Origin of the sequence: Telluria mixta, from assembly GCF_029223865.1 — a bacterium.
Taxonomy (GTDB): domain Bacteria; phylum Pseudomonadota; class Gammaproteobacteria; order Burkholderiales; family Burkholderiaceae_D; genus Telluria; species Telluria mixta.
In genome coordinates this window covers 4,622,459-5,083,831 of record NZ_CP119520.1, presented here as the reverse complement: position 1 = coordinate 5,083,831, position 461,373 = coordinate 4,622,459, and the positions used below count along the sequence as shown (strand labels likewise).

At 64.0% G+C, this 461,373-nt stretch carries 376 protein-coding genes, 1 tRNA gene, 8 pseudogenes and 3 riboswitches (2 of these 388 only partly in view); of the genes and pseudogenes, 133 read left to right on the top strand and 252 right to left on the bottom strand.

Features of this window, described 5'->3' with window-relative positions; all coding sequences use genetic code 11:
* Window positions 1–1,329 carry the 5' portion of a methyl-accepting chemotaxis protein gene (locus P0M04_RS22575; RefSeq protein ID WP_281042074.1) on the bottom strand. It extends 231 nt beyond the left edge of the window, so only the first 1,329 of its 1,560 coding nucleotides appear in the window; the start codon lies at window positions 1,327–1,329; the stop codon falls past the left edge of the window.
* A 170-nt stretch (window positions 1,330–1,499) separates the two neighbouring features.
* On the opposite strand from P0M04_RS22575, the gene moaA (P0M04_RS22570) reads away from it, so the two are divergent.
* Genes moaA (P0M04_RS22570) through P0M04_RS22555 form a run of 4 tightly spaced genes read left to right on the top strand, consistent with a single transcriptional unit; the run spans window position 1,500 to window position 5,776 of the window.
* A complete protein-coding gene (gene moaA, locus P0M04_RS22570) occupies window positions 1,500–2,474 on the top strand; it encodes a GTP 3',8-cyclase MoaA (RefSeq protein WP_259449539.1) in 975 nt (324 codons plus the stop codon).
* A 1-nt stretch (window position 2,475) separates the two neighbouring features.
* Window positions 2,476–3,123 (top strand): carbonic anhydrase, encoded by a 648-nt coding sequence (locus P0M04_RS22565; protein ID WP_258852455.1) that lies wholly within the window; start codon window positions 2,476–2,478, stop codon window positions 3,121–3,123.
* Entirely contained in the window at window positions 3,120–5,072 is a 1,953-nt protein-coding gene (locus tag P0M04_RS22560) for a type IV pili methyl-accepting chemotaxis transducer N-terminal domain-containing protein (protein WP_259449540.1), read from the top strand. The genes P0M04_RS22565 and P0M04_RS22560 overlap by 4 nt, the downstream gene beginning before the upstream one ends.
* 17 nt (window positions 5,073–5,089) lie before the next feature.
* The gene (locus P0M04_RS22555; protein ID WP_259449541.1) at window positions 5,090–5,776 is read left to right on the top strand and encodes a response regulator; all 687 of its coding nucleotides are present in this window, start codon (window positions 5,090–5,092) and stop codon (window positions 5,774–5,776) included.
* Here the strand turns inward: P0M04_RS22555 and P0M04_RS22550 are convergent, their stop codons facing one another.
* Window positions 5,777–8,092 carry a response regulator gene (locus P0M04_RS22550; protein ID WP_259449542.1) on the bottom strand — a complete coding sequence of 772 codons (2,316 nt, stop codon included), beginning with the start codon at window positions 8,090–8,092 and terminating at the stop codon, window positions 5,777–5,779.
* A gap of 182 nt (window positions 8,093–8,274) precedes the next feature.
* Between P0M04_RS22550 and P0M04_RS22545 the strand changes: the two genes are divergently transcribed.
* The 7 genes from P0M04_RS22545 to P0M04_RS22515 all read left to right on the top strand — a co-directional run bounded on the left by P0M04_RS22545 (window position 8,275) and on the right by P0M04_RS22515 (window position 18,562).
* Complete coding sequence (locus P0M04_RS22545) at window positions 8,275–9,534, top strand: MFS transporter (RefSeq protein WP_259449543.1); 1,260 nt, start codon at window positions 8,275–8,277, stop codon at window positions 9,532–9,534.
* 27 nt (window positions 9,535–9,561) lie between these two features.
* Window positions 9,562–10,926 (top strand): NarK family nitrate/nitrite MFS transporter, encoded by a 1,365-nt coding sequence (locus P0M04_RS22540; protein ID WP_259449544.1) that lies wholly within the window; start codon window positions 9,562–9,564, stop codon window positions 10,924–10,926.
* Between the two features lie 147 nt (window positions 10,927–11,073).
* The gene (locus P0M04_RS22535; protein ID WP_281042073.1) at window positions 11,074–14,883 is read left to right on the top strand and encodes a nitrate reductase subunit alpha; all 3,810 of its coding nucleotides are present in this window, start codon (window positions 11,074–11,076) and stop codon (window positions 14,881–14,883) included.
* Window positions 14,884–14,903: 20 nt separating this feature from the next.
* A complete protein-coding gene (gene narH / locus P0M04_RS22530; protein WP_259449545.1) occupies window positions 14,904–16,460 on the top strand; it encodes a nitrate reductase subunit beta in 1,557 nt (518 codons plus the stop codon).
* Between the two features lies 1 nt (window position 16,461).
* Window positions 16,462–17,115, top strand: coding sequence for a nitrate reductase molybdenum cofactor assembly chaperone (gene narJ, locus P0M04_RS22525; protein WP_259449546.1), 654 nt, complete (start codon window positions 16,462–16,464; stop codon window positions 17,113–17,115).
* A 10-nt stretch (window positions 17,116–17,125) separates the two neighbouring features.
* Window positions 17,126–17,809: a respiratory nitrate reductase subunit gamma gene (gene narI / locus P0M04_RS22520; RefSeq protein WP_259449547.1), complete on the top strand. Its 684-nt coding sequence runs from the start codon at window positions 17,126–17,128 to the stop codon at window positions 17,807–17,809.
* Window positions 17,810–17,818: 9 nt separating this feature from the next.
* Window positions 17,819–18,562, top strand: a complete 744-nt coding sequence (locus P0M04_RS22515; RefSeq protein WP_259449548.1) for a peptidylprolyl isomerase — start codon at window positions 17,819–17,821, stop codon at window positions 18,560–18,562.
* Window positions 18,563–18,565: 3 nt separating this feature from the next.
* Here P0M04_RS22515 and P0M04_RS22510 read toward each other — a convergent pair whose 3' ends face one another.
* Window positions 18,566–19,144 carry a nitroreductase family protein gene (locus tag P0M04_RS22510; protein ID WP_259449549.1) on the bottom strand — a complete coding sequence of 193 codons (579 nt, stop codon included), beginning with the start codon at window positions 19,142–19,144 and terminating at the stop codon, window positions 18,566–18,568.
* Entirely contained in the window at window positions 19,141–19,647 is a 507-nt protein-coding gene (locus P0M04_RS22505) for an SRPBCC family protein (protein WP_259449550.1), read from the bottom strand. Before P0M04_RS22505 ends, P0M04_RS22510 begins: the two co-directional genes overlap by 4 nt.
* Window positions 19,648–19,861: 214 nt before the next feature.
* Here P0M04_RS22505 and P0M04_RS22500 point away from each other — a divergent pair, with 214 nt between their 5' ends.
* On the top strand, window positions 19,862–22,240 hold the full coding sequence (locus P0M04_RS22500) for a TonB-dependent receptor (protein ID WP_259449551.1): 2,379 nt from the start codon (window positions 19,862–19,864) through the stop codon (window positions 22,238–22,240).
* 9 nt (window positions 22,241–22,249) lie between these two features.
* Here the strand turns inward: P0M04_RS22500 and P0M04_RS22495 are convergent, their stop codons facing one another.
* The 5 genes from P0M04_RS22495 to P0M04_RS22475 form a co-directional block, all read right to left on the bottom strand.
* Window positions 22,250–24,481 (bottom strand): glycoside hydrolase family 3 N-terminal domain-containing protein, encoded by a 2,232-nt coding sequence (locus tag P0M04_RS22495; protein WP_259449552.1) that lies wholly within the window; start codon window positions 24,479–24,481, stop codon window positions 22,250–22,252.
* A gap of 73 nt (window positions 24,482–24,554) precedes the next feature.
* Window positions 24,555–25,649 carry a hypothetical protein gene (locus tag P0M04_RS22490; RefSeq protein ID WP_259449553.1) on the bottom strand — a complete coding sequence of 365 codons (1,095 nt, stop codon included), beginning with the start codon at window positions 25,647–25,649 and terminating at the stop codon, window positions 24,555–24,557.
* Between the two features lie 12 nt (window positions 25,650–25,661).
* Window positions 25,662–26,072, bottom strand: coding sequence for a hypothetical protein (locus tag P0M04_RS22485; protein WP_258852469.1), 411 nt, complete (start codon window positions 26,070–26,072; stop codon window positions 25,662–25,664).
* 31 nt (window positions 26,073–26,103) lie between these two features.
* Window positions 26,104–27,708, bottom strand: a complete 1,605-nt coding sequence (locus P0M04_RS22480) for a methyl-accepting chemotaxis protein (protein ID WP_259449554.1) — start codon at window positions 27,706–27,708, stop codon at window positions 26,104–26,106.
* A gap of 150 nt (window positions 27,709–27,858) precedes the next feature.
* Window positions 27,859–28,893: an acyl-CoA dehydrogenase family protein gene (locus P0M04_RS22475; protein ID WP_281042072.1), complete on the bottom strand. Its 1,035-nt coding sequence runs from the start codon at window positions 28,891–28,893 to the stop codon at window positions 27,859–27,861.
* Window positions 28,894–29,020: 127 nt separating this feature from the next.
* On the opposite strand from P0M04_RS22475, the gene P0M04_RS22470 reads away from it, so the two are divergent.
* The gene (locus P0M04_RS22470; protein ID WP_259449556.1) at window positions 29,021–30,229 is read left to right on the top strand and encodes an XAC2610-related protein; all 1,209 of its coding nucleotides are present in this window, start codon (window positions 29,021–29,023) and stop codon (window positions 30,227–30,229) included.
* A gap of 71 nt (window positions 30,230–30,300) precedes the next feature.
* Here the strand turns inward: P0M04_RS22470 and P0M04_RS22465 are convergent, their stop codons facing one another.
* The 5 genes from P0M04_RS22465 to P0M04_RS22445 all read right to left on the bottom strand — a co-directional run bounded on the left by P0M04_RS22465 (window position 30,301) and on the right by P0M04_RS22445 (window position 40,137).
* Window positions 30,301–31,632 (bottom strand): T6SS immunity protein Tli4 family protein, encoded by a 1,332-nt coding sequence (locus P0M04_RS22465; RefSeq protein ID WP_259449557.1) that lies wholly within the window; start codon window positions 31,630–31,632, stop codon window positions 30,301–30,303.
* Window positions 31,633–31,724: 92 nt separating this feature from the next.
* Complete coding sequence (locus tag P0M04_RS22460) at window positions 31,725–32,060, bottom strand: hypothetical protein (protein WP_259449558.1); 336 nt, start codon at window positions 32,058–32,060, stop codon at window positions 31,725–31,727.
* A gap of 393 nt (window positions 32,061–32,453) precedes the next feature.
* The gene (locus tag P0M04_RS22455; protein ID WP_259449559.1) at window positions 32,454–33,821 is read right to left on the bottom strand and encodes a T6SS immunity protein Tli4 family protein; all 1,368 of its coding nucleotides are present in this window, start codon (window positions 33,819–33,821) and stop codon (window positions 32,454–32,456) included.
* A 40-nt stretch (window positions 33,822–33,861) separates the two neighbouring features.
* Entirely contained in the window at window positions 33,862–36,882 is a 3,021-nt protein-coding gene (locus P0M04_RS22450; RefSeq protein ID WP_259449560.1) for a phospholipase, read from the bottom strand.
* Window positions 36,883–36,918: 36 nt separating this feature from the next.
* Window positions 36,919–40,137: a type VI secretion system Vgr family protein gene (locus tag P0M04_RS22445; protein WP_259449659.1), complete on the bottom strand. Its 3,219-nt coding sequence runs from the start codon at window positions 40,135–40,137 to the stop codon at window positions 36,919–36,921.
* Window positions 40,138–40,349: 212 nt separating this feature from the next.
* Between P0M04_RS22445 and P0M04_RS22440 the strand changes: the two genes are divergently transcribed.
* The 18 genes from P0M04_RS22440 (at window position 40,350) to P0M04_RS22355 (ending at window position 60,725) form a co-directional block, all read left to right on the top strand.
* Window positions 40,350–40,613 carry a PAAR domain-containing protein gene (locus tag P0M04_RS22440; protein WP_259449561.1) on the top strand — a complete coding sequence of 88 codons (264 nt, stop codon included), beginning with the start codon at window positions 40,350–40,352 and terminating at the stop codon, window positions 40,611–40,613.
* A 36-nt stretch (window positions 40,614–40,649) separates the two neighbouring features.
* The gene (locus P0M04_RS22435) at window positions 40,650–41,999 is read left to right on the top strand and encodes a hypothetical protein (protein WP_259449562.1); all 1,350 of its coding nucleotides are present in this window, start codon (window positions 40,650–40,652) and stop codon (window positions 41,997–41,999) included.
* Window positions 41,999–42,985: a type VI secretion system-associated protein TagF gene (gene tagF / locus P0M04_RS22430; RefSeq protein WP_259449563.1), complete on the top strand. Its 987-nt coding sequence runs from the start codon at window positions 41,999–42,001 to the stop codon at window positions 42,983–42,985. The genes P0M04_RS22435 and tagF overlap by 1 nt, the downstream gene beginning before the upstream one ends.
* A gap of 26 nt (window positions 42,986–43,011) precedes the next feature.
* A complete protein-coding gene (locus P0M04_RS22425) occupies window positions 43,012–45,972 on the top strand; it encodes a type VI secretion system Vgr family protein (protein ID WP_259449564.1) in 2,961 nt (986 codons plus the stop codon).
* The gene (locus tag P0M04_RS22420) at window positions 45,944–46,483 is read left to right on the top strand and encodes a hypothetical protein (RefSeq protein WP_259449565.1); all 540 of its coding nucleotides are present in this window, start codon (window positions 45,944–45,946) and stop codon (window positions 46,481–46,483) included. The genes P0M04_RS22425 and P0M04_RS22420 overlap by 29 nt, the downstream gene beginning before the upstream one ends.
* Window positions 46,480–48,606 (top strand): hypothetical protein, encoded by a 2,127-nt coding sequence (locus P0M04_RS22415; RefSeq protein ID WP_259449566.1) that lies wholly within the window; start codon window positions 46,480–46,482, stop codon window positions 48,604–48,606. The genes P0M04_RS22420 and P0M04_RS22415 overlap by 4 nt, the downstream gene beginning before the upstream one ends.
* Window positions 48,596–49,531 (top strand): hypothetical protein, encoded by a 936-nt coding sequence (locus P0M04_RS22410; RefSeq protein ID WP_259449567.1) that lies wholly within the window; start codon window positions 48,596–48,598, stop codon window positions 49,529–49,531. The genes P0M04_RS22415 and P0M04_RS22410 overlap by 11 nt, the downstream gene beginning before the upstream one ends.
* Window positions 49,532–49,927: 396 nt before the next feature.
* On the top strand, window positions 49,928–50,863 hold the full coding sequence (locus P0M04_RS22405) for a hypothetical protein (RefSeq protein WP_259449568.1): 936 nt from the start codon (window positions 49,928–49,930) through the stop codon (window positions 50,861–50,863).
* Between the two features lie 41 nt (window positions 50,864–50,904).
* Window positions 50,905–51,915, top strand: coding sequence for a PoNe immunity protein domain-containing protein (locus tag P0M04_RS22400; RefSeq protein WP_259449569.1), 1,011 nt, complete (start codon window positions 50,905–50,907; stop codon window positions 51,913–51,915).
* A 184-nt stretch (window positions 51,916–52,099) separates the two neighbouring features.
* The gene (locus P0M04_RS22395) at window positions 52,100–53,032 is read left to right on the top strand and encodes a hypothetical protein (protein WP_259449570.1); all 933 of its coding nucleotides are present in this window, start codon (window positions 52,100–52,102) and stop codon (window positions 53,030–53,032) included.
* A gap of 12 nt (window positions 53,033–53,044) precedes the next feature.
* On the top strand, window positions 53,045–54,541 hold the full coding sequence (locus P0M04_RS22390) for a type VI secretion system Vgr family protein (RefSeq protein WP_281042070.1): 1,497 nt from the start codon (window positions 53,045–53,047) through the stop codon (window positions 54,539–54,541).
* Window positions 54,427–55,860: a DUF2345 domain-containing protein gene (locus tag P0M04_RS22385; protein WP_281042069.1), complete on the top strand. Its 1,434-nt coding sequence runs from the start codon at window positions 54,427–54,429 to the stop codon at window positions 55,858–55,860. Before P0M04_RS22390 ends, P0M04_RS22385 begins: the two co-directional genes overlap by 115 nt.
* Before the next feature lie 104 nt (window positions 55,861–55,964).
* Complete coding sequence (locus P0M04_RS22380; protein WP_259449572.1) at window positions 55,965–57,581, top strand: hypothetical protein; 1,617 nt, start codon at window positions 55,965–55,967, stop codon at window positions 57,579–57,581.
* Window positions 57,582–57,587: 6 nt separating this feature from the next.
* The gene (locus P0M04_RS22375; RefSeq protein WP_259449573.1) at window positions 57,588–58,691 is read left to right on the top strand and encodes a hypothetical protein; all 1,104 of its coding nucleotides are present in this window, start codon (window positions 57,588–57,590) and stop codon (window positions 58,689–58,691) included.
* A 99-nt stretch (window positions 58,692–58,790) separates the two neighbouring features.
* Window positions 58,791–59,093, top strand: coding sequence for a M23 family metallopeptidase (locus tag P0M04_RS22370; RefSeq protein ID WP_259449574.1), 303 nt, complete (start codon window positions 58,791–58,793; stop codon window positions 59,091–59,093).
* A 61-nt stretch (window positions 59,094–59,154) separates the two neighbouring features.
* Window positions 59,155–59,931, top strand: a complete 777-nt coding sequence (locus tag P0M04_RS22365; RefSeq protein ID WP_259449575.1) for a hypothetical protein — start codon at window positions 59,155–59,157, stop codon at window positions 59,929–59,931.
* Between the two features lie 154 nt (window positions 59,932–60,085).
* A complete protein-coding gene (locus P0M04_RS22360; RefSeq protein WP_259449576.1) occupies window positions 60,086–60,490 on the top strand; it encodes a hypothetical protein in 405 nt (134 codons plus the stop codon).
* A gap of 46 nt (window positions 60,491–60,536) precedes the next feature.
* Complete coding sequence (locus P0M04_RS22355; RefSeq protein WP_259449577.1) at window positions 60,537–60,725, top strand: hypothetical protein; 189 nt, start codon at window positions 60,537–60,539, stop codon at window positions 60,723–60,725.
* 58 nt (window positions 60,726–60,783) lie between these two features.
* Here the strand turns inward: P0M04_RS22355 and P0M04_RS22350 are convergent, their stop codons facing one another.
* Window positions 60,784–61,797, bottom strand: a complete 1,014-nt coding sequence (locus tag P0M04_RS22350; protein ID WP_259449578.1) for a sensor domain-containing diguanylate cyclase — start codon at window positions 61,795–61,797, stop codon at window positions 60,784–60,786.
* Window positions 61,798–61,866: 69 nt separating this feature from the next.
* The gene (locus P0M04_RS22345; RefSeq protein ID WP_259449579.1) at window positions 61,867–63,522 is read right to left on the bottom strand and encodes a glycoside hydrolase family 43 protein; all 1,656 of its coding nucleotides are present in this window, start codon (window positions 63,520–63,522) and stop codon (window positions 61,867–61,869) included.
* A gap of 317 nt (window positions 63,523–63,839) precedes the next feature.
* On the opposite strand from P0M04_RS22345, the gene P0M04_RS22340 reads away from it, so the two are divergent.
* From P0M04_RS22340 to P0M04_RS22330, 3 genes are all read left to right on the top strand, one after another.
* Window positions 63,840–68,558: a discoidin domain-containing protein gene (locus tag P0M04_RS22340; protein WP_259449580.1), complete on the top strand. Its 4,719-nt coding sequence runs from the start codon at window positions 63,840–63,842 to the stop codon at window positions 68,556–68,558.
* An 11-nt stretch (window positions 68,559–68,569) separates the two neighbouring features.
* Window positions 68,570–69,172 carry an NF038129 family PEP-CTERM protein gene (locus P0M04_RS22335; RefSeq protein ID WP_259449581.1) on the top strand — a complete coding sequence of 201 codons (603 nt, stop codon included), beginning with the start codon at window positions 68,570–68,572 and terminating at the stop codon, window positions 69,170–69,172.
* Window positions 69,173–69,439: 267 nt separating this feature from the next.
* Window positions 69,440–70,231, top strand: coding sequence for a phospholipase D-like domain-containing protein (locus P0M04_RS22330; protein WP_259449582.1), 792 nt, complete (start codon window positions 69,440–69,442; stop codon window positions 70,229–70,231).
* Window positions 70,232–70,243: 12 nt separating this feature from the next.
* Here the strand turns inward: P0M04_RS22330 and P0M04_RS22325 are convergent, their stop codons facing one another.
* The 6 genes from P0M04_RS22325 to P0M04_RS22300 all read right to left on the bottom strand — a co-directional run bounded on the left by P0M04_RS22325 (window position 70,244) and on the right by P0M04_RS22300 (window position 79,655).
* Window positions 70,244–71,833 carry a histidine kinase N-terminal 7TM domain-containing diguanylate cyclase gene (locus P0M04_RS22325; protein ID WP_259449583.1) on the bottom strand — a complete coding sequence of 530 codons (1,590 nt, stop codon included), beginning with the start codon at window positions 71,831–71,833 and terminating at the stop codon, window positions 70,244–70,246.
* A gap of 94 nt (window positions 71,834–71,927) precedes the next feature.
* The gene (locus P0M04_RS22320) at window positions 71,928–74,015 is read right to left on the bottom strand and encodes a carbohydrate-binding protein (protein WP_259449584.1); all 2,088 of its coding nucleotides are present in this window, start codon (window positions 74,013–74,015) and stop codon (window positions 71,928–71,930) included.
* A 62-nt stretch (window positions 74,016–74,077) separates the two neighbouring features.
* The gene (locus P0M04_RS22315) at window positions 74,078–75,523 is read right to left on the bottom strand and encodes a glycoside hydrolase family 30 protein (protein ID WP_259449585.1); all 1,446 of its coding nucleotides are present in this window, start codon (window positions 75,521–75,523) and stop codon (window positions 74,078–74,080) included.
* Between the two features lie 19 nt (window positions 75,524–75,542).
* Window positions 75,543–76,655, bottom strand: a complete 1,113-nt coding sequence (locus P0M04_RS22310; RefSeq protein ID WP_259449586.1) for a glycoside hydrolase family 5 protein — start codon at window positions 76,653–76,655, stop codon at window positions 75,543–75,545.
* Entirely contained in the window at window positions 76,655–76,930 is a 276-nt protein-coding gene (locus P0M04_RS22305) for a hypothetical protein (protein WP_259449587.1), read from the bottom strand. Before P0M04_RS22305 ends, P0M04_RS22310 begins: the two co-directional genes overlap by 1 nt.
* Window positions 76,931–76,940: 10 nt before the next feature.
* Complete coding sequence (locus P0M04_RS22300) at window positions 76,941–79,655, bottom strand: TonB-dependent receptor (protein WP_259449588.1); 2,715 nt, start codon at window positions 79,653–79,655, stop codon at window positions 76,941–76,943.
* Window positions 79,656–80,233: 578 nt separating this feature from the next.
* Here P0M04_RS22300 and P0M04_RS22295 point away from each other — a divergent pair.
* From P0M04_RS22295 to P0M04_RS22280, 4 genes are all read left to right on the top strand, one after another.
* Window positions 80,234–81,352 (top strand): Re/Si-specific NAD(P)(+) transhydrogenase subunit alpha, encoded by a 1,119-nt coding sequence (locus P0M04_RS22295; RefSeq protein WP_259449589.1) that lies wholly within the window; start codon window positions 80,234–80,236, stop codon window positions 81,350–81,352.
* 22 nt (window positions 81,353–81,374) lie between these two features.
* Window positions 81,375–81,689 carry an NAD(P) transhydrogenase subunit alpha part 2 gene (locus tag P0M04_RS22290; protein WP_259449590.1) on the top strand — a complete coding sequence of 105 codons (315 nt, stop codon included), beginning with the start codon at window positions 81,375–81,377 and terminating at the stop codon, window positions 81,687–81,689.
* Entirely contained in the window at window positions 81,686–83,140 is a 1,455-nt protein-coding gene (locus tag P0M04_RS22285; RefSeq protein WP_259449591.1) for an NAD(P)(+) transhydrogenase (Re/Si-specific) subunit beta, read from the top strand. The genes P0M04_RS22290 and P0M04_RS22285 overlap by 4 nt, the downstream gene beginning before the upstream one ends.
* 184 nt (window positions 83,141–83,324) lie before the next feature.
* The gene (locus P0M04_RS22280; protein ID WP_259449592.1) at window positions 83,325–85,202 is read left to right on the top strand and encodes a glycoside hydrolase family 43 protein; all 1,878 of its coding nucleotides are present in this window, start codon (window positions 83,325–83,327) and stop codon (window positions 85,200–85,202) included.
* 24 nt (window positions 85,203–85,226) lie between these two features.
* Here the strand turns inward: P0M04_RS22280 and P0M04_RS22275 are convergent, their stop codons facing one another.
* The 4 genes from P0M04_RS22275 to P0M04_RS22260 all read right to left on the bottom strand — a co-directional run bounded on the left by P0M04_RS22275 (window position 85,227) and on the right by P0M04_RS22260 (window position 90,097).
* The gene (locus P0M04_RS22275) at window positions 85,227–87,419 is read right to left on the bottom strand and encodes an OsmC domain/YcaO domain-containing protein (protein ID WP_259449593.1); all 2,193 of its coding nucleotides are present in this window, start codon (window positions 87,417–87,419) and stop codon (window positions 85,227–85,229) included.
* 134 nt (window positions 87,420–87,553) lie between these two features.
* Window positions 87,554–88,174: a TadE/TadG family type IV pilus assembly protein gene (locus P0M04_RS22270; RefSeq protein ID WP_259449594.1), complete on the bottom strand. Its 621-nt coding sequence runs from the start codon at window positions 88,172–88,174 to the stop codon at window positions 87,554–87,556.
* Window positions 88,161–88,640 carry a TadE family protein gene (locus P0M04_RS22265; protein WP_259449595.1) on the bottom strand — a complete coding sequence of 160 codons (480 nt, stop codon included), beginning with the start codon at window positions 88,638–88,640 and terminating at the stop codon, window positions 88,161–88,163. Before P0M04_RS22265 ends, P0M04_RS22270 begins: the two co-directional genes overlap by 14 nt.
* Window positions 88,637–90,097 (bottom strand): pilus assembly protein TadG-related protein, encoded by a 1,461-nt coding sequence (locus P0M04_RS22260; protein ID WP_259449596.1) that lies wholly within the window; start codon window positions 90,095–90,097, stop codon window positions 88,637–88,639. Before P0M04_RS22260 ends, P0M04_RS22265 begins: the two co-directional genes overlap by 4 nt.
* Before the next feature lie 502 nt (window positions 90,098–90,599).
* Between P0M04_RS22260 and P0M04_RS22255 the strand changes: the two genes are divergently transcribed.
* The gene (locus tag P0M04_RS22255) at window positions 90,600–92,033 is read left to right on the top strand and encodes a sugar porter family MFS transporter (protein ID WP_281042068.1); all 1,434 of its coding nucleotides are present in this window, start codon (window positions 90,600–90,602) and stop codon (window positions 92,031–92,033) included.
* A gap of 84 nt (window positions 92,034–92,117) precedes the next feature.
* Here the strand turns inward: P0M04_RS22255 and P0M04_RS22250 are convergent, their stop codons facing one another.
* From P0M04_RS22250 to P0M04_RS22175, 16 genes are all read right to left on the bottom strand, one after another.
* Entirely contained in the window at window positions 92,118–92,804 is a 687-nt protein-coding gene (locus P0M04_RS22250; protein WP_259449598.1) for a CE1 family esterase, read from the bottom strand.
* A 329-nt stretch (window positions 92,805–93,133) separates the two neighbouring features.
* Complete coding sequence (locus P0M04_RS22245; RefSeq protein ID WP_259449599.1) at window positions 93,134–94,543, bottom strand: efflux transporter outer membrane subunit; 1,410 nt, start codon at window positions 94,541–94,543, stop codon at window positions 93,134–93,136.
* A complete protein-coding gene (locus P0M04_RS22240; protein ID WP_259449600.1) occupies window positions 94,540–97,677 on the bottom strand; it encodes an efflux RND transporter permease subunit in 3,138 nt (1,045 codons plus the stop codon). The genes P0M04_RS22245 and P0M04_RS22240 overlap by 4 nt, the downstream gene beginning before the upstream one ends.
* Window positions 97,678–97,687: 10 nt before the next feature.
* Window positions 97,688–98,800, bottom strand: coding sequence for an efflux RND transporter periplasmic adaptor subunit (locus tag P0M04_RS22235; RefSeq protein ID WP_259449601.1), 1,113 nt, complete (start codon window positions 98,798–98,800; stop codon window positions 97,688–97,690).
* 58 nt (window positions 98,801–98,858) lie between these two features.
* Window positions 98,859–99,425 carry a TetR/AcrR family transcriptional regulator gene (locus tag P0M04_RS22230; RefSeq protein WP_259449602.1) on the bottom strand — a complete coding sequence of 189 codons (567 nt, stop codon included), beginning with the start codon at window positions 99,423–99,425 and terminating at the stop codon, window positions 98,859–98,861.
* A 68-nt stretch (window positions 99,426–99,493) separates the two neighbouring features.
* A complete protein-coding gene (locus P0M04_RS22225; protein ID WP_259449603.1) occupies window positions 99,494–101,380 on the bottom strand; it encodes a putative bifunctional diguanylate cyclase/phosphodiesterase in 1,887 nt (628 codons plus the stop codon).
* 70 nt (window positions 101,381–101,450) lie between these two features.
* Window positions 101,451–102,239, bottom strand: coding sequence for an SDR family oxidoreductase (locus P0M04_RS22220; protein ID WP_259449604.1), 789 nt, complete (start codon window positions 102,237–102,239; stop codon window positions 101,451–101,453).
* Window positions 102,214–103,800, bottom strand: a complete 1,587-nt coding sequence (locus tag P0M04_RS22215) for a methyl-accepting chemotaxis protein (RefSeq protein ID WP_281042067.1) — start codon at window positions 103,798–103,800, stop codon at window positions 102,214–102,216. Before P0M04_RS22215 ends, P0M04_RS22220 begins: the two co-directional genes overlap by 26 nt.
* Before the next feature lie 24 nt (window positions 103,801–103,824).
* Window positions 103,825–104,232: a type 2 periplasmic-binding domain-containing protein gene (locus P0M04_RS22210; RefSeq protein ID WP_371877315.1), complete on the bottom strand. Its 408-nt coding sequence runs from the start codon at window positions 104,230–104,232 to the stop codon at window positions 103,825–103,827.
* Window positions 104,233–104,242: 10 nt separating this feature from the next.
* Window positions 104,243–105,283: a hypothetical protein gene (locus P0M04_RS22205; protein ID WP_259449606.1), complete on the bottom strand. Its 1,041-nt coding sequence runs from the start codon at window positions 105,281–105,283 to the stop codon at window positions 104,243–104,245.
* 11 nt (window positions 105,284–105,294) lie between these two features.
* Window positions 105,295–105,594: a recombinase family protein gene (locus tag P0M04_RS22200; RefSeq protein WP_259449607.1), complete on the bottom strand. Its 300-nt coding sequence runs from the start codon at window positions 105,592–105,594 to the stop codon at window positions 105,295–105,297.
* Window positions 105,591–106,241: a TetR/AcrR family transcriptional regulator gene (locus tag P0M04_RS22195; RefSeq protein WP_259449608.1), complete on the bottom strand. Its 651-nt coding sequence runs from the start codon at window positions 106,239–106,241 to the stop codon at window positions 105,591–105,593. Before P0M04_RS22195 ends, P0M04_RS22200 begins: the two co-directional genes overlap by 4 nt.
* Window positions 106,242–106,269: 28 nt before the next feature.
* The gene (gene bktB, locus P0M04_RS22190; protein ID WP_259449609.1) at window positions 106,270–107,454 is read right to left on the bottom strand and encodes a beta-ketothiolase BktB; all 1,185 of its coding nucleotides are present in this window, start codon (window positions 107,452–107,454) and stop codon (window positions 106,270–106,272) included.
* 145 nt (window positions 107,455–107,599) lie between these two features.
* A complete protein-coding gene (locus P0M04_RS22185; RefSeq protein ID WP_259449610.1) occupies window positions 107,600–108,292 on the bottom strand; it encodes a histidine phosphatase family protein in 693 nt (230 codons plus the stop codon).
* Entirely contained in the window at window positions 108,289–109,374 is a 1,086-nt protein-coding gene (locus P0M04_RS22180) for a phosphotransferase family protein (protein WP_259449611.1), read from the bottom strand. Before P0M04_RS22180 ends, P0M04_RS22185 begins: the two co-directional genes overlap by 4 nt.
* Complete coding sequence (locus P0M04_RS22175; RefSeq protein ID WP_259449612.1) at window positions 109,371–110,606, bottom strand: acyl-CoA dehydrogenase family protein; 1,236 nt, start codon at window positions 110,604–110,606, stop codon at window positions 109,371–109,373. The genes P0M04_RS22180 and P0M04_RS22175 overlap by 4 nt, the downstream gene beginning before the upstream one ends.
* Window positions 110,607–110,720: 114 nt before the next feature.
* Between P0M04_RS22175 and P0M04_RS22170 the strand changes: the two genes are divergently transcribed.
* Entirely contained in the window at window positions 110,721–111,653 is a 933-nt protein-coding gene (locus P0M04_RS22170) for a LysR family transcriptional regulator (RefSeq protein WP_259449613.1), read from the top strand.
* Window positions 111,654–111,676: 23 nt separating this feature from the next.
* Here the strand turns inward: P0M04_RS22170 and P0M04_RS22165 are convergent, their stop codons facing one another.
* The 3 genes from P0M04_RS22165 to P0M04_RS22155 all read right to left on the bottom strand — a co-directional run bounded on the left by P0M04_RS22165 (window position 111,677) and on the right by P0M04_RS22155 (window position 114,835).
* The gene (locus P0M04_RS22165; protein ID WP_259449614.1) at window positions 111,677–113,203 is read right to left on the bottom strand and encodes a GGDEF domain-containing protein; all 1,527 of its coding nucleotides are present in this window, start codon (window positions 113,201–113,203) and stop codon (window positions 111,677–111,679) included.
* Window positions 113,204–113,322: 119 nt separating this feature from the next.
* Entirely contained in the window at window positions 113,323–114,003 is a 681-nt protein-coding gene (locus P0M04_RS22160; RefSeq protein WP_259449615.1) for a hypothetical protein, read from the bottom strand.
* 157 nt (window positions 114,004–114,160) lie between these two features.
* Complete coding sequence (locus P0M04_RS22155; RefSeq protein WP_259449616.1) at window positions 114,161–114,835, bottom strand: TetR/AcrR family transcriptional regulator; 675 nt, start codon at window positions 114,833–114,835, stop codon at window positions 114,161–114,163.
* A 320-nt stretch (window positions 114,836–115,155) separates the two neighbouring features.
* On the opposite strand from P0M04_RS22155, the gene P0M04_RS22150 reads away from it, so the two are divergent.
* The 4 genes from P0M04_RS22150 (at window position 115,156) to P0M04_RS22135 (ending at window position 119,209) form a co-directional block, all read left to right on the top strand.
* Window positions 115,156–116,274 (top strand): Re/Si-specific NAD(P)(+) transhydrogenase subunit alpha, encoded by a 1,119-nt coding sequence (locus P0M04_RS22150; RefSeq protein WP_259449617.1) that lies wholly within the window; start codon window positions 115,156–115,158, stop codon window positions 116,272–116,274.
* Between the two features lie 22 nt (window positions 116,275–116,296).
* Window positions 116,297–116,611, top strand: a complete 315-nt coding sequence (locus P0M04_RS22145) for an NAD(P) transhydrogenase subunit alpha part 2 (RefSeq protein ID WP_259449618.1) — start codon at window positions 116,297–116,299, stop codon at window positions 116,609–116,611.
* Window positions 116,608–118,062, top strand: a complete 1,455-nt coding sequence (locus tag P0M04_RS22140) for an NAD(P)(+) transhydrogenase (Re/Si-specific) subunit beta (protein ID WP_259449619.1) — start codon at window positions 116,608–116,610, stop codon at window positions 118,060–118,062. Before P0M04_RS22145 ends, P0M04_RS22140 begins: the two co-directional genes overlap by 4 nt.
* 193 nt (window positions 118,063–118,255) lie before the next feature.
* The gene (locus P0M04_RS22135) at window positions 118,256–119,209 is read left to right on the top strand and encodes an IS1595 family transposase (RefSeq protein ID WP_259449620.1); all 954 of its coding nucleotides are present in this window, start codon (window positions 118,256–118,258) and stop codon (window positions 119,207–119,209) included.
* A 110-nt stretch (window positions 119,210–119,319) separates the two neighbouring features.
* On the opposite strand, the gene P0M04_RS22130 is transcribed toward P0M04_RS22135, so the two are convergent.
* The 20 genes from P0M04_RS22130 to P0M04_RS22035 all read right to left on the bottom strand — a co-directional run bounded on the left by P0M04_RS22130 (window position 119,320) and on the right by P0M04_RS22035 (window position 142,447).
* Window positions 119,320–119,604, bottom strand: a complete 285-nt coding sequence (locus P0M04_RS22130) for a hypothetical protein (protein WP_259449621.1) — start codon at window positions 119,602–119,604, stop codon at window positions 119,320–119,322.
* 14 nt (window positions 119,605–119,618) lie between these two features.
* Window positions 119,619–119,834 (bottom strand): hypothetical protein, encoded by a 216-nt coding sequence (locus tag P0M04_RS22125; protein WP_259449622.1) that lies wholly within the window; start codon window positions 119,832–119,834, stop codon window positions 119,619–119,621.
* 321 nt (window positions 119,835–120,155) lie between these two features.
* The gene (locus P0M04_RS22120; RefSeq protein ID WP_259449623.1) at window positions 120,156–120,425 is read right to left on the bottom strand and encodes a hypothetical protein; all 270 of its coding nucleotides are present in this window, start codon (window positions 120,423–120,425) and stop codon (window positions 120,156–120,158) included.
* Window positions 120,422–121,057, bottom strand: coding sequence for a hypothetical protein (locus tag P0M04_RS22115; RefSeq protein ID WP_259449624.1), 636 nt, complete (start codon window positions 121,055–121,057; stop codon window positions 120,422–120,424). Before P0M04_RS22115 ends, P0M04_RS22120 begins: the two co-directional genes overlap by 4 nt.
* Window positions 121,058–121,081: 24 nt before the next feature.
* Window positions 121,082–122,401: an NAD(P)/FAD-dependent oxidoreductase gene (locus P0M04_RS22110; RefSeq protein WP_259449660.1), complete on the bottom strand. Its 1,320-nt coding sequence runs from the start codon at window positions 122,399–122,401 to the stop codon at window positions 121,082–121,084.
* A gap of 75 nt (window positions 122,402–122,476) precedes the next feature.
* Window positions 122,477–123,718: a thiolase family protein gene (locus tag P0M04_RS22105; protein WP_259449625.1), complete on the bottom strand. Its 1,242-nt coding sequence runs from the start codon at window positions 123,716–123,718 to the stop codon at window positions 122,477–122,479.
* Between the two features lie 50 nt (window positions 123,719–123,768).
* On the bottom strand, window positions 123,769–125,322 hold the full coding sequence (locus P0M04_RS22100) for a class I adenylate-forming enzyme family protein (RefSeq protein WP_259449626.1): 1,554 nt from the start codon (window positions 125,320–125,322) through the stop codon (window positions 123,769–123,771).
* A gap of 12 nt (window positions 125,323–125,334) precedes the next feature.
* The gene (locus P0M04_RS22095) at window positions 125,335–126,468 is read right to left on the bottom strand and encodes a saccharopine dehydrogenase family protein (RefSeq protein WP_259449627.1); all 1,134 of its coding nucleotides are present in this window, start codon (window positions 126,466–126,468) and stop codon (window positions 125,335–125,337) included.
* A gap of 83 nt (window positions 126,469–126,551) precedes the next feature.
* Window positions 126,552–127,268 (bottom strand): c-type cytochrome, encoded by a 717-nt coding sequence (locus tag P0M04_RS22090; protein WP_259449628.1) that lies wholly within the window; start codon window positions 127,266–127,268, stop codon window positions 126,552–126,554.
* Window positions 127,265–128,749 (bottom strand): flavin monoamine oxidase family protein, encoded by a 1,485-nt coding sequence (locus tag P0M04_RS22085; RefSeq protein WP_259449661.1) that lies wholly within the window; start codon window positions 128,747–128,749, stop codon window positions 127,265–127,267. The genes P0M04_RS22090 and P0M04_RS22085 overlap by 4 nt, the downstream gene beginning before the upstream one ends.
* A 46-nt stretch (window positions 128,750–128,795) precedes the next feature.
* The gene (locus tag P0M04_RS22080) at window positions 128,796–130,274 is read right to left on the bottom strand and encodes a flavin monoamine oxidase family protein (protein ID WP_259449629.1); all 1,479 of its coding nucleotides are present in this window, start codon (window positions 130,272–130,274) and stop codon (window positions 128,796–128,798) included.
* On the bottom strand, window positions 130,274–131,764 hold the full coding sequence (locus P0M04_RS22075; RefSeq protein ID WP_259449630.1) for a flavin monoamine oxidase family protein: 1,491 nt from the start codon (window positions 131,762–131,764) through the stop codon (window positions 130,274–130,276). Before P0M04_RS22075 ends, P0M04_RS22080 begins: the two co-directional genes overlap by 1 nt.
* A gap of 38 nt (window positions 131,765–131,802) precedes the next feature.
* Entirely contained in the window at window positions 131,803–132,777 is a 975-nt protein-coding gene (locus P0M04_RS22070; RefSeq protein WP_259449631.1) for a WD40/YVTN/BNR-like repeat-containing protein, read from the bottom strand.
* Window positions 132,778–132,787: 10 nt separating this feature from the next.
* Window positions 132,788–135,166, bottom strand: coding sequence for an efflux RND transporter permease subunit (locus tag P0M04_RS22065; protein ID WP_259449632.1), 2,379 nt, complete (start codon window positions 135,164–135,166; stop codon window positions 132,788–132,790).
* Complete coding sequence (locus P0M04_RS22060; protein WP_259449633.1) at window positions 135,166–137,079, bottom strand: DUF1302 domain-containing protein; 1,914 nt, start codon at window positions 137,077–137,079, stop codon at window positions 135,166–135,168. The genes P0M04_RS22065 and P0M04_RS22060 overlap by 1 nt, the downstream gene beginning before the upstream one ends.
* Window positions 137,080–137,108: 29 nt before the next feature.
* Window positions 137,109–138,473, bottom strand: coding sequence for a DUF1329 domain-containing protein (locus P0M04_RS22055; RefSeq protein ID WP_259449634.1), 1,365 nt, complete (start codon window positions 138,471–138,473; stop codon window positions 137,109–137,111).
* Window positions 138,474–138,604: 131 nt separating this feature from the next.
* Window positions 138,605–139,348 carry a hypothetical protein gene (locus P0M04_RS22050; RefSeq protein WP_259449635.1) on the bottom strand — a complete coding sequence of 248 codons (744 nt, stop codon included), beginning with the start codon at window positions 139,346–139,348 and terminating at the stop codon, window positions 138,605–138,607.
* The gene (locus tag P0M04_RS22045) at window positions 139,345–140,634 is read right to left on the bottom strand and encodes an acyl-CoA dehydrogenase family protein (protein ID WP_259449636.1); all 1,290 of its coding nucleotides are present in this window, start codon (window positions 140,632–140,634) and stop codon (window positions 139,345–139,347) included. The genes P0M04_RS22050 and P0M04_RS22045 overlap by 4 nt, the downstream gene beginning before the upstream one ends.
* Window positions 140,635–140,805: 171 nt before the next feature.
* Entirely contained in the window at window positions 140,806–141,489 is a 684-nt protein-coding gene (locus P0M04_RS22040; RefSeq protein ID WP_259449637.1) for a TetR/AcrR family transcriptional regulator, read from the bottom strand.
* A gap of 88 nt (window positions 141,490–141,577) precedes the next feature.
* Window positions 141,578–142,447 carry a LysR family transcriptional regulator gene (locus P0M04_RS22035; RefSeq protein ID WP_259449638.1) on the bottom strand — a complete coding sequence of 290 codons (870 nt, stop codon included), beginning with the start codon at window positions 142,445–142,447 and terminating at the stop codon, window positions 141,578–141,580.
* A 125-nt stretch (window positions 142,448–142,572) separates the two neighbouring features.
* On the opposite strand from P0M04_RS22035, the gene P0M04_RS22030 reads away from it, so the two are divergent.
* A complete protein-coding gene (locus tag P0M04_RS22030; RefSeq protein ID WP_259449639.1) occupies window positions 142,573–144,060 on the top strand; it encodes an MFS transporter in 1,488 nt (495 codons plus the stop codon).
* Window positions 144,061–144,122: 62 nt separating this feature from the next.
* Here P0M04_RS22030 and P0M04_RS22025 read toward each other — a convergent pair whose 3' ends face one another.
* Window positions 144,123–145,091, bottom strand: a complete 969-nt coding sequence (locus P0M04_RS22025; RefSeq protein ID WP_259449640.1) for an extracellular catalytic domain type 1 short-chain-length polyhydroxyalkanoate depolymerase — start codon at window positions 145,089–145,091, stop codon at window positions 144,123–144,125.
* A 355-nt stretch (window positions 145,092–145,446) separates the two neighbouring features.
* On the opposite strand from P0M04_RS22025, the gene P0M04_RS22020 reads away from it, so the two are divergent.
* The 4 genes from P0M04_RS22020 to P0M04_RS22005 all read left to right on the top strand — a co-directional run bounded on the left by P0M04_RS22020 (window position 145,447) and on the right by P0M04_RS22005 (window position 147,271).
* The gene (locus P0M04_RS22020; RefSeq protein WP_259449641.1) at window positions 145,447–145,743 is read left to right on the top strand and encodes a hypothetical protein; all 297 of its coding nucleotides are present in this window, start codon (window positions 145,447–145,449) and stop codon (window positions 145,741–145,743) included.
* On the top strand, window positions 145,740–145,946 hold the full coding sequence (locus P0M04_RS22015) for a hypothetical protein (protein WP_259449642.1): 207 nt from the start codon (window positions 145,740–145,742) through the stop codon (window positions 145,944–145,946). Before P0M04_RS22020 ends, P0M04_RS22015 begins: the two co-directional genes overlap by 4 nt.
* An 83-nt stretch (window positions 145,947–146,029) precedes the next feature.
* Entirely contained in the window at window positions 146,030–146,464 is a 435-nt protein-coding gene (locus tag P0M04_RS22010) for a TonB-dependent receptor domain-containing protein (protein ID WP_259449643.1), read from the top strand.
* A gap of 87 nt (window positions 146,465–146,551) precedes the next feature.
* Window positions 146,552–147,271, top strand: a complete 720-nt coding sequence (locus P0M04_RS22005) for an RBBP9/YdeN family alpha/beta hydrolase (RefSeq protein ID WP_259449644.1) — start codon at window positions 146,552–146,554, stop codon at window positions 147,269–147,271.
* 908 nt (window positions 147,272–148,179) lie between these two features.
* Here the strand turns inward: P0M04_RS22005 and P0M04_RS22000 are convergent.
* The 14 genes and pseudogenes from P0M04_RS22000 to P0M04_RS21930 all read right to left on the bottom strand — a co-directional run bounded on the left by P0M04_RS22000 (window position 148,180) and on the right by P0M04_RS21930 (window position 164,020).
* On the bottom strand, window positions 148,180–148,557 hold the full coding sequence (locus P0M04_RS22000; protein WP_281042066.1) for a glycosyltransferase family 4 protein: 378 nt from the start codon (window positions 148,555–148,557) through the stop codon (window positions 148,180–148,182).
* Window positions 148,554–149,375, bottom strand: coding sequence for a glycosyltransferase family protein (locus P0M04_RS21995; protein ID WP_281042065.1), 822 nt, complete (start codon window positions 149,373–149,375; stop codon window positions 148,554–148,556). The genes P0M04_RS22000 and P0M04_RS21995 overlap by 4 nt, the downstream gene beginning before the upstream one ends.
* A 71-nt stretch (window positions 149,376–149,446) precedes the next feature.
* Window positions 149,447–150,247 (bottom strand): polysaccharide export protein EpsE, encoded by an 801-nt coding sequence (epsE, locus tag P0M04_RS21990; RefSeq protein ID WP_259449646.1) that lies wholly within the window; start codon window positions 150,245–150,247, stop codon window positions 149,447–149,449.
* A gap of 48 nt (window positions 150,248–150,295) precedes the next feature.
* Window positions 150,296–151,522, bottom strand: coding sequence for an XrtB/PEP-CTERM-associated polysaccharide biosynthesis outer membrane protein EpsL (gene epsL / locus P0M04_RS21985; protein ID WP_259449647.1), 1,227 nt, complete (start codon window positions 151,520–151,522; stop codon window positions 150,296–150,298).
* Between the two features lie 267 nt (window positions 151,523–151,789).
* Window positions 151,790–153,208 carry a mannose-1-phosphate guanylyltransferase/mannose-6-phosphate isomerase gene (locus P0M04_RS21980; RefSeq protein WP_281042064.1) on the bottom strand — a complete coding sequence of 473 codons (1,419 nt, stop codon included), beginning with the start codon at window positions 153,206–153,208 and terminating at the stop codon, window positions 151,790–151,792.
* Window positions 153,209–153,236: 28 nt separating this feature from the next.
* Window positions 153,237–154,160 carry a glycosyltransferase family 2 protein gene (locus P0M04_RS21975; RefSeq protein ID WP_259447006.1) on the bottom strand — a complete coding sequence of 308 codons (924 nt, stop codon included), beginning with the start codon at window positions 154,158–154,160 and terminating at the stop codon, window positions 153,237–153,239.
* 36 nt (window positions 154,161–154,196) lie between these two features.
* Complete coding sequence (locus P0M04_RS21970; protein WP_259447007.1) at window positions 154,197–155,234, bottom strand: cellulase family glycosylhydrolase; 1,038 nt, start codon at window positions 155,232–155,234, stop codon at window positions 154,197–154,199.
* A gap of 43 nt (window positions 155,235–155,277) precedes the next feature.
* Window positions 155,278–156,186 (bottom strand): polysaccharide biosynthesis tyrosine autokinase, encoded by a 909-nt coding sequence (locus P0M04_RS21965; RefSeq protein ID WP_259447008.1) that lies wholly within the window; start codon window positions 156,184–156,186, stop codon window positions 155,278–155,280.
* Complete coding sequence (locus P0M04_RS21960; protein ID WP_259447009.1) at window positions 156,183–157,622, bottom strand: hypothetical protein; 1,440 nt, start codon at window positions 157,620–157,622, stop codon at window positions 156,183–156,185. The genes P0M04_RS21965 and P0M04_RS21960 overlap by 4 nt, the downstream gene beginning before the upstream one ends.
* On the bottom strand, window positions 157,619–158,905 hold the full coding sequence (locus tag P0M04_RS21955; RefSeq protein WP_259447861.1) for a glycosyltransferase family 4 protein: 1,287 nt from the start codon (window positions 158,903–158,905) through the stop codon (window positions 157,619–157,621). Before P0M04_RS21955 ends, P0M04_RS21960 begins: the two co-directional genes overlap by 4 nt.
* Window positions 158,906–158,937: 32 nt before the next feature.
* On the bottom strand, window positions 158,938–160,251 hold the full coding sequence (locus tag P0M04_RS21950) for an O-antigen ligase family protein (protein WP_259447010.1): 1,314 nt from the start codon (window positions 160,249–160,251) through the stop codon (window positions 158,938–158,940).
* Between the two features lie 2 nt (window positions 160,252–160,253).
* Window positions 160,254–161,570, bottom strand: coding sequence for a lipopolysaccharide biosynthesis protein (locus P0M04_RS21945; RefSeq protein ID WP_259447011.1), 1,317 nt, complete (start codon window positions 161,568–161,570; stop codon window positions 160,254–160,256).
* A 23-nt stretch (window positions 161,571–161,593) separates the two neighbouring features.
* Window positions 161,594–162,730, bottom strand: coding sequence for a glycosyltransferase (locus P0M04_RS21940; RefSeq protein WP_259447012.1), 1,137 nt, complete (start codon window positions 162,728–162,730; stop codon window positions 161,594–161,596).
* Window positions 162,731–162,785: 55 nt separating this feature from the next.
* Window positions 162,786–164,020, bottom strand: a pseudogene (locus tag P0M04_RS21930) (undecaprenyl-phosphate glucose phosphotransferase).
* A gap of 517 nt (window positions 164,021–164,537) precedes the next feature.
* Window positions 164,538–164,617, top strand: a riboswitch (cyclic di-GMP riboswitch).
* A 62-nt stretch (window positions 164,618–164,679) separates the two neighbouring features.
* On the opposite strand from P0M04_RS21930, the gene P0M04_RS21925 reads away from it, so the two are divergent.
* Complete coding sequence (locus P0M04_RS21925) at window positions 164,680–165,774, top strand: cellulase family glycosylhydrolase (RefSeq protein ID WP_259447014.1); 1,095 nt, start codon at window positions 164,680–164,682, stop codon at window positions 165,772–165,774.
* Window positions 165,775–165,966: 192 nt separating this feature from the next.
* On the opposite strand, the gene guaA is transcribed toward P0M04_RS21925, so the two are convergent.
* Both guaA and guaB read right to left on the bottom strand, forming a co-directional pair.
* On the bottom strand, window positions 165,967–167,577 hold the full coding sequence (gene guaA / locus P0M04_RS21920; RefSeq protein ID WP_259447015.1) for a glutamine-hydrolyzing GMP synthase: 1,611 nt from the start codon (window positions 167,575–167,577) through the stop codon (window positions 165,967–165,969).
* Between the two features lie 56 nt (window positions 167,578–167,633).
* Window positions 167,634–169,094 (bottom strand): IMP dehydrogenase, encoded by a 1,461-nt coding sequence (guaB, locus tag P0M04_RS21915; protein ID WP_259447016.1) that lies wholly within the window; start codon window positions 169,092–169,094, stop codon window positions 167,634–167,636.
* A 133-nt stretch (window positions 169,095–169,227) separates the two neighbouring features.
* On the opposite strand from guaB, the pseudogene P0M04_RS32920 reads away from it, so the two are divergent.
* Window positions 169,228–169,353: pseudogene (locus P0M04_RS32920) on the top strand (DUF4124 domain-containing protein); the annotation flags it as partial.
* A gap of 378 nt (window positions 169,354–169,731) precedes the next feature.
* On the opposite strand, the gene P0M04_RS21910 reads toward P0M04_RS32920, so the two are convergent.
* Together P0M04_RS21910 and P0M04_RS21905 are read right to left on the bottom strand one after the other, a co-directional pair.
* The gene (locus P0M04_RS21910) at window positions 169,732–170,031 is read right to left on the bottom strand and encodes an RnfH family protein (RefSeq protein ID WP_259447018.1); all 300 of its coding nucleotides are present in this window, start codon (window positions 170,029–170,031) and stop codon (window positions 169,732–169,734) included.
* Window positions 170,024–170,455 (bottom strand): type II toxin-antitoxin system RatA family toxin, encoded by a 432-nt coding sequence (locus tag P0M04_RS21905; protein ID WP_259447019.1) that lies wholly within the window; start codon window positions 170,453–170,455, stop codon window positions 170,024–170,026. Before P0M04_RS21905 ends, P0M04_RS21910 begins: the two co-directional genes overlap by 8 nt.
* 67 nt (window positions 170,456–170,522) lie before the next feature.
* On the opposite strand from P0M04_RS21905, the gene smpB reads away from it, so the two are divergent.
* Window positions 170,523–170,972: an SsrA-binding protein SmpB gene (smpB, locus tag P0M04_RS21900; RefSeq protein ID WP_056435493.1), complete on the top strand. Its 450-nt coding sequence runs from the start codon at window positions 170,523–170,525 to the stop codon at window positions 170,970–170,972.
* A gap of 47 nt (window positions 170,973–171,019) precedes the next feature.
* On the opposite strand, the gene P0M04_RS21895 is transcribed toward smpB, so the two are convergent.
* Window positions 171,020–172,420, bottom strand: a complete 1,401-nt coding sequence (locus P0M04_RS21895) for an aminotransferase-like domain-containing protein (protein WP_259447020.1) — start codon at window positions 172,418–172,420, stop codon at window positions 171,020–171,022.
* An 87-nt stretch (window positions 172,421–172,507) separates the two neighbouring features.
* On the opposite strand from P0M04_RS21895, the gene P0M04_RS21890 reads away from it, so the two are divergent.
* Window positions 172,508–172,747, top strand: coding sequence for a hypothetical protein (locus tag P0M04_RS21890; protein ID WP_259447021.1), 240 nt, complete (start codon window positions 172,508–172,510; stop codon window positions 172,745–172,747).
* 144 nt (window positions 172,748–172,891) lie between these two features.
* On the opposite strand, the gene P0M04_RS21885 is transcribed toward P0M04_RS21890, so the two are convergent.
* The 4 genes from P0M04_RS21885 to P0M04_RS21870 form a co-directional block, all read right to left on the bottom strand.
* On the bottom strand, window positions 172,892–174,091 hold the full coding sequence (locus P0M04_RS21885; RefSeq protein WP_259447022.1) for a multidrug effflux MFS transporter: 1,200 nt from the start codon (window positions 174,089–174,091) through the stop codon (window positions 172,892–172,894).
* Between the two features lie 173 nt (window positions 174,092–174,264).
* The gene (gene lepB, locus P0M04_RS21880; protein WP_259447023.1) at window positions 174,265–174,951 is read right to left on the bottom strand and encodes a signal peptidase I; all 687 of its coding nucleotides are present in this window, start codon (window positions 174,949–174,951) and stop codon (window positions 174,265–174,267) included.
* Window positions 174,952–175,126: 175 nt separating this feature from the next.
* Complete coding sequence (locus P0M04_RS21875; protein ID WP_259447024.1) at window positions 175,127–175,318, bottom strand: hypothetical protein; 192 nt, start codon at window positions 175,316–175,318, stop codon at window positions 175,127–175,129.
* A complete protein-coding gene (locus P0M04_RS21870) occupies window positions 175,315–176,472 on the bottom strand; it encodes a PepSY-associated TM helix domain-containing protein (RefSeq protein WP_259447025.1) in 1,158 nt (385 codons plus the stop codon). Before P0M04_RS21870 ends, P0M04_RS21875 begins: the two co-directional genes overlap by 4 nt.
* 105 nt (window positions 176,473–176,577) lie before the next feature.
* Here P0M04_RS21870 and P0M04_RS21865 point away from each other — a divergent pair, with 105 nt between their 5' ends.
* On the top strand, window positions 176,578–178,752 hold the full coding sequence (locus tag P0M04_RS21865; RefSeq protein ID WP_259447026.1) for a TonB-dependent receptor: 2,175 nt from the start codon (window positions 176,578–176,580) through the stop codon (window positions 178,750–178,752).
* Here the strand turns inward: P0M04_RS21865 and P0M04_RS21860 are convergent.
* The 5 genes from P0M04_RS21860 to P0M04_RS21840 form a co-directional block, all read right to left on the bottom strand.
* Complete coding sequence (locus P0M04_RS21860; protein ID WP_259447027.1) at window positions 178,749–179,099, bottom strand: hypothetical protein; 351 nt, start codon at window positions 179,097–179,099, stop codon at window positions 178,749–178,751. The genes P0M04_RS21865 and P0M04_RS21860 overlap by 4 nt on opposite strands.
* Before the next feature lie 96 nt (window positions 179,100–179,195).
* The gene (locus tag P0M04_RS21855; RefSeq protein ID WP_259447028.1) at window positions 179,196–180,125 is read right to left on the bottom strand and encodes an SPFH domain-containing protein; all 930 of its coding nucleotides are present in this window, start codon (window positions 180,123–180,125) and stop codon (window positions 179,196–179,198) included.
* A 27-nt stretch (window positions 180,126–180,152) separates the two neighbouring features.
* Window positions 180,153–180,512 (bottom strand): hypothetical protein, encoded by a 360-nt coding sequence (locus tag P0M04_RS21850; protein ID WP_259447029.1) that lies wholly within the window; start codon window positions 180,510–180,512, stop codon window positions 180,153–180,155.
* Window positions 180,509–180,931 carry an NfeD family protein gene (locus tag P0M04_RS21845; RefSeq protein WP_259447030.1) on the bottom strand — a complete coding sequence of 141 codons (423 nt, stop codon included), beginning with the start codon at window positions 180,929–180,931 and terminating at the stop codon, window positions 180,509–180,511. The genes P0M04_RS21850 and P0M04_RS21845 overlap by 4 nt, the downstream gene beginning before the upstream one ends.
* Window positions 180,932–181,060: 129 nt before the next feature.
* Complete coding sequence (locus P0M04_RS21840) at window positions 181,061–181,423, bottom strand: hypothetical protein (protein ID WP_259447031.1); 363 nt, start codon at window positions 181,421–181,423, stop codon at window positions 181,061–181,063.
* A 190-nt stretch (window positions 181,424–181,613) separates the two neighbouring features.
* Here P0M04_RS21840 and P0M04_RS21835 point away from each other — a divergent pair, with 190 nt between their 5' ends.
* Entirely contained in the window at window positions 181,614–182,564 is a 951-nt protein-coding gene (locus tag P0M04_RS21835) for a tetratricopeptide repeat protein (RefSeq protein WP_259447032.1), read from the top strand.
* Between the two features lie 49 nt (window positions 182,565–182,613).
* Here the strand turns inward: P0M04_RS21835 and ppsA are convergent, their stop codons facing one another.
* Window positions 182,614–184,971 (bottom strand): phosphoenolpyruvate synthase, encoded by a 2,358-nt coding sequence (ppsA, locus tag P0M04_RS21830; protein ID WP_259447862.1) that lies wholly within the window; start codon window positions 184,969–184,971, stop codon window positions 182,614–182,616.
* Between the two features lie 363 nt (window positions 184,972–185,334).
* Here ppsA and ppsR point away from each other — a divergent pair, with 363 nt between their 5' ends.
* Window positions 185,335–186,183: a posphoenolpyruvate synthetase regulatory kinase/phosphorylase PpsR gene (ppsR, locus tag P0M04_RS21825; protein WP_259447033.1), complete on the top strand. Its 849-nt coding sequence runs from the start codon at window positions 185,335–185,337 to the stop codon at window positions 186,181–186,183.
* A 53-nt stretch (window positions 186,184–186,236) separates the two neighbouring features.
* Here the strand turns inward: ppsR and P0M04_RS21820 are convergent, their stop codons facing one another.
* From P0M04_RS21820 to rpsB, 18 genes are all read right to left on the bottom strand, one after another.
* Window positions 186,237–187,076 (bottom strand): DUF2071 domain-containing protein, encoded by an 840-nt coding sequence (locus P0M04_RS21820; RefSeq protein WP_259447034.1) that lies wholly within the window; start codon window positions 187,074–187,076, stop codon window positions 186,237–186,239.
* A gap of 51 nt (window positions 187,077–187,127) precedes the next feature.
* Window positions 187,128–188,339: an EAL domain-containing response regulator gene (locus P0M04_RS21815; RefSeq protein ID WP_259447035.1), complete on the bottom strand. Its 1,212-nt coding sequence runs from the start codon at window positions 188,337–188,339 to the stop codon at window positions 187,128–187,130.
* Window positions 188,340–188,390: 51 nt separating this feature from the next.
* Entirely contained in the window at window positions 188,391–189,170 is a 780-nt protein-coding gene (locus tag P0M04_RS21810; RefSeq protein WP_259447036.1) for a TrmH family RNA methyltransferase, read from the bottom strand.
* On the bottom strand, window positions 189,167–189,823 hold the full coding sequence (rnhB, locus tag P0M04_RS21805; RefSeq protein WP_259447037.1) for a ribonuclease HII: 657 nt from the start codon (window positions 189,821–189,823) through the stop codon (window positions 189,167–189,169). Before rnhB ends, P0M04_RS21810 begins: the two co-directional genes overlap by 4 nt.
* Entirely contained in the window at window positions 189,820–190,977 is a 1,158-nt protein-coding gene (gene lpxB, locus P0M04_RS21800; RefSeq protein WP_259447038.1) for a lipid-A-disaccharide synthase, read from the bottom strand. The genes rnhB and lpxB overlap by 4 nt, the downstream gene beginning before the upstream one ends.
* Window positions 190,961–191,749 carry an acyl-ACP--UDP-N-acetylglucosamine O-acyltransferase gene (lpxA, locus tag P0M04_RS21795; RefSeq protein WP_259447039.1) on the bottom strand — a complete coding sequence of 263 codons (789 nt, stop codon included), beginning with the start codon at window positions 191,747–191,749 and terminating at the stop codon, window positions 190,961–190,963. The genes lpxB and lpxA overlap by 17 nt, the downstream gene beginning before the upstream one ends.
* Window positions 191,749–192,231 (bottom strand): 3-hydroxyacyl-ACP dehydratase FabZ, encoded by a 483-nt coding sequence (gene fabZ / locus P0M04_RS21790; protein ID WP_259447040.1) that lies wholly within the window; start codon window positions 192,229–192,231, stop codon window positions 191,749–191,751. The genes lpxA and fabZ overlap by 1 nt, the downstream gene beginning before the upstream one ends.
* Entirely contained in the window at window positions 192,228–193,286 is a 1,059-nt protein-coding gene (gene lpxD, locus P0M04_RS21785; protein ID WP_259447041.1) for a UDP-3-O-(3-hydroxymyristoyl)glucosamine N-acyltransferase, read from the bottom strand. Before lpxD ends, fabZ begins: the two co-directional genes overlap by 4 nt.
* Before the next feature lie 76 nt (window positions 193,287–193,362).
* On the bottom strand, window positions 193,363–193,887 hold the full coding sequence (locus P0M04_RS21780; RefSeq protein WP_259447042.1) for an OmpH/Skp family outer membrane protein: 525 nt from the start codon (window positions 193,885–193,887) through the stop codon (window positions 193,363–193,365).
* 33 nt (window positions 193,888–193,920) lie between these two features.
* A complete protein-coding gene (gene bamA, locus P0M04_RS21775; RefSeq protein ID WP_259447043.1) occupies window positions 193,921–196,281 on the bottom strand; it encodes an outer membrane protein assembly factor BamA in 2,361 nt (786 codons plus the stop codon).
* Window positions 196,282–196,404: 123 nt separating this feature from the next.
* Window positions 196,405–197,763 carry an RIP metalloprotease RseP gene (gene rseP / locus P0M04_RS21770; RefSeq protein ID WP_259447044.1) on the bottom strand — a complete coding sequence of 453 codons (1,359 nt, stop codon included), beginning with the start codon at window positions 197,761–197,763 and terminating at the stop codon, window positions 196,405–196,407.
* Window positions 197,764–197,801: 38 nt separating this feature from the next.
* On the bottom strand, window positions 197,802–198,977 hold the full coding sequence (gene ispC, locus P0M04_RS21765; RefSeq protein ID WP_259447045.1) for a 1-deoxy-D-xylulose-5-phosphate reductoisomerase: 1,176 nt from the start codon (window positions 198,975–198,977) through the stop codon (window positions 197,802–197,804).
* 131 nt (window positions 198,978–199,108) lie between these two features.
* Complete coding sequence (locus P0M04_RS21760; protein ID WP_259447046.1) at window positions 199,109–199,936, bottom strand: phosphatidate cytidylyltransferase; 828 nt, start codon at window positions 199,934–199,936, stop codon at window positions 199,109–199,111.
* A gap of 7 nt (window positions 199,937–199,943) precedes the next feature.
* Entirely contained in the window at window positions 199,944–200,702 is a 759-nt protein-coding gene (gene uppS / locus P0M04_RS21755) for a polyprenyl diphosphate synthase (protein WP_259447047.1), read from the bottom strand.
* 123 nt (window positions 200,703–200,825) lie between these two features.
* Window positions 200,826–201,386, bottom strand: a complete 561-nt coding sequence (gene frr / locus P0M04_RS21750; protein WP_105375944.1) for a ribosome recycling factor — start codon at window positions 201,384–201,386, stop codon at window positions 200,826–200,828.
* A gap of 28 nt (window positions 201,387–201,414) precedes the next feature.
* A complete protein-coding gene (pyrH, locus tag P0M04_RS21745; RefSeq protein ID WP_105375943.1) occupies window positions 201,415–202,131 on the bottom strand; it encodes a UMP kinase in 717 nt (238 codons plus the stop codon).
* A 100-nt stretch (window positions 202,132–202,231) separates the two neighbouring features.
* Window positions 202,232–203,140, bottom strand: coding sequence for a translation elongation factor Ts (gene tsf, locus P0M04_RS21740; protein ID WP_259447048.1), 909 nt, complete (start codon window positions 203,138–203,140; stop codon window positions 202,232–202,234).
* A gap of 145 nt (window positions 203,141–203,285) precedes the next feature.
* Window positions 203,286–204,032, bottom strand: a complete 747-nt coding sequence (rpsB, locus tag P0M04_RS21735; protein ID WP_259447049.1) for a 30S ribosomal protein S2 — start codon at window positions 204,030–204,032, stop codon at window positions 203,286–203,288.
* Between the two features lie 255 nt (window positions 204,033–204,287).
* Here rpsB and map point away from each other — a divergent pair, with 255 nt between their 5' ends.
* From map to P0M04_RS21720, 3 genes are all read left to right on the top strand, one after another.
* Complete coding sequence (gene map, locus P0M04_RS21730) at window positions 204,288–205,112, top strand: type I methionyl aminopeptidase (protein WP_259447050.1); 825 nt, start codon at window positions 204,288–204,290, stop codon at window positions 205,110–205,112.
* Between the two features lie 9 nt (window positions 205,113–205,121).
* Entirely contained in the window at window positions 205,122–207,722 is a 2,601-nt protein-coding gene (locus P0M04_RS21725) for a [protein-PII] uridylyltransferase (protein WP_259447051.1), read from the top strand.
* A 162-nt stretch (window positions 207,723–207,884) separates the two neighbouring features.
* Window positions 207,885–208,631, top strand: a complete 747-nt coding sequence (locus P0M04_RS21720) for a pseudouridine synthase (protein WP_259447052.1) — start codon at window positions 207,885–207,887, stop codon at window positions 208,629–208,631.
* Window positions 208,632–208,634: 3 nt separating this feature from the next.
* Here P0M04_RS21720 and P0M04_RS21715 read toward each other — a convergent pair whose 3' ends face one another.
* The 3 genes from P0M04_RS21715 to P0M04_RS21705 all read right to left on the bottom strand — a co-directional run bounded on the left by P0M04_RS21715 (window position 208,635) and on the right by P0M04_RS21705 (window position 214,884).
* Window positions 208,635–208,823 carry a hypothetical protein gene (locus P0M04_RS21715; protein ID WP_259447053.1) on the bottom strand — a complete coding sequence of 63 codons (189 nt, stop codon included), beginning with the start codon at window positions 208,821–208,823 and terminating at the stop codon, window positions 208,635–208,637.
* A 282-nt stretch (window positions 208,824–209,105) separates the two neighbouring features.
* On the bottom strand, window positions 209,106–212,441 hold the full coding sequence (locus tag P0M04_RS21710) for a PAS domain S-box protein (RefSeq protein ID WP_259447054.1): 3,336 nt from the start codon (window positions 212,439–212,441) through the stop codon (window positions 209,106–209,108).
* A gap of 256 nt (window positions 212,442–212,697) precedes the next feature.
* Complete coding sequence (locus P0M04_RS21705; RefSeq protein WP_259447055.1) at window positions 212,698–214,884, bottom strand: ATP-binding response regulator; 2,187 nt, start codon at window positions 214,882–214,884, stop codon at window positions 212,698–212,700.
* 225 nt (window positions 214,885–215,109) lie between these two features.
* On the opposite strand from P0M04_RS21705, the gene P0M04_RS21700 reads away from it, so the two are divergent.
* From P0M04_RS21700 to P0M04_RS21690, 3 genes are read left to right on the top strand one after another with little or no spacing between them, the layout of a single operon-like run.
* Complete coding sequence (locus P0M04_RS21700) at window positions 215,110–215,964, top strand: phosphate/phosphite/phosphonate ABC transporter substrate-binding protein (RefSeq protein ID WP_259447056.1); 855 nt, start codon at window positions 215,110–215,112, stop codon at window positions 215,962–215,964.
* 4 nt (window positions 215,965–215,968) lie between these two features.
* Window positions 215,969–218,839 carry a putative bifunctional diguanylate cyclase/phosphodiesterase gene (locus P0M04_RS21695; protein WP_259447057.1) on the top strand — a complete coding sequence of 957 codons (2,871 nt, stop codon included), beginning with the start codon at window positions 215,969–215,971 and terminating at the stop codon, window positions 218,837–218,839.
* Between the two features lie 44 nt (window positions 218,840–218,883).
* A complete protein-coding gene (locus P0M04_RS21690) occupies window positions 218,884–220,080 on the top strand; it encodes a pyridoxal phosphate-dependent aminotransferase (RefSeq protein WP_259447058.1) in 1,197 nt (398 codons plus the stop codon).
* On the opposite strand, the gene P0M04_RS21685 is transcribed toward P0M04_RS21690, so the two are convergent.
* The 3 genes from P0M04_RS21685 to P0M04_RS21675 are packed head-to-tail and all read right to left on the bottom strand — an operon-like array spanning window position 220,070 to window position 223,311.
* A complete protein-coding gene (locus tag P0M04_RS21685; protein WP_259447059.1) occupies window positions 220,070–221,449 on the bottom strand; it encodes a hybrid sensor histidine kinase/response regulator in 1,380 nt (459 codons plus the stop codon). The two genes, P0M04_RS21690 and P0M04_RS21685, sit on opposite strands and share 11 nt — an antisense overlap.
* 9 nt (window positions 221,450–221,458) lie before the next feature.
* Window positions 221,459–222,919 carry an ATPase domain-containing protein gene (locus tag P0M04_RS21680; RefSeq protein WP_259447060.1) on the bottom strand — a complete coding sequence of 487 codons (1,461 nt, stop codon included), beginning with the start codon at window positions 222,917–222,919 and terminating at the stop codon, window positions 221,459–221,461.
* Window positions 222,916–223,311: a hypothetical protein gene (locus tag P0M04_RS21675; RefSeq protein WP_259447061.1), complete on the bottom strand. Its 396-nt coding sequence runs from the start codon at window positions 223,309–223,311 to the stop codon at window positions 222,916–222,918. Before P0M04_RS21675 ends, P0M04_RS21680 begins: the two co-directional genes overlap by 4 nt.
* Before the next feature lie 174 nt (window positions 223,312–223,485).
* Here P0M04_RS21675 and P0M04_RS21670 point away from each other — a divergent pair, with 174 nt between their 5' ends.
* Together P0M04_RS21670 and P0M04_RS21665 are read left to right on the top strand one after the other, a co-directional pair.
* The gene (locus tag P0M04_RS21670) at window positions 223,486–225,102 is read left to right on the top strand and encodes a M28 family peptidase (RefSeq protein WP_259447062.1); all 1,617 of its coding nucleotides are present in this window, start codon (window positions 223,486–223,488) and stop codon (window positions 225,100–225,102) included.
* Window positions 225,103–225,194: 92 nt separating this feature from the next.
* Window positions 225,195–226,979, top strand: coding sequence for a DUF885 domain-containing protein (locus P0M04_RS21665; protein ID WP_259447063.1), 1,785 nt, complete (start codon window positions 225,195–225,197; stop codon window positions 226,977–226,979).
* Here the strand turns inward: P0M04_RS21665 and P0M04_RS21660 are convergent.
* From P0M04_RS21660 to P0M04_RS21625, 8 genes are all read right to left on the bottom strand, one after another.
* Window positions 226,971–227,426, bottom strand: coding sequence for a hypothetical protein (locus P0M04_RS21660; protein WP_259447064.1), 456 nt, complete (start codon window positions 227,424–227,426; stop codon window positions 226,971–226,973). The two genes, P0M04_RS21665 and P0M04_RS21660, sit on opposite strands and share 9 nt — an antisense overlap.
* A gap of 23 nt (window positions 227,427–227,449) precedes the next feature.
* Window positions 227,450–227,986 (bottom strand): peptide deformylase, encoded by a 537-nt coding sequence (gene def, locus P0M04_RS21655; RefSeq protein ID WP_259447065.1) that lies wholly within the window; start codon window positions 227,984–227,986, stop codon window positions 227,450–227,452.
* Window positions 227,983–228,873, bottom strand: coding sequence for a UTP--glucose-1-phosphate uridylyltransferase GalU (galU, locus tag P0M04_RS21650; RefSeq protein ID WP_259447066.1), 891 nt, complete (start codon window positions 228,871–228,873; stop codon window positions 227,983–227,985). The genes def and galU overlap by 4 nt, the downstream gene beginning before the upstream one ends.
* A 17-nt stretch (window positions 228,874–228,890) precedes the next feature.
* Window positions 228,891–231,233 (bottom strand): NAD-dependent DNA ligase LigA, encoded by a 2,343-nt coding sequence (gene ligA, locus P0M04_RS21645; RefSeq protein WP_259447067.1) that lies wholly within the window; start codon window positions 231,231–231,233, stop codon window positions 228,891–228,893.
* A 7-nt stretch (window positions 231,234–231,240) separates the two neighbouring features.
* On the bottom strand, window positions 231,241–232,419 hold the full coding sequence (locus tag P0M04_RS21640) for a cell division protein ZipA C-terminal FtsZ-binding domain-containing protein (protein ID WP_259447068.1): 1,179 nt from the start codon (window positions 232,417–232,419) through the stop codon (window positions 231,241–231,243).
* The gene (gene smc / locus P0M04_RS21635) at window positions 232,416–235,940 is read right to left on the bottom strand and encodes a chromosome segregation protein SMC (RefSeq protein ID WP_259447069.1); all 3,525 of its coding nucleotides are present in this window, start codon (window positions 235,938–235,940) and stop codon (window positions 232,416–232,418) included. The genes P0M04_RS21640 and smc overlap by 4 nt, the downstream gene beginning before the upstream one ends.
* Before the next feature lie 94 nt (window positions 235,941–236,034).
* Window positions 236,035–236,703 carry a phosphatase PAP2 family protein gene (locus P0M04_RS21630; protein WP_259447070.1) on the bottom strand — a complete coding sequence of 223 codons (669 nt, stop codon included), beginning with the start codon at window positions 236,701–236,703 and terminating at the stop codon, window positions 236,035–236,037.
* Between the two features lie 31 nt (window positions 236,704–236,734).
* On the bottom strand, window positions 236,735–239,050 hold the full coding sequence (locus P0M04_RS21625; RefSeq protein ID WP_259447071.1) for a DUF1631 family protein: 2,316 nt from the start codon (window positions 239,048–239,050) through the stop codon (window positions 236,735–236,737).
* A gap of 318 nt (window positions 239,051–239,368) precedes the next feature.
* On the opposite strand from P0M04_RS21625, the gene P0M04_RS21620 reads away from it, so the two are divergent.
* Window positions 239,369–239,587 carry a hypothetical protein gene (locus P0M04_RS21620; RefSeq protein ID WP_259447072.1) on the top strand — a complete coding sequence of 73 codons (219 nt, stop codon included), beginning with the start codon at window positions 239,369–239,371 and terminating at the stop codon, window positions 239,585–239,587.
* Window positions 239,588–239,652: 65 nt separating this feature from the next.
* Here the strand turns inward: P0M04_RS21620 and P0M04_RS21615 are convergent, their stop codons facing one another.
* The gene (locus P0M04_RS21615) at window positions 239,653–240,210 is read right to left on the bottom strand and encodes an ATP-dependent Clp protease proteolytic subunit (protein WP_259447073.1); all 558 of its coding nucleotides are present in this window, start codon (window positions 240,208–240,210) and stop codon (window positions 239,653–239,655) included.
* Between the two features lie 134 nt (window positions 240,211–240,344).
* Window positions 240,345–240,430: riboswitch (glycine riboswitch) on the top strand.
* Window positions 240,431–240,446: 16 nt separating this feature from the next.
* A riboswitch (glycine riboswitch) is annotated at window positions 240,447–240,550 on the top strand.
* Window positions 240,551–240,602: 52 nt separating this feature from the next.
* Between P0M04_RS21615 and gcvT the strand changes: the two genes are divergently transcribed.
* The 3 genes from gcvT to gcvP all read left to right on the top strand — a co-directional run bounded on the left by gcvT (window position 240,603) and on the right by gcvP (window position 245,158).
* Window positions 240,603–241,727, top strand: coding sequence for a glycine cleavage system aminomethyltransferase GcvT (gene gcvT, locus P0M04_RS21610; protein ID WP_259447074.1), 1,125 nt, complete (start codon window positions 240,603–240,605; stop codon window positions 241,725–241,727).
* Between the two features lie 50 nt (window positions 241,728–241,777).
* A complete protein-coding gene (gene gcvH, locus P0M04_RS21605) occupies window positions 241,778–242,158 on the top strand; it encodes a glycine cleavage system protein GcvH (protein WP_259447075.1) in 381 nt (126 codons plus the stop codon).
* A gap of 120 nt (window positions 242,159–242,278) precedes the next feature.
* Window positions 242,279–245,158 carry an aminomethyl-transferring glycine dehydrogenase gene (gene gcvP, locus P0M04_RS21600; protein ID WP_259447076.1) on the top strand — a complete coding sequence of 960 codons (2,880 nt, stop codon included), beginning with the start codon at window positions 242,279–242,281 and terminating at the stop codon, window positions 245,156–245,158.
* Window positions 245,159–245,183: 25 nt separating this feature from the next.
* On the opposite strand, the gene P0M04_RS21595 is transcribed toward gcvP, so the two are convergent.
* Window positions 245,184–246,791: an MCP four helix bundle domain-containing protein gene (locus P0M04_RS21595; RefSeq protein WP_259447077.1), complete on the bottom strand. Its 1,608-nt coding sequence runs from the start codon at window positions 246,789–246,791 to the stop codon at window positions 245,184–245,186.
* Between the two features lie 157 nt (window positions 246,792–246,948).
* On the opposite strand from P0M04_RS21595, the gene P0M04_RS21590 reads away from it, so the two are divergent.
* Window positions 246,949–247,275 carry a hypothetical protein gene (locus P0M04_RS21590; RefSeq protein ID WP_259447078.1) on the top strand — a complete coding sequence of 109 codons (327 nt, stop codon included), beginning with the start codon at window positions 246,949–246,951 and terminating at the stop codon, window positions 247,273–247,275.
* A gap of 21 nt (window positions 247,276–247,296) precedes the next feature.
* On the opposite strand, the gene P0M04_RS21585 is transcribed toward P0M04_RS21590, so the two are convergent.
* A complete protein-coding gene (locus tag P0M04_RS21585; RefSeq protein ID WP_259447079.1) occupies window positions 247,297–248,955 on the bottom strand; it encodes a peptide chain release factor 3 in 1,659 nt (552 codons plus the stop codon).
* A 432-nt stretch (window positions 248,956–249,387) separates the two neighbouring features.
* On the opposite strand from P0M04_RS21585, the gene P0M04_RS21580 reads away from it, so the two are divergent.
* On the top strand, window positions 249,388–250,203 hold the full coding sequence (locus P0M04_RS21580; protein ID WP_091667101.1) for a Crp/Fnr family transcriptional regulator: 816 nt from the start codon (window positions 249,388–249,390) through the stop codon (window positions 250,201–250,203).
* Here P0M04_RS21580 and P0M04_RS21575 read toward each other — a convergent pair.
* The 11 genes from P0M04_RS21575 to P0M04_RS21525 form a co-directional block, all read right to left on the bottom strand.
* A complete protein-coding gene (locus P0M04_RS21575; protein WP_259447080.1) occupies window positions 250,157–251,794 on the bottom strand; it encodes a CHASE3 domain-containing protein in 1,638 nt (545 codons plus the stop codon). The two genes, P0M04_RS21580 and P0M04_RS21575, sit on opposite strands and share 47 nt — an antisense overlap.
* 202 nt (window positions 251,795–251,996) lie before the next feature.
* Window positions 251,997–252,629, bottom strand: coding sequence for a response regulator (locus tag P0M04_RS21570; RefSeq protein ID WP_036228513.1), 633 nt, complete (start codon window positions 252,627–252,629; stop codon window positions 251,997–251,999).
* A gap of 178 nt (window positions 252,630–252,807) precedes the next feature.
* On the bottom strand, window positions 252,808–253,215 hold the full coding sequence (locus P0M04_RS21565) for a MerR family transcriptional regulator (RefSeq protein WP_259447081.1): 408 nt from the start codon (window positions 253,213–253,215) through the stop codon (window positions 252,808–252,810).
* 24 nt (window positions 253,216–253,239) lie between these two features.
* Window positions 253,240–253,635 (bottom strand): integration host factor subunit alpha, encoded by a 396-nt coding sequence (locus tag P0M04_RS21560; protein ID WP_259447863.1) that lies wholly within the window; start codon window positions 253,633–253,635, stop codon window positions 253,240–253,242.
* 140 nt (window positions 253,636–253,775) lie between these two features.
* Window positions 253,776–256,202, bottom strand: a complete 2,427-nt coding sequence (gene pheT, locus P0M04_RS21555; protein ID WP_259447082.1) for a phenylalanine--tRNA ligase subunit beta — start codon at window positions 256,200–256,202, stop codon at window positions 253,776–253,778.
* A 33-nt stretch (window positions 256,203–256,235) separates the two neighbouring features.
* Entirely contained in the window at window positions 256,236–257,252 is a 1,017-nt protein-coding gene (gene pheS / locus P0M04_RS21550) for a phenylalanine--tRNA ligase subunit alpha (protein WP_160407640.1), read from the bottom strand.
* 135 nt (window positions 257,253–257,387) lie between these two features.
* The gene (gene rplT, locus P0M04_RS21545) at window positions 257,388–257,747 is read right to left on the bottom strand and encodes a 50S ribosomal protein L20 (protein ID WP_036228505.1); all 360 of its coding nucleotides are present in this window, start codon (window positions 257,745–257,747) and stop codon (window positions 257,388–257,390) included.
* 25 nt (window positions 257,748–257,772) lie between these two features.
* A complete protein-coding gene (gene rpmI / locus P0M04_RS21540) occupies window positions 257,773–257,973 on the bottom strand; it encodes a 50S ribosomal protein L35 (protein ID WP_036228503.1) in 201 nt (66 codons plus the stop codon).
* Window positions 257,974–258,291: 318 nt separating this feature from the next.
* A complete protein-coding gene (gene infC, locus P0M04_RS21535) occupies window positions 258,292–258,762 on the bottom strand; it encodes a translation initiation factor IF-3 (protein ID WP_198119816.1) in 471 nt (156 codons plus the stop codon).
* A 107-nt stretch (window positions 258,763–258,869) separates the two neighbouring features.
* Window positions 258,870–260,780 (bottom strand): threonine--tRNA ligase, encoded by a 1,911-nt coding sequence (gene thrS, locus P0M04_RS21530; RefSeq protein WP_259447083.1) that lies wholly within the window; start codon window positions 260,778–260,780, stop codon window positions 258,870–258,872.
* A gap of 262 nt (window positions 260,781–261,042) precedes the next feature.
* Window positions 261,043–261,119: transfer RNA gene (locus P0M04_RS21525), tRNA-Val, on the bottom strand.
* A gap of 83 nt (window positions 261,120–261,202) precedes the next feature.
* Between P0M04_RS21525 and P0M04_RS21520 the strand changes: the two genes are divergently transcribed.
* From P0M04_RS21520 to P0M04_RS21510, 3 genes are all read left to right on the top strand, one after another.
* Window positions 261,203–262,129: a cation diffusion facilitator family transporter gene (locus P0M04_RS21520; RefSeq protein ID WP_259447084.1), complete on the top strand. Its 927-nt coding sequence runs from the start codon at window positions 261,203–261,205 to the stop codon at window positions 262,127–262,129.
* Window positions 262,130–262,199: 70 nt separating this feature from the next.
* Window positions 262,200–263,189 carry an NAD(P)/FAD-dependent oxidoreductase gene (locus P0M04_RS21515; protein ID WP_259447085.1) on the top strand — a complete coding sequence of 330 codons (990 nt, stop codon included), beginning with the start codon at window positions 262,200–262,202 and terminating at the stop codon, window positions 263,187–263,189.
* Window positions 263,190–263,202: 13 nt separating this feature from the next.
* A complete protein-coding gene (locus P0M04_RS21510) occupies window positions 263,203–263,646 on the top strand; it encodes a hypothetical protein (protein ID WP_259447086.1) in 444 nt (147 codons plus the stop codon).
* On the opposite strand, the gene P0M04_RS21505 is transcribed toward P0M04_RS21510, so the two are convergent.
* The 6 genes from P0M04_RS21505 to P0M04_RS21480 form a co-directional block, all read right to left on the bottom strand.
* Complete coding sequence (locus tag P0M04_RS21505; protein WP_259447087.1) at window positions 263,647–264,282, bottom strand: hypothetical protein; 636 nt, start codon at window positions 264,280–264,282, stop codon at window positions 263,647–263,649. It lies immediately after the preceding gene.
* Window positions 264,279–265,214, bottom strand: coding sequence for an MlaD family protein (locus tag P0M04_RS21500; protein WP_259447088.1), 936 nt, complete (start codon window positions 265,212–265,214; stop codon window positions 264,279–264,281). Before P0M04_RS21500 ends, P0M04_RS21505 begins: the two co-directional genes overlap by 4 nt.
* 3 nt (window positions 265,215–265,217) lie before the next feature.
* Window positions 265,218–266,024, bottom strand: a complete 807-nt coding sequence (locus P0M04_RS21495; RefSeq protein ID WP_259447089.1) for an ABC transporter permease — start codon at window positions 266,022–266,024, stop codon at window positions 265,218–265,220.
* A gap of 2 nt (window positions 266,025–266,026) precedes the next feature.
* Window positions 266,027–268,267, bottom strand: a complete 2,241-nt coding sequence (locus tag P0M04_RS21490) for a RelA/SpoT family protein (RefSeq protein ID WP_259447090.1) — start codon at window positions 268,265–268,267, stop codon at window positions 266,027–266,029.
* Between the two features lie 9 nt (window positions 268,268–268,276).
* The gene (locus P0M04_RS21485) at window positions 268,277–268,627 is read right to left on the bottom strand and encodes a RidA family protein (RefSeq protein ID WP_036228482.1); all 351 of its coding nucleotides are present in this window, start codon (window positions 268,625–268,627) and stop codon (window positions 268,277–268,279) included.
* A 75-nt stretch (window positions 268,628–268,702) separates the two neighbouring features.
* Window positions 268,703–269,575 carry an alpha/beta fold hydrolase gene (locus tag P0M04_RS21480; RefSeq protein WP_259447091.1) on the bottom strand — a complete coding sequence of 291 codons (873 nt, stop codon included), beginning with the start codon at window positions 269,573–269,575 and terminating at the stop codon, window positions 268,703–268,705.
* Between the two features lie 154 nt (window positions 269,576–269,729).
* On the opposite strand from P0M04_RS21480, the gene P0M04_RS21475 reads away from it, so the two are divergent.
* From P0M04_RS21475 to P0M04_RS21460, 4 genes are all read left to right on the top strand, one after another.
* Window positions 269,730–270,524 (top strand): 3-hydroxybutyrate dehydrogenase, encoded by a 795-nt coding sequence (locus P0M04_RS21475; RefSeq protein ID WP_259447092.1) that lies wholly within the window; start codon window positions 269,730–269,732, stop codon window positions 270,522–270,524.
* Complete coding sequence (locus P0M04_RS21470) at window positions 270,525–270,908, top strand: hypothetical protein (protein ID WP_259447093.1); 384 nt, start codon at window positions 270,525–270,527, stop codon at window positions 270,906–270,908. It abuts the gene before it with no gap.
* A 10-nt stretch (window positions 270,909–270,918) separates the two neighbouring features.
* The gene (locus P0M04_RS21465) at window positions 270,919–272,196 is read left to right on the top strand and encodes a metal-dependent hydrolase family protein (protein ID WP_259447094.1); all 1,278 of its coding nucleotides are present in this window, start codon (window positions 270,919–270,921) and stop codon (window positions 272,194–272,196) included.
* A 120-nt stretch (window positions 272,197–272,316) separates the two neighbouring features.
* Window positions 272,317–273,618, top strand: a complete 1,302-nt coding sequence (locus tag P0M04_RS21460; protein ID WP_259447095.1) for a dicarboxylate/amino acid:cation symporter — start codon at window positions 272,317–272,319, stop codon at window positions 273,616–273,618.
* A 25-nt stretch (window positions 273,619–273,643) separates the two neighbouring features.
* Here the strand turns inward: P0M04_RS21460 and P0M04_RS21455 are convergent, their stop codons facing one another.
* Together P0M04_RS21455 and P0M04_RS21450 are read right to left on the bottom strand one after the other, a co-directional pair.
* Window positions 273,644–275,428 carry an ABCB family ABC transporter ATP-binding protein/permease gene (locus P0M04_RS21455; protein WP_259447096.1) on the bottom strand — a complete coding sequence of 595 codons (1,785 nt, stop codon included), beginning with the start codon at window positions 275,426–275,428 and terminating at the stop codon, window positions 273,644–273,646.
* 70 nt (window positions 275,429–275,498) lie between these two features.
* On the bottom strand, window positions 275,499–276,251 hold the full coding sequence (locus P0M04_RS21450) for an SIMPL domain-containing protein (RefSeq protein ID WP_259447097.1): 753 nt from the start codon (window positions 276,249–276,251) through the stop codon (window positions 275,499–275,501).
* A 148-nt stretch (window positions 276,252–276,399) separates the two neighbouring features.
* Here P0M04_RS21450 and P0M04_RS21445 point away from each other — a divergent pair, with 148 nt between their 5' ends.
* From P0M04_RS21445 to P0M04_RS21435, 3 genes are all read left to right on the top strand, one after another.
* Window positions 276,400–276,786: a BlaI/MecI/CopY family transcriptional regulator gene (locus P0M04_RS21445; protein WP_259447098.1), complete on the top strand. Its 387-nt coding sequence runs from the start codon at window positions 276,400–276,402 to the stop codon at window positions 276,784–276,786.
* Complete coding sequence (locus tag P0M04_RS21440; RefSeq protein WP_259447099.1) at window positions 276,783–278,201, top strand: M56 family metallopeptidase; 1,419 nt, start codon at window positions 276,783–276,785, stop codon at window positions 278,199–278,201. The genes P0M04_RS21445 and P0M04_RS21440 overlap by 4 nt, the downstream gene beginning before the upstream one ends.
* A gap of 155 nt (window positions 278,202–278,356) precedes the next feature.
* Entirely contained in the window at window positions 278,357–278,716 is a 360-nt protein-coding gene (locus P0M04_RS21435) for an energy transducer TonB (RefSeq protein ID WP_259447100.1), read from the top strand.
* Between the two features lie 45 nt (window positions 278,717–278,761).
* Here the strand turns inward: P0M04_RS21435 and P0M04_RS21430 are convergent, their stop codons facing one another.
* Together P0M04_RS21430 and P0M04_RS21425 are read right to left on the bottom strand one after the other, a co-directional pair.
* Complete coding sequence (locus P0M04_RS21430; RefSeq protein WP_259447101.1) at window positions 278,762–279,412, bottom strand: 3-oxoacid CoA-transferase subunit B; 651 nt, start codon at window positions 279,410–279,412, stop codon at window positions 278,762–278,764.
* A gap of 17 nt (window positions 279,413–279,429) precedes the next feature.
* Window positions 279,430–280,128: a CoA transferase subunit A gene (locus P0M04_RS21425; protein ID WP_259447102.1), complete on the bottom strand. Its 699-nt coding sequence runs from the start codon at window positions 280,126–280,128 to the stop codon at window positions 279,430–279,432.
* Between the two features lie 128 nt (window positions 280,129–280,256).
* Here P0M04_RS21425 and P0M04_RS21420 point away from each other — a divergent pair, with 128 nt between their 5' ends.
* A complete protein-coding gene (locus P0M04_RS21420; protein ID WP_036228456.1) occupies window positions 280,257–280,817 on the top strand; it encodes a PAS and helix-turn-helix domain-containing protein in 561 nt (186 codons plus the stop codon).
* Window positions 280,818–280,829: 12 nt separating this feature from the next.
* Here the strand turns inward: P0M04_RS21420 and P0M04_RS21415 are convergent, their stop codons facing one another.
* The 24 genes from P0M04_RS21415 to P0M04_RS21300 form a co-directional block, all read right to left on the bottom strand.
* A complete protein-coding gene (locus tag P0M04_RS21415) occupies window positions 280,830–281,435 on the bottom strand; it encodes a 4'-phosphopantetheinyl transferase family protein (RefSeq protein WP_259447103.1) in 606 nt (201 codons plus the stop codon).
* A complete protein-coding gene (locus tag P0M04_RS21410; protein WP_307734308.1) occupies window positions 281,432–281,884 on the bottom strand; it encodes an excinuclease ATPase subunit in 453 nt (150 codons plus the stop codon). The genes P0M04_RS21415 and P0M04_RS21410 overlap by 4 nt, the downstream gene beginning before the upstream one ends.
* A 13-nt stretch (window positions 281,885–281,897) precedes the next feature.
* A complete protein-coding gene (locus tag P0M04_RS21405) occupies window positions 281,898–282,485 on the bottom strand; it encodes a hypothetical protein (RefSeq protein ID WP_259447104.1) in 588 nt (195 codons plus the stop codon).
* Between the two features lie 30 nt (window positions 282,486–282,515).
* On the bottom strand, window positions 282,516–283,736 hold the full coding sequence (locus P0M04_RS21400) for a beta-ketoacyl-ACP synthase (RefSeq protein WP_371877200.1): 1,221 nt from the start codon (window positions 283,734–283,736) through the stop codon (window positions 282,516–282,518).
* Window positions 283,737–283,744: 8 nt separating this feature from the next.
* Window positions 283,745–284,479 carry a 3-oxoacyl-ACP reductase FabG gene (gene fabG / locus P0M04_RS21395; protein WP_259447106.1) on the bottom strand — a complete coding sequence of 245 codons (735 nt, stop codon included), beginning with the start codon at window positions 284,477–284,479 and terminating at the stop codon, window positions 283,745–283,747.
* Entirely contained in the window at window positions 284,476–284,934 is a 459-nt protein-coding gene (locus tag P0M04_RS21390; protein WP_259447107.1) for a hotdog family protein, read from the bottom strand. Before P0M04_RS21390 ends, fabG begins: the two co-directional genes overlap by 4 nt.
* Window positions 284,931–286,112 (bottom strand): beta-ketoacyl-ACP synthase, encoded by a 1,182-nt coding sequence (locus P0M04_RS21385; protein WP_259447108.1) that lies wholly within the window; start codon window positions 286,110–286,112, stop codon window positions 284,931–284,933. Before P0M04_RS21385 ends, P0M04_RS21390 begins: the two co-directional genes overlap by 4 nt.
* Before the next feature lie 8 nt (window positions 286,113–286,120).
* Entirely contained in the window at window positions 286,121–286,675 is a 555-nt protein-coding gene (locus P0M04_RS21380; protein ID WP_259447109.1) for a DUF3261 domain-containing protein, read from the bottom strand.
* The gene (locus P0M04_RS21375) at window positions 286,653–289,016 is read right to left on the bottom strand and encodes an MMPL family transporter (RefSeq protein WP_259447110.1); all 2,364 of its coding nucleotides are present in this window, start codon (window positions 289,014–289,016) and stop codon (window positions 286,653–286,655) included. The genes P0M04_RS21380 and P0M04_RS21375 overlap by 23 nt, the downstream gene beginning before the upstream one ends.
* Window positions 289,013–289,621: an outer membrane lipoprotein carrier protein LolA gene (locus P0M04_RS21370; protein WP_259447111.1), complete on the bottom strand. Its 609-nt coding sequence runs from the start codon at window positions 289,619–289,621 to the stop codon at window positions 289,013–289,015. The genes P0M04_RS21375 and P0M04_RS21370 overlap by 4 nt, the downstream gene beginning before the upstream one ends.
* Window positions 289,618–290,052: an acyl-CoA thioesterase gene (locus tag P0M04_RS21365; RefSeq protein WP_259447112.1), complete on the bottom strand. Its 435-nt coding sequence runs from the start codon at window positions 290,050–290,052 to the stop codon at window positions 289,618–289,620. The genes P0M04_RS21370 and P0M04_RS21365 overlap by 4 nt, the downstream gene beginning before the upstream one ends.
* Window positions 290,045–291,604 (bottom strand): HAL/PAL/TAL family ammonia-lyase, encoded by a 1,560-nt coding sequence (locus tag P0M04_RS21360; protein ID WP_259447113.1) that lies wholly within the window; start codon window positions 291,602–291,604, stop codon window positions 290,045–290,047. Before P0M04_RS21360 ends, P0M04_RS21365 begins: the two co-directional genes overlap by 8 nt.
* The gene (locus P0M04_RS21355; protein ID WP_259447114.1) at window positions 291,591–292,544 is read right to left on the bottom strand and encodes a lysophospholipid acyltransferase family protein; all 954 of its coding nucleotides are present in this window, start codon (window positions 292,542–292,544) and stop codon (window positions 291,591–291,593) included. The genes P0M04_RS21360 and P0M04_RS21355 overlap by 14 nt, the downstream gene beginning before the upstream one ends.
* Window positions 292,532–293,272 carry a glycosyltransferase family 2 protein gene (locus tag P0M04_RS21350; protein ID WP_259447115.1) on the bottom strand — a complete coding sequence of 247 codons (741 nt, stop codon included), beginning with the start codon at window positions 293,270–293,272 and terminating at the stop codon, window positions 292,532–292,534. The genes P0M04_RS21355 and P0M04_RS21350 overlap by 13 nt, the downstream gene beginning before the upstream one ends.
* A complete protein-coding gene (locus tag P0M04_RS21345) occupies window positions 293,272–294,354 on the bottom strand; it encodes an SAM-dependent methyltransferase (RefSeq protein ID WP_259447116.1) in 1,083 nt (360 codons plus the stop codon). The genes P0M04_RS21350 and P0M04_RS21345 overlap by 1 nt, the downstream gene beginning before the upstream one ends.
* The gene (locus P0M04_RS21340; RefSeq protein WP_259447117.1) at window positions 294,348–296,066 is read right to left on the bottom strand and encodes an ApeI family dehydratase; all 1,719 of its coding nucleotides are present in this window, start codon (window positions 296,064–296,066) and stop codon (window positions 294,348–294,350) included. Before P0M04_RS21340 ends, P0M04_RS21345 begins: the two co-directional genes overlap by 7 nt.
* Entirely contained in the window at window positions 296,059–296,604 is a 546-nt protein-coding gene (locus P0M04_RS21335; protein WP_259447118.1) for a COG4648 family protein, read from the bottom strand. Before P0M04_RS21335 ends, P0M04_RS21340 begins: the two co-directional genes overlap by 8 nt.
* 4 nt (window positions 296,605–296,608) lie before the next feature.
* On the bottom strand, window positions 296,609–296,905 hold the full coding sequence (locus P0M04_RS21330) for an acyl carrier protein (protein WP_443098675.1): 297 nt from the start codon (window positions 296,903–296,905) through the stop codon (window positions 296,609–296,611).
* Window positions 296,906–296,914: 9 nt separating this feature from the next.
* Complete coding sequence (locus P0M04_RS21325; RefSeq protein WP_259447119.1) at window positions 296,915–297,169, bottom strand: phosphopantetheine-binding protein; 255 nt, start codon at window positions 297,167–297,169, stop codon at window positions 296,915–296,917.
* The gene (locus tag P0M04_RS21320; protein WP_259447120.1) at window positions 297,162–297,935 is read right to left on the bottom strand and encodes a lysophospholipid acyltransferase family protein; all 774 of its coding nucleotides are present in this window, start codon (window positions 297,933–297,935) and stop codon (window positions 297,162–297,164) included. The genes P0M04_RS21325 and P0M04_RS21320 overlap by 8 nt, the downstream gene beginning before the upstream one ends.
* Complete coding sequence (locus P0M04_RS21315; protein WP_259447121.1) at window positions 297,928–298,662, bottom strand: beta-ketoacyl synthase chain length factor; 735 nt, start codon at window positions 298,660–298,662, stop codon at window positions 297,928–297,930. The genes P0M04_RS21320 and P0M04_RS21315 overlap by 8 nt, the downstream gene beginning before the upstream one ends.
* A 239-nt stretch (window positions 298,663–298,901) precedes the next feature.
* A complete protein-coding gene (locus P0M04_RS21310) occupies window positions 298,902–299,321 on the bottom strand; it encodes an acyl-CoA thioesterase (RefSeq protein ID WP_259447122.1) in 420 nt (139 codons plus the stop codon).
* Between the two features lie 42 nt (window positions 299,322–299,363).
* Window positions 299,364–300,131 (bottom strand): alpha/beta fold hydrolase, encoded by a 768-nt coding sequence (locus P0M04_RS21305; protein ID WP_259447123.1) that lies wholly within the window; start codon window positions 300,129–300,131, stop codon window positions 299,364–299,366.
* Window positions 300,128–300,904, bottom strand: a complete 777-nt coding sequence (locus P0M04_RS21300; RefSeq protein ID WP_259447124.1) for an SDR family oxidoreductase — start codon at window positions 300,902–300,904, stop codon at window positions 300,128–300,130. Before P0M04_RS21300 ends, P0M04_RS21305 begins: the two co-directional genes overlap by 4 nt.
* A gap of 179 nt (window positions 300,905–301,083) precedes the next feature.
* Between P0M04_RS21300 and P0M04_RS21295 the strand changes: the two genes are divergently transcribed.
* Window positions 301,084–302,760, top strand: coding sequence for an electron transfer flavoprotein-ubiquinone oxidoreductase (locus P0M04_RS21295; RefSeq protein WP_259447125.1), 1,677 nt, complete (start codon window positions 301,084–301,086; stop codon window positions 302,758–302,760).
* A 27-nt stretch (window positions 302,761–302,787) separates the two neighbouring features.
* On the opposite strand, the pseudogene P0M04_RS21290 reads toward P0M04_RS21295, so the two are convergent.
* From P0M04_RS21290 to P0M04_RS21270, 6 genes and pseudogenes are all read right to left on the bottom strand, one after another.
* Window positions 302,788–302,982, bottom strand: a pseudogene (locus P0M04_RS21290) (ABC transporter permease); the annotation flags it as partial.
* A gap of 891 nt (window positions 302,983–303,873) precedes the next feature.
* Window positions 303,874–304,476: a hypothetical protein gene (locus P0M04_RS21285; RefSeq protein WP_259447126.1), complete on the bottom strand. Its 603-nt coding sequence runs from the start codon at window positions 304,474–304,476 to the stop codon at window positions 303,874–303,876.
* A 389-nt stretch (window positions 304,477–304,865) separates the two neighbouring features.
* Window positions 304,866–305,261 (bottom strand): hypothetical protein, encoded by a 396-nt coding sequence (locus P0M04_RS21280; RefSeq protein WP_259447127.1) that lies wholly within the window; start codon window positions 305,259–305,261, stop codon window positions 304,866–304,868.
* Between the two features lie 513 nt (window positions 305,262–305,774).
* On the bottom strand, window positions 305,775–306,062 hold the full coding sequence (locus tag P0M04_RS32915) for an antitoxin Xre/MbcA/ParS toxin-binding domain-containing protein (RefSeq protein WP_371877202.1): 288 nt from the start codon (window positions 306,060–306,062) through the stop codon (window positions 305,775–305,777).
* A gap of 73 nt (window positions 306,063–306,135) precedes the next feature.
* Window positions 306,136–306,513 carry a hypothetical protein gene (locus P0M04_RS21275; protein ID WP_259447128.1) on the bottom strand — a complete coding sequence of 126 codons (378 nt, stop codon included), beginning with the start codon at window positions 306,511–306,513 and terminating at the stop codon, window positions 306,136–306,138.
* A 245-nt stretch (window positions 306,514–306,758) separates the two neighbouring features.
* The gene (locus P0M04_RS21270; RefSeq protein ID WP_259447129.1) at window positions 306,759–307,169 is read right to left on the bottom strand and encodes a hypothetical protein; all 411 of its coding nucleotides are present in this window, start codon (window positions 307,167–307,169) and stop codon (window positions 306,759–306,761) included.
* Between the two features lie 550 nt (window positions 307,170–307,719).
* Here P0M04_RS21270 and P0M04_RS21265 point away from each other — a divergent pair.
* The 3 genes from P0M04_RS21265 (at window position 307,720) to P0M04_RS21260 (ending at window position 309,611) form a co-directional block, all read left to right on the top strand.
* Window positions 307,720–308,016, top strand: coding sequence for a helix-turn-helix domain-containing protein (locus tag P0M04_RS21265; RefSeq protein ID WP_259447130.1), 297 nt, complete (start codon window positions 307,720–307,722; stop codon window positions 308,014–308,016).
* A 106-nt stretch (window positions 308,017–308,122) separates the two neighbouring features.
* On the top strand, window positions 308,123–308,326 hold the full coding sequence (locus P0M04_RS32910; protein WP_371877237.1) for a diguanylate cyclase domain-containing protein: 204 nt from the start codon (window positions 308,123–308,125) through the stop codon (window positions 308,324–308,326).
* A 154-nt stretch (window positions 308,327–308,480) separates the two neighbouring features.
* Window positions 308,481–309,611 carry a hypothetical protein gene (locus tag P0M04_RS21260; RefSeq protein ID WP_259447131.1) on the top strand — a complete coding sequence of 377 codons (1,131 nt, stop codon included), beginning with the start codon at window positions 308,481–308,483 and terminating at the stop codon, window positions 309,609–309,611.
* 7 nt (window positions 309,612–309,618) lie between these two features.
* On the opposite strand, the gene P0M04_RS21255 is transcribed toward P0M04_RS21260, so the two are convergent.
* The 26 genes from P0M04_RS21255 to P0M04_RS21130 form a co-directional block, all read right to left on the bottom strand.
* Window positions 309,619–310,545 (bottom strand): hypothetical protein, encoded by a 927-nt coding sequence (locus P0M04_RS21255; RefSeq protein WP_259447132.1) that lies wholly within the window; start codon window positions 310,543–310,545, stop codon window positions 309,619–309,621.
* 12 nt (window positions 310,546–310,557) lie between these two features.
* Window positions 310,558–312,285 carry an ORC-CDC6 family AAA ATPase gene (locus P0M04_RS21250; protein WP_443098682.1) on the bottom strand — a complete coding sequence of 576 codons (1,728 nt, stop codon included), beginning with the start codon at window positions 312,283–312,285 and terminating at the stop codon, window positions 310,558–310,560.
* Between the two features lie 285 nt (window positions 312,286–312,570).
* Window positions 312,571–313,530, bottom strand: a complete 960-nt coding sequence (locus tag P0M04_RS21245; protein ID WP_259447134.1) for a phosphoribosyltransferase-like protein — start codon at window positions 313,528–313,530, stop codon at window positions 312,571–312,573.
* Window positions 313,531–314,149: 619 nt separating this feature from the next.
* Window positions 314,150–315,571 (bottom strand): ATP-binding protein, encoded by a 1,422-nt coding sequence (locus P0M04_RS21240; protein WP_259447135.1) that lies wholly within the window; start codon window positions 315,569–315,571, stop codon window positions 314,150–314,152.
* A 111-nt stretch (window positions 315,572–315,682) separates the two neighbouring features.
* Window positions 315,683–315,964, bottom strand: a complete 282-nt coding sequence (locus P0M04_RS21235; protein WP_259447136.1) for a hypothetical protein — start codon at window positions 315,962–315,964, stop codon at window positions 315,683–315,685.
* Window positions 315,965–316,091: 127 nt separating this feature from the next.
* Window positions 316,092–316,517 (bottom strand): hypothetical protein, encoded by a 426-nt coding sequence (locus P0M04_RS21230; protein WP_259447137.1) that lies wholly within the window; start codon window positions 316,515–316,517, stop codon window positions 316,092–316,094.
* 599 nt (window positions 316,518–317,116) lie between these two features.
* Window positions 317,117–318,286, bottom strand: coding sequence for an MFS transporter (locus tag P0M04_RS21225; RefSeq protein WP_259447138.1), 1,170 nt, complete (start codon window positions 318,284–318,286; stop codon window positions 317,117–317,119).
* 197 nt (window positions 318,287–318,483) lie between these two features.
* Window positions 318,484–320,061 carry a methyl-accepting chemotaxis protein gene (locus P0M04_RS21220; RefSeq protein ID WP_281042060.1) on the bottom strand — a complete coding sequence of 526 codons (1,578 nt, stop codon included), beginning with the start codon at window positions 320,059–320,061 and terminating at the stop codon, window positions 318,484–318,486.
* A gap of 80 nt (window positions 320,062–320,141) precedes the next feature.
* A complete protein-coding gene (locus P0M04_RS21215) occupies window positions 320,142–320,561 on the bottom strand; it encodes a type 2 periplasmic-binding domain-containing protein (RefSeq protein WP_259447139.1) in 420 nt (139 codons plus the stop codon).
* Between the two features lie 10 nt (window positions 320,562–320,571).
* Entirely contained in the window at window positions 320,572–321,618 is a 1,047-nt protein-coding gene (locus tag P0M04_RS21210; protein WP_259447140.1) for a hypothetical protein, read from the bottom strand.
* A gap of 547 nt (window positions 321,619–322,165) precedes the next feature.
* A complete protein-coding gene (locus P0M04_RS21205) occupies window positions 322,166–323,158 on the bottom strand; it encodes a fumarylacetoacetate hydrolase family protein (protein WP_259447141.1) in 993 nt (330 codons plus the stop codon).
* Entirely contained in the window at window positions 323,155–323,979 is an 825-nt protein-coding gene (locus P0M04_RS21200) for a cyclase family protein (protein ID WP_259447142.1), read from the bottom strand. Before P0M04_RS21200 ends, P0M04_RS21205 begins: the two co-directional genes overlap by 4 nt.
* 10 nt (window positions 323,980–323,989) lie before the next feature.
* Entirely contained in the window at window positions 323,990–325,120 is a 1,131-nt protein-coding gene (locus P0M04_RS21195; protein ID WP_259447143.1) for an FAD-dependent oxidoreductase, read from the bottom strand.
* A gap of 1 nt (window position 325,121) precedes the next feature.
* Window positions 325,122–325,481 carry a Rieske (2Fe-2S) protein gene (locus P0M04_RS21190; RefSeq protein ID WP_259447144.1) on the bottom strand — a complete coding sequence of 120 codons (360 nt, stop codon included), beginning with the start codon at window positions 325,479–325,481 and terminating at the stop codon, window positions 325,122–325,124.
* A 10-nt stretch (window positions 325,482–325,491) separates the two neighbouring features.
* Window positions 325,492–326,439, bottom strand: coding sequence for a VOC family protein (locus P0M04_RS21185; RefSeq protein WP_259447145.1), 948 nt, complete (start codon window positions 326,437–326,439; stop codon window positions 325,492–325,494).
* 28 nt (window positions 326,440–326,467) lie between these two features.
* A complete protein-coding gene (locus P0M04_RS21180) occupies window positions 326,468–327,628 on the bottom strand; it encodes an alpha/beta hydrolase family protein (protein ID WP_259447146.1) in 1,161 nt (386 codons plus the stop codon).
* 176 nt (window positions 327,629–327,804) lie between these two features.
* Window positions 327,805–329,184 (bottom strand): DUF1329 domain-containing protein, encoded by a 1,380-nt coding sequence (locus P0M04_RS21175; protein ID WP_259447147.1) that lies wholly within the window; start codon window positions 329,182–329,184, stop codon window positions 327,805–327,807.
* Between the two features lie 13 nt (window positions 329,185–329,197).
* A complete protein-coding gene (locus tag P0M04_RS21170; RefSeq protein ID WP_259447148.1) occupies window positions 329,198–330,877 on the bottom strand; it encodes a DUF1302 domain-containing protein in 1,680 nt (559 codons plus the stop codon).
* A gap of 35 nt (window positions 330,878–330,912) precedes the next feature.
* Entirely contained in the window at window positions 330,913–333,366 is a 2,454-nt protein-coding gene (locus P0M04_RS21165; protein WP_259447149.1) for an efflux RND transporter permease subunit, read from the bottom strand.
* Entirely contained in the window at window positions 333,363–334,448 is a 1,086-nt protein-coding gene (locus P0M04_RS21160; protein ID WP_259447150.1) for a YCF48-related protein, read from the bottom strand. Before P0M04_RS21160 ends, P0M04_RS21165 begins: the two co-directional genes overlap by 4 nt.
* A 335-nt stretch (window positions 334,449–334,783) precedes the next feature.
* On the bottom strand, window positions 334,784–335,929 hold the full coding sequence (locus tag P0M04_RS21155) for an MFS transporter (protein ID WP_259447151.1): 1,146 nt from the start codon (window positions 335,927–335,929) through the stop codon (window positions 334,784–334,786).
* 269 nt (window positions 335,930–336,198) lie between these two features.
* Window positions 336,199–337,287 carry a porin gene (locus tag P0M04_RS21150; protein WP_259447152.1) on the bottom strand — a complete coding sequence of 363 codons (1,089 nt, stop codon included), beginning with the start codon at window positions 337,285–337,287 and terminating at the stop codon, window positions 336,199–336,201.
* Between the two features lie 244 nt (window positions 337,288–337,531).
* On the bottom strand, window positions 337,532–339,253 hold the full coding sequence (locus P0M04_RS21145) for a tannase/feruloyl esterase family alpha/beta hydrolase (RefSeq protein ID WP_259447153.1): 1,722 nt from the start codon (window positions 339,251–339,253) through the stop codon (window positions 337,532–337,534).
* 202 nt (window positions 339,254–339,455) lie between these two features.
* Complete coding sequence (locus tag P0M04_RS21140) at window positions 339,456–341,798, bottom strand: TonB-dependent receptor (RefSeq protein WP_259447154.1); 2,343 nt, start codon at window positions 341,796–341,798, stop codon at window positions 339,456–339,458.
* A 1,003-nt stretch (window positions 341,799–342,801) separates the two neighbouring features.
* Complete coding sequence (locus P0M04_RS21135; protein WP_259447155.1) at window positions 342,802–343,767, bottom strand: PDR/VanB family oxidoreductase; 966 nt, start codon at window positions 343,765–343,767, stop codon at window positions 342,802–342,804.
* A complete protein-coding gene (locus tag P0M04_RS21130; RefSeq protein WP_259447156.1) occupies window positions 343,764–344,825 on the bottom strand; it encodes an aromatic ring-hydroxylating oxygenase subunit alpha in 1,062 nt (353 codons plus the stop codon). The genes P0M04_RS21135 and P0M04_RS21130 overlap by 4 nt, the downstream gene beginning before the upstream one ends.
* A gap of 163 nt (window positions 344,826–344,988) precedes the next feature.
* Between P0M04_RS21130 and P0M04_RS21125 the strand changes: the two are divergent.
* The 3 genes and pseudogenes from P0M04_RS21125 to P0M04_RS21115 all read left to right on the top strand — a co-directional run bounded on the left by P0M04_RS21125 (window position 344,989) and on the right by P0M04_RS21115 (window position 347,996).
* A pseudogene (locus tag P0M04_RS21125) lies at window positions 344,989–345,896 on the top strand (LysR family transcriptional regulator).
* 141 nt (window positions 345,897–346,037) lie between these two features.
* Window positions 346,038–346,610 carry a cytochrome b gene (locus P0M04_RS21120; RefSeq protein WP_259447157.1) on the top strand — a complete coding sequence of 191 codons (573 nt, stop codon included), beginning with the start codon at window positions 346,038–346,040 and terminating at the stop codon, window positions 346,608–346,610.
* A 405-nt stretch (window positions 346,611–347,015) separates the two neighbouring features.
* A complete protein-coding gene (locus tag P0M04_RS21115; RefSeq protein ID WP_259447158.1) occupies window positions 347,016–347,996 on the top strand; it encodes a LysR family transcriptional regulator in 981 nt (326 codons plus the stop codon).
* Between the two features lie 41 nt (window positions 347,997–348,037).
* Here P0M04_RS21115 and P0M04_RS21110 read toward each other — a convergent pair whose 3' ends face one another.
* The 15 genes from P0M04_RS21110 to P0M04_RS21040 form a co-directional block, all read right to left on the bottom strand.
* Window positions 348,038–349,339, bottom strand: coding sequence for a sugar MFS transporter (locus P0M04_RS21110; protein ID WP_259447159.1), 1,302 nt, complete (start codon window positions 349,337–349,339; stop codon window positions 348,038–348,040).
* 120 nt (window positions 349,340–349,459) lie between these two features.
* The gene (locus P0M04_RS21105) at window positions 349,460–350,389 is read right to left on the bottom strand and encodes an alpha/beta hydrolase (RefSeq protein WP_259447160.1); all 930 of its coding nucleotides are present in this window, start codon (window positions 350,387–350,389) and stop codon (window positions 349,460–349,462) included.
* A gap of 161 nt (window positions 350,390–350,550) precedes the next feature.
* Entirely contained in the window at window positions 350,551–352,773 is a 2,223-nt protein-coding gene (locus P0M04_RS21100) for a TonB-dependent receptor (RefSeq protein WP_259447161.1), read from the bottom strand.
* A gap of 241 nt (window positions 352,774–353,014) precedes the next feature.
* Window positions 353,015–355,708, bottom strand: a complete 2,694-nt coding sequence (locus P0M04_RS21095) for a GH116 family glycosyl-hydrolase (protein ID WP_259447162.1) — start codon at window positions 355,706–355,708, stop codon at window positions 353,015–353,017.
* A gap of 343 nt (window positions 355,709–356,051) precedes the next feature.
* On the bottom strand, window positions 356,052–357,155 hold the full coding sequence (locus P0M04_RS21090; RefSeq protein ID WP_259447163.1) for an SGNH/GDSL hydrolase family protein: 1,104 nt from the start codon (window positions 357,153–357,155) through the stop codon (window positions 356,052–356,054).
* Window positions 357,156–357,163: 8 nt separating this feature from the next.
* Window positions 357,164–359,365, bottom strand: a complete 2,202-nt coding sequence (locus P0M04_RS21085) for an outer membrane protein assembly factor BamB family protein (protein WP_259447164.1) — start codon at window positions 359,363–359,365, stop codon at window positions 357,164–357,166.
* A gap of 155 nt (window positions 359,366–359,520) precedes the next feature.
* Window positions 359,521–360,681: a Gfo/Idh/MocA family protein gene (locus tag P0M04_RS21080; protein ID WP_281042059.1), complete on the bottom strand. Its 1,161-nt coding sequence runs from the start codon at window positions 360,679–360,681 to the stop codon at window positions 359,521–359,523.
* The gene (locus P0M04_RS21075; RefSeq protein WP_259447166.1) at window positions 360,678–361,733 is read right to left on the bottom strand and encodes a sugar phosphate isomerase/epimerase family protein; all 1,056 of its coding nucleotides are present in this window, start codon (window positions 361,731–361,733) and stop codon (window positions 360,678–360,680) included. Before P0M04_RS21075 ends, P0M04_RS21080 begins: the two co-directional genes overlap by 4 nt.
* A 27-nt stretch (window positions 361,734–361,760) precedes the next feature.
* A complete protein-coding gene (locus P0M04_RS21070) occupies window positions 361,761–362,723 on the bottom strand; it encodes a substrate-binding domain-containing protein (protein WP_259447167.1) in 963 nt (320 codons plus the stop codon).
* 42 nt (window positions 362,724–362,765) lie between these two features.
* A complete protein-coding gene (locus tag P0M04_RS21065; protein WP_259447168.1) occupies window positions 362,766–363,704 on the bottom strand; it encodes an ABC transporter permease in 939 nt (312 codons plus the stop codon).
* A 76-nt stretch (window positions 363,705–363,780) separates the two neighbouring features.
* Complete coding sequence (locus tag P0M04_RS21060) at window positions 363,781–365,274, bottom strand: sugar ABC transporter ATP-binding protein (RefSeq protein WP_259447169.1); 1,494 nt, start codon at window positions 365,272–365,274, stop codon at window positions 363,781–363,783.
* 79 nt (window positions 365,275–365,353) lie between these two features.
* Window positions 365,354–366,214 carry a sugar phosphate isomerase/epimerase family protein gene (locus P0M04_RS21055; protein ID WP_259447170.1) on the bottom strand — a complete coding sequence of 287 codons (861 nt, stop codon included), beginning with the start codon at window positions 366,212–366,214 and terminating at the stop codon, window positions 365,354–365,356.
* Window positions 366,215–366,363: 149 nt separating this feature from the next.
* Window positions 366,364–367,251 carry an AraC family transcriptional regulator gene (locus P0M04_RS21050; RefSeq protein WP_259447171.1) on the bottom strand — a complete coding sequence of 296 codons (888 nt, stop codon included), beginning with the start codon at window positions 367,249–367,251 and terminating at the stop codon, window positions 366,364–366,366.
* Window positions 367,252–367,459: 208 nt separating this feature from the next.
* On the bottom strand, window positions 367,460–369,559 hold the full coding sequence (locus P0M04_RS21045; RefSeq protein ID WP_371877204.1) for a TonB-dependent receptor family protein: 2,100 nt from the start codon (window positions 369,557–369,559) through the stop codon (window positions 367,460–367,462).
* A 94-nt stretch (window positions 369,560–369,653) separates the two neighbouring features.
* Complete coding sequence (locus tag P0M04_RS21040) at window positions 369,654–370,079, bottom strand: FAD-dependent monooxygenase (protein WP_259447173.1); 426 nt, start codon at window positions 370,077–370,079, stop codon at window positions 369,654–369,656.
* Between the two features lie 704 nt (window positions 370,080–370,783).
* Here P0M04_RS21040 and P0M04_RS21030 point away from each other — a divergent pair.
* The 4 genes from P0M04_RS21030 (at window position 370,784) to P0M04_RS21015 (ending at window position 376,040) form a co-directional block, all read left to right on the top strand.
* Entirely contained in the window at window positions 370,784–371,842 is a 1,059-nt protein-coding gene (locus P0M04_RS21030; protein WP_259447174.1) for a LacI family DNA-binding transcriptional regulator, read from the top strand.
* Window positions 371,843–371,853: 11 nt separating this feature from the next.
* Window positions 371,854–372,777: a LysR family transcriptional regulator gene (locus P0M04_RS21025; RefSeq protein WP_259447175.1), complete on the top strand. Its 924-nt coding sequence runs from the start codon at window positions 371,854–371,856 to the stop codon at window positions 372,775–372,777.
* A 96-nt stretch (window positions 372,778–372,873) separates the two neighbouring features.
* Window positions 372,874–373,950, top strand: a complete 1,077-nt coding sequence (glk, locus tag P0M04_RS21020; protein ID WP_259447176.1) for a glucokinase — start codon at window positions 372,874–372,876, stop codon at window positions 373,948–373,950.
* Window positions 373,951–374,066: 116 nt separating this feature from the next.
* Window positions 374,067–376,040 (top strand): glycoside hydrolase family 3 protein, encoded by a 1,974-nt coding sequence (locus P0M04_RS21015; protein WP_259447177.1) that lies wholly within the window; start codon window positions 374,067–374,069, stop codon window positions 376,038–376,040.
* A 424-nt stretch (window positions 376,041–376,464) separates the two neighbouring features.
* Here the strand turns inward: P0M04_RS21015 and P0M04_RS21010 are convergent, their stop codons facing one another.
* The 3 genes from P0M04_RS21010 to P0M04_RS21000 all read right to left on the bottom strand — a co-directional run bounded on the left by P0M04_RS21010 (window position 376,465) and on the right by P0M04_RS21000 (window position 379,133).
* On the bottom strand, window positions 376,465–377,499 hold the full coding sequence (locus tag P0M04_RS21010; protein WP_259447178.1) for a LysR family transcriptional regulator: 1,035 nt from the start codon (window positions 377,497–377,499) through the stop codon (window positions 376,465–376,467).
* Window positions 377,500–377,776: 277 nt separating this feature from the next.
* Window positions 377,777–378,070 (bottom strand): DUF1330 domain-containing protein, encoded by a 294-nt coding sequence (locus tag P0M04_RS21005; RefSeq protein ID WP_259447179.1) that lies wholly within the window; start codon window positions 378,068–378,070, stop codon window positions 377,777–377,779.
* 46 nt (window positions 378,071–378,116) lie between these two features.
* Window positions 378,117–379,133 carry a zinc-dependent alcohol dehydrogenase family protein gene (locus P0M04_RS21000; protein WP_259447180.1) on the bottom strand — a complete coding sequence of 339 codons (1,017 nt, stop codon included), beginning with the start codon at window positions 379,131–379,133 and terminating at the stop codon, window positions 378,117–378,119.
* Window positions 379,134–379,216: 83 nt separating this feature from the next.
* Here P0M04_RS21000 and P0M04_RS20995 point away from each other — a divergent pair, with 83 nt between their 5' ends.
* The 7 genes from P0M04_RS20995 to P0M04_RS20965 all read left to right on the top strand — a co-directional run bounded on the left by P0M04_RS20995 (window position 379,217) and on the right by P0M04_RS20965 (window position 389,883).
* Complete coding sequence (locus P0M04_RS20995) at window positions 379,217–380,122, top strand: LysR family transcriptional regulator (protein ID WP_259447181.1); 906 nt, start codon at window positions 379,217–379,219, stop codon at window positions 380,120–380,122.
* 261 nt (window positions 380,123–380,383) lie between these two features.
* On the top strand, window positions 380,384–381,676 hold the full coding sequence (locus tag P0M04_RS20990; protein ID WP_259447182.1) for an ABC transporter substrate-binding protein: 1,293 nt from the start codon (window positions 380,384–380,386) through the stop codon (window positions 381,674–381,676).
* Window positions 381,673–382,386, top strand: a complete 714-nt coding sequence (locus P0M04_RS20985) for a response regulator (protein WP_259447183.1) — start codon at window positions 381,673–381,675, stop codon at window positions 382,384–382,386. Before P0M04_RS20990 ends, P0M04_RS20985 begins: the two co-directional genes overlap by 4 nt.
* Entirely contained in the window at window positions 382,379–383,851 is a 1,473-nt protein-coding gene (locus P0M04_RS20980) for an ATP-binding protein (RefSeq protein WP_259447184.1), read from the top strand. The genes P0M04_RS20985 and P0M04_RS20980 overlap by 8 nt, the downstream gene beginning before the upstream one ends.
* 291 nt (window positions 383,852–384,142) lie before the next feature.
* The gene (locus P0M04_RS20975) at window positions 384,143–385,378 is read left to right on the top strand and encodes a sugar MFS transporter (RefSeq protein WP_259447185.1); all 1,236 of its coding nucleotides are present in this window, start codon (window positions 384,143–384,145) and stop codon (window positions 385,376–385,378) included.
* A 153-nt stretch (window positions 385,379–385,531) separates the two neighbouring features.
* Window positions 385,532–387,634, top strand: a complete 2,103-nt coding sequence (locus tag P0M04_RS20970) for a TonB-dependent receptor (RefSeq protein WP_259447186.1) — start codon at window positions 385,532–385,534, stop codon at window positions 387,632–387,634.
* A 35-nt stretch (window positions 387,635–387,669) separates the two neighbouring features.
* Complete coding sequence (locus tag P0M04_RS20965; RefSeq protein ID WP_259447187.1) at window positions 387,670–389,883, top strand: beta-glucosidase; 2,214 nt, start codon at window positions 387,670–387,672, stop codon at window positions 389,881–389,883.
* 123 nt (window positions 389,884–390,006) lie between these two features.
* Here the strand turns inward: P0M04_RS20965 and P0M04_RS20960 are convergent, their stop codons facing one another.
* A complete protein-coding gene (locus P0M04_RS20960; RefSeq protein WP_259447188.1) occupies window positions 390,007–390,399 on the bottom strand; it encodes a (R)-mandelonitrile lyase in 393 nt (130 codons plus the stop codon).
* A gap of 321 nt (window positions 390,400–390,720) precedes the next feature.
* Here P0M04_RS20960 and P0M04_RS20955 point away from each other — a divergent pair.
* Window positions 390,721–390,981 (top strand): annotated as a pseudogene (locus P0M04_RS20955) (AMP-binding protein); the annotation flags it as partial.
* Window positions 390,982–391,015: 34 nt separating this feature from the next.
* Here the strand turns inward: P0M04_RS20955 and P0M04_RS20950 are convergent.
* Window positions 391,016–391,238 (bottom strand): annotated as a pseudogene (locus P0M04_RS20950) (transposase); the annotation flags it as partial.
* 252 nt (window positions 391,239–391,490) lie between these two features.
* Between P0M04_RS20950 and P0M04_RS20945 the strand changes: the two are divergent.
* Window positions 391,491–392,732, top strand: coding sequence for an IS110 family RNA-guided transposase (locus P0M04_RS20945; RefSeq protein ID WP_371877238.1), 1,242 nt, complete (start codon window positions 391,491–391,493; stop codon window positions 392,730–392,732).
* Between the two features lie 16 nt (window positions 392,733–392,748).
* Here P0M04_RS20945 and P0M04_RS20940 read toward each other — a convergent pair.
* Both P0M04_RS20940 and P0M04_RS20935 read right to left on the bottom strand, forming a co-directional pair.
* A pseudogene (locus P0M04_RS20940) lies at window positions 392,749–393,672 on the bottom strand (IS256 family transposase); the annotation flags it as partial.
* A 310-nt stretch (window positions 393,673–393,982) separates the two neighbouring features.
* Window positions 393,983–394,615, bottom strand: coding sequence for a TetR/AcrR family transcriptional regulator (locus P0M04_RS20935; RefSeq protein ID WP_259447190.1), 633 nt, complete (start codon window positions 394,613–394,615; stop codon window positions 393,983–393,985).
* Window positions 394,616–394,755: 140 nt separating this feature from the next.
* Here P0M04_RS20935 and P0M04_RS20930 point away from each other — a divergent pair, with 140 nt between their 5' ends.
* The 11 genes from P0M04_RS20930 (at window position 394,756) to P0M04_RS20885 (ending at window position 406,231) form a co-directional block, all read left to right on the top strand.
* Window positions 394,756–395,199, top strand: coding sequence for a hotdog fold domain-containing protein (locus P0M04_RS20930; RefSeq protein WP_259447191.1), 444 nt, complete (start codon window positions 394,756–394,758; stop codon window positions 395,197–395,199).
* 131 nt (window positions 395,200–395,330) lie between these two features.
* Window positions 395,331–397,622, top strand: a complete 2,292-nt coding sequence (locus P0M04_RS20925; RefSeq protein WP_259447192.1) for a molybdopterin-dependent oxidoreductase — start codon at window positions 395,331–395,333, stop codon at window positions 397,620–397,622.
* A 3-nt stretch (window positions 397,623–397,625) separates the two neighbouring features.
* Window positions 397,626–398,537 (top strand): acyl-CoA dehydrogenase family protein, encoded by a 912-nt coding sequence (locus P0M04_RS20920; protein ID WP_259447193.1) that lies wholly within the window; start codon window positions 397,626–397,628, stop codon window positions 398,535–398,537.
* A gap of 136 nt (window positions 398,538–398,673) precedes the next feature.
* On the top strand, window positions 398,674–399,528 hold the full coding sequence (locus tag P0M04_RS20915) for an AAA family ATPase (RefSeq protein ID WP_259447194.1): 855 nt from the start codon (window positions 398,674–398,676) through the stop codon (window positions 399,526–399,528).
* 16 nt (window positions 399,529–399,544) lie between these two features.
* Entirely contained in the window at window positions 399,545–400,714 is a 1,170-nt protein-coding gene (locus tag P0M04_RS20910; RefSeq protein ID WP_259447195.1) for a vWA domain-containing protein, read from the top strand.
* 165 nt (window positions 400,715–400,879) lie between these two features.
* A complete protein-coding gene (locus P0M04_RS20905; protein ID WP_259447196.1) occupies window positions 400,880–401,656 on the top strand; it encodes a ferredoxin--NADP reductase in 777 nt (258 codons plus the stop codon).
* Between the two features lie 12 nt (window positions 401,657–401,668).
* The gene (fdxA, locus tag P0M04_RS20900) at window positions 401,669–402,007 is read left to right on the top strand and encodes a ferredoxin FdxA (protein ID WP_259447197.1); all 339 of its coding nucleotides are present in this window, start codon (window positions 401,669–401,671) and stop codon (window positions 402,005–402,007) included.
* A gap of 39 nt (window positions 402,008–402,046) precedes the next feature.
* Window positions 402,047–403,027: a GTP 3',8-cyclase MoaA gene (gene moaA, locus P0M04_RS20895; RefSeq protein WP_259447198.1), complete on the top strand. Its 981-nt coding sequence runs from the start codon at window positions 402,047–402,049 to the stop codon at window positions 403,025–403,027.
* 105 nt (window positions 403,028–403,132) lie between these two features.
* Window positions 403,133–404,821 (top strand): AMP-binding protein, encoded by a 1,689-nt coding sequence (locus tag P0M04_RS20890; RefSeq protein ID WP_259447199.1) that lies wholly within the window; start codon window positions 403,133–403,135, stop codon window positions 404,819–404,821.
* Window positions 404,736–405,179 (top strand): TetR/AcrR family transcriptional regulator, encoded by a 444-nt coding sequence (locus P0M04_RS32905; RefSeq protein ID WP_371877885.1) that lies wholly within the window; start codon window positions 404,736–404,738, stop codon window positions 405,177–405,179. Before P0M04_RS20890 ends, P0M04_RS32905 begins: the two co-directional genes overlap by 86 nt.
* Before the next feature lie 38 nt (window positions 405,180–405,217).
* Window positions 405,218–406,231, top strand: a complete 1,014-nt coding sequence (locus P0M04_RS20885) for a glycoside hydrolase family 3 C-terminal domain-containing protein (protein WP_281042058.1) — start codon at window positions 405,218–405,220, stop codon at window positions 406,229–406,231.
* A gap of 586 nt (window positions 406,232–406,817) precedes the next feature.
* Here P0M04_RS20885 and P0M04_RS20880 read toward each other — a convergent pair.
* The 11 genes and pseudogenes from P0M04_RS20880 to P0M04_RS20830 form a co-directional block, all read right to left on the bottom strand.
* The gene (locus P0M04_RS20880; RefSeq protein ID WP_259447200.1) at window positions 406,818–407,345 is read right to left on the bottom strand and encodes a hypothetical protein; all 528 of its coding nucleotides are present in this window, start codon (window positions 407,343–407,345) and stop codon (window positions 406,818–406,820) included.
* Window positions 407,338–409,581, bottom strand: a complete 2,244-nt coding sequence (locus P0M04_RS20875) for a hypothetical protein (protein WP_259447201.1) — start codon at window positions 409,579–409,581, stop codon at window positions 407,338–407,340. The genes P0M04_RS20880 and P0M04_RS20875 overlap by 8 nt, the downstream gene beginning before the upstream one ends.
* Window positions 409,582–409,590: 9 nt before the next feature.
* On the bottom strand, window positions 409,591–411,498 hold the full coding sequence (locus tag P0M04_RS20870; RefSeq protein WP_259447202.1) for a hypothetical protein: 1,908 nt from the start codon (window positions 411,496–411,498) through the stop codon (window positions 409,591–409,593).
* Window positions 411,467–412,792: a tyrosine-type recombinase/integrase gene (locus P0M04_RS20865; protein ID WP_259447203.1), complete on the bottom strand. Its 1,326-nt coding sequence runs from the start codon at window positions 412,790–412,792 to the stop codon at window positions 411,467–411,469. Before P0M04_RS20865 ends, P0M04_RS20870 begins: the two co-directional genes overlap by 32 nt.
* 227 nt (window positions 412,793–413,019) lie before the next feature.
* Window positions 413,020–413,520: pseudogene (locus P0M04_RS20860) on the bottom strand (amino acid ABC transporter permease); the annotation flags it as partial.
* Window positions 413,487–414,299 carry a cystine ABC transporter substrate-binding protein gene (locus tag P0M04_RS20855; RefSeq protein ID WP_259447204.1) on the bottom strand — a complete coding sequence of 271 codons (813 nt, stop codon included), beginning with the start codon at window positions 414,297–414,299 and terminating at the stop codon, window positions 413,487–413,489. The gene P0M04_RS20855 and the pseudogene P0M04_RS20860, both read right to left, overlap by 34 nt.
* A gap of 83 nt (window positions 414,300–414,382) precedes the next feature.
* Window positions 414,383–414,811 carry a hypothetical protein gene (locus tag P0M04_RS20850; protein ID WP_259447205.1) on the bottom strand — a complete coding sequence of 143 codons (429 nt, stop codon included), beginning with the start codon at window positions 414,809–414,811 and terminating at the stop codon, window positions 414,383–414,385.
* A gap of 36 nt (window positions 414,812–414,847) precedes the next feature.
* Window positions 414,848–415,312, bottom strand: a complete 465-nt coding sequence (locus P0M04_RS20845) for a metallophosphoesterase family protein (protein ID WP_259447206.1) — start codon at window positions 415,310–415,312, stop codon at window positions 414,848–414,850.
* Window positions 415,313–415,316: 4 nt separating this feature from the next.
* On the bottom strand, window positions 415,317–415,604 hold the full coding sequence (locus P0M04_RS20840) for a DUF378 domain-containing protein (RefSeq protein WP_259447207.1): 288 nt from the start codon (window positions 415,602–415,604) through the stop codon (window positions 415,317–415,319).
* Window positions 415,605–415,694: 90 nt separating this feature from the next.
* Entirely contained in the window at window positions 415,695–416,342 is a 648-nt protein-coding gene (locus tag P0M04_RS20835; protein WP_259447208.1) for a YcbK family protein, read from the bottom strand.
* A gap of 105 nt (window positions 416,343–416,447) precedes the next feature.
* The gene (locus P0M04_RS20830) at window positions 416,448–416,963 is read right to left on the bottom strand and encodes a GNAT family N-acetyltransferase (protein WP_259447209.1); all 516 of its coding nucleotides are present in this window, start codon (window positions 416,961–416,963) and stop codon (window positions 416,448–416,450) included.
* A gap of 203 nt (window positions 416,964–417,166) precedes the next feature.
* Between P0M04_RS20830 and P0M04_RS20825 the strand changes: the two genes are divergently transcribed.
* From P0M04_RS20825 to P0M04_RS20815, 3 genes are all read left to right on the top strand, one after another.
* On the top strand, window positions 417,167–418,183 hold the full coding sequence (locus P0M04_RS20825) for a sulfate ABC transporter substrate-binding protein (protein ID WP_259447210.1): 1,017 nt from the start codon (window positions 417,167–417,169) through the stop codon (window positions 418,181–418,183).
* 239 nt (window positions 418,184–418,422) lie between these two features.
* Complete coding sequence (locus P0M04_RS20820; RefSeq protein ID WP_259447211.1) at window positions 418,423–419,394, top strand: serine hydrolase; 972 nt, start codon at window positions 418,423–418,425, stop codon at window positions 419,392–419,394.
* A 69-nt stretch (window positions 419,395–419,463) separates the two neighbouring features.
* Window positions 419,464–419,991 (top strand): DUF2939 domain-containing protein, encoded by a 528-nt coding sequence (locus P0M04_RS20815; RefSeq protein WP_259447212.1) that lies wholly within the window; start codon window positions 419,464–419,466, stop codon window positions 419,989–419,991.
* A gap of 20 nt (window positions 419,992–420,011) precedes the next feature.
* Here the strand turns inward: P0M04_RS20815 and motA are convergent, their stop codons facing one another.
* Window positions 420,012–420,872, bottom strand: coding sequence for a flagellar motor stator protein MotA (gene motA, locus P0M04_RS20810; protein ID WP_259447213.1), 861 nt, complete (start codon window positions 420,870–420,872; stop codon window positions 420,012–420,014).
* 146 nt (window positions 420,873–421,018) lie between these two features.
* Between motA and P0M04_RS20805 the strand changes: the two genes are divergently transcribed.
* Entirely contained in the window at window positions 421,019–421,954 is a 936-nt protein-coding gene (locus P0M04_RS20805; RefSeq protein ID WP_259447214.1) for a bifunctional helix-turn-helix transcriptional regulator/GNAT family N-acetyltransferase, read from the top strand.
* Window positions 421,951–422,517 (top strand): DUF1697 domain-containing protein, encoded by a 567-nt coding sequence (locus tag P0M04_RS20800; protein WP_259447215.1) that lies wholly within the window; start codon window positions 421,951–421,953, stop codon window positions 422,515–422,517. Before P0M04_RS20805 ends, P0M04_RS20800 begins: the two co-directional genes overlap by 4 nt.
* Here the strand turns inward: P0M04_RS20800 and P0M04_RS20795 are convergent.
* The 5 genes from P0M04_RS20795 to P0M04_RS20775 form a co-directional block, all read right to left on the bottom strand.
* The gene (locus P0M04_RS20795) at window positions 422,501–422,767 is read right to left on the bottom strand and encodes a UBP-type zinc finger domain-containing protein (protein WP_259447216.1); all 267 of its coding nucleotides are present in this window, start codon (window positions 422,765–422,767) and stop codon (window positions 422,501–422,503) included. The genes P0M04_RS20800 and P0M04_RS20795 overlap by 17 nt on opposite strands.
* A 9-nt stretch (window positions 422,768–422,776) precedes the next feature.
* Window positions 422,777–424,729, bottom strand: a complete 1,953-nt coding sequence (recD, locus tag P0M04_RS20790; RefSeq protein WP_259447217.1) for an exodeoxyribonuclease V subunit alpha — start codon at window positions 424,727–424,729, stop codon at window positions 422,777–422,779.
* Window positions 424,719–428,357, bottom strand: a complete 3,639-nt coding sequence (gene recB, locus P0M04_RS20785; RefSeq protein ID WP_259447218.1) for an exodeoxyribonuclease V subunit beta — start codon at window positions 428,355–428,357, stop codon at window positions 424,719–424,721. Before recB ends, recD begins: the two co-directional genes overlap by 11 nt.
* Window positions 428,354–431,773, bottom strand: a complete 3,420-nt coding sequence (gene recC, locus P0M04_RS20780; RefSeq protein ID WP_259447219.1) for an exodeoxyribonuclease V subunit gamma — start codon at window positions 431,771–431,773, stop codon at window positions 428,354–428,356. The genes recB and recC overlap by 4 nt, the downstream gene beginning before the upstream one ends.
* A gap of 70 nt (window positions 431,774–431,843) precedes the next feature.
* Window positions 431,844–434,825, bottom strand: coding sequence for a CHASE domain-containing hybrid sensor histidine kinase/response regulator family protein (locus tag P0M04_RS20775; RefSeq protein WP_259447220.1), 2,982 nt, complete (start codon window positions 434,823–434,825; stop codon window positions 431,844–431,846).
* An 81-nt stretch (window positions 434,826–434,906) separates the two neighbouring features.
* Between P0M04_RS20775 and P0M04_RS20770 the strand changes: the two genes are divergently transcribed.
* Together P0M04_RS20770 and P0M04_RS20765 are read left to right on the top strand one after the other, a co-directional pair.
* Window positions 434,907–436,946, top strand: a complete 2,040-nt coding sequence (locus P0M04_RS20770; RefSeq protein WP_259447221.1) for a prolyl oligopeptidase family serine peptidase — start codon at window positions 434,907–434,909, stop codon at window positions 436,944–436,946.
* Window positions 436,947–437,111: 165 nt separating this feature from the next.
* Complete coding sequence (locus P0M04_RS20765; RefSeq protein ID WP_281042057.1) at window positions 437,112–437,387, top strand: helix-turn-helix domain-containing protein; 276 nt, start codon at window positions 437,112–437,114, stop codon at window positions 437,385–437,387.
* Here P0M04_RS20765 and P0M04_RS20760 read toward each other — a convergent pair.
* The gene (locus P0M04_RS20760) at window positions 437,362–438,093 is read right to left on the bottom strand and encodes a helix-turn-helix transcriptional regulator (protein WP_259447222.1); all 732 of its coding nucleotides are present in this window, start codon (window positions 438,091–438,093) and stop codon (window positions 437,362–437,364) included. The two genes, P0M04_RS20765 and P0M04_RS20760, sit on opposite strands and share 26 nt — an antisense overlap.
* A gap of 393 nt (window positions 438,094–438,486) precedes the next feature.
* On the opposite strand from P0M04_RS20760, the gene P0M04_RS20755 reads away from it, so the two are divergent.
* Together P0M04_RS20755 and P0M04_RS20750 are read left to right on the top strand one after the other, a co-directional pair.
* The gene (locus tag P0M04_RS20755) at window positions 438,487–443,400 is read left to right on the top strand and encodes a response regulator (protein ID WP_259447223.1); all 4,914 of its coding nucleotides are present in this window, start codon (window positions 438,487–438,489) and stop codon (window positions 443,398–443,400) included.
* Window positions 443,400–444,254, top strand: a complete 855-nt coding sequence (locus P0M04_RS20750; RefSeq protein WP_259447224.1) for a CheR family methyltransferase — start codon at window positions 443,400–443,402, stop codon at window positions 444,252–444,254. Before P0M04_RS20755 ends, P0M04_RS20750 begins: the two co-directional genes overlap by 1 nt.
* Before the next feature lie 109 nt (window positions 444,255–444,363).
* Here P0M04_RS20750 and P0M04_RS20745 read toward each other — a convergent pair whose 3' ends face one another.
* Window positions 444,364–444,987 (bottom strand): glutathione S-transferase family protein, encoded by a 624-nt coding sequence (locus P0M04_RS20745; RefSeq protein ID WP_259447225.1) that lies wholly within the window; start codon window positions 444,985–444,987, stop codon window positions 444,364–444,366.
* A 170-nt stretch (window positions 444,988–445,157) separates the two neighbouring features.
* On the opposite strand from P0M04_RS20745, the gene P0M04_RS20740 reads away from it, so the two are divergent.
* Together P0M04_RS20740 and P0M04_RS20735 are read left to right on the top strand one after the other, a co-directional pair.
* Complete coding sequence (locus P0M04_RS20740) at window positions 445,158–447,848, top strand: M1 family metallopeptidase (protein WP_259447226.1); 2,691 nt, start codon at window positions 445,158–445,160, stop codon at window positions 447,846–447,848.
* A 39-nt stretch (window positions 447,849–447,887) separates the two neighbouring features.
* A complete protein-coding gene (locus P0M04_RS20735; protein ID WP_259447227.1) occupies window positions 447,888–448,370 on the top strand; it encodes a hypothetical protein in 483 nt (160 codons plus the stop codon).
* 51 nt (window positions 448,371–448,421) lie between these two features.
* On the opposite strand, the gene P0M04_RS20730 is transcribed toward P0M04_RS20735, so the two are convergent.
* Together P0M04_RS20730 and glpD are read right to left on the bottom strand one after the other, a co-directional pair.
* Window positions 448,422–449,492: a M35 family metalloendopeptidase gene (locus P0M04_RS20730; protein ID WP_259447228.1), complete on the bottom strand. Its 1,071-nt coding sequence runs from the start codon at window positions 449,490–449,492 to the stop codon at window positions 448,422–448,424.
* 203 nt (window positions 449,493–449,695) lie between these two features.
* Window positions 449,696–451,255: a glycerol-3-phosphate dehydrogenase gene (gene glpD / locus P0M04_RS20725; protein WP_259447229.1), complete on the bottom strand. Its 1,560-nt coding sequence runs from the start codon at window positions 451,253–451,255 to the stop codon at window positions 449,696–449,698.
* Between the two features lie 166 nt (window positions 451,256–451,421).
* On the opposite strand from glpD, the gene P0M04_RS20720 reads away from it, so the two are divergent.
* Together P0M04_RS20720 and P0M04_RS20715 are read left to right on the top strand one after the other, a co-directional pair.
* Window positions 451,422–452,048, top strand: a complete 627-nt coding sequence (locus P0M04_RS20720; RefSeq protein ID WP_259447230.1) for a phosphohydrolase — start codon at window positions 451,422–451,424, stop codon at window positions 452,046–452,048.
* The gene (locus P0M04_RS20715; RefSeq protein ID WP_259447231.1) at window positions 452,045–452,860 is read left to right on the top strand and encodes an SIR2 family NAD-dependent protein deacylase; all 816 of its coding nucleotides are present in this window, start codon (window positions 452,045–452,047) and stop codon (window positions 452,858–452,860) included. The genes P0M04_RS20720 and P0M04_RS20715 overlap by 4 nt, the downstream gene beginning before the upstream one ends.
* Before the next feature lie 323 nt (window positions 452,861–453,183).
* On the opposite strand, the gene P0M04_RS20710 is transcribed toward P0M04_RS20715, so the two are convergent.
* Together P0M04_RS20710 and P0M04_RS20705 are read right to left on the bottom strand one after the other, a co-directional pair.
* The gene (locus tag P0M04_RS20710; protein ID WP_259447232.1) at window positions 453,184–455,283 is read right to left on the bottom strand and encodes an ATP-dependent helicase; all 2,100 of its coding nucleotides are present in this window, start codon (window positions 455,281–455,283) and stop codon (window positions 453,184–453,186) included.
* Window positions 455,284–455,667: 384 nt separating this feature from the next.
* The gene (locus P0M04_RS20705) at window positions 455,668–455,886 is read right to left on the bottom strand and encodes a hypothetical protein (protein ID WP_259447233.1); all 219 of its coding nucleotides are present in this window, start codon (window positions 455,884–455,886) and stop codon (window positions 455,668–455,670) included.
* 199 nt (window positions 455,887–456,085) lie between these two features.
* Between P0M04_RS20705 and P0M04_RS20700 the strand changes: the two genes are divergently transcribed.
* From P0M04_RS20700 to P0M04_RS20665, 8 genes are all read left to right on the top strand, one after another.
* Window positions 456,086–456,262 (top strand): hypothetical protein, encoded by a 177-nt coding sequence (locus tag P0M04_RS20700; protein WP_259447234.1) that lies wholly within the window; start codon window positions 456,086–456,088, stop codon window positions 456,260–456,262.
* Window positions 456,263–456,314: 52 nt separating this feature from the next.
* Window positions 456,315–456,917, top strand: coding sequence for a chromate transporter (locus P0M04_RS20695; RefSeq protein WP_259447235.1), 603 nt, complete (start codon window positions 456,315–456,317; stop codon window positions 456,915–456,917).
* A complete protein-coding gene (locus P0M04_RS20690) occupies window positions 456,914–457,537 on the top strand; it encodes a chromate transporter (protein WP_259447236.1) in 624 nt (207 codons plus the stop codon). The genes P0M04_RS20695 and P0M04_RS20690 overlap by 4 nt, the downstream gene beginning before the upstream one ends.
* Window positions 457,538–457,611: 74 nt before the next feature.
* Window positions 457,612–458,454, top strand: a complete 843-nt coding sequence (gene fghA / locus P0M04_RS20685; protein ID WP_259447237.1) for an S-formylglutathione hydrolase — start codon at window positions 457,612–457,614, stop codon at window positions 458,452–458,454.
* 214 nt (window positions 458,455–458,668) lie between these two features.
* Complete coding sequence (locus P0M04_RS20680) at window positions 458,669–459,136, top strand: Hsp20/alpha crystallin family protein (protein ID WP_259447238.1); 468 nt, start codon at window positions 458,669–458,671, stop codon at window positions 459,134–459,136.
* A gap of 114 nt (window positions 459,137–459,250) precedes the next feature.
* Entirely contained in the window at window positions 459,251–459,970 is a 720-nt protein-coding gene (locus P0M04_RS20675; RefSeq protein WP_259447239.1) for a phosphoribosyltransferase, read from the top strand.
* A complete protein-coding gene (locus tag P0M04_RS20670) occupies window positions 459,942–461,102 on the top strand; it encodes an SRPBCC family protein (RefSeq protein ID WP_259447240.1) in 1,161 nt (386 codons plus the stop codon). Before P0M04_RS20675 ends, P0M04_RS20670 begins: the two co-directional genes overlap by 29 nt.
* A 7-nt stretch (window positions 461,103–461,109) precedes the next feature.
* A protein-coding gene (locus P0M04_RS20665) for an erythromycin esterase family protein (RefSeq protein WP_259447241.1) crosses the window boundary here: on the top strand, window positions 461,110–461,373 show its start. The gene runs 1,080 nt beyond the window's last position; only the first 264 of its 1,344 coding nucleotides appear in the window; the start codon lies at window positions 461,110–461,112; its stop codon lies beyond the right edge, outside the window.

The window sequence follows — 461,373 nt, the reverse complement described above, 5'->3', positions numbered from 1 at the left end:
GGCCAGCACGCGCTGCATCGTGTCCGCCGCGCGGCCGGTGAGCTCCGTGCCGCCCGCGATCTTCGCGGTCGAATCGTCGATCAGGTGGCGGATCTCGCGGGCGGCGGCGGCCGAACGCTGCGCCAGGTTGCGCACCTCGGTGGCGACGACGGCGAAGCCCTTGCCCTGTTCGCCCGCGCGCGCCGCTTCCACCGCGGCGTTGAGCGCGAGGATATTGGTCTGGAATGCGATGCCGTCGATGATGCCGGTGATGTCCGCGATGCGGCGCGCGCCATCGCTGATCTCGTCCATCGTGGCCGCCACGCGCGCGACGGCGTCGCTGCCCTCGGCCGTGATCGTCGCCGTCGCCGCCGCCAATGCGTTCGCTTCGCGCGCATTGTCCGCGTTCTGCTGCACGGTGCCCGTCAGCTCTTCCATCGACGAGGCGCTCTGCTGCAGCGCGCTGGCCTGCATCTCCGTGCGTGCCGACAGGTCCATGTTGCCGCTCGCGATCTGCGAGGACGCGGTGGCGATCGTCTCGGTGCCGCGCCGTACTTCGCCGACCATCGTGCCGAGGCTCGCGTTCATCGCCGCCAGCGCGCCGAGCAGTTCGCCGACTTCGTCCTTCGAACCCGCTTCGATCCGGCTGGTGAGGTCCCCGCCCGCCACGCGCTGCGCCACCGCGACCGCGCTGCGCAGCGGCAGCACGATGGAACGGGCGAGGCGGACGGCGAACACGAGGCCGACGGCCAGCGCGGTCGCGCCCAGCGCCAGCATCAGCACGCGGCCGGACGCGATCCGGTCTCGTACGGCCTTGCCGGCGGCTACGGCGCGGCCCTTCTGCAGGACGTTCAGCTCCTGCACGGCCTGCTGCAGCACGTCCAGGCGCGGCAGGGTCTCCGTCAATACCAGTTGCTGCGCCTCGTCGCGCCGCCCCCCTTCGACGAGGGCGTTCACCTGCGTGAACGAGGCCACGTACGCCTCGCGCCGCTCGGTCACCCGGGCCAGCACGGCCTTGCCTTCGGCACTGGCGACAAGGCGGCCCAAGGTGGCGAGCGCGCCATCGATCTCGTGCCGGTTCGACGCGATTTTCTCGCGCACCCGGGCACGGTGGCCGTCGTCGGGCGCGATGAACAGTTCCAGCGTGCGGAGTGCATTCGCCCGCGTCATCGTGTCGATGGTGGCAGCGGCTTCCGCCTTGGCCCAGTCTTCGTCGATCAGGATCGCGGTCGCCTGGCCCACGTCGTGGAAGCGCTGGAGGCCGATCGCGACCACGAGGGCGAGCAGCATCAGCACGAGGCCGAAGCCGCCGGCTAAACGGGTGCCGATCCTGAAGTTTGACATTTTCATATGAAATCCTTTCGTTGCGACACATTCTTGCCGCCGGGAAACCGAGTCTAGCGGCACGAGGCGTGGACTGACATACGCCGAAAGAACTAGCCCCCGTCATCCGTCATGCCGACTCCCAGAGTGGCCTGCGATCTCTACAATCTTCACCATCACCCCTTTGGAGAACCGCAATGTTGCGCGACCGCTACGGCCGAACGATCGAATACCTCCGCCTGTCCGTGACGGACCGTTGCGACCTCCGTTGCACGTATTGCATGCCGACGGGTTTCAAGGGCTTCGAGGAACCGGAGGACTGGCTCACGTTTGACGAGATCGAGCGCCTGCTGCGCGCGTTCGCCCGCCTGGGCACGCGCCGCATCCGTTTGACGGGCGGCGAGCCGCTGCTCCGCCGCCACGTGACCGACCTGGCCGGGCGTATCGCCGCCATTCCCGGCGTCGACGACCTCTCGCTGTCGACCAATGCCACGACCCTGCGCCGCCACGCCGAGGCATTGCGCAAAGCCGGCGTCGCGCGCATCAACGTGAGCCTCGACACGCTGGACCGGCAATGCATGGAATCGATCACGGGCCGCGACAGCCATGCGCGCATCCTGGACGGCATCATGGCCGGCAAGGAAGCCGGTTTCGATCCCATCAAGATCAACATGGTCGCCATGCGCGGCGTGAACGACGGCGAGATCGAGCGCATGGCGGAATTCTGCATCGGCCACGGTTTCGTGCTGCGCCTGATCGAAGTGATGCCGATGGGCGCGACGGGCCGCAACGCGGCGTACATGGACCTGCGGCCCGTGCGGACGCGGCTCCAGGAACAATTCGACCTCGTGCCGCAGGCGCTGGAACTGGGCGGCGGGCCGGCGCGCTACCTCGCCACGCGCGACGGCAGGAGCAGCATCGGCTTCATCACGCCGCTGTCGCAGCACTTCTGCGCCACGTGCAACCGCGTGCGCCTGTCGGTCGACGGCACGTTGTACCTGTGCCTGGGCCAGGAAGAGAAATTCGAGTTCCGCCCGCTGCTGCGCGGCGGCGCCAGCGACGCCGAGCTGGAAGCGGCGATCCGCCACGCCATCGAACTGAAACCCCACCAGCACGACTTCACGGCGCGGCCCGAGAAAATCGTGCGCTTCATGTCGCAGACGGGAGGCTGACATGCAGGACATCGAACGCTTCATCCGCGGCTTTTCCCGCTTCCAGCAGCGCTTCATGAGCGAGCCGGTCGTGCGCGCCTCGCTGCGCGACGGCCAGCATCCGTCCACGCTCGTCATCGGCTGTTGCGATTCGCGCGTCGATCCGGCACTCCTCACGGGCTGCGATCCGGGCGACATCTTCGTCGTTCGCAATATCGCGAACCTCGTCCCGCCCTGCACCGCGGACGCGTCGGCCGGCGTCAGCTCCGCCATCGAATTCGCCGTGTGCGGCCTGGAAGTGGCGCGCGTCGTCGTGCTCGGGCATGCGCGCTGCGGCGGCATCCGGGCGCTCATGTCCGGCAAGCGCGTGACCGACGAGACGGATTTCGTCGCGCGCTGGATGCGCATCGCGGAACCGGTGCGCGAGGAAGTGCTGCGCGCGCTGCCGCACAAGCACGACGACGCCCGCTGCCGCGCCGCCGAACAGGCCAGCATCCTCCACTCGCTCGACAACCTGATGACCTACCCATGGCTGCGCCGGCGCGTGGAAGCGGGCAAGGTCGCGCTGCACGGCTGGTATTTCGACATCGAGACCGGCTCGCTGCTCGCGTACTCGCCGCGCAAGCAGGAATTCCTGAACCTCGTGCAGCCGCTGGACGCCGCGGCATGACCAACACGCCGGACTACCCGCCGATCCCGGGCCACCTGCGCCTGTCGACCCGCATCGCCGGCGCCCTGATCGGCTTCCTGCTGCTGGCGCTGACCGCCATCGGCACCACCTTGTGGCTGTCGTGGCAACTCGAAGGCTCGGCGGCCGCCATCAACGAAACGGGCGGCGTGCGCAAGCAGGAATACCGGCTCGCAATGCTGCTCAGCCGCGAGGTGCACGCGCCCGGCGGCGGCTACGCGCGCGAGGCACGCGCGCAGATCGCGTCCATCGATGCGACCCTGGCGCTGATCGACCGCGGCGACCCGCAGCGTCCCCTCGGCCTGCCGCCGACGGCCACCATCCGCGACAGCTTTTCCATGGCCACGTTGCGCTGGCAGCGCGAATTGCGGCCCCTGGCGCTGCAGGTGCTGCAGGCACGCGGCGACGAGCGCCTGCCGCCGCTGCGCGACTTCCTCGGCCGGGTCGACACGTACGTCGCCCAGATCGACGCCATCGTGGGCCTCATCGAACGGGACAACGAGGTGCGCACGTTCTGGCTGCGCTGCTCGCAACTGGCGCTGATGGCGCTGGCGATGGGCGGCACCGTCGTACTCGTGTACCTGATGTTCAGCCTCATCGTCGACCCGGTCGAGCGCCTGCACGCGGGGATGCGCAGCATGGCCGAGACGGATTTCGGCGTCCGCCTGGACGTCGCCAGCCAGGACGAATTCGGCCAGCTCGCGACGGGTTTCAACCGGATGGCCGACCGCCTGGAACAGGTCTATGCGAGCCTGGAAGACAAGGTGCGCGAGAAGACGGCCGCGCTGGAGGGCCAGAACCGCGAACTGGCGCTGCTGTACGACAGCGCCGCCTTCCTGCAGATGCGCCAGACGCTGGAGCCGATGTGCGACGGCTTCGTCGAGCGCATCATGCGCTACTTCGGCGCGGATGGAGGCTCGGTGCGGCTCGTCGACGCGAACACGGACAAGGTGCATCTCGTCGTGCAGGTCGGCCTGTCCGACGAGATGGTGAAGGCCGAACGCTGCATGCCGGTCGGCGACTGCCTGTGCGGCGAAGCGGCGCAGGGCAAGCACCCCGTCGTGCGGCTGTTGCGTACCCTGCCCGGCCCCGACGTCTCGCGCTGCGCGCGCGACGGGTTCGCGACGGTGTCCGTGTTCCAGATTTTCGCCCAGGACCAGCACCTCGGCGTGTTCAGCCTGCACTTCCGCACCGAGGCATCATTCAACGAGCGCGAGACCGCGCTGCTGGAGACGCTGGGCCGGCTGCTGGGCACCGCCATCGAGAACATGCGGCTGGCGGCGCGCGAGCGCGAGATGGCCATCTCGGAAGAGCGCAACATGGTGGCGCGCGGCCTGCACGACAGCATCGCCCAGGGCCTGAACTTCCTGAACCTGCAGGTGCAGATGCTGGAACAGTCGCTGCACGACGGGCAGCAGCAGGATGCCGCCGCGATCGTGCCACTGCTGCGCGCGGGCGTCAAGGAAAGCTACGAGGACGTGCGCGAACTGTTGCAGAATTTCCGCAGCCGGCTGGAAGAGGATGACCTCAACAGCGCGCTGCGCAAGGCCGTGCGCAAATTCCGCGACCAGACGGGCGTGGAGGCCAGCTTCAAGGCCGAAGGCGGCGGCGGCCTGCCGTTCCCGCGCGAGGAACAGCTGCAGCTGCTGTTCATCGTGCAGGAAGCGTTGTCGAACATCCGTAAACACGCGCATGCCGACAAGGTGCTCGTCCAGGTCCGTGACGGCCAAGACTTTTCGCTATCGATCAGCGATAATGGCGTCGGGTTCGATTCCGCCGCCGTGCCCGCGTCCGGCGACAGCCACGTGGGGTTGCACATCATGCGCGAACGGGCCCGGCATATCAACGCCGACCTGGCCATCGAATCCGGGCGCGGCGCCGGCACCACCGTCCGCCTGCACGTCCCGAGCATGCACCGGCGGGCCGCTTGAATCGAATGGAGTTGAGTATGGAAGACCCCCGCGAGCCGATCAGCGTGCTGCTGGTCGACGATCACACGTTGTTCCGCAGCGGCGTACGTTCGCTGTTGCAGCGCAATCCGCGCTTCACCGTCGTCGGCGAAGCGTCGGACGGCATCGACGGCGTGAAGCGGGCGATGCAGCTGAAGCCGGACGTGATCCTGCTCGACCTGCACATGCCCGGCATGACCGGCGTCGAGACCCTCGAACTGATCCTGCAGGGCTGGCCCGAGGCGGCCGTCATCATGCTGACCGTGTCCGAGGAAGGCGAAGACCTTGCCACCGCGCTGCAAGCCGGTGCGCGCGGCTACCTGATCAAGAACATCGACGCCGACTACCTGCAGCGCGCCATCGAGCGCGCGGCCGCAGGCGAATCCGTGCTGGCCGAATCGATGGCCGCCAAGCTCGTGGCCCAGTTGCAGAAACAGCGCGAGCCCAAGCCGGCCGCGCCTCCGTCGGAGCTGGACAAGCTGACGCCGCGTGAACGCGAGATCCTTGCCTGTCTCGCGCGTGGCGAAAGCAACAAGCTGATCGCGCGCGTGCTGGACCTGGCCGAGAGCACGGTCAAGATCCACGTGCAGAACATCCTCAAGAAGCTCGGCCTGTCGAGCCGCGTGCAGGCGGCGGTGTTCGCCGTCGAGCAGGGTCTGGGAAGCGGGCCGGATCGGCAGGGTTGATCAGCGCAGCGCGAGCAGCGCCTCTTTCGCGTCTTCATACGCAGCGGTGAGCAGCGCCATCTGCTCCTCCGCATCCTCGAAATTCTCCGCCTTCCCCATCAGCTCGAGATTCGTGCACGGCACCCGCATCCGGTTCGCCCCGACGAAATCGATGCTTGACAAGAGGTAATGGGCCGTCGCCGCCAGCAGTTGCCCGTCGTGCTCGCGCACAGCGTGTTCCAGCTTGTTCAGCAGCTGCGGCACCTCGCCCACGAACGCATTCACCACCTCTTCCAGCAATGACGCATCGTCGTCGATGGTACGCAGCTGCGCGATGCGGGCCGGGTCCAGCACCGCGTCGCCCGCGCGCCGCGCCGCCACGTGGTCGCGCGCCACGATGAGCGCCCTGTCCAGCACGTCCATCTCGATCGGCTTCGGCACGTAGTCGTTCATGCCCGCGTCCAGGCACCGTTCGCGGTCACCCGGCATGGCGTTGGCCGTCATCGCGATGATGTACGGCGCGTTGGCGCCGCGGAAGCGCTCGCGCAGACGGCGCGTCGCTTCCAGGCCGTCCATTTCCGGCATCTGCATGTCCATCAGGATCACGGGATAGTCCTGGCGCTCCAGCGCCGCGACGGCTTCGAGCCCGTTGCCGACGACGTCCGCGCGATAGCCCAGGTGGCGCAGCAGTTGCCGGATCACCTTCTGGTTGATCGTGTTGTCCTCGGCGACGAGGATGGCGAGATCCGCCTCCTCCCTGGCAGGCGCCGGCGCCGGCCGCGCCGCCGCCTGGCGCTCGCCCAGCACCTGCTGCAGCGCTTCCAGCAGCGCGGACGGCTTGATCGGCTTGCTCAGCCACGCCGAGAATTCGCGCACGGCTTCCCCTTCCGCGCCGTTGTGTCGCTGGCCGACGGACGTCAGCAGCACGAGCGGCAGCGCGGCGCGGTCGCGGTGCTTGCGCAGTTCGCCCGCGAGGCGCGCGCCGTCCATGTCGGGCATCTGCATGTCCAGCACGGCGACGTCGAACGGGTGGCCGTCGCGCACGAGGTCCAGCGCTTCCACGGCCGATGCCGCGGCCAGCGGCGACATGCCCCACAACAGCGCCTGCTTCATCAGGATGCGGCGGTTGGTCGCGTTGTCGTCGACGATCAGGATGCGGCGCCCGCGCACCGTGGCGGCGCGGTCGCGCAGCACGTGTTCGGCCAGCTGGTCGTCGAACGCGTCGGCGACGATCGCCGCGCTGAACGTCGAGCCGCGTCCCGGCTCGCTCTCCACCGTCAGGCCCCCGCCCATCATCTCGGCCAGGCGCCGACTGATCGTCAGGCCCAGGCCCGTGCCGCCGTACTTGCGCGTGGTCGAGGCGTCGACCTGCGTGAACGAGTGGAAGATGTCGTCCAGCCGGTGCGGCGGGATGCCGATGCCCGTGTCGCGCACGGCGAACACGAGGCGGTAGCCGCCTTCCGCGCGCGGCTCGCCCGACACGGTGACGACGACCTCGCCGTGGTGCGTGAACTTGATCGCATTCGACAGCAGATTCACGAGGATCTGGCGCAGGCGCGTCGCATCCGCGAGGATCGTCGCCGGCACGCCGGGTTCGATCATGTAGGCGAGGTCCAGGTTCTTGTCGCTGGCGCTGGGTGCGAGCAGGTCGAGCGCTTCCTCGACGCAGCGGCGTACCTCGAACGCGTGGCGCTCGAGGTCCAGGCGCCCCACTTCCAGCTTCGAATAATCGAGCAGGTCGTTGATGATCGCGAGCAGCGCCTCGCTGCTGGAGCGGATCGTCTCGGTGTAATCGCGCTGTTCGTCGTCGATGTCCGTGTGCAGCAGGAGGCTCGTCATGCCGATGACGGCGTTCAGCGGCGTGCGGATCTCATGGCTCATATTGGCCAGGAACATGCTCTTGGCCTGCATCGCCGCTTCCGCGCGGTCGCGCGCCAGTTCCAGTTCGCGCTCGTAGGCCTTGCGCTCCGAGATGTCCTGCAGGATCGCCGTCAGGATCACGCGGCCGCCTGCCGCCGACTTCGAGATCGTCGCCTCGGCCGGGAATTCGCTGCCGTCCTTGCGCACGGCGTAGATGGTGCCCCGCTCGCCCATGCGGCGCGCCGTGCGGCCGCCGTGCTGAAAGCCGGCCACCCGTTCCGCGTGACCGGGACGGAAGCGTTCCGGCATCAGCATCGCCAGGTCCTGGCCCGTCACTTCCGCCGCGGTCCAGCCGAACACCCGTTCCGCACCCTGGTTGAACAGGACGATCTTCTGCTGCTCGTCCGTGCAGATCACGGCGTTTTCCGCGATGTCGATGATGTTGCTGAGCTGTTCGGGACTGAGTGTGTGCGGCATGGGCGGTTCCGTGCGACTGGGGCGATAGGGGCAATAAGCGCCATCGTACACGGACCTACGCCTTTGTGACTAGGCCGCCTAGCTCTATTGCGCTGCCGCGCACACCCCTCCGGCCAATGGTTGGGCTGCCCCCCGCCACGTACGCTTCCATCATCACCACGTGCTTTCATCAGGAGAAAAACATGAGCACCGACAGACGACCCGTCGCGGTCCTGGCCAGCAGTACCTTCGCATTCACGATCTGCTTCGCGATCTGGATGATGTTCGCGGTGCTGGGCATCCCCATCAAGACCAAACTCGGCCTGAACGAAACGGAGTTCGGCCTGCTCGTCGCCACGCCCGTGCTGAGCGGCGCCCTCGTGCGCGTCCCGCTCGGCATCTGGACCGACCGCTACGGCGGCCGCATCGTGTTCTTCACGCTGATGCTGGCCTGCGCCCTGCCGATCTACATGATCAGCCACGCGACCGCTTACTGGCACTTCCTCGTGCTGGGCCTCTTCGTCGGTCTCGCCGGCGGCTCGTTCTCGGTCGGCACGCCGTATGTGGCGCGCTGGTTCGGCAAGGAGCGCCGCGGCCTCGCGATGGGCATCTTCGGCGCGGGCAACTCCGGTTCCGCGCTGACCAAGTTCGTGGCCCCCGCCATCATCGCGGCCCTCGGCTGGCAGGCGCTGCCCAAGGTGTACGCCGCCGTGATGGTCGCCACCGCCCTGCTGTTCTGGTTCGGCACGTATTCCGACCCGTCGCACAAATCCGCATCCGGCGAAAGCTTCGCGGCGCAGATGCGCGTGCTGAAGGACCCGCGCGTGTGGCGCTACTGCCAGTACTACTCCGTCGTGTTCGGCGGCTACGTGGCGCTGGCGCTGTGGATGACGAAATACTACGTGGGCGAATACGGTTTCGGCCTCAAGGAAGCCGCGCTGCTGGCCGCCTGCTTCTCGCTGCCGGGCGGCGTGCTGCGCGCGCTGGGCGGCTGGATCTCCGACAAATTCGGTGCCTACAAGGTCACGTGGTGGGTGATGTGGGTGTGCTGGGTGTGCTTCTTCATCCTGTCGTATCCGCAGACCACGATGAGCGTCAAGACGGTCTCCAGCACCATGGACCTGCACATCGGCCTCGGCCCCGTGACCTTCACCCTGCTGCTGTTCGTCGTCGGCGTCGCGATGGCCATCGGCAAAGCGTCCGTGTTCCGCTTCATCGCCGACGATTTCAGCGACAACATCGGCGCCGTCTCGGGCGTCGTCGGCCTGGCCGGCGGCCTCGGTGGCTTCATCCTGCCGATCATGTTCGGCGCCATCGTCGACCTCACGGGCATCCGTTCCAGCTCCTTCATGCTGCTGTACGGGACCGTGTGCGTGTCGCTCGTCTGGATGCATTTCTCGTTCAAACCGCAAACCAAAGCGCCTGTCGCCGCACCGGTCACGCCGTTGCGCAAGGCTGCCTGAATCCAACTTCAACAATAGGAGAACATCGTGAGTCGCTACCTCATCTCGACCTGGGAACCCGAGGTTCCCGCCTTCTGGCACAGCCGGGGCAAGCCCACCGCCAACCGCAACCTCTGGATCTCGATCCCCGCGCTGATGCTGGCGTTTGCGATCTGGATGGTGTGGAGCGTCGTCGTCGTCAACCTGCCTGCCATCGGCTTCAAGTACAGCACCAACCAGCTGTTCTGGCTCGCCGCCGTACCGGGCCTCTCGGGCGCCACCCTGCGCATCTTCTATTCGTTCATGGTGCCGATCTTCGGCGGCCGCAAATGGACGGCCATTTCCACCGCGTCGCTGCTGATCCCCGCGCTGGGCATCGGCTTCGCCGTGCAGGACCCGGACACGAGCTACCCGACCATGCTCGTGCTGTCGCTGCTGTGCGGCTTCGGCGGCGGCAACTTCGCATCGTCGATGGCCAACATCAGCTTCTTCTACCCGAAGGCGCAGAAGGGCTACGCCCTCGGCATGAATGCGGGCCTCGGCAACCTGGGCGTCTCCGCCGTGCAGTTCGTCGTGCCGCTCGTGATCACCTTCGCTTTGTTCGGCGGCGAACCGCAGACGTGGACCAAGGCAGCCGCCACCAAGCAGATGTGGCTGCAGAACGCGGGCTTCGTGTGGGTCCCGTTCATCATCGTGAGCACGCTGGCCGCCTGGTTCGGCATGAACGACCTCGCATCGGCCAAGGCCTCGTTCGCCGAACAGGCCGTGATCTTCAAGCGCAAGCACAACTGGCTCATGTGCTGGCTGTATGTCGGCACCTTCGGCTCGTTCATCGGTTACTCGGCCGCCTTCCCGCTGCTGACCAGCACCCTGTTCCCGCAAGTGAATCCGCTGCAGTTCGCGTTTGTCGGCCCCCTCGTCAGCGCCCTCGCCCGCGTGGCCGGCGGTTATGTCTCCGACAAGCTGGGCGGCGCCCGCGTCACCGTCTGGACCTTCGTCGCCATGATCCTCGCCGTGCTGGGCGTCTTGCACTTCCTCCACGCCGGCAGCTTCGCCGGATTCTTCGGCATGTTCCTCGTGCTGTTCGCCTGCACCGGTGTCGGTAACGCCTCGACCTTCCGCATGATCCCCGTGATCTTCCTGACCCTGCACCAGCGCGCAGCGAAAGGCCAGTCGGAAGGCGCACAGGCACAGGCGATCGCCAGCGCCAACAAGGAAGCGGCCGCGGTCCTCGGCTTCACGTCGGCCATCGCCGCCTACGGCGCCTTCTTCATCCCGAAGAGCTACGGCACCTCGATCGCCCTGACGGGCAGCGCCGACGCCGCCCTGTGGTGCTTCATCGGCTTCTACGTCACCTGCATCGCCGTCACCTGGTGGTTCTATGCCCGCAAGGGTGCCGAGATCACCTGCTAGTTCGAAAGGAGTAGATCGACTACTCCCTAATCCACGGCCGGACCGACTTCTTGCGAATACCGCACAGCCGGTCCGCTCCGTAGACTGAACACAGCTGCACATACACCGAATATCGAGAGCGCACCACGGTGCGCCGATGGAGAAACCATGAGTCACTTTTTGGACCGCCTGAAGTTTTTCGGCAAAACGGGCGAGACGTTTTCGAATGGCCACGGAGCCGTCGTCAACGAAGACCGCACCTGGGAAAAGGCCTACCGCCAGCGTTGGCAGCACGACAAGATCGTGCGCTCGACGCACGGCGTGAACTGCACGGGATCGTGCAGCTGGAAGGTCTACGTCAAGAACGGCCTGATCACCTGGGAAACCCAGCAGACCGACTACCCGCGCACCCGCCCGGACCTGCCGAACCATGAACCCCGCGGTTGCCCGCGCGGCGCCAGCTACTCGTGGTACGTCTACTCGGCGCAGCGCGTCAAGCACCCGATGGTGCGCGGCCGCCTGATGCAGCTGTGGCGCGAAGCGCGCGCCACCCGCGACCCGGTCGCCGCCTGGGAATACATCACCAACGATCCGCAGAAGGCCGCCAGCTACAAGACCGTGCGCGGCCAGGGCGGCTTCGTGCGCGCCAAATGGGACGAGGTCAACGAGATCATCGCCGCCGCCAACGCCTACACCATCGGCAAATACGGCCCGGACCGCATCATCGGCTTCTCGCCGATCCCCGCCATGTCGATGGTCAGCTATGCCGCCGGTACGCGCTACCTGAGCCTCATCGGCGGCGTCGCCATGAGCTTCTACGACTGGTACTGCGACCTGCCGCCATCCAGCCCGCAGGTGTGGGGCGAGCAGACGGATGTGCCGGAATCGGCCGACTGGTACAACTCCACGTACCTGATGGTGTGGGGCTCGAACGTCCCGATGACCCGCACCCCGGACGCCCACTTCTACACGGAAGTGCGCTACAAGGGCACGAAGACCGTCGCCGTGTCGTCCGACTTCGGCGAGATGGCCAAGTTCGGCGACATCTGGCTCGCACCCAAGCAGGGCACGGACGCCGCGCTGGCGATGGCCATGGGCCACGTGATCCTGAAGGAATTCCACGCCACCGGCAAATCGGCCTACTTCCGCGACTACGCCAAGCAGTACACCGACTTCCCGATGCTGGTCATGCTGAAGGAACGCGACGGCACGCTGGTCCCCGACTACTTCCTGCGCGCGTCGCACCTCGCGAACAACCTGGACGAGACCAACAACCCGGAATGGAAGACGCTCGTCATCGACGAGGCCACCGGCAAGATCGTCGCGCCGAGCGGCTCGATCGGCTTCCGCTGGGGCGAATCCGGCAAGTGGAACCTCGAACAGAAGGAAGGCGCCACCCGCAATCCGATCGATCCCCAGCTGTCGCTGCTGGACGGCCACGACCGCATCGTTCCGGTCGGCTTCCCCTACTTCGGCGGCAAGGATGCGGACGACCTCCTGCTGCGTAACGTCCCGGTGAAATCCATCACGCTGGCCGACGGCACGACCGCCCTCGTCACCACCGTGTACGACCTGTCGATGGCCAACTACGGCGTCGACCGCGGCATCTGCCCGAACGCCGCGAAGAACTATGACGACGACGTCCCGTACACCCCGGCATGGCAGGTGAAGCACACCGGCGTGAAGGCCGCCGACGTGGTGACCGTGGCGCGCGAATTCGCCGACAACGCCGACCGCACCCGCGGCAAGTCGATGGTGATCGTCGGCGCGGCGCTGAACCACTGGTACCACATGGACATGACGTACCGCGGCATCATCAACATCCTTATGATGTGCGGCTGCGTGGGCCAGAGCGGCGGCGGCTGGGCGCACTACGTGGGCCAGGAAAAGCTGCGCCCGCAGACCGGCTGGACCCCGCTCGCCTTCGCGCTGGACTGGAACCGCCCGATGCGCCAGATGAACGGCACGTCGTTCTTCTATGCCCACACAAGCCAGTGGCGCCACGAAAAGCTGCACACGTCGGAGATCCTGTGCCCGACGGCGGACGGCAAGCTGGAAGAGATGGCGCTGATCGACTTCAACGCCAAGGCCGAGCGCATGGGCTGGCTGCCGTCCGCGCCGCAGCTGGAAACGAACCCGCTGGACGTCGTGCGTGCCGCGGAAAGCGCAGGCCAGGACCCGGCGAAGTACGCGGTCGAGCAGATCAAGGCCGGCAAGCTGAATTTCTCGTGCGACGACCCGGACAACCCCGCGAACTTCCCGCGCAATATGTTCGTGTGGCGTTCCAACATCCTGGGCAGCTCGGGCAAGGGCCACGAGTACTTCCTGAAATACCTGCTGGGTACCCAGAACGCGCTGATGAGCGACGAAGACGCCTGCGTCAAGCCGCGCGACGTCAAGGTGCGCCCCGCCGCCGAGGGCAAGCTGGACCTGCTCGTCGTGCTGGACTTCCGGATGTCGACGACGTGCCTGTACGGCGACATCGTGCTGCCGACGGCGACCTGGTACGAGAAGGACGACCTGAACACGTCCGACATGCACCCGTTCATCCACCCGCTGTCCGAGGCCGTGCAGCCGCTGTGGGAAGCGAAGTCGGACTGGGAAATCTACAAAAGCATCGCGGCCAAGCTGTCCGAGATCGGCGGCGCCCACCTGGGCACCCGCAAGGACCTGATCCTCACGCCGCTGCTGCACGACACCCCGGGCGAACTCGGTCAGCCGTTCGATCCGAAGGACTGGCGCCTCGGCGAATGCGAGCCGGTCCCGGGCAAGACGATGCCGTCGATGACGGTCGTGGAACGCAACTACCGCGACATCCACAAGAAGTTCACGTCGATCGGCCCGCTGCTGGAAAAAGTGGGCAACGGCGGCAAGGGCATCGACTGGAAGACGGCGCATGAAGTGGATGTGCTGCGCGGCCTGAACCGCACCGTGCTGGAAGCAGGCGTCTCGCAGGGCCAGCCGCGCCTGGACACGGCGATCGACGCCGCCGAGATGATCCTCACGCTGGCACCGGAGACGAACGGCCACGTGGCGGTGAAGGCCTGGGAAGCGCTGTCGAAGATCACGGGCCGCGACCACACGCATCTCGCCATCCCGCGCGAGCACGACAGCATCCGCTTCCGCGACGTGCAGGCGCAGCCGCGCAAGATCATCTCGTCGCCGACGTGGTCGGGCCTGGAAAGCGAGGAAGTCAGCTACAACGCGGGCTACACGAACGTGCACGAACTGATCCCCTGGCGCACGCTGACGGGCCGCCAGCAGTTCTACCAGGACCACGTCTGGATGCGCGACTTCGGCGAGGGACTGTGCGTGTACAAGGCCGCGATCAACACCAAGACGACGGAAGCGATCATGAACCGACGTCCGAACGGGAACAATGAACTGGCGCTGAACTGGATCACGCCGCACCAGAAATGGGGCATCCACTCGACCTACTCCGAAAACCTGCGCATGCTGACCCTGTCGCGCGGCGGCCCGCACGTGTGGCTGTCCGAGATCGACGCGAAGGCGGCCGGTATCGAGGACAACGACTGGATCGAGGTGTTCAACGTGAACGGCACGCTGACGGCGCGCGCGGTGGTCAGCCAGCGCGTCCCGGAAGGCATGACGATCATGTACCACGCCCAGGAAAAGATCGTGAACGTGCCGGGTGCGGAAATGTCGAAGAAGCGCGGCGGCATCCACAACTCGGTGACGCGCACGGTGACCAAGCCGACCCACATGATCGGCGGCTACGCCCAGCTGTCGTACGGCTTCAATTACTACGGCACGGTGGGTTCGAACCGCGACGAATTCGTGGTGGTCCGCAAGATGCGCGACGTGAACTGGATGGAAGGCGCCCGCGACGAATCGCGTCCGAACGGCGACCAGCAGCCCGCGCGTCCGGTCCCGGCCAAACCCGTGGGAGCGCCGAATCGCGAGACGGAAGAACGCGAACCCGCGCTGGCGCGCGTCGCCACCCCGAAGGGTGCTTGAAAAGATAACGAGGTAAAGATATGAAGATCAGAGCACAAATCGGCATGGTGCTGAACCTGGACAAATGCATCGGCTGCCACACCTGCTCGGTGACCTGCAAGAACGTCTGGACGAGCCGCGACGGCGTGGAATACGCCTGGTTCAACAACGTCGAGACGAAGCCCGGCATCGGCTACCCGAAGGAATGGGAAAACCAGGACAAATGGAACGGCGGCTGGAAACGCACGGCGTCCGGCAAGATCGAACCGCGCCAGGGCGGCCGCCTGAAAATCCTGGCGAACATCTTCGCCAACCCGAACCTGCCGCAGATCGACGAGTACTACGAGCCGTTCACGTACGACTACGAGCGCCTGCAGAACGCACCGCTGTCCGAGACGCCGCCGACCGCCCGTCCGATCTCCGTCCTGACCGGCAAGAAGATGGACAAGATCGAATGGGGCCCCAATTGGGAAGATGACCTGGGCGGCGAATTCGCCAAGCGCAGCAAGGACAAGCTGTTCGACAACGTGCAGAAGGAGATGTACTCGACGTTCGAGAACACCTTCATGATGTACCTGCCGCGCCTGTGCGAGCACTGCCTGAATCCGGCCTGCGTGGCATCGTGCCCGTCCGGCTCCGTGTACAAGCGCGAGGACGACGGCATCGTGCTGATCGACCAGGACAAGTGCCGCGGCTGGCGCATGTGCATCTCCGGCTGCCCGTACAAGAAGATCTACTACAACTGGTCGTCGGGCAAGGCCGAGAAGTGCACGTTCTGCTACCCGCGCATCGAAGCGGGCCAGCCGACCGTGTGCTCGGAAACCTGCGTGGGCCGCATCCGCTACCTGGGCGTGCTGCTGTACGACGCCGACAAGATCGAAGCCGCGGCCTCCGTCGCCGACGAGCAGGACCTGTACGAAGCGCAGCTCGGCCTGTTCCTCGATCCGCACGATCCCGAAGTGATCGCGGAAGCCCGTCGCCAGGGCATCCCGGACTCGTGGCTGGAATCCGCGAAGCGCTCGCCCGTCTACAAGATGGCCGTCGAATGGAAGATCGCGTTCCCGCTGCACCCGGAATATCGCACCTTGCCGATGGTGTGGTACATCCCGCCGCTGTCGCCGATCCAGGCGGCAGCCGAAAGCGGCAAGATGGGCATGAACGGCATCCTGCCCGACACGAAGAGCCTGCGCATTCCCGTGCGCTACCTCGCCAACCTGCTCACCGCGGGCAAGGAAGCGCCGGTCGTGCATGCGCTGGACCGCATGCTGGCGATGCGTGCCTACATGCGTTCGAAGTCGGTCGACAAGGTCGAGAACCTCGATGTCCTGCGTCAGGTGGGCCTGTCGCAGGCGGTCGTGGAAGACATGTACCACATCATGGCCATCGCGAACTACGAAGACCGCTTCGTGATCCCGAGCAGCCACAAGGAGATGGCCGAGGACAGCTTCAACGAAAAAGGCTCGTGCGGCTTCTCGTTCGGTAACGGCTGCTCGGACGGCACCAGCGACGCCTCGCTGTTCGGCAAGAAGAAGCACGGCTCGACGATCTTCGTGTCGATGCCGAAATCGCGCAAGAAGAAAGAAACGGAAGGAGCCTGACATGAACCACTACCGCATCCTGTCCGCACTGCTGCTGTACCCGGAGGGCGACCTCGTCGCCGCCCTGCCGGAGCTGGAAGTCGGTCTGCCGCTGCCGATGCGCGCCCGCGTGGCGCCGTTGCTGGCGCACCTGGCCGAGAACGACATGATCACCTTGCAGCAGGAATACGTGCAGACGTTCGACCGCACGCCGTCGCACTCGCTGCATTTGTTCGAGCATATCCACGGCGAGTCGCGCGACCGCGGCCAGGCCATGGTCGACCTGATGGAAGAGTACAAGAAGCACGGCTTGCAGATGCAGGGCGACGAACTGCCCGACTTCGTGCCGCTGTTCCTCGAATTCCTGTCGCAGCTGGACGACGAGGAAGCCGGCCGCCTGCTGGGCGACGCGGTCCACGTGCTGGCGTTCATCGGCCGCAAGCTGGCGGCGAACGGCAGTCCGTATGCCGGCGTGTTCGATGTGCTGGAGTCCTTGTCCCCGGTGGTAGCGGAAGAATTGTCCGAGCCGCCGATCAAGGACATGGACGAGGCGCTGGAAACCTTCGGCCCCGGCGCGGACGGCGTCGAGCCCCTGCTCAAGCCGCAGACGTCCGGCCCGCAACCGATCAATTTCTACCCGCGCGGCACCCGTCCGGCCGCAGCGGAAGTGCACTGAGGGAGGCAGCATGAACTACGTAAACCAATTCCTGTTCGGGATCTACCCGTACGTCGCGCTGGCGATCTTCCTGCTCGGGAGCCTGATCCGCTTCGACCGCGAGCAATACACGTGGCGCTCCGAATCCACGCAGGTGCTGCACACCGGCCAGCTGCGCCTGGGGAGCATCCTGTTCCACATCGGGATCATCGGCCTGCTGGGCGGTCACGCCGTCGGCCTGCTGACCCCCGTATGGGTCTGGGACACGCTCGGCGTCACGCACGGCGCCAAGCAGCTGTTCGCAATGGCCGCCGGCGGCGTGATGGGCACGCTGTGCCTGATCGGCATCCTGCTGCTGCTCGCCCGCCGCCTCGGCAACGAGCGCCTGCGCGCCGCCACCACATTCAAGGACAAGATCGTGCTGCTGTGGATCCTGGGTACCCTGCTCCTCGGTCTCTCGTCCATCTTCGTGTCGGCCGGCCACCTGGACGGGCACATGATGGTCCTGCTGATGACGTGGGCCCAGCACATCGTGACGTTCCGCGGCGATGCCGCCGGCTTCATCATCGATGCGCCGCTCGTGTTCAAGCTACACCTGTTCATGGGGATGTCGCTGTTCGTCATCTTCCCGTTCACCCGCCTCGTCCACATCTGGAGCGGCTTCGGCGCGGTGACTTACCTGGGCCGTGCCTTCCAGCTGGTCCGTCCGCGCTAAGGAGTCGTCATGGGTATCTCCGTCAACGGCGTCGAGATCGACGACCGCCAGATCGAACTGGAACTGCCGCACCACAAGGGCGCCGCGAATCCCCTGAAACGGTCGGTGCACGAAGTCGTGCTGCGCACCGTGCTGCTGCAGGAAGCGGACCGCCTCGGCATCTACGGCGACGAAGACACGCGCATCGAGGCATTGCTGACACAGGAAGTCAGTGTGCCGCAGGCCGACGACGCGGCGTGCCTCACCTACTACCGGAACCATCCGGACAAGTTCACCCGCGGCGAGATGGTCGAAGCGCGCCACATTCTGTTCCAGGTGACGCCGACCGTGCCGCTGGACCTCGTCCGCGAAACGGCGGAGGACATCCTGGCGGCGCTGCGGGCCGCGCCCGAGCGCTTCGGCGAACTGGCGGCGCAGTATTCGAACTGCCCGTCCGGCGCCGTCGGCGGGAGCCTCGGTCAGCTGAGCCGCGGCGACTGCGTGCCGGAATTCGACGACGTGCTGTTCCGCCTCGGCGAAAACGAGTTCGCCGCGCGCCCCATCGAGACGCGCTTCGGCCTGCACATCGTGCAGGTGCTGCGCCGCATCGACGGGTCGTTGCTGCCGTTCGAGACGGTGAAGTCGCAGATCGCAGCCTGGCTCGCAACGGCGGCGCTGCAGCGGGGCATCCACCAGTATTTGCAGATCCTCGTGGGCCGCGCGCGCATCGAAGGTATCACCCTGGAAGGGAGCGCGACGCCGCTCGTGCAATAGCTCCTACAAGCTTTTGAAGAACTGCCCCGGCTGCGGACGCACCCGGGGCGTTTTTCTTGATTCTCCCGTGCCGATGCCGACGAAGCAGACGGCGCGCTCGTGGGCTTCGAGCGCCAGCAGGCGGCGCATGGCGGGCAACTCGAGCGCCCCGCCGCTCGCGAGGCCGCTGGCAAAGCCCAGCGCCTGCGCCGCGAGCAGCACGTTCTGCAGTGCGCAGCCCAGGGATATCAGTTTTTCCTCGACCGGGATGGCGGTGCCGGGTGCGTCGACGAGGATCGCCACGAGCAGGCACGGCGCGTAACCGGCTTTCTCGCGCGCGGACGCCCGCGCTTCATCGTCGGCCGTCGGATCGCGCTGCACGAGCGCCTCCTCGAACACGACGCCGAGATCGTCGCGCCGCTCCGATGGGATCAGCACGAAGCGCCAGGGCAGCAGGCAGCCGTGATCGGGCGCCTGCCCGGCGGCTTCCATGATCCGCGCCAGCGCGGCGTCGTCGGGACCCGGCGCCTGCAGGCGGCGCAGGGCCACGTGCCGGCGCGCCGCCAGCGTGTTCCACACATCGTCGCTCATTGGTTCATTCATGGGCTCATTATAGGCCGCCGCTCGACGAACGCCTTGAACACGTCCAGCGTCCCGCGCCAGTACAGGTTCAGGTGCCGGTAGATCGCTTCCGTCGCGAATCGCTCGACGGTCAGGCGCACGGCCGTCCCGCCGTCCACGGCATCGAGTGCGAATGCGATCACGCTGTAGTGCTCCGGTAGGTCCGCCAGCGCGGACACGGAGCTCAGGTGCGTATAGCGGAGCAGCGCGCCGGGCACGGCGTCCAGCACGATGCCGTGATTGCGGAACGCCCCGTGGTGCTCGCCGCTGATGACGATGGGCGAGCCGGGCCGCCAGTCGGTGGCGACCTCGATCGCCATGTCCGGTTCGCCCATCCACATGCGCATGGCGGCGGGGTCCGTCAGCGCGTCCCAGACCGTTGCCGGAGGCGCGGCGACGACGACAGTTTTCTCGATGAGGTGCATCCGTAAAATATAGCCCATCAACGCCATATTGACGACCCATCGCTGCAGCGCCGCATCCATTCTGCTTGTCTTTATCGCATGGTTAGGTTATTTTCGCGGTTGACGGAAAACGTTTAACTTCCAAATCCAAGCATATCGGCCACGAACTTTTGCGCCTTAGTCGCTCAATCGTTTACCCGAGCGGACCGAACGTACCGTCTTTTTATTTCGCCGGAATTGGAAACGTTGCCAACCGCGCCGCGCCACCGGCCAGACCGATAACAAGGAGACCAACATGCGTTACCCCGGCACACCCAGGCCCGCCGCAGCCGCCATCGCCACCGCCCTGCTTGCCATGAGCGCCCATGCCCAGGACGCGCGGCAGCCCGAACCCGTGAAACTGGAAACCGTCGTCGTCACCGCGAACAAGCGCGCCCAGAACCTGCAGGACGTGCCCGCGTCGATCACGGTCCTCGGCGACGCCGTCCTGCAGCGCTCCAACGTGCGCGAGCTGGACGACCTGCCCGCGCTGTCGCCCGCACTGACGCTGTCCTACGGCACCCAGCCGGGCAACTTCAGCATCAACATGCGCGGCGTCGGCACGTACTCGCTGGGCATCGGCGTCGAGGCCGACGTGGCCGCGATCGTCGACGACATCCCGCTTGGCATGCAGGCCAACGCGTTCAAGGACCTGGCGGACGTCAACCGCATCGAGGTGCTGAAGGGCCCGCAAAGTACGCTGTTCGGCAAGAGCTCGATCGCGGGTGCGCTGAACATCACGACGAAGCCCATCGGCGGCCCGGTCAGGACGACGGCGACCTTCCTGGCCACGAACGACGACGAATGGCGCGCGGGTGTCAGCGTGTCGGGTGCCGTGTCCGACACGTTTCGCATGCGCGTCGCCGCCAGCAAGACGAATTACGACGGCACCCTGAACAACCTGACGACCGGCGGCAAGCTCAATGGCAGCAAGGGCGACAACCTGAATGCGAAGTTCGAATGGCGCCCGACCGACGACCTGACGTTCACGCTGACGCCCCACTACAACCGCACGGAGAAATTCTGCTGCACGACCGCGTTCACGTCGATGACGCCGGGCGGCCTGTATCGCAATGCGCCGCAGCTGCCGCAGTCCGTCGTCCTCGCGGGGATCAACATCAATCCGTCCAACCGCGACGTGCGCAACGACTACCCGACGGGCGGCAAATTCCACGACTGGGGCACGGGCCTCAAGATCGATTACGGTCTCGCGAACGGCCTCACGCTCAGCGCCATCTCGTCCTACAGCAAGTACCACATGGATGACTATCAGGACAACGACGCCACCGACATCGACATCCTGCAGTTCCTCGCCCTGCCGAATGGCGCGCCCACGCAGATGCACGGGGGCCTGTACCAGTACGGCGTGTTCAACGTGAAGTCGACGACGCAGGAATTCCGCCTCACGTCGCCGGACCGTGGTCCGATCCGCTACGTGGCCGGTCTCTGGTACGGCAAGAACGACCTGAATCGCGAGCTGGCCAAGGTCCCGCTGATCCAGAACTACGGCACGAACTACGGCGCCGATGCGTGGAACGTCAACAAGGCGATCTACGGCCAGGGCAGCTGGGACTTCCGCCCCGACACGAGCCTCATCGTCGGCGCACGCCTGAACGACGAGGACACGGGCTACCGCTTCCGCCGCTACACGGTGCCGCCGCAGGCGTTCGCGCAGACCGAGTTCTACACGCGCTCTGACAGCAACACGAGCCGCACGTGGAAGCTGGGCCTCGAGCACAGGCTGAGCAAGGACGCGATGGTGTACGGCACGCTCTCGACGGGCCACAAGGGCATCGCCTACGACCTCACGTCCAGCTTCACGGCCGTGCTGGCCGCGCGCCCGCCGGTGGCGCCCGAGACGGCGCGCAGCTATGAAGTCGGCTGGAAGCAGAGCCTGTGGGACAACCGCGCGATGTTCTCGCTGGCCGCGTTCCGCACCGACTTCCACAACTTCCAGCAGTCGGCCGGTTTCTTCGACTACGACGGCATCTTCCGCACGGCGCTGAACAGCATCGGCGGCCTGCGCACGCAGGGCCTGGAACTGGAAGGCAGCGCGCGCGTGACGCGCCTGCTGCAGCTGAACGGCAGCCTCGCGTACACCGAGGCGACGATCCGCGAGTTCCGCAACGGTCCCTGCTACAACGTGTTGAACGCCGCAGGCACGGGGGCCGTCCCGGGACCGGGCTGCTACCAGAGCCCCGAATTCAACAACACGAACGTGCAGGACCTGGCCGGCAAGACGCTGCCCAACGCGCCGAAAGTGAAACTGAATCTCGGCGGCCAGCTGGACGTGCCGCTGCCGGCGCTGCCGTTCGACGGCTTCATCGCCGCCACCACGCGCTACCAGAGCCGCACGCAGTTCTCGCTGAACCAGGATCCGAACACGATCCAGGGCGCCTACAGCATCACGAACCTGACGTTCGGCGCCGCGGACCGGGCCGGCCGCTGGAAGGCGACGCTGTTCATCAACAACCTGTTCGACCGCCAGTACGCGGCGGGCCTGAACAACAGCATCGCCAACAGCACGTGGAGCCCGAAGGCGCCGAACACGCCGCACGCCGTGAACACCACCGAATGGCTGCCGCCGCGCGACTGGCACCGCTACTTCGGCGTGCGCGCGGACGTGACGTTCTGACGGGCGTCGTCAACGGGGCGTCAGCTCGATGGTCTGGCGCAGGCGGATGTCGTCCGACGCGCTTCCGACCATCAGCTCGAACGTCCCCGGTTCCGCGCCCCACGCCAGCTTGCGGTCGAAGAACGACAAGGTGTCGCGGTCGACCGTGAAGCTGACGGTCCGGCGCTCGCCCGGTTTCAACATCACGCGCTGGAAGCCCTTCAATTCCTTCACCGGCCGCACGACGGATGCGACGGGGTCGCGCAGGTAGAACTGCACGACCTCGGCGCCGGCCACGCGTCCGCTGTTCGTCAGCGTGAACTGAAGGGTGGTCTTCCCGTCGGGCGCCATCCGCGTGTTCGACACACGCAGGTCGCCGTACGCGAACGTCGTATAGCTGAGGCCATGGCCGAATGCGTAGCGCGGCGTGTTCGGCGAATCGATGTATGCCGACCGATAGACGCTGTTCCCGTTGTCCAGCACGGGACGGCCCGTCTGGTATTGCTGGTAGCCGATCGGGATCTGCCCCATGTTGCGCGGAAAGGTCATGGGCAGTTTCGCGGACGGGTTCACGTCCCCGAACAGCACGTCCGCGATCGCATTGCCCCCTTCGCTGCCGGGGTGCCACGCGTACAGGATGGCGTTCGCCCCTTCCGCGACGTTCTCGAAGATCAGCGGGCGCCCGGCCATGATCACGACGACGGGCGTCTTGCCGATCGCCTTCAACGCGTCGAAGAGTTCCGCCTGGCGGCCCGGCAGGCCGATATTGGCGCGTGATTTCGCCTCGCCCGACATGTCCCAGCTTTCGCCGACGGCCAGCACGACGACGTCGGACGCGCGCGCGACGTCGAGCGCTGCTGCGAAGCCGTCGTTACCGCGGCAGGCCACGTCGCAACCGGCGGCGTGCCTGACGCGCGTGCCCGGTCCCGCATGCGTGCGCACGGCGTCCACGAGACTCGCCATCGTGGCCGCATTGGAGTCCACGATCCAGCCGCCTTCGAGGTCGCGCCGGGCATCGGCCAGCGGTCCGATCACGGCAATCGAGCGCGCGCCTTTACGCAGCGGCAGCGCACCGGCGTCGTTCTTCAGCAAGACCATCGACTCGGCCGCGATCCGGCGCGCGGCCGCGCGGTGGCGCGGGTCCGCCAGCGCCGCTTTTTCGCGCGCGGGATCGGAGAAACGGTACGGGTCGTCGAACAGGCCCAGCTCGAACTTCTTCGTCAGCACGCGCCGCACGGCGTCGTCGACGAGCGCCACGTCGACCCGGCCGCTGCGCACGAGCTCCGCCAGCGACGAGGCGTAGGCGCTGCTCTCCATATCCATGTCGCTGCCGGCGAAGATCGCCTTCGCGGCCGCATCCGGCAGGTCGTCGGCATAGCCGTGGACGACCATTTCGCGCACCGAACCCCAGTCGCTGACGACGAAGCCCTTGAAATTCCAGCGGCCCTTGAGGATGTCCCGCTGCAGCATTGCATTGCCGGTGGCCGGCACGCCGTTCAGCGTATTGAACGAGTTCATGAACGTCGCCACGCCCGCATCCGCCGCGGCCTTGAACGGCGGCAGGTAGGTTTCGTAAAGCTGGTGCTCGCTCATATCGACCGCGTTGTAATCGCGGCCGGCGATCGCGGCGCCATAGCCGGCGAAGTGCTTTGCGGTGGCCATCACGGATTCGAGTCCGCCCAGCTTCGTGCCCTGGAAGCCGCGCACGCGGGCCGCGGCGATGCGCGATCCGAGGTAGGTGTCTTCGCCCGCGCCTTCCATCACCCTGCCCCAGCGCGGATCGCGGCCGATGTCGACCATCGGCGCGAACGTCCAGTGGACGCCGGCAGCGGAGGCCTCGCGCGCGGCGATGCGGGCCGACTCCTCGATCGCGTCAAGGTCCCACGACGCCGCTTCGCCCAGCGGCACGGGGAATACGGTGCGGTAGCCGTGGATGACGTCGAGCCCGAACAGCAGCGGAATGTGCAGGCGCGACTGCAGCGCCAGCGCCTGCACCCGGCGCGTCTCGTCCGCGCCGCGGATGTTCAGCATGGATCCGATCCTGCCTTCGCGGATGTCGCGCTCGATGTCGCGCACCTTGTCGGTGCCCGGGCCCGTGCTGAAGTCCTTGCCGGACAACTGGTTCAGCTGGCCGACCTTTTCGTCCAGCGTCATCTGCCGCAGCAGCGCTTCCACGCGCTGGCTCACATCCGCCTGCGCCGCGCCCGCGAGCGCCATCAGCGCGCAGGCGATGGCCGTGCGCGCAAAACGTTTTTTCTCCATGTCGTCTCCACCGAGGTTATGCGGTGCAATATAACCTCAAGTAAAACGTTTTACAACGCTGGAGAATGCAGAATCAGAACAGCACGTCCCAGGTCACGGTGACCATCTTCGCGTTCTTGGTAAAGTCGTAGGCGCTCGAATCCTTCACCGAATCCCACTGCACTTTCAGGTCCATATTCTTGCGGAAGTCCCAGCGCACGCCGACGAAGCGCGTGTTGTCGTTCTGCGTTTCGGTGTAGGTTGCGGTCTGCTTTTCCTTGTACGAGGAAAAACCGGCCATCGGCATGAACTGGCCCAGGCGATAACCGACCGTCGCCGTCCAGCTGGACGACTTGTAGTCCAGCGCGGGACGCATGAAGCGGTTCGCTTCCGCGCGCACCATCCAGTTGCCGTAGTCGATGCTGCCGGACAGGCCGATGATGCGCTGGCGCGTGCCCCGGGCGAACGTCGGGTCTTCACCCGGCGGATACATCGACAGGTCGATCGAGTTCTGCATGTAGATCAGGCGCGCACCGAACACCTCGTTGGAGACGTCGAGGTAGCCGCCGAGGATGTGCTTCCAGTCGTCGTCGACGCGGTAGCCGTAGTAGATCTTGCGCTGTTCGGTGTTGTCGTGCGAGGTTTCCTGGCCGGCGAAGAGCGTCCCGGTGACGGCCCAGTCGCCGACGCTGCGCGAGTGGCGCACGTTCACGCCGTTGTAGGCGCCGACCTCCCAGCCGTAGATGTCCTGCGGCACCCGCGCCCACGGCAGCGTGTAGCCGATGTAGACGCTGTCCGAGTACGCGTAGATCGGCAGGCGCCGGCGGCCCACTTGCACCGTCGTATCGGGCGCCACGTCGTACGAAAGATAGGCCCAGTCGACTTCCGGCTTGCCGTGTTCCGATGCGCGCGACACCGCCTGGACCGTGCCGGACAGCTTGTCGGTGAACCGGTAGCTGGCCTGCAGCCCCACGAGCGATTCGCGCGCGAGGCTCCATTCGTTGCCGTGGTAGACGGCGCCGTGCTCGTAGTTGCCGATGAAGCAGGGACACGGTTGCCCCATGAACTCCCCGTCGGAACCGCCGTAGGCCTTGCCCGCGGTGACGGTGGCAAATCCCGAAATGCTCAAGTCGCTGGCCTGTGCCATGCCGGCGCTGGACAACAGCGCGGCGATCATCAGTTTCTTCATGCTTTTTATCTGTTAGTTGGCGGTGGCGATGACCTTGACGGTGGCGTCAACGTCCTTCCTGTCGATGTAGCCGACGGCGTTCGGATCGGCCGCGACGGCCTTGCGCATGGCTGCGCCCGAGTCCACCTCGGCGGGCGGCGTGCCGGTGCCCGTGAAAATCAGCTTGCCCCACATGGCCTGGACCTGGACCGGGTCCTTCTTGCAGGCCTTGGCGAAGAACTCGTCGCGCAACGGATTCTTTTCCGTGAGGTTGATCGGGGTCGGCGACTTGATCTTGCCGAGGAACGCCTGGCATACCTGCGTCACGGGCGGCGCCAGCGACGAGTGGGCGGACACGATGATGCTGATCTCGGCGTGCGCGGGCGCCACGGCGCACGCCGCGAGCGCCACGGCGGATGCCGCAGCGGGAAGGACTCTCTTCATGATGATGGTATGGTGTTGAAAAGGATGCGGATCAGGCGCGGCGCCTCGCGGCGGGACTGTTCGATGCCGGCAGGGCCAGCCTGGACGTTGCGACCGGCTGCGGCAAGCCATCCTGGCGCGCCAGCGTGAACACGCTCACGACGGCGGCCAGGCTGGCGGCCTGTTCGCGCAGCGCGGTCGCCAGGCCCGCGGTCTCGTCGACGAGACCGGCGTTGCTCTGCGTGTCCTTGTCCATCTGGGCGATGGCATCGTTGATATGCTCGATGCCCGCGGTCTGCGCCTTGCTCGCTTCGGCGATCGCGGCCATGATGTCGGTGACGCGCCGGACGCTACTCACGATCTCGTCCATCGTCCGGCCGGTCTGGTCCGCCAGTGTCGTCCCCAGTTCGACCTGCGTGACCGAGCGCCCGATCAGGCCCGTGATGTCCTTCGCCGCGGCGGCCGAACGCTGCGCCAGGCTGCGCACTTCGTTCGCCACGACGGCGAAGCCGCGTCCGTGTTCGCCGGCGCGTGCCGCCTCGACGGCCGCGTTCAGCGCGAGCAGGTTGGTCTGGAACGCGATGCCCTCGATGACGCCGACGATGTCCGCAATTTCGCGCGACGACGCATGGATCGCCTCCATCGTCGCGATCACCTGCCCGACGACGGCGCCGCCCTGCGTGGCGACATTGGCGGCGAATCCGGCCAGCTCATTGGCCTGCGCGGCATTCGCGGCGTTCTCCTTGGCCGTGCCGGTGAGCGCGCCCATCGACGACGACGTCTGCACGAGCGCATGCGCCTGGTGCTCCGTACGCCCGGCCAGGTCGCCATTGCCCTGCGCGATCTGGACTGAGGTGGCCGCGATGTTGTCGGTGGCGCTGCGCGCCTCGCTGACGATCCGCACCAGGCTGCCGTTCATGTGGCGCAGCGCCTGCAGCAGCTTGCCCGTCTCGTCGTGGGCCTCGACGGCGATCGTGCTGGTCAGGTCGCCCGCGGCGACGGTCTCCGCGACGCGCACCGCCTCGTTCAACTGGCGCACCAGCGTGCGCGCGACGAGCAGCGCGAAGGCCAGCGTGACGACGAGGCCCAGCACGCCCGTGACGGCGCCGCCGAGCACCGCCCGGTTCGACGCGTCGGTCGCCGCGCCCACGGTGCCGGTGAAGCGGTCGCGCGCCGCCGTGCGGAAGTCCGCGACATCCTTGCGATAGGTCGCCAGCGCCGTGGCCATCGCCTGCAGCCTGTCCTTGGCCGGCATGCCGCTGTGATTGGCCATGGCGTCGGAAATCGCGCGGGCCGTCTTGTAATACGTGTCGAATTCCGTCGCCAGCCGGCCCAGGTCGGCCGCGTGCGCCGTATCGAGCCCGCGCAAGCGGCGGTAGTTGTCCGCCACTTTCACGGCGAGCGCGTCGGCGGCGGCGATCTGCTCGGGTTCGCCCGCGGCGGCCGCCGAATTCAGCACGTCGATGATCTTGTCCAGGGCGCCCGTGTTCTCGGTCAGCGCGTCGAGCACCGGGTACTGCACGTCGCGCACGTCCGCCAGGCGCAGATTGTTCTGCTTGAAGACAATGGCCGTGAAGGTCAGGTAAGCCGCCATGCACAACATCGCGATGGCCGGGGCCAACAGGACTTTCCACAGCACGGGCAAGCGGCTCAGCATCTTCACTCCACGCGGAAGCCGTCGGCCGGCCCCTTAAAGTTGACTTAAGGCAAATGTTATCTGGTATTTACTCATTCTGGCAAGAAAATAATTTCGCATAGACAACATTTGTGAATTGTGTGAATTAGGCCATCCTTGCGAGGTCGCCGTTCAACTGCGCAACGGTCGGCGTGACGACTGCGAGGAACGCCGCTTCGCGCGCGCGGCGGGCGTGACCGCCGTTCTCTGCGCGCAGCAAGGCGCGTCCCCCAACGCCTGCAATTCCAGCGCGACGGCAGCCGCCGCGATGTCGACCATCCGCAGACGCAGCGTCAGCAGCGCGCGCGGCCGGTCGCGCAGGGTGCCGTCATCGAGGCCGGTGCACAGGGTCTGGCTGTAGGCTGCGATGTCCGCATCGAGGGCATCGATGTCGCCCGACAGTACCGACGGCCTGCCGGCGAGCGCCACGCGCGCCGACCGCAGCGATGCGCGCGCGAGTCCGAGGCCGAGACCGCATTGCAAACCGATGAAAGCGGGCCGGATCCCTGGCAGGAAGACCCGTGCCTGAGGGTGGATCTGCCAGGACGCATCGAGCGCGACATCACTCAGGCGCAAGGCGGCCGTGTTGGTGCCGCGCAGCGCCAGCAGATCGAGATCGGATTCGCGCGCCACGCCGGGCGCGTCGTGGGGAAGTGCAAACACGGATGGATTGTCGCCATGTTCGTCGCCGACAGCGATCGCGGCGACGAATCCGTGCCTGCGCAAATTTGTCGCCCAGGCCACCGTACCGTTCAGGCGCATGCCGTCAGGTGCGGCGACGCCCGTGATGCGTAACCGCTCGAGGCCGCCCAGGAATTTCATCGCATTCGACAACCCGGGCGCACCCGCAAGCCGGCCGCGCAACAGATCCGGCACGAGCCGGCGCACGAGGTCCCGGTTCGGACTCGCCAGCAGGCAGGCGATGACGGCGCGCTGCGCCCAGTACACGAAGGCGGCGCTGAGCGAGTGTTCGGCGAGTCCCGCGACGACATCGACGGCCGCACTCAAGGCACGCCCGTCCCCGCCCTCGCCTTCAGGTACCCCCACCGCGAACAGGCCGGCCTGGGCCAGACGGGCCGGCAACGCATCCGCATGCAGCGTGTCCGCGTCCAGGTTGTCCGCTTCCTCGTCGAGCCATGCCACCAGCGATTCATCCATTCCTGCCATCGTTTCGTCCTCTGTGAAAACACAATGTAGCGATGCTAGGCGAAATCAAGATCCATACAACTAAATAGCGATTTTGCTGTTTCGGGATTCCATGTAGACTTCGACCGGATCAATCACGGGTAGCAAAATGCGCAACATCTTCATATTCGTCACGGCTTGTTCGTTGCTGTCCGCGCATGGACAGGCCTTTGCCCAGGAGGCGAAGCAGCAACGCGTTGAATTTCCTGTCTGGGAACGCGCGCTGTCCGGCACACTCGGCACGAAGCCGATCAGCGTGGCGCTGAGCCGCATCGCCGGGAATGTGTCGGGCTCGTATTGCTATGAGCCCTGTTCCGGGAAGACGCGCCAACAACTTCAGCTGACCGGCACGGTGAAAGCCAACACGCTCAAGTTGACCGAGCGCGATTCGCAGTCTGCGAAGAACATTGCGACCGGCCGCTGGATCGTGAACCTGGACGGAGACAACGCTTCGGGAAACTGGATGTCGCCCGATGGCAGGAAGACGCTTCCGGTGCACCTGCGCGACACGCAGCCGGTGCCGTTCGAGCTCCGCCTCGTTGCCGACGCGATGCCGAAAGAGACGGATGACAGCGACGAAGCGCCTCATGTATCGGCCATCAGGATCTATCGAAACGGCCAGCTCGCGCAGGAACTGGCGACCGATTCCCAGGGTCCGGGCAACGTCTTCATTCCATCGCTCGTCGACGCCAATTTCGACGGGTTCCCGGATCTGACGATTGCGCTGAGTTTGCCGGCGGGACCGAACATCCCGCAGCAAACCTGGCTGTTCGATCCGCGCACGCAGCGCTTCGTCGATGCGCCGGAAACGCTGCAAGGGATTACCTCACCCGAGTTCGACAAGAAATTCAAAACCATTGTGTCGCAATGGCGTAATGGGTGCTGCGAACATGGTGTGACGACGTATCGTTGGGATGGCGGGCGGCTCAAGGAAGCTGCCACGGCATCGAGCGGGCAATTGCCGGTGCTGGTCGGCCAGAAGATCCTGTATTGCTACACGATTCCCGAGTATCGGGAGGGGCGTATCGAATTTCCCGATCGGGTGGAACAGGTCGGCGATCGCCTGACGTTGACGTTCGATGACTTCAGCGGCTGTGACGCGACTGGACTATCCGCGTCGTCCGACATCGCGATATGGAAGCGCGACGCAGCGGGGGAACTCAAGGTCGTGCGCACGGAGAGCACGGCGTGGAAACCGGTCGACACGCCGGGTGGGCGTCGTTATTGTCCGGAGATCCCGTACTTTGGACACGGACGCATTGAGCGTAAGCTACTGCGGGATCGTCCTGACGAAAGTTGTAGTGATACCGCACCGTGAGCGTTACGCGGCCCGCCCCGGTCGGGGGAGAGAGACGTTGCCCCTGCCTACCGTTGCGCCCCTATGCTGAGTTATCTCCGAGTCAGTTCTGGCATGGGTGGCGTGGTCGGCCTCCAGCGCATGCTTTTGACCACCAGGTCCATTCGGCTCTTACTGACGGCAAATGGCGGAGGGATTTCCTTCAATTCCGGAGCCAGATTCTTGTTCATAGTGCGCATATTCACGAGAATATAAGGCAGTACCGTCGTGCCCAGCCATCCGCCATACCCTGTGAACACGCTGTAAATTTCGTACCCCTTGCCTCCGGGTTGATCAAGCTTTAGGTGCACGCCTCCCTGTGACGCAGACAGCCCGCCCATCTTGACTATCCGGGGGCCAATCCGCTGGACCACCTTGGGCACTGGATCGCTTGGCTTCTCCGGCGGCGGCGGCGAGATGGCCGCCTCGGCCATTGCAAGTAAAGGTGTAGCCTTGATATTACGCGCATTGACTTTGCCCGTACTGAGCGTATAAAACACGCCTGGGGCATCGGGGAAACGCATCGTTTGTTTGAATTCAATAGGTGTATCGCCACTATCCTGGATAAATCCGAAAGGAATACATACGCCTCTCTCTGATGGGATCTCGTTAGCCGCACGTGTGCGAAAGTTCGAGAGCATGAGGGAGAATTTTTTCTTATGAGTCTCCTTGTCCGATGGCGTTTTTATCCGGGTGGTGGACTCGAATACAAAGATATGATCGCCGCGGGTGACGTATGCCCTCAGGATTGAATCTCGCTCGGTCTGATCCTCTGACGAATCTTCGCTGGTCCAATAGCCTTCACTATTCGGCAAGCCAGTTTCGAACTGTTCATAATCCGTTCCATACTTGGCTATTATCGTTTCCAACCGCTTTATTTCCTCTAACTGGTCCTCGATCTCATCCTTGTTGGCGTTTTTAATTTCCCCCGGCTTTTTCAACCTCGCAATGTAAGCGTGCTTTTCCTCGATAGACTTCCTCAATGCCTCTACGCGCGCACGAGGCGTGGCTTCGAAGACTTTTTCCTTCGCTATTCCATTTGCCGAGGCGATTACCGCAATGAGAGTATCACCATAACGCATTCTGTCGTAGGGATCCCTGATATTCACACTGAATGACCTGGAAAAAATTCCTTTCGGGTACATATGACTATAGTACAGCGGCCACTCAACGGGTCCACTAACATCGAACATCATACGTCCCAAACACTCGGAGCTGACTCCAGCCGGCTTCTTGTAGTCGGGCGCAGTTACCTTTAACAGGTCATCAGCAGTTGGAGATCGAGAAGGTTCATCTTGTGAGTGCTCGTCCTGCAACTCGACTGCATGGAGAACATTGGGGACGCCCCCCAACAATAGCAACGCGACCACAATGCAAGCAACCATTTTCACTCTAGAGCACAAGTATTCATTACAAGGCATTACTATAATTCCGAGATCCCATACGCGCCCCTCAACCGTACGAACGTCCACGCTTATTAAGCCCTTGATTTTTCCGCTTTTCGTGGAAGCAAAAATAGCGCGACAGCGCCACTTACCATTAATGGACTGGCGCCAAAAATATAAACCAATATTGCCAGTTGAGACTCATCTGTGCCGTGGCTTGGAAGATTCAAAACGGCAATCATTGCCGCAGCACTTGCGCCTATCACCAAAAACAACCTGCATCCGACAGCCACACGATTAGATATATTTGGCGCAAAGAAGCGTTTCGCTATTAGAACGAATAATGCAGCAAGACAAATCCCAGCGGTAAGATAGAAGTTTTCCGTAAAAATAAAAATAATCACTGACCAAAACAGTTCATGCGTCATGCCGCCTCCTCAACATTACCATCCTCCTCAACCTTTGCGATACTTTCGGAAGTGAAATCGGAGGTGCAAGAGTTCTACCCTGAGCATATCCCCGATCAATCGGCATTTCGACCCAAAAGCCCTTTTACACGAGTACGCTGGCAGCCAACTGTCCTGTCAACATGACGGGCGGCATTCTGCATGCATAACTTCAGCAGTCACTTGGGCCACCACTCTTGCGATATTCTCTCATTGATAACGTGGGCTTCCATGAAAGGAGATTTTCGACCGAATGGGATATAAAGGGTGTTCATCAACCAACGCATTCTGATCACCGAATGCTTCAAGTCAACTGACCTTAGCAGCGAATATTGACCGAGAACGATTGCATGACCTCTTAAAGACGTCGCAAAGTCATCTCCGAGTCAGCTCCGGCATAGGTGGCGTGGTTAGCCGCCAACGCATACTTTTGACTATCAAGTCCATGCGGTTCTTACTGACGGCAAATGGCGGAGGGATTTCCTTCAATTCCGGAGCCAGATTCTTGTTCATAGTGCGCATATTCACGAGAATATAAGGCAGTACCGTCGTGCCCAGCCATCCTCCATACCCTGTGAACACGCTGTAAATTTCGTACCCCTTGCCTCCGGGTTGATCAAGCTTTAGGTGCACGCCTCCCTGTGACGCAGACAGCCCGCCCATCTTGACTATCCGGGGGCCAATCCGTTGGACCACCTTGGGCACTGGATCGCTTGGCTTCTCCTGCGGCGGCGGCGAGATGGCCGCCTCGGCCATTGCAAGTAAAGGTGTCGCTTTGATATTGCGCGAAGTGACTTTACCCGTACTAAGTGTATATAACACACCTGGGGCATCGGAGAAGCGCATCGTTTGTTTGAATGCAATAGCTGTATCGCCGTTATCCTGGATAAATCCGAAGGGAATACATACACCTTTCTCTGATGGGATCTCGTTAGCCGCACGTGTGCGAAAGTTCGAGAGCATGAGGGAGAATTTTTTCTTATGGGTCTCCTTGTCCGATGGAGTTTTTATCCGGGTGGTAGACTCGAATACGAAGATATGATCGCCTCGGGTGAGGTACGCCCTCAGGATCGAATCGCGCTCGGCTTTATCCACTGACGAATGCTCGCTGGTCCAATAGCCTTCACTGTTCGGCAAGCCGGTTTCGAACTGTTCATAATTCGCCCCATACTTGGCAATCGTCGTTTCCAACCGCTGTATGTCCTCTAACTGGTCCTCGATCTCATTCTTGTTCGCGTCAGCAGTTTTTGCAGATTTTTTTAATCTTGCAATGTAAGCGTTCTTTTCTTCGATATACTTTTTTAATGCGGCGACTCGCGCGCGAGGTACGTCTTCGAAGACTTTTTCCTTCGGTATTTCATTTGTCGATGCGATTACGGCAATGAAAGTGTCGCCGTAGCGCATACTGTCATAAGGATCTTCGATATTGTCACTGAAGGACCTCGCAAAGATTCCATCGGGATACTTGTGGCGATAGAATGTCGGCCACTCAATCGTTTCATTCACATCGAACATCATGCGCCCCAAACACTCGGAGCTTACTCCGGCTGGCTTCCTGTAGTCGGGAGCCGTAATTTTTAATAGATCATCCGGGGTTGGAGGCCGTGAAGGTTCGTCTTGCTGGCGCTCGCCCCGCAACTCCACTGCCTGGAGCACATTGGAAACGCCCATCAATAATAATAACACCGCCACAAGGCGAGAAACGCTTCCCACTTTGTGGAGCACGAATTCGTCAGGAGACATCTGTATAATTCCGAAAACTAGTTTTAAATATGTGGACCGATTAACCGTTCACTTCAGTTCTAGTCGGCTGGGTTGTACTGGCTACCGTCTGCTGAGGAACGATCTCCGGATCTGTTTTTGCAAGGATTGTAAGATTCATTGCCGAGAGATTATTTTCTCCCTTCGTCCAGGAAACAGGTAACGCCACAATGAAACCTTGTATATTATTAGGGGATTTTTCCTTCGCCCGAGTTTTGGCATGCCACGAATACGCCATGTCTCGAACTTCGTCATCGCGCCAGAATCGTTCGTTGAACGGCATATGATAATCCAGAGCGCGGTTGCTGTTGTTCCATGTGGGCCAAATTGAGCTTGGCTCAGACTGGACGGACGGAAGAAATGGAAAAGCGTCCTTATAAGCTTGCGCATTAGCATATGCAACTGTCTGAATCGCTTCCCACGTTTCTTTAGCGGCGGGTTTTTCAACGAAATCAGCTAGCGAACGGGCTGGATGTGCACCTCCCGTTAAACCGAATAGTTTCTTCCAAAGTCTGACTCTGAGACCATGAACACAAGAGCTCACCAAGGCCGGCTTGACACCGTCCAAGTTGACGCTCTTTTGCTCGTCATCTCGGACGACGATAGCGAGTTCGGAGTCTCGATTCCCTAGCTGACTTCTGTCGTTGATGTTGGCGCTTCCGAGTACGGCCACACGATCGTCGGCGATGAGCAGTTTCGAGTGCACATAGATTTGCTCTGTGACAGGACGGCCATCCAGAACGTCCCAGTTACGTAGATTAAGCATCGTCAAATAACGTTTCCATCTATCGCCAACTTGTTCCTCAAGATCCTTGAGGCTGTAATCATTCACGATCGCCTTTGCGCTGGCAAGGTTTATATTTTTGGAATTTTTTATTTCGATACTTCGTACGGCGCGTCGAATACGATTGACAAGACTCTCACTACCGAATACTAATGACTGCATCGTCAAGTGGGTCTGAGACATTATATTCAGCGTATTCAATGTCCCTTCCGGGTGAACAGGCAGAACCATATACACATGAAATGGCTGCCCGTCATAAATTGCCTTCTCGATTCGATTTGCTAATGCCTCGCCAATTTGGTTAAGGACGCGCTCTTGAGGCTTACCCGCCAATAGCGAGCCTTTGATCGCCGCAATGTTACCAAGGACCGCCTTTAAATCGTTTACAAAAACGTTTCCGCCCGCCTTAATGTCACGCGCAACATCATCGTACTCCGACCACTTGACTTTGCTTGGTATTTCATCCCATGAAACCCCATAAATCCCGAGGCGCTTCGCATACTTCTCGTAGCCTGGCACCGACTCAATGTCCGTTAAAATCGACATCGGGCCGACATTATCCTTGACTCTTTTTCTCGACGAATCGGCCCCGTATTCCGATTGAAAAAATTGCCCTTCAATATAAATAAATTTCTGAGAACCGTAGATCGCAGTAAGCATCGCCTTAAGACAATTATTCTGCTCGTGGGTGATTCCCCTGATGTCGGTGCCACCTGCGCGGTCAGCCATCTGTTCGTCGCGCTGCAACGTCGCAGGCGCACTCCGCAGTACCTGCACCCAACACTTCCCGTGCTTACTTTGGTCCTTCTTCGGTATGCTTGGAGAAATACGAGGTAACCGAACAGAGGCGGTAGGACGCAACCCGAAGGCGTCGAACAAGGCAGACACCTCTGTCCCAGCTCTAGTTCGATAAGAAACCTCATAACGATGCGCAACAGAGTTCCAGCGCCGAATAAAGTTTCTGCTGAGATCGCTGACCGCCGGTCCCAGGATCGATGCGTGGACATCGTGCCACGGCATACGAGGTTGAGATGGAGACAAAACCTTTCCGTCAGGAGGCAACATCTTTCTGACTTTGCGAAGGTTCTTGTAGCGTTTCGGACGATTGTCGGCAGACACACTCAGCTGCTTGAGCACGGCAATGCCGAACATTTCAATAATCTTGATTGTCTCCTGACGCACTTCGGCTGGCAATTGCTCCATGCTGGCGTGATTCAACCAGGCCACGAGCGCGGCGCTTGCCGTGCTCACATGCGCCGATCCAGTTTGTCGGAGACGATCGAGCTTGCCGTTCAGGCTCTGATTAATCCGTCGATAAGTCCAACGCGTCAGATCGTCCACGGCCTCGACAGGTTTATCCTGCAGACTGCGAATGAATTCCGGCATCAGGTCCTTGGAATTCCACCAGTCGCTGACTTCTTGCCGCTTGTCCTTGGCGAAATCGCTGCCGGCTCTTTTCCAGTCCAGCACCGTGGCAACCGGTCTGCCCGATGCCGATTCCCACCAGGCGCCAGCTTTAGCCAGGAAGCCGTCGAAGCAAGCGCAAACGAGTTCGTTTCTGGTCAAATAATTGACCTGTTCGACTTTCGTTAGTTCATGAATCGGTGGAATGCAGGTGTTGTAGACTTCGTTGCCAACACGGCCTTCATGCGCAAGCGGGAATCGGCCGTTATCTCGACGCCCGTAAGCAAGGTCGATCCCGCCTACAAATGCACGGACTTCGTCGATAACGACCAGTTTCTGGTGATGTGAAAATCCGATCCCTAGTCCCCCCGCCATATCGCTCTGGGCAATTGCAGGCAAAGCGAACGCACGTACTGGGGGCGGCAGGCCAGCGTTCAACTGATAGACCGCGAGCATTGTTTCAAAATCCCCTGTATTGACACCGAGCTTGGGGGAGAGCCATGGCATGATGTAGACCCGCAAGGCCGGGTTCGAGTCAATGGCTTTTTCGAGACACTCGTATAGTGTATTTCCCGTGATCAGCTCTACGTCAAAATTGACCTGCCACCCAGCTATGTAAATGGATTTCTTGGCGCCTGCAATCGCATCCGCGACTGCCGCGAAATATTCTTCCCCTGTAACGTAGAAATCAACCGAATTTCCGTTACTCGGCTCCGAGAAGACTTTACCCCAAGTAATGTCAGGATGTTTTGCAATAGGTACGTCATCATGTACGAAACATCCGGGTGCGGACACCGCGGTGGCGGTCGGCGTCCCGTCCGCCGAAATCAGTTGCGAAATCTGTTTGCTTGTCATTCGGTTTTCATTGGATAAGGCAAATCGGCGAAGGCGTCAGATCTTGATTTTTTCAAAAATGCCGTTTGAGCTGGGTATCTCGAATGCTTCTTTCGCATAGTTCGTTTGTGGCGGCGCTCCGGCACTAAACGTCGCCGCATGCAGCTCAGCACTAAAATCGGCAGCGTTCAGCGCGTGCAGCAGTTTCTGTTTTTCATCCCACGCCTCCGATTCCACCTGGACGTGGATATGGATGACCTGTCCGGGATACACGAGCCACGTATGGTCAGGATGCAATGCATAGGCTTCCGCGAGCCTTTTTTCGTCGTCCGGCGTCAGCAGCACATGGCCGTCGTCATCGGTGACGCCTTCGGCAAGGAGATTGTCGTCGTCGATCAGCTGGAGCCCTTCGGGTTGTTCACGTATGGCGATTTTCCATGGCGTGTTACCCAACGGATGACCGTTCGGACCAGGGGTGTCCATTAGCCGCATCTTGAACTGCATGGCGCGTTGCGGCAGGGCTGAGCGCGGAAGCTTGGACAATGCGTAGTCCATGTTGACTGGCCCCGCAAAACTCTTCTTACCCGCATACACCGCAATCTTCCCCGGACACTGCACCGTAATATTCCCGCCCTCGATGGTGATGTTCGCCCCATCCGCCGTCGACAAACTGATCCGCTTCGCCGCCGCCCAGTCCACATGCGCATTCACACTGACGACATGCACGTCATCGCGCGCCTGCACATCGAGCGTCCCGGCCTGCGCCTGCACGTCGACCGCATCCTGCGCCGCGATCATCTGCAGCCCGACGCCGCCCTCGCCCGCCTTCACGGCGCCGGCCAGCACGCCGATTGCCTGTCCGGAATTCGCACGCAGCGCACCACCCGTGACGAACTGCGTATCCTGCCCGCTCATCAGGCTGACCGTCTCGCCGTTCGACAGCTGCACGGCATCCGCCGCCGTCACACCCAGCCCGGCCTTCGCCGACACAGCGATCACGGGCGCCGCCACGTGCGGCAGCTTATCGTCGCCCGATGCAGCGCCATCCAGCGCCACCGTGCCGGCCACCGCATTCAACATGGCCTGCAACGGCGCCGCCTTCGCATCCAGCGCGCTGGCATTGGCCTTTGTCGCGCCCAGGTGCGCCGCAAGGCCGACAGTCTTGTGCGTAACAGCTGCCTCGCTGAACGTCTCGCCCAGCTTGACAGCCTGTTTCAGCAGCGCGATGCCGGCCACGTTGTCGCCCGCCGGGTCACGTGACGACGCGTCATGCTCGATGCGGTAGCTCGATACCAGCAGGCCCGCGCCCGCGCGCAGCGCTCCATAGGCGTCGGTCCGCAGTTCGGCGCCCTGCCCGCGCAGGCTGCCGCGGTAGTTGTCGGCGCCGTGGATCAGATGGCCCAGGTTCAGTTCCGTCGCCGCGTGCGTCGTGCGCAGCTGGACGCGGCCTTGCGCGTCGGTGTCGTCGAACAGCAGCTGGTTATACCCCGCGCCGCCGAATTCCTTGGTGCGCACGCCCCACTGGGCCGCGGCGTTGCGGTGGCCAGCCAGTGCGGCCGAGGCGCCATGCCACACGGGGCTGTTGCCGCCGGCGAGGTTGCCCTGGCCGGACGTTGCATGATCGCGCGCGGCATCGAACGGATCGGTACCGGCGTCGCGGTGCTCGCCGCCCGGGGTCGGCGTCACGCCGCCTTCGCCCTGGCCGTTGTACAGGGCGCCCACGATGATCGGGCGGTCGATGTCGTTCTCGATGAACTGGACGATCACTTCCTGCCCGATCCTCGGGAGGAACTGGCTGCCGATGCCGCCGCCCGCCAGGCGCTGCGCCACACGCACCCAGCACGTGGCGTCGCCCCCGTCCTGCCAGTGGAAGCGGATGCGCACGCGGCCCAGGCGGTCGCAATACAGTTCGTCGGCACCGCGCGACGTATCGCTGCCGTCGGCGCCAACGACGATCGCGCTCTGGGCGCCGGCCGCCGTCGGGCGCGGGTGACTGCGGCCGTCGCTCCCGTCCAGTTGCGGACGCCAGACGACGTCGGCGGCGACGGCTTCGAAGCAGTTCGCATAGCCGGCGGTGCGTGCCTGCGCGAGCGCCAGGCCGAAATCTTCCGGCAAGTCGTCGCGCAGCGATTCTTCCAGCAGCTCGGGGATGGGGCCGAACAACTCGGCCAGCGCATCCTGTGCCCGCGTCGGCAGGTTGTTCACGCCGACGCTCGTCACGCGCAGGATCGTGAACGGCGCAGCCGCGCCAAGCGCGCCCACCGGAGCGCCCGTCACCGTCAGGCGCGTGCCCGCGCGCAGCGTGCGCAGGGTCGAACGACCGCGCCACAACTGGCTGCGCGCCTCGCGCGATTCCATCTGCAGGTCGGCGTAGCGGCGGGCCTGGGCACTGTCGGCATAGGCGTACTGGCCGGGCGTGTCGAACGATTCCAGCCACGGCAGGCTGCCGTTCGACAGCCGCGACGGCGAGTTCGCGGCCACGGCCTGCTTGCTCTTGTAGTCGTAGCTGAGCAGCGTGACGGCCGCTGCACCGACGCTGCGCAGCGCCGCCAGCGCCTGCACGCTGTCGCTCTTTTCACGCGCGTGCGCGCCGTGGAAACGCGCACCGCCGCCGTCGATGCTGGGGTCGTCGCCCACGGCGGACGCATCGCGGCTGTCCGCGAACAGCACCATGCGCGGACCATCGTCGGCCTGTTCGAAGCGCCAAGCCAGGCCTTCTTCCGCCAGCAGGCGCTCGACGAACGCGAGGTCCGATTCGCGGTACTGGCAACAATAGCTGCGCGGGTTGGCGCCGTCCATGAACGGGCCGACGTCGTCGCTCCAGCGCCAGCGCGCGTCGGGTGCATAGGCGGAAAAGACGTCGTCGACGATGTCCACGACGGACTTGTCTTGCCACACGCGGCTGTTGCGCACGTGGGCCAGGCGCCACACCCAATGCGCGATGCGGACGCGGTAGCGCGCCAGGCCGCCGTCGCTGCCCAGTTGCGCGGCCGCGCAGATCTCGCCGCAGAAGTCTGCGCGCGTGCCGTCCGCCAGGGTGACTTCGAGGGCGGCCGGGCGACCCAGCAGCGACGACGGGTCGATCGCGGCGCTGGTCGACAGCGCGATCACGTCGCGTACGCCGAGCCCCTGCACCGCATCGTCGGCAACGAACGCCTCGACCAGCAGTTCACCGCCCGGCAAATCCGTATCGCCGTCCCCAATCCGCAACGCGTACAGGCGCGTGACGCTGTCGAATCCGGCAAGGGCGGCCAGCGCTTCCAGCGCCTGGGTCATCGATTGCTGCAAGACACACTCTCCAACTCATCCATACTTAACAAACTTAACTTTACGCTAATCACGAGCGCTACGCTATAGCCTGAAAGAAACTGCACAACTGTTACAAACCGTGATTAATAACACGCTTTTGCCCAGCTATAATGCGGGAAAAATATTGTCTGCATGTAACATTGCATGCCGAATATTTGTAACGGTGACGGAAGAAAAGCATGGCAGGACCATTGATCGTATTGGGTGACAGGACATCGCACGGCGGCAGCGTGATCGAAGCGTCGACGCTGAGCGATTGCGACGGCAAGGGCATCGCGCGCGTGGGCGACATGACCGTGTGTCCGCGCCACGGCCGCTCGCCCATCGTCAGCGGCGACACCACGTTCATCGTCGATGGCAAGGCCGCCGCCCGCCATGGCGACAAGGCCGGCTGCGGCGCCACGCTGGTCGCCGGCCAGCAGGCTACGGTCGATCATGTGTAACCCGCGCCGCCGCAGCCGCATGCGGAGACGGACCTGATGGGCACATGGATCCGCGGCGGCATCCTGACGATGCTGACGTTCGGCGCCTTCTGGGGTGGCGCCATCTTCACCTGGCGCGGCACCGACCGCGCGCCATCCACGTCCGACCTGGTCACGTACCTGGTCGCGCTGCCGCTCGCCGTGCTGGCCGCCGTCGTATTGGTCCGGCGATTCGCGAAGCCGCAACCCGCAGCCGATGCCGCCGCGCCGGCCGCCACCGCCGCACCTGCTCCCGCCGCAGCGGCGCGCCTGCCCGCGCTCGCGCTGGTCGATGCGGCCGTGCGCACGCGCCACGGCGATTCGGTCGATGAACTGGCCGCCGCGCTCGACGCACGACGCGCGCGCCCGGACCTGGACCCGGAACTCGTCGACGACGCCGGCTATCCCGTGATGAGCGTACGCGTGCCGTCCGCCGGTGACGGCACATGGCGGGCCGAGGCCGAGCCGTGGCTCGCCGCACAGGGCCACTCGGACGTCCGCTTCGGAGAAGCGCACTGGCGCGCCGTCGAACTGGCCAGCGCCGTCGTAAGCGAACTTGCGGACGCCGCGGCACTGGCCGCCGTCGGCGACCCGTTGCTGCGCATCGTACCCCTGGCGCCTGCCGACTGGACCGCAGCACAGCGCACGGCGGCCGGCGCGTGGTTCGTCCACGTCGCCGCGCAGGCCGGATGGGATGCCGACAAGATCGCGGTCAGCCCCGCCCCAGCGGGCGAACCCGCGGCCGCCGCCAGCGCCCTGTTGTCGGTGCTGGCCGGCCAGACGAACAACGATCCGGCACTGACCATCCTGCTCACCTTCGATTCGCGCATCGACCAGGCGGTCGTCGACAGGATGGCGGCCGACGGCACCCTGTTCTCCGCCGCCCATCCGCAGGGACTGGTGCCGGGCGAAGGCGCCGCGGGGCTCCTGTTGGGCGATACCGCGTACGCGGCGCCGACGCTGCAGGCGGCAAGCACCACGCGCAGCGCATCGGCCGACGCCATGCCCCGCATCGACGCCGCGGACCTGCGTCGGCTGGCGGCACGGGTGCTGGCCGAAACGGCCGTCGACGCATCCACCGTGTCCGCACTGTTCGCGGATGCCGACCACCGCAGCAACCGCGTCCTCGAAGCGATGGCACTGGCCCACGACGACCTGCCGCACCTCGATGCGGGCATCGACGTGCGGACCACCGGACCGGCTTGCGGACAGTCGGGTGCCGTGCCGTTCCTGGCCGCGCTCGCGCTGGCCCGCCGCCAGGCGCTGGATGGCGCGGGCGCCGTCCTGTGCGTCGGGAATGCCGATCCGGTCCATCGAAGTATCGCCGTGGTCCGCCCGGCCGCTGTCACCGCTTCCGCCGCCGCCTGATGAGTCTCGCGTCCACCCCCGTGTCGATCGGCTACTTCGGCAAGATCCCGAGCCGCGGCGACTTCGTCAAAGGTTCCGACAACCCGGCGCTCGTCAAACTCCTGGACGACTGGCTCGCGCGCGCGATGGACCTCATGACTGCGGACGCGCATTGGAAGGCGAATTACGACGCAGTCGCCCCGCTGCACTTCGTCATCGCGGGTCCGCGCCGCCGGCACGCGATCGCCGGCCATATCGTCGCGAGCAGCGACGAGTCGGGGCGCCGCTTCCCGTTCCTCATGATGGGCATGCTGGACGTGGCCGAACCGGGCGCGTTCGTCCCGTCCGCGCCATTGCTGCTGGGTTTCTTGTGGAACCGCCTGGAATCCCTCAGCAAGGGACTGGTGACGGCCGTCGACGCCGACGCGCCTCTCCGTGCGGCGGCCGGCCAGGTCCTCGAACTCGACCTGCGTGCGGATGCCCACGCGCCGGCCTTTACCGACTTCATCGAACTGCAGTCGCTCGACACCCTGCAGGCGCTGCTGGCGCAGGCCGGCTACGCGGGCTCGGTGCGCCGGGTGCTGCTGGCGCTGGGCATGCTGCTGCAGCCGGTCCTCGCCAGCAGCACAAGCCGGCTGGAGAAAAGCCTGGTCCTGCCACTGCCGGCCGATCCGCTGTACCGCGGCCTCGTTGGCGCCTACTGGATGCATGCGATCGCGCCGTTCCTCGCGCGCGCCGATTTCGAGCTCGCGCTGTTCGTCACGCGCATCGACGCACGGCCGCGCCTCGTGCTCGGTTTCGGCGGCGCCTCGGCCCAGACGCTGCAGGCGATCATGGATCCACAAGCGGGCAGCGAGCGCTATATCGCGTTCGACGACCTGGACTGGGTCGAAGACCAGGTCGACACCGACTATGCCGTCGAAAAGGTGTCCAGGCACCTAAAGCGGTCCGACGTCTCGCTCAAGTCCGCGCTGGATGCGTTGTGCGCGGCATTCATCGGCACCTGAACCATGCGACAACGAGAACCCCGCGTATGCTGACGACACCCTCTCTTCCACTGACGGCCCAGGCGATCCGGGCGCTCGTGGCGCGCTTCACCCAGTCGAGCCGCGTGCTGCGCCTGCATACGCCGCTGGGCGGCGACGTCCTGCTGGCCGAATCGCTGCATGGCGAGGAAGCCATCGCGACGGGCTACCGGCTGCGTGTGTCCGCCCTGTCGACGGATGCGGGGCTGGCGCTCAAATCGCTGCTGGGCCAGCCCGTGCTGCTCGAGCTGCTGGCCGGGCCGTTCCAGGGCGTGCGTCCTTTCCACGGCCACGTGACGGCAGCCGAGATGACGGGCGCGAATGGCGGCCTGGCCCGGTACACGCTGACGATCGAACCCTGGACGGCATTCCTCGCGCTGGGCCGCGACAGCCGCATCTTCCAGGACAAGACGATCGTCGACATCATCGACACCGTGTTTTCCGCGTACGACGGCAAGGGCAGGCTGGCGCCGGCCTGGCGCTTCCAGGTCGACCGGTCGCTGTACCCGCTGCGCAGCCTGACGACGCAGTACCAGGAAAGCGATCTCGCGTTCGTGCGGCGCCTGATGAGCGAGGAAGGCCTGTTCGCCTTCTTCGAGCACGCAGGCGATCCGGACGGCGCGACGCTCGGGGCGCACACGCTCGTCATCGCCGACAGCAACGACGCGTTCAAGTCGAACACGCAGGCCGTGGTGCGCTTTACGCAGTCCGGCGCCGTGATGCGCGAAGACAGCATCGACCGCTGGCGCACCGAGACGCGCGTCGCCACGAACGCCATCGAACTGCGCAGCTGGGACTATCGCGCGCGCCAGGCACGGGACGTCGGCGCGGCCGGACGGGACCCGATCGAACTGGCCAGCCGCGACATCCCCGGCGTGTACGCGTACACGAGCCGCGAGCACGGCGCGCGCATCGCCGAGCGCCAGCTGCAGGCCCTGGAGGCGGGCAAGATCGTCCACGTGGGCGCGGGCACCGTGCGCACCTTCACGCCGGGCACGACGTTCACCCTCGCGGACCATGGCGCCTGGGACAGCGCGGCCGCCCCCTTCCTGCTCGTGCGCGTGCGCCACCTCGCGCACAACAACCTGGATGCCGATACCGCGTCGACGCTCGTCCGCCACCTGGGCCACGATCCGGTTGCCGCGCTCAATGACGAGATACTGTCGGCAAGCCTGCACGCGCGCGGCAAGCGCATCGCGGAACGCTCCGTGTACCGCAACAGCTTCGACGCGATCCCCGCTGCGACGCCGTACCGCGACAGCCAGCTGGATGGCCACGGTCGCCTGCTGCATCCGCGCCCGACGGTGCAAGGGCAGCAGACGGCCATCGTCGTCGGCCCGCCGGGCAGCGCGATCCACACGGACCGCGACCACCGCATCAAGGTACAGTTCCACTGGCAGCGCGGCGAAGCGAGCCACAGCCGCCTCGATCATCCCGAACCGGACGGCCACACGGGCGCGCCGGCCGACGACGGCGCCGGCACCTGGGTGCGCGTGGCGACGCCGCTCGCGCCGGTCGCGGGCGCCAACTGGGGCAGCCACGCCCTGCCCCGCGTCGGCCAGGAAGTGCTGATCGATTTCCTGGACGGGAACATCGACCGGCCCGTGGTGATCGGCGCCGTCTACAACGGTGCGGGCGCGGACGCCGCGCAGCACAACACGGTGGTCGGCGGCCCCGGCGCGGCAACCGGCAACGCGGGCGCGTGGTTCCCCGGCGCGGCCGCCGCGCACGCTCACGCTGCCGTGCTGTCGGGCCTGAAAAGCCAGGCCATGCAGGCCAGCGGCAATGGCGCCGGGGCGTACAGCCAGCTCGTGTTCGACGACACGCCGGGGCAGGCGCGCGTGGCGCTGCAGCGGCACGCGAAGGCGCATCGGGGGACGGCGGAGCTGAATCTCGGGCATCTCGTGCATCAGACGGATAACCAGCGGCTGGGGGCCGTGGGGCTGGGGGCGGAGCTGAAGACGGAGTATGCGGTCGCGGTGCGGGCCGGGCGTGGCATGCTGGTTGCGACGGAGCGCGCGTCGGCCGACACGAATGCGCTCGAATCCGGACAGGCCGCATCGCAGATCGAACAAGCGCATACACTTCAACACAGCCTGGCCGAGACGGCGAACAAGCACAACGCCAAGCTGCCCGGGGACACCGCTCCCGACAAGTTGGCGGGAGTCGAAGCGCTTGCCAACGCCGGCGATACATTGACCGCGACGTCCCCCGCCGGAGATGTGACCGCGTACGGCGAACCGCAACTCCAACTCTACACGCCTGCCGGTATCGCGGCGCTCACGCCGGCATCGACCGTCGTTGCCTCAGGCGCGACTGTCAGCATCACGGCGGGCCAGGACATCGGCTTTGCCTCGCAAGGCAACATGATTCACGCGGTCAGGGCAGGTATTAGGCTGTTCACGTACGGTAAGGCTACGAGCGATAACAAACCGAACCAGGAAACGGGCATCCGCATGCATGCGGCAAGCGGCAAAGTCAGTACGCAAAGCCAAAGCGGTCCGACACGGCTGACGGCCGACAAGACGGTCACGGTGGCAAGCATCGCGAAGAACGTAAGTGTGGCGGCCAGAGAACATGTGCTGTTGACGGCTCAGGGCGCGTACATTCGGCTTTCAGGCGGGAACATCGAAGTGCATGGGCCCGGGAAGATCGAGTTCAAGGCGAGCATGAAGGAATTCACAGGTCCGACAAGCGCGCAGTTCGATCTTCCGACCATGCCGAATCCAAACCATCAGTTCGGCCAACGTTTTAAGCTCAAGGACACCTTCGGTATGCCAATGGCCAATCAGGCCTACACGATATACGTGGCAGATCAACAAGAAATCAGAGGCGTTACGGACGCAGATGGCATGACAGCCCACGTCGACACTGAAAACCCTGAAGCGACTTACATAATATTCGACCGTGATTTGCAGTGGATTTGTGAAGAGGAAAGCGATGAAGATGCGAGCCATAGCGAGTGCTAGTGTCCTGACGCTGGCCGCCAGCTCGGCGGTAGCCCAGACACAGACAGTTGCATTGCGTGGGGACCTGACGCCCATCAAACTTGTTGGCGGCGAGATCGTGGCGCTGCGCACAATTATTGACCTGAACAATGCCCACGCAGTGGAAACGATCAGTTTTCTGAAGAGAAACCCGCGCGGGCCGGCTGAAGCGATCCCCTTTGAGATCAATGGAGACTATCAGCCGTCTCTGACAATGCGTTCTGGCGCCGACTGTGCAGTCTCGGGAACCCGTGTTTTCCGCGATGGACATATTCTGCGGATCGTGTACGCGTCGAGAAAAGGCGAATGGGCCGATAAGCACACGGTACGCTTCGTCGTATTCGAGTTGACTGAGAACGTTGAAGGTGCACCTGGCACACCTGCACAATATTTCAAGGAGCGTAGGGCTTACGGATCCAAAGGAGCATACTGCGACGTCAATCGTGCCATTGAAACTGAAGCTTCTCCAGATGGCAGAGAGGCCGGGAAATGACGGACAAAAAATACATCCAGGCGCGTGACGGGGAGCAGAACAGCGTCATTTACGTGACTTCGGATGGCGCAGAATTCCTGCACTCGGGAGGCACCCGGGCGTGGCGCAATAACAATCCTGGCAATCTCGTCGCTGCCGAAAAAAGCGGACTGTCGATTGGAAGGGGCGGCAAATTCGCAGCATTCGCCAATCGTGAAGACGGACTTGCGGCTTTAGAGTATTCACTGAAGCATTTTTACTCCGAAAAAAAACTGAACGAGGTTTTTAAAAAATACGCGCCCTCCACCGATAACAACAATCCGGAACACTATACAGCCACTGTCAAGAAGTTGAGCGGTCTCGATGCCGAGAGGACCGTGGGATCTCTTACCAAGGAAGAGTTGGGCAAATTCATGTCGGCGATCGGTCAGGTCGAGGGATGGAAAGAAGGAAAGATCGAGCCGATCCCCCACGCCCGGCAATTCCAGGTACAAGGAGTTGATGGCAAACCACTAAGCGGCCTGCGTTATTTAATTTCCTTTTTTACGAGCAACGGCGAGCAAAAAAAAATCGAGGGGCAGACCAACAACCAGGGCATGACAGCTGTTGCCCTGAGCGACACACGTACATCCGTACAACTGCATTTACCCCGTCCCGACCCAGGGCAATCTCTGAAGAAACAGTCAAGTAAACCTGCCGGCGCCGCCGCGAAAACGGTCATCGCTGCAGAACTTAAAACCAAGCCATGGTATAGCCAAGCGTTCAGTCAAGCAGCCCCCGCTGAGGACAAGGTGCATGACGAGCCGCCACGTCAGGGGGACATTCCTGCCGAGCCAGCGAAAAAAACCGATGCCGTCCCGTCGCCACAACCGCCCTTATCAACTGTAAAGCAAGCTGGTGCGATTCAAGCATCTGGAACGCAAAAAAAGTCCGACAACCATATCCAAGAGGTTGTAAAAGAGCCTGGCGTATATGTTACATGGGAATTCGATACTTCCCGGGGCTCCAAGGACCGCCTGAATAAATTGCCGTACTTCGTCGCGGAGATGTCAGGCGATCAAGGGAAGCCGCTCAGAAACGGGCAGCGCATTTCACTAATGAGCAACAGCAAAATACGAGAAAAGGTGCCATTCGGGAAGGAGGTTGCGCTCTACCTTGGCAACGATGCGAAACCACAATATCGCAGCGCGCCCCTGTACCGTGTACGGGCAAACGAAGGTTTGACTGACGTCGTGGTGAGGATTTCCGAGATCAAAACAAAAGACTATGATGTCTCCGATGAGGTGCCGTCAAAACCAATCGTCTCAGGAACAAAAAAAACGTATACCGCAAGCCTGTTCGGGACCACGTGGTTAAAGTTCAGCCACAAATTCACGCCGGAAGAGGCGAATACAGAATGCGATGGAGAACCTCAGGAAATCGGAGCAGCGCTTCAGAAAATCTTTGACGGAGATGCCACTGTCAATGGCAGCGTTATATCTCTGAACGTTACAAAACCAAATAAGAAGAGCATGAAAATTATCTGGAAATCCGATGCATTCCAGAATTGCAGAGATACGATCCCCATGATTACGGGCCTCACGGTGGCCAAAGCCGAAATTATTCCTCGAGTACACCCTCAGACTTATAAAGCTTTCTTAAAGGCAGCTTTTGAACTGGACGCGTCCGAACTCGAGATAGCATCGGGCTGGCGGCCGATGCTAGGCTCGGTACTGCACCGCGTTGGCGTCGGGCTGGATGTGAAACGTATTGTCGTAGATGATCATGACTTGACGCTCAACCGCAGTCCTTCCGGCGCCGATACAGACTACATGAACCTGATGACACAGAAAAAGCGCCTTCAACAGAAAAAGACGCCGACAGACGACGAGAAAATGGAGTTGAAGAAACTAGCGGAGCAGGAGGCGAGCAAACGGGATGCCGCTGCGGCAGCGATACATAAAAATGACAAGACTCCCATTCGTGAATTTATCAAAAAATTGCGAGAAAATAACGATGTCAAGCAGACGTTCGATCCGTGGGAAATGGATATAAACACGCGTGACAATAATCCGGCTACGCCTAATTACATGATCACAGGCAATGAAGTATTGCACCGAAACCACCTGCATATCACCGTGAGGGACACTGAACTTGGCTACTAAAATCATGCGCCTGCTTTTCCTGCTTTTGCTTTTTTCACAAAGCGTCTTTGCGGGAGAGTCCATTGATGGCAAATCCTATACCAACTTCGGATGGGACCTGGACAAGGCAATCTTCCCCGCAAACGGTATCCTTAATATTTACCGTAACAAAGGCGATTCAACGCCAGCTGTCACACTCAAAGATAAACCGGTAATAAACCAGAGTGGCGCTGTCGATCCGTGCATTAAGAAAACTACGGATGATTGGACCCATTGCAAAGTCAGCGGCACTACCGGCTGGATAAAAAACAGCGAATTTATGACGGCAGAGGAACATAAGCCTGTTAGCACTTGGCCTTTCCGTTACTGGTTGTATATAGCATCAACCAGCACGGGCGGCGAGGAGGCAGTCATGCTTGAAAGGATTGTACCGAAAAATCCATATCTGATTGCGCCTGCAGCATATTCGAACATCTTTTTTTATGTTCTCTTCGACAAAGAAGGCAGGGCAATCAGCCCTAAAACCCACAAACCAACAGGAGACCGTGTATTTCTAGCAGGTGACGCGGTCTATCTTGCCCCCGAAGATCCGAAACGGCGCAAAGACGCAACTTGGCTATTCCTTAATTTTTATAATACGGAATTAAATGCAATGTGCCCAGGGAGAACTCGTAACAGTTGCATGACCGCTGTCAACTCCGGATCCGATTGGCCTGGAATTAAGAGGATGCATGAAGAGCCTGCCGAACAGTACAAGCGAAAAGATGACAGTGAAGAATGGTTCGGCAATGGCGAAGTCGCCTTTGCCCGTCATATCGACCCGGTGCAACCGCTGATGTATCGCATTCCAGACGATGTCGTAATGAAAATCGACAGCAATCCGATCACGAAAGCGCAGATCGCCAAGAACCGAGAAAAACTCGTATGCATCGCCGACTGCTATTGATCATAGTCAATATTCGAATGACCGAGTGGCCGACGAAACGGCTCGACGACGTATACGATCGTTGGAAATTGCGATAAACGATGGTCATCGAGCCCTGGCCACTAACGACAGAGATTATGATCACATACATGACTAGCTTGCTATACCGCAAATTCCTATTCATTATTCCACAGATCGTACTTGCCTGTAGGCAGTGAGATGCGGAAACGTATTTTCGCTGGCGATGGCATTCGCATGACGCAAAATACAAAGAGCCAAGATTAGTGACAGATCCCGAAGGCAGCAAGGCTGGATATCGGAGGTTTCTTGAACTGCACGAGAAGCATCCAGCAAAACGGGGCGTTTCGGCGTCAAACCTGTCGAAAAAATGGTTAAAACGACCGAAAAAGGGGTAAAGTGAAAACCGTATTATCACTCGCGATGCCGCTGGCTATCGTCATTAGTGTTTCCGAGTCGCACGCGGCAACTCTGGATGATGCGGCCAAGCTGATTGCACAGCGCGGCGCCAAAATTTCCGACGTAAAGCCCATTGCGTCGGCGTTGAGTTCCGAGATTATTCCAGCAATCTATTATGAAAAGGGAAACACGGTTCAAAGCTGCGGCCTATTTGTTAACGCTCCAGGGAAACAGCATCCAGATTTTGTCGAGCTATTAAGCTCCGAGCCTGGCGCCGGTTTTCCACAATGCATAAATATCACGACTATTGTTCCCTTCAGGCTCCAGAACCGGGATTACGTATCAGTAGAGTATATTGCGCGCGAAACACGCAACGAAAACTATCGCAACTTCCATTACTTGTATCGAGATCAGGAACGAGGCTTCGTTGTTGATCAAGAGCTCACCGATGCTGTTCCAAATATCGAAACGACGATTGCAGAAGCCATGCCGACACCTGCCAAGAAACTGGACGGCATAAGGGCAGCGCGTTTGGCTTATCTAGCAAAGGCATTCCCTCAGTGGAAGATGGAGCAACGCGACTTCATCGCCGATGCCAACTCATCGTTCGCAGTGTTCGAAGATAAAAAGAACAGCCAATGCCATTTAGCTCTGGAAACCGGAGGAAAGCCCTTGGTTGCCAATACTGCAGAATACGCACACGATGAAAAATGTGTTGGCGTCCTGGCCTCCAGTCGCCTTATGCGATCCGCCATCACCTATTACCTCGAGATCTTCAAAGTCGGGCCCAAAAAACAATTAGTCGGAATAATGTCGGCTGCTCCACAGGGAGATGTCAAGGCTGAGAAGACGTTGTCCGAGAAAATTAACCACTTGGGCGCCACCAGCGATATGAAAACTGCCAAGGGAGCGCTTGCGACAACCTTGGAGCAATAGAACTAGCTTTGTAAATAATAATGAAAGGTCTAGATATTGACATGATTCATATCGTCGCGAAATCCGAATTTGCAAAAGCGAAGCGCGAGCCTTTACTCGACTACGCCAAATACAGCGATGAGGCCGAAGACATCTCCAGGCGCGTTCCCAATGCCCAAAAAAAACTGAACGATCCAGACTGGCTCTCGGGCAAGGACGAGGCTGCGTTGGTGCGCCTTACCGAGGGACGTTGCGACTACGCGATCGACCTGTTGACGCTCAGCTATTCGGCTGGCGCGCACATAACGGAGTTACAGGGATTTTTCCCGCACGTCGTCGAGTATTTCGAGGAGTTCGCTTTATATATCCAAGCATTCAATCGAACTTACGAAGGAATGCGACTCAACTCGCCTGTCATCCATCTGCAGGATGTCGAATTTCAGATAGCAAACCGGCTGCTCTGCTTTTCCGTTTTGCTCGGGCATACGAAATTGATCCCCCGGATCATGGAAATTCTCGACTATAACAATCCGGTGCGCGACGGTCTGCTCGAACGAATTGCATCGTGTTACACCCAGCGCCCCTCGCCTTTACCCGATGAATGCATGCGTCATTTACCGTACTACAAGGCGTTGCCGATCTTCGACGCGCAACTATCCGACCGCCCCGGACTGACCAAGGCGTATCTGCTGGACTGGTACGAAGCGAGCCGTCGCGAACCCTACTACGACGCTCACACCGGCGCCCCATCGTTCATGGGCTATTGGGCATGGGAAGCGGCGGCAATCACGATTGCTTTGAATGTCGACGACCAATCGTATCGGGACCTGCCTTTCTACCCACGCGACCTCGTTGAACATCGCAGGAACGCGACGGCAGCAAGTGTGACACAAGCCTCGCCTACGGAAACCGCTGAAATTCGCGCGAAGGCTGGCGAAACTTGCCCTATCGGAGGACGCTGGCAATCGATTGGAGTGCCCGTCCACGATGCGGTCTATACAGAGGGAGCGACCATGCAGGATCTGAAGTCGCCCTATGGATTGACCGTCTGGCGCTTTCTGGGTGCAGCGTAGGTGAGTTTTTTATTCTGTTTGCATTCCAGGCAACAAAGACAGCAACTGCCGCCGAGGCGCGCGACGCACGCAAGACCACGTTCGATTTCGAGGTCCTTCGGTTCAATGAGGACGACGAGATCCCATTGTTCAACAGAGATAGCAAGCAAATGACTGCATGTCCACAACAAGGCCGTACCACACTATGAACGTTGTCTCGCTGCTCGTCACCTTGGCCCTCGCTTCGATTGCCGTCGCAGCCGCTGCGCAACCAACGGATATCGCGACTTTCCTGAAAGAGCGCGGAGCGGAAGACGCCGGGCTAAAGCTGATCGCCCGCTCGCCCAACCCGGCGATCGTCCCTGTTTCGCTCTTCGAAAAAGACAACTCGGTGCCGAGCTGCGGTGTGCTGATCGCCCCGCCGCATGGCGGCAAGCCACGCTATATCGAAATCGTCGGGTCGGAGCCGCACGTCGATTTCCCCGCATGCGTGGGCATGCCGTCGATGACCGCATTCCGGCTGAAGGGGCGGGACTACGTCATGATCGAATACCATTCCCGCGAAACGCGCGACGACACCTATCACGGGTTCCAATATCTTGTCGAGGACAACGACGCGGGTTTCGTCACGGACGAAAAGATTGATAGACGCATGTCGGGTGAAGACGCAGTCCTGCGCCGCGCCGAGGTTGGCTCCGCGCACCCGCTCGACGGCATCAGACAGGCACGCGCTTCCGCGATGAAGACATCGTTCCCGCAATGGCGTTTCCTCGAGCGGGATTTCATCGCCGATAGCACCTCGTCGTTCGCTACGTTCGAAGACAGCAAGTCGCACGCGTGCCTGTTCGCCGCTGAGGCGGGCGCCAGGCCGGTATCGGCGCGCCTCACCGAGATCACAGGCGATGCCCGCTGCGCCGGCGTCCTTGCGTCGAGCCGATTGACGACACCGGCGGCCACGTACTACCTCGCCCTGGTCAAGGCGGACGCTGGCCGGCAACGCGTCGGCATCGTGTCCGTCGCGCGGGACGGCAATATCAGGATCGAAAAAGAATTAGCGGACGCCCTCAACCGCGCGGAGGCGACACGCGACATCAAGACTGCCAAAGCGGCGCTCGCTGCACGCCTAAACCGACAATGACACGAATCTGACATGGATTTCGCAACCTTAAGCGAAGCACTCCGCCGCTTCGGCACCGGCCTTTCACAGCACGCCCGTCTCGTCACGCTGGCGAGCGCGCACGACGTCGCGCTGCCACAGTCCCCGCTCGCGGAACGCGTGCGCGGCCGCGAAGCCGTCAACGATGTATATCGTTTCGACGTCGACGCACTGAGCACGTCGACGGATCTCGATCTCGCCGGCTTCATCGGCCAAGAGCTGACCATCGGCCTGCTGCAGCCCGACGGGTCGCGCCGCGCGTGGCACGGCATCTGCACCGCGGCCGAATGGCTGGGTGCCGATGGCGGCGTCGCGCGCTACCGCCTTCGCCTGGAGCCCGCGCTGGCCCTGCTGCGCCTGCGCCGCGACAGCTATATTTTCCAGGACAAGAACGTCCGCGACATCGTCACGGAACTGTTCGCGGATTACCCGCAGCTGCGCTTCGACTTCGACCTCACGCAGGATCTGCCGTCGCGTCCCATCTGCACGCAGTACCGCGAAAGCGACTACGACTTCTTCGTGCGCCTGATGGCGTCGGAAGGCCTGTCATGGCGCTTCGAGCACGACCAGGACATCACGGCCGACGACGGACAGGCGCGGCACCGCGTGGTCATCTTCGACAGCGCAGCCGCGTTCCCCGCGACACCCGGCAACGCCGCAATCCGTTTTCACGGCGTGCGCGCGACCGACACCGACGACGCCATCGACGGCTTCCGCGCGCGCCGGCGCGTGCAGGCGAACGCCGTCTCGATCAGCAGCTGGGATCCGGCCCAGGTCCGTGCCCCCGCCGCCGAACAGCAATCGATCCTGGACGCGGGCGAATTGCCGCTGCTTCCGGTGTACGACGGCGCCGGCGAGCGCATCGCCACCGATGCCGGCGCGGCCGACCTGCACAGCCGCCTGATGCTGCAGGCCCTGGAGCTGGACAACAAGCTGTTCGAGGGCGAAGGCGCCGCGCGCCGGCTCGCCGCTGGCCATGCCTTCACGCTGACGCAGCACGACCGCTACCCCGACGGCGACAACGCCTTCAAGGTGCTGTGGGTCGAGCACGAAGCACGCAACAACGTCGGTGCGCAGATCGCGGCCGTCGACCGCGGCGGCGTCGAACCCGGCACGTACCGCAACCGGTTCGGCTGCGTGCGCGACGCCGTGGCCATCGTGCCGCACGCGACCGCCCTGCCCCAGCCGCACACGGCGCTCGGCCCGCAGACGGCGCTGGTCGTTGGCCTGCCGGACAGCGTGGCCACCACGACGCGCGACCACCAGGTGCGCGTGCAATTCGCCTGGCAGCGCGGCGCTGCCGCGAACCGCGGCGGCCTGGATCACGACATGGACGACAACGGCTGCGCCCCGGCAACGACCGCTCGGGTACGTGGGTGCGCGTGGCCGAAGCGCTGGCCGGGCCCAACTGGGGCTCGCAGTTCACGCCGCGCGTCGGCACCGAGGTGCTGGTCGACTTCATCGACAACGACATCGACCGCCCCCTCGTAGTCGCGCAGCTGTACACCGGCGCCGATGCGCCGCCGTTCGCGGCGGGCGTCGATTCCGGCGTCGATCACGCGGGCACGATCTCCGGCATCCACACCCGGACGTTCGACGGCGCCGGCTGGAACCAGTGGCAGCTGGACGACACGCAGGGCCAGCTGCGCATGCGACTCGCCAGCAGCACGGCGGCCACGCAGCTGAACCTGGGCCACCTGGTCCGCCAGGCGCCGGGCAGCGCACAGCGCGGCCACTACCGCGGCAGCGGCTTCGAACTGCGCACCGACGCGTGGGCCGTCGTGCGCGGCGCGGAAGGCGTGATGCTGACGACGCGCGCACGGTCCGCGCAGGGCGCGGGCGTCAGCTCGACGCAGATGGACGCGGCCGAGGCGGTAGGCAGCCTGAAAGCGGCGCAGTCGCTCGGCACGACACTGCTCGACGCCGCGACGGGACAGCATGCGCTGACCAGCAAGGCGGCAGTGCAAGCGCAGAAGGACTTCCTCGCGCAGATCGATCCGGCCGACAAGGGCAAGTTCACCGGCCCGGTGAACGGGCAGGACGCCACCAAGCCGACGCCGGGAGCGCGCGACCTCGATGCATCGTCGCCCGTCGAGAAATTCGGCGCGCCGGTCGTACTGCTGGATTCGGCCGCCGGCATCAACTGGGCGACGCCCGCGTCGACCGTGCTGTTCGCGGGCCAGCATCTGCACTGGACGACGCAGTCGGACATGCACATGACGGCGGCGTACACATCGTCGTCGGTATCGGCGGAGGCGACGTCGCTGTATTCGCACGAGGGCGGTATCCAGGCGTTTGCGGGCAATGGGCCGGTGTCGGTGCAGGCTCATACGGACCAGCTCGAGATCCTGGCTGACAAAGAGGTGACTATTATTTCGGTCAATGACGGGATCGAAGTCAAGGCGAGCAAGAAGATCGTGCTGCAGGCGGGTCAGGCGTCGATCACGCTGGAGGGGAAGGACATTACATTTGCTTGTCCGGGGACGTTTTCGGTAAAAGGCGGGCAGCATGTGCTCGACGGCGGTGCGGGGCAGGCAGCCAATCTCTCCCCTCTTCCCGACGGCCTGCAGCAGGTTCCGACCAACTGGATTGCGCTTTCGTATCTCGATCCGGATACCGGTGAAGGCATCGCCGATGTCGATTACGAGATCCATTTCGATCAGGGACCCGTGCTCACCGGGACGCTCGACAGCGAGGGAAAGGCTCGACGTGAAGGCGTCCCGAACAAGACCGTCAAGGAAGTCGTGTACAAGCCACGGACTCCCGATGAAGACAATGCGCACCCGTCTCTGGAAAAAATTCTGGCCTGACCAATCAACGAAATGAAAAACTTTCGCGCACCAAAGACTCTACCGAATACACGCCGCTCGCTGCGCCGTCCACTCATTGCTTCGTGTTCGAAGCGTGGAGCCGCATGATGAGCGAGGGACTGCAAACGACCTGGATGCGTGATGCACTATCCTGGGTAACGGATAGGAGCCACACGGACGGGACGTCGAAGGAGGCGTCCAAGCCGATCCACACGTGGATGTGGGAAGCCATACAAGGCGACTTCAATCATGAGCGCAGCGGCGGACAGATCGCCTTCGATGCCGCGATATCGTTCATACCCGGCGTCGACCAGATTTGCGACATCCGTGATCTGGTTGCCGACTGCCGGCAACTGAACGAGGATATCAAGGACGGCGCTGCCTGGCTGTCGCTCGCACTGACACTGATCGGCCTGTTCCCCAGTCTCGGCTCGCTGGTCAAGGGCGCGTTGAAGATCATCTTCCTGTTCGTCCGCAAGCACGGGGTCGATCATCTGATTCTAGCCATCGACAAGGGGATGACCTGGCTGATCACTTACCTGCGCAAGCGAGAAGTGCAACAATATCTCAAGCACATCAAGGTGGACGAGGTATTCCATTGGCTGGCAAAGAAGGTGCGCGAGGTCATCGGCAAGATCAACAAGCAGGCCTTGCTCGGCGCGTTCGACCGCGCCATCGGCGTCTTGAAGAGTCTTTTGGCCAAGGTCGAGTGGATGCCCAAAATCGGCGACCGGGCGCAGGCCACTTACCTCATGGTTCTGAAGATCCGTAAGCAAGCGGATCAGTATATTGCTCATCAGGTCGAACCGTTGCAGAAGATTCTCGATGCGTTTGCTCGACGTCTTGAAGCAGAGTCCATCACCGCGCGAAGCGGTATCCTTAATGCAGGGAATGTACACTTTCGTGGGACGCTTCCAGAGGCTAACGCTGTTGCGCTCATGCAGAAACATCAACCAAAGTGGTTGACCAAAAAGGGAGCCGGGCCTTGGTTCCGCCCTCTGAACCCTTCCGCCCCCAACATTATTAATCGAGTCAAAGCTGCTGTAAGCGATGGCTATCCGGACATTTTGAAGAACGGCCAGGTCAATACCTTTGCCGATATCAGCAAAAAGGATATCGCCGGACCAGCGCGCCTGTACCGCATTCTGTCGCCTTCGAGCGCCGGCGCGAGTCATTGCTGGGTTAGTGAGGAAGTATTCTTGAAACTTATGAAAGAAAGTGACCCGAAGGCAGCTTGGCGCAAATACCTGGCGGTCTGGCCCGACTGGAACGCCAACGGGCAATACGTCGTCTATGAGGTAAAAAAAGGCGAGACGCTGAAGGTTTGGGAAGGCCCGGCGGCGAGCCAGACAAAGGTGGCTGGACAAGGCGGAGCCAAGCACGACCTACCGGATCATTATCTTGAGGGGGGCTGGAATCAGATTGTTTTTTATCCTCATTCGCCAGCGGGACAACCACCATATTCGCTCATGGATGATACTCGGCATTACAAGCGAAAGGCCCCTGGCGACGATTTGACAAACCAGCATGTGCCGCACTCCGTTCACAGTACCTTACCAGACCAACAAAAACCAGACTATGAAGGCATCCGGGCCGAAATCAAGCACCCCAATATTCGAGGCCCCTTCGACACCGGCTGGGGGACAACCGATTTCGACGTGCAACTATCCCAAACAAAGCTTGGGCTGCCATCATTACCAGGCCAAATTACAAACCGGTGAAAACCAATGAACAATCCGCATTCAATTTCGTTGAACCTGCATCAGAAACGGCAAGCCGCTCTGCTGTACCATTTCAGTTCGATAGAATTTCTCGACACGCTTATTGCTCGCGTACGTGCACTCGCGGCGTTTACGGATCAGACTCTGGACTACGTAACAAGAGTCGAACGCGACAAAGCAATGCGAGCACACGGCTGGGCCGAGGGTCATCTGGCCGCGAACTGGTCGACGTACGCCCATCCAATGCTAAACGACTGCTTGCGTGCACTTGTGCGCCAAAAACAGATGCGTGCTACCGAATGGTATGACATCGCGGGCATCAGCAGCACTCTCACAGGCATGAGTCACTTTTCGATGAATTGGACCTTGCCCGAGGAAGAAGAAAAATTTCGCGAACTGAGCAACGAAGCTATCGGCCTCGGCTTTAATCTCGATTCCACGATAAACCATGACTGGACAGATCTGGATCTGGAGTCTTCGTGGGAACTGTACAAAAGCGACATCCCCAGGCTGCCGAAATTCCGAATTCGAACAGATGTCGAAGGAGAAAGCGGCAAACGGCCCATCCGCACCGGTGTATATGTTCCTCAAGATGATCCGAACGGCACTCTGCAATTTGCCTGGACCGGAAATAACGGGGGTGCGCTGGATCTCTGCGACACCTTAAGTGACTTGGGACTCGAATATCTCTCAATAGTCGGGCGCGACAAAATCTGGAGAGCGCCAAACGAGGCCGCAAGGAAGAAGGATCGAGTAGAGCCTACGGACGAGTACTTTGATGACTGGTGCCGTGCAAACAAAAAATTGCGGTTTCCCGATTCCATTTCGTCGCGAAACGCGCGCGCGTTCGTGGAACGCCCATGCAAATGGTATTTCGTTGAGCCGATTGACGGAGAGTTCGAGAATGCTGCCACTATGCCAATGTCCGATATTGACGAGATTCGATGTCTGCCGGGTGATGTTGTCCCGCGTTCAGGTTGGTGGCATTCCCCTGCACTCCGGGGGGAGCAAGGCTTCCGCCACTTCGAACAAGGTTCGAAGTTCCCATCAGATAAGGCGACCGAGTGGGGCATGGTTTTCTGGTATTACGATGCTCAACGACAAAGGTGAGTCACCATGATGCATCGTTACCTAAGGAAGCGCTGAAAAGCTGGGCGTTGTTCTTCGCCAAGCCGCGATAGCGCGTCTTGCGATGCTTGAATAGGCACTTTGGGCATCAACGACTTGCCGGAGCCACAGGCTGCGGAATTCCGCCGCATTAATCCAAACGCAAGAACCATTGGATTTTTCTATGCTCATTTAAGCGAACGTCGTGATACGCCGAAGCAAATCGTCAAGAGCGGCGACGTCATCGGTAAAACTGGTTCATCCGGCAACGCAAGCAAAATGACCAGTATTGCTCTTGGGGCTCACTTGCATTTCGAGGTGCGATTGGAAGCACGAAAGGTGGCTACAGGGCTGGCTAATCATGCAGATCCGCTGCCATTCATTGTAAATTGCACTAATCGCTAACATGAAAAACAGAATTTCGACGACATTACTTATCACTTCGATCTCCCTAGCATTGGGAATCATGCATGCAATGGCCGCTGGGGAACGTCAAGATATGGGTAAATGCTCAAAACATCCATGCCCAAATACTCAAGCTGGCGAGGATCCGGGTGCAATCGAAGTCCGCGAAGGCGGAGAGATCGAAGCTAAACTTCGTGCAAATGCAAGTGATAAGGAACGCTGGTCCACTGTGATATTGCTCTCCAGCTCGAAGGAAAAGCAAGAACTCAGCATTCCAATCATCATGGCTGAGAAATTGAGCCTGTCGTTAGATCCGAAAAAGGGCATATTGACATTCGCCTCGCCCCATGCGACACAATCATTCAAGATTTCGGAAGCAAGCTCAGCCGAGAACTCGAAACCCCCCTGTTTGAAATATCAAGTCCGGGTTATCGACGCCGGATCCGACTACGCATTGGTAAAAAAAACTTGCCCAAAGCAGGAATACCGCCCTCAACGGTTTTACAGGGGAACCGATTATTACATTTATGACCAAAAAACAAACACGATGCGATCAATTTGGTCAGCCTCCACCCAAATCGATACTTCAACACCCTTCCCCACCGCCAAACCCGAGATTTCGATTAGATACCTTAAAGATGGCTACGGATTCGACTGGACCGGGATGTTGCCAAGCGACAATCCACCGCTCTCAATGTCGGTCCATAATATTTACAAACGGGAAGCTGATCAGAATAACCGGTTATCTTTAGTCTGTTATGACGTGACCGATCGTCGCCACCCGGTCAAGGAAAACGAAATGTGTGAAAATGAGAGCCTCGAGCGGATTCGTAATTGATTGCAGCGTCGAAAGTGGGACGTGGGACGCGGGACGTGGGTCAATGCTTGGTCTTGGGCTGCAGAGGCCAGCCAAGGCTGGCCGCACGTTAGTCACGCTTGTTACCGCAGCAGTTCTTTGTATTTCCGGCTGCACAGACCAAGGCAAAAAACTCATGGCCTCCGATGATGCCAAGGCATTGCAACAGCTCGTCGATCTATCGGCCGATCTAAAGTCTGCTCGATGGGAAATGTTCGGAACGCCGGAGTATGAGGGTGGCGTGCCGGGCCACACGGATTACATGACCCTTGTTGCAGAAATTGAACCGCTCACGAATACGGAAAGTTTCACGAGCGGCACGAACGACAAAAAAATTTATGTTGTTCCGGAAGCCGCTCGTCCATGGCTGTCTAGCCACTTCCGAAGCATTCTGGAGAAGAACAAGAACGCGAATCTCGATCTCGCGGCCGCTGTCGGATGCCACGTCTATGATGCGAAGATTAAAAAATCCGGGCGCAAGATCAGCGGTTTTTCGTGCGAAAAATCCGGGACAGTCCTCCTGTATCTTTCATTATTTTGATGATTCGAGCGCCTGGCCGCAGCCTCGACAATGGCCAGGACAACATATGTCCCCTCACAACGAACTGGTTGTGGCGTTCTTCCTGTTGACGACAAATGCAGCGGTGCCTGCGGCGGCGGCGCAGGTGCTTTCGGTGACAGCCAAATACCGTGATAATGAAAAGTGCACCCTGAAATTCGAAGACATCAAACTCCCGGTACGTCAGAGCGCTAGCACGTCGCTCCGGATTATTTGACGCGACAGGGCTGACGTCGACGACAAATAGCACAAAACGTCGTGCTTACCCGCCCTTCTCACGAGCCCGCGCCCACACCCGCACGCCGCCCATGCTTCACCCGATACATGGCCTGATCAGCCAGTTCGATCAGCCGCTCCATGTCATCCCCATCCTCCGGCCACAGCGCGAACCCGACGCTCGCCCCCAGCGGCAGCGCGCGCCCTTCAAATTCGAACGGCGCGCCGATCGCCGTCGTCAATGCCCGGCATTTGCCCGCGACACTGCGGCGATCGCGCACCCCGACAAGGATCACGCCGAATTCATCACCGCCGACGCGCGCCGCCATGTCTTCCGCGCGCAGCTCGCCGCCGATGCGGCTGGCCACTTCGCACAGGGCCGCGTCGCCGGCGCGATGGCCGAGGGTGTCGTTGATCGCTTTCAGCCCATCCATGTCGATGTTCACGACGGCGACGTGCCCCTGGCACCGCGCCGCCCGCGCTAGTTGCTGGCGCAGGCTGTCGTAGAACTGGGCCCGGTTGGCGAGGCTCGTCAGGGCATCATGCGTCGCGCGGTAGTACAAGTCGTTCGATGCGTTCTGCACCGCGTGGTAGATCGCTGCGCCGACGAGCGTCGACAGCAGGCCGAGCACCTGGGCATGCCAGGCGCCAAAGGCATTCACGGACGACGACACGATTTTCAGTACGCCCACCGACTGGTCTTCATGGCGTAGCGGCACGACGAGCATCGAGCGCAGCCCGACCTTGCGGCACGCTTCCCGGTCCACGCGCGGGTCGAGCTCGGCGTCGTCGCAGCGCAGGATTTCATTCCTGTCCACGCACAGGCCGGACAAACTGCCCTCGCGCCGCAGGCGCAAGCCCAATTGCGCCCTCGCGAGACCGGCGGCCGCGCGGTACACCATCTCGGTCCCCTCCGCCAGTTCCACCGCAGCGCCCTCAGCCCGGCACAACGTCGCGGCACGCTGGCTGACCAGCTGCATGACGCCGCCCAGATCCAGGCCCTGGCAGGCGATCTCGGTCTGGATGTCGATGATGTCCAGCAGTACGGCCGCGTCCAGCGTGACGGTACTCATGTCTAGTCAAGAAGAAATATCACAAATAATCACACAGCCAGTGTGGACCATTTGCCCCTTGTTGACAAGTCAATACTGGTGATTGTCGATGCGATAATCCACCTTGTCCACGTCCACGTACCCCTTTTCTGCCGCCGGATTGAACGTGAACACGCCGACACGGCTGCCGCGATAAGCGCCCCACGTCAGCAGAAAGTCGGGCAACACGGTCTTGTACCGGGCCCCATCCGCGCTGACGGCCAGCGTACTCTTGCCATCCAGTCCCCACGTCGAGCGCAGCCAGATCGCATCGTGCGGCCACGGCTGCAGGCGGGTGTAGACGCCGTCCCGCGACACTTCCAGGTAACGCTTGCCCTCCACCATCACGATGCCCGCCGACGCCGTCGATTCAGCCGGATTCGCGGCACGCGGCTGCGCCGTGAAGTGAACGAGGCCGGCATGCTGGCCCTCGGCCATCCCCTTGAGTTCGATCCGCGCGGCGAACGACTGGCCGGGCGTGCGCACGACGCGCTGCGTCAGCACATTGCCCACCTTGAGCAGGTTGCCGCCGTCCAGGCCGGGAAACGCATGCAGGCGCAGGTAACCGGGACGCGCGGACAGCGACCATTTGTCCGCGCGCGGCTGGTAATTCCACTCCCAGACCGGCGCGAGCGCCGGGGCAGCGAAGTCGTCGCCACCTTGCGGAAACTGGCGCGTGGACTGCGTCACCGACATGCGCCCTTCCCATACCATCGTCCCGACGCCGGCCTGGTCGGGCCGACCGATCACCGGCCAGCCGTCGATCCAGTGGACCGGCAACAGGCTCGCGGCCCTTCCCGCCCAGTCGCCGCTGCCGTGGTGGGTGAAGAAATACCAGTTGCCGTCCGGGCCCTGGACGATCCCACCCTGATTCGGCTCCATGGCAGCACGGTCTCCCTGCATCAGCTGGCGTTTCTCCGACCACGGGCCGCGGATCGACGGTGCCCGCCGCATCATCATCACGCGCAGGTCGCCCTGCACTTCGCTGAAGAAGTGGTAATAGGTGCCGTCGAACTTGTACAGCTTGTTGGCTTCGCTGCCCTTGGACTGGTAGATCACGCGGTCCGACCCCGGCACCAGGTCGAGGCTGTCCGCAGTCATTTCCCACAGGTGGATCTTGTACCCGTCACTGAAATGCGTGCCGATGAAATAGCCCTTGCCGTCGTCATCCCAGAACGGCGCGCAGTCGTCCCAGCCCGGCGACCGCAGCAGCGGGTGCAGCGGTGCCCACGGGCCTTCCGGCCGTTCCGCGCTGGTCACGAAATAGCCTTCTTCCGGGGTGCCGAAATACACCCAGAACCGGCCCGCATGGTGGCGGATGGTACCGGCCCAGATGCCCCGGCCGTAGCGGTTCATGCGCTTCCAGTCCAGTTCCGGCGAGATCTGCGTCAGGTCGGGCACCGCGTGGCCCACGGTGCGCCAGTTGACCAGGTCGCGCGAATGCAGCACCGCCATCCCGGGCGAAAACTGGAACGTCGATGAGATCGCGTAATAGTCGTCGCCCACGCGGATCGCGTCCAGGTCGCTGTAATCGGCGGGCAGGACGGGATTGCGATAGCGTCCGTTGCCCAGGTCGCCCCACCGGGTCCAGTCACCCCAGGCGACGCCGTCGCCGGCCTGGCAAGGGCCCGTCATGGCGGCAGCGAGCAGGCCGGACAGTGCGACGGCGCACCAGCGGGAGAGTTCACGTTCGGGAAAGGTGGGCATGTCCGTTGAAGATGGTTCTGTTCGTTAAAAATTTGTGTCCGTCGGATGGGATTAGGTCTACAATTGTATGGTATCGATAACGTGCATTCCTGTCCAGTCCAGCCCAGCTGGCCGATTTTCAAGGCAGCGTTGTCGATACCGTCCGGACTCGGACATATTTCATACATTAAAAACCTCTGGAGGCAGATTTGGCCTTTCCCGGCCCTGGCTCCGGCAAAAGATGTTATCGGTAACCTAAACACAAGAAGAGGTAGAAAAATGGGGGGACAAACATGAGATCCACAACATTAGCTCACGCAGTCAGGCGCATCGCCTGTATGGCGATGTCTGTCGGTATTGCCGCGACGCTGGTGCCTTATCCGGGCCAGGTCGCCATGGCCGCGGACCCGATCGATACGATGGTGACCAGCTACCAGCCCGTCATCAGCGAATCGATCGATGCGAGCGGCTTCAAGCATCCCGGCGTCGGGCTCACGAAGGAGACCCTGGAAACCATGCGGGCCCAGGTCCTGGCGAAGAAGGAGCCCTGGAATACCCACTTCAACATGATGCTCAAGTCGGGCAAGGCGTCGCGCACGGTGGGGATCGCGAACGTCAACGGCGCCGATCCGACGCAGCCGCGTATCCTGGGGATCGATTCCCAGGGCGCCAACGGCCTGTTCATCGCGGACTCCCTGACGGTCTACACGCAGGCGATCCTGTACTACGTGACCGGCGACGACGTGTATCGCGCCAACGCCATGCGGATCCTCCGCCTGTACGAGAAGATGGATCCGTCGAAGTACGTGTACTTCGTCGACTCGCACATCCATACCGGGATCCCGCTCAGCCGGATGATGAGCGGCGCGGAAATCCTGCGCTACACGAGCACCCAGACGCCGGCGCTCGAGTGGACGGATGACGATACGCGGCTGCTCTCCGCCAACCTGGTCACGCCGGTGATCCAGACCTTCGACAACTGCAACTGCCGGTTCATGAACCAGCATCTGTACACGACCATCGCGAAGATGTCGGGTTCGATCTTCATGGGCGACCGCGACGGGTACAACACGGCCGTCGAGTGGTTCACCGTCAACAAGGATGCCCCCGACCCCGCCTGGACCGGATCGATCAAGCAGCTGTTCCGGACGGTGACGAAAAACGACGCCACCGGCGAAGCCATTCCGCCGCAGATCCAGCACGTCGAGATGGGACGCGACCAGGCCCACGGCGCCGGCGACCTCACCAACTCCGAGATCCTCGCGCGCCTGATGATGGCGCAGGGCACCAAGGTCGATCCTGTGACGGGCACGCCGTCGACCGATGCGAACGCGGTGGGTCCCTACGAGTTCATGGACGACCGCCTGCTGGCCGTCCACGAACTGTTCGGCAAATTCATGACCGGCTACGAGATCCCGTGGGTGCCCGTCGCCATGAGCGTCAACCCGGACGGCAGCATCCGCGCGATGTATACCAACGTGTCGCAGTCGTACCGGGGCCGGCTCACCCAGAACACGTGGGAAGCCTTCTATTACTACAAATATGTCCGTGGCATCGACCTGGAACAGGTCTCGCCCGGCTATACGACGATCTACGCCAAGCGCAAGGCCTATAACTGGGACGGCGCCGACGGCGGCGGCGATTTCTGGCTGACGATTCCCAAGGCCGCCGAAGCGGAAGGCAGCAAGTACCTGGGCATCCCGATCGTCGATCCGTACCGTGAAGTGGAAGACCGGTTCACGCCCCTCGCCGGCACGTCGGTGGCACAGACCGAAGGCTCGACCGGGTACGTGCGCAGCACAGCCTCGTCGGAAGGCACGCGCATTGCCGTGTTCAGCTACAACGGCGTCGCCGTCCCGAACTTCGGCTTGCGCATCCGGACCAATGGCCAAGTCATGCTGGACGCCTACGGCATTCCGCTCACGTTGCCGAATACGCGGGGCCAGTGGCGTTACGTCGTGGTGCCGACGAACATCCCCGATCTGCTGCCGCTCACCGTCACCGGCAACGGTACGACGGTCGACATCGACCACATCCACGCCCAGTCCAGCACCTTGCTGAGTCCGCCGGTCTTCAAGGCCGGCAGCGGCGACGCGACGGCCTACACGTATGCCGGCGCCACCATCCCGGTGACGCTCGACCTGTCGGCCACCGACCCGGCCGCGGGCGACGTGGTGACCTACAACATGGACAACCTGCCGCCGGGCGCCACGTTCGACACCAGCACGGGCGCATTCTCGTGGAAGCCGACGCAGGCCGGTACGTACACGTTCGTCGCCGAAGCCTCGGACGGCACGACGGTGACCACCAAGCGGGTCATCGTCGTCGTGGGCGCGGACCGGCAGTCGGCAGTGACGGCCGTGACGGCGCCCGTCAAGCCGGACACGCTGTACGTGACGGCGACGAAGACGGCCTACGAAAGCGCCTACGCGGACCTGCAGGGCACGATCGCGTCGGGTACCGACGACGCCTACTTCCAGAAGCTGGCGGCGTTGCGCACCGCGGTCTCCGGCCTGCAGGAACTGACCCCGCTGCTGAAGGACGGCAGCATGAACTACACGAACCTGTTCTTCAAGACGAACCTGGTGACGAACTTCGGCGACTGGGCAGCGAACGGCGTCGATAACAACACCGACAGCTTCATCGCGTTCACGATCGCGCGGGACAGCAATCGCACGATGACGCTGGACTTCGGTCCCAGCTTCAAGGTGGCGGCGACCGCGTTCCAGATCCAGCCGCGTACCAGCTTCCCGGAACGCGTCGGCGGCGTGACCATCTTCGGTTCCAACGACAACGAGAACTGGACGCAGATCACGCCTGACAAGACGCGTGGGATCGAGGACGTGCAGACGCTGAACGTGGCGGACGAGTTCCGCACCCAGCGCTATCGCTTCTTCAAGATCTCCATGGTCGATCTGCTGTGGTCGTACAACATCCTCGAGCTCGGCGAATTCAGGATCTTCGGTACCCGCTATGAAACGGTGAACAAGCTGACCAACGTGTCGATGAGCTCGGACCAGGCGCTGAAGAACCGGGTCGTGACGGGCAATACGATCAAGGTCACGTTCCAGTCCTCCGAGCCGATCAACAATGTGACGGCGACGATCCAGGGCGAACCCGCAACCCTCACCACCACCGACAACCTGAACTGGACGGCAACGGCAGTCGTCAAGTCCACCACGCCGGCTGGAACGGTGAAGCTCCTCATGAACTACACCACCGCCGACGGCAAGCCCGCTGAACCGGTCCTGTTCACGACGGATTCCAGCACGCTGTTCATCGCGGACCAGAAGGATTACATCGGTAACCTGCTCGACATCACGACCGTGACGGATTCCAACGGCCGCAACGCGACCGATGTGCTGACAAACGCCAGCAGGCTGTTCGACAACAACCTCACGACGCAGACCGATCTCCGTCTCAACGGCAGCGGCAACAACAGCTGGCTGGAGTTCGATTTCCGGGGCGGTGGCACCGTGGCACTGTCGCGCGTCGACGTCATCGGCCTCCAGAACAACAACGCCGGCCGTATCAATGGCACCCTGGTACAGGGCTCCAATGACAATACGACCTGGACGACGATCTCGACCGCCGCGGTGAACAATCCGGACTGGCAGACGCTGAAGATCACCGACACGACGCCGTACCGTTACATCCGCATGACCAACGCCAACGCCTGGTTCGGCAACATGACCGAACTGCGCCTGTACGGCGTGACGGCGTCGACCAACCGGATCGCCTCCGCGTCGCTCACCTCGGCGCAAGCCTTGCGTAACCGCGTCGTGCCGGGCAATACGGTGAAACTGAACTTCACGGCCAAGGAAGCGATCAGTAACGTGACGGTCACGATCGACGGCCTGCCCGCGACGCTCACCACCACGGACAACATCTCGTACGTGGCCACCGCTACCCTGCCCCAGGGCACGCAGCCGGGCCCGGTGAAGTTCGCCATCAACTATGTCACGCAGGACGGCAAGCCCGGCTACCAGGTCACCGAGACGACGGACAGCACCACGCTCACCCTGGTCGACGAGAGCGACGTCATCCGCAACGTCCCGGGGATTGCGACCTTGATCGACTCGACCACGAACCGCAACGCCGCCACCACGCTGACGAACGTGAACGCCCTGTTCGACGCGAATGTGGCCACGGGTTCGGATTTCCGCAACGGCTCCGGCGGCTCGGGTACGGGCTCGTGGGTCGTCTTCGACTTCAAGGAAGGCAACCAGGTCAGCCTGGCGAGCACCGAAATCCTCGCCCGCCAGGACCAGTACTTCACGCGCATCAACGGCGCCGTGTTCCAGGGCTCGAACGACAATGCCAACTGGATCACCTTGACCCCGGCGGCGAAGTCGACGGCGGATTGGCAGACGCTGCCGGTCACGGGTATGGTGCCCTACCGCTATATCCGCGTCTACAACCCGAACGCCTGGTTCGGCAACATGAACGAGGTGCGCCTGCACGGTACGGTACACGGCGCGGACACGACCGCACCGGTCACGACGGCCACCGCGCCGCAGGGCACGGTAACCACGGACGCGACGGTCACGTTCGCGGCCACGGACAACCAGGGCGGCTCGGGTGTCGCAGCGACGTATTACACGGTCGACGGCGGCGCCCAGCAGACGGGGAACACCGTCACGCTGACCACGAGCGGCACGCACACGGTGGGCTACTGGAGCAAGGACTGGGCGGGCAACACCGAACAGGCACACACGGTGACGGTGTCGATCGACAAGTCGGTGGATGTGACGTCCTCCGTGTCGATCGCGCGCTCGGGCCTGACGGTGAACCGGTTCACCAACAAGTACACGGGTACGGTGACGATCACGAATACCGGTGGCCAGACCCTGACCGGTCCGCTGCATCTGCGCCTGCAGGCCTTGAGCGCAGGCGTCACGCTGGACAACCAGACGGGCGTGAAGGATGGCGTGCCGTACATCGCGCTGCCTGACGCCAGCCTGGCCGCGGGCCAGAGCGTCACCCTGACGACCACCTTCTCCAACCCGAACAAGGTCGGCATCGCGTACACGCCGGCCCTCTTCAGCATCAAGTAAAGGACCTGACCATGTTTCGCTTCAAGCATTTCTTATCCTGGCTGACACTCGCGGCCGCGCTGACCGGCGCCTGCGGCCAGGCAGCCGCCACGCCGATCTACCACGTCGACATCGACACGGCGACGCTGGGCTCGGGTCCTGCGTTCCTGGAGCTGTACTTCCTGGGCCTGGACGGCGCCCCGGCCGCGGCCGCCATCGTGAGCGGCCTGACGGGCGCGCTCGACGGCGCAGCAAGCCTGACGGGCACGGTCGCCGGCACAGTGCCCGGTCCCTTCGTGTTCGGCAATGCCGGCGGCGGCGGCGACCTGGTCCAGGCCATCCAGCTCGGCGGCAAGTTCAGCTTCGACGTCACCTTCACCATGCTGCCGGGCGACATCGGCACGACGTTCGGCTGGGCGCTGTTCGACACGACGCACTACCTGGGCGCCGACGGCGACCTGGGCAACCTGTTCCTGCAGCCGTTTGTCCCCGGCGGTGGGCAGATCCTGGTGGCGGCGCCTTCGACCCGGGTCAGCAGCGTGACCGCGATTCCGGAACCGTCGACGGCGGCCCTGATGCTGGTTGCCATGCTGGCGATGGTGGCGTGGCGGGGGCGTGAAGCGCGCAGGTTCTGAGCGGTCCTGAACGCGTAACGCAACCCCGGAAGCCGGTATTCGGTTTCCGGGGTTTTTCACATTTGGCCGTCCGGACTTCCCTGTTATCCATCCTGAATACGCAACACACATATTTACGAATATTTTGCAACCGACCGCTTGTGATTTAACAAAATTGCAGTTAAATTATTCCCAGTCGACCACGCCATCAATCTGGGCGGCACGCCGCCGACCGTCAACTCGCCGAACGGCGACCGGCTGCTGCGGGAAGTCCGGCGCGAATACTGGGTGGCGAAACACGGCCGGCGCGACGCGCTGTGGTCGCTGCGGCGCGCGCTCGGGGAAGCGCGTGAGCTCATCTACATCGAAAGCGCGCAGTTCGCGCCGACGGCCGCCAACAACGGCGGCACGCCGGCCCACATGCTGGACCTGGCCCAGGTGATCATCGACCGCATGACGGATCACCGCGACCTGCGCGTGGTGGTGGCCCTGCCGTGGGACACCGATTTCGCGCACAGCGGCCCGCCGATGAATTTCGAGACGTTCGTGCAGCAGGCGATCGGCGCACGCAAGGCGCTCGTATCGACATTCCCGGGCATCATCAGCGACCGGCTGGCCGTGTTCCACCCGCTCGGCTTCCCGGGCCGCGCGACCGCGATACGCAGCTCAGTGGTCATCGTCGACGACGTGTATTCGCTGGTCGGCACGAGCCATTTCCGGCGGCGCGGCATCACGTTCGACTGCGCCGCCGACCTGGTCTCGTTCGACCGCACGATCGAAGACGGCTATTCAAAGAAGCTGCGCCAGTTCCGGCGCGCGCTGATGGCCACCAGGCTGGGCGTGCCGGTCGGGACGGGGCCCGCCAACGCGACGGCGGAATGGGCGGCGCTGGAGCTGCCGCGCACCGCGTTCGGCGTCGTGCGCAACCTGCTGGGAGAAAGCGGTGCTGGGCTGATCCAGCCGCTGTGGGAGGGGTACAACCCGGATGTGATCCCGACCACGGTGGACGAGGCCGATCCGGATGGAACGGATGGGATGAAGCTGCTCGATACGCTGGCGAGTTTCCTGGCGAAGGCGTGAGGTGCCGAGAAATCACGACTCGACGTGCACGGCCGCCTGGCATACCTGATTCCTGCCGGCCGCCTTGGCGGCATACAGCGCCGCGTCGGCCGCCGCAAGCAGCGATGCTTCGTCGCGACCGTGCAGCGGAAACAGCGCGACGCCCGCCGAGAACGTCCGGCTGACGTCGAGGCCGTTGGACGCAAACCGCAGCGCCGCAAATGCAACGCGCAATTCGTTGATGCGTTCGACAGCCAGCTCCAGCGTCACGTCGCGCATGATGACGACGAACTCTTCGCCGCCATACCGGCATGGGGAATCGGTCGGCCTGACCTGTTGCCGGAGCAGTCCACCGAGCGCCCGCAGGATCGCGTCGCCGAGCGCGTGGCCATAAACGTCGTTGACCGACTTGAAATGGTCGACATCGATCATGACGACGGCGAACGATCCCTGGGTCCGCGCACTGCACGTCAATTCGCGTGCCAGCGCGTCCGTCAGGTAGAGGCGGTTGTACAGCCCCGTCAGAGGATCGCGGATGACCTGCTCCTGCAACTGCGCCTGCATGGACTGGATGGTGTCCAGTTGCGCCTTGAGCTGCGCGTTTGCCTGCTCGAGGGCGAGCGACGTCCTCCTGGCTTCCGTGACGTCGCGCACGATCAGGACGGCGCCGATCGTGTTGCCGTCGTCATCGCAGATGGCAAACGTGCGCAGTTCGAGATGCCGCGTACCGCCATGCACGAATTCCGTCGTCGTCGGGGTATTGCCGGGACGGGCCACGTATTCATCCAGCTCGGCCAGTTGTTCGCCGAGCAACCGGCCCGGCTTGACCGGCTGGCCGATTTCGAAAATTCGCCGGATCGCGGCATTGCTTTCGACGATACGCCGCTGCGCATCGATCACGATGAAGCCGTCGGTGATCGCCGACCCGATTTTCTGACGTGCCACGGCGACGAGATCGAACAGGCCGCGGCGGAAGATGGCCAGCGAGACAAGGATGCCGCTCACGACCAGGCCGATCGGGGTGGGATCGAGATCCGGCGGCGACACGCCCGCGATGAACGTCACGTTGCAGATGATCGGGACGATGAGTGCGCCCAGCAGGATGCGCGTCTGGCGCCGGACGTACGTCGATCCCTGCGCATACGCGGCGACCAGCGCAAGCACGGCTTTTCCGACCAACACATAGCTGTACAACGAATGGACCCAGAACAGCGGGCCCATCTGGAAAATGCTGTCCGTTGCCACACCGCGCCAGGTGCCGAAGCACAGGTCGTGCAGCGGCGACAACGCGACCGCGAGTACGACGGCAGGCACGATCGCCAGCGCCAGGAGTCGCGACGGGCGCCATGTGTTCGTGCCGCGGGTGTAGCTCAGCACGAAGATCAGCGTAAGCGGCGCGATGCTGACGACGGCGGGGAAGATGACGCGCATCCGCAGGAACATGCCTTCGTCCGGCCACAGGCGCGCGAACGGCAGCGCGTAGCAGGCCAGCCACCAGGCGGCGCTGAGCTGCATGGCCAGCAGCGCCGGCGCACCGGGGGCGTGGCGGCGCGTCCAGGCAACGGATGCCGGGAACAGCGCCGCCACGGCACCGGCCAACAGGAGGAAGTTAAAGATGTGCATGGTCGCGAATGGGCAGGTGTCCATCTTAGCATCGCGTCACGCATTATTTCCCGTTGGAACTACTTTTTGTTACATGCAAACAACATCACACGCATCACTGCTTCGTGAGCTGCCACCAGTTCATGTTCCACCCGCCGACCTTCGAGAAAATCGTCAGGTTCTGCTGGCCGGCCGTCAGGTTCACGGTCGCACTGACCGTGGTCCAGTTCTGCCACCCGCCCGTATTGGGCACCGTGACGACGGCCAGTTCCGTCGCGTCCTTCTTGAAGGCGAGCTGGCCGCCGGTGTTGGCCGACGCCACGCGGAACTGCACCGTGTACGCGCCGGAGGTCGGGACGTTGACCGGGTAGCTCATCCAGTCGTTGTTGTCCGTGTGGCCGACGTTGAAGCCGCCGCCCGTGTCCGTCGTCGTCTCGACCTGCATGCCCGCGTGGTACTGGAACATCTCGGCCTCGATGCGCTGGCCGACGGTGGGTTGCCAGTTCATCCAGTACGTGATGTCGGCGTTGCGCACGAGCGGTTGCGACCCGAAAGCCTTGAAGTAGGCCTCGACCTGGGTATTGCTGGCCGTGCTGACGTTCAGGCCGCCGTACGTGCCGCCGCTCGCGCTGTTGGTCACGAGTCCCCAGCCCCAGCCCGACGTGGCGCCGCTGGAACCGCCCGTCGACGTGTTCTTGTACGCCCAGCTCGTGCCGGCCCAGCCCAGCGAGTTGAACACGTCGAAGGCCTTGCGCGTGTTCTGCCCGCCGTAGCTGCCCACCAGCGTCCACGGCTGGAACTCGCCGACGAGGAACGGCGTGTTCAGCGCCGTCAGCTTGGCGTCCCACGGGCAGACTTCGCGCGAGTCGCCGGTCGCGCAGTGCAGCCAGTTCTGGTACATGTTCGCCTGCGCCGTCGCGCCCGAGACCTCGTTCCAGCCCCACAGGCCCGGATAGAAATGCATCCAGAACGCGGCGTTGGACAGGCCGTGCGACGCCGGGTTGCCGTAGGCGTCGATGCCGCTGTTATGGCCCGGCAGCAGGATCACGTGGTTCGGATCCTTGTTGCGCACGACGGCGGCCAGCTGGTACGCGAAATTCGCGAGCGTGGTCGCGTCGGTGCCCCACGGTTCATTCAGCAGGTCGTAGGCCAGCACGGCGCCGCGGTCCTTGTAGCGCGAGGCGATCATGTCCCACAGCCACTTGGTGCGGTCCTGGTAGGTGGAATTGGTCCACATGGCCGCCGGCCCCACGCAGCCGTCGTGCTGCTCGCTCGACGCCGCCTGGCCGCCGACGGCGCCGTGCAGGTCGAGGATCACGTACATGCCGCGCTTTTCCGCCTCGTCGATGGCGAAGTCCAGGTATTTCCACGCGTCCGCGCGCAGCGAGTACGGTACCGCCTCGTTTTCGACGACGTTGTACAGGAACGGCACGCGCACCACGTTCATGCCCATCGCCGCCATCTGGTCGAAGTCGCGCGTCGTGATCCAGTTGTCGCGCCACACGCCCATCAGGCGTTCCTTTTCCGTGGCGCCGAAGCGGGATGTCAGCGTGTTCTCCAGCGTGCACTGGTCCGGCACCGCGCCGTTCGACGTACTGATCGAGGAGCCCAGCATCCAGAATTCCATCGCCAGCCAGTTGCCCAGATTGGTCCCGCGCAGGTTCAGGCGCTTGCCGTTCGCGTCGACCCAATACTTGCCGCTCTGGTGCACCATGGGTAGCGATCCCACCGCCTCCTTCGCGAAGCCGATCCAGTTCAGGTTGAAACCGCCGCCCTTGGCATATACGGCGATCGACTGCGGCCCGGCCGACAGGAACACGCGGGTGGTAACGGTCTGCCAGTTCTGCCAGCCGCCCGTGTTCGGCAGCGCGATCGTCGGGCCCATGTCCTGGCCGTTCTGGCTCAGCACGACCTGTCCGGTCGTGCCGGTCGTGGCGATGCGGTACGACACCGTGTACCAGCCGGACGAGGAAGGATTGACGGAATAGCTCATCCAGTCGCCGGTGTCGATGTAGCCGACGTCGCTGCCGCCGCCGGTGTCCGCCGTCGGTTCGATGACGACGCCCGACATGCCGGCGTACGTCTCCGCCTGGACCGTGCCGGGCAAGGCCGTCTGCGCCTGCGCCGAGGCGGCGAGCAGGCCGCCGGCCAGCGCCAGCAGGGCCGCGGCCCGGCGCGTGGTTGGAACGAGGTTGCGATTCAATTGGGTCTCCTTGTTGTAATGGTCGAGCGATTGAACTGCGGGCAGTACCGGATCACCTCCTTTCAGCGCACGACGGTCTGGATCGCGTGCGCGGGAATGTCGACCGCCGTTTCCATGCGGTCGACGACGAGACGGTAGCGCTGCGGCTGATCCGTCCTGTTCATGACGACGACCGCGAGCCGGCCGTCGCCGTTGCGGAACGCGACCGTCTGCAGGGTGCTGCGGCTCGCGGCCGCGCCGACGCGGCGCGCGCCGGGGCGGATCCAGCGCGAGAAGTGCCCCATGTAGGCATACCCCGGCGTGAACACGAGCCGGCCGTCGTCGCCGGCGTGCAGCAGCGCGAAGCAGTAGTTGCCGACGTGGTTCGGGCCGCCGCGGCTGTCGAGCAGCATGTTCCAGTCGACCCAGCCGCTCGAACCGGCGGCCAGGTCGGCGATGATCTCGCTGCCATAGCGTTCGCCGTTCGCCCAGCTCTGCACCTGGCCCGGGTCGAACTTCTCGATCGAGGACTCGGTCAGCAGGAAGGGCACGTCGGGCCACGCTTCGTGGACGGCAGCCAGGTTGCGGTGCATCGGCTCGCCCTTGGCCCACGTCTCGTACCAGTGGTAGCCGACACCCCACACGTACGGCCGCGCTTTCGGATCGTTCAGGATATGCGCGGCGCGCTGCGGCAGCAGGTCGCGGTTGTGGTCCCAGACGATGACCTTCTTGTCGCCCAGCCCGGCCGCCTTCAGCGCGGGCCCCAGGTGGTCGCCGAGGAAGCGCGTCTCGTCCTCGGCCGAGAAGATCATCGATTCCCAGGTCTGCTTCGCCATCGGTTCGTTCTGCACCGACAGGCCCCACAACGGGATGCCCTCCTTCTCGTACGCCTGGACGAACTTGACGATGTACTGCGCCCACGTGTCGGCGTACTCGGGCAGCAGGCTACCGCCGCCCAGCATGGAGCCGTTCGTCTTCATCCACGCGGGCGCGCTCCACGGACTCGCGAACACGCGCATTTGCGCGCCGTAGGCCTTGCCCGCGTCCAGCGCCCGGTGCAGCAGCGGCAGGCGGTAGCGGCGATCGTGGCCGATGTCGAACGATGCCAGCGCACGGTCGCCGTCCTTCACGTACGTGTAGCTGCCGCTGGAAAAATCCGAGCTGTGGATTGTCGTGCGGAGGATCGTGTAGCCCAGGCCCTCGCGCGGGTCGAGGTAGGCTTTCAGGAACGCCTGCTGCGCGTCCGGCCTGAGCTTCGCATACGTCTCGGCGGCGGCGTCGGTGATGGCGCCGCCGAAGCCGAATACTTCCTGGTAGCGGTGCCCGGTGTCGACGAAGACGGCGGTCTCCGTCTCCAGCGGCTGGCTTGCGGCACGCGGCGCGTCGAGCCGTTGCGCCGCGAAGGGCTGGCCGCCCTGCGCAGTCGTGTACAGCTGCCAGGGCTGGTCCGCCGCATTCGCCCGTACGATGCCGGGCAACAGGGCGGCGGCGACGCACGCCAGGCGGATCATGGTTCGTCTCGTGGTCACGATGGTCTCCTCGTTGTCGTTACAGGCCCGCGAACGGATCGGGGGCGTTGGAGCTGGTCATCCAGTCGCGCAGCGGCTGGTGCGGCTCGTAGCGCACGCTGCCGTACCGCTTGAACAGGCTCTCGATGTCGGCCAGCGCCGCCGTGTTGAAGTCGAGCGCGGGGATCGTCTCGCCCGCCGCGTTGGTGACCATGCCCCACGTCCCCGTGCCGTGCCCGCCCGCGTTGCTGGCGTACTTGTAGGCCCAGACGGTCGTGGCCCAGCCGAGCTTCGCGTACGTGTCGAAGGTGGCGCGCGTCACCTGTGCGCCCGTTTCCAGGCCCATGCTCGCCCACGGCTGCGTCTCGCCGACGAGGAACGGCGTCTTGAGGCCCTGGATGCGCTTGTCCCATTCGCACACGCCGGTCGTCTTCGCCGCATTGCAGAGCAGCCAGTCGCGGTGCACGGCCGGGCCGATCGACCCCCAGCCGAACAGGCCCGGATAGAAGTGCATCTCGAACGCGACATTCGTCATGCCCTTCGCGGCCGGGTCGCCGTACGCGCCGATGCCGCTGCTGTGGCCCGGCAGGATGGCGACGTGGTTCGGGTCCACGGCGCGCACCGCCGTGTACAGCTTCCCGATGAAGGCGGCGAGCGTGGCCGGATCGGTGCCCCAAGGCTCGTTCAGCAGGCTGTAGCCGGCCACCGACGGGCGGTCCTTGTAGCGCGCCGCCACCTGCTGCCACAGCCACACGGTGCGGTCCTGGTAGGCCGGCGTGGTCCACAGTCCGGCGGGACCGGTGCACCCGTCGTGCTGTTCCTTCTCCCCGGCCTGGCCGCCGGCGGCGCCGTGCAGGTCGAGGATCACGTAGATGCCGCGCCGCTCCGCTTGGGCGATCGCATCGTCCAGGTAATGCCAGGCGTCGGCACGCAGCGTGCCGGGATGCTGTTCGTCTTCTACCAGCGTGTGGATGAACGGCAGGCGCACCACGTTCACGCCGAAGCGCGCGAGCTGGTCCCAGTCGGCCGGCTGCATCCAGTTGTCGCGGAACAGCTTGAACAGGCGGTCGCGCTCCGCGTAGCCGAAACGCTTGTCGAGGACCGCCTCCAGCCTGCATTGCGTGTCGACGCCGTTCGAGCCCTGCCCCATCATCAGAATTCGTTGATGAGCCAGTTGCCGATATTCGCGCCCTTCAGGTGGATTTCGGCGCCGTCGGCCGTCACCCACTTCGCGCCCTGGGCGTGGATCATCTGTGCCGCATGCGTGATCGGCACCGCTGGCCCCGGCTCGACCGGGTGCGCCGTCGGCGGCGGCGTGACGGTCACAGGGGCCGGCGCCTGCGTCGGCGGCATGGCCGTGCCGCCGCCAGAGCCGCCGCAACCGGCGCACAGGACGAGTGCGGCCAGCGCCGCCATCGTGAGTCGCATCGCCGTCTCCTTACAGGCGGTAGTTCAGGCCCAGCAGCACCTGGCGGCCGTAGGTCGTGTAGCGCTCGGGCGCATAGGCGCCGCTCGCGAACGGGCTGCCCTGCTTCGTCTGGTACGGCGAGTTGTTCAGGTTATTCACCTGCAGCAGGATCGACAGGCCTTTCAGGCTGCCCTGCTCGAACGCGTAGCCCGTCTGGAAGTCGATCTGCTTCTCGGCCAGGATCTCGCTGAACGAGCGCAGCGCGAACAGGCCGGTGACTTCGCCGCGGAAGGCCGAGCGGTAGCGCTGGCTCACGCGCGCCGAGAAGCCGTTCTTTTCGTAGAACAGCGTCACGTTCGACACGCTGCCCGACAGGCCCGGCAGCTTCTCGCTCGTCCCCGGGCCATTCGGGTGGATCGACGACGCCGTGAGCGAATAGCTGCCGAGGATGCCGAAGCCGTCCAGCGCATGCCACAGCAGGCCGCCTTCGAGGGAGCCCGACAGCTCGAGGCCCTTGACCATGCCGCCCTGGCCGTTGGCCGGGCGATTCATCGTGCCGATATTGCTGATCGGGACCGTCTTCGACTGCGTCGGGAAGCCGGTGAAGTCGTACGCCGTCTGCTGGTTGTAGATGTAGTTGGTCAGGTTTTTATAAAACGCGGCGACGGCGACATAGCTGCTCTTGGCGAAGTAGTTTTCGAGCGACAGGTCGAATGCGCGGGCGCGCCACGGTTCCAGCGTCGGATTGCCGCCGCTGCCGCTCCATTCGCGCGTCGTGTCGCTGATGCCGCCGGACGCGCCGGCGCGCATGTCCTGCATCTGCGGACGCGCCACCGTCTTCGCGGCCCCGAAGCGCAGCGCGGTGCGGTCGACGAAGTGGCCCAGGTCGAAATTCAGGTTCAGGCTGGGCAGCACGTCGCGGTAGTCGCTGCCGCCGTGCAGCGGGGTGATGGTGTCGCCCGCCACCGCCAGGCCATCCGATCCCTGCTTCACGCCGATCACCTGCACGCCCAGGTTGCCGCGCACGGGGACGGGACCGAGATCGGTATCGATACCCAGCTTGGCGTAGCCGGTGGTGACCTTCTCTTCCACGCTCCAGTTCTGGATCGCCAGGTCGGCGCTGCGGGCCGGCTGCTGGTCGTAGTACTTGGCCAGCACGGCCAGCGTATCGTACGTAAGCACGGCCGGAATGCCGGCGAACGACAGCGACGTGGACGGCTTGATCAGGTCCGACGACACGGACACCGGCGCGTGATTATTCTTCAGGAAGTAGTAGTTGTTGATGTCCGTGTGCTTCTTGTCGCGCTTGGAATAATTCAGGCCGCCCTCGACGTAGCTGAACATGCCGGTCAGGCTGCGCTTCGCCGACACCTTCAACGAGCCGAGCGTGTCGTCAACCTTGGGACGGTGCATGTCCGCATCCTTGCCCCAGCCGCCGACGTCCGTGAGCTTGATGAGGGCCGGGTTCGTGAAATCCACGCTCGGCGTGAACTTCGGGATGCCGTCTTCGACCGGGATCCTGAACTGGAAGTTGTTGTCCGTGATGCCCGAATTCGCCGGACCGAGGCCGGCATAGGTCTCCAGCACCTGCTCGTGGCGCCTGGCCTGCGAGTACGACAGGTCGCCGATGAATTCCCATTCGCCCGTCCGGTACTTGTTGTTCCAGCCGAGCGCGCCCAGCGTGTCCTTGCGGGTGTTGTAGTCGTTGCGGGCGATCGGCTCCAGATTCACGAGCGTGCCGCCGGTCAGCAGTTTCACGTTGCCGATCGTCTCGATCTGCGGATCGCGATAGGTCACGGCGCTCCACTGGTGCGAGTTCCACATCATGCCGCGCATGATTTCCGTCTGGTCGAACTGCGAGTAGTACAGGTCGACGGTGCTGCGGAATTCACGCGACGGCTTGTAGTCCAGCACGGCCATCAGGCCGTCGCGCACCTGCTTGCGCGACGTCGCTGTCACTTCGGCACCTTTCAGGGCCACGACATCGGCATTCCCCGGCGGCAGGTTGTTCTGGTCGCCCCACCACCAGGCCTTGTATTCCTTCTGCTGGCCCGGCGAATTCAGGTGCGCGAAGCCGACGGCGACACCCAGCGTGTTGTTCATGAACTGGTCGATGTAGGCGAAGCTGACGCGCTGGCCCCAGGCCGACGATTCGTCGTTCAGCTTGCCGTTGCCGTTGCGCTCGCCGCGCACGTTGAACGCCAGCGCGCGCTCGCGGCGGTCGAGCGGACGCACGGTCTGCAGGTCCACGGTGCCCGACAGGCCCTGCCCAACGAGCGACGCGTCCGGCGTCTTGTACACGGTGACGCCGTTGATCAGCTCGGACGGATACTGGTCGTATTCGGCGCCGCGATTGTTGCTCGTGCTGACCAGTTCGCGTCCGTTCATCAAGGTGCCGGCGAAGTCCGGCGACAGGCCGCGCAGCGAGATCACCTGCGCACGCCCGGCGACGCGCTGGGCCGTGAGGCCCGGCAGGCGCGCGATCGACTCGGCGATCGACACGTCCGGCAGCTTGCCGATGTCCTCGGCCGTGATCGCTTCGACGATGGAATCGGAATCGCGCTTGATGGCCATCGAACTCTCGATGCTGCCGCGGATGCCGGTGACGACCACGGTGTTCGCGGTGGCGTCGCCGGTCTCCTGCGCGGCGGCGGCGCCACCCCACAACAGGGCGGCACAGGCGGCCGCGATCGGGGTGATGGACAGGATGCGTTGCTGGGGGCGGGCTGTGCCGGGTTGGTGCATGGTGTCTCCTCGTTGTTTTAATGATGTGATCCTGGAAGCGCATCCATCCGCACCGCGGGTGGAAACGTTGCCACTTCATGGCGCACACAGGACGCGTTTCCGTCGCTTTCCTCATGCGACGCGTCCGGCCAGCGATGTGCGGCACCCAGATTGGAAACGTTGCCAAATCCAATGAAAAAAAATTTGGAAACGTTGCCAAATCAGCGTTCATTGTCCGCTGAGGCTGAATCGAATGTCAATACCTGTGTGTGATCGTATTGCAACAGCGTGCGGGCAGGTCGTATCCAGAAAAACCCGGGTGGATGTTTGTACAACTACCCATTACAGGCGTTCCCATTTCACAGCGCCAAACAGCATCTCACATCGCAAAATCGTACGTGCGGAGCGCACGTGCAATCGATTCCGTTTCGCAAAATACTATCCCGCATCCTGAAAATCGAACAGCAACTCATTGATTCATAGATATGATTTTTATGTTTTATGTCTTATATAAGACTGCAATCAAAGAATTCCGGTCCCTTATCATCGTCGGGCAAGCACTACCACACCATTTCATTTGCAACGACATTGGAGTCAACATGAAGATAGGGATACCGGCCGAATCACGTCCGGGCGAGACACGGGTCGCCGCCACACCCGAAACCGTCAAGAAGCTGGCGGCACGGCATCAGGTCGTCGTGCAGGCCGGCGCCGGCCGGCACGCGGCTATCGATGACGCGGCGTTCGCCGCCGCGGGCGCCGTCATCGGCAGCGCCGGCGACGCCTTCGGTGCGGACGTCGTCCTCAAGGTGCGCGCACCGGGCAGCGACGAGCGCGCGCTGATGAAGCGCGACGCCGTCCTGATCGGCATGCTCGATCCGTTCGACACCGCCAACCTGGCCGCCATGGCCGAAGCGGGCCTGTGGGCATTCGCGCTGGAAGCCGTACCGCGCATCACGCGGGCGCAGTCGATGGACGTGCTGTCGTCGCAGGCGAACATCGCGGGCTACAAGGCCGTGCTGATGGCGGCCAATACCTACGGACGGTTCATGCCGATGCTGATGACTGCCGCCGGCACCGTCAAGGCCGCGCGCGTATTGATCATGGGCGTCGGCGTGGCCGGCCTGCAGGCCATCGCCACCGCCAAGCGCCTCGGTGCCGTCATCGAAGCGTCGGATGTGCGCCCCCCGGTGAAGGAACAGGTGGAGTCCCTCGGCGCGAAGTTCATCGACGTGCCTTGCCTCACCGACGAGGAACGCGAGATCGCGGCCGGCACCGGCGGCTACGCGCGCGCGATGCCGGCGGAGTGGATGCGGCGCCAGGCGGAACTGGTGCACGAGCGTGCGAAGCTGGCCGACATCGTCATCACCACCGCGCTGATCCCGGGCCGCCGGGCGCCGGTGCTGATCGGCGAGGAGACGGTCAAGGCCATGAAGCCCGGCTCGGTGATCGTCGACCTGGCGGTGGCGCAGGGCGGCAATTGCCCGCTGTCCGAGATCAACAAGACGGTCGTGCGGCACGGCGTGCACATCATCGGACAGCCCGACCTGGCCTGCCTGGTACCGGCCGACGCGTCGAGCCTGTATGCCCGCAACGTGCTGGACTTCCTCAAGCTGATCGTCGACAAGGACGGCAACCTCGCGATCGACCGCGAGGACGAGATCATCCGCGCCACGCTCGTGTGCGCGGGTGCGGAAGTCTTGCGCAAGAGCGCCTGATCCAACAATAACGGAGTCCCCCATGGAAGTCAGTCATACCATCATCAACCTCATCATCTTCGTGCTGGCGGTCTACGTCGGCTACCACGTCGTCTGGACCGTCACGCCGGCGCTGCACACGCCGCTGATGGCCGTCACGAATGCCGTCTCCGCCATCATCATCGTCGGCGCCATGCTGGCCGCCGCGCTCACCACCGGCATCGTCGCCCAGGTCGCAGGCACCGTCGCGGTGGCCCTGGCCGCCGTCAACGTGTTCGGCGGTTTCCTCGTCACCCAGCGCATGCTGGAGATGTTCAAGAAGAAGGACGTCAAAGCGAAAGCCGGAGGCCGCGCATGAACGCCATCTCCATGAACATGGTCACGCTGCTGTACCTCGTCGCGTCCATCTGCTTCATCCAGGCGCTGAAGGGCCTGTCCTCGCCCGCCAGCGCGCGCATGGGCAACGCGTTCGGCATGGCCGGCATGGCCATCGCGGCGCTGACCACGGTCGCCCTCATCGTCAAGCTGCAGGCAATGATGGCGACCGGGTCGTTCGGCTTCGGCCTCGTCCTGCTGGGCACCGTGGCCGGCGGCGGCATCGGCGCGGTCGCGGCACGCAAGGTCGAGATGACCAAGATGCCGGAACTGGTGGCCGCCATGCACTCGCTGATCGGCCTCGCGGCCGTGTGCATCGCCGTCGCCGCCGTATCCGAGCCGTGGGCGTTCCGCATCGCCGAGCAGGGCCAGCCGCTCCCCTTCGGCAACCGGATCGAACTGTTCATCGGCACGTTCGTCGGCGCGGTGACGTTTTCCGGCTCCGTGATCGCGTTCGGCAAACTGTCCGGCAAATACAAGTTCCGGCTGTTCCAGGGCACGCCCGTGCGCTTCCCCGGCCAGCACATGGTGAACCTCGGCATCGCCGTCGCCATCGTGGCGCTGGGCCTCGTGTTCTGCTTCGATGCGGGCACGGCACCGGCCTGGACGCCCTTCATCGCGATGACCGCGCTGTCGTTCCTGCTCGGCGTACTGATCATCATCCCGATCGGCGGCGCCGACATGCCCGTCGTCGTGTCGATGCTGAACTCGTACTCCGGCTGGGCGGCGGCGGGCATCGGCTTCTCGCTCAACAACGCCATGCTGATCATCGCCGGTTCGCTGGTGGGTTCGTCCGGCGCGATCCTCTCGTACATCATGTGCAAGGCGATGAACCGGTCGTTCTTCAACGTGATCCTGGGCGGCTTCGGCGGCGACGCCGGCACGGTGGCGGCGGGCGAACAGGCGCAGCGGCCGGTGAAATCCGGCTCGGCCGACGACGCGACCTTCATCATGAGTAATGCGGAATCCGTCATCATCGTGCCGGGCTACGGCCTCGCCGTGGCGCGCGCGCAGCACTCGCTGAAGGAACTCGTCGAGAAGTTGACCCACAAGGGCGTGGCCGTGCGCTATGCGATCCACCCGGTCGCGGGCCGCATGCCGGGTCACATGAACGTGCTGCTGGCGGAGGCCGAGGTGCCGTACGACCAGGTGTTCGAGATGGAAGACATCAACGCGGAATTCGGCCAGACCGACGTCGTGCTGGTGCTTGGCGCGAACGACGTCGTCAACCCGGCGGCGAAGGATCCCGAGTCCCCGATCGCCGGCATGCCGATCCTCGAGGCCTATAAAGCCAAGAGCATCATCGTCAACAAGCGCTCGATGGCGTCGGGCTATGCCGGGTTGGACAACGACCTGTTCTACCAGGCGAACACGATGATGGTCTTCGGCGATGCCAAGAAGGTCATCGAGGACATGGTGAAGGCGGTCGACTGAGGGACGTAACGACCGTTGCTGCGCGGCCGGCGTCGATGCGCCGGCCGCCAGCCGCGTTGTCCATGCCGGACCAATGACGAATTCACATACCTGCCTTTAAAAAAGACATGGCACGGGCATCGCACGCCATCGCAAAAGCCCGCTAGACTTCGCCGGGTCCGCAATTTCACGTGAAAAGGCTCCCATGCTTCGCCTGCCCGCCTTCCTTGCCGGCGCCCTGCTCGCCCCCACGCTCGCGCTGGCGCAAGGCGCGGCGCCCCTGAATACCTGGCTGTTCACTTCATTCCGCGGCAACGGCGACGGCCTGCACCTGGCCGCCAGCGACGACGGCGTGGCATGGAAGGACACGGGCAAGGTCTACCTGACGTCGACCGTAGGCAGCGGCCTGATGCGCGACCAGCACATCATGCGCGGCCCCGACGGCATATTCCGCATGGTGTGGACCACGGGCTGGAACGACAAGGGCATCGGCTATGCCGCCTCGAACGACCTGGTCCACTGGACGGCGCCGCGCTACCTGCCCTTCTTCGAGAAGGTGGCGGGCGTGCGCAATGCTTGGGCGCCGGAAACCTTCTATGACGAGGACGGCAAGCAGTTCATCATCACGTGGTCGTCCAGCATCGACGGGCGTTTCAGGAAGACCGCTTCGCGCGAGCGAATGAACAACCGCACCTATGTCGTGACCACGCGCGACTTCGAAACGTTCAGCGAACCGAAGCTGTTCCTCGATCCGGGCTTCGACCACATCGACACCACGATCGCCAGGGTCGGCGGGCGCTACGTCGCCGTGTTCAAGGAAGGCGACAGGCAAAAGGCCAAACGCTGGGGACCGCTCCACTGGGCCGTGGCCGACAAGCCGCTGGGACCGTACAAGCTCAGCCCCAGGCCGCTGATCACCGAGCGGGCCGAGGGTCCGACGCTGATGGTCGATGGCGACACCACCCGCCTGTACGTCGACTTCTATGCGGATGGCCGCTACGGCGCGTATGAAACCCGCGACTGGGTCACCTGGACCGACGTCTCGGGCAAGGTCGCGGTCGCGCCGGGCCAGCGCCACGGCACCGTGTTGCCGGTGCCAGCCTGGTTGTCGAAGGACGTGGCCGCCGCCCAGCCCTCCACGACGGCCGCGCCCGCGAACGCCATCGCCGCCGCACCGCCGCCCGTGCTGGAAGGTTTCACGGCCGATCCATCCATCCGCGTATTCGGCGACACCTATTACATCTACCCCACCTCGGACAAGCCGTTCTGGCAGACCACCGACTTTTCGGCCTGGTCGTCGAAGAACCTGGTCGAATGGAAGAAGGAGCGCATGGTCCTGGACGTGGCGCACGACCTGAAGTGGGCGAAGGTCGAAGCCTGGGCGCCGGACGCCATCGAGCGCAACGGTACCTGGTACTTCTATTTCTGCGCGCAGGGGAACATCGGCGTGGCCACGGCCAGGTCGCCGCTGGGGCCGTTCGTCGACGCGCTCGGCAAGCCCCTGATCCCCAAGGGGTCCGGCGTCGGGTCCAACACGATCGACCCGTATCCGTTCATCGACGACGATGGCCAGGCCTACCTCTACTACGGCAACGGCAAACTGGGCAACGTCTACAAGCTCAAGCCAGACATGGTGACGCTCGACGGTCCCGTCCACACGATCGAATTGCGCGACCACCGTGAAGCGCCGGTCGTATTCAAGCGCAACGGCAAATACTATTTCATGTGGTCGATCGACGATGCACGCAGCCCGAACTACCGGGTGGGCTGGGGCGTGGCGGATTCCCCGCTGGGTCCCGTCAGGTCGCCGGACAAGGATTTCATCGTGCTGCAGAAGAAAGGGCCGGCGGTGGGCACGGCGCACCATAGCGTCGTGAACGTGCCGGGCACCGACCGGTGGTATGCCGCGTATCACCGCCACGCGCTGCCCGTGGGCAGCGGCTACCAGCGTGAAACCCTGCTGGTGAAGATGGAATTCGACGCGGACGGCGCGATCCGGCCGATGGACCCGCTCACGGCACCGTTCAAGCCTGGCGATGTGGGCGAGCCGATCGTGAGCGGCAAGGGGCGGCACCGGCCGTAAGCAGGTACGCCGCGTAGGCCAGGCCTACCGGCGTTTGGCCCGCGCCGCATGCAGCTTGCGGTAGCTGTCCATCAGGCGATGATGCCGGTCGAGCCCTTCCAGCTTCATGCTCGTCGGCGTGAGGCCATGGAAGCGGACGCTGCCGTCGACCGAACCCAGCACCGCGTCCATGCGCGGATTGCCGTACATCCGGCGGAAATTGGTGACGTAGTCGTCCAGTTCCAGCTCGTCGTCCAGCACCACCTCCAGCACCACGTTCATCGCCTGGTAGAACAGGCGGCGCTCGACGGTGTTGTCGTTGTATTGCAGGAAGGCGCCCACCAGTTCATGCGCTTCCTCGAACTGCTGCAAGGCGAGATTGATCAGCAACCGCAACTCGAGGACCGTCAGCTGGCCCCACTCCGTGTTCTCGTCGAACTCGATGCCGATCAGGGTGGCGATATCGGAATACTCGTCCAGCTCATTGTTCTCCAGACGATCCAGCAGCGCCGCCAGCGCGTCGTCGTCCAGGCGGTGCAGGTTCAGGATGTCTTCGCGGAACAGCAGCGCCTTGTTGGTGTTGTCCCAGACGAGATCCTCGACCGGATAGACTTCCGAGTAACCGGGCACCAGGATCCGGCACGCCGTGGCGCCCAGCTCGTCGTACACCGCCATGTACACTTCCTTGCCCATGTCTTCCAGGATCCCGAGCAGGGTCGCCGCTTCCTCCGCATTGGCATCCTCGCCCTGCGCGGTGAAATCCCATTCGACAAAATCGTGGTCCGCTTTGGCGCTGAAAAAGCGCCACGACACCACGCCGCTGGAATCGATGAAGTGCTCGACAAAATTGTACGGCTCGGTCACGGCTTCGCTGGCGAAGGTCGGCTGCGGCAGATCGTTCAAGCCTTCGAAACTGCGGCCCTGCAGCAGTTCCGTCAGGCTACGTTCCAGCGCCACCTCGAAACTCGGATGCGCGCCGAACGATGCGAAGACCCCGCCCGTCCGCGGGTTCATCAGGGTCACGCACATGACGGGATAGGCGCCGCCCAGCGACGCATCCTTGACCAGCACCGGAAAGCCCTGCGCTTCCAGTTCCTGGATGCCCGCCACGATGCCCGGGTATTTCGCCAGGACGTCCTGCGGCACATCCGGCAGCGCGATCTCGCCTTCCAGGATCTCGCGTTTCACGGCACGCTCGAAAATCTCGGACAGGCATTGCACCTGGGCTTCCGCCAGCGTATTACCGGCGCTCATGCCATTGCTGGCGTAGAGATTCTCGATCAGGTTGGACGGGAAATAGACTGTCTCGCCATCCGATTGCCGCACGTAAGGCAGCGAGACGATTCCACGCGCGACATTGCCCGAATTGGTGTCGTACAAGTGCGAGCCGCGCAACTCGCCTTCCGGATCGTAGATGTCGCGGCAGTACGCATCGAGGATCTCGTCCGGCAGCGCATCGTCGGGACCGGGCTGGAACCAGCGCTCGTCCGGATAATGGACGAAGGCCGCGTTGGCGATCTCCTCGCCCCAGTAGCTGCCGGCATAGAAATGGTTGTTGCTGATGCGTTCGATATATTCGCCCAGCGCGGATGCCAACGCACTTTCCTTGGTCGCGCCCTTGCCGTTGGTGAAACACATCGGCGAGTGCGCATCGCGGATATGCAGCGACCACACGTTCGGCACGATGTTGCGCCACGACGCGATTTCGATCTTGATGCCGAGGGCTGCCAGCAGCCCCGACATATTGGCGATGGTTTGTTCCAGCGGCAGATCCTTGCCGGGAATATAGGTTGCGGCGTCGGCGGCGGGCTGCAATGTCAGCAATGCCTGCGCATCCGCATCCAGGTTCTCGACCTCTTCGATCACGAACTCCGGCCCGGCCTGCACGACTTTCTTCACTGTGCACCGGTCGATCGAGCGCAGGATGCCCTGACGGTCCTTTTCCGAGATGTCCGGCGGCAGCTCGACCTGGATCTTGAAGATCTGCTGGTAACGGTTTTCCGGGTCGACGATATTATTCTGCGACAGGCGAATATTCTCGGTCGGGATATTGCGGGTGTTGCAGTACAACTTCACGAAGTACGCCGCGCACAAGGCCGACGAGGCCAGAAAATAATCGAACGGGCCTGGCGCCGAGCCATCGCCTTTATAGCGGATAGGCTGATCGGCGATGACCGTGAAGTCATCGAACTTGGCTTCCAGACGCAGCTTGTCGAGAAAGTTGACCTTGATTTCCATCGGAGAATTCCAAACTTTATAAAAACACAAAGCCCTGTCATGACAGGGCTTTGCAGTCAAACAACTACGGGGGATTATTCCTACATAACGTCAGACTACCACAGTCTGCACGCCGAAAGCACGCCCGCCCCCGATCAGGGGCACCCGCAAGGGTCGGGCGGCACGCCTCCAGGCAGCCCCAACGTCTCGGCATTGACAATGGTCGTCGACTGGGGCAAATCAAAAGAGAGTGGGATCATCGATACCAATGCCTGATAGGGAGCCCGCGTACACGTCTGGCTTCCATCCGGCTTGCACACACGAACGCGTACGAGGCGGATGCAGTTACCGGCATATGGATCCTTCAGACAGTTCGCATAATTGACGGCTGGGCTGCTCGGTAGCGTCCCGGACGGGATCGGCGTCATCGTCAGCGTCGATCCGGACTTCTGGATGGACATGTAGTCGATCTTGACGTAATCGTCCGTGACCGGCTCCGCGAACAGGAGGAGTCCCGGCGAATCCCTGAACACCGCTTGCTGGCGTACTGCCTGCATTGCTGAAGTGCTGCTGAAATCCGCGGTGGCTGCCAGTGCGGCCGCGCGACGTGTTACCTCCTGCAGGGTATTGCAGATGTACATCGCGCGCGCAATTTCGATGATGCCGAAAACAAAAAGGAAGAAAACGATGGCGACAATCGCGAATTCGACCGCAGCGACACCCTGCTCCCTGGTTCGTCTCGCCAGGGCCCGGACCGGTAGTTTAGTTGCCCGCATAGTTCATGGTCGAATCTGCGGTCAAGTTGATGCCTTGGCCGTTGGTGAATTCATCGGTGATGCCCCTGAATATCTTGTCGCTGATGCGAATCCGTACCTGGACGCGCACGGTCTGCGGAACGGACCAGCCACACTGAGTCAGATCGCATTGGACAACGATCGTCCGCGCATCGAGCATCGGCCGGATTTCGTCGGTCTCCGCCAGGGCAATCTGTCTCGCGAGCGTCGAGACGGGTGCATCGCTGTCGCCGGTCCCCAACGTCGCCATCTCGAGACGGGACGCAGTGGACAGAAAGCGGGCCGCGTCATGGGCCGCCTTCTGGGCCACGCTGTAATACCAGAACACCTGCGCAAAAAACAGAGGCACTGCCAGGAACAGGGTCAGGATCGTTAGGGAAAATGCCATCTCGATGGTGACGCTGCCTTGCTCTGTGCGCCGCCGGGGGCTGACGAATATCGTTCTCATGGGAAGAGCTTTACTTGAGTGCGCAAAGTTTGTTCATCGGCCAGGCCGGCAAATTCCGCATACAGGTGGTCACTGTCTGCAGGCACCGTCATGAAGAAGCGCCCGATGGCGCTTACGGTCGCCGAATTTCCGGAAACCGGGCAGGAAAGCAGTGGAACGTTCAGCACCCTGCGGCCCCCTACCCCCGGATGGGTTGGCGACGTGATGTATCCGGTCTTGAAGTACGGGGGCGAAGAAGGGTATGACGACGCGGTCGGGCGCCCCGGGTTGTACAACGTATTCCAATTCGTGGTACTGAAGGTCGTGTAACCACCCGATGGCGGGGAGGCCGCGTAGTTGACAGCCTTCGCATACGACCAGAGGACACCGAACTGGCCTGCGGTCGTTCCACTTGGCGTCGGATCCGGGCCCGCCACTGTCCAGCGTTTGCCATCGACTGTCGATAGTGCCGCGGCCTGCCCGCTTGGCGCCGCAGCCATCCAGGTGATCGTATTTGCCGTGTAAGCCTTGACGTTCGTATCCGGCGGTGCGGAATCGGGCGTACACGGGGCAGTGACCGCCGTGCTGTACGAGTCGAATCGCGAATTCAGGTGCAGGTACAGGTCGGACAGCGGGAACGGTGTCGAGACGCTGAGCGCCCCTCCCGTGACCCGCGCAATGCCCAGGGTCCCGGTACACACGAAAGGCGCAACCGTGGCGATGTCGCTCGTGGCGGCGCCTCCCGCGCCCGGGCCCGAGAGCGGATTGATCAGGTACGTCAGCCCGGCGCTCGTACCTTGGGAGTTCAGCTGCATGAGATCGTAGGCGACGCCACGCCGGAAGCCATATTCTTCGAGCTCGCCACTTCGGTTCCGGCTGGCCTCGGGGCGCATGGTGCATATCCCCAGCGGCGTGACCCCGATCCCGACGCGGCCCGCGACAGCGCGCGCACTGACATTCACCGTTGCCAACGAGGTCGACACGACCCGCATCAACATGGTGTCCACTGCGCCGTAGGTCGTATCGAGGTTCCCCGTATCGACTTTCACGTAGAGAAGGCCGTTGGGACTGGCTTTTGCCACCGCGCTGGCATACGGAACCCACGGCCCGTTCGGCGAAGTACCGAACTCGATCGCGGTATCGGTCCAAGCCATGGTTTGCTTCCCATATTGATAGGTCAATTGGCTTGGCGGGGATGCGGTGAACCGGGCAGATGCCTTTTGTCCGGCCCTGGTGATGCCGGCCGCCGTGCCATCGAGCTCGTAGGCGGCGGCCACGGCGGCAGTATCCGCTACCGTCTGCAGTTCCATCCTGCGGTTGTAGACTTGGGAAAGCTCCAGCGCCAGGCCGCAAAACGCACACATCATGATCAGCGCTCCGGCCAGCATGATCGCGATGGCGCCGCTCTCACGTCCCATCCGTTCGAAACCTCGTCGACCCGCACGACATTTGCGTCGGCTGAACGTGCTTGTCGCCATGCCGTCCTCCGTGAATACTGGTCTGGCCTTGATGCGCCTGTCAAAACGATTCTAGTTAAGGTTTATCCTGGTTAATTGATCTTCGATAGTTTTTGCAAAGACAAGGCGAGCGTCATAGTTGTGCTGCATCGACCGCGGTTGCGGCCGGATGTGAATCAGGCCTTCGCCATGTCGGATCCATTGGTACGAAGCAGCTAGCTGTCAGTCCCTGGTTGCCTTTGCGCATGACCTGCAACACAGTGGGTCCGACAACGACTCGGCCGCGGCCGACGCTTCCTCGACGAGCGCGGCATCCTGCTGCGTCATCCCTTCCACCTTCGCAATGCATTGACACAAGAAAGGAAATCGGCCAGACTCCGCAGGATGTTAGCGCTATTTGTTTGATGGTATGGGATGTTACAGACCTGCCAGATTGCGATACGCCGGCCAGACGCCCTGGCAGGATATCGACCGCGCTACCATCAGGGCGTGGCAGATGCAAAAACAAACCGAGGAGACCTTCATGAACACTAGTGCCGTCGAGAGCACTCATACCATCCAGGAGGCGGAAAATACCCGCCTCATCATTCTGATCAGCTGTGTTGCCACGATCGGCGGCTTCCTGTTCGGCTTTGACAGCGGCGTCATCAACGGCACCGTCGACGGCCTGAAGCAGGCCTTCCATTCGACCGATGCCGAGCTCGGATTCGAAGTCGCTTCGATGCTGCTGGGCTGCGCGCTCGGCGCCTTCACCGCCGGCCGGCTGGGCGACCTCTGGGGACGCCGTACCGTGCTGCTCATCTCGTCCGTGATGTTCCTGCTGTCGGCGCTGGGCGCGGGCTTTGCAACGAGCTCGCTCGTCTTCGTCGCTGCCCGCGTGCTTGGCGGCTTTGCGGTCGGCGCGGCCAGCGTGATGTCGCCGGCCTACATCGCCGAGGTCGCCTCGGCCCGCTACCGGGGCCGGCTGGCGACAGTCCAGCAGATCGCCATCATCAGCGGCCTGTTCTGTGCCTTCCTGAGCAACTACGTCCTGGCGCGGGCGGCCGGCGGATCGACCGGCGTGCTGTGGCTGGGACAAGAGGCATGGCGCTGGATGTTCTGGATGATGGCCATTCCCTCCGTCGCGTTCCTGCTGCTGCTGCTGACGATCCCGGAAAGCCCGCGCTTCCTCGTCGCCAAGAAGCGCAAGGACGAGGCGCTGGCCGTGCTGGAACGCCTGTACGGCGCGGCCGTAGCCCGCACGAAGTTCAACGCGATCGACGTGTCGCTGGCGGAAGACCACCACCGTCCGCAGCTGTCGGACCTGGTCAACAAGGCGACCGGCAAGCTGCGCCCAATCGTGTGGGTCGGCATCGGCCTGGCGACGTTCCAGCAGCTGGTCGGCATCAACGTGGTGTTCTATTACGGCGCGGTGCTGTGGCAGGCCGTGGGCTTTTCCGAAAGCGATGCCTTGCTGATCAACGTCCTGTCGGGCGGCCTGAGCATCGGCGCCTGCATCGTCACCGTGTTCCTGATCGACCGCATCGGCCGCAAGCCCCTGCTGTGGATCGGCTCGGCCGGCATGGCGGTAACGCTCGGCATCGTGACGTTCGCCTTTGCCAGCGCCTCGCTCGACGCGAACGGCAAACTGGCCCTGACCGGCACGATGGGCGTGGTGGCCCTGGCCGCAGCGAATATTTATGTGATCTTCTTCAACATTTCTTGGGGTCCGGTGATGTGGGTCATGCTGGGCGAGATGTTCCCGAACCAGATCCGCGGTTCCGGCTTGGCGGTTGCCGGCGCGGCCCAGTGGACGTCCAACTTCCTGATCACGGTGACCTTCCCGATGCTGCTCGCCAGCATCGGCCTGGCGGGCGCCTACGGCCTGTACACCGTGGCTGCCGTGATCTCGGTCTACTTCGTGCTGCGCTACGTGCATGAAACGCGCGGCAAGGAACTGGAGCAGATGGAAGGCTGATCGCGCGCACCAGCCGCCAACAACAAGGCCGTTGATGATCGAGTCATCAACGGCCTTTTGTTTTTTTACCGGGATCGTGTCCGGCTACTTGAACCGGTCGAAGAAGGCCTTGGACTCCTGCGCCGAAAAATTGGGGTACCAGTGGCCGCCGGTCTCGGTGCCGCACCACGTTACGGGCTTGCCGCTGTCGCAGCCCTGGTATTCCACGCAGCCGTTACTGCCCACGGGCACGGTGGTGGCACTGCAGCTATTGCGCTTGAGGAAAACATCGCGCGCCTCCATCCCCGCCGAGTAAGGCACCGTGTTATCGTCCTTCGCGTGGACGAACATGGCCGCCACCTTGTAGGAAGAACCGGCACAGCCGCTCCAGAGCGAACCGGCCATGGGCACGATCGCGCGCACCACGTCGCCCATCTGGCATCCGATGGCGTTGGACATCATGCCGCCAAAGCTGAAGCCGGTCGCGAAAACACGCTGCGTGTCGGTGCATACGCCCTGCTGCACCTCGCCGATCATGGCGCGCAGGAAGCGAATGTCGCGGTCGCCGGTGTTGGCCCAACCCTTGTCCAGGCCCTGCGGGGCCACAAAGATGGCATTGTCGCCGTACAGATTCTTCAGCCCGAAAAAGCCACTCCAACCGTAGACATCGGCGGCGCTGCCGTCGCGCCAGTGCAGCCCGATGATCACCGGATAGGCTTTATTGCGGTCATAGGTGGCCGGCATCTCGATCCAGTAGCTGCGCTGGGTACCGTCGCTGGTGAGCGAATGCATGCCGGTGGTCAGCCTGGAACCGCTGCCACAGCCCGCGGTGCTCGCAGCCGGTACAGTGGCGGGAGGTGGGGGTGGTGACGCCAACACGGGTGTGGGTGTTGACGTGGCAGTGGCGCCTGTCCCCCCTCCGCAAGCGACGAGCGTGGTGAAAAGTAACGCGGCATATGCATTTCTCATCTCTCCTCCTTGTTTCATCAAGTTCTCTTCTTAACGAGTGAAACAAAAGTGTAGGGATTCACTTCATGTCCGTGTTTTACATTTTTCGCGAAGCGCGGACATGTTTTCGAGTGATGAACGAAAGCGAAGGATGTAGCCCGGCCGCACGCCGTCTATTGCCAGCCTCCGCCGAGCACTTTATACAGTGCAATCCGGTTGGACGCGCTGGCCAGGCGGATGCCGATCAGGTTCTGGCGCGCGTTGTACAACTCGCGCTGCGACACCAGGGTATTCAGATAGGACTCGACGCCTTTCCGGTAACGCGCGTCGTGGATGCGGTAACTTTTTTCCGCCGCATCCACCAGCGAAGCCTGCGCGGCCAGTCGCTCGTCCAGCGTACCGCGCTCGGCCAATGCATCGGCCACTTCACGGAATGCGGACTGGAGCGCCTTGTCATACTGCGCCAATGCGATATCGCGGTTTGCGCCGGCGATATCCAGGTTTGCCTGGTTGGCCCCGCCCGTGAAAATCGGCAGGTTCAGTTGCGGCGCGAACGTCCACGCGCCGCTGCCTGCCTTGAACAGGCCGGACAGGCCGGGGCTCGCACCGCCGGCGAATGCGGTCAGCGACATACTCGGAAAAAACGCCGCGCGGGCCACACCGATATCGGCATTCGCGGCCCGCAGGGCACGTTCGGCCGCGGCCACGTCCGGACGGCGGCGCAATACGTCCGACGGCACGCCCGTCGGTAAGTCCGCAAGACGGCTTACCGCCTGCAATGGCTCGTGCGGCAGCAACCCTGCGGGCACCGGAGTGCCAACCAGCAGGGTCAAGGCATTCTCGCCAGCCGCGACACGTGTGCGACATGCCGCCGCATCATGGCGGGCCGCGTCGACGCTGGTACGGGCTTCGACCATGTCGAGCCCCGATGTGGCGCCGGCCTCGAACCGGCGCCGCGCCAGTTCGAACGTGGCTTGCTGGTTGCCCAGCGTCTCCATGGCCAGCTGCAGTCGCTCGCGCTCCGCCGCCAGCGTCAGCCATGCGTCGACCACTTCGGCCACCAGGCTGATCTGGTGGGCGCGGCGTGCTTCTTCCGTGCCGAGATATTGCTGCAGCGCGGCCTCCGACATGTTCCTGACACGGCCGAACACATCCAGTTCGAACGCCGGGATGCTCACGCCTCCGCTGTACTGGCGCGCGACATGGCCTGCGCCGGTGTCGGACTGCCTTGCCGGCACACGCTGCGCAATCTGGCCGACGCCGGCATCCAGGTGCGGCAAGCGCCCGGCGTCGACGACGCCATATCGGGCACGGGCCTTCTCGATATTCAGGATCGAGACGCGCAGGTCCCGATTATGGTCGAGTGCCAGTTGCACCACCTGGCGCAGCGGTTCGCTGGCAATGAATTCACGCCATGCGATATCCGATGCCGCGCGTGCTTCGATGCTCGGCCGCAACGTTTTATCGGCGCCGTCGTTCGGCCACTCCCGTGCCACCGGCGGGGCGGTGGGCGGCAGGACCGGCGCCAGGCTGCAGCCCGACACCATGGCGGCGATGGCGAGCGTCACGATGGATTTGTTCATTTTGCTGCTTCCTCAATCAATACGGGTTCGGGCAGCGCCGGCGCCCTGGCGGCGAACCAGCCGCGTACCAGCACGAAAAACACGGGCACGAAAAATATCCCCAGAAAGGTCGCGGTCAGCATGCCGCCCAGGACACCGAAGCCGATGGCAACCTGCGCGCCCGAGCCTGCGCCGGTGGCCATGGCCAATGGCAGCACGCCCAGGCCGAATGCAATCGACGTCATCAGGATGGGACGCAAACGCATCTTCACCGCGATCAGAGTTGCCTCGCGCAGACCCTTGCCGGCCTCCTGCAACTCCTTGGCGAATTCCACGATCAGGATCGCGTTTTTCGCGGACAGTCCGACGACCGTGAGCAACCCGACCTTGAAGTAGACGTCGTTCGCCAGGCCCGCCCCCCAGGTTGCCAGCACGGCGCCGATGATGCCCAGGGGGACCACCAGCATGACCGAGAACGGTACCGACCAGCTTTCATACAGCGCGGCCAGGCAGAGGAACACGACCAGGAACGACAGCGAGTACAGCAACGCCGTCTGGTCGCCGGAATCGCGTTCTTCCAGGGACATGCCGGTCCACGCGTAACCGACGCCTTTCGGCAATCTGGCGACCATGCGCTCCATCTCCAGCATGGCATCGCCGGAACTCACACCCGGCGCGGCCATCCCCTGGATATTCAGCGATGACGTGCCGTTGTACCGCTCGAGACGTGGCGACGCCGTTTCCCACGCGCCGGTGGCGAAGGCGGCGAACGGCACCATCTCGCCGTCCTGGTTGCGCACCGACCACTTTTGCAGGTCTTCCGGCAGCATGCGCGACTCGGCCGTACCCTGCATGAGCACCTTTTTCACGCGGCCGCGGTCCATGAAGTCGTTGACATAGGCCGAGCCCCAGCCGACCGACAACACCTGGTTGATCTCCCGCAGGTCGAGACCCAGCGCCGCCGCTTTCTGGCGGTCGACGGTAATCCTGTATTGCGGCGTATCTTCCTGGCCGTTCGCGCGCACGCCGACCAGCTTCGGATTCTTGCCTGCCATGGCCAGCAACTCGTCGCGCGCCACCATCATGGCCGCATGGCCAAGATTGGCGCGGTCGAGCAGTTGCAGGTCGAAGCCGCCGGCATTACCGAGCTCCATCACCGCCGGCGGCGCGAACGTGTACACCAGCGCATCGCGCGAATTCATCAATGCTTCGAGGGCGCGCCAGCCGATATAGCCGGAATGGTTTTCCAGGCCATGGCGCTCTTTCCAGTCCTTGAGCTTGACGAAGGCCATGCCATTGTTCTGGCCATTGCCGGCGAACGAGAAACCCGCGACCGAGAAGACGGATTCGACATTCTGCTTTTCCCTGGTGAAGAAATAGTTCTCCACCTCCTCGATGGTCTTCACGGTCCGTTCCTGCGTCGCGCCCCCCGGTAACTGGATGGCGGTGAACAGCACACCCTGGTCCTCTTCGGGCAGGAATGCGCTCGGCACATGCGCAAACGCGAAGCCCAGTGCACCCAGCAGCGCCGCATACACCGCCATCGTCCTGCCGGTACGTGCGACCAGCTTCGCGACGACGCCCTGGTAGCGCTCGTTGCCGCGGTCGAACGTGCGGTTGAACCAGCCGAAGAAGCCCTTGTCCGCCACGTGCGTGCCCGGCTTCAGGACCGTTGCGCACAGCGCGGGCGTGAATACCATCGCCACCAGCACGGACAACACCATCGCCGCCACGATCGTCACCGAGAACTGGCGATAGATCACGCCGGTGGATCCGCTCATGAAGGCCATCGGCACGAACACCGCCGAGATCACCATGCCGATTCCCACCAGCGCACCGGAGATCTGCCCCATCGACTTCATCGTCGCCTCCCTGGGCGCCAGGCCTTCCTCGGTCATCACGCGCTCGACGTTTTCCACAACGACGATGGCATCGTCCACCAGCAGGCCGATGGCCAGCACCAGTCCGAACATGGTCAGGCTGTTGATCGAATAACCCAGCGCGGCAAGCACCCCGAACGTACCCAGCAGGACGACCGGCACCGCCATCGTGGGGATCAGCGTGGCCCGGAAGTTTTGCAGGAACAGGTACATCACCAGGAAGACGAGGACGATCGCCTCGACGAGGGTCTTCACCACCTCATGAATCGACGCTTTCACGAACGGCGACGTATCGAAGGCAACCTGCGACTTCACCCCTTTCGGGAAGAAGGGTTCCATGCCGGCCAGGCTGGCTTTCACCGCGTCCGCCGTGGCGAGCGCATTGGCGCCGGTCGCGAGCTTGATGGCGATACCGGCCGCCGGCTTGCCGTTGAAGCGTACGACGCTGGCATAGTTTTCGCCGCCCAGTTCGATACGCGCCACGTCGCGCAGGTAGACGGCGGCACCATCGGCCCGGTTCCTGAGCATGATGCCGCCGAACTGCCCGGGGGTCTGCATGCGGCTCTGGGCCGTCACTGCCGCGTTCAGCTGCTGGCCGCGCACGGCCGGCGCACCGCCCAGTTCACCGACGGACACTTCCGCATTCTGGCGGCGCACGGCCGCGATGACGTCGGCCGGCGTCAGGCGGTAACCTTCTAGCCTGGCCGGATCCAGCCAGATGCGCATCGCGTATTGCGTGCCAAAGTGCTGGACTTCGCCGACGCCCTCGATGCGCGACAGCGGCTCCACCACGCTGGAGGCGATATAGTCGTCCAGGTCGGCATTGTTCATGCTGCCATCCTGGGACACGAAACCGAGCACCATCAGGAAGCTGTTGGTGGCCTTGGACACGGCCAGGCCCTGCTGCGTCACTTCCGCGGGCAGCAGCGGCGTGGCGAGCGCCAGCTTGTTCTGTACCTGCACCTGCGCGATATCGGGATCGGTGCCGCTCGTGAAATACAACGTGATGCCGATGCCGCCCGTCGCATCGGAGCTCGAACTCATGTTGCGCAAGCCGTCGATGCCCTTCATCTTCTGCTCGATCACCTGGGTGACCGCATCCTCCACGGTCCTGGCGGACGCGCCCGGATACATGCCCGTGATCTGGATCGTCGGCGGCGCGATCTGCGGGTACTGCGCGACCGGCAGCACCTGGATCGCCAGCACGCCCGCCAGCATGATGACGATCGCGATGACCCAGGCGAAGACCGGCCGTTGAACGAAAAATTTTGCCATTCGAAACTCCTTACCGCGCGGCGGTGGCCGGCGCGCCCGGCTGCACCTTCTGCAGGCCTTCGACGATCACCCGGTCGCCCGCCGCCAGGCCGGACGCCACGAGCCAGCGGTCGCCCGCCGTGCCGGACGTCACCAGGACCTTTTGCTCGACGATGCCTTTCCGGTTCAGCACCAGGGCGGTCGCTTCGCCCTTCTGGTTGCGCGTGATGCCCTGCTGCGGCACGGCGATCGCCTTCTCGTCGACACCGCTGTCGATCACGGCGCGCACGAACATCCCCGGCATCAATTCATGCTTCGGATTCGGGACGATGGCCCGCAGGACGACGTTGCCGGTGCCCGGGTCCACGCTCGACCCGGCGAACTGCAGCCTGCCTTCGTGGGGATACATGGAACCGTCGGCCAGCTTCACCAGCACGCGCGCCTGGCCATCGGCCTGCCTTACGCTGCCGGATTCGACCAGCCGCTTCAGGCGCAGCATCTCCTCGGCGGACTGGGTCACGTCGACATAGATCGGGTCCAGCTGCTGCACGGTCGCAAGCGGCGTTTCCTGTCCCGCCATCACGAGTGCGCCGGGCGTCACGGTCGAGCGGCCGATGCGGCCGGAAATCGGTGCCTCGACCCGCGTGTAGTCGAGATTGATGCGGGCGGTTTCCAGCGCGGCCCTGGCCGTCGCCACGTCGGCCCGCGCCTGCGCTTCGGCCGCGACGGCGTCGTCGTAGTCCTGGCGGCTCACGCCGTCGACGTCCAGCAGTTCCCGGTAGCGCCTGGCCCTGGGTGCCGCCGAGGCCAGGTTCGCTTCGGCACGCGACACGGCTGCCTGCGCCGACGTCAGGGATGCCCGATACGTGCCCGATTCGATCTGGTACAGCTGGGTGCCCGCCTTGACGTCGGCGCCCTCGACGAACAGGCGCTTCTGCACCAGGCCGCCGACCTGCGGACGCACCTCGGCCACCAGGTAGGCGGAAGTACGACCCGGCAGTTCGACCGTCACGGGCCGCGGCTGGACCTCGACGACATGCACGCCGACTTCAGGTGGCGCGGCCCTGGCCGGCGCCGCCTGCTGGGACTCGCACCCGGCGGTCAACGCCGCCGCACATGCGAGGAAAACGATATGTGCTCTCATGACTCTCCACCTGTCTTTAAATAACGCAAGTACTCACTCATTTATCAGTCCAAAAAATTTAGTCGAAAAACATGCGACGGATCGCCAGGAAGCCGCTGTCCTTGTATTCGGTGATTCTCCCGGGTTCGCGCATGGCAAAGTCGATGGTCGTATTGGCCACCGCGATGAACAGCGCATCGGCATAGCGCGAAGGATGCCCGGCCGTGACGTCGCTCGCCTGGACGAGTTCCAGCATGTGCACGTCCGGGAACATCGCCATCTCCGCCGCCCGCGTCTCCGCCGTCAGGATGTCGGTCACCGACAACTGCGTCACCGCCCTGTTCCAGACCGGATGCGCCAGGGCCCAGTCGATGTGCGCATCCCAGATGCGCCGCGCCCGCTCTATCAGGGACAGCGATGGATCGAACGACGTGTCCACCGATGACCAGCCCTGCTCGCTGATGTACAGGTACATCTCGTTGAGCAGTGCTTCCTTGGTGGGAAAATAGCGAAACAGGGTCCCTTCCGCCACGCCCGCCATCGTGGCGACGAGCGCGGTCGGCGCACCGACGCCACGCTCGGCAACCGCCTGGGCGGCGGCTTCCAGCAGGTGCAGCCTTTTCTCTTCGCTCTTCGGACGGGCCATGGTCGGTGAAATATAACGGAGTACTCACTCATTATAGACACTCCACCGATTATTGCAACCCGACACTTTCATGCAATTCGCTGGACGTTGCCCCGCTCCCGCACCAGCCGTTCGAACTCGCTCCCGCACAATGGCCGGCTGAAGTAGTAACCCTGGATTTCGTCGCAACCCCGGCCCAGCAGGTAATCCCACTGGGCCCGGGTTTCGACCCCTTCGGCGATGACGCGAAGGCCGAGTTCGTGGGACAGGGAGATCATCGCCGCGACCATGGCGGCGCTGTTGGCGTCGTGCCCGATGTCGCGGACGAAGGACTGGTCGATCTTCAACACGTCCACGGGAAAGCGCTTCAGGTAGGACAGGCTGGAGTAGCCGGTGCCGAAGTCGTCGATCGACAGGTGGACGCCCATGCGCTTCAGCGCCCGCATCGTCGCGACCGCGGTATCGGCATCCTCCATCATGAGGCTTTCCGTCAGTTCGATTTCCAGGCTGGCCGCCGGCAACCCCGTCTCGTGCAGGATATCGGCAATCAACTGCGGCAACCCGGCGTCCTTGAACTGGCGCGACGACAGATTGACGGCGATCCGCAGGGCGCCGAGGCCGTTGCGCTGCCAGGCCGCGGCCTGGGCGCAGGCGGCGCGCAGCACCCAAGTGCCGAGGGGCACGATCAGGCCGGTTTCCTCGGCGAGCGCGATGAAGCGGTCGGGCCCCAGCGCGCCCATCCGGGGATGGCGCCAGCGGATCAGCGCTTCCATGCCGATCACGGCGCCGCTGGCCAGGTCGACCTGCGGCTGGTAGTGCAGTTCGAACTGCCCGGCGCTCATCGCGTTGCGCATCGCATCGAGCAGCGCCATGCGCTCGAGCGCGCGCTCGTTCATGCTCGGCAGGTAGAAGCTCAACGTGTTGCGTCCGCTTTCCTTGGCGCGGTACATCGCGATCTGCGCATACTTGACCAGGCTGTCGGCGTCGCCCCCATCGGCCGGATACGATGCGATCCCGGCGCTGCAGGTGAGGAAGACGCGCTGGCCGCCCTCGCAGAACGGCTCGGCGATGGCGGCGAGCACCTTGCGCACGGCCGCCTCGGCCTGGCTTTCCACGGCCCGGTTCTCGAACAGCAGGACGAATTCGTCGTCCCCGGTGCGGGCGACGGTGTCGGTGGGCCCGACGGCGGCCAGCATGCGCTCGCCCGCCTGGCACAGCAGGCGATCCCCGGCGGCCGCGCCCAGGCTGTCGTTGACGTGCTTGAACTGGTCGAGATCGAGCACGGCCACCCAGACGGGCGCGGCATCGGCGCGCGCGAAGGCCAGGGCGCGGTCGATGCGGTCGGCCAGCGCGACCCGGTTCGGCAGGCCGGTCAGCATGTCGTGCCGCGCGCGATGCTCCAGCGCGGCTTCGTACTGCTTGGCGACCGTGACGTCGTATTCGAGGATGACGAAGAACTCGGTGGCGCCGTTCGCATCGTTGACCGGCGCCAGGTAGGCCTCTTCATGGTAGGGCGTGCCGTCCTTGCGCCGCAGGTGCAGCGACGCATGTGTCTCCCGTCCTTCGGCAATGGCGTTGCGCAGCTCGTGCAGGCCCGGCTGGTCGTCGACGTCGTGCGCCAGGTATTCCAGCGGCATGCCGAGGACCTCGTCGGCCTCGTAGCCGTGCATGCGCGTAAACGCCGGGTTGACGTGGATGATGCGCGCACCCGGCACGCGGGCATCGATCAGGGTGACGGGATTGGCGCTCGATTCGATGGCGCGCTGGTACAGGTGCAGCGCTTCGGCGGTCCGGCCGAGGTCCGCCGTGCGCTCGTCCGCCACGCCCCTGGCCGACCTCGTTCCCTGCGCCCGGCCGCACGCGTACGCGGCGGCGGCGGCCCCCGCCCCGATCGCCAGACGGCCCAGCCAGCCCAACGGCATCGCCGGGGCCGGATGAGCGGACTCCGGCCGGTGTCCACGTCTCTTCGGTTCCATACATGCCTCGCATCCGACGCACGCCGCCAGTGTACACCTTGTCCCCGCGCGCGGAACGGCGTGCCGTAGATCAGCGCACCGCCGAGTTCCCGCCGTCGACCGCGATCACCTGTCCGGTGATGTGCTTGCCGGCGTCCGACGCGAGCAGCGCGGCCACGCCCTTCAGGTCCTCGTCGTCGCCGAGGCGCTGCAACGGCACGGAACGGATCATCTGCTCTTCCCCCGCGTTCTCCAGCAGGCCTCGGCTCATCTTCGACGGGAAAAAGCCGGGCGCAACGGCGTTGACGGTAATGCCGTGGCGGCCCCACTCCCCGGCCAGCGTGCGCGTGAAATTCATCAGCGCCGCCTTCGAGGTGTTGTAGGACAGCGTCTTCATCGGCGAATCGGGGGCGTTGCCGGCAAAACCGGCGATCGAGGCGACGTTGATGATGCGGCCGCGCCCGCGCGGGATCATGGACTGCCGGCCGACCGCCTGCGACAGCAGGAAGATGCTGCGCACGTTCAGGTTCATGACCTTGTCCCAGCCGTCGAGCGGAAAATCTTCCGCCGGCGCCGCCCAGGTGGCGCCCGCGTTGTTGACGAGGATGTCGATCCGGCCCGCCTGCGCCAGCGCCTCCGTGGCCAGCGCGGCGACGCCTTCCGCCGACGCCATGTCGGCCGCGATCGCGCTGGCGACGATGCCGCGCGCGCCCAGGCGGGCGACCGCCGCGTCGAGATCGGCCTGCTTGCGCGCCGACAGGATGACGCGGGCACCCATCTCGCCCAGCGCTTCGGCGATCTGCAGGCCCAGCCCGCGCGAACCGCCCGTGACGAGGGCGATACGGCCCGTAAGGTCAAACAATTGTTGTGTAGTGCGCACTGGAAACTCCTTGGTTGATGTGTTTGGGGATGCCGGACGGCGGCGACACGCGCGCCTCCAGCCGGAACACGGCGAGCGCCCCGGTCAGATGCGCCGTCTGGCCGGACAGCGCCTCGGCCACCGCCGCCGCCTCCTCGACGAGCGCGGAATTCTGCTGCGTCATGCCGTCCATGCTGCCGATCGCGCGGCCGATCTGCGCGATGCCCGCCGCCTGGCGCGCGCCGGCCTCGCTGATTTCGTCCATGATGGTTTCGACCTTGCGGACCGACGCGACGATCTGCTGCATCGTCGCCCCCGCCTCGTCGACCAGCGCGCAGCCGGCGTCGACCTTGGCGACCGAGTCGCCGATCAGCACCTTGATTTCCTTCGCTGCCGCCGCGCTGCGCTGCGCCAGGTTGCGCACCTCGCTGGCGACGACGGCGAAACCGCGGCCCTGCTCGCCCGCGCGCGCCGCTTCCACCGCCGCGTTCAGGGCGAGGATATTCGTCTGGAACGCGATGCCGTCGATGACCGCGATGATGTCGACGATCCTGCCGGCCGACGCGTTGATGGCGCCCATCGTCGCGACCACGCTGTCGACGACCGCGCCGCCGCGCGTCGCGATGCGGCTCGCGCTGGCGGCCAGCCGGCCCGCTTCGCTCACGCTCGCCGTGTTCTGCTCGACCGTGCCGGTCAGTTCCCGCATCGAACGGCTGGTGAGGTCCAGGTCGTCCGCCTGGGCCAGCGTGCGGCCGGCCAGGTCGGCGTTGCCGCGCGCGATTTCCGCGCTGGCCGAGGCGATCGTATCGGCCGAGACCTTGATGCCCGCGACCAGGGTGGCGAGCCGCGTACGCATCTCGCCCAGCGCGGCTAGCACGCTGTCGGCGCGGGCGGCGCGGATCTCCATCGACAGGTCGCCGCGGGCCACCGCCTGCGCGATCGCACGGGCGTATTCCGGTTCGCCGCCCATCTCGCGCCAGATCGCCTTGACGACGAACCACGACACGGCCACCAGGCCGCCCACGACCAGCAATGCCGTCAGCACCATCGTCCACAGGACGTCCTGCACGCCGGCCGCGCTGCGCCCGATACCGGCCTGGAACTGGCGCCGCGCGTCCTCGCTCGTCCGCGCGAGGTCCGCCTGCAGGACGCGTTGCGCCTTCTGCATCGATTCCACCTCGGCCTGGACGTCGCCCTTCTCCATGTCGAGCATGATGCGGGCCGACGTCAGGGCCGGTCCGTAGTACGCATCGAATTCCTTCCCCAGCCGGTCGCCCGCGGCGCGCTGGCCCTCCATGCCGGCGAGCCTGACGAGCCGGGTACGTACCGTCGCCGCCTGGACCGCGATCTGGCCGAGCCGCGCCCTGTCGGCCTCGCCGACCGCATCGCGCAAGCCGTCGGCGACGGCGCCGACCTCCTGCGTCAGCGTCTTGGTGAGATCCAGCAGCGGGTAGTCGAGCCGGGCGGTCCGGTCGATCGCGTGCAGCGCATCGGTCGCGATCATGGAGCTGGCCCCGATCCCGAGGCCGAAGACGAGGATGGAAACGGCGGGCAGTGCCCAGATCTTGCGCTTGATGCTCATGGTGGCCTCGGGTCGGTGGATGGATCAGGGCGCGGCGTAGACGACCTTCACGGTGGCGTCGACGGCGCTCCTGTCGATGTAGCCGATCGCCTTCGGGTTCGCGGCGACGGCCTTGCGGACGTCGGCGCTGTTCGCGACTTCCTTCGGCATCGTCGCCCTGCCGGTGAAGACCAGCTTGGACCACAGCGCCTTGACCTGGGACGGGTCCTTGTCGGCCACCTTCTTGTAGAACTCCGCGCGGATCGGCGCGCTTTCCGGCTGGTCGATCGGCACCAGCGCACCCGACTTGCCGAGGAAGTACTGGGCGATTTCTTCCTTCGTCATCGACGCCTCCGGCGCATTCGGGTTGACGACGACGACGACCTCGGCCCGCGCCGGCAGTGCGATGCCGAGGATGGCGGCCAGGACAAACGAAAGGGACATGTTGTGCATCGCTGGCTCCTCAGAACACGAAATCGACGGCGACGGCGCCGACGGTGACCGGGCCGCGGAAACCGGGCCGGGGTTGGTTGAACAGGCCGGCGCCTTCCGGCCTGACGCGGTCGACCTGGAACTTGATGTCGGCCGAGCGGAACGCGTCCCAGCGCACGCCGACGCTGTCGGTACGCTGCGCGACGTCGCCGGTCAGCCTGCCGTGGCTGGCGAACGGCAGCACCTTGCCGAAGCGGTAGCCGCCCATGACGTACCAACCCTTGCTGGCGGCGCCGAACCCGCGCGCCACCGTGTATTCGGACTGCACCACCACGTCGTTCGCGTCCATCGCGAAGCCGGCCGCCGTGAACGACACCTTAAGCTGCGGCAGTTCGATGCCGCCCTGCTTCAGCACCATGCGGGCATCGTCGCGCCCGAGCCGCAGCGTGAACGGCCCGTGTTCCAGGACGAAGTTCACGACACGCGCATTCGTGAACGTGACCGTTTCGCCGGCCAGCTTCGCGGTCGAGCGGCCGTAGGCCACCTGCGTGGTCAGGGTGGAGCCGCCAACCTCCTGGCGCCAGTCCAGGTCCGCGCCGTCGAGGCTGTCGTTCGGCACCTGCGCATACACTTCCTGCGATGGGCGCAGCATCGTGTTGGCGTAGCCGACGTTGCGGTAGTCGGACACGAGGAAGGCGGCCAGCGGCACGCGGCCGACACGCACGGCAAGGGTGTCCGACACCTTTGCCTTCGCAAACGCCAGCGTCCCGGTCGCGCCGTAGGCATCCGTCTCGAGCTTGCGCACGATGCCCTGCCCCGTCAGCGACAGCCAGTCGTTGACCCTGGCGTCGACCTGCAGGCCGACGTTGGAATCGACGCCGGTGCGCGGCTTCGTGCCGGCGCCGCCCGCCTGGTAGGGTCGGGCGAAACGCGCGTCGTTCGTGTTCGTCCACGTCAGGGCGCCGGTGCCGAAGCCGCTGACCTTGACCGCCGGCGGCTCGCCTTCCTGTGCGCGGGCGGTCGATACGGCCAGCGGGAGGGCGAGCAATGCTGCGAGAGTTTTCGTTTTCATGTTCATGATGGTTATTGCTTCATTGGTGATGCAGTGTTACGAAGAAGGAAATTTCGCACGGTCGCGCCGTACCAGCGTCCACCGTGCTCGCCCGGGATGCCGCGCTGGTTCAGCGCATGCGCGATGCAGCCGAACGACTCGCCGGCCCGGCGGCGCTCGTCGATGTCGTGTGCGAGCTGCCGGCGCAGCTCCTCCGGCCACGGTTCGTGGGGGTCGTACGCCTTGCGCGGTGCCGATGTGCGGGATGTGCGGCGCAACGCGTCCGTCAGTTCGACCATCTGCTGCAGGAGAAAGGTCTGCTGGTCCATCATGCATGTCCCGCCGGCAGGATCCACTCCAGGAAGCCCGCCACGCTGTCGGCCGCCATCCGCTGCACCGCTTCCCGGTCGGGAGACGAGCCGGTGCCGCCGAGGATCGCACCGATGTGGCGGCCCAGCACGCAGCCGACGAACGCGTCGCAAAGGACACCGCCGCGCGCCCTCGAGCCGTGCGCGGGCGCCGGCAATGACTCGACCAGCCGTTCGAGCAACCGCCGGTCGCGGGCCGTGACCGATGCGGCCAGTTGTGCCAGCTCCGGACTCCATTCCGCGACCGCATCCGCATGCAGGCGTGCGCGCCGCGCCGACAGCGCGCGCCGCAGCATGAGGCCCGCCAGCGCTTCGAGCCGCGCGCGGGCGTCCGCGTCGGACGTCTCGATCGCGTCGATCTGGCGCTGCCAGTCGTTCAGGTCGCGCGCCACGATCGCCTGCAGCAATCCACGCTTGCCGCCGAACTTCACGTAGATCGTCTTGGTGGCGACGCGTACCGTCGTCGCGATGGTTGCGATGCTGACTTCGTGGAAGCTGTGGCGGACGAACAGCTGTTCCGCCACGTCGAGCAGGTCGCGCTCGCGTGCCTGCAGCACGGCGGCGGGATGGCGCCCCCCGCCGCGGCGCCGGGTTTCTGGTGGCTCGTACATGGTTCGACTCCCGGAGCGGATGCCCGCCCTACATGCGTTCGAAGATCGTGGCGATGCCCTGGCCGCCGCCGATGCACATCGTCACCAGCGCGTAGCGGCCCTGGATGCGCTGCAGTTCGTGCAGCGCCTTCACGGTGATCAGCGCGCCGGTGGCGCCGATCGGATGGCCGAGCGAGATGCCCGAGCCGTTCGGATTGACCCTGGCCGGATCGAGGCCGAGGTCGCGCGTCACGGCACAGGCCTGCGCGGCGAACGCCTCGTTCGCCTCGATCACGTCCAGGTCCTGCACGGTGAGCCCGGCCTTCTCCAGCGCCAGCCTCGACGCCGGCACCGGACCGATCCCCATGTACTTCGGATCCACGCCCGCATGCGCATACGACACCAGGCGCGCGAGCGGCTTCAGGCCGCGCGCCTGCGCCGTGCGCGCATCCATCAGGACGACGGCGGCGGCAGCGTCGTTGATGCCCGACGCATTGCCGGCGGTGACGGTGCCGTTCTCCTTCTGGAACACGGGCTTGAGCTTCGCCATGTCGTCCAGCGTCGCATCGAGGCGGACATGCTCGTCGGTGGCGTACGCGACCTCGCCCTTGCGCGTCCTGAGCGTCACCGGCACGATCTGGCCCTTGAAGTAGCCGGCCTCGGTGGCGCGCTGCGCGCGGTTGTGGCTCTCGACGGCCAGCCGGTCCTGGTCCTCGCGCGTGATGCCCCATTTCGCCGCGATGTTCTCGGCCGTGACGCCCATGTGGATCTTGTGGAACGGGTCGTGCAGCGCGCCGATCATCATGTCCACCAGCTTCGTGTCGCCCATGCGCGAGCCCCACCGGGTATCGAGGCTCGCGAACGGTGCGCGGCTCATGTTCTCGGCGCCGGCGCCGATGGCGATGTCGCAGTCGCCCAGCAGGACGCTCTGCGCCGCCGAGACGATGGCCTGCAGGCCCGAGCCGCACAGGCGGTTGACGTTGTACGCGGGCGTGCCCTCGGCGCAGCCCCCTTCGAGCGCCGCCACGCGCGACAGATACATGTCCTTCGGCTCCGTGTTGACGACATGCCCGAACACGACGTGGCCGACATCCTGTCCGTCCACCCGCGCGCGCGCCAGCGACTCGCGCACCACCAGCGCGCCCAGCGCCGTGGGCGGAACGTCCTTCAGGCTGCCGCCGAACGTACCGATCGGCGTGCGCACCGCGCTCACTACAACGACTTCGCGAACCATATGTGTCTCCTTCCTTGCTGTTTGTTTTAGTTGCGGCTTGATGTAGGTCATCCTACCGAAGTTAGGACAACAATACAAACACCGGGATAAAAAAACAACGGTGCATGACCGTTGTCGGAATGTCGAATGAAATACCGCCCGTGGATCAGCGGTGGGTGACGAGGTGGACTTCGTCCTCGCGGCCGAGGTGGGCCCAGCCGTTGTAGGTGATGAGATGGTGCGCGCGCCTCCCGACGCGGATGCGCGTCACGCTCGTGTTGACGAGCGGCCAGCACAACGTGAACGTGCGTTCGGGCGGCAGGCCGAGCAGCGCGGCCACGATCACGCTGATCGGCCCGCCGGACGTGAAGATCCAGGTCTCGCCGCCCTGGTGCGCCGCGAGCGTGAGCCAGGCGTCGCGCACGGCCGCGCGGAACGCCGGCCACGCCGTACCGTATTCGTGGTCGTGGCGGCCCGACGTCCAGCGGGCGACGGCTTCCTCGAACAAGACCTGGAACGCGCGCCGCGGATCCGGGCTGCGCGCCAGCTCGGCGCGCACCGCCGCGGGCGACGCGAGGTCGGGACGCAGGCGCGCGATGAGCTCATCCCCGTCGAGTTCGTCGAGGCCCGGCAGCACGGCCACTGGGATATCGTCCAGGCCGGCAGCACGCAGGCAGCCCTGGGCCGTCTGCGCATGGCGGCGCAGGCGGCCCGTCGCGACCAGCGCGGGCCGGTGCCCGCCGCGGGCCATCCATGCGCCCAGCAGCACGGCCTGCGCCTCACCCAGCGGCGACAGGCAATCGTAGTCGTCGGCCCCCATGCTCGCCTGGGCATGACGGATCAGGTACACGTCCGTCATCGGGCGCCCCCGCCCGGCGCGATCAGGCGGCGGCAGCGCTCGCCCAGGCAGCGTACGAAGCCGTCGAAGCCGGCGAACTGCTCGTTCGTCGTCTGCCCGAGCGCATAGCGGCGGTAGATCTGCTGCAGGATGACCATCAGCCGGAACAGGCCGAACACCTCGTAGAACGCGAAGTCGCTCACGTCCATGCCGGTGCGCGCGCCGTAATAGGCTATCGCCTCGCGCCGCGTCAGCATGCCCGCCTCGTGCGTCGGCTGGCGGCGCAATGCCTTGAAGGCGGGATCGTCGTCCGCCTCGACCCAGTACGCGAGCGCGCCGCCCAGGTCCATCAGCGGATCGCCGATGGTCGCCATTTCCCAGTCCAGCACCCCGACGATACGCAGCGGGTCGGCCGGATCGAGCACGACGTTGTCGAAGCGGTAATCGTTGTGGATGACGCACAGGCGCGAGTCGTTCGCCGGTTGGCGCGCGCGCAGCCACTCGACCACGTCGGCGTACGGGTCGACGCCGGCGGTCGCCGCGCGGTCCCAGCGCCCCGTCCAGCCGGCGAGCTGGCGCGCGACATAGCCCGCTCCCTTGCCGAAGGCGGCGATGCGCGGCTCCGACGTGTCGATCGCGTGCAGGTCGACCAGGCGGTCGAGGAAGGTGGTGCACAGGCGGCGCACGCCGTCCGCGTCCAGTCCCAGGCCCGGGGGCATGTCGCTACGCAGGATCACGCCTTCCAGCCGCTCCATGACGTAGAACGGCGTGCCGATGACGTCAGCGTCCTCGCAGCGCGCAAGGATGGCGGGGACGTACGGATAATGCGGCCGCAGCGCCGCCATCACGGCCGCTTCGCGCAGCATGTCGTGCGCGCCCGCCCCGGTCGCGCCTGGCGGCGGCCGGCGCAGCACCATGGCGCGCCCGCCGTAGGCGATCAGGTACGTCAGGTTGGAGGCGCCCCCGTGGAACTGCCGGATCGACGGCGTCCCCTCGAGGCCGGGGATGACGCTTTTCAGATAGGCATCGAGACGCCCGGCGTCGAGCCGGTCCTCGTCGCGCAGCTCGCGCGCCTCGTCGATCATCGTATTGGTCGTCGTCATGTGCGCGCCTCCCGGTTGGCCGCCTGCTCGCGCAGTTCGAGCTTGGCGATCAGGGCCCGGTGCACGGCATCCGGCCCGTCCGCGAGGCGCAGCGTGCGCGCATAGCCATACAGCGCGGCGAGCGGCGTGTCGTCCGACAGGCCCGCGGCGCCGTGGATCTGGATCGCGGCGTCCACTGCGTCCTGGAGCACGTTCGGCACGACGACCTTGATCTGCGAGATCAGGCTCATGGCCGCCTTCACGCCTTGGGTGTCGATGGTCCAGGCGGCCTTGAACGTCAGCAGGCGCGCCTGCTCGATGGCGATGCGCAGGTCGGCGATGATGTCGCCGTTGCCGCCCAGGTGGACGAGGGGCTGGCCGAACGCGATGCGTTCCTGGCCGCGCGCGCACAGCAGCGCGAGGGTCCGCTCGGCCGCGCCCAGCGCGCGCATGCAGTGATGGATACGGCCCGGTCCCAGCCGGCCCTGGGCGATCTCGAACCCGCGGCCGGTGCCGAGGATCACGTTGGCGAGCGGCAGGCGGACGTTGTCGAAGCGGATTTCGCCATGACCGGACGGCTCGTCGTAGGTGCCGAACACGGGCAGCATGCGCTCGACGGTGATGCCGGGCGTGTCGAGCGGACAGATGACCATGGTGTGGCGCCGGTGTTTCTCGGCCGCCGGGTCGGACAGGCCCATGAAAATCACGAAGCGCACGTTCGGGTGGCCGATGCCGGTGGTCCACCACTTGCGCCCGTTCAGCACGATCTCGTCGCCGTCGATCGTCGCCGTCGCCCGCATGTTGGTGGCGTCCGACGAGGCCACGCCGGGTTCCGTCATGCAGAACGCGGAACGGATCTCGCCGGCGAGCAGCGGCGCCAGCCAGCGCGCCTGCTGTTCGGGCGACCCGTAGCGGACCAGCACTTCCATGTTGCCGGTGTCGGGGGCGTTGCAGTTGAAGACCTCGGGTGCCATGAACGAGTGGCCCATGCGCTCCGCCAGCGCGGCGTATTCGACGTTGGACAGGCCGGCGCCGCCATGGTCGCGCTCGGGCAGGAACAGGTTCCACAGGCCGGCTTCGCGCGCCCGCGCCTTGAGCGATTCCATGATCGCGGGCTGGCGCCACTTGCGCCAGTCGGCGCCGCCCACGAGTTGCGCGGCGTATTCGGCTTCCGCCGGTTCGACCTCTTCGCGCATGAAGCGGTCGAGGCGCTGCAGCCAGTCGTGGCTGCGTTGAGAGAATGTGAAATCCATGGCATCGGCCCAGGTGGTTGTGATACCGGAAAGCCTACGCTATGCTGTCCTATCCGAAAAATGAATATTCGTAATGGCGGCACATGAACCAGATTGATGTGCCGCCACGCCACCATGACCGACGACAGCCGCATCGACCTGAACCTGTTCCGCGTCCTCGACGCCATTTACGTGCAGGGCGGCGTCACGGCCGCGGCGCGCGCGCTGCACCTGACGCAGCCCGCCGTCACCCACGCGCTGAACCGCCTGCGCGAACACTTCGGCGATCCGCTGTTCGTCCGCCAGGGCAACCGCGTCCTGCCGACCGAGCGCACGCTGGCGGTGATCGAGGACGTGCAGCGCCACCTGCGCGGCCTGCAGGGCGCGCTGCGCGCCGACGCGGACGTGCGGCCCGGGACGCTCGACATGGAGATGACGATCGGCGCGCGCGACCTCCTCGAATCGCTCGCGCTGCCGGCGCTGGCCGAGGCGTTCGCGGCCGAGGCGCCGGGCCTGCGGCTCGTGAACCGGCGCGTGCCGCTCGACGCGATCGAACGGGGCCTGGCCGGCGGCCAGCTGGACCTCGTATTCGAGCGCAGGCTGCGCGTGGGCCCGCGCGTGACGAGCCAGTACCTGTTCGACGAAATGCTGGTCGTCGTGATGCGGCGCGACCATCCGCTCGCGCAGGGGGAACTCGGGCGCGCGGACTACTTCGCCGCCCGCCATGTGAGCGTGTCACCGCTCGGCGAACCGGGCACGCTCGACGTCCTGCTCGCCAACCAGGGCCGTTACCGCAAGATCCAGCTGGTCGCCCAGCATCATTTCTCGGCGTGCGAGATCGTCGCCGCGGGCGATCTGCTGCTCACGCTGCCGCGGTTCTACGCGCTGAAGATGGCGAACCTGCTGCCGGTCACGGTCCGGCCCCTGCCGCTGCGCGTCAAGCCGTACCCGACGTTCGCGTACTGGCACGAGGCGCGCGAAGCGGACCGCGTGCACCAGTGGTTCCGCCAGCGGGCGATCGGCATCGTCAAGGGGCTGGCCGCGCGGGCGGGGCCGCCGCACGACTGATCCTGCCGGAACATGGGCGCGATCTAGGCGCGCACCGTATTGCGCCCGGCCTCCTTGGCCGCGTACAGCGCCGCGTCCGCGGCTTCGACAAGCGCGCGGGCATCGTCGCCCGGGGCGGGAACGACCGTGGCGACACCGGCGCTGACCGTGACGGTGGCGTGATCGCTGGCGGCATGCGCGACGCCGATCGCCTCGACGCCGCGGCAGATCGCTTCGGCGATCGCCAGGGCGCCCTCGCGCGGCGTGTTCGGCAGCAGGATGGCGAATTCCTCGCCCCCGAACCGCGCGGCAAGATCGGCGGGCCGGTTGACGGTGGCCGCCAGGACGCCCGCCACCATGCGCAGGCAGTCGTCGCCCGCGGCATGGCCGTACGTGTCGTTGTAGCGCTTGAAGAAATCCACGTCCATCATGATCAGCGACAGGTTGGTCCGTTCGCGCGCCGCGCGCCCGACTTCGGCGGCCATGCGGTCGTCGAGGTGGCGGCGGTTGTGCAGGCCGGTCAGGCCGTCCGTGTGCGCGAGCCGCTCCAGCGCGGCGTTTTTCAGTTCGAGGGCTTCCTGGGTACTGTGCAAGGTGCGTTCAAGGCGCTCGCGTATCCGCATCTGGGCGACCAGCCAGAAACTGACCAGATAGACGGCCAGCATCTCCCCCGCCAGCGCGGCGCTTTCCTGCCAGGTGATCCGGCGCCAGTCGGCCAGCACCTCGTCGCGGCCGAGCGCCGCGTCGACCGCCAGCGGGTACCTGGACGAGCGGCGGCCGTCGTGCAGGCGTTCGACCTCCCTGGCCTTGGTCGCCAGCCCGATCGGCACCGGACGCACGTCGACCTGCACGGCAGGCACGCGCGCCACCGGCGTGCCGTCGGCCAGCGACAACGCCACGGTGCCGTGCCGTCCCAGCGCCAGGCGCCGATAATCGTTCTGGAAATATTGCACCGCGATCGACGCCAGCGCGACGCCGGCGAAGCGCCCATCGCTGTCGTCGATGCGGCGCGATACGGTCAGGGCCTGTCCGCCGGGCGCCAGGCCGACATGCACGCCGCGGTCCGCGTGCGCGCCGTGGTGGACGAGCGCCGCCCGGCGGCCAGCATCCGCGCCGGGCCGGTCCGCATGCCCGGCCGTGGCCAACACATGGCCCGCGCGATCGACGATGGCGAGACTGTCGAACGGCGTGTCCCGCTCCCCGATGCGCGCCGCGAGCATGCGCTGCAATCCCGGGTCCGCCACGGCTGGTGCGCCATTCGCCACGATCCGGTCGGCCACGCCGTCGAGCATCCATGCGGTCCTGTCCAGGGCCGCGTCGGCATGGCTCAGCGCCGTGTCGGCCAGGTGCCGGACGGCGATCCCGCCCTGCGCGATGTCGTTCTCGTACGCGAGCGTGCGGGTCCATACCGCGAAACCGATGCAGAATACGAAATCGGCAAGCAGCAGCCAGCACACGATGCGCGCCATGGAACGCGCGCGCTGCCCGCTCGCCGCGGTCGCCCGCGTCGGGAGAACGGCACCGTCGCCGGCCGCGTGCGGGCGCCGCCATGCGGAAGGAAATGGAAACAAGCGGGACACTCGACGATTCGCTGGGGGACTGGGCCGGATCCGGCCACGATAGCCCTATCATAGTAGTTTCCGATCGGCAATGCTAACTCCGGACGCATCACTGTTGTGTGCCAGCCTCGTCAAAACAAACGTTCGACGCAGCCTCGAACAAGCTGGTCCGGGCGCGCCGCCGGCACGGCGCGTTCCAGCGCGCAGTACGCGTAATACAATTCCACCGCCATGAACGACCACACCGGCCCCGCCAGGGTATAAAACTGCAGGTGTTCCTCGTCGCCGGGCAGCGTGACATAGTCGTAGCCCCCGGCGACCGCCAGCGTCGACACCAGGACGATGGTGACGCCGAAGGCGTGCGCGAACGCCTGCACACCCAGCAGTTTCCAGGCAAACCACGCCAGGTAGAGGGAAAACAGGCCCCACATGACGAGATAGAACACGGACCTGACCGGCGCGGCGGCATCGGCCGCCATCAGGGCCGCGGTGCCTGCGGCGCTGCCGGCCAGCAGGTAGACATCGAAGCACGGCAGCGGTTCGTAGCGATGCGTCGCCACCATCAATCCCAAGGTCATGACGACGGGGCCGCCGCATCCCCTGGTGAACGCGTCGCAGAAGTACGCGATGCGGTACGCGGCGTCCACGTCGCCGAGCGCGAACACGACGATGCTCGCGCCCGCGCACGCGACGACCAGCCACTGGACGCCGAGCAGGAGGTTGCCCTTCGCGAGAAATTTCATGCCGTAGACACACGTCAGCGCCGCCAGGACGGACATCGACAGAAGGAACAGGTAATGCTCGGTCTCCATGATCAATCCAGTTGAATGCCGGTCTCCCGACCGGCGGGCACGGCTTGCCGCGTCCATTAGTACATTTTAACAAAGTTAGGTCGGATATATAAATATATGACGGGCCGGTCGCCGGTTCGATGCGCGGCAGCGACAATGCATCGTCCCGCAGGCCGTCTCAGGATCGCGCCGGGCGGCCGTCGAGCAGGTAAGCGACGGCCGCGAGAAAAGGCGCGTCGAGGTCGTGCACGCAACCTTGCCGCTTGCGCCCGACGCCGTTGCGCACGCAGACGCCGTCGGCCAGCGCGATCGCGAGGATGGCGGCCGACCTGCTGCCGTCGAGCCCGAGCGCCGGATTGGCGGCGCGCACGAGCACGGCGATTTCGTGCACGAGCGTCTCGTACCACGCATCCAGCAGCCGCGCGGATCCGGGATCGACGGCGACCAGCGCCAGGAAATGGCACCACAACGCGGAACGCTCCGCATCCTGCGCATCGCACAGCGCCCGCGCCGCCAGCGCGGCCAGCGTCTCGCGCGGTGCCGCCCCCTCTTCCACCGCGCGCCGCAAGTCGCACAGGTAAGCCCCGATCACCGGCTCGAATACGGCCCGCAGCACGGCCGGCCGCGACGGAAAGTAATACTGCAGATTGCTGATGCTGATGCCGGCACGCCCGGCGATCTCGCGCAGCGTGAATCCGAGGCCACCGTCTTCGAGCAGGAGCTGGCGCGCCGCCACGACGATGGCGCCGCGGGTACGCATGCCCTGGGCCCGCAGCCCGCCGCGAACCGGCCCGGCAAGGTTCGACTTGCGCACACGCGGCTTCCCGCCGCCCGGCTTGTCCGTGGCTGTCATCGCTCGATCTCCCATGCGTCGTCGGTCGTGATGTTTTCACAAGAGACTAACATAGGACAAATAAACAAAGATGTCGCGATTCGCATTTCACAGCGCCAAACCATGTTTCACATCGCAAAACGAGACCTGCGCGGCGGCCCGGCCCGGCATTCCGTTTCGCAAAATCTGATCCCGTATTGCGGAAGCACGGCGATAAACCCTTGAAAATACGCAGTAAGTTTTGAGTTTTATGTCTTATATAAGATAGAAATCATTCGCGACCTGTGTCATATCATGGACCGAGGCAATACCTCATTTCCACAGCTATGACAGGAGACTTCATGAAGATAGGGATACCGGCCGAGACACGTCCGGGCGAGACACGGGTAGCGGCGACACCCGAGACCATCAAAAAGCTGGCGGCGGCGCACCAGGTGGTCGTGCAGTCCGGGGCGGGCATGGCGGCGTCGATCGACGACGCCGCGTTCGTCCAGGCCGGCGCCGTCATCGGCAGCGCGGCCGATGCGCTGGGCGCCGACATCGTCCTCAAGGTCCGCGCACCGGACGCAGCGGAACGCGCGCTGATGAAGCGCGACGCCGTGCTGATCGGGATGCTCGACCCATTCGACGGCGCGAACGTGGCCGCCATGGCCGACGTCGGCCTGTGGGCGTTCGCGCTCGAAGCCGTGCCGCGCATCACGCGCGCCCAGTCGATGGACGTGCTGTCCTCGCAGGCGAACATTGCCGGCTACAAGGCGGTGGTCATGGCCGCCAACGTGTATGGGCGCTTCATGCCGATGCTGATGACGGCCGCCGGTACCGTGAAAGCGGCGCGGGTGCTGATCATGGGCGTGGGCGTCGCCGGCCTGCAGGCCATCGCCACGGCCAAGCGACTGGGCGCCGTCATCGAGGCGTCCGACGTGCGTCCGCCCGTGAAGGAGCAGGTGGAATCGCTGGGCGCCAAGTTCATCGACGTCCCGTTCCTCACGGACGAGGAACGCGAGATCGCCAAGGGCGTGGGCGGCTACGCGCGCCCGATGCCCGCCGACTGGATGCGGCGCCAGGCGGAGCTCGTGCACGAACGCGCGAAACTCGCGGACATCGTCATCACCACGGCGCTGATCCCTGGCCGCAGGGCGCCGGTGCTGATCGGCGAGGACACCGTCAAGGCCATGAAACCCGGTTCGGTGATCGTCGACCTGGCGGTGGCGCAGGGCGGCAACTGCCCGCTGTCCGAAATCGGCAAGACCGTCGTGCGGCACGGCGTGCACATCATCGGCCAGCCGGACCTGGCAACACTCGTGGCGGCCGACGCCTCGGCGCTGTACGCCCGCAACGTGCTCGATTTCCTCAAGCTGATCGTCGCCAAGGACGGCAGCCTCGCCATCGACCGCGAGGACGAGATTATCCGCGCCACGCTCGTGTGCGCGGGTGCGGAAGTCCTGCGCAAGAGCGCCTGATATCACCAACAACGGAGTTCCCATGGAAATCAGCCATACCATCATCAACCTCATCATCTTCGTGCTGGCGGTCTACGTCGGCTATCACGTCGTCTGGACCGTCACGCCGGCGCTGCACACGCCGCTGATGGCCGTCACCAACGCCGTCTCCGCCATCATCATCGTCGGCGCCATGCTGGCCGCCGCGCTGACCACGGGCATCGTCGCCCAGGCCGCGGGCACGGTCGCCGTGGTGCTGGCCGCCGTCAACGTGTTCGGCGGCTTCCTCGTGACCCAGCGCATGCTGGAGATGTTCAAGAAGAAGGACCCGAAGGCCAAAGCGGGAGGCCGCGCATGAACGCCATCTCGATGAACCTCGTCACCCTGCTCTACCTGGTGGCGTCCGTCTGCTTCATCCAGGCGCTCAAGGGCCTGTCGTCGCCGGCCAGCGCGCGCATGGGCAACGCGTTCGGCATCGCCGGCATGGCGATCGCCGTGTTCACGACGGTCGCGCTGATCCTCAAGCTGCAGGCCGCGGCGTCCGCGGGCGGCGCCGGCTTCGGCCCGATCCTGCTGGGCACCGCAGTCGGGGGCGGCATCGGCGCCGTCGTGGCGCGCCGGGTCGAAATGACCAAGATGCCGGAACTGGTGGCGGCCATGCACTCGCTGATCGGCCTGGCCGCGGTGTGCATCGCGATCGCCGCCGTGTCCGAACCGTGGGCGTTCCGCATCACCGACGCGGGCCAGCCCCTCCCCTTCGGCAACCGCATCGAACTCTTCATCGGCACGTTCGTCGGCGCGGTGACGTTTTCCGGTTCCGTGATCGCCTTCGGCAAACTGTCGGGCAAATACAAGTTCCGCCTGTTCCAGGGGGCGCCCGTGCGTTTCGCCGGCCAGCACATGGTCAATCTCGCGATCGCCGTCGCCATCGTCGCGCTGGGCCTCGCGTTCTGCTTCGCCGACGGCGTCGCGCCCGCGTGGACGCCGTTCCTCGTCATGACCGCGCTGGCGTTCCTGCTCGGCGTGCTGATCATCATTCCGATCGGCGGGGCCGACATGCCGGTCGTGGTGTCGATGCTGAACTCGTACTCCGGCTGGGCTGCGGCGGGCATCGGCTTCTCGCTCAACAACGCGATGCTGATCATCGCCGGCTCGCTGGTCGGTTCGTCCGGCGCGATCCTGTCCTACATCATGTGCAAGGCAATGAACCGCTCATTCTTCAACGTGATCCTGGGCGGCTTCGGCGCCGAGGCGGGCAGCGTGGCGGCCGGCGAACAGGCGCAGCGGCCGGTGAAATCCGGCTCCGCCGACGACGCGACCTTCATCATGAGCAACGCGGAATCGGTGGTCATCGTGCCCGGCTACGGCCTGGCCGTGGCGCGCGCCCAGCACGCGCTCAAGGAACTGGTGGAAAAGCTGACGCACAAGGGCGTGACCGTCCGCTACGCCATCCACCCGGTGGCGGGCCGCATGCCGGGCCACATGAACGTGCTGCTGGCCGAGGCCGAGGTGCCATACGACCAGGTGTTCGAAATGGAGGACATCAACGGCGAGTTCGGCCAGACCGACGTCGTGCTCGTGCTGGGCGCCAACGACGTCGTCAATCCGGCGGCCAAGGATCCGAAGTCGCCGATCTCGGGCATGCCGATTCTGGAAGCGTATAAGGCCAAGAGCATCATCGTCAACAAGCGCTCGATGGCGTCCGGGTATGCGGGGCTGGACAACGACCTGTTCTACCAGCCGAACACGATGATGGTGTTCGGGGATGCCAAGAAGGTCATCGAGGACATGGTGAAGGCGGTCGACTGAGCGCCAATCCTCCGCTGCCATGACGCTGCCCGCGTTCGCGCGCGGGCAGCGTTTTTTTTCGGCCGTGACGGATCGCGGGGATCGGGCGCATCCGGACATCGCAAAAAAAAAGGCTGTGTACGCGGTAGTTATGTGAACTGAAATTCGTTGTAGCGGTCTGACGCATCGTCGAGTTAACTCAAGAGGAGTGACGATGCGCAGCCTGACGTTCGACGAATTGTTCGCCATGTTAGCGGCGGCACAGTTGTCTACGGGCGACCTGGCCCGGCTACGGGAATGGATCGCTGGCATCGCGCATCCGGGCGAGTGCATCGCCTTGATCGAGCAGGCGGCGGCGGGGCGGCCGTGCCCGCACTGCGGCTGCGTCCGCAAGCACCGCTGCGGACAGGCGAGCGGACTGCAACGCTTCCGTTGCCTCAAATGCGGGCGCAGCCATAATGCATTGACCGGTACGCCACTGGCACGGCTGCGCAAGAAGGAGCTCTGGTTGCCCTACCTGCAATGCGTGCTCGAATCGCGCACGGTCCGCGACGCCGCGCAAGTCGTCGGCGTGCATCGCACGACCAGCTTTCGATGGCGCCACCGGTTCGTGCCCGGCGCCATGCGCGACCGGCCGGCGACATTGTCGGCCATCGTCGAAGCCGACGAGACATATCGCCTCGAATCGCAGAAGGGTGCGCGCAACCTGACACGGCCACCCCGAAAACGTGGCGGCGTCGCCAAGCGGCGCGGTATCAATCGGGAGCACGACTGTCTACTCATCGCGCGTGACCGCAGCGGCCGGACGCTCGATTTTCACACGGGGCGCGGCCAGGTGACGGTGGGGCAATTGCATGAGTGCCTCACGCCTGTGCTGCCAGACGACGTTCTACTGATCAGCGACGGCGCCATCGTCTATCGACATTACGCGCAGCAGGCTGGCATCACGCATGAAGCGGTGAACGTGCAAGCCGGCGTTCGCGCACGTGGCGCAATCCATGTGCAGAACGTAAACAGCTGGCACAGCCGTTTCAAGAGCTGGCTGGTGCGGTTCCGCGGCGTGGCGAGCCGCTACCTGATCCATTACTCAGGTTGGCAGCGCGTGCTCGACGATGGTCGCCTCACGAAGCCGGCTCATCTGCTGTGCGCTGCGGCCCAGCTCGGCTAGGCGGACGGGTTACCGACTTACCGCGAACACAGCCAAAAAAAAGCCCGGCGGTTGTTACACCGCCGGGCCAAAACCATCCATTGCGTGGATGGATGGAGAGACAACAGACTTTACGGGCGCGGGTCCTGGCCAGGCACCGTCCGCGCACACTGCCGCGCCAGCGGCACCACGTGCAGGAGCCCGAACAGCAACGTCAGGACGAGGCTGACGAGAACCGGCCCCCGGTAGCGCCGCACGTAACGAAACGCGACGCAGGCCTCGACCGCATGCGCGGCCAGCACCGCCAGCGCGCCGGTGCGGACCGCCGCCGCAGCCGCTCCCGTCCACGCGCCGCCCGCAGCCGCCAGCGCGCCCATGTACAGCAGCAGGCACGCGCCTTTCATCCAGGCCATCACGTGCGACCCGCCGCTCAGCCGAGCGCTTTCAGGTCGGCGTCGATCTTGTCGAGCGCCTCGTTCGTGATGAGGCCATTCGAAAAGCCGGCCACCATCTTCAGGGCGAAACCGCGCCCCATGGCGACCTGGGGATGGGCCGAGATGCCCGGCAGGTGTTTTTCGAGAATGCTCTTGCTGGCTTCGTTGTCGAGCAGCGTGCCGAGGTTCGAGTTGATGGAAAGAGACGACATGTGTGCTCCTTGAAGTCGGGCCGGATTGGACAGCCGGCCGGTTGTTATGCGCTACGGCGGCCGGGGCCGCGGCGAAAAGGGATACGGTGCCGGTTTCGCTCATGCCGAAGTTCTGGGTTCCATGACGATTCCAACTATCTTCCGTAGAGTTATTAGAACATATGGCCGATATTAGGACAATGAACCAATTAGAGGAAAAATTCGGAGATTGCGTGACGGGGTGTTCGGTTTATCGCATCTTGAACACGAGACACGTGGTGGTCGCATACGCATACAGCCGTCCCTGTGCATCCCGCGCGCTTCCTGCGCCGGCATCACCGCTCAGACCAACGTCTTTAGTTCAGCATCGATCTTTTCGAGGACTGCGTCCGTGACGAAGCGGTCCGACAACCCGGCCACCATCGTCAAGGCGAAACGACGACCCATGCCGACCCGGGGATGGGTCAGGATGCCGGGCAGGTATTTTTCGAGAATGCGCTTGCTCGCGTCGTTGTCGAGCAATGCGCCAAGGCTTGAGTGAATGGAAAGACGAGGCATGGTTGCCCTGGAAGTCGGCTGGCATCGAAACGCCAGCCGGTTGGTATCACTCACGCCGTCTCGGCACGTTCCAGCGCGCCGTAGGCGTAATACATTTCGACGATATTGAAGGCCCAGGTGGTCAACGCCAGCGTGAAGAAGATCGCCATGTCGTTGTCGCCCGGGATCCTGTAGAAATCGTAGATGCAGGCGATGGCCTCCCCCGCCACCAGCCCGACGATCACGATCAGGGCATGACGCTGCTCGCCGGCGCGCAGCAGGCGGTACGCGAAGTACATCATGTACAGCGAGAACACGGTCCACATGAGCACGTAGAAATACGGCAGCGGCCCGGCGACGGCGTCCGAGTACACCAGGACCGCGGTGCCGGCGGCGCTGCCGGCGAAGATCAGCACGTCCACGAGCTTCGACGGCCGGTAGCGGTGGGTGACCGCCATCAGGCCCAGCGTGCCGATGACGGGGATGCCGAAACCGCGCGAGAACGCATCGCAGAAATGCGAAATCGCGTAGGGTATCTGGGCGCCGCTCAGCAGGAAGATGAGCAGGTTCGAGGTCGAGAGCGTGACCACCAGCCACTCGACGCCGAGCAGGTAGTTGCGCTTCCTGAGAAACTTCACGCCGTAGACCAGCGAGGTCGCCAGCAGCAGGACGGTAGCGAGGCAGAGGATGAGGTTCTTGAGTTCCATGACGATTCCGACGTTCTTGATGGGTTATGGGGCCGGGCGGCGCGCTTTGCGGTTGACGTATTCGTCGACCACGTTCAGCAGGCCCAGCGTCGTTTTGACGGCGCACCATTGCAGGGGCTCCGGCAACGTGGATGGGGTCTTGTGCTCCAGCGCGGGCCGGAACGGATTCTCGGTGCCGTCCAGCCGGTCGGCGAGCAACTGCCCCATCATCGACTGTGTCGCGACGCCGTGCCCGGAACACCCGGCCGCATACAGGATGTTGCGGTATTCCCCGGCTTCCCCGACGACCGGCAGCGCGTCGTAGGCGACGCTGATATAGCCGCTCCAGCACGAGCGGACGCGCAGCCCCGCCAGCATCGGGAAACGGTCGCGCAGCGCCGTTTCGAGCGCGTGATAGGCGTCGATGTCGGGCACGTTCGGCGTCCGCCCGCCATACACGTAGTCGATCTGCTTCGTCGTGATCACCAGCGTGTTGCGCGCGGTGAGCCGGTGGCTTTCCATGACCCAGTGCGGCGTCATGATGCCCTCCCGTCCCGGCCAGCCCAGCGCGGCCAGCTGAGCCGCCGACAGCGGTTCGGTCTCGATGGCCGACACTCGCAGCGGCATCACCTTGTTGCCGAGCAGGCCGAGTTGCGGCGTGTAGGCGTTGGTGGCCAGCACGAGGAACGGCGCGCTCGCGCTGCCCCGGGCCGTCTCGACGCGGACGGTCGCGCCTTCGCTGAAGGACAGCACCTCGGTGTTCTCGTAGATCCGCACGCCCGCGGCAAGGGCGGCGCGGCGCAGTCCCATGACGTATTTGCCGGGATCCAGCGTGCCGCCGCGCTCCGTGTAACAGCCGAACAGGAAGGCAGGCGGGATACCGCGCGCGCGCAGGTCGGCGCTGTCCAGGAAGCGCGAGACCGATCCCAGTTCGAGGCCGGTCCGCATGTCCTTGCGCAGCTTCTTTTCCTGCGACAGATGGACGCCGGCGCGGATGATGCCCGATGCGATGTAGTCGCAGGCTATGCCGTAGGCCGCGAGCTTGCCCTCCACGTAGTCGACGCCCGCGTCGTAGAAGGCGACGATCTGCTTCGCCTGCTCGTGGCCGACACGCTTGAGGAACATGTCGTATTCGACCGCCAGGCTGCCGCCCAGGTAGCCCGCGTTGCGCCCGCTCGCGCCGAACCCGGCGAAATCGCGTTCGAGCACGACCACCGAGGCGCCGCGTGCGGCCAGCTCCAGCGCCGTGTTCAGGCCCGCGAAACCGGCGCCGACGACGACCACGTCCGCGCTCACATGGTCCTGGAGCGCGGGTTGCGGGTGTTCCGGGCGCTCGACCCAGCCGCCGATGGCGCGGAACCCCATAGCGCCGGCCGTCTCCGGCCCGGCCGCGGCCACGCGAACGTGCGCGGCGTCCGATTTGTTGGCCATGACGTCCTCCTAGTCCTTGCTCAGGATATGGATGGCGACGGCCGCCTCTTCGACGCCCTGCAGGCCGCCGCCGTTTTCCTGGATCGCATGGCGCGCGCCCTGCACCTGGCGCGCACCGGCCTCGCCGCGCAGCTGGGTGGCCAGCTCGTACAACTGCCCGATGCCGGTGGCGCCGATCGGGTGCCCCTTGGATTCCAGTCCGCCGGACGTGTTGATGGGAATGCGGCCGCCCAGCGTGAAATCGCCGCGCTCGGCGGCCGGACCGCCCTCGCCGAACGGCACGAGGCCCAGGTTCTCCGCCTGGACGATTTCACCCATCGCCGACGCGTCGTGCACCTCGGCCACGTGGATGTCCGCGGGGCCCAGCCCGGCTTGCGCATAAGCCTGCAGCGACGCCAGGCGGCTGATGTTGCGTTCGCGGTCGCCCGCCTCGTGCCGCGTGAAGCTGCGCATCACGCTGGCCGCGACGCGCACGGCGCGCTTGCAGTCGGCACCGATGCGGCGCAGGCCTTCCTCGGTGCAGAGGATCGCGGCGGCCGCGCCGTCCGTGAGCGGCGCGCACATCGGCAGCGTGATCGGATAGGTGATCGGCGGCGCCGCGAGCACCTCGTCGACCGTGAACGGCTTGCGGAACTGGGAAAACGGGTTGTGCACGGAGTGCTGGTGGTTCTTGGCCGAGACGGCCGCGATCTGGCGCTGGGTCGTGCCGTATGTCTTCATGTGCTGGCGGCACATCGCGGCGTAGATCTGCATGAACCGGCTGTAGGGCTTGTCGGACTCCGATCCCGGCGGCGGTACGATACCTTCGCCCATCCTCACCAGCGTCGCGAAGTTTTCGTCGACGCGCGACACGTCCCAACCCGCTTCGAACAGGGCGAACGCCTTCATCTTGTCGGGCACGTTCATCTTTTCCGCGCCGAGCGCCAGCGCGACGTCGCACGCGCCCGCCCTGAGGTGCTGGATCGCGAGGTGGACGGCCGTGCTGCCGGACGCGCACGCGTTCTCGACGTTGAACATCGGGATGCCTTCGATGCCGATCTTGCTGAACACGACCTGGCCCGGAATCGCATACTGTCCCTGCAGCTGCCCGTTGGTGATGCCCGAATAGAAAGCCGCGCCGATGTCTTCCGCGTGGCACCCGGCGTCCGTCAGGGCGCCACGCAACGCCTCGGCTGCCAGGTCGTCGAGGCTGCGTTCCACGTGCCGGCCGAACACCGTCATGGCGATACCGGCGATATAAATGTTGCTCATAATGTTTTGGAGTGATGGGCCGGCCCGAGGGCCGGCCATGGTTGATCGGCTCAGATCCGGCGTTCCACGCCCTGCCAGTACTGTTCGCGCAGGTCCTTCTTGAGCACCTTGCCCACCGGGCTGCGCGGCAATGCCGGCACGAAGTCGACGCTCTTCGGCGACTTGACGGAACCCAGCTTTTGCTTGCACAGCGCGATGATCTCGGCGGCGCTCACGTCCTGGCCACCGTTCAGCTCGACCACCGCCTTCACCGCCTCGCCCCACTCCTCGTCGGGCACGCCGATGACCGCGCAGTCCTGCACCGCCGGGTGCGCCCAGATGACCTGTTCGACCTCGCTCGGGTAGACGTTGAAGCCGCCGCTGATGATCATGTCCTTCTTGCGGTCGGTGATGTGCAGGTAGCCCTCAGCGTCAATGTGGCCGATGTCGCCGGTATGCAGCCAGCCGTCGACGATCGTCTCCGCCGTCTTGTCCGGCGCCTTGTAATACCCTTTCATCACGAGGTCGCCGCGCACGCAGATTTCACCGGTCCCGCCCTGGGCCAGGATCCGGTTGGCCGCGTCCATGATCTCGACGCGGATCAGCGGATTCGGACGGCCGACCGAGGACAGGCGTTCGTCCGGCGCGAGCTGGCCGTCGACGACGTGCTGGTACGGCGGCAGGTAGGAGATCGACGCCGGCGCCTCGGTCTGGCCGTAGCCGCCCGCCATCACCGGGCCGAACACCGCCATCGCGCGCTTGAGCTTTTCCACCGACATCGGCGCGGCACCGTAGAAAAAGTAGCGGAGCGACGAGAAGTCGAGCTTGTCGATGCCCGGGATGTCCAGCAGCCGGTAGATCACGGTGGGCGGCAGGAACAGCTCGGTCACCCGGTACTTGACGATCGCGCCGAACATCGCCACCGGATCGGGCCTGGTGATCACGACCACCGTCCCGCCCTGCGCGCTGCACGGCATCGACAGCATGCCCGCCGTGTGCGTCATCGGTGCGGCGGCCAGGTTCACGGGCCGCGCGCCGTTGTACGGATGCACCATCATCGCCTGCGCGAAGTAGGTCTGCAGGGAGCGGTGCGTATTCATCACGCCCTTCGGCTTGCCGGTCGTGCCACCGGTGGGCGACAGGACCACCACGTCGTCCGGGTCGACGGCGACCTGGGGCGGGGTCGTGGATTGCCCTTCGCTCCATTCGGCCAGCGACGGCGCCCAGGGCAGGTCCGCGTCGATGCACACCCAGCGCCGGATCTTGGGCAGGCGCGGGCGCAGTCCATTGATGACTTCCGCGAACTGCCGCTGGAAGAACAGCACCTCGCAGTCGAAGAAGTCGAGGACGTACTGGTTCTCCTCGGCGACGTTGCGCCCGTTGACCGGGATGTACGCCATGCCGGCGCGCCACAGGCCCAGCGCGCAGGTCCACGCGAAGACGTCGTTGTCGGCCCAGACCGCGCCCTTCGCTTCGCGGCCGAAGCCGGTGGCGAGCAAGGTGTTGGCGATGCGGCAGGACAGTTCGCCGACCTCCTGGTAAGAATAATGCCGTTCGTCCTGGATGTAGGCGGCGCCGTGCGGATTGATGCGCCAGCCGCGGTCGAAAAAGTCGATGATGGCCATGTCCGGCTCCCGTCAGAGCTGCTGCACCGACGCGCGCGCGAGGCCGCGCTGCTCGAGGAAGCCGAGCAGGTAGCGGTGGCCGAACGCTTTCGATCCGGACGCGAAGCCGACCTTCGCGGTGTCGCCGTCGAGCAGCTTGATCGTTTCGGCCACGAGGATCGCGCCGGTGGCGATATAGGGCGTGACGCCGTACACGGTCGCGCGCACGGCCGACAGCTGGCCGCGGCCGATGGCGAAGTCGACGGTGCGGTGCATCGTGGTCCGTTCGCGCGGCGGCATCGTGGGCGTGGTCGAGTCGACGATCTGCTTCAGCACGGCGTCCTGCTGCTCGCGCGGCAGATGCTTGTACTCGGCATCCCATTTCTTGCCGAGTGCGTGGACCGTCTGCATCACGTTACCGTCGTAGAAGCCTACCGACGAGATGCAGCTGCGCACGCGCGGGTCGTGCTCGAAGTGGACCGGCAGCGACGTGCCGCCCCACGGCAGGCAGAATACCGGCTGCTGGAATGCCGGGTCGACGACCGTGAACGACGCGTCGGGGGCGTGCGCCATCATTTTTTTCTCCCACAAGTAGTAAGCATCGTGGCGATAGCTTTCGAAGATCGTCGCCGACGACCCGATGCTCACGCCGGCGCCGGCGCCGCGCATGCCGCGCGCCAGCGTGGCGGTTTCCAGCGCATCGATGCCGGGCGTCTCGAGCGCCAGTTCGGCGGCGATTTCCGCATAGCTGTACATATAGGCGTTCGACGGCGAGACCAGCAGGCCGGCCTGGCGGAACTGTTCGCCGAACTCGTCGCGAACCCTGCGGATATACGTCTGCTCCCCGGCGGGATCGAGGTGGTGGCAGCCCGCGCGCAGTGCCGCTTCCACGCCGACCAGGCCGAAATTGACGAACGGACCAACGGTGTTGAGCACCACCTTGGCGCCGGTGAAGGCCTTGGTCAGCGCTTCCACATTGTGTTCCGCTTCGATCAGTTCGTACTCGGCGGATTCGAGGCGCACGACGCGCTGCTCCATCATTTCCTTGGTGCGCTTGGCGTTGCGCGCCACGGCGGTGAAGGGAATGTTCTGGTCGATCAGCCAGTCCATGATCAACATGCCGGTGTAACCGCTCGCGCCGTAGACGACGACAGAATGCTTAGCCATGAAAGTCTCCTTGAATAAAAGTTTTGGTTAAAAAAAGGCTGGGTTGATAAATGGCGGGCGACTGTCCGCGCCCGCCGCTGGGTTCATCGGCTCGCCAGGAACTGCGCCACATCGTCGATGTCCTGTTGCGAGAGCTGGCTCGCAACGGCGGGCATCGCGCCGGTGGCGTCGCGCCGCGTGCCGTCCTTGAAGCGCATGAGCTGGTGGCGCAGGTAGTCGTAGCCCTGCCCCGCCAGGCGCGGGAACTCGCCCTTGCCTTCCAGGGCGGCGCCATGGCAGGCGACGCAGCTGCCGGCCTTGGCGACGGCCTCGCCGCGCGCCACGCGGGCCGGATCGGGCTTGAACGTCGTGTTGGGCAGCGGTGCCACGTGCGCGAAGTGCGTCGCCAGCGCCTCGAGTTCCTTGTCGGGCATGCTCAGCGCCAGCGACGTCATGGCCGGGTCGGTCCGCTCGCCGCTGACGAAGGCCTTCAGCTGCTTCTTGAGGTAGGCCTCGGGCTGGCCCGCGAGGCGCGGATACGTCTGGGCGCGCGCGTTGCCGCCGACGCCGTGGCAGCCCATGCACTCGTCGATCGTGCGCGGCCAGGGCCCGTAGACGCGCGTGTCTTCCTTGGCGATGGCGTCGATCTGCTCGCCCAGACGGTACAGGTTGACCAGGTCCGGTCCGTAGGCGACGCCGCCCACCACGACCGCCGCCAGCAACAGCCAGCCGGACCACACGGCGATCCGCCTGCCGCGGCTGCGCGCCTTCACGGTGGGCGTTTCGCCTTCCCTGGATTGTTTCGTTGCGACCTTCATCATGCTCTCCCTGCGTTGATTGCTTGCAGCGCCTGCAGCGCGGCCTTGTGGCCGGAGCGCACGGCGCCATCCATGTAACCTGCCCAGATATCCGACGTTTCCGTGCCCGACCAGATCAGGCGGCCGGCCGGCGGGTGCAGGGCCTGCCCGTATTTGGTGAGGAAGCCCGGCGGCATCGGCGAGATGCACGTCAGCGTCCATGGGTCCGCCTGGCCCCAGTCGTGGTCGTAGTACGCGACCGGATGCAGCGCTTCCTCGCCCAGCGCCTTGGCGTAGATCTGCGACAGCTCGGCCTCCGCGGCCTTCGGATCGGTCGGCAGCGTGCCGTTCACGACGAACGCATTGATCACGCCGAACGAGGCATCTTCGGGCGAGTTGTCGTAGGCCCAGAACAGCGAACCCTTGGGTTGCATGACCCAGCCGTTCAGGCCCTTGTCGCGCCAGAACGGCTTCTTGTAGACGTGCGCCGTCTTGCGTGCCGGCGCGTAGGCGGGCCAGCGCCGCTGCATTTCGCGGCGCCCGTCAGGCAGCGGCGGGTCGAAGGCGATCTGGTTGCACAGCGGCGGCGACAGCGCCACGATCACGTGGCGGGCGCGGATCACGCCGGTCGGCGTGTGGATCGCGACCGGGCCGTCGTTCCAGTTCTCGATGCGCAGCACGGGCGTCTTGAGCCGCACCTTGTCGCCCAGTGCCTGCGCCATCCTGATCGACAGGATCTGCGAGCCGCCGGAGATGCGCGTCCCCTGCGCACCGTCCTTGACCGCCTCGAAGCGCTCGAAGTTGCACTCGGCGGAATTCACCATCGACAGCCAGTGCAGCAGTGACAGCCGTGACGGAGCGGCGCCCCCGGTGAGGACCGAGCCCGTTTGCCAGCTGATCTGGTCTTCCGGCGCGACGTTCTTCGTCGCGAGCCAGCTGCCGAGCGTCATCGCATCGAATTCGGCGGCGCGCGGCGACGTCCAGGGCGCGCCGGACGGCACGCTCTTCGCCATCTCTTCGAGTTCATGCCCCAGCTTGGGATCCGTGCCGAACGTGCCGTCGCAGTCGAACGCGGCGCGTCCATCGCCGCCGACGACGACGGCCTTGCCTTGCCAGTAGCTGGGAAAAGTGCCGACGCCGAGCTCGCGCGCCAGGTCCGCGATCGCGGTCTGGCTCGGTCCGATCCACTGGCCGCCCGCTTCCGTGAAATAGCCGTTGCCGAGGTCGTGGTTCAGGGTGCGGCCGCCGACGCGGTCGCGCGCTTCCAGCAGCACGAACGATTCGCAGCCGGCCCGCCGCAGGTCGCGCGCCGCCGTCAGTCCGGCCAGGCCGGCGCCGATGATCGCGATGTCCAGCACGCCGCGTTCGTCACGCTGCCCCACCGCCGCGCGCGCGGCAGCCGGTAACGCGGCGGCAGCGACCGACGCGGCCATGCCGAGGAACCCGCGCCGCGTCAGCGCGGGCTCGCCGGGCGCATCGTCCCGGTTCGATTCAAATTCTTCCATCATGTCTCTTCCTGAGGTTCGACTAAAAAATTTCGAGGACGCCCGCTCATGCCCTGTCCGCGCTCACGGCCCGCAGCGCCTGCAGCGCGGCCGCGTGCCCCGACCGGACGGCGCCATCCATGTAGCCCGCCCAGATGTCCGCCGTTTCCGTGCCCGACCAGATCAGCCGGCCGGCCGGCGGATGCAGGGCCTTGCCGTATCGGGTGAGAAAGCCCGGCGGCATCGGCGACACGCAGGTCAGCGTCCAGTTGTCCGCCTTGCCCCAGTCGTGCTCGTAGTACCCGACCGGATGCAGCGCTTCCTCGCCGAACGCCTGGGCGTAGATGCGCGCGAGTTCCGTCTCCGCCTGGTTCGGATCGGTCGGCAACATGCCGTTGACGATGAACGCGTTGATCACGCCGAACGACACGTCCTCGGGCGAGTTGTCATAGGCCCACAGGACAAGTCCCTTCGGTTGGACGATCCAGCCATTCAGGCCCTTCTCGCGCCAGAACGCCTTCTTGTAGACGTGCGCGGTCTTGCGGATGGGCGCATAGGCCGGCCAGCGCCGCTGCATCTCCCGGCGCGGTGCCGGCAGCGGCGGGTCGAACGCGATCTGGTTGCACAGCGGCGGCGACAGCGCGACGATCACGTAGCGCGCGCGGATCACGCCGTCCGGCGTGTGGATCGCGACGGGCCCGTCGTTCCAGTTCTCGATGCGCAGCACGGGCGACTGGAGCCGCACCTTGTCGCCCAGCGCCTGGGCCATCCGGATCGACAGGATCTGCGAGCCGCCCGAGATGCGGGTCTGCTGGGCGCCGCCCCGCACGGCTTCCAGCCGCTCGTAGGTGCAGTCGGCCGAATTGATCATCGACAGCCAGTGCAGCAGCGACAGTTGCGCCGGGGCGGCGCCGCCCGTGAGCATCGCGCCGGCCGACCACCCGATCTGGTCCTGCGGGGCGAGGTGCTTCGTCGCCAGCCAGCTGCCCAGCGACAGCGCGTCGAATTCGGCGGCGCGCGGCGACGTCCAGGGGGCGCCGGAGGGCACGCTCTTCGCCATGTCCTCGAGTTCGCGCTGCAGCCGCGGGTCGGTACCGACGCTGCCCCCGGTGTCGAGCGCGGCATGCGCCTCGCCCAGGACGTACGACGCCTTGCCCTGCCAGTAATTGGGGAAGGTGCCGACGCCGAGCTCGCGCGCCAGGTCCGCGATCGCGGTCTGGCCCGGGCCGATCCACTGGCCGCCCGCTTCCGTGAAATAGCCGTTGCCCAGGTCGTGGTTCAAGGTGCGGCCGCCGACGCGGTCGCGCGCTTCCAGCACCACGAACGACGAGCAGCCGGCCCGCTGCAGGTCGCGCGCCGCCGTCAGGCCGGCCAGGCCGGCGCCGATGATCGCGATATCGAGCACGTTGCCCTCTGCGGCCTTGCCGGTCGCGGCGCGTGCCGCCCCGGGCAGCGCCGTTGCCGCCGCGGCGGCCGTCGCCACGCCGAGGAAACCGCGGCGCGTGAGCGCGGGCGTTTCATCCTGTGGCTGGTTCAGCTTGCTCATCACGTCCTCCCTGCGCCGGCGGCCTGCAGCGCCTGCAGCGCGGCCTTGTGGCCGGAACGCACGGCGCCATCCATCGCCGTCGCCCAGATGTCCGCCGTTTCCGTGCCCGACCAGATCAGGCGCCCGACGGGTGGATGCAGCACGTCGCCGTATTGGGTGAGGAAGCCCGGCGGGAACGGTGCCGTGCAGCTCAGCGACCAGTCGTCGGCCTTGCCCCAGTCGTGATCGTGGTAGGCGACCGGATGCAGCGCCTCGTCCCCGAGAGCGCTGGCATAGATGCGCGTGAGCTCGGCCTCCGCCGCCTTCGGGTCCGACGGCAGCGCACCGTTGTTGACGAATGCCGCGATGACGCCGAGCGACGCGTCCTCCGGCGAGTTGTCGAACGCCAGCAGCAGCGGCCCCTGCGCCTGCACGATCCAGCCGCTCAGGCCCTGGTCGCGCCAGAACGGCTTCTTGTAGACGTGGACCGTCTTGCGCATCGGGGCGAACGCCGGCCAGCGCCGCTGCATCTCCCGGCGCTTGTCCGGCAATGGCGGATCGAAGGCGATCCGGTGGCACAGGGCCGGCGACAGCGCGACGATCACGCTGCGCGCGCGGATCACGCCGTCCGGCGTGTGGATGGCAACCGGGCCATCCTTCCAGTTCTCGATGCGCGACACGGGCGTCGACAGGCGGACCTTGTCGCCCAGCGCCTGCGCCATCCTGATCGACAGGATCTGCGAACCGCCCGCGATGCGGGTTTCCTGCGCGCCGTCCTTGATCCCTTCCAGCCGCACGTAATCGCAGTTCGCGGAATTCAGCATCGCCAGGTAATGCAGCAGCGACAATTTGACGGGGCTGGCGCCCGTCGTCAGCGTCGCACCCAGCACCCAGCTCAGGCGGTCCGCAGGCGGAATGTTCTTTTTTGCCAGCCAGTCGGCGAACGACATGGCATCGAATTCCGCCGCGCGTTTGGCCGTCCAGGGCGCGCCGCACGGGACTTCTTTCGCGAGTTCCTCGAGCTCGCGCCGGATGGCCGGGTCGGTGTCCAGCCCGCCGGTGCTTTCCGTCCGCGCGCGGACGTCGCCCGCCAGCAAGGTCATCTTGCCCTGCCAGTGGGTCGGGAACGTACCGATGCCCAGCTCGCGGAGCAAATCGATGATGGCGGACTGGCCGGGACCGATCCACTGGCCGCCCGCCTCGGAAAAATAGCCGTTGCCGAGGTCGTGGTTCAGCGTGCGGCCGCCGACGCGGTCGCGCGCTTCCAGCACGACGAACGATTCGCAGCCCGCGCGGTGCAGGTCGCGCGCGGCCGTCAGGCCGGCCAGGCCCGCGCCGATGATGGCGATGTCCAGTACGCCGCGTTCGTCGCGCCGGCCGGCGGCCGCGCGTGCCGGCTCCGGTCCCGCCGCCGCCGTCACGGCAGCGGTGACCGCGGCGGCGCCGAGGAAACCGCGGCGCGTGACGGCGGCTCCCGCCTGTCCCAATGTCGTCGTTTTGTTTCGTTTCATGATGTCTGCCTGCGTAGTTCGGATAGGTCCCTGCGTGTTCAGCGCGCCACCGGCCCGGCCATCGACATCAGCGCGGGCGGCCGGGCACCGATCGCGACGACGGCCGTCAGCGGTTCCTGCTGCGCGCGCTGGGTCGACGTGAACGTCGTGCCGCCGTCGGTGCTGCGCAGCGTCGTCCCCGCCATGCCGGCGACGACCACGCTGCCGTCGGCCAGCTGCGCGATGCCGGTCAGCGACTGGGACGTGTGCGCATCGACGGCGCGCCAGGTGCGGCCGTCGTCGGCGCTGCGATAAAGATGGCCGCGCATGCCGCACACGAGCAAAGTGCCGTCGACGAGCGCCGCGCCATGCCACAGCGAGCCCTTGTTGCCGGTGGCGAGCGTGTCCCACGACTTGCCGCCGTCGGCCGAGCGATACAGGGTCCCCGCCTCCGCCGCGATGAGCAGCGTGCCGTGGGCGGACGCGAACACGTGGTACAGGTGACGGTCGGCGTCGGCGCCGGTGCCGATGTGGCGCTCGGCCCACGTGCGGCCGCCGTCCCGGGTTTCGATGGCCCAGCCGTACAGGCCGACCGCGATGCCGTGGTCGGGGCTGTCGAAGTGGAACGACAGGATGGGCTGCTCCACACCCGGCGTGGCACGCAGCAGCGACCAGGTCTCGCCGCCGTCGCGGGTCCCCAGGACGACGCCGTCGTGACCGGCCGCGAAGCCGCGCTGCGGGTCGATGAACTGCACCGACGTCAGCAGCCCACGGACGGGAACGGATTTCGCCTGCCGGTACGTCTTGCCGTCGTCGGACAACAGCACCACGCCGTGGTCGCCGACGGCGACGATGCGGTTGCCCGCGCGGGTGGCGGCCAGCAGCGGCGCGCGGACCGCGTTGGCGCCGCGCTGCGCCGGCGCGATGACCGGCCAGCCCTTCGCCACCGGCGCAACCGCCGGGTCGTCGATGGCCGCCGCATGCGCGCCGCACAAGGCCAGGACGGCGCCGGGAAGGAATCGGATGAGTTTCATGATGGACCTCTCAGTGCTGCAGGATGGCCGGCATGCGTACCGGTCCGCGGCGCGGGAACAGCCATTCGAGCACCGCCGCGAACGCCGGCAGCAGGGTGATCGCCATGACCATGTTTACGATGAACATGAAGGTCAGCAGCGCCCCCATGTCGGCCTGGAACTTCAGGCTCGAGAACGTCCACGTCGCCACGCCGATGGACAGCGTGATGGCGGTGAACACGGTCGCGAGTCCCGTCTCCGCCAGCGCGAGTTCAAGGGCCTGCGTGAAACCCAGCCCGTTCGCGAGCTGCACCTGCAGCCGGTTGTAGATGTAGAAGGCGTAGTCGACGCCGATGCCGACCGCCAGCACCATCACGGGCAAGGTCGCCACCGTCAGGCCGATCTCGAATTCCTTCATGAACCAGTAGCCGATCCACGTCGCCACCGTGAGCGGCAGGCAGCAGGCGAACATCGCGCGCCAGTCGCGGTAGACGAGGAACACCAGGATGAGGATGGCCGCGTACACGTACAGCATCATCGGCATCTCGCTCGCCTCCAGCACTTCGTCGGTGGCCGCCTGCACGCCCGCGTTGCCGCTCGCGAGCCGGATGTTCACGCCGTCGAGGCGGTTGGCCGCGCGGTAGTCCTTCACGGCCGCCACGACGCTCTTGATCGTCGTGGCGCGGTGGTCCGGCAGGTACAGGTTGACGCCCTGCACGCGGCAATCGCCCGACGCCAGGCCGGCAATGCGGTTGTTCACGCCCTGGAATTGCGAGCCGAGACCGCGCGGATCGCGCGTCGCGGTGGCCATCTTCGGGTTGCCCTCGTTGAGCCCCGCGTTGTACAGCTTGAGCTGGCCCGCCGCCGAATCGGCCGACACGACGCCCGGCACGCCTTCCATGTGCCACGCGAATTCATCGATGAACAGCAGCTCGTCGGCGCGCGAGCAGACCTCGCCCGGGTGCCCCGGCGTCGCCTCGAACACGACGGTCAGCCAGTCCAGGCCCACGTCGAAGCGGCCGACGATGGCGGCGGCGTCGCGGTTGTAGCGCGAATCCGCGCGCAGCTCGGGCGCGCCGGCTTCCAGGCTGCCGATATGGCGTCCCTGGCTCTTCCAGTACGCCACGCCGAAGATCGCGGCGCCGACGAGCGTCATGACCACGGCGTTGCGCGGCCGCGCGACCCGGGCGACGACGCCCAGCCATGCCCCCTGCCGCTCGCGCCGCACGAGCGCGCGCCTGGCATACTCCGGCGTGAAGCGGAAGTACGAGGCGGCGATCGGCAGCATCATGAGGTTCGTGAGGATCTTGTAGGCCACGCCGATGGCGGCCGTGATCGCCAGTTCGCGGATCATCGGGATCGGGATCAGCACGAGCGTGATGAAGCTGACGAACGCCGTGACGAGCGCGAGCGAGCCCGGAATCAGCAGGCCCGTGAAGCTGTGCCGTGCGGCCGCGAAGGAATCGTGGCCGTGCGCGACCTCGCGGACGATGAAGTTGATCTGCTGGATGCCGTGCGAGACGCCGATCGCGAACACGAGGAACGGCACCAGGATCGCGAGCGGATCGAGTCCGAAACCGAGCAGGTGCAAGGTGCCGAACTGCCACACGAGCGACGTCAGGGAACACGCGAGCGGCAGCAGGGTCAGGCGGATCGACCGGCAGTACCAGTACACGGCGACCGCCGTCAGCAGGAAGGCAACGATGAAGAAGCGCGTGACTTCGTCCGAGCGGTCGGCGATGTCGCCGATCTCCTTGGCGAACCCGATGATCTCGATCTCCACGCCGGCGTTCTCGAACGGCTTGCGGATCTTGTCCTCGAGCAGCCGGTTGAACCGGATGTAGTCGAGTTTTTCCCCGGTGCGCGGATCGACGTCCGTCAGTTGCGCCGTGATCAGGGCGCTCGTCTGGTCGCGCGCCACGAGCGTCCCCACGTGCCCGCCCGCCACGGTGCGCTGGCGCATCTGGGCGATGACGTCGCCGGTGAGCTTTTCCGGCACGATGTCGCCGCCGGCCACGGGTTCCGCGCGGAAGCCGTCTTCCGTGATCTCGGTGAAGAACACGTTCGGCGTCCACAGCGACGTCACGCTGGTGCGGTCGACGCCCGGCAGGTACGTCAGGGCGTCGGTCACCTTCAGCACCTGGGTGAGCACGGCCGGGTTCCAGACGTCGCCCTGGCGGGCGTGCACGGCAATGGTGAGGCGGTTGGCGCCGAACAGCTGCGCGCGGTACTTCTCGAACGTGCGGATGTACTCGTGGCCGGACGGCAGCTGCTTTTCGAAGCCGGCTTCGAGTTTCAGCTTGGCCGCGTTCATCCCCATGAAGGCGGTAAAGCCCGCCAGCACGAGGAGGAAAGCGAGGCGGCGCCCGAACAGGGCCGTCTCGAGACGGGAAATGAGGCGCGTGATCATCAGAACGAGGACGTCAGGCTGATGGACATGAAATCACGGTCGCGCATCAGGTTGCTCGCGCCGCCGCCCCAGTTCTGCGTGAAGTCCACGCGCAGCTTCGTCTCCGGCTTCACCTTGAAATCGATCGTCGCGCCGAGTACCGCGGCGCCCGCGCCCTTGACGAAGCCCGGCAGCGCCGTCGCCGCCACGCCGGACAGTCCCTGCGAGATCGCGATGTCCGGCGCCAGCGAAGCGCGCGTGCCGAACACGTTCGGGTACGTCACCGTGCCGGCGACGACCATGCCCCACGACGTCTTCGTCGGCAGCCTGTAGTCGGCCGTGACGGCGTACGGCACGCTGCCGTCGAGCTTCAGTCGCGGGTAGTGCGCGACCGCCGTCTCCGCCGTAATCGTCCCTTCGCTCGCGCCCAGCGCGCGCAGCAGGCCGCCCAGCGAGCCGGATGGCGACAGGATGTGGATGCCCGTCAGGTGCAGCTGGACGTGGCGCGTGTCGACCCAGCCGCGGCAATACGTGCCGACGGGCGCCGCGGTGAAATCGGCCAGCGCGTTGCAGTAGTGGGCATTGCGCGGGTCGATGACGGCGCTCGGATCGAGGGCGACGCCATCGCGCGGCCGGTACGACAGCTCGGTGCCGACTGCCCACTCGCCGGCCTGGAAGTTGTACGACACGCCGAACAGGCTGCGGTTGCGGCCATAGTCCAGGGCCGCTTCCCAGCCGAAGGGATTGGCGGTCGTGCCAGTGACCTGGTAGCTCGCGAACGGCACCTTGTCGTCGTAGCGGATGTAGTACAGGCCGAGCTCATTGCCCGACTCGGGAAGCTGGTAGCGCAAGGCGATGCCGCCCTGGCCGTTGCGCGGCGCGCGGTCCGCCGCGCGCGGGATGACGGTGCCGGTGCCGAGGATGGCGCCGGCCGGATTGACGGCGGGATCCGCCAGCTCGCCGAAGCCGAGCCGGCGGCCGTACGGCACGCCGGTGGCGGGATCCGGTCCCGTGATGACCGTGCCCGTGTTGCCGATCGTCCCGGCAGGGAACGGCCCCACGCCGAACGGCGCGACGGCCGCGTTCAGGACGGACGTCGGCAGGTAGATCCCGCGTCCGCCCTTGCCGGCGAAGTTACTGGTCGAGAAGAACGTGCCCGGCGCGTCGAATTCGAAGCCCTTCCATTTCCACTGGTAAAACGCCTCGAGGCCGAGGCCGTGCGCGAGCGACGTGCTGAACGACACCATCGGCGCCGGGATGAACAGGTTCTTCAGCGGCGTGCCCGGCTGGTGCGCGGCGGGCACGTAGATCGGGTTGATCGAGTTCACGCCGCCCGTGATGTACAGGTCCTCGCCCCAGCTCAGGACCTGGTTGCCGACGCGGATACGCGCCTGCTGTGCGCCGATGTCGAACTCCTTCGTCACGTAGGCGTCGAGCCAGCGCGGATTGCTGACCGCGAAATCCCGCGCCGCCGGATCGAGCGGGCCGCGCTTCGTGCGGTCGATCGCGAAGTCGTGGTTGGCGACGCCGCGCAGCAGGCCGCTCCAGCCGTCCGTCCCCTTCACGAACAGGTCGGCCGTGTACTGCAGGTTGGCCGACACCACCTGCCCGCTCTTGTAGTGCAGGTTGCCCAGATCCTGGTTCAGGCGCAGCGTGTCGAGGTTCATCGAATACGCGGCCGGGTAAGCCGCCTGCAGCGGCGTCACCGCGTCGCCGACGCAACCGCCATTGTCGTTGCCGACGTTGCGGCAATCCGGTTTCGACGTGCGCACGGCCAGGCCGAACGACACCGTCGAATCCAGGTTCACCGACCAGCCGTTCGCGAGCGGCCACTCGGCCGCATGGACCGGTCCGGCCACCGCCAGCGTGCCCAGCACCGCCGTGCAGGCCAGCGTACGTGCCAGCCTCGCGTCCACATCATCACGTGTCTTCATTTCCGCATCCCCTTGTTCGTGTCGTTGGTTTATCGGGTCGTGGCGCGGCGCAGGCCGTCCGGCTCGAACGTGCCCGCCTTCAGGCGTCCCTCGCGCGCGGCGAGCCAGTCGGGTTCCTTGCCGCCCGCGAGCACGCGGTCGAGCACGGCGCGGCCCGTCACGTGGTCATAGCTCGTGTTGGCGGCCCAGACGCAGGCCGGCACTTCCCACGCCATGTACGGTCCCATCTCGGTGGTGCGCCAGACCTTGCCCTGGGCGTCGATCATGTCTTCGACGAGGATCGTCCAGGTGTCTTCGTCGATATAGAAGGTGCGCTTGGGGAACATGTGGCGCATGCCCTCCTTGAGCGTCGCTTCCACGACCCACATGCGGTGCAGCTCGTAGCGGGCGAGATCGCGGTTGAAGAATTTCGGCTTGACGACGTCGGCGACCTTGTTCGCCGGCGCATTCAGGCGGTAGGTGTTGTAGGGGACGAACAGCTCCTTCTTGCCGGCGAGCTTCCAGTCGTAGCGGTCGAGCGGTCCGTTGAACTGCAGGTACTGGTCGACGATCTCCAGGTTCTCGGTGTTCAGGATCGGCGCGTCGTACTGGTAAGTGGGCGCGCGGCGCACGCGGCGCTGGCTGGCGAAATACAGCCAGACGTCGTTCGGCTTGGCAAAGTTGTATTGCGCGAGCGTGGCGTCGCCCGCGATCGACGGCGGTCCGGTGAACACGTTGAGCAGCTGGTACTCGATGTTGCGGGCGTCGGCGATGCCCTTGTTCGACGGCGACCACATCGGCGACATCTCCCACTCGTCCTGCGAGATCGCCTCGCCGATGCCGTCGCCGCCCTTCGGCGGGATGAACGCCGAGAAGTGCGACGAAAAGCCTTCGCCGCGCCAGCTCAGCTTGTGGTTCCAGATCGCCTCCGCGCCGTTGCGCGGCACGGGAAACGGCACGGCGGCGCCGATGGCTTCGGCCAGGTCGTGACCGTTGGCGGCCAGCTTCGCGGTCGCCGCGTTCTTCTTCGTCCGCTCGTAGAAGTAGTCGGGATAGCCGCAGGAGCGGTGCGTCGGGTACACGTCCATCCGGTAGCCCGGGATCGACTTCACCATCTCGACCTGGCCGGCCGCCAGCTTGTCCTTGTAGCGGTCGACGTTCGACGCGTCGATCGAGAACAGGCGCTTGTCGCCGGCGTAGGGGTCGGGACGCGGCGCCCCGGTCTTCCAGCCGGCCGGCGCCTTCATGTCGCCGCCGGTCCACGCCGGGATCGTCCCGTCCTTGTTGCCGGCGCGCTCGGCCCCCACCGGGGTCAAGTCCTTGCCGAGCCTGGCCGCTTCCTGCTCGCCGGCCGTGGCATGGGCCGTGGCGCCGAGCACCATGGCGGCGCCGAGAAACATCGTCTTGAAGCTCATTTGCGTCTCCTGTTGAATTCGCGGCGTCGCCGCATATTTTTAGGACATACTACTAAACTTAGGACAAACGTACAAACATTAAGTTGAAAAAAAAGGCACGGTCGTGTGCCGTTGCAGCAGCGTTGCGAACGTCAGGTTTCCGCGGGCAGCGTGCGTGCGCGTGCGGGGAGATGGCGCGCGTGGCGCAGCAGCTGGGCGCCGAACGACAGCATCCAGAACGGGAACACCAGCACGACGACGACGAGCATGAGGTTCATGAACAGGCTCAGCGCCGGGAACATCCCCGCCACGAAGAACAGCGCGAATCCCCAGCCCGTGATCTTCAGCAGGATGAGCCGCGGCCTGCCCCACTCTTCCCGGCTTAGCTGAGCGCCCACGACGAGGCCCCAGAACAGCACGACGGGCCCTTCGCTCCACCACAGGCCGCGCTGGCTCAGGTGCGCGACGGCGGTCCACGCCGCCTCCGCGGCGGCCCGCGTCGCCTCGTTTCCGGCCGCATGCAGCGCCGCCAGGGGGTTCAATGCCGCCAGCTGGATGGCCGCGCCGCCGATCCCGACGACCGCATACAGCGTAATGGCCATCAGCGCCATGTCGCCCAGCGCCCCGGCCTCGTCGCGGAAGCGGCGCCAGAGGTAGCCGCCGATGGCGAGCACCGGCAGGTAGAAGCCCAGGATGTCGGCGAACATCCCCCATCGGAACAGGGCGCGCGCGTCGTCCGGCAAGGCCAGCATGAGCGAGCCGGTGAGGATCGTGTCCACGTTTCCGCCCGTCGCGGCGACGACGAGACCGACATTCGCATACGCGAACAGGCCGCCGACGATCGCGGCCCAGCCGGTGAAGCGCGTGGCGTGGTTCGGGTGTGCAGGCATGGTCATTCCCGCGTCCAGCCGTTCTGGTACAGCTTCCCGGCCAGCACGCCCAGGCGCGACGTGAGGACGTAGTTTTCGCCGTCCTCGATCAGGGCGGAGCGTACGTCGCGGAACATCTTTTCGATCGGATATTCGCGCGTCGTGGCATTGCCGCCCAGGAGCTGCATGGCTTCGTGCGTGATCTTCATCGCTTCTTCCGTCACGCTGACCTTGGCCTGCGCCGTCACATAGGGATGGCTCTGCGGCGACGTGCGCGCGTACGCGAGGCTGCGGCGCGCGACGGCGCGCGCCATTTCCAGGCGGCGCAGCATGTCGCCCAGGCGCAGCTGCGTCATCTGGTGGTCGATGAGCGGAATGCCGCCCTGCTTGCGCTCGTGGCAGTAGGCCAGCGCGAGTTCGAACGCCGCACGGGCCGCGCCCACGAAGACCTGGCTCATGTGGGTGCCGGCGTACGACCACGTCGAGGCCAGGTTGCCGAGGTAGTCGTCCTGCAGCGCGATCGCGAAGCGCTTGGGCACCTTGACGTTGTCGAAATAGATCTCCCCCTGCGGCAGCGCGCGCTGGCCGATCTTGTCCAGCGGCTTGCCGCGCGAGATGCCGGGCAGGTCGAGCGGGATGATCATGGCGATGCCGTTCGTGAACGTGCTCTTCTCGCCGGTCCCGTAGAAGCCGTCGCCGTAATCCGCAGCCATGTACGCGAGCGCGACCTGCGCCACCGATCCGTTCGAGATCCACGCCGAGCTCTGGCCGTTGATGACGATTTCGTCCGCGCCCACTTTGGCCGTGACGTTGCCGACCGGCTGCCGGCCGCCGGCGCCCAGCTCCTCGCGCTGCAGGATCGCGGCGTCCGAGCCACGGTCGGGCTGGGTGTTCATCCAGCAGCCGATCTTGTTGGTGCACATGTCGACCAGTTCCTGGTTGCCCACCGCGTGCGCCATCATCAGCGGTGCGGTCGCCACGCCCATCGCGATGGCCAGGCCGGGATCGCCCCAGCCGAGCTCCTCGCCGACGAGCGATTCGATGCGGATGGCCATCTCGGGCGGGAACTGCGCGATCAGCCTCGGATCGAGTCCGAGCTGCGCGCCTTCGAACATCGCGGTCCAGAACGGCGAACCCGGCGCGATGACCTCCTCCGGCGTCATGCGGTCGAGCTGCCGGCCGATCGGGCGCATGACATCGCGCGCGAAGCGGTGCACCGTCTGCTGGATCGCGTTTTCCTCTTCGCCCAGCGGCGTCTCGAATCCGCTCAGGCCGGCCACCGGCAGCGCCGTGGACTTGTATAGATGGATCATTTGTGTCTCCTCTCGAAATATGGCCGCCGGCCGATCGCCGCCGGGCACCCTGAAATCAATTAGAACACAATACCAAACTTAGGACAAATTACAAAATAAATGAATAAAAAAAACGACAGGCGCGGGCCTGTCGTGTGTCGTCGTGGAGACGGCGTTTCCCGCCGCGATCGATCAGTCGTCCGCGTTGCGGTGCGCTCCCCCAAGCAGAATGACATCGACGGCCGCGCGGAACTTGGCATCGAGGCCCCGCGTATAACTGCGCTTGCGGCGTCCGGCGCCGAGCTGGTAACCGAGGCCGTCGGCCATCGCGATCAGCAGCGTGGCGCGGTGCAGGCTGTCCGCCGGCTTGCATTCGGGGTCGACGACGCGGATGAACTTCGCGATCCCCTGCGTCACCTCCTCGTACCAGTCGTCCAGCAGTTGCGAGCATTCGGCATCGATCGCGGCGAGCGACACGAAGTGCCACCACAATGCGGAGCGCTCGGCATCCCTGGCATCCTCCAGGGCGCGGTCGACCAACACGTCGACCATCACGCGGGGCGGCGCATCGACGTCGAGCGTTTTCCGGAGCTCGGCGAGATAGGCCTCGATCACCGGCTCGACGACGGCCCGCAGCACGGCCAGGCGTGTCGGGAAGTAGTACTGGAGATTGCTGATGCTGATGCCGGCACGCAGCGCGACTTCGCGCAGCGTGAATTCGAGGCTGCCGCTTTCCAGCAGCAGCGCTTTCGCGACGTCGATGATGGCGCTGCGCGTGCGCTGCCCCTGGGCACGCAGGTTACGCTCGGGTTCCGGCGGGCTTTCCTTGGCGGCGCCCCGCTTCCGGCCGACGGGTTGCTCGGTGTCTTGTTTCATTGGTTTCATGGACCCTGACGAAAATTTAATGTGACAAAGCACCAATCTTATGCATGTATACAAAGATCGTCAATGAATCGTGGTCCGCTCACCGAGCTGCAAATGCGGATTCCGCCAGCATCGCGTCGGCGATATCCAGCATCGCGCGCAGGCGGTCCATATGCCGCAGGTCCTGGTGGTAGCCGACCCAGACGTCCCTGCCTGGCGGCTGGTCCGGCGTGTCGATACGCTGCAATCCGGCCGTTGCGTCGCCCAGAGGCCGCGGCAGCACCGCAATGCCCATGCCGCGCAGGCACATCTGTGCCTGGACGGCCCGGCTCGTGCTCGTGAAGGCCCGCCGCGACTGCGGGAACCTGTCGAGCAGCCAGGCGACATCGGGAAAGTGGGACTGCGCGGTATTCATGAGGATCAATCCCACCGAAGCCGGATCGTCCTGCATCGCAGACACGGTGTCGGCTGAGCCATAGAGACCGTACGGAATGCTCATCAGACGGCGCTGGACGATGTCCGGCTCGCTGAACGGCACAATCCGAAATGCCACATCGGCCTCACGGCGCGCCAGATTCAACAAGCGGTAGCTGGCGATCAGCTCCGGTACCACGGCCGGATGGCGATGCGTCAGTTCGGCCAGGACGGGGGCAAGGACGTAACCGGCAAACCATTCTGCCGCAGAGATCCGCAAGATGCCTTCAAGGCGCTCGTGGTTGCCCGCCAGGCGCCGCTCCAGGGCCAGCGCGGAATCTTCCATGGATTCCGCCAGGCTCAGCACGGCATCCCCGGCGTCCGTGAGGACCAGTCCATCCCTGGTCCTGCGGAACAGGGCCTGCTCCGCTTCCTCTTCGAGCGCCTTGATCCGGCGCCCCACCGTTGGATGGCTCACCCCCAGGGTGCGCGCGGCCTCGCCGAACGATCCGCTCCGCACTACCGCCAGAAAAATCCGAACGTCGCTCCACTCCATGCAATATGCCCGTACAAAAATGTACCTGAAATGTACATGAATGGCAGTTCACAGACAATTCTGTACGCAGCACCATGGCGTTCAACCGCGCTGCATTGAAGCGCCGGGTTCCTCAAGGAGAACACATGCCCCAGAACTGTCCCGCCCCGCCCGAGCCGAGCCGCTGGGCGATGTTCGCCGTCCTGCTGGTCGGCTCCTTCCTGCCGCCGCTCGATTTCTTCATCGTCAACGTGGCGCTGCCCTCCATCCAGGGTGACCTGGGCACCTCGTCCTCGGCCGAGCAGATGGTCATTTCCTCGTATGCCGCGCTGTACGCGGTGACCCTCATTACCGGCGGGCGCCTGGGCGATCTGTTCGGCCGCAGCCGGGTGTTCTTCCTCGGCCTGATCGGATTCACCGCCGCGTCGCTGCTGTGCGGCTTTGCCTGGTCGCCCTGGGCCCTCATCGTCGGGCGGGCCCTGCAGGGCATCACCGCCGCGGTCATGGCGCCGCAGGCGCTCGCCTCCGTCCAGGCCGTCTTCCCGGAATCCGAAAAGCCGCTGGCGCTCAGCGTGTACGGCGCAGTGTTCGGCCTCGCTTCGGTCATCGGGCAGGCGCTGGGCGGCCTCCTCATTGCGCTGGACCTGTTCGGCATGGGATGGCGCCCGGTCTTCCTGGTCAACCTACCCGTGGCCATCCTGGTGATACTGTTCGGCATCCCGCTCCTGAAACGGACGGGCGTACAAGGCTCGGGCAAGCTGGACCCGGGCGGCATGGTCTTGTCGATGCTGACGCTGGCGCTGCTGATCGTGCCGCTGATCGAAGGCCGCGAGGCCGGATGGCCCTGGTGGTCCTGGCTGTCGCTGGCTGCGGCGCCGCTGCTGGCCCGGATCTTCTGGCGCTACGAAAGCCGGCTCGCGCAGGCCGGCGGGGCGCCCCTGCTCGATCCCGCGGCCCTGCGCGCGCCGGGGCTGGGCCGCGCCCTGCTGGTCGCCCTGTCCTTCTATTCGATCGGTACGTTCTTCCTGCTGTTTTCGGTCTATCTGCAGAATGCCCTGCACGTCAGCGCCCTGGACGCCGGCCTGGTCTTCCTGCCTTTCGGTGCCGGGTTCCTGCTCGGGCCCCTGTCGACGCCTTATTTCCGCCGGCGCCTCGGCGAGTGGGTCAATCCGATCGGCATGGGGCTGGAGACCGCCGGCTTCCTCGGCCTGGCAGGGCTGGTCTCCGCGACGCCGGACGGCACGGCGCCGGAGTCCACTCCGCTTGCCGCCCTGCTGTTCTTCATCGGCTTCGGCCAGGGACTCGGCCTGCCGACGCTGATGAAAATGATCACCGGCCGCGTGGCGCCCGCGTATTCCGGCATGATCGCCGGCATCGCCAGCTCGACCCTGCAGGTGAGCACCGCACTCAGCGTGGCCCTGATCGGCGGGATTTTCTATACGGTCCTCGGCGGACGGGACGACCCGGCGGCGATTTCGCACGCCTTCGTCGTCGCCGCCCTGTGCATCGCCTGTTGCCTCGGTGCGGGCGTGGTGCTGGGGATGACGCTCGCCCGCCGCGCTGCCGCTGGTGTGCGTTATTCTGCAAAAAGGCCCACTGAAACGAAGCGGGCTGTTGAGGAACTAGAACATTAAGCTTCCATAATCAACCAAGCTCACTGCTTGACCTTCATGATCGGCTACCGGTCATTCAAGACTCACCTTCGACGAAGTGCGCACTCACTAAATTCCGGTACACCCAGGAAGAAGCGCAGCATTTCCAGGCTGGCATCGGGACCACTCTCGTCGCTATGGCTGCCACGGCCCGTACCGCCCGACCAGGCGTGGCGTCCTCCCTTGATGGTCCAGTGCTCGACCACGATACGCCCATCGGCATCTCGATGCACTTTCCGCTCGTACGCGCGCCCGCGCGCCCTTCCCGCTTCTGACGACACCGACACGTCCGCATCCGGCGTCCGAGCCACGTAGCTGTCGAGAAACTGCTGTACGACACTTGTGCTATTGCTGGGATGGACCGTGAAGTCCGCGTCACCGTGGAACACGATGATGGGCCCGTTGTTCGTGGGTGACGCATGGGCTGACGCGTTCGCGTCGATTCCGCCATGCATCGCTTGTATGGCGCTATAGCTGTCCGTCGCGCTCCCGTGTGCGAGGCCGGAGTGGCAACCCACTGCCGCAAACAGTTCGGGATAGGTCCTGCCCAGGATGACCGCCATTGCGCCACCGGCGGACAGCCCGGCGACATACACCCGTGACGCGTCGATCGCATGGTCATCGATCACCTTGCGCGTGAGCGCCGCAATCAGGCCCGGCTCGCCCTGGCCGCGATGATGATGACGCTCCTCGAACCAGTTCCAGCACATGCTCCAGTTGGCGCGGGAAGACTGTTCGGGGTAAAGGACGACACAACCGTATTCTTCGGCCAATGTGTTCATGCCCGTACCAAGTGCGAAATCGTCGGCATCCTGGTTACCGCCGTGGAGCATCACGATCAGCGGCAACGCGTCGCCCCGATATCCGGCGGGAACGAACAGCTTGTACTGCAGCGATCCAGCCTCATCGTCGAAGTGCCCTGCAACGACATTCCGCGCTCCAGATACAGCAGGCATACCGACCCACGGCGGTTGGGTCAAGTTCGACCAGGCATCCAGCATTGTGCTCAACATATTCGGCTCCCCAAGTGGATGCCTGAATTGTCGCGCAATGCTCCGCCGCAGCAAAGGTGGCTGTGCCTGCTGCCCTGTAGGACAAACACTGGTGTGTAACGATTCACAGGCTGACAGGACTTCGCCGAATCCTTCCGGCATGTCGCCACTGCACTGTTGAAGCTGCTTCGGAACTGACCGGGCGGTACGTCGGGCAAACAGGTGGCTCAGCATGATTGACCTCAGGCGCGGCTCCGGCACCTTCGCGATAACACCTGAACCGCAAATACTCCACAGACTGGCTATCGCCATTCCATGGATATGCGAAATCGGTCGTTCGCGCCGCCGCTGGGAAGGTGACACCCTGGTTGTGGACGTGACCGACTTCAATGACGAGACCTGGCTGGACCGGGCCGGCAACTTCCACGGTGAGAAACTGCACGTCGTCGAACGCTGGCGCTACCTCGATCCGAACACGATCGAGTACAAGGCCACGCTGGAAGACCCCGACGTGTACAGCCGCCCGTGGACGCTGTCCGTGCTGCTGCACCGCCACCGCGAGAAGAATTTCCAGCTGATCGAGGACAACCACTTCACGCAGGACTACGACCAGTTCTATCCGCCCAGGCCGCCGGCGGGCGCGCAGGCAAAGGCACAAGGAGCCCAACAATGATCGCCGTTCGCAAGCAAACGATAGCCCGGGTCTTTCTCGGCGCCGGTGTGCTGGCCGCATCGGCCGCGCACGCGCAGACCCCGCCGCCGGGATCCTTTCCCGAGACGGCCGCGGCCGCCGCCCGCACGGCCGCCGAGCAAGCCGCCAAGGCGCCAGGCCGCTGGCGCCGGAGCGCTCGCGCACCATCTCGCTGGGCGCCGTGATCGGCCGCCGCCAGTGAAAGCTCGCCAACGGCCAACTGGAGCTGTCGGCCGCGGCCAGCCTGCTGAACACGCTGGTCGAGAACGTGCACCGCTACGTGAACATCGGCGGCGCGCAAATCCTTGCCATCGGCGGCGCCAAGGTGCGCGATGCGGAGACCGGAACGCCGAAGAACAAGCTGGTATTGGGCGCGCGCTGGTCGAACGGCAAGTGGACGACGACGGCCGACATCACGCGTTACGGCAAGTACCGCTACAACGTGGGCGACGTGGCGGATTCCGTTGCCGCGAACGGCAACCGCGATCAGGTGTTCTCGCCCGAGAACTACGTGGACGCCTCGGTCGGCTACAAGCTGTCGGAACGCTGGAAGCTGGACGTGAACATCCAGAACGTCTTCAACCATTATCCGGACAAGTACATTACGCAGAACCGTGCCAGCGGCATCAACCCGTATTCGTTCATCGCGCCGAATGGCGCGTCGGGCCGTTTCGTGCAGGTGGGCGTCTCCTACAGGCTCTGAACGCATGTGCAAGTGCAAAAAGATTCGTTCGCAGGGCGGCCTGCCATCGCTACCATGAATCCTCTTCACAACGGAGGGCTCTTGCACATGGCATCCTACGGCACACCCGACCATCCATCCGCGGCATCGCCCAGGGGGCACATCGGCGCGGCGCATCGTGGCTTCGAGCGGCACGCCGCGCGCGGACGCAGGGAGAGTCCGACGTTATCGGACTTTCGCGTCCTGGTCGCGCCCGGATTGCACGACAGCGGCCCGGACCATTGGCAAACGCGCTGGGAACGCCTGCATCCGGCGTTCGAACGCATCGAGCAATGGGATTGGGACCGCCCGGATCTCGACGCATGGTCGGCGCAAGTGGGACACATGCTGCGCCGTTCGGCGCGTCCGGCGATCCTGGTCGCGCACAGTTTCGGGTGCCTGGCCACCGTACACCGGGCCGCGGCTGGCGCCCCGAACCTGGCGGGTGCACTGCTGGTCGCGCCGGCCGACCCGCACAAGTTCGGCATCGAACGGGAACTCATGGTCGCGCCGCTCGCCGTGCCGACCATCGTCGTCGGCAGCGAAAACGACCCCTGGCTGTCGCTGGAGGGCGCCCGGACCTGGGCCCGGCAGTGGGGAAGCACTTTCGTCAACGCAGGCCCGCTCGGGCACATCAATGCCGACTCGAACCTGGACGACTGGCCCTTTGGACTGGCGCTGCTGGAACAGTTGCCGGAACTGGTCCAGGTGCCGTCGCACTGCCGCTGCGGCGTTCGCGACGCGGTCCAGGTCGGGGGTTGCAGCCCCCGAATCACCGAGCTCGAGTAAGCCCAACGAGGCAGTGTTTGCCTACGTTATTCAATAAAACAGCCCGCCGAGACGAGGCGGGCTTTTATAGACTTGGAGATCAAGTTTCCAACAGGAAGCTCACTCCCACTCGATGATCAATGGCTGAGTCAAGCACCTGATTCTCACCACTTTTAGATTGAAACTTCGACAATACCATTAACTTTACCATGTGCAGAAGTCAGCTCAGCGGCAAGCAAAGTCAATGACCGCTTGGCTTGATCCCGGCTAGATGAAAGACCACCGCGGAGTGAAGCGTACCAGCCTTTTTCTCCCGCTTGCATCAGTGCTCGCCGTTTCCCCTACACATATCAGGCTGCGCGGTAATACATGAATGTTGCCCCGCACCGCGGCGTTTCCTCGGCGAAGTCAAGACACGCAAAATCGTAGCGAGCGCGATTTCGTGTTCGGACAACATCAATGCCGCAACCTGTACGCCGCGCGCTGAACAGGTACTGAGGGCTGCGTCAATGATGAGGGCTGTCTGCCGATCGTTGCGACGATTCATGTTGAGAACACTAACACCTTGTTTTCGCAATGGATGGGGCGAATTGACCGTGAAAAGCGCCGCAATTCATGGTGCATCTTGATGGCCTTGATGGAACACACATGTCGCGATGATCAGTTGATGTTCGGTTCGCCCGGCACGCGGCGTCGGTTTGCCGGCTGCATCAGCACGCTGATAATGAGACGTTCAATGGCGCGCTCTGTGTACTGATCAGCTCGTTGTTGCACGTGTCCCCTGCCATCCTGTGCATGGCAGCGGCGTCACGCTTCACCTATGCCTATTGATCTATTTTTTATAACAGTTTGCCTGAGTTCCGGCCTATCGTAAATAGCGATATCCGGACAATTGCAGATGGCGGCGTCTCAGGACAATCGAAGCCGCGTCAGTGAAGCGCGCTCAGCACCCTCTCGCCGAACTGGTCTGCCTCGTCCGCAATAGCGATTCCGCCAAGATTGGCCTTCGCAATACCTCGCACTCCTTTACTCGTGCTGACTACCCGGCACCCCGAGCGTATCGCCTCTAACGCCTTGATGCTTACGCCGGTACCGTAGCGGACCGGAATCACAACGACCGACACGGCTTCATAGAATTCACGGAGGTCATCGACCGGGCCCGAGACCGTCACATTGGGCAAGTGGCCGACGAGGCCGAGCGCCTTGGTTGAAATGGCCCCGGCAACCAGGAATCGGAAGTTCGGCTTCTGAACCCGAATGCCGGGCAAGACACATGTGCAGAAGTGCACGAGTCCATCAAGATTCATGATGTCGTCACCACTGATGAATCCGGCATCAAACCGGGCGCGGATCGTGTGCCCGACATGGGCGGGGCTTGATCGAACTGCCATGGGTGGTAGACGACTTTCTCTTTCATTGCCGGATCTTGCCGGTAATAGCCAAATTCCTCTTCGGACGCCACCAGGATTTTTCCGCAATACTGGAGCAATCGAGTTTCAGTGTGGCGTGACCTCAGGACGTTCAAGCTGCTGAGCCGCACCAGCTTGACGTACTCACCCAGGTACCGGGCAAAGATATGCTTCCAGTCCATCCTGGAAAACAGGCTACGATAAGTCAATCGATACTGCTCGGCACGCTCGATGAAATCATCATGCATCTCTACAACGACTTCCAAAGAAGAGAATTGATGTAATAGCGGCAGGAGCATCAGCACGGTATGCGGCTTGTGGAAATAGATAACCTCAATTTCGTTTTTCCGTACGAAGTCGACGATTGAATGGACGAACGGGCGCAGGGCTATGGTGTAGAACGGCGTCCCCGTGTACACGTCACCGCTCAGGGTGCGCGCGACTTCGCGCATCACCAGTCCCAGTTTCGCCACGGCGTTGCCCCGGTAATTCAGGCTGGGGATAAAAAGGACATCGCTGAACAGGGTCGAATACCCATCTTTTATACCGGGCGCATTCGCTTCCTCCTCGCTCCGATACGCCGCGATACAGAAAATGTCATGGCCACCGCATTTGTATTTTTCTGCCGTGTCGTAATAAATACGGGCAGACCCGTTACGAGGCGGAATGAACAGGTCCTCGGTAACAAACAGTATCCGGCTTTTGCAGTTGAACATAGGTTCTTTATGTAATTGTTGGAATGTCGACCCTATAAACGGAGCGTTGACGCGCGTTTCCGCCGATGGGTCTAGAACCAGGACTCTTTGACCGTGATGACGTCGTCAACTTGCACGAGGTCATCGGGTTTCGCATCGATTGTCTGCGCCCCGCCGTTCGCGTCGCGGCGCGTGATGCGCAGACCATGCTGGGTGCCGCGCTGGGTCAGACCGCCGCCAGCCGACAGGGCCTGCCGGATGGTCATCGCGCGTTCCAGGCGGAACGGTCCCGGACGCTGCACCTCGCCCGTGATGTAGGCGCGCGGTGCGCGTTCGACGAAGATGATGTCGCCGCCGGCGACTTCGTAATCGCGGTTCAGCTCGCCCTTGCGCACCATGTCGACGACGTCGATGGTTTCGCGCGTGGTGGCACCGTTGCGGGTGCGCACCAGGCTGACCATGTCGCCGCCTTCCGGGCCCATGCCGCCGGCCAGCGCCAGCAGGTCGAGCACCTTGCGCGGACCGTCGACCGGATAGCGGCCCGGACGGTTCACCTGGCCCAGCACCGACACCTGCTGGCTCGCCAGCGTGGTGATCAGGAGGTTGACCTGGGCCTTCCTGAGGAAGCCGCCCTTCTCGAGCAGGCCGCCGAGCTTCTTTTCCGCCTCCTGGGCCGTCAGGCCGCCGACCTGCACGTCACCCAGCAGCGGGAAGGTCATCGAGCCGGCCTCCGACACGCGTGCTTCGGTCGCGAGGTCGGGGCTGCCATAGACCGACACCTTGACCATATCGCCCGCGCCGAGCACTACGTCGGCAGCGTGCGCCATGTCGACACCCAATGCCAGGACTGCCGTGATCGTCCATGCGCACACCCGGGTCACGAATCGTTTCATATCTGCTCCTTCTGGTTTGTTGATCTTGTTGGATGCCTGCGACCGCCTTCAGAACTGTCCGCTTGCCGACACCGTCATACCATTCGCCGTGAAGCCGCCGGTACCGAGCGCGGGTACCCTGCTGCGCGCCTGATGCGCCAGCCCGGCCGATACCTGGATGGTCGGCCGCGGCGTCCACGTCGCGGACAGGCTCTGCGTGCGGATGGAATCGCGGATGTCGCCCGCGCCGGCGAACGTCTCGCGCGCGTTGTAGTTGCGCCGCTCGTAGACGGCGTCGGCATTCACCTTGATCCTGGCCGTCGCATCCCACTGCGCACCCACGCTGGCGCCCTTGTTCAGCGTGTAGCTCACTACCGTGCTCTCCAGCGGCGCGAAGTCGCGCCAGACGGCGGCGCGGTACGTCATCTTGCCGCGCGGCTGGTACGTGGCCTTGACCTTGCCGGCCACGCCGCTCGTCTTGCCCGTGCCGAACGACCGCTGGTCGCGCCGTGTGTAGCCGACCAGGGCGTCGAACGTCGTGGAGCCCGTCGCGATCCACAGCACGCGCGCCTTCAGTTCGTCCTGCGTGAAGTTGTCGTTGAGAAGGTTCGGACCGACGGGGCGCGGATAGGGATATTTGCCCTTGACCCGCCGCGCCACGAGGCCCACCGTGCTGCCGCTGCTGGGCAGGTAATCGAGCTCGACCTCGCTCGCGTCCTCGGTGCGGTTGTTGTAGCGCTGGGCGAACAGCTCGTAGTCATACTTGTCGCGCTGGAAGCCCGTGCGCACGCGCCAGGACGAGTGGAAGCGCCACGCGCCTTCCGCGAACCGGCCGCGAGTACGACGCAAATTGCGCTCGCTGCTCGCGATATCGGTGTATGGTGCCAACACCTGTTCATGGGTCGTACCGACCTTGCCTTCGAGGTGATTGCCGAGTTGCCAGAACCAGGTTGCCTGCAAATCCTTGCCATCGTAATTCAGCTGTTTGAAGTAGTCGAAGTCGTACTTCGACAGCTTGGCCACGATGGAAATCCGCTGGCGGCTGTAGGTCTTATCGAAGAGCAGTCCACCCTCGCGCGTCCACCACGAGTCGGCACGGGCGCCGCCGAAAGCGGGCTGGCCCTCGGGCACGCGCAGCAGGTTGTCGTCGTGGGCGTAGCCGACACCGGCATACAGGTGGAGCGCATCGCCTGGGCCGGCACCAGCGGGCAAAGCGTACAGTGCCAGGAGCAGCGTGACAAGACGACGCGTCGGCCGCTCGATGATCAGGTCAATTCCATATCGCCGTTCTCGCATCGTTCAGTGCCTGCTCTTTGGTCTCACGTTCATGTTCACAAAACCGCTCCACGTGGTCGTTGGACAATCGGCCGATCAGGCTCCACACAATGACGCCACGATATTTCCCGTTCCTTAGATAGCGATACTCGAACTGCCTGATGAACCTGCTCTTCAGCGGCGGGCGAGCGCGGTAGGCTTTACGGGAGAAGAGTGGAGCAAGTCTTCTCGCCCATCCTTTGACTAACCTGAACATCCGATCCAACCTTTTCGATAACCCTGGTGCGCTCACGAGCGCTTGTAGATATCCTCGAAGCGGACGATGTCGTCCTCGCCGAGGTAGCTGCCCGACTGCACTTCGATCAGGTGCAGCGGCAGCTTGCCCGGGTTTTCCAGGCGGTGCGTCATGCCGATCGGGATGTACGTGGACTCGTTCTCGGACAGCAGGGTGACGTTGTCGCCGCACGTGACGCGTGCCGTGCCCGACACGACGATCCAGTGCTCGGCGCGGTGGTGGTGCATCTGCAGCGACAGCTTTTCGCCGGGCTTCACGCAGATGCGCTTGACCTGGAAGCGGTCGCCCGCGTCGATGCCTTCGTAATAGCCCCACGGACGGTACACCTTCGTGTGGTACAGGTGTTCCGTGCGCTCGTTGCCCTTGAGGTGGTCGACGACGTTCTTCACGCGCTGGACCATGTCCTTGTGCGCGACGAGCACGGCATCGTTCGTCTCGACGACGACGAGGTCTTTCACGCCCACGACGGCCACGATGCGGCTCTCGGCGCGCACGAGCGTGTTGCTCGTGCTGTCGAGGTAGACGTCGCCGCGCACGGCATTACCGCTGGCATCCTTGTCCTGCACGTCGGCCAGCGCCGACCAGGAACCGACGTCGCTCCAGCCGATGTCGGCCGCGACGACGACGCCGTCGCGCGTGTGTTCCATCACCGCATAGTCGATCGAATCGGACGGGCTCGCGGCGAACGCGGCTTCGTCCAGGCGGCAGAAGTCCAGGTCGCGGTACGCCGACTGCACGGCGGCGCCGGCAGCCTGGGCGATCGTCGGCGCGTGCTTCTCGATCTCGGCCAGGAAGCGATCGGCACGGAACATGAACATGCCGCTGTTCCAGTAAAAGCCGCCGTCGGCCACGAAGCCTTCGGCCGTGTTGCGGTCCGGCTTTTCGACGAAGCGCTCGATCTTGTAGCAGTCGTCGCAGCCCGGCAGCGGTTCGCCGCGGCGGATGTAGCCATAGCCCGTTTCCGGGGCGCTCGGCACGATGCCGAACGTGGCCAGCGCGCCCTTTTCCACCTGCGCCGCCGCACGTTCCACGGCGACGCGGAACGCTTCGTTCTTTTCGATCACGTGGTCGGCGGGCAGCACGAGCATCACGGCGTCCGGATCCTGCGCCTTCAGGAAGGCGGCCGCTGCCGCCACGGCCGGGGCCGTGTTGCGGCCCGCCGGCTCGAGCAGGATGCCGTGCGGCGTGATGCCGACGCCGCGCAGCTGCTCGGCCACGAGGAAGCGGTGCTCATTGCCGCAGACCACCAGCGGCGCCATCAACCCCGGCCAGCCGCGGACCCGCAGCGCGGTTTCCTGCAGCATCGTCTTGTCCGTCACCAGCGGCAGCAGCTGCTTGGGCATCACTGCCCGCGACAGCGGCCACAGACGGGTACCGGCACCGCCGGAGAGGATAACTGGATAAATGTTCATATCGATGATCGTATGGTTGTCCATTCGGTCAGTGCGCCTCGGCCGGCGCGGTGCGGGCAAGCTTGCCCCGGATGTAATAGGCAAGCTGCCTTAGATCCGGATGCGCGAGACGGCCGATCAGCACCACGACCATCCAGAACGAGATCGCTCCCCTCCTGTAGGCGTCGATGATGAATCCGCAGGCACGCAGCGGCGCCTGGCCGCGCAATTGGGGCGCGATCCGGGCCCGCAAGCCAAGATAGGCGCGCTCGGAGATGCGCGGCCGCCAGTTTTCCAGCATGGCCAGCGAGTGGGTCGGCTGTGCTGCGCTTGCCCTGCCGAACGTGCTGTTGTCGTAGGTGATGCCGAGCGCCATCTCGACCATGACGAATACCGCGCCCTGCTCTTCCAGCCGGATGTAGAAATCCCAGTCCTCGTGCAGGCGAAGGTCGCCGCAATACATGACGGCGCGTGCGAGTGCCGTGGGAAGCATGATGGTGTTCTGGTCGAGATACCCGCCATTCACGAACACATATTCCGCGATGGATTCGCCGCCCTCCTTTGCGCGCAGCGGACGGAGCAGGACTTCGTGACGCCGCTGCAATCGTACCTGGGCATACAGCACCGTCCTGTCGCGGTTCGGCAAGGATTCGAGCAAGGCAAGCTGCTGCTCGAGTTTTTCCGGCAACCAGACGTCGTCGCTGTCGAGAAAAGCGACATAGCGGCCACTGGCTTTCAGGATCCCGGCGTTGCGCGCGGCCGCCGGCCCCTGGTTCGTCGCTTGGGCTACGACCAGGACGGGGAACGGAAAGTGCGCGGCGCGCAACGCTTCGACCGTGCCGTCGGACGAGCAGTCGTCGACGACGATGACTTCGAGCGGCAGACAGGTTTGTTTAGCGACGCTGTCGAGTGCCTGGAAGATGAGCTCTTTTCGATTGAAAGTCGGGATGACTACGGTGACTGAGGAGTTCATGGTGTGTTGTCCAAGGAGGCCAATGGAATCGTTGGGCTAGGGGCTGGTGCGGAATTTTTCGAACGCGGGTTTCCGGGATCCGTCGACGCGCGTCAGGCCATAGAAGCATTCGGAATCGGCATCCGGCTTGTAGGGGCAGAAATCGCGGTAGTTGTACCAGAACACGGGGCCGGCCCACGGTACCGCCGCTGCTTCGGCCAGCGTTCTCTCGACCATCGTGGCTTGCTGCGCTTCGCTTATCACCGTTCCCCATGGACTCTTGCCGCCCGTAGGCGCGCCAAATTCGGTAATCCAGATTTTCTTGTTGGCGTCGCCGTACTGCTTCATGATGGACAACACACTTGGCGAAGTGGCACTCATCTTGCGCCAGTTGTAGGCCATCCATTCTCCCGGGATCCTCGGCGACGTGTACGGATGATTCCCCAGCGCGTCGAAATAGCCCTGCGCTCCGTTCCGGTACATGGCTGTCAGGAAGGTCAGGGAATCGACCGACGTCGCCGTCGTCGCGGGTTGCGCCAATCCCGCGGAGACGACAAATGCCTTCGGATCCGCTTTCTTGATGGCCGTGTAGGTGAGTTTCAGCAGGGCCGTGTAGGCCGCGGCATCGGGGGCGTTGCCCCAGAACTGCCCAAGGTTCGGCTCGTTCCAGATTTCCCATGCATGCACGCCCTTGTTGGCGTAACGTCCCGCGAGCCGCGCCGCGAACTGGGCAAACCGCGCGGGATTCTGGGGTGGATGGTATTTTCCAGGCCTGCCGCCGTTGGCCCAGGACGGCGTGTAGGCGATCAGGCCGAGGACCTGGATTTCGGCTTGCGCCAGCTTGTCGATCACCTGGTCGTAACGTTCGAACGCGAATCGTCCGGCCGTCGGCTCGATGACGCTCCAGTCGAAATCGAAGCGCACCCATTTCACGCCCAGCTGCCGGTAGTCCGCGATCGTTGCGCCAAGCTCCTGCGCGGAGAGCGTATGGAGTTCGTTGCCGTTGATGCCTTTTTGCGCGAACGCGGGCGCCGCCATACCGGCGGCCAGGGCGAACGCGAGCACGCAGGCGCGCAAGCGCGCGGGGGGGGTCATTGGATGTCGGCGTGGACGATTCATGCTGTCGAGCGACCGGACATCAATAGCGGTTCATGACGACGCCGGCGAGCGTGCCTGCGCCACGCGCGAGGGCTTGCACCACCGCGGCGAGCGCCCCGTAGGACGTGCGGTCCTGGCGCGCCACCACGAGCGTCGCGGCCGAGCGCGCGGCGACCATGCGGAAGTCGGAGCCGCTGTCGCCGGCCGGCGTGTCGATGACGATGTGTTCGAATTCACGGCGCAACTCGTCGAGAAGCAACTCGAAGCTTGCACCCTGCAGCAGTTCCTGCGGGTTCGGCGGGATCGGACCGGCGCCGAGGACGAACAGGTTCGGTAGCGCCGCTGCTTGATGGAACGCGTACTTCACCACCCGTCCGGACAGGATCGTACTGAGCCCGGGACTGCCGTCCGCGACGCCGAAGACCGTGCCGGCCCGGGGCTTGCGCATGTTGGCATCGATGAGGAGCGTACGCTTTCCCAACTGGCTCAGGGCGGCCGCCAGGTTGGCGGCGACAAAGGTCTTGCCGTCGCCGGCCTGCGCGCTCGTGACCGCGAGCGACAGCTGCCCGCCTTCGGCACCGGCCAGCCCGATGAGCAACTGCGTGCGCAGGTCGCGGATCATCTCGGCGCCGTCCGAGAACGGATTCCTGGCCACCACGAGTTCGGGCGGCAATGCGGAGGAGGCGTCGGACCCCGGATCGCAGGGATAATGGAACTGGCGCGCGATGAGTTCGACAATATCGTCGTCGCTTGCCAGGCGCAGCGCGACCGCGGCTTCGCCGAACTGCAACCCGTGGCGCTGCTGGTACTCGACGATGTCGTCGATCTGTTTGTCCGACAGCCCGCGCAGCGTCTGCAGCATGCGTCCGATCGGCTGCGGTTCCTCTTGCGGCAGACCGGCACCAGGCTGCCAACGGTCTTCTTGCGGGCGTTGCGACATATCGTTCATTTTGCTTCCTTCAGCTGGACGGAGCGGGACGGCACGGGGAGCTCCTTGCCACGGGATGGCGAAAACAGCGGGTGGACGCCCGTTTCCGCCGCCGTCAGGGGTTGCAGCGTGACGAGCAGGTGCTGTCCGAGATGCAGGGTGATGTCTTCGGCCGTGCGCACTCTCCGGTCGAAGCGTTCCCGCACGAGCACGAGGGCCAGCGCCGCGAGTGCCGCACCGCCGCAGGCAATGCCAAGGTACTTCAGCAGGCGCGCGAGCGGCCGGTCGAGCGGAGGAGTCGCGGTACCGAGAATCGAGATGTCGGACTGGTTGTCGCCGCTTTGCAGCGCCGCCTGGCTGGCTTTCTCGAGCACGGCGTCGTACGCGCGCTGCGTGCTCGCGATCTCACGCTCGAGCAGCCCCGCTTCGACGCGGCGCGACTCGAGGTCGAGAACGTGCGTGCGCTGGGTCTTGACGTCCTGTTCGAGCGACTGCAGTTGCGACTGGTTCACTTTGTCGGCCACGTCGAGGCTGCCGAGCGCTTTTTGAATCGCGGCATCGCGACGCTGCTTCAGCACGGCGATCCGCGTGGCCAGCTCGACGACCTGCGGATGGTTCGCACCCAGCCGCATGGACTGCTCGGCAAAGAATGCTTCCTGGCGCGACGCTTCTTCCGACAGCGCGGCGACAACAGGGTCCTTCAGCGCTTCCTTGGCACTGTCCGGACTGCCGGCGGCACGGCGCCGCTGCGCCGACGATTCCGAGGCCGCCACCTTCGCATCGGTCAGCTTGGCGCTGAGCTCATGCAGGCGATCCGCTTCCAGGTTGATCTTTTCGTCCGTGATGATCAGGTTGTTCGTACGCTGGTAGTCGAGAAGCTTCGCACGCGCCTGTTCAAGGCTGGTCCGCAGCTGCGCAGCGCGCTCTTCGAAATAATGGCTGTACTGCCGCGCGGGTTCGAGACGCATTTCGAGGCCGGTCGCCATGTAGGCACGGACGACGGCATTCGTGACCTCGGCGGCGAAGGCCGGATCGCTACTGGTATAGGACACGGTGAGAACGCTCGCGTCGGGAACGGGCTTGACGACCAGCTTTTTCGCGATCGCTTCCGCTGCCCAGACCCGAAACGTCTTTGCGCCGCGCGCGGCTGACTGCCACTTGGTTTGCCATTCGGGCCGCTGTTCAAGGGCCATGGCGTCGACAGCCTTCTGCAGCACGCGGTCGCTCTGCACGACATTGATCTGAGTCGCGATGTGGGTCGAGACCAGTCCGCCCGGCAGCGCGATACTGGAAAGGCCGTCCGACGATTTCAGGTTCAGCACGACGGACGCGCCCGCGGTGTACTGGACGGGCAACAGGCACGCCGCACCGAAGATGGCGGTCGCCAGTGCGGCGAAGACCAGCTGCGCCTCGCGCCGGCGTCCTTTAAGGATGGCGATGACTTGGGAAGGATTCATGACAGTTCCTGGACGGTGACGGGTTCGGTCTGGAGACGCGGCGGCGCTGCCGTCGCGAGCTGCTGCTGCCGGGGAAGCATAGCGGCCTCGACGATGCCTGCCCGCACAGGCCCCGTTTTTTCGATGCCAGGCGCGGCGCACGCGACGCGTCCGTTGAATGCGGCGAGCTCCTCCTCGACAAGTGCCGCGATCTCGGCGCGGAAGCGCTCTTCGCTGAACCCGCGTGCATTGTTCTTGCAGGCGAGCGGTGTCATTGCGGCCTCGCAGGCGACAAAGCGGCCGACGGCATCCACGATCGAGCCGACGGTCTGCTCCTCGAAAAACAGTCCGGTCGGCGCGGCCCCGGCGCCCACCGGCCGCACGATATCGCGTGCTCCGCCATTTCCGTAGGCGATCAGCGGTGTTCCGGCAGCCTGTGCTTCGACGAGCATGATGCCGAAGTCTTCCTCGCCCGCGAACACGAAACCGCGCGCCCGCAGCATGTGGTCGCGCAACACGTCGAAACGCTGATAACCGAGCAACGTGACGTTCGGCGTGGCCAGCGCCTTGCATCGTTCGAAATCGGGGCCCTCGCCGATCACGACGAGGCGGTGCTGCGGCATGCGCGCAAAGGCTTCGACGATGAGCGGCATCTTTTTGTACGGGACCATGCGGCCGGCGGCGAGGAAGAAGTCGCCCTTGTCCGCCTCGCCCGAGAAGCCGGCAACGTCGACCGGCGGGAAGATGACCCTGCTGTCGCGGCCATACGCCTTGCGGATCCGCCGCTGGATGAACGACGAATTGGCGATGAAGCTGTCGACGCCGCTCGCCGTCCGCGTGTCCCACAGGCGCATGTAATGCAACGACGCGCGCACGATCCAGGATTTCAGGCCGGAGCGCAGGCCGGATTCTCGCAGGTACTGGCCCTGCAGGTCCCACGCGTAGCGGATCGGACTATGGACGTACGAGACGTGCACCTGGTCCGGGCCCGTCAGCACGCCCTTGGCCACCGCGTGATTGCTCGACAGGATGAGGTCGTAGTCGCCGAGCTCGAACTGCTCGATGGCCAGTGGCATCAATGGCAGGTAATGGCGGAAATGCTTCTTCGCGAACGGCAGGCGCTGGATGAACGAGGTGGTCACGGAACGACCCTGCAGGAAGCCGCGTTCGCTGTCCGGGAGAAAATCGACCACCGCGAAGACATCGGCGTCCGGATACAGCTTGATCAACTGTTCGAGCACGCGTTCCGACCCTGCATAGGTCGTGAGCCATTCGTGAACGATTGCTACTTTTGGTGGGCGCATGGATTCAATCACATAAGGGATGGCAAGGGTCTTCACGGCGCATCCTGCGTGGCGCCGGCGCGTGCCAGGTTGATCCTGACGACGACATAGGCGAACAGGACCGTATACAGGTCGTTGGGCTCGAGAAGATGGGTTTCCGCAAGGTTGGAAAACGTGTAGAGGACAAGGTAGCCCGCCATCCAGGCAGCCGCACCGCGATCCTTGTCGTTCAGGAGCGCGGAAACCCCGCGCAATGCGCGCGCCAGGATCGTGGCGAACAGGGCCAGTCCGATGGCGCCGCAATCGAGAAGGAACTGCATGGCCCCGTTGTGCGCATGCGCGACCGGAAAACGGGCGTAACTGACGAACAGCAGGCCGGCGGGCCCCGACCAGAACGAGGCATAGCCATAGCCGAACAACGGATTGCGCTGGAAGAACTCGAGCGCAAACTTCCAGACCAGCGTCCGGCCGGAAAAATCCGTATTGCGGCCGAACAGCAGCGCGATCTCGCCGACGAACGGCGCAATCCACGGCATCAGGACGGTCGCGGCGAAGACCCAGCCGCACAGGCGCGTGGACAACACGTGGCGCGTGCCCGGGGCCATCGCATGGACACGAACGACGACGAAAACGGCGGCGGCGGCGGCGGGGATCGGCGACGCGGACGCCGCCAGGCCCAATGCCACCAGGCTGGACAAGGCGACGATCCACGGCAGACGTTGGCGCCGCCGTTGCGGATCGGCCAGGGCGTCGGCTGCGCACACGAGGGCAAGCGCGGCGAATGAAGCGAAGGAATTCTTGTGCGCGAACACGCCGCGCAGGCGATGCTCGGGATCCAGACCCGCACTCGGCAACACCAGTGCAATGACGAACGACGCGCCGAGCACGACCAGCGCCACCTGGCAGAACAGGCGTGCGAGCTCGCGCGGCGGCCAACGCAACGCAAGGTAAACGCCCAGCGTGAACGTACCGCCAAGCGCCACGGTACGGCGCAGCGTGATGCCGGCCATGTCCGCCCAGAGTGCGGAAAGGCCCGCCCATGCCAGCAGCAGCACCAGCGGCAGTCCGATGGCGCGCCGCGCATCGGGCGTCAACCTCGGTGCAAGCGTACCCGCAACGAGCCCGTAGATGGCCAGCAGGATGATCTGCTTGTTGGTATCCCCTTGTGGCGACGTAATGCCGGTCTCCTTCACCGACGTCAGGAAAACGGGCTGGTCGCCGACCAGGAAGGGCAGCGCGCAAAACGCGCACAGCAGGATGACAATCAGCAGTGTCTCGATCCGCGTGGGACCGGAGGGCGCCAATGCCGCAGCAGAGGTACGCAACGGCATGTGCACGACGCGGGTTGCCGGATCCGATATGGTCATCCTCAACCCTCCCCTACCAGCCGGCGGTATGCCGTCGTCAGCGTGCGAGGCAGGAAGGTCGCACGCACGTCGATCGGCGCGACGTGACGCGCGGCACCCGCCATGTAGAAGACGAGCAGCGCCAGTTCCGAAGCGACCGATGTGACCGCGGCGCCGGTCACGCCATAGCGTCCTGCCAGCACGACCAGCAACACCACGCTCAACAGCGCCGCCTGGCCCATGTAGCGCACCTTGCGCCGGATATGCTCTTTGGAGAACAGTACCGCGCCGTAGCCGTGCTGGACGAAACGGATCGGCACCGCAAGCGCCAGGATGCGGACGACTGGCACCGCGTCGCGGTAGTGTTCACCGAACAGCAGCGGCACGACGACCGGCGCCGTCCACCACATCAGCGCCCCCAGCACGATACCCAGCCCGAAATGGGCCGCCACGCCGAGGTGGAAGACCGCCACGAACTTTTCCCGGTCGTGCGACCACCAGCGGAAGAGTTTGCCTACCAGGAATTTCCCGTAGATCACGCTGGGCAGCATGGCCAGGGAATTGAACAACAGGAATCCGATGTTGTAGTAGGCACTCGCAGCCGCCCCGATGAGGGGGTTGAGCAGCGCAAGGATGCCCGTGGAATAGACGAGATAAAACAGCGTCACCAGCGAGAAGGGCCACGCTGCCTTGAAGCACGCCGACACGGCCGGTTCGCCAGTTGCGTCGTCGCGTCTCCGGGCCCGGCCCGCACCCGGGATCCGGACACCACCGTCGGTGACCGCCTGGATCGAGCCGCTCGACAGCGCTGCGACCACCAGCGCGGCAAAGCCATAGGCCATCATGGCGGTTTGGTCCGACAAGCCTGACGACACGACAAGCATGGCCAGCACGGCGGCCGAACGCAATGCCTGCGGCGCGGCTTGCCAGACGCCCAGGGCGTTGTAGCGCTCCTCGAGTTGCAGCCGCACCGCGCGGGTCTCGGCCAGAGACTGACCGGCGAGCATCATGCACGCGCACGCGAGCACGACCGGGCTGGCAATGCCCGCGAGCATGCCATATCCCACCAGCACGGCGGACGAGATCGAGAACGCACCCAGGCTGGCCATCCTGGAGCCGGGTCCCCACCGCACCGCGGCTTCGCCTTCCCTGCCATACAGTTCTAGCCAGAACCAACCGATGCACATGCTCGCGACAGGCGTCACCATCGTCACCGCCGCCGTGATGGCGACCACGCGGCCGTAATCGTCCACTGCCAGGTTTCGCGTCAACAGCAGATGCGTCAGAAACGCGATCAGCGCGTTGCCGGCGGTACCGATGAGCAAGATAACGATTCGCATGAAGTCGCAGTCCTGTTAGCCGTTCAGACGACACACGATGCGGCGTGCGTCCCGGTTCCCTGCGACGTGATCCGGTACGCCGCGAGATTCGCGCCCAGCATGCGCTGCGCCGAGAACCTTTCGTTGGCGACGTCACGCCCGCGCTCACCGAGCCGTCTCGCCAGCCCTGGCTCGACCAGTACCTGCCGGATCGCCGCCGCATATCCTGCCGCGTCGTCCGCACGCACCAGGTAGCCGGTACCGTCCTGATCGACGATTTCCCGTGTCCCGGAAATGTCCGATGCAACCACCGGCAGTCCCATATGCATCGCCTCGATCACCGTGATGGGATGGCCTTCCCAGCGCGACGGCAGCAGCAGCAGCGTGCAGGTCGCCGCGATCCGCAGCGCGTCCGCGCGATGCTGCTGGCCGTGGAAGACGAACTGGCCCGACATGCCCTCCGTGCGCACCCTGTCGCGCAGCACGGGTTCCAGCTCGCCGCCCCCGATCACGTGAATCGGCGGCGCCAGTGGCCGGAGTGCCGCAGCAATATCGACGAGAATCAAGGGGTTCTTCTGGTGCGTCAGCCTGCCGATGAACGCGATCCCCGGTCCGGTTGAACCGGGGGCGCCGGCAGGAAAATCCTGTGAAAGCACGGCGTTGTGGATGACGCCCGTGCTGGCGAGATCCGCCACCAGTCGCTGCGAGCGTGCGATATGCGCGTCGCCATCCGACACGAAATTGGTCCAGTCGGCCGCGCCGATCGCAAACTTCTCAGCGATCCGGGCAAGCTGATAGGCACCGATCTTCTTGGTCAGAAAATGGAAACCGTGCACGGTGTAGACAAAACGGGGCCGATGCGCCCTGCCCAGCAACTTCATGGCGAGTGCGACCGGGAGGCCCGCACGGTTGCCGTGCGCGTGCACGACCGCCGGTCCGCGCTGGCGGATGAATGCCGCCAGCGCGCGGCAATTGGCGATCGCGCCGCCACGCGAGGAAAAGTCCATCCCGTGCGCGTCGATGCCATGCCTGCCCGCTTCACGAAGCAGGTAGCTGCCACGCTGCGACACGATGACAGGCCGATGGCCGGCATCGTGCAGCAGGATGGCGAGGGTCAGCACCGCCGTGGTGCCTCCGCCCGGATCGCCGTTGCCGATTATTTGAACAATTTCTTTTGTCATGTATTTGCTGTGCAGCGCCCGATGCCAACACCAGAAGAGTTATGTCCGGGTGAGCTCAGAACGCCTTGGGGTCGCCCTTGAGCAGCATGAGCGCCGTTCTGAACACGATGGTGACGTCGAGCCAAAGATGCCATGAGCGCAGGTAAATCAAGTCATATTCGATACGCTTGCTCATCGAATGCAGATCGTCGCCGCCGCGGTAACCGTTCACCTGCGCCAGGCCCGTGATACCGGGCTTGACCTTATGGCGCACCATGTACCCCGAAATTTGCTTGCGGTAGTTTTCGTTGACGGCGACGGCATGGGACGCGGCCCCACAAGGCTCATCGAACCCATGAGTACATTGATCAACTGCGGCAGTTCGTCCAGCGACGTCTTGCGGAGAATCTTTCCAACGGCGGTGATACGGTCGTCATCCTGCGTAGCCTGCTTGTAGACTGCGTCGCCATCCTCCATCACCTTCATGGACCGGAACTTCCACACGACGATCTCTTCCCCGTTGAGACCATAGCGGCGTTGCTTGAAGAAGGCAGGCCCCGCGGACGTTGCCCGGATCAATACGGCGATCAGCAGCATGAGCGGCGCGATGACCGGCAGCGCGAGCAGGCAGACCAACAGGTCGAAACAACGTTTTTGCAGGCCGTAGGAGCCGACGAACGGCGTGTCACAGATCGCGATCACCGGCAGGCCCGCCGCATTCTCGACCTTTGCCTGGATGAGGTCTGCGATGAACATATCGGGAACGAACTTGACCGTCGCCGTCGTATCGCGCAAGCCATCCAGCAATTTCATGATGCGGGGCTGCGATGCCATCGGCAACGCGACATACACCATGTCGATGCGCTCGCGCTTGACGAATTCCGGCGCGGTGTCGATGACCCCGAGCAGTTCGCCGTCGCCGGCACCGCTGCGCGTGGCGGGCCGATCGTCGAAGTAGCCGACGAAGGACTGGCCCGGAATGCTCTTCGACTGCAGGCGGTGCGCCAGATGCTTGCCGACCTCGCTCGCACCGATCACGACGGCCGTCTGAGTCGCTGCAAAAAGGTTCAGGCGCCTTTTCAAGGGCGCGCCCAACGTATGCATGGCAATGATCGAAACCGGCACCAGCATTGCCCAAAGCTTGACGACTTCCATGTTGAAGCCGGCGGAAAAATGTCCCACGAGGTCAAAGATAAACAGGCAGGCCAGCACCTTTATCCAGCTGAACAGTACTGCAGACGCGTATTTGCGCAGCGACGTACCGACTGGCGTGCTCGGAAAAAAAATCAGCGCAGCAACGAATGCGAACACCTCGTCCTGCTTTGTGATGGTGTCGTCAACCCAGAACGCGAGTGCAAGATACGCGACGGCCGCGAAGAGCGGATCCAGGATGCGCCTGACGATATTGGTTGCTGAAGGAAACACATGAGCGATCTCATGCTCCACGTCGGCCAAATTTTCGATATTTATGCGCACGATTATCCTTCTACGAAAATATTGATCCAAAAAGCATAACGATCTGCGAGTATCACGAGGTCCGCAGACTACTTGCACGCACCTCAGTCAGAGGTTGCAAAGCCCATAACAAAAAACAAAGAAGAAGTTCTGAAAGAAAACTATTCCGCTCTGCAGCAATAATGCTGAAGTAGGAATGTTCTTACAAGCGAAATATTTACACCTCACAAAAAACAACATATTTGTCAAATTTTTGGGAAGAAAACGCGAAAAACCAAGAAACATTGACAGAAACATTTCTTATGTGTATTTACATTTACACAAATACGTCAATTAATTTGCCGCATAGAAACTATTGGTGTAGCATAGCGATGTGAATGAAAGGCAAACCCGGAGCAATCCGGCGACGCAAAACTACAGGGGCTTGTACCGACAAGTCAGCCAGTTGCCTGCTCCGGATTTTGTGGAGCAGGCCTTGTCCCGCAGCGTGAGCAGCGGATTTGATAAGGCAATTTATGAAAATGACCTTCTATATGGGCGCGCTGCGCCTGCTTTTCCCGTCGCTGGCGACAGCGTTTCTGCACGCATTCAAGAGATTTCCCAGCGTCGTGCTCAGCCTTGTCCTTGCGCTGAGCGTTCCGGCAGCACATGCACAAAAAGGCATCAACGGCAACGAGTTGTTCCGACTTTCACCGGCCGAACTGACGTCGACCATCGATGGGTACAAGAACCTGGGCGTCAAATGGGTGCGGTTCGATTTCGATTGGAGCGTCATGCAGCCGACTCCGACGACGTACAACCTGGCCGATCACGACCGGGTCGTGGCAGCGCTCGCGAAAGCGCAGATCAAGATCCTTGGCCTGATCGCGTACACGCCCGGCTGGGCCAACGGCGGACAGGCAAGCAAGTTTTTCCCACCAACGAATCCGCAGACGTTCGCCAATTTTGCGGCGTTCCTGACCACGCGTTATGGCAACGCCGGTGTCGCCGCGTGGGAGATCTGGAATGAGCCCAACCTCGTGCAATTCTGGAATCCAGGCGCCGATCCGGCGGGCTATGCCCAGTTGCTCAAGCAGACCTATGGCGCGATCAAGAAGCAGAATCCCAGGACACTCGTCGTAAGCGGGGGCCTCGGCCAGCCGTCGACCAGCGGCGGCAACATGGAAGCGCGCCTCTTCCTGCAACTGCTGTACGGCAGCGGCGCTGCCCCCTACTTCGACGCCGTCGGAAATCATCCGTACACTGCCCCGCAACTTCCGCTTGATTCCAGTTCCAACAACTGGGCACAGATGTTCAGCACGTCGACGAGTTTCCGGTCGATCATGAGCCAATACGGCGACGACAAAAAGAAGATCTGGATCACCGAGTACGGCGCACCGACCTCGGGCACCAATGTGTGGGGAACCACGGTGTCGGAAGACCGCCAGGCCAGCATGGTGACGCAAACGCTGTCGCTGGCCGCCTCCTATACGTGGACCGGCCCGACGTTCTGGTACAACTACAAGGATTTCTGCGCGCCCGGCTCGTCCGACAGCGAATGCTATTACGGGATGGTACGTAGTGACGGCTCGCCGAAGCCGGCATTCAACGCCTATCGGAACGCAAAGTAACGTAACGTCGACGTGACCGGCCTATAAGGACCTCTCGCCTATGGTGACGTGCTGTGGCATCGTCACAGCCGTCAGTGACGGTCGGTCGTTTCGCGAACCCGACGATAAAAACAGAAGGCCATTGATCATTCGGGTCGAATGATCAATGGCCAACATGTTTTACTTTAAAATCACCTACTTACAACACTCCGGTCACTCCCACTCGATCGTCGCCGGCGGTTTCCCCGAAATGTCATACACGACGCGGTTGATGCCGCGCACTTCGTTGATGATGCGATTGGAGACCTTGCCCATCAACTCATGCGGCAGATGCGCCCACTGCGCCGTCATGAAGTCCAGCGTCTGCACCGCACGCAGCGCCACGACGTATTCATAGGTACGGCCGTCACCCATCACACCCACCGATTTCACCGGCAGGAACACGGCAAATGCCTGCGAGGTCGCCTCGTACCAGTTGGTCGGCGCCTTGCCGGCGTCGATGCCCGGCACGTGCGGCACTTCGAATGGCGTGTTGCGCAGTTCTTCGATGAAGATCGCGTCCGCTTCGCGCAGCAGGTCGGCGTATTCGCGCTTCACTTCGCCGAGGATGCGCACGCCGAGGCCCGGGCCCGGGAACGGGTGGCGGTAGACCATGTCGTGCGGCAGGCCCAGGGCGACGCCCAGCTTGCGCACTTCGTCCTTGAACAGTTCGCGCAGCGGCTCCAGCAGCTTCAGGTTCAGCGTTTCCGGCAGGCCGCCCACGTTGTGGTGGCTCTTGATCGTCTGGCCCTTCTTGCCCTTGCCGGCCGATTCGATCACGTCCGGGTAGATCGTGCCCTGCGCCAGCCAGCGGGCCGCCGTCAGCTGCTTGGCCTGCTCCTGGAACACTTCCACGAATTCGCGGCCGATGATCTTGCGCTTCTGCTCCGGGTCATTGACGCCGGCGAGGTGGCCCATGAACTGGTCGGAGGCGTCGATGCGCAGCACCTTCACGCCGAGGTTCTTCGAGAACATGTCCATGACCATCTTGCCCTCGTCCTTGCGGAGCAGGCCGTGGTCGACGAAGACGCAGGTCAGCTGGTCGCCGATGGCGCGGTGGATCAGGGCTGCGGCCACGCTCGAGTCGACGCCGCCCGACAGGCCCAGGATCACTTCATCGCTGCCGACTTGCGCACGGATCTTGTCGACGGCCTCGCTGATGTAGTCCGGCATGTTCCAGTCGCTCTTGCAGCCGCAGATCTCGTGCACGAAGCGGCCGATGATGGCTTCGCCCTGCGTCGTGTGCGTCACTTCCGGGTGGAATTGCAGCGCGTAGAAGCCGCGCTCTTCGTCGGCCATGGCGGCGATCGGGCAGCTCGGCGTCGAGCCCATCAGCTTGAAGCCCTGCGGCATGTCGAGGACCTTGTCGCCGTGGCTCATCCAGACCTTCAGCATGCCGTGGCCTTCGTCCGTGACGAAGTCGTTGATGCCGTTCAGCAGTTTCGTATGGCCGCGGGCGCGCACCTCGGCGTAGCCGAATTCGCGGACTTTACCGTTCTCGACCTTGCCGCCCAGTTGCGCGGCCATCGTCTGCATGCCGTAGCAGATGCCCAGTACGGGCACGCCCAGTTCGAACACGGCCTGCGGGGCGCGCGGCGAATCGCCTTCCAGCGTGGAGTTGTGGCTGCCGGACAGGATCACGCCCGAGGCGCCGTAGTTGCGGACGAACTCGTCGCCGATGTCGTAGGGATAGACCTCGGAAAAAACGCCGGCGTCGCGCACGCGGCGGGCGATCAGCTGGGTAACCTGGGAACCGAAGTCGAGGATGAGGATTTTGGAATGCATGTTTATTTTGATAGTCAATGCAAAAACGCGGCCCGCAGGCCGCGTTGAAGGGGATCTTATTCCGTACGGTAGTTCGGCGCTTCCTTGGTGATCTGCACGTCGTGCACGTGCGATTCACGCATGCCGGCCGACGTGATCTCGACGAACTCCGCCTTCTCGCGCAGTTCTTCGATGGTCGCGCAACCGCAGTAGCCCATCGACTGGCGCACGCCGCCGACCAGCTGGTAGATGATCGCCAGCACGCTGCCCTTGTAGGCGACGCGGCCTTCGATGCCTTCCGGGACGAACTTGTCGGCCTTGGCGGACGCTTCCTGGAAGTAGCGGTCGGCGGAACCTTCAGCCATCGCGCCCAGCGAACCCATGCCGCGATAGCCCTTGTAGCTGCGGCCCTGGTACAGGATCACTTCGCCCGGCGCTTCTTCCGTGCCGGCGAACATGGAGCCCATCATGACGGTGTGCGCACCGGCTGCCAGTGCCTTCGAGATGTCGCCCGAGTAGCGGATGCCGCCGTCGGCGATGCACGGCACGCCCGTGCCTGCCAGCGCTTCGGCGACGTTCGAGATCGCGGTGATCTGCGGCACGCCCACGCCGGCCACGATACGCGTCGTGCAGATGGAGCCCGGGCCGATGCCGACCTTCACCGCATCGGCGCCCGCTTCCACCAGCGCGCGTGCGGCGGCGGCGGTTGCGATGTTGCCGCCGATGACGTCCACGTGCGGGTACGTGTCCTTGATCCATTTCACGCGGTCGAGGATGCCTTGCGAGTGGCCGTGCGCCGTGTCGACCACCAGCACGTCGACGCCGGCTTTCACCAGCAGCTCCACGCGTTCCTTGTCCTTGTCGCCCACGCCGACGGCCGCGCCCACGATCAGCTTGCCCTGCGCATCTTTCGATGCATTCGGGTGTTCGTGCGACTTCAGGATGTCCTTCACGGTGATGAGGCCGCGCAGTTCGAACTCGTCGTTGACGACCAGCACGCGCTCCAGGCGGAACTTGTTCATCAGGCGCTTGGCCTCTTCCGTGCCGGCGTCTTCCTTGACGTACACGAGCTTGTCGCGCGGGGTCATCTTGGCGCGCGCCTCGGCGTCCAGGTCCTCTTCGAAACGCAGGTCACGGTTCGTGATGATGCCGACCACCTGCTTGCCCTCCACCACCGGGAACCCGCTGATGCCGTGCTGCTGGGCCAGGGCCAGGACTTCGCGGATCTTCATCGTCGGCGGAATCGTGATCGGGTCGCGCAGCACGCCGGCTTCGAAACGCTTCACACGCGCGACTTCGCGCGCCTGGTCGGCCGGACGGAGGTTCTTGTGGATGATGCCGATACCACCTTCCTGGGCCATCGCGATCGCGAGGCGGGCTTCGGTCACGGTGTCCATGGCGGCGGACAGCAGCGGAATGTTCAGCGAGATATTCCGGGTCAGCTTGGTGCGCAGGGACGTGTTGGCCGGGAGGACGTTGGAATAAGCCGGGACGAGCAGCACGTCATCGAACGTGAGTGCTTTCTGGAGGAGACGCATAGTTTATTTCCTATAGGCGCAAAAGCGAATTATACAGAAACTCCAGGAAAACGTCGCAAGCCTGGCAAAAAACGACTGAAATCACCCGCATCCGGCGATTGACAGTGGCTGCCCGGCATGGCGAAATCGGACCATGAACCGTTATTCTCTCCTGCTGCTTGCAGCCTGCGCCGTATCCGCGCCCGCCCTTGCCCAATACTCGTGGATCGACGACCACGGCACCCGCGTATTTTCCGACCACCCGCCGCCGCCCGGCACGCCACACGCGCGCATTGTGAAGACGCCGCGGTCGGCGGCGGCCGCAGAGCCAGCTGCAACGGCCGAGCCTGCGAAGCCCGCGGCCCCCACCCTGGCCGACCGCGACGCCGACTTCCGCAAGCGCGCAGCCGAGCGCGATGCGGACGAGCGCAAGGCGGCCGAGGAAGCGCAGCGCAAGGCGGATAACGCCGCGCAATGCGCCGCGGCACGTCGCAGCGAGGCGGTGCTCACGTCGGGCGTGCGCATCGCGGATATGGATGACAAGGGGAGCGCGTCTTCGTCACGGACGACGAGAAGGCGCGCCGGCTGGCACAGGTCCGGCGCGTGCTGGCCGGGTGCCGCTGAAGAGGTTACGCGTGGGCACAGGTGCCCACGGCCTTCAAGCCGAGGCCTGCTTCTTGGCCGCGCGCTTGCGCCGCGAATCCTTCGGATCGGCCACGAGCGGGCGATAGATTTCCACGCGGTCGCGGTCGCGCAGCGCGGTCTCGAGCGTCTTTTTCTTGCCGTAGATGCCGACAGGCTGCGTCACCAGGTTAATGTCCGGGAAGCTGGCCAGTACGCCGCTCTGCTCGATGGCCTGCCCGACCGTCGTGCCGGGCGCGACGCGCAGCGGGCGGATGAACTCGTTCTGCGGCAGCGCGTACGTCACGTAGACTTGTAATTCCGCCTGCTCAGCCATAGACCACCTCGGCGCGCTTGCAGAACGAATCGACCATCGTGTTGGCGATCATGCCGAACACGGGTCCGACGAGCTGCTCGAGGATAATGCTCGAGAACTCGTACTGCATGTCGAAGTCGATCTTGCAGGCGTCGGCGCGCAGGGACTTGAAGCTCCACGTCGCCTCCAGCATCTTGAAGGGACCGTCGACGAGATGCATCTTCATCTGGGTCGGACGCTGGTTGTGGTTGGACGTGGTGAAGCTCTGCTTGACGCCGTGGAAGTTGATTTGCAGGCAGGCTACCAGCTTGTCGTCGCTGCGTTCGAGCACTTTCACGCCGCTGCACCAAGGAAGGAATTTCGGATAGTCCTCGACTTTCGCGACCAGATCGAACATCTGTTCCGAGCTGTACCCGAGGAAAACTGATTTGTGCACTACTGCCATTGGTCAACCGTTTGTTATGATGTTGGTTAGTTTGCATTTTAACCGACGCGCGGAATTTAGCGATTTCATGAGTATTATTGACAATAAAAAAGCCTTTTTCGACTACTTCATCGAGGACCGCTACGAGGCGGGCCTCGTGCTGGAAGGTTGGGAAGTGAAGGCGATCCGCGACGGCCGCGTGCAGATCAAGGAAGCGTACGTCGTCGTGCGCAACGGCGAACTGTACCTGTTCGGCGCCCACATCAGCGCCCTCACGACCGCCTCCGCCTGGAGCCATCCGGAAGCCCTGCGCACCCGCAAGCTGCTGCTGCACAAGGCCGAGATCGACAAGCTGGTCGGCAAGGTCGAGCGTTCCGGCTACACCCTCGTTCCCCTCAACCTGCACTTCAAGGGCGGCCGCGTGAAATGCGAAGTCGGCCTCGCCAAGGGCAAGAAACAGCACGACAAGCGCGATACCGAGAGGGACCGCGACGCCAAGCGTGAGGTCGACAAGGCGATGAAGCAGCATCGCCGGTAGCACTGGCTTATTGTCAGCGGCTCACCGTTTCGTATTGCCCGCGACGGTCAAACCACGGCAGCGCTGAACGACTCCGGCCGACGTGCAAGCAGCTGAGACAGCCGTTGCAGACCCGCCTGCAGGCGCCCGCGGTCCTTGACGCTTCCCAACGAGATCCGGATTGCGTTCACGGATCCGCTGCCGGTTGCAAATGCCTCCGCCGGCGTGACTGCGATGCCCTCGCTGTCGGCTGCACGCGCAAGCTGCGACGGGTTCCAGTACGCCGGCAACTCGAGCCATACATGCAGGCCGTCTCCGGCGCCGCTGTACCGCCCCGCCAGGATATCCCGGGCCATCCGGTGGCGCAGGCGCGCCTCTTTGCGTACGCCTTCCATCAATGCGTCAGCCGAACCGTCGAGGATCCACTGCGTGGCCAGGGCGGCCGTCAGCGGCGCGACCATCAGCGCAAATGATCTCAGCGCGGCCAGGAAACGTTCGCGTTCGTCCGGGTCGCGTATCAGCACGAAGGCGACACGCAAGCCGGGCGTCAGGCATTTCGACAGGGTCGAAATATAGACCACCTGTTCCGGGGCAAAAGTGGCAATGGGCGGCGGCGGCGCATCGGCAAGGCGCCAGTAGGGGTCGTCCTCGACGATGCGGACATTGCAGCGCTGTGCGATGCCGGCGAGCTCCTTGCGCCGGCGTTCCGGAATGGTGATCGCGGTCGGGTTCTGCAATGTCGGATTGAGGTAGACCAGCGCAGGCTTGTGCCGGCGGCACGCTTCCTCGAACATTGCCGGCACCATCCCGTGCATGTCCGCTTCCACCGCAACGATCTGCCGGCCGAACTGGGTCGCTGCGGTCAGCAAGCCGGGATAACCCGTCGGCTCTGCCAGGATGGTATCGCCAGGCGCCGTCAGCGCCAGGATCGACGCGGCGATCGCCGCCTGCGCACCCGGACAGACGACAACCTGTCGGGCATCCGGATGTCCGAACATCGGTTCGAGCCATTGGGCGCCAGCCTTGCGGTCGGAGTCGCTTCCCCCGCCCAGGTGGTACGTCATCAGCGATGCATTGTCTGCCCTCATCAGTACCTGGGACAAACCTTGTTTCAACATGTCGTCGAAGTCCACGCCATCCGGAGGTGGCGGGGTGTTCATGCTCAGGTCGAGGATAGCCGTCAATTCGACTTTCGGCGCCGCGACATATGTGCCTCGGGCGCCGCGGCCTTCCAGCAGGTTGCGGCGCCTGGCTTCGTCGTATGCGCGCGTGACCGTCGTCAGGTCGACGTCCAGCTGTGCTGCCAACCGGCGCTGCGGAGGCAGGCGGTCGCCCGGCTTCAGCGATCCGTCCACGACCGCCGCCTGCAACGCATCCGCGATCTGCAGGAAACGTGGCCCGCCGTGCACGGCCAATCGCGGCAACCAGATGAGCGAATCGTCATCTTGTATGGCATTCAACTGGGACATTTTGTCTCAATGTATGGAAATTGCTTCTAAGTAGAATGCCTTAGAACCTGCCGCAACACCATAAGTAATAGCTTGGAAATACACAAAATGATGGAATGGATCCCTGTAGTCTTTGTTGCGTTCAAGGCGCTCGTGTTATGCACGGGCATGTTCTTCGCCATCAAGTGGCATTACGATCAAGGGAAGAAGGGAAAGGAAAACGAGAGGCGCGCGGTGCTGCGCGCAAGTGGCAAGGTGGCCGCCGTCTTCGTGGTAACGCTCGTGGGCCTGGCGCTCGTCACCTTCGTCCTTGCCAGAACGCTCGGTCTGGACTTGAACCTCCCATGATGGGGAGGAAAGCCTTCCCTAGTTTGGCGCTGTCTCCGGCATCGCCGACGAAGCGCAGGTCGATGACGCCGGCTGGCCGGCACGCGATGACCGTTGGACCGCGCCGGCGCTGATCCGTTCCAGGCTCGAACCGGGGTCAGAGCCCTAAGGAAGAACCGGGCTCTGCCCCCTGGCCATCGCATTGCCCAGCTGGCACGCACAGAAGCTGGCCACGAGGCCCACCGCCACGCCGCACGCGAGCTTGAAGGCGCTGTCGAACAGCAGCGGCGCGACGAGGCCGGAGACCAGTGCGAACGACATCATCTGGATGAACGCGAGCATCGACGACGCGAGGCCGCGGTTGTCGGGGAACAGGCCGAGCGCGCTCACCTGGATCGCGGGCATCGCGACGGCAAGGCCGAACGTGTAGACCATCAGCGGCAGCACGGCCCACGGGATCGTCACCGCATTCCCGGCGGCCGCCGTGTAGCCGACGTTCAGCACGCACGCGAGCAGCATCGTGGAAAAGCCGATGGCACGCATGCGTGGCGCCGGGATGCGCGCGGCGCGCTTGCCGCCCCACGCGGAGCCGATCACCATGCCGCTGATCAGCGGGATGAACATCCACGCGAATGCCGTTTCGGGCAGATGCAGGATCTCCATCACGAAGTTCGCGGCCGAGCCGATATACAGCGACAGCCCGCCGAACGCGAGCCCCACCGACAGCGACAGCAGCACGAATTGCGGATGCCCCAGCACCTTCAGGTAGTTGCGCGCGATGGCCACGCCGTGGAACGCGTGGCGTTTGTCGCGCGGGAGGCTTTCCGGCAGCAGCTTCCAGGTCGCGAGCAGCATCACGGTACCGAACAGCGCGAGGAACACGAACGTCGCGCGCCAGCCGAACGTCACGTGCAGCCAGCCGCCCAGCACCGGCGCGATGGCGGGTGCGAGGCCGAACACCATCATGATGTGCGACATGATGCGCTGGGCGTCGGCGCCCGTGAAGCGGTCCTGCACGATGGCCTGGCCGATCACGGAACCGGCGCCGGCCGACATGCCCTGCAGCGCGCGGAACAGCAGCAGCCACCCGAACGTGGGCGCGAGTGCCGCGCCGGCGGAGGCCAGCGTGTAGATCGTCAGTGCGACCATGATCACGGGGCGGCGGCCGAACGAATCGGACAGCGTCCCGTAGAACAGCATCATGAACGCGAACATGAAGAGGAATACCGACAGCGTCTGCTGCACGGCGACGGGACCGACCTCGAAGGCCCGGCCGATGGCGGGAATCGACGGCAGGTAGGTGTCGATGGCGAGGGCGCCGACCATGCCGAGACAGGCGAGGATGACGGTGAGGAGTCTTTGCATATGCATGCCTTGATCAAAACATCGGCACTGCACGATGCGAGCGTCCGAAGGACGAAATTGTAGCGGGATTTACCTGGACCGTGCAGGCGCGCCGCCGTTCACGAGGCGGCGCGCCGGGACACCGAGGGCACGCAGGCGCAGCCAGTGCCGCCTGCGCGCACGCGATCGGAAAATTAGTCCGGGCGATACAGCGACATGCCGAAGCGCTCCGTGCGCGGCATCCAGTTGCCCTGGTAGTCGGCGGAGACGAGCACGCGTTCCGCGCGGCCCACGAGCAGCTTGCGCGGCACGAGGCCGATCACGCGCGAATCGGCGCTGTTGTCGCGGTTATCACCCAGCATCAGGTATTCGCCCTGCGGCACCGTGACGGGGCCGAAGGTGCGCGGCGCCATCACGTCAGGCATGATCTGGATATGGCGCGGCCCGCGCGCGGCCTTGTCGTCCCACGTCTCGGCCAGTTGCAGCGCGCGCGTCGCCGTGCCGCCGATGGAGTCGAGCGAATGTTCCACGACGCGGTAATCGGCGCCCTGCCCGTTGATGTACAGGCGTTCGTTGCGCATCTCGACGACGTCGCCCGGCAGCGCGACGACGCGCTTGATCAGCAGGGTATTGTCGCGCGGGGAGCGGAACGTGACGATGTCGCCGCGCTGCGGCTCGCCCAGGTGCGCGAGCACGACGTTCGTCAGCGGCACCTTGAGGTCGAACGCGAGGCGGTTCACGAGCACGACGTCGCCTTCCAGCAGGTTCGGGTGCATCGACGCGGAGGGGATCGGGTTCCAGTCCGCGACCGCCGTGCGGAACACGCCGAACAGGACGAGAAACGCCAGAAAGCCTTTGTTGTTGCGCGCCCAGTTCTTCATTCAGGTCTCCCGCTTGTAGTCATGTTCTTGTCGCTCTGCCGATGTTATACGCGCGCTGACTTAACCGAGAATTAAGGCACGTATGCGTACGCGTGTGAGCCAGTTGCCGACGTCGTCGGTCGTGGCGTTGGTCGTCGAATCGGGATGGCCATCGTCGCACGCGCCGGCGCGGCCGTCACCTCGCCGGATCGACAGGTCGCGCCGGCCTGAACGCGTACCAGGCTCCAACCAGCACGGGCAGCGCCAGCGCGGCCGCGGCGATCACGTCCCACACGCCATCTTCCAGCAGGCCCGCGACGAGGCCGAACACGGTCACGGCGCCCAGCAGCAGCGGCATGCCCCACAGGTGGCGGAACGAAGCTGTCATCGGATCTCTCCTTCACGTACCAGCGCCGGCGCGACGTCCGCCTGCGCGCGTGCGGGCCGCGCCACCGTACGCCTGCGCCGCAGCCACAGATACAAGCCGCTGCCCAGCACGACGATCGTCGCCACGTCCAGCAGGGCCCACACGAGTTTCATGCCGGCGCCGCCGTAGTCGCCGAAGTGCAGCGGCTGCGACAGCAACAGCGTCTTGAGGTACCACGGCAGGTCGCGGCGGTCCGTCACGGCGGCCGTCTGCGCGTCGACCAGCACCGGCTGATACAGGCGCGACGTGAGCGGCGCGTCGCCGTGCATGTACACGCCGTAGTGATGCGGGCTCGCGAACGGCGTGCCGGGGAACGCGATGAAGCCGACGCGCATGCCGGGCGCCGCGGCTTCCGCATGGCGCACCGTCGCTTCCATCGACGCCAGCGTGACGGGCGCGGCCTGGCCCGCGTAAGGCTTCGTCATCTCGGCGATCTCCGTGGCCTGCCAGACCTTCAGCAGCACGTCGGCCAGGGTGTTGACGACACCGGTCGCGCCCACGACGAGCGCCCACGCGAGCGTGACGATGCCCAGCAGGTTATGCAGGTCGAGCCATTTCAGGCGCGCCGTGCGGCCCTGGCGCACCGTCCCGAATTCCAGCTTGCGCATGAACGGCGCGTACAGCACGACGCCGGAAACGATCGCCACCAGCAGCAGCAACCCCATGGAACCGAGGAACAGCTTGCCCCCTGTACCGGCAAACAGGTCGACGTGCAAATGAAAAAGGAATTGCATGACGCCGCCGCCTTCGATCGGCGGCTCGCCCACGAACTGCGCGGTGCGCGCGTCGATGGCGATGCTCTTGAAATCCGGGTCGGTCGCATGCGTGCCCATCGTCAGGAACCACAGCGAAGGCTCGTCCGGTTCCTGCGACATGTACATCATGACCTTGTCCGGATAGCGCGCCTGGCCGGCGGCGATCACGCGGTCGAGGCTGGCCGGCGCCTGCGGGGCGGACAATTGCGGCGCCTCGATGTCGTTGCCGAGCAGGTGGCCGATCTCGTGGTGATAGATCAGCGGCAGGCCGGTCAGGCACAGCAGGAGCATGAAGACGGTGCTAATGAGGCTGCTCCAGGTATGGATCCAGGACCAGCGGCGGAGGTGTGCGGGAGACATGGGAGGGATTGTTGCGGCCGAGCCTAGATAATAATAGTTCTCATTTACGAACGCAAGAACGCTCCGTATAATGAGAATTATTCTCATTAATCAAACAACATTCCCATGAAGTCCGCACCGTTTCCCCACACCATCCTCACGCCGATCGCCGTCGGCGCCCTCCTCCTCGCCGCCTCCGCCTCGGCGCAGACGACCGACGACGGCATCGCCACCGTCGTCGTCACCGCGTCCGCCGACGCATCCGCGCAGGGCCTGCCGTCCGCCTATGCGGGCGGCCAGGTGGCGCGCGGGGGGCGACTCGGCCTGCTGGGGAACGTGGACATCATGGACGCGCCGTTCAACGCCACCAATTACACGCACGCGCTGATCCAGGACCAGCAGGCCAGGAGCGTCGCGGACGTCGTGCAGAACGACCCGTCCGTGCGCGTGGCGCGCGGCTTCGGCAACTACCAGGAGCTGTACGTGATCCGCGGCTTCGCGGTGAACTCGGACGACCTCGCGTATAACGGTTTATACGGTTTGCTCCCGCGCCAGTTCGTGGCGAGCGAACTGCTGGAACGCGTGGAAGTGCTGCGCGGCGCGAACAGCTTCATCAACGGCGCCGCACCGGGCGGCGGCGGCATCGGCGGCATGATCAACCTGCTGCCCAAGCGCGCACCGAACGGGGCCCTGAACGAAGTGACGGTGGGCGTCGAATCGGGCGGCCAGGCCTATGCCGCGGCCGACGTGGCGCGCCGCTTCGGCGCGAACAACCGCGCCGGCATCCGCGTGAACGCCGTCCGGCGCGACGGCGACACGGCCGTCGACCGCGAACAGCGCGAGCTGTCCGTGTTCTCCGTCGGCCTGGACTACCGCGGCGACAACTACCGCGTGTCGGCCGACGTAGGCTACCAGGATCATCAGCTGCGCAATGGCCGCCCCAGCGTGACCGTCGGTTCGGGCCTCGCGATCCCGGCCGCACCGGAAGCCGACAGCAATTTCGCCCAGCCGTGGACGCATTCGAACGAGCGCGACACGTTCGGCACCCTGCGCGGCGAAGTCGACCTGGCGCCGCACGTCGTCGCCTGGGCGGCGGCCGGCGCACGTGAAGGCCGCGAATCGAACGTGATCTCGTCGCCGACGACGACCGACAACAACGGCGGCACCGTGATGACGCGCTTCGACAACGAGCGCAAGGACAACGTGCGTACCGGCGAGATCGGCGTGCGCGGCGACTTCGCGACCGGCGCCGTGAAACACACGGTCAGCGCCACCGCATCGGCATTCGAATCGAAGTCGGACAATGCGTACGCGTTCGGCGACTTCGCCGGCTGGACCTCGAACCTGGTCCGTCCCGTCGACGTCGCGGCGCCGGTGGCCAACGCCTTCACCGGCGGCTCGCTCGCCAACCCGCTGCTGACGGCAAAGAGCATCCTGTCCAGCTATGCGGTGGCGGACACGCTGTCCTTCCTCGACGACACCGTGCGCGTGACCGCCGGCGTGCGCCACCAGCGCATCAAGTCATACGGCTACGACTACAACACGGGTGCCCAGAACAGCGCATATGACCAGAGCGCCAATACGCCGGTCGCGGGCATCGTCTACAAGCCTTTGAAGAACGTGTCGATCTACGCGAACTACATCGAGGCGCTGCAGCAGGGACCGACGGCGTCCGGCGTCGGCGTCATCAACCAGGGCCAGATCTTCGCGCCCTACACCTCGCGCCAGAAAGAAGTGGGCGTGAAGTACGACAGCGGCAAGCTGGGGATGAGCGCCGCGCTGTTCTCGACGGCGCAGCCGCTGGGCTACATCCAGAACGGCGTGTTCGGCGTGTTCGGCGAACAGCGCAACCAGGGCCTCGAATTGTCCGTGTTCGGCCTGCCGATGCACGGCCTGCGCGTGCTCGGCGGCCTCACCCTGCTCGACGCCGAACAGCGCCGCACGGCCGGCGGCATCAACGACGGCAAGGATGCGATCGGCGTGCCCGGCGCGCAGCTGAACCTCGGCGCCGACTGGGACGTGCCGCAGGTGGCCGGCCTGTCGCTGAACGCCCGTGCCGTCACCACGTCGCACCAGTACGCGGATGCGGCCAATACGCAGAAGCTGCCGTCGTGGACGCGCCTCGACCTGGGCGCCACGTATGCGACGCGCGTGCTCGACCGCGACGTGACCGTGCGGGCGCGCGTGGACAATGCGTTCGGGCGGAATTACTGGGCGTCGGCGGGCGGTTATCCGGGCTACGGCTACCTGGTGCTCGGCGCCCCGCGCACGTTCACCGTGTCGGCGACGGTCGACTTCTAAGCCAGACCGATGTGGATGGCCATGCCCACCCACACGGCGAACGCCGCCGCCGCGAGGCAGGCGGCGTACGCCACCAGGGCGCGCCCGCGCTCCGCTTCCCCGCGGCTGCGCACGAGGTAATACGGAATCGTGGCGACCGTGAACGCGACGACCGCCACGCTGAGCCAGCGCGACCTGCGGAACCCGCGCGCATCGCTGTCGCCGCGGTACCACAGGAAGCCCAGGTAGCTGACGACGACGCCGACGACGAAATGCAGCTGCGCGGCGGCGTCGGCGTGGCCGGCATCGAGCAGGCCGGTGCCGGCCATCAGCACCATGATCCACAACACGACACGCTGGTGACTCATCGCGGCTCCTCATGCGCCGCGGGAGACTCCCTCGCCGGCGCGGTTAGACGACGTCCAACAGCTTAGGGAACCGCGTGAAGTTGCCGTTGATCATCATCACACGGACGGCTTCTGCGACTTCACGATCGTCAGCGCCGACGCGATCAGGCCGCTCATGTCGCCCATGTCGGCCGGGACGATGACCGAGTTGTTGGTCTTCGCCAGGTTGCCGAAGGCGTGCACGTACTCTTCGGCCACGCGCAGGTTGACGGCATCGATGCCGCCCGGCGAGCGGATCGCCTCGCCCACCTGGCGCAATGCGCTGGCGCTGGCTTCCGCCAGCGCGATGATGGCCGCAGCCTCGCCCTGCGCACGGTTGATGGCGGCCTGCTTCTCGCCTTCCGAACGGGCGATGGCCGCCTCGCGCTCGCCGCTCGCGATGTTGATGGCTTCCTGGCGCCGGCCCTCCGACGCGGCGATCAGCGCGCGCTTTTCGCGCTCCGCCGTGATCTGGCGCTGCATCGCGTGCAGGATCTCGGCCGGCGGCGTCAGGTCCTTGATCTCGTAGCGCAGCACCTTGACGCCCCAGTTGGCGGCCGATTCGTCGATCGCGTTGACGATCGTCGTGTTGATGTGGTCGCGCTCCTCGAACGTCTTGTCCAGTTCCATGCGGCCGATCACGGAGCGCAGGGTCGTCTGCGCCAGCTGCGTGATGGCCTGGATGTAGTTGGACGCGCCGTACGACGCGCGCATCGCGTCCGTCACCTGGAAATACAGGATGCCGTCGACCTGCAGCTGCGTGTTGTCCTTCGTGATGCAGACCTGCGGCGGCACATCGAGCGGGATCTCCTTCAGGCTGTGCTTGTACGCGATGCGGTCGACGAACGGCACGACGATGTTCAGGCCCGGCGCCAGCGTGGCGTGGTACTTGCCGAGCCGTTCCACCACCCACGCGTGCTGCTGGGGCACGACGTTGATGGTCTTGAAGACGAACACGATGGCGACGATGAAGATCACCAGCGCGACGGTTCCGAACGTGAATTCCATGGGTGTCCTTCCTTGATGAGGTAATGGTCAGGCAAGCAGTTCGTAGGCGACGCCCCCGAGTCCCGCCGACAGGACGAGGACGAGGCAGAAGCCGGCCAGGCGCAGCAGCGCGCGGCCCTTCTGCCCGGCCGGACGACTGCGCACGAGGTAGTACGGCACGGCGAGGATCGCGAACATCACGATCCCCACGTTGAGCAGGGCCGTGCGGCGGTATTGGTGGGCGTCGCTGTCGAGGCGGTACCAGCAAAAGCTCAGGAAGCTGAACAGCACCGTCGACAGGACGGCCCAGCCGTTCGACTGGACGCCCAGCGCCATCTCGCGCGCGTCGACGACGCCGAACACGAGCGTCAGCGCCACCAGCAGGGTCAGCACATGCCGCTTGTTCATGGATTGCCTACCACGAGCCGGCTGCCGTGCACCTCGACGATGCGGAACTCGCCCGCATGCGGCGCGACGCCCTGTCCGAGCTCCACGTCCCACAGCGCGCCGCGGTACATCACGCGCGCGCGGCCGTTGTCCCAGGCGGGCACCGTCACGCGCTGGCCGATGTCCAGGTTGACGTTGCGGTCGCGCTGCGCGTCCGACCTGGCCGGATGGCCGAAGCGCGAGCGGTGCAGCAGCCCCGTCGCGAGCACGCCCACGATGGCGGCGGCGATCGCCTGCGCCGGGGTTCCCGCACCGGCCAGCGCGACAATGCCGCCGACCGCGAGCCCGACGGCGATCATCAGGAGGTAAAACGTCCCGGTGAACAGCTCCAGGATCACGAGCACGCCGGCCGCTACCAGCCAGCCCATCCAGTCAGCCATGGTTTCCTCCGTGGTCGGATCGAAAGATAAAAAACCCCCGCCGCCCGCTTTGGGTGACGAGGGTCGCATGGGGAGCGGGTCCAATGAGCGGGTCCAATGAGCGCCAGTCTAGCGCGTCTGTGCGCGGAGTCAACGGCCGGCTGCCGGCTTGACGAGGATCGAGTCGGGCGGCGCGGCGCAGGCGCGGGTGCAGCGCTGGTAGGCGGCGTCGCATTTGCCCGCGTAGTCGATCCGGCGCGTTTGCGTGCCGGCATTGTCCATCGCCCGGGTCGCCTGCGCCGGCACCTGCTCCTGGGCCGCGCGCGCCATCGGATTGCGCTCGGTCCTGCCGAGCGGCAACTCACCATCTTCCGCGGCCAGTTCCCGCGCGTTCGCCCGGCATTCGCGTTTGTCGGCGGCGCACAGCGACTTGCACAGGCCCGCGTCGGCGGCATGGCCTGCTCCGCTCCAGAGTACACCCATCACGACAGCCAACCAGGTCAAACGTTTCATACCTCTCCTCGACAAAAACTTTTGCCAAAGTGTAACGTTTTTCCGTGACAAGTCAACAACTTGTTGCTTCAGGCCCAACATCGTTCCCGCGTTGATGCACATCGCGTTGCGCGCCCGCTGTCGGGGAAGATCAATTGCCACCTGGAAATAAGCTCCAATAATGCGATGCATCGTTCTCTGGAGATCCGCCATGTTCCGACGCCTGCTCGCCGCCTTCCGCACCCGTACGACTGCCGCCCCGACACCCGATATTGACGACGCCATCACGGCTTACGACGAACACGGCCGCCAGGTGGTAATGCCGCGCGAGGAATGGCGCGACAAGGTGCTGCATCCGCAACTCAAGCAGCACTGGGACACGCCGGACGCGCTGTACGGCACCATCCTCACTGCGCTGTCCGACGGGTTCGCGCCCGAGTTGATGACGGCGGCCGCCCGCCTCGTCGAGATCGACGGGCTCCCCGAACGCAGCCATGTCACCCACGGCATCGTCCTGCTTGAAAGCGGGCGGCACGACGAGGCCGAGGCCGTGCTGCAGGCAGGCATCCGGACCTGCGGCGAAACGGCCGCGCTGCTCACCAACCTGGCGAAGGTGAAGCACGACCGGGAGGATGCGGCGGGCGCGTCCGATCTGCTGCGGCGCGCCATCCGGCTCGATCCGAACTTCGAACACGGGTTGAACGGCTGGCTGGCCGTCGAGCGCGCGCGCGGCGGGGAATCCGGGTTCCTGGAGGCGCTCCAGGAAGCGTGCGCCCTGCCGGGCAGCTGGCGCGCGCGGCTCCTGCTGGCCCGCCATCATCTCGCCGCCGGCGACCTGCCGGCCGCGCGCGAACAGTACACGGCCGTGCTGGCCGGGGAAGACGTGGACGGCGGCGCGCTGATGACGATGGCGGCCGACCTGGGCCAGTATGGCCACACGGGCCTGATCGTCACGCTTGTCGGCCCCGTCTACGAACCTGGCCGGCACGGCCCGCAGGCCGCGTTCCACCTGCTGCGCGCCTGCCTGGAAACGGAACGCGTGGCCGAAGGCGAGGCGTTGCTGGGGCGGCTGCGTGCCGTCGCGCAGCCGCCGTTCGCGCGGCATCTGGACGAATTCCAGCGCGCGTTCGATCACCTTCATCGGTCGGAAGTGCACGCGTAAAAAAAAACCGCTGCCGAGGCAGCGGTTTTTTACATCAGCGGTTCCGAGCTTACTGCATCGACGCCAGCTTCTGCCACGTATCGATCACCGAGTCCGGATTCAGCGACATCGACTCGATGCCCTGCTCCATCAGCCACACGGCGAAGTCCGGGTTGTCCGACGGCCCCTGGCCGCAGATGCCGACGTACTTGCCCTGCGCGCGGCACGCCTTGATCGCCAGGGTCAGCATGGCTTTCACGGCCGGGTCGCGCTCGTCGAAGTCCTTGGCCAGCAGCTCCATGCCGGAGTCGCGGTCGAGGCCCAGCGTCAGCTGCGTCAGGTCGTTCGAACCGATCGAGAAGCCGTCGAAGTATTCCAGGAACTGCTCGGCCAGGATGGCGTTCGACGGCACTTCGCACATCATGATGACGCGCAGGCCGTTCTCGCCGCGCTTCAGGCCGTACTTCGCCAGCAGCGCGATGACCTTCTCGGCCTGGCCCAGCGTGCGCACGAACGGGATCATGATCTCGACGTTGGTGAGGCCCATCTCGTCGCGCACGCGTTTCATCGCCATGCACTCCATCTCGAACGATTCGGCGAAGTCCTCGGCCAGGTAGCGCGCGGCGCCGCGGAAGCCCAGCATCGGGTTTTCCTCGTCCGGCTCGTAGCGCGAACCGCCGATCAGCTTCTTGTACTCGTTCGACTTGAAGTCGGACAGGCGCACGATGACGGGCTTCGGCCAGAACGCGGCGGCGATCGTCGCCACGCCCTCGGCCAGCTTGTCGACGTAGAACGCGCGCGGCGACGCATGGCCGCGGGCGACCGACTCGACAGCCTTTTTCAGGTCGTTGTCGATGTTCGGGTACTCGAGGATCGCCTTCGGGTGCACGCCGATGTTGTTGTTGATGATGAACTCCAGGCGGGCGAGGCCCACGCCGCCGTTCGGGATCGACTGGAAGTCGAACGCAAGCTGCGGGTTACCGACGTTCATCATGATCTTGGTCGGGATGGCCGGCAGCTCGCCGCGTGCCGATTCCGTCACTTCGGTTTCCAGCAGGCCGTCGTAGATCCTGCCTTCGTCGCCTTCGGCGCAGGACACGGTCACGAACGTGCCGTCCTTCAGCGTCTCGGTCGCGTCGCCGCAGCCGACGACGGCCGGCACGCCCAGTTCACGGGCGATGATCGCCGCGTGGCACGTGCGGCCGCCGCGGTTCGTCACGATGGCGGAGGCGCGCTTCATGACCGGCTCCCAGTTCGGGTCGGTCATGTCGGCGACGAGGACGTCGCCCGGCTGCACGCGTTCCATTTCGGACGGATCGTTGATGACGCGGACCGGACCGGCGCCGATCTTCTGGCCGATCGCGCGGCCCGACGTCAGCACGGTGCCCGTGCCCTTCAGCTTGAAGCGCTGCTGGGAATCCGTCGCCTTCTGCTGCGACTTCACGGTTTCCGGACGCGCCTGCAGGATGTACAGCTTGCCGTCGCGGCCATCCTTGCCCCACTCGATGTCCATCGGGCGCTGATAGTGCTTCTCGATGATGACGGCATACTTGGCCAGCTCGACGACTTCCTCGTCCGTCAGCGAATAGCGGTTGCGCTGCTCGATCGGCACGTCGACGGTCTGCACGGAGCGGCCGGCCTTGGCTTCCTTCGTGAATTCCATCTTGATCAGCTTCGAGCCGATGTTCTTGCGGATGACGGGCTTCTTGCCCTGCTCCAGCATCGGCTTGTGCACGTAGAACTCGTCCGGATTGACGGCGCCCTGCACGACGGTCTCGCCCAGGCCATAGCTCGACGTGACGAACACGACGTCCTTGAAGCCCGATTCCGTGTCGATCGTGAACATGACGCCGGCGGCGCCCGTGTCGGAACGGACCATGCGCTGCACGCCGGCCGACAGCGCGACCTCGGCGTGGGTGAAGCCTTTATGGACGCGGTACGAGATCGCGCGGTCGTTGTACAGCGACGCGAACACGTGCTTCATCGCTTCCAGCACGTTGTCGATGCCGACGACGTTCAGGAAGGTCTCCTGCTGGCCCGCGAACGAGGCGTCCGGCAGGTCTTCCGCGGTGGCGGACGAACGGACGGCGAACGACACTTCCGTGTCCGAATCGGCCACGAGGCGGTCGTAGAAGGCTTCGATTTCCGCCTGCAGGCGCGGCTGGAACGGGGTGTCGATGATCCACTGGCGGATCTCGGCGCCGCTGGCGGCCAGCGTGCGCACGTCGTCCACGTCCAGGCCTTCCAGGCGCTTGGCGATGCGCTCGCCCAGCGAAGGACCGCCGTCGATCGAGTGGTTCAGGAAGTCGCGGAAGGCCTGGGCCGTGGTGGCGAAGCCGCCCGGCACGCGCACGCCGGCCTCGGCCAGCTGGCTGATCATCTCGCCGAGCGACGCATTCTTGCCGCCGACCGACTCGACGTCGGTCATGCGCAGGGTTTCGAACGAGGCAACGTACACGCTCTCGCCGGCCGCTGTGGGATCGGGCGCCTTCAATACTGCATTCGACAGGTTAGTCATGGTAAAACACCTTTTTGATGATGGAAATCTGTACGGCGGATGGCCGACGGCCGGATGACGGACGAGCCTGGCTAGGCAGCGGCGGCGGGCCGAGCAATCGTTGCTCAAGGCGGGCTTCGCGCGGCAGGCTGGTCGAGTTTCCGGGGGATTTCTTGTTATTCTTGGCGTCGTAAAGCACAATCCAACAACCCGTTCCCGAGCATTTTACCGCGCACGACCGGGTTTCACAGCCCTAGGGGCTGCAACTTTGTCATTATCTGTCTAAAAAACATCATGTCCATCCCGAGCACCCCAGCCAATCCGAACGCCGCGCGCACCGTTTTCTTCGTCTCCGACGGCACCGGCATCACGGCGGAAACTTTCGGCCACGCGGTGCTGAGCCAGTTCGAGATGCGTTTCCGGCAGATCCGCCTGCCCTTCATCGACACGATCGACAAGGCCTACGCGGCCGCGCGCCGCATCAACGACGCCGCGATCGCCGACAACCAGCGCCCGATCGTGTTTTCCACGCTCGTGAAACACGACCTGTCCGCCGTGATCCGCGCCGCGCAGGGCATGCACATGGATTTGTTCCAGACCTTCGTCGCCCCGCTCGAGCAGGAATTGCGGGTGAAGTCGACGCACACGATCGGCCGCATCCACAACGTCGTCGACACGGAGGAATACAAGAACCGCATCGAGGCCATCAACTTCTCGCTGGCGCACGACGACGGCCAGTCGCACAAGAACCTGGCGGACGCGGACGTGATCCTCGTGGGCGTGTCGCGCTCGGGCAAGACGCCGACGAGCCTGTACCTGGCGATGCAGTACGGAATCAAGGCGGCGAACTACCCGCTGATCCCGGACGATTTCGAACGCAACAAGCTGCCGTCGGCGCTGCCGCAGTTCAAGCACAAGATCTTCGGCCTGACGATCACGCCGGAACGCCTGTCCGAGATCCGCAACGAGCGGCGCGCGGGCAGCAAGTATGCGTCGCTGGAAAATTGCCGCTACGAGGTCAACGAGGCCGAGCAGCTGATGCGGCGCGAAGGAATCCGCTGGCTGTCGTCGACCACCAAGTCGATCGAGGAGATCGCGACCACCATCCTCCAGGAGATCAAGCCGGACCGCCGAGAGTACTAGGGGTCAGCCAGGGGTCAGAGCCCGGTTTTTCTTTTAAGGGCTCTGACCCCGGTTCACACCACAACCTCCGACAGCACCCTGAACGGCACCCGCGGCACCAGGAAACACAGCGGTTCTCCGGCGGCCGGCAGATTGTCCAGCAGCGAACACGCGACGGGACCTGCCGGCACGAGCGGCTGCACCGCGTCGAGCGGGACCGGCAGGTCGATATGGGACAGCACGGGCTTCCCGAGCCGCGCCGACCAGCCCAGCGCCGCATCCTGGCAGGCAAGCATCTTCACGGCATCGTCCCACGAGCCAAACGCGGCGGCGAAGGCCGGCGGCAGCACGGGCTGTGCGCCTGGTGCCACCGTGTACGCCAATGCGGGCGCGCTGCCAGCGCCGGGTTCGATGCGCGTCGCGAACCCGTTTCCGGCGCGGCCGTGCGTAAAGCGCGCCGGCCGGTGCGTGCGCATGATGTCGCTGAACAGGCGCGTGACCGCCACATAGGCGCCGCTGTCCATCATGTTCTCCAAAAACCAGACCGTTTGCTGCGGCGCGCCCGGCGGCAGCGGGCCGTCCAGGTAGAGCCGCCAGTTGCTCTGCAGCGGCGACGGAAACAGGCGCCGCAACGGCCCCGCCAGCACCGGGCCGAAATGGCCGTGCCGGTACGTCAGCACCGTGAGCGGCGTCCTGCCGTCATGTTCCCACACGCGCAATCCGGCCGGCAGCAGTGCCGCGGCGGCGCGCGCATCGACCATCCACGTCACGTAGACGACGTCGGCCACGTCGCTTTGCAGCACGGGAAACGGCAGGCGTGAAAACACCGCGTGGCGCAGGCGCGCAAGGCCGCGCGCGTTCAGCAGGCCTTCGAGGACGCGTCCCGGCAGGCCAGGGAAAGGATGTCGGTACATTCGGTCACACCGGGGTCAGAGCCCAACCATCAACACCGGGCTCTGACGCCTCTAGAAGAAGTGCTGCCAGTCTTCCAGCCAGCCCGGGAATTGATCGGCCGGCATCGGATTGGCGATGTGGTAGCCCTGCGCATACGTGCACCCGAGCCCCTGCAGGAAATCCCAGTCCTGCCGCGTCTCGACGCCGACGGCGACCGACATGCGATCGAGACTGTGCGCCAGCCCCAGGCACGATTTCAGCACGGTGCCCAGCGGGCGCTTTTTCGACGCGCCATCCACGAACGAGCGGTCGATCTTGAGTTCCGAGAACGGGATGCGCGCCAGGATCTGCAGGTTCGAGCGCCCCGTGCCGTAGTCGTCGATGGCGAGGCCGAAGCCCATCATGCGCAGCCGCACGAGGCGTTCGATGAAGTCGGCGTCGAAGCTGAGGATCGAGGATTCCGTCATCTCGAACGTCAGGTAATCCGGCAGCACGCCGTGGCGCTGCATCGTCGACGTCACCTGGCGGATGAAATTCGGATGCGCCAGCGTTTCGGGCGCCAGGTTCAGCGAGATGGAGATCGGGATGCCCTGGTCGTGGTAGCGGCGGCACCGCTCCACCGACATTTCGAGCATCGTCCAGTCGAGGAAGTCGATGCGGTTGTTCGCTTCCAGCGCGCCGATGAAGGAAGCAGGTCCCAGCACGCCGTGCTCGGGATGGCGCCAGCGGGCGAACGTCTCCAGGCCTTTCACCTGGCCCGTCGCCAGCTCGATCTTGGGCTGGAAGAACGGTTCGAACTGGCGCTTCTGCAGGCCCACGCCCACTTCCGCGAACGTGAAACTGGGGGCGGGCGCTGCCGCCGGCGCGCGCCGCGGGGCCTGGTAGTTCTCCAGCAAGGCCCTGAGTTTCGTGCTCGTGACGGGTTTGGCGATCGTGCCGAGCAGGTCGACACCATGCGCCTGCGCGAGGCTTTCGACGGAAAACAGCACGCTCGCGGGCTGGGCGCCGACGACGATCAGCCGCACGCCCGATTTCAGCGCGGCAATCGCGCGCAGCAGTTCCAGGCCGTCCATGCCGCCCAGGTCGAGGTCGATGATGGCGACGTCCACCTTCGGCGTGAAGCTGGCCTGCAAGGTGCGAAGCGCCATCGGGCCGTCCGGCACGTCGGTGACGCGCGTGGCGCCCACCTGGCCGAGCGCCTCGATCAGCGCGCGGCGCTGCACCGGGTCCGCTTCCGCAACCAGGAAGTGCAAAGACTGCAACTGCGATTGCCCTATGTCCATCATTACTCCGTCTTGACCTGCACGAAGCGTAACCGAACAGGGTGCGCGCGTCTATGCCTGCTGCTGCTGGCGCAACTGCTCGAAGAAACACACGGCCGCGCACGCGGCCACGTTCAGCGATTCCACGGCGCCCGCATGCGGGATGGCGACGCGGTGCGTGGCCATGTTCAGCAGCGCGTCCGACACGCCCTGCCCTTCGTGGCCCAGCAGCCACGCGACGGGGCCGGACAGGTCCACGTCGTAGATCCGTTCGCTGGCATAGCCGCTCGTCGCCAGCACGGGCACATCTGCGTTCCGGATGAGGTCCGCGAGATCCACGTTTTCGAAGATCTCCAGCACGAAGTGGGCGCCCATCGCGGCGCGCAGCACCTTCGGCGACCAGATCGAGGCGGTGCCCGGGCTGCAATACACCTGTTTGATGCCCGCCGCGCCGGCGCTGCGCAGGATGGAGCCGGCATTGCCGGGGTCCTGCACGCCGTCCAGCAGCACGGCCGATTGCACCAGGGCGTCCGGCCGGGCGGGACGCGGCGTCTCGACGAGGAACAGCAGGTGGATGCCGTGTTCGACCTGCGACAGCGCGCCGAACAGCGCGTCCGGCAGCGACGTGGCCGGTGCCGTCACGCGGTCGACGATGGCGGCGACTTCCGGATTGGCCAGCGCCCCTTCGGACACGATGCAGTGCACGGGCTGCCCCACGAGGTCGAGCCAGGCCTGGCACAGGTGGACGCCGTCCAGCAGCGAGCGCCCCGCCTTGCGCAGCGCATGGCTGCTGCCGGCAAGGTGTTTCAGCTCCTTGTAGAACGGATTGTCCCGCGAGGTCACGCTCTTCATGCCAGCTCCGCGAACAGGTCCGGTTCAATCAGCGCGCGGACCGGCGCGAACGTACGCCGGTGCACCGGGCTCGGGCCGTGCTCGCGCAAACGCGCCAGGTGCAGCGCCGTCGAATAGCCCTTGTGCTGGTCGAACGCATACTGCGGATACGTTTCATGCAGCGCGACCAGGGCGGCATCGCGCGCCGTCTTCGCGAGGATCGACGCGGCGGAAATCGCGTGGACCTTGTCGTCGCCTTCCACCACCGCATGCGCGCGGATGTGCGGCGCGAACTGCGGGCAGCGGTTGCCGTCGATGAGGGCGATGGTCGGCACGGTCGCCAGCTGTTCGACGGCGCGGCGCATCGCCAGCATCGTCGCCTGCAGGATGTTCAGCGTGTCGATTTCCGCGTGCGAGCACTCGGCGATGGCCCACGCGAGCGCGTGTTCCCTGATCAGCGGAGCCAGCTCGTCGCGGCGCGCTTCCGTCAGCTTTTTCGAGTCGCGCAAGCCCTCGATCGGGCGGGCCGGATCGAGGATCACGGCGGCCGCGAACACGGGGCCGGCGAGCGGGCCGCGCCCGGCCTCGTCCACGCCGCAGACGATATCGTCCAGCGTGAACGGCCGGTTCTTCGGCGGCAGGCCGGGATAAAAATCGAACTTCTTCTTTCTCATGCTTTGCCTATCACCTGCAGCACGGCGCGGGCGCTTTCGCGCGCGCTGTCGCGCAGCAGGCTGTGATGCATTTCGGTGAAGCGTTCCTTCAGCTTCACCCGGTTGTTCTCGTCCGTCAGCTGGAACCAGACGGCCTCCGCCAGCGCTTCCGGCGTCGCCGCGTGCTGCAGGAATTCCGGCACGACGAAGTCGCGCGCCAGGATGTTCGGCAGCCCGATCCACGGCAGGTAGCCCATGTTCCGGATGAGCAGCCACTCGGCCTGCAAGACCTTGTACGCGATCACCATCGGCTTCTTGTACAGCGCCACTTCCAGCGTGGCGGTGCCGGACGCGGCCAGCACGGCGTCGGCCGCCGCGATGCACGCGTGCGATTCGCCGTCGATGAGCTGCAGCGGCAGATCCTGCAAACCGGCCTTCGCAACCAGCTCCTTAAAATACGCCTTCTGGCGTTCGCCCGCCATCGGCGCGATGAAGCGCACGGACGAATCGCGCGCCGCCAGCAGTTTCACGGTGCGGACGTACGGCTCCGTCAGGTATTTAATTTCCGACATGCGGCTGCCCGGCATGACGGTCACCACACGCGCGTTCTCGGGCAGGCCGAGCTGGCGGCGTGCGGCAACGACGTCGGGCACGAGCGGGATCGTCTCCGCCAGCGGATGGCCGATGTACGTGACGGGCACGCCGGCCTTCTGGTAAATCTCTTCCTCGAACGGGAAGATCACGAGCATGTGCGAGACAGCACGCTGGATCTTCTTGATGCGTCCGCCCCGCCACGCCCAGATCTGCGGGCCGACGAAGTGCACGGTCGGGATGCCCGCCGCGCGCAGCTGCTCTTCCAGTCCCAGGTTGAAGCCGGGGTAGTCCGCACCGATGAACGCGGCCGGACGCTCGGCCAGCAGGCGGTCGCGCAGGCGGTTCTGGATGCCCTTCAGTTCGCGGTAGCGCAGCAGCACCGGCAGCAGGCCCCGCACGGTAAGCGTGTCCATCGGGACGTCCGATACGAGACCCTGCTCCAGCATGCGCGGACCGCCGATGCCGGAAAACGCCACGCCCGGCAGGCGCGGCTTGAGCCCCGCCATCAGGCGCGACGCGAGCAGGTCGCCGGAGACTTCGCCGGCGACGAGCGCCAGCTTCACATTATCGGACGATGCCACGGCTCGCGTTGTCGAGGAAGTCGCGCATCGCGCGGATGTGCTGCGCGGCGTCGCCGGCGGCGGCTTCCTCTTCCGCCAGCTTGGCCTTGGCTTCTTCCAGCGTCAGGCCGGAACGGTAGATGGTCTTGTACGCGGCGCGGATGCCGTTGATCTGCTCGCGCGTAAAACCGCGGCGCTTGAGGCCTTCGATGTTGACGCCGTGCGCCTCGGCCGGATTGCCGGAGACGAGGACGAACGGCGGCACGTCCTGCGTGAGGCTGGTGTACATGCCGATGAACGCGTGGGCGCCGATCTTGCAGAACTGGTGCACGCCGCAGTAGCCGGAAAGGATCGCCCAGTCGCCCACGTGCACGTGGCCCGCGAGCTGCGCGTTGTTCGAGAAGATCGTATTACTGCCGACCTGGCAGTCGTGCGCCAGGTGCGTGTACGCCGACATCCAGTTGTCGTCGCCCAGGCGCGTCACGCCCGCATCCTGCGCGGTGCCGAGGTTGAACGTGCAGAATTCACGGATCGTGTTGCGGTCGCCGATCTCCAGGCGGGTCGGCTCGCCGGCCCATTTCTTGTCCTGCGGGGCGGCGCCCAGCGACGCGAACTGGAAGATGCGGTTGTCGCGGCCGATCGTCGTGTGGCCTTCGATGACGACGTGCGGGCCCACGACGGTGCCCGCGCCGATGCGCACGTCGGGCCCGATGATCGAATACGGGCCGACTTCGACGGTGGAATCCAGCTCCGCCTTCGGGTCGACGATCGCGCTCGGGTGGACCTTGCTCATCACTGTCCTGCCTTCTCGTTGGCGCGGATGGTGCACATCAGTTCCGCCTCGACCGCGACCTTGCCGTCGACGCTGGCCGTCGCCTTGTACTTCCAGATGCCGCGCGACGTGCGCAGGATCTCGATGTCCATCTTGAGCTGGTCGCCCGGCTCGACCGGACGCTTGAAGCGCGCGTTGTCGATGCCGACGAAGTAGACGACCGAGTTCTCGTCCGGCTTGACGTTCATGGTCATGAACGACAGGATCGCGGCCGTCTGCGCCAGCGCCTCGATCATCAGCACGCCCGGCATCACGGGCTTGTGCGGGAAGTGGCCGTTGAAGAATTCTTCGTTGACGGTCACGTTCTTGATGGCGGTGATGGTCTTGCCCAGCTCATAGTCGACCACGCGGTCCACCAGCAGCAGCGGGTAGCGGTGCGGCAGGTATTCCTTGATCTCGTTGATCCCCAGGGTCTTGTTGGTGGCGGTGGCTTCAGTCGTCATTTTTGTTCTGGTGCTTCGGTAAGTTGTTTGATCTGTTTTTCCAGGCTGCGCATCTTCTCGCGCAGCGAAGACAGGTTGCGCACGATGGCGGCGCTCTTTTCCCATTCGGCGTTCTTGGCGAGCGGATAAAAGCCCGTGTACTGCCCCGGCTCGAGCACGGAGCGCGACACCATGCTGCCCGAGGAGATATGGACGTTGTCCGCGATTTCCAGGTGCCCCAGCACCATCGCCGCGCCGCCGAACGTGCAATTCTTGCCGATCTTCGCGCTGCCGGCTACCCCCACGCAGCCGGCCATGGCCGTATTCGCCCCGATGCGGCAGTTATGGCCGATCTGGATCTGGTTGTCGAGCTTCACGCCGTCCTCGATCACGGTATCGTCCAGCGCACCGCGGTCGATGGTCGTGTTGGCGCCGACGTCCACGTCGTCGCCAAGCAGCACGCGGCCCGTCTGCGGGATCTTGATGTAGATGCCGTTCTCGCGCGCGAAGCCGAAACCGTCGGTGCCGATCACGGCGCCCGAATGCAGGATGCCGCGCTTGCCGATGCTGCAGCGCGCATGGAAGGTCACGTTCGCGAACAGGTGCGTGTCTTCCCCGATCTCCGCCTCGCGGCCGACGAAGCAGCCGGCGTCGATCTGGACGCCCGCGTGGATGACGGCGCCCGCCTCCACCGTCACGTTCGGGCCGATGTGCGCGGTCGGGTCGACCTGCGCGGTGTCGTGCACGACGGCGCTCGGGTGTATGCCCGGCGGCGGCACGACTTCGTCGAGCGACACGAAGTACTGCGCGGCGCGGGCGAAATAGGCGTACGGGTTGGTGGTGACGATGCGTGCGCCGGCGTACGTCGTGGCGACGGTGGCGTCGTCGAGCGGCGAGACGATCAGTGCCGCGGCCTGGCTCTGCGCGGCCAATGCGCGCAATTTGCTGTTGCTGAGAAAGCTGATGTGCGAAGCGCCGGCGCTGTCGAGCGGTGCGATGCCCTGGACCTCGAGGTCCGGGTCACCTACCAGCTGGCCACCGAAGCGTTCGACCAAATCACCCAGTCGAGTGCCCATCTTGGTCGTTCCGTAAAAGAAGTGAAAACTGCCGGCCGCTCATCAAGCCGGCCGGCGTCCGTGAAGCCTTCGCGGCTTATTTGTCGAGCAGTTTGAGGATCCGGTCGGTGATGTCGATGCGCGGACTGGTCCAGATGGCTTCCTGCAGCACGACGTCGAGGTGTTCCTGCTCGGCCACCTGTTCGATCAGTTTATAGGCTTTCTGCGCGATGGCGGCGCGCTCCTCGTTCTTGCGCTGGAACAGATCCTCGTTGTACTCGCGCTGCATGCGCTGCACGTCCTTCTCCATGTCGAGCAGTTCGCGCGTACGCTTGGTGCGGTCGACGTCCGAGAGTTTCGGTGCTTCGTCGTCGAATTTCTCGCGGCTCACCTTGTACTTCTGCACTGCGTCGTCGAGCTGCTTCTGGCGCTTGGAGAACTCGGACTGCAGCTTCGCGTCCGCCGCCTTGGCCAGCTTGGACTCGGTCATCAGGCGTTCCGTGTAGACGAAACCGATGCGGCCCACGCCGCTCTGCGCGGACGCCTGCGCCATCGCACCGGCGCACAGCAGCGCCACCACCAGGCTACGCGGCAGCGAGGCTAACGATTTTTTCAACATCATTCTTCGCAATCCTTGTCTCGGCGACGGGCCGGATCAGAAACCGGTACCCATCTGGAACTGGAAGCGCTCAAGGCGGTCGCCCGGCTTCGCGTTCAACGGCTTAGCATAACTCAACTTCAGCGGCCCCACCGGGGAAATCCACGACAGGCCGATACCTGCCGAGTAGCGGAACTGCGACGTGCGGATCGGTTCGTGCTCCTGGAAGATCTGGCCGCCGTCGGCGAAGGTGAACCAGCGCAGCGAGCGATCCTGGCCGCTGCCCGGGAACGGGAACTGCAGCTCGGCATTGCCGATCACGCGCTTCGCGCCGCCCAGGGCGTCGTACGTGTACGGGTCGACGATACCCAGCGACGAGCTCTCGTAGCCGCGCACCGAGCCGATGCCGCCGCCGTAGAAGTTCTTGAAGACCGGGTAGGCGTGACCGCCCAGGCCCGCGCCGTAGTCCAGCTCACCTTTCAGCGCGAGGGTCATCCAGCGCGTGACCGGGCGGTACCACTGGTGTTCGTAGACGATGCGGTAGTACTTGGCGTCGCCGATGAAGTCGACTTCCAGGTTGGCGCGCTGGTAGCGGCCGCGCGTCGGCGTGATCGCGGAGTCGCGCGAATCGCGGCCCCAGGCCACGGTCAGCGGGATCGCATTCGTCGTCGCCTCGCCCACGCCGGTGAGCTTCGCATTGGCATCCTTCGCGTTCTGCTGCACGAACTGCTTGTACAGGGTCGGCGAGCTTTCGTCCGTCTCGAGGCGGGTCTTTTCCAGGCCCGCGCCGAAGTAGACGGTGTCGATTTCCGAGAACGGCACGCCGAACGTCAGGTTGCCGCCCTGCTGGCGCACGGTGTACGAACCGATGTTCAGCGCCGGCGGACGCGACGTGCGCAGGTACAGCTGGAACGCGCGCGAGATGCCGTCGTCCGTGAAGTACGGGTTCGTCTGCGCGAACGAGATCGTGCGGTTGTAGCGGCTCGTGTTCAATTCCACGCCGACGGTATTGCCGCTGCCGGCGAAGTTGGCCTGCGTGACGGACGCCGTGAAGGTGAATTTTTCCGCCTGCGAGAACGCGCCGCCGACCATGAAGTTACCGGTCGGTTTTTCGACGACGGCGATGTTCACGTCCACGGCGTCGTTGGTGCCCTGCGCTTCCGGCGTCTCGACCGTCACGTCCTTGAAGTAGCCCATGCGGTCGACGCGGTCGCGCGACAGCTTCACCCGGTTCGGGTCGTACCACGAGCTCTCGAACTGGCGGAATTCGCGGCGGATCACTTCGTCGCGGGTGATCGTGTTACCCGAGATGGTCATGTGGCGCACGTACGCGCGCTTGCCCGGGTCGACGAAGAACGTGAAGGCGACTTCGCGCTTCTCGCGGTTGATCTCCGGGTTCGCGGTGACGTTCGCGAACGCGTAGCCGAAGCTCGCGAGGCGGTCGGCGATGCGCTTGTTCGATGCTTCCTGCAGGTCGCCGGAATAGGTCTGGCCCGGCCTCAAGAGGATCAGGTTCTTGAGTTCTTCCTCGCGGCCGAACAATTCGCCATCCATCTTGACGCCGGAGACGGTGTACTTCTCGCCTTCCGTGATGTTGATGGTGAGGTAGATGTCTTTCTTGTCCGGGGTGATCGAGACCTGCGTGGACTCGACGTTCACTTCCAGGTAGCCGTGATTCAGGTACCACGACTTGATGGTCTCCAGGTCGCCCGTCAGCTTCTGCTTCGAGTACTGGTCGGCCTTGGAATACCACGTGAGCCAGCCGGACGTGTTCAGTTGCAGCAGTTGGCGCAGTTCCTTGTCGGAGAACGCCTTGTTGCCGACGATGTTGATCTGCTTGATCTTGGCGACGTCGCCCTCGTCCACGTTGAACATGACGTTCACGCGGTTACGTTCGATCGGGGTGACGGTCGTGGTGATCTTCACGCCGTACAGGCCGTGCGACAGGTACTGGCGCTTCAGTTCCTGCTCGGCGCGGTCGACGGAGGCCTTGTCGAAGATCTTGGTCTCGCCGACGCCGATGTCCTTCAGCGCCTTGACGAGCATGTCCTTTTCGAATTCCTTGGTGCCGGTGAAGTCGACGGACGCGATGGCCGGACGTTCCTCGACGAGCACCACGAGCACGCCGTTCTCTTCTTCCAGGCGGATGTCCTTGAAGAAGCCGGTCGCATACAGCGCCTTGATCGCCGTCGTGCCTTTTTCGTCGTCGAAGGTCTCGCCCACGCGCACCGGCAGGTAGCTGAACACCGTGCCTGCCTCGGTCCGCTGGATGCCTTCGACCCGGATGTCCTTCACGACGAAGGGAGCGACGGCGGCGGCGTGACCGGCACACAGGGCCAGCACGGCTGCGCCGATCATGCTGCGACGGGAGGGCAAGGCAAAACGCGGCTGGGCAAAACGTTCGGGTTGTAAATTCATCGGTTAGATCAATGGGTCAGTCATTGGACAACGTTACGTGTTCTTTGCCCGAGCTTGTCCTGCGTAAGCCGGACACTCCGGTGCACGCCGCAGGCGCAGCGTACAGTTCGGAGTGCCGTGTGTTCAGAGCAGTCGCACCAGGTCGTTGAAGACGGCAAGCGCCATCAGCATGAACAGCAGGCCGACCCCGGCACGCTGCGCGATCTCGCCGATCCGCGCGGGCAAGGGGCGCCCGGTCAAAACTTCCAGCGAATAATACAGCAAATGGCCACCGTCCAGAACGGGAATTGGTAACAGATTCATTACACCCAGGCTGATGGAGATGAAGGCGATGAACTCCAGGAAGGGCTCCAGGCCAGAGCGTGCGGTCTGTCCGGCGACGTCCGCGATCGTGATCGGACCTGTCACGTTTTTCAGCGAGACCTCGCCGACGATCATCTTGGCGATCATCTTGACGGTCATCGCGCTCGTCTCCCAGGTGCGCTGCGCGCCCTTCGCCAGCGCGTCGAGCGGGCCCGCCTTCACGGTCACCATCTCCGGCGCCTGCGCGATCATCAGTTTGACCAGGCCCCTGCCCGACTGCGGGTCGCGGTCCGGCGTGAGGGGCAGCACGAGGTTCTCCGACCCGCGCTGCACGCCCACCTGCAGGGTCTTGCCGGCGGCGCCGCGCACGGCTTCGATGAAGGCGATGCCATCCGAGATCGGCTTGCCATCGATCGAGGTCACGAGGTCGCCCTGGCGCAGGCCCGCGCGCGCGGCGGCGCCGTCCGGCAGCACCTTGTCGACGCTGGGCCGCGGGCGCCACAGCTGCATGCCGAGGATGCCCAGCACGTCGCTGTCCACGTCCAGGCTGGCCATGCGGTCCGCGGGCAGCACGGCGCGGTACGGCGCCGAGTTCGCGCTTTTATCGCCCCCTGGGCCGCGCAAGGTCAGTTCAACCGCATGCTTGTCGATGGCGGCGCGCACGATTTCCCAGCGCAGCTCCGTCCACGACTGCACGGGTTTGCCGTTGACGGCGGTGACGACATCGCCGCCCCGCACGCCCGCCTTGTACACGGCGGACGCTTCCGGCATCGCACGCAGGCGCGTGCCCGGCTCCTCTTTCCCGTGCATGAACAGCGCGCCCATCACGACGATGGCGAGGATGAAGTTGGCGATGGGGCCCGCCGCCACGATGGCGATGCGCTTCCACACGTTCTGGCGCGTGAATTCGCGCGGCAGGTCGGCGTCGTTCGTGGGCACCGTCGAGGGATCACGCGCGTCGAGCATTTTCACGTAGCCGCCGATGGGCAGCGCCGAGATCGCCCATTCCGTCTGGTCCGGGCCGAAGCGGCGCGACCACACGATGCGCCCCATGCCGATCGAGAAGCGCAGCACCTTCACGCCACACAGGCGCGCGACGATGTAGTGACCCAGTTCGTGAAAGACGATCAGCGGTCCCAGCGCCAGCAGGAATGCCAGCAGGGTGTGGATCAGGTTCATGGTTATCTCCCGTCAGTACCCGCTCGGGTCAGGTGAACTCAGGCTCGCAGCGCATGCACGATGCAGCCGGCCGCGTCGCGGGCACGCGCGTCCTGGGCCATCACGGCCTCGATGCTGGTCGCCTCGCCATGCGGGTTCTCGTCCATCACGCGGCGCACGACGCGGTCGATGTCGCGGAAGCCGATGCGGCGCTCCAGGAATGCTTGGACCGCGATTTCGTTCGCCGCGTTCAGCAATGCAGGCGCCGTACCGCCCGCGCGCAACGCGTCGAAGGCGAGCGCGAGGCACGGGAAGCGGTCGAAATCCGGCTTGTGGAATTGCAGCGCGGCGAACGTCGTCAGGTCGAGCTGGTCGACGCCCGACGCGATGCGCTCGGGGTACGCAAGTGCATGGGCGATCGGCGTGCGCATGTCCGGATTGCCGAGCTGGGCCAGCACGGAGCCGTCCACGTACGACACCATCGAGTGGATCACGCTTTGCGGGTGGATCACGACTTCGATCCGGTCCGCCGGCGCGCCGAACAGCCAGTGCGCCTCGATCACTTCCAGGCCCTTGTTCATCATGGTGGCCGAGTCGACGGAGATCTTGCGACCCATCGACCAGTTCGGATGCTTGCAGGCTTCTTCCGGCGTCACGTCTTCCAGCGTCTCGACGGCGCGCTGCAGGAACGGGCCGCCGGAGGCCGTCAACAGGATTTTCGCCACGCCGGCCGCGTCGGGCGAACGTGCATACGTCCCGGGCAGCGACTGGAAGATGGCATTGTGCTCGGAGTCGATGGGGAGGAGCGTCGCCTTGTGCTCCTTGACGGCGTCCATGAACAACTGGCCGGACATCACGAGCGCTTCCTTGTTCGCCAGCAGGACCTTCTTGCCCGCGCGCGCGGCCGCGAGCGCGGGCGCGAGGCCGGCGGCGCCGACGATGGCGGCCATGACCGTGTCCGTGTCCGGGCTGGAGGCGATCTCGCACAGCGCCGCTTCGCCGTGGGCGACGTCGATCGGGAGGCCGGCCAGCAGGTCGCGCAGGCGCGCGGCCGCTTCCGGCGTACCGACGACGGCGCGCTGCGGACGGAACACGCGGCATTGCGCGGCGAGCGCATCCACGCGCTCGTGCGCGGACAGCGCGTAGACACGGTATTTGTCGGGATGACGTGCCAGCACGTCGAGGGTCGAGACGCCGATCGAACCGGTGGCGCCAAGGATAGTGATGCTTTGCATGTTGCGTTCCATTGTCAAGGTCGCTCCAACATGGGCGAGTCTGCCGGGTTTTATACACCGCCAGCGCCGAGTCATTCTGGCACGGCACGCGCGCAGGCGGCGCGCCGCCCGCATTGGAACGGCCTGGTGTCTTACAGCCGCGAGCCGATCAGCGCGGCGAGCGGCAGCACGGGGATCAGTGCGTCGATGCGGTCGAGCACGCCGCCGTGGCCCGGCAGCAGGTTGCTGCTGTCCTTCATGCCCGCCCGGCGCTTGAGCTGGGATTCGAACAGGTCGCCGACGATGCTGGCGGCCGTCATCAGCACGAGCACGACGGCCAGCACGGGCCAGCCGTACGTGTGCTGGACGCGCACGGCGAACGTCTGGTTGAAGGCGTCGCCGCCGAACTGGACCGACAGGCAGCCCAGCACGAGCACGGCGATGCCGCCGCCGATCGCGCCTTCCCACGATTTGCCGGGCGAGATCGACGGCGCCAGCTTGTGCTTGCCGAACGCCTTGCCGGCGAAGTAGGCGCCGATGTCGGCCACCCACACGATCGCGAGCACGGACAGCAGGAACAGCGGCGAGTGCGAATACAGGTCGACGATGGCGGCGAAACAGCCGACGACGGCGAACGCGTACACGAGCGACAGCAACGTGTTCGCGGGCGTGCCCAGCGGCGGCAGGCCGATCTTCAGCGAAGGCGCGAACCGGGCGATCCACAAGGCCACGCTCAGCGCGGCCCAGAACGACAGATTCGTGTGCCCCGTGAACACGGAGATCGCGAACACGGCGGCCCAGACCAGTGCGATCACGTGGGCGTTGTGCGTCTCCGGATTGAACAGCCGGAAGCATTCCCAGATGGCGGCGCCGAAGAACACCGTCGCCACGACCGCGAACGCCGTGTAGTTGTTGAAGTAAAGGACTGGCAGCAATATTGCCAGCAGCACGACGGCGGTAATGACGCGGGTTCTGAGCATCAGCGAGTTAGCCTTGTTTAGCCTTGTTGGCGACCTGTTCGCCGGTGCGGCCGAAGCGGCGTTCCCGGCTCTGGTAGGACGCGATCGCCGTGTCGAGCGAAGCGGGCGAAAAGTCCGGCCAGAAGGTGTCGGTGAAGTACAGCTCCGAGTACGCGAGCTGCCACAGGAGGAAGTTCGAGATGCGCTCTTCGCCGCCGGTGCGGATGAACAGGTCCGGTTCCGGCGCATAGGCCATCGCCAGGTGCTCGGCCAGCATCTCTTCGGTGTACTCGGTCACGCCCGGGTTGGCCGCGACCATCTTGGCGGTCGCCTGCATGATGTCCCAGCGGCCGCCGTAGTTGGCGCACACGGTGACGGTCAGGCGGCTGTTGTTGGCGGTGCGGCGCTCGGCGTTGGCGATCATGTCCTGCAGCTTCGCATCGAAGCGCGACAAATCGCCCACGACCTTCAGGCGGATGTTATTCGCATGCATCTTCGACACTTCGCGCTCGAGCGCGGTGACGAACAGGCCCATCAGGTAGGACACTTCGTCGGCCGGACGGCGCCAGTTTTCGGACGAAAACGCGAACAGCGTCAGGTATTCCACGCCACGATCCACGCAGGCTTCGACGATCTTGCGCACGGCGTCCACGCCCTTGACGTGGCCGGCCACGCGGGGCAGCAGGCGTTTGGTCGCCCAGCGGCCGTTGCCGTCCATGATGATGGCGATGTGACGCGGCACCTTCGGCGCTTCGGGGACTGCGGTTGTCGAACTTTTAAAAATCATAAATCTGGCCAAATGGCGGACTGCGCAGGAATTGCAACTAAAGGCGGAACGGACCGGTCAGGCCTGGCCTGCCGGTCCGACGTCCACAACGATACGCGGCGTACGGGAACGCCGCAATACGGATCACACCGTCATCACTTCTTTTTCTTTTTCGGCAACCAGCTTGTCGATGTCGACGACGGCCTTGTCGGTCATCTTCTGGACATCGTCCTGGGCGCGGCGCTCGTCGTCTTCCGAGATCGCCTTGTCCTTGACCAGCTTCTTCAGCTGCTCGTTGGCGTCGCGGCGCACGTTGCGGACGGCGATTTTCGCGTCTTCCGCTTCCGATTTGCACAGCTTGACCATTTCCTTGCGGCGTTCTTCGGTCAGCGCCGGGGTCGGCACGCGGACGAGATCGCCGAACGTCGACGGGTTCAGGCCCAGGTCGGATTCGCGGATCGCCTTTTCGATGACGTTCAGCATTTTCTTTTCGTACGGCTGAACGCCGATCGTGCGGGCGTCGATCAGGGTCAGGTTGGCGACCATCGGCAGCGCGGTCGGCGAACCGTAATAATCGACCATCACGTGGTCCAGGATGCCGGTGTGGGCGCGGCCGGTGCGAACCTTGGCCAGGTTGCCTCTCAGGGTCTCGATGGATTTCGCCATCTTGTCCTGGGCACTTTTTTTAACGTCAGCGACGGACATGCTGCTCTCCTGTATTTCTAACTATTGATTAAACGTGTACGAGTGTACCCTCGTCCTCGCCCATGATCACGCGCTTGAGCGCACCCGGCTTGACGATCGAGAACACCTTGATCGGCAGCTTCTGGTCGCGGCACAGGGCGAACGCGGTGGCGTCCATCACCTGCAGGTGCTTCGCGATCGCTTCGTCGAACGTGATCTGCTCGTAGCGGGTCGCGTGCGGATCCTTCTTCGGATCGGCAGTATATACGCCATCGACCTTGGTTGCCTTCAATACAATTTCGGCCGAGATTTCCGAGCCGCGCAGCGCGGCGGCGGTGTCGGTGGTGAAGAAGGGGTTGCCGGTGCCCGCGGCGAACACCACGACCTTGCCCTCTTCCAGGTATTGCAGCGCCTTCGGGCGCACGTACGGCTCGACCACCTGCTCGATGCCGATCGCCGACATCACGCGGGCGGTGATGCCCTGCTGGCGCATGGCGTCGGCCAGCGCGAGCGCATTCATCACGGTGGCCAGCATGCCCATGTAGTCGGCCGTCGCGCGGTCCATGCCCTGCGCACCCGGTGCAACGCCGCGGAAGATGTTGCCGCCGCCAATCACCACTGCCAGTTCCACACCCAGCTTCGACACCTCAGCCACGTCGGCGACCATGCGTTCGATGGTGGCGCGGTTGATGCCGAACGGATCGTCGCCCATCAGCGCTTCGCCAGACAGTTTGAGGAGGACTCGTTGGTAGGCTGGTTTTGTCATGAATGGGGCTCCTGTGATGATTGATATTTCGAATTCGGTACTGCACCGGCCGGGATCGCCATCCGGTTGTAAAAACGGGCCTTGCGGCCCGTTCTCTTTATTACTGCTTGGCAGCAGCCATCTGGGCTGCCACTTCCGCTGCGAAGTCGTCGACTTTCTTCTCGATGCCTTCGCCGACCACGTACATCGTGAATGCTTTCACGGTGGTGTTGGCGGCCTTCAGCATCTGCTCGACGCTCTGCTTGTCGTTCTTCACGAAAGCCTGGTTGAACAGCGACACTTCTTTCAGGTACTTCTGCACCGAACCGTCGATACGCTTCGCGACGATCTCGGCCGATTGCGGCTGCTTGCCTTCGGCGACGGCCTTGTCGGCGTCTTCCTTGGCTTTCAGCTGAGCAACCGAACGCTCTTTCTCGATCAGCTCGGCCGGCACTTGCTCTGCCGACAGGGAGACCGGCTTCATCGCGGCGATGTGCATCGCGACGTCTTTACCGACCTGCTCATCGGCGCCGTCGTAGTCGACGATCACGCCGATGCGGTTGCCGTGCAGGTACGATGCCAGCTTGCCGGTGGTTTCGAAGCGCTGGAAGCGGCGGACGGTCATATTCTCGCCGATTTTGCCGATCAGTGCCGTACGCACGTCGTCGAAGGTCTTGCCGTCGACCGGCAGGGCGGCCAAGGCGGCGACATCGGCCGGGTTGTTTTCGGCGACCAGCTTGGCAGCCAGGTTGGCCATGGCCATGAACTCGTCGTTCTTGGCGACGAAGTCGGTTTCGCTATTGATTTCGACCAGCGCGCCGATGTTGCCGGCGACGAAAGCCGTCACGACACCTTCGGCGGTGATGCGGGCTGCCGCTTTCGATGCCTTGCCGCCCAGCTTGACGCGCAGGATCTCTTCGGCACGTGCCATGTCGCCTTCGGCTTCGTTCAGTGCCTTCTTGCATTCCATCATCGGTGCGTCGGTCTTCGCGCGCAGTTCACCAACCATCGCTGCAGTAATCGCTGCCATGTCATTTCTCCTAAAAGTAGGAGCAAGCCGCCGTCTTCGACGGCTTGCATATTATTAATCTATCCAGAAACTGCTTGCAAAAAGGGGCGCTCGATCTTAGGCTCGGCGCCCCTTTACAGCTCAGCGGGCCGTGACCCGCCGGGAATTAAGCTTGCTCGGAAACTTCGACGAAGTCGTCAGCCGACTTGACCATCTCGGCGACTTCGTTGGTGGCGTTTGCACGGCCTTCCAGGATCGCATCGGCGACGCCGCGTGCGTACAGGGTGATGGCCTTCGACGAGTCGTCGTTACCCGGGATGACGTGGGTCACGCCTTCCGGCGAGTGGTTGGTGTCGACCACGCCGATGACCGGGATGCCCAGCTTGCCGGCTTCGGTGACGGCGCCCTTGTGGTAGCCGACGTCCACGACGAAGATCGCGTCCGGCACGCCTTGCAGGTCCTTGATGCCGCCGATCGATTTCTGCAGCTTGTCCAGTTCGCGCGAGAACATCAGCGCTTCTTTCTTGCTCATCTTCTCGACTTCGCCCGACTCGATGGCCGCTTCCATGTCCTTCAGACGCTTGATCGAGGTCTTGATCGTCTTGAAGTTGGTCAGCATGCCGCCCAGCCAGCGCTGGTCGACGTACGGCACACCGGCGCGCTGCGCTTCAGCGGCGATGATGTCGCGGGCCTGGCGCTTGGTGCCCACCAGCAGGATCGTGCCGCGGTTGGCGGCGATCTGCTTGATGGTCTTCATCGCATCCTGGTACATCGCCATGGTTTTTTCCAGGTTGATGATGTGGATCTTGTTGCGATGACCGAAGATGAACGGGGCCATTTTCGGGTTCCAGAAACGGGTCTGGTGGCCGAAGTGAACACCGGCTTCCAGCATTTCGCGCATAGTGACAGACATTGTATTCTCCAGGGTTGGGTCTTGAATGACGGCCGGTACACCCGTTTTCGGGCACCCTTTTCGGCCGCATTCGCGATTTACATTCAAAAATTGCTCGATACGGACACGAGCAACCCGAGATTCTAGCGGGATTTGACACGAATTTCAAGCTCGCGCACGCATGACCGTCGCCGCCGGGGGCAGCGGCCGGCGGCCCGGCCACGTTATGAATCACATATAATGACCGGCACAGAACTTATCGCAGAACGGATCAATATGGCAATTTCCATCAAGACCCCGGAAGACATCGAGGGCATGCGCATCGCCGGCCGCCTCGGCGCCGAGGTGCTCGACTACATCACGCCCTTCGTCAAACCGGGCGTGACCACCGGCGAACTGGACCGCCTGTGCCATGAATACATGGTGAATGTGCAAGGCACCGTCCCGGCCCCGCTGAACTATGCGCCGCCGGGCTACCCGCCGTTCCCGAAAGCCGTCTGCACCTCCGTCAACGACGTGATCTGCCACGGGATTCCGGGCGACAAGGTCCTCAAGAATGGCGACGTGGTGAACATCGACGTCACCGTCATCACGAAGGATGGTTATCACGGCGACAACAGCCGCATGTTCTTCATCGGCGAACCGTCGAAGCTGGCGCGCCGCCTGACGGAGATCACCTACGAATGCATGTGGCTCGGCATCAGCAAGGTGAAACCGGGCGCGCACCTGGGCGACATCGGCCACGTGATCCAGCAGCACGCGGAAAACGCCGGCTATTCCGTCGTGCGCGAATTCTGCGGCCATGGCATCGGCAAGGTCTTCCACGAAGAGCCGCAGGTGCTGCACTACGGCCGTCCGGGCACGGGCGAAGAGTTGAAAGCCGGCATGATCTTCACGATCGAGCCGATGATCAACGCGGGCCGCCGCGAGATCCGCGAAATGCCGGACGGCTGGACCATCAAGACGAAGGACCGCAGCCTGTCCGCCCAGTGGGAACACATGATCCTCGTGACGGAGACGGGTTACGAAGTACTGACGACGTCGGCCGGCACCCCGCCGCCGCCCGCCATCATCCAGCCGAAAGACACCGTCGCCGCCTGACCCGCTCCCATGTCCACGTCCACCGCCACCACGTCCTCGACCGCGCAACCGCTGCAGCCGCTGCAGCTGAAGCAACGCCTGAAAGCCGAGCGCCAGCTCGTCATCGCCGAGTTCCGCGAGAACGGCAAGCCGGAAAAACTGTTGCGCGGCCTGCGCCACAGCGTCGACGGCGTGCTGGCGGATGCGTGGCATGCGGCCGGCCTGCCGCCGGATGCCGCGCTGGTGGGCGTGGGCGGCTACGGCCGCGGCGAGCTGTTCCCGAATTCCGACGTCGACCTGCTGATCCTGCTGGGCAACCCGCCCGACGCGATCGCGCAGGCGAAGCTGGAAAACTTCGTGCAGCTGCTGTGGGACCTGGGCCTGGAAATCGGTCACAGCATCCGTACGGTGGACGAATGCATGACGGAGTCGGCCGCCGACATCACCGTGCAGACGAGCCTGCTGGAAGCCCGCCTCGTGACGGGCAATGAAGCCATCTTCAACGAATTGCTGCGCCGCTACGACGAGGCGATGGACGCGCAGGCCTTCTTCCAGGCCAAGACGGCCGAGATGCGCCTGCGTCACGCCAAGTACGAATTCACGCCGTTCTCGCTGGAGCCGAACGTCAAGGAAAGCCCGGGCGCGCTGCGCGACCTGCAGGTGATCCTGTGGGTGGCCAAGGCGGCCGGTCTCGCGAATTCCTGGAGCCAGCTCGCGATCCGCGGCCTGATCACGCGCGAGGAAGCGCGCCAGCTGATGGAAAAGGAGCGCGCCTTCAAGGACATCCGCATCCGCCTGCACCTACAGACGAACCGGAGAGAAGACCGTCTCGTGTTCGACGTGCAGACGGCCATTGCGGAAACGTTCGGCCTCACGTCCACGGGCGAGGGACTCGACGCGCGCCGCGCCAGCGAATACCTGATGCAGAGATATTACTGGGCCGCGAAGACCGTGACCCAGCTGAACACGATCCTGCTGCAGAACATCGAGGCCTACCTGTTCCCCACGCCGTCGCAGCCGGTGCCGATCAACCCGCGCTTCAACGAAGTGGGCGGCTTCATCGACATCGCCGCGGACGACACGTTCGAGTCCACGCCTGCCGCCGTGCTGGAAATCTTCGTGCTGATGACGGAACGCCCCGACATCAAGGGCATGACCGCGCGCACGATGCGCGCCCTGTGGCATGCGCGCACGCTGATCGACGACGCATTCCGCGCCAACCCGCAGCACCGCGCCCTGTTCCTGCGCGTGCTGCAGGCGCCGGTGGGTCTCGTGCACGCGCTGCGCCGCATGAACGACATGGGCATCCTCGGCCGCTACCTGCCGAACTTCCGCCGCATCATCGGCCAGATGCAGCACGACCTGTTTCACGTGTACACGGTCGACCAGCACATCATGATGGTCGTGCGGAACATGCGCCGCTTCACGATGACGGAGCACGCGCACGAATACCCGTTCTGCAGCCAGCTGATCGCCAATTTCCGCGACCGCTGGCTGCTGTACGTGGCCGCCCTCTTCCACGACATCGCCAAGGGCCGCGGCGGCGACCACTCGGAACTGGGCAAGGTCGATGCGCGCGAATTCTGCCGCGACCACGCCTTGTCCGAGGAAGACACGGAACTGGTCGTGTTCCTCGTCGAGCACCACCTGACGATGTCCGTCGTCGCCCAGAAGCAGGACCTGTCCGACCCGGACGTGATCCAGTCCTTCGCCCGGCTCGTACGCGACGAGCGCCACCTGACCGCGCTGTACCTGCTGACGGTGGCCGACATCCGCGGCACGAGCCCCAAGGTGTGGAATGCGTGGAAGGCGAAGCTGCTGGAAGACCTGTACAAGATGACCCTGCGCGTGCTGGGCGGCGAGCCGCCGTCGGCCGACCGCGAACTGCGCGCGCGCCAGCAGGAAGCCTTGGCCACGCTGCGCCTGTTCGGCCTGCCGTCGGACGCGCACGAGGCGCTGTGGAAGCAGCTCGACATGGCCTATTTCCTGCGCCACGACGCCTCCGACATCGCCTGGCAGACCCGCTGCCTGGTCGACAAGCTGGGGCGCGACAAGCCCGTCGTGAAATCGCGCCTGGCACCGATCGGCGAAGGCCTGCAGGTGACGGTGTACGTGAAGGACCAGCCCGACCTGTTCGCGCGCATCTGCAGCTATTTCGACCGCAAGAATTTCTCCATCCTCGACGCCAAGATCCACACGACGAAGGATGGCTACGCACTCGACACGTTCCTCATCACGGACGAACATTTCGCCAACAGCTACCGCGACATCATCAACCTGATCGAGCACGAGCTGTGCGAGGTGCTCGTGCACCAGGAACCCCTGTCGCCGCCGCTGCGGGGCCGGCTGTCGCGCATGTCGCGCAACTTCCCCATCACGCCGACCGTGGACATGCGCCCGGACGAGCGGGGCCAGTTCTGGGTGCTGGCGATCGGCGCCAACGACCGCAACGGCCTGCTGTACTCGATCGCGAGCGTGCTGGCGCGCTACCGGATCAATCTGCACACCGCCAAGATCATGACGCTCGGCGAGCGCGTCGAGGACGTGTTCCTCATCGACGGACAGGCGCTGAACAACCAGCGCGTGCAGGTGCAGCTGGAGACCGAGTTGCTCGACGCCGTGAAGATCTAAGTTAATGCGTCATTCCCGCGCAGGCGGGAATCCATACTGAGCCGCAGAATTCGATAATTCAAAACTGCTGCGGTCTCTCAACAGAGTGGCTTCGGCACTTCAGCATGGGTTCCCGCTTTCGCGGGAACGACGGTATTTGTTTCCGTAATTTTTTGAACGACCATGACCGAACCCGTACGCCTTTCCAAACGCATGTCCGAACTTGGCCTCTCTTCCCGCCGCGAGGCCGATGAGTGGATCGCGAAAGGATGGGTCCGCGTCGACGGCCAGGTGGTGTCCGAGCTGGGCAGCAAAGTCTTGCCGCACCAAAAGATCACCGTCGAACGCCAGGCAGCCGCCCAGCAGGCCAAGCGCGTGACCGTGCTGCTGAACAAGCCGGTCGGCTTCGTCAGCGGCCAGGCGGAAGACGGCTACAAGCCGGCCGTCGTGCTCGTGAAACCGGAAAACCGCTGGGCGGACGATCCATCGCCCGAGCTGTTCCACCCGACGCAGCTGAAATCCCTCGTGCCGGCCGGACGGCTGGACATCGATTCCGTCGGCCTCCTCGTGCTGACGCAGGACGGCCGCATCGCGAAGCAATTGATCGGCGAAGACACGTCCATCGAAAAGGAATACCTCGTACGCGTGCAGTACACGAAGCCGGGACGCCTGCCGGACGCCGACCTCAAGAAGCTGAACCACGGCCTGTGGATGGACGGCAAACCGCTGCTGCCCGCAAAAGTGCGCTGGCAAAACGACGACCAGCTCAGCTTCACCCTCAGGGAAGGCCGCAAGCGCCAGATCCGCCGCATGTGCGACATGGTCGGCCTCAAGGTCATCGGCCTCAAGCGTGTGCGGATCGGCCGCGTGAAGCTCGGCGACCTGCCGCCCGGGCAGTGGCGCTATTTAGGCGCAGACGAGCGCTTCTGATCCTCAATGCGCGTGCCGCATCTGTGTCCACGGATCCAGCACGCGCAGTTCATCGAGCACGGCCCGCGGCGCCTCGACGGTGCCGCCGCTGTCCTGGTCCCACTCCAGCCTCAGCTTTGATCGGCCCCTGCGCAAGTCCACGCGGACGTAATCGACCCACGCGTCTTCGGCATCGTATTCGAACGTCTTCATCCAACCGGTCCGCAGCAGCGCTTCCAGCGTCTGGCGCAGTGCGAATGGTGGGAGGTCCGAAATCGTTTCAGGGTGTAACTGGGGATCATTGAAGACGCCCAGGTATCTGACGAATTGTGAAATCCACGCCATCGCTGCCTCCCAACATCGGTTGACGTTGATTTCAGTCTACTAAGGCGGGAAGCATATTGACGTTAGCTAACGCACATAGCGGAACCAAATGCAGTTCGCATATGTCACAAATTTGTAACTTTTTGTTTCAGCAACGTCGTATGATCTCTTTCAGGCAAGAATTCTGTGCAACTCCTCGATACTGACGGGTTTGGTGAGATGGTGCGAAAAGCCACGGTTGCGGGTCTGGCGCCGGTCGGCATCCTGCCCCCATCCCGTCAGTGCCGCGATCCGCACGGTGGTGAAGCGCTCGTCCTGGCGCAGGCGGCGCGCGACTTCATAGCCGTCCATGCCGGGCATCCCGAGGTCGAGCAAAACACTGGTCGGCTGGAAAGTTTCAGCCATCGCCAGCGCGGCGCGACCGTCGTACACGACGCGGACCTCGGCGCCATCCGCTTCCAGCAATAACCCAAGCGTATCGGCGGCGTCGCGGTTGTCGTCCACGACAAGGATGCGCTGGCCGTGGAACGGCGCGGCCGGTTGGGCCAGGCCCAGCTGCGGTGCGTCGTCATCCGTATCGAGCTCGGCTGCGAGCGGCAGCCGCACGATGAACTCGCTGCCCTGGCCCGGCCCGGCGCTGCGCGCCTCGACGGTGCCGTGGTGCATCTCGACGAGGCTGCGCACCATCGTCAGGCCGATGCCGAGGCCGCCCTGTCCCCGCCCGGCGGACCGGTGGGCCTGCGCGAACATGTCGAACACGCACGGCAGCGCATCAGCCGGAATGCCGATGCCCGTGTCGCGCACGATGGCCAGGACCTGGCCGTCCTCGCGCCGCACGTCGAACCAGATGCGTCCGCCCCCGTCCGTGTACTTGGCGGCGTTGTTGAGCAGGTTGGCAAACACCTGCGTCAGGCGCACGCGGTCGGCTTCGAGGACGAGCGGCTGCTCCGGCAGCGCGACGGCGAGCTGGTGGCCGGCCCGCTCGATCATCGGCTGGCTCGTCTCGACGGCGCTGTGGACGATCTCGGCGAACTGCAGCCGCTCCAGCTTCAGGTCGATCTTGCCGCGCGTGATGCGCGACACTTCCAGCAGGTCGTCGACGAGGCGCGCCATCTGCTTCACCTGGCGCCCCACCATCTCGACGACACGGTCGGACTGGCGCCGGCCGTCCGGACGGCGCATCAGCTGCACCGCGTTGCTGATCGGGGCCAGGGGATTGCGCAATTCGTGGGCCAGCGTCGCAAGGAACTCGTCCTTGCGACGGTCGGCCTCCTTTAGCGCCTCCTCGGCCTGCACGGCCCCCGTGATGTCGAGCGAGATGCCGACGTAGCCACGGTGTTCGCCGTCGCCCGAATGCCAGGGCGACGCATGGGATTCGAACCAGTGCCGGCTGCCATCCTTCACCACCGCCTGCATGCGCTGGGTAAAGGCGCCGCGCGTGCGGATCGCGTCGAACACGTCGCGCAGGTACGCGTCCATGTCGCCCGGCCGGGAGATGCTCTTCCAGCCGGCGTTGCCGTCCGCCGTTGTCACTTCATCGGTGACGCAGCGCTGGTTCAGGTAGATAACGTTGCCGTCCACGTCGAACTGGTACACGAGCGCGGGCGACGCGTCGGCCAGCGCGCGGAACCGGCCCTCGCTCTCGCGCAGCGCATCCTCGGCGCGCCTGCGCACGGTGATGTCGTGGAACAGGATCGCCACGCGCGGCACCTGGCGCCCGCCGACCGGGTACACGAAGAAGTCGTACCAGCTGCCCAGCGGCTGCGAAAAGCATTGCGAGCGGCTGGAGACGCCCGTGCGCACGACCTGGGCGCAGGCGTCCAGCCAGCACGGCTCGTGCTCCGGGGGCATGCGCAGCTGGCCCGGCCCCACGTAGGCGATGTTGGCCATGCGCACGGCGGCCGGATTCGCTTCCGCGTAATCGAGGCCGGTAGGCCGGCCCGTATCGTCGAAGCGCACGGTCGCGAGGAGGAAACCTTCGTCCATCGCCTCGAACAGCATGCGGTAGCGCCGTTCGCTCTCGGCCAGCGCGGCCTGGGTGCGGCGGCGCTCGTCGACGTCGATGTGCATGCCCACCCATTTACGGACGCTGCCGTCGCGGTTGAACAGCGGCGCCGCACGCGCATTGGTCCAGCGCCAGCCGCCGGAGGCCATCTGCACGCGGAACTCGGCGTTCAGGATCCGGCGCGTGCCGACGGCCGCACGCCATTCGCGCAGCACATAGGCGCGGTCGTCCGGATGCACGGCCTCGATCCAGCCCACGCCCAGCGACGCCGATTCCGACTGGCCCGTATAGGTCGTCCAGCTGGGCGAGCCGGTGATGACGCGGCCGTGCGCATCCGCTTCCCACACCGTCTGCGCGAAGCCCTCGACCATCGCCCGGAACCGCTCCTCGCTCTCGGCCAGCCGCGCCTCCGTCTCCTTGTTCTCGGTGACGTCGATCACGAACAGCACGCAGCGCGCATTTGCACCCTCGCCCGAGATGCGCGCGGGCGCGAACAGGCCCCACCAGCGGCTGCCGTCCTTGCGCCGCATCTGCTTCGTGTACGGCAGGGTGACCCCTTTGTCGATGAGGTCGCGCAGCGCGCGTGCCGACACGTCCCAGAACTCGGGCGGCGTCATGTCGCGCCAGTTCGGCATCGTGCGCAATTCCTCGCGGGTATAGCCCGTCATCCGTTCGAATGCCGCATTGACGTCGCGGACGATGCCGTCGATGTCGAAATACAGTACGCCGACGGTACTGATGCTGAGGGTGGCGTCGATAAGGGCCTTGTGTTCGCGCAGCAACCGCTCGGCCGCGCGGCTCTCCTCGACCTCGCGTTCCAGGTGTTCCTTGCTTTCCAAAACGGGACGCAGGCGCTCCTCGACCTTGCGCTCGATCTCGCCGCCGTCGGCGCCCGCGCGCGCGCCGCCGGCCTGGTGCGCGGCCGCGGCGAACGCGGCGCAGGTGCGCAGCCGGCGCAGGTCGTCGGCATCGAAGCGGGCCTCGCCATCGCCCAGTACGGCCGCCAGTGCGCCCGTCGCGTTGCCGTGGACGCGCCACGGCACACCGAGGAACTCGGCCACGGGCACGCCGCTGGCGCGCAACGATGGGAATTTATCGGCCGGCTGTTCCATCAGCACGGCGCCGTCGGCGCGGATGACGGTGCCGCACGCGCACTCGTCCAGGCCCCAGCGCTCGCCCTCATGTCCGGCCAGCGCGCCGGAGACGACGCACCACCGCACCGTGTCGCCGTCGGGCGCGTCGTGCGTACCGTGGGCACCGTGGGCACCGTCGCGCACCGCCACGACGACCGCATCGGCACCGCACAGCGTGCGGACGGCGTCGGCCAGATGCTGCTGGACATCCTCCGGCGTGTCGGCCAGCGCCTGCGCCAGGCGCGCCAGCACGGCCGTCTCCGCCGCGCCGTCACGCGCGGGCAGATGCGCCGCGCGTTCGCGCAGGACGGCTTCCACGACTTCGTCGTCGCGGACTCCAATCGATACGTCAGGTGTCGAGTCGGCCATGGTTGTCGATTATCGGTTGTCCACGCCCTGCAACCCCAGATTACTTGACATTTCGATCACTGCCAATCGAATTTCAATCGTGCTCGCCACGTTTAACAATATTTAACGAAATCCGTGGCGCCGGCGAGCGAAACCGTAGCGCGCCTGCCAAATAAGGGCATTTGAACGGCCGCCGTCCAGTTTCCCGATACAAGATAGATAGCGATAACAACCGTCTCGCCAGATACAGTGGCGAACGCAATCAAAGAAAGGCCGGTCAGCGCACGGGATCGGGCTCGCCGAGCGCGCGTTCCAGTTCCTCCAGCCGCACGGGCTTTTTCAAATGCAGGTCGAAGCCGGCGGCCAGCGCCTGGCGCACATCGTCCGGCTGGCCGTAGCCGGTGACGGCCACGAGCCGGATGCCGCCCTGGCGCTTGAGCAGCCGCGCCACCTCGTAGCCGGAGATGTCGGGCAGGTCGATGTCGACGAAGGCCACGTCGGGACGCTGGCCGGCGGCCAGCGCGAGCGCGGACCTGCCGTCCGCCGCCGCCATCACCGTGCAGCCGCGCGACTGCAGCAGCGCGCACGTCATGTCGCGCAGGTCGTCGTTGTCTTCCACGAGCAGTACGCGCCGGCCCGGTGCGACGGCCACGCCATCCGCGCCACTGTCCGCGCCGGGGCCGGCGAACGCCGCGCGCGCCAGCGGCAGCCGGACGGTGAACGTGCTCCCCTGCTGCGGCCCGTGGCTGGCGACGGCCACGCTGCCATGCTGCTGCTCGACGAGCGACTTGACGACGGCCAGCCCGATCCCGAGCCCGCCCTTCGCGCGGCTCAGCACCTTGCCCTGCACGAACACGTCCCAGATGCGGGGCAGCAGGTCGGGGTCGATGCCCTTGCCGTTGTCGGCCACCACCAGCTCCGCCATGTCCGGCCCGGCCGCGCGGCGGACCGACACGCGGATCCAGCCGCCCGCCTGCGTGTACTTGGCGGCGTTCTCGACGAGGTTGCCGATCACCTGCTGCAACCGGGTCGGATCGGCGCAGACCCACACCGGCGCCAGGTCCAGTTCGACGGTGTGCTCGGCCGTCGTCCCCTGCGTCTGCAGGGTCAGCGCCACGTCGCGCACGGCGGCGGCCAGGTCGAGCGGCACGGGCGCCAGCGTCACGCGGCCGCTGAGCACGCGGTTGGCGTCCAGCAGTTCGTCGACGAGGTGGGCCAGGTGGCGGCTCTGGCGCCCGATGATCTGGTGCGCGCGCTCGGCCGCCTGGCCGCTGGCGCCCATCTGGATCAGGGCGATGGCGGAACTGATCGCCCCCAGCGGATTGCGCAGCTCGTGGCCCAGCATCGCGAGGAATTCGTCCTTGGCGCGGTTCTGCGCCTCGGCGAGGCTGCGCGCCGCCTCCGCCTCCGCCAAGTGGCGCTGGCGCGCCGCGTCCAGCCGGATCAGGCGGGTGGACACGGCGTGCAGCACCTTCTGCAGCGCGTTGAGTTCCGTGATGCGCAGGTCGGCGGGCGGCGGCAGCCAGCCGTCGACCATGCCCTCGGTGGCGGCGCCCAGGTATTCGGTGGCGCGCAGCAGGCGGCGCGCGAACAGCAGCGCGCCCAGGCACGCCAGCGCCACCGCGCACAGCAGCGTCGCGGCCGTGAGCGAGACGGCGTGCGCGGCGGTCGCCTCCAGTTCCGCCACCGGCACACCGACGGCGGCCGTCCAGCCGGACAGCGGCGAGCGCGCCACCGCCGCGTACATCGGCACGCCTTCGCGGCTGTCGCTGCGCACGATCCCCGCGCCGGCGCGCAGGCCCGCCATCAGTTCCGGGCGCGGCTTGCCGGCCACGTGCTCCGCCCAGCGCTGGTTGCGCGCGATCGTGCTGCCCCCGCGGTCGAACACGGTGATCAGCCACGACGCCGGCACGTCTTGCGGCAGCATCCGGTTCAGGTCGCGCGCGTACAGCCACTGGCCGAGCACCAGCCGCCGGCCGTCGCCCAGCGCCACGGGGATCTGCGCCGACACGACGTAGTTGCCGGTCACGTTGCCCACGATCAGGTCCGACACGCCCGGCGTGGCGCGGTCGAGCACACTCCGCACGCGCTGCCGCGTGGCGGCCTTCGGCTCGCCCGTCGCGGTGCCGTATGGACGAATGGTGTTGAACACTTCGTCGCCGTCCGCGCGCAGCAGCGCGGTGTGGCGGCGGCTGCCCGCGTTCGCATTGCTCGCCTGGCTGTAGAACGTCGCGAAGTCGCCGCGGAACAGCGACGTCGACGTCGTCAGCGCCTGCCCGCTGGCCAGCGCGGCCGTGAGCTCCTGGTCCATCGTCAATACGGTGGCGCGCGCCAGCTCCTGCATGCCGCGCAGCACGGCCTGGCGCTCCGCATCGAGCAGCAGCCGGATGGCGATCGCCGATCCCAGGATCACGGGCAGGAAAACGACGGCGGCCAGCAGGGCCAGATGCGTGCGCACTCTCATGGTTTCCGATAACGAAAATCCGAATCGTCTGATTGTATCTTCAGCAAGATTGAACGAGATCGCGCACGTGCAAAAAAAGCATAACCCCTGTCGGTACAGGCTTCATGAGGTCGCCCGGCACATGATGGCCAACATTGGCAAATCAATTCGTGTTGTTGCAGTTTGGAAATATGTTATATTTGCGACATGCCGGCCGACACCCCGCCGGCGCCACGTCAACGAACCATGTATCGTCATTCCTTCGTCCGCCCTGCCCTGGCCGTCGTGGCCTGCCTGTCCGCCGCCGGCGCCGCGCGTGCCGCGCCACCGCCGGCCTACAATTTTTCGCCGGTCAATCAGTACAACCTGCAGGTGTCGGCCGGTTTCTGGAACCCGATCATCCGCTACGTGTCGGCGAAAAGCGGCGTCCGCCTGAATCTCAAACTGGGCCGCACGTCGGCGGACACGACAAGCTATGTGCTCGCGCGCGAAGTCGACTTCGCGTTCACGAATCACCTGTTCAGCCCGGACCGCGCACGGCTGGGCTGGACCGTGTTCGGCCGCCGCGATGCGCCGCCCGTGCGGGCGCAGATCGTCGTGCCGGCCGATTCGCCCGTGATGGGCCTGGCGCAACTGGCCGGCGAGCCCGTCGCCTTCCCCGGTCCGGAAGCGATGATCGCGTACAAGGTCGCGTATGCCCAGCTGCTGCGCCGGAACGTCCCCGTCGACGTCGTCTTCGCCGGCAACATGGATGCCGCGTTCGCCCAGATGTTCGCGGGCAAGGCGGTGGCGGCCGGCGCCAATTCCCAGCTCGTGCAGAACTACCGGGGCCGCGAACACAAATCGTTCCGCGTGCTGTGGAGTTCGGAGCCGTTCAACGACCTGGCCCTGATGGCGTCGCCGCGTGTCCCGGCCGACCAGGTCCGCGCGGTCGCCGAGGCCTTCTTCGGCATGGACAAGGATCCGGAAGGCCGCAGCATCCTCGCGGCCGCTGCGGAACTCGTGCATGCGCCGGCGCCCGTTTCCTTCGTCGCGGCCAGCGACGCCGACTATGCCGCCTACCGCGCGTTCCACGCGGACGCGCCGCCGAACCTGCGCTGACACGATGACCCTCTCTCCGATCCTGCGCTTCCTGCAGCGCATCCCGGCGCTGCCCCGCTCCCTCGTCGGCCGCGTGTTCACCGTGTTCAGCCTCACGCTGCTGCTGTCGATGGGCACGGGCCTGGGCCTGTTCTACCGCTACCAGTTCCTGCAGCACATCGAGGAAACCCAGGACACGGCGCTGACGCTCGTCGAGGTGGCCACGCAGACGATCGAGGACAGCGTGGTGATCGGCGACTACGACACGGTCAAGCGCACCCTGGGCAAGATGCTGTTCCAGTCGCCGTTCAAGCGCGCCGAATTCATCGACGTGGGCGGCGGCATCCTCCGCGTGGACGCGCCGCGCGTGACGCGCAGGCTGGCGCCGCGCTGGCTGACGCAGCGCATCGCCGACAAGCTGTACGACGTCAACCGCATCGCCAACGTGGGCGGCAAGGACTACGGCGTCGTGCGCCTGCAGTTCGACGAGGAGAAGCTGGCGGCGCAGTTGTGGAGCCTTGTGCTGGAGACGGCCGGCGTGGCGTTCGTCGTGTTCGTCGCCAGCGTCGCCCTGATGCGCACCCTCGTGCGCCGCTGGCTCGACAACCTGGGGCGCCTGCGCTCGTTCGAGCACGACGTGGCCGCGGGCCGCATCACCGCCGAGGCGGCGCTGCTGGCCGACGCGCCGACCGAGATCCAGGAAGCCATCCGCGCCGTCAACCGCAGCGCGGCCAGCCTGCGCGACCAGTTCGGCCAGCGCATCGATTCGCTGATGAACTCCCTCATGCAGCACAAGAGTGCGATGGACCAGGCCGCGATCGTGTGCGAGGCCGACGCGGCCGGCGTCATCACCGGCGTCAACGACCTGTTCGTGACGAGCAGCGGTTTCACCCGCCCGGAAGTCGTGGGCCAGCGTCTGGGCGACGTCGGACGCCCGGCCGGCGCGCGGTTGCCGTGGCAGCCGTCGGACCGCGTCTGGAACGGCGAGGTCGTGATCGCGGGACGCCACGGCCGGCGCCACTGGCACCGCACCATCGTGCCCATGTTCGCCGCGCCCGGCACGGTCGAGCGCTACATCTGCATCGACATCGACATCACGGAACGCAAGGAATTCGAGCGCACGATCGTCGAGAACGCGCAGCGCCAGACGCTGATCGCGGAACTCGGGCGCAAGGCGCTGGCCGCGAACGGCCTCGACGAACTGTTCGCGGACGCCGCCGACGCCGCCGCGCGCGGCCTCGGCGCGCCCGGCGCCGCCCTGTTCGAAGCGGGTCCGGACGGCATGCTCGTGCGCGCGGGCGCCGGCCGGCTCGCACAGTCCACGGGTCTGCAACTGGCCTGCCCGCAGGACGACCCGCCTGTCGTCGCCCATGCCATCGACGCGGCGCTGCGGCCCTGGTTCGCGCCGCTGGCCGCGCTGCACGGGATCGACACGGGCATCGACACGGCCATCGTGTGCGGCGAGCGCGCGTTCGGCCACCTGGGCGTGTACGCCGCACGCCCGCGCCGCTTCGGCGCCGACGACGCCAACTTCCTGCACGGCGTGGCCAACATCGTCGCCACCGCCGTCGAGCGCCAGGAAGCGCGCAACCGGCTGACGTACCTGGCCCAGTACGATCCGCTCACGAGCCTGCCGAACCGGCGCCGCCTCGCGCACAGCCTGGAAGACGCGATCGCCGCCGCGGCCCGCGCACAAGGCCGCGCGGCCGTCATGTTCATCGACCTCGACCGCTTCAAGAACGTCAACGACATGCTGGGCCACGACGTCGGCGACCAGTTGCTCGTGCAGGCGGCGAAACGGCTCACTGCCTGCGCACGCGCGGACGACGTCGTCGCGCGGCTGGGCGGCGACGAATTCGCGCTCGTGCTGCCCGCGCTGGACGACGACGGCGTGGCCGCCGATATCGCCGCGCGTGTCATCGAGGCGCTGGCGCAGCCGTTCTATCTCGAGGGCCAGCAGCTGTTCGTGTCGGCCAGCGTCGGCATCGCCACGTATCCGGAGAACGGGCGCGACGCCGAGACGCTGCTGAAGAATGCCGACACCGCGATGTACGGCGCCAAGAACGGCGGCCGCAACAACTACCAGTTCTACGTCGCCGAGATGCACGAGAACGCGACGCAGCGCCTGCAGACGGAAACGCAGTTGCGCCTCGCGCTGGAGCGCGGCGAATTCCTGCTGCACTACCAGCCCAAGCTCGACCTGGCGACCGGCACCATCAGCGGCTTCGAGGCGCTGCTGCGCTGGAACCATCCGCAGCGCGGCCTCGTTCCGCCGCTGGAATTCATCGACATCCTCGAGGACACGGGCCTGATCCTGCCCGTCGGCGAATGGGTGATCGGCGAAGTGTGCCGCCAGCTGAAAGCCTGGCAGGCGCAGGGCATGATGGTACAACCGGTGGCGATCAACCTGTCCGCGCGCCAGCTGCAGCAGGCGGACCTGGCGGGCGCCGTCGAGTGCATCGTCGCGCGCGCCGGCGTCGACCCGGCGCTGCTGGAATTCGAGCTGACCGAATCGATGCTGATGACGAACCCGGAAGGCGCGGTCGAGATCCTCGCGCGCATCAAGGCCCTCGGCATTCGCCTGTCCGTGGACGATTTCGGCACGGGCTATTCGAGCCTCGCGTACCTGAAACGCTTCCCGCTGGACGCGCTGAAGATCGACCGCACCTTCGTGCGCGACCTGCCGGACGATCCGGACGACGCTGCGATCACGAAGGCCGTGATCCGGCTCGCGCACAGTCTCAGCCTGAAGGTCGTGGCCGAGGGCGTCGAGAACGTGGACCAGTTGCGCGAACTGGAACAATACGGCTGCGACCAGATCCAGGGGTATTACGTCAGCCGGCCGCTGCCGGCCCAGGCGTGCGAGGCGCTGCTGGCCGGGACCGCGATTGCCTAGATTCGGCTAAACTAGTGGGATTCCTCCGTTTCGACAATCCCACCATGTCTCACAATCCACTCCAGGTGGCGCGCCGCGTCGACGCCATCGAACCCTTCCGCGTGATGGAAATGGTCAAGGCCGCGGCCGCGATGGTGCGCGCCGGCCAGGACGTCATCAGCATGAGCGTCGGCGAACCCGACTTCACGGCACCCGACCTGGTCGCCCGCGCCGCCATGGACGCCATCCAGCGCGGCGCCACGCAGTACACGGAATCGCTGGGCCTCCCGGCCTTGCGCGAAGCCATCTCCGCGCACTACGCCCGCGCCTGTGGCCTCGACATCGCCCCGCAGCGCATCGTCGTGACGGCGGGCGCGTCGGCCGGCCTGCTGCTGGCCTGCGCCGCGCTCGTGGCGGAAGGCGACGAGGTCCTGATGCCCGACCCGAGCTACCCCTGCAACCGCCACTTCGTCAGCGCGTTCGGCGGCCAGGCCGTCCTCGTGCCGTCCGGTCCGGCCGAGCGCTACCAGCTGACGGCGGCCCAGGTGGCCGGGCGCTGGACGGAGCGCACGCGCGGCGTGATCGTCGCGTCGCCGTCGAACCCGACCGGCACGTCGATGACGCCGGAACAGACGCGCGACGTCGTCGCGGCCGTGCGTGCGCGCGGCGGTTTTTCGATCGTCGACGAGATCTACCAGGGTTTGTACTATAGCGAGAAGGAAGGCGACCGCGCGACCAGCGCCCTGTCGTTCGGCGACGACGTCATCACCGTCAACAGCTTCTCGAAATACTTCAGCATGACGGGCTGGCGCCTGGGCTGGCTCGTGCTGCCGGAGTCGCTCGTGCCGGCCATCGAAAAGCTGGCGCAGAACCTGTTCATCTGCGCGCCCGCCATCGCCCAGCACGCGGCGCTGGCCGCGTTCCACGACGACGCCATCGCCATCTTCGAGGAGCGCCGCCGGGAATTCCGCCGCCGCCGCGACTTCCTCGTGCCCGCGCTGCGCGACCTCGGTTTCCAGGTACCCGTGCTGCCGGACGGCGCGTTCTACGTGTATGCCGACATCACGCAGGTCGACCATCCGCTGGCGCACGACAGCAGCGCGTTCGGCATGGCCGTGCTGCGCGACGCGCTGGTCGCGATCGTGCCGGGCGATGACTTCGGGTTCGCCGCGCCGAAACAGCACGTGCGCTTTTCCTACGCGACGAAATACGAGCGGATCGAACAGGCGGTCGACCGCCTGGCGCGCCTGGTCAGGCGCTGAAGGTTGAGACCGGGGCGGGGGCGTCGGCGACCACGGCCAGCAGCGCGGCAGCGCCGACCGGCTTGACGAGGTAGCGGTCGAATCCGGCCGCGAGGCCGCGCGCCTCGTCGTCCGGCTGGCCGTAGCCCGTCAGCGCGATCGCATACGGACGGGCGCCTTCCTGCTGCGCGCGCAGGGCCTGCATCAGCTTGAGGCCGTCGAGTTCGGGCAGGCCGATGTCGCACACGATCACGTCCCACGGCTCGGCGAGCGCGCGCGCCAGGCCGGCGCGGCCATCCGCTTCGCACACGACCTCATGGCCTTGCGTAAGCAGGATGTCGGCCAGCGTGGCGCTGGCATCCTCGTTGTCTTCCACGAGCAGGATGCGGCGGCGCGGCGTGGCCTGTGCCGGTTCGGGCACGACCGGCGCCGCGGGCACGCCGGCAGCGCGCGGCAGGCGCACCGTGAAGCGGCTGCCGCAGCCGGGACCATCGCTGTGCGCCTCCACCGTCCCGTGGTGCATGCCCACGAGGTTGCGCACGACGTTCAGGCCCACGCCGAGCCCGCCCTCGGACCGGGCCAGCGAGCGCGGACCCTGCGTGAACAGGTCGAAAATATAAGGCAGCACCTCGGGCGCGATGCCGGTGCCATTGTCGGCAATCGTCACCACGATCTCGTTTGGTCCGGCCTGCGCGGCAAGCCGGAGCCGTCCGCCGTCGCCCGTGTATTTGGAAGCATTGCCGAGCAGGTTCGTGAACACCTGCGCGAGACGCACCTTGTCGCCCTCCACCGCGACCGCCCCCGCCGGCAGCTCGACATCGAGCGCCTGGCCGCGTTCCGCGATGCGCGGCTGCACGGTCTCGACGGCGTGGCGCAGCACGTCGGCCATGGCCAGCGATTCGACGGTGAGCGTGATCTTGCCGCTGCTGATGCGGGCCGCGTCGAGCAGGTCGTCTAGCAGGCGCGCCATGTGGTCGACCTGGCGCGAGATGACGCTCGCGAGCCGCAGCTGCTGCGGCGCGGCGCCGGCGTCGCGCTCCAGCAGCGACGCCGCCATCGCCAGCGGCGACAGCGGATTGCGCAGCTCGTGCGCGAGCATGGCGAGGAATTCGTTCTGGCGGCGGTTGGCGGCTTCCGCGTCTTCGCGCTGATCCTCCGCGTTGAAGGTGGCGAGGATGAGGTTCTCGTTGGCTTCGCGCAGCCGCGCCACGTCGGCTTCGAGCACCTCGCGCTCCTCGGCCTGGCGCCGGACCAGTGCGTGCACCGCCTCGAGTTCGGCCTCGAGCGCATGGACACGGCGCAGCAGCGCATCGTCGAACCCGGCGTCGCGCACGACATCATCGAGGGAACGCTGCGCCGAGGCGGGCGGCTGTTGTCGGTACGTTCCCATCGTCGTCCTTTACTTGTGCGGCTCGCGCCGCGTGGGGAAGCCTGTCATGAGGGCATCGAGGTTCGTCGCGTGCGGCGAGACCTCGATGCCCGCGTCGGTGATGCGGTATTCGCGCAGCTCGTTACTGTGGCTCGTGCCCCGCACCTTGATGACGGTCATGAACTTGCAGACGTGTCCTTCCACTTCGGCGAAACGCATCGACAGCACGGCGTCGGCCAGGAAGCACAGGTTGTCGATGGAGAAGCGCCAGTTCGGCTGGTTCTCCTCGTAGCCCACCGTGACGACGGCGGTGACGCCGCGCCGCGCCAGCAGCGACAGCGTGCGGAACACGGACAGGCGCAGGTCGTAGCGGAATTCCGGTGCGAGATACAGCCCGATCTCCGACAACGAATCGATCACGACCCGGGTCGCACCCGTGCGCTCGATCGCCTCCGTCAGCTGGTCGAGCAATTCCTCGACCGTGAGCGACAGCGACAGCGATTGCAGCACCGTCACCTGGCCGGACTGCACCATGCTGATGAGTTCCGCGTTGTGCAGGCGCGACGTGTGTTTTTCGAAGAACACGGCGATGCCCTTCTCGCCCTGCGCCGCGCCGGCCTGCAGGAAGCGCGTGCCGAGGATCGTCTTGCCGATCCCCGTGGGGCCGGACACGAGCATCGTATGACCCTGCGGCAGGCCGCCGTGGAGCATCTCGTCCAGGCCCGCCACGCCGGTTGCGATCTTGCGCGGACCGTCGGCGATGGTTTCGTAGGCATCCAGCACGGGCGTCAGCACGCGCGGATAGACCCGGATACCGTCGTCCGTGATGCGCAGCGTGTGCGCGCCGGCCAGGTGGGCCTGGCCGCGCATCTTGACGATGCGGACCTTGCGCACCACCGAATCCTCGTCCAGGTTGTGCGACAGCGCGATCATGCCGTCGGCCACCGTGATGATCGGGTTGGCCTCGACGTCCGCCTGGGTGTATTCGCCGATGAGGAACGTGGTCGCCTGCCAGGTCGCCATGCGCGAGCCCAGTTCCTGGATGAAGTGCTGCAGGTCCCACAAGCCTTCGTTGCCGCTGCGCGCCGTCTGCACGACGGAGCGGAACGAGTCGACGAACACGAGGCTGGGGCCGAAATCCTCCACTTCGCGCATGATGCGCTCCAGCACGCCGCTGAAATCGCCCGCGCGCAGGTCGTCGGCAAGGTTGACGTAGCGGATCGCCGGGCCGACCTTGTCCATGTCGAAGAACGTGAACTGCTGCTGGTAGCGCAGCATCTTCAGCGGCGGTTCGCCGAGCACGGTAAAGAACAGCGCGCGGCGCTGCTCGTTCGCGAGCGAAAACATGATCTGGTGCGCGAGCGTCGTCTTGCCGCTGCCGGGTGCGCCCGCGATCAGCGTGAACGAAAACTCCGTCAGGCCGCCGCCCAGAAGCACATCAAGCCCTGGCACACCGGTGCACAATTTCTCCAGGGTTACTTTTCCGCTCATTTATCGTGCTCCTCTTGATTCTTTTGCGGCGTGCCGTCCGCACCGGTTTCGGCCAGCAGCCGTGCCGTCAACGTGGGGCCGATGAGGGCCCCCAGCTGCCGCACGAACGCGCCCATCAATTCATCGTGTGTCGCGGCCGCTTCTGCGGGGTCCGCCGCCGCCAGGTCGTGCTCGAGGGCGGACAGCAGCAACGTGCTCGTGCGGCGCGTGGCGTCGATGCTGAGCCACGCCCGCGGCGGCGACAGCAGGCGGGCCGAGCGCGTGAACAACGCGACGAAACCGCCTTCGCCGATCAGCGGCACCAGTTGCCGGCCCAGGCGCGACCAGGGGCGGATCAGCGGCGCGGCATGGTCGGCGGGAGCCGGTTGCGCTCTGTTTTCGTCTTTATCCATGCAGGAGTGGTGTCGGAGTTGTCATGCCATGCGGCGTGGCCTCGGCTTGGCACGTCCGTTCTTTGAATTATAACGTGAATGCAAGGTTAATTTATTTAATATAGTGTCAATACGGACAACGTGCGACAGCCGGTGCTACCATCGCGCACTTGTATCACTCAAGAGCCGTCCACCATGTCTTTCCGTATCTACGCCGCCTCCTTCCTGCTCGCCGCCGCCGGCACCGCACACGCCCAGTCCGCCCCGCCCGTGGCCGAGGCACCGCTGCGCGCCCACCTGTCCTTCCTCGCCGACGACCTGCTCGAAGGCCGCGGTACGGGCCAGCGCGGCGGCGAACTCACCGTGCGCTACCTCGAGACCCAGGCTGCCGTGCTGGGTTTGAAGCCGCTGGCGGACGGCGGCTACCGCCAGAAGGTCGAGCTGGTCGGCCAGAAGACGTTGCCCGGCAGTACCTTCCGCTTCGTGGCCGGCGGCCGCGTGCTGCCCGCCACGTTCGGCCAGGACGTCGTGTTCGGCAACGCCGATGGCAACGCGGCCACACGCGTGTCGGCGCCCCTGCTGTTCGTCGGCTACGGCATCGACGCCCCCGACGAGCGCTGGAACGATTTCCTCGGCGCCGACGTGAAGGGCAAGGTGCTCGTCGCGATGGTCAACGATCCGCAGCCCACGAGCGCGGAGCCGGACCGCTTCGGCGGCAAGTCGCTCACGTGGTACGGCCGCTGGACCTACAAGTTCGAGGAAGCCGTGCGCCAGGGCGCGGCCGGCATCCTGCTGATCCACACGACGCCGTCCGCGTCGTATCCGTGGAGCGTCCCCGTCAACAGCTTCTCGCACGAGCAGTTCCACCTCGCCGGCAAGGGCAACCCGCTGCAGGGCTGGATCAGCGAAGACATGGCGCGGACGCTCCTCGCGGCCAGCGGCCAGGACCTCGACCGCCTGCGCGCCGCCGCCGAAGTCCGTGGCTTCAAGCCGGTGCCGCTCGCGGCCAGCGTCGAGGCGGACGTGAAGAGTCTTGTCCGCACCGTCGTCGAGTACAACGTGGCCGGCATCGTGCCCGGCACCGATCCGAAGCTGCGCGACCAGGCGGTCGTCTATTCCGCGCACTGGGACCACCTGGGCATCGATCCGGACAACGGCAAGCCCGATCATATCTGGAACGGCGCCATCGACAACGGCTCCGGCACGGCCGCCCTGCTCGCGATGGCCCAGGCGGCCGTCAAGCGTCCGGCCAAACGCACGCAGATCTTCCTGTGGCCGTGCGCGGAAGAACAGGGCCTGCTGGGCAGCCTGGCCTACGTGCGCAACCCCGTGTGGCCGCTGGCGAAGACCGCCGCGGACCTGAACCTGGACAGCATGAACTTCGTCGGCCGCACGCGCGACATGGGCGTGGCTGGTGCCGAGCGCAGCTCGCTGTATGCGACCTCCGCCACGGTCGCGAAGGCGATGGGCCTAACCCTGGCCGCGCCCGTGCCGGACCTCGGCGGCGCCTACTTCCGCGCAGACCACTTCAACTTCGCCAAGGCCGGCGTCCCCGCGTTCAACGTCGGCTCGGCCGTGTTCTCCGGCGACGGCCATTTCGACTTCGAGCACGACCAGGCGGCGGAAGGCGCGAAGATGCGCGCGTTCACGAAGGATTACCACCAGATCAGCGACCAGTACGATCCGTCCTGGGACCTGTCCGGCATGGTGCAGCAGGCGCAGTTCACCCTGAACCTCGGCTATGCGGTCGCGAATGCGCCCACGCTGCCCACGTGGAAGGCGGGTGAGGCATACGGCAAGGTAAAACGTTGAGCAAGACTGGCTTCTGGTGAATCTGCCGGGTAATATCGTGAGCTGAGGCAATACCCTGCCTCCGCTCACGACACCTCGACCACAGGACCACCATGAAGCAGACCTTGCTCGCCGCCGCCCTTTCACTCGCCCTCTCGACGCTGTTCGCGCCTGCAGCCGCCGTCGCCGCGCCGGTCGCCGCCAAGGCGACCGCGCAAGCCGATGCGCGCTTCCAGGCCATCTACAAGGCCGAGTGGCAATGGAGGATCAAGCAGCGGCTCGCGTGGGAGGAAGACGAACCGCGCGATGTCCGCGACGCGCTGCCGAAGGTCGACGCAAGCACGCAGGCCGCGCGCCTGGCGATGTGGGAAGGCGTGCTGCGCCGGCTGGACGGCATCCGCGCGGCGGACCTGTCGCGCGCCGAGCAGATCAACTATGCCGTGTACCGCGCCCAGATCGCCGCGTTCGTCGCGGCGCAGCGCTTCCGCGAATACGAGCAGCCGGTGAACGCGGACAGCGCGTTCTGGTCCGACATCGCCTACATCGCGCGCCGCCCGCTGAAGAATGCGGAGGAATACCGCGCCTACCTCGCCCAGCTGGCCGACCTGCCCCGCTACTTCGACGAAGAACTGGACAATATGCGCGCCGGTCTCGCACGCGGCTTCACGCCGCCGCAGGTGACCCTGGCCGGCCGCGACGCGCCGCTCCTCAACATCGTCAACGCCAAGTCGCCGGAAGACACGGTCTGGTACACGCCGTTCAAGGAGATGCCCGCGACGATCTCCATGGACGAGCAGACGCGCCTGCGCACGCAGGGCATCGCGCTGATCGAGAGCGCCGTGAAGCCCGCGTACGCGAAAGCCCTGCAATTCTTCCGCGACGAGTACGTGCCGAAGGCGCGCACCACGCTCGCGGCGGAGCGCCTGCCGGACGGGAAGGCGTACTACCAGTCGAAGATCGTCGAGTACACGACGACGGACATGACCGCGCAGCAGATCCACCAGATCGGCCTGAGCGAGATGGCGAAGATCCGCGCCGAGATGCAGCAGACCAGGGAAAAAGCCGGCTTCAAGGGCGACCTGCCCGCCTTCCTCGCCTTCCTGCGCAGCGACCCGCAGTTCTATGCGAAGACGCCGGAAGAACTCTTGATGCGCGCCGCGTGGATTTCCAAGAAATTCGACGGCAAGGCCGACCAGTATTTCGGGTACCTGCCGCGCCGCCGCTTCGCCATCGTGCCCGTGCCGCCGGACCAGGCGCCGTACTACACGTCGGCGCGCGGCGGTCCGGGCATCTACCTCGTCAACACGTACAACCTGCCGGCGCGCGCGCTGTACAGCCTCCCCGCGCTGACCCTGCACGAATCGGCGCCGGGCCACGCGTTCCAGATGCCGGTGGCGCTGGAACAGCAGGGCGTGCCGCCGTTCCGCCGCGCCTACATCTCGGCATACGGCGAAGGCTGGGCGCTGTATTGCGAACGACTGGGCAGCGAAATGGGGATGTACGAGACGCCGTACGAAACGTTCGGCATGCTGAGCTACCAGGCGTGGCGCGCGTCCCGCCTCGTCGTCGACACGGGCATCCACGCGCTGGGCTGGACGCGCGAGCAGGCGCAGGCCTACATGCACGACAACACGGCGCTGTCCGACCACGAGATCCAGACGGAGGTCGACCGCTACATCTCCTGGCCGGGCCAGGCGCTGTCGTACTACCTGGGCGAGATGGCGATCATCGAGTCGCGCCGGAAGGCCGAGGCGGCGCTGGGCGACAAATTCGACATCCGCGCGTTCCACGACACGGTGCTGCAGCTGGGGTCCGTGCCGCTGCCCGTGCTGAAGGCGCGGATCGATACGTTCATCGCCGACGGCGGGAAATCGCCGTATCCACCGACGTCAAAATAATTTGACCTTCAACTGCACGGAAATCCCGCCGTACAGGCGATCCTTGTACGACGGGATCACGCCGACGTTCACGCCCACGCGCTGGTACTCGTACGTGAACGTGGGCACGACGGCCGGGAACCAGCCGCGGTCGCGCATCTTCGGATACCCGTCGAACGCCGCGATCGCCGCGCCGAGGCGCACGGGGCCCAGCGCATACGGCTGCCACAGCACGCCGACGTAATTCGAATACATCCTGTCGCTGTTGACGAAGCGCCCTGCCGCCGCCGCCATCGTGCCCGAGAAGCGGTATTCGACGCCGAGGCCGCGGTTGCCGCCGTTGAGGTTCTTGTCGCGGTCGAAGTGGTAAGTCGCGAAGCCGCTGTCGATCCACAGCTCGCGCTTCGGGTCCGCGTCGATCTTCGTGAACAGGTCATCGGCATGCGCGCCGGCGCTCAGCAGCGCCAACAAAGCGCCTACATAATGCGTTTTCAATCGTCGGCCTTCGGATCGAGGTCGGGGAACATCACTTCCGTGAAACCGAAGCGGGTAAAGTCGCGGATCCGCATCGGGTACAGGATGCCGAGCAGGTGATCCACTTCGTGCTGCACGACGCGCGCATGGAAGCCGTCCACGTCGCGGCTGATCGGGTTGCCGTACTGGTCCACGCCCTCGTAATGCAGGCGCGTGTAGCGCGGCACGCTGCCGCGCAGGCCCGGGACGGACAGGCAGCCTTCGAAGCCCTCTTCCATCTCGTCGGACAAAGGCTTGAGCACCGGGTTGATGAGCACCGTCTCCAGCACGGCGGGCGCGTCCGGGTAGCGCTGGTTCTTGCCGAAGCCGAAGATCACCAGCTGCAGGTTGACGCCGATCTGCGGCGCGGCCAGGCCGGCGCCGTCGACGGCGTGCATCGTCTCGAACATGTCGGCAACGAGTGCGTGCAGTTCGGGCGTGTCGAACGCGCGCACGGGCTCCGCCACGCGCAGCAGGCGCGGGTCGCCCATCCTGAGAATCTCGCGGATCGTCATTTCGGCAGGTCCGCGCACAGGTGCGTGAGGAATTCGCGGTAGCCTTCGGCCGTCTCCGGGTGCTTCATGCCGATGGCGGCCGTGGCCTTCAGGTAGCCCAGCTTGGAGCCGCAGTCGTAGCGCGTGCCGGCATAGCGGTACGCCAGGACGCGTTCGCGCGACATCAGCGAGGCGATGCCGTCGGTCAGCTGGATCTCGCCGCCCGCACCGGTGCCCAGGTTTTCCAGGTGTTCGAAGATGGCGCCGGACAGCACGTAGCGGCCCACGACGGCCAGCGTCGACGGGGCGTCTTCGGGTTTCGGTTTCTCGATGATGCCGGAGACCAGTTCCAGGTCCGGACGATAGGCGCGCGCGCTGACGATGCCGTACTGCCGGGTGTTCGCGCGCGGCACGTCCTGCACGGCGAGCACGCTGCACTTCTCGTACGCGTACAGGTCCGTCATCTGCGCCAGCACCGGCTTGTGGCCGTCGGCCGTGTCCATGAAGTCGTCCGCGAGCAGCACGGCGAACGGCTCGTTGCCGATCACGGGACGGGCGCACAGCACGGCGTGGCCCAGGCCCAGCGCGGCCGGCTGGCGGATGTAGATGCAGTTGACGTTCTTCGGAATGACCTGGCGCACGAGCTTCAGGAGTTCCTCCTTGCCGGCCGCTTCCAGCTCCGATTCCAGCTCGTAGGCCTTGTCGAAATGGTCTTCGATGGCGCGCTTGTTGCGGCCGGTGATGAACACGAGTTCCGTGATGCCGGCGGCCACCGCTTCCTCGACCGCGTACTGGATCAGCGGCTTGTCGACGATGGGCAGCATTTCCTTCGGCTGCGCCTTGGTGGCCGGCAGGAAGCGGCTGCCGAGGCCGGCGACAGGAAATACGGCTTTCTTGATTGCGGTCATTGTGAAGCTCCGTCTGATTATTGAGTTGAGTTCTGTGCGCCCAGCAGGGCCAGCAGGCCCGCTTCGTCCAGCACGGTCACGCCGAGCTGCTCGGCCTTTTCCAGCTTGCTGCCTGCTTCCGCGCCGGCGACGACGTACGACGTCTTCTTCGACACCGAACCGGACACCTTGCCGCCCGCCTGTTCGATCAGGGCGCCCGCGGCATCGCGCGACATCGTCGGCAGGGTCCCCGTCAGCACGAACGTCTTGCCGGCCAGCGGACCCGCGGCATCGACGGCATCCTGCGGCAGCAGCGCCAGCAGCTCGCTGCGCAGCGCCGCAAGAAGCGCCAGCATCTCGCGGTTGCCCGGCACCGCCATCCATTGTTCCAGCGCCGTGACGACGCCTTCCGGCAGGCCGAACACGCTGAAGATCTTCAGGTGTGCGAGATCGTCCAGCGTGCGGCCGTCGGCCAGCAGCTGGCGCGCGCGCGGCTCCGTCAGTTTCGGGATCCCGAGCGCGGCCAGCAGGCCCACGTCGTCCAGCTTTTCGCGCAGTTGCGCGCGCGGCGCATGCTCGCCCTGCGGCGCAACGCCGGCCGCCAGCAAATCGTTCAGCGCCTGCTGGTTTTTCTCTTCCGCGAAGAAGTCGGCAATGGCTTCCGCGACGGTGCCGCCAATGTCGGGCAGCACGCGCAACAGCGCGGCCGGCGCACGCCGGACCAGCGCGAGGCTGCCGAGCCAGTCGGCCAGGGTCTTCGCCGTCGACTCGCCCACGTGGCGGATGCCCAGCGCGAACAGCAGACGCTCCAGCGGCGGGTGCTTGCTGGCGGCGATGGCGGCCAGCAGGTTGTCCGCCCATTTCGTCGCGACCTTGCCCTGCTTGACCGTCTCCGGCGTGGTGCCGTCGCGTTCATCGGCCAGACGCTTCATCTTCAACAGGTCGTCCAGCGTGAGGCGATACAGGTCCGCCACGCCGTGGATCAGGTTCGCTTCCACGAGGCTGTCGATGTAGCGGTCGCCCAGGCCTTCGATGTCCATCATGCGGCGGCCCGCGAAATGGCGGATCGCTTCCTTGCGCTGCGCCGCGCACGTCAGGCCGCCGGAGCAGCGCGCGACGGCCTCGCCCTCTTCGCGCACGACGTGCGAACCGCACACGGGACACGTCTTCGGCAGTTCGTACACGGGTGGAACCGGCGTCGGGCGGCGTTCGAGAATGACCGAGAGCACTTCCGGAATCACGTCGCCCGCGCGGCGCACGACGACCGTGTCGCCCACGCGCACGTCCTTGCGGCGTACCTCGTCCTCGTTGTGCAGCGTGGCATTCGTGACGGTGACGCCGCCGACCGACACGGGCACGAGGCGCGCCACCGGCGTGATCGCACCGGTGCGTCCCACCTGCACGTCGATGGCGGACACGGTCGTCAGCGCTTCCTCGGCCGGGAATTTGTGCGCGAGCGCGAAACGGGGCGCGCGCGACACGAAGCCCAGCTCGCGCTGGTCCGACAAGCGGTCGACCTTGTAGACGACGCCGTCGATCTCGTACGGCAGCGATTTGCGGCGCGCGCCGATGTCGCGGAAGTAGCCCAGCATGCCTTCGCAGCCCGTCACGACAGCGCGTTCCTTCGACACGGGCAGGCCGAGCTGGTCGAGCCAGTCCAGCGCCTTCGAGTGCGATTCCGGCAGCGGCGCGCCTTCCAGCAGGCCGATGCCGTAAGCGAAGAAGCGCAGGCGGCGCTGGGCCGTGATGCGCGCGTCGAGCTGGCGCAGGCTGCCCGCGGCCGCGTTGCGCGGGTTCGCGAATTCCTTCTGGCCCGCGTCGCGCTGGCGCTGGTTCAGGCGTTCGAAGTCTTCCTTGAACATCAGGACTTCGCCGCGCACTTCCAGCACCGCCGGAATGTCGTCACCACGCAGACGGAGCGGAATGACCTTCACGGTGCGGATGTTGGCCGTGACATCCTCGCCCGTGTAGCCGTCGCCGCGCGTGGCGGCCTGCACGAACACGCCGTTCTCGTAGCGCAGGCTCATCGCGAGGCCGTCGAATTTCAGCTCGGCCGCGTACTGCACCTGCGCGTGGCCGAGGCCGTCGCGCACGCGGCGGTCGAAGTTGTCGATGTCTTCATCGGAAAAGCCGTTGTTCAGCGACAGCATGGGCACGGCATGCGTGACCTGCTTGAATTCCGGGATCGGCGCGGCGCCCACGCGCGACGTCGGCGAATCCACCGACACGGCTTCCGGATGCTTGGCTTCCAGGTCCTGCAGTTCGCGGAACAGCTTGTCGTATTCGGCGTCGGGAATCGTCGGCGCGTCGAGCACGTGGTAGTTGTAGATGTGGTGGTTCAGTTCCTTGACGAGCCACGCCATCCGTTCCAGGTCGGCCATGCTCACCTCAGCTGAACAGGCGCAGCGCGCGCGTGGAACCGGCGGCGATGTCGGCCGCGTCCATCTCCTGGTAGAACTCGCGCACCTGGCCCGCGATCTCTTCCAGCGCCGCATCCGTCAGGGGCTGGTCGAAGTCGTCGACGATGGCGGCATCCAGGCGCTGCTCGAGGTCCTTCGCGCACGCGACCATCTTGCCGAAGCCGTCGCGGGCCGGGGCCACGCACGGCACGTCCAGCAGCAGCGTCAGGCGCGACGTCGTGTCGGCGCCCAGGGTGACGTTGGTCGACAGCGTGAACAAGGTGCCGCCGCCCTCCTCTTTGTCCAGCATGACGAACTTGCCGTCCGGGCGCACGTCGAACCCGGCGTTTTCCAGCGCGCCGATCAGGGTCGCCATCGCCCACGGCGCGCCTTTCGACGCGAGGTTCACGCCCAGTTGCGCATCGTGGCCGGCGACGAAGCGGTGCAAGGTCTTCGCTTCGCTCATCACTTCGATCATGTCCGGCACTTCCGGCTCGGCACCAATCTCGTCGGCCACGGCGCGCAGGCGCGTCACCATCTCGGAGTATTCCAGTTCGTTCAGCGCCGTCGTGCGCGTCGCCAGCTGGACGCCGGCCTGCAGCTTGGTGTACACGCCGCCATGCACGATCGGCTCCCAGTCGCCGTTCACGGCCAGGCCGACGAAGTGCACGGGCTTGTTGCCGACGCGGCGCAGTTTGAGGAGTGCAGGCAGGATGCGGTCGCCGCGCAGCGGGCCTTCGGAATTCAGCGGGATCAGGCAGTCGATCAGCGGGTCGACGAGGTTCTCGGCCAGTTGCGCGGGCGGCGTGTCCGGCTTCACGGCCGGCAGCTCGGCGACGGGGTCGAGGGCGGCGGCGGCAGCCGGCACCGGCGCGGCGGCGGGTGCGGCACCCGGCGCGGCGTGCTGGAACGGCTCGGCGACGATGCTCGGCTCGATCAGGACGTCGTGGTCGGGCGCGGGGGCGCCGTCCAGGATGGGCTCGTGGCGCTGGACGTGCGGTTCCGCGCGCTCGGGCGAGCCGCCCTTCATCAGCACGTCGTCGTGGTCGTGCGAGAACGCGCGCTCGACGCTCTTGCGGGCCTTGTACTCCTGCCACTTGTTGTAACTAATGACGCCGACGACGAAAACGCCGCCGGCCGCGATCAGGCTCATTTGAAAGTCTGTCATGCTGCTTGTGCCTCAGTAGCGAAATTCGCGGCGGACTCCATGTCCACCGCCACGATGCGCGACACGCCCTGCTCCTGCATCGTCACACCGATCAGTTGGTTGGCCATCTCCATCGCGATCTTGTTGTGCGAGATGAAGAGGAATTGGGTATGGTCCGACATGCGCTTCACCATGCGGCAGAAGCGCTCGGTATTGGCGTCGTCCAGCGGCGCGTCGACCTCGTCGAGGAGGCAGAATGGCGCCGGGTTCAGGCGGAACATCGAGAACACGAGCGCCGTCGCCGTCAGCGCCTTCTCGCCGCCGGACAGCAAATGGATCGTCGCGTTCTTCTTGCCGGGCGGCTGGGCCATCACCTGCACGCCCGAGTCGAGGATCTCGTCCCCGGTCATCACGAGCTTGGCCTGCCCGCCGCCGAACAGGATCGGGAACAGTTCCGAGAAATGCAGGTTGACGCGGTCGAAGGTGTCCTGCAGCAGGTCGCGCGATTCGCGGTCGATGCGCGAGATCGCGCCTTCCAGCGTGCTGATCGCCTCCAGCAGGTCGTTGTTCTGCGCATCGAGGAAGCGTTTCCTCTCCGTCGCCTGCGCCAGCTCTTCCACCGCCGCGAGGTTGACGGCACCGAGGGACGCGATGGCGTTCGTCAGGCGCGTGACCTCGCCCTGCAGGTACGCCGGCTTCAGCTCCGGATCGAGCTTTTCCGACAGCGCCGCCTCGTCGGCACCCGTGGCCGACAGGGCTTCCGCGAACTGTTCCTGGTTCAGGCGCGCGGCCTGTTCCTTCAGTTGCATCTCGGTGATGCGCTCGCGCTGCGGCTGCAGGCCGCGCTCCGCCGCCATGCGCGCTTCTTCCGCCGCGCGCAGCTGCTGCGTGAGCTGGTCCAGTTCGTGGCGCGCATCGGCCAGCGCCTTTTCCTGTTCCGTGCGGCGCGCCAGCAGGTCCTGCAAGCCTTCCGCCGCCGCGCCGGATTCCAGCGCTTCCAGTTCCAGCTTGCCGGCGCCGATGCTTTCCAGGACTTGCGCGGCCTGCTGGTTGGCCGTCGCGATCGTGCGGCGCAATTCCTCGATGCGCGTGCGCTGCGTCTTTTCCGCGAACACGGCTTCCTGCGCGGCGCGTTCCAGGTCGCGCAGGCGGTTGCGCGCTTCGGCCAGCACGCGTTCCTGTTCCTGGAACTCGACCTGGCCATCCTCGTGCGCGCCCTGCAGCTCGGCCAGTTCCATGTCCAGCTCTTCGAACTGCGCTTCCGCCTCGGCCTTCGCCTGTCGCTGCTCCGCTTCCTGCGCGGCGATCTCGTCGAGGTCCGCCGCGATCTGGCCACTGCGCTGGTTGAAGCGCGACTCGACCTCGGCCTGTTTCACCACGTCGATCTGCAGCGCATGCACTTCGCGCTGCAAGGTGGCGACCTTCTGGCGGCCTTCCTGCAGGCGGCGCTGCAGGTCGGACACGGCGGCGTCGGCGCGGGTCGCGCGCGTGCGGGCCTCGTCCAGCAGCAGGGCCTGCGCGCGCAACTGCTTGCCGATGTTGTCGATCTCGTGCTGGCGCGCGAGCACGCCGTCCTGCTCGGCGTCGGCCGCGTAGAAGCGCACGCTCGATGCCGTCACCATATGGCCCTGCGGCGTGACGAAGCAGCCGCCCTGCGGGAGCTTGCCGCGCTGCGCGAGCGCCGTGCCCGGATCGTCGGCCGCGTACACGCCGGTCAGCCAGTCGTCCAGCAGGCCGCGCAGGCCCGGGTCGTTCAGCTTGAGGAGGCTCGCGAAGGGTTTTAATCCATGATGATCCTGCGCACCCGCGCTGCCCGGCGCCGGCGAATACAGCGCCAGCCGGGCCGGCGGCGCATCGCCGAAGAAACCGCGCGCCCAGTCGAGGTTCGACACTTCCAACGCGCCCGTGCGCTCGCGCAGCACGGATTCCAGCGCCGTTTCCCAGCCCGTCTCGATATCCAGCTTCTGCCACAGGCGCGGCAGTTTATCCAGTTCGTGCTTCTGCAGCCACGGCTGCACCTTGCCCTGCGTCTGCACGCGCTCCTGCAGCTGGCGCAGCGCCGTGAGCCGCGCTTCCAGCTTGGCGTTGGACGCCGTCTCCTGCTGGACCTGCGCATGCGCCTCGCGCCGCTCCTGCTCGACGGCTTCCTGGCGGCTCGCCGCCTCTTCCAGCATCAGGTTCTGTTCTTCCAGCTGCAGCTGCTTTTCTTCCAGCTGCATGCGCAGGTTGTCGAGGTGGCCGGCGTCCGGCAGATTGAGTCCGCCGCGTTCCTGCTGCAGGCGCTCGCGCCGCGTGGCCAGGCTCGCGAGGATGTTCGACGCGTTGCGCTGGTGCGCGGACGACAGCTCGATGCGCTGCTGGATCTGCATGATGCGCGCGCGCGACTCCGTCGACTTGTTCTGCGCCTCGCGCCACGCCGCTTCCAGGTCCGGCAGGCGCTCGTTCTGCACCTCCGCCGCGATCTGCGCGCCTTCCACGCGCGCGGCCAGTTCCTCGAGGCGGAACTCGGCTTCCTCGATCTGCTCCTGCGTCTCGTTGGCCTGGTTCAGCCATTGCTCGCGCTGGGCCGTGAGCGTCCCGATCTGGTTCTGCAGGCGGGTGCGCGACTCGACGACGAACTTGATCTGCGCTTCCAGGCTGCCGATCTCGGAATTGGTCTGGTACAGCGCGCCCTGCGCGACGTGCAGGCGGTCGCCCGTCTCGTAGTGCGCCTGGCGCATGCGCTCGAGGTCCAGTTCCAGGTTGCGCAGCCTGGCATTCTGTTCTTCCAGCCCGGTCTGCGCCTGCTCCATCTCCTGGAACCAGCGCAGCTGCTCGGCCTTGGCCTCGTTGCGGCGCAGGAGCCACAGCAGCTTCTGCTTCTCTTCCTGGTCGGCCTGCAGCTGGTGGAAGCGGTTGGCGACGGCGGCCTGCGCTTCCAGCTTTTCCAGGTTGGCGTTCAGCTCGCGCAGGATGTCTTCGACGCGCAGCAGGTTCTCGCGCGTGTCCGACAGCCGGTTTTCCGTCTCGCGGCGGCGCTCCTTGTATTTCGAGACCCCGGCCGCTTCTTCGAGGAAGACGCGCAGCTCTTCCGGACGCGATTCGATGATGCGCGAAATCATGCCCTGGCCGATGATGGCGTAGGCGCGTGGCCCCAGGCCCGTGCCGAGGAAGATGTCCTGGATGTCGCGCCGGCGCACGGGCTGGCCGTTGATGTAATAGGTCGACGTGCCGTCGCGCGTGAGCGTGCGCTTGACGGCGATCTCGGCGTACTGGCTCCACTGCCCGGCCGCCTTGCCCGCGCTGTTGTCGAACACGAGTTCGACGGACGCGCGCCCGGCCGGCTTGCGGTTGGTGGACCCGTTGAAGATCACGTCCTGCATCGACTCGCCGCGCAGCTCGGACGCTTTCGATTCGCCCAGCACCCACCGTACGGCATCGATGATGTTCGATTTGCCGCATCCGTTCGGGCCGACCACGCCGACCAGTTGCCCCGGCACCTGGAAATTGGTGGGATCGACGAAAGACTTAAATCCCGACAATTTGATGGAGGATAGACGCACGTTCGCTTACGGTATGGGGAGAAGTCGATAAAGGCTGCATCATACCATCTGCGCCTTGCTTTTCGGCCAAGTTTTAGCCGTCGCGCGCGCGGGGTCAGGTACAGAGGATGCTGAATCGTACGCGGGCCGGCGCGCATGGCGGGACGTACGGCCCCTGCGCCGGCTGCCAGTCGTTACGCAGGTAGACCCGGTCGCGCCCGGACAGTTTCAGCGCGGCGGCCGTCAGCCACTGGTGGGAATATGCGGGATCGGCGCGCGGCAGCAGGATCGTCGCCGCGAGCAGGCCCAGCAGCAGCGGCTGCGGCGAGCAGTCCTGCGCGGCCCTGGCACGCGCGAGGAACAGCGCGGCCGCGCCCAGGCCGAGTACGCAGCCGGACAGCGCTTCGCTGGCGGAATGGGCGCCGACCTGCACCCGCGCCAGCGCGACCGCCACCGCGAGCAGGCTGCCGGCCGCCACCGAGCCCCGGCGCAGGCGCGGCGAACCGCGCTCCACCAGCAGGAACAAGGCAACGGGAAACACGGCCGCAGCCCGCGCCGCATGGCCGGAAAAGCCCGTGAACGACAGCGAACGGATGCCGATGCCCCAACCGATGAATGCGACCTGGCTCGCGGCCGCCACGAGCAGCGCGCCGCCGAACACGCCGCACCAGACGAGCGCCAGGCGCCAGCAACGCGCACCGACGAGCCAGGCCGCCACGCCGACGGCGAGCAGCGCCGTGACGTTGAGGCCGCCCAGCGCCGAGAGATGGGACCACCAGAGCATGTTTTGGGGATGAGGAACCGGGACGGCTCGACTATAACCCGGCAGCCGGATGCGTACCAACACGGACGGGCGCCGCGATCGATGCGTCGTTGACGGCGCCCTGCGCCATCGCGTCGGACAGCACCTGCCCCACGACGCCGTCGATGGCGAGCACGCGCACGCTGCCGTCGCTCAGGGCCGCGGCCAGCTTGTCGGCCGGCAGCGAGAACGCTTCGCGCCGCCCCGCCCCGGAAAAGATGAACAACGTGCGCAGCGGACTGACCCACGCCAGCTTGACCTTGCGCGCGCCTTCGACCACGCGGAATTCGAGCCACATGCCGCGCTCCAGGCCGTCGACGGCGGACACCTCGGCCGCGCGCGCCGCCGCCTGTTCCACCGCCGCGTTTTCCATCTCAACCTTGCGCAAGGCGTCTTGCTGGGCGGCCTGCGCAGCCAGTTCCAGCTGGCGTTCGGGCGACAGCTCGATGGGCGCGCGCACGATGGCGGCATGGTATTCGGCCAGGCGGGCAAAGAATTGCAGGCGCTCGGCATCCTGCCATTTGATCGCATCCAGCCATTTGTTCAGCGTCTGGAGCAGACGCGGCAGCCGGGCGATCAGGGCCTTGCGCTGTTCCGGCGTGGCCTTCGGCTTGACGCTCCAGATCAGGTCGTCCATGGCGCGGGTGGCGTTGTCGACGGCGCCTGGGCGCGCATCCTCAATCGTCCAGGCGAAGGTCAGCACGGTCGTCCAGCGCTGTTCGAGAAAGCCGCCGACGACCTCGCCGACGTCGCCGGCGTTCACACGCAGCGCGACGGCGTCACGCGCCTGGCGCGCTGCGACCTCGTGCTTTTCCCGCTTCAGCGCGCTGGCGACGGGCGCGGCGAGCACGGCTTCCTGCGCCGTCTCGTCGGCCGCGATGCCCGCTTCCAGCTCCGCGACGGCGCTGGCGAATGCCTCCGGTTGCGCCGCGCCGACGCGCTCGACACTGCGCCGCATCGTCTGGAACAGCGGGTCGTCGGCATCCTCTCTCTGCTCCCAGCCGACGCGCGACATCAGGTCGACGAGGCGGCGGGCCGGATGGTCTTGCTCGAAGAAAAAATTCTTGTCGAGCAGGGCCACCTTCAGCACAGGCACCTGCAACAGTTGCAGCAGTTCGCGCGTGCGCGGTGGGATACTGTCGTCCAGCAAAACGGTCTCGAACACGCGCGACAACAGGTCCAGCGTACGTTCGTCGCGGCGCGGCAGGCTGCCCTGGGGCAGGCTCTGCTTCAGGCGCGGCAGGTAGAACACGTTGTGCGGCGCGGCGGCGGCCGCCGGCCCTTCCGCGAGCGCCGGTTCGATGCGCGCCAGCAGGTCCAGCAGCGGCGCCGTGCCGCCGAGCTGGGCCAGCGTGCCTTGCACGGCGGCCGACCAGCCGGGATGGGCAGCGGATTGAGCAACTGCTGCGGACGGGGCCGCGAAGCCCGCTGCAGCAGGTTGCGCGGCCTGCTCCTTGACCGGCGTGGCCGCAAACGCACCCGCCCCGCTGGGCCGCCAGCCGCCGCCGCTGGACGGCAAAGTGGGCAGATCGGGAATCAGCGGGACGCCATCCTCGCCGCCGTCGTCGCCGAACAGCTTGCGCAGTTGTTCGGCAAGCGCAGCGCGCTGGCCGGCGCGGGCCGCCTTCGCGGCGGCGCCGTCATCCGTCTTCTGGATACGGTAAGCGTCGACGGAACCCGGCTGCCCCTCCTTCCGCAACGCGGCCACGAGGGCGTCGAACAGCGGGGCGAAGTCGAACACGATGTCCGGCCGCAGCAGGGGCTGGATGAGGCCGTGGGCATCCGTTTCCGGCTCGAACTCGCGCCACGCCTCGTCGATGGCCCCGAGGAAGACGTCGGGGCGAAAGGGATTGCTGTCGGCACGCAGCACGCCGCGCCCAAGCAGCATGCCGAGGCGGACGGCCAGCGTGGCGAGCTGGTCGGCGTATCGGATCTCGAAGGGACGGGCCAGGGCACCCAGTGCGAGGCGGGTGTCGATTTCTTCCAGCGGCACGAGGTCGAGGGACGCCGCCATGCGGGCCGGCGCGGCCTGCGGCGCCAGGCGGTCGAGTTCGCGGCGGACCGCCAGGCCGATCGCGCTGGAGGCCAGGTGGAAGAAGGCATACGCATTGTCCTTCAGCAGGCGGGCCGCCTTCACGCGCCGCTGGACGTCCTGCGGGTCGCCGGCGTGGCGGGTCAGATCGGCCAGCGCGGCGGCCATGCGTCCCGTCATCGCGGTCAGCTGTTCCTTGACATGGGTGTCCGCGATACCGGCGAGCGCATCCAGCGTCGCCTGCTGCGACGACGCGGCCTTGCGTGCGGCCGGAGTCTGGACGGGACTGGAAGACATGGTAGCTCTATTTTGGCACATAATTTCCAAGTGGCAATAGAAATCGATGCGCCGGCGCTACATCAACGAAAATGCATATGCTATTGACGAGCCAAATAGTCGACGTAAAACACTATGTTGCGTCGCAAGATTCGGTTGCCAGCGAATAAGAATATGCGAATTGCGTGTTTGCGTAGAAAATTATTGCTAGCTAAATGCATGCAGTCCTACAAACGCTCAAGAGATGATCCGATACCCGTTCAATTGCCGCGCTCGCATCATTGCACTACCGAAATCGCTTCGGTAAGCAGAACATCTCCACTATTGAAAGGAATGATCATGGCTTCGAACAAGAATTCTTCGCGCTCGGGTAACCAGGGCGGCTCCCACGAGCAACACGTCAAGGCTGGCCAGCAAAGCCACAAGAACGACGGCAACAAGCAGTCGGGCTCCGGTTCGGGCTCGCGTTCGGGCGACTCGGGCGGCACCCGCGGCGGCACCCCGGAGCAGCATGCCGAGGCTGGCCGTCAGAGCCACAAGAACGACAAGAAGCGCTGATCGCAGCGCTTTTCGGAAGGTCGAAAGAGCCTGGCGCGGGACGACCGCGACAGGCTCTTTGTCTATCAGATGTTGCGCAGGTACGAGCCCTTCGGCGGCGCGAAATCGCGCACGTCGTCGATCATGCCCGCCGCCTTCGCATCGCGCGCGTTCAGGTGCAGGTCGCCGTACTGGTGGATGCCCCACTGCTCGGGCGTCAGCTCGATGTGCTTGCGCAGGATGGATTCCGTGCGCGCATCGTCGGCGCGCAGGCCCTCGACGATGATGTTGAGCGCATCCGGACGCGAGCCGGGCGAGGCCGTCGCGTGCGACTTGTGGATCATGAAGCGCGCCGTCTCGCTCGCATAGCGCTGCTTACCCGACAGGAACAGGATCACCGCGATCGACGCGACGGCGCCGCCGTTGTACATGATGCAGTTGACGGGGGCATTGGCCAGGAAGTTGTACAGGCACAGGCCGTCGCTCACATACCCGCCGTTCGATTGCAGGAGCATGTGCGCGGTCTCGACGCCGTCGTCGTTCATGCCGGCCACCGCCTCGAAGACGCGATGCACCATGTCGCTGTTCACGTCGCCGGACAGGGTGAAGTACCCTTCCTTCTGTTTTGCTTGATCTTCGCTCATAGTGGGTCTCTTCTGTCACAAGGGTCGTAAGGCAAGTGTAACAAAACACGTCCGCAGGCCGATGATGCCCCATGGCAATCGTGTGCACCCTCCCCCGCTGGATTGACTTCCCGTCACCACTGACATAGACTTCGCAGTCTTGACCGGGAGAGCGCAGCGCAGGCTGCCGCCGAAGGGGCATTACCCAAAAACTCTCAGGCAACCGGACCGGTCAGGGGCTGCTGCGCAACGCGCGGTGGACCAACTCTGGAGAGCGGCCTTTTGGCCCACCGAAGGGGCAGGCGGAGCAGGCAATACAATGCGCCGCTATCTCTCAGGTACCGAGGACAGAGGGGTGCGAGAGCATGCGGACATCCGCGTGCGCGACCCCATTTTCTGCCGAGGAACCATCCATGACGCTCAAAGCGACCCCGCTCAATTCCGTACACCGTGCCGCTGGCGCCAAGATGGTCGACTTCGGCGGCTGGGACATGCCCGTCAACTACGGCTCCCAGATCGAAGAACACAATGCGGTACGCAGCGATGCCGGCATGTTCGACGTGTCCCACATGTGCGTCGTGGACCTGAAAGGCGCGAACGTGCGCGCTTTCCTCCGCGGCCTGCTGGCCAATAACGTCGACAAGCTGCAGGCGCCGGGCAAGGCCCTGTACTCGTGCATGCTCAATCCGCAGGGCGGCGTCATCGACGACCTGATCGTCTACTACTTCGCCGAAGACTGGTTCCGCCTCGTCGTCAACGCCGGCACGGCCGAGAAGGACATCGCCTGGATCCGCCAGCAGAACGACGCCACCGCCAGCGGCCTGTCGATCACCCCACGCCGCGCCGACCTGAGCGATGACGGCATCGCCCTCGTCGCCGTGCAGGGCCCGAACGCCCGCGCGAAAGTGTGGCAGGTCGTGCCGCAGACGCAAAGCGCCTCGGAAGGCCTGAAGCCCTTCAACGCCGTGATCGTGCACGACACCCCGTTCGGCGAACTGATGGTCGCCCGCACCGGCTACACGGGCGAGGACGGCTTCGAGATCGGCGTGCCGGCCAGCCAGGTCGAGGCGCTGTGGAACGCCCTCGCCGCCGCGGGCGTCAAGCCGGCCGGCCTCGGTGCGCGCGACACTCTGCGCCTGGAAGCGGGCATGAACCTGTACGGCCAGGACATGGACGACAATGTCTCGCCGCTGGACGCCGGCCTCGCGTGGACCGTCGACCTCGTCGCGGAACGCGACTTCATCGGCAAAGCCGCCCTCCAACAGAACGGCCAGAAGCAGAACTTCGTCGGCCTGATCCTGCGCGAAAAAGGCGGCATCCTGCGCGCGCACCAGAAGGTCGTGGCCGCATCGGGCAATGCCGGCGAAATCACGAGCGGCACGTTCAGCCCGTCGATGCAGCAGGCGATCGCGCTGGCACGCGTGCCGGTCGACGTCGCGATCGGCGACACGGTCCACGTCGAAATCCGCGACAAGAAACTGGCGGCATCCGTCGTCAAACTGCCGTTCGTGCGTAACGGCAAGATCCTCGCTTCCTGAACAAACAACACTATACTTACCGCACCATCCATCACTACGGAGTTACGCACATGAACATCCCAGCCGACCTGAAGTACACCGAGTCCCACGAGTGGGTCCGCCAGGAGGCCGACGGCACCCTGACCGTGGGCATCACCGAATATGCGCAGGACGCCCTGGGCGACATCGTGTTCGTCGAACTGCCGCAGGTCGGCAAGGCTTTCACGGCTGGCGATGACGCCGCCGTCGTGGAGTCCGTCAAGGCCGCCAGCGACATCTACGCCCCGGTCTCGGGCACCGTCACCGCGGTGAACCAGGCCACGGCCGACTCGCCGGACTCGATCAACGCGAACGCCTACGATGCGTGGCTGTTCAAGCTGCAGCCGTCGGATCCGGCCGCCGTCAACGGCCTGCTCGACGCGGCTGCATACGGCAAGGCCACCGAAGGTTAATTGCATTTCCTGTCGTTCCCGCGAAAGCGGGAACCCATACTGAGCCAACTTCGGCCACTCTGCATGGATTCCCGCTTGTGCGGGAATGACGGTGCCGATTCTTTCATTTCGTCTCCCATCATGACCCGCACCAGCCTGACCCAACTCGAAGCACGCGATGGCTTCATCCCGCGCCACATCGGCCCGTCCGCATCCGAACAGGCGGCCATGCTGTCCGCCCTCGGCTACGCCTCGCGCGCCGAGCTGATAGACGCCGTCGTTCCCGCCAACATCCGCCGCAAGGACAAGCTGGACCTGGGCCAGTTCTTCGAGCCGCTGCCCGAGCAGGCCGCACTCGCGAAGCTGAAAGGCATCGCGGCGCAGAACAAGGTCATGAAGTCGCTGATCGGCCAGGGCTACTACGGCACCCACACGCCGCCCGTCATCCTGCGCAACATCTTCGAAAACCCGGCCTGGTACACCGCGTACACGCCGTACCAGCCGGAGATCTCGCAGGGCCGCCTGGAAGCCATCCTGAACTTCCAGCAGGTCATCACCGACCTGACCGGCATGGGCATCGCCAACGCGTCGATGCTGGACGAAGGCACGGCCGCCGCCGAAGCGATGACGCTGATCCAGCGCGTCGGCAAGTCGCAATCGAAAGTGTTCTACGTCGCCGACGACGTGCTGCCGCAGACGCTGGAAGTCGTGCAGACCCGTGCGCTGCCGATCGGCGTCGAAGTGCGCACCGTCGCCGCCGCCGACATCGAGAACCTCACCGAATCCTGCTTCGGCGTCCTGCTGCAATACCCGGGCGTAAACGGCGACGTGCGCGACTACCGCGCGGCCGTCGAAAAGCTGCATGCCGCCGGCGCGATGGTCGTCGTCGCGGCCGACCTGCTGGCGCTGACCGTCCTCACGCCGCCGGGCGAATGGGGCGCCGACGTCGTCGTCGGCAACAGCCAGCGCTTCGGCGTGCCGCTCGGCTTCGGCGGCCCGCACGCGGGCTACCTGGCCACGCGCGACGAGTACAAGCGCAGCATGGCGGGCCGCCTGGCCGGCGTCACCATCGACGCCCAGGGCAACCCGGCCTTCCGCCTCGCGCTGCAGACGCGCGAACAGCACATCCGCCGCGAGAAAGCGACGTCGAACATCTGCACGGCACAGGTCCTGCTGGCCGTGATGGCGTCGATGTACGCCGTCTACCACGGCCCGAAGGGTCTGGAACAGATCGCGCGCCGCGTGCACCGCTACACGGGCATCCTCGCCACCGCGCTGAAGGGCCTCGGCTTCCAGCTGGCCAATGAATCGTATTTCGACACGCTGACGGTCATCGCCGACAACGCCGACGACATCCACCGCGTGGCGAATGACAACGGCGTCAACCTGCGCCGCATCGATGCGCGCCACGTCGGCATCTCGCTGGACGAGACGATCGGCCGCGACGACATCGCGCTGCTGGTGAAAATCTTCGGCGGCGCCGACGTCGACTTCGACACGCTGGACAAGGACGCAGCGGACGCGTACCCGGCCGCGCTGGCCCGCACGAGCGCGTACCTGACGCACCCGACGTTCAACCGTTACCATGCCGAGCACGAGATGCTGCGCTACCTGCGCGCACTGGCCGACAAGGACCTGGCCCTCGACCGCACGATGATCCCGCTGGGTTCGTGCACGATGAAGCTGAACGCGACGTCCGAGATGATCCCGGTGACGTGGCCGGAATTCTCGAACATCCACCCGTTCGCACCGGAAGACCAGACCGTCGGCTACCGCGAGATGATCGGCCAGCTGGAAGCGATGCTGTGCGCCGTGACGGGCTACGCCGGCGTGTCGCTGCAGCCGAACGCCGGTTCGCAGGGCGAGTACGCCGGCCTGCTGATCATCCAGAAGTACCACCAGTCGCGCGGCGAAGGCCACCGCAACATCTGCCTGATCCCGTCGTCGGCGCACGGCACCAACCCGGCGTCCGCCAACATGGTGGGCATGAAGGTGGTCGTGACCGCGTGCGACGCCAACGGCAACGTGGACCTCGCCGACCTGAAGAATAAGGCCGAGGAACACAGCGCCAACCTGGCGTGCGTGATGGTCACCTACCCGTCCACGCACGGCGTGTTCGAGGAAGGCATCAAGGAACTGTGCGAGATCGTGCACGCGCACGGCGGCCAGGTGTATGTCGACGGCGCCAACATGAACGCGCTGGTCGGCGTGGCCGGTCCGGGCCTGTTCGGCGGCGACGTGAGCCACCTGAACCTGCACAAGACCTTCTGCATTCCGCACGGCGGCGGCGGTCCTGGTGTCGGTCCGGTCGCGGTGGCCGAACACCTCGTGCCGTTCCTGCCGAACCAGGCATCGACGGGCTATCAACGTGACGAGCAGGGCATCGGTGCGGTCAGCTCGGCCGCGTACGGCTCCGCATCGATCCTGCCGATCTCGTGGATGTACATCGCGATGATGGGCGCGGAGGGTCTCACTGCCGCGACGGAAATGGCGATCCTGAACGCCAACTACATCGCGCGCCGCCTGGCCCCGCACTACCCGGTGCTGTACACGGGCCACGACGGCCTCGTCGCGCACGAGTGCATCATCGACCTGCGTCCGCTGCAGGATGCCACCGGCATCAGCAACGAAGACGTGGCCAAGCGCCTGATGGACTTCGGCTTCCACGCCCCGACCATGAGCTTCCCTGTGCCGGGTACGCTGATGATCGAGCCGACCGAGTCGGAAGCGAAGGCGGAACTGGACCGCTTCATCGAAGCGATGATCTGCATCCACGCGGAGATCGTGAAAGTGGAGCGCGGCGAGTACGACCGCATGGACAACCCGCTGAAGGGCGCGCCGCACACGGCGGAAGTCGTCACCGCGGACGACTGGCAGCACACCTATTCGCGCGAAGTGGCCGCCTTCCCGGTGCCGTCGCTGCGCAAGAAGAAGTACTGGCCGCCGGTCGGCCGCGCGGACAACGCGTATGGCGACCGTAACCTGTTCTGCGGTTGCGCGCCGATCGAAGACTACGAGTAAAGTAGTGTGGGCACGAGGTGCTCACCTACGAGCGATTCTTGCCCCGGCTGCTCGCCAGCCGGAGGTAAGGTCTGCCGGCCCTGCCCGGACGCAGCATATGCGTTCCCGGCGGGGCCGTTTCATTGGAGCCGTGCACGGCTTCGTCGAGCCGGAACACCGCCACCGTGCGCGCCAGGCCCAGGGCCTGCTGCTGCAGCGCGCGTGCGGCCAGCGCCGCTTCCTCCACCATGCGCGAACCCTGCTGCGTGAGCTCGTCCATGCGCACGATGGCCTGGCTGGCGCCGGCCAGCTCGCGCGCCCGTTCCGTGCCCGTGCTGCCGATGGTGTCGACGATCCCGGCCATGTCTTCCACGGCACCCGCCAGGCCCGCCATTGTCGCCCCTGCTTCGACCGCGCAGGCGCCGCCGTCGTCGAGCGCGGCCACGGTCTCGCGCGCGAGCGTGCGCGCCTCGCGTGCCGCGCGCTGGGCACGCCGGGCCAATGCACGCGCTTCGCGGCCACCGCCGTCGGCGTCGCCGGCGCGCGCCAGCGTATTCTCGATGGCCGCGCCGATGCGGTCCATGCGCACGGCCGCGCGCCGCACCTGTTCCATCGTCGTCACCAGCCGGTGCGCCAGCGCACCGCCCTCTTCCGCCGCCGTGCCCGCGCGCGCGGCGAGTTCCCCGGCGGCGTACGCGCCCGCGGCACTGTCGTCGAGCGCCGTTGCCAGCGCCTGCATCGACGCCGTCGTGCGGTCCAGCGCATCGCGCACGTGCGCGCGCGGCGGCATGCCGGCGCGGCCCAGCGTGATCTCGCGCGAGGCCTCGCCGATCGCGCGGGCCGATTCCAGCACGGTGCGCAACTGGCGGTTCAGGCCGCGGATGCCGGCGTCGAGCAGCCGCGCCGTCTGGCCGATCTCGTCGTCGGCGTACGAGCGGGCACGGATCGTCAGGTCGCCGCTGGCGAGGCCGTGGGCGGCCGCGCCGATCGCGCCGATATCGGCCAGCAGCGCGCGCCGCACCGCCATCGTGATCGCGAGCGAGGCGGCGATCGACAGGACGATCACCACCGGCATCAGCACGGCGATCAGGCGAAAATCGTCGGCCGCGTCGCGCGACGCCTGCTCGGACAGCGCCTGCTCGCGCCGCGACAACTCCGTCAGGCGCTGGCCGACGACGGCGAACGCGCGCTCCGCCTTGACCATCGCGTTGGCGCTGATCGACTGGTCGATGCGCGCGATCTCGATGACGTCGCGCACGGCCGGCACGTATTGCGCCCACGCGGCGCGGGCCTGTTCGACGTAGCGCTGTTCTTCCGGGCTGTCGGCCGTCAGGCGCGCCAGCTGGGCGAGGTCGCGCTCGACGGCACCGTGCCGGGCCTGCAGGTCGAGCGCGAGCGGGTCGATGCGGAAGCGGGGAAAGCTGCCGCTGATCCAGGTCAGGACCTGGTAGGCCTGGGCATGCGCACTACGGGCCGACGCGGACAGCTCCGCCGCCGCGCGCAGGTTCGCCGCGCGGCGCTGGACGATGCTGTCGAGCGACTCGTTCTGGCGTACCATCGCGTAATAGCTGCCGCAGGACAGCAGCACGAGCAGCAGCAGCACGACGCCGGGTGCCAGCAGCAGCTTGGGACCGATGCGCAGACGGGCCAGCATGTCAGGACGTCGTCCGATTGAACAGTTCGAGGGGAACAGTCTATTCATGGTCTCCTCCTGGGCTGGCAGTATTTCCGGCGTGCATTAAATGAATGTACGCCGACCGCGGGGTTGACCATTGTGTTGGGTCAAGCCTGCAAATGTGAGAGGAGAATGGATGAGACGTAAGAGTGTGGGCGCATTGCTGTCGGCCCTGGTGTTTCCCGGTGTGGGCCAGTACTACCTGGGACGGCGTACGCGCGCCCTGCTGTTCCTGGCGCCGGCCGCCATCGCCGCGATCCTGTATTTCAATTTTGCGCTGGACCAGGCGAACACCATGGTCGACCAGCTGATGAGTGGGAAGATCGCGGCCGATCCGGCGGCGATCGAGGCGCAACTGGCAAGCGCGCCGACGCCGGTCAGCGTGACGCTGGCCGGGATCGTGTTCGCCGTGTGTTACGTGGGGAGTATCGTGGAGGCGTTGATCGCCAGGCCGGAGGCGTGACGATCAACGTGTGCCGAACCTTTAATCCAGCTTGGCGGCGTGTTCGCGCGTCGCGTGGAACTGGAGCTTCGGCCAGCGTTCCTGCGTGAGGCGCAGGTTGACGCCGGACGTGGCGAGGTAGGCCAGGTTGCCCGCCGCATCGTAGGCGACGTTGTGCGCCAGTTGCGCTTCGAAGTCGGACAGCGACTTCTTGTCGTCGCTCGACACCCAGCGCGCGCTGCTGATGCTCGCGCCTTCGAACACGGCGTCGACGCCGTATTCGTTGAGCAGGCGGCTCGCCACGACCTCGAACTGCAGCACGCCGACCGCGCCAAGAATCAGGTCGCTGCCCATCACCGGCTTGAACACCTGCACGGCGCCCTCTTCGCCCAGCTGCTGCAGGCCTTTGTGGAGCTGCTTGGTCTTGAGCGGATTGCGGATGCGCACCGTGCGGAACAGCTCCGGCGCGAAGTACGGGATGCCGGTGAACGTCAGCATCTCGCCTTCCGAGAAGCTGTCGCCGATCTGCATGTTGCCGTGGTTCGGCAGGCCGATGATGTCGCCCGCGTAGGCCTCTTCGACCTGTTCGCGGCTCGACGCCATGAACGTCACGACGGACGACAGTTTGACTTCGCGGCCCAGGCGCAGGTGCTTGACCTTCATGCCCTTCTCGAACCGTCCCGAGCACACGCGCAGGAACGCGATGCGGTCGCGGTGGGCCGGGTCCATGTTGGCCTGGATCTTGAAGACGAAGCCGGAGAACGGCTGCTCGTCCGGACGCACGGGGCGCACGGTCGCATCGCGCTCGCGCGGCGCCGGGGCCCACTCGACGAGGGCCGACAGGATCTCGCGCACGCCGAAGTTGTTGATGGCGGAGCCGAAGAACACGGGGGTCTGCACGCCGGACAGGAAGCGCTCCAGGTCGAACGGGTGCGAGGCGCCGTGCACCAGCTCCACTTCCATCTTGAGCTGTTCCATCTCGAGCGGGAACATCTCGGTCAGGCGCGGGTTGTCGATGCCCTTGATGATCTCGTAGGCGCCGTCGGCCTTTTCCTCGCCGGCCTTGAACAGCATGACTTCGTCGTTCAGCAGGTGGTACACGCCGCGGAAGTTCTTGCCCATGCCGATCGGCCAGGTCACCGGCGCGCATTCGATCTTCAGCACCGATTCCACTTCGTCGAGCAGCTCGAGCGGGTCGCGGGTTTCGCGGTCGAGCTTGTTCATGAAGGTGACGATCGGGGTGTCGCGCATGCGGCAGACATCCAGCAGCTTGATCGTCTGTTCTTCCACGCCCTTGGCCGCGTCGATCACCATCAGCGCGGAGTCGACGGCCGTCAGCACGCGGTACGTGTCTTCCGAAAAGTCCTGGTGGCCCGGGGTGTCGAGCAGGTTGATAACGTGGTCGCGGAACTCGAACTGCATCACCGACGACGCGACCGAGATGCCGCGCTGCTTTTCGATGTCCATCCAGTCCGACGTCGCATGGCGGCCGCTCTTGCGGCCCTTGACGGTACCGGCCAGCTGGATCGCGCCCGAGAACAGCAGCAGCTTTTCGGTCAACGTCGTCTTGCCGGCGTCGGGGTGGGAAATGATGCCGAAGGTGCGGCGGCGCGCGACTTCGCGCGCGATCGTGGCAGCGGGCTTGCTGGTTACCGCAGCGTCTTGAATGTCGGTGGTGGTTGCGTCGATTTCGTTGGACATGGTCTCGCCGTTGGGGCGCTTGCAAAACTCTCGATTTTACCGGGTCCAGCGTACCTTGTGTGAACCAATTCCTGTCGCACCGGAAGCCCGCCGTGTAGGAGCAGTCGGGCGCGGGATGTGAAGAGCGGGAAGTTTAGCGGCCTCGACAGGCGTATGGATGTGGCCGAAAAAACAAAATGAGCCGAAAACAGCTGGGCATCGAAACGTTTTAATGCCACCAAACCATTGTCGAAGTTATAAAAAAAGCCCCCTACTGAAAGTTTCTCTCTAGTAGGACTGGGCTTACATAACATCATGCATAGGACCTACATGGGGGCGACAGCTAATCTTATGTTCGGCAAGAGACTATGGCATTAATGTACACACATCGCGATGAGGAAACCCATCCAAGCAATCGCCCCAGTGATGTATGTCAGAGATAACGAGGACAAAATGAATAACGCCCAACTCGGTAACGCCGCCCAGAAAAAGGCGCAATCGGTGAATCAGATCCCCTCGACCAGCGAAGAAATCAAACTGGCCGCCCGTCCGGTTGTGAGCTACAGCGGCACCCAACAAAACGAGTTGCTCGCGGCCCTGCCGCGCCAAGACCTGGAAACCCTGTTTGAGCACCTGGAACTCGTTCCGCTGCCCTTCGGCAAGGAACTGTTCGAATACGGCAGCAAGCTGGAATACGTGTACTTCCCCACCACCGCCATCGTCTCCCTCCTGTACGTGATGGAAGACGGCGCCACGACGGAGATCGCCGTGGTCGGCCATGAAGGTGCCGTCGGTGTGTCGCTGTTCATGGGCGAGCGCGCCACGTGCAGCGCCGTCGTCCAGAGCGCCGGCTACGGCTACCGCCTCAAGACCCAATACCTGCGCGACGCCTTCAACAAAGGCGGCGCCCTGCCCCAACTGCTGATGCGCTACACGAACGCGCTGTTCGCCCAGATGGCCCAGAACGCCGTCGGCGGCCGCCACAGCTCGATCGAACAAAAACTGTGCCGCTGGCTGCTGGACCGCCTGGACCGTTCGCCGAGCAATGAACTGAAAGTTACGCAGGAACTCATCTCGATCATGCTGGGCGTGCGCCGCGAAAGCATCACGGCCGCTGCCGGCAAGCTGCAGGACGAAGGCCTGATCCAGTACCGCCGCGGCAACATCACCGTGCTGAACCGCCAGGGCCTGGAAGACTACGCGGGCGAGTGCTACAAGGTCGCTAAAAGCGAGTATGACCGCCTGCTGATGGACGTGTCGCGCGCATGAGCGGTAACGCATCCCGCCCCGCCGTCGCCAATGACGACTGGGCCTGGGCTGCGCGCAGTTGATCACGCAATTGACTATGTAGTTGATGCTCGGCCGGCGCGGCCGGTTCCGGTGGCGTTTCCTCCGCCGGTGCTGCCGAGGGCGCCACGGCCAGCGCCGCGATATCCAGGGTGCCGCCTGACGCGGTCCCGCCGGATTCGGTACCGCCCGGCACCGTCACCGGAACGATGGCGTGAACCGTGGTCCCGATCCCGTTCACGCCGCGGTCCACCCGCAATGTCCCTCCCAGCAGCAATGCCCGTTCGCGCATCCCCAGCAGGCCATGCGATTTCGGACGGCGCATCGCGTCCGGCGGAATCCCGACACCATCGTCGCTGACCTCGAGCGTAAATGCCTCCCCTTCGCGCGCCAGGTGCACGACGACGTGACGGGCCTGTGCGTACTTCGCTACGTTGTTCAGCGATTCCTGCGCGATGCGGAACAGCGCGATCGACTGCGCGGAGCCGGCGCTGTCGATGTCGCCCTCGATGAGCGCCTCGCAGTCGACGCCCGTCGTGCGGCCGAAGTCTTCGCAATAACTCTGCAGCGCGGCGGACAGGCCCAGGTTGTCCAGCAGGCTCGGACGCAGGTCTTCCACGATGCGGCGCTTCAGTTCCACCGTCTCGACGAGCACGGCGCGGGCGCGGCCCAGCGTCTCCGCATGGTCCGGGTGCGCGGTCTTGATCTGGTCGGTCACCGACGCGAGATGCATGCCGATGGCCGTCAGGTTGGCGCCCATCTCGTCGTGCAGTTCGCGCGCCAGTTTGGCCTTTTCTTCTTCCGACACGCGGATCAGGTGGCGCGACAGCACGGACAACTGCTCCGTGCGCTCCGTCACGAGCGATTCCAGGTGATCATTGGTTTGTTGGAGTGCTCGCTCGGCATTCAGGCGTGCGCGGAAGCTGCGGCGGATCAGGTTGTAGAACAGGACAAGGGTGACGAGTGCCGCCACGTTGATGCCGAGGCCGCGCAGCGCGGCGAGCCGGTAGCGGTCGTAGAAGACGGCGCTGCGCGCGGCGAGCGTTTCGTTCTGTTCGCCCGTCATGATCACCACCTGCAGGCGGATCTCGTCCATGTGGGTCTTGTCTTCCTGCGTCTGCGCGATGGCGACGATGTCGGAGAGGCCGCCATGGCGATAGACTTCCAGGCCCTGGTTCATCAGGTTGATGCGGCGGACGACGAGATTCTGCAGCTGGGTGAGGTTCTTCAGCTGGGAAGGATTGTCGGCCAGCAGCGTCTTGAGGCTGTTGAACTGGCCATCCAGTTCACGCTCGGCCGTGCGCAACGGGCCCAGGTAGGTGTCGGAACCGGACAGATAATAGCCCCGCAGACCGCTTTCCGCATCGGTCACGAGCAGGTTCAGGTATTGCAGTTTGGCCGTCACACGATCGGCCTGCGCCTGACGCGCATTGGCGGTCTTCAGCCCGTCCAGGTTGCGGACGAGGCTGACGCCGTTGAGGACCAGGATCAGGACACACACGACACACAGCAGCGTCTGGTACAGCGGAAGGCTGCGAACCGGCCTGAACCTGGGGTCGGTGGTGAAAAACATCCTCTGTCGTTCCTTTCGCAGCTTGGCCTGTCCGAGTCATTATAGACCGGGAAAAGTTGCCATGGAGCTCGAATAGGCGTGCGGACGAGGAAATGTAGCGCGGTGACGACGCGCAATTAACAATTCTGCATAGCAAATGTCAAAATTGCTATAACAGTTGCAGGCCGAAAGACAGGGAACCCTGCCATCCGGCCTACCCCGCTCAGTCGAGCAGATTGTTTTTCATGGCGTAATACGTCAGGTCGCTGTTCGACTGCAGACCCATCTTTTCCATGATGCGAGTACGGTAAGTCGACACCGTCTTGATCGACAACGACAGTGCATTGCCGATATCGGACACGGTCGCGCCCTTGGCCAGGCGGAGGAACACCTGGAATTCGCGGTCCGACAATTCCGTATGCAGCGCAGTGTTCGGATCGCGATCGAAACTCTGGGCCAGCAATTCGCCGACCTGCGAGCTGACGTAGCGGCGGCCCTGGTACACGGTACGGACGGCCGTCTTGAGTTCGTCCGCGTCGCATTCCTTGTTCAGGTAGCCGTTGGCGCCCATCTTGAACAGATTGAGCGCGTACTGCTGGGCCGGATAGCCGGACAGGATCAGGACCGGCAGATTGGGCTGGCCCTGTCGAATGGTGCGCAGGATATCGATGCCGCTCTGGTCCGGCATGGCGATGTCCAGCAGCAGCACGTCGCAGATCTCGCGGCGTGCGATGTCGAGGGCCTCGCGTCCTGTCGCGCCTTCGGCCACGACTTCGAACTCGCCCGACGACGAAAAAATCTGTTTGAAACCTGCTCGAACTATCTGGTGATCGTCACAAATGGCAACGCGTATCATTGTCTTCCCTTAAGTTTTCCCGATACAGGAAAGAGCCGAGGCTGGCCCCTCACGCCTCCGGTCAGGTCATGCGTTTGAGTCAGCAAACTGCAAGTGACATTTTAGCACCTCCGGGGTGCAGAACAACAGGCGCGCACGCCTGAGCTGGCTGCGTCGGCCGTAGCGCCCTCGGCGGGCTTCAGACTGCCGGCGAACCGTGCTTGAGCAGAGCGAGAATGGCGTGCAGCTCGGCGCGCAACGCTTCCGGCTCGATGGTCGGCACGGCTGGCGCTGGTGGCGGCTCCGGCAACGCCTCGACCTCGAGCTGGCCGCGCCCATCCAGGCGGTTGCGTGCTCCGCTGATGGTGAAGCCCTGCTCGTACAGCAGTTCACGGATACGCCGGATCAACAGCACTTCGTGGTGCTGGTAATAGCGGCGGTTTCCACGGCGTTTGACCGGTTTTAGCTGGGTGAATTCCTGCTCCCAGTAGCGGAGCACATGCGGCTTGACCCCGCACAATTCGCTGACTTCGCCAATCGTGAAATAGCGCTTGGCCGGGATCGGCGGCAGCACGGTCGGTTCCATCTTGTTCGGTCGGTCGTTCATCGCTCACGAGCCTTGGCGGCTTTATCAGGCTGCACGCGCCAGGGAGGGATGATCGGGGCCGTCGGGGCGATCCGGATTGCGCGGGCTGCCCGGATTGGCCTCCTCGACCATACCCTTCAGCTTCTGGCTGGCGTGGAAAGTCACGACGCGGCGCGCCGTGATGGGGATCTCTTCCCCGGTTTTCGGATTGCGGCCGGGCCGCTGCGGCTTGTCGCGCAGCTGGAAGTTGCCGAAGCCGGACAGCTTGACGGCCTCGCCGCGCTCGAGCGCATTGCGGATCTCGTCGAAGAACGTCTCGACCATGTCCTTGGCCTCGCGCTTGTTCAGACCGACCTGCTCGAACAGCAGTTCGGCCAGCTCCGCCTTGGTCAGGGTCGGCAACGCCTTTTCCGCTTCCTGCCGTACCCGGGCCACCTGCATCGCACGATGCAGATCGGCGGCCAGCGCTTCCTGGAGCACGGCGGAATCAACGTCGTTGTTGTTAATTTTAAAGCCCTACCTTGTTCTGGATGGGGGCTCGAGGAACACATTCCCGAGCCCCTGTTAGGCATCAGCCCTTATCAGGCGCGCAGTTTGGCACCGTGTTTTTGTTGCGCGGCGTTAGCGAGCGCGGCCATGATGGCCTCGACCGCATCGTCCTGCAGCGTCGATTGAGTATCTTGCAAGCCAAAGCGGAAAGCAAGACTTTTTTCATCTTGTTCCAAACCTTTGCCGCGGTATTCATCAAACAAAACAACGGCTTGCACGAGTTTGCCAAGCGCGTTCGACGCCAGTTCCGCCTGGAAAGCGTCGAGCAGCGCCTGGGCCGGCACGTCCTGTTTCACCACCAGCGCGAGGTCGCGCGTGGCGCCCGGGAACTTGGAAATGTCGGCGTAGCGCGGCACGTCGCGCGCGCGCAGCGCATCCGCATCCACCTCGAACAGCACCGGTGCCTGCGGCAGGTCGTACTTCTGCAGCCAGCGCGGATGCAGCTCGCCGATCACGCCGACGACCTTGCCGTCGACTTCCACCGTGGCCGAGCGGCCCGGGTGCAGCGCCGGGTGTTCGGTCTTGCTGAAGCGTACGGCGCGCGGTGCGAACAGGGCTTCCAGGTCGCCCTTGACGTCGAAATAATCGACGGCACGGGTCGGCTGGCCCCACTGCTCGTCCGCGGCCGGGCCGTAGGCGATGGCGGCGACGCGCTTGGGCTGGTCGAAGCCGGCGACGGCCAGCGGACCGTCCTGGGCGTCCGGATTGCGCAGGAACACGCCGCCCACTTCGAACACGCGCACGCGGCCGGCCTTGCGGTTCAGGTTGTAGCGCACGTTGGCGACGAGGCTGCCGATCAGCGTCGAGCGCATCACGCTCATCTGGCTCGCGATCGGGTTCTGCAGGCGGATCGGATTCGTGTTGTTGGCGAAATCCGCTTCCCACTGCTGCTCGACGAAGCTCATGTTCACGACTTCCTGGTAGCCCAGGTCGGCCAGCTCGTGGCGGATGGCGAACAGCGAGCGGGTGTTTTCCGGCTCGATCAGCATCGCCGACGGCGCCACCGGCGGCAACGTCGGAATGTTCTCGAAGCCATAGACGCGCGCCACTTCTTCGATCAGGTCTTCCTCGATCTCGATGTCGAAGCGGTACGACGGCGCCGTCACGTGGAACAGGCCGGTCTCGCGTTCGAACGGCAGGTGCAGGCGCGTAAAGATGTCGGCGACCATATCGTCGGTGACGGGCACGCCGATGACTTTCGCGGCGCGCGCGGTACGCAGGGTGACCGGCTTGCGCTGCGGCAGGTTCGGGGCCTGGTCGTCGATCGGACCGACTTTCGTGTCGGCCGTGCCGCAGATCTCGACGATCAGCGACGTGATGCGTTCGAGGTGCTCGGGGATCGTCGCATAGTCGACGCCGCGCTCGAAGCGGTGTGCGGCATCCGTCGAGAAGTTATAGCGGCGGGCGCGGCCCTGGATGGCGTTCGGCCACCAGAATGCGGCTTCCAGATAAATATTCGTCGTGTCGAGCGAGACGGCCGTGGCGTCGCCGCCCATGATGCCGGCCAGCGACTCGAGCTCTTTCTCGTCGGCGATCACGCCAACCCACTCGTCGATGTCGACCGTGTTGCCGTTCAGGAGCTTCAGCGTTTCGCCCTTGCGGCCCCAACGCACATCCATGCCGCCGTGGATCTTGTCCAGGTCAAACACGTGCGACGGACGGCCCACTTCCAGCATGACATAGTTCGAGATGTCGACGAGGGCCGACACGGAACGCTGGCCGCTGCGCTCGAGGCGGCGCTTCATCCACTCCGGCGTCGCCGCCTTCGCGTTCAGGCCGCGGATGACGCGGCCGGCGAAACGGCCGCACAGGTCCGTCGCGGAAATTTTAACGGGCAGCACTTCGTCCGTGTTCACGGTCGCCGGGCGGAAGGCCGGCAGCGACAGCGGCACGCCGGTCAGCGCGGACACTTCGCGCGCGACGCCCAGCACGGACAGGCAGTCGGCCTTGTTCGGCGTAAGCTTGATCGTGAATTTCAGGTCGTTCAGGGCCAGGTAGTCGCGGATGTTCTGGCCGACGGGCGCGTCTTCCGGCAGCTCCATCAGGCCGCTGCTCTCTTCCGAGAGCTTCAGTTCTTTGGCCGAGCACATCATGCCCTGCGATTCCACGCCGCGCAGTTTGCCGACCTTGATTTCGAACGGCTTGCCGTCCGGACCCGGCGGCAGCACGGCGCCGGCCATCGCGCAGATAGCCTTCATGCCCGCGCGCACGTTCGGCGCGCCGCAGACGATGTTCAGCAGGGTGCCGGTGCCGACGTCGACCTGGCACACGTTCAGGCGGTCCGCGTTCGGGTGCTTGGCCACTTCCTTGACTTCCGCCACGACGACGTTCGAGAACGGCGGCGCAACCGCTTCGACCTCTTCCACTTCGAGGCCGGACATCGTGAGCAGGTGCGCGAGTTCGTCCGAATTGATCTTCGGATCGACCATGGAACGGAGCCAGTTTTCAGAGAATTGCATATTCGTTTGCCTTCTTGTTCGGACGGTTGCGGCTTAGTTAAATTGCTTCAGGAAACGGAGATCGCCTTCGTAGAACAGGCGCAAATCGTTGATCCCGTAACGCAGCATGGTCAGGCGCTCCAGGCCCGAACCGAACGCGAAACCGATGAATTTTTCCGGATCCAGTCCGAAATTGCGGACGACCGTCGGGTGCACCTGGCCGGCGCCCGACACTTCCAGCCAGCGGCCCTTCAGCGGACCGGAGCCGAACGCGATGTCGATCTCGGCCGACGGTTCCGTGAACGGGAAGTACGACGGACGGAAGCGGACCTGCAGGTCGTCCGTCTCGAAGAACGCCTTCACGAAGTTCAGGTACACGCCCTTCAGGTCGGCAAAGCTGATGTCTTCGCCGATCCACAGGCCCTCGACCTGGTGGAACATCGGCGAGTGCGTGGCGTCGCTGTCGACGCGGTACGTGCGGCCCGGCGCGATCACCTTGATCGGCGGCGTGTGGGTGCGGGCATAGCGCACCTGCATCGGGCTCGTGTGGGTGCGCAGCAGCAGCGGCTTGCCGGTGCTGTCATTGCCTTCGATGTAGAACGTGTCCTGCATCGAGCGTGCCGGGTGGTTTTCCGGGCTGTTCAGCGCGGTGAAATTGGTCCAGTCGGTCTCGATCTCGGGGCCGTCGGCCACGTCGAAACCGATCGAGCGGAAAATCTGTTCGACCCGTTCCCAGGTCCGCATGACGGGGTGGATGCCGCCCTTGGCGCGGCCGCGGCCCGGCAGGGTGACGTCGATCGCTTCCGCGTTCAGGCGCGCCATCAATTGCGCGTTGGCGAGATCCTCACGGCGGGCCGTCAACGCCTGTTCGATTTTTTCTTTGGCGGCGTTGATCAGGGCGCCCTGCGCCTTGCGCTGTTCGGGATCGAGCTTGCCGAGGCCCTTCATCAGGTCGGTCACCTGGCCGGTCTTGCCCAGGTATTTCGCTTTTGCGTTTTCCAGCGCGGCAGCGTCTTGTGCCGCACCAAAGTCGGACTGGGCGGAGACGACGAGTTCTTCCAGCGAGTTCATGCGTGTTCTTTTCCTATTGAGGGCGGGAGGCGCCAGAAACAAAAACAGGGCATCGGTCGTGAAACCTTTGCCCCGTCCTTTGCGCATCGGCCGCCCTGCGGCGGCGCGATGCTGGTCTTGCGTTCGCTGTCTGAATTAAGCAGCCAGCTTTGCCTTGACGGTGTTCACGATAGCGGCAAAAGCCGGCTTGTCGTTGACAGCCATGTCGGCCAGGACTTTACGGTCCAGTTCAATCGCGGCTTTCTTCAGGCCGTTCATGAATGCGCTGTAGGTCATGCCGTGCGAACGCGAAGCTGCGTTGATACGGGTGATCCACAGGGCGCGGAAAACGCGCTTCTTGTTGCGGCGGTCGCGGTATGCGTACTGGCCAGCGCGCATGACTGCTTGCTTGGCAATACGGAATACTTTGCTGCGGCGGCCACGATAGCCTTTGGCAAGCTCAAGAACCTTCTTGTGACGGGCACGTGCAGTAACCCCACGTTTTACTCGAGGCATAGTAGCTCCTTAGTTTGATGTGAGATTAAACGGCCGACGGCATCATGCGGTAGACGCTTTGGACGTCGGACGCATTGATGTTACGGGTGCCACGCAGCTGACGCTTGTTCTTGGTGGTTTTCTTGGTCAGGATGTGACGCTTGAACGCCATACCCGATTTAACGGTACCACCCGGGCGCACGCGAAAACGCTTCTTCGCGGAGCTTTTGGTTTTCATTTTCGGCATAGTCTTCTGCCCTCTTACAGGCAGCCTCATATGTGACAGGATTGCAGGTGGCAGCAACGCTGCTCTTGGATGCCTGCTTTCACTTGTCTCTGCAGCGGAAGCGGGTCCACTACAGTCTTGCATCCCCGTCCTTGCGAACATGGGAACCGCAGATTCTAGCACAGTTTTGCGCCAGTGCACATCCCAAGCCATTCACAGGCGACACCGGAAATGGAATAGGCCAAGCCCGGGCCGCGGGACGAACCCGGACCCGGGCCTGGCCCGGCTTGACTGTCACAGCGAGAAACGAAGCGAACCCGCGGCGTAGCTATCGAAGAATTATTTCTTCTTCTTCGGCGCGACTACCATGATCATCTGGCGGCCTTCCAGCTTCGGAAACTGCTCGACCTGGCCATACGGCTCGAGGTCGCCACGCAGACGCTCCAGCATGCGCGCGCCGATATCCTGGTGAGCCATCTCACGGCCGCGGAAGCGCAGCGTGATCTTGGTCTTGTCGCCTTCTTCCAGGAACTTGATCAGGTTACGCAGCTTGATGCTGTAATCACCCTCGTCCGTACCCGGACGGAACTTGATTTCCTTGACCTGGATGATTTTCTGCTTCAGCTTCGCTTCGTGCGCCTTCTTCTGCTCCGAGTACTTGAACTTGCCATAGTCCATCAGGCGGCAGACCGGGGGAACCGCGTTCGGCGCGATTTCCACGAGGTCCACGTTCGCTTCTTCGGCCAGACGAAACGCCTCGGCCAGGCTCACAATGCCCAGCGGCTCGTTGTCTATCCCGTTCAGACGCATTTCCGGGTAGTTGATTTCGCCATTGATGCGATGTGACGACTTGTCAGTAGCTATGTTGTTTCCTTTGAAAGTAAGATGGATAGTGCCGTCTCAAGGCGCGTGCTTGATTACTTCGCCTTGGATGCTACCTCGCCTTGGAGGCGTTCCAGCAGCGCATCGACCGACATGACGCCAAGGTCGACATTGCCGCGGGCGCGAACGGCCACAGTGTTAGCATCCCGCTCTTTATCGCCGACAACTAGGATGTACGGCAGTTTTTGGACGGAGTGCTCCCGAATTTTATAGGTAATCTTCTCGTTCCGCAAATCAGCGTGAACACGCAGGCCAGCCGCTTTCAGCTTTGCCTCGACCTGTTTGACGTAGTCGGCCTGCGCATCCGAGATGTTCAGGATGGCAACCTGGACCGGCGCCAGCCACAGCGGCAGCGCGCCCGCGTAGTTCTCGATCAGGATGCCGATGAAGCGCTCCATCGAACCGACGATCGCGCGGTGCAGCATCACTGGCACTTTACGCGAGTTGTCTTCCGCGACATATTCCGCGCCCAGACGGCCCGGCATCGAGAAGTCGACCTGCATCGTGCCGACCTGCCACGGACGGCCGAGGCTGTCCTTCAGGTGGTACTCGATCTTCGGACCGTAGAACGCGCCCTCGCCCGGCAGCTCCGTCCAGGTCACGCCGCAGCCGCGCAGCGCGGAACGCAGCGCCTCTTCCGCCTGGTCCCACACCTCGTCGGACCCGATGCGGTTTTCCGGACGCAGCGCGATCTTGACGTCGATGTTCGCGAAGCCGAAGTCCTCGTACACCTTCATCGCCTGGGCGTGGAAGGCCACGACTTCCGGCGCGATCTGCTCTTCCGTGCAGAACACGTGGCCATCGTCCTGGGTAAAGCCGCGCACGCGCATCAGGCCGTGCAGCGCGCCCGACGATTCGTTGCGGTGGCACTGGCCGAACTCGCCGTAGCGCAGCGGCAGGTCGCGGTACGAACGCAAGCCCGCGTTATAGATCTGCACGTGGCCCGGGCAGTTCATCGGCTTCAGCGCATAGGTGCGGTTTTCGGATTCGGTCGTGAACATGTTTTCACGATAATTGTCCCAGTGGCCGGTCTTTTGCCACAGGCTGACGTCGATGATCTGCGGCGCCTTGACTTCGTTGTAGCCGGTGACCTGGTAGGTCTTGCGCATGTATTGCTCGATCTGCTGCCAGATGGTCCAGCCTTTCGGGTGCCAGAAGATCAGGCCCGGCGCCTCGTCCTGGAAGTGGAAGAAATCCAGCTGCTTGCCCAGCTTGCGGTGGTCGCGCTTCTCGGCTTCCTCCAACATGTGCAGGTATTGCTCCTGGTCTTCTTTCTTGGCCCAGGCAGTGCCGTAGACACGCTGCAGCATCTCGTTCTTCGAGTCGCCGCGCCAGTACGCGCCCGCCAGCTTCATCAGCTTGAAGACTTTCAGCTTGCCGGTCGACGGCACGTGCGGGCCGCGGCACAGGTCGGTGAACTTGCCTTCGGTGTACAGCGACACATCTTCGTTCGCCGGGATCGACGCGATGATCTCCGCCTTGTAGTCCTCGCCGATCGATTTGAAGTACGCCACGGCTTCGTCGCGCGGCAGCACCTTGCGGGTGACCGGCTCATCCTTCTTGGCGAGCTCGGCCATCTTCTTTTCGATGGCTTGCAGGTCGTCCGGGGTGAACGGGCGCTTGTACGAGAAGTCGTAGTAGAAACCGTTGTCGATCACGGGGCCGATGGTGACCTGCGCTTCCGGGAACAATTCCTTGACGGCATAGGCCAGCAGGTGGGCGGTCGAGTGGCGAATGACGTCCAGGCCTTCCGGATCCTTGTCCGTGACGATGGCCAGGTCGGCGTCGTTCTCGATCAGGAACGACGTGTCCACGACCTTGCCGTCGACCTTGCCGGCCAGCGCGGCCTTGGCCAGGCTCGGGGCGATGCTGGACGCCACCTGGGCGACCGTCACCGGACCTTCGAATTGACGGCTCGAGCCGTCCGGGAGGCGTACATTCAACATTGTGAGCTCCATCGGCGCCATGCGCCCGTTAATAGACAGATTTAAAACCAAGAAATTTTGGACGAAAAAAAACGCGCACTAGGCGCGTTTCTTCAGTGTCGTCGAGCTCCGGTGATTCCGGACAAAAGCACACCCTACCGCGTCTAGCGATTCCCCCACAACGTCGTTGTAGTTCGCGGTGTCATAACCGTGTGTGCCTTTCTCGCTCTTACTGACGACAAGAGCGGAGAACCGAAGTTCCCCGCGCTCGTCTTTGATGTTCTGGTGGGCGGTGCAGAATTCGAATCTGCGACCCCTTGGATGTCGACCAAGTATTCTAACCAGCTGAACTAACCGCCCGTATGCCGCCATTATAAGGGGATAGCACCCATCCTGCAAGGACACCCGGTATACTGCCGCCTGTTTCCACATCGTCCACGTTCATGTCCGACCACGCCGGCTCCTCCGCCCACCTCCACGCCCACCTCGACGGCGACGCCCGCCACGCCCACACGATCGAAGGCCGCAGCCAGTGGGCGATGGCCATCGCGCTCGGGCTGACCCTGCTGTATGCGCTGGTGGAGGTCGTCAGCGGCTTCCTGTCGAATTCGCTCGCGCTGATCTCGGACGCCGGCCACATGGTCACCGATGCCGCCGCCCTCGGCCTCGCGCTGCTGGCCCAGCTGATCGCGCGGCGGCCACCGTCCGCGCGCCATTCGTTCGGCTTCGTGCGCGCGGAGGCGCTTGCCGCGTTCGTCAACAGCCTCGCGATGCTGCTGCTCGTCGGCTGGATCGTGTACGAGGCCGTGCAGCGCCTCGCGCATCCGGAGCACGTGGGCGGCAAGACCGTGCTGATCGTCGCAGCCATTGGCGCCTGCATCAACATCGCCGTCGCGTGGGTGCTGTCGCGCGACGAGCAGAGCATCAACACGCGCGCCGCCCTCGTCAACGTGCTGGGCGACCTGCTCGGCTCCATCGCCGCGATCGCCGCGGGCGCCGTCATCCATTTCACCGGCTGGGTGCGCATCGACCCGATCCTGTCGATCTTCGTCTCGCTGCTGATCCTCAAGTCGACCGTGAGCGTGCTGCGCGAGTCCTACCACTTCCTGATGGAAGGCGTGCCGCACCAGATCGACTACTTGAAGATCGGCGCCGACCTGGCCGCGATCTCCGGCGTGCGTTCCGTCCACGACCTGCACGTATGGGACATGTCGCCCGGCGAACCCGCGCTGATCGGCCACCTGGAAATCGACGACCTGACCGCCTGGCCCGACGTGCTGCGCGCGGTGAAGGACATGCTGCTCGACAAACACGGCATCGACCACGTCACGCTGCAGCCCGAACCTGTCCAGCAATCCGACGCTCTGTAAGCGGGTTCCGACCCGGGCTCGGGTCACGCGCCGATAGCCCAGCCGCAGCCACCCTGCGGATAATCGGCACATGCCTACATCATCCGAACTCGCTACGGCCCAGGTTTACGACACGCTGATCGTGGGCGGCGGCCCGGGCGGCCTCACCGCCGCCATCTACCTGCGCCGCTTCACGCGCAACGTCGCCCTCGTCGACAAGGGCAACAGCCGCTTGCGCCTGATCCCCGTCTCGCACAACTACCCCGGCTTTCCCGAAGGCGTGCCCGGCCACATCCTGCTGGGCAACCTCGCCTCGCAACTGCAGCGCTACGGCGGCGGCGTGATGCCGGGAGAGATCGTCGACCTGCGCATCGAGGACGGCCTGTTCGTCGGCGACTACGTGCCGGAAGGCGATGAGGATCTGGTACAGATCCGCGCCCACACGGTGCTGCTCGCGACGGGCGTCGCGGATGCGGGCCTGCCCATCGAGAACTGGCGCGAAGCCGTCGCGTTCGGGTCCGTGCGGCTGTGCCCCGTGTGCGACGGCTTCGACGTGATCGACAAGCGCATCGCCGTCGCGACGTCCGAAGTGAATCCCGTCGGCCACGCGCTGTTCATGCGCACGTTCAGCGCGGACGTCACGCTGTTCGAACGGGGTTCGCCGTCGATGCTGAGCGATGACGACCGGCGCCGGCTCGACGCGGCCGGCGTGCGCACCATCGATTCACCGCTGTTGTCCGTCACGCTGGACGCCTCGATGAAACCCGTGCTGCACACGGACGACGGGCAGGATCATGAAGCGGACGTGTTCTATCCGATGCTGGGCGAGAACGCCAGATCAAGCCTCGCGGCGAAGCTGGGCGCGCGCACGGCGCAATGCGACGAGATCGTCGTCGACGACCACCAGCAGACGACGGTGCCGGGCCTGTACGCGATCGGCGACGTCGTCGTGGGCCTGAACCAGATTGCCGTGGCAACGGGCCAGGCAGCGCGTGCCGCCGTGCGTATCCACAACCAGTTGCCGCCCGCGCTGCGGCCCGCCCGCCCCCACCTGGAGGCGGCGCCCGGGACCAGCGCGTAGCTATAATGGGCGCATGAAACCGCATCCATTCGCACTCCCCCTCCTCCTGCTGCTCGCATCCGGCGCCGCCTGCGCCGTCGACGACGCCGTCGTGCTGCGCTGCCGTGCCCTGTCCGACCCCGCTGCCCGCTTTGCCTGCTACGAGGCGATGCCTGTCACGCCGTCCGGACCCGCGCCGTCGGCCGAGCAGCGCTTCGGCATGAAGCGGCTGGAGAAAAAGGTGGACGACGAACCGGGCGCGATCCGCAGCACGGTGCGCGGGCGGCTCGACGGCTGGCGCAACGGCACCCAGCTCACCCTCGCCAATGGGCAGGTGTGGCGCGTCGTGGACGACATCGATGCCGTCCTGCCGGACCTCGTGGACCCGGCCGTGCGCATCGAACGGGGCGCGCTCGGCGCCTATTACCTGCAGCTGGAAGCGAACAACAGCGCGGCGCGCGTCGTCCGCGTCAAATAATCAACCCTGCGTAGCCAGTTCGATGCGGCGGCGGATCCGCTCCACCGCGGCCGTGTCGCCGGCCGCGCGGGCGCGCTGTTCCTGCACGCCCAGCCATGCCAGCAGCGGGCGGCGCCAGCCCTGGCTGGACGCCGTGTCGACGGCCGTCGCGATGTCGGCCGGCGTGATGCGCCCCGCCTTCAGCAGTGCCCCGGCCGCGACGAGCCGGGCCAGTGGATCGGCGACGCCGGCCAATGAACCGCTCGCGACGACCGCGCGGTGCTGCTCCGGCAGCAGGCTCGTGTCCAGACCCTGCCAGCGGCCGTCCAGGTAGGCGGCATATGCGCGCTGGGCCGGCGTCGCATCGTTCGCCACCGCCGCGAAACCGGGGCACTCGTAGTCGAGCGCCGCCGCCTTCACGCCGCAGCGCACTAGTTCCGCCTGGGCGACGACGTCGAACCGTCCCGTGCTGGCGCTCGCGCGGCGCGCGCGCGCGAACTCGGCGTCGGCGGCGGCCGACTCGCCGCGCAGGAAGTCGTCCATGAAGCCATCGAGGGAACTCTTCGCATCGCCTTCCCAGGCGGGCGGCTGCGGCTTGCTCGCGCAGCCGGACAAGGCCGCCAGCGCGGCGGCGAGAATGAGCGGCTTGACGGTCATGGCAGCTTGATCTCCGTGTCTTGCTTGAACGGCCATTTGCGGTTGATTTCGTCGACGAGGCGGTTCACCTTGCGCAGGCTCGCATCGACCTCGCCGCGCAGGCGGCCCAGGTCGTCGGTGGCGGCGTGCGCATTCTTCGCGACGGCCTGCGCCTCGGCCAGCACGCTGTCCGCCTTCTGCAGCGTCCCGCGCGCGTCGGCCAGCAGGCCGTTCAGTTCGCGGATCGCACCCTGGGCGTCGTCCATCACGCCCTTCTTGCCGAACACGCGCTGGTCGGTCTTGGCCAGCAGCGCGTCGACGCGGTGCAGGGTCTGCAGCAGCTTTTCCGCCTCGGCGTCGCCGCCCAGCGCCGTGCCGAGCACGCCGTAGCGGCCGGACAGGCGGCCCGACAATGCGTCGACATTGGCCAGCGTGTTGCCGATGTGGGAATCGGCGCGGGTCATGGTCTCCAGGTTTTCCAGCAAGGTGCGCGCCGTGGCCATCAGGCGGGGGATCTCGGCCGCCGCGTCGCCCCGCAGAACGGGACGCTGCGCGTGGTCGGCCAGCGGCGGATCCGTCAGCACGCCGCTGTAGGCGCGCAGCCGGGTCTCGCCGACGACGCTGCTCTCGAGCGTGAACACGCTGGTCGTGCGCAGCCATTTCGCATCGTTCTGCGCGATGTCGACGAGGATGTTGACCTTGCCGTCCTTGCCCAGCTCCACCTGGCGCACGCGCCCGATGGGGAAGCCGGCGAAGGTCATGTCCATGCCCGGGATCACGCCCGAGGAATCGTCGGCCACGAGCACCAGTTCCTGCGTCTTCTCGAACACGCCGCGGGCGTACATCACGTACAGGAAGAAGGCGACGATGAGCGCGCCGATCAGGACGAGCAGGAACAGCGCCTTCGCTTCCACGTGCTTCGGTTCGTCGGGAGGGGTGTCTTTGTCGATCATTTTTTAGATGTATTTGACGGCCAGCGAGCTGGCCTCGATCAGCAGCAGCACGAACAGCAGGCGCAGCGCGCCCGGCTGCACGTTCGTGCGCAGGCGGCGCGGGCGGCGCAGCAGCTCCAGGATGGCGGCGCTCGGGATCACGGCCACCGCGAGCCCGAACAGCACGGTCTTGAACACGAAGCCGACGGTCACCGTCGGGTCGAACACGCGGCCCACCGTGCGCGTGTAATCCGGCAGGCCCCACGGCGACAGGCCGTACACGTTCAGGTACGCGAGCACGAGCACGATGACGCTCGACACCATCGCGAGGCTCAGCACGGAAAACGCGTTGGCGATCACCTGCGGCACGAGGTCGCGGCGCAGGCGGCGCAAGGTCTCGGCGGTGGCTTCGCCGGCCGGCACGCCGCTGCGCGCGAGGCCCATGGCGCCGGCATCGAACGCCATGCCGGCGCGCAGCGCGGCGAACATGGCGGCCGACAGCGGCAGCAGCTCCAGCACGAGCACGCGCACGACCATCTCCAGCGCATAGCGCGACAGGCCGTAGCTTTGCGCCGTGACGAGCACGATGCGGATGATGACGAGGCTGACGAGGGCCGTCAGCACCGTGAACCACGGCAGCACCTGCCATGTGCTCGCGTAGATGTAGCGCGACGTGGCGAGACGGTTGCCGCGGTGGTACGTGGACGGTGTCAGCGCCATCACCAGCGCCACGGCGCCCAGGTGCAGCATGGCCCACCAGCTGGCGGCGTAGCGCGCGGCCAGGTGGCCCCAGAGGCGCGGTTTGACGTACAGGAGGGACGTAATCGGCATGGTTACGTCCTGCGTGCTTCCTGTACGCCTTTCACTTCGGCGATCGCCGCGAGCGCCTTCTGCAACTGCCCGGTCGAGCTGATCTCCGCCGTGAACACCATCTTCGCGGTGCCCTTGCTGCTCTGCGTGTTCACGCCGATCACGTTGATCTTCGAGATCGCCAGCACTTCCGAGATGTCGCGCAGCAGGCCCTGGCGGTCGCTCGCGAGGATGAAGATATCGACCGGGAACACGGTCTCCAGGCCCGTCGTGCCCCATTCCGTTTCCAGTACCCGTTCCGGGTTCCGGGCCGCCATCTCGGCGAAGTTCTTGCAGCTCGCGCGGTGGATCGACACGCCCTTGCCGCGCGTGACGAAGCCCACGATCGGATCCGGCGGCGCCGGCTTGCAGCAGCGTGCCAGCTGCGTCATCAGCCCTTCCGTACCGACGACGAGCACGCCCGACTTGGCGCCCTGCTCCACGCTCGACGCGCGGCTCTTGTTGACGACGGCTTCGTCCGGCATGGGCGCCGCCGGCGCCGCGTCGTGCAGCGCGGCTTCCACGTGGCGCAGGCTGAACTTTTCCTTGCCGACGGCGATGAACAGGTCGTCGACCTTGGCAAAACCCAGCTTGTGCGCGAGCGTGTCCAGGTTGACGGCCGTCTTGCCTTCGCGCTGCAGCGATTTCTCGACGAGCACGCGGCCGTGGGCCAGCGTCTCCGCCAGTTCCAGCGCATGGAACCAGGCGCGGATCTTCGAGCGCGTGCGGCTGCTGACGGTATAGCCGGGACTGAGCCAGTCGCGCGACGGCCCCTGGCTGCCGGCCGGGCCCTTCGCGGTGATGATCTCGCACGTCTGGCCGTTCTTCAGCGGCGTATTCAGCGGCACCATCACGTTGTCGACCTTGGCGCCGCGGCAGCGGTTGCCCACCTCGCTGTGCAGGTGGTAGGCGAAGTCGATCGGCGTGGCGCCGACCGGCAGCTCGAGCACGCGCGCCTGCGGCGTCAGCACGAAGATGCGGTCGTCGAGGGTCGTCGATTTCAGCTTCTCGACCCACTCGCGCTGCAGCTCTTCCTGCCCCGTGACCGCGCTTGCGACCTCGGTCTTCCACGCCAGCAGCTGGCGCAGCCACGCGATCTTTTCGTCGTATTCCTGGCTCTTGAAATTCGAGCCGCCTTCTTCCTTGTAGCGCCAGTGCGCCGCGACGCCGTACTCGGCGAAGTTGTGCATCTCCTGCGTGCGGATCTGCACTTCCAGCGGGCGCCCGTCCTCGGCCGTGACGACCGTGTGCAGCGACTGGTAGCCGTTCCCCTTCGGGCGCGAGATGTAGTCGTCGAATTCCTTCGGGATCGGCGTCCAGATGTTGTGGACGACGCCCAGCACCGTGTAGCACGTCTTGATGTCGTCGACGATCACGCGGAATGCACGCACGTCGTACAGCTCGGAGAAATCGAGCTCCTTGCCGCGCATCTTCTTCCAGATGCTGTAGATGTGCTTCGGCCGGCCGAAGACCTCGGCCTTGATGCCGGCCGCCGCGAGCTCCTTCTGCAGGCGCTCGATCGACGACGCCACGAAGCTCTCGCGCAGCATGCGCTTCTCTTCGAGCATTTTGGCGATGCGTTTATACGTGTCCGGCTCCATCATCCGGAACGACAGGTCTTCCAGTTCCCATTTCAGCTGGAAGATGCCGAGGCGGTTGGCGAGCGGCGCGTACAGGTCGAGCACTTCGCGGCCGTAGTTGCGCGTCACGTCGTCGAAGCGCTTGTGCTCGGCGAAGTAGCGCAGCGTGGTCACGCAGGACGCGAGGCGGATCAGCACGACGCGCATGTCCGTGGCCATCGCCAGCAGCATCTTGCGCAGGGTCTCGACCTGCGCCATGGCCTCTTGGGCCGCATTCTTGCCGCGCCCGACGGGGGCCTGGGCCGCCGTCAGGTCGCGCAGGCGGATCAGCTGGTGCACACCGCGCACCATGTCCGCCACTTCCTTGCCGAAGCGCTCCTCGAGCGCCTCGGCCACGCCCGGATCCTGGATCGCCAGCTCGAACAGCAGGCCGGCGATACGGGTCTCGGCATCGCTGCGCAACAGCGCGAGCGTGCCGGCCACGCCCAGCGAGAACTCGAACGCGCTCTGGCCGGTACCGGCCGTGCGTTCGACATAGCGCTCGGCCGCGAAATCGAGCGCGCCTTTTACGCGCGCACAGTCTTCCGGGCCGAGGCCATGGACCAGCTGGGTGGTGGCGTCGCCGAGCGCGACAATCGATACCATCGCGTGTGCTTACGCCTGGGCGGCCACGACGACGATTTCGACCAGGCCGGCCGGATCGGCGAGCTTGGCTTCGACGGTGGCGCGCGGCGGCGTCTGGCCCGGCACGACCCACGCTTCCCACACGGTGTTCATGGCCGGGAAGTTGGCCATGTCGGTGATGTAGATCTGGGTCGAGATGATGCGGCTCTTGTCGCTGCCCGCTTCCGCCAGCAGGCGGTCGATGTGACCCAGCACTTCGCGCGTCTGGCCGAGGATGTCCTGCGTCGTGTCGCTGGCGACCTGGCCGGCCAGGTACACCGTACCATTGTGGATGGCGACTTCGGACAGTCGTTTGCCTACGTGCAGTCGTTTGATTTCCATGCTTTTCTCTAGTAATAAAACCAGGCCTTGCGGCCGTTTCGCCCGGCCGTGGAGCCGAACACCTCCGGCTCGATTTCAGCCGGTCAAAAATTCCCGTGCGATCGCGATCTGCTCCGGCTGCAGGAACGTGGGCGCATGGCCCACGCCGGCGATCTCCCGCAAGGCCGGCTTCGGACCGCGCCGCGTCATCTCTTCCGCCGTCGCGCGCGACAGCAGGTCCGACTGTTCTCCCCGCACGAGCAGGGTCGGGCAGCGGATCGCGTCGTACGCGGCCCACAACTGCGCCTCGTCCTGCGCCACCTTCTGCGGCGTCATCGCCTTGAACGGCTGCGCGAGCCCGAGGTCGTAGTGCAGCGCCCATTGCCCGTCCGACTGCTGCACGAGCACGTCGCGCGCCAGCTTGTCCCACTGGGCGTCGCTGTGCGGCCCGAACGGCGTCGAGACCATCCGCACGTATGCGGCCCCTTCTGCGAAGGTCGCAAAGCGGATCTCCTGGCCGATGTAGTCGCCGATGCGCCCCAGCGCCACCGGGTCCAGCACGGGCCCGATGTCGTTCAGCACCATGCGGCGGATCGGGCTGCCCGGCAGCGACGCGAGGGCGATGCCGATCAAGCCGCCCATCGACGTGCCGAACCATTCGACGCCTTCATCGCCGGCCGTTACGCGGGCGATCAGGGTCACCATGTCGGCCACGTATTGCGGAATGACGTACAGCGCCGGGTCGCGTAGCCGCCCGGAACGGCCGCGTCCCACGACGTCCGGGCAGACGACGCGGTAGCGGTCGCTCATGGCCCGCGCCAGTGCGTCGAAATCGTCGGCGACGCGCGTCACGCCGTGCACGCAGACGAGCACGTTCGTGTTGGCGGGGTCGCCCCACTCCTTGTATGCCATGCGGTGCAGGCCGGCGGGCGAACTGCACAGCACGGATTTCAGCTTCGGTTCGCTCATTTTCAAAAGTTCCGACGATCACCATGCAGCCGCCGGAAACATCAAGGACCCGGCGGCCGCCAACATTTTACCCGGTGGAGCGATTAGAATTCTACCAAGTCTGGCCCGGGACCACCCGGCTCTCATAGAAACTGTCCACGAGAAAGAGGAACGAATGAAATCCACCATGTTAAGCGGCAAGACTGCACTCGTCACCGGCTCGACCTCGGGCATCGGCCTCGGCATCGCCCGCGCGCTGGCCGAGCAAGGCGCCAACATCGTCTTCAACGGCTTCGGCGACGCGCAGCAGATCGAAAAGCTGTACACCGACATCGGCCAGGAATTCGGCGTGCAGACCGCTTACCACAACGCCGACATGTCGAAGCCGGACCAGATCGCCGCGATGATGGCGTTCGCGGCCGACAAGTTCGGCGGCGTCGACATCCTCGTCAACAACGCGGGCATCCAGTACGTCGCGAACGTCGAGGATTTCCCCGTCGAGAAATGGGATGCGATCATCGCCATCAACCTCAGCTCGGCCTTCCACACCACGCGCCTCGCCCTGCCCACCATGAAGCAGAAGAACTGGGGCCGCATCATCAACCTCGCGTCCGCGCACGGCCTCGTCGCATCGGCCCAGAAATCCGCGTACGTCGCCGCCAAGCACGGCCTCGTCGGCTTCACCAAATCGACGGCGCTGGAGACGGCATCGACCGGCGTCACCGCCAACGCGATCTGCCCGGGCTGGGTGCTGACCCCGCTCGTGCAGAAACAGGTCGACGACCGTGCCGCGCGCGAAGGCATCAGCAACGAGCAGGCCAAGAAAAACCTGCTGCTGGAAAAACAGCCGTCGGGCGAATTCGTCACGCCCGAAGAGCTGGGCGCGCTGGCCGTGTTCTTCTGCAGCCCGGCCGCGAACCAGGTGCGCGGCGTCGCGTGGAACATGGACGGCGGCTGGGTCGCGCAATAAATGTCCATCGACGAACCCATGGAGATTCCAGGCCTGCACGATGCCTGCCTGGAACTCGCGCACGTCGTGCTCGCGTCAGGCCAGCCGCAGGTGTCGCGCGACATCCTCGAAACGCTGGCCGACCGCTTCGAACGCGAGGCGGCCGACTTCGCGCTGCTCGTCGCCAACTCGGGCCGCGACACCGCGCTGCTCGCACGCGCCGTGCACTACCTCGTCGACGCCCACGCGCTGCCGCTGATGGGCACCGACATGGAATGGTTCCGGCAGGCGCTCGCCTGCCTGGTCGAACTGGCCGTGCCCGGCATCGCGCTGTCGGCTAAGGGTGCGGCATTCCTGCATGATGTCGAAACCGGCATCGCACAGGCCATGCAGGATCTCGAGTAAAGGAAAACCGATGCGCATCCGGGCACTCGCTGTTGCCGCTTTCACGTTGATTGCCGGTACAGCCGGCGCCGCCGACCAGCGCCCCGTGCTGCTCACACCCGATAAGGTCTGGACCGGCGACGGCGCCCCGCACGCGGGCTGGAGCGTGCTCGTGGCACAGGGCCGCATCGAGGGCGTCGGCCCGGCCTCGACGTTGCCCGTCCCCACCGACGTCGACCGCATCGCGCTGCCCGGCAAGACCCTGATCCCCGGCCTCATCGACCTGCACTCGCACGTCCTGCTGCACCCTTACAACGAAACGACGTGGGACGACCAGGTGATCAAGGAAGCGCCGGCCTACCGCGTCGCGCTGGCCGTGCGCCACGCGGCCGACACGCTGCAGGCCGGCTTCACCACGTTGCGCGACCTCGGCACGGAAGGCGCGGACTATGCCGACGTCGGCATCAAGCGCGCCATCGAGGAAGGACAAGTGCCGGGCCCTCGCCTGCTCGTCGCCACGCGCGCCATCGTCGCCACCGCGAGCTACGGCCCGGCCGAACGCACCTACCGTCCGGACATGGACATTCCGTACGGCGCCCAGCAGGCGACGGGCGTCGACGAGGCGACGAAGGCCGTGCGCGAGCAGGCCGCCCACGGCGCCGACTGGATCAAGTTCTATGCCGACTACCGCACGGGGCCGGACGGCGGCACGCGCCCCACGTTCACGCTCGAGGAGATGAAAGCGATTGTGTCCGCAGCCCATACCGGCGGCCGCAAGGTCGCCGCGCACGCGAGCAGCGACGACGCGATCCGCCTGGCCGTGCTGGCCGGTGTCGACACGATCGAACACGGCTACGGCGCCAGCGAAGCGACCTTCAAGCTGATGCTGGAACACAAGACGGCCTATGTGCCGACCCTGACCGCGCCGGAAGCCATCGGCGAATACTTCCAGCGCCACGTCCGCGGCGGTGCACCCACCCCCGCGATGCAGCAGGCCGAGCGCGCGTTCCGCCTCGCCCGCAAGTTGGGCGTGATTATCGGCAACGGCAGCGACGTCGGCGTGTTTGCACACGGCACGAACGAGCGCGAACTGGAGTGGATGGTACGCCTGGGCATGAGCCCGACGGAAGCGCTGCGGGCCGCGACGGTCGTCGCCGCGAGCATCCTCGATCGCAAGGACCTGGGCGCGATCCGCAACGGCATGCTGGCGGACGTGGTCGCGGTCGACGGCGATCCGACCGCTGATATTGCTGCGCTGCGCAAGGTGGCGTTCGTCATGAAGGGTGGGACCGTCTACCGAAATCAGTGAACGGATATTCATGGATCCCAGGTGGTGATATCGGCCACGGCGTTGCGGTTTTCCACAATAGCCGATGCAGATATTTTGCGTGATGATGACGGTGTTACTAATAGCGCATGAAGCCTAGCCATGAAAAAACCATTCTATAAAGTCCTTTATGTCCAGGTATTGTTTGCGATTATCGTAGGCGTCCTGCTGGGCATCTACGATCCGGGCATCGCAACCGCGATGAAGCCTTTGGGAGACGGCTTCGTCAAACTGATCAAGATGATCATCGCCCCGGTGATTTTCTGTACCGTCGTCGCCGGTATCGCCGGCATGCAGGACATGAAAAAGGTCGGCCGCGTCGGCGGCAAGGCCCTGCTCTACTTCGAGGTCGTCTCGACCTTCGCGCTGGCCATCGGCCTGCTCGTCGCCAACCTGGTCAAGCCGGGTGCAGGCTTCAACGTCAACCCGGCCACGCTGGACACGCACTCGATCGCCCAGTACACCGAGAAGACCAAGGCGCTGACCACGACCGACTTCCTCATGAACATCATCCCGAACACGTTCGTGGATGCGTTCGCCAAAGGGGAAATCCTGCAGGTCCTGCTGATCGCGATCCTGTTCGGCTTCTCGCTGTCGATGCTGGGTGAACGCGGCCGTCCGCTGACCCGCTTCATCGACGACATGTCGCACGCCATCTTCGGCGTCGTGAACATCATCATGAAAGCCGCTCCGATCGGTGCGTTTGGCGCCATGGCCTTTACCATCGGCAAATACGGCGTCAAGTCGCTGATCCCGCTGGCCTCGCTCGTCGGTTCGTTCTACCTGACCTGCTTCCTGTTCGTCGTCATCGTCCTGGGCACCATTGCCCGCCTGACCGGCTTCTCGATCTTCCGCTTCCTCGCCTACATCAAGGAAGAGCTGCTGATCGTCCTGGGCACGAGCTCGTCGGAAAGCGCCCTGCCGGCCATCATGCGCAAGCTGGAAAAAATGGGTTGCCCGAAATCGGTCGTCGGCCTCGTCGTGCCGACCGGCTACTCGTTCAACCTGGACGGCACCAACATCTACATGACGATGGCTGCCCTGTTCGTCGCCCAGGCCACGAACACCGACCTGACCCTGACGCAAGAGCTGACGATCCTGCTGGTGGCGATGCTGACCTCGAAAGGTGCCTCGGGCATCACCGGCGCCGGCTTCATCACCCTGGCCGCCACGCTGGCCGTCGTCCCGACCATTCCGGTGGCCGGCATGACCCTGATCCTCGGTATCGACAAGTTCATGAGCGAATGCCGCGCGTTGACCAACATCATCGGCAATGGTGTCGCCACGGTCGTCGTGTCGAAATGGGAAGGCGAGCTGGACAAAGAGCGCCTGACCGCCGAACTGAAGAATCCGAGCCCGGACGACGCAACCGGCGACCTGCACCCGGTTCGCGAAGCCGCCTAAGCCAGGATAGAGAACGATTCCTCGTTCAGACGCCGGGTTCGCCCGGCGTTTTTTTTTGCAACAGCCACAGCCGCGCATACACGCCATTTCTCCGCAGCAGTTCCTCGTGCGTGCCCTGCTCCACGATGCGGCCCCGGTCCATCACGATGATCGCGTGCGCATGCACGATGGTCGACAGCCGGTGCGCGATGACGAGTGTCGTGCGCCGTTCCGACAGGCGCTCCAGTTCCTTGACGATGGCATGCTCGGACACGGCATCCAGCGCGGACGTCGCCTCGTCGAACACGAGGATTATGGGCTGCTTGAGGATCGCGCGCGCGATGCCGATGCGCTGGCGCTCGCCGCCGGAAAAATTCACGCCCCGCTCGCCGACCGGACTGTCGTAGCCGTCCGGCAGCGCGGCGATCGCGTCGTGCAATTGTGCCGCCCTTGCCGCCGCCACGATCTCGTCGCGCCCCGCGCCCTCACGCGCGTAGCCGATGTTGCTGGCCACCGTGTCGTTGAACAGGGCGGCATCCTGCGGCACGACGCCGATCGCCCGGCGCACGCTGACGGGGCTGCAGTGGCGGATGTCCTGGCCGTCGATGAGGATGCGCCCCCGGTCGGGGTCGTAGAAACGCAACAGCAGCCGCGCCAGCGTCGACTTGCCCGAGCCGCTGCGCCCGACGACGGCCAGCGTGGTGCCGGGCGGAATGCGCAGGCTGACGTCGTCCAGCGCGGTCCGGCCCGGTTCGTAGTCGAAGCCCACGTGCTCGAACACGACCTCGCCCGCGCCGGGCACGAGTGCCGGCTGGCCCGGCACCTCCGGCATCTCGGGCTGCTCGCCCAGCAGGGCGAACAGGCGTTCCGCGTTGACCCACGCGTCGCGCGATTCGCGGTAGACGAAGCCGAGGGCGTTCAGCGGCAGGCAGACCTGCAACGCGTACGCATTGATCAGCACGAGGTCGCCCACGCGCATCCGGCCCGCCATCACGTCCTGTCCGGCCAGCATCATGATGGCAGCGACACCCAGCGCGATCACGCCGCTCTGCCCCACGTGCAGCAGGAACAGCGCGCGCTGGTTGCCCACGCCCGCATCCCGCCACCGGTCCATCGTGGCCGCGAATTTCGCCGCCTCGTAACCCTCGTTCGTGAAGTACTTGACCGTGTCGTAGTTCAGCAGGCTGTCCGCCAGCTGGCCCTTCGCGCGCGAATCGAGCTTGTTCACGCGCCGCTGGTAGATCACGCGCCGCGCCGTGAACACGAGCGTGAATCCCGAGTACAGGAGGAAGGTCGCGACGATGATGGCGGCGTAGCCGGCCGGATAGCGGCGCAGCATGACGGAGAGCACGAGGCCGATCTCGACGAGCGTCGGCACGATCGTGAACAGCCCCACACCCAGCAGGTAGGCGATGCCGCTGGTGCCGCGGTCGATGTCCGGCAGCAGGCTGCCGACCTGGCGGCGCGCGTGGAAGCGCGGCCCCAGCGCATGCAGGTGGGCGAACGTCCTGCGCGCATAGGCCGAGACCGTGCTGAGCGTCACGCGCGCGAACAGCAGGTCGCGCCATTCGTTGAACAGCGTGCTCGCGAAGCGCAGCAGCGCATAGCCCGCCAGCAGATACCAGGGCAGCAGCGCCGGCAGCGTTGCCTGCGAAAACGCGTCGATGATGCGCTTGAGCAGCAGCGGCACGGCCACCGTGGCCACCTTCGCGGCCAGCAGCAGGACGATGGACACGGCCACGCGCCCACGGTTGGCGCGCATCACGCCCCACAGCTCGGCCATGAAGCGGCGGCGGGCGGCACGGTCGGCGGCGGCGGTGTCGGCGGTCATGCCGGGTTTGACCGTCCCGGCGCTGCAAGGCTCCCCGCCGGCGCCTGTGCTGCCTCAAGTATTCATGCCGTCAGCGGGCGCGCCGCGGCAGGTTTTCCAGGCGGAAGATCACGTCGACGGGTTGGCGCAACTTCAGCGCCGGTACCGCCAGCAATTGCTCGCGGTCGACGTCCTGGGCGCGCGCCCGGTCCGCGCCGCCGTCGCGCCGGAATTCGCCGCGCTCCAGGCCCATCGCCGTGCTGAGGTTCTTCAGCGTGTCCGGCGTGGCGCCCATGAGGCCGCCGACGCGCCGTCCGCCCGCGGCCGCCATCACCTCGGCCTGGCGGCGCGCGTCCTGGATCGCCTGCGTCACGAGTTCGTCGTGGATGGTGTCCATGTCGGACCGGTCGAAGGCGGACGCGAAGCCGTCGAGGTTCGGTTTGCCGAGCAGGCCGCCGGCCAGCGCGGCCCAGTTGGCGACATTGCGCACGTTGATGTGGACGTCGCAGCGCAGCTCGTACACCGGCGCGCCGTTCGCGGCGTTTTCCTCCTTGCGGATGCCCTGGCGCACCTCGCGCACGGTGACGTCGTCGGACGCTATGTCCAGCTGCCGCGCCAGGTCACGTACCTCGCCCACGCGCGCCTCGAGGACGGCGCGGGCCGCGGCCGGATCGGCATCGGGCGCGACGATCTCGAAGTCGAGGCTGGCGAGGTCGGGCACGACGGCCTGGAAAGAACTGCCGGTGACGTGCACGAACGGATACGCCGGGACGGACGACGCGCCTGCGCCGCTTGAAGCCAGCAGGAGAACGAGGGCGGCGGTGCGCAGACGGGTTTTCAGCATGGACACTCCTGGTTTTATATAGACAATAATGTCTATGTTAGACCCGGCCCGCACGCCGGCACAAGCCGCCCCGTCCAAAATAAACTTGTAGACAACTCTATCTAGACGAGTTAGTCTAGATTTATCGACCACGTTCCAAGAGACCGCCATGGCCAAATCGCCCGCTCTTCCCAAGCCGACGCCCGCCGAACTCGACTTGTTGCAGGTGCTGTGGCCGCTCGGCTCGGCCACGGCGCGCCAGGTCCACGAGGAGATCGTCAAGGAGCGCCCGGAAGTGACGTATGCGACCGTGCTCCGCCTGATGCAGATCATGCACGGCAAAGGTTTGCTGATCCGCGACGAGAGCGAACGGTCTCACGTGTACGCACCGGCCCAGGCGCAGGAATCGCTGCAGACGAATCTGTTGAAGGACCTGATGCAGCGCGCCTTCGCCGGGTCGGCCAAGGCGCTGGTGCTGGCCGCGCTCAAGAGCGGCATCTCGAAAAAGGAACGCGAGGAGATCGAACAACTGCTGAAAGATGGAGACAAACAATGAGCGCCGGGCTCGTCACCGGGCTGTTGTCGGCATTGCTGCCGACGAGTCCGCTCGCGCCGCTGCCCTCGCACCTGCCCTCGTACGTGACTGATGTGCTGACCAGGCTGCTGTCCGCGCTGGCGAACGGGTTCGTGCCCAGCCTCGGATGGGCGCTGCTGCACTTCGTGTGGCAAGGCGCGCTGATCGGCTGCGCGACGGCCGTACTGCTGGTGGCGCTGCGCAATGCCCGGCCGGAACGCCGCTATGCGGCGGCGTGCTTCGCGCTGCTGCTGTGCGTCGTGTGGCCCGCGGCCGACTTCGTGACGATGCTGCTGGGCGACCGCAACGTGGCGGCTGCGCGCGCACTGCCGCTGGCATCGGCACCGGCGGCCGTGTTGCGCGACGCCGTGGGCCTGCTCGCCTGGCTGCAGCAGCATCTCGACTGGATCGTCGGCGCGTGGGCGGCCTGCGCCGCGGCGCTCGGGCTGCGCATGGCGCTGGGATTGGCGTGGGTCGGACGGGCGACGGTCGGCCGCGCCGCGTCGCCCCATGCGGGCAGCGACGAGGAACGCGTCTGGCAGACGAAGCTGGCCCGGCTCGCCGCCCGCTGCGGCATCGACCGCCAGGTGCGCCTGCGCATCGTCGACAGCCTGGCGAGCCCCGTCACGGCCGGCTTCTGGCGGCCCGTCGTGCTCGTGCCGGCCGCCCTCGTGACGGGCATGCCGCCGCAACTGCTGGAAGCGCTGCTGGCGCACGAACTGGGCCACGTCCGGCGCCACGACTACCTCGTCAACCTCGTGCAGAACGTGATCGAGGCCCTGCTGTTCTATCACCCGGCCGTGTGGTGGATCTCGCGCCGCATCCGCCATGAACGCGAGCAGATCGCCGACGATTTCGCCGCACGCCAGCTGGGCGAACCGCGCCGCCTGGCACAGGCGCTGTCGGAGCTCGAGCGCCTGCAATTCTCCGGTCACCACCTGGCCCAGGCCGCGGCGGGCGGGGACCTGATGGCGCGCATCCGGCGCCTCGTCCGCCCCGATCCGCAGGCGCTGGACTGGCGCGCCGCGATCCCCGTGCTGGGCCTCGTGCTGGCGTGCGCGGCGAGCGCCCATGCGCTGGCGACCCGCGACGCCCCGGTGGCCGCCAGGACGGCCGGCCTGACGCGGCCCGCGGTCGCGGATTTCTCGAGCTGCACGAAACCGCAATACCCGCAGGCCGACATTGCGGCCAGCCACGAGGGCACGGTCACGTTGAACTTCCGCGTGGACGCTTCCGGCTTCGTCACGGAATCGACCATCCTTCGTTCCAGCGGCTACGCCAGCATGGACGAGGCGGCCCGCGGCGCACTGCACCGCTGCCGCTTCGCACCGGCACTGCGCAACGGCCAGCCCGTGTCGACCTGGCAACCGGTCCAGTATGTCTGGACCCTCGCGTGACGTGACGCCGCTGCGCTGCGCGGCCGGGCGGTCACGCCTCATTCATCAATAAAGCATTCGCGCAAGACGGCGCGCGGCGCCGGCACAAGGGCGCAGTGCGCCCTTGTGCACCTGACGAACTGAAGGTCATCAGTTCCCACCACAAGGAGAGCACCATGTCCCGCATCATCCGCACGACCCTGCAATGCCTGTCCCTCGCCCTCGCCTGCGCGGCGTCCGCCCACGCAGCGCCCCAAACGACCCGCCCCCCCATGCTCGACTTCGCCAGCTGCGCCAAGCCGCAATACCCGCACGCGGACGTGCAGGCCGCTCATGAAGGCACGGTCAAACTCGGCTTTCTCGTCGACGAGAACGGCAAGGTGAAGGATTCGAAAGTGATGGCGTCGAGCGGGTTTACGACCCTGGACGAGGCTGCGCGCTCGGCGCTGGCGCAGTGCAGCTTCCGGCCAGCGCTCAAGAACGGCAAGGCTGTACGGGAATGGGCCAAGGTCCAGTACGTGTGGACGCTGCGCTAGGCAAAGGGAATGACGGGCGGCACCACGGCGCCGCCCGGAAGGACATCAGATGCTGGATACGTCCAGTTCGGCCGACGTGGCGGCCACGACCTCGTCCTTGGTGACACCCGGCGCCAGCTCGACGAGCTTGAGGCCCGTGTCGGTGACGTCGATGACGCCGAGGTCGGTGATGATGCGGTCGACGACGCCGACGCCCGTCAGCGGCAGGTCGCACTTCTTGAGGATCTTGTGGCTCGTCGAGCCATCCTTCGCGGTCGCCACGTGTTCCATCACGACGACGACGCGCTTGACGCCGGCCACGAGGTCCATCGCACCGCCCATGCCCTTGACCATTTTGCCGGGGATCATCCAGTTCGCCAGGTCGCCCTTTTCCGACACCTGCATCGCGCCGAGGATCGCCAGGTTGATCTTGCCGCCGCGGATCATGCCGAACGAGTCGGCCGAGCTGAAGTAGGCGGCGCCCGGCAGCGCGGTGACGGTCTGCTTGCCGGCGTTGATCAGGTCGGCGTCCACTTCAGCGTCGGTCGGGAACGGGCCGATGCCCAGCAAGCCGTTTTCCGACTGCAGGAACACTTCGATATCGTTCGGGACGTAGTTGGCCACCAGCGTGGGCAGGCCAATGCCCAGGTTCACGTAAAAACCGTCCTGCAGTTCCTTGGCCGCGCGCGCGGCCATTTCATCACGAGTCCATGCCATGTCTGTCTCCCCTGGTCTTATGCTTGACGCACGGTGCGCTGTTCGATGCGCTTTTCCGGCGTCGGGTTGTGAACGATGCGGTGCACGAAGATACTCGGGGTATGCACCTGGTCCGGGTCGATCTCGCCGATCTCGACCAGTTGCTCGACTTCCACGATGCAGACCTTGCCTGCGGTGGCCACGTTCGGGTTGAAGTTGCGTGCCGTCTTGCGGAACACGAGGTTGCCGGCGCGGTCGGCCTTCCAGGCCTTGACGAGCGAGACGTCCGGGACGAGCGAGCGTTCCATCACATACATCTCGCCGTCGAATTCGCGGGTCTCCTTGCCTTCCGCGACGATGGTGCCGTAGCCGGTCTTGGTGAAGAAGGCGGGGATGCCGGCGCCGCCGGCGCGCAGCTTCTCGGCCAGCGTGCCCTGCGGCGTGAATTCCAGTTCCAGTTCGCCGGCCAGGTACTGGCGCGCGAATTCCTTGTTCTCGCCCACGTAGGACGAGATCATCTTCCTGATCTGGCGCGTGGTGAGCAGCTGGCCCAGGCCGAAGTCGTCGACGCCGGCGTTGTTCGAGATGGCCGTCAGGTTCTTGACGCCGGAATCGCGCAGCGCCAGGATCAGCGCCTCGGGGATACCGCACAGGCCGAAGCCGCCCACGGCGATCGTCTGGCCGTCCGCGACGACCCCTTCCAGCGCGGAGCGCGCATCAGGATACACTTTGTTCATACCCGTCCCTTTAATAATGAGGTTCTATACAGCAGAGTAGAATTGCAGAATAAAATAGCGCCCTCCGAAGCACAATACCGTAGAAATACCGGCAAGGGCCTCCTGCGGGGACAGTCGACTACCATCAAATGAACGCATCATACGCCATCGATTACGAGATGATTTTCCAGCACGCGCCCGTCGGAATGTGCATTTCGGTGAACCGCGTGATCCAGTCCTGCAACCACGCACTGGCCGCGATGTTCGGCTACCAGCGGACGCAGCTGGACGGCCAGTCGTTCTCGGTACTCTATCCGACCATGGACGAGTTCCTGCGCACGGGCGACCGCATCATCCCGATCATGAACGCGAAGGGCCGCTACTCGGACGAGCGCATCATGCGGCGAGGAAATGGGGAATTGTTCTGGTGCCACGTGACAGGCCGCGCGCTCGATCCGGCCGAGCCGCTGGGCGCCGGCGTCTGGACGTTCGAGGACGTCAGCGAGAAGCGCCCCGTCACGGCCGAGCTGACCCCGCGCGAACGCGAGATCGCGGCGCTGCTCGTCGAAGGCAAGACGAGCAAGGTGATCGCGCGCGAGACGGATCTGTCGCCGCGCACGGTGGAGATGCACCGCGCCAAGCTCATGCGCAAGTTCTCGGCGTCGACGTCGTCGGAACTCGTGCACAAGCTGGTCGGCATGTCGCGCTGAGCGATCGGCGCATCACAAGGCATCGGACTCCACGACCGGCGGCGCCGCCAGTTCATACTCGCAACATACGACAATCGATAATCCGGGACGGGACAGGTCGAACGTCGCCGCGGCCGCCGTGCCCAGCTTGAAACGCGCCTCCAGCGTGCTCCAGGCGCGATAGAAATCGCCGAGTCGCGATGCCGCGGGGCGCGCGGCCAGCCATGCTTGCTGGGACGCATCGAATGCCTGGGCGGCGAGTGCGTCGATGTCGCGCGCCGGATCGACGACCTCGACATCCAGCCCGACCCGGCCCGTCGCGCTGGCCGCGCACGCGATCCATGCACCGCTGTGGGAAATGCTGAACCCGGCCGCGCCGGCCTCGGGCACGGCCAACGCCGGCGCGGCGCCCGGACGCTCGACCAGGCGCACCGTCTCCGGTGCCACGCCCAGCACGGCACCGAGCGTCCGCCGCGCCAGCACCCTGCCCGCGATGAACTGGTTGCGGCGCTCGCGCCGGACGAAGCGGGCCAGGCGTAGGCGCTCCGACTCGTCCAGCAACGCGGTGCATTGCGCCAGCACCCCGTCGTCCAGGGTACGGGCGTCGAGCAGGCGGACGATCGCCGCCCGGTCCGTCATTTCGCCAGCTTGACGAACTCGCCCTTCAGCGCCACGCCCGACATGACGGCCCCGTCATGGCATTCGAACTGGGTGTCGCTGGACATTTCCTCGTTCTTGTAATTGCTGACGATATTGATCACGGCGTCGGCGCCCAGCTCGCGGGCGCGCTGTTGCAGACGGAGCATGGCGGACAAGAAAGCCCAGTTGCATGCCTTTTCTGGCGATTTGCCGAACGAATTGGTCTTCTGGCTCGTCTTGTCGGAACCGAGACGCTCCAGCACCTTCGGCGTCGGTTGATTGCCGAAATAGAATTTCACCGAGTCGCCCAGGCGCGTCTGCGCGTCGTTCGCGCTCATCGCCGCGGACAACGGCAGCAGGAGCTTGGTGTCGCGCGCCTGCGCCGCCGTCGTCACGCCCAGCGCCAGCAGTGCGCAGGCCAGTACCGTTTTCATGGTCTTGATGGTCACAGTGTTCTCCCGGTCAGTTGGCTTTGACGGCCTGGTCGTCGGCACCCGTCGGGCCGCCGACGGCCTTGTCGTAGTTGGCGACGATGTAGCCGCTGGCCAGGTTCGCCACCCGGGTCAGCATCATGTTGTCGTTGACGCCGAACGAATAGCCGCCGCTGAAGGCCGCCGTCCGCTGGAAGAATTCCGGCGTCGCGATGACCTTGCCCGTGTTGTCGCGGAAGGTCACGCGCATCAGCACGCCCGAGCTGCCGGCCAGGGGCCCCAGCAGCACGCGCTTGGCGCCATGCTTGAACGACATTTCTTCCACCACCGGCTCGACCACGAGCGTATTGCCGTCGGCCGCGCGGCTGTTCCACTGCGCCAGGCGCGGCGCCAGGTCTTTCTTGAAGTTTTCGTCGATCTTCGCCAGGCCGGCGACATCGCCCTTGTAGCCGTCCTTGAACACGACGGGCTTGACCTCGATGCGGCTGTAGGCCGAGAACGGTTTCGCGGGCGGCGGGTTCGCCGTCGACGACGCCTTGATGCTCGTAGCGCAGCCCTGCAGCAGTGCGACGCTGGCGATTGCCGATGCCAGCAGGACGGTCCGGTGCTTGTTATTCATTGTTCTCTCCGTTTCTAGGTTGTGGTGGAACTACCGCTTGAAGATCAGCGACGTGTTGATGCCGCCGAACGCAAAATTGTTCGACATGACGTATTCGCAGTCGAGGCGCCGCCCGTCGCCGCGAATATAGTCGAGCTCCCCGCATTCCGGGTCGATCTCGTCGAGGTTGATGGTCGGCGCGAACCAGCCTTCGCGCATCATCCGGATGCTGATCAAGGCTTCGAGCGCCCCGCAGGCGCCCAGCGTGTGCCCCATGTAGCTCTTCAGGGAGCTGATCGGCATGCGCGCGCCGAACACGGCGTTCGTCGCCGCCGTCTCCGCCACGTCCCCGTGCTGCGTGCCCGTGCCGTGGGCGTTGACGTAGCCGATGGCCGCCGGTGCCAGGTCCGCATCCTCCAGTGCGAGCTCCATCGCGATGCGCATCGTCGCGGCGTTGGGCTGGGTGACGTGGCAGCCGTCGCTGTTGGTGCCGAAACCGACGATTTCCGCGTACACCGTGGCGCCGCGCGCCAGCGCATGCTCGCGCTCTTCCAGGATCAGGCAGCCGGCGCCCTCGCCGATCACGAGGCCGTCGCGGGCGCGGTCGAACGGGCGAGGCGTCGTGTGCGCGGCGTCGTTGCGCACGCTCGTCGCGAACAGCGTGTCGAACACCGCGGCCTCCGTCGCGCACAACTCCTCGGCGCCGCCGGCGATCATCGCGGTCTGCTTGCCCGTCTTGATCGCCTCGTAGGCATAGCCGATGCCCTGGCTGCCCGACGTGCACGCGGACGACGTCGTGAACACGCGGCCCGTCACGCCGAAGAACACGCCGATGTTGACGGGGGCCGTGTGCGCCATCATCTTGATGTAGGTGGTCGCGTTGATGCCCTTCGTCGTGCGCTCTTCCATCATGCGGCCGAAGTCGCCGATGGCGCTGGGCGTGCCGGCCGACGAGCCGAACGAGATGCCCATCCTGCCGCTGGTGAGCAGCGGATGGTCGAGCAGACCGGCGTTGGCCAGGGCGAGTTCGCTGGCGCGCGTGGCCATCAGCGCGACGCGGCCCATGCTGCGGATCGCCTTGCGGTGGTAGCGCTCGGACAGCTCGAACGGCGCGGCGGGGGCGCCGAGGCGCGTGTTCAGGCCTTCGTAATCGTCCCACGCCGCCATCCGCACGATGGCGTTGCGCCCCTCGACGAGGCGGGCGCGGATCGACTCCCAGTCGTTGCCCAGCGGGCTGATGCCGGCCATGCCGGTGACGACGACGCGTTTCATTTCCCTCGTCATGCCAGGCCTCCGTTGACGGAAATGACCTGGCGCGTGACATAGCCGGCATCGTCCGACATCAGGTAGCTGACCGCGGCCGCCACCTCCTCCGGCCGGCCCACGCGGCGCGCGGGGATCAGCTTCAGCGCCTCGTCCAGCGGCACCTCGCCGATCATGTCGGTCTCGATCAGGCCCGGCGCCACGCAGTTGACGGTGATGGCCCGCTTGGCCAGTTCCAGCGCGAGCGCCTTGGTGGCGCCGATGATGCCCGCCTTGGCCGCGCTGTAGTTGACCTGGCCGCGGTTGCCGATCAGGCCCGACACGGACGCCATCGTCACGATGCGGCCCGGCTTGCGGCGCTGGACCATCGGCATCACGACCGGGTTCAGGACGTTGAAGAAACCGTCCAGGTTCGTGCCCAGCACCTGGTCCCACTCTTCGCCGGTCATGGCGGGAAAGGCCGTGTCGCGCGCGACGCCGGCGTTGCAGACCACGCCGTAGTAGCAGCCGTGCGCCTCGATGTCGGCCAGCAGCGCGGCGGCCGTGGCATCGCGCTCGGCGATGTCGAACTGCAGCACGCGCACGCTGCCGCCGGCGGCTTCGATCTCGGCCGCCACTGCATCGGCCTCCGCGCGGCGGCTGCGGCAATGCACCACCACGCGGTAGCCGTCGCGCGCCAGGCGCAGCGCGATCGCCCTGCCGATGCCGCGCGACGAGCCGGTCACCAGCACACTCTTGTCGATACTACTCATTCGGAACTCCGTTGCAAAAACTCTTCTACATTGTCGGGCTGGAAGACGGTGATCGTGGCGCTCGCCCATTCGGCGCCGCCGGCGGCGTCGACGATGCGGCAATCGTAGGCGCCCAGGCCGTTCTCGCCCTGTATCACGCGCTGCACGTGCACGTGCAGCACGCTCCCGGCCGGGAACGCCGGGACGGTGCACGCATAACGCCGGGTGCCGAGCAAAAAGCCCACGCGCACCGGCTCGCCGCGCAGGCGCGCGCCATGGCCCGCATGCGCGGCCACGGCCTGCGCCATGTATTCGACGCCGACCCACGCGCCCACGGCGCCGCCGTCCAGGAACAGCGTGCCGGGGCCGATCGCCACCTCGGCGCACAGGGTCTCGTCATCGGCCGCGAGCAGGCGCCCGAGCAGCGACATGGCGCCGCTGTGCGGCACGAGCGTGCGGATGTCGGGCAGGCTCAATCCGTCCTCCCGAACACGAGGGTCGCGTTGGAACCGCCGAACGCGAACGAATTGCTGAGCGCCCAGCGCAGCGGCCGACCCAGGCGCGTACCGGGACGCACGACGTTCAGCGCGGGCAGCGCCGGATCCTGCGCGCCGTCCCACAGGTGCGGCGGCAGCTTGCCCGCCGGATTATCGTCCTGCATCGCCAGCCAGCAGAACGCCGCCTCGACGGCGCCCGCCGCACCCAGCGTGTGGCCGGTAAAGGGCTTGGTCGAACTGACGGCGACGCCGGTGCCGAACAGGTCGGCCACGGCGTGCGATTCCATCGCATCGTTCTGGACGGTCGCGGTGCCGTGCAGGTTGATGTAGTCGACGTCGCCCGGTTCGATGCCCGCGCGGCGCAGCGCCTCGCGCATCGCCAGGCGTGCGCCGGCGCCGGCCGGATCCGGTGCCGACATGTGGTGGCCGTCGGACGATTCGCCCCAGCCGCACAGCGCCACGGCGGCCGGCTCGCGCGACATGAGGAACAGCGCCGCGCCCTCGCCCAGGTTGATGCCGTTGCGCGCGGCGGACAGCGGATTGCAGCGTGCGGCACTGACGGATTCGAGGGCGGAAAAGCCGGCGACCGTGAACCCGCACAGCGTGTCGACGCCGCCCGTGACGACCGCGTCGCACAAGCCCATGCGGATCAGGCGCGCCGCGCTGGCCAGCGCCTTGGCGCTCGACGAGCAGGCGCTCGAATGAACGTAGGCCGGTCCGCCGACGTCCAGCTCGCGCGCCAGCAGCGCGGCCGGCGATCCCATCTCCTGCTGGCCGTAGTGAAAACCGTCCGGCAGCGCGCCCGTGCGTGCCCGCGCCGCCAGCGCTGCCTCGGTGGCGGCCACGCCCGACGTGCTGGTGCCGACGACGACGCCGACGCGGTCCGCGCCATAGCGGGCGATAGCCGCGTCGACGGCCGGCCGGATTTGCGCCAGTGCGGCCAGCGCGAGCTGGTTGTTCCGGCTGCGCAGCACCATCGGCAGGTGATCCACGGCGGGCAGCGCAGCGTCCACGCGGCCCAGCGGCAGCGGCCGGCCGGGCGAGCAGGCATCGGAGACCGCGAGGCCGCCCTCCGCATCGTCGAGCAGGCGCCGCGCGATCGTGCCGCGCTCGTCGCCCAGTGCGCACAACAGCGCGCAATCGTTCAGGTACAGCATGGTGGACCTCATTCGGAAGCCGACTCGATGGTCAGCCGGTAGTGGTAGCGCACGTTGTCGAGCACCGCCCGGCCCTGCCAGCGCGGCATGCCGCCATACGTGATCGTCGCGATCACCTCGCCGTCGCGGCGCAGGGTGCGCGTCAGTCCCTGGTCTTCGATGCGCCAGCCGGCGGGCAGCGCCTGCGCGATCGACTCGACAGGCCACAACGTCAGTTGCAGGTCTTCCAGCACATCGGCCGCGCGCACCTGGGCCGGCAGCATCGCGTGGCGCCATTCCTTCAGCGCGCTGCCGTCGTAGTCGAGGCTCAGCACGCGCTGGCCGAACGCGAGGCCGACGAGGCCCACGTGCGCGGCATCCACTTCGAGCGCGACGTCGAGGTCGTTCGTGCCGCCGGGCCGTTCGACGGTGAGGTGCTGCTGCACGCTGATCGCGGTGCCCAGCGCGGCGGGCGGCAAGCGCAGGCCCAGGCGCGCCGGCGCTTCCGGCGTGCGGGCGCAGCCGGCCAGCAGCAGCGCGGCGACGAGGCCCGCGCCCAGGTCAGGCAGTGACGGTCGCTTCATGGCGCTCCTTCGCGGTGATGGTGAAACAGGGGGCGGCCAGCCAGACGAACGCCGTCCCGAGCAGCATGGTGAGGCCGAACGCGCGCAGCGCCGGCGTGCCGGACAGCGCCAGCAGGCCGAACGACAGCAGCGTGCTGGCGGCGGACAGGCCGACGGCGAGCCACGGCGCGTCGTCGCCGCGCTGCGGATCTTCCTGCATGAAGATGCCGTAGTCGACGCCCACGCCCAGCAGCAGCATCAGCGCCAGCACGTGGAACAGCTGCAGGTGCTGGCCGGTCAAGCCCAGGATGGCCAGGGTGAGCACGCTGGCGGCGGCCGTCGGCGCCAGCACACGCCAGGTACGGCCCCGGTAGCGCGGCAGCAGCGCCAGGAACACGAGCGCATAGGCCCCGAGCACGACGGCGCCCATGACGGCGCGGTAGCGGCCCAGCACGGCCGAGATGCCGCCGACCTTGTCGACCCATTGCACGCCTTCCAGCTCGTCGGCCGCGCGGCTCAGCGCGGGGATGGCCGCATAGCGCATGCCGCGCAGCGCGACGATGCTGGCGTGGACGCCGTCCACCTTGCCCAGCCACAGGTGGCGCCACGGTTCGCTGGCCGGCGTGCGCAGGAAGGCCTCCGCGCTCAAGGGCTTCGCGCGGTCGCGCAGGTGCGCGCGCGTGGCCGCGACCCAGTCGCGGTCCTCGCCGAGCGTCTGCGCCAGCGCGGCCAGCGGGCCGTCCGGTGCGAGCACGGTCGCATCCAGCAGCGCCAGCCGCTCGGCCTGCGTGCGCGCGGAGGGCACCCAGTTCGACAGCGCCTGCCAGCCGGTGATGTCGCCCCGCGCGACGAGCGGGTCGAGGCGGCGCTTGAGCGCTTCCTCGCGCTGCAGCACCTGTTCGTCCGATGCGCCGCGCACGAGGTAGTACTGGACGGGCGTGGGCGCGTCCAGCAGGCGGCCCAGCTTGATCTGGTCGCGCACGAGGTGCTGCGGCGACGATTGCAGCGAGCGGATGTCATCGTCCGTGCCGAGGCGCGCGCAGCCGACGGCGGCGAACACGGCCAGCAGCGCGAGCGCGGCCAGCACTTTCGGGCGCGCCGACACGCGCGGCCAGCGCACGACGAGGGCGCGGTAACGGCGCGCGAGCCAGCCGCGCCGCAGCGTCCCTGGCCCGATCAAAGCCGGGAACCAGCACACGACGGTGAGCCACGCGAACACGAGGCCGAACGCGGAAAAGACGGCCATGTGGCGCAGGCCCGGGAACGGCGTCAGCGCCAGCCCCATGTAGCCGATCACGGCGGCCAGCAGGGTCAGGCCGAGGCCGGGCAGCAGGCGGCGCAGCAGGCGTACCGAATCCTCATGCGGCCCCGCGCCGAGCCGGTGGCACAGGAAATACAGGCCGTAGTCCTGGGCGACGCCGATCAGGCTCGCGCCGAACACCAGCGTGAGCAGGTGGATGCGGCCGAACAGGAGCCAGCACACGGACAGCGCGCCGAGGAAGCCGATGCCGATGGCCAGCACGATCACGCCGATCGGCCGCACGGAACGGAACGTCAGCCACGTCAGCACGACGATGCCGACCATCGAGCCGACGCCGATCGTCTCGACTTCGCTGCTGGCCTGGCTGCCCGCGGCGGCCGCATGCAGCACGACGCCGGCCTCGATCACCTCGGCCGCCGGCACGGCGCGGCGCGCGGCGGCCGCCGCCGCGTCCAGCAGGGGCACCGCGCGGCGCTGCGCGGACAGCGCGAACGCGGACTGCGCCAGCGTGTACGTCACCAGCACGTATTCGCGCCCTTCCCCACCCACGTACAAATGGCCGTCGCGGGGACGTACGGGCGTCTCGCCCGCCCGTTCCTGCATCCAGTTCGCGAACAGGCCGAACGGATCGTCGCGGAAGCTGCCCAGCTTCGGCCCGCCGAACGCACCGTACGCACGGGCCAGCGCGTTCTCCGTCCAGTAGCGTGCTGGCTGCGTGCGCAGCGCGCGTTCGTCCGCCGCGCCGACCAGCAAGGTCGCATGCGGCGTGAAACCGTCCAGCCACGCGGCCTGCGCGTTGGCGCCCGCGTCTTCCTTCAGCAGATCCGCGTGCGGCCGCAGCACGGCCTGGAACGCCGCAGCGGCACGCACGGCGTCGCGCCATGTCTCGGCGCCGACCAGCACGACGACGCGCTGCTGGGCGCTGTCGACCATGTGCGTGAACGAGCGCTGCAGCACCGGGTCGCGCTCGCCGGCCGGCAGCAGCGCGAGGATGTCCGTGTCCGGATTGACGCGCTTGCCCAGCCACAGCCAGGCATTGTGCCCGGCCAGCAGGCACACGACGAGGGCCCAGGCGAACGCCAGGCGGCGGTGCGTGATCAAAGCTGGGCCGCCTCTTCGGGCAGGAAGGCGCCGGGGCCGGTCCTGATGTCGGAGAACACGATGTCGGTGCGGTCGCCGCTGTCCTCCACCATATGGATGGTGCGCACGTACGCGCCGCCTTCCAGCGAGATCGCGCCGATCGCGCGCGCCAGCGCCGGATTGCGGGCCTTCAGCGCCACCTTCCACGCGCCGTCGCCCGCCGTGCCGTCGACCTCGAACAGCGTGTCGAGCTGGCCCAGGTCGCCGGACAGCAGCGAGAACAGCACGCCGTTGATCATGCGGACGGTCGGTTCGCGGCTCGCCTCCATGCGCATCGCCACACGGTCGCCCTGCAGCTGCACGATCTCGTCGCGCGACAGGCGCAGCGTGTTCGGGAACGGTTTCAGCGTACGCCACAGGACACCCTTGCCGGCGACGACGCAGAAACGCCCGCTCGACGCCAGCGGCTTCTTCATGCCGGCCAGCTGCTTGCTCTGCTCGAAGCGGCCGCACAGCTGCTCGGGTTTCGCCAGCATGGCCTGGATCTTCGCGACGGGCGCGGCGGCGTGCGCGGACGCGCCCAGCAGCGCTGCCAGCAGCAGGCCGGCGGCGGGTAGATAGTTCATGGTGCTTGCACTCCCAGCTTCTGGAACAGGACGGGCGGCGAGACGAAGCACATCTCGCCGCTGGCGATGTCGACGGCGACCTGCGTCGTCGACGCGCGGTTCAGGCGCCGGCCGGTGGCGGCGTCGCTGACCAGGTAGTCGATGCGCAGGCGGTTTTCCCACTCGACGATCTCGGCGCGCACGGACAGGCGCTGGCCGAACGTGGCGGGCGCCGCGTAGCGCAGGTTCATGTCGATGACGGGCCACATGTAGCCGGACGCCTTCATCTCGGCATAGTTGTAGCCGATGGCGTCGAGCAGCGCGCAGCGCGCCACCTCGAGGTATTTCACGTAGTTGCCGTGCCAGACCACTTCCATCGGATCGAGGTCGTAGAACTGCACCTGGATCTCGACGTCGGCGCTCCAGCGCGACGGCGTTTTCGCCTTACGCATACAGGCTCCAGGCCTGGTCGCGGATGCGGCCAAGCAGCAGGTGCAGCTCCGGATCGAGGCGGCGGTCCTCGGTGACGGGGACGATGTCCTGGCCCAGCAGGTCGACCATGCGCGCCAGCGGTGCCGGCAGCATCTTCTCCGGATCGACGCGCCGGCGCAGCCAGACGCCCTGGCGCACCGTGATCAGCAGCGCGGCCGCGACCTGCTCGGTCAGTTCCAGCACGCGCAGGCAGTCGCGCGCGGCGATCGTGCCCATGCTGACCTTGTCCTGGTTGTGGCATTCGGTCGAGCGCGAGAACACGGACGCCGGCATCGTCAGCTTGAGCGCTTCCGCCGTCCATGCCGAGGCGCTGATCTGCAGCGCCTTCAGGCCGTGGTTGATCGGCGCCCGTTCGCCCTGCATGCCGGACAGGTTCGCCGGCAGCCCGGCGTTGTAGCGCGCATCGACGAGCAGCGCCATCTGGCGGTCCAGCAGGTCGGCCAGGTTGGCGACGGCGTTCTTCATGCCGTCCATGGCGAAGGCGATGTGGCCGCCGTAGAAGTGGCCGCCGTGCAGCACGCGCTCGCCTTCGGCGTCGATGATCGGGTTGTCGTTCGCACTGTTGAGTTCATTCTCGATGGCGGTGCGGAAGAACGGCAGCGCGTCGGCCAGCACGCCGATCACGTGCGGCGCGCAGCGGATCGAGTAGCGGTCCTGCAGGCGCTTGCCGTTGCGTTCCAGCTGGCCGCCGTACTCCAGGTCCTGGCGCAACCACGCGGCGACGCCCTGCATGCCGGCGTGCGGCTTCACCGCGAACAGCGTCTCGTCGAAGTGATGGTCGTTGCCGTCGAGCGCAAACGAGGCCAGCGCCGTGATGCGCGTGACGAGACGCGTCAGGTACGCGGCGCGGTCCCACGCGAGGCAGGCCAGGCCCGTCATGACGGCGGTGCCGTTCATGATCGCGAGCCCCTCCTTCGGGCGCAGGCGCAGCGGTGCGATGCCCGCGTCGCGCAGCGCCTGCGCCGCCGGCACGACCTCGCCGGCGCGCAGCACCTCGCGCTCGCCGCATAGCACGGCGGCCAGATACGACAGCGGCGTCAGGTCGCCGCTGGCGCCGACCGAGCCTTCGCTCGGGATCACGGGCACGAGCCCGGCGTCGAACAGGCGCACGATCTGGTCGAGCAGCTCGACGCTGACGCCGGAATAGCCTTTGGACAGCGATGCGAGGCGCGCGCCCATCACGGCACGTGCCTGCGGCGGCGTCAGGGGGGCGCCGAGGCCGCAGCCATGGTACGTATACAGGTGATGCGGCAGCTCCGGCACGAGCGCGAGCGGCACTTCGACGGTGCACGAATCGCCGTAGCCGGTCGTGACGCCGTACACGACGCCATCCTCGCGCAGCAGGCGGTCGAGGAAGTCGGCGCCGCGCGCGATGGCGGCGCGGAACGCGGGATCGTCCGACAGCGCCGGGCGGGCGGTGCCGCGCGCGATGTCGACGATGTCGTCCAGCGTCAGGCGCGAGCGGTCGAAGCGCACGGTGCGCCGGGGCGTGTTGATGTCACTGAGCAGCATCGGGAGAATCCGTTTCGGGTAAATGCCAAAAGTCATAGAAATTGAACCACTCGAGCGGCGCACGGCGCGCATGGTGCTCGAGGCGGGCCGCGTAAACGCCGACCAGTTCCGCCAGCGCCTGCGCACGCGCGCCGCGCGGCAGCACGACCTTGTCGCGCAGCGGTTCGAAATGTACGTCGTAGTCGCCGCCGGTGCGTGTTGCAAACATCGCGACGAGCGGGCAGCCCAGCACCGCGGCCATCACGTACGGACCGATCGGGAACGCGGCCGTGCGGCCGAGGAAAGGCGCGAGCGCCACGCGCGGGTTGGCCGACACGGGCACACGGTCGCCGGCGATGACGACGAATTCGCCCCGTCCGATGCGCTCGGACAGCTGCATCGCCATCGCCGCATCCATGTCCGTCACCTGCATCAGGTTCAGGCGGCTCTTCGGGTCGAGCTGCGCCAGCACGTCGTTGAACGCCTGCGCGTGCTTCGTGTGCACGAGCACCGTCACGCGCAGGCCTTGTGTGCGCAGCGACAGCGCGCGGCACAGGTCGAGGTTGCCCAGGTGCGCGCACACGAGCAGCGCGCCGCGTCCCTGGCGCGACGCCTCGATCAGCGGCTCGGCGCCGTGCAGGCGTACCCGGTCGAAGTCGAACCCGCCGCCCCACAGCAGCATCTTGTCGAGGATCGCTTCGGCGAACGCGCCGAAGTGGCGCAGCACGCCCGTCACGCCGGCGGGCTGGCCCACGCGCGCCAGGTAGGCGGCGGACGCGCGCCGGGCACGCGGCTGGGTCGCCACGTACCACAGCAGCACCGGGTACAGCACGACGCGGAACGGCCAGCGGCCGAACGTGCGGCAGACCCAGAACAGCAGGCGCATGCCGGCCACGCAGGTCGCCTCGTTGATGGCGGCCCAGTGGCGCGCGTCGGCGGCGGACGTGCCTAGCTGCGCCATGCCCGCACCAGCAGCGAAGGAATGCGCGGCAGCATGCCGAAGAACAGCGTCATGTGCAGGCGGCTGATCAGGACATTATCCGTCCAGGCCTTGAAGTGCGACACGCCGTCCTCCGGGTAGCCCACGCGCGTGGGCAGGTTGACGATGGCCAGGCCGTCCCAGTACAGCCGCACGAGGATCTCGATATCGAAGTTCATGCGCAGGCCCAGTCGGCGGCGGCGCGCCAGCGCCAGCACGGGCGCGACCGGATAGACGCGGAAGCCGCACATCGAATCGCGGATCGCGAGCGACAGCGTGTTGATCCACACCCAGACGTGCGTCAGGTAGCGCGCATACAGGCGCAGCGCCGGCACCGATTCGTCGTACACCGGACAGCCGGCGACGACGGCGCGCGGCGCGGCGCGCGCGGCGGCGAGGAAGCGCGGCACGTCGGCCACACTGTGCTGGCCGTCCGCGTCGACCTGCAGCACGTGCGTGTACCCGTCGCGTGCGGCGCGTTCGAAACCCGTCAGCACCGCGCCGCCCTTGCCCTGGTTGACGGCGTGGCGCTCCAGCATGACGCGCTCCGGATGGGCCGCGGCCAGTTCGTCGAGCACCGCGGCGCAGGCGGCCGAGCAGCCGTCGTCGACGAGGATCACGGGCAGCGCGTGCGCGAGCACCTGCGCGAGCACGTTGCCGATCGCGTGCTCGTGGTTGTAGACGGGGATGACGACGCAGGGTCGGAACATCAGCCGTTCTCCGCCCGGACGAAGCGCAGCAGCGAGTGGCAGTAACCGATACCGTCGCGCGCCGTCTGCAGTTCCAGCCCGGCGGCGCGCGCGAGGCGGATGTAGTCGCCGCTCTCGTAGACCTTGCTGTTGCCGCTCGCGAGGTTGTTGAAGTACGGCGACGTGTTGATCAGGCAGTAGGATGCGATGTCGTAGCGCTGGCGGTCCCAGAACGTGTCCATCACGAGCACCTGGCCGCGCGGGGCCAGCGCGGTCGCGACGCGGCGGAAGATGCTGGCGATCGCGTCCTCGGAAAAGCAGCTGAGGAATTGGCTCATCCAGATAAGGTCCATGCCGCCCGGCAGCGCCGCCGCGTCGTCCAGCATGTCGGTCGGATGCAGCACGGCGCGTTCGCGCAGGCCGGCCGCGGCGAGGTTGCCGTCGAGGACCGCAAGCTGGCCCGGCAGGTCGACGGCATGCAGCTCGACGTGCGCGTCGAACCCCAGCGCGGCAAGCGCGAACTTGCCCGTGTTGGCGCCGATGTCCATCAGCTTGCGCGGTCTTGTGGCGAACACGTCGGGCAGGATCGCGGGGAACGACACGTCGGAATAATGGTGGTCGAACGCAAACCAGCTGGTGCGCGCCGGCTCCGGCAGCTGCGCCAGGCCCTCGTACACCGTGGACCAGTCGCCGAACACCTTCAGGCCGAGCGGCCGCTCGGCGTCGAGCGTGCGCTCCAGGTCGAACAGCGCCTGGTAGCAGACGTCGTGGTTGAAGTCGATGTTGACCTGGGTGATCGGGTCGGTGAGGACGACGAAGCCGGCCTTGTCGAGCACCCAGCGGCCCTCCTCCAGGTACACGACGCCCGCGGACAGGCACGTCTCCAGCACGACCTTCAGCACATACTCGCTCCAGCCGCCCACCGCCTTGAGCTCGGCGGTGGAACGGCCCGCGTCGCCCGCATCGGCCACCGCCTGCAGGATGCCGCGCTTCCAGGCGTAGCGCACGCACTGGAACACGACGGGGCCGAAGGCGATCTTCTGGGCGTCGAAACGGGCGTCGAATGCACTCTGGCGCGCGGGCGAGAATTTTTTGTTCAGCATGGTTGGTCGGGCCCGAACAGGATGCGTCCGCTGGCGTGGGCGCCGGCCTCGGAAAAGTAACGGAATGCGAGGCTGCCCTTGGCGGCGTCGCGCGACAGCTCGAGCCGCACCGGCTGTTCCGGGCGGATCATCTGCTGGAATTTCAGGGCCTGGATGCCGGCGAAGCTGCCGCCGCGGCCCAGGTAGTGCGCACCGTAATGGATGGCCCAGTCGACCTGCACGACGCCCGGCAGGACGGGCGCGACGTCGAAATGGCCGTCGAAGTACAGCAGGTCGGCCGGCACCGTCAGCTCCAGCAGCACGCGCGCGTCGCCCTGCTCCAGCACGCGCACTGTCGGATGGCGCGGGCGCGCCGGCGCCGGATCGAGCAGCGCAAGGAGTTGCGCCGCCGTCGTCTTGCCGCGCGCGTCGACGGGCAGCGCGTCCAGGTAGCGCCAGCGGCGCGGCAGCGCCACGGCATCGACGCCGGACGCCAGTTGCGCGCGCAGACGGGTATTCAGCGCGGTCTTGCCGCCCTCTTCCAGCACGGCGCGGCCGACCGCGGACGGCACAACGAACGCCGCCAGCACCTGGCGCCCATGGCCGCCGTCCGCGCAGGCGAGCACCCGCGCCTCGCGCGCCAGGCCGCCGGCCAGCAGGGCCGTCTCGATGGCGTCGAGCGAGATGCGTTTTTCCTCGATCTTGACGATGCGGTCGGCGCGGCCGCGCAGCGCGAAGCGGCCGTCGTCGAGGTCGTCGATGCGGTCGGCGAGGACCAGCCAGTCATCCGTGCCTGCCTGGGCGGAACGCACGGCGAGCAGGCCGTCGGCATCGCGCCGCCAGGCCACGCCCGGCAGCGCCGTCCAGCCTTCGTCGCCGGTGTCCGTGCGCTGGCGCCACGCGATCCCGCCCGTCTCGGAACTGCCGTAGACCTCGATCGGGGTCCGGCCGAGCAGCGCGCCGGCGTGATGGGCGGCCGCCTCATCCAGCATGCCGCCGGACGAGAACACGGCGCGCAGGTTGGCGGCCGCGCCGCGCCAGTCGAGGTGGTCGGGCAGGCGCTTCAGGTGGGCCGGGCTGGCCAGCAGCACGCAGGGCCGCACGGCCAGCGCCGGCGCCAGCGTTTCGGGATATTCGTGGCGCGCCGCATGCACCGGGCGGCCAGCGGCGAGCGGCCACAGGACGCGGAACAGCAGGCCGTAGATGTGCTGGTGCGACACGGTGGCGACGACGTCCGCGGCGCCCAGCGCGGCGCCGAACTGCGTCTCCAGCGCATCGAGCTCGCTCGTCAGCTGCGAGAACCGCTTCGTGATCGGGACCGGCGTGCCCGTCGTCCCGGACGTGAACACCACGAGCGCGGGAAAGTCGGGCGCCGGCGTGCGCCAGTCGATGCCGGCGTCGTCGGTGCCGTCGGGCGCCTGCGGCGCGTGGGTTCCAGGGAAGTCGCCCCAGAACGCGTCGACGTTGCCGGCCAGCGCGGCGCAGGTCGCGGGCAGGACGTCGGCCGGGAGCCAGACCGCCTTCCCGGCGAGCCAGGCGCCGACGAGGGCGGCCGCGAATTCCAGGCTGTCGTCGTGGTACAGCGCGACGGGTCCGGGGCCGGCGCGCCGGCCCAGCGTGGCCCATGCACGCACGCGCGCCATCAGCGCGGCGTGGCTGACCGATTCGCCGGCGCGCCAGCCGGCTTGCGCATCCGGGAAACGCGCCGCGAGACGTTCGAACATGTCACGCATGGTGCAGCCGCCGAAAACGCATGCGCAGCAGGTATTCGCCGCCGAACATCAGTCCCATCAGCACATACGAGACGACGCCGGTGTACAGCGACCACACGGCTTCCGGCGCGAACACGGCCGTGAGCAGCGCGACCGTGCCGTTGGCGGCGAAGAATACGCACCATGCCTGCGTCACGCGCCGCGTGTAGCTCACCGCGGCCGGCGGCAGGTCGGGTTCGCGCAGGCGCGCGAAGCGTTCGACCATCGACGGGCCATGCACGAGGCTCCAGCCGAAGGCGGCCAGGAACGCGACATTGACGAGCACCGGATACAGCTTCAGGGGCAGCACGGCATTCGCGCCGATCGCGAGCGCGGCCAGTCCCAGCGCGGCGGCCGCCGACCAGCGCGCGGCCGCGCTCAGCCTCAGCGCCGGCAGGCGCGCGGCCACCGCCAGCAACAGCAGGCCGGCGAGCCAGCGCGGCTCGATGGTGCCATGGCCGAACCAGATCGCCAGCGGATAGACGAGCGTCAGCGCACCCGCCAGGACGTTCCACGCCATCGGGTCAGACGGCCTGCGCTTCGGATTGCGGTTCCGGCTCGGCCTGTGCGAGACCGACCAGCGCATCGACGACGTCGCCGATCGTGCGGATGGTCTTGAACACTTCCGGCTGCAGGCGCTTGCCGGTCATCTGCTTGAGCTTCACGGCCAGGTCGACGGCATCGATGCTGTCGATGTCGAGGTCCGCGTACAGGTTCGACGCGGGGGTCAGCGCCGCGCGATCGAGTTCGAACATCTCAGCCAGCAGGTCCGCGACCCACGCGAACAGTTCGTCGCGGCTCATTTCGTTCAGGGCTACCATGGCCTGCTCCTATTTCTTGCGGTGGGTTTCGATCATCGCTGCGAGCGCGCGCACCGATGCAAAATGCCGCCGGGTTTCCTGCGCTTCGGGCGGCAGCGTGATGCCGTAGCGCTTCTGCAGCGCCACGCCGATTTCCAGGGCGTCGATCGAGTCCAGCCCCAGACCTTCGACGAACAGCGGCGCCTCGCTGTCGATGTCCGCCGCTTCGATGTCTTCGAGCTGGAGCACGTCGACGATCAGTTCCTTCACTTCCTGTTCAAGCATGTTGCTGGCCTTCTTCCATAAAATAGTGTTGCAGGTAGTCCGTCAGGCGCCGCGCCGCCACGACGTCCGCCACGCCGGGCGCGAGAAAGCGCTCGGTGCCGATATCGTCCATGACGTCGATGCGAAAGCTGGCCCGGCGCGGCGGCACATGCCACCATTTGTCGCCCTTGCCCAGCGTGAGCGGTTCGCACGAGATGCGCACCGGCGTCACCGGCCGCGCACCGCGCACGGCGATGTTCGCGGCGCCCCGCTTGAGCGCAGGCGGCTCGCCGCGCGGCGTGCGCGTCCCCTCGGGAAAGATGATCAGGTTGCCGCCCGCGCGCAGCGAGGCGATGCAAGCCTCGATCAGTTCCGGACCGCGGTCGTTGCAGATATAGCCGGCCGCGCGCACCGGTCCTCGCGTGAACGGGTTGGTCCACAGGCCGCCCTTGACGATGCAGTCGGCGTTGCGCACGAAGGCCATCAGGAAGACCGTGTCGATCAGCGTGGGGTGGTTGGCCAGGATCAGCTGGCCTTCGCGATCGAGCTTGTCGATCCCGTGCAGTTCGTAGCGCAGCACGCCGAGCCCGCGCATGATGCCGACGAACGCGCGAAAGCTCAGGCGCACGGTGGCGCGCGCGGCGCGCACGCGGGCCGCCGTATCGGTCACGCACAGCGCCAGCAGCGGGAAGACGAGCACCCGCAGCAGCAGGCCGCCCAGTCCGAACAGCGCAAAACTCAGGCCGGTCGCGAACACACGCCACCCGAGACCGATCCTCTCAAGCATCGCGGCACCAGGTCCAGCGGCGCCCGGCGGCATCGCGCACGAGCGTGGGCGCCTGCGCGAGCTGGAAGCGCAGGACATCCAGCGCGCCGGGCTGGCGCGACGGCGCGGCGCCGGCCTGCCCGGCGCGCCACGACAGCCGCACGGGCTGCGCGGCCGCGGGCACCATCGCCCAGGCGAATGCATACGGCTGCTCGTCGCAATCCTCGAAGCCGGCCAGCACGTCCGGCAGCGGCGCATCGCAGGCCACCAGCAGGACCATGTCGGCGCCGTCGGCCAGCAGGCCGCAGGCTTCGATCACGGCGTGTTCGAGCGTGGCGGAGCCGCCCGCCAGCGCAACGTGGTTGGCGCGGTCGGCGCGCGCGATCGAGAACAGGCCGGCGCTGGCGTTGTGCACGGCCAGGCCGAACCCCGTGGGCGACAGCGGTTCGCCGCGCGCCAGGTCGTCGAGCAGGTCGACGGCGCGCCCCACCTCGCCGTGACGCGAACAGAACACGGTCGGCACGTCCGTACGCTGCCCGAGGCATTCGTACGCGACTTCGAGCGCCATCCGGCCCAGCTGGCCGGCACGCCGGCGCAGCATGGCGGGCATGGCGGCCACCTTGGGCTCGTCGGTGCCGGCGAGCCGCCAGGGCTCGCGCGCCCACGCCTCCCACCGCTCGGGCGAGGTGACGCCGGGTGCCCATGCCGCGTGGCGGGCAATGGAAAAGACGACCTCGTTCTCAGACATAAATCACAAGCCAGGGGAAAGCGCCGCAATGGTGCGACATGGACAAACAGTAATTATTATAATCCCAAGATTTGCCCACTGGAATAATTTCATGCCGTAATTGCACCGTTTCGCAACATGCGGACATGACCAGGAGAACGCCCACGGTCGCGGGCGAAGAGAGGATATTGCCACGTAAACACGGGCAAAAGATTCACGGAATGTCACACGCGGGACGATGCCCTCCCGCGTGGGGGGAGTCACGCTGCCGGCAGCATCTCCCGCACGCGCGCCGGCAACGGCACGGACTTCTCGGCCGCGAAATCGATCCATACGACCTTGCCGCCGCCCTCCGCGGCCACGACCTCGGCATTGCCGTGCTCGTCGACCATGCGGATCTCGTGCGTGACCTCGAAGCTGGAGCGCCCCGCCGGACCGGCGAACGTGCGGATCTCGATGTCGCCCGGATACTTCAGCTGCCTGATGAAATTACAGTAGGCGGTGACGATCACGGGGCCTTCGCCCTGGATGTCGAGGTCGCCCGCCGCCTGTTCGAGGAAGGCGATGCGCCCGCTCTCCATGTACCGGAAATACACCGTGTTGTTCACGTGGCCGAATGCATCCATGTCGCCCCAGCGGATAGCCTGGCGCATGGTGTGGACCTGCTTCTTGTCGCTCATCTCTTGCTCTACGTCGTTGCCAAAAGCCGGCATGATACGGCGTCAGGTGCCGGAACGGCAGTGCTCTTCGTAGAGGATGGACTCCACGATCCGGCAAAAATTCCCCGGATCTTCCAGCATCATCATGTGCCCCGCCTCGGGCTGCACGCACACGCGGCGCGCCTGCGACAGCACCCAGTCGGGCACGTCCCACCCCGCGCTGGACTGTTCGCCGCCCACGAGGTACAGGGGCGTCGCGCGCGCCAGCACGCGGCCGACGCAGCCCAGGTAGTCCGGCGCGCCGGTCGTGTCGAGCACGGATTGCGCCATCTTTTGCACGGTCGTGTACGGTTGATTCGCGAGGATCTCCTGCGCCCACGCGATCCTCTCGTCGCTCGCCTCGATGCCGCTCTGTTCCAGCCAGGCGGCCGGATTCGCTTCCATCGCACCGTATTCGGCGGCCCAGTCGGCGTCGGGCAAGGCGGCGATGCGGCCCGTCCAGAACGCGTCCTTCAACGTGAAGTTGCCCTCGACGTTGATGACGCCGCGCACGAGGTCCGGCACGAGGTCGGCCAGCAGCATCGCGACGGCGCCGCCCACGCTGTGGCCCAGCACCCACGCGGGGCTGCCGACCTCGTCGTGCAGGACCTTGGCCAGCATCGCGGCCTGTTCGGCCAGGGTGATATTGGTCTCTTCGCCGCGGCGCTGGCCGTAGCCGATGAGATCGGGCGTGACGAGGTCGACGCCGGGCAGGTAGCGCTGCGGCTCGAACCAGGTCAGCGAGCCCAGCAGGCCGTGGACCAGGAGCAGCCGCGGCCGGGACTCCCTCATTGCGCCGTCATGCCGTCGTCGGCCGTGATGATCGCGCCGTTGATGAAATGGGCTTCCTCGGCCGCGAGCAGCAGCAGAAGACCGTCGAGGTCTTCCGGCTTGCCCGTGCGGCGGCGCGGCAGCATCTCGATCAGCTTCCGCCCCTGCTCCGAGTCGAAATAATCCTCGTTCATTTCGGTGGCGATATAGCCCGGGCAGATGGCGTTCACGTTGATGCCGTAGCGGCCCCACTCGACGGCCATCGCCTTCGTCATCTGCACGACGCCGGCCTTGCTCATGCAGTACACGCCGATCTGCGGGAGCACGCGCAGGCCCGCGACGGACGCGATGTTGACGATGCGGTGCTGCTTCTTCGGATCGCCCTTGGCGCGCTGGATCATCCGCTTTGCCGTCTGCTGGGCCATGAAGAAGGCGCCGCGCAGGTTCGTGTCCATCACGTAGCCGTAGTCTTCCTCGCTCACGTCGAGCAGGCGCTGCGTGGTCGAGACGCCGGAGTTGTTGACGAGGATGTCGATCGGTCCCGCTTCCGTCTCGGCGTGGGCGATCGCGGCCTTGATGCTGGCCAGGTCCGTCACGTCCAGCGCCACGACGTGGGCGGCGCCGCCGTCCGCTTCGATCTCGGCACGCAATTCCTTGAGGCGCTCGGTGCGGCGCGACGCGAGCACGACCTGGGCCCCGGCGCCCGCGAGCGCCTTGGCAAACCGCGCGCCCAACCCGCTGGATGCGCCCGTGACCATCGCGATCTTTCCTTCGAAATTGACTTCAATCCCCACGTTACGCCCCCTGTCTCCGAACTTAATTCTGTTGCGAAGTCATAATGATTACACACTTCACCTATTTCACGCCGATTAGATTGCCGCGTCTAATAGTTGCCCTACAATGGCGCTCGACGTTGCCAACGAGCGCAAAAAAGTGCACACTCGTGCTTAAATATTTTTAACTACTATAAGACATGACTCAGCCCAACTCCCTCCTTGAAGAATACGGCCCCCGCGAAGCAATGGAATACGACGTCGTCATTGTCGGCGGCGGTCCCGCAGGCCTGTCGGCCGCGATCCGCCTGAAGCAGCTGGCGGCCGACAAGGGCCAGGACGTGTCGGTCTGCGTGCTGGAAAAAGGCGGCGAGCTGGGCGCGCACATCCTGTCGGGCGCCGTGATGGATCCGCGCGCGCTGAATGAACTGTTCCCGAACTGGAAAGAACTGGGCGCACCGCTGAACACGCCCGTCACGGAAGACCGTTTCCTGTTCCTCACCGAATCCAAGGCGATCAAGACGCCGGACCTCATGATGCTGCCGTCGCTGAAGAACCACGGCAACTACATCATCTCGCTGGGCAATGTCGTGCGCTGGCTGGGCCAGCAGGCGGAAGCGCTGGGCGTCGAGATCTTCCCGGGCTTCCCGGCCGCCGAGATCCTGTACAACGACGACGGCTCCGTAAAGGGCGTCGCCACCGGCAACATGGGCGTCAACCGCCACGGCCAGCCGACGGACGCGTTCCAGCTGGGCATGGAACTGCACGCGAAATACACGCTGTTCGCGGAAGGCTCGCGCGGCCATCTCGGCAAGCAGCTGATGGCGAAATACGACCTGAACAAGGGCAAGGATCCGCAGACCTACGGCATCGGCATCAAGGAACTGTGGGAAATCGATCCGGCCAAGCACAAGCCGGGTCTCGTGGTCCACACGGCCGGCTGGCCGCTGGACAACGACACCTACGGCGGCTCGTTCATGTACCACCTGGAAAACAACCAGGTCGTCGTCGGCTTCATCGTCGGCCTCGGCTACCAGAATCCTTACCTGTCGCCGTACGAGGAATTCCAGCGCTATAAAACGCACCCGGAGATCCGTCAATTCTTCGAAGGCGGCAAGCGCATCTCGTACGGCGCGCGCGCCATCACGGCGGGCGGCCTGCAGTCGCTGCCGAAGACCGTGTTCCCGGGCGGCGCGCTGATCGGCTGCGACGCCGGCTTCCTGAACGCGCCCCGCATCAAGGGTAGCCACGCCGCCATTAAGACGGGCATGCTCGCGGCCGAGGCCGCTTACGCCGCACTGGGCGCGGGCCGCCAGCACGACGAGTTGCTGAGCTATCCGGTCGCCTTCGAACAATCGTGGCTGCACGAAGAACTGCACGCCGCGCGCAACTTCAAGCCGTTGGTCAGTAAGGGCCTGGTCCTGGGCTCCATCCTGGTCGGCATCGACCAGATCCTGTTCAGGGGCAAGGCGCCATGGACCCTGCACCACCACCACGCCGACCACGAATGCCTGCGCCCGGCGTCCGACTTCAAGCCCATCGCCTATCCGAAACCGGACGGCAAGCTGACGTTCGACCGCCTGTCGTCCGTGTTCATCTCGAACACGAACCACGCGGAAGACCAGCCCATCCACCTCACGCTGAAGAATCCGAACGTGCCGGTCGAGATCAACCTGGCGAAGTTCGCGGGTCCGGAACAGCGCTACTGCCCGGCCGGCGTGTACGAATTCGTGAAGACGGACGAAGGCAAGGACCGCCTGCAGATCAACGCGCAGAACTGCGTGCACTGCAAGACGTGCGACATCAAGGACCCGACGCAGAACATCGTGTGGGTCACGCCGGAAGGCGGCGGCGGGCCGAACTACCCGAACATGTAAGCTCGAACGGCGCCGCGGCGCCGTTTTTCATTTGTGGCCGCGGTTGAAATGCCGCTCCGCGCGCCGCTGCACCGCTTCGAAGAACAGGCTCAGCAGCCAATACACGACGGCCGCCGCCACGTACAGCGGCAGCGGGCGAAATGTCACCGAGATCAGTTCCTTCGTCACGAGCATCAACTCCGTCACGGTGATGACGGAGACGAGTGCCGTGTCCTTGATCAGGCGCTGCTTTATCCGGGGCAAAGGTGTTCAGAAATTCTCCCCACGCCCTAGCGCTGGACCGTCACGCACGGTAGTGTTTAGTGTCGTGCTACTACACTGGACGATGTCCTGCTGGAACTAGGCAACCCACCCTCCGCCCACCCTAGGCATGAAAGGCTTGGCCGAAATCAACATTCCTACGTTACTTCCAGTGGCGGGCACTTCAACTTGTTGCGGATCGCACAAGGATCTCGTCATGCTTTTACCTAAGTACTCACCTAAAATTTTCGGCGAATTCGGTGCCGAAACGCTATAGGTGCGGATATTAATTTTAGGAACCTGGTCCGCAGTCATCACTTATCAAATTCACTTTGAACAACTTCCGGCAAAGGGGCATTGAAGTCGTCAGCGATTTTGATTGTGCCTTTCATTGCACCAGGTTCACGAATCGAATGTTGACGGGCGATGCTTCCAAATTCTCTCCCAACCGGGCGAGCATTCAGCCAAGCTAGGTCGTCGGTAGTGAGTTTAAAAGGAAAAGACATACCGGCACGCTGGGCCTGAAGCTGCTCGAGTGCGGTTCTTCATGGTCCTTACCTTCTGCGAGGACCGCGAGCACGTCGGCATGAGTAGCCATTACGCGCCGGGCAGCGTCAACCACATGCCGACGGCCTTACACGCCGGCCAAGTCTAGCGGCACGGGCCGCACGGGCTTGCGGTACAGATTAGTTTGCATACGGTAGCGGGCTTCGAAGTTCATTTGATGATGATAGCCCATTCTATCATCAAGCTAAATAGCGTTGACGCTGGAGATGGAAGGAGCTGAATGTGGCAGATTTAATATCAGACTTTTGGATCTAGCGTCCCGACAGTAAATTGCTCGATAGATTCCGGGGGAAGGAATCGAAAAAGCTATGCGACATATGTCCCCTTCCGACTCTGGGCGGCTTTGATGACGTTACTGGACCGGTCAAGTGCGTCTTTCGGGGCCACAGAAATAACCTCGTCGCCCACTTGCCTCACGATCCAGCCATTAGGAAAGTGGAACCACGTTGCGAGTGACCAGGTATCTGCACATTCCCCATACGCTTTCAGGATTTCGCTGATGATCGGCAGCGGTTGATACATCGCATCGAACTGGTAACGAGGATAATAGTTTTTCCTACCGTACGAAACACTAAAGATGCGCCCGCGACGCTTCCAATTGCTCGCAGGAAGTGACTTTTTCGATGGAGGCTTTTTCTGCAACTCGTTGATATCTTCCGCGGTCAGCCAGTCGCCTTCTTCGAACACTTTTTTGACGGTAGCCATGTGGCTAACACGTTCTTCTATCATAATGCCGCCCGGGTTAGCTTGGCTGATAATTAATCGCGCCACGTTATCCGCAGATTCGGCAAGATCCTTGAAAGTAGTACTGCTCGCAAGGATCTGCACTGCTTCTGCCAAACCTTCTTCCAGCAATTCTGCAACGCGGAACGGAAAGTGCCACGACACTTTAACCGTCAAGCTCAGCACCCATATCCTCGCCTTCTCTCAACGGTACGCTCATCGATTCCTCCTGTTCTTCACTGCATTGATGGCTTGCCCTAACATTGCAATCTGCAATACTCTACTGACAAAGCGGAAGCGCTTCGTCACTTCGCACAAACTGCGATATGCTCAAGCTTCAACGCTCGTGGCCTGCCCCTAAGCTGCATGACGCGCTTACTGCTGTAATGTTTCGTTGTCATGGCATACTCCGTCCACACTTCTACAGCATGCCACAGCTAGGTTATTAATTTCGACTATACCCTCTAAGCGTACAATAAGATGAGGGAGTCATATTGACGCAGTATTTGTCGCATCGAATTAAGCGATATATTAACAACGCTGCTTTTATGCTCTTTTCGTTTCGCATGGCTCAGCTAGCTGATTACATCTAGATAACTCAGATGGAAAAGTGAGCTTATCAATTCCGGCCCGAAAGCATTAATGGCATAAACGTCCTCATGCTGATCTTTCTTTAGATCATAAACGCCTAGGATAAATTCACATCCGGTTTTTTCCGCAAGATCGGTTGCAAAATTTATTAATTTCTCGACCGCATCACCGACTACCTGTTCTGTACTAAGAGACAAACCTACCTCCCAACGTGCAACATCACTGTGCACACCTACGACAGGTATAATTTTATTACTAAATAAGCTTAGAGAAGCGGCTGGCCAGCTTGCAACGAGGTTATGAAATGACACCATTAGCGATTCTTTGGTGCCGCTCGAATCGGTCGTGGTAGCGTACAAATAAACTTTTGAGTTCGTCATAGTAGGTTCGTTATTGAAATGTCTCAACGAGATCATAATCTGACGGAATATCTTCAAATCTGAACTTGCAGGTGCTCAATCGATATAGAGCTCTTCATTATCAAGTAAGCCGGTCGAGATATCATGACCGCATTGAAATGACAAAAAATCTGCCTCTCGACTTTTCACCACAAGAGACCGATAGCAGGAATTTAATATGGCTCAGTGTACGATCTTATTGTTCGCACAACAAGTAGGCTTCGTTAGTGCTCCAAGCTTGCCAAACGTCGAGGGAACGGCAGAATCGTGCAGCGTTGGGGTATCGGACGAACGTGCGCTCAGGCGCAAGCTATGTGCAGTCAGCCCCCTCTACTTCAAGAGGGTGAGCCGGTACGTGGCGACGACGCCAACATTAGTTGCCGCTGACGGGAGGGTAGTAATGGAAGACTTCACCAAGGGCACGGCACAGTTCTACCTCAGCCAATACACTTTCCTAACACTCTGCAGCCTCGAGCCAAATCGTCGAGATCGATATTATGTATAGACACAGTACTCTAACCTTGTCAGATGCTCTCGTACCAATTGCACCCTACCATTATTTACTAAGTCAACTGGTCGCATTCCGCTCAAAGCAAGAGCTGGGGTAACTAACCAGTTCAATGCAGCCGAATGATTATTCCCGAACAAGCGAAGTACATCACGTTTAATCAAACGCCAGACTTTGATTTTCTTAACAATCGCCACGTCTGCCACCAGCGCCTCTCGGTCGATTCTTCGCAAGAGCCGTCGATAAAAGAATTTTTTATGAGATCTCGCGTTCATCTGTTCGATCCTCGCTCCTCACCCTCATCCTCATCCTCATCCCCAACGATCATACTTCCGGCTTTACTCGAAGTTAAGCGGACACTGACATCGGCACCGGCCAACTCAATATTTGGCCAACTCTCCGAATTATCCACTTCGCCTCATCCTCGGATATCCAAGATTTTTGGTTCACGATTTCAAAATACTGTGAAAGCATTTCAATATCACTCATGAGGGTTATGTTATCGGTCTTCGATCTTTGCGCTTCAAACGCTAACAAACTAGCGACCTCTTCAAAATCCCGCCATCGTTCGTACACCTCAGGAGGAGTACAGCCTAACGGATAGAATTTTCCTTCATACTCTCTAACCAAGACTTTAGGCTGAGTGCCGGGAACTGCGCCTAATGACAAAGGATGAGGAAAATCTGACGGTATTTTCTCGTATTCGTACTTATCAGCTTCAATCATGTTTTTACTTTTCGTTACGTCCAGTAAAGTAAATATTCCTTAGCGGCCATTCACTAGAATTTTTCCACTTTCTTCATAGTGTGACTAGCAAGGCAGGCCAATAAAAATTATCGAACCTCGTCCATTTTTTTGACCACCATTTCAAACGTGTCTTCTCTGTACCTCCGTATAATCTGTGGCATCAACGGGCAATTAAAACTAATCAATTACGTCCTTCTTAAATCATAAATCTTGACCTGCTCGTCCTAACGTTCGATATCTAACTTCGTTTCCCTCCACAGACTTGACGTCCTGACAATATCACTCTCACATAACCCACTAAAACCACCGATCTCGATTGAACCATTTTCACATAAATATATATGGACGGTTTCACCACTACTTGCGCACCCTTTCGATATTTCGACAATGCGTTTCAACTGATAGTCCGCATCAGTCTTTCGTCTTGTCTGTATATAAATACGAAATTCTCGGATCTCTTCTGCCAAAAGAAATTCCCAGACATTTTCCAGCGTAGTGAAAATAAAACGTTGCCACATGCTTCCAGCGTCAACGGGAGCAACATCGAGATGAAATAAATGAGTATTTAAGGGGATTTCGATGAAGGGATAGCTGCGCAACCCGGGCTGGCTGCACAGCGCCTGAAGTACTTCCATTCCATCGCTATCCTCCGAACTTTTGTAAGCGTAAAACAAGTCGGTCCTTGAGCGGAATATTTATGGGCGCGTCGATCGATTAGAGTGCCAATGTTCAACATCAAACGCGGCTTTGGTACGCAATATTTTTCAGACAGCGTGTATCTCGTTAGTATGACGCGACTGAGTTCTATCGTGTGCTCGACATATCACTTCTTTCGTAGGAAATCAGCGACATAGGGGCGAACGTGGTGTAGCAGGATGCGCAACCACCAGAAAGTCGTTTGCGCTAACGATGTTAGGGTGGACCAAAAACTACGTCGGCTTACCCTGAGTCATCGTACTGAAGCTCATAACAACAATGTGGCAAGAGCACATCCGAAACGTCAATACTTGCCTCAATTCAAATGATCGGTGTGTTGATTGGACTAGCCGCCGCTATTGGTAAGCGGACACCTTGTCAAGCCTTCTCCCTCAAAAATTTCAATGAAGCAACATCGAGAACGCACGCTATAGCGTGTAGCACTATAGCATGCAATGTAGTTTCATGGGCTCCAAATATTGGAGTAACATGAAGCAACAAAATCAGTTTGGTTCCGCGTTCAGAGCGGTAAGGCTTGCCCGTGGGCTAACGCAGGAAGACTTCGCACATCACTCTGGCCGTACCTATATAAGCGAGCTTGAGCGTGGCATTAAGCAACCAACTTTGCAAAAAATTGATGACCTTGTCGTGCCGTTAGAAGTTCATCCACTAACTTTAATCGCCTTAGCCTATCTCAAGCAGTGGGACGTGATGTGTTGCGAAGACCTGCTTGGGAAAGTTCGCGACGAACTCGGTGAGATACTCGCAGCCAGCCTTCGAAGTTAGTCAGCCGAAACACCGTGCGACGTCTACGCGTCCTAGACACTGTGCAATACTGAACTCGACCGCTTCGTATGCACCGACCGCCTAGTGGGTCCGTACGAGAAACCGGATCTACCTCGACGAACGTCCGACGGCGGGCCTTTCCCGTACCGTTCAGGACGACAAGAGTTACTCCATTGTGATGATCGACGTAGTTCACTTCCCGCGTTGCAACGATACGTATGGTCACGCTTCTGGCGATACCTGCGTCCGCGTGGTGTACTGGCGATACGTGATACCTTTCACCCTCGTTCCAATGTTGCGGCAGCAATAAAGGAAAGGTGAACTGGTGATTGAGTGTTAGATGCACGTACAATAACGCTGCCAAAAAGTGCTTAACGGGAACAAGTTTGCGATACCGAACAGTCAAATCACATCGAAAGAAGCATGGCCAGGTATTCACTCCTCCGGCGCTCGCCCACCGCCTGATGCATTTTCTCGGCGGTCTGGATGAGAGCTGGCTTGAGCTTGGTGTCGGAACAGGTCGGCTGCTCGACGCGTGCTTGAGCACAAATGCGCCATCGGCCTATATCGGTGTCGAGAAGGACCTTTCCCTGATTGGTCAATGTCAACCTGCTTTTGTCCGCAATTTGCTGCACGCCGATGTCCTGATTCCGGAAGTTTTAGCCAAGGTGCTGGGTGACAAGGTATTCACGCGTTCTGTGGGCAATCCACCGTATGGCTGCATGGCATTACCCGACGCGGCCCTGCGCCGGATTGACGCGCTTTGCCCGGGCCTATACTTGGTCAACGGTTGGGGAAACCTCGATCTTTATTTTGTCCTCGAATCGCTTGCTCGACTGCGCCGGCCGGGCCAAGCCGGATTCATTGTGAGCGCAGCTGTCGCCGCTGACGTCAAGCTTGCCGCGTTCAGGAAAAACCTGATCGACGTCGCATCGGAAGTGCTGTGCTACGAACTTCCGATTGATACGTTCGGCAATAAGGCTGAAGTGCAGAGCTACATGCTCATTGCGAAGTTCGGCCGCACTAAGCGGCGCTGTGTTGTGAAGGTTGGACGTCTTGCAGGCCAGGATTTCGACGTTGCCGAAGAGCGCTCCATTCATCCTGAAGTAGGCGCCGCACGGCTCGACCTTGGGTACCACAAATTCGCAGACCTTACCGCGTCGTTGCAAGCTAAGAGTGGTAGTTTTACAATGCGCGAGCTTGGCGCTTCGATCATCCGCGGCAGTCGAACCCACCATCAGTTCCTCGATCTCGAGGTGCCGCACTTTCATACGAGCGATTTCCCTCCAGGCGGCGGCAATGTAGAGTTCGACCACATCGACACTTGCAGTTTCCAACTCGCCTGCGGAGGAGATATTCTCGTTCCGCGAGTAGGGACGCGATGCCTCGACCGGCATGCCCTAGTGGCCACCGGCAGTCGCCCGTACACAGAAGCCGTATATCGCGTACGAGTCCCTAGTCGATATGTCGACCGGATCGCATCGTGGATTGGCAGTGATGTCGGTACCGAGTGGCGCGTGGCCGCCGCGAAAGGCGCATGCGCGAAGCATCTTACGGTATCCGCATTGATGCAGATGCCCGTACTTGGCAGCTGACGAAAAATCAGCTGTTGAGGTCCACCTCGTACAGGTGTGTCCGATTGACTCCGAAAGACCGTCCCTTTAGTCGTACAGGGTGGTCATAGACAATCCGAAGAAACGCAGAATTTTCCACACAGTACAGTGCCGCTCCCAACGCCATCGGCTTCGTGCCAAATGGTGCGACGGCCAGGCGGTTGGTCTCGCCTCCTATGTTTGCATGATGCGCCTCGTGAAGTAGACGGTAGGCAGCGCGCGGATTGCTAGCCGAGCAGTAGCGAACTGACGTGTTCTCGCGTTGTAGGAGGCGATAGTTGGCCATCAGCGCGTGCAAATCCCATGATGCCTGAAAAGGCGGCATGCCAAAAACAACCGTCACCTTGTGATAGTAATGGCCGTCCTCATCGTTTAGCACCTGACTAAGCCGGCTACCTTCGAATCCAAGGAAAGCGATAAGTCGCGCTTTCGTATCGACCCGGAACATGCTGGTGTAAGGCGGAATAGGGTTCTTCGCTTTGAAGTGAGAGCTCAAGTTGAAAGCAACCCCGGGCGTGATAACTTCATCAGGTGGTTTCTTCGTATAACCCTCTGGCTCCGTGTAGATGAAGACGCATCGCGGCTTCCTCCCGCGTGGCAAACTATTGTACGCGTGAAGGATGAGTACAATCTCTGGAAACTCGAGCGTTGTGGCGTCCAGCAAGACGGAGCTGGCTCGCAAGTCGCGAGGCAGGTCTATGACCGAGTCGGCCTTATAGGCGTGGTCACCTACCTTAAGGGTAAATGTGTCGGAGTCGTAGGAGACCACGTGCGAAGACTTCGCGGCGCTCCTGGCTCGCTCGACAGAATAAGCGCTACGGTCATCGATGTCGTTCAGCCCGTGGAAAGACACGTCGAAACCAGCAAGCGCTTCGATCTCAGATGGTGTCAGTATGTCTTGACGCAAAAATTGCACGGATGCGCCCTCCTAGAAAAGCTTATCGGAGGTTTGCGGTCGATTGGTATCGTCCGGCTCGACCAGGGTCTTCAACAAGAGTTCGAACTGCGCCGAGGAGTGAAGAAAAATGACGTCTACTTCGCCAGCCCGGAGAGTGATCTTCTTGCGTTTTCGGTAGCTAATATTGAAGCGCGGCGTGTAGATCCTGTTGAGTACAAGGTCCGACTGCGAGACGTCGTAATCGCTCTTATTCTTCGTATCCTTTTCCTCGTACAGGACAGACCATACTTTGGCCTCTCTGATCAACTCTTTCGACACAGGCGATAGGTCCTGCTGATCAGCCTGGTCGATCGAAAAGTGATTGATCTCGGCCTCACTTTGACTGCGACGGCGGTTGAACGCTTCGAACACGCGGCCGAGCCGGTTAGCGATTTCAAGTAGCCGTGCTCCGTGGCTGCCGAGCTCAAGAATGTCCTGGAACAATGCTTCGGATACCTGTTTTGCAGCGATGGCTTGCTTTTCAGGATCGACCCGCAGCTGGCCTTCAAGCCGATCAGCGCTCTGACGTTGAAACGCCAGGAGTAGCGCGGTGTGGCAAAGCTCCTGAAAAAACCGAAGATTCGGGCTGGCAAGGCGACAGTATCGTTCGAACCCTGCATAGAGTATATTCGCACGCCGCGGCAGGCCTGCGAACAGGTGGAATAAGCATCCATAAAGGTTGTTGTCGACCCATCCGCCCACTTTATAGAAGGGGTCAGCGGCTCTGTCCTTGCCGGGCTGCGTAGATTGCTGGAACTGCGCAATGATCTCCACCGCCTTTTGCGATCGGCGATTCAAGAGCGCTCCCAAGACAATGCTGGCTTCTGGACTGGTATCGCTTATCAAATCGTCCGGCGTGTATCGTTGCTCTTCCTTTTGCAACTGCAGGCCCTTTTGAAGGTAGTCGCGCAGGCGCCGGCGTAACGGAGCATCCGAGACGACAATCCGCGATATTTCAGGCGCCGACAAGACGGGGAGGATTTCCCTGACGCAGCGGAGCACTTCTTTTCGGTACTGATCAGACAAACGATACTCGAGATCCTTGATGTCATGCAGCTTCTCCGGATCGAACATCGGGCAGTGAAAGGTCGCGTTCGCTTCATGTAAGCGAAGCAAAAACAGCTCAGCTGCAAGAAGCTCGAACTCGGATTCTGTTTGCAGGACTTCTTCCAGATCGATCGACCGCAAGTCATGCAGCAGGACAATTCGTTCATCGCTGCTGGTTTTGAAGTCGGTGACGGCATCGCGCTTGTGAGCGATATGCACGGTAAGACGTTTATGCGGATGCTTGATCGCATCACAGATCACTTCGCGATGCGCCGGCTGCAGGTTTTCGAACTCGTCAATGAATGAGCGAAAGGCGATGCTTGTCATGCGCGCCGACCACCCGCTGAGATCTTCCCCCAACTTTGGGATGACTGAAGCAAACGAAATAAACGTGGGTTCAGGACGCTGTCGGGGATTGCGCACCCAAAGTTCAAGTTCATCCAGAAGATCGCATACACGCGTTTCAAGAGCATCCAGTGAAGGCTCTGAAAGCTCAAGGAGCTTGACGAGGCTACGTCCAAGATGACCGCCTTCAAGTGGCAGAGGACCGTCGCTCAAGTTAGCTTTCTCGAGCGATCTTACTGCCCGCCGCGCTTCGAGCAAGAGGCTCAGAGCGACGTAATGGGAAAACGCAAGGCGTGCCACCCTTTCACCTAGCCACTCTGGACTCATTAAGGCACAAAAGCCGGTGTCGGGACGAAAATACAGGCCGATGCCCCGATCTCGCTATCGGCAACGCTGAGCCGCTTGGGACTAAAGGTCGTTGCGTGGCAGAAGTAGCGAATGAACATGGTCTTGCCGCAGCCACGCCCCCCAGGATTCGCACCGAACGTGGATCAGTGAAGATGCTTATGCGCCGAAAAAACGGTGGAACGATAAAATTCTTGTATAGGTCATCTGGAAGATGATCAGCGCGTGTATTGAGGAAAGCGTCAGCTATGACTTGCATGGGCGGTCCTAGCGGGTAAGCAGCGGGTGCCACTTGTCAGAGTGAGCCCAAAGCAACGGCAACGTGTTGTTGGGCGTGGAGTGATCGAAAGCGACCAGCAATTCCAGACTGTATTTCGTCGCGACAGGAATGTCGGCAGCAAGCGCAATACCGTTGACATGCTCACGTACGTCTGCAAGCAGGTTGGCCCTGTCCATTGCCCACGTATTGGCGTTCTTCGGATCAGCAAAATAAAACCGATGTCTTGCGCTAAGTAACTCAATCGGGCTAACCGAAAGCCAAGGATGGGCAAGCTTTACAGCCGCGACGCCATCGTCGTATGCCATCATGGGGCAGTAAAGCGACCGGAACCGAGCCGCATGCTCGTCGAGGCGATGGAATTTGGCGAACTTCTTGAACTGTTTGCCAGAACCGATAATGTCGTCAATGAAGATAAGCACCTTCACAGACTCTGGCAGCGACAAAATGGCCTCTGGCGAGCACGTCAACGTTCTTGCGACCTGCCCATGCTGGCGCAGGTGGCGGATGATGATGTCACCGCTTTTACCCGGCTCTTCGTTGGCAAAGCTGCGATCAATAGCTACAAACCTCACCGGATGAGATGATTCCCCAGCTTTGAGCGAAGCCAGGAATTCCTCTATACACGTGGCGCCGTATGCATCCCACTGTCGCAGTTGCGATGGCAACACGCACTGAAGCAACTGGTCAATCGAGCTGTACAGCATCGGCTCAGACCGAAAGATTAATCCATCAAGGATGCGTGCAGCCAGATACTTGTCTTGTGCCGAAACGAAGTTACTCAGCCATTTGTCGAGGACGATCTCATCGATTTTAGACAAGACTCCCTTCCGTATCAGGAGCCGGAACCGTTGGGTCACCTCTTCGAAAAACTGGCCGTACTGCTGAGGAACAAAGAAACTCATATAGTTGGCAGAAAGACGGCTGCGTGTTCGCCGGCCGGACATCATATCGTTTCGGTACGTGCCCAAGTGCTGTCCCGGTGCTCGTATGCGGTGCCACACTGATTGATAAACTGCGTCAAGCAAATTGCTGCGAAAGTCGCTATCACCACATCCCGAAACATTAGGAAAAAACTTTATAGAGGAGCAACGATAGCGGTGACCGCTAGGCAATGTCAACCAACGCGTAAGCAAAATTCCTTGGCAGCCAGGTGTTTACCCCTGGTTGGTTAAAGTTGACGACTGACTTTGAGTATATGTAGTGAGGCGAACGGAGTCTGCTGCGCCCCAGCATAGTTACTCGGTGGCAATTACAGCTGCACAGTATGTCTACGAAGTCGAGCGACCATTTTCCTATCCGCTTATGATTTGAGCATCGGTCTGGGAGCAGACGCGGCTGGGTGAAGTGATGCGCCGGTGACAGGAGGACATCGATGACAACAGAAATTATAACTCAAGGGTACGGGCGATAAAAACGGCTGAGGGACCGTTTTTCTGCGATACATTTGCTTTCAAGGGACGACCGGCGGCACCGCCACAGGCTCCTTGTTCTCGGCGCTTATCCGGCGAACCGACTTGTCGCCGTGGTTAAAGACCTTGACAGTTACAAACACACCTGGTTTCAGTGTCACGCGTTGCTTGCGTGCGCTGGCCCAGGCTTGACCCACCGAACGCGCACGCCTGTTTGCTTTTCGTCTTCACGTATGAGCAGCTTTTGCTCCCGCATTTTCGCAAACAGCGCCGTGGCTTGCTCGGAATGCTCGAGTGCTAGGATATCAAGCGCCTGTCGATTAGTGATGGCTCCATGCTTGCTTACGAACTTGGTGACGATATTCGCAGGGTCATCCTTCGGCTCGCGCTTGAGAACAACGTAGAGGTTAACGCCATCTTCGCGCAAAATTGGATCGATAAAGCCCGCTTGCCCCATCCGCTCATACACCGTGTTGATTCCCTCTCCCAGATCTTTGTTGGGCGCATCAGGGTACTTTGCCAAAAGCCGTACCAACTTGGGATTTCTGGAGAATCGTGCATCCCTGATGTTCTTAACCGTGACGTACCCAGGCAGGCGCCCTGGGCTACGAAACTCGATACGGTTGCGATAAACGCTAATCAACACATTGTCAGAAATGCTATAGTCCCGATGCAAAACCGAATTGACCAGCAGTTCATAGAGGGCATCATCTGGATAATCGGGGGCCTGTAAGCCTTCCATCGTCCAGCACAAACATCTACTGATGACCTCTTTGAGCGTGTGGAATGCCTCGGCAATCTGGTCGTGTAAAGGTCCTTCGATCGTGTGCCGATCGTCGGTCAGTGCATCGCGTTCTATTTCCTCTTCCGAAGAGTCGTACCGGACGATCTTCACAGCACATTGCCTTGGCATCGACGCACTTGGGTTTTTGGCAAACAGCAGGACCAACGCGACGGTCGGGTGCATGTCTTCGGGCAGAAGATTTTCCTGAACGGCGAAGTTAAATGGGTCCTTGTCTGTGATCTTGAGGTTCGCGATGAATTTCTTGAATGGATCCCCTTCAAGAATCGTCTCTGCGCGCACGGATGGCAGCACAGTGTCCTCTTCGGAAATAACGCCCTTGGCCCGCATCAGTTCCTGGATCTTCGCACCAGTGACTGATATCGATTGCGCCCCTTTGCGTAACAAGACCTCACCTTTGGACGTTTCGTGTACCTTCTGGCTCTTGCGTATCTTCAAGCGCAAAACATAATCGGTTTTGTATCCACCCTCCCTGTACAAGAACTGATGCACGAAGTCAATGCTTGGATTGAGATCGGCTAAAGCCACAATAATAGGATTGAAGGACTCAATGCTGTCAGCGCCTTGCCATTGGCTGAGAGGGTCGTTGCTTCTGTTCGTCTTAGCGTCTTCGATACCAACAACGACCGTGCCGCCTTCCGCGTTGGCAAACGCAACGGCAACGTTTTGCAGTTGACCAGGTTTGATCCGCACTGATTTTCGATCGAAAAAGTCGCTTTCCTGCTGCGTGCACAGATCAAGCGCTTCCGTATCCCCTATCTTCAAAACCGTTTCCATAATTTAGATTCCATTACACGTTTACGAGTATGAGCCAAACCACTAGCTTCGCTGAGATCGGCACGCTGCTGACGTAGCGAAGTAAACAAGGCGCCGCAGGAAGAAATCTTGTTAGGCTTGGCTAGCGATGCGCACTAGGTGACGCATGAAGCAGGACGTCACCTCAAAAATGAAGTCAACCTCTTCCTCAACAACAGCCGCGTCATGCTTGACATAGGTGTTCTGATACTTCGAGTAGTACTCGAAGAGTTTGCAAAACATATTGGCAAGTTCAGGTGAGCCTTTGGGCTGCTTGATAAAGGCGCCGAGCGGCTGAGTCTGGTTCTCCAGCGACTTATGATTGTTCAGCAGGCTATGGAGTAGAACCTCGAGAGCAAGACGCAAGTCGTCCATTACGTTGCGCTCGAAAACTCCATGCTCTCTTTTCTGTTGTGCCGCCTCGTATAGCTTCAAAGCCTTGGGACAGCCACCGAGCCAATGACGTGTCTCCTGTGTCAATACATGGTTGAGGTCCCTCGCGCTAACTTCTGTCGAGAGATGTCCATAGCGAGAGAGAAGCTGGAGTTTCAGCTTGTGCGCCTCCTCGGCCATGCTGGATGGAGCGGTGATCGCACAGTTCCTGGATGATCTTGAACCGCCAGCTCGATGGCAACGCCACGATGTTCTCGAACAGGGCTGTGCGCTTGTTTGTGCCCATGGCTGAAGAAAACGGATACGAAGCAAAGGGAATGTTGACATCGGCATCGACAGCATAAGCCGAGCAGGACCGAACGATCTCGCTGCCGCTTAGCCCTTTGTTGGTATCAGCAAGAACTGCCGCAGCATGCGTTACGAAGACGGCTGGAATTTCATCGGGAAACAGCATATGGTTGATAAGTTTGTTTGAGTGAAAGCCACTGGCAACTTTAATTTCTAAAGTAGCTTTGTTGGTTGACTTACTATACATCTTTCACGCTGGCACTAACAAGCTAAATCGCCACCGCACTTCTTGACTCCTAAGCTGACTGACCATGCAGCCGATTGTCTCGCTGGCGCGGCCCATCGCTTCTTCAATCACACTATTGCCCGTTCGGGGTAGTCGGATGAAAAAAGTAAATATTCGGTATGGAGTCTCAGGCTTTCCGAAGTTAAAAAGTACATAACAAAACTTTTCGACGTGTCTCCAGAAGATGGGAGAGCGGGCACGCGTAAGGAACGTTTGTAAATATCAGCCGTCGCTCATGACGGATGGGCGTCGTCGGAAACGATGACGCCATCTAAGATTCCTCTTGAGCGCCCGCTATTGGCCGCGGATTCAACTGATGAACGCAACACTCTAAGACGTGTGGAGGAGTGTTCACATCAACCGGAAACGTCGTATCTACTATTTCAAGCGTAAAAAACACTGATGTGGGAGCGATGGCGGCAAGGCGATTTGCTTCAAAAGATTTCCCGCCTGCTTTGCCGAAACCACTCGTCAGTTCAAGGAATGCTGGCCGAGACAGGCGGCATCTGTCCTGCTCGGACCTTCGGCCAGCACAAGTGCAGATGACTAAGACTCCGAGATCAGTGAGGTACCGGCGCATCCTTCGCGGCCTGAGAATCGCCGCGTAGCGTATGCCCGACCACCACCGCGAGGACCGCGGCACAACCGGCGAAAAAGTAATACAGGCTCGACGCTCCCGTCGACGTCATCAATGCACCGGCGATCAGCGGACCCAGGCATGAGCCAATGCCGAAGACGCTGAGCAGCATGCCGACGAGCGGCACACGCATGTCTGGACAGATGCGTTCGTTCGCAAGCCCCGCGCCCAGCAAATAAAGGCAGAACTGCAGACTGCCGATCGCAAAGGAAAACGCTATCAGCGTGGCCTGCGGCGGCCCCTGCCAGATACCTAGCGGCAAGCACACGCATGCGAGCAAGATGGCGATGCCGCGGATCAGCGTAATCCGCAGCACGCGGTCAGATAGCAGTCCCAATGGCAGCTGCGCGAGCACGCCAGCAACGACGGTCAGCGCCAGGTACCGGCCGACCGCGGCGGTGTCCATGCCTTGCCGTGCCGCATACACCCCGGACAGCCCGAAAAAACTACCGTTCAGCATCCCCGAGACGAATACGGTCAGGACCGCCTGCGAAAGGCCGTGCACCAGCTGGCCAGGGACGACAGGCGCAGCCGCGCGCGCCATGGGCGGTGGGATCCGCGTCAGGACTAGCGGCACAAAGCACAGGACGAACGCCATTGCCACCATCGGCAAGGCGAGCGTGCCGTCCTTGTCATCGAGGCCCAGGGCGAGCTGGCCGAGCATCATGCCGCCGTACGAAGCAACCATGTAGATGGCGAGCACCTTGCCCCGCCCGTTGTTCTCGGCCCGTTCGTTCAGCCAGCTCTCGATCACCATCAGCTGGCACATCATCGCCATGCCCACCATGAGGCGCAATACGAGCCATGCCGGCAACGCCGTCGACCACACGTGGCCGAGTAGCGCCGCCACGATGACGCCGCCGCTCATGAGGTAAGCGCGAACGTGCCCGACCTGCCCGATCAGCAGGCGGCCGACGCCGCCGCCGAAGACCATGCCGAGGGCGTTGGCCGCCATCAGTGCGCCGACCCAGAACTCAGCCGCTCCAGCGGCGTTCAGGCGCAGCGCTAGCCAGGTAATCAGCAAGGTCGATCCCAGCTGCATCAGCAGGGTCGCCACATACAGCATGCCGAACGATTTTGCGGTCCGGATCATCCCTTACACCTCGCCCGCCATGATGTTGGCGGTCTTGGCATCGGGTGCATGTGATCTCTTCATATGTTTCAAGGTCTTCGTTGTTAAGGCGGATCGGCGATCCGTCACATCATCGTTACGGCCACGTCAATGTCTAGGCAACATCTGCGGGTTGTGCTTGCCGGAAAATCAATGTATTCATAAACGAGGGAATTTCTCTACCGTCGCGAGGGGATGCCCAATGCCGGCGTCAGCTGACGGCCAGACACATCCGGGCGCGACGAACCCGCATCCAGCCTGAAGACCTGCAACGCATCAGTCAGTTGCGTCGTTTGGTCGGACAGCGATTCCGCCGCGGCCGACGCCTCTTCGACGAGTGCAGAGTTCTGCTGCGTCATCTCGTCCATGCTACCGATGGCTTGGCCGATCTGGTCGATGCCGATGGCCTGGCGTTGTCCGGCCGCGCTGATTTCGGTCATGATCATTTCCACCTTCCGGACCGAATCGACGATCAGCTTCATCGTGGCGCCCGCCTCGTCGACGAGTGCGCTCCCGGTGGTGACCTTCGATACGGAATCTCCGATCAGCGCCTTGATTTCCTTCGCCGCCGCAGCACTGCGCTGGGCGAGGTTGCGCACCTCGCTGGCGACCACGGCGAACCCGCGGCCCTGCTCTCCCGCGCGCGCCGCCTCCACCGCCGCGTTCAGTGCCAGAATATTGGTCTGGAACGCGATGCCATCGATGACGCCAATGATGTCGACGATCTTGCCTGCCGACGCATTAATGTCCCCCATCGTCGCCACTACGCTGTCGACCACCTCTCCGCCGCGCGTTGCGATGCGCGTGGCGTCGCCAACCAACTGGTTCGCTTCGCCCACGCTTGTCATGTTCTGCTCCACTGTGCCGGTCAGCTCCCGCATCGAACGGTTAGTGAGATCCAGGTTGTGCGCCTGCGCTTCGGTCCTCCCGGCCAGGTCGGCGTTGCCCCGGGCGATCTCCGCGCTGGCGGAAGCGATCGTGTCGGCGGACGACTTGATGCCGGCCACGAGTGTAGCGAGGCGCGTGCGCATTTCGGCGAGGGCGGCCAGCACGCTGTCGCTGCGGTCGGTACGGATGTCCATCGCCAGGTCGCCGCCGGCCACCGCCTGTGCGATCGCCCGCGCATACTCGGGTTCGCCACCGAGTTGCTGCCAGATGGCCCGGACGACGAACCACGATACGGTTGCCAGTCCGGCCACCACCACCAGCGCGGTCAGAACCATCGTCCACAACACCCGGCGCACGCCGTCACCGCTATGCCCGACGCCGGCCTGGAACTGGCGTTGCGCTGCGTCGCCGACCCGGACGAGATCGGCCTGCAGGACACGCTGCGCCGTTTGCATCTTGCCAACCGCGGCCTGGACATCGCCCTGCTCGATCTCCAGCATGATGCGTGCGGCCATCAACGCCGGCGCGTAATAGTCGTCGAATTCCTTCTTGAGCCGGGCACCGGACGCGCCCTGACCTTCGAGGCGGGCGAGCTTGTCGAGGCGCGCGAGAACCTTGCCGGCCTGCTCGCCGATCTGGGCAATGCGCGACTTGTCGCCTTCGCTGACCGCGTCGCGCAAGCCATCTGAAATCGCGCCAACTTCGAGATTCAACGCTTTCGCAGTCTCCAGCAACGGATAGTCAAGGGTCGACGTTCTGTCGATGGAGTGCATCGCATCGGTCGCGATCACGGAACTGACGCCGATGCCGAAGCCGAACACGAGGGTCGATATGACGGGCAATGCCCATATCTTGCGTTTGATGCTCATGGTTCTCTAGCGGTGATGGCACTGCATAACGCTCCGCCGGCCGGTTGACGGCACGGCGGACCGATAAGGTCAAGCCAGGGTTATGGGGCCGTGTAGATTACTTTGACCGTGGCGTCGACTGCACTCTTCTCGATGTAGCCGATGGCTTTCGGATTCGCGGCAACCGCTTTCTTCACCTCGGCGCTGCTGCCGACTTCCTTCGGCATCGTCGCCTTACCCGTAAAGACCAGCTTCGACCACAGCGCTTTTACTTGCGACATGTCCTTGTCGGCGACCTTTTTGTAGAACTCCGCACGGATCGGGGCGTTTTCCGGTTGGTCGATCGGCGTCAGTGAGCTGGCTTTGCCAAGGAAGTGTTGTGCGACTTCATCCTTGGTCATCGATGCCTGCGGCGCGGCCGGGTTGACGACGACGACGACTTCGGCCAGGGCAGGCAACGCGGCGCCGAACGCAACAACGAAAGCAACAACGAAAGCAAGGGAACGGATCGTATTGTGCATGGCTGCCTCCTTAGAAAACGAAGTCGACGGCAATCGTGCCGACGGTGACGGGGCCATGGAAGCCGGTCTTGGGCTGAATGAACAATCCGCGGCCTGTTGGATCGACACGGTCGACTTGGAACTTTAGGGCAGCCGAGCGGAAAGCGTCCCAGCGCAGGCCAACACTATCCGTGCTCTGTGCGATATCGCGTGTTTCCTTGCCGTGACTGTAGTACGGCAGCACCTTGTCAAACCGGTATCCGCCCATTACATACCAGCCGTTGCTGCCATTTCCGATTCCTCGCGCTTGCGTGTACTCGGATTGCACGACGACGTTGTTCGAGTCCATACTAAAACCGATGCCGGTGAATGACACCTTGGTCTTTGGCAAATGGAAGGCTCCTTGGTCGAGCGACAGCTTGCCGTCATTGCGGCCGAAGCGCAGCGTATACGGACCCTGCTCGAAAATGAAATTGACGACGCTTGCGTCCGTGAGCTTGGCCTTGCCGACTCCTCCCGCCATCGTGGTGGTAGAGCTGCCATAGGCAAGCTGCGTGGTCAACGTGGAGGACCCGATGTTCTGCTGCCAGCTCAGGTCGGCTCCGTCGAGACTGTCCATCGGCACTTGCGAATACACTTCCTGGGATGGACGCACCATCGTGTTGGCATAGCCCACGTTGCGATAATCAGAGACCATGAAGATCGCCAGCGGCACGCGGCCGACGCGTACGTTCAGCGTATCGGAAAACTTGAACTTGGCGAATGCTAACGTGGCATCCGCGCCGTAGTCGTCTTCGCCAAACTTGCGGACCAGGCCTTGGCCGGTGAGCGACAGCCAATCGTTGATCTTGGCGTCGACTTGCACGCCAAGGTTGGAATCGACACCAGTACGTGGTGACGTGCCAGCACCGCTTGCCTGGTTCGTGCGAGCAAATTGCGCATCGTTGGTGTTCGTCCAGGTCAGGGCACCGGTACCGAAGCCGCTCACACGGACGGACGAGGTCTCGCCGTCCTGCGCATACGCAGTTGACACAGCCAGAGGGAGAAGCAGCAGTGCTGCGAGGGAATGACTTTTCATAATCTTAGGAAGGTGACACTCTAGTTTGTCTCCGGTCCTGTGCCCCGTGGGGACACAAGACTGGAGAGTTGAAGCCTTGAATAACTCAAGACGCATCGCGGGTTCGATAATGGGTCAGAATATCTATATGGAAAATATAATTTCACTCAAAAAACGTTTATGCGTGATGGTTTGACCACAGATCGTTGCTGTGCGGACAAAGACAACGTACCTGTCGCCAAGTCGCGAATTTCATCAGAGAGTTTTCTCGGCAGGATCGTATCGACGTGCGGTCAAAAGCGTGAAGACGCCTTTTGCGTTAGTGCGGCGCGCAATGACCGGAACAGAGGGCTGGCGTGATTGGGCTTGTCGGCTCCGCGCTGCTGGCCATGACTGAGCGTGCCGATTCATCGACGTTGCCTTGCCGAATTACGTATGAGCTTAAGTCCGCCTGCCGACAGTACCGTCAGGAGATCGCACTGGCGGGCCAATTTCGTCGGTCAACGTAGGATACCCTTTTAAATCCATCTGTCAGAGCTGGTTCGGCCAGTGCGGACAATTGTCCATTTCAGGCGCCTGGCACCCCGGCACAGACGACCTGCTGCTCGATAATCCCGAACGGCAGTTCTCCGCCAGAGGCGCGCGCGCGCATCCGCACCCTGTCGCCAAAGCGCATGAAAGCGGTACGCGGTTCACCATGGTCGATGATCTCGATCACGCGCCTCTCCGCGATACAGGCCGAGCCGGCGTCGCGCGATACATTCGAGACGGTGCCGGAGCCGATAACAGTACCGGCGCTAAGCCGGCGTGTACGCGCCGCATGCGCAATCAGTTCGCCGAAGCCGAAGTTCATCTCGCCGCCGTTGGGATGACCGAAAGCCTGGCCGTTCCACTCGACCTCAAGGTCGAGGTGCACGCGGCCGTCGCGCCATGCGTCGCCCAGCTCGTCCGGCGTGATTGCCACCGGGGCGAAGCTTGTCGACGGCTTGGCCTGCAGGAAGCCGAAGCCACTTTTCATCTCGCGCGGACCGAGTGCACGCAGGCTCCAGTCGTTCAACTGGACCAGCAGGCGCACCGCTTCTAGTGCCCGGGATGGGGGCGTGCCCATGGCGACTGATCCGACGATCACGCCAAACTCTCCCTCGAAGTCGATCCCGAGCGCTTCATCTGGCAGCGGCACCGCATCGTGCGGACCGAGGAAGTCGTCGGCAGCGCCCTGGTACATCACTGGAACCGACTCAAAATCCGGGATCGGCGCCGTGTTGAATGCCCGCTCCATCAGGCGCCCATGGTTCAGAAAGGCCGAAGCGTCGCACCATTGGAACGTACGCGGCAGTGGCGCCATGCATCGGGCGGGCTCGAAGACTATGGCGCCGGTCGCGCACCCCTCGTTGAGCGCGTCGGAGATCTGCTGCAGTTGCGGAGCCAGGCGCTCCCAGCCCTGGATCGCGTGGAGCAGGTCCGGCGCCAGAGCCGACACGTCGACCGCGCTGGCCAAGTCACGCGAAACCACCATCAGGCACCCATCTGGCCGGCCGTTGCGGTATGTGGCCAGCTTCATCGCGTCTCTCCGCTGCGGGGCAGTGCCAGCAACTCGTCGTCGACGATCGCCACCGCGCGGGTCCAGCCTGCCGAACCGCGCCTGACCTTGTGCGGGAAGCAGCTGATGTAGAAGCCATGAGCTGGCAAGGCTTCGAGGTTGTGCAGCTTCTCCAGATGGCAGTAGCCGATGTCGCGGCCAGCCTTGTGTCCTTCCCAGATCAGCGAGACATCACCAGTCTCGGTGATCTTCTTCGCGGTGTACGAGAATGGTGCGTCCCAGCTCCAGGCATCGGTACCGGTGAGACGCACTCCGCGTTCGAGCAGATACATGGTTGCTTCGTACCCCATGCCGCAGCCGGCCTGGACGAAGTCGTTGTGGCCATAGCGGCTGCCCGCGCGGGTATTTACCACGACGATGTCGAGCGGCTGCAGGTCATGGCCGATGCGCTTGAGTTCCGTTTCAACGTCGGCAGCCGTTGCAACGTAGCCATCCGGGAAGTGGCGGAAGTCCAGCTTCACGCCCGGCTGGAAGCACCACTCCAGCGGCACCTCGTCGATCGTGATCGACGCCTTCTTCTCGCCCGACTTCGCATCCATCGTCGAATGGAAGTGGTAAGGCGCGTCCAGATGGGTGCCGCTGTGGGTCGTCATGGTCACCCATTCGGCGGCAGCGGCCTCGCCGTCCGGGTAGTCGGCGACCGTGGTGCCCGGGATCATGGCCATGAATTCGGGCAGCGTGTCGGTGTGCTTTTGGTAGGTGATCTTCGGCGCCAGCGGAGGCGGATCCGACAGCACCTCGTTTTCCAGGTAGATCGACAGGTCGATAAATTTACGGGTCATCGGTAGCTCCTCAAATTGGCGCGGCCAGTGCCGCGAGCGTCGTGCGCATGATGCGCGCGTGTTCTTCCTTGTCGCCGCCGGCGATCTCGATCTCGCCCAGGCGCCCCGAGTTCTGCACAACCATGCGGCAGCGTTCCCAGCGGCGCGCCAGGTAGCGGTCCAGCGCCTGGTCGACGCTGCCGGCGGCGGCCAACTCGTCGGCCAGCACGATCGCATCTTCGATGCCGATGCATGCGCCCGAGGCCATGTGCGGTGTAGTGGCATGCACCGTGTCTCCGATCAGCACCACCCTGCCCTTGAACCAGGGGCTGGGCATGAACATGCTCTCCAGCGGACGGAAGATGACCTGCGAACTTTCGTTCAACTGCTCGCGCACTTGCTGCAGGAGGGGTGCCGGGAACGGCGCCAGCAAAGCTTTCAGGCGAGGCAGGAACTCGGCCGGGTCGATGAAATCGTTGGTAGCGCGGTCTTCGGTCACGAACAGGTACATCTCGTCGCGCGATACCGGATTCAGGCCGGGCTTGACCTTCGGGCCCATCCACATCATGGTGCCATTCACTTCCGGCAGGCGCGGAAGCACAGCGCGCCATACGCCCTGCCCGCTGTACTCCGGCTTCGGGGAGTCCGGAAAGACGGTTTCGCGCACCTTCGAATACAGGCCGTCGGCGCCGATCACAAGGTCGTAGCGTCCTTTGCTGCCATCGATGAATGCCACCTCGACCCCGCTCGCGTCAGTATCGATCGAGGTAAAGGTACAACCCAGGCGCACGTTTGCGCCCGAGGCGCGCGTGGCGTCTGCCAGGATGCGCGCCAGCACAGGACGCATGATGGCGCCGTTACCCGGCACCTCGGGACCGGCGATGCGCGGAGTCGGCAGTTCGGCAACCTTCTGGCCGGTCGGGATGAATATCTCGACGCCGTCGGATGCAGCGCCCTCGTCGAGGAAGGCGTCGATCACGCCGAGCTGGCTCAGCGCGCGCATGCTGGCGCCGCCCATGCTGATGCCGGCGCCGTAGGAGCGCCAGCCCGGGTCGATCTCGACCAGGTCGACCTCAATGCCGCGCTTGCGCAGCTGGATGGCGGCGGCCATGCCGGAAAAGCCGCCGCCGATGATCAGCACCTTGTTGACTGGGCATGCCATGTCATGTCTCCTCTTGGCCCTGGGGGCAAACGTATATATGTTGTTCGGTCGTCGTCATGAGCTCGACCCGTTGCAGCGACTGGCCCAGGCAAGGGCCGAGCACGCAGGCGCCGCTTGCGATGTCGAACTGGGCGCCATGGGCGGCACACACGATCCGGTCCCGCTCATAGTTGAGATAAGCGTCCTTGCGCCAGGCCATCGGCGTGCCGCCATGGTGCGGGCAGGCATCTCGCCAGCCGTGGACTTTGCCCCCGTGCCGCACCAGCAGCACGGTGTCTTGTCCATCGTTCCAGGGATCGAAGCCACGCGATTCGCCTTCCGCCAGTTCACCGTCGCGGCACAGGAATACCGGGGTGGCCATCAGCGTGCCGTCAGTGCCGTTCGCCCGCGCCGGCCGCACCCGGCGGCGGTCCGCCCGGCGCCCACTTGTCGCGCTGCTGGAACAGGAACAGTTGCGAGGCGTCCGCGCTCATCGGCACAGCGCGCGCCGTCCACATTTCGTCATGCAGGTCCATGTCGGCGTCGTACTCAACGTGGCAGCCGAGCGGGCTGTTGAAGTACCAGAACCAGTTGGAGCCCATCTTGTGGCGGCCTGGCCCCCAGAACGATTGGTAGCCCTTGTTCACGAAGCGGGTGCCGGCCTGCATGACTTCCGTCGGGCCGCCCATGTGGAAGGTGAAGTGCTCGCATCCCTTCATGAACGGCGGTGTCTGGATCAGGAACAGCGTGTGGTGGTCGCTGGTCCCGGCTGGTTTCAGGAAAGGCCCCGCGCCCAGGAGGCGGTCGGTGCAGCGGAATCCCAGCCGCTCCACGTAGAAGGCCTCGGCCTTCACGGCATCCGGAACAAAATACACGACGTGCGACAACGTGCGCGGCAGCGCCGGCGCGTTCTCGTCGACGCCGATGACGTTGGCCGGTCGTCCAGCCGGCGCGTACGGCGCGTTGACCGCTTCGGCCGGAAGATCCAGCGGGCGGCGTGGTGTCACCTGGAAGCCGAGCACGAAGCCCATGTCGTCGACCGCCTCGATGCTGCCGTCAGCGAGCGTGCGTACCTCGCGGTCGCGGCCGAGTTCTTCCTCGATGGCGCCGAGCGCCTGCTGGTCGGCGACGCCATAGATGGTCTTGCGCAGCATGCTTGCTGTGCCGAGCGATGCCGGCAGTGCCGGATCGTCCTTGTGCGCCAGGACGATTGCGGTGCCATCCAGCGCTTCGAAGCGACCGTTGCCGACCGGTGTGAGGCCATAGTCGGTCAGGTATTGCGCGCAGGCGGCCACGTCGTCCACGCCGAAGACCAGCGCGTCGGGTCCGATGATGTTCATGTGTTTCTCTCTTTAGGCTATCGTGGGATTACAGGGCGGTACGGCCGCCCAGGGTTTCGGCGACCCAGTCGGCAATGTACGCGCCGGCATTGGCCGAGTTGTCGAAACTCGAGTGCTGCACGCCGCCTTCGCGTTCAGTGAAGATCTTCAGCTCACGCTTAGGGCTGTTGACCAGCTGGTCGTACGTGCGGACGGCCCAGTGCAGCGGGATTTGCGAGTCCTTCTCGCCGTGGGTGACCAGGAACGGCACCTTGATGCGGTCCAGGATGCCGTCCAGGTGCACGTTCTCGGCGATGCGCATGAAGTCGTCCTGGTCCTTCGCGCCCCATACCCAGCGCACGTGCTCCCAGTAGTGCGGCACCGGGAAGCTGCCTTCTTTCTCCAGGCGCTTCTTCTGCACGTCGCGCCAGTCGTGATTGGCGCCCCATACCACACCCATGGCGAAGCGCGGCTCGAAGGCGACCGCGCGCGGGCAGTAGTAACCGCCCAGCGACACACCTTCCAGGCCGATGCGTTTCGAGTCGACGTCGGCACGGGTCTCGAGCCAGTCGACCACCTTGCTGGCCCAGCGCTCGCTGTCGTAGACGGCATGCATGCCGTGCAGGCGCAGCGCCTCGCCGGTGCCCGGCTGGTCGATCACGAGCGAAGACACGCCGCGCCTAGCAAGCCAGTGCGGCAGGCCGACGCGGTATTTCATTTCCTTGGTCGAATCGAGGCCGTTGACTTGCACCAGGATCGGCGCCGGCCCGGTCACGCCTTCGGCTCGCACGAGCAGGCCGGAGATGTGCGCGTCGCCATACGGGATCTCGACGCGCTCGCAGTTCTCGCCAGCAAGCTTGATACCGCGGTTGAAGACGTCGATGAAGCGGCGATACAGCTCCACCCGTCCCGGCGAACCGTGCGCCTGCAGGCGCTCGGCGGTCTGGTAGTAGGTGGCCGCGCGCCCATATTTATCGCCTGCCGAAATCAGGCGACCGAGCGCCTCGTCCTCTTCGGCCAGCCCGCACAGCTTGTCGGCCATACGGCTCCAGGTTTCGCGGAATGCCTTAGTTCCCGCGGCATCAGGCTGCCTTGCCGCTTCCTGCAACGGCGCACACATTTCCTCGATCTCGCCGATCCGGGCCCCCATCTCGATGGCCAGGTCAACCGAGAGGTTCCAAGGGTAGTTTGTTGGGAAATATTTGAACATTGTTGTTTCGTGTCGGATGATTGTTTAAAGCCGGGAAGGCCAATGCTTCACGGCGACGGCTTACTGTAAGTGCGCATCTCCACTGCCGTAAAATGGATTCTCCCGATAGGGTGCTATCCGGCCGGCCAATGGGTCCGGTGCGAGCGGGAACCCACCGGCCGTCGGCGGCGCAGCTGCTAGCGGACACCCTCGCCCGCCAGCGCATCGCCGGTGAAACTGGCTTCCGGTTGACGGCCGATGATGCGATAGTGGGTATTCTTCTCGTTCACCGCTCCGCTCATGTACCAGGCCCCGGTCAGGAGGTCATTGAAGCCGAATTGCTGCGGCGGCGTGGTAGCTGGCAGATCTGGCATCACCACCGGATGCGACCACAGGGTCTTCCACAGCTGTCCCTTGGCGTCCCAGCGATCGCCCAGCACCGCCACCCAGGTATCCTCGTCGACGTAGTAGCGTGACTTCGGCGCCTGGTGGCGCTTGCCCTGCTTGAGGGTGGCCTCGACCACCCACACGCGGTGCAGCTCCCAGCGCACGTGGTCGGGGTTCAGGTGGTTCGTCCCGAAGACTTCCGCATCCGTCTTTGGCGTGTACAGGCCGTTCGCGTTGTAGGGAATGTAGATCTCTTTCTTGCCCACGATCTTCCAGTCGAAGCGGTCGCCGCGGCCATTCCAGACGTCGATCTCGTCAAAGCTCATCACCCCGGCGGATGCCGGCGTCGGCGTATCGCAGCAGGCGTTCGGCAGCTTGCGAGTACGGCGCTGACCGGTCAGGTAGACCCAGGCCTGGGTCTTGTCCGGATCCAGGTTCTCGATGCCGGAGATGGCTTCCCCGGCCCGGATCGCGGGCGCCGCCGTCACCAGGCGCAGCATCCAGTAATTGTTGTTCTTGAACTTGTCGGCGCCGTCCTTGAAGTAGTACGGCATCTGGTAGGTGCCCTGACCTTCGCTGGACAGTACGCGCTTGCCGTCAGATGTCGTCAAGAACTGGCGGAAGTCCTGCTGCCAGGCTTCGCCGCGCCAGCGCAGCAGGTGGTTGGACATCACTTCCCAGCCGCTCTTTGGGATCGGGAAGGGAATACCTCCGTAGGCGCCGCTCACCACGTCGCCATCGAGCTTGGCGCTGGTGGCGTTCTTGTAGATGTTGTCATAGACCCATTGCGGGGCTGCGGCGGTGCGCCGGGTGGTGTAGATGTCGACACGGTAGCTGTTCGGATACTTCTTCAGCAGCGCCTTGGTGCCGTCCGTGAGCTTGTCGGCATACTGGTCCATGTTCTTGGCCGTGATCTGAAACAGCGGCTTGTCGCTCGCAAACGGATCGCCGCGCCGGCCGCCGTTTTTGAAACCAGGTACCGGCGTCGTATAGCCGCCGGTCCAGGCGGGGATCGTGCCCTCCTTGTTGCCGGCCCGTTCTGCACCCATCGGCGTCAAGGTAGACTTCAGCTGGGCCGCCTCGTCCGCGGTGACACCTGCGTAGACCGGCGTCTGGGCGCCGAATGCCATCGCCAGACAGAGTCCCGGAATCAGGCGCGACGTGATCTTGTTCGTTTGGGTGTGGTGCATGGTGTACTCCTGGTCAGAATGTGTTGCGGAGCGACAGAGAGAGGTAGTCGCGATCGCGCAGGGCCTGCTTGAACTGCGCGTTGTTGGCGGCATCAAGGGTCGGACCTTCCGGCCCGTAGAAGCACGTGTAATTCGCCGCCAGTGTCCAGCCGTTCAGGTAGATGGCGGAGACGCCCAGATTCATGTCGCCACCGCGATCCACGCCGAAACCTGGCCCCACCGCGCCCGAACGGCCGCGCGTATGGCTCACGCCGACCGGCACGCTGACATCGACGCCTGGGAACAGCTGGCGGTAGGTGGGCGAGAACACCATCCGCAAGGCGGTCGCCGACCGGTCCGCGTTCGGATTGAGCATGCTGGCGTTGCGGGTGACCGAGGTGATGCGGTTCCAGGCGATCTCGCCCAGGAAGGAGGCTTCGCGCGAGATGAACGAGGGGCCCAGGCTGGCCAGCCAGGAAAGCTGCGCGTGCGCGGTTTCGCCGATCGCATAACCCGGCTTGCTGTTGTTGTTCAGGCCGACATTGACACCAATGCTGCTGAGAATCGCCTGGCCAGAGCTGGACAGTGGGGCATTGTGCCGCACTGACGCTTCGCCACTCAGCGAGACCTCGCCGATGGCCTTGGCGAAACTCGCACCATAGGCGCGAATGCCTTCCGCGTAAGTCCACAGGAAGGTCGAGGGGTGGAGCGTCGGCGGGAAGCCGGTCAGGGTGCTGTAGATGTTCGAGGGCGTGGTCGCATGGTAGCGGGTCGCATAGAAGCCGAAATCGGTATCAATGCTCGGCACACGCGTGCGCAGCTGCAGACCGTACTGCCCGCTACCCTTCGGTTCCTGGTCGGGCAGCACGGCGAAGACTGGCGGATTCGGCAGCGCCGGATTGCCGGCGATGATGCGCTCGGCGCCCGGCCCCATCGTGTCGGAGGTCGAGAGATAGCCGCCCACCGGCATCAACCGGGTCTTGCGCCATTCATACTGATAGTAACCGCCCAACGACAAATCTTCGTTGACCTGTACCTGGCCGGACAGCTTACCTGTCGGCATGGCGGTCTCCTTGAATTGCGCATTCGGCACGCTGAGCAGCTTGACCAGGTCGATCGGCGCCTGGCCCCCGGCGATGCCGTTGGAGCCGTAAAACAGGCTCTCGCCCCACAGCAGGGTATGGCGTCCGAGACGGAAAGTGGCCTGGGTATCGCCAAAGCTCGTCTTGCCGAACACGAAGGCATCCAGCAGCTCCGCCTTTTTCCCGAGCAGCTTGCGGGTCGCATTCGGGAACTCATTGCGCGGAACGTGGTTGGCGGTGACGGTATTGTTGTCGTTGGACGAGCGGTACTTCGCGTCATACCAGGCGGCCCCGCTAACACGCAGGCCGACATTCTGGTAAGCGATATCGAACTCGCTGAGCAGGTCGACGCGGTTCGACACCAGGCCTTTGCCGAAATTGTTATCGCCGTCGTTCTGATTCAGGCAGATCGCGCAGCTCGCCAGACCCGGCGAACGGTCCTGCAGCCGGTAGGCTTGGCTGTACTTGACCGTGTTGTCGAACCGAATTTTGAGATCCGGATTGTCGGTCTCGACCGGCCCCGCATGCACTGCCGATGCTGCAACGCCGGCGGCTACGGCGAGGACGGCCTGCCCGATGACTGAACGCCGCGGCGGCCCGGATTTTTCTGGTGTCGGCCTGAATCGATTCATGATGTCTCCCTTGTTATTGGTGCGTGTGTTTGCTGCTATTGAAGGTTGGCGGCGGAATGCGCGACACCGACGGCAGGCGCATCTCCAGGCTTCGTGGTTGACTCCGTCCCGCTCGTCTGCGGCATTTCAGGCAGCAGGTAGCGGGCCAGTGCCGGCAACAGCACGAGCGCACCCACCATGTTCCAAAGAAACATGAATGCCAGGAGGAGGCCCATATCGGCCTGAAACTTGATGGGCGACAGGACCCAGGTGAACACACCGACCGCCAGCGTCACGCCGGTCAGCAGCACGACCTTGCCTGTGAAGTGCAATGCCTCGCGGTAGGCCTGGTCGAGGCTGTCGCCGGCGCGCAGCCGGGCCAGCATGATGCTCATCACGTACAGCGCGTAGTCGATGCCGATGCCCACGCCGAGGGCGATCACCGGCAGGGTCGCCACCTTGACGCCGATGCCCAGGGCGACCATCAGCGCTTCGCACAAGATCGAGGTCAGCACCAGCGGCAGAACGGCGCATAGCACCGCGCGCCAGGAGCGGAAGGTAACCAGGCACAGCAGCACAACGGCGCCGTAGACCCAGTACAACATGGCCCGGCTGGCGTCTTTCACGACGATATTGGTGGCCGCTTCAATGCCCGCGTTACCGGCCGCAAGCTGAAACTGAACGTCGGCCGTGTTGTTATCCGCGGCGAAGCGCTCGACCTCCTCCACCACGCGCGTGAGCGTGTCGGCCTTGTGGTCGCGCAGGTAGACGTACATCGTCAGCAAGTTGCAGGAATTGTTGTACAGGCCGCGCGGGGCGCCGGCAGTGACCATGTTCAGTGAGCTCTGGTTCTGCAGCAGCTCGTACCACTTCAGGTTGCCCTCGTTGAGTCCGGTGATCACGCGGCGGTTCAGCAAAGCCATGGTATTGGTGGAGTCGACCCCGGGGAGCTGCGCCAGGCGCCACTCCAGAGCATCGACATGCATCAAGGTGTCGTAGGCCGCGCACTGGCCCTCGGGCGTACGCACCATGACGGCGAACACGTCGCTACTGGCCGCGTAGTGGCCGACCACGTAGGCGTTGTCGCGGTTGTAGCGCGAGTCGGCGCGTAGTTCCGGGGCGCCCGGGTCGAGATCGCCGATCTTCAGGTGCAGGCTCGCGGCATAGCCCGCCACGCCCATGAGCACGGCAAGCACGACCGTCGGCCCGGCCCAGCGCCGCTCCGTGAACTTGCCGAGCAGGCCCCATAGGGCGCCATTGCCCCTGCCCTCCCCGCCATGGCCCAGACTGCGTTGCGCCGCCTTCGCGCTCACTCCGAGGTAGGACAGCAGGATGGGCAGCAGAATCAGGTTGGTGAAAATCAGGGCCGCGACACCTATGCTGGCCACCACCGCCAAGTCCTTGATCACCTTGATATCGATGATCATCAGCACCGCGAAGCCGACCGCGTCGCACAGCAGGGCCGTGAGCCCGGCCAGGAACAGCCGGCGGAACGTGAAGCGCGCGGCGATGATGCGGTGCGCGCCGCGGGCGACGTCCTGCATGATGCCGTTCATCTTTTGCGCGCCGTGGCTCATGCCGATCGCAAACACCAGAAAAGGCACCAGCACCGAATAGGGATCGAGCGCGTAGCCGAGCAGCGGCAGCAGGCCGAGCTGCCACACGACCGCCACGCAAGAACACAACACCACCAGCAAGGTGCTGCGTACGCAGCGGGTGTACCAGTACAGCATGGCCGTCGCTATCAGGATGGCCACGGCGAAGAACAGCAGGATCAGGCGGATGCCGTCGATCAGATCGCCCACCACCTTGGCGAAGCCGACGATGTGGATGTCGACGTTCTGCGCCTGATAACGCGCGCGGATCCCCTCCAGCCGCTCGGAGAAGACGGCGTAGTCCAGCGCCTTGCCGGTCTCCGGGTCGATCGCCAGCAGCGACACATAGATGATGCTGGACCCGCCGTCACGCGCCACCAGCTGGCCGACCTGGCCGGAGCGCTGTACGTTCATGCGCACCTGGTCGATACTGGCGGGCGAGCCATCGTATTCGTTCGGGATGACCGGGCCGCCGTCCATGCCATCCTCCGTGACGCCGACCCAGCGCGTCGATGGTGTCCACAGCGACTTCATCGCGGCGCGGTCGACGCCGGGGAGCAGGAATACCTCGTCGCTGACGCGCTGCAGCGTCACCAGATAGGCCGGATCGTAGATGCTGCCTCCTTTGGCAGCGACCGCGATCCGCACCGTGTTGCCCAGGCCCGCCAGGTCCTGTTTGTTCTTCAGGTAGTTAGCGATGTACGGATGGCTCTTCGGGATCATGTCCTCGAAGCTGGCGTTCAACCGCAGCCCCTGGGCCGTCCAGGCCAGCAGCGCCGTCAGCGCCATGCAGAGCGCCACGACAATGGCGCGGTGGTTGAACAAGAGCCGCTCCGCGAAGGAGCCGGATTGGCGGTCGAAGTGTTCCAGGTCGGGAATCGGGTCCAGGCGGGAAGTCGAAGACGTGACGTTCATTGCCGTCCTCCGGTCTTCGCGACGTCCGGCGCCATGCGCTCGAGGCCGGCGGCCCCGGCCAGCACCAGACGGCCGTCCGCGGACTCGGCCACTGCGCTCAACGGGGCGCGTGGGCCCGCGGGCAGAATCGTCAGCCGGGCGCCCAGGTGCGGCGCCAACAGCACCTGGCCAGCCTGGTTGGTGAATGCCAGCCTGCCGTCACGCAGCTTGGTCACACTGCTGAACGAGACCGGCGGCGCGCCTTCGATACGGCTGAAGGCGACCCCGTCCGGGCTGACCTGGAAGGCATTGCCCTTCAATCCCGCCACGACCACCCCGTTACCGTTTGCCGCCAGCGCGAAATAGCTGCCCCGGTAAGGCGTCTCGATGCGCTGGAAGTCGTGACCGGCGCCGGCGGAACGGGCCAGATAGCCCTGCTCGCCCGCCAGCCAGACCGAGTCCCCCGCCATCCGCACTGCGTACAGGTGAAGGCCCTTGGGATTGGGGACCTGGTGCATGAACGACTGCCAGGTCCGGCCACCATCGTCGGTCTTCACCGCCAGCCCGTACGCTCCCACCGCCACGCCATGGCGTGCATCGCTGAACTGGATGTCGAGGAAGGGCTTGTCCGGTCCATCGGCGACCAGCTGCGCGGCCACGGCCGCCATGCCGGCGGCTGCCGTACCGGCGCTCACGTCCGATACCGAAGTCTGTATCTGTCGCGCGACCGCGCGTCCGTCCGTTTGCAGGGTCCAGGTCGCACCGCCGTCGGCGGTATGCAGAATTGCGCCTGCATGCCCCGCCGCCCAGCCCAGGCGCGCATCGACGAAACTGACGCAGGTCAGCGTGATACTGACCGGCGTGCTGGCTTGGCGCCAGCTGGCGCCATGATCGTCGGAAAGCGCGATCAGACCGCGTTCCCCCACTGCCACCAGGCGCTTGCCGGCGCTCGCAAGCGCCAGGAAGCTGCGGCTGTGCAGCCGCTCAGCCTTCAGTGCCGGCCGGGCCAGCACAGCCGCCTCGGGCGCCGCGGCGACGCTTGCAGGCATCAATATCGCCAGCAGCGCAGCCCGGGAATACAAACTTGAAACATTCAGATTCATTCCACGTTCCCTGCAAAGTGAATACGGCAAAGCGATTCCCTGGCGCAGCCGATGGGGCACCTGTCCGGAATCGTTTGGCTGGAAGCGCCCGACATGGAGCGGGCGGAGTGGATGCTGCGGTTAATCCCGGGAATGCATGGGCGTGGTCTCCATCTTGTGGCGGCACCGTGGTGCCGATTTGTTATGGATTGATGGTATAGCGAGCGCTCGCAGCGGAGAACTTGAGACTATCGATGACATCTATCGGCGCGGCCGATACATCGTGCCGCGCCGATGCGAACCCGCCTGCCGGACATCCCGGCAGGCGCGCAGCGAGCAAAAAGAAACGCTTGCGCTCAGCGTTGCGAGAGGACTGCGTTGGCGGCCCGGCGCGGCATGAAGCAGGCCACCGCGCAGGCGGCGATGAGGACCGCCGCGAACCCCAGGCTCTGGTAGCCGGCCAGCTTGACGACAGTCCCGCCGAGGATGGGCCCAACCGCGGCACCGATCATTAGCATGGCTGGTGTCGCGCCCACCGCACGGCCGCTAGGGTCGAGCGCGGCCAGCAAGCCGAACGCGAAGGTATGAGTGAAGATCATCACGGCGGCGAAGAACATCGCGCCGGCCGCATAGGGAACGAATGTCTGACTTTGCGTCATCAGCAAGGCCAGCAGCGCCTGCACAACGGGGCCGCAGACGAGCACCGTGCGTGGGTTGACGCGCTTTTGCAGGAAGGCGGCGAGCGGCGCCGGGATCAGGTTGACAAAACCGAGCGCGATCAGCACGCCCGCCACGGTCCCAGCGCCGAAACTGCGATCGGCCCCAATGCGCTCGACGAAAGCGAACATCATTGCCTGCACCAGCGCCATGCAGCTCACGCCGATCGCGGCCAGCCATACCGCGCGTGGCAACTTGGCGCCGGAGCGCTGCGTAACCGCGCTCGCGGCAGGGGCTTCGGGAAAGCCCAGCGCGGCTACGCAGGCGGCGAAGGCCATGATGCCGGCGAAGCACCGGAACAGCGCGGGCGCGCCCACGGCGGCCACAATCTTCGGCACGCCGCCCATGAACAGGATGCCGAAAACGCCCAGCGCGAAGCCGACGATGGCGAACAGACGATGCGGGTTGCCGCTGGCGCCGATGGTGGCGTGCGTGACGCTCAACGCGGTTGCCGCGGCCAGGCCTGCGACCACGTGCAAGACCGCCATCGTCATGTAGCCGTCGACCATCCCGACGGCACCGAATGCCAGGGCCGCGATGGCAAAGCCAGCCGCCGCGGTGGCGCGCGCGGGCAGTCGGGCGAAGCGGGGAGCGACCAGCAGGCTTGCGGAGACGGCCCCGAGCAGGAACAAGGTAGCAAGCCCGCCTGCTTGCTGCGGATCCAATCCATATCCGCTGATCAGGACCCCAACCCAGACCGGCAGCGCGACCAGATCGACCATCCCGGCGCAGTGCGCCACCATCAGGGTAGCGCGGCCGCCCCAGTTTTCGGTTGTGCTTTTCATTCATGTCTCCTCATGTGTAGTTCGCCACAACGAACGGCGCGGGATCCGCGCCTGGAAGCGCCACATGGGCGCCCGGTCCTGCCGACCGTTCACCCGTCCGTGCTCGCCATAGCGGATTCATAATGTACCGGTGAGATATCAACCCCACCAATCGGACGTTCCGATTGGTGGTATCCGTCGTATCGATAGATGGCCCAAGATGGTGGACCAGGCCAGTCACCGTCAGGCCGACACTCGTCAGGAACAACGGACCGCCGTAGACGATACCGTCAGAAGGTATGCCGCAAGCCGGCCATGACGCCGTTCTGGCCCAGTCCCGGCGCCACCGTCCCGCCGGCGTCCAGCGACACTGCAGACGAGCCCTTGTTGACCATGCGGCCGATGGACGTATACACGGCGCTGCGCTTCGACAGGCTGTAGGTCAAGCGGCCCACCAGCATGGCGACTTCCGACGACGAATGCTTCGTATCGCGCCGCGCCACCTGGGCATCGATCGCGCATACGCCAATCGGGTAGCTGACGCCGAGGTAGTACAGGTTCGACTCGCTCAAGCCGGTCGCGGCCCTGGTCTCGCGTTCGATCACGCCGCCTCCGATCTTTGTGGCACCGAGCACCAGGAAACCGTTGATCGTGGTGCGGGTATCGGTGTTGGCGCTGCTCGTGAGGCCACCTGCGGCGCCGCTGTTGCCGTACATGCGGTCATAGGAGCCGTTGAGGCCCCAGTCTTTCGTCTCATAGCCGAGCAGGCCCGTGTACTGCCGGCACGCTTTCGCGTTGCCGGGTACCTCCCCCGGGCAATTGGTGGCAGTGGGACCGCCCGCCGCCGAGCCGTCGCGCCCGAAGCTCCAGGTCGCCCCAACAACGATGCCGTTAAAGTTGCCCAGGTAGCCGATGGCGTTGTCGCTTCGCGCATTTGCCAGATAGGCATCGATCGAACGCACCGAGAACAGGTGCGGACCCAGCACGTCGGTCTTGATCGTCGCGATCGATGTCATGTTCAGCTGGCGCCCCAGGGTTAGCGTACCCCAGGCACCCAGCAGGCCCACCAACGCCTGCCGGCCGAACAGGCGCCCACCCTGGCCAGCACTGCCGGTATCCATCATTAAACCATTCTCGAGCACGTAAAACGCCTGTAGTCCGTTGTCCAGGTCTTCGGTGCTACGAAAGCCCAAGAGCGACGGAAAGGTACTGGTGAGTGATGGCATCTTGACGAACGAACGGCCCTGCACATCGACGTTGTTTACCCAAACCATGCCGGTGTCGATCAGGCCGTACACCTGCATCACCGTCTGCGCATTGGCACCGGATGCGGCCAGCGCGCACATCAGTCCCATGGTGCGATGAGCGATGGATTTCATACTGTCTCAATTATGCTTATGTCGTCGCTCGAAGCGAACGGGTACCCCTGCATCCGTGATCGGGCGGACCGCGAGCGCAGCTTGGCGCCGGCGGGCAGGGCCTGATGCGCCTGGTGGTCACGCTTGGAAGGACTTCGTTGCCGGTACACCTGAATGTCGGCTCAGTGCTCACAAATCTCGTATCGAAGCTTGATCTAATGCGAGGTTTGCACTGCGCCGATTTCTTTTCGATGAAATATCCGGGTTAGTTCAATGGGTCGGCACGCGGGGTGCAGGTGTAGCTCGTGCTCAGCTTGATGTCACCACCGACGTATTTGGCGTAAGCGGGGTAGCGGCACGCCGGCATGGCCCGGACCAACGAGGCGTCACCGATGTTCTTGAAGTAGGCAACCGGCGCATCAGGCGGCGTCTCACCCTGTAACACCCACTTCTCCAGCAGCGTCAGGGCGTCGATCTGCGTCACGCCCCCTACGTTGTGGCTACCGCCCGGACCAACGTACAAACGCATTGTGCGATCCGCTGCGGCCTTGCCCATGGTGGCGACGACGCTGCGGTAATACTGCCCCGACATCGTCAGCGGTGCGGCATTGTCGGCCGATGGGTGGATGATAAGCAGCCGACCGCCGCGCGCCGAGAAGGCAGTCAGATCCGGGTTCGTAGCATCGAAGAGACGCGACAGGTACTGCAGGCGCCCCGCATACGGAGCCGGATTGAAACCGGCTGGATTGAAGGTCTCGTCTCCCACGACGGCGTGGCGAACCCAGAACGCACCGAAGCTGAGGATTACACCGCGGCCCGGCTCGAAGCCCATTCCGGCTGGCAGAACCATGGATGGCGCAACGGTGCCGATCGGATAAAACGGCCACTGGAAGCCGGTGCCGTCCTCGTCGCCCGTGACACCGAAGCCCGGGAATCGGCTGATGTTATTCGCCAGGGTCACGCCCAGATCGGCCGGCTCGCGCAAAGCATTCACGGACGCGATCTGCGCATCCGATAGGCATCCGCTGCCCGCTTTGCCGTCCGCGCAGCGCAACGTTGCGACGTCGTTTGTGCATTCCAAATACTTCGCGATCACGCCGTCTGCCACGCCGTCGGCGAGGTCGCAGCTGGCGCGGGTACGATCGGCCACCAATTTAATGTCCGCGGCGTTCAGGAAGCCGGTCATCAGGCGATCACGCCTTCTGTTGTCGTAGAGGTGAATGGCATTCCACTGGATCACGGGTGATGTCGCGATGATACCGTCGTAGTCGTTGGGGTACTTTTGCGCCATCACGAGCGCTTCGCGCCCTCCTGCCGATTCGCCACTGAAAAATACTTTGCGCGGCGCCTCCTTGTATGCCAGCTTGATCACCTCGACGGCAACGTCCCGCGTTTTCTTCAGGTGCTCGTAAGCCCAGTTGCGCATTGCCTCGTCACTCTTCGTAAAGGCGAAATCACCGCTGGCGTGTCCTCCATTGCTGCCGAAAGTGACGTAGCCCAACGAGATCGGGTATGGGGCATCGATAGGCATAGGGTCGAATCGGCCGGAGGCTTTTTGGCCGGGTGCCGTGATGACAGCGCCACCCATACCGCCGCCACCAGATTGCAGCGCACGGTGGTTCCAATTGGACAGCGGCAGGTTGATGGCGAACTTGATCGCCGGTGCTGCAGGGTCAATCGACGCGATGCTGCCCAGGACAAGGCAGCGCTCCGGTGTGGTCAGAAGGTGCTCACCCTCATCATCGGCGTAAGGAGCTACCGCGGCAGCGCGCGTGGCCGACTCCAGGAGGGCGCCGCCGCTGGGCAGGCCAATGCTGCTTGCGGCGATGCGCATGCCCTGAAGCCCTTCGCAGGTCTTGATGGCAAGCGGTTTCGCTGGGGTCGCCGGCGCAGCGTTACCGTCGGCCAGAAGGCCGAGTCCTATGGCAACGAGCGCGAGCGCGCGAAGCCGAGTGTTTTTCGAAGCAATGGGTTGGGCTGTACTCATCAATGTCTTCTCGTGTATTCAGGTTAAAGCTCTCGGAGGTCGGACGGACGATACCGGCGATCCGGCTCGAGGGAAGACCACTGTCCGGATATGAAACGGACATCGGTGTCCCCTCACGACCTGCGGGGAGCTGGCCGTTGTTGGCGGGCGAAGATGGCTTTTGCCGTCCGGTGCCCTGCAGTCCGGACGGCAAGATCGCCGCTCAGAAGTAGGCGTTCAAGCGCACGCCGACGTAGCGCTGTGCGTCACGGCTGCGCCACGCGGTCAGCGCGGCCACGTTGCCCCAACGCACACCCTGATCGATGATGCCCGAGATGTAGCCACGGTTCAGGGCGTTGTTGGCGAACAGGGAGACGTCATAGCGGCCATTGCGCTCGGCCAGCGTGGCGTTCAGGTTCAAAATGCCGTAGGCGCCCTGCACTGCGATCGGGTTGCCGTTCGGGTCGAAGTTGACCTGGGTCTGGAACGCGTAGGTACCGCCGACGGTCAGGTCGAACGGCATACTGTCGATGGGAATGCTGCGCTCAAGACCGACGTTGAACTTCCACTTCGGCGCGTTCGGCAGACGGGTGCCGGACAGGTTCTGGTAGCTCGTGCCACTGGCCGCGCGCGCGCAGCCCTGGGCGACGGTTTGCGCCGTATAGCAGGTGGCGGCGCCGTAGTCGTCGTACTTGGCGTCGATGAAGGCCAAGCTGGCGTTCATGCGAAACTCGGCCGGCAGGAGCGCGCGGCCATCCAGTTCGATCCCCCGGGTACTCGCTTTACCGGCGTTGGCGAGGGCGAACGACGACGCGGGTGCGACCGGGTCAAAAGTTTGAACCTGGAAGTTGGTGTAGACCGTATTGAAGAGCGCGGCGTTCAGCGTGAGGCGGCGGTTCAGGAATGCGCCTTTCAGGCCGAGCTCGTAGGAATTCACATTCTCGCGGTCGACTGGACGAAAGTCGTTGGCGGGGGTGATAGTGCCGTCGAGGTTCCAGATGGCAGGCTTGTAGCCGCGTGCGAAGCTGGCGTAGGTCGACACGGTCGGCGACAGCTTGTAGCGCAGCGCAACGTCGCCCACCGTCGTGTTCTGGGCGGCCGCGTCGCTACGCGAGAACGGCACGGACGGCGCGCCGGACGGCGGCGTGTTGTAGCGCAGGTTGTAGACGTAGCCGATCTCGTCGCGGTTCACGCGCAGGCCGGTGATCAGGTTCAAGTCCGGCGTCAAGGTCCAGGTGGCGCGGGCATACGCTGCCTTGGTCTTGGTATCGGCCATACGGAACGCGCTGAACGCGAACGGGATTTCGACGGTCGCGCGCGCGAAATCGAACTTGGTCTCGTCGTGACCGTAGTACACCCCGGCAAGCAGGTCGAGAATGCCCATCTGCGGCGACACAACCTTGAATTCCTGGCTGGTGGTGCGCACGGCCAGCACCGAGCGCTGGGAATTGTCCCAACTGTAGCGGCCATTGAACGCCATGGACGCCCAGTCAGAATTTTGAAGGTGAGTGTTTGCGACGAAATCGCGGTCCTCTTCCTGACGTGCGGTGACCGAGCTGAGGGTCCAGCCACCGATCCGGTAGTTCGCGACCAGCGAGTACATCTTGTCGGTCGCCGTCGTGCCCGGCGTGCCCCGGACCGCATAATCGACGTTCTCGCGGCTGACGGTGATCCCTTCGGGGATTGCCGTGCGATAGGGAACGATACCGCGATACACGGCTTTCGGATCGAGCACGATAAAGCTCTGGAACGTGCCCTTGTTTTCCATGTCGCTGTGCAGCGCCATGAAGGTCACGTCCAGGTCGCGGGTCGGCGTGTACAGCAGCTTGGCGCGGATGCCCTTGGCCTTTTCCCTGTCGTGTTCACCCGTGTTCAGGTTACGCGTCGGGTACAGGGTTTTGCCGTCGTAGCCCGACAGGCTGAACTTGAGCTGCTGGGCGATCGGACCGGTGACGAAGCCCTCGACGCGGCGTTGGCCGTCATTGGTCAGCGTAGCGCCGGCGCGGCCGCCGAACTCGGCCTCGGGGACGCGCGTCACGATGTTAATGACGCCGGACGAGGCGGTGCGGCCACCCAGGGTCGCCTGGGGCCCGCGCAGCACTTCAACGTTCTGGACGTCTGTCAGCTGCTTGGCGGCCATCGATTCCGGCGCCAATGTCACGCCGTCGATCATCACGGCGGTGCCGCTCGGTGCGCCGATCGTGATGACGCTCGTGCTGATGCCGCGCATGGTAAAGCCCGAGCGCAGATTCCCGCCCGAAGGCGCCGCGACCACCGAGGGCACCAGTTTGCCGATGTCGTCGAGCGTCTGCACCCCGCCCTTGACAAGGCTTTCTTCCGTTACGACGGCCGCCGACACGGGCGCGTCGCGAAGGTTTTCCTTACGTTTTTGCGCCGTGACGATGACTTCCTGGATCTGACCCTTCGACGTTGACGTGGAAGTTGTCGTAGTGGACGAGGAAGGCTCTTGCGCGTCCTGGGCGAACGATGCGATGGGGAGCGCGAACATCGACAGCGAATAGCAACCCATCAGGGCACGGGTCAGAACGGTCGTGCGAGTGGACATAGGCAAGCGTGGGGAACTAATTGTAACCATTTTTGTCTCCTATTTATTATTGAATAATTTTGAACAGCGCGTACCCACAATGCCCGCCGAACCTGGAATCTTTATTTTGATCCGGTATGAATGGCAGCGGTGTTATTCGAAAAGATCTAGCGACGATGCCGCCGCCGGATCGAATCTCGGCGTGCAACCATGGAAAATCGCGTTATAGCTCGATACAACATATTTCGTAGAATCGATCGCGGTCCAAATACAATGAGCAATTTGGGCCCTGCCGCCAGTTATCCCGAAAATACCGGCCGTAGCGCTTTAGAAAATGGTAATTATCGGATAACCAACTAAAGGAATGCCGGATATTGAGATGCCGTATTCGGCAAAAAAAAATAGCACTTTCCTCATGCGCCACGTGAACAACCCGATCTCCTTTTTCTCCCTTCACAGTGACTGGGCAGCAGTTCGACCATGCCAGAGATGAGCATGCCAATCCTGCGGCGACCTCATTTTGTTGTGCAAAAATAGTAGCATTCGGCATGTAGCGGATGTGTCAGGAAATCGGAAGAATTTATAACGATTTCGGCAATCTCTACGCAGTCGATTCCGTAATATCGGTAATATAGATACCGTAATAGATAACAAAACCGAAGTATCCAGGCGATTAACTAAAAAGCAGGGCTGAAGGCATGTGGTTCACCAGCTCCCCTCACTTTTCGGGCAATCCTGCGTGGCAGGCTTCCCCAACGGGATACGAGTTACACAATGCTCGCGGCCATTCGCATCCCATCGCAAAAACAGAAAGCAAAACCATTGACAGCCGCCTTTATCGGCCGATGGCAGAGGGGGAATCGGTACGAATGGACGGCAGCCCGCTTTGACCGGGCCGCGCGGGTCAAAGCGGGCGTAATCGACGGTGCAGTCGACTTCCGGCATGCTCCGCCGGGAGGACCCGCCCATCAACAACGATATAAATCGCCATCCCGATGGCCCTCAACGATGTAGGATTGCTGGATCAGAGATCGAGCACGAGTAGTGGTGACTTGGAACGCGAACAGCAAGGCGTGAACTGGTCATTCGCGGCATGCTCGTCTTCGGTGAGGTAGTGGTCGCGATGATCGGGAACGCCCTCGAGCACGCGGGTCACGCACGTGCCGCATACGCCCTGCTCGCACGAAACCGGCACCTCGACGCCGTTCGCTTCGAGAACCTGGATTACTGTCTTACCCGCGGCGACGGTATAGGCAAGACCCGTACTGGCGATCCTGACCTCGAACGGCTGGTCGCCCGTCGTGTCCTGCGGCGCCGCGCCAAAATATTCGAAGTGCACGCGTTCGTCCTTCCACCCCTGCGCTTTGGCGGCGGCGGTCACGAACTCGATGAAGCCCGCGGGTCCGCAGACGTACAGGTGCGTGTCCGGCGGCGCCGTATGCAGCATGGCCGCGAGGTCGAATTTTTTGCCGGCCGCGTCGGCATCGAAGTGGAAACGCACGCGGTTCGAATATCCGGATTTCAGGATGCGCTCCCTGAACGCCGTGCGTTCGAGCGAACGGGTGCAATAGTGCATCGTGAACTCGGCATCGGTGCTGGACAAGCGTTCCGCCATGCTGAGGATGGGCGTGATGCCAATGCCACCAGCCAGAAGCAGGTAGCGCCCTGCCGGTGTCAGCGGGAAGTGGTTCTTCGGTGTGCTGATCGGGATTATGTCTCCGACCTGGATGATGTCATGCACGGCACGCGAGCCTCCGCGCGACTGCGGTTCACGCAGGACGCCGATCAGGTAGCGGTGCTGTTCGAGCGGATCGTTGCACAGCGAATACTGGCGCACCACCCCCGGCCCCACCTCGACATCGATGTGTGAACCGGCCGAGAACGGCGGCAACGCCGTGCCGTCGGCTGCGGCAAGCTCGATGCTGACGATGTCTTCCGCTTCGTGAATCTTGTTCACGACCCGCGCGCGGATCGTCGCATGTGCCGTCATGCCCCCTCCTGCACTTGCTGCTTGACTAGGCGCTCGACGATGCGGCGCGCCCGGTTCGGGCCCACGTCGACGTGGATGTCGATCTGTGGCGCGCCAGGGAAGCGCTTCATGTTCTCGTACTGCGCCTCGATCACTTCTTTGTCCTCGTGGAAGGTCAGCGCGGTCTGCTCGTACACGGCCTCCAGCACGTCCGGCCGGTCGGGGTGGTGGTTCGACGCCATCGTCCACATGTAGTGTGCGGTCGTCTCGGTCTCCGGCGTGATCGCGTGGAAGCCGCGCATGTGGAAGCCGCCGCGCTGGGGATCGCTCAGGTCTTCGGTGCTCACGTCGGCACCGCCGGTCCAGATCAGCAGGTGGCTGACGTTGAACTCGACTTCCTGCCAGCGGTCGATGTTGCCCTTGAACGGCCAGGCGGCGAGGTAGGTGGGCGGCGGCGCCGAATTGGGCATGTAGCGCAGTACGCGGACTTTGTCGCCCGATCCCTCGACCTTCAATTCCGCGTTCATGTGCACGGCCGCGTTGCCACCGATCGTGCGCAGGTGGACGTAGCCGAGGTGGCTCAGGTCCAGCAGGTTGTCGTGGATGAGCTGGTATGGCGCGTCGTAGTGGTAGACGTCGCCCTTGAACTGATAGCGCGAATCGCCGTGCACCCAATAGTCGGGTGCCTCGTGGGTCGGCACCGCGCCCTCTTCGCGCGGCATCCAGATCCACAGGATGCTGTCTTTTTCCACCAGCGTGTAGGCCTTTACGCGGGCCTTCGACGGAATCCGATCCTGGCCCGGCACCTCGATACAGGCGCCGCCCGGCGCGTACAGCAGCCCGTGGTAGCCGCAACGCACGCCAGCCCGCTCCACGGTGCCGCACGACAGCGGCAGCGACTTGTGGCAGCAGCGGTCTTCCAGGGCCGCGACCTCGCCTGAGCCGGTACGGAAGAGCACGACTTCTCGGTTGAGCAGGGTGCGCGCCAGAGGCTTGTCCTTCAGCTCCCAGGACAATCCGGCGACGTACCATTGGTCGAGTGGAAAGGGGCTGAGCGGGACTGCGTTGAGTGGAACCATGTTTACTCCTCCTTGTTGTGCGATAGGCAGGCGCCCGGCAGGGCCATCGTCGCCTGCAAGGACGTTGTCTTTGGCGCCGGTGCAATCATAGGGAAGCTGTGTTATATATCAATACAATCTACAGAATAATCTTTATTCGAATATTTAATACACAGGATGCGCGATGGACGACACTGAACTCGATCTGAACCTGTTGCCGGTCGTACTGGCCATCGCCGAGGAACGCAGCGTCAGCCGCGCCGCCCTGAAGCTCTGGGTTGGAGCCAGCCCAAGGTCAGCATCGCGCTGAACAAGCTCCGCTTGGCTTTGGGGGATCCATTGTTCGTACGCAGCGCACATGGCATGGAGCCGACGCCGCGCGCGCTGGCGCTGCTCGGCCCGACACGCGACATCCTGGCGCGGGTAAAGAACGAAGTGCTGATGGCCGCCCCGTTCGATCCGAAAACGACGACCCGGCGGTTCACCTTTGCGCTGTCGGATATTGGCGAGATGACGTTCCTGCCCAAGCTGCTGGCGCATTTGCAGCGCCATGCGCCTGACGCGACCGTGGTGTCGGTCACCCTTCCCCCGGCGGAGATCGCGGCGGGCCTCGAGGCCGGTGAGGTCGACCTCGCGATAGGCTATTTCCCCGACCTGAAGGGACGCAACTTCTTCCAGCAACGCCTGTTCACGCACACCTTCATCAGCCTCGTTAATGCGCGGCACCGGATCAAGGGCGAGCGCATGTCGCTAGACGAGTTCCTGAACATCGGACACGCCGTCATCCGCGCCGAAGGCCGCAGCCAGGAAATTTTTGAGCAGTTGCTGGCCAGGCACCGGATCGAGCGGCGCGTCGTCCTGTCGACGCCCCATTTTATGTCGATTCCATTCATCATCGCCGCGACCGACCTGCTCGTGACCGTGCCGCTTGCGGTAGGTGAGTCGTTCGCGAAGATCCCCAGCATCCGTCTGATCCAGCCGCCGCTGGACATCCCGAAATTCGACCTCAAGCAGCACTGGCACCGCAAGTATCACAAGGATGACGGGAGCATGTGGATACGCTCCGTCGTCGCCAAGCTGTTTGCGGACTGAATACAGCACGGGCCAGATGCGCTCGTGCATCGGCGGGACCGAATCAATGCATTCGAAAATTCGATGTCGATCGGCCGTCCGGCCAAGACTGCCGATGCGAGAATCCATGCCCTACCTACCAACACCACCACGGAGAGACGCATGGATTCAACATCGATCGACACACGTTTTGAGCCCCCCGGCATATCGGCAGCTCGCTATCGCTTACCCGCGAAGATTTTCCATTGGCTGACCGCGGCATTCATTCTCTCCAACATACCCTTGGGCGCGGTGCTCGACCAACTCCCGCGCGTTCCCTCGACTTACGTCTGGTACAGCGTGCACAAGTCCATAGGCGCGCTGGTGTTCTTCACCACCTTGCTACGCCTGGCCTACCGCTGGAGCCAGCCAGCGCCGCCATTGGCCTCGACCATGCCCTCGTGGCAGCGGCGCACAGCGCAAGTCACACATGGAATGTTGTATTTCATGCTGTTGGCCCTTCCCCTGGTCGGCTGGCTGCTCAGCCAGGCCAGCGGGCACCCGCTGGTGTTCATGGGACTGGTGCCCATGCCGGCGCCGGTACCGGTGGATGCGCTGTTGAGCGATCGGCTACATCAGGTGCACGCGCTGCTCGCATGGACTCTGACAGCCCTCCTATGCCTCCACGTGCTCGCCGTTTTGAAACACAGCGTCATCGATCGTGACGACACGTTGAGGCGCATGCTGTCACGCTAGTTCGCATGGACTCGAAACCACTCGTCACCGTGCATACCGCCGTGGCGCCAGGCCTGGACCTTCGGCATGATGAGTGGAATCCGACTCGACCATGGTCAACGCGGCCATGATCGTCTCCTTGACTGGGAAATACGCACTGCGGCACCAGCGTCAAGCCACCAGCCGCTCCAGCGACCGCGCGGAACTCCAATGGTCGACCTGCTGTACCATTGTGTTGTGGGTCGGCCGGTACGCCCTGCTCCATGTGGCGAAGCGCCATGAACTGAGCCATCGGCGCAACCGATGAGCGTCATCCGTATATCCGATTGGTCAGTACCTTCGAAACTCCAGATAATTCGCGCACAAGCGCGATCATCCTGGCAGTGCCGGACAATCGCTGAAAACACCATCGGAGACAACCGCGTCATGCGTTTCAAACATCTCGACCTGAACCTGCTGGTGGGGCTCAACGTGCTCCTCGAGGAGCAGAGCATCACGCGCGCCGCGCGCCGCCTGCACCTGAGCCAGTCGGCCACGAGCGGCATCCTGTCCCGCATACGCGAGCATTTCAAGGATGAAGTACTGGTCACCGTCGGCAAATCGATGATCCTGACGCCGTTCGGCGCGACGCTCGTCGAGCCGATCCGTAATTTGCTCGACCAGATCCAGCATACGGTCGGCCGCCGTCCCGCCGTCCTTCCCGAGGACGCCCGTAGGAAGTTCAAGCTGATCGCCTCGGACTACATCACGACCGTGCTCATGGCCGACGTATCACGGCACGTACAGAGGATCGCACCGGGCGTCGCGTTCGAATCAGTCGATCCCTCGGCGGATTCGACCGAGCTGTTCGAGCGGGGCGAGATAGATCTCCTCATCACCGTGCGCCAGTACTGCCTAAAGTCGCTGCCCACCCGGGTACTGATGGAAGAATCGTTCACGGGTGTCGTATGGACCGGAAACACAGTCGTCGGCAACGAGCTTACGTTGGAACAGTACCTGTCGCTGGGACACGTGATCTCGCAGTTCGGCATGGACTCGCGTGACAGCTGCGATCACGCGTTCATGAAATCGCTGGGCTACGCGCGACATGTGGAAATGGCGACTAGCAATTTCAACACGGTTCCACATTTCGTAGTCGGTACCAATCGCATCGCCACCGTACAGACCCGTCTTGCGAAACTCTTCACCGCGCATTATCCCTTGCGGATCGTGCCGGTACCGGTGGAGCTACCAAAACTCGAGATGTGCATGCAGTGGCACGAGTTCATGGACCAGGAGCCCCTGCACCTCTGGCTGCGCGACACGATCGCGGAAATCGCGCGGTCGGAGCACATTCCATCGCTTGCCTTCGATCCGCCCTTGGCCGCGCTGGATCACGGCCCTGGACAGATCGGCCAGATCCACTGAAGCGGCCAATCAAAACCAGGGCTGTCGTCGACGAGCGGTTGTCAGCAACACAGTGGACGGCGCGCATACCATCCGAAAGCGGAAATCAGCAGATAGCACAAAGCGGGCACGATCAGTGCAAGTCGCAGCCCGGCCGCGTCCGCAGCGTAGCCGGTGACAAGAGGGATAATCGCGCCACCAACGATCGCCACGCAGATCAGACCGGAACCTTCCGCGGCGCGCTCGCCCAGACCTTCTGAAGCGAGGCTAAAAATGGTGGGGAACATGATCGAATTGACCAGGCCGATCGCAAGCATCGCCCAGCCGGCGGGAGCGCCGTGAGTTGCGGCCGCGATCGCCAGCAGCGCCACCGCGATGCATGCCGCACATGACAGCACCTTGCCGGGCGAGTAGACACGCAGGATAGAGGCGCCAACGAAACGGCCAACCATAGCGCCGCCCCAGTAGATCGGCACGTGTTTTCCAGCCGCTTCCGCGCTAAGGCCCAGCACATCGTGCTGCATCAGGTAATTGACGATAAACGATCCGACCGCGACCTCTGCACCGACGTACAGGAAGATGCATAGTGCGCCGAAGGCGAAGCGCGGCTGCGAGAACAACCCGAACGCGCCAAATATATTGCCTGCAGGATGGGGGCTTTCAACGAGCTTTTTACGATTGCTCCAGACGAGGGCCGCGACGACCGCGAGCACGATTGCCAGCCCGATATAAGTATGCACGACCACTTTGCTCTCGTTGGCGCGGTAGAGCGCCAACGCCTCGGCTGACAAGGTGGTCTGATCGATGTTGGCCAGGGAGCCGAGGATCAGGGCAGCGCCGACATAGGGAAACACTGCCGTACCGAGCGAGTTGAAGGCCTGCGCGAAAGTCAGACGGCTTGACGCGGTGGCCGTCGCGCCCAGCATCGAGATCAACGGATTGGCAACGACCTGTACGATGGTAATGCCGGCCGCCAAAACGAACAGCGCGAGGAGGAAGGTGATGAACATGCCGGACGAGGACGCCGGTATAAAGAGCAGGCACCCGGCCATCATGGTCACAAGGCCCGTCACGGCGGCGCGCATGTAACCTATCCGGCGTACGATCGCCGCAGCTGGCAGCGATACGATGAAATAGGCGGCAAAGAATGCGGACTGGACCAGCATCGCCTGCGCATAGGACAGCGTGAACAAGTCTTTCAGCTTCGGGATGATGACGTCGTTGAGGCTCGTGATCCCGCCAAAGATGAAGAACAGCGCGAAGACAAAGACGCGCAGGCTTGCCACGGGCGCTGCGGCGAGGTTCACACCGGATGCAGAGGATGCGGCATCCTGCTTGGCTGTGGCTGTTTGGCCGATTTGCATTGGTATTCCTATATGTAATTGTGGAGCACCCGGCGGATGCGGGTGTCGGGCGGAAGACGTGGGGCACGCGATGCCGCCCTGCATGCGACAGGCAGATGCCGCATCACATCACCGGAGATTTCAGCGCAGCAGGTCGCGCATGCGCATCCAGCTGAGGAACTGTTCGAACCAGAGGTCGCTCGTCGTGCCATGTCGCTTCATGCCGAACCCGTGGTGGCCGTCTTCGTACAAGTGGAATTCGACTGCCCCGCCGGCCTTCTGCCATCCCTCGATCAATCCAAAGTTACCGCGAGCGAAGATTTCATCGTTCGCACCCAGGGCGACGAAAATCGGCGGTACGCCGGCCGGAACCGGTATCGAGGTGACCGGCCCGTAGATCATGCCGGCGAAATCAGGCCGCGCCGTCGGATCCGGGTCCACGCTGGCCCGCAGTGTGACCATTGCGCCAGCGGAGAAGCCCACCAGGCCCACGCGGTCCGGATGGACTCCCCAGGAGCCTGCCCGCTGGCGTACCAGCTGTACCGCACGTTTCGCGTCCTCCAGCGATGCCTGGTTGACCGTTATCTCTTTACGCTCGGCGATCACCCGCGTCATGTCCGCAGCAAACCGGACCGGATCTGCCGGGGTAGGTACTACCCGATACTTCAGCACGAAAGCGCTCACGCCCTGCGCCGCCAGACCTTTGGCGACATCGAGGCCCTCGTTGTCGATCGCGAGGCTGCGAAAACCACCACCCGGCGCGACGATGACGGCGGTGCCGTTTGCCTTCCCGGCCTGCGGCAATACGGGCAACAGCACCGGCTGCGTCACGTTACGCACCTCGCGCCCGTGGAGTGCGCGGGCCCATGTCTCGGCAGTCGGGTCCGGCCGCGCGGCAGGCGACGGTAAGTCATAAAGAGGGATCGCATCGGGTTCCGCCGGACGCTCGATGAGCGGCGCGACTGGCCACTGGAAAGGAGCGGCATGCGTACGCTGCGCGATTGTGGTCGACAATAGGCAAAGGCACAGCGATGCGATCGGACTGGCGCGATTCAAAAGATTCAGCTTCATGTCATTTGCTTACTGGCAGTGGCAAGTCAGGTTTTGACCAGCGTGTCAAGGGCGGCCGTGGCGCACCGCGCCGGACCGTGCGACGGCACCAGGGGCCGCCGCCAACATGGCCCAATGCCAGTACGCCAACCTAGTACTGGGCCATCTCGCTACAGCGACGGTCAGAAGTTGTAACGCACGCGCACGCCGTAGGTGCGCGGCGCCTGGAACTGCATCGTGTTGATGACGCTGGCGTAGTTGCGTGTGCTACTGACCAGCACCACCTTGTCGGTCAGGTTGTTGACATAAGCCTGGTATTCCCAGTTGCTGCCATTATGTGCGTACTTCAGCAATGCGTTCAGGGTCGTATACGAGGGCGACCGTTCGTCAGCGTTATTGAACGCGGAATAGTAAAAGTCGCTCGAATATTTCGCGGACAGGCGCGCCATCAGTTCGCCATCGCCTGCTTCGAACGTGCGCTGTACGCCGGCGGTCATGACGAACTTCGGTGCGTTCGGCAACTGGTTGCCGCCAATGTCATGCGATATCGGCGGAATGGCGCCGTCGGTGATACGAATTCCGTCGCCGAAGTGCGTGTTCAGCAGCGTCGCATTCACGTCGAAGCGTGCGACGTCCGGGACGGTCGCCACGAGTTCCGTTTCCAGACCTTTGATGGTGGCCTTGCCGACATTGAAGACGCCGGCACCAGTGGTCAGCAGGTCCGAGAACTGCGATGCCTGATAGTTCTGGTAGTTCTGATGGAACAGGGCGATGTTCAGCTTCACCTGGCGATTCAGGAAGGTATTCTTGCTGCCGAATTCGAGCGACTTGACAGTTTCTGCATCATAAGGAATTGAAGCTGAGTTGCCGTTCGAGTTGAAGCCGCCCGACTTATACCCGGCTGCGTACTTCGTGTACAAAAAGTTCTGCGGAGTGAGCGTATAGTCCAGGGCAACCTGGTACGTCGGCTTCGATTTCTTCATCAGGCCATCGCCAGGAGTGACGATTTCCGGGCCGGGGATGAACGGGTTGACCAGCGCTCCCAGCAGCAGGCGTGCTTCACCGGTGCGGACCTTCTGGTCACGCGAATAGCGTCCGCCTACCGTCAATTTCAGATCGTCCGTCAGCTTCCAGCCAACCTGGGAGAACAGGCCCTCGGACTTGGTCTTGATCAGGTAGTTGAACCTGATGCCGACGGTGTTGGAGAAATCGGGCAATCCCGGATTCATCGTCAAGTTTCGCACGCTCGTGTCAACGACGTTATTTTCCGTGAAGTAGAAATAGCCGGCCTGCGCGGTAAAGCGGCCCTTCAACGGTGTGGAGATGCGGATCTCATGGTTGCGTGTGCCGACCTCATTGCCAATAATGTATTGGCGCGTGGCCGGATAGACCGGACCGGTTGCATCGGTTTTGTGAAGATAATCCACCGAGTCGTAGCCGCCGGCATAGGTCAGGGTCAGGTCCCACGGCAGACGGTCGTAGCTGAATTCCCAGCGCAGGCGGTGGCCGTCAAGATGCGTGCTCGTCGGTGCAAGGCCGGGGAAGGTCTTGGCGTCGCCGATCGGCGTCAGGGTAGCGATGGGGCCATTCTTGGTTATGTCGCCGATGTCATCGACCTTATCCTTCTGGTAGGAGATGAGGCCCTGGAAGCCCGCGACTGGCTGGAATGCCACTTGCAGGCGACCCGACTTGGTACCCTCGTCGTCGCCGCGCAAGTTGACGCCGGTAACGTTGCGATAGCCGGTGTGGTGACGCTCCACACCCGAGAAGCGCATCTGCACCTTGTCGTTGACGGGCACGTTGAATGCGCCTTCGAGGTTGACGGTGCTGTAATTGCCGACATCGGCGCTCAGGTAGCCGCCAAAAGTCTCGCCTGGCTTCGCGGTAATGATGTTGATCAGACCGCCGGTCGAGTTACGACCGAACAGCGTACCTTGCGGTCCCTTCAGCACCTCGACGCGCTCGACGTCGTACATCGACGAAGCGATGCTGAACGGGCGATTCGTGAAGAAGCCGTCGCGCGCGACCGGCACGGCCGGATCGCCCGTCTCGGTGATGTCGGTCGAGGCAACGCCACGCACCGCGACATAAGCACTACCGCCGGAGTTGGTGACGTTGATGCTCGGATCGATAGTCTGCAGCGCCAACACGCTGCTGACGCCTGCGTCGGCCAGTGCCGCACCGTTGTAGACATTGAGTGCCACGGCCGTGGTCTGGGCATTCGAGCGGACGCGGTTGGCGGTCACCACGACCACGTTCGGATCGGACTTGAGGGTATCGGCCTTTTGTCCGTCGCCTTTGGTGCCTTCCGCAGGCTGCGGCGCGACCTGGGCAAACGCCGTGTGGGCGCACATCAGCATTGCACCGCTAGCCAGCAGGCACTCGAGGATTCGTTTGTATTGCATGTCATCTCCATTTTCGTCCCGGAGGACGGTGTTTCGTTATGTCTTGCCGATTCGTTGGCGTCCAGCCGGGGCTTTTTTCCGTTTCGGCGGTGTAAAAGTTGTCGTTATCGGGTGTAGTTGTTGATGTGTACCCACTCATTCAACGGAATGTCGGAAGGCGTAACACCTTTGTTTTGTCCATGTGGCAGCGTTGTTGTATTCACCGGGGCCGTCGGATGAACCGCGAGGGCGCAGCGCGCGGTCATGGCACGTCTGGCGCGGCAGGATCCGGATCAGGGATGGAAAGCCGCTTGAAGGCGTTCAACGTGTCCCACACGGCGAGAGGTCGCATGTAGGGCGAGTTCCTCGCCATCTTCGTCGACGTCACATCCCAGCCTTCCGGCGCGTTGAACTCGAATCCCAGCTCGGGGTTATCCCACAGTTGGTAGCTGAGATCCTTGCCGATGATTTCGCCGTAGGACACAAGTTCCGGATCATTGAACCGCTTCCCGTTGAAGATCATCGTGGCCGCTACCGCATAGGATGACCCGGCCCAAAGCTCGCGTGCCATAAAATCGTTGCCACCAACAAACGGGTTAGCGCTGACCACTTTGCCGAACCAGTCGTAATTATTGTCGAGTAAATTGACCACGCCACGGGTCCGGCCGCCAGCATCTTTGAAAGGAAGCGCGGACTTCCTGAACACCGATTTGAGATGCCCAATGAGATGAGATTTGGGTACCAGGTCAGGAAGCCCGGCCTGCTCCGCCAAGTGCTGTCCGTACAGGCCATTAGCAAACAGGCCGGCTTCGGAGGTCGTCCCGCTTGTCGTGTTGGTGACGTCAGACGACCAGCGGTAGTGTTGCCGAGCATCGTCCCAGAAGGTCGACTCGTACTCAGCTTTTGCGGCCGCCAGCTCAGCGGCGTAGCGATCCCTCGCCTCACCGGTTGCGCCTTTGATGTTCAGTGCCACAGCCTGGGCGGTTGCATCCGCCATCACTTGCGTCGCGAGCAGGTACAGCGTTGAGTTGTAGAGCGTATGTCCCTTTCCTGGAATCCAGTCGTAGGTCGAGCTTGCGCCGACTGGCAGATGGGACCCGGCCGGCACATTCTGGCGGAACCGATCGTAGGCTTTCACCATCGCAGGGTAGACATAGGCGAAATATGTCGTATCGTGGGTTCTCAAGAACTCGTCGTAGGCGCGGAAAACGAACTTCGGCTGCCGGTCGAGGAAACCGAAGTGCCCGTCAAGACCGCTGGTGGAGAACTTCAGATCGACAAATGGCGAACCGCCAAGGACCGACCCGAAATCGCTCAAGGCCCCGACGGGATTGCGCGCGACGATTTCCGCCGAAACGCGCATCAAGTCACGATTGACCTTCGGGAATAGCTGGGCCCAGTTGAGATATCCGTATGGGGATACGTCCGCGTTCATCAAGGCGCCGTCTGCACCGTCGCCGCCGGTCGCAAGCCCGAACAGATGGGTATCGCCGAACACTTTGCCCAGACGCGGCCCAATTGACGTGGGGACGTTGTTCGACACGAGACCATTGACATAGAAGCTGCTGGCATACACGTTGTAGAAGAGCTGATTCAGCGCTGCGCCCTTGACCCAGTCGGGATAAGCCGGATCCCCCACCACTGCCGACCACCAGCTCTCGACCGCCTTCAATGCATTGTCGTGCTCGCCAAGCAGGACACTGGCAATATTAAAACCCTGACGTTCCGGGTAGCTGTTCGTAACGTAGTCGTTGTCGGCCGTCTGTTTGGCCCCAAAGCGCTCGGTATAGCGCTTCATCCAGACCGTGCGCTCCCCCGACGGCGTCGTGGCGACTTCCCTCGGTATGTCCCAGACCAGCGCGAAGCGGAACGTCGTGCTTTCACCGGGCTTCAATGCTGCCTTGACGCTCACTGCGCCGGCGGACTTCGATTGGTCGATCGCGGCGTTCGGAAGCGTCCCGCGTGCCTGGAACGCCTTCAAAATATCGGAACCGTCGCCATCCGCATTCCATGAGGTCACGTACGAGACTGCCTGATTAGCTTCTGGTCGAGCCGCGATCGTCCATTCTGTCGCTTGGGCGTCAACGGTATTGGTCGGGTGATCGGCACCAAGCGTTACGCCCGCCACTCCGGTCTTTGGATCGACGTCAAAATGCGTGTAGTGCCCGGTTCGAACGCTGGGAGCGAAGTGGGGCTTGCTAAAGGGCAGCCAAAAAGGCGGGGTGGCACCGGCAACGTGAATCGGGGCGTTCGGGAACGTGAACATCATGGCGACATTTTCGTTGCGGTCGCTGCGATTCGTAATCTGGACGTCGAAATAGGCGACAGGCATCGAACTGCGCAGCTCGTCCTTTGCCACGATCGGCGACCAGAAACGGCTGACGACCTTCGATTTGAAGCCGTGATATTCGATCCATCCGAACGGGTACATGGCCTTGTAGGTTGCCTCGCCGTTGGCCAGTGTTGGCCAAGCGGGAAGCAATGCACCGTTCGGGCCGTAGCTGAACGATGTCGCAGCCGGTTGCTTGTCTGATGAGGAAGTCGGCGCCGCAAGCGTTTTCACGGTTGGCGCATTTCCCTCCACCTCCTCGAACAAGTGGAATGCAGCCTGCGGCAACACGCGGTTTTCCTGACGTCCGTTAAAGGACCACGGGCCAAAAGTTCCTTGCTGATTGAGCATGAAGGAGCCCGTACCGAGCCCGCCAAGAGCAATACCCCGACCACCCTGATTCGACTGGTTCACATAGGAAGCGCCCATGCCCTGCACTTCCGGAGGGAGCACCAGCGGAGTAGATGGCTTGCTCGCGCCAAGAGTTCGGACGAATGCGCCTTGCGGTGCCTGAGCGCTCGAGGCAGCAGCGCGAACGCCATTTTCGCGATGCAAACCGGCACAGCCAGCGAGCAATGCCAGTGTACTGACCAGAAAAGTGGCGGGAACCAGCCCTTTTGTTTCCATTATGTCTCCGTTATTTCAATATCTGCAGCACGTCTCAAGGGAACCTTGAATCGGCCGAGTTCTCTTGGTCCAGCAAGAACAGCCGCGAAGTACGAACCGAGCGCTCCAGCAAATGATCGATTTGAACGTGCATCGTAAAAGGTACTCATTTCTACGACAAATCGAATATTCGGACTTACAACTATCGGTTTGGCGGATGGATGCTATTGACGCCATGCATACTCCGGTGCGTGGTGCCCGTCTGCAGGCGATACGGGCCAGGCATGCGCCAGAGGCTGGGCACGCGCTCCAGATTCTGATCGCGTAGTACCGGAATACGGCCGCTCTCGAGCGGCCCTTTTACTTACCAACCCATCTTCCGCCGGATGAAAGCGGTCAGCCTGGCGGCATTGTCCTGGTGGTGTTTCAGGCGCGGATGCTGGGTGTAGCCGGTGTAATCGAAGAACAGCGTGTCGATACGCGTGTCGCCGCCGGCGTGCATGCGCTCGACGGCCGTGCGCACGTAGCCGGGCCATGGAGACCCGGCGCGGGTGGCATCCATGCTGCCGAGCGCGCACACGATATAGGCCCGCGGGTACAGCTGGCGTACGCGCTGCACGAAGGCAGCGTAGGCGGCGATGCGCGCCTGTTCATCGGGCTCGGGCTGCAGTTTGTGGTCGCGACCGATCAACCAGCTGTCGTTCTGCAGCAAGTTGACCACGACCACGTCCGGCGTCCAGCGTGTGAAGTCCCAGCGCGTATCGTTGTTGCCAACCGCGCTCAGCTGGTCGTAGAAGTCCGGCATCGTAAACGGGAACCAGCTGATCATCACGCCGATGCCGCTTTGCGACGTCATGTGCAGTTCCGCGTCCAGTGCCCGCGCCGTTACGGCGGCGTAGGAAAGGTAACTGTTCTTGTCGCGTCCCATGTCGTCGCGGCCGTTCATCGGTGCCTCGTCGCCCATGCCGCTCGTGATGGAATCGCCGAAGAACTCGATGCGGCGGACCGGGCGCGGCGGAGGCGGCAGCAGCTGGCCGCCGTCGGCCAGCTCCAGGCCACGCAGCACGGTCGCGCCCTCCTCACCTTCCGTGCGCTTGGTGATGAGGAAGCTGTGTCGGCCCGGCGCGAGGCCGCTCGCCACCGCGTAGGTCTTGCTGCCCTGGTCCGCCTGCAGGATCAGGGGAGCCCCGTCCGGGCCGTCGATGAACACGTTGAAGTAGTTCTTCCCCTTCTCGTCGTCGAGCGTGACGGCCAGTGAGGTGCCGGTGAAGTTGCCGGCCACGCTCGTCGACGGCCAGGTGATCACGGGCGCCTTCGGATTAGTGAAATCGACGCGGCCCGTGTACAGCAGCTTGCGATCGTCCGGCGCGATCGGCACGCCGCCGGCTGCCAGCGCTACGTGCAGCAGGCCGGCGGCCAGCGCAAACGCGATTGCGACGCGGCGGTTCCGTTTATTCGTGGTTATCATGCAGATCATTAGCGTGGCAGCGCGTACGCTACCAGCTTTCCGCCTGCGGGCCCTTTTTTATTCTTGCCGCCGCCAGCTGCGATCACGACAAATTGCCGCCCACCCGCCTCGTAGGTAGCTGGCGTGGCCAGGCCGGCAGCAGGCAGCGACACCTGCCACAGCAGTTCACCAGTACGCTTGTCGAATGCCCGGAACTGATTGTCGTAGACTGTGGCGCCGATGAACAGGACCCCACCAGCCGTTACAACAGGGCCGCCATAGTTCTCGCTCCCGGTGTTCCGCAGGCCGCGGGCGGCCAACTCTGGATACTCGCCCAGTGGAATCTTCCATGAGTACTCGCCGCTGTTCAGATTGATCGCGTTGAGCGTGCCCCATGGCGGGGTCACCGCCGGATACCCGTCCGGGTCGAGAAACCGGTTATAGCCTTCGAACACGTAGCCGCCACCCAGGTCCGTATTCCCCCGAACTTCTTTCGATTCCTGGGGCGGGGCGGTGTCGTCCGGGTTGCGCAGATAATTCACGACCGCTTTGATGTCGTCATTGCCCAGCGCTCCGAAGGCCGGCATGCGACCGTTGCCATTGCGGACGATTCGCTCGATATGGTCTTCGGGAAGACGCTCGCCTACCGTACGGAGCGACGGAAACTCTGGCGGGCTGCCGCTGCGGTCCTCCCGATGGCATGCCGCGCAGTTGTTCAGGAAGACGGCGCGGCCGCTATTACCTGCTACCTGGGGCGCACGCTGCTTCAACCGCAAGATCCAGGCCATTTCGTTTGAATTCACGTACAGGTTGCCGGTTTCCGGATCGTAGGCGGCTCCGCCCCACTCCCCGCCGCCGTCAAGTCCAGGAAAAATAATGGTTCCCTTTTCACTCGGCGGATCGAATTGGCCTCTGCTACTGACCCCATCAAAAATCTTGGTCACTGCGGCGTTGGCCTCTGGCGTTCGTTTGGTCAAGAGGTCTCGGGTGACCTGTTGACGCGCAAATGGCGCTGGACGCGTCGGCAGGACCTGTTCAGGCGCCGTCACCTCTCCCGGGATATCCGAGGCTGGGTAGGCCTTGCTCTCGACCGGGAACAGTGGCTTGCCGTTATCCCGGTCGAGCACGAACACGAAGCCCGACTTGGTGATTTGCGCGACCGCATCGACACGTTTGCCGTTCCGAACTACGGTTACAAGGGTCGGGGGCGCGGGAAAATCGCGGTCCCAGATATCATGTCGCACGGACTGAAAATGCCAGACGCGCTTACCCGTCGCCGCGTCCAACGCCACCAGCGAATTTCCGAACAAGTTATCGCCCACTCGGTCAGCGCCGTAGAAATCCTTGTCGCCCATGCCCGGCGACGCGAGCGGCACGTAAACCAGACCGCGCTTTGGATCGACCGACATGCCGGCCCAGTTGTTGACGCCCATTGCGGTTTTCCAGGCATCCGCAGGCCACGTGTCGTAACCTTCTTCGCCTGGTTGCGGAATGGTATGGAAAATCCATCGCATCTTTCCTGTGTGGACATCAAATGCGCGAATATGTCCCGGTGTGCTGCCTGTGCTGCCCATCACAATCAAATCTTTAACCACCGCACCGGGCGTTACGTTGGATACCGAAATCGTGCCTGGCTCACGCCCAAGGCCTTCGCGCAGGTCGATACTGCCGCCTTGGCCAAATTTAGGATCCAACTTACCGCTGATTGCATCAAGGGAGTACAGACGCGCCCCGAATGTTGCAAGAATGCGCGCCTGCTTTCCGTCGCTCCAATAGGACACTCCTCGTAACCGCTGTCGAGTGAGGACGGGCTCGCCGTTCGCAGGGTCAAACTTCCAAAGCTCCTTTCCGGTGGCTGCATCGAGCGAAATGACACGGCCCTTCGGTGAGACGATATACAGCTTCCCTTTGACAATCAGTGGGTTAGCCTGCATATCGCCACCCGGAGCGGGCTTTGCGCCATCGTCAGTATCGTAGGTCCAAGCAACCTGCAGGCGTTTGACATTCGATGTGTTGATTTGCTTGAGTGTCGAATAGTGAGTGCCACCTGGATTGCCGTGATAGTAGGACCAGTCGGCACCAGCGCTGATGTCTCCGGCGCAAGCCAGACCAGTAGCGCAGGACATCACCACTGCCGCGATGGCTGTGCTGCACCTGTCAAGGGATAGCCTTCCGAGGAACCGCATTCTGAATGCCTGCTTCGATCTCATAGTCATGATGTTGCCGCTCATCTAATACATCTCCGTTGATTTTTCAAAGGTGTTTTGGCGCTGCGTTTGGCGCCGATATTCTTGAGGGGTGCACAGGTGACGCCTGTCGATGAAGCCGATGAATTCGCTCAGAGCTGATCGGGGTGCACGTCGCAATTCCTCGGGTATCGAGGACGTCACAGGCTGACCCAGCGCGACCCCCTGCGATCGCTCTCCAGCACCGCATCGATAAAGCGAAGCCCCGCCACACCATCCTCCACCGCCGGCAGCCATGCCGCGTCGGCTGGCGGCGGCTGCTTGGCGACCATCGCATGAATTTGCGCCGCCCCATCCCGGTATAACTGCGCGAACGCCTCCAGATACCCCTCCGGATGGCCACTTGGAATCCGCGTCGCATGCTCCGCGGCATCCCCGCGCACGCGCCCTCTCGTGAGCCGCTGCGCGCTGCCGCCCTGCGGCGTAATCCACAGCTCGTTCGGATGCTCCTGGTCGAACGCAAGGCTCGCCTTAGTGCCGAATACACGCAGCTTCAACGCGTTCTCGCAGCCGGCAGCCATCTGGCTCGCCCACAGCGTGCCACGCGCGCCGTTCGGGTAGCGCAGCATCACCTGCACGTGGTCGTCGAGCGCGCGGTTGGGCGTGAACGAATGCATCTCCGCCAGCAGCTCGTTCGGCTGAATGCCGGATACGAAACCGGCGATGTGGAACGCGTGCGTGCCGATGTCGCCCGTGCAGCCGGTCGGTCCGGCGCGGCGCGCGTCGTTGTGCCAGTCGGTCGCCTGGAAGGCAGGGTCCTGGGCTGCGGCGTCCGCCATCCAGTCCTGCGCGTACTCGACGTGCACCTGGCGCACCTCGCCGATGGCGCCAGCGGCCACCAGCTCGCGTGCATGGCGCACCATCGGGTAGCCCGAGTAGGTGTGCGTCAGCGCGAACACCAGGCCCTTTGCGCGCGCGAGGTCGACAAGCGCCTCGCCCTCGGCCAGCGTGATGCCGAGTGGCTTGTCGCAGATGACGTGGATGCCTGCTTCGAGGAAGGCGGTGGCAACCGGCGCATGCAGGTAATTCGGCGTTACGATGGCAACGACGTCGATGCCGTCCTCGCGGGCCGCCTCGGCGCGTGCCATCTCGCGGTAGTCCGTATAGCAGCGGTCCGGTTCGAGACGCAGTGCGGCGCCGCTCGCGATGGCCCGCTGCGCGTCGCTCGACAGCGCGCCCGCCACGAACTCGTAGCAGTCGTCCAGGCGCGCGGCAATACGGTGGACGGCACCGATGAAGGCGCCGTCACCACCGCCCACCATGCCCAAGCGGAGTCGGCGCGGGGTGTTCGCCACATTCATGCTGCGATCCCCATCAGCTGGCGCAGCTGAGCGCGGTCGACGCCGCTGCCGGCGAAGTCGTCGAACGCACGCTGGGCCACGCGGATGATGTGGCTGCGAATGAAGTCCGCGCCTTCGCGCGCGCCGTCCTCCGGATGCTTCAGGCAGCACTCCCATTCGAGCACGGCCCAGCCGGCGAAGTCGTACTGCGCCATCTTCGAGAAGATCGCTGAAAAGTCGACCTGGCCATCGCCCAGCGAACGAAAGCGGCCTGCGCGGTCGCCCCAGGCCTGGTAGCCGCCGTACACGCCCTGGCGTCCGGTCGGACGGAACTCTGCGTCCTTGACGTGGAACGCCTTGATGCGTTCATGGTATATGTCGATGAACGCAAGGTAGTCGAGCTGCTGCAGCGCGAAATGGCTCGGGTCGTACAGGATGTTGGCGCGCGGGTGGTTGTTCGTCGCTTCCAGGAAGCGCTCGAACGTCACCCCGTCGTGCAGATCTTCGCCCGGGTGCAGTTCGTAGCAGACGTCCACTCCCACCTCGTCGAACGCGTCCAGGATCGGCGTCCACCGACGCGCCAGTTCCGCGAAAGCCTCGTCGACCAGCCCGGCCGGGCGCTGGGGCCACGGGTACAGGTAGGGCCAGGCCAAGGCGCCGGAGAAGCTTGCGTGCGTGACGAGGCCGAGGCGTTGCGAGGCTTTCGCCCCCGCCTTCAGCTGGTTCACGGCCCATTCCTGGCGCGCCTTTGGATTGCCGCGTACGTGAGGCGCGGCGAAGCCGTCGAACAGCTGGTCGTAGGCCGGGTGCACGGCCACGAGCTGCCCCTGAAGGTGGGTCGACAGCTCCGTGATCTGGAGACCGTGGGCTGCGACGACACCCTTGATCTCGTCGGCATAGGTCTGGCTATCTGCGGCCTTTTCGAGATCGATCAGGCGCGGGTCGGTTGGCAGCTGGATACCTTCGTAGCCCAGCGACTTCGCCCAGCCGGCGAGGTGGTCGAGCGTATCAAACGGGGCGTCCTTGCCCATGAACTGGGCGAGGAAGATCGCCGGTCCCTTGATGGTCTTCATGAGAACCCTTCGTTTTGTGTTTTGTTTTTAGTACGGCGATTCCGGGAAGTAGAACTGTTTGGCGTTCTCCTTCGTGATCAGGACCGACGGGACAATCGTCTTGGCCGGCAGCGCCTGGCCTTTGAGCCGCGCCTCGGCCGTCATCTTGATCGCGTCATACATGAAGCGGGGCGAATACGAGACGTCAGCCCGCACCAGCTTGTCGCCATCCATGATCTTCTTGACGGCAAACTTGGCGCCGCCGCCGCCGACGACTTCCTTGATATCGGTGCGCTTGGCCTGTTCGATCGCCTTTTGTACGCCGATCGCCATGTCATCATCGGCGGCCCAGACGGCGTCGACCTGCTTGAAGCGCGTGAGGTAATCCTGCATGACCTTGAAGGCATCGTCGCGGTTCCAATTGCCGTACTTCGCGTCCAGCACCTTGATGCCCGAGTACTTCTTGATCTCCTCGTTGAAGGCGTTCACACGGTCGTTGTCGACAGTAGTCGGCAGGCCCCGCAGCACGACGATGTTGCCCTTGCCGTTCAGGCGCTTGCCCATGTACTCGGCGGCCAGGCGACCGAAGGCGGCATTGTCGCCGGCGACATAGGCGTTTTGCGCAGCCGGGTTGGTCAGTCCCCTGTCGACCACAGTCACGTACACGCCCTTGTTCTTCACCTGATTCACAGGCTGCGTTTGCGACGCCGAGTCCAACGGCAGGATCACCAGCGCCCCGATCTTGTTGACGTCGACAAGGTCCTGTATCTGGTTGGCCTGCTCCGGTGGCGTGCCGGCGGTTTTGACGATGACCTTCAGGTTCGGGTTGGCCGCTTCCAGATCCTTCTTGGCCTGGTTAGCCCAGTACACGATGCCGGCTGTGTAGCCGTGCGTGGCGGTGGGAACGGCCACGCCGATCGTCAGCCTGTCGGCGGCGTAGGCTTGGGTGGCGCCGAGCGCAATCACCGTGGTGGCGGCGAGCTTGATGACAGGGTGTTTCAATGAACGCATATCTGGCCTCAATTCTTTCGTTTCGTGTTGTCGAGCGCCGCTTCAGCGGCGACCACGCTGCAGGTAAGCAACGGCGATGATCACCAGGCCCTGCACGGCGGCGTTCAGGTGCACGCTGATGATGCTGGTGAGGTTAAGGATGTTGCCGATCACGGACAGCAGGATCGCGCCGACGACCGTGCCCAGCACGCGGCCGGCGCCGCCCTTGAGCGACGTACCGCCGACGACGACCGCAGCGATCGCCTCGAGCTCCCACAGGATGCCCGTGGTCGGAGTGGCCGACCCCAGACGTGGCACGTAGAGCACCGTGGCGATGGCGACGCACACGCCCAGCAGCAGGTAGGTCAGCAGCTTGACGCGGTCGACGCGGATGGCGGCGTAGCGCGCCACCTGTTCGTTCGAGCCGATCGCCTGCACGTGCTGGCCGAATGCGGTGCGGTTCAGGATCACGACACCGGAGGCGGCGACCAGCGCGAATACCCACACCGGGATCGGCACGCCCAGCACGCTCTGGTAGTACACGGGGCCGTAGGTCTCGGCCAGGTTGAAATCGAGCGTCAGCGCGCCGCCGTCGGACAGCCAGGTGAGCAAGGCGCGGAAGATGCCGAGCGTGCCCAGCGTGACGATGAACGGCTCGATCTTCCCGTGTGTGATCAGGAACCCGTGTACCGCGCCGAATACGGCCCCGAATACGAGCGCCAGCACGACGCCGGCAAGGACAATCGTAACCGGGCCGGGCGCGTGGGCGCCGGTGGCGAGGAAATTCATCGCGACGATCATGCTGCCGGCGATCAGCGCCGCCATTGACCCGACTGACAGGTCAATGCCGCCAGAAACGATCACGAACGTCATGCCGACAGCGATGATGCCGATGAACGCCGTCCGCGTGAGTACGTTCATCATGTTGTCGAGCGTAGCGAAGTCCGGGTTCATGAGCCCCCCGGCGATGCACAGCAGGATCAGCGCGACGACCGGACCCATGCCTTTGAAACGCGCAGATAGGTTTTTTTGTGCCGCCGTGGGTGTAGTGTCGGACGTACCCGGCGTGGTCGGCTTCCTAGGAGTGGTGGGTGTTGGTTGCATGGGCGATCAGGTTTTCTTCGGTGAGTTGGTCCGGTCCAAGCATGGCCTGCAGGTGGCCACCGTGCAGCACAGCGACCCGGTGCGATAGACCGATCAGTTCGATCAGTTCGGACGAGATGACGACGACGGCGCGACCTTCCGCCGCCAGGCGGTGTATCAATGCATAGATGTCGCGCTTGGCGCCGACGTCTACACCGCGCGTAGGCTCGTCCAGCACGATCACGCGTGGGTTCGAATGCAAGTACTTCGCCAACGCGAGCTTCTGCTGGTTGCCGCCGGAGAGGGAACGGGCCGCGCAGTCCCGATCGCGCAGGCGGATGCCGAAATCGTGGATCGCCTTGTCGAGCGCGGCGCGACCGGCATTCAGGTCGAGCCATGGATGTGCGTACTTCTCCAGCGTCATCATGGTCAGGTTTTCGCGCAGCCCGAGATCCACGTGCAGGCCCTTGCCCTTGCGGTCCTCGGACAGGTAGGTAAAACCCAACTCCATGGCGTCGCGCGGATCGCGGATGTCGACGGCGCGCCCCTCCAGTTCGACGAGCCCCGCGCTCTTTTTGCGCAGGCCGAGCAGCGCCTCGAACGCTTCCGTGCGGCCGGCACCAACCAGGCCCGCGAAGCCGAGAATCTCGCCGGCGCGCACTTCAAACGAGAGGTTCTCGACCCACCCAGGTACGATCAGGTCTGTCACGCGTAGCAGCGCGGGCGCATCGGGCGTCACGTACTTCTTTGGCGGGAACATGTCGGACACATCGCGGCCGACCATCAGGTTGGCCATCTGGCGGCGATCGACGTCGGCCGTGGCGGCGCGCGTGACGAAGCTCCCATCGCGCATGACGACGACTTCGTCGGTGTGCGCTTCCATCTCGTCGAGCTTGTGCGAAATGTAGACGATGGTCACACCTTCGCTTTTCAGACGGGACATCAGCTCGAACAGTCTGACCGTCTCGCCGGGCGAAAGGCTGGCCGTCGGTTCGTCCATGATAAGGAGGCGGGCCTTGCGGGAAAGCGCCTTGGCGATTTCGACGAGCTGCTTTTCGGCGACGATCAGTTCCGACACGCGCGTGTCCGGATCGACGTCGAGGCCCACCTGCGCAAGGTAAGTGGCCGCCTCGCGTGACATCGCCTCGCGGTCGAGGAGCAGACCGCGCGTCTTTTCATGGCCGAGGAAAATGTTTTGGGCGATCGTCAGGTGCTCGGCCAGGTTGAATTCCTGGTGGATCAGGCTAATGCCCAGCTTTTCCGCTTCGCGCGCGTCAGCGAAGTGGCGAGGCACGCCATCGATGAGCAGCTGGCCGGCCGTGACGCGCTCATAGCCGGCCAGGATCTTCATCAGGGTCGACTTGCCCGCGCCGTTCTCCCCGAGCAGGCCGACGACGCGCCCGGGCTTGAGCGCGAAGTCGACGCCATGCAGCACGCGCACGGGACCGAAATCCTTGACGATGTTGTTGAAACGGACAGAGAGACTCATGGTTTCATAGAAGGTTGCAGCTTCGACCGACGTTACAAGTACGTAGTAACGTCGGCCGCTACTTTGGCAAAGTGGGTGATTACTTGGCGTTGACCGTATCCAGCACGGATTTCAGCCCCTTGTAGGATGCTGTCACCGCCTCCAGTTGCCCCATGCCCTTCGGATACTCTTCCTGCTCGATGATGATCCAGTCGGTGCCGCCGACCTGCTCGACGGCTTTCGTCAGGCCGATCCAGTCCGTCTTGTCCTGGCCGATGATCGGCGTGCCGCCGGTCGCGCCTTTGACGAACTTGGCCTTGAAGTGGGTCGTATAGGTGCGGCCCGGGTATGCGTTCACGTAGTGGATAGGATCCTTGCCGGCGTACGTGGTCCAGCCCACGTCCTGCTGCATGATGACGCCCTTCGGCGTGTTTTTGGCGATCACGTCCCACGGGGTGCTGCCGACGTCGCCGATCATTTCCTGCTCGTGGTTGTGGTAGCCGATGCGCATGCCTTTTGCGGCGAGCTTGGCCTGCATCGCGGACAGCTCTTTGCTCATCTCGGCGGCCTCTCCTGGCGTCGCGCCACGCTTGTCCATCGAGATCACGAGGTTCTTGCAGCCGACCGCCTCGTAGTACGCGACCAACTTGTCGAACTGGGCGCCTTCCAGCGCACTGAATCGCGTATGGGCCCCGGCGCACTCGAGCCGGTTTTTGGCCAGGAAGGCCTTCAGGCCCGCCGGATTGTTCTCGTACGGACCGAGAACGCCGGCGAATTCCACGCCTTGGATGCCCAGCTGGGCGATCTTGATCAGCGTGCCTTCGAAGTCCTGCTTGATCTCGTCCTTCACGGACCACAGTTGCACGCCGACCTTCGGCTCGGCGTGGGCGCCGGCTGCGTGCGACGCGCACGCGGCGCCCAGCAGGGTCATGAGCACAGTTGCTTTGATTGCTTGTTTCATCGTGTCTCCAGTAGTGTTCTTTTGCGGTTCAGAATTCTTCGACTACGGCGTGAACCTTGCCGCGATCCCGAAAGGTTCACGGCGCCGGGTTCTCGCCGACATAACCGGCGCGGCGTATGTCTGTCGGGGTATTGCGATTGCTACCTCCGCTACGTTTGCTGCGCCCTGTTCGCCGGTCGGGCCGCGCCGCGCCGCACCGTCGAGGCGCGTTCGGCCGCCAGCGATAGCTGGTACTGCTTGGGCGTGATACCCACCACGCTGCGGAACTGCTTCGTGAAATAACTCTGGCCGCCGAATCCCGTCTCCATTGCAACGCGCGCGATGCTGTTCGCGGTAGGCAGCAGGCGGCACGCCTCGTGCACTTTCATGTGCAGGATGTACTGTTTCGGAGTGAGTGCAAAGTGCTGCTTGAACTTGCGCTCGAACGTCGACAGCGACATGCACGACAGCTTGGCCAGATGGTCTATGCTGACGCTGTCCATCAGGTGTTCTTGCAGGTATTCGATGCAGGCCTTGAATTCGCGAAACGGGGCGATCACGTCCTGCGAGCGCTGCGCGTCGCGCGAGAAGCCTTCAATGCCGACCACTTCGCCCTGGCTGTTACGGATCGCCGCCTTGGTCGTGAACAGCCAGGTCAGTTCGCCATTGTCGCCACCGATCACCTCCAGCTTGTCCTTGACGATAACGCCGCGCTCCATGACAGAGAGGTCGTCGGCACGGATACGGTCAGCGATATCGCGTCGGAAGAAGTCGTGGTCGGTCTTGCCGATGATGTCGTTGACGTCAAGCAGCGAGTGCTTTTCCTGCAGCAGACGGTTACCCCAAACGAACTGGCCGGCGCGGTTTTTGGCAAAATAGTAGGTATCGGACAACGTATCGAACAGCAGGCTCGGTGTCGAGATGCCATGCTCGGCAAAAAAATTAGCACATTTCTCATGCCTGACACTAAGCTCCGCGCCGGCGGACCCAATGTCTTTCCGGTCCCTTGCCAGTGCCTGGGCAGTAACGCTACCCACGCCATTGACGAGCATGCTCATTCTGCGGTGTCCTCGTTTGCGTTATGCAAGAATAGTAGCATTGGGAAATTGAAGGATGTGTCAGGAAATCGGAAAAATTTATAACGATTTCGGCAATCGCCTTCCGGCCAGTTTCGCAATATCGATAACCTGCTTGCCGTCCCGGATCGCAAAAGCGTGGGGAGCGGCGACACTTGTTCTGATCGCGACACGACGGCACTTCCCCCTCTCAGAATTGATACTGGACGCTGGCGCCCAGCACCCAGTTGCGGCCCGGCGCCGCCTCGTAATAGCGCTTGTTGCTGTCGCCGACGATGACGGAGCCGACGTACGTGCGGTCGAACACGTTGTTCACGCGCGCGTACTCGCGCACGCGCCACGCGCCCAGCGGCTGGCTGGCCTGTACCCGCGCGTTGACGATCGCGTAGCCCGGCGCCGGCGTCGCCGCGTTGGCGTCGTCCGGGTAGACCTTGCCGCTGGCGATGGTCTCCAGCGCGGCCTGCAGGCGGCCGTCCGCATCCTTCCACGCCAGTTCGCCGAACAGGCTCGTTCGCGGCACGCCCGGCAGGCGGTTGCCTTCGGCGACGCCGGTGAACGCCTCGTCGTAGATCGCGCGCAGCACCGTGGCCGCCACGCGGGCGGAGAACCCTGCGCGCAGGTCGGCGTCGAGCGACAGTTCCAGGCCCTGGCGCAGGGTGGCGCTCGCGTTGCGGTAGGTGGTGCGGCCGCCGCTCGAACTGTCGACGACCAGCTCGTCGTGCGTGCGCACCTGGAACAGGGCCGCATTGACGCGCACGTCCTGGCCGATCAGGGCCTTGGCCCCAAGCTCCAGCTGCGTGCTCGTGGCCGCGCCGAGGCGGTAGTTGAAGCCGTTGCCCGTGCCCGAGTAAAAGACTTCGTTCAGCGTCGGCGTCTCGAAGCCGCGCGCCGCGCTGGCATAGACGTTCAATGTCGGCGTGACCTTGTACAGTGCGCCGAGCAGCTGCGTCGTGTGGCGGTAGTCGACGCTGCCGCCGTCGTTGCCGTTCGCGAGATAGTGGTCGTCCACGTCGAAGCTCACGCGGCTGTGGCGCAGGCCGCCCGTGAACACCCACTGTCCACGCTCCCATTCCAGCTGCAGGTAAGGATCGACGTTGCGCACCTCGTCTTCCTCGTCGCGGCGCAGGTTCCCCTTCACGCCGAACGTGGTGCCGACGTAGTTCTCGTACCCCTTGCGGGCATCGTTCGATTTACCGGCTTCCAGGCCGACGGTCGTGCGGAGACTCCCATCGCCGAGCGGGCGCACCATCAGCCAGTTCGCGTCGATACCATAAAAATCGCGGTCGAAATCGACCACGCCGCCGGAATGGCTGGCCGGGGCCTGGAACGCCTTCGAGAAGGACTGGTACTGGATCACGCTGCGGTTGCCGCCGTAGACCGCGACGTGCAGGCGGTCCTGGCCGAACTTCTCGTCCCACGCGAGGCCGACCTGCGTGTGGTGGATGCTTTTACGGGTGTCGTAGCGGTCGGCCAGGGTGCGCTTGGGCGTCTGCGTATCCGTCGTGTCGATCTCGCCCGCGCGCGGGTCGTGCTGGAACGTGGCCCACGTCACGCCGAGCGGGTCCTGCGTGTCGTCCTGGCGCAAGCCGCTCGCCGTCACGGTCAACTTGCCTGTGACGGACGTGTCGAACGTCAGTTTGGCATAGGCCTGGTCGCGCGTGGCGGCGCTGTGGGCGCGGTAGCCGTCCGTCTCGAAACGCGAGCCGTCCAGCAGCCAGCCGAAGGCGCCCTGTTTGCCGCCCGTGTTGACATCAAGCTTGCGCATGCCGTCGCTGCCGGCGGAGACATTCGTTTCGATATAGGGCGCGCCGCGTGGATCACGCGTGAACAGTTGTATCACCCCGCCGGCGTGGTTGCCGTACAAGGTGGAGAAGGGGCCGCGCAGGACTTCGATGCGCTCGGCCATGTCGAGATTGAACGTCGCGGCCTGGCCCTGGCCGTCCGGCATGGTGGCTGGGATGCCGTCGGCGACGAGGCGCACGCCGCGCACGCCGAACGCCGAGCGCGCGCCGAAGCCGCGCGACGAGATCTGCAGGTCCTGCGCATAGTTCTGGCGGTTTTGCACGACGAGTCCCGGCACGGCGGCCAGCGCCTCGGACGCGTTGACGCGCGGCTGGGCGGCGCCGATGCGGTCCGCGTCGACGACGTCGATGGCGGCCGGCAGGTCGAAGCTCGTGTGCTCGGCGCGCGTGGCGCTGACGACGACCACGCTCAGCGGCGTATCGGCCGCTTCCGGCGCAAGAGTGACAGCGGCGGCGTACGGGAGCGGGGCCGCGGCGAACAGTGCCACAAGAACGTTCAATCGATGCAAAGGTAATGCTGACTGACTCATGTTGTCTCCGTGTGTGACTCGTCCGGCAACGACAGCTCGATGAACGGGATGCTCATGGATAGCTCCTCGAATCGGGGCGACGAGCGCCGTCAGCGTCTCGGCGCATATGGGTACCGGACGCACGAGTGACATCGGCGAGAATACGCGCCAGCGAAGCGCGCATGATCGCGCAATCGCCCGGCACGTCGTGGCCGGCGATGCTCGGCGTCGGCAGTCTGGCCGCTCTGCAGCCGGTCGCAATGTAGCCATCGACGCTGTTCGATGCCGCGCTCTCTTCCATGAACGCGTCCATTACGCCGGGTTGAGGTTGCACGCACATGCTGGCGCCGGCCATGTTGTTGCCGGCGCCGTACGAACGCCAGTCCTGGTTGAGCTCAAGCAGTTCGACATCGATGCCGTGCTTGCGCAGTTCGATGGCGGCGGCCATACCAGAAAAGCCGCCGTCGATAATAAGTACCTTGTTGATGGGTGCTGCCATGTTTGTCTCCTTGTTCGCGTCGAGGCGGCCTTGAAACCCTGCATTTGTTGTGGCCGTATTCCGTCTCAGTGCCGTTCGTCCGCGACGGCGGCGGTCCAGCCGGCGCCCATTTGTCGCACCGCTGGAAAAGGACAGTTGCGAGGCGTTCGCGCTCATCGGCACGGCACGCGCGGTCCAGGCGTTGTCATGCAAATCTATACGGAGTCGCAGTCGACGTGGCAGGCGGGCTACTGAAGTGCCAGAACCGGTTCGAGCCCGTCTTGTGGCGGCCTGCCCCCCCAACGACCGGTAGCCTTTGTTCAAGAAGCGCGTGCCGGCCTGCAGTACCTCCATCGGGGCTTCCATGTGGAAGACGACATGCTCGGAGCCCTTCAAGAAATGAGGTGTCTGGATCAGGAGCAGCGAGTAGTGGTCATCTGTATCGGCTGATCAGATCAGGAATGCCAGCACCATGAGGTGAACAGGGGTACGTACATGAGAGTCTCCTTGATGACGTGCGGTCTTCCAAACATCATTTTTCCTACCGGGAAAAATCCATGAAAGTTATCTTATCGGCTTTCCCATGCCTTTTCCCACTATGCTGGATATCATTTTATCGATAGGTACGCATCGATAAAATCAATACCTGAAGTGTCTCTGTGATATCGGATTCAGGTATATTAGGTAAGCCTTTTCCTCCGACACGGATTTTCGATCTCACTCTAATGCCCGCCAAACGCCCCACCGACATGCGCTCCCCGCCCACTGACGTAAACGTTGGCACGCACAACACTACAAAAGCGGCGTCGATCAATGCCGTCGCAGAATATGCCGGGGTTTCCATCGCCACTGTCTCGCGCGTGCTTAATTCCAGCAAGCCAGTGAACGCCCACACACGAGAACGCGTCGAGGCAGCCGTAGAGGCGCTCGGCTACCGGGCCAATATGTTCGCGCGCAGCCTGATGCGGGGCGAAAGTCACCTGTTGCTGGTGCTGATGCCAGACTTCGCCAATCCGTTTTTTTCCGAAACCGTCAAGGGCATCGAATCAGTGGCGCGCCGGCAGGGCTATAACATCGTGCTCAGCGGCGCGCCCGACACGCTGGCGCGCGAGGGCCACTCACTTGACATCCTGTACAACCGCTTGGTCGACGGCGTGATCAGCCTGGCCAACTACCACGACCTCCCGCGTGTCCTGAGAGACGTGCCCAACCTGCCGTGGGTCTCGTGCTCGGAATTCAATCCAGAGAGTCATGTACCGCACGTAAGCATCGACCACGAACAGGCTGCCGTCGATGCTGTGCAATACCTGATCAACCGGGGACATAGGCGCATCGCCCTGCTCGGCGCAGACGAGAATTACGCGTGGGCACGCCAGCGCCGCGCCGGTTACGAGATGGCGTTACGCCGCGCGGGCCTCGTGATCGAACCACAGTTGATACGGATCGCGCGCGGTACGGACTATAGCTTCGGCATGGAGGCGGCGGGTGCGCTGCTGGCCCAGGAATCGCCGCCTACCAGCGTGTTCGCCGTTTCCGACACGCTCGCCATCGGCGCGATCAAAGCGTTCCGCCGAGCCGGTCGGCGCGTGCCGGAAGACATTGCCGTAGTCGGTTTCGACAATATTCCGCTATCCCAGGTGTTCGAGCCGGCCTTGACAACGATTGCCCAGCCGATGTTCGAACTTGGGGCAGAGGCTGCGAACCTGCTGCTGGAGCGTTTGGCCGGCGGCGCCCCGGGTTCGCGCACCCTGCAACATTCGCTTGTCGTACGCGAATCGGCCTGACAGGAAACGCCATGCGCTTCAATAAACTGGACCTGAATCTGCTTGTCGTCCTCAACGCCCTGCTCACGGAGCGCAGCATCAGCCGCGCTGCCGCAAAGATCCACCTGAGTCAGCCGGCCACCAGCAATGCGCTGGCGCGCCTGCGCGACTACTTCGGCGACGAACTTCTGGTCAGTTCCGGGCGCCAATTGCTGCTCACGTCGCGCGCCGAATCGTTGATCGAGCCCGTCCGCGAAGTGCTGATGCGAATCGACTCGACGATCGCGACCCAACCGGAATTCGACCCGGCGCTGGAAACCCGCTCGTTTACACTCCTGGCGTCAGACTTCACAACGACCATCTTGATCCCGCCCCTGCTCGAATCGCTGTTCCAGGCTGCCCCGGGCGTTCGCATCCACATGCGTAGCGTGACCTATCAGGCGGGCGAGATGCTCGAGCAGGGCAAGGCAGATTTTTTGATCGCTCCTTCGCAATTCCTATCAAAGAACCATCCGTCCAGCACGCTCTTCGAGGAGGAGTACGTGTGCGTTACCTGGAGTCGCCACACCCACGTGCGCGAGCAACTGACGCTGAACGACTACCTGTCCTGCGGCCACGTCACCCTTAACCTCTCCGCCGGACAGCAAGGCTCGGCGTTCGATAGCTGGTTTATTGATAGCTTCGACGTAAAACGCCGCATTGAGGTGACAGCGCCAACCATGGCCGCCCTGCCGGCGCTGGTGATCGGAACCGATCGCATCGCCACCGTGCACCGACGCGTGGCCGAGCAAGCCAGCACGTATCTGCCCGTCACGATATGGGAGCCGCCACTGAAGATTCCTCACTTGGTGCAAATGCTGCAATGGCACAAATACAAGAGCAATGACCCGGCCACGACCTGGATGCGCGAGCGCTTGACCGAAGTCGCCGAGCGCATCTGGGCATACACCAGCTGACGCTCCGGCGCACGCCACACAACCCCTTACTGTCCATCGCGGCACGCGCACGCTTGCCGCCAGGCCTCGTGCAACCTTCGCTTTCGAGAGATTTCCATGATCACATCCGAGCACCATCTGTCCCGTCCACACGCCCGCCCACATGCCTCCTCCTTGTTGCGGCCCGTGTCAGTGCAGGTCCCGACTTCCGCGCTGGCGCTGGGCTTTCCCCGTCTGGTGGGCGACGTCGGCGGCACGAATGCGCGCTTCGCCCTGATCGAAGGTCCGGATGGCATCCCTGCACATTTACGCACTCTTCGGGTGGCAGACCACGTCAATATCGCAGACGCAATCGAATCCTACCTGACCAGCCTCGAGCAAGACGGTGCCACGACGGATCGCCCATGCGCGGCCGCGCTTGCGCTGGCCACGCCTATCGGCGGCGACAGCGTCGTCATGACCAACAACGGCTGGCGTTTTTCCCGCCATGCCTTGCAAGAGCGACTTGGGCTGGACGCCCTTCTACTGCTGAACGACTTCGAAGCGCTGGCCTTGGCGCTGCCGCGGCTACGTCCTTCACAGCTGCGCGCGGACTTGCCGCGCCAGCCGTTGGGAGATGTCATGGCAGCCGTGGGGCCGGGTACGGGCCTCGGCGTCGCCGGTGTCGTGCGCACGCCGGTCGGATGGGTGGCATTGCCGGGCGAAGGCGGCCACGCGACGCTGGCACCGGCTGACGACTACGAAAGCGCCCTGCTGGTCCACGTCCGCCAGGCGCTACCGCACGTGTCGGGCGAACGGCTGCTATCGGGCCTGGGCCTGCCAACGTTGTACCGCGCTGTGGCGAACGTGAACGGACACGCCGCGCGGGACCTCGTCGCCGAACAGATCGTCGCATACGGCATAGACGGCAGCGACGCAATGTGCGCGGCAACGCTCGACGCTTTCTGTGCGCTGCTGGGCAACTTCGCCGGCAGCGTGGCCCTTACGATGGGTGCCCGAGCTGGCGTGTATATCGGCGGCGGCATCGTCCCGCGACTGGGCGAGCGCTTCTTCGCCTCGGCGTTCCGAGCGCGTTTCGAAGCCAAGGGGCGGTTCCGCGACTATCTGGAGCGCATCCCGACGCCTGTCATTACCGATACGCTCGCCGCCCTGAGCGGTGCCGCCGGCGCACTCGACCAGCACGTTCCGCGGTAGCCGAACCGTCGAATGCAAGCCACCCCGACCTCGCAACACGCCGGCCAGGACTCAGCCTTCGCTGCCGCCGCCGGTTTCACGCCGCATACTCTTTCTTCCACGACCAAGGATCACGCATGAATACCACCCGCATGGGCGCGATCGCCGCCTGCTGCGCCCTCTGGGGCTGTGCTTCCACCTCCGGCACCGCGCCTACCGCGCAAGCCATGTCGGGTAGCCGTACGGTTCCAGCGTTGTCGGTCGACGGTCTGCAATTCCGCGACCTGAACCGCAATGGCGTCCTCGATGCCTACGAAGACTGGCGTCTCACGCCGCGCGAGCGCGCGCGCAACCTTGTGGGCATGATGACACTCAAGGAAAAAGCCGGGGTCATGATCCACGGCACCATCGTCCTCGATGCCAAGAACGCGACGCTGGATGTCGCCGCCACCCGCAAGCTGCTCGAGGAAAACCGGATCAACACTTTCCTGACGCGCCAGAACGGCGACGCGGCGCGCCTGGCCGCTACCCACAACACGCTGCAGGCGCTGGCGGAACAATCGCGCCTGGGCATCCCCGTCTCGATCAGCTCCGATCCGCGCCATCACTTCCTGGAAACCGTCGGCCAGGGCGTGGCCGCCGGTTCGTTCTCGACCTGGCCCAACCCGCTGGGCCTGGCCGCGATCGGCGATCCGGCAGTCACACACACCTTTGGCGACATCGTGCGCCAGGAATACGGCGCCGTGGGCATTGCCGTCGCATTGTCACCGCAGGCCGACCTCGCGACCGAACCGCGTTGGTCGCGCGCCTATGCGACCTTCGGCGAGGATGCTGACGTCGCGAGCCGGCACGTACAGGCGTATGTCGAAGGCTTGCAGAACGGCGCGGAAGGCATTCGCCAGGGCAGCGTCGTCGCGGTGGTAAAGCACTGGGCCGGCTACGGCGCCGCCAAGGATGGCTGGGACAGCCACAACCCCTACGGGAAGCACATGGCCTTCCCGGGCGGGAATTTCGCTTACCACCTGAAACCGTTCGATGGCGCGTTCGCAGCCAAGGTGGGTTCGATCATGCCGACGTATTCCGTCCCCGACGGCGAGGTCAGCGTCGAAGGCATCACGCTGGACCACGTCGGCGGGGCCTTCAACAAGCCGCTGCTGACGGACCTGCTGCGCGGCCGGCGCGGCTTCGACGGCGTCGTGCTAAGCGACTGGGCGGTGACCAGGGATTGCGCGGAAGCGTGCATCGACGGCGTGCCCGCTGGCGCCTACCCACTGGCGTTCTTCCCGAAATGGGGCACGCCTTGGGGCGTCGAGATGCTCAGCGAGCGCGCGCGCATGGTCAAGGCGGTCGACGCCGGCGTTGACCAGTTCGGCGGGACCGACGCGTCGGCGCTGCTGGTGGACGCCGTCCAGGCTGGCGAACTGGCAGTGGAACTGGTGGATCGCGCCGTCATGCGCATCCTGCTGCAGAAATTCGAGCAAGGCCTGTTCGAGAATCCGTTCGTCGACGAGGCGCAGGCCGGCGCGCGCGTGAACACGGCCGCATTTCAGGCCGCTGCGCTCGACGCCCAGCGGCGGTCGCTCGTCCTACTGCAGAACAAGGGCGGTGTCCTGCCGCTCCGGGCAGCCGGCCTGAAAGTTTACCTGCGCGGGATCGACGCGGACACGGCGCGCCGCCACGGCCTGCAGGTGGTGGCCGAGCCCGAACTGGCCGATGTCGCCATCGTGCGGGCGGCCGCGCCGTTCGAGCGGCTCCACCCCAATTACATCTTCGGGCTGCTCACGCACGAAGGAAGCCTGGCCTTCCGCGACGGGAATGCCGACTACGATGCCATCAAGCGGATCAGCGCCAAGGTACCGACCATCGTCACGGTGTATCTGGACCGCCCCGCCCTGCTTGCCAACATCGTCGACAAGGCCGCAGCCGTCATCGCCAACTTCGGCATCGGCGACGCGGCCCTGCTGGACGTGCTGACCGGGATAGTGGCACCGCAGGGTAAACTCCCGGTCGAACTGCCGTCGACCGAAGCGGCGGTGGCGGCGCAGCGGCCGGACCTGCCGCACGACAGCGCGGTACCGCTGTTCCCATTCGGCTATGGCATGACCTACTGAGGATGTTGGCGCCAGGGCGGGACGATGCAATCATCCGGCCCGGCCACGCTGCCGTCGCGGAACCAGCCGACGTCGGCTGGCCTAGATTCAAGGCGGTGCAGACGAGCTTCCACTCAGATGCGGCTTAGCCCGGCCGACACATGCTGAAATTGCGAGAGCCCATCAAGTGCAAAATCCGGTCATTTGCGCTCTGACGATGGCTTAACGTCGTCGATAGGCGTCCTTGGCCCGTGGCGCTTCATCCTGCCACGCTTGGCGATCGTATCGGGCCGGCTTCGCTGCCGGTTTGGTCGCAGTCTTTACCGTCGCGCCCGAGGGCTGCGTACAAGTTGGTCGGATGAGCTGCCAGCCCGGCAAATGGCTTGTGCCTGAATCGTTGGCGACGCGCAGGCGCGGGCGCTCCGCGTGGCCCGGTGCGAGCGATCTATGACGCCCAGGCTTCGCTGCGCGATTCCGGCATGACCGGCCCGATCCAGCTGCTGATGGGCGCCGCCGGCACCTGCGTATCCGATACTGCACGATAACCGCCGCCCAGTCCGCCTGCGCTCTGGGCCGCCTGGCGCAGCATCGAGCGCAGCCATAAATGGGCTGGATCCGCCTGGTTGGATTGGTGCCACTGCATGCACTCGACGATCTGCGGAATCGGAACCGGTGGCTTGAGCACGCGGATCGGATAATACTTGGCCAGCTGGGTTGCAAGCTGGCGCTGCAGCGTAGCGATACGTTGGGTACCGATGACAAATTGCGGCAGCAGGTTAAAAGCACTGCACACGACCTCGATGCGGCGGTTCAGACCTATACTCTTGAAAAACCACTCATCGAACGCGAAATCCTGGTGCGACCCGAACGACGTCGCCACGTGGCCGAGGCGAAGATAATCCGTCTCAGTGAGCTGGGCCCCGACTTCCTTGTTGCCCTCCCAGACAATGCAGCTGAACTCGTCGGCGAACAGAACTTCGCTGGGGTAGCTGCGCGACAAGTAGCGTTCCGGCATCAGGACGATGTCGATCTCGCCTCGCTCCATCTGCGCTATCGAGCGCTCGTTCGGCTGGCGGATTTCCGTCGTCACGAATGGGGCTACGATGTTGACCTGCCTGGCCAGTTCGGTCATCACGACGGAACTGACGAAGTCAGAAGCAACGATGCGGAAATGCCGCACGGCGGTCTCGGGCTGAAACTCGACCGCTGTCTCGACCGTTTTCTGAATCTTTAGCAGGATTTCGCGCACCGGCTCCATCAGGGACAGTGCCAACGGTGTTGGTGCCATCTTGCGTCCTGACTGCACCAGCAGCTCATCTCCGAAGTATTCGCGCAACCGAGAGAGGATGCCGCTGGTAGCTGACTGGCTGAGGCAGAGGCGCCGCGCGGCACGAGTAGTACTGCATTCGGTGAGCAGTACATCCAGGCCGATGAGAAGATTCAGGTCGAGGCGGTTGAACCGCATGCTCTGTACGTTCATAACCAAGTCTCCTTGTTATCGCAAGAAAGCGCTTTCATATTTTTCCTCACGATACACCGAACGATAAGCCATATCAACCGCAGTCCGAGCAGCAGGGCCGGGAAAATATTTTCCCGATGTTTTTGTTTCTAACCTACAACGTCGAGACGCAGAGTCATGTTGAGCGATGTATCTCCTATGCCACTTGCCGGACTGACGCGACGTGGATTGGCTGTGGGTTGAACCCGGTCCGTGAATTTCGAGGAGCAGGTTCGACTCGAGGCGTTGATATGTGCATCTATCCCGTCACGCCTTCCACAACGAATCCTCTGTACGTTGCACCTGCATGTCTGTGCTTGGCAACCGACTGGTACGCTTCGCTGAAGTACCAGGCCTTCGCGTCTTCAACGGTCGGAAAAGCAAACAGGACGACGCCTTCCGGCGTATTGCCCTCGAATACTTCGAGGCGGCCGTAAGCAGAGAGCATCTGGATGGGCACACTGGGCAACGTGGAAGGGACTTTCTCGGCGTATATGTCCATTTCGCGTTGATCGAGCGTTTTTTCTCGAATAAAGATAACGTAGGCAGTCATGATGGTTCCTTGTTAGATAACCGTTCGTCCCGGTCGACCTTTACAGTCAGTGATTGACAACTACCTTTCCGAACACGTTGCGTGTCATCAGCCGCTCGAATGCGAGCCTCGCGTCGTCGAATGCATAACTGCTGTCAATGACTGGGCGGATCCTGTGCTCGGCAATGAATCGCACCAAGTCCTGAAGGTCCTGGCGACTGCCCAGCGCTATGCTTTGGTAGCGCGCCTGGCTCATGAACATAGGCAGGACTTCAACTGTTCCTTGAAATCCGGCAACCACACCCACCATCGATACCTGTCCACCCAAGGCGATGGCCTTAATCGATTGATCAAACGTGCCTGCGCCACCGACTTCCACGATGCGATGCGCACCGCGTCCACCCGTCAGCTCGCGCACCTGCTGGGACCATTCAGGCTTTTCTTTGTAGTTGATCGTTTCGTCCGCACCCAAGCCTTTGAGTTGCCGGGCCTTCGTGTCGCTGGACGTGGTGGCAATGACCCTGACCCCCATCGCCTTCGCCAGTTGGACGGCAAACAACGACACACCGCCGGTTCCCAAGGTGAGAACGGTCTCGCCCGCCCGCACGCCGTTTAGGGCAGACCACGCCGTGACGCCGGCGCACGGCAGCGTGGCAGCTTCGGCGAAATCCAGGCTATCTGGAATCGAAATCAACGCATCAGCGGCCACCGCGCGATAGTCGGCGAGCCAACCGTCCACGTCACCAGAGTACTGCGAGTATGCCCCGGTAAAGGGACCGTCGATCCATTCGGGGAAAAATGAGTTGATCACCCGATCCCCCACTTTGAACCGGGTGACACCCTGACCGACGGCTACAACTTCCCCGGCGCCGTCCGAAAGCGGAATTCGACCGGCCGGGATCGACATGGGGTAATTGCCTTCCAGGATGATCAAGTCTCGATAATTCAACGAAGATGCCCGGACATGCACGAGCACTTCGCCGGGCGCGGGCCTGGGAATAGGAGACGAACGGAGGGAAAGGCCTGCTACGCCGACGGTTTTATCGATGCCAAAAGCACGAGATTGTTTGGTTTCAGTGATCATAGGAGTCCTTGGAGAATGAGGCCTCCATCTTTCATCATTGGGCAGCGCTTGTGAATCCGCTTCCGGCTGTTCATACTGTGTAGATGAACTACACAATCGGACAAGGCGATCTAGATGGCGTGGTGGTGTTTCTGGCGGTCGCCGAGGAACGAGGTTTCCGCGCGGCTGCTCGACGACTTGGCATTACCCCGTCTGCGGTTAGCCAGGCGATCCGTGCCTTCGAGGGCCGTATCGGGGTGACGCTGCTCTCGCGTACGACGCGCAGCGTCGGAATGACCGAAGCTGGGGAACGGTTGCTGCTCCAAGTACGACCGGCGGCACAGCAACTGCTCCACGGAATAGAGTCCGCTCGCAGCCTCGGAAATTCGGTCACGGGGTTGCTGCGCATTAGCGTTCCAAAGGCAAGCGTACAGATCCTGACTGAGCGGTTTGTTACAGGCTTCCTGGTTGCGAATCCAAAACTCCAACTCGAGTTGGTCGGCGACGACCGGTTGGTAGACATCGTTGCAGAGGGATGCGATGCGGGAGTGCGGCCCCGGTCATTCGTGCATGCAGACATGGTGGCAGTGCCGCTCACTGCTGAGGAGCCGCAAGTGGTAGTCGGCTCTCCTGCCCTGTTGGCGCGCTTCGGACGACCCAGAACACCGGACGACCTGCGAGAAATCCCCTGTATAACCTTCAGGCAGGCCGGCGTCGTACTCGACGAGTGGGCATTCAATGTCCGTGGGGATCCGCATAGCGTTCACGTGCGCGGTCCGTTGATACTCGACGACGTTGCCGCCTGTGTCCACGCTGCGGAGCAAGGGGTGGGGCTGTTCAGGCTCCCGCGCTCGATCGTTGCACGCAACATTCATGCGGGAACGCTGGAAGTCATCCTGAGCAGCTTCCACATGGAATTTCCGGGATTGGCTCTCTACTACCCCAGCCGCAGCATGGTTCTTCCCAAGCTGCGCGCTTTTGTGGATTACGTGCTGGCCAACAAGCTGTGACGCATCGCGGCCTGAGCAGCAAGCCGTCGTGGGCTGACTCATACCAGCCAGCCTCCACGAAAGCCGGGCGGTTCAGTTCACGTCATCGATGGTCATAGTGGTCCGGAACCAGCTCGGAAGCTCAAGCTACTATTTCCACATCGCACATTTTTGATTGCGGAAGCAAACATCTGGGCTATAGTTACGCGGGAACGCTTCCCGGCAATGCGCCGACTTCAGTCGGTCACTACTGTCGGCACGGTTCAATCATCCGTTTTTCGCATGCAAAAAAACCATCCCACTCATGGTCATCCGGTGTCGGGACGCCGGCGTGGTCCGCCACGCATTGCCGGTGCTTGTCTGTTCGCCGTCGCCATCACTGGTGCTGCGCAGGACCTCCGCGTCCTGCACTGGTGGCAATCGGCCAGCGAGCGTCAGGCGACGGAGGTAATCTCCTCAAGCGTACGGCACGCCGGTCTGGGTTGGGTCAATGAGGACGCCACCGATGGGGTGGGTGCCGCCATCATCCTGCGTAGCCGCATCCTCGCCCATGACATGCCTGATATCGCCCAGGCCAACAGCGCGACCGCGCACAACTGGGCGACCCTTGGTCTCGTCAGGAACCTCGACCGCGTGGCAGCAGCGGATCATTGGGAACGACGCCTCCTGCCGGCCGTCTATCGCCAGCTGCGCCCGGGCAATCACGTGCTGGCAGCACCCTTGGGCGTGCACCGGATGAATACGCTGGTGTACAACCTGCCTGTGTTCACGCGCCTGCACCTTGCTCCACCGCGCACATGGGAAGAATTCGAAGGGATTGCGCCACGTCTGCAGCGCGCCGGCATCGTGCCGCTGGCGCAGAGCAGCGAGCCGTGGCAAGTGGCAATCCTGTTCGAGAATCTGCTGCTCGCAGACGGAGGCATCGCACTGCATCGCCGGCTGTTCGTCGACAACGATTTGCGTGCCTTCACGAGCCCGGCCCTGGCCGGCGTGCTGCGCCACCTTCGCAGCCTGAAGCGCTGGATGCGCCATCCGGTGCCGGAAACGGCATGGAGCGCCATCGCGAGTGAGGTGGGCAGCGGCACGGCCGCGATGGCGATCTCCGGCGACTGGCTCAAGGGCGAGTTGCAGGCACGGGGCGCACAGGTCGGCAAGAACATCGGTTGCACGGGCGCTCCGGGTACCGACGCGTTGTACCTGTTCGACCTCGACACGCTCGTCATGCTGCACGCTGAACGCCTGCCCCCTGCGGCCCAGGAAAGCGTCGCGCAGCTCGCCGTCTCGGCGGGGCTCCAGGAGCGCTACAACCGCATCAAGGGATCGGTATCGGTTCTGCGCGACGCTAATCCGGCCGCCATGGACAGCTGTGCGCGCGCTTCCTGGATGATGCTCAACATGTCTGATGCCCGCGTCATCCCAAGTATCGCAATCGGCATGGCGGGCGACGAAGTGATGCGTGACGGCTTGGCCAATGAGGTACACAGATTCTTCATGGACGACAGCATCACCGTCCTGGACACCCAACGTCGGCTGGCCGCAGTCAGCCGCGCATTTTCGCAGAACCCGACACCATGACCCGCAAGATCCTCGTCGTCGACGACGACCAGAAAATCCGGCAGTTGCTCAAGACCTACCTCGAAAAGCATCAGTACGAAGTCGTGCTCGCGCATGACGGCGCCAGCTTCCGCGTGGAGCTCGAACGCAGCCTGCAAGGGCTGTCGCTCATCATCCTGGACGTGATGCTGCCGGACACCGACGGCTTCGCGTTGTGCAGCCTGGTGCGCCTGCGCACGAATGTGCCGATCATCATGCTGACGGCCAGCGCCGGCGAGACTGACCGCGTGGTGGGGCTGGAACTGGGCGCCGATGACTACATGGCCAAGCCGTGCAGCCCCCGCGAACTGCTGGCGCGCATCAAGGCAATCCACCGGCGCGCCGGCATCGACGCGCCCAGCGCTGCCCGTTTTTTCCGCTTCGCCGGTTTCACGCTGGACGCCATCGAACGCACCCTGCGCGACCAGGACGGGCAGCTCGTGGCGCTGACAGGCCTCGACTTCCAGCTGCTGAAATTTTTCACCGAACACCCTGGAATCGTCTTCGACCGCGGCCAGCTGCACGAGTCAACGCGCGGACGCGATCCCGGACCGCTGGACCGGTCCCTCGACGTCCAGATCAGCCGTCTGCGCACGCGCCTGAACGACGACGGCCGCGCCACGCCGCTGATCAAAACAGTGCGAGGCAAGGGTTATGTGTTCTCCGCCGACGTGACCCCTTCCCATGCCTGAGCGCCGACGGGCCCGCGCCCTGCGCCTGCTTCCCCAGTCGCTGCTGGGCCGCTTGGCTTCTGCGCTGGTGGCAGCCGTATTGCTCAGCCAGCTGGTCGGTAACGCGATCTGGGCGCGTCAGAGCCGCGCCGAGTCCGACCGGGATAGCGGCGCCGCGGCGCTCTCCGTCGCCCACAGCGCAGCCACCACCGTGCGCTTCTTCCTCAGCCTGCCGCCGAATTACCATCCGATTGTGATCCAGCAGTTCCGCGAAATGGGCGGCACACGGTTCTTCGCGACGATCAATCGTGCTCCCGTGCTGATCAACGCGATCGGTGATCCGGAATTGGCTCCCCGCACCGCCGCTCGCGTGCGCGCCGCGCTCACCACCACCCTTCCCGGCGTGCGCCGGATCGACGCGGCCTTCGCTTGGCCCGATCAGCTGCACGTGAACGACCAGGGTGTGCGCATGCTGGACCTGCCCGACAACTGGGTACAGCACATCGTCCCGTCCACGTCGAAGCCAGCACCCGTCCTCGTCATCCAGGTCGAGCTGCGGCCGGACCACTGGCTCTACCTCGCGACGCTAATGCCCAATCCCTACTTCCTCGACAGCGGCAGGCTGCTGACGAGCGACCGCCTGCTGCTGCAAGGCGTCACGCTAGCGTTCGTTCTGCTGGTGGCGCTGCTGGTGGTACGGTGGTCGACCTATCCGCTCGCCGTCCTCGCGCGCGCCGCGGACGCATTCGGCAAAGGCGAGCCAGTGCCCGCGCTGCCGGACAGCGGCAGCCGGGAGTTCGTCAAGACGGCGCGCGCGTTTGGCGCCATGCAGGCGCGCATTCAGGGCTATATCGAAGACCGCGAACGCTTGTTCGTCGCGATCTCGCACGACCTGCGCACACCGATCATGCGGCTGAAATTCCGCACCGAACTGCTCGACGACGACGCCACGCGCACGGAATTCCACGAAGACCTCGATGAACTCGACATCATGGTCAAGAGCGCCCTGCAGAACGTCCAGGACAGCCAGATCCACGAAAACCGCACCACCGTCCGACTCGATCCGCTGCTCGGGCGTATGGCGCGCGACGCCGCGCTGGCGCGGCACCAGGTGACCTATGTAGCCAGCGGCCTACGCGTGCAGGCCAAGCCTCTGGCTCTGAAGCGCGCGATCGGCAATCTGCTCGACAATGGCCTGTACTACGGCGACCGCGTCGACATCCGCGCGTACGCCGCCGAGGGACGCGTGCGGATCGAGCTGCGCGACCACGGGCCCGGCGTCCCGGCAGCGGCTCTGGACATCCTGTTCGACGCCAACGTCCGGCTGGAGCATGGACGCGATCGCAACAGCGACGGCCACGGCCTAGGCCTGGGCATTGCACGCTGGCTCGTGCGCGACATGAATGGTGATCTGGTCATCGCGAATCACGAAGACGGCGGCCTGTGCGCCACGATCACGTTGCCAGCCGGGCTGGCGACTGATTGATGGTCGTTGTCGAATAACGACACGCACCACATTTATATCGCAATATTTCATTGCGAATTGTTTCGTTTTATTACAGGCGTATTCGACAGCACATTCACCCTTCCGAGACCATCTCGGCCTATTGTAAAGTTATGTAAGTACGCACTTGGGAACTGCAGAAAAATCCTTTTAAAAACAGTCTATTAGCGTGATCCTTCCGTTACCTCTCCATGTTGGCGTTACTGGATTGCACCATGTTAAGGTCGTTTCGCCTGTCCAAGATGCCAGCGCGACAATAACAACGGAGACTTCATGCAACCAGTGTCACCTTCCACGACGATGGAAGCCAGCCATCGCGGCCACGCACCGCTCGCCATCATCACGATGCTCTTCTTCATGTGGGGCCTGCTGACCTCGCTGAACGACGTCCTGATCCCGCATCTGAAGGCCGTCTATACCCTCTCCTACCTCCAGGCAATGCTGGTGCAGTTCTGCTTCTTCAGCGCCTACTTTCTCGTATCGCTACCGGCCGGCCGCCTCGTTCGCCGTCTTGGCTATCAGGGCGGCGTGGTCGCCGGCCTGGGCATCGCAGCACTGGGCTGCGCGTTGTTCTACCCTGCCGCCACCGGCGGCTACGGCTTGTTCCTGCTCGCTCTTTTCGTGCTGGCCGCTGGCGTCACCATCCTGCAGGTCGCGGCCAATCCCTACGTAACAGCACTCGGCGCGCCTCATACAGCGTCAAGCCGGCTGACGCTCACGCAGGCGTTCAACGCGCTCGGGACGGCTGTCGCTCCCACGCTGGGCGGCATGCTGATCCTGTCGGGACCGGCGGATGAATCGCACTCCGCGGTGGCAAGCCAGGCGCACGCGGTGCAACTGCCCTATCTGGGATTGGCCGCGGCCCTGGCGGTGCTCGCGCTGCTGTTCGCAGTCATCCGGCTGCCGCGAATGGACGCGAATACCGACGCGCGGACTACCGGTTCCTCCCTGTTGCGCCATGCGCGGCTGGCGCTCGGCGCCATGGCGATCTTTCTTTACGTGGGCGGCGAGGTCAGCATCGGCAGTTTCATGATCAGCTTCCTCGGCGAACGCGATGTGGCCGGCCTGGACACAGCCGGCGCGGCGCGCTACGTCAGCTTCTACTGGGCCGGCGCGATGGTGGGCCGCTTCCTGGGCTTCGCGGCCATGCGCGTGGTCAGTCCCGGCAAGGCCCTCGCCTGCAACGCCGCCTGTGCAATCGCCCTCGTCGTCTGCGCAGTGGTCGGGCATGGTCACGGCGCCATGTGGGCGCTTATCGCCGTGGGCCTGTTCAACTCGATCATGTTTCCCACGATCTTCAGCATGGCGTTGCAAGGACTCGGCCCGCGCAGCGGCGAAGGTTCGGGCATTCTGTGCATGGCCATCGTCGGCGGCGCCCTCATCCCGTTCGTGCAGGGCATGCTGGCCGACGCCGCCGGCCTGCACCTGTCATTCCTGGTGCCGCTGGCCTGCTACGTCTTCGTCTTGTTCTACGGCATCCGCTACGCCGGCCCCGTGCGACCTACGTAGCTTCACGGCGCGGCCTATCCGGCCGGCGCCACTCCATCCAGGCACTCACCGGTGCCCTTGGCGTTCGACTAAGGGGACGCCTCTGCGTCGTCATTCAACACAACAACAAGCGTTTCAATCGCATCCACAACTACATCTATCGATAGAGGACACATGTCGAATCACATCCGTTTCACCCAACATGCCATCGCGGCCGCAGTAGCAAGCCTGCTGGCCGGCGGCGCGCTGGCGCAATCCGGCGGCCAGATCCAGGAAGTCATCGTGACGGCGCAACGTGTCGCCCAGCCCGCGTCGAAGACCCCGCTGTCGCTTTCCGTCATCAGCGGCGACGACTTGAAGAGCGCCGGCGCCGTCAATGCGTCAAGCTTGACCGAACTGGTTCCGAACGTACAGATCGCAAATTCCGGCAGCGCCACAGTAATTGCGATCCGTGGCGTCAGCAGCGCGGACGTCACCGAAAAAGGCGACCCGTCGGCGGCCTTCAACATCGACGGGGTGAACCTCGCTCGCCCGCAGTCCGCCGGATTGGCCTTCTTCGATCTGGAACGCGTCGAAGTGCTGCGCGGGCCGCAGGGCACGCTGTACGGCCGCAATGCGACCGCCGGAGCCATCAATCTGATCACGAACAAACCTGGCGACACGTTCGGTGGCAATGCCGCGGTCGAGCTGGGCAACTACCAAACGCGCAAATTCGATGGCGCCGTCAACGTACCGGTGAATGAGTCTTTGGCGCTACGCGCTGCCGTGTCAAGCAGCCAGCACGACGGCTACCTGCGCTCGACGCAAGGCCTGAGCCACAACTATGACGACGAAGATTCCCTGTCCGGCCGTGTACACGCGCTGTTCAAGTTCAACCGCGACGTGACGCTGCTGCTCAGCGCTGACGGCAGCAAGATTCGCGGCGCCGGACCTGGTACGGTGCCCCTGACCACGTTCCGCAGCGCGAGCGGCACCGCGCAACGCACCGCCACGCCTTCGGTGCAAGGCAACATCGACGACAAGGCAACAGGCTACAGCGCGGAATTGAAGGCTAACCTGGCGATCGGTGAGCTGACCTACCAGGGAGCCCACCGCAACTTTGACCGCAAGGAACTCTCGAACTACGGCTATGGCACCGACACGCCCGCGCCGTACATCGACACAAACGCAGGATACTCTCAGAATTCGCACGAGTTGCGCCTGGCGTCCGTCTTCGGCGCCTTCAAGACAATCACCGGGCTGTACTGGTTCCGGGAGCGGTCGAACATCGATCTGTCGCTTATCCACTTTCCGGGCCTCGGCCGCCTGAGATTCGTCCAGGATCCGACCCTGTCCACATCCAAAGCGGTATTTGGCGACGCGACCTACAGCGTAACCCAAGACCTGCATCTGACCGTGGGCGCGCGCCAGACCAAGGATGACAAGTCGCGCCAGGGCTTCTCGATCATCGGCGATCCGGTCATCGCAAGTGGCGTCAATGACGCCGCAGTCAGCTACTCTCAGAACACTGGCAAGATCGGTGCCGACTATGCTTTAAGCAAGTCGTCCATGGTGTACACGTCCTTGTCCACTGGCTACAAGGCCGGCGGATTCAACGACGGTACACGCGCCACAAATCCTTTCCTGATCTACGACCCGGAACATTTGACTGCGCTGGAGGTCGGCGTCAAAGGACGCTTCCTTAACGGAAGTCTGACCACCAGCGCCGCGGTTTTCGGTTACGACTACAAGAACCTGCAGCTGACGTCGACCGCCGTGGACGCCAACGGCGCGATTTCCAGCCAAACCCGCAACGCGGCCAAGGCAAGCGTGCGCGGTGTCGAGCTGGAAGGCAAGTATGCCGTCACGACGAACGACCGGATCAATTTCTCCATGACGTATCTCGACGCCCACTACAAACAGTACATGCCGACCCTGACGAGCGACTGGAGTGGACGACGTCTGGACAAGTCGCCGAAAGCCTCGGTAAGCCTGGGCTACACGCGCAGCTGGACGCTGGACAGCGGTGCCACCATCGACACGACGCTGAGCACGCGGTACACCGGCTCCTATGTGCTGAGCAATTACAGCAAGGCAACCCAGATTCGCCAGGGCGGCTTCCACAAGACGGACCTGACAGCGACGTATTCACCGAACGCAGCCGCCTGGTACGTGCAGGGTTATGTGCGCAACATCGAGGACAAGTCCGTCATGACCAGCTACGGCGATTCGCCGGTCGATAACGTGGGTCTGGCTCCGCCGCGCACCGCAGGCATCCGCATCGGCAGCAGCTTCTGATTTTCCCTATGAAAAACAAAGGAAAAAGCACGACCATGAATCCATTCCCCACTCTCGCCAGTTGCTCGCGCAAACTGCGTTGGGCCGCTCTGGCCTGCTGCGCATTGGCCGCCATCGATTGCGCCGGGGCCGACGCGCGCTGGATGAACGCAAGGCTCTCGCCCGACGAGCGGGCACGCCTGCTGGAACGCGAACTCACGCTGGACGAGCGGATCGAACTCGTACACAGCCCAATGGCACTTGACTTGGGCCCATTCAAACGCCCGCCAGGGACGCCCATCACCGCCGGCTACGTGGCTGGCATTCCCCGGCTGGGTATTCCGGCACTCGCGGAGAGCGATGCGAGCCTTGGCGTCGTCAATCCCCTGGGACAGCGCCCAGGCGACAGCGCCACCGCCCTCCCGTCTGGCCAGGCACTGGCATCTACGTGGAATCCCGCGTTGGCGCGCGAGGCCGGCCTCGCAATCGGCCAGGAAGCCCACGCGAAAGGCTTCAACGTCCTGCTGGCCGGAGGCGCCAACCTGGCGCGCGACCCGCGCGGCGGCCGCAACTTCGAGTACCTGAGCGAAGATCCATGGCTGACCGGCGTGATGGCCGGCGCCTCCATTGCCGGCATTCAGAGCGCGCACATCGTCTCCACCGTGAAGCACTTCGCGCTGAACGATTACGAGACGAGCCGCAACACTTTCAACGCCGTGATCGCCGAAGCGCCCCTGCGCGAAAGCGACCTCCTGGCCTTCCAGTTGGCGATCGAGCGGGGTCAGCCCGGTTCCGTCATGTGTTCGTACAATCTCGTCAACGGCGTCCACGGGTGCCACAGCGAATATTTGCTCGGCACGGCGCTGAAGGGGGACTGGGGTTACAAGGGCTGGGTCATGTCGGACTGGGGGGCAGTCAAGTCGGTCGATGCTGCCTTGGTACTGGACCACCAGTCCGGTCAGCAGCTCGACAAGCAAGTCTGGTTCGATGCGCCGCTGCGGGAGGCAGTTGCCTCCGGCACGATTCCAAAGGAACGCCTTTCGGACATGGTAAGACGCATCCTGCGCTCCATGTTCGCTAACGGCCTCTTCGACCACCCGGCCGGCAACGAGCCCATCGACGCGGCCGCGCACGGCACGGTGGCACGCCGCGTCGCCGCCGAAGGCATAGTCCTGCTGCGCAACAAGGATAAGTTGCTGCCACTGACGCCCGGTCTGAAGCGCATCGCCGTCATCGGCGGCAATGCCGCCCTGGGCGTGCTGTCAGGTGGCGGCTCGTCGCAGGTCACGCCGGCGGGACCGTCTCACATCGTCAGCATGGGCGGCAATACGGAGATCGACGTGCTCACGCGGCGCCAGATCTGGTTCGGACCGGGCCCGCTTGATGCGATCCGCGTACGCACCGGCAAGTCCGAAGTCGTGTTCGACGACGGGCGCTACCCATCCGCTGCGGCCGAACTGGCGCGCAATGCCGACGTGGCCATCGTGTTCGGCACCCAATGGAACGGAGAGAACGAGGACACGCCGGACACCACGCTGCCGCATGGCCAGGATACCCTGATCGCCGCCGTCACGGCGGCCAACCCGCGTACCGTCGTGGTCCTGGAAACGGGCAATGCCGTGTCCACGCCGTGGCTTGAGCAGAGTGCCGCCGTGCTGGAAGCGTGGTATCCGGGCCAGCATGGCGCCGATGCGATCGCCGATGTGCTGTTTGGCCAGGTGAATCCGTCCGGCCGCCTGCCGGTCACATTCCACGCTTCGTTGGATCAACTGCCGCGCCCCCGCCTGCCGGGCTTCGGTCTGCCGCCGGACAGCAGCTATAACGTCGACTTCCCCGAAGGTTCCGACGTCGGCTACCGCTGGTTTGCCAAGACCGGCGCCAAACCAGTATTCCCCTTCGGGCACGGCCTGTCGTACACGACCTTTGCGGTGTCGGACCTGAAGGTCGAAGGCGGCAAGACGCTCACGGTCAGCTTCGCCGTGAAGAACACCGGTGATCGCGCCGGCGCCGACGTGCCGCAAGTCTACTTGCGCTCCGCCGCCGGCAAGGCACAGACTCGCCTGATCGGGTTCGACAAGGTCGAGCTGGCGCCGGGCGAGCAAAAACGTGTGTCAGTCGTGGCCGATCCACGCCTGCTGGCCAGCTTCGACACTGCTGCGCACGGCTGGCGAGTCGCGGGTGGCGAATACCGGGTCTCCGTGAGCGACGACGCGTCCGATGCTGGCCTCGAAGGCGGCGCGAAGGTGGCAGCGCAGTTGCTCAAGCCCTGAGTGCATCCTTAGGGCCTTGCCTCTGCAAGGGCCGATTGTGACCGACCACCTTGGCCATCTAGCCAGGCTTGGTCGGTCACGGGACTGCCACAGGTCGTTGGTACGAACTACCGGCTCAGGTGTTCAATGATCATGGGCGGCCGCATCTCCGAGCGGACTCATGTAATCGTCGTCGCTGACCTTGTCCATCCACACGACGTTCACGCCGTCCAGTGCTTCCTGAATCGCGATGTGGGTCATCGACGTAATCGCGGTCGCGCCGTGCCAATGCTTGTGGCCGGGCGGGCACCGGATGACGTCGCCGGCGCGGATCTCGACTTTTGCCTCGCCCTCGCACTGGGTCCAGCCACAGCCGGCTGTAACGACGAGCGTCTGCCCTAGAGGGTGCGTGTGCCATGCGGAGCGGGCCCCCGGTTCGAAGGACACGCTGGCACACGAAACCCGGGCCGGCGAGGGCGGGAAGTTCAAGTGGGCGATACGCACGGTGCCGGTGAAGTACTGATCCGGACCCTTCATCGACGGCTGCGAGCCTACACGTTTCAGTTCCTTGGCTTTCCTTTTAGTAATGTGAAGTGATGCGATAGTGGGATGGCACGGGCCATTTTCAATTTGGGGAGCCGGTGTCGGGCCGCTTTGCGAAGACTGAGGTCGCCTGAGATTTTCGGACACTCCTGTTTGGTAGACTGTCCAACAGGAATAGAAATGAGCAAAGCCGAGAAACGTTAGTACACACTGGAGTTCCGGACCGAAGCCGTCAAGCTGGTGCTGGAGCAGGGAATGACGCTTGATGAGGCCGCCGATCAGTTGGCACTGCCGAAGGGCACGTCGTCCAACTGCGCGACAGCAGCCATCCTGCGCGCTGGCTACACGGTGGTCAACGTCAATCCGCTGTATACCCCGCGCGAGTTGCAGCACCAGTTGAACGATTTCGGTGCCGAAGTCATCATCGTCCTTGAAAACTTCGCCACTACCCTTGAGCAGGTGCTCGACAAGTCCAAGGTCAAGCATATCGTGGTGGCTAACATGGGGGAGATGCTCGGCGTGGTCAAAGGCGCCATCGTCAACTTCGCCGTGCGCAGTATCAGGAAGATGGGACCTATCAGAAATTCTGTGTGCGGGGCCAGAATTTTAGTTAGGTAATCGCGTTCGTGAAGCGTTCGCCGAACATGATGGCGAACTGGTTGACTGCCTGCTTCCAGGTACGCTGCGGCATCTTCCAATCTTTCTCGATATTGCGCAAGGCCAGGAATAATAATTTGGTCGCGGCCTCGTCGCTCGGGAAGTGACCCCGATTCTTGACGATCTTTCGCAGGCGCATATGCAGGCTTTTCTATAGCATTGGTAACCGGCATGATAATCACCGGCGCCATCGTGTCCCTATCCGAGCAATACCGGTGTATGGTGAGACCATCCGGGACAGCGGCGCCTGGGAGCACGTCGAGTGGGCAGGCCGTTCATATACGATGAGCTGAGAGCTCGTGTTAGTAGTTGGCTGCCCCTGCGACCCGCCCGGTTGCGCCGCAAGCGCGAATCCGTAGTTGTCGTGCTGCACCACTCGCTCCCGTGGTTTCAACCGTTATGGGGGAATTGCCATGCGAGTTATTGGTTTGGATGTATCGAGATCGTTTGCCGAGGTGGCGTACCTGGAAAACGGCCTGGTTCAGGCTGGCGGACGCGTCACGCTTCTGCATCCGGAACTGGAGCACTTCGCGCGGCGCCTGGGGCCCGACGATCACGTCGTGCTTGAGGCGACCGGCAATACCGCCGCGATCGTTGCAGCGCTGAAGTCGCACGCGGGGCGGGTGGTTGTCGCCAACCCGCTCAAGGTTCGGTTGATCGCCGAGGCGCGCATCAAGACGGACAAGATCGACGCGGCGATTCTGGCGCAGCTGTACGCTTCCGGATTTTTGCCGGAGGTCTGGACGCCGGACGATGCGACGCTGGCGTTACGTCGGCAGGTGGCGCGGCGCACACAGATCGTCCGGCAGCGAACCCGGCTCAAGAACGAAATTCATGCGGTACTGGCGGCAAACCGGATTGCGCCATGCCCGGCGTCGGACTTGTTCGGCAAGAAGGGGCGAAGCTGGCTGGCCGATCAGCCGTTACCACTGGACGAACGCATCGGCGTGGAGCAACGTCTACGCGCGCTGGATTTGCTGGCACATGACGCAAAGCAGATCGAAGAAATGCTGGCCAGGTCCGCGCTCTCCCAGCCGCAAGTTGCGCGATTGATGACGATCACGGGTATCAACGTCATGATCGCCCTCAGCCTGGTTGCCGCGATCGGAGATATCAGCCGGTTTTCCTCTCCCGAAAAACTCGTCAGCTACCTGGGGCTGAATCCGTCGGTCTACCAATCAGGACTGCAACCAGCCAAGCATGGCCGCATCAGTAAGCGCGGTCGCTCACATGCACGCGGCATGCTCGTTGAAGGCGCGTGGGCCGTGGCACAAACCCCGGGACCATTGCGTGCCTTTTTCCTGCGCATCAAAGATCGCCGCGGCGAGCAGATCGCGGCGGTAGCGTGTGCCCGCAAGCTGGCTGTCATCGCGTGGTATGTGCTGACACGGGATGAGAATTTCGTCTGGGAGCGGCCGGCGTTGGTCGCACACAAGCGTCGCCAGTTGGAGCTGCAGGCCGGTATGCCGGAAAAGCACGGCAGCCATAAGGGGCTTGGTGCGGATTACAACCTGAAGGCCATCCGGGACCAGGAACGGGCTGTCGCCGAACAGGCGGAGAAGGTTTATCAAAAACTGTTCTCGCGCTGGCGCCAGGCGAAGCCAAAGGAGGCACAACCATGCCCTTGGCCGCCAAAACGAAACCAAGACAAAGTGAGGGGCGCACGGTAGACGGATAAGACTTGTAAATTGCATCCGTCGTGTAGATGATGGTGCGCACTTCTGGCGAATAAGCGAAAAATGGAATTACCTGCGGCCACTGGCGCCGCCACATGACTGCCACGGTCGGGAACTTGGTGCCCCACGGGCCAGCCGCAAACGTATCCAGCGCCGCTTCGGTCGCCTCGGCGTTGACTGCCTGGTAGATCGGCTTGAGCGCCGCTGCAAGCTCCTTACGGTCCTTCCAGGCAGCCAGCGTGGTCGAGTTACGGATCAGGTGCACGATGCAGGTCTGGATCTGCGCTTGCGGGTACACGGCCTCGATGGCCTCGGGGAAGCCGCGCAGGCCATCAACGACGGCGATCAGGATGTCGTCCAGCCCACGGTTTTTCAGTTCGTAAAAGACTTTCAACCAGAATTTGGCGCCTTCGGTCTGTTCGATCCACAGTCCCAGCACTTCCTTGCGGCCATCGGCACGAATACCCAGCGCCAGATACACGGCCTTGTTTTTGACGGTGCCTTCGTCCTGGATCTTCAGACGCAGCGCATCAAAATAAACGATCGGATACATCGCTTCAAGCGGCCGTTGCTGCCACTGCGCGACCTCTTCGAGAACCTCGTCGGTGATCGTCGAAATCAGGTCCGGCGATACTTCGGTGCCGTACAACTCCAGCAGGTGCGCTTGAATTTCGCGCACGCTCATGCCGCGCGCGTACATGCTGATGACGTGATCGTCAAAGCCAGGCATACGGCGCTGGTGTTTGGCGACCAACTTCGGCTCAAAACTCGACAGGCGGTCGCGTGGAACGTCCAGGTTGAGCTCGCCACCAGGTGTCAACACCTTCTTCGGGCTGCTGCCGTTGCGGTGGTTTTTACTTCTTTCGTCCTCATTGGCCAGATGATGGCTCAGCTCGGCCGAAAGCACGCGCTCGGCCAGCATCTTTTGAGCTGCCCGGCCAACCCGGATTCGCCAAGGATCGACGCGGCGTCCTTGTTCTCAACCTGGGCCAGCAACTGGTCGATCAGCTCGACCGGGAACGGGGACGCCGCTTTCTGTTTTTTGGGCTTCTTGGTGGTCATCACTTCGGTCATGGGACAGACCTTTCGGCATTATTTCACGACCCCGTTCCACACAGAAAATCTGACACGTCCCAATCACTGGCTATACCTCTCGCTGGGTTGGCCAGAAAGGCTCCTCGCGCGATATCCGGAACTCGCCGGACTGCTTCCGCTAGTTTGACCTACGCTCCGGATCGCGTAGTCTAGCTGTTCCCTTGCACGTCGGTGCCCAACGAAAGCCAAGCTGCTTGTGCGAGGTGCGCTCGGTATGCAGTTGGGGTGGTATGCACGCGCCCCGACAGCCACGCCCGACAATAGCTTTCCGCTTGCCCGATGATCAGGGATGGAAATAGCTCCAGAGGGATGCTCTTGATAAGCTCCCGTCTGCCAGGTACGTTCCACCAGTTCAGGAGGTTTTGATTTCGAGAGCGATTTCTTGCAGTGAGCTCGTCGCTGTATGGTCCCTTCGCAACCATTGATCGGCCTTGGTATTGAAAACTAGCTAATTCTGGCTGGTTGGCAACCCAATCTACATAGCTATACACAATGGCGCTCACACCTTCTTGCGCGGTCTGGGCCTTTTCAAGGTACTCGCTCAAGAGCCGCCCTTGATCTTCCAGCGAGCTAAAGAAGAGCGCCGCTGCCAGTCCTTCCTTGCTGCCGAAGTGATGATAGATATTTCCCACACTTGTGTCGCAGCGAACTTTAATCATCTCGATAGTGGTCACATCAAGGCCGTGCTCATTAAAGCAGGCCAATGCTCCCAACAAAATCTCGCGTTTTAGCTGCGCGCGTCTGCCTGGGAAGTTTCGTTCGAGGACATCTATTGTTGCCAAATTCGCACTTTTGAGTATTGATTCTAAAAACGCATGATACCGCAGGAATATGGGTTGGGCAGCTTGACACAGAAAAATGTTATAGAATAATATTCTGTAACAGAATTTTACTCTGTTTTAACTCAATAGGAGATCGGACGATGAGTCAAGTCATGGAGATGTTCAAAGTTGGTGGGGCTGAGCAATTCAGCAAAATGGTATGCCAGATGGCGCCTTACTTCGCCACAATCGAGCCAACGCTTACGGATCTCCGCCCAGCGTACGCTGAAGCCAAAGTCCCTTTCCGGCGTGAGGTCACCAATCACTTGGGGAGCATCCACGCGATTGCGCTTTGCAATGCCGCCGAACTGGTTGCCGGCATGATGACGGATGTATCCATTCCCGAGGGCGGCCGTTGGATTCCGAAAGGAATGACGGTTGAATATCTCGCCAAGGCCAAGACCGATGTACGTGCAATCTCGGACGGTAGCCAGGTCGACTGGAATACTGCAGGCGATAAGGTGGTGCCGGTTGATGTCCTGGATGATCAGGGAACGAAAGTCCTTACCGCGCGCATCACAATGAACGTGAAGCTGGCGGAATAAGAAGCCCGCTCGATATGGAATGGCGGGTACGCCCGCCTTTTGTTCCTAGTGAATGACTCTTTGCCCGATTGATGTTCGGTCACTATTCCACGCTCCATTCACTCTTCATTCATACCTCTGGATTTGCGCATATGACTACACATCAGACGGCTTGCATTCTCTGTTCACGTAACTGCGGCTTACTTGTAGACGTTGAGAATGAACAACTCAAGAAGATACGCGGCGATGAAAGCGCCCCAACCAGCAAGGGGTACATCTGCCAGAAAGCGGCGCGGCTTGTCCACTACCAGAGTAATGAAGATCGTCTGCAGTATCCGCTGAAACGTCAACCTGACGGTTCTTTCGTTCGCGTTACTTGGGATGAGGCGCTTTCCGACATAGCGAGTCGATTGCTGAGGATCAAAAAGCAGCACGGCGGCAAAGCTTTTGCGTTCTACGGTGGTGGTGGCCAAGGGAATCACCTTGGGGGAGCATACAGCCGACAGCTACTGAAGGTAATGAAGAGCTTTTATCTGTATACCGCGCTCGGACAAGAGAAAACAGGCGACTTCTGGGTTAACGGGCGGATGTTTGGAAGGCAGGACTGCCATACGACTGAAGATGTTGAGAATGCCGACTTTGTCTTGTTCATCGGTACCAATCCATATCAGGCGCACGGCATCCCCAATGCGCGCGACACCCTAAAGCATATTAAGAATGACCCCGTCCGCACGATGGTTGTTGTAGACCCGCGCCGTACGGAGACGGCGAAGATGGCAAATACGCACCTTCAATTGCGACCGGGGACCGACGCGTTTCTGATGGCCGCCATGTTGAGCATCATTGTCAGGGAAAATCTTCATGACAAAGAATTCCTGGCGAAGCACTGCAACGATTTTGATGCAGTTGAAAAAGTTCTTCTGAACGTCCCTGTAGACGAGTTCGTTCGTCGCGCGGATGTCCCGCTAGACGATGTATATGTGGTCGCCAGAGGGTTTGCAACAGCCCGGCGCGCTTGCGTGCGAATTGACTTGGGCATTCAGCAGACGCTCAATAGCACGCTGAATTCGTACCTGGAAAAGTTGTTGTATCTGGTTACTGGCAACTTCGGCATTGAGGGGGGGAACAATCTTCATAGTGTCTTCTTGCCTGTTATTGGCCATACTGACGAGCGGAATGAAAAGCTCGTGCACACAGTGCACAATAAAATGTTTCCAATTTCTGGAATTTTCCCACCCAATATCCTTCCCAGCGAAATCGATAATTCGTCGGAAGACCGCGTAAGGGCACTTTTCGTAGATAGCGGAAATCCCGCACTTACCACGGCCGACACGCCGGCGGTTGAGAAGGCACTATCCAAGCTTGAACTTCTCGTCGTTGTGGATGTAGCGATGACGGAAACGGCACGCTATGCACATTACGTACTTCCTGCTTCTTCGCAATACGAAAAATTCGAGGCAACCGGGTTCAACCTTGAATTCCCCACGAACTATTTCCATTTGAGGCATCCAGTGGTTCGACCAATCGGCGAATCGCTGAGCGAAGCAGAAATCTACACGCAGCTGCTCGAAAAAATGGGGGTAATCCCGAAGCGATTTCCGATTCTTGAACGCATTGCAAAGTGGGAACCAAAAGGCACGTGCCATGTGGGTTATATCGCTGCGCTCGCCGCAACTATAACAACAATGCGTCCCAATCTTGCTCCATATGCAGCGTCGGTTGTTTATCGCACGCTTGGAAAGTCGCTTGGGCCAGCGGCTAGTGCTTCCACATTACTTCCAATTTGCATGGCGTATGCAAAAAAACACGGCCCCGCTGTAATGCGCGCAGGAGTTAAAGGGAACAAGCTCACTCTCGGAACAAAGCTCTTCCGCCGCATACTTGGCAGCCCACAAGGGGCGATTATAAGCACGCACGAAATGCAGGACGTATGGTCGCTCATTGCTCATTCAGACCGACGCGTCCATCTCCTTGTCCCGGAGATGCTGGATCAGCTTAGAATTCTGAAGGATACGAAAATACCAGCGGAGACCGAACAGTATCCATTGATCTTAATGGCTGGCGAACGACGGAACTACAACGCCAATCAGATCTATCGCGATCCCAAATGGCGTAAGCAAGACCATGACGGTTGCCTCAAGGTGCATCCGAACGACGCGGAGGCATATGGACTGGGGCACGGCGAGAAGGCAATTTGTCGAACCGAGTCGGGGGCCATTTCGGTGGTGGTCGAAGTCGACGACGCGACTCGCCCTGGTTTCATAACATTGCCACATGGGTATGGCATGAAATACGAGAATGGTAAGGCAAATGGCCCTCAATTAAATCGACTGACGTCCAGCAAACATTGCGATCCATTTACCCATACCCCATATCACAAATTTGTGCCAGCGGCCATAACGCCTTTGCGCACACTGCCCGTGTTTTCCGACGCGGCAGGGTAAGGTATGAATTCGATATTGGAATGGTGTCTATCCGAGCCAAACGAAGCGTTGGCTATAGAGACGGCTGATGAATGGGGCTATCTTTGGCGACAACTCGTAGCTGAATGGGCCTCCCCTATCAAAATGGCCATCGTCGGCGGATTTAAGGCTGATCGCTTGGCATGGGCCTTTGCCAGCGGCTATCAAGCAGCATTACGTTCCATCGTACAGCAAGCGGATACCACTGAGATCCTTGCTCTTTGTGTGACGGAAGAATCCAGCAATCGCCCTTCTGACATCCGCACTAAGTGGCGCGAGGGAGCGGATGGAAGGATAGTTATAAATGGCGTTAAAAGCTGGGTTCCGTTGGGACGTATTTGCACTTCCTTTCTCGTAGTTTGTGCGAAACACGGCACCGATGAAAGCGCCAGACCAACGCTTCACGTCATTCGGCTTTCTAGCGGCACCCCAGGAGTTTCAATGGACGCAATTCCGCCCGGTCGGCTTGTTCCTGAACTGGAGCGTGGTCGATTGCAGATGTTGGATGTTCAGACTGCTACTTCCAGCGTGCTGGATGGAGACGGATGGACTTCCTTCGTGAAGCCGTTCAGAAATCTTGAAGACATGTATGTTGCTGCCGCAGTGCTCGCATATCTCCTGCGGGAAGGGCGATTGCGAGAATGGCCCAGCAACTATATACAACGCGTCATCGCGACGCTATCGCTGCTATATGACTTAGCACAGGATTGGCATGACACGCCGATGACGCGCGTAGCCCTAGCGGGTGCCATAGACTTGGCACACCAGCTGATAGAGCAGTCGGATGATCTCTGGTGTGTGTGTAAACCAGACGCAGCTACTGCGCGGTGGGCACGGGATAAGGGATTGTTAAGTCTTGCGTCCGTTGTGCGTGGTATGCGAACAGCTAAGGCATAGGAGCGTCTTCTTGAATTGAGTCCGGCGAAGTACCAGTGACATCCGGCGCCCAGTGAATTAGGTGATCGACGAAGCTGGATCAGCATTAACCGCTAGTTTCTATCCACATTTGTTTTCCATTTTCGATTGAAGAATCATGCAACAACGATCCCACTTTGATGGCTCCGTGAACTATGTCGCGACCGAGGACTTGAAGTTGGCCGTAAACGCGGCGTTGGCTTTACAGCGTCCGCTTTTGATTAAAGGCGAGCCAGGAACCGGCAAGACAATGCTGGCAGAAGAAGTCGCTACTGCTCTCAACTTACCGTTACTACAGTGGCATATCAAATCCACCACCAAGGCGCAGCAGGGTCTGTATGAATACGACGCCGTGTCGCGCTTGCGCGATTCGCAACTAGGCGATGAGCGTGTGAAAGACATCCATAACTACATTGTGAAAGGGATACTGTGGCAAGCATTTACCGCAGATCAGCAAGTGGTGCTTCTGATCGACGAAATCGACAAGGCTGATATCGAATTTCCGAATGACCTGCTGCGCGAACTCGACCGTATGGAGTTCCACGTATACGAGACGCGTGAACTAGTTCGCGCGAAGCACCGTCCACTGATCATCATAACGTCGAACAACGAAAAGGATTTGCCGGATGCCTTCCTGCGGCGCTGCTTCTTCCACTACATCAAATTCCCCGACAAGGACACGATGGGGAAAATCGTCGACGTTCACTTCCCGCTCCTAAAAAAGGACCTTCTGGCTCAGGCGCTGCAAACCTTTTATGAGGTGCGCGAGGCTGTCGGTCTAAAGAAAAAACCATCGACCTCCGAGTTAATCGATTGGCTCAAGCTTTTGCTGGCCGAAGACATTCCTCCGGCAGCACTACGCACCCAGGACGCGAAACTGGCTGCGCCGCCGCTGCATGGAGCGCTGCTGAAAAATGAGCAGGATGTACATCTGTTCGAGCGATTGGCATCCGCGGCGCGGACCTATCGCTGAACGAACGGGAAACGTCATGCTGATTGGCTTTTTCTTTGCCCTTAAGAAAGCGAAAATTCGCGTATCGGTCAGTGAATTTCTGAGTCTGCTGGAAGCAATTCAAAAAAAAGTAATCGGCCCTTCTGTAAATGACTTTTACTATCTGTCGCGTACAACGTTAGTGAAGGATGAGACTCATTATGACAAGTTCGATAAGGCATTTGGACTGTACTTTCAAGGCGTATGTGAGATCTTCGATGAAAATTTGGAGGGGACGTTTGATTTGTTGTCCCCGGGATTTGGCAGTGAAGCACTTCCCGTGCAGCAGGTGGTAGCTGAGAATTTTTCCAGCGACAAACTGATTAAATGTCCAGCGACGTCCGACAGCGAACGAGAGGTCGATCCCCATGGCGACAACAACGGGCGCGGAAAGCAAGGTAATTCGCCATTTATCAATGGCGGGAAAAATCCGCAAGGAAATCGCGCCGATGGAAAAGGCGGAAATCGTAGCGCAACGAAGGTGTGGGAGGCGCGTCCTTATCGAGACTATGACAACGAGCGTGAACTCGGCATCCGTAACATGAAGATGGCCCTGCGACGTCTTCGTAAATTTTCTCGGGAGGGCTTCCAAGAGGAGTTTGCATTGGCTGAGACCGTGCATGCCACAGCCAATAATGCAGGCTACCTCGACATCAAGATGCAGCGCGAGCGCAAGAACAATATCAAGGTATTGATGTTGCTCGATGTGGGCGGCACAATGGACGATCACATACGGTGCACCGAAGAATTGTTCTCGGCCGTGAAGGGTGAATTCAAGAATATGGAGTTCTTCTATTTCCACAATTGTGTCTATGGCTATCTTTGGAAAAGCAATTGTCGGCGCCAGACTGAACGTTTCATTACTTGGGATGTTTTGCGTAAGTATCGATCAGATACCAGGCTGATCTTCGTTGGCGACGCCTCGATGAACCCTTATGAGGTACTTCAACCAGGCGGCTCAGTCGAATATAACAATGAAGAAGCCGGCGCAGTCTGGCTGGAGCGCTGCACGACGACATTTCCCAGATTTATCTGGCTCAATCCGGAGTCGGAAGATCTGTGGTCCCACCGAAAATCGACCGATCTAATTCGCCAGATCATGAACAACCGCATGTTCCCACTGACCATAGCGGGAATAGAACGTGGGATGCGCTTGCTAAGCAAATAGTGGAAAGCGATGTGTTTGATGGCTGCACCTGGTTCGGGAGGCGCTGTCAGGAAAGCGTTTTTTGACTTTATTTAATTAGCAATTAAGCGCACTGCATTTCTAGACGTTTGACGTAATATGTCCGCCTGGCTTTTTAGAAAACCATCCAACAAACCGAGAAGACCTATGTCCAATTTCAATACAGAACGCGTGCTGAGTGTCCATCACTGGAATGACACTTTATTCAGCTTCAAGACCACGCGCGACAAAGTCATGCGTTTCCACAATGGCCACTTTGTGATGATCGGTCTGGAGGTGAATGGGAAGCCACTCATGCGCGCTTATAGCATCGCCAGCCCGAATTACGAAGAGCATCTTGAATTCCTCAGTATCAAGGTACAAGACGGCCCATTGACCTCGCACTTGCAACATCTGCGGGAAGGTGACCATATCCTCGTTGGTCGCAAGCCGGTTGGTACGTTGGTGTTAGACGATATAAAGCCCGGCAAGCGTCTGTATTTGTTTGGCACCGGAACGGGCTTGGCTCCGTTCATGAGCATTATCCGGGATCCAGAAACCTACGCGCGCTTCGACAAAGTCGTGTTGGTGCACGGTGTGCGCGTGGTCAGCGAGTTTGCATATGCGGATTTCATTACGAAGGAATTGCCGCAGAACGAATTCATCGGCGAGCTCGTACGCGAGAAGCTGCTCTACTATCCGACCGCGACGCGCGAACCATTCAAGTACCAGGGCCGGCTGACCGACCTCCTTACAAGCGGAAAGCTTGCCGAAGACATCGGTCTTCCTCCGCTCGATCCCGCACTTGACCGCGCGATGATCTGCGGAAGTCCGGCAATGCTGCAAGACACCTGCGACCTTCTAAACGCCCGCGGCTTTGTCATCTCCCCCGGGCAAGGAGAACCGGGTGATTACGTGATAGAGCGGGCGTTCGTCGAAAAATAAGGAGATCGGAACATGGCATTTGTTGTTACTGAATCGTGCATTCAATGTAAGCATACCGATTGTGTCGTCGTCTGCCCGGTCGACTGTTTTCGTGAAGGGCCGAATTTTCTGGTGATTGATCCAACCGAATGCATCGATTGCGCGGTTTGCCTGCCCGAATGTCCGGAAGAAGCGATCTTTGCCGAAGGTGATGTGCCTGAGGGGCAGCGGGATTTCATCGCATTGAATGCGCTGCTGGCCAAACATCCCAATTGGGCGCCGATTACAGAACTTAAGGCTCCGCTTCCTGAGCATGAGAAATGGTCCCAGGTCGTGAACAAGCGCAGCCATCTGGACAGGGATGGTGCTTAGCGTAACGTCGTACGAACGATAACTTCAGGAGCTGATGAAATGGGAACCCTGATAGACCGCTTCGGTCGCCACATCGACTATCTGCGCCTGTCGGTGACCGATCGATGCGACTTGCGCTGCCAATACTGCATGCCCGAGGGCTTTAAGGGATTTGAAGAGCCCGCACACTGGCTAACATTTGACGAGATCGAACGTCTGGTAAGTATCTTCGCGCAGCTCGGGATCAGCCGCGTACGCCTGACGGGAGGCGAGCCGCTGTTGCGCAAGGGGCTGCCGGAACTTGCGGCTCGTTTGGCAAAGCTTCCGGAACTGCATGACATCTCGCTTTCGACCAACGGCACTCAGCTTGTCAAGCACGGCGCAGCGCTCAGAAGCGCCGGGGTGCAACGACTGAATGTGAGCCTCGATACGCTGCAAGCTGAGCGTTTTCACCAGATTTGTGGACGCCCAGTCTTCGATGATGTGCTTGCGGGGCTCGCTCACGCAAGACAACTTGGTTTCGATCCAATAAAGATCAACATGGTGGCCATGAAGGGCGTGAACGACGACGAAATTGATGACATGGTGTCGTTCTGCATGGACCAAGGCTTTGTTCTGCGCTTGATTGAAACCATGCCGGTAGGGCAAACCGGACGCGACGCACAATTCCTTGATCTGCAGGCGGAATTAGATCGCATCCAGCACAGGTTCGGCCTTCTTGATCAGATTCAGCTCGTTGGTGCGGGACCGGCACGCTACCTGAGTACCGTGGACGGACGATTCAGCGTGGGATTTATCACACCGATTTCGCAGCATTTCTGCGCAAGCTGCAACAGGATCAGGATGACGGTCGATGGCACATTGCATCTGTGCCTTGGGCAGGAAGCACAAGTCGAATTCCGACCGCTCTTGCGCAGTGAGGCGTCAGACAGCGAAATCGTCGCGGCCATTCATCAGGCCATCGAGCTCAAGCCTGAACGGCATGAATTTCGGGAACAGCCGAGCAAGATTATGCGGTTCATGTCGATGACAGGTGGCTGACGAAGTTGGTGTATTCGCGCTAGTCGACAGGGGCTTGTCAGCAAAATTAATAGGAGAGTGAGGCCTGCGTTTAGCCGAGCAATCGCTGAAAAATGAGGACACACCGTGAACAAACGAAAACACCACCACAACTGGTACAACAGCTACCCTGCTGGCATTCCCCACGAAATCGACGTCACCGAATTCCACTCTATCGTTGACGTCTACAACAAGTCGGTGTCGCAATACCGGCACCGCCCCGCCTACAGTAATTTTGGTAAGACCATTACCTATGGTGAGCTGGACTTGATGGTGCAGCGTTTCGCCAACTACTTGATTTGCGAACTGAAGCTCGCCAAGGGGGAGCGAATCGCCATTATGATGCCTAACTGCCTACAGTATCCGGTGGCGCTGTTCGGCAGTCTGTTGGCAGGTTTGACTGTCGTAAATGTCAATCCGCTCTATACGCCAAGGGAACTACGGCACCAAATGAAAGACTCTGGCGCGTGCATCCTGGTTGTGGCAGATAATTTCGGCCGTACGGTTGAGGATGCCGAACTGGGCAGTCCGCTACGAAAAGTCATAACCACCGGACTGGGAGATCTGCTTGGTTTCCCGAAGGGGGCGTTGGTCAACTTCGCAGCTCGCTATGTAAAGAAGGTAGTTCCAACCTATACTTTAAAGAACACGATCCGGTTCAAGGAAACGCTCGATGTCGGTGCCGGATTTCCTGCCCCGTTCGTGAGCCACTCGGCCGACGACCTGGCATTCCTGCAGTACACTGGTGGTACCACCGGTGTCTCGAAAGGGGCTGCGCTCTCCCATCGCAACATAGTCGCAAATATGCAACAGGTGGCGGCCTGGGTGTCAGGCAATGTCGAGATGGGCAAAGAAACCGTGGTCACCGCACTACCGATGTACCACATCTTTGCGCTGACGGCGAACTGCTTGGTGTTTCTGCGAGTTGGCGGGCACAATCTCTTGATTACGAATCCGCGCGACATGCCGGGATTTGTGAAGGAGCTGTCCAGCGTCCGCTTTACGGTGCTGACCGGCGTCAATACCTTGTTCAGCGGATTGCTGAACACCCCTGGTTTCGAGCGCCTTGATTTTTCTGAACTTCGTTTGACGATTGGCGCTGGCATGGCGGTCCAGCGTTCGGTAGCGGAACGCTGGAAGACGATTACCGGGACGCCTCTTATCGAAGGCTACGGTATGACGGAGAGTTCGCCCGTGGCCACCATTAATCCTTTCGTGGCGGGCGCCGAATTTAGCGGGTCCGTCGGACTGCCGATGCCATCGACGCAGGTTTGTGTGAAGGATCCTGAAGGTAACACACTAGGATGCGACGAAGTCGGTGAGCTGTGTCTGATGGGGCCGCAGATTATGCAGGGATACTGGCAGCGGCCGTCGGAAACGGAAAAGGTCATGGACGAGGACGGCTGGCTGCATACCGGTGATCTCGCTCGTATCGATGCAGGTGGTTATGTCTACATTGTGGATCGGATCAAGGACATGATTCTCGTCTCAGGATTTAATGTCTATCCAAATGAGATTGAAGACGTGCTCGCCGCGATGCCTGGCATTCTGGAGGTTGCCGTCATTGGTGCGCCCAGCGCGAAGTCTGGTGAGATTGTCATGGCGATCGTGGTCAGAAAAGACGACTCACTCAGCGCTGAGGAAGTGAAGGCTTATGCTCGGAAGTACCTGACCGGCTATAAGGTACCTCATGTCGTTGAGTTTCGCGAACAACTCCCCAAGAGCAATGTCGGGAAGATTCTGCGGCGAGAACTACGGGAGTCCATTGCGAAATGAAGAGAGCGGTGGCGGTGCTGGTCCCGCCACTGCTCAATTTCCACCATTCGGAATTGGTCGAGGGACTCCATTTTTTTCTTTGACTCACTGCACCAAAAGAAAAACTAGGTTCGGCAATGATCGTAAATGCAACGACCACAAATCGCCTACACGACCGACAGTGGCGCATGCCGGTCCGAAACGGAATTATGCCAGTAACGAATCCCGAGCAACCCTGGTTCGGGAGGCGACCAACTTGCTCACGGAGCGACCATACGCGGGTACTGGTATTGACGAGATAATTCGTCTCGCCGGCCTTTCCAAAGGGACCTTTTACTACTTCTTCGGCGCAAAGCGGGAGTTTGGCGAGGCAGTCTGAAGCGCATCGCTGTCATTGGCGGCAATGCCGCCCTGGGCGTGCTGTCGGGTGGCGGCTCGTCGCAGGTCACTCCGGCGGGACCGTCTCACATCGTCAGCATGGGCGGCAATACGGAGATCGACGTGCTCACGCGGCGCCAGATCTGGTTCGGACCGGGCCCGCTTGATGCGATCCGCGTACGCACCGGCAAGTCCGAAGTCGTGTTCGACGACGGGCGCTACCCATCCGCTGCGGCCGAACTGGCGCGCAATGCCGACGTGGCCATCGTGTTCGGCACCCAATGGAACGGAGAGAACGAGGACACGCCGGACACCACGCTGCCGCATGGCCAGGATACCCTGATCGCCGCCGTCACGGCGGCCAACCCGCGTACCGTCGTGGTCCTGGAAACGGGCAATGCCGTGTCCACGCCGTGGCTTGAGCAGAGTGCCGCCGTGCTGGAAGCGTGGTATCCGGGCCAGCATGGCGCCGATGCGATCGCCGACGTGCTGTTTGGCCAGGTGAATCCGTCCGGCCGCCTGCCGGTCACATTCCACGCTTCGTTGGATCAACTGCCGCGCCCCCGCCTGCCGGGCTTCGGTCTGCCGCCGGACAGCAGCTACAACATCGACTTCCCCGAAGGATCCGACGTCGGGTACCGCTGGTTTGCCAAGACCGGCGCCAAACCAGTATTCCCCTTCGGGCACGGCCTGTCGTACACGACCTTTGCGGTGTCGGACCTGAAGGTCGAAGGCGGCAAGACGCTCACGGTCAGCTTCGCCGTGAAGAACACCGGTGATCGCGCCGGCGCCGACGTGCCCCAGGTCTATCTACGCTCCGCCGCCGGTAAGGCGCAGACTCGCCTGATCGGGTTCGACAAGGTCGAGCTGGCGCCGGGCGAGCAAAAACGTGTGTCAGTCGTGGCCGATCCACGCCTGCTGGCGAGCTTCGACACTGCTGCGCACGGCTGGCGAGTCGCGGGTGGCGAATACCGGGTCTCCGTGAGCGACGACGCGTCCGATGCTGCCCTCGAAGGCGGCGCGAAGGTGGCAGCGCAGTTGCTCAAACCCTGAGCGCATTCTTAAGGCCGGGCTACTGTCAACGCCGGTCGTGACCGGCCACCCTTGGCCATCAAGCAAGGTTGGGCGGTCACGCGGCTACCGAGGTTGCTCGCCAGCGACCCTCGATCCCGGCGTTGATAATGCGCTTGTCGTCCGCGTGCACACGCTTGGCGACGCCGGCGGCGATGGCACTTTTAGTGTTCGATGTAGCGGCAGGAGTACCTGCCGGCTCTTCGTTTCATGCCAGCATGACAATTCCCCTTAAAAGGGTTGAGGCAGCGAGGCCTCCGAGACGTTGGTGACGTAAGATGGTGCTATATCTTTGTGACGACGTCGAGACGCTCGCTGCGACTGCCTAACGCTCGCGAACCTGCACTTCGGATTGCGACGCCTTTTCTGCACCGGTGCCCGATCTGTCGCGCCCGGATCGCGACTGACCAATCTGATACGGATGGACTTTCGGCCCGATGACTTCGCTGCCTTCCCGTAGCTGCTGGGTAATCAACTTGGACTTCCCCCCACTCCGGTAGACATTTCTGCTTTATCGCTGAACGGTCATCAAAAAATCTTTCTGTCCTTGAATACGCAACCCTTGCAATTAATCAGCTGCAGAATCCGAATCTTTTTGCAATGGTATCACTACAGCTAGCGTCTCATTGAGGCGACGGGCTCCTGCAACGTTATTCGCTTTTGAAACATCTTCTTTCTTCGAAGTCTTCCTTACCACTTTTTTTATCGCCTCAGCTGCTTTTTTGTCAACAGCATCCATTCTTCTAATCATGGCAGCAACCCGCGACGCAGCCACAATCACCATCTTACGCAACTCAATATTTTGTTCCCGAAGAGTACGATTTACATCCTCATAAGAAGTACTAGGACCTTTCGGCTCTTCCAGGCTCTTGATTTTCGCGCGAACTCGCGGATAGGCGCACTTATCGTGAGCAATTAACGTTCTGGCTCGTCCCGCCTCTAGCGCAACTGTTGTCGCGTTTATTCGCAACTTCTTAAGGCGCGCCTTTTTCAATAAATCTGGATGATTTGGCACCCCTTCCTCCAGTCGTTTGAAGGCATCCATTAACTCTTTTTCCACTCCGGTTATAGGTGGGGTAGAACGCAATTTAGGCATGCTCTTTCTCCGTTAGAGTGTCGGGATCTATATTCAACGCGCGCAACATATTCGCAGACTGGGCCACACGCTCCTGAATAATTCGAAACCCAGCCTGTAAGCCATTTGCGCTCAATGCTTCGAACGATTTTTTGTAATCGGTGTACCGTCCAATCCAGAAATCTGCATGGTCACTGTCTACGCCAAAGCACTTGCATCCATTGCAAGCATCGGGTTCCCTTCTGCTGTAGTTCGGTGATTTTCGATTCCAATGCACAGTCCCACCAGCCTCGTGACATTTAGCATCCTTGGGTGACAACCTAATAAAACACTTTCCATGTGGAGACGAGTAAACCTTAATACCTCTCAATTCGCACCATTCTTGAAGATTGTCGATAGCAACGACCCCTACGTTCTCGCCAATGATGTTCTTTAACTCATCAAGCCATTCATCAATCGTCTTTGCCATCCTGCCAGCGACCTTTTCTCTCCCAGTAATAGCCTGATACATAAATGTTGCGGCCGCTCTCGACTGCTGGGAATTACGCTCTCGCATTAAATTAGTATCTGTACCAATATACGCAGATTCGGTCATTGCTATCGAAAGGTGCTTAAACTGCATCGAAATCGCTGGAATCATCTTTCGGTCCGTACGAACAACATACATTGCCCAAGTTTTACGCCACTGATGCGTTTTTACGCACGTACCTTTCGTATTCCGATAAATCGTAAGATCCTCGCCTAGTTTGCTTTGATCTGGGAGTTGGCTCAAGTCTACCTTGTTTGAAACGAAATCTTTAAAAGCCCTCAGCGCCGTAAACCCTTCCCACGGACTTATTGAGGCATTCCAGATCGGCAGCGCACCTCCACTCCTTGGCGTAACAAACAATTTATGGCGACTTTCTGGGTCATTCGAGTTGGCACGCCAAGGCGCAAGTAGTCTATCGACAACCTGTATTGCTCGGTACGGCCCAGGGATAAATTCAGACCCAACCGGTCTAGCTCCAGCAATCCATTCTTCTTTTTCCGGAGCGTCGACAGTTTTAATAAGAGATGACTGCACGAAATAAAGCTCGTTCAGCCCACTTATAGACAACCGCCTGCCTATGGCATTAAATTCTTGGCGAGCGTCATCCTTACCGGAAGGAACAGAAATCAACTCACTAGCACGCATTCCGGTCTCACTTTGCAGCACAATAGCTGCAGCTTGCACAACAGTATCTATGAGGTCACGAATGGCAGCAGTCGGCACTGTATATCGATAAGTGCGGTTTTTCGAAAGGGAACAACGGAGTTTCGGATGCCAAGGTTGCGAATCGCCTGGCTCAACGGAAAATTCGAATGTATTTAGATACATCGCATCTTCATGATTGATGACATCATTAGTGCGATTCGAAGGCGGCCTGTCTTTTGCTTGAAAAACCGACAGGTACATTTCGTGCAGTTTTATGATATCGTCCGCTCGCACACCTAGCCATTTATGAGCTTCAGCCATAATCGGCAAAGCCACCTCATCCGGCAGCGGGGGTATTTTTTTTATGACTTGCTTGGCAACCGCTCTTGCCGCTTTAATGATGCTCTTGCCTTCTAAGGGGTCAAATTCGATAACGGGAATACCCGCTTCGGCCAACGCACCTCTTTGTGTATATATGCGTTTCCAATAAGTGTAGGATTGTCGGATTGCATTAAAGGCGCCTACGGCTGAAGCTTCCTCGCCCACTCGTTCCGATTCGAAAATGTCGTCGTCTTGATCATCACCCTCTTCCTCGCTCTCGTCGCTTTTTTCTATATCCACAAATGCATCATCTTCTAGCGCATCTAACTCTAGAATTTTTTCATTAATTAAATCCTGCGTAAAATTGCTTAGCGACGCACGATCGAGCTGCGAAAAATTTGAATAATCGTTATTCGCCATCCATTTAGCTAGCGTACGCAAGCCACTTGTAGAACTAGCGCTACTGTTCGGGCTAAGTCGTTTGCCAGTTCGAGGGTCGGAAAGTAAAGACCACAACAGGCGTTTAAATGAATTCAAGAGTTCTGCATGATCTGCGCTCGTTAGCCAACTGCCGTTCTCGAGAGCAATCGCCCAGTTGATTCGAGTTTGACCATATCCATCAAGCTCCCAGATTTCATCACTCCAAATACTCTTCGATGACACCGGCATATGACTCGGGTCAATCATCATATGTAACGGTTCCGTGAGCGTTTCACGAATAATCTGACTCGTGCGCAAGTTAAGCAATAAAGATTTAGGCATAGGGATTATTCACTCCGGAATCGGCAATTGCGGAACATATAGGGTTTTTGCTGCCCTTACAGCATCGGAAGTAAAGGAGGGCAGCCACTTCCGCTCAAGAGCCAATTTGACTGCGCCCATCTTCATTAGCCAAGTCTCTGCAGCCATGGCATGTTGTGCACGGTTTATTGCGTCACGTAACGCAATGGCTAACGCAAAAGCCAGCGGTGAATTTAGATCGATGCTTCCTAACGGGCATCTAGGGCAGTGTCCATAGGATCCGCACATCTTCCCCTTTGGCGAAAAAGGACTATCGAATGGATCCGCACATGTCCAACCCGGGGTCGCGCAACTCAAATCTTCTTCTGCACTCCGATCACGGTTCTCAATTTTCCCCTTTGATTCACGCCAACGCTGCTTCATTTGTTGAATTGCGCCCAGACGTTCATAGTCTCTCTGTCGCTTCGCATCGCTCGTATAATGTGTGTATGTAGTTTGCGCATTTTTGTGATTCGCCTGAAGTTGCATCGCTTTCAAATCGTCGCTGAAGACCTCTCCAGTCACATCCAGTACGGTCGGACGAATAGACTGCAAAGTAAACTTCGGAAGCTTATGCTCTTTAATGAACTGGTTTAGCAAAGCGTTCCAAAGACCAGTATCAATGTCGATGACTTCAGACATATTCATACGACTCGAACCAATAAAGATCTTATTCCGAACATCAGGACGAACAAAACTTCTGATGCGAGCAGTGTACTCAACCAAAAATTTATAAAGAAATGCGGGATTATCGGGCTCATCATCGACAGGGACGTAAATTGGCTGCTCGGCTCCAGCTCTGTCTTTAAATGCCTCTATTACAAACCACTCGCCGAATGTGTTATCAAACCTAAAATCGTTGAGAAGCGCCCCACGGATAGTATCTGGATTATACGCAGTTGCAATCGTCATCAAAATAATAAAGGGTACCAGTTGTGATGTTACCGCATGGAACCGCGGACCAATGTCGTTACGAACATTTCCCCAGCCATTATTTTTTGCTGCATTTGCAAGATACCCGGGAAGTTGCGGAGTCGCTAAGATTGGTCCGCCTTCACAGTGTTTATCTACTTCAGTTAAAAAGCGATCTAGCGTCCATTCATTGCCTCGTTTTATTACTTGCGGAAGTGGGCCAAAATTCTCAACAATTTTCTTGGTTTCATAAAACCGATTGACAGTATGCTTGACTAATTCCATACACTTTAACCGGATAATAGTCATGTCTTCGGAATTTATGATTTCCGTAGGATTTCTGCGGCGAGTTTTACCGGCCCAGGGCGGTGACGGCAAATCCAAGTCGGAAGAAATATCGGCGCGCCATTTTTTACTCTGTCGCAAAACTCTTATTAGATCTTTTAAAATATAATAGCTTTTACTTTTGGTTTCAACTGCCAGCGTAGCGTTTCCATCATTATTGACGCGATCCAACCATACGAGGTAGGCATTCATCATTGGAACGTCGATATGAGACAAGGTAATTTTCGTGCGACCCGTTTCAATCAGAAATGCTACAAAACCTGTCCTGAGACGTGTAGCCTCCGATGTTGCCGTACTTCGCCTTGGAGCATTTCCCTGACTCTTCAAATAGGATTCGGATAGCGCCTCAGACAAAAAATCGAGGTCTAGCAAAAATGATAAATTAATCCGTAACGGTCTACCCTTGACAGACGCGCCGGGAAATATTGCAGTAAGAGTATCAGAGCCATTCTCATTACAATCCCTCAACAAATATGGCTCGATTGATAGCGGACTTACTGAGTTTTTTTCGACACCTCCAGTTACAGACAATTTTGATTCATCGTTAGCGGAAAACAAATCATCATAGGCGTTTGCCTCCTTTTCAAAACGCGCGGATTTACGGTTTTTTTTAATTCCCATTATATTTATTCCGAATTCCATCAAATGTCGCGCGATTTACCGAGCGGCGTCTTCCATCAAAATGCGACAAATAAGTATTCATTGTGGTAGACAGCTTGGCATGTCCAAGTTTTGACTGAACCACCTTCCAAGGAGCAGTATTGCCTGCATGGATTTCAGCATCATAAAGCCACATTGCAAACGTGTGACGCAAAGTATGGAACACGTGTAGAGCGTCTTTTGTGAAATAGACTTCGCGTGTGTCCGGATCTTTTTTCTCAATGGTCTTTACTAGACCAGCAGCAAACTGAGCAGATCGAAAGGCGGCATCCAATGTGTCTGAATTAATGGGTTTTCCAGCATGATGTCGGGCATCTACCCCATTCAAAAACAAAGTTACCGGCTCATTTACTCGTTTTTTCAACCAAGTTTTTCGTGCAATTTCCAATGCCGCCGAGCGCTCGTTATCAATATAGTGAATAAGCTCATAGATTAAATATACGGGAATGTCCACATCCCGTGGAACAAGACGTTTCGTTTCCGTCACATGCAAAGAGATGAACTGATCGGGCTCAGCATCAAAAGGAATTTTAGCAACCAAGTCAAGGATCTGATATTTAGTTAACTTTGCTATCTCGTCAACTCGAAGTCCAGAATTTATGGAAAGTTCACAAGCAAGGCGATCTCGCGAAGGTCTTGGGTCATCCATTTGTTTAGACTCAGTTGGAAGCGGCCCGAGTTCACGAGATAAAGTACGCCACTCATCAACAGACAAAAAGCTCGCTGCTCTTCGACGTTTTTTCCCTTTGGAAGGCATCAATCGTGATACTGCCTTCTTGATGGTCCCTGATCGTGTATGCGCAAACTCATCGCTGTCGATAGGTATCGAAATTCGCTTTTCCTCGCGCTCGAAATCAACCCGGCTAACTAAGCCTATGCGGTGCGCCCAATCATAAAAGTCAGATATATAAATCATCCTACGTTTGACAGTACTAGACAGCAACATTTCGTGGGTTTGTGGGCTTATAGTTTTTAAGCGAATATCACGATATTCCACTACCACATCGCTATCGACCGCATTCCAAGGACATTGAATTTGAGAAAGGAAATTCCACCAGTCGCAAAGATCATATGCCACCGCTCTGTGAGTGTGATACCCCCCTCCTTCTCCGCTCTTGATAAACCTATCAACGAGGTATAGCAAAGCTGGTTCGATCACTTCGAGGTTGTCGTCATCTACAAGAAACATGAAGCCTGGTGGTAGTTGATAGGGGTACTCGGGGCAGTCCGAGAACTCCCCAGGCAAGCTTTCGGCTTTGTAAATTGTGATGTTCAACTTCGACTCCGGCTCAAAAACCATGACATCATATGATTCCTACAAGACATTGATACTACTAATGTTTCTGTCTTCTGTAAACACTTTTTGCGCCCGGAAGATAAAAGAAAAGTATGATGAGGATCGGAGCGACGCAAACTGAGACGTGCAGGGGCTCCACTCGACAAGTATCAAAATTTCGAAGCAGAGCGAGCTTCGATTTTGTGAACACTTTAATCCGGTATAATGATCAACGTATTGCTCATCGCGGGCACGGCCGTGCGCAACGCCTGCGGCAGGATCACGAGGCCCAGCGTCTGCGGATACGTGAGGCCGAGGCTGAAACCCGCGTTCCACTGCCCCTTGCCGATGCCGAGGATGGCCCCGCGCAGGCTCTCGGAGAGATAGGCGCCCGCGTTCAGCGACAGCGCGAGGATGCCCGCCGTGACCGGCGTGAATTCGATGCCGATGCCCGGCAGCCCGTAATAGATCACGAACAACTGCACGAGCAGGGGCGTGCCGCGAAACACGCTCACGTACAGCGCGGCCGGCCAGCGCAGCGCTGCCCACGGCGCGAGGCGGAGAATCGCGGTGGGAAAGCCGAGCACGAGTCCGCCGACCATGGCCGCCACCGCGAACGCGAGCGTGTAGCCGGCCCCTGTCGCCATGACGGGCGCGGCCTCGCGCAGCAGGTCGAACAGTTCCGTCAGTGCTGTCACGGCGCGCGCGTCGCGTCGACGCCGAACCATTTGAGCGACACCTGCTTCAGGCTGCCGTCCACACGCACCTCGTCGAGGGCCTTGTCGACGGCCGCATGGAATGTCGGATTACCCTTGCGGAACGCGATGCCCATGCGCTCGACGTCGCCCACGCGCGCGCCGGCGCGGATCGGCAATTGCGAATTCTTCAGCAGGTACGCGACCATCAGGCTGTCGTTGAGGGCGGCGTCGATGCGGCCGAACGCCAGATCCTGCAGGTTTTCCGGCGCGGCCGGATAGCTCTTGACCTCGATGCCGGGCACGGCACGCACCTGTTGCTCGAACACGCTGCCCTGCCCCACGCCGACCTTGCGGCCCTTCAGGTCGGCGAGACTCCGGTACGTCGTGTTCTCGTTGCGGCGCACGATCAGTTGCGGCGCCGAATAGGTGTAAGGCCGGGAGAAATCGAATGCCTGCTGGCGCCGCGGCGTGATGCCCACCTGGCTGACGATGACGTCGTACTTGCCCGCACCCAGGCCGGCGAGGATCGCGGCCCACTCCGTCGTCACGAACTCCGGTTTCACGCCGAGCCTGGCGCAGACGAGTTTCGCGACGTCGACGTCGTAGCCGGCCAGTTGCCCCGTCTTCGCGTCCTTGAAATTGAACGGTGGATACGTGCCTTCCAGCGCGATGCGCAAGGTTCCACGCGTCCTGACGGTGTCGAGCAGGTCGGCCGCGCGGGCCGGCAGCGTCACGGCCGAGAAGACCAGGGTCAACAGCGGGGTCAACAGCAGCGCGCGCCGTGTGGCGGTCGGGAATCGTGTAGGCATCGGCTCAGCTCATCGTACGAGACAGAGCTGATTTAACACCGAATCCTGACTATGCGCAAAGGAAATATTGTCGTAAATATATGCTAAAACTGTCGCCGGCCGTGCTTGCCGAAGTTGTGGCCGGTGACGATCAGCGAGCTCTCCACAAGGGTCGACAGACCCAGCAGCAACTGGACGAGTTTGTCGTCCGGCAGTACCCAGGTCGACCCGGCCGGCTGCTCGGCACCCGTCGCGGCCATGATGAGCGGCGCGATCCAGCTGGCGTCCGGCTCGACGTCGAGAATGACGGCATCCGCCGCCGTCTGCATGTAGACGTCGCCGCCGGGCGCGAGACGGAAGCGCACGCCGACGCCCGTCTCCTGCGGCTTGACGAGCTCCTGCATCGTGCGGTTGTGCTCCTCGATCCACAGTTCGACGTCCTGCGGGGTTTCCAGCGACGTCCAGGGGACGGGGCGGAAACGGGGACGTTCGCTGTCTTTGTTGTCGTTGTTCTGGTTGGCGTCAGGCGTCATGTTGGTAATCGATCAGGCTGGAAGACGGCGCGTATGCTACGGCATTTCCCGGAGCGTCACCAGCTTTACTGCGACGGCATCGCCATCGATGACGAGTTCGGCTGCAGCAATCGGCAGGCTGAACCGCCGCCGCCCGGCGCTGCCCGGATTCACGTACAGCACGCCGTTGCGCTCGCTGCATGCGGGCTTGTGCGAGTGGCCGGACACGACGACCCGCACACCGGCCGCGCGCGGGTCGATGTCGAGTTCCTTCAGGTCGTGGATCGCATACAGCGCCACGTTCCCGAACTCGACGCGGGCCGTCGCGGGTATCGTGCGCGCCCACGGCGCCGTGTCGTTGTTGCCGCGGACGACCGTCAGCGGGGCGATGGCCGCCAGGCGCTCGAGGATCTCCGGGCCGCCGATGTCACCGCCGTGGACGATGTGATCGGACCCGGCGAGAAACGCGAGCGCCTCGGGCCGCAGCAGGCCGTGCGTGTCGGAAATCAGACCGACCCGCATCGGTTCAGTGGGGATGGTGACGGCTCAGCTTGGTCGCCGTATAGATCGAGTACAGGGCCGCGAGGCCGACGACGACATACACGACGCGGCTGGCCGGGCTGCCCGGACCGAACAGCGTGGCAACGACGTCGACGTCGAACAGGCCCACCATCGCCCAGTTCAGGCCGCCGATGATCAGGAGCGCCATGGCGGCGTAGTCGATACCGGACATCGCAGTCGTGCCTTCGCGCACGGAAGCGCGCCGTTCGGGCAGGTGCCGGCGTTCCATCGTGGGTGCGTTCATGGTTGCCATCATGTCCTCCTTGGGGAAAGGTTGGTACGACCACGATAGCAAAAACGGGGGAACGCGTGCGCCGCCTATCCGCTCGGGAATCCGGCCCGCTCAGCCCTTCCAGGTACGGTTGAGGCCTGTGTCCGTATGGATCCAGCCGCCTTTCGGGCCGGAGCGGTAGTAGAAACCGACGCCGCCCTTGCGGAAGCTCTTCACGAGCCCGCCCAGCACTTCCTCGGTGAGGCCGGCGATGCGCACGTCCGCCGCCTTGCCCGACATGTGCAGCGACTGGCGCGCGGCGGGCACGCCCTGCTCGATCAGGCGGTTGTTGGACGCGGGGGTGCGGTAGCCGGACAGGATTTCCAGCGGCCGGTCGAGGCCGTAGCGCGCGACGAACGCCTGCGACGCCCACAGCGTTTCGATCAGCTTCGGGTCGATGGCGATGGCAGCCTTGCCGTTCACGTCGCGCAGCAGATGGCACAGTTCCTGGTAGGCCGAGTCGATCACCTCGCCGTCCTTCCAGTACATGACATTGGCGCGTTCGCCGCTTTGCGGACGGACTACGGACAACGTGCGCGGCTTGACCCAGAAGTCGATGTCGACGACCTGGGCATCGAACAGATCGGGAGGCGGTTCCAGGTCCGTGCCGGGGGCGTCGGCCTGGGAACGGGCTGCCTGTGCATCGACCAGCGGGACGGCGACGAGTCCCAGCGCGGTCAGGCGCAAGCCGTGGTGAAGAAAATCTCTACGGGAAGCCATAACGAACTCATCATTGAAACCCGACTACTATAGCGCAAGCGCCGACAGGAAAAAAGATGAGTTCACGTTGCGTAATGTTACACAACGTTCAAAGCAGGCCTTCGCTCACTGGCTGCAATTGCAAAATTTTTTGCGTGCCGGCACCGTTTCGGCGTCGAGCTGCTTCCACAGGAAGTCGCATTCGAGACCGAAACACGCCTTGTCCTTGCCCGCGTTGACATAGCCCTGGCGCTCGAAAAAGCCGCTGGCGGATCCGGGGCTCTGCATGTGCAGCTTGCTGATGTTCCAGGCGCGCGCCTGGGTTTCGAGTGAGCGCAGCAGCGCGCGTCCGACGCCCTGGCGCACCAGGTCCGGCCGGACATAGCATAACGGTACCTTGCCCGCCTGGTTCACCAGCGCGAAGCCGACCACTTCCCCGTCCTGCTCCGCCACGACGGCATAGTTGCTGGGCGACGACAGCCAACCCAGCACGTTCTGGGTCGTCTTGTTGCCGAGCCAGGCCTGCAGGATGTCGGGACGGCCGCCGTGGTCGGGCACGCAGCCCTCTTCGATCGAATGGCGCAGCAGCCGGCATGCGGCCGGCGCGTCATTCGGTGTTGCCTGGCGAATTTCGATACCCATTGTTTTCAGCATCAACCTGGAAGAAACGATGTTTCAGCGAAGGCCGGACTATACCCCAAACAGAAATTGCCTGCTTTGTGGCGGCCCGGAGCGTATGCATGCCTCATAGGGCGTCTAAGCATATGATAAAAATGTACTTTTGTTTTGCTATTTTTTAACGGATCATCCACCATCCCTAGAGAGTCATTACAAGGAAAAACAATATGGCGATCCCATCCGTTTCCTCGCTGCGTCGTGCGCTGCTGGCGCTGGCGCTCGGCAGTGCCGTGGTCCCGTTTGCCGCACAGGCCGCCGACGTGGAACTGTTGAACGTGTCGTACGACGTGGCACGCGAGCTGTACAAGGACATCAATCCGGCCTTCGTCGCCGAATGGAAAAAGTCGACGGGCGAAACCGTCACGATCAAGCAATCGCACGGCGGCTCCAGCAAGCAGGCGCGCGCCGTCGCCGACGGCCTCGAAGCGTCCGTCGTGACGATGAACCAGGCCAACGACATCGACATGCTGGCCGACCGCGGCCTCGTCGCGAAGGACTGGGCCAAGAAATTCCCGGCCAATGCGGCGCCCTACTACTCGACCATGGTGTTCCTGGTCCGCAAGGGCAACCCCAAGGGCATCAAGGACTGGGCCGACCTGGCCAAGCCCGACGTGAAAGTCGTCATTCCGAATCCGAAGACCGCCGGCAACGGCCGCTACACGTACCTGGCGGCCTGGGGCTCGGTCGTCAAGAAAGGCGGCAACGAAGCGCAGGCGCGCGACCTCGTCGGCAAGATCTTCAAGAACGTGCCCGTGCTGGACGCCGGCGGCCGCGCCGCCACCACCACGTTCACCCAGCGCCAGATCGGCGACGCGCTCGTCACCTTCGAGAACGAGGTGAACCTCGTGCGTGCCGAGTTCGGCAACGACTTCGAAGTCGTGTACCCGTCCATCTCCGTGCTGGCCGAATCGCCGGTGGCCGTCGTGGACAAGGTCGTCGACCGCAAGGGCGTCCGCAAACAGGCGACGGCCTACCTCAACTTCCTGTACACGGAAACGGGCCAGACGATCGGCGCCAAGCACTATATGCGCGTGCGCAACGAAAAAGTCATGAAGCAGTTCGCCGCCAACTACAAGCCGATCCAGTTGTTCACGGTGGATGATGTGTTCGGCGGATGGCGGGCCGCGCAGAAACGCCATTTCGATGACGGTGGAGAATTCGACAAAATTTATACCTCTAAATGAGACAGATCGGATAGTCCGTTCAAAAAGAAGGCCCTGCGGCAACGCGGGGCTTTTTTTTCTTGTAGAATCTTGCCGTTGGACTCGATATTTCACAGACAGACATTTACATATGTCAATCTTTGGTGCTATCTTCCAACTTTAGTGTTGCCGTATAGCATGCCGCTATCTGCCAACCCCGACGTTTTGATGTTCCGCCGCCGTCCGGCGCCCGACCATTAACCGTACCCAGACAACCATCCATGATCAAAAAATTCCTCGCTGCCGTAGTGATGACGATCTCCAGCGCAGCGGCCCTCGCCGTGCCGTTCGGATCGCAATCGGTGCTGGTGGTCGAAGACGACACCGGCAAGGTGCTGTTCGAAAAGAACGCCAGCACTGTCGCGCCAATCGCTTCGTTGACCAAGCTCATGACCGCCATGGTCGTGCTCGATGCCCACCAGGACATGAACGAGCCGATCGAGATCGAGAAGCAGGACGTCGACATGCTCAAGCACAGCACGTCGCGCGTCCCCGTCGGCGCCACCATTCCGCGTCGTGACGTGCTGCAGCTCGCGCTGATGTCCTCGGACAACCGTGCCGCCGCCGCGCTGGCGCGCACCTATCCGGGCGGCATCGACGGCTTCCGCGCCGCCGTCAAGCGCAAGATCGCCGCGCTGGGCATGACGCAAACCGTCATCGAGGAACCGACGGGCCTCTCCCCGAACAACCGCTCGACGGCCGCCGACCTCGTCAAGATGGCGACCGCGGCATCGAACTACGCGGAGATCACCCGCATCACGACGTCGTCGAAGGACCTGATCAACATCAAGGGCCGCGAAGTCGAATACCACAACACGAACCGCCTCGTCGGCGCCAAGGGCTGGGACATCGGCCTGTCGAAGACGGGCTACACGCAGGAAGCGGGCCGCTGCCTGATCATGCGCGTGAAGGCCGCCGGCAAGAACGCGACGATGGTGCTGCTGAACGCCGGCGCCTCGTCCGTTCGCGTCCTGGACGCCCTGAACATCCGCCGCCACGTGCTGGGCGACGCCGGCCCCGTGGCCACGCGCGCCGTGGCGACGACCGCGGCGTCCCCGCGCGTGCGCGCTTCCGCACGTGGCCCGCGCATCCGCGCCACCGCGGGCGGCCCGCGCATCCGTGCAACCGCCGGCAGCACCACGCGCCGCAGCCACAAGCACGTGACCGTCACGCGTCACCGCCGCCATCGCTGAGCTGGCGATTCATATGAATCCCAAAGGCCGGGACGGGCGACTGTTCCGGCCTTGTCGTTTGCCATGCCCATGAACCGTACCCGCATACTCACCGCCGGCGCCGTCGGCGCCCTCCTCGTCGTTGCCGCCACGAGCTTCGCCAGTCCGTGGTGGACGCTGCACAGCCTGCGTTCGGCAGCGGACCGCCACGATGCCGAAGGCGTCTCCGCCCTGGTCGACTTCCCTGCCCTGCGCGACAGCGTGAAGAGCCAGTTGCTCGGGTCGATCGCCCGGGATACGGGCAACGAGGGCGGCAATCCGTTCGCCGCGATCGGCAAGGCGTTCGCGCGCGTCGTCGCGGATCCGCTCGTGGACGCGATCGTGTCGCCGGCCGGCGTCGCGGCGATGGTCGAACACGGCAGGGTATCGATCGGCAAGCCCACCCAGGACGCCGGGACGCCCGCTGCGGAGCCGCCACGGGACAAGCCGCACTATGCGCTGCACTACCGCGGCTGGAGCCGGTTCGCCGTCACGGCGGAGAACGGCGGCAGCTTCGTGTTCCGGCGCGACGGCCTGTGGAGCTGGAAGCTGGCGGGTATCGAACTGCCGCGCGACTGAGATAGTCAGCGCGACAAGATTCAGCGCGACTTCAGCTGGCGCACGTGGCCTTCCAGTTCGGCGAAGGTCGGGCGCTCCGTGGCCGAGATGACCTTGCGGCCGAATTCCACGGCGATCGTCGGCGCGTAGCCGTTCATGGACGCCAGCAGCGTCACCTTCACGCATTGCAGGGCCTTGACGACTTCCTGGTGGCGCCGGTGCAGCAGGCTCCCGAGCGGCGCGACGAGGCCGTACGACAGCAGGATGCCGAGGAACGTCCCCACGAGCGCGGCCGCGATCAGGCCGCCCAGCTCCGCCGGTGGCCGGCCGATCGAGCCCATCGTGTGCACGACACCCATCACGGCCGCGACGATGCCGAACGCGGGCATGCCGTCGGCCAGTTTGTGGATCGCCTGCACGGGGATGTCGGCGTCTTCCTGGTACGTGGCGATCTCGTTGTCCATCAGGTTTTCCAGCTGGTAGCTGTTCATCGTGCCGGACACCATCAGGCGCAGGTAGTCCGTGATGAAATCCATCAGGTGATCGTCGAGCAGGATGATCCGGTACTTCGTGAAGATCGCGCTTTCGTAGGGCGCGTCGATCTCGTTCTCCAGCGCCATCAGCCCTTCCCTGCGCACCTTCGTCAGCAGGTCGAACATCAGCGCCATCAGCGCCATGTACAGTTCGCGGGTGTAGCGCGAGCCGTGGAACAGCATGGGCACGCTGTGCCACGTGAGGCCGATCGCCTTGCGGTCGTTGGCGATGACGAACGCGCCCAGCGCGCCGCCGAAGATCATCAGGAGCTCGTAGGGCTGGAACAGCGCGGCCAGGTGCCCGTCCTGCAGCACGAACCCGCCGAACACCGCCAGCAGCACGATCACGAAACCCACAACAATCAACATGATACTGCTCCGATAACTATTTCCAGACCACAACTTTAACATTGTTGCCATCAGGAAAGCAAAGGTTCGTGCTTGACGGTCGATAATGTTGACTCAGTCAGCAATCTCCCACACAATGGCCTTAAGGAAATTGCTGGAGTGTCCATATGACTTCCCTGTACGACGAACGGATCGCGGCGGTCCGCGGCTTCAACCGATTCTTCACCCGCCACATCGGCGTGCTGCGTGAAGGCCTGCTGCAAAGCGAATTCACGCTGACGGAACTGCGGATCCTGTATGAACTGGCGCACCACGGCGACCAGCAGCCGGCCGCGCTGTGCCGGGAACTCGGCCTGGACCGGGGCTACCTGAGCCGCATCGTGAGCAAATTCGAGGCGGCGGGCCTGATCAGCAAAGTCGATTCCGCGACGGACGGCCGGGCCAAGCTGCTCCGCCTGACGGCGCATGGACGCACCGTCTACGAACCCCTGGACCGGCGCTCGCGCGAAGAGGTAGGCGACATGCTGGCGCGCTTCGACGACACGGACCAGGCGCGCCTGCTGGATGCCATGCAGACCATCCGGAGTCTGCTCGACAGCCAGGGCGGCATGAAATTCGCGCAACCGTTCGTCGTGCGCCCCCACCGGCCCGGGGACATGGCATGGATCACATGCCGCCACGGTGAGCTGTATGCAAGACAGCAGGGTTGGGACGGCAGTTTCGAAACCCTGGTCGGCCAGATCTGCGAGGACTTCGAACGCCACTTCGACCCGGCACTGGAACACTGCTGGATCGCGGAACGGGCGGGAGAGCGCATCGGCTCGATCGCGCTGGCACGCGGCGACGAGGAAGGCGTGGCGAAACTGCGTCTCCTCCTCGTCGAGGAACAGGCCCGCGGGTTTGGACTCGGCTCGCACCTGGTCGACCTGTGCCACCAGTTCGCCCGCGCCGCCGGCTACCGCAAGATGCGCCTTTGGACCACGGACCAGCAGAAGGAAGCGCGCGGCATCTACCAGCGCAAGGGTTACCGGCTGGTCGCAGAGGACCCCGTGCATGCGTTCGGCCAGGACATGGTCAACGAGACGTGGGAGCTGGACCTGTGAAATTCGCGGCGTTCTTCCGCAATCTGAACCTGGGCCGTCCGCCCGCGCCGACCCGTACCGTGCTCGAGGCGGCCTTCACGGAGGCGGGAGCCGTCGACCCCTGCTCGTTCCTGACGAACGGCACGGTGGTATTCGAAGCGGGGTCGCCGGCCAAGGCCGCCCGCATCCTGAAAGCGGCCCAGGCCACGCTGCGCCGCGACGGCTTCGACGAACCGGCCGCGCTGCGCGACGTGGCCGGGCTGGCTGCGCTGGTCGCCAGCGATCCGCTGGCCGGCGTGGAGATGGACGAGGTCTACGCGCCGTGCGCCACATTCCTGATCGGGACGCCGGCGGATGGCGTGTCGCTGCCGTCGACCAACGCGAGGGGCGACATGCGCGTAGGCGATGTGCGCGTGGTGAGCTGGCACGACGGGATCCTGCTGTCGCTCACCTACAAGCTCGGCACCAGTGCGGGCAGTCCGAACGCGTTCGTCGAACGCACGCTGGACGTGCCGGCGACGACCCGCGTGTGGAACACGGTCGTCCGGCTCGTCCGCAAACATGCCGCTACACCGGATCCTTGACGACCCGGTCGACGTAGCACCAGCCCCACGTCTCCCCGTGCTCCTTCGAGCGGATCACGGGATGGCCCGTCGCATGGAAGTGCTTCGTGGCGTGCTTGTTCTTCGACTGGTCGCAGCAGCCGACGTGGCCGCACGTCAGGCACACGCGCAGGTGTACCCACGTGTCGCCCATTTTGAGACATTCCTCGCAACCGCCCGTATTGCCCTCGCGGGTCACGATGTGATGAAAGTGCTCGCAATCGTTGCTCATACCACCTCCCTATTGTTCGATCATCCCCCGGAGCCCGCTGGCCCGGTGCGTGCGCCGCAGGATCGCCTCGCCGAGCACGGCCGGCGCCGGCGTCGTCAACGTGAACTGGCGGCTGGCGCGCGTGATGCCCGTATAGACTAGCTCGCGCGCCAGCACGGCGCCCCCCTCTTTCGGCAGGGCCAGCACCGTGTGCGCGAACTCGGAGCCCTGCGATTTGTGGACCGTCATCGCATACGCCGTCTCCACGTGGCGCAGGCGCGTGGCCAGCACGCTGCGCACGTTGTCGCCTTCCAGGAACCACACGCGCAGCGAACCGGGACGGGCCGGATCCGGCAGTGCGAGGCCGATGTCGCCGTTGAACGTGCCCGTCGGGTAGTCGTTGCGGGTGACCATGACGGGGCGGCCCACGTACCAGTCGCTGCGCACGATCAGGCCGGCGTGCGCGAGACGCAGTTCGATCGCCTCGTTCAGGCCTTCGACGCCCCACTCGCCTTCGCGCACCGCGCACAGCACGCGGAACGCTTCGAAGCGCTGCAGCACGGCGCGCACCCACTCCTCGTGGTTCGCGTGACTGCCGCTACCTGCACGCAGCAGTTCGAGATACGGGCGATAACCCTCGTTCGCCAGCTGGATCACGTGGTGCTGGTGCGCGTGATCGATCCAGCGCAGCACGCCGGCCGCGTCGGGCGCACGCAGCGCCGCGGCCGCGCCGTCGACGTCGCCCGCGTTGACGGCCAGCGCCAGCTTGCCGATCGGACCGCCGAAGCGGCGGCTGTGGCGCAGCATCACGGTCTGCTGGGCGAGCGGGCCGCCCTGGCCCTCATACCCGGCCGGGATCGTCTCGCCGCTCGCGGCCTGCACGTACGCCAGCGTCTCCGCATCGTAGCGGCCGGCCTGCGCGTCGTGGCACAGGTCCCCCAGCACGGCGCCCGCTTCCACCGACGCCAATTGATCCTTGTCGCCCAGCAGGATCAAGGTGGCGCCCGCGGGCAGCGCGTCCAGCAGCGACGCCATCATCTCCAGGTGCACCATCGACGCTTCGTCGACGATCAGCACGTCCACGTCGAGCGGGTTGCCGCGGTGGTGCGCGAAGCTGCGCGTGTCCGGGCGCGCCCCAAGGAGACTGTGCAGCGTGCGCGCGGCGCCCATGCGCGCCGTCAGTTCGCGCAGCGGCAAGGCGCCGCCCACGCGGTCGGCCAGGTCGGTCAGCGCCTTGTCGATCGACTGCTTCAGGCGCGCCGCGGCCTTGCCTGTCGGGGCGGCGAGCGCGATGCGCTGGCGCGCGGCGTCCGGCGCCGTCGCGAACAACAGCGCCAGCAGGCGCGCCACCGTGTACGTCTTGCCCGTGCCCGGGCCGCCCGTGATGATGGCGAACGCGCCGCGCAGCGCGACGGCGCACGCGATGCGCTGCCAGTCGGGCGATTCGCCCGCGCGCTGGGCGCCGAACAGGGCTTCCAGCCACGTGTGCGCCTGCTCGATGTCGACGTCGCGGCGTTCCTGCGCGCGCATGCGCACGCACGTGGCGACCAGGGTCTCGTCGCGCCAGTAGCGGCGCAGGTAGAGCCGCGTGTCGTCCAGCACGAGCGGCTGGTCGTAATCGAGGTCGCCCACGCGCCACACCTGCTCGCACCCGGCCAGCTGAGACATCCACCCCTTCACGCCGCGCGGCAGCGGCTTGGCCGCCTTCGCCAACGCCTTCCAGTCCTCGTCGGCCCAGCCGAGCAGCGCGGCCGGATCGCCCACCAGGTCGTCCAGCATCAGGCAGCTATGGCCTCGCCCTTCCAGTTCGGACAGCACAAGGGACGCGAGCAGCAACGGCGTCGATCTGGCGCATGCGCCATCGCCCAGGCTCGCGACGAAGCGCGCGAATACGCCGGACAGCCGGCGCAGTTCGCCCGCTTCCGTCAGGCGTTCGACCTCGGCCCAGAACGTAGTCGTATCCCCGGTCGCATCAGGCTTCATGCGGCTCCCTTCCCAGCAGGCGATCCAGGCCGTCCAGCAGTTCCACGTCCGGCTCGATCAGGTAGCAGCCGTGCGTGGCCGGGTTGCCGATCCCGCGCAGGAACAGGAACACGGCGCCGCCCAGGTGCTCTTGCGGCGAATAATCGGCCCCGAGGCGTGCGCGCAGCAGGCGGTGCACGGCCAGCATGTAGATGGCGCCCTGGATGTCGTAACGGTGCTCGGCCATGCCGGCCGCCATCGCGGCCTGGGTGTACGCGGTGTCGCCCGGCCCCAGCGCATTCGATTTGTAGTCCAGCACCCAGTAGCGGCCGTGGCATTCGAACACGAGGTCCGTAAAACCCTTCAGCATGCCGTGCAGCTGGCGCTCCGGCAGGATCGGACGCGGCGTGTTCCCCAGCATGCGCTGGCGGCACAGGCGGTCGAGCGCGGCCACGTCCAGCTGGCGGCTCGGGAACCAGAATTCCATCTCGGCCAGCGGCGCGTCGATGTCCGCCAGCGCGCAGCCGACCGGAGGCAGCGGCGTGACGGCGATCATACGCAGCCAGGCCAGCGCGTCGTCGAGACGGTTGCCCCAGCCGGCACGCTGGATACGCTGTGCCAGACGCAAGCGGAATTGTTCGTCGTCGACCTGGCCGAAGCCCTCCTGCGCCATCCATTCCAGTTGCTCGTGCAGGAAGTTCCCGGGACCGGCGCCGCGCGGGAAGCGGTGCCACGGCGCGTCCTCGCTGTGCGTGACAGGCACGATGCCCGGGTCTTCCTCTTCCAGCAGGTTTTCTTCCTGCGGCCGCGTGGGCGGCGCGACGGCCACCGTGTTTTTTGTGAGCGACGTGAACGAACCCACGGCCCAGTTGCGCTCGAAGCGCGCCTCGAAGCGGGGCGGCTCCACGAGTTCCGGCCGCACGTCCTGCCGGCGCAACAGCGTGCAGCCGTCCGGGCTGGCCAGCGCATGCAATTCGATACCGTCGACATCGCCCCGCAGGTGTTCCCAGCGCTCGCGCACGGCAGCCGCGGGCACGGGCGTGCCGCCCGTCAACAGGTAGCCCAGTGCCGATTCGTGCAGCTGGTTCTCGCCCTTCTTGCGCGCCGCGACGGCCGCGACACCGAGCCACAGGAAATGGCGCGCCCGCGTCAATGCCACATACAGCAGGCGCAGGTCCTCTTCCAGGCGCGCACGGTCGACGGCCTCCATGGCCGCGTCGGACAGCGCCAGGTCGATACGGCGCTCGCCATCCTCTTCCACGTATTCGAAGAATGCGCGGTTGCGACGGTCCGTCTTGCGCGCGGTGACGGCGAACGGCAGGTACACGAGCGGATATTCCAGGCCTTTCGACTTGTGCACCGTGACGACCTTGACGAGCTCCGCATCCGACTCCAGCCGCAGCACGCGTTCGTCGCCGCCGTCTCCCATGCCTTCGGCCTGTTCGGCGAACCAGCGGATCAGCGCCTGTTCGCCGTCCAGCTCGCGGCTCGCTTCCTGCAGCAGTTCCGCGAGGTGCAGCAGATTCGTCAGGCGCCGCTCGCCGCCCGGCGCCGCCAGCAGCTTGGCGGGCAGGCCCAGTTCGTGGATGAAGCGGCGCAGCATCGCGAGCACGCCCTGCCGCTGCCACGACTGGTGCAGCGATTTCAGTTGCTCGACGCGGACTTCCCACGCCAGTTCGTCGCTCGCGAGCTGCGCCAGTTCCGCCAGCGGCAGCGCGCACGTCGCCGTCGCGAACGCGGCACGCGCAAGCGTGACGTCGAGCGGGTTCGCCACCGCCTGCAGCCAGCGCAGCACGTCGCGCGCCTCGTCGCTCTCCACCACGGAATCCTGGTCGGACAGGTACACGCTCGCGACTTTCCGTTGCACGAGCGCGCGCCGGACGGCCGCCGCCTCGCGCCGGTCGCGCACGAGGATCGCGATATCGGCGGGCATCAACCGGGTAAAGCGGCCGACATCGTCCGCGAAGCCGGCGCGTGGATCGTTCAGCAGCCGGACGATGTGCTCCGCGCAGTGCTGGGCGAAGAACTCCCGGTAATCGTCCGCGCGCAGGTCCTCGACCTCCGCGACGCCCACGGCCAGCGCCTGGAACGGGCCCTCGACGCCCACCAGTTGCTGCTTGCGTCCCGCCGCGTCGACCGCGTCGAACGGCAGCGGATTCTCCTCGCCCTTGCGGAAGCGGAACGCGCCGGCCGCGTAATTCCCTTCCGCGTGGCGGAACAGCTGGTTGACGGCGGCGACGAGCTGGCGCGTCGAGCGGTAGTTCGTGCCCAGCTGGTAGTGGCGGCCGTGCGTGGCCCGGCGGGCCGACAGGTAGCTGTGGATGTCCGCGCCGCGGAAGCCGTAGATCGACTGCTTCGGGTCGCCGATGAGGAACAGGCCGCGCGCGGGGTCGTTGTCGGCCACGCGGTACAGCAAATCGAAGATGCGGTACTGGTCGGGCGACGTGTCCTGGAATTCGTCGACCATCGCCACCGGATACTGGTCGAGGATACGGCGGCGCAGCGCCTCGCCGTTCGGTCCCTCCAGCGCATCCTTCAGGCGCACCAGCATGTCGGCGAAGCCGAACTGGTGGTTGCGGCGCTTCAATTCCGCCATGCGGTGCGCGATGGCGCAGGCGGCGTGGCGCAGCAGCGCGTGGGCTACCGGCGCAATCGCATCGAGTCCTTCCTTGAGCGCCGAAGTGTGCTCGAAGCACTCGGGAATCGGCGCGCTGTAATCCTTGCTGAACGCATCGAGGATGCCGTCGGGGGTGAGTCGCCCCCACAAGGCGTCGGTTAGTTGCGGATAGTGGGCTTGCGGATCGTCAGCCCAATGGCGCAACGCATCGAAACCCTTGGCGAGCGAGTCGGGGCGCATCTTGTTGCCGTTGAAGGCCTTCGGATTCACGCTCCGCTGCGCCGCGATCCACGACTCCATCGCATCCGCGCGCGCATGCCAGCCTTCCTTCAGCCGCTTCAACGCATCGCGCTGCTCGCGTTCGGCGTCGGCGATGACGGCGCCCAGCGGCCGGTCTCTCAGGTCGTCGATGCGGCCGGCGCGCTGCACCAACTCGCGCACGGAGCGTTTCAGCGCGTCGACGTCGCTCCAGCAGGACAGGAGGCTCGACAGCGCCGCGCCGGACAGCGGGTACACGTGCTGCCGCCAGTAATCGTGCGCCGCATCTTCGAACAGCGCGCGCTCGTCGCTGACGAGTTCTTCGTCGAACAGGCTGCCGCTGTCGAACGCGTGCTCGCGCAGCATGCGCTGGCACCACGCGTCGATGGTGAAGATCGCCGCCTCGTCCATCGTCTCGGCCGCGAGGACCAGCCTGTGCGCAGCCACGAGCCGGGACGCTTCGTCGTCGTACGCGTCGGCCAGCGCTTCCAGATAGGGATCGTCCGGCTCGATCTCGCCACGGAAGCATGCCGCCGCCTGCACGAGACGCTCGCGTACGCGGTTCGACAGTTCACGCGTGGCGGCGCGCGTGAAGGTCATGACGAGGATCTCGGGCGGCATCAGCGGACGGGTAAACCCGCTGTCGCCGCCGTGGCCCAGCACGAGGCGCAGGTACAGCGCGGCGATGGTCCACGTCTTGCCGGTGCCCGCGCTGGCCTCGATGAGGCGCGAGCCGTGCAGCGGGAAACTCAGTGCGTCGAGGAGCTGGCTCATGCCTCGCCTCCCTCGAAGCGGGTCACGGTCACGCTGTCCTTCAGCCAGGCGACGAGAGGACCGTACAACGCCTCCGCCACGAGCGGCCAGCCGCCGGCCGCGCGCAGCAGCGCGAACTCGGGCCACAGGCGCGCGAGGCACGGGTCCGTCACTTCGCCGTCGATCTCGAAGCCGCCGTCATACGTCTCGCGCGCATCGCCGCCGGAGAAGTGGGCCAGCGCCGTCTTGCAGGCAACGGGCAGCGGCCGGTCGAGGTTCGAACGCCACAGCGCCACCAGCGTCTCCAGTTGCGCGAGCGCCTGGCCACGCTCCAGCGGCGCCATCGCGAGGCTGGCGTCGCGCGCGACGAGCACCCCGCCCACGCGCTCGCCCATCGCGGCGGCGGCCAGCTGGCGCAGCCACGGGCCGATCAGTTTGTCGCCACGGGGCTCGCCCTTGCGGTCCAGCACCTTGGACGACATCTGCAGCAGCCACACGGTGTCCTCGTCGTTGCTGCGCAGGCGGTCGATCCAGTCCTCGATGCGTACGCCGCCCACGAGGGCGCTGACGACGAGTTTCGGCGCCGGTTTCGGATAGCGCGCGCCGGCTGCGAGCCACGCGCGGCGCACCGGCACGAGGTCGTCGACGAGCTGCTGCTGCCATTGCCGGCCCACGAGACCGATGGGCAGCACGCCTTCGCGCGCGAGCCGCGCCGCGCGCGTCTCCAGCACGTGGCGGACCTCGTGCGGCGCTTCCGGCGTGCCGCTGTCGTCGAGCAGCGTGTCTTCCAGGAAGTAGCGGTCGAGCGCGTCGAGCGAGAACGGTTCCTCGTCCTCGCCGACGACTTCCAGGTCCGCGAACGTCACGCCGAGGCGGCGGCGGAAGAAGAAGCGCGCGGGCTGGCGCAGGAAGCTCGCCACTTCGCCCAGGGTGAGGCGGTAGTCGGCATCCAGTTCGAACGGCGGCAAAGGATCGGAATCAAGCGCGTCGCCGACGCCTGCGGTCTCGGCGCCGTGCGCTGCGTCGGCGCCGTGCGCCGACCGCCACTCGCCCGCATACGTGAGCAGGCCGCCCCGCTCGAAGTAGCGGCGCGAGAACGGCTGCAGCGCGTGCACGGTGGTGCGTTCGGCCAGGTCGAGGTCCCAGCCGGCGGCCAGGTAATCGCGCAGCTGCGACACGAGCACGGACGCCGGCTGCTCCGTGTTGTCGCGTACGTTGCGGCCCACCCAGCTCACGTACAGCTTGTCGCGCGCGGCCAGTACCGCTTCCAGCATCAGGTAGCGGTCGTCGTCGCGGCGCGAGCGGTCGCCCGGGCGGGACAGGCCCGGCAGCGCCAGCAGGTCGAAGTCGGACTGGTGGCCGCGGCGCGGGAAGTCGCCGTCGTTCATGCCGAGCAGGCAGACGACGCGGAACGGCACGGCGCGCATCGGCATCAGGGTGCAGAACGTGACGCCGCCCGACACGAACTGGTGCGACAGCGCCGGCTGGTCCAGCTGGCCGAGCCACGCCTCGCGCATCACGGCGAGCGACACGGGTTCGTCGAACAGCGCGTTCTCGCAGATCTCCAGCCAGCATTGCAGCGCTTCTTCCAGCTGGTGCAGCATCAGGCGGTCTTCCTCGTTCGTCGCGCGGAAGAACCTTGCCAGCAGCGCGCGGGCGCAATCGCCCCACTTCATCGGCGTCTGGACGCGGTCGAGGTCTTCGCGCCACGCGAGCAACGCTTCGACCAGTTCCGCCAGCGAGCCCGCCAGCGCGGCGTCGAGGCCGCCCACTTCCGGATACGGTTCGATGTCGCGGAAGCTCGCGCCGTGGCCGGTCGCGTAGCCGAGCAGCATGCGGCGCACGCCGAACAGCCAGGAATTCTGTTCGCCGGCCGAGCCGAGGCCGAGTCCCGCGCGGTGGCGCTGGTCCAGGCCCCAGCGCACGCTGGCGCCCTCGATCCAGTGGCCGAGGATGGGCAAATCGGCTTCTTCCAGGCCGAAGCGGCCGGCCAGCGCGGGCACGTCGAGCAGGTCGCGCACCTCGCTCTGGCGGCAGCGCTGCTGCGGCAGGCGCAGCAGCCATTCCAGCGCGACCAGCAGCGGGTTCACGCTGCGGTCCTTCACGTCGCCGATCTCGAACGGGATGTAGCGCGGGTCGCTGCGCTTCTGCTGGTCGAACACGGCGTGGACGGCGGCCGAGAAGGTTTCGATGTCCGGCACCATCACGACGACGTCGCGCGGACGCAGCGGATCATCTGTCTCTTGCGCGAACCACGACAGCAGCTGGTCGTGCAGCACCTCCACTTCGCGCTGCGCGCTGTGGGCGATGTGGAATTCGATCGACCGGTCGTCAAGCGGCGGCGGCGTATGCGGGTGCTCGGACAGCGGCAGCAGGTCGCGCACGGCCGCCTGCACCTGGCCCAGCAGAGTCTCGGGCTCGTCGTCGGAAAACAGGTCGATGCGCAGGTTGCCGAATTGCGCGCCCTCGCCGTTGTCGAATTCGTCGAGCATGCGCACGAAGTCGCGGCCCTGCCGCCCCCAGCTCGCGAGCAGCGGGTGGCTGTGCGCATGCAGCTGCTCGACGGGGATCTCGGACAGGTCGCTGCCGTTGCGGTGCTGCTGCCGCTTGTACGCGGCACGCAGCAGTTCGCGGCCTTCGATGATGTCGCCCCAGTAGAACTGGCACGGGTTCGGCACGGCCAGCAGCACCTGCGTGTGGCGCGACAGGCCCGCCATCGCCTGGATCGTCTGGTACGGCAGGGTCGACATGCCGAACAGGATCACGCGGCGCGGCAGGCGCAGCACGGGTTCGCGGTCTTCCAGTACCGCCGCCATGAATTGCTGGTGGATCGTCGCGCGGCCCGACCAGCGCCGCTCCGGCGGCAGGCTCGCGTGGATCTCGCGCCAGAGCTGCGCCTGCCAGCACTGGTCCGGCGCCAGCGGGATGGGATCGCCGCCCGGACGGCGCAACTGGTCGCGGTCCTCGGCCCAATCCGTGAGCCAGTCGGCGCGGTAGACCTGGTACTGGTCGTACAGATCGGCGAGGCGCTCGGCCAGCTGCAGGCGGCGCTCGGCGTCGCCGTCGGAGAGAAAATGACGCAGCGGTTCGAACTTATCCTTCTGCAGCAGCTCGGGCAGCAGGCGCATGAGGCGCCACGTGAGCGCGTCCTTGTCGAACGGCGAGCGGCGCGGCACCCGTTCCGGGCCCAGCATGCCGCGGTACGCCTCCCACTGGAAGCGCGCCGGCAGCGCCACGCGCGTGGCCGCGCACACGCCCAGCTCTTCCGCCAACGCGATCTTGAGCCACTCGGCGACGCCGTTGGACTGGACGAGCATGATCTCTTCTTCCAGCGGACCGAGCGGATTGTCGCGCAGCCAGTCGAAGACGGCAGCACGCAACAGCTCCATCTGGTTGCCGTGGAGGATGAGGAGGCCGGGACGGATCGGGGATGGCATGGCGGGACGTGGCGAAGAGACTCGCGCAGCATACTACTTCCGGGCGGCCGGCGGTAGAGCTGGCGGGTATCTAGACCTGGTGATCCTGCTGGCGCGCGCCCAGTTCGGCGAGGATGTGGCGTTCCAGCCGCGGCAGCAGGCCGCGCAGCCGGGCCGCCAGGGTGCGTGCCTGGCCCAGCGCGCCCGGCTCGACCTGGCGTTCCAGATCGGCGCACACATCGCTGAAGCCCAGTGCGCCGACCGTGCGCGCCTCCGATTTCAGCCGGTGCGCCACCGCCGCCGCCCGGGCCGGTTCCTGCGCCACCAGCGCGCGGTCGATCTCGTGCATGCCGTCGCGGGCAGCGTCCAGGAACAGGAAGGCGTATTTGCGCATGCGCTCGGGCTGGCCGCCGAACGCGTCGGACAGCACGCCCAGGTCGAGCAGCGTGTCCGTCCTGGGGGTGTCCAGCATGTCCGGTCGGCGCTGCTGTTGCGTGCCCTTGCGGCCGAGTGCGCGCGCGATCGTCGCGATCAGCGTCTCGGGCGCCGCCGGCTTCGTCAGGAATTCATCCATGCCGGCCGCCAGGCACCGGGCCTGGTCCTCGATTCCCGCGTTCGCCGTCATCGCGATCACTTTCAGGCCGGCCAGCCGTGCATCCGCGCGGATGCGGCGCGTCGCTTCGTAGCCGTCCATCACGGGCATCTGCACGTCCATCAGGACGCAGTCGACAGGCCCTTCGGCCAGCCGGTCCAGCGCCTGGGCACCGTCGTCCGCGACGACGACCCGCGCGCCGGCATCCTCGAGCAGCTCGCGCGCCACCAGCTGGTTGAATGCATTGTCCTCGACGAGCAGGATCGTGCAGCCCGCCAGCGCTCCCGGTTCGGCCTGCGGCGCCGGCGCTGCGGGGCGTGGCGCCGTCAGCGGCTGCAGGCGCGCCGTGAACCAGAACGTGCTGCCCTGCCCCGGCACGCTCGTCGCGCCGACCTCGCCGCCCATCAGCTCCGCCAGCTGCTTGCTGATGACGAGGCCCAGGCCCGTGCCGCCGTGGACGCGCGTCGTCGACGGGTCGGCCTGGTGGAACGGCGTGAACAGCTGCGCCAGGTCGTCCGGCGCAATGCCGATGCCCTGGTCCTCGACATCGAAGCGCACGAGCACGTCGGCGCCCACGGTCCGCTCGACACGGGCCCGGACGTGGATGGTGCCGTGCTCGGAAAACTTGATGGCGTTGCCGACGAAGTTCAGCAGCACCTGTTCCAGCCGCAGCGGATCGCCGCGGACGGGCCATTTCAGCTCGGGCGCCACGTCGAACGCGAGCTCGAGGCTGCGCGCCGTCGCCTGCGCGCCCAGCTGGCTCTCGACGTTGCGCTTCAGCGCGTCGAACGTGAAGTCGCGCAGTTCCAGCTCGACCTTGCCGGCCTCGATCTTGGAAAAGTCGAGGATGTGGTTGATGATGCCCAGCAGGTGCTGTGCCGAATGCTGGATCTTGCCCAGGTAGTCGCGCTGCTTCGGCTCCTCCGCGCGCTTGCCCGCCAGGTAGGCCATGCCGATGATGCTGTTCATCGGCGTGCGGATTTCATGGCTCATGTTGGACAGGAAGTCGCTCTTGGCGCGGCTGGCCGCGTCGGCCCTGGCCTTCAGCGCGTGCAGTTCCGTGACGTCGGTCGAGACGCACAGCACCGCCCCGACTTCGCCATCGCCGGCGAAACGCACGGGCACCTTCACGCTCCACAGCTCGCGCGCGACGCCGTCGCTGCCCGCGAACGTGTTCTGCACCGCGCGTTTCTCGCCCAGTTCCAGCACGGGCTGGTCGATCGCCCACAGCGCGTCGGCCTGCGCGGGCGGCATCACCTCGCGGTCGCGCCGGCCCACGATGTCGCTTGCGGGGAGGCCGCAGGCGGCGGCCATCTTCGCGTTGACGTAGCGGTAGCGGCGGTCGCGGTCCTTCAGGTAGACGTACGCGTCGACATTGTCCAGCACGAGGTCGAGCAGCCGGCGCTGGTCGACGGCCGACTTGCGCGAGCGGGCCAGGTTGAGGAACAGCGCATAGACGAGAAGGGTCGCGCCGAAGCCGCCCACGCCGGCCAGCCAGGGGAATACGCGGCCGAAACCGTCGACGAGATCGGCGCGGCGGGCGACGAAGCGGGCCTTCCACAGGTTGTCGTCGAAGCGCACGGGCAGCACGGTTTCCAGCAGGTCGTCCGCGTGGGCGAGCGCCGGGCCGGCGCCGTCGTACAGCAGGTTGTCCGCATCGTTCACGTGCAGCGGGCCGGTCGCCCGGCTGTCGGCCGCCGCGTACAGCTGCAGCGCCATGGGCGCATCGCCGCCCGGCAGGGCCCCGCGCACGAGGGCAGGCAGGGAAAAGCCGATGCCGACGGAGCCCGCATACGCGGCGCGGCGGCCTTCGACGTCGGGCGGGACGGGGCCGTCCGTGCGGTAGACGGGCATGCGCAGACCCAGGCCGAGATGGCGCACGGGGTGCTCGACCACGATGGGCTTGCCGGAGGCCGCCATGCGGCCGCTGTCGCGCGCCCGTGCGAGGGCCTGCGCAACGGCGGGCGCGCCGCCTGCCAGGTCAGCCCCGGCCTTCTCCGGCAGCCACGGCTCCAGGTAGGTCAGCACGGTGTGGGAAGGACGCCGCACGCCGGGCCGGATGGCGAAATCGGGATAGCCGGCCGGATCGAGGCTGCGGTCCGCGCGCACGGCCGCGACGAACGCGTCGCGCGCGCCCTCCTCCACGTACGCGGCGTAATTGACCGATTCGAGCGCCGGATAGTGCTCGGCCACGCGCAGCGCCTGGACGTAGCGGTGGAATTCCAGCCGCGTGACGGTACCGCTTGCCTGGAACAGCCCGGCCAGGCCGCGCACGACGTCCGCATAGGACTGCACGGCACCGGCGAGCTGCTGGCGGCCGGTGCGTGCCAGGTGGTCGAAGCGCGCCTGCGTCTCGACGTCGACCGTGCGGGCCGCGCCCAGGTACAGGCCGGTGCCCACGAGCAGGGCCAGCGCGACCCCGCCGGTCCACAGCGTGGCCGTCTTTCCCGTGTTACGCGTCGTGATTTCTGCCTTGGGCATATTTCCGTGCGGAAATTTTTGTATGTTTGTTAGTATGTCCGAATCGAACCGAAATTGCGAGCTCAACAATAAGGAATGCATATGCGTGAAGCAGATAACGGACATCTCGACCCCTGGCTGTGGCTGGAAAACGTCGATTCCGACCGTGCGCTCGGCTGGGTGGCCGAGCGCAATGCGGAAACGGAACGCGAACTCACCGCCCTTCCCGGCTACGCGGCCCTGCGCACGCGGCTGAAGACGATCCTCGATTCGCGCGACCGCATTCCCTATGCAGGCCACCACGCCGGCCGCTTCTACAACTTCTGGCGCGACGCCGACCACGAGCGGGGCATCTGGCGCCGCACGACCCTGGATGAATACCGCAAGCCGGAACCCGCCTGGGAAACGGTGCTGGACCTGGACGCCCTCGCCCGCCTTGAAAACGAAAACTGGGTCTGGGCCGGGGTGACGTTCCTGGAACCGCACGGCACGCGCTGCCTCGTCTCGCTGTCGCGCGGCGGCGGCGATGCCCACGTCGTGCGCGAATTCGACGTGGCGACGCTCGCGTTCATCGAAGACGGCTTCACCTTGCCGGAAGCGAAGACGAGCGCCGGCTGGATAGCCGCCGGCGCGCTGTTCGTCGCCACCGACTTCGGCCCCGGCTCCATGACCGAATCCGGCTACCCGCGCATCGTCAAGGCGTGGCGGCGCGGCACGCCGCTGGAAGACGCCACGCTCGTCTACGCAGCGCAGGAAGAGGACTTGTCCGTCTCGGCCTGGCAGGATCCGACACCCGGCTACGAGCGCCAGTTCGTGCTGCGCCAGATCGATTTCTACAGCAGCGAGTTGTTCCTGCGCGATCCAGCGAGCGGCCACCTGACGCCCATCGAGAAGCCGCTCGACGCGAACGCGTTCGCACTGCGCGACCAGTTCATCGTCGAGCTGCGCTCGGACTGGACGGTGGGGGACCGCACCTGGCCCCAGGGCGCCCTGCTTGCCATCCCCTTCGACCGCTTCCTGGACGGCAGCCGCGATTTCGACGTGCTGTTCGACCCGACGCCGACGACGTCGCTGGACGGCATCGCGGCCACGCGGGGCGCGCTGTTCCTCACGATACTCGACAACGTCAAGAACCGGATCGTGGAATGGCGGCAGGTGGACGGCCGCTGGCAGCGCCGCGACGTGGAGGCGCCGGGCATGGGGGCGCTGCACGTCTCCGCCGTCGACGAATACGACTCGGACCAGGTTTTTCTCACCGTGACCGACTTCCTCACGCCGAGCAGCCTGTATCTGATGGAGGCCGGGAGCGACGGCCGCGAGCTGCTGAAGTCGATGCCGGCGTTCTTCGATGCGGCACCCTATGCCGTCAGCCAGTTCACGGCACAGTCGCCGGACGGCACGCACGTCCCGTATTTCGTCGTGATGCGCAAGGACGCGCCGCTGGACGGCACGCATCCGACCCTGTTGTACGGCTACGGCGGCTTCGAAGTGTCGCTGACGCCGTTCTACAGCGGCACCACGGGCGAGGCGTGGCTCGCGCAGGGCGGCGTGTATGTGCTGGCGAACATCCGCGGCGGCGGCGAGTTCGGGCCGCGCTGGCACCAGGCGGCGCTGAAGGAAAACCGGCAAAAGGCGTTCGACGATTTTCTCGCGGTCGCCGAAGACGTCATCCGCCGCGGCATCACGACCCCGCCCCATCTCGGCATCATGGGCGGCAGCAACGGCGGGCTGCTCGTGGGCGCGGCATTGACGCAGCGCCCGGACCTGTTCGGCGCCGTCGCCTGCCAGGTGCCGCTGCTGGACATGCGCCGCTATCACGAGCTGCTGGCCGGCGCGTCGTGGATCGGCGAGTATGGCGACCCGGACGATCCCGACGAGTGGGACTACATCGCCCGCTACTCGCCTTACCAGAACGTATCACCCGACAAGCGCTACCCGCGCGTACTGTTCACGACGTCCACCCGCGACGACCGCGTCCACCCGGGTCATGCGCGCAAGATGGCGGCGCGGATGCGCGAGCAGGGGCACGACGTGCTGTACTGGGAAAACACGGAGGGCGGCCATGCAGGGGCGGCGAACAACGAGCAGACGGCGACGATGTGGGCGCTGACGTATGCTTTTCTTTTGAGGAAACTCAAGTAATTGCACTTAGAAAACGCTGGACATGACCCGTTTCGCCGGTAACCATCAGTTAGCAAGCTAACGCAACTGGCACATTCGATATGAAACTAGCAGGGTTGCTAGGACGCTAAATGAATGTTGCATGGAATACTTGTTTCTCACACATCTTTCCATGGAGGAGCGGCGATGGCTAATGATTTCGTTACCGAAGCAAGCCTGCGGGAACCGTCGACAGGCACCCTGATGATGAAAACGCCCGCATCCCTGGCGCCCTCCATCAGCGATCTCAAGAAATACCGGATCAGCAAACGCGAGAGCCAGGAGAAATTCTGGGGCCGGTTTGGCGTCACGCAATCCAGCGGCAGCCGCTTCGAAACGGGTCTGGCCATTCCGGCCCCGGTCGCCCTGCTGTTGAAACTTTATGTCAACGGCAAGCTCAACGATGGTGATCTTCTGGGGTAATCAATCCCAGCGAGATTGCCCTCACGACCGCCTGTTGCCGGGTGTTGACGTTGAACTTCTGGCGAATATTGCCCATATGGAAGTTCACCGTCGCCTCGGAACAGCCGGTGATTTTTGAAATTTCCCACGACGACTTGCCCACCATGACCCAGTTGAGCACTTCCAGCTCGCGCGGGGTCAGGCGCGGCGCCGCCTCCTGCGACGGCGGCGGGCAGAAACGCACGCCCGACGCATACGCATAATCCCGCACCAGCGCCAGATCGGGCAGCATGCTCGACACGTCGCGCAGGAATGCCCCATCCGCCGCCGTGTCGACGGCAAAACTCAGCAGCCCAAACTCCCCGTTCGGACCATGGATCGGAAACGTCACGCCGGCGCGGATGCCGTACGTGCACGCCTCTTCGTACAAGGCGCGCTGGGCCGGGCTGCGAAAGATCTCCGGCTGCCAGATCAGCGGCAAGGTGGTGGCGAGGCAGTGGCTGACGACGGGATCGACATAAGCGAAGCGCTCGGCGTCATAGCGTTCACGCCATTTTGTCGGGTAATTGCTCTGTATAAATGCGTTCTCGAGCCGCGCATGGCGCGAGCCCGACATGCCGAACAACACCTTTTCGAACCCATAGTGGCGACCAAGGGCGAACAGCGCTTCGCCCCAACCGGACGCGGTGTCGGTATGTAACAACTCGTCCAAATCGACGGTCTTCATGGATGCCTCGCGCTGTTGAATAGGGTGTAATGACACCCCGCTATGCTAGTTGAGTTGTAACCAAAAAGCACGAAAAATTGGTGTTTTATTCATTATGGCAGAGCTCGGATATGGGATCGGTTGTCGTTCCGATACATCTTGAACAAGGCCCGCCAGCGAATCGTGCGCCAGTCTTTACGATTTTCAATTATCCTCGCGCGAATTGTCCATTTAAAATTTCAAAAATGCAAGTTTATGGTGGATTCGTAACAATCCTGTCCAGAAGCACATACATATGCTTGACTTGACCGGACGCGGGTGTATCGTTGCGTTTTCTTGGCATTTAACAATGCGCGTTGTCTAAAAACCATGCGCGCCAGCCCTTCCGCTTTTCTCTTCGAGGATTCCTAGTCAATGAATAACATGACCGACATGGCCGAACAGCTCGACGTCAAGCTGTTGCTGTCCACGCTGATGGCGCTGAAAAAAGGCGACTTCTCGGTACGCATGCCGTCCGACTGGACCGGCGTGTCCGGCAAGATCGCCGATACCCTGAACGACATCATCGAGACCAAGGAAAAGATGGTCGAGGCGGTCACGGAAGTGTCGCGCGTCGTGGGCCGCGAAGGCCACCTGACGCAGCGCGCCTCCGTGCCCGGTGTCGTGGGCGGCTGGTCGACCATCATCAGCTCGGTCAATACGCTGATCGACGACCTCGTGCGCCCGACGACGGAAATGGCGCGCGTCATCGGCGCCGTCGCGAAGGGCGACCTGTCGCAGACGATGGCGCTGGAAGTCGACGGCCACCCGCTGAAGGGCCAATACCTGCGCGCGGCGACCACCGCGAACACGATGGTGGAACAGCTGTCGTCGTTCTCGTCCGAGGTGACGCGCGTGGCGCGGGAAGTCGGTACGGAAGGTAAGCTGGGCGGCCAGGCATATGTCCCGGGCGTCGCGGGCACGTGGAAGGACTTGACGGACTCCGTGAACTCGATGGCGGGTAACCTCACGTCGCAGGTGCGTAACATCGCGGAGGTGACCACCGCCGTGGCGAACGGCGACTTGTCGAAGAAGATCACGGTGGACGTGCGCGGCGAGATCCTGCAGCTGAAGGACACCATCAACGTGATGGTGGACCAGCTCCGCTCCTTCGCGTCCGAGGTGACCCGTGTGGCGAGGGAGGTCGGTACGGAAGGCAAGCTCGGCGGCCAGGCCTACGTGCCCGGCGTCGCGGGCACGTGGAAGGACTTGACCGACAACGTGAACTTCATGGCGTCCAACCTCACGGGCCAGGTGCGTAACATCGCGGCGGTGACGACCGCGGTGGCGAACGGCGACCTCGGTAAAAAGATTACCGTGGACGTGAAGGGCGAGATCCTCGAGCTTAAAAACACCATCAACGTGATGGTGGACCAGCTGTCCTCGTTCGCATCGGAGGTGACCCGCGTCGCAAGGGAGGTCGGTACGGAAGGTAAACTCGGCGGCCAGGCAATGGTGAAAGGCGTCGCGGGCACGTGGAAGGACTTGACCGACTCCGTGAACTCGATGGCGGGTAACCTCACGGGCCAGGTGCGTAACATCGCGGACGTGACGACCGCCGTGGCGAACGGCGACTTGTCGAAGAAGATCACGGTGGACGTGAAGGGCGAGATCCTCGAACTGAAGAACACCATCAACGTGATGGTGGACCAGCTGAACTCCTTCGCGTCCGAGGTGACGCGCGTGGCCCGCGAAGTGGGTACCGAGGGCAAGCTGGGCGGCCAGGCGAACGTGCCGGGCGTCGCGGGTACGTGGAAAGACCTGACGGACGGCGTGAACTCGATGGCGGGTAACCTGACGGCGCAGGTGCGTAACATCGCGGACGTGACGACCGCCGTGGCGAACGGCGACCTGTCCAAGAAGATCACGGTGGACGTGAAGGGCGAGATTCTGGAACTGAAGAACACCATCAACGTGATGGTGGACCAGCTGTCCTCGTTCGCATCGGAGGTGACCCGCGTGGCGCGTGAGGTGGGTACGGAAGGTAAGCTGGGCGGCCAGGCGTACGTGCCGGGCGTCGGCGGTACCTGGAAAGACCTCACCGACAACGTGAACTTCATGGCATCGAACCTGACGGGCCAGGTGCGTAACATCGCGGCGGTGACCACCGCCGTGGCGCGCGGCGACCTGTCGAAGAAGATCACCGTGGACGTGAAGGGCGAGATTCTCGAACTGAAGGACACCATCAACGTGATGGTGGACCAGTTGTCCTCGTTCGCATCGGAAGTGACCCGCGTGGCGCGCGAGGTGGGTACGGAAGGCAAGCTGGGCGGCCAGGCGAACGTGTCGGGTGTCGCGGGTACGTGGAAGGACTTGACGGAGAACGTCAACCAGCTTGCGGCAAACCTGACGAACCAGATGCGCGCGATCGGTGAAGTGGCGACGGCGGTGACGCGTGGCGACCTCTCGCGTTCCATCCAGGTGGAAGCGCGCGGCGAGGTGTCCTACCTGAAGGACAACATCAACGAGATGATCCGCAACCTGAAGGAGACGACGCAGAAGAACGCGCAGCAGGACTGGCTGAAGACCAACCTGGCGCGCTTCACCCGCCTGCTGCAGGGCCAGCGCGACCTGCAGGCGGTGACGAAGCTGATCCTGTCCGAGCTGGCACCGCTGGTCTCGGCGCACCACGGCGTGTTCTACATGATGGATTCGCAGGAAGCCGACGCGCGCCTGCGCATGATCGCGTCGTACGGCTACCGGTCGAGCAGAAAACTGCCGACGTCGTTCCTGCCGGGCGAAGGCCTCGTCGGCCAGTGCGCGCTGGAGAAGACCCGCATCTGGCTGACGGACGTCCCGCGCGACTACATCGTCGTGTCGTCCGGCCTCGGTTCCGCGCCGCCGACCAACATCGTCGTGCTGCCGATCCTGTTCGAACAGCAGGTCAAGGCCGTCATCGAGATCGCGTCGCTGGACCGCTTCACCGAAACCCACCTCTCCTTCCTCGACCAGCTGATGGAATCCATCGGCGTCGTGCTGAACACGATCGAGGCGAACAGCCGCACGGAATCGCTGCTGACCCAGTCGCAGTCGCTGGCGCAGGAACTGCAGCAAACGAACCAGGAACTGGCGGAAAAGGCGCGCCTGCTGTCCGAGCAGAACATCGAGGTGGAGCGCAAGAACCGCGAGGTGGAACAGGCGAAGCTGGCGCTGGAAGAAAAGGCGACCCAGCTGGCGCTGTCCTCGAAGTACAAGTCGGAGTTCCTGGCCAATATGTCGCACGAGCTGCGTACGCCTTTGAACTCGCTGCTGATCCTCGCGCAGCAGCTGTCCGACAACCCGGAAGGCAACCTGTCGTCCAAGCAGGTGGAATTCGCGAAGACGATCCACGGCTCCGGCTCCGATCTGCTGACGCTCATTAACGACATTCTCGACCTGTCGAAGATCGAGTCGGGTACGGTCACGCTGGACGTGTCGGAATACCGCTTCTCGAACCTGCGCAACTACGTGGACCGCACGTTCCGCCACATGGCCGAGGCGAAGCACCTGGGCTTCGCGGTGGAGCTGGCGGAGAACCTGCCGACCGCCGTCATGACCGACACGACGCGCCTGCAGCAGGTCCTCAAGAACCTGCTGTCGAACGCGTTCAAGTTCACCAGCCACGGCAACGTGTCGCTGACGATCAGCCTCGTGACGAGCGGCTGGACGGCCGACCACCCGCACCTGCTGCATGCGGACGCCGTGCTGGCGTTCTCCGTGCGCGATACCGGCGTGGGCATCCCGGCCGACAAGCTGCAGCTGATCTTCGAAGCGTTCCAGCAGGCCGACGGTTCCACCGCCCGCAAGTACGGCGGCACGGGCCTGGGCCTGTCGATCTCGCGCGAACTGGCGCGCCTGCTGGGCGGCGAAATCCGCGTGGAGTCCACCGTCAACATCGGTTCCACGTTCACCCTGTACCTGCCGTACAACCGCGCGGGCTTCATCAACTACGAACAGACCCGCCAGCCGCAACCGGCACGCCTCGCCCCGCCGCAGCCGCAACCGTCGGCCCTGCCGGCACCGACGATGCTGCTGGAAGCGGAGCCGGAAGCGGTCACCAGCGTCACCCTGCCCGACCCGTCCGGCAGTCTGGTCGAATACGCGGCCATGCTGGACGACCGCGGCCTGATCGTGCCGGGCGACCCGTCCGTGCTGATCGTCGAGGACGACGAGCGCTTCGCCAAGACCCTGCTCGAATTCGCCCGCGAAAAGAACTTCAAGGGCATCGTCACGCATCGCGGCGATTCCGCGCTGTCGCTGGCGCGCGATTACCTGCCGTCCGCGATCCTGCTCGACATCGACCTGCCCGATATCGACGGCTTCACGGTGCTCGACCGCCTGAAACGCGACCCGAGCACGCGCCATATCCCGGTGCACGTGATGTCGTCGCTGCGCGAGCGCGAACGCGCGCTGCGCCAGGGCGCCATCTCGTACATCAACAAGCCCGTGAGCCGCGAGATGCTGCAGGAGGAATTCAAGCGCATCCAGAAATTCCTGATGGGCGGTAAACGCAGCCTGCTCGTCGTGGAAGACGACATGGCCCAGCGCGAATCGATCGTGGGCCTGATCGGCGATTCCGACGTGCGCATCGTGACGGCGGAAGACGGCAAGACGGCGCTGGAGGCGCTGGCGCAGCAGCACTTCGACTGCATGGTGCTGGACCTGACCCTGCCCGACATCTCCGGCTTCGACCTGCTCGACCAGATCGGCAAGCAGCAGGCCCTGCGCGACCTGCCGATCGTGATCTACACGGCGCAGGAACTGTCGCGCAAGGAGGTCACGAAGTTGAAGCGCTACGCCAAGACCATCGTCGTCAAGGATGCGCGCTCGCCGGAACGCCTGCTGGACGAGACGGCCCTGTTCCTGCACCGCTCGCAGGCCAGCCTGCCGGAAACGCAGCGCCGCATGCTGGAAGAGATCCACGCGGCGGACGGCGGCCTCGCGGGACGCAAGGTGCTGATCGTCGACGATGACCTGCGCAACATCTTCGCGCTGTCGTCGCTGCTGGAGCGCCAGCAGATGCAGGTGCTGTTCGCCGAGAACGGCCGCGACGGCATCGAGGTGCTGGAAAAGGATCCGACCATCGAGATCGTCCTCATGGACATCATGATGCCGGAGATGGACGGCTACGACACGATGCGCGCCATCCGCCGCATCCCGAAATTCAAGTCGCTGCCGATCATCACGCTGACCGCGAAGGCGATGAAGGGTGACCGCGACAAGTGCATCGCCGCGGGCGCGTCCGACTACATCACCAAGCCGGTCGACGTGGCCCAGCTGTTGTCGATGATGCGGGTGTGGTTGCACTGATGACCACGGCATCAAGTACCTGGACCGGCCTCGCGGCCGGGCTGGCCGTCGAGGAACTGGAGACGGAGCTGCTGCTGGAGGCGCTGTTCCAGCGCTTCGGCCACGAGTTCCGTGGCTACGACCGGGCCTACCTGCGCCGGCGGCTGGCCGACGCCATGCGCGCGCATGGTGCCGCCACGCTGTCCGGCCTGCAGGAAAAGGTCTTGCACCACCCGGCCGCGGCGTCCGCACTGCTGCGTACGCTGGCGCCGCAACCCGTCGACCTGTTCGAGAACACGGGCCACACGCAACGCCTGCGTACGGTGCTGGCGCCGGCGCTGCGCGCGTGGCCCGTGCCGCGCGTGTGGCTGGCGGAATGCGCCGGGGTCGGCGAAGCGTGGGGCCTGGCCATCGTGCTGGCGGAAGAAGGCGTGCTGGGCAAGCTGGACATCCACGCGACGCTCGCCAACGAGGAACTGGTGGCCGACATGCAGGACGCCTGGCTGCCCGTGGCCGAGCTGGACGCGGCGCAGACCCGCTACGCGGCCAGCGGCGGCCATGCCGCGCTGTCGACGTATTTCGAAGTGCGCGACGGCCAGGCGCGCCTGCAGCCGCAGCTGCGCCGGCGCATCACGTGGTCGCAGTACAGCCTCGTGACGGATGCGTCGTTCAACGAATTCCAGGCGATCCTGTGCTGCGGCGCGCTGTCCGACTTCGGGCCCGTGCTGCGCCAGAGGGTGCTGCGGCTGTTCCACGACAGCCTCGCGCGCTTCGGCGTGCTGTGCCTGGACCGGCCGCTGGCGGTGTCGGATGCGTATGCGGGCACGTACCAGGCGATCGAGGGGGATCGGCCGTGGTACAAGAGGGTCGGTTAGTATCAAGCCGTCATCCCGCGCAGGCGGGGATCCATACTGAGGCTCCGGAGCCGCGCAGATATCAAATCCTGAAACTCAGTATGGGTTCCCGCTTTCGCGGGAACGACGGTTACGTTACTTTAGCACTCGGCCTCTCTGCGATCCGGTCGCGCCACGCCTGCAGATTCACGAGGCCCTCGTCCGAGGGCCGGAATTTCATCAACCCGCGCGCGAACTCCAGCGCGCAGAACGCCGTGATGTCGGCGATCGTGAAGCGCTCGCCCGCCAGGTAATCGCGGTCCGCCAGCACGCCGTCGAGCCAGTGCGCCGTCTCGCGCATCTTGACGCCCTGCGCCGCGCCGAAGTCGGGAAACTGCGGCTGTTCCAGCGGCGCGAGGCCCGGATGCGTGTGGCGCACGCAGTTGGCGATGCGCAGGAACAGCTGCAGCTCGCAGCGGCGGTCCATCATCTCGATGAACGCGCGTTCCTCGAAGTCCTCGCCCATCAGGTTCGGGTTCGGATACACACCCTCCAGCCAAGTACAGATAGCGCGCGTCTCGGCCAGCGTGCGGCCGTCGGGCAGTTCCAGCACGGGCACCTGGGCCATCGGATTCAGCGCCGCGAACGCCTCGCTGCGGTGCTCGCCCTTGCCCAGGTCGACCTGCACGGTGGTGATGTCCGTGATGCCTTTCTCGGCCATGAACATCAGGACGCGGCGCGGGTTCGGCGCGCGGGTGCTCGTGTACAGTTTCATCAAGCGTCTCCTCGTCGTTTGTCGCCGCCGATCATAGCGCATCCCTGCGCTTTTCCTCTCCATTTGCTCATTTGACAGTGCGCGCCGTTTGACCGTAGATTGGCGGATTGGCCGCGCGCGCCAACCCACGAACACGCGCGGGTCCGACATACATACACAATAGGATTTCCATGCACCGCAAGCTGCTTTCCGCCGCCGTCGCCCTTACCCTCGCGATTGCGCCCTTTCACGTCGGCGCCGCGCCTACCCGCGCAAGCGCGACGGCGAATGCCGACACCACCACGCAACTGCCGCGCGGCGTCATCCCGACGCATTACCGGATCGCGCTGACCCCGGACGCGGCCAACGCCTCGTTCGGCGCCCGCGCCGTCGTCACGATCAACGTCACCAAGGCGACCAGCACGATCACCCTGAACGCGGCCGACCTGAAATTCTCCAGAGTGACGCTGGCCCCGGCGGCCGGCGGCACGGAACGCGAAGCGACGGCCGCCGTCGACAACGACGCGCAGACCGCCACGTTCACGTTCGCCCAGCCGGTCGCCCCCGGCATGTACCACCTCGCGCTGGACTACACGGGCGTGATCGGCACGCAGGCCGTCGGCCTGTTCTCGCTGGACTATCCCGGCGCGGACGGCAAGCAGCAGCGCGCGCTGTACACGCAGTTCGAGAACTCGGACGCGCGCCGCATGATCCCGTCCTGGGACGAGCCGGCCTACAAGGCGAGCTTCGCGCTGGACGTCGTCGTACCGGCGGACCGGATGGCCGTCAGTAACATGCCGGCGACGAAAACGGAGGCCCTGCCGGACGGCCGCAAGCGCGTGAGCTTCGCGACCACGCCGAAGATGTCGACCTACCTGCTGTTCTTCGCGCTCGGCGACTTCGAACGGGCGGCCGCGAAGGTGGACGGTACGGAAGTCGGCGTCGTCACCCGCCGCGGCGCACTGCCGCAGGCGAAGTTCGCGCTCGACGCCTCGCAAGCCATCCTGCGCGAGTACAACGATTATTTCGGCGTGCGCTACCCGCTGCCGAAGCTCGACAACGTGGGCGGCGCGGGCCGCAGCCAGTTCTTCAGCGCGATGGAAAACTGGGGCGCCATCTTCACGTTCGAATATGCGCTGCTGCTCGACCCCACGATCGCGACCCAGCACGACCGCGAAGAAATCTTCGCCACCGCCGCGCACGAGATGGCGCACCAGTGGTTCGGCGACCTCGTGACGATGCGCTGGTGGGACGACCTGTGGCTCAACGAAGGCTTCGCGTCGTGGATGGAAAGCCGCACGACCGCGCGCCTGCATCCGGAATGGAATACGCAGCTGGGCACCGTTGGCGTGCGCGAAAGCGCAATGCGACGCGATTCCGTCGCCGGCACGCACCCCGTCGTGCAGCACGTGGAGACGGTCGAACAGGCCAACCAGGCCTTCGACGAGATCACGTATTCGAAAGGCGAATCCGTCATCCGCATGCTGGAAGCCTATGTGGGCGAAAACGCCTGGCGCAACGGCGTGCGCGCGTACATGCAGGCGCACGCGTACGGCAACACGGTCTCGGACGACCTGTGGAAGCAGATCGAGAAGGCGGCCGGCAAGCCCGTCACCGCGATCGCCCACGATTTCACGCTGCAGCCCGGCGTCCCGCTGATCAAGGTGGGCGAGCCGGTGTGCCGGAACAATGCGACGACCGTGCCGCTGACGCAGGCCGAATTCACGCGCGACCGCGCCGGCAAGGCGCCCCTCGCGTGGCGCGTGCCCGTCATCGCGCAGATTGCCGGCACCACGAAGCAGACCGCGAAGCCGGCAAGCACGCTCGTCACGGGCGGCAAGGGCACGATCACGCTTCCCGGCTGCGGCGCCGTCATCGTCAACGCGGGCCAGAGCGGCTACTACCGCACGCTGTACGCACCCGCCGATTTCACCCGGCTGGCGCAGGGCTTCGCCGGCCTCGCCCCGATCGACCAGATCGGCCTGCTGGCCGACAGCAGCGCCCTCGGCCAGGCCGGCCTGCAGCCGGCGTCCGACGTGCTGGACCTCGTGAACGCCACGCCGGCCGGCGCCGATCCGGCCGTGTGGACGCGCATCGCCGTCCTGCTGGATGGCGTCCACAAGCGCTACCTGGAGCAGGCCCGCGGCGGCGACGCGGCCCGCCAGAAGCGTTTCGACGCGTTCGCGATCGCGCGCCTGGCGCCGCTGATGGCGCAGGTCGGCTGGAATGCGCGGCCGGGCGAGGCGTCGTCCGTCGCGAACCTGCGCGAAGAGTTGATCGTCGTGCTGAGCAATCTCGGCGACGCCGGCGTCATCGCCGAAGCGCGCCGGCGCTACGCCGCGCTGGCGACGGATGCCAACGCGGTGCCGGGACCGCTGCGCAAGACCGTGATGGGCGTCGTCGCCCAGCACGCGGACGCCGCCATGTGGGACCAGCTGCAAGCGGCCGCCCGCAACGAGACGACGCCGCTCGTGCGCGACCAGCGCTACACGCTGCTGGCCGCGACGGAAGACCGCGCCCTCGCCATGCGCGCGCTGCAGCTCGCGCTGACGGACGAACCGGGCCTCACGATCAGCGCCGAGATGATCTCCGAAGTGGCGATGCGCTATCCGGACATGGCGTTCGACTTCGCGATCGCGAACCTCGCGAAGATCAACGAGCGCGTGGACGCGAGCTCGCGCAGCCGCTACCTCGCGCGCCTCGCGACGGGGTCGTCGGATCCGGCGATGGTCGACAAGCTGGGCGCGTATGCGCAGGCGAACCTGGCGCCGGGCTCGCGCGGCGACGTCGAGGCGGCCATCGCGGCCATCAAGGACCGTATCCAGGTGAATGCGGCGCGGTTGCCGGAAATCGATGCGTGGCTGGGGGTGAACGGCCGCTGAACTGGTAGTAGAATCGTCCCATCCCGACAGGAGCCGTCAATGCGACGACGAACGATGCTGGGCGCCGCGCTGTGGGCCGTGACGGCCGCGGGCGCCGATGGAGAACGATTGATGGACGTGCATGCGAGCCTGAGCGTCGACGCCAGGCATGGCAAGGTGCTGGTGACCTTCAAGATCGAAAACCGCGGCGAGCGCCGGATCGGCCTGCCGCGCGAGATTGCCGCCGATACCGAACTGTCGCGGCGCTTGTTTGATCTGCGCCGGCATCCCGGCGGCGCCGAGCTGCCCTACACCGGGCGCATGGTCAAGCGCGCGGCCCTCACGCTGGACGACTACATCGAGCTGCCGCCGCACTCGGCCCGTACGCACACCATCGACATCACGCGGGCCTATGCCTTCGAGCCGGGCACGCATGCCTATGTGATCCGCTACCAGGGGGCGGTGCTCGCGGACGTGCGCCAGCTGGAATCCGCGGTTGAACTGTCGACCGGGCCGGTGACGTTCAGTCATACCGGACGCTGAACGTGGGCACGTGGGCGTGAGGCCCGCGGCCTCACGCCCACGTGGTCAAGCTTATTGAAGCGCCGGCGTATTCTCGCCGAAGTACTCGTGCGAGTCGGCGTTGTCGATCGCCTGCGACGGATTGCTGATTGCCAGGCTGGCCGCGCCCGACTGGCCGTACACCCAGTCGTCGGTACCTGCCACCACGTTGAAGTGGCTCATCTCGTGCACCAGGGTGCCGCCTTTCGAATCGGTGCCGGTCATCGGCGCGCTCCAGAAGGCCTTGCACACGTGGATGGTGTAGGGCTGCGTCGGATACACATAGGCGTAGTAGGTCTTCTTGCAGCCGCAATCGACCGTGATCGGCTTGGTGGCGAAGGCATCCTTGATCGCCGCGAAGTGGGACTTGACGGTCGCCACGCGGCCGCTGTCGACGGCGCCGAACCACTTGGTGTAGCGTGTACCCATCGTGCCCTTCGCCATGTAGGCGTCGCCGCTGGTCGCCATGGCCAGCGCGCTCGATACGGCGTTGGTGATGTCGGCCTGCTGCGAGGCCGTGCACTTGGTGAAGGAAAGGGCGCCGCCCGCCGCCGTCACCACGCCGGCCTGGGCCTGCATCTCGGCCAGCGACTTGGTCTGCTCGCTCGATCCGCGCGGACGAACGCCGTCGATCCAGACGCTGGCCACCTCGGACTTCAGCTCTTCGCCGGCCTTGCCACTGCCGTTGCCGCTGCCGATCCTGTAGCGGATCGCATAATCGCCCGTGGTGGCCATGTCGTACAGCGCCGACAGCTCGACCTTTGCGGTGTAGGACGCGCCGGGCTTGAGCAGGAAGTAGTCGGCGGCGGTGGGCGCGCCACGCTTGGCGATCGCACCCAGGTAGCGCACGGGCTGGCCGTCGCGGGTGATCTCGAACAGCGGCGCCTCGATCTCCTCGAAGGGCGTGCGCGACTTCAGCACGTACTGCGGGCTGCCCGAAGTATTGGTGAAGGTGACCTTCACGACCACGTCATCGCTCTTGCCCATCGATGTCTTCTCGGGCGCGACCGAGACGACGACGCCGTTGTTGCCGGCGGCTTGGGTGGACATGGACATCGCCAGCACGGCGGCGCCGACAGCCATTTTCAACAAATTCCTGCTCATGTGATTTCTCCGTAGGTAAGCGTTATTGCTGCTGCGCAGCGCTTGTCGTGATGGGCCGCCGCCATATCCAGGAGTTGCCACGGATGTAACAAAGCCCGGCAATAATCCTCGTAGAAATCATGAGAACAGGCAAACAGAATTTAACAATGTTGTATATACGTCTTCCATTCCGCAAACAGTTCAATCGTGCGCTAGAAAAATTATTAAGCTCGTGTTAAATGGGACGCCATGGATTTCCGCCGGCGCGCATCGAACCAGGCGTCGAGCCGCTGTGCCGCGCCCGGCGCCACGTGCAGGCCCAGTTTCGTGCGGCGCCACAGGATGTCGTCGGCGCTGCAGGCCCATTCCTGGCGCACGAGATAGTCCGCCTCGACTTCGTACAGGCCGGCCACGATTTCCTGACCGAGATCGGCCCGCGTGCGGCAATGCGCCAGCAGCGCGGCGAGGCGCGTGCCGTAGCTGCGGGCATAGCGCGCCAGCAGGCCGTCGGGCAGCCAGGCGAATTGCTGGCGGCGCGTACGCACCCATGCGTCGTATTCCAGCACGGCGCGCGCGACCGGTTCCTTGCCGTACAAGTCGCCGCCCGGCAGGCAGGCGTGCGCCGTCCACGCCGGCACGTGGCGGCCCAGCATGGGCCCGATCCAGTCGACGGCCTGTTCCGCGAGCTTGCGGAACGTCGTCACCTTGCCCCCGAACACGGACAGCAGCGGCGCACCGCCGGCCGTATCGTGTTCGAAGCGGTAGTCGCGGCTGGCGGACGATGCGCTACCGTGGTTGTCGTCGATCAGCGGCCGCACACCCGCGTAACTCCACACCACGTCTTCCGGGACGACGCGGCGCTCGAAGCAGCGGTTCACGGCCTCGCACAGATACGCCGTCTCCGCGGGGCTGATGGCGACGCGGTCGACGTCCTGCGCGTCGTAGTCGACGTCCGTCGTGCCGACCAGCGTGAACGCGCCCTCGTACGGCAGCGCGAACACGATGCGCCCGTCCGGCTGTTGCAGCAGGAACGCCTGGTCGCCGTCGAACAGGCGCGGCACGACGATGTGGCTGCCCTTCACGAGCCGCAGCGGACGCGCCGGCCCGGCACCCGTCGCGTGCAGGAAGCTGCCGGCCCATGGCCCGGCCGCGTTCACGAGGCAGCGCGCGTGCACGTGGACGATGCCGTCCGGGCCCTCCAGGTCGGCCTCCCAGCGTTGCGCGCCGCGCCGCACACGTGCGCAGCGCGTGCGCGTGAGGATCGTCGCGCCCCGTTCGCGCGCGTCGAGGGCGGCCAGCACGACGAGGCGCGCATCGTCGACCCAGGCATCGGAATACGCGAACGCCCGCGTGAAGCGGCGCTGCAGCGCGGGGCCGGCCGGGAGATCGCGCAACGCGACCATGCCTGAGCCCGGCAGGAAGTCGCGCGGGGCGAGATGGTCGTACAGGAACAGGCCGGCGCGGATCATCCAGGCGGGACGCTGCCCTGCCGCATGGGGCATCAGGAAGCGCAGCGGCCGGATGATGTGCGGCGCGCTCTTGAGCAGCACTTCGCGCTCCGCCAACGCCTTGCGCACGAGACCGAAATGGTATTGCTCCAGATAGCGCAGGCCGCCGTGGATCAGCTTGCTCGACGCGGACGACGTGTGCTGGGCGAGATCGTCCTTTTCGCACAACACGACGCGCAAGCCGCGGCCGGCCGCGTCGCGCGCGATGCCGGCGCCGTTGATGCCGCCGCCCACGACGAGGACGTCGCACTCGATTCGTTTGCCGTGTTCACCCATGACGCCGCACTCCGGATTGCCGGGCCCACGCCCGGTCTCGACCTACTCTACACCGCGAACGCGACGCTGTGTTCGACCACGTCAATCCGGCCGGGGTCGGCCGGCGCGGCCGTGTAGAATCGGACCATGTCCACCGCTCTACTCCAACGCTGACATGGCGCCCGACATGCGCGCCTGGGTCCGCATGCCGTCCGGCAAGCGTCTCGACCTGTTGAATCCGACGCCGTTCGACTGGGACGACAGCGACCTCGCCCTCGGCCTCGCGCGCACGTACCGCTGGGGCGGCCACTCGGCGTGGCCGCTGCCGCTGTCCGTGGCCCAGCACTCGATCGCCGTGATGCTGTTGCGGCGCATGGCCTCACCCACGCCGCTCGCGCCCGTCGTCGAATTGCGCGAACTGTTGCACGACGCAGAGGAAGGGCTGCTCGGCTTCGATGCCGTCTCGCCGATCAAGCCCTTTCTCGGCGAAGGGTTCCGCGCCCTCACGCGGCGCCTGGAACAGGCCGTGTTCCTGCGCTACCGCCTGCCCGCGTGGACGCCCGCCGAGCACCAGCTCCACAAGCGCGCCGACCGCCTGGCCGCAGCCAGCGAAGCCGTGCACGTGGCAGGCTGGTCGGAACAGGAAGTGCGCACGACATTGAAGATCCGTTCCGCCGTGCTGGCGCACGATCCGCTGGTCGACGTCTACGGTTGCGCGCCGTGGGAACCCTGGCCGCCGGGCCTCGCCGCCGAACGCTTCCTGGAGGCGCTGGAACACCTGCAGCGCCGCATCGACGAAGGAGACGCGGCATGAACACCGGCGAGCTCGCCCGGGCCGCCGCGCTGCTGCGGGACGCGGACGGTCTCCTGATCGGCGCCGGCGCCGGCATCGGCGTCGATTCCGGGCTGCCCGACTTCCGCGGCGACCATGGCTTCTGGCGCGCGTATCCGCCGCTGGCCGCCCTGGGCATCCGCTTCGTCGAGATCGCGAATCCGCACAGCTTCGACACGAACCCGGAACTGGCGTGGGGCTTCTACGGCCACCGCCTCGCGCTGTACCGCGCCACGGTCCCGCACGCGGGCTTCGCGATCCTGCGCGGCATCGGAGAGCGCCTGAAGCACGGCGCGTTCGTCTTCACGAGCAACGTCGACGGCCAGTTCCAGCGCGCCGGCTTTCCCGACGACCGCCTCGTCGAATGCCACGGCTCCATCCACCACCTGCAATGCACGCGCCCGTGCAGCAATGCCCTTTGGCCAGCCGATGCCGTTGCTCCTGTCATCGATTCGGCAACGTGCCTGATGACGCCGCCGCTGCCCCGCTGTCCGTACTGCGGCGCGTTGGCGCGGCCGAACATCCTCATGTTCGGCGACGGCCGCTGGCTGGACGCGCGCACGGAAGCGCAGTACGCCCGCCTCGACCGCTGGCGCGCACGGGTCGCGAACCTCGTCGTCGTCGAACTGGGTGCCGGCACGGACGTGCCTTCCGTGCGGCGCATGTGCGAAGCGCAAGGTGCACCCCTCGTCCGGATCAATCCGCGCGAGCCGGAGGTCCGCACCGGCCGCGGTGTCGGGGTTCCGCTCGGTGCGCTCGACGCACTGACAACGCTCCAGGCAATGCTGGACTGACGCGAAAAAATCTCGACGCCGCCTCAAGTCCGCGACCTAAGATATTGATTCGACGGGATTAATTCTAATATCCACAAGAAATGTGGATAACTGTGTGGACAAGCGCCTCTTGACAAGCCGCGAGCCCAGTATCGATGCGGGTTTCAATAAACTGCCCATTCAACGGGCAAAATCTTAACCCAATAAAATCAACGACTTATCGTTGCTCGTGTTTTAAGCAGACAGTGGGTATTAGGCAAATTCCTACAAATTCGACCCAGCGGGGATAACTTTGTCACGCTGTTCCGATTCTGTGCACTTTTGCGGTTATCTTGCCGTCATTTTCACTTCCAGGCGTTGCGCGCCCGTTCGCGCACCATCATCCGCACGCTGTCCGGTACGGGCTTGCGCACCTGCAACGTTTCGGCGTTCGTCCACACGCATTCCTCGAAATGCTTGAGCATCACGGGCGTGACGAACCGCGTGCGCTGTGCGTAGACGTGGCGGTCGCCCATCTGCGCCTGCTGCTTGATGAAGAAGCGGTTCGGGACGATGAGGTGCAGGTGTTCCTTCGCGCGCGTCATCGCCACGTACAGCAGGCGGCGTTCTTCCTCGATGTCCTCGGCGCTCCCCGTCGCCATGTCCGACGGGATGCAGCCGTCGACGACGTTCAGCACGTGCACGGCCTTCCACTCCTGGCCCTTCGATGAATGAATCGTCGACAGGATCAGGTAATCCTCATCCAGCAGCGGCGGGCCGGCGCGGTCGCTCGTCGCTTCCGGCGGATCGAGCGTCAGTTCGGTCAGGAAGTTCTCGCGCGAACCATAGCCGCCGGCCAGCGCCACCAGCTGGTCGAGGTCGGCCGCGCGGACGGGTGCGTCGTCGTGCAGGCGCTCGAGGTGTGGCAGGTACCAGTCCCGCACCAGTTCGATTTCCAGCGGCCAGCGCAGGCCCGTCGTGCGCAGGGTGCGGAACAGCGCGGTAAATTGCTCCCACTCCCCTTGCGCGCGCGGCGGCGCGGGAAACGCCTCGATGGCCGCGACGGGATCCGCCGCTTCGGCCACGGCATCGAGCAGACGGGCCGCCGTCGCCGGGCCGATGCCGGGAATGAGTTGCACGACGCGGAAGCCGGCCACGCGGCCCGCCGGATTCTGGGCGAAGCGCAGCATGGCGAGCACGTCCTTGATGTGCGCCGCTTCCAGGAATTTCAAGCCGCCGAATTTCACGAACGGGATGTTACGCCGCACGAGTTCCAGTTCCAGCGCCGCGCTGTGGCTGGCGGCACGGAACAGCACGGCCTGCTGCGTCAGCCTGATGCCCGCCTCGCGCTGTTCCAGCACGCGGTTGCACACCCAGCGGGCCTGCTCGGCCTCGTCCGGGATCAGCACGAGCTGCGGCTTGCCGGTTGCGGCCTTATCCGTCCATAAGGTCTTCGCATGGCGCTCCAGCGCCGCGGCGATGACGGCATTCGACGCATCGAGGATGGGCTGCGTCGAGCGGTAGTTGCGGTCCAGCGTGATCATGCGCGTGTGCTCGCCGAACTGCTTCGGGAAGTCGAGGATGTTGCGCACCGTCGCGCCGCGGAACGAATAGATCGATTGCGCATCGTCGCCGACGACCATCACGCCCCGCCCGTCCGGCTTCATGCCTTGCAGGATCGCGGCCTGCAGGCGGTTCGTGTCCTGGTATTCGTCGACGAGCACGTGGTCGAACAGCGCGCCCAGTTCCGGCCCGAGCTCCGGATCGGACGCCATCTCGGCCCAGAACAGCAGCAGGTCGTCGTAGTCGAGCACGTTCTGTTCCTGCTTGGCGTCGACATAGGCGCCGAACAGGCGCTTGAGCTGCTCTTCCCACTCGCTGCACCATGGGAAGGTCGACTGCAGCACGTCCGCGAGCGGCTCACGGCTGTTGACGACGCGCGAATAGATCGCGAGACAGGTCCCCTTCAGCGGAAAGCGTTTCTGGCCGTTGGATGCGCCCAGGCCGACGTCCTGCCGCACGAGGCCCATCAGGTCTTCGGAATCGGCGCGGTCGTGGATCGTGAACGATGCTTCGAGTCCGATCCGGCCCGCGTATTCGCGCAGCAGGCGCGCGCCGATGCTGTGGAACGTGCCGGCCCAAGGCAGGCTGCCCACGGCCGTCGACGTGCCCAGCACGCGCTGCAGCACGCCGGCGGCACGCTGGCCCATCTCATTGGCCGCACGGCGCGAAAACGTCAGCAGCAGGATGCGCTGCGGATCGCTCCCCGCCAGGATCAGCTTTGCCACCCGGTGCGCCAGCGTGTTCGTCTTGCCCGAACCGGCGCCCGCGACCACCAGCAGCGGCCGGACCATCCCTGCGCCCATGTCGTGCTCGACGGCGGCGCGCTGCTCGGGATTCAGGCCGGCGAACGGATCGGCGGGTGCGGAAGGTTGGGAAAGGGGCGTGGCGGTGGCAGCGGACATGGCGGTTGAGAATAGATGCTCAACTGTACATTTGTCCAGTATCTTTATGCAAGCGCAGATGACAATGTGGCAAAACGACGTCAGCGGGCGCGGCCGTTCACGGCCTCCGCTCTTTCATGGGCCGCCCGCAACGTTTGCCTCTTCAACAAGGCTTGTTCAGATATCCACAAAAACTGTGCATAAGGTTGTGGAAAAACACCCTCTTGACATGCCAAAACCAAGCAGGAATGCGGGTTTCAACAATTTGCCCGTTGCGTGGGCAAAACTCAACCTTCACAAAATCAATGAGTTACCAAGTCAAGTGACGCACGAATCGAAAATATTTGCAAGATGCAATCAAGCAAAATTGTGCATAACCGTCGAGCTTGTCGCTCATTTGCTCCCTTACCTGCACCAGGAACGCCTGCGGCCCGGCTCCGTCAGCACGCGCTCGATGACGTCGTTGCCGACGTTCTGGGAACGCAGGTATTCCACGGCCGACATCGTATTGCTGCGCTGCTGGAGCGCAATACCCAGGTCGACGATATCCTTCTGCTGCATATCGCGCCGCTGGTAAGGGACGGTCACCTGACCGTCTTCGAGCTCGAGGGTGTCTTGGTTCATCGCAGTTCCTGACTTTGATGGATTGAAGGGATTGCTGCTTAACGAGTATTTCCCACCTTTGGCCAAAGTCAAGATTATTTTTCATTTAATGTGGCACGCGTTTGTGTAGTCCGTATGACAAACCCACGCCGCATGCGCGCGCCGCGCCCTTTTCGCTACGCCTAGAATGGATTCGTCATTCAACCATCACGAGGACTCCATGAGCACGACGCCCGATCCCGACCTGAAACCCGGCGACGAAGCCGAACCCGGCACGCCCGGCGCCGGCGAAGACCTGTGCGAAACCTGCGGCGGCAGCGGCAAGCTGGCCGACGGCAAGACCTGTCCCGAATGCGAAGGCACGGGACGCGTCATGCGCGGCATCGGCGGCGGCTGACCGCCGGACCGCGGCATGGACAGGATGCCGGGCGCGGCGCGATAATCGAAAGATGAATGCCCCGCCCAGCTCCCTGCCGTCCGCGACGTCCGCCACGTCCGAATCCGCCAACCGCCCCCGCTCCCTCGCCGACCTGTTCATTTCCTTCACCTTGCTGGCCCTGCAGGGGTTCGGCGGCGTGCTGGCCATCGTCCAGCGCGAAATCGTCGACCGCAAGCGCTGGCTGACCCAGGAAGAATTCATCGAAGACTGGGCCGTCGCCCAGATCATGCCCGGACCGAACGTCGTCAACCTGTCCCTGATGATCGGCGGCCGCCATTTCGGCATCGCCGGCGCCCTCGCCGCGCTGGCCGGATTGCTCACCGTACCGCTGATCCTCGTCATCGGACTGGCCGTCCTGCACGACCGCTTCGCCGACAGCCCCGTCGTGGCCGGCGCGCTGCACGGCATGGCCGCCGTTTGTGCGGGCCTGATCGGCGCAGCGGGCCTGCGCCTGGCGAGCGCGCTGAAGAAAAGTCCGATGCCCCTGTCCTGGTGCCTGGCCATCAGTGCGGCCGGCTTCATCCTCGTCGCGTTCCTCAAGTGTCCGCTCCCCTGGGTACTGTTCGGCCTCGGCGGCCTGGCCTGCGTGCTCACCTGGCGCCGCCTCGCATGAGCGCGCCCCTGCACCTCGCGCTGGACTGGGCCGACTGGCTCAACCTGTTCGGCCATTTCCTCCTGATGTCGCTGATGTCGGTCGGCGGCGCCATCTCCACGTCGTCCGAGATGCACCGCTTCCTCGTCGAACAGCACCACTGGCTCACCCAGGAACAGTTCAACCAGTCCATCGCGCTGGCCCAGGCGGCACCGGGGCCGAACGTCCTGTTCGTCGCCCTGATGGGGTGGCACGTCGGCATGAACGCCGGCAGCACGGCGGCCGCGCTGTTCGGCGTGCTCGTGACGATGGTCGGCATCATGACGCCCTCCACCATCATCACGTACACGGCCGCCCGCTGGGGCCACCGCAACCGCGACCTGCGCGCCGTCCGGGCCTTCAAGCAGGGCATGGCGCCCATCGTGATCGCGCTGCTGCTGTCCACCGCCTGGATCATGGCCAGTTCCGCGGGCGCCGGTGCCGCTGCCGCTGCCGGTGCGCCGATCGCGTCCGCCGTCCTGGCGAACTGGCCCCTGTGGCTCACGGCGATCGTCAGCGGCCTGATCATCTGGCGCACGCGCATCCACCTGCTGTGGCTGCTCGCGGCCGGCGCCGTGCTGGGGGCGCTCGGCCTGATCTGAAGCGCAGTAGCGGCCTCCCCTCGGACCGTGCATACTTGCGTTTTCGATCAGCCAACCATTCGATGGACCGAGCCATGCCCGAACTCCTCAGCGAACACGCTTGTTTCGACGGCGTCCAGCGCTTCTACCAATACGATTCCGCGGCCATCGGCCTGCCGATGCGTTTTTCCGTGTACCTCCCTCCCGGCGCGCAAGGCAAGCGCCTGCCCGTCCTGTTCTACCTCGCCGGCCTGACCTGCACCGAAGAGACCTTCATGATCAAGGCCGGCGCCCAACGCGTGGCGGCGCAGGAAGGCCTGATCCTCGTCGCTCCCGACACGAGCCCGCGCGGTGCCGGCGTGCCGGGCGAGACCGACAGCTGGGACTTCGGCGCGGGCGCCGGCTTCTACGTGGACGCCACCCGCGCACCGTGGTCGACCCACTACCGCATGTACAGCCACATCCTCGAACTGCGCGAGCTGGTGCTGGCGACGCTGCCTGCCGACCCCGCGCGCGTGGGCATCTTCGGCCACTCGATGGGCGGCCACGGCGCGCTGATGCTGGCGCTGCGCAACCCCGGCCTGTTCCGCTCCGTGTCGGCCTTCGCGCCCATCGCCGCGCCGTCGCGCTGCCCGTGGGGCGAGAAGGCGTTCGGCGGCTATCTCGGCCCGGACCGCGACGCGTGGCGCGTCTACGATGCGACCGACCTGATGGCCTGCGCCGACGCGCCGCCCTTCCCCAAGGGAATCCTGATCGACCAGGGCCTGGCCGACAAATTCCTGGCCGAACAACTGTATCCGGACGCGTTCGAGGAGGCCTGCCGCGCCGTCGGCCAGCCGCTCGAACTGCGCCGCCATCCGGGTTACGACCACGGCTATTACTTCATCTCCACCTTCGTCGAAGACCACCTGCGCTTCCACCGGCGCAACCTCGGCTGACAACTGCATCGCCCCCGGTCCGCACACAGTCATTGACCGGGGCGCTTCCGCAAAAATTCCCCGCTTTCGTTCGCCTGCTGTCCTGCATCAAGGGTCCGCCCGCCCCCCGCGCACGGTTCGAGACGACTCTTGCAAACCCTTTTCGACCGCCCTATAAATGGTGTTGGCGGCGCCCCGCGTGCCGCCGTCATCATTCTTAAAAGGGAGGTCTATCATGAACCTGATCAGAAGAGGCACGACGCCGCTTTCCACATTCCGTCCCGGCGCCATGGACGACCAGTTCGGCCGCATGGTCGAGAACATGTTCCAGGACTTCTTCGCGCCGCTCGCCCAGGGCCGCTGGGCCGGCGAGGACGTCGGCATGCCGCGCCTGGACGTCAGCGAGACGGACAAAACCTTCGAGGTGAAGGCGGAGCTGCCGGGCGTCAAGAAGGAGGATGTGCATGTCTCGATCGACGGCCAGCGCGTCACCATCGAGGGCGAATGTCAGCAGGCAAACGAACAGCGCCAGGGTGAACAGGTGGTGTATTCTGAGCGCTCGACGCGCAAGTACCAGCGCAGCTTCACGCTGCCCTCCGAAGTCGACGATGCCAGCGCGCAGGCGCGGCTCGAGGACGGCGTCCTGATGCTCTCGCTGCCCAAGAAACAGGGCGGCACGGCGCGCCAGCTGACGATCCAATAGGATCCGGCGAGCCGCACGGCGCGGCACGCGAGCGGACGGCCTGCGGGCCGCCCGCGACCGTGCTCGTGCCGCGCGCGAGTCGAGATCAGGAGAGACTCTGAAAGCGTGCGCATCATGGCCGATATCCGTCATTTCAAGAATCGCACCGAAGCGGGCCGGCTGCTGGCGCAGCGGCTCGCCGCCTATGCCCGGCATCCGGACGCCATCGTGCTCGCACTCCCGCGCGGCGGCGTACCGGTCGGGTTTGCCGTCGCGCAGCGGCTCGGCATCGCGCTCGACGTCCTGCTCGTGCGCAAGCTCGGCATGCCGCGCCACGAGGAATTCGCAATGGGCGCCGTGGGCAGCGGCGGCGTCCGCGTGCTCCAGCCCGGCGTGCCCGGCCTGATGGGGGTCACTGCGCAGGACGTGGAAGCGGTGACGGCACGCGAGCTTGCCGAACTGCAGCGGCGCGAGCGTGCCTACCGCGGCGGCCGGCCGCCGCTCGACCTCGCCGGACGCAGCGCGATCCTCGTCGACGACGGCGTCGCCACGGGTTCCACGATGCTGGCCGCCATCGAAGTGGCGCGCCGGCTGGGGCCCCGCGAGCTGGTGCTGGCGATCCCCGTCGCGCCGCCGGACACGGCGGCCACGCTCGCGCCCCGCGTCGACGAACTCGTCTGCCTGTCGACCCCGCCCTACTTCCGCGCGGTGGGCCAGTGGTACGACGCATTCGAACAGACCAGCGACGAGGAAGTGCAGGATTTGCTGGCCACCGCCTGGCATGACGAGGCGGCGGCCGGGGCCAGACCAACCGGAGGAGTCAATCATGAAAAACACGACGGACACAGGCTATGAAATCGCGAAGTGGATCGGCGGCGCCGCCGCCGGCGCCCTGCTGATGTACATGCTCGACCCGGACCGCGGCGGCGCTCGGCGCGCGCAATCTGCCGCGGCCGTGCGCAACGCGGGCGCGCGCACGTCCAGCGCACTGGGTAACGTCTGGCGCGGCGCGGGCGAACGCATCGGCGCCGCCGGCGACGAGCTGCGCGACCGCGCGGCAGACGTGGCCGACGGCGCCGGAGCCCGGTCCGGCTCGGCACTGGAACGCATGGGACACGCGGCCAGCGAAGTGCTCGACGCCGGCCTCGACAAGGCGAAGGACACGCTGGCCCGCGCGAGCGACGCCGTCGGGAGCGGCATGGACAAGGCCCGGCATGCACTAGGCGGAAATGAAGCAGGCAATGGCATGGACAAGGCCCGCGCCATGGCACACGACGTCCGCACACGCATGCGCGACACCCTGCAGACCGGCCCGGGCGGCGAATGGACACCCACCGTGCGCAATTCCGCCCTGGCCGGCGGCGGCCTGCTGGCCCTGTATGCCCTGAGCCGCCGCTCGCCGCTGGCATGGATGCTGGGCCTGGCCGGCGCCGCGCTGCTGGCCCGCGGCGCCGCCAACCAACCCCTGCTGCCCATGCTCCGCGGCCGCGGCATGGGCATGGACCAGACCGTCGACTTCAGCAAGTCCATCCACATCGATGCCGCACCGGACGACGTCTACGACCTGTGGACCCATTACGAGAACTTCCCGCACTTCATGTCCCACGTCGTCGAGGTGCGCGACCTGGGCCGCGGCCGCTCGCACTGGGTGGTGCGCGGTCCCGGCGGCAGCGAGTTCGAATGGAATGCCGTGCTCACCGAGCAGACCCGGCCGCATCGCCTGGCCTGGCGCAGCGAAGCGGGCGCCGAGATCCCGCAGAGCGGTTCCATCCAGTTCGAGCCGCACCGCGGCGGCACCCGCGTCACCGTGCACATGTCGTACACGCCGCCGGCGGGTGCCATCGGCCACGGTCTCGCCACCTTGCTCGGGTCCGATCCGAAGTCGCAGATGGACGACGACCTGGCGCGCATGAAGGCGTTCATCGAACGGGGCGCCGTGCCGCGCGACGCCGCGCGCCCGCGCTCCAGCAGCCGCTGGCTGCACTGAGGCGGTCATGGCGACGCCGCAGATCCCGCAGCACACCATCTCGGCGCTGCGCAACGCCGCCCGTCCGCTGACGGGCGGCACACGCGACTACGACGCCCTGCTCGACCTCGTGGGCGATGCCCGCTTCGTCCTGCTGGGCGAGGCGACCCACGGCACCCACGAGTTCTACGAGGAACGCGCGCGGATCACGCAGCGCCTCATCGAGGACAAGGGTTTTCATGCCGTGGCCGTCGAGGCCGACTGGCCGGACGCCTACCGCGTCAACCGCTAC

Excerpts from the sequence above, each read along its gene's own strand:
- ppsA (WP_259447862.1), bottom strand. The coding sequence starts at position 184,971 with ATGACCGACGTCGAGTCGGTCGGCGGCAAGAATGCGTCGCTCGGCGAG.
- P0M04_RS21955 (WP_259447861.1), bottom strand. The coding sequence starts at position 158,905 with ATGCGCCCACCAAAAGTAGCAATCGTTCACGAATGGCTCACGACCTAT.
- P0M04_RS22290 (WP_259449590.1), top strand. The coding sequence starts at position 81,375 with ATGGAAGTCAGTCATACCATCATCAACCTCATCATCTTCGTGCTGGCG.
- P0M04_RS22400 (WP_259449569.1), top strand. The coding sequence starts at position 50,905 with ATGATTCATATCGTCGCGAAATCCGAATTTGCAAAAGCGAAGCGCGAG.
- P0M04_RS21250 (WP_443098682.1), bottom strand. The coding sequence starts at position 312,285 with ATGAGTCCAGAGTGGCTAGGTGAAAGGGTGGCACGCCTTGCGTTTTCC.
- P0M04_RS22145 (WP_259449618.1), top strand. The coding sequence starts at position 116,297 with ATGGAAATCAGCCATACCATCATCAACCTCATCATCTTCGTGCTGGCG.
- fabG (WP_259447106.1), bottom strand. The coding sequence starts at position 284,479 with ATGAGTAGTATCGACAAGAGTGTGCTGGTGACCGGCTCGTCGCGCGGC.
- P0M04_RS21435 (WP_259447100.1), top strand. The coding sequence starts at position 278,357 with ATGTCCCGCATCATCCGCACGACCCTGCAATGCCTGTCCCTCGCCCTC.
- recD (WP_259447217.1), bottom strand. The coding sequence starts at position 424,729 with ATGAAGCCTGATGCGACCGGGGATACGACTACGTTCTGGGCCGAGGTC.
- P0M04_RS20835 (WP_259447208.1), bottom strand. The coding sequence starts at position 416,342 with ATGGCTTCCCGTAGAGATTTTCTTCACCACGGCTTGCGCCTGACCGCG.
- P0M04_RS21850 (WP_259447029.1), bottom strand. The coding sequence starts at position 180,512 with ATGAACAAGCGGCATGTGCTGACCCTGCTGGTGGCGCTGACGCTCGTG.
- P0M04_RS32915 (WP_371877202.1), bottom strand. The coding sequence starts at position 306,062 with ATGAACGCGAGATCTCATAAAAAATTCTTTTATCGACGGCTCTTGCGA.
- ispC (WP_259447045.1), bottom strand. The coding sequence starts at position 198,977 with ATGCAAAGCATCACTATCCTTGGCGCCACCGGTTCGATCGGCGTCTCG.
- P0M04_RS22275 (WP_259449593.1), bottom strand. The coding sequence starts at position 87,419 with ATGGAAATCAAGGTCAACTTTCTCGACAAGCTGCGTCTGGAAGCCAAG.
- P0M04_RS22465 (WP_259449557.1), bottom strand. The coding sequence starts at position 31,632 with ATGGTTGCTTGCATTGTGGTCGCGTTGCTATTGTTGGGGGGCGTCCCC.
- P0M04_RS21845 (WP_259447030.1), bottom strand. The coding sequence starts at position 180,931 with ATGGCTGACTGGATGGGCTGGCTGGTAGCGGCCGGCGTGCTCGTGATC.
- P0M04_RS22205 (WP_259449606.1), bottom strand. The coding sequence starts at position 105,283 with ATGAAAACGAAAACTCTCGCAGCATTGCTCGCCCTCCCGCTGGCCGTA.
- recC (WP_259447219.1), bottom strand. The coding sequence starts at position 431,773 with ATGCCATCCCCGATCCGTCCCGGCCTCCTCATCCTCCACGGCAACCAG.
- P0M04_RS20675 (WP_259447239.1), top strand. The coding sequence starts at position 459,251 with ATGGCCGATATCCGTCATTTCAAGAATCGCACCGAAGCGGGCCGGCTG.
- P0M04_RS21000 (WP_259447180.1), bottom strand. The coding sequence starts at position 379,133 with ATGATCACTGAAACCAAACAATCTCGTGCTTTTGGCATCGATAAAACC.
- P0M04_RS21570 (WP_036228513.1), bottom strand. The coding sequence starts at position 252,629 with ATGATACGCGTTGCCATTTGTGACGATCACCAGATAGTTCGAGCAGGT.
- P0M04_RS22210 (WP_371877315.1), bottom strand. The coding sequence starts at position 104,232 with ATGCACAACATGTCCCTTTCGTTTGTCCTGGCCGCCATCCTCGGCATC.
- epsL (WP_259449647.1), bottom strand. The coding sequence starts at position 151,522 with ATGCGAGAACGGCGATATGGAATTGACCTGATCATCGAGCGGCCGACG.
- P0M04_RS22000 (WP_281042066.1), bottom strand. The coding sequence starts at position 148,557 with ATGAATCTTGATGGACTCGTGCACTTCTGCACATGTGTCTTGCCCGGC.
- P0M04_RS20920 (WP_259447193.1), top strand. The coding sequence starts at position 397,626 with ATGAATTCGATATTGGAATGGTGTCTATCCGAGCCAAACGAAGCGTTG.
- P0M04_RS21480 (WP_259447091.1), bottom strand. The coding sequence starts at position 269,575 with ATGAGCGAACCGAAGCTGAAATCCGTGCTGTGCAGTTCGCCCGCCGGC.
- P0M04_RS21485 (WP_036228482.1), bottom strand. The coding sequence starts at position 268,627 with ATGGAAATCAAACGACTGCACGTAGGCAAACGACTGTCCGAAGTCGCC.
- P0M04_RS20960 (WP_259447188.1), bottom strand. The coding sequence starts at position 390,399 with ATGAAGGGTCCGGATCAGTACTTCACCGGCACCGTGCGTATCGCCCAC.
- P0M04_RS20705 (WP_259447233.1), bottom strand. The coding sequence starts at position 455,886 with ATGAACCAAGACACCCTCGAGCTCGAAGACGGTCAGGTGACCGTCCCT.
- P0M04_RS21950 (WP_259447010.1), bottom strand. The coding sequence starts at position 160,251 with ATGACCATATCGGATCCGGCAACCCGCGTCGTGCACATGCCGTTGCGT.
- P0M04_RS21995 (WP_281042065.1), bottom strand. The coding sequence starts at position 149,375 with ATGTTCAACTGCAAAAGCCGGATACTGTTTGTTACCGAGGACCTGTTC.
- recB (WP_259447218.1), bottom strand. The coding sequence starts at position 428,357 with ATGAGCCAGCTCCTCGACGCACTGAGTTTCCCGCTGCACGGCTCGCGC.
- P0M04_RS22415 (WP_259449566.1), top strand. The coding sequence starts at position 46,480 with ATGACGGACAAAAAATACATCCAGGCGCGTGACGGGGAGCAGAACAGC.
- P0M04_RS22360 (WP_259449576.1), top strand. The coding sequence starts at position 60,086 with ATGGCCTCCGATGATGCCAAGGCATTGCAACAGCTCGTCGATCTATCG.
- P0M04_RS22450 (WP_259449560.1), bottom strand. The coding sequence starts at position 36,882 with ATGACAAGCAAACAGATTTCGCAACTGATTTCGGCGGACGGGACGCCG.
- P0M04_RS22225 (WP_259449603.1), bottom strand. The coding sequence starts at position 101,380 with ATGGAACCGAAGAGACGTGGACACCGGCCGGAGTCCGCTCATCCGGCC.
- P0M04_RS22100 (WP_259449626.1), bottom strand. The coding sequence starts at position 125,322 with ATGGCCATCATCGACTTTTTCGACCGCGGCTGGCGCATCAATCCGCAC.
- P0M04_RS21905 (WP_259447019.1), bottom strand. The coding sequence starts at position 170,455 with ATGGCAGTAGTGCACAAATCAGTTTTCCTCGGGTACAGCTCGGAACAG.
- uppS (WP_259447047.1), bottom strand. The coding sequence starts at position 200,702 with ATGATTTTTAAAAGTTCGACAACCGCAGTCCCCGAAGCGCCGAAGGTG.
- P0M04_RS21195 (WP_259447143.1), bottom strand. The coding sequence starts at position 325,120 with ATGGCATGCCCAGTCAACAAGGTGCTGATCATCGGCGGCGGCTTTTCC.
- P0M04_RS21085 (WP_259447164.1), bottom strand. The coding sequence starts at position 359,365 with ATGAGCGGCAACATCATGACTATGAGATCGAAGCAGGCATTCAGAATG.
- P0M04_RS21205 (WP_259447141.1), bottom strand. The coding sequence starts at position 323,158 with ATGAAGCTGGCCACATACCGCAACGGCCGGCCAGATGGGTGCCTGATG.
- P0M04_RS21370 (WP_259447111.1), bottom strand. The coding sequence starts at position 289,621 with ATGAACTATCTACCCGCCGCCGGCCTGCTGCTGGCAGCGCTGCTGGGC.
- P0M04_RS21110 (WP_259447159.1), bottom strand. The coding sequence starts at position 349,339 with ATGCAAATCGGCCAAACAGCCACAGCCAAGCAGGATGCCGCATCCTCT.
- P0M04_RS22215 (WP_281042067.1), bottom strand. The coding sequence starts at position 103,800 with ATGAGCATCAAGCGCAAGATCTGGGCACTGCCCGCCGTTTCCATCCTC.
- P0M04_RS20805 (WP_259447214.1), top strand. The coding sequence starts at position 421,019 with ATGACTTCCCTGTACGACGAACGGATCGCGGCGGTCCGCGGCTTCAAC.
- P0M04_RS21690 (WP_259447058.1), top strand. The coding sequence starts at position 218,884 with ATGTCTCACAATCCACTCCAGGTGGCGCGCCGCGTCGACGCCATCGAA.
- P0M04_RS22140 (WP_259449619.1), top strand. The coding sequence starts at position 116,608 with ATGAACGCCATCTCGATGAACCTCGTCACCCTGCTCTACCTGGTGGCG.
- P0M04_RS22080 (WP_259449629.1), bottom strand. The coding sequence starts at position 130,274 with ATGAGCAAGCTGAACCAGCCACAGGATGAAACGCCCGCGCTCACGCGC.
- P0M04_RS21165 (WP_259447149.1), bottom strand. The coding sequence starts at position 333,366 with ATGAACGTCACGTCTTCGACTTCCCGCCTGGACCCGATTCCCGACCTG.
- P0M04_RS21150 (WP_259447152.1), bottom strand. The coding sequence starts at position 337,287 with ATGAAATCCATCGCTCATCGCACCATGGGACTGATGTGCGCGCTGGCC.
- P0M04_RS20760 (WP_259447222.1), bottom strand. The coding sequence starts at position 438,093 with ATGAAGACCGTCGATTTGGACGAGTTGTTACATACCGACACCGCGTCC.
- P0M04_RS21980 (WP_281042064.1), bottom strand. The coding sequence starts at position 153,208 with ATGAACATTTATCCAGTTATCCTCTCCGGCGGTGCCGGTACCCGTCTG.
- fdxA (WP_259447197.1), top strand. The coding sequence starts at position 401,669 with ATGGCATTTGTTGTTACTGAATCGTGCATTCAATGTAAGCATACCGAT.
- P0M04_RS22155 (WP_259449616.1), bottom strand. The coding sequence starts at position 114,835 with ATGACAGCCACGGACAAGCCGGGCGGCGGGAAGCCGCGTGTGCGCAAG.
- P0M04_RS20710 (WP_259447232.1), bottom strand. The coding sequence starts at position 455,283 with ATGTCCGCTGCCACCGCCACGCCCCTTTCCCAACCTTCCGCACCCGCC.
- P0M04_RS22300 (WP_259449588.1), bottom strand. The coding sequence starts at position 79,655 with ATGCACCAACCCGGCACAGCCCGCCCCCAGCAACGCATCCTGTCCATC.
- P0M04_RS21010 (WP_259447178.1), bottom strand. The coding sequence starts at position 377,499 with ATGAACGTACAGAGCATGCGGTTCAACCGCCTCGACCTGAATCTTCTC.
- P0M04_RS21720 (WP_259447052.1), top strand. The coding sequence starts at position 207,885 with ATGACCGAACCCGTACGCCTTTCCAAACGCATGTCCGAACTTGGCCTC.
- motA (WP_259447213.1), bottom strand. The coding sequence starts at position 420,872 with ATGTTGATTGTTGTGGGTTTCGTGATCGTGCTGCTGGCGGTGTTCGGC.
- P0M04_RS21640 (WP_259447068.1), bottom strand. The coding sequence starts at position 232,419 with ATGACAGACTTTCAAATGAGCCTGATCGCGGCCGGCGGCGTTTTCGTC.
- P0M04_RS20750 (WP_259447224.1), top strand. The coding sequence starts at position 443,400 with ATGACCACGGCATCAAGTACCTGGACCGGCCTCGCGGCCGGGCTGGCC.
- P0M04_RS21055 (WP_259447170.1), bottom strand. The coding sequence starts at position 366,214 with ATGAAACAAGCAATCAAAGCAACTGTGCTCATGACCCTGCTGGGCGCC.
- P0M04_RS21230 (WP_259447137.1), bottom strand. The coding sequence starts at position 316,517 with ATGTATAGTAAGTCAACCAACAAAGCTACTTTAGAAATTAAAGTTGCC.
- P0M04_RS21275 (WP_259447128.1), bottom strand. The coding sequence starts at position 306,513 with ATGATTGAAGCTGATAAGTACGAATACGAGAAAATACCGTCAGATTTT.
- P0M04_RS22245 (WP_259449599.1), bottom strand. The coding sequence starts at position 94,543 with ATGAACAAATCCATCGTGACGCTCGCCATCGCCGCCATGGTGTCGGGC.
- P0M04_RS21330 (WP_443098675.1), bottom strand. The coding sequence starts at position 296,905 with ATGGTAGCCCTGAACGAAATGAGCCGCGACGAACTGTTCGCGTGGGTC.
- P0M04_RS21560 (WP_259447863.1), bottom strand. The coding sequence starts at position 253,635 with ATGCAGGTGGCCCGGGTACGGCAGGAAGCGGAAAAGGCGTTGCCGACC.
- P0M04_RS22505 (WP_259449550.1), bottom strand. The coding sequence starts at position 19,647 with ATGGATGCGGCGCTGCAGCGATGGGTCGTCAATATGGCGTTGATGGGC.
- P0M04_RS21065 (WP_259447168.1), bottom strand. The coding sequence starts at position 363,704 with ATGGGTCCGGTCGTCGCGCTGATCCTGCTGTGCATCGCCGGGGGGCTC.
- P0M04_RS21210 (WP_259447140.1), bottom strand. The coding sequence starts at position 321,618 with ATGAAAAGTCATTCCCTCGCAGCACTGCTGCTTCTCCCTCTGGCTGTG.
- ligA (WP_259447067.1), bottom strand. The coding sequence starts at position 231,233 with ATGGCCGACCTGGAACGGATGGCGTGGCTCGTCAAGGAACTGAACCAC.
- P0M04_RS20990 (WP_259447182.1), top strand. The coding sequence starts at position 380,384 with ATGCAAAAAAACCATCCCACTCATGGTCATCCGGTGTCGGGACGCCGG.
- galU (WP_259447066.1), bottom strand. The coding sequence starts at position 228,873 with ATGACCGCAATCAAGAAAGCCGTATTTCCTGTCGCCGGCCTCGGCAGC.
- P0M04_RS20770 (WP_259447221.1), top strand. The coding sequence starts at position 434,907 with ATGCGTGAAGCAGATAACGGACATCTCGACCCCTGGCTGTGGCTGGAA.
- P0M04_RS21500 (WP_259447088.1), bottom strand. The coding sequence starts at position 265,214 with ATGATCGACAAAGACACCCCTCCCGACGAACCGAAGCACGTGGAAGCG.
- P0M04_RS22380 (WP_259449572.1), top strand. The coding sequence starts at position 55,965 with ATGATGAGCGAGGGACTGCAAACGACCTGGATGCGTGATGCACTATCC.
- P0M04_RS21855 (WP_259447028.1), bottom strand. The coding sequence starts at position 180,125 with ATGGAATTCACGTTCGGAACCGTCGCGCTGGTGATCTTCATCGTCGCC.
- P0M04_RS21325 (WP_259447119.1), bottom strand. The coding sequence starts at position 297,169 with ATGCTTGAACAGGAAGTGAAGGAACTGATCGTCGACGTGCTCCAGCTC.
- P0M04_RS20870 (WP_259447202.1), bottom strand. The coding sequence starts at position 411,498 with ATGGAATTCGGAATAAATATAATGGGAATTAAAAAAAACCGTAAATCC.
- narJ (WP_259449546.1), top strand. The coding sequence starts at position 16,462 with ATGAACCACTACCGCATCCTGTCCGCACTGCTGCTGTACCCGGAGGGC.
- P0M04_RS32905 (WP_371877885.1), top strand. The coding sequence starts at position 404,736 with ATGTCGTTGAGTTTCGCGAACAACTCCCCAAGAGCAATGTCGGGAAGA.
- P0M04_RS22355 (WP_259449577.1), top strand. The coding sequence starts at position 60,537 with ATGTCCCCTCACAACGAACTGGTTGTGGCGTTCTTCCTGTTGACGACA.
- P0M04_RS22115 (WP_259449624.1), bottom strand. The coding sequence starts at position 121,057 with ATGGAACTCAAGAACCTCATCCTCTGCCTCGCTACCGTCCTGCTGCTG.
- P0M04_RS21505 (WP_259447087.1), bottom strand. The coding sequence starts at position 264,282 with ATGACCGTCAAGCCGCTCATTCTCGCCGCCGCGCTGGCGGCCTTGTCC.
- P0M04_RS21445 (WP_259447098.1), top strand. The coding sequence starts at position 276,400 with ATGGCCAAATCGCCCGCTCTTCCCAAGCCGACGCCCGCCGAACTCGAC.
- P0M04_RS22240 (WP_259449600.1), bottom strand. The coding sequence starts at position 97,677 with ATGGCAAAATTTTTCGTTCAACGGCCGGTCTTCGCCTGGGTCATCGCG.
- P0M04_RS20740 (WP_259447226.1), top strand. The coding sequence starts at position 445,158 with ATGCACCGCAAGCTGCTTTCCGCCGCCGTCGCCCTTACCCTCGCGATT.
- P0M04_RS21185 (WP_259447145.1), bottom strand. The coding sequence starts at position 326,439 with ATGAACATCATCGGACCCGACGCGCTGGTCTTCGGCGTGGACGACGTG.
- P0M04_RS21475 (WP_259447092.1), top strand. The coding sequence starts at position 269,730 with ATGAAATCCACCATGTTAAGCGGCAAGACTGCACTCGTCACCGGCTCG.
- P0M04_RS20765 (WP_281042057.1), top strand. The coding sequence starts at position 437,112 with ATGGCTAATGATTTCGTTACCGAAGCAAGCCTGCGGGAACCGTCGACA.
- P0M04_RS22515 (WP_259449548.1), top strand. The coding sequence starts at position 17,819 with ATGGGTATCTCCGTCAACGGCGTCGAGATCGACGACCGCCAGATCGAA.
- P0M04_RS22200 (WP_259449607.1), bottom strand. The coding sequence starts at position 105,594 with ATGATGGACCAGCAGACCTTTCTCCTGCAGCAGATGGTCGAACTGACG.
- P0M04_RS22305 (WP_259449587.1), bottom strand. The coding sequence starts at position 76,930 with ATGCGACTCACGATGGCGGCGCTGGCCGCACTCGTCCTGTGCGCCGGT.
- P0M04_RS21450 (WP_259447097.1), bottom strand. The coding sequence starts at position 276,251 with ATGCTGAAAACCCGTCTGCGCACCGCCGCCCTCGTTCTCCTGCTGGCT.
- P0M04_RS21940 (WP_259447012.1), bottom strand. The coding sequence starts at position 162,730 with ATGACAAAAGAAATTGTTCAAATAATCGGCAACGGCGATCCGGGCGGA.
- P0M04_RS21160 (WP_259447150.1), bottom strand. The coding sequence starts at position 334,448 with ATGAATCTGAATGTTTCAAGTTTGTATTCCCGGGCTGCGCTGCTGGCG.
- P0M04_RS20965 (WP_259447187.1), top strand. The coding sequence starts at position 387,670 with ATGAATCCATTCCCCACTCTCGCCAGTTGCTCGCGCAAACTGCGTTGG.
- P0M04_RS21415 (WP_259447103.1), bottom strand. The coding sequence starts at position 281,435 with ATGACGGACCGGGCGGCGATCGTCCGCCTGCTCGACGCCCGTACCCTG.
- P0M04_RS21520 (WP_259447084.1), top strand. The coding sequence starts at position 261,203 with ATGTCCGACCACGCCGGCTCCTCCGCCCACCTCCACGCCCACCTCGAC.
- rplT (WP_036228505.1), bottom strand. The coding sequence starts at position 257,747 with ATGCCTCGAGTAAAACGTGGGGTTACTGCACGTGCCCGTCACAAGAAG.
- P0M04_RS21695 (WP_259447057.1), top strand. The coding sequence starts at position 215,969 with ATGACCCTCTCTCCGATCCTGCGCTTCCTGCAGCGCATCCCGGCGCTG.
- P0M04_RS21095 (WP_259447162.1), bottom strand. The coding sequence starts at position 355,708 with ATGGAAACAAAAGGGCTGGTTCCCGCCACTTTTCTGGTCAGTACACTG.
- lpxA (WP_259447039.1), bottom strand. The coding sequence starts at position 191,749 with ATGAGCAAGGTCCACCCGAGCGCGATCGTCGACCCGAAGGCGGAGCTG.
- P0M04_RS21180 (WP_259447146.1), bottom strand. The coding sequence starts at position 327,628 with ATGTTCAAATATTTCCCAACAAACTACCCTTGGAACCTCTCGGTTGAC.
- map (WP_259447050.1), top strand. The coding sequence starts at position 204,288 with ATGGCAATTTCCATCAAGACCCCGGAAGACATCGAGGGCATGCGCATC.
- P0M04_RS21320 (WP_259447120.1), bottom strand. The coding sequence starts at position 297,935 with ATGCTTGAGAGGATCGGTCTCGGGTGGCGTGTGTTCGCGACCGGCCTG.
- P0M04_RS20755 (WP_259447223.1), top strand. The coding sequence starts at position 438,487 with ATGAATAACATGACCGACATGGCCGAACAGCTCGACGTCAAGCTGTTG.
- P0M04_RS22085 (WP_259449661.1), bottom strand. The coding sequence starts at position 128,749 with ATGGAAGAATTTGAATCGAACCGGGACGATGCGCCCGGCGAGCCCGCG.
- P0M04_RS22185 (WP_259449610.1), bottom strand. The coding sequence starts at position 108,292 with ATGACGGACGTGTACCTGATCCGTCATGCCCAGGCGAGCATGGGGGCC.
- P0M04_RS21140 (WP_259447154.1), bottom strand. The coding sequence starts at position 341,798 with ATGTCCACTCGCACGACCGTTCTGACCCGTGCCCTGATGGGTTGCTAT.
- P0M04_RS21815 (WP_259447035.1), bottom strand. The coding sequence starts at position 188,339 with ATGGACATAGGGCAATCGCAGTTGCAGTCTTTGCACTTCCTGGTTGCG.
- P0M04_RS21360 (WP_259447113.1), bottom strand. The coding sequence starts at position 291,604 with ATGCTGCTCAGTGACATCAACACGCCCCGGCGCACCGTGCGCTTCGAC.
- P0M04_RS20795 (WP_259447216.1), bottom strand. The coding sequence starts at position 422,767 with ATGAGCAACGATTGCGAGCACTTTCATCACATCGTGACCCGCGAGGGC.
- P0M04_RS22250 (WP_259449598.1), bottom strand. The coding sequence starts at position 92,804 with ATGCATTCGCTCACCAGCGACGGTACCCAGCGCAGCTACTGGATCGAG.
- P0M04_RS22090 (WP_259449628.1), bottom strand. The coding sequence starts at position 127,268 with ATGATGAAGGTCGCAACGAAACAATCCAGGGAAGGCGAAACGCCCACC.
- def (WP_259447065.1), bottom strand. The coding sequence starts at position 227,986 with ATGACGATCCGCGAGATTCTCAGGATGGGCGACCCGCGCCTGCTGCGC.
- P0M04_RS20925 (WP_259447192.1), top strand. The coding sequence starts at position 395,331 with ATGACTACACATCAGACGGCTTGCATTCTCTGTTCACGTAACTGCGGC.
- ppsR (WP_259447033.1), top strand. The coding sequence starts at position 185,335 with ATGTCCATCCCGAGCACCCCAGCCAATCCGAACGCCGCGCGCACCGTT.
- P0M04_RS21420 (WP_036228456.1), top strand. The coding sequence starts at position 280,257 with ATGAACGCATCATACGCCATCGATTACGAGATGATTTTCCAGCACGCG.
- P0M04_RS21960 (WP_259447009.1), bottom strand. The coding sequence starts at position 157,622 with ATGAATCCTTCCCAAGTCATCGCCATCCTTAAAGGACGCCGGCGCGAG.
- P0M04_RS21425 (WP_259447102.1), bottom strand. The coding sequence starts at position 280,128 with ATGAACAAAGTGTATCCTGATGCGCGCTCCGCGCTGGAAGGGGTCGTC.
- P0M04_RS21680 (WP_259447060.1), bottom strand. The coding sequence starts at position 222,919 with ATGAGCGGAAAAGTAACCCTGGAGAAATTGTGCACCGGTGTGCCAGGG.
- P0M04_RS20745 (WP_259447225.1), bottom strand. The coding sequence starts at position 444,987 with ATGAAACTGTACACGAGCACCCGCGCGCCGAACCCGCGCCGCGTCCTG.
- P0M04_RS22490 (WP_259449553.1), bottom strand. The coding sequence starts at position 25,649 with ATGAAGAAACTGATGATCGCCGCGCTGTTGTCCAGCGCCGGCATGGCA.
- P0M04_RS22110 (WP_259449660.1), bottom strand. The coding sequence starts at position 122,401 with ATGGGGTTCCGCGCCATCGGCGGCTGGGTCGAGCGCCCGGAACACCCG.
- infC (WP_198119816.1), bottom strand. The coding sequence starts at position 258,762 with ATGCGTCTGAACGGGATAGACAACGAGCCGCTGGGCATTGTGAGCCTG.
- P0M04_RS21465 (WP_259447094.1), top strand. The coding sequence starts at position 270,919 with ATGCGCATCCGGGCACTCGCTGTTGCCGCTTTCACGTTGATTGCCGGT.
- P0M04_RS21580 (WP_091667101.1), top strand. The coding sequence starts at position 249,388 with ATGAATAACGCCCAACTCGGTAACGCCGCCCAGAAAAAGGCGCAATCG.
- P0M04_RS20700 (WP_259447234.1), top strand. The coding sequence starts at position 456,086 with ATGAGCACGACGCCCGATCCCGACCTGAAACCCGGCGACGAAGCCGAA.
- P0M04_RS22535 (WP_281042073.1), top strand. The coding sequence starts at position 11,074 with ATGAGTCACTTTTTGGACCGCCTGAAGTTTTTCGGCAAAACGGGCGAG.
- gcvT (WP_259447074.1), top strand. The coding sequence starts at position 240,603 with ATGACGCTCAAAGCGACCCCGCTCAATTCCGTACACCGTGCCGCTGGC.
- rnhB (WP_259447037.1), bottom strand. The coding sequence starts at position 189,823 with ATGAGAAAGAAGAAGTTCGATTTTTATCCCGGCCTGCCGCCGAAGAAC.
- guaA (WP_259447015.1), bottom strand. The coding sequence starts at position 167,577 with ATGCATTCCAAAATCCTCATCCTCGACTTCGGTTCCCAGGTTACCCAG.
- P0M04_RS21100 (WP_259447161.1), bottom strand. The coding sequence starts at position 352,773 with ATGCAATACAAACGAATCCTCGAGTGCCTGCTGGCTAGCGGTGCAATG.
- P0M04_RS21700 (WP_259447056.1), top strand. The coding sequence starts at position 215,110 with ATGTATCGTCATTCCTTCGTCCGCCCTGCCCTGGCCGTCGTGGCCTGC.
- P0M04_RS20850 (WP_259447205.1), bottom strand. The coding sequence starts at position 414,811 with ATGACGCCTGACGCCAACCAGAACAACGACAACAAAGACAGCGAACGT.
- P0M04_RS21510 (WP_259447086.1), top strand. The coding sequence starts at position 263,203 with ATGAAACCGCATCCATTCGCACTCCCCCTCCTCCTGCTGCTCGCATCC.
- glk (WP_259447176.1), top strand. The coding sequence starts at position 372,874 with ATGATCACATCCGAGCACCATCTGTCCCGTCCACACGCCCGCCCACAT.
- P0M04_RS20820 (WP_259447211.1), top strand. The coding sequence starts at position 418,423 with ATGATCAAAAAATTCCTCGCTGCCGTAGTGATGACGATCTCCAGCGCA.
- rseP (WP_259447044.1), bottom strand. The coding sequence starts at position 197,763 with ATGAACCTGATCCACACCCTGCTGGCATTCCTGCTGGCGCTGGGACCG.
- P0M04_RS21490 (WP_259447090.1), bottom strand. The coding sequence starts at position 268,267 with ATGGTATCGATTGTCGCGCTCGGCGACGCCACCACCCAGCTGGTCCAT.
- P0M04_RS22340 (WP_259449580.1), top strand. The coding sequence starts at position 63,840 with ATGGCGATGTCTGTCGGTATTGCCGCGACGCTGGTGCCTTATCCGGGC.
- P0M04_RS21865 (WP_259447026.1), top strand. The coding sequence starts at position 176,578 with ATGAAGTCCGCACCGTTTCCCCACACCATCCTCACGCCGATCGCCGTC.
- P0M04_RS22160 (WP_259449615.1), bottom strand. The coding sequence starts at position 114,003 with ATGGAGACCGAGCATTACCTGTTCCTTCTGTCGATGTCCGTCCTGGCG.
- pyrH (WP_105375943.1), bottom strand. The coding sequence starts at position 202,131 with ATGACAAAACCAGCCTACCAACGAGTCCTCCTCAAACTGTCTGGCGAA.
- P0M04_RS20880 (WP_259447200.1), bottom strand. The coding sequence starts at position 407,345 with ATGCCTAAATTGCGTTCTACCCCACCTATAACCGGAGTGGAAAAAGAG.
- epsE (WP_259449646.1), bottom strand. The coding sequence starts at position 150,247 with ATGAAACGATTCGTGACCCGGGTGTGCGCATGGACGATCACGGCAGTC.
- P0M04_RS22150 (WP_259449617.1), top strand. The coding sequence starts at position 115,156 with ATGAAGATAGGGATACCGGCCGAGACACGTCCGGGCGAGACACGGGTA.
- P0M04_RS20690 (WP_259447236.1), top strand. The coding sequence starts at position 456,914 with ATGAGCGCGCCCCTGCACCTCGCGCTGGACTGGGCCGACTGGCTCAAC.
- bktB (WP_259449609.1), bottom strand. The coding sequence starts at position 107,454 with ATGGTTCGCGAAGTCGTTGTAGTGAGCGCGGTGCGCACGCCGATCGGT.
- P0M04_RS22050 (WP_259449635.1), bottom strand. The coding sequence starts at position 139,348 with ATGACCATGCCTGCACACCCGAACCACGCCACGCGCTTCACCGGCTGG.
- P0M04_RS21295 (WP_259447125.1), top strand. The coding sequence starts at position 301,084 with ATGACTCAGCCCAACTCCCTCCTTGAAGAATACGGCCCCCGCGAAGCA.
- P0M04_RS22135 (WP_259449620.1), top strand. The coding sequence starts at position 118,256 with ATGCGCAGCCTGACGTTCGACGAATTGTTCGCCATGTTAGCGGCGGCA.
- P0M04_RS22500 (WP_259449551.1), top strand. The coding sequence starts at position 19,862 with ATGCGTTACCCCGGCACACCCAGGCCCGCCGCAGCCGCCATCGCCACC.
- P0M04_RS20985 (WP_259447183.1), top strand. The coding sequence starts at position 381,673 with ATGACCCGCAAGATCCTCGTCGTCGACGACGACCAGAAAATCCGGCAG.
- P0M04_RS21575 (WP_259447080.1), bottom strand. The coding sequence starts at position 251,794 with ATGTTTTTCACCACCGACCCCAGGTTCAGGCCGGTTCGCAGCCTTCCG.
- P0M04_RS21710 (WP_259447054.1), bottom strand. The coding sequence starts at position 212,441 with ATGGCCGACTCGACACCTGACGTATCGATTGGAGTCCGCGACGACGAA.
- P0M04_RS21495 (WP_259447089.1), bottom strand. The coding sequence starts at position 266,024 with ATGCCGATTACGTCCCTCCTGTACGTCAAACCGCGCCTCTGGGGCCAC.
- P0M04_RS22060 (WP_259449633.1), bottom strand. The coding sequence starts at position 137,079 with ATGAAGACACGTGATGATGTGGACGCGAGGCTGGCACGTACGCTGGCC.
- P0M04_RS21385 (WP_259447108.1), bottom strand. The coding sequence starts at position 286,112 with ATGCTGTACCTGAACGATTGCGCGCTGTTGTGCGCACTGGGCGACGAG.
- P0M04_RS22555 (WP_259449541.1), top strand. The coding sequence starts at position 5,090 with ATGGAAGACCCCCGCGAGCCGATCAGCGTGCTGCTGGTCGACGATCAC.
- P0M04_RS21945 (WP_259447011.1), bottom strand. The coding sequence starts at position 161,570 with ATGCGAATCGTTATCTTGCTCATCGGTACCGCCGGCAACGCGCTGATC.
- P0M04_RS21455 (WP_259447096.1), bottom strand. The coding sequence starts at position 275,428 with ATGACCGCCGACACCGCCGCCGCCGACCGTGCCGCCCGCCGCCGCTTC.
- P0M04_RS20840 (WP_259447207.1), bottom strand. The coding sequence starts at position 415,604 with ATGGCAACCATGAACGCACCCACGATGGAACGCCGGCACCTGCCCGAA.
- P0M04_RS20775 (WP_259447220.1), bottom strand. The coding sequence starts at position 434,825 with ATGCCCAAGGCAGAAATCACGACGCGTAACACGGGAAAGACGGCCACG.
- P0M04_RS20975 (WP_259447185.1), top strand. The coding sequence starts at position 384,143 with ATGCAACCAGTGTCACCTTCCACGACGATGGAAGCCAGCCATCGCGGC.
- P0M04_RS22335 (WP_259449581.1), top strand. The coding sequence starts at position 68,570 with ATGTTTCGCTTCAAGCATTTCTTATCCTGGCTGACACTCGCGGCCGCG.
- P0M04_RS21590 (WP_259447078.1), top strand. The coding sequence starts at position 246,949 with ATGAGACGTAAGAGTGTGGGCGCATTGCTGTCGGCCCTGGTGTTTCCC.
- P0M04_RS22425 (WP_259449564.1), top strand. The coding sequence starts at position 43,012 with ATGCTGACGACACCCTCTCTTCCACTGACGGCCCAGGCGATCCGGGCG.
- P0M04_RS21355 (WP_259447114.1), bottom strand. The coding sequence starts at position 292,544 with ATGGCGCAGCTAGGCACGTCCGCCGCCGACGCGCGCCACTGGGCCGCC.
- P0M04_RS21895 (WP_259447020.1), bottom strand. The coding sequence starts at position 172,420 with ATGTCCCAGTTGAATGCCATACAAGATGACGATTCGCTCATCTGGTTG.
- P0M04_RS21310 (WP_259447122.1), bottom strand. The coding sequence starts at position 299,321 with ATGAGCGACAAGAAGCAGGTCCACACCATGCGCCAGGCTATCCGCTGG.
- P0M04_RS22270 (WP_259449594.1), bottom strand. The coding sequence starts at position 88,174 with ATGCGGGCAACTAAACTACCGGTCCGGGCCCTGGCGAGACGAACCAGG.
- P0M04_RS21340 (WP_259447117.1), bottom strand. The coding sequence starts at position 296,066 with ATGCGTGACATGTTCGAACGTCTCGCGGCGCGTTTCCCGGATGCGCAA.
- P0M04_RS21400 (WP_371877200.1), bottom strand. The coding sequence starts at position 283,736 with ATGAAACGCGTCGTCGTCACCGGCATGGCCGGCATCAGCCCGCTGGGC.
- P0M04_RS22030 (WP_259449639.1), top strand. The coding sequence starts at position 142,573 with ATGCCCCAGAACTGTCCCGCCCCGCCCGAGCCGAGCCGCTGGGCGATG.
- P0M04_RS21875 (WP_259447024.1), bottom strand. The coding sequence starts at position 175,318 with ATGACAGCTTCGTTCCGCCACCTGTGGGGCATGCCGCTGCTGCTGGGC.
- P0M04_RS21075 (WP_259447166.1), bottom strand. The coding sequence starts at position 361,733 with ATGAAGACCATCAAGGGACCGGCGATCTTCCTCGCCCAGTTCATGGGC.
- P0M04_RS22170 (WP_259449613.1), top strand. The coding sequence starts at position 110,721 with ATGACCGACGACAGCCGCATCGACCTGAACCTGTTCCGCGTCCTCGAC.
- P0M04_RS20730 (WP_259447228.1), bottom strand. The coding sequence starts at position 449,492 with ATGAGCAGGAATTTGTTGAAAATGGCTGTCGGCGCCGCCGTGCTGGCG.
- lepB (WP_259447023.1), bottom strand. The coding sequence starts at position 174,951 with ATGAAGAACTGGGCGCGCAACAACAAAGGCTTTCTGGCGTTTCTCGTC.
- P0M04_RS20815 (WP_259447212.1), top strand. The coding sequence starts at position 419,464 with ATGAACCGTACCCGCATACTCACCGCCGGCGCCGTCGGCGCCCTCCTC.
- P0M04_RS21090 (WP_259447163.1), bottom strand. The coding sequence starts at position 357,155 with ATGATAACCACGAATAAACGGAACCGCCGCGTCGCAATCGCGTTTGCG.
- guaB (WP_259447016.1), bottom strand. The coding sequence starts at position 169,094 with ATGCGTCTCCTCCAGAAAGCACTCACGTTCGATGACGTGCTGCTCGTC.
- P0M04_RS22485 (WP_258852469.1), bottom strand. The coding sequence starts at position 26,072 with ATGAAGAGAGTCCTTCCCGCTGCGGCATCCGCCGTGGCGCTCGCGGCG.
- gcvH (WP_259447075.1), top strand. The coding sequence starts at position 241,778 with ATGAACATCCCAGCCGACCTGAAGTACACCGAGTCCCACGAGTGGGTC.
- P0M04_RS20980 (WP_259447184.1), top strand. The coding sequence starts at position 382,379 with ATGCCTGAGCGCCGACGGGCCCGCGCCCTGCGCCTGCTTCCCCAGTCG.
- P0M04_RS21705 (WP_259447055.1), bottom strand. The coding sequence starts at position 214,884 with ATGAGAGTGCGCACGCATCTGGCCCTGCTGGCCGCCGTCGTTTTCCTG.
- moaA (WP_259447198.1), top strand. The coding sequence starts at position 402,047 with ATGGGAACCCTGATAGACCGCTTCGGTCGCCACATCGACTATCTGCGC.
- P0M04_RS21170 (WP_259447148.1), bottom strand. The coding sequence starts at position 330,877 with ATGAATCGATTCAGGCCGACACCAGAAAAATCCGGGCCGCCGCGGCGT.
- P0M04_RS21585 (WP_259447079.1), bottom strand. The coding sequence starts at position 248,955 with ATGTCCAACGAAATCGACGCAACCACCACCGACATTCAAGACGCTGCG.
- P0M04_RS21910 (WP_259447018.1), bottom strand. The coding sequence starts at position 170,031 with ATGGCTGAGCAGGCGGAATTACAAGTCTACGTGACGTACGCGCTGCCG.
- P0M04_RS20715 (WP_259447231.1), top strand. The coding sequence starts at position 452,045 with ATGAACACCGGCGAGCTCGCCCGGGCCGCCGCGCTGCTGCGGGACGCG.
- P0M04_RS20735 (WP_259447227.1), top strand. The coding sequence starts at position 447,888 with ATGCGACGACGAACGATGCTGGGCGCCGCGCTGTGGGCCGTGACGGCC.
- frr (WP_105375944.1), bottom strand. The coding sequence starts at position 201,386 with ATGTCCGTCGCTGACGTTAAAAAAAGTGCCCAGGACAAGATGGCGAAA.
- P0M04_RS22460 (WP_259449558.1), bottom strand. The coding sequence starts at position 32,060 with ATGACGCATGAACTGTTTTGGTCAGTGATTATTTTTATTTTTACGGAA.
- P0M04_RS20845 (WP_259447206.1), bottom strand. The coding sequence starts at position 415,312 with ATGCGGGTCGGTCTGATTTCCGACACGCACGGCCTGCTGCGGCCCGAG.
- P0M04_RS21620 (WP_259447072.1), top strand. The coding sequence starts at position 239,369 with ATGGCTTCGAACAAGAATTCTTCGCGCTCGGGTAACCAGGGCGGCTCC.
- P0M04_RS21665 (WP_259447063.1), top strand. The coding sequence starts at position 225,195 with ATGAAGCAGACCTTGCTCGCCGCCGCCCTTTCACTCGCCCTCTCGACG.
- narI (WP_259449547.1), top strand. The coding sequence starts at position 17,126 with ATGAACTACGTAAACCAATTCCTGTTCGGGATCTACCCGTACGTCGCG.
- P0M04_RS22560 (WP_259449540.1), top strand. The coding sequence starts at position 3,120 with ATGACCAACACGCCGGACTACCCGCCGATCCCGGGCCACCTGCGCCTG.
- P0M04_RS21280 (WP_259447127.1), bottom strand. The coding sequence starts at position 305,261 with ATGACGAACTCAAAAGTTTATTTGTACGCTACCACGACCGATTCGAGC.
- P0M04_RS20680 (WP_259447238.1), top strand. The coding sequence starts at position 458,669 with ATGAACCTGATCAGAAGAGGCACGACGCCGCTTTCCACATTCCGTCCC.
- P0M04_RS21820 (WP_259447034.1), bottom strand. The coding sequence starts at position 187,076 with ATGTACCGACATCCTTTCCCTGGCCTGCCGGGACGCGTCCTCGAAGGC.
- P0M04_RS22470 (WP_259449556.1), top strand. The coding sequence starts at position 29,021 with ATGCGCAACATCTTCATATTCGTCACGGCTTGTTCGTTGCTGTCCGCG.
- P0M04_RS22285 (WP_259449591.1), top strand. The coding sequence starts at position 81,686 with ATGAACGCCATCTCCATGAACATGGTCACGCTGCTGTACCTCGTCGCG.
- P0M04_RS21970 (WP_259447007.1), bottom strand. The coding sequence starts at position 155,234 with ATGACCCCCCCCGCGCGCTTGCGCGCCTGCGTGCTCGCGTTCGCCCTG.
- P0M04_RS22005 (WP_259449644.1), top strand. The coding sequence starts at position 146,552 with ATGGCATCCTACGGCACACCCGACCATCCATCCGCGGCATCGCCCAGG.
- P0M04_RS22040 (WP_259449637.1), bottom strand. The coding sequence starts at position 141,489 with ATGAAACAAGACACCGAGCAACCCGTCGGCCGGAAGCGGGGCGCCGCC.
- lpxD (WP_259447041.1), bottom strand. The coding sequence starts at position 193,286 with ATGGGCACTCGACTGGGTGATTTGGTCGAACGCTTCGGTGGCCAGCTG.
- thrS (WP_259447083.1), bottom strand. The coding sequence starts at position 260,780 with ATGTTGAATGTACGCCTCCCGGACGGCTCGAGCCGTCAATTCGAAGGT.
- gcvP (WP_259447076.1), top strand. The coding sequence starts at position 242,279 with ATGACCCGCACCAGCCTGACCCAACTCGAAGCACGCGATGGCTTCATC.
- P0M04_RS22550 (WP_259449542.1), bottom strand. The coding sequence starts at position 8,092 with ATGCCGCACACACTCAGTCCCGAACAGCTCAGCAACATCATCGACATC.
- P0M04_RS21870 (WP_259447025.1), bottom strand. The coding sequence starts at position 176,472 with ATGTCTCCCGCACACCTCCGCCGCTGGTCCTGGATCCATACCTGGAGC.
- P0M04_RS21975 (WP_259447006.1), bottom strand. The coding sequence starts at position 154,160 with ATGAACTCCTCAGTCACCGTAGTCATCCCGACTTTCAATCGAAAAGAG.
- P0M04_RS22310 (WP_259449586.1), bottom strand. The coding sequence starts at position 76,655 with ATGATGGGGCAGGGCTCGAACGGCGTCGACACGCAATGCAGGCTGGAG.
- P0M04_RS21145 (WP_259447153.1), bottom strand. The coding sequence starts at position 339,253 with ATGAGTACAGCCCAACCCATTGCTTCGAAAAACACTCGGCTTCGCGCG.
- P0M04_RS21115 (WP_259447158.1), top strand. The coding sequence starts at position 347,016 with ATGCGTTTCAAACATCTCGACCTGAACCTGCTGGTGGGGCTCAACGTG.
- P0M04_RS21625 (WP_259447071.1), bottom strand. The coding sequence starts at position 239,050 with ATGTCTTCCAGTCCCGTCCAGACTCCGGCCGCACGCAAGGCCGCGTCG.
- P0M04_RS21190 (WP_259447144.1), bottom strand. The coding sequence starts at position 325,481 with ATGGCCACCCCGGTATTCCTGTGCCGCGACGGTGAACTGGCGGAAGGC.
- P0M04_RS20825 (WP_259447210.1), top strand. The coding sequence starts at position 417,167 with ATGGCGATCCCATCCGTTTCCTCGCTGCGTCGTGCGCTGCTGGCGCTG.
- P0M04_RS22230 (WP_259449602.1), bottom strand. The coding sequence starts at position 99,425 with ATGGCCCGTCCGAAGAGCGAAGAGAAAAGGCTGCACCTGCTGGAAGCC.
- P0M04_RS22325 (WP_259449583.1), bottom strand. The coding sequence starts at position 71,833 with ATGCACATCTTTAACTTCCTCCTGTTGGCCGGTGCCGTGGCGGCGCTG.
- P0M04_RS21225 (WP_259447138.1), bottom strand. The coding sequence starts at position 318,286 with ATGATCCGGACCGCAAAATCGTTCGGCATGCTGTATGTGGCGACCCTG.
- P0M04_RS21350 (WP_259447115.1), bottom strand. The coding sequence starts at position 293,272 with ATGTTCCGACCCTGCGTCGTCATCCCCGTCTACAACCACGAGCACGCG.
- P0M04_RS21630 (WP_259447070.1), bottom strand. The coding sequence starts at position 236,703 with ATGCTCTGGTGGTCCCATCTCTCGGCGCTGGGCGGCCTCAACGTCACG.
- P0M04_RS22055 (WP_259449634.1), bottom strand. The coding sequence starts at position 138,473 with ATGAGCTTCAAGACGATGTTTCTCGGCGCCGCCATGGTGCTCGGCGCC.
- pheT (WP_259447082.1), bottom strand. The coding sequence starts at position 256,202 with ATGCAATTCTCTGAAAACTGGCTCCGTTCCATGGTCGATCCGAAGATC.
- P0M04_RS21215 (WP_259447139.1), bottom strand. The coding sequence starts at position 320,561 with ATGCACAATACGATCCGTTCCCTTGCTTTCGTTGTTGCTTTCGTTGTT.
- P0M04_RS21175 (WP_259447147.1), bottom strand. The coding sequence starts at position 329,184 with ATGCACCACACCCAAACGAACAAGATCACGTCGCGCCTGATTCCGGGA.
- P0M04_RS21405 (WP_259447104.1), bottom strand. The coding sequence starts at position 282,485 with ATGAATAACAAGCACCGGACCGTCCTGCTGGCATCGGCAATCGCCAGC.
- P0M04_RS20670 (WP_259447240.1), top strand. The coding sequence starts at position 459,942 with ATGAAAAACACGACGGACACAGGCTATGAAATCGCGAAGTGGATCGGC.
- P0M04_RS21080 (WP_281042059.1), bottom strand. The coding sequence starts at position 360,681 with ATGAATGTGGCGAACACCCCGCGCCGACTCCGCTTGGGCATGGTGGGC.
- P0M04_RS22260 (WP_259449596.1), bottom strand. The coding sequence starts at position 90,097 with ATGGCGACAAGCACGTTCAGCCGACGCAAATGTCGTGCGGGTCGACGA.
- P0M04_RS20720 (WP_259447230.1), top strand. The coding sequence starts at position 451,422 with ATGCGCGCCTGGGTCCGCATGCCGTCCGGCAAGCGTCTCGACCTGTTG.
- P0M04_RS21840 (WP_259447031.1), bottom strand. The coding sequence starts at position 181,423 with ATGAAACGTTTGACCTGGTTGGCTGTCGTGATGGGTGTACTCTGGAGC.
- P0M04_RS22350 (WP_259449578.1), bottom strand. The coding sequence starts at position 61,797 with ATGAGTACCGTCACGCTGGACGCGGCCGTACTGCTGGACATCATCGAC.
- P0M04_RS21025 (WP_259447175.1), top strand. The coding sequence starts at position 371,854 with ATGCGCTTCAATAAACTGGACCTGAATCTGCTTGTCGTCCTCAACGCC.
- pheS (WP_160407640.1), bottom strand. The coding sequence starts at position 257,252 with ATGAACTCGCTGGAAGAACTCGTCGTCTCCGCCCAGTCCGACTTTGGT.
- P0M04_RS21860 (WP_259447027.1), bottom strand. The coding sequence starts at position 179,099 with ATGAGTCACCAGCGTGTCGTGTTGTGGATCATGGTGCTGATGGCCGGC.
- P0M04_RS21670 (WP_259447062.1), top strand. The coding sequence starts at position 223,486 with ATGTCTTTCCGTATCTACGCCGCCTCCTTCCTGCTCGCCGCCGCCGGC.
- P0M04_RS20905 (WP_259447196.1), top strand. The coding sequence starts at position 400,880 with ATGTCCAATTTCAATACAGAACGCGTGCTGAGTGTCCATCACTGGAAT.
- P0M04_RS20995 (WP_259447181.1), top strand. The coding sequence starts at position 379,217 with ATGAACTACACAATCGGACAAGGCGATCTAGATGGCGTGGTGGTGTTT.
- fabZ (WP_259447040.1), bottom strand. The coding sequence starts at position 192,231 with ATGACGACTGAAGCCACCGCCACCAACAAGACCCTGGGGATCAACGAG.
- P0M04_RS22195 (WP_259449608.1), bottom strand. The coding sequence starts at position 106,241 with ATGTACGAGCCACCAGAAACCCGGCGCCGCGGCGGGGGGCGCCATCCC.
- P0M04_RS20930 (WP_259447191.1), top strand. The coding sequence starts at position 394,756 with ATGAGTCAAGTCATGGAGATGTTCAAAGTTGGTGGGGCTGAGCAATTC.
- P0M04_RS22235 (WP_259449601.1), bottom strand. The coding sequence starts at position 98,800 with ATGAGAGCACATATCGTTTTCCTCGCATGTGCGGCGGCGTTGACCGCC.
- tsf (WP_259447048.1), bottom strand. The coding sequence starts at position 203,140 with ATGGCAGCGATTACTGCAGCGATGGTTGGTGAACTGCGCGCGAAGACC.
- P0M04_RS21105 (WP_259447160.1), bottom strand. The coding sequence starts at position 350,389 with ATGAAGCTGAATCTTTTGAATCGCGCCAGTCCGATCGCATCGCTGTGC.
- P0M04_RS21725 (WP_259447051.1), top strand. The coding sequence starts at position 205,122 with ATGTCCACGTCCACCGCCACCACGTCCTCGACCGCGCAACCGCTGCAG.
- P0M04_RS21440 (WP_259447099.1), top strand. The coding sequence starts at position 276,783 with ATGAGCGCCGGGCTCGTCACCGGGCTGTTGTCGGCATTGCTGCCGACG.
- P0M04_RS22105 (WP_259449625.1), bottom strand. The coding sequence starts at position 123,718 with ATGAGCAACATTTATATCGCCGGTATCGCCATGACGGTGTTCGGCCGG.
- P0M04_RS22440 (WP_259449561.1), top strand. The coding sequence starts at position 40,350 with ATGGCAGGACCATTGATCGTATTGGGTGACAGGACATCGCACGGCGGC.
- bamA (WP_259447043.1), bottom strand. The coding sequence starts at position 196,281 with ATGAATTTACAACCCGAACGTTTTGCCCAGCCGCGTTTTGCCTTGCCC.
- glpD (WP_259447229.1), bottom strand. The coding sequence starts at position 451,255 with ATGGGTGAACACGGCAAACGAATCGAGTGCGACGTCCTCGTCGTGGGC.
- P0M04_RS21155 (WP_259447151.1), bottom strand. The coding sequence starts at position 335,929 with ATGAAAAGCACAACCGAAAACTGGGGCGGCCGCGCTACCCTGATGGTG.
- P0M04_RS22035 (WP_259449638.1), bottom strand. The coding sequence starts at position 142,447 with ATGGAGTGGAGCGACGTTCGGATTTTTCTGGCGGTAGTGCGGAGCGGA.
- P0M04_RS21515 (WP_259447085.1), top strand. The coding sequence starts at position 262,200 with ATGCCTACATCATCCGAACTCGCTACGGCCCAGGTTTACGACACGCTG.
- P0M04_RS22475 (WP_281042072.1), bottom strand. The coding sequence starts at position 28,893 with ATGGCAGGAATGGATGAATCGCTGGTGGCATGGCTCGACGAGGAAGCG.
- P0M04_RS22455 (WP_259449559.1), bottom strand. The coding sequence starts at position 33,821 with ATGTCTCCTGACGAATTCGTGCTCCACAAAGTGGGAAGCGTTTCTCGC.
- P0M04_RS20910 (WP_259447195.1), top strand. The coding sequence starts at position 399,545 with ATGCTGATTGGCTTTTTCTTTGCCCTTAAGAAAGCGAAAATTCGCGTA.
- P0M04_RS21270 (WP_259447129.1), bottom strand. The coding sequence starts at position 307,169 with ATGGAAGTACTTCAGGCGCTGTGCAGCCAGCCCGGGTTGCGCAGCTAT.
- P0M04_RS22045 (WP_259449636.1), bottom strand. The coding sequence starts at position 140,634 with ATGATCCATCTATACAAGTCCACGGCGCTGCCGGTGGCCGGCCTGAGC.
- P0M04_RS21365 (WP_259447112.1), bottom strand. The coding sequence starts at position 290,052 with ATGCGTAAGGCGAAAACGCCGTCGCGCTGGAGCGCCGACGTCGAGATC.
- P0M04_RS20970 (WP_259447186.1), top strand. The coding sequence starts at position 385,532 with ATGTCGAATCACATCCGTTTCACCCAACATGCCATCGCGGCCGCAGTA.
- P0M04_RS22420 (WP_259449565.1), top strand. The coding sequence starts at position 45,944 with ATGAAGATGCGAGCCATAGCGAGTGCTAGTGTCCTGACGCTGGCCGCC.
- P0M04_RS21380 (WP_259447109.1), bottom strand. The coding sequence starts at position 286,675 with ATGAAGCGACCGTCACTGCCTGACCTGGGCGCGGGCCTCGTCGCCGCG.
- P0M04_RS22065 (WP_259449632.1), bottom strand. The coding sequence starts at position 135,166 with ATGATCACGCGCCTCATTTCCCGTCTCGAGACGGCCCTGTTCGGGCGC.
- P0M04_RS21345 (WP_259447116.1), bottom strand. The coding sequence starts at position 294,354 with ATGCTGAACAAAAAATTCTCGCCCGCGCGCCAGAGTGCATTCGACGCC.
- P0M04_RS22070 (WP_259449631.1), bottom strand. The coding sequence starts at position 132,777 with ATGAAACTCATCCGATTCCTTCCCGGCGCCGTCCTGGCCTTGTGCGGC.
- P0M04_RS21885 (WP_259447022.1), bottom strand. The coding sequence starts at position 174,091 with ATGCAAAGACTCCTCACCGTCATCCTCGCCTGTCTCGGCATGGTCGGC.
- P0M04_RS21470 (WP_259447093.1), top strand. The coding sequence starts at position 270,525 with ATGTCCATCGACGAACCCATGGAGATTCCAGGCCTGCACGATGCCTGC.
- P0M04_RS21265 (WP_259447130.1), top strand. The coding sequence starts at position 307,720 with ATGAAGCAACAAAATCAGTTTGGTTCCGCGTTCAGAGCGGTAAGGCTT.
- P0M04_RS22435 (WP_259449562.1), top strand. The coding sequence starts at position 40,650 with ATGGGCACATGGATCCGCGGCGGCATCCTGACGATGCTGACGTTCGGC.
- rpsB (WP_259447049.1), bottom strand. The coding sequence starts at position 204,032 with ATGTCTGTCACTATGCGCGAAATGCTGGAAGCCGGTGTTCACTTCGGC.
- P0M04_RS20855 (WP_259447204.1), bottom strand. The coding sequence starts at position 414,299 with ATGCCTACACGATTCCCGACCGCCACACGGCGCGCGCTGCTGTTGACC.
- P0M04_RS21305 (WP_259447123.1), bottom strand. The coding sequence starts at position 300,131 with ATGAGGGAGTCCCGGCCGCGGCTGCTCCTGGTCCACGGCCTGCTGGGC.
- P0M04_RS21120 (WP_259447157.1), top strand. The coding sequence starts at position 346,038 with ATGGATTCAACATCGATCGACACACGTTTTGAGCCCCCCGGCATATCG.
- P0M04_RS21675 (WP_259447061.1), bottom strand. The coding sequence starts at position 223,311 with ATGGATAAAGACGAAAACAGAGCGCAACCGGCTCCCGCCGACCATGCC.
- P0M04_RS21780 (WP_259447042.1), bottom strand. The coding sequence starts at position 193,887 with ATGATGTTGAAAAAATCGTTAGCCTCGCTGCCGCGTAGCCTGGTGGTG.
- P0M04_RS21430 (WP_259447101.1), bottom strand. The coding sequence starts at position 279,412 with ATGGCATGGACTCGTGATGAAATGGCCGCGCGCGCGGCCAAGGAACTG.
- P0M04_RS22075 (WP_259449630.1), bottom strand. The coding sequence starts at position 131,764 with ATGAAACGAAACAAAACGACGACATTGGGACAGGCGGGAGCCGCCGTC.
- P0M04_RS22365 (WP_259449575.1), top strand. The coding sequence starts at position 59,155 with ATGCATGCAATGGCCGCTGGGGAACGTCAAGATATGGGTAAATGCTCA.
- P0M04_RS21130 (WP_259447156.1), bottom strand. The coding sequence starts at position 344,825 with ATGGTTCCACTCAACGCAGTCCCGCTCAGCCCCTTTCCACTCGACCAA.
- moaA (WP_259449539.1), top strand. The coding sequence starts at position 1,500 with ATGTTGCGCGACCGCTACGGCCGAACGATCGAATACCTCCGCCTGTCC.
- P0M04_RS21760 (WP_259447046.1), bottom strand. The coding sequence starts at position 199,936 with ATGCTCAGAACCCGCGTCATTACCGCCGTCGTGCTGCTGGCAATATTG.
- P0M04_RS22510 (WP_259449549.1), bottom strand. The coding sequence starts at position 19,144 with ATGAATGAACCAATGAGCGACGATGTGTGGAACACGCTGGCGGCGCGC.
- P0M04_RS22395 (WP_259449570.1), top strand. The coding sequence starts at position 52,100 with ATGAACGTTGTCTCGCTGCTCGTCACCTTGGCCCTCGCTTCGATTGCC.
- P0M04_RS21235 (WP_259447136.1), bottom strand. The coding sequence starts at position 315,964 with ATGGACGACTTGCGTCTTGCTCTCGAGGTTCTACTCCATAGCCTGCTG.
- P0M04_RS22345 (WP_259449579.1), bottom strand. The coding sequence starts at position 63,522 with ATGCCCACCTTTCCCGAACGTGAACTCTCCCGCTGGTGCGCCGTCGCA.
- P0M04_RS20830 (WP_259447209.1), bottom strand. The coding sequence starts at position 416,963 with ATGGGTATCGAAATTCGCCAGGCAACACCGAATGACGCGCCGGCCGCA.
- P0M04_RS22280 (WP_259449592.1), top strand. The coding sequence starts at position 83,325 with ATGCTTCGCCTGCCCGCCTTCCTTGCCGGCGCCCTGCTCGCCCCCACG.
- P0M04_RS21040 (WP_259447173.1), bottom strand. The coding sequence starts at position 370,079 with ATGGCAGCACCCATCAACAAGGTACTTATTATCGACGGCGGCTTTTCT.
- P0M04_RS21335 (WP_259447118.1), bottom strand. The coding sequence starts at position 296,604 with ATGGCGTGGAACGTCCTGGCGGGTGCGCTGACGCTCGTCTATCCGCTG.
- P0M04_RS22095 (WP_259449627.1), bottom strand. The coding sequence starts at position 126,468 with ATGGCTAAGCATTCTGTCGTCGTCTACGGCGCGAGCGGTTACACCGGC.
- P0M04_RS21260 (WP_259447131.1), top strand. The coding sequence starts at position 308,481 with ATGCATTTTCTCGGCGGTCTGGATGAGAGCTGGCTTGAGCTTGGTGTC.
- narH (WP_259449545.1), top strand. The coding sequence starts at position 14,904 with ATGAAGATCAGAGCACAAATCGGCATGGTGCTGAACCTGGACAAATGC.
- P0M04_RS21315 (WP_259447121.1), bottom strand. The coding sequence starts at position 298,662 with ATGTCTGAGAACGAGGTCGTCTTTTCCATTGCCCGCCACGCGGCATGG.
- P0M04_RS21135 (WP_259447155.1), bottom strand. The coding sequence starts at position 343,767 with ATGACGGCACATGCGACGATCCGCGCGCGGGTCGTGAACAAGATTCAC.
- P0M04_RS21925 (WP_259447014.1), top strand. The coding sequence starts at position 164,680 with ATGAAAATGACCTTCTATATGGGCGCGCTGCGCCTGCTTTTCCCGTCG.
- P0M04_RS20915 (WP_259447194.1), top strand. The coding sequence starts at position 398,674 with ATGCAACAACGATCCCACTTTGATGGCTCCGTGAACTATGTCGCGACC.
- P0M04_RS22015 (WP_259449642.1), top strand. The coding sequence starts at position 145,740 with ATGATCGCCGTTCGCAAGCAAACGATAGCCCGGGTCTTTCTCGGCGCC.
- P0M04_RS21245 (WP_259447134.1), bottom strand. The coding sequence starts at position 313,530 with ATGATGTCCGGCCGGCGAACACGCAGCCGTCTTTCTGCCAACTATATG.
- fghA (WP_259447237.1), top strand. The coding sequence starts at position 457,612 with ATGCCCGAACTCCTCAGCGAACACGCTTGTTTCGACGGCGTCCAGCGC.
- P0M04_RS21890 (WP_259447021.1), top strand. The coding sequence starts at position 172,508 with ATGATGGAATGGATCCCTGTAGTCTTTGTTGCGTTCAAGGCGCTCGTG.
- P0M04_RS21030 (WP_259447174.1), top strand. The coding sequence starts at position 370,784 with ATGCCCGCCAAACGCCCCACCGACATGCGCTCCCCGCCCACTGACGTA.
- P0M04_RS22180 (WP_259449611.1), bottom strand. The coding sequence starts at position 109,374 with ATGACGACGACCAATACGATGATCGACGAGGCGCGCGAGCTGCGCGAC.
- P0M04_RS21060 (WP_259447169.1), bottom strand. The coding sequence starts at position 365,274 with ATGAGTCTCTCTGTCCGTTTCAACAACATCGTCAAGGATTTCGGTCCC.
- rpmI (WP_036228503.1), bottom strand. The coding sequence starts at position 257,973 with ATGCCGAAAATGAAAACCAAAAGCTCCGCGAAGAAGCGTTTTCGCGTG.
- P0M04_RS22445 (WP_259449659.1), bottom strand. The coding sequence starts at position 40,137 with ATGACCCAGGCGCTGGAAGCGCTGGCCGCCCTTGCCGGATTCGACAGC.
- P0M04_RS21070 (WP_259447167.1), bottom strand. The coding sequence starts at position 362,723 with ATGCGTTCATTGAAACACCCTGTCATCAAGCTCGCCGCCACCACGGTG.
- P0M04_RS22375 (WP_259449573.1), top strand. The coding sequence starts at position 57,588 with ATGAACAATCCGCATTCAATTTCGTTGAACCTGCATCAGAAACGGCAA.
- P0M04_RS21220 (WP_281042060.1), bottom strand. The coding sequence starts at position 320,061 with ATGAGCATCAAACGCAAGATATGGGCATTGCCCGTCATATCGACCCTC.
- P0M04_RS22125 (WP_259449622.1), bottom strand. The coding sequence starts at position 119,834 with ATGTCGTCTCTTTCCATCAACTCGAACCTCGGCACGCTGCTCGACAAC.
- P0M04_RS21595 (WP_259447077.1), bottom strand. The coding sequence starts at position 246,791 with ATGCTGGCCCGTCTGCGCATCGGTCCCAAGCTGCTGCTGGCACCCGGC.
- P0M04_RS21015 (WP_259447177.1), top strand. The coding sequence starts at position 374,067 with ATGAATACCACCCGCATGGGCGCGATCGCCGCCTGCTGCGCCCTCTGG.
- P0M04_RS22480 (WP_259449554.1), bottom strand. The coding sequence starts at position 27,708 with ATGCTGAGCCGCTTGCCCGTGCTGTGGAAAGTCCTGTTGGCCCCGGCC.
- P0M04_RS22390 (WP_281042070.1), top strand. The coding sequence starts at position 53,045 with ATGGATTTCGCAACCTTAAGCGAAGCACTCCGCCGCTTCGGCACCGGC.
- tagF (WP_259449563.1), top strand. The coding sequence starts at position 41,999 with ATGAGTCTCGCGTCCACCCCCGTGTCGATCGGCTACTTCGGCAAGATC.
- P0M04_RS22025 (WP_259449640.1), bottom strand. The coding sequence starts at position 145,091 with ATGTTGAGCACAATGCTGGATGCCTGGTCGAACTTGACCCAACCGCCG.
- P0M04_RS21005 (WP_259447179.1), bottom strand. The coding sequence starts at position 378,070 with ATGACTGCCTACGTTATCTTTATTCGAGAAAAAACGCTCGATCAACGC.
- P0M04_RS22295 (WP_259449589.1), top strand. The coding sequence starts at position 80,234 with ATGAAGATAGGGATACCGGCCGAATCACGTCCGGGCGAGACACGGGTC.
- P0M04_RS22265 (WP_259449595.1), bottom strand. The coding sequence starts at position 88,640 with ATGAGAACGATATTCGTCAGCCCCCGGCGGCGCACAGAGCAAGGCAGC.
- P0M04_RS22495 (WP_259449552.1), bottom strand. The coding sequence starts at position 24,481 with ATGGAGAAAAAACGTTTTGCGCGCACGGCCATCGCCTGCGCGCTGATG.
- P0M04_RS22565 (WP_258852455.1), top strand. The coding sequence starts at position 2,476 with ATGCAGGACATCGAACGCTTCATCCGCGGCTTTTCCCGCTTCCAGCAG.
- P0M04_RS21565 (WP_259447081.1), bottom strand. The coding sequence starts at position 253,215 with ATGAACGACCGACCGAACAAGATGGAACCGACCGTGCTGCCGCCGATC.
- P0M04_RS21835 (WP_259447032.1), top strand. The coding sequence starts at position 181,614 with ATGTTCCGACGCCTGCTCGCCGCCTTCCGCACCCGTACGACTGCCGCC.
- P0M04_RS21615 (WP_259447073.1), bottom strand. The coding sequence starts at position 240,210 with ATGAGCGAAGATCAAGCAAAACAGAAGGAAGGGTACTTCACCCTGTCC.
- P0M04_RS21240 (WP_259447135.1), bottom strand. The coding sequence starts at position 315,571 with ATGGAAACGGTTTTGAAGATAGGGGATACGGAAGCGCTTGATCTGTGC.
- smpB (WP_056435493.1), top strand. The coding sequence starts at position 170,523 with ATGAGTATTATTGACAATAAAAAAGCCTTTTTCGACTACTTCATCGAG.
- P0M04_RS20695 (WP_259447235.1), top strand. The coding sequence starts at position 456,315 with ATGAATGCCCCGCCCAGCTCCCTGCCGTCCGCGACGTCCGCCACGTCC.
- P0M04_RS22175 (WP_259449612.1), bottom strand. The coding sequence starts at position 110,606 with ATGGATTTCACATTCTCTCAACGCAGCCACGACTGGCTGCAGCGCCTC.
- P0M04_RS21685 (WP_259447059.1), bottom strand. The coding sequence starts at position 221,449 with ATGGGAACGTACCGACAACAGCCGCCCGCCTCGGCGCAGCGTTCCCTC.
- P0M04_RS21965 (WP_259447008.1), bottom strand. The coding sequence starts at position 156,186 with ATGAACGATATGTCGCAACGCCCGCAAGAAGACCGTTGGCAGCCTGGT.
- P0M04_RS20875 (WP_259447201.1), bottom strand. The coding sequence starts at position 409,581 with ATGCCTAAATCTTTATTGCTTAACTTGCGCACGAGTCAGATTATTCGT.
- P0M04_RS21460 (WP_259447095.1), top strand. The coding sequence starts at position 272,317 with ATGAAAAAACCATTCTATAAAGTCCTTTATGTCCAGGTATTGTTTGCG.
- P0M04_RS22255 (WP_281042068.1), top strand. The coding sequence starts at position 90,600 with ATGAACACTAGTGCCGTCGAGAGCACTCATACCATCCAGGAGGCGGAA.
- P0M04_RS22545 (WP_259449543.1), top strand. The coding sequence starts at position 8,275 with ATGAGCACCGACAGACGACCCGTCGCGGTCCTGGCCAGCAGTACCTTC.
- P0M04_RS21200 (WP_259447142.1), bottom strand. The coding sequence starts at position 323,979 with ATGACCCGTAAATTTATCGACCTGTCGATCTACCTGGAAAACGAGGTG.
- P0M04_RS21810 (WP_259447036.1), bottom strand. The coding sequence starts at position 189,170 with ATGAAGAGCGTGACCTCGCGGGACAATCCGTTCTACAAGGAGCTGAAA.
- P0M04_RS21050 (WP_259447171.1), bottom strand. The coding sequence starts at position 367,251 with ATGAGCATGCTCGTCAATGGCGTGGGTAGCGTTACTGCCCAGGCACTG.
- P0M04_RS21715 (WP_259447053.1), bottom strand. The coding sequence starts at position 208,823 with ATGAAGACGTTCGAATACGATGCCGAAGACGCGTGGGTCGATTACGTC.